The sequence below is a fragment of the Pseudomonas piscis genome (assembly GCF_009380155.1).
In the GTDB taxonomy this organism is placed as follows: Bacteria; Pseudomonadota; Gammaproteobacteria; order Pseudomonadales; family Pseudomonadaceae; genus Aquipseudomonas; species Aquipseudomonas piscis.
In genome coordinates this window covers 394,545-846,938 of the sequence record NZ_WHUV01000003.1, presented here as the reverse complement: position 1 = coordinate 846,938, position 452,394 = coordinate 394,545, and the positions used below count along the sequence as shown (strand labels likewise).

Genomic DNA, 452,394 nt, shown 5'->3' with positions numbered 1-452,394 from the left:
CCCCTTGAATGCCAGGCTCAAAAGCCAGGTGCCCACGAGCCAGGCCAAGAGGTAGCGCACCACCGGGAAGCCGTACCAGAGCATGCTCATCACGGTCTTCGGGTCTTCCTTGACGTACTGGAACACCAGACCATTGAGGCGCTGGTGGAACTCACGATAGAAGTCCATTTCCATCAGGCCGAGGAACAGCGCGATGCTGGAAGTCAGCGTCAACCAGAAGCGTAGCAACCCACGGGCAGCCATGGCCCGGGCACTGAACAGCGCCAGCACCAGCGGCACGCAGAGGTAGACCACCAACCGCAAGTCGAAACGCAGGCCGTTGGCAAACGCCTCGAGGAAGGTCGAGGCCGGCGTATCGAGGATCATTTCGCGGTTGTAGACCAGCAGCGCAACGCGCAGCAGGGTGAACATCACCATCATGACCAGCGCACAGAGGAGCGTGTAGGCCAGATGGGATTTGACGGTCGGTTGCAGCAAGCGATTCGGGTATCGCTGCTGGCTCAGGGCATCCGAGTTTGCCATGTCGTTTTAGGACCCATTGGAAGTTTAAGTTGCAAGGATGAAGCGGCGTTCAGCCCTCTTGTTGCCGCCTGGGCGACGGGGAATACGCGGTGCGCAGATGTTGCACGATCACTGGAGGCATTGCCATTGCTTAGTGGCAGGCGTATGCGCCTGGCCATCAACGGCTCTGGGGCAATGAATTGCAGGAAGTGACACCGAAGAAAAACGCTGGCGAATTGTCTTCGAGCGTTTGTGAAAATTTCGTTCAAGGCATGTTTAGTCACACAAAAAAGGGCCTCGCGGCCCCTTCCTGCTGACGCCCGACCTGATGTCGTTCAGAGGCGCACATCCCCCCGGGGCCCGGCGATGGCCCAGATGATCAGCCCCAGTACCGGCAGCAGGATGATCAGCAGTACCCAGAGGATCTTCATGCCCGTCTCGGCGCCGCTCTTGAGGACGTTGATGATGGCCCAGATATCCAGGGCCAGGATGATCAGGCCGACCAGGCCATTGAAGGTGGAACCCATGGTGTCGCTCCCTAATGATGGTGTGCTTCCTTCTAGGATAGCCGGCCGCCATCAGGGTTCCGCGAGATCGCCACGACATTGGCGAATCAGACGTGCACCGCGACCTTCAGGGCCTCCAGGGCCGGGGCTGCGGCGATACCCACCTCGGCACACAGCTCCAGCACCCGCGGCACATCGTGACCGTAGACCAGGACCATCTGCAGTTCGTCGTCCAGCAACTGGCTGAAGTTCACCAGCACGTAGCCGCCGTTCTCCGGGTTCATGCTGCCCATCTGGATCTGGATCCGGTTCAGGGCGGTCAGGGCTTCGGTCTTGGCCAGTTGCTTGGGCTTGATATTGAACGACACGTCCTTGCCGAAGGACCCGACGATCTGGCTGAACAGGTCGACGTAGGTATCGGCCTGGAACAGCACCGTGTCCGGCAGGCTGCCGACCACCACCCATTCACCCAGGGAGATGGGGAAGCTGTCGTCATAGTTGATGTCGGGGTTGGCCGCCAGGAACGCCTCGGGATCGGCATAGGCCTGGCTCGCTTCATCGGCGATCCGCTGGATCTCGGCGTCGCCCATGCAGCCGGAGCTGATTCTGGTGATGAGTTCGATAAGGGCGGTCTTCATGGGCGCATCCTGGAGGCAAGGAAATTTCGAGGGCGCGAAGGATAGCCTAAAGTCCGCAGCCGGTCCTGCTGCAACGACGAGGGCCCGAGCCCTCGCCGCCCTCGCGCCTCAGGCCAGGAGCTGTTCCAGTTGCGCGGTGGTATCCGCCGCGCCCATGGTCCGGGCCGCCTCCAGGGCACTGACGCCATTGGCATCGCGAACCTTGGGATCGGCGCCCTGGCTGATCAGGTAGGTGACGATCTCGGTGCGATTGAACATCGCCGCCATCATCAGCGCAGTACGGCCGTCGAAAGAGGCGCCCTCGACCTGGGCACCACCCTCCACCAGCGCCTTGACCACCGCCAGGTCGCCCTTGAAGGCGGCCCCGGCGATCGGGCTCTGGCCGTTGTCGTTGCGGATCTCGGGGTCGGCCTTGTGCTTGAGCAGCACCTTTACCGCCTCCACATGCCCGTAGTACGCGCTCAGCATCAGCAGGGTATCGCCCTTGTGGTTGCGCAGGTTGACCGGCAGGCCACCACCGGCCAGCCGATCGAGCATCTGGGCATCGCCCTGGCGGGCGACGTTGAACACCTGCTCGACAAACTGGGCGGCCTCGTCTTCGGTCATCTGGCGGCTTTTGTCGGTCATCGGTAACTCCAGGTTCGGCAAATCGGAAAGTCGCTAGTTTCCCCAAGCCGGCCGCAGCCTGTCATCCTCTTTTTCCCAAGGGCCACCATAGACAGAATCAATAGCGCAGGCGCCCTCCCTGGATGTCGGCGAAGATCTGCGGGGTCAAGCGCACATAGGTGTCCGAACCCGGCAGCCAGGCATAGATCGGATCGTCATCGGTGCGTTCGAGATCGAAGGCCTGCTCCTTCAGGCGGCTCTTCTGGTACTTGAAAGTACCGGTGGTGTCCATCTTCACCTTGATCCGCAGGAACAGCGGCACCGCATAGCCCGGCAGTTGCTGCCGGGCGAACTGCAACAGCGCGCTGAAATCCAGGGTCGCCAGGGACTCCGCCGGGGTGATCGCCACCATCCCCGCACGGCCGTTGGTGTTTTGGATCTCCACGCCGTAGGCCACCACCTCGGCGACCTGCGGGTGCCCCAGCAGGATGTTCTCGACCTCGGTGGTGGAGACGTTCTCGCCCTTCCAGCGGAAGGTATCGCCCAGACGATCGACGAACTGCACATGGCCAAAACCGATATCACGCAGCAGGTCGCCGGTATTGAAGTAGCTGTCGCCCTTCTCGAACACGTCCTTGAGGATCACCTTGAGGTTCTTCTCCGGATCGGTATAGCCATCCAGCGGCGCCTTGTCGTCGATCTTCGCCAGCAGCAGGCCCTGGCCGCCCTTGGCCACCTTCTGCATGAACCCCTGGCTGTTGCGCAGCGGCGCACCGGTGTCGTGGGCGTACTCCACCAAGGCCCAGGGAATCAGGGAAAACCCGACGGTGTTGTCGAAATTGAGAATGTTGCTGAAGCCGATGTTGCCGTCGCTGGCAGCGTACAGCTCGCAGATATGGCCGACGCCGAAGCGCTGCTTGAATTCACTCCAGACCCCCGGGCGCAGGCCGTTGCCGATCATCTTGAACACCTGGTGGTCGCTGTCGCGTGGCGAACCCGGCTGGTCGATCAGGTAGCGGCACAACTCGCCGACATAACCTATGGCGGTCGCCTGGAAGCGCCGGGCATCGTCCCAGAACTGGCTGGCGCTGAACTTGCGGCGGATGGCGAACCCCGAGGCCCCGGTGATGGCCGAGCCCCAGCACACGCACAAGCCGGTGGCGTGATACAGCGGCAAGGTGCAATACAGCACGTCCTCAGGCTGCATATCCAGGGCGATGGTGCCGAAGCCGGCACTGGTGCGCATCCAGCGTCCGTGCTTGAAGATGCCTGCCTTGGGCAAGCCGGTGGTGCCGGAGGTATAGATGTAGAAGCAAGGGTCATCGAGGAAGATGCGCTGGGTCTGGGCCAGGTTGTCCTCCGGGTAGCCGGCACTCTCGGCCATCAGGTTGACCAGCCCTTCGGGGGTGGCTCCGGGATCGGCCAGGGTGTCCTGGTCGGCGACGTACCAGTTGCGCCGCGGCTCGATTCCGACCTGGTCGCGCACCGCCGAATAGGCCGCCAGCAACTCGGCGCCGACCATGATCGCCACCGGCTTGACCAGGTTCAGGCTGTGCACCAGCACCCCCTGGGTCTGCGCGGTGTTGACCATGGCGCAGATCCCGCCGAGCTTGGCCACCGCCAGGACGGTGACCAGCAGTTCCGGACGGTTTTCGATGAAGATCGCCAGCACATCGCCCTTGCCGATGCCCTGCTCCTGCAGGTAGGCCGCGATGCGGTTGGCCCACTGGTTGACCTGGGTGTAACTCAGGACCCGATTGCCATACAGCAATGCCGGCCCTTGCGGATTGCGCCTGGTCGCTTGTTCGAAGCTCCAGCCCAGGCCGCAGGGCTGGTCCGCCTTCTCGATGTTCCCGGCCCTGATACCGCGCACCACCCGTGGCAGCGCCCGGGCAATGGATGGCACCTTACGCAGCATCATGCCCCAGGTGATCATGTCGCTCTTTTGCTTGTTCATGGTGGCTCCGGCTCGACGACAAAGGTCTGTGCCCGGACCTGGCCGGCCGGGCGCTGGCAACGGATGACGTGCTGGGCTCAACCGGGATTGGCGACCCGGAATCGGAGCACCGGCAGGCGACGCAGGCCGCAGCTGCTGGAAAGGAACGACGGATGAGTCGGGGAGAGTGCGGCAGGCAGCGCCGCCGAAGCTATGCACAGATCGTTCATGAAGGGCGTCCTATATTCTTATTATCCTTCGGGCGAGATCACCAGGACCGCGCCGCAACACATTCCATGTCGCTGCAAGCCCCTGCCCAGCGCTGGCGCAAGACCAACGCAGCAAGGGCTGACGAGCTGGAAAATACGTCAGCCCTCGCGAAGCTGTACACGGGGTTTTTGCAAAGTTTTGTATCTCCAGCGCCGCCCTTTGATGGCACTCCATGGCCCTGGATCGGCATTGAATTTTCTTGCCGGCCCGATGGTCACAATGATCAAGGCCACCATGCGCCGTGCCCCGCCACAACCTGCAAAATGCAGGATGCACGATGGCGATTCATGCAATTTGCACGAACTCTTCTTTCAGGTGATTTTGCAAGTCATTGATATATAAGGATTTTTATAAAATCCAATACTGGCACAATCACTGCACCTATCACTCCATGCTTGCCCTTCAAGAACTAACGGAGCTGATAGACATGAGCCTGATCCAAGAAAAGTTTTCCTCCCTGTTCTCCAACTTCGAAGTGACCACCCTGGCGCGCCCCGATGGCGGCATCCTGCTCACCCTGCGCAATAGCGAGGGCAAGGAGTTCAAGCGTTCGATTTCCTACGCCCAACTGCACGCCGCAGACCAGTTGTCGTGGGTCATCAGTGCCATCCGCCGCGACCTGGCCGAGCAGGCCAGCGAGCTGCCACAGATTTCCCTGCTGCAGAGCCAGAACCGCTTCGCCCTGCCGACTTACCACTCCCTGTAAGTCGCTGCCAATCCAGCTGCTCGGGCCGGCCCCACCTTGCGTGGCGCCGGCCCGAGTGCATTTGCCAGGTCAGTCGTCCAGGCGTGGGAAAACACTGGCGATCGCGTCACCGGTGATCTTGGCGGCTTGGGTCGCGGTCTTGCCGCCGAACAAGCGGATGGCCACCAGGTCCGGCTGCTCGCCCATGTCGAACCAGTGGGCGGTGCCTGCCGGCAGCGAGACCAGCTCATGCCGTTCGCATACCAGGCCATACACGTAGTCGTCGATGTGCAGGTAGAGCAGCCCGCGCCCGGCCAGCAACAGCAACGCTGCGTCGTCATCCAAGCGCTGCTCCTCGGGCAAGCTGCCGTCGATGTCCGCATAGCTGCCCTTGCGGCTGAGCACTTCCAGCGAGGCATGGCCGCGCTGGCTCATCAGCGGATCGAGTTGGGCCTGGAAAGCGCCCAGGACCTGCTCCTGGCTGGCGCCGGGTTCGATCCGGGTAGCGTGCGGCCAGCGCTCGATGGCGATGCCCTGCTCGGCCAGGGTGGCGGCGATATCCTCGAAATGGGTCAGGACCTTGTTCGGCAGGTCCGGGCTGGAGACGTGATAGACGGACAGGCTGCTCATAGTGGTGACTCCTGGAGTTTGATGGGGCCGTTCGGACACAACGCCGGCGCCTTCGTCGAAGGAGCTTTGGCAGGGTCGCTGGCCACGACAGGCAACAGTGCGAGAAACAGGCTCAGGGCCTCTGCTCTTGCATGCGGGTGGCAATGATAACGGCTGCGGCCAGGGCTGCGACGCTGGCAATACTAAAGGTCAATGTCGCACCCAGGGCGTTCCAGCTGTAGCCGGCGTAGAGCGCTCCGAGAGCGCCACCGGTGCCCGCCAGGGCTGCATACAACGCCTGGCCCTGGCCTTGCTGGCGCGCCCCGAAGCTGCGTTGGACGAAATGAATGGAGGCAGCGTGGAAGCTGCCGAAGGTCGCGGCGTGCAGCACCTGGGCCAACAGCAGCACCCAGAGGAACTCCGCCAGGCTGCCCAGCAGCAACCAGCGCAGGGCCGCCAGCAGGAAGCTGGCCAGCAGCACCCGGCGTACGGAGAACCGCGCCAGGATCCGGCTCATGGCCAGGAACATCAGCACCTCGGCCACCACCCCAAGGGCCCAGAGCATGCCAATCAGCCCACGGCTGTAGCCCAGGCGCTCCAGGTGCAAGGTCAGGAAGGTGTAGTAAGGACCGTGGCTCAGTTGCATGAGCGCCACGCACAAGTAGAAGGCCAGCACCCCGGGGGCCCGCACCTGCCGGAGAAACCCCTCCCCCGCCAGGCGCTGGCCCTGGGCCAGCGGCTGGGCATTGGGCACCCACAGGCTGCTGAGGACGATCCCCGCCATGATCACCACCAGGGTGACCGGGTAGATATCCAGGCTCAGCCACTCGAACAAGCGCCCCAGGGCCACCACCGTGAGAATGAAGCCGATGGAGCCCCAGAGGCGGATCTGGCTATAGCGCGAGGCCTGCCCCTGCAAGTGGGCCAGGGTGATGACCTCGAACTGCGGCAGCACCGCGTGCCAGAAGAAGGCATGCAGGGCCATGACCATCGCCAGCCAGGCGTAGCTCTGGTCGATGAAAATCAGGGAAAAACAGCCCAGGGTGCAGATCGCGCCGAAACGCACGATGGCCAGGCGCTGGCCGGTGTAGTCGCCGAGCCAGCCCCAGAGGTTCGGCGCCACGCACCGCATGAGCATGGGGATGGCCACCAGCTCGCCGATCCGCGCGCTGGAAAACCCCAGGTGGTCGAAGTACAGCGCCAGGAACGGCGCGGTCGAACCCAGTAGCGCGAAATAGAACAGGTAGAAGCTGGAAAGCCGCCAGTACGGCAATGCCGCCACGGTCATCCGACCGTGGCGACCGGCAGCGCCGGCATCAACGTTGGCCCAGGACCGGAGTACCGACGCGCACGTCGGCGTTCTGGCCGCGATGGCGCAGCAGATGGTCCATCAGCACGATGGCCATCATCGCCTCGGCGATCGGCGTGGCGCGGATGCCCACGCATGGGTCGTGGCGCCCCTTGGTGATCACGTCCACCGGGTTGCCGTCGACATCGATGGAGCGCCCTGCAGTGGTGATGCTGGAGGTCGGCTTGAGGGCCAGGTGGGCAATGATCGGCTGGCCCGAGGAGATGCCACCGAGGATGCCGCCGGCGTTGTTGCTGAGGAAACCTTCCGGCGTCAGCTCGTCCCGGTGTTCCGTGCCACGCTGGGACACCGAGGCGAAACCGGCGCCGATTTCCACGCCCTTGACGGCGTTGATGCTCATCAGCGCATGGGCCAGTTCGGCATCCAGGCGATCGAAGATCGGTTCGCCCAACCCTGGCATCACGCCTTCGGCGACCACCGTGATCTTCGCGCCCACGGAATCCTGGTCACGGCGCAGTTGGTCCATGTAGGCCTCCAGCTCCGGCACCTTGTCCGGGTCGGGGCTGAAGAAGGCGTTGTCCTCTACGCAGTCCCAGGTCTTGAACGGGATTTCGATCGGGCCCAGCTGGCTCATGTAGCCCCGCACCACGATGCCCTGGCTGGCCAGGTATTTCTTGGCGATGGCACCGGCCGCCACGCGCATGGCGGTTTCCCGCGCCGAGCTGCGGCCACCGCCACGGTAGTCGCGAATGCCGTACTTGTGGTGGTAGGTGTAGTCGGCGTGGGCCGGGCGGAACAGATCCTTGATCGCCGAGTAGTCCTTGGACTTCTGGTCGGTGTTACGGATCAGCAGGCCGATGGAGCAGCCAGTGGTCTTGCCCTCGAAGACTCCGGAGAGGATCTCGACCTCGTCGGGCTCCTGGCGTTGGGTGGTGTGGCGGCTGGTGCCGGGCTTGCGCCGGTCCAGGTCGCGCTGCAGGTCTTGCAGGGACAGCTCGAGGCCCGGCGGGCAGCCGTCGACAATGGCGACCAACGCCGGGCCATGGCTTTCGCCGGCGGTGGTGACAGTGAACAGCTTGCCGTAGGTATTGCCGGACATGCGGGGCGCTCCGTGAAATCAGCGGGAATGACTCAATCTGGACCAGGTCCCGTTACGGTTTGTCGATCCTCCATCGACCCACGGCAACAGCTCCCGGCAGCACGGCAGTATACGCAGGCTACCCAAGTAGTTCATCCTCGAACCTTCGACCCTTGCCCGAGTCCAACGGGCACCTTTTCCATGATGGCGTGATGATGCTGCGAGTTCTTCTGCTGAGTCTGTTCCTGTTCACCGGCCTGGCCCAGGCCACCGTCCTGCAACGTCCCATCAGCCTGGATACCGGCCATGGCGAGCTGTACGGCACGCTGCTGCTGCCCAAATCCGCGCAGCCCGTGCCGGTCGTGCTGATCATTTCCGGCTCCGGCCCTACCGATCGCGACGGCAACAACCCCGACGGCGGGCGCAATGACAACCTCAAGCGCCTGGCCTGGGTGCTGGCCCGGCACAACATCGCCAGCGTGCGCTATGACAAGCGCGGGGTGGCCGCCAGCCTCGCCGCCACTCCGGACGAACGCAACCTGACCCTGGAGGCCTACGTGGCCGACGCCGTCGCCTGGGGCAACAAGCTCAAGGCCGACCCGCGCCTGGGCCAATTGGTGGTACTGGGCCACAGCGAGGGGGCGCTGATCGCCAGCCTCGCCGCGCCGCAAGTGGATGCCGCCGGGGTGATCTCCATCGCCGGCACCGCCCGGCCGGTAGACCAGGTCCTGCGCCAGCAATTGAGCTACCGCCTGCCCCCGGGCTTGATGGTGCGGGCCAACGAACTGCTGGACAGTCTCAAGGCCGGCAAGGTCGACAGCGATGTGCCCGCAGCCTTGCAGGTGATCTTCCGTCCCAGCGTGCAGCCTTACCTGATCACGCTGTTCCGCGAGGATCCGGCCGCTGCCTTCGCCCGCCTGAAGATGCCGGCGCTGATCGTCCAGGGCAGCAACGACATCCAGGTCAGCGTCGATGATGCCAAGGTGCTCAAGGCCGCCAAACCCGATGCCCGGCTGGCGCTGATCGAGGGCATGAACCATGTGATGCGCATCGTGCCCAACGACCTGCAGCGCCAGCTGGCCTCCTACAAGGACCCGCAACTGCCCCTGGCGGCACAGCTGGGCAGTGCCATCACCGACTTTATTGACGGACTTCACACCCGTTAGCCTGTTTTAACCCTCCAGTCCTGGAAAAAACGGCCGATAAGCCTTTGCCGGCCGTTCGATTGCTGTCGGCGCACAGCGATTGGACAGGACTTGCCGTTATGACTGATACCCAGAATTCACCTGCCGCCGAGCAGGAAACCGTCGCCCCGGAGCCGGCAGCGCGCCCCTGGGCCGACGTTCAGGTCGAGCATCGCAAGATGCTGCGCCTGGCTCCCCTGCAAACCGATCGCGCCACCGGCTCACGTCCCCTGCGTTTCATCGAGTTCGGCTACGCCGAGCGCAGCAACAAGCAATACAGCCTGCTGCGCATGAACGTCAGCCTGCCCGGGCAACGGGTGCGCAAGGAACAGAACCACCTGGATGTGTGGGTCGAGCACGACACTCGCCGGGTCTGCTTCGAGCCCGAGGGCGGCCTGCAGATCGAACCCTTGAATCGTGGGATTGGACGCTTCCTGCTGGCCCAGGCCGCACAGTGGGCACAGAAGAAATGGCCGCACTACCGGGTCGACGGCTTCGACCTGGCGAACAAGGACGCCCTGAACGAAGACACCCGCCTGCGCCGCGACCATGTGCTGCGCATGCAGGGTTTCGACGTGGCCTACGCCGATGCCCAGCACCTCAAGGGCAGCGTCAAGGACGTCCAGGTCGGTGAGCTGCTGAGCCAGTGGAACACCGAGAAACTGCAGTTCGTGGAGATACTGGAAGCCGCGCAGATGCTCCAGCAGGCCGAACAGAACCTGGAGGAACTGGAAGGCAAGCTGCGCAAGCAGGATGAGAAAGTTACCAAGTACAAGCGTGAAGATGCCGGCTTGCGCTTCACCATCACCTGCCTGGTGGCCTTCGCCGTGTTCCAGGCCGGGTTGCTGATCTGGATCGCGACTCACCGCTGAGCCGCATCCTCTTGCCGCCAGAGCCCGCATTGCGCGGGCCGGCGGCCCCCTTCAGAGACGAGAAGCGAAGAGTGCCTGGTGCTGACGGCATTGTTCGGCGGTGAGCATGAACACGCCATGGCCACCGTTCTCGAAGTCCAGCCAGGCGAAATCCACCTCCGGATACAACGCCTCGACGTGCACCTGGCTGTTGCCCACCTCGACGATCAGCAGGCCCTTTTCGGTCAAGTGCCCGGCCGCTTCGGCCAGCATGCGCCGCACCAGGTTCAGGCCATCTTCGCCACAGGCCAGGCCCAGCTCGGGCTCGTGCTGGTATTCCTCGGGCATGTCGGCGAAATCCTCGGCGTCGACATAGGGCGGGTTGGACACGATCAGGTCGAAGCGCTGTCCTGGCAGGCCATCGAAACCATCGCCCTGCACGGTGAAGACCCGCTCTTCGACGCCGTGGCGCTCGATGTTCTGGTTGGCCACTTCCAGGGCCTCGAAGGACAGGTCCGCGAGCACCACCTCGGCATCACGGAACTCGTAGGCACAAGCGATGCCGATACAGCCGGAGCCGGTGCACAAGTCGAGGATGCGGGCCGGCTCGTTGGCCAGCCAGGGCTCGAAGCGCTTCTCGATCAGTTCGCCAATGGGCGAGCGGGGAACCAGCACACGCTCGTCGACCATGAATGGCAGGCCGCAGAACCAGGCCTCGCCCAGCAGGTAGGCCACGGGGACGCGGTCTTCGATGCGGCGCTTGAGCAAGTGCTGCAGGTGGACCAGCTCGTTGTCTTCCAACGCGCAGTCCAGATAGCTATCGGCAATTTCCCAGGGCAGATGCAGGGCACCCAGTACCAGTTGGCGCGCCTCGTCCCAGGCATTGTCGGTGCCATGGCCGAAGAACAGATTCTCCCCATGAAAGCGGCTGACAGCCCAGCGGATATGGTCACGCAAGGTGCGTAGACGGGAAGTGATCACGGAACAGACTCCTGACAAAACGACCGACGATTCTAACAGCCAAAGCCGTTGTCGACTAAGCGTGAAAACCATTGCCGCGCAATCGACCGGCGAGCGCCCTGGCTCCTCCCGAAGGGCGCTCGACGATAGCCCTTGACATGGCTGCAGGCCAGCAACGGCGCCCCTTACGTTAGTAGCGATTCACAGAAGCGCTCCGCCAGAGGACAATGTCGCAAACGCCCCACTCACAGGAGCCCCAGAATGTCCGTTCCAAAGACGATGTTTCAACTCAGCGGTCGTGGTTATGCGGCGGCCAATTTGAGCCACGCGACCCTTGTGATCATCGACGCCCAGAAAGAGTACCTCAGCGGCCCCCTGGCCCTGTCCGGCATGGACGCGGCAGTGGCCAACATCCGCCAGCTGCTGAGCGCCGCCCGAGCAGCCGGCCGGCCCATCGTGCATGTCCGCCACCTCGGCACCGTCGGCGGCCTGTTCGACCCCCAGGGTGAACGCGGCGAATTCATTCCCGGCCTCGAACCCCAGGGTGACGAGACCATCATCGGCAAGCTGCTGCCCAGCGCCTTCCACGGCACCGAACTGGAAAAGCGCCTGCAGGACCTGGGCTCCCTGGACCTGATCGTGGCCGGTTTCATGAGCCACTCCAGCGTCAGCACTACCGTCCGCGCGGCGAAGAACCTGGGCTTTCGCTGCACCCTGGTGGAAGATGCCTGCGCCACCCGCGACCTGCCCTACAAGGACGGCATCCTCAGCGCTGCACACGTCCAGCAGACCGAAATGGCGATCATGGCCGACAACTTCGCCACCCTGGCCTCGACCGCAAGCCTGATCTGACCGCCCTCCGGTGAGCGGCTGGCGGGCCGCTCATCCATGAACGCCACGCATTTGCAGCAATTACCCGAGCCTCAGGAACCACCCGATCAACTTCCGGTCGAAGGGCCGATACCCACTGAGGAAGGTCGGAATGAAGATATCCGATGGTTTTGACGCACGCCGGTTGCGGCCCAAGAGCCCGCGCAACTGGCGCTTGCGCTTGGGAGCGGCATTCTCCGCATTGCTGGCGACCTGCGGCGTGCTGCTAGCCATGGCCGGTATCGCCAGCCTGCTGGGACGCGCTCCGGCGCTGGGCGAACTCAACGCCCAACCGCTGGGATCGACGGTGGTTCTGCTGATCGGCCTGGTACTGCTGTATGCCGGCGTGCGCCTGTGGCGACGTTGCCGACGGCGCATGCGCCAGCCGCTGGCGCTGAACATGGCCCCGCACCTGATGAAAAAACACGACTGAAACGGCCCACGGCGCGATTTACGCGCCTGAAGGCGTACCGACTTGGGTAAACTAGCCGCCCTTCGCGGAGGCTGACATGCAAGACGACGACTTTTCCCTGTTCAAGAACGAAATGCGCGGCATCAAGCCGATCAAGCATGACCGTGCCGAAACAGGCAAACCCAAGACCGACCGGGCGCAGATCGCCAAGCTGCGCCAGGCTGCCACCGTACGCAGCGAAACCACCACGGTGGACGGCTTGTCCGACCAGTTCGTCATCGACGTGGGGCCGGAAGACGAGCTGATGTGGGCCCGCGACGGGGTCCAGGACAGCCAGATGCGCAAGCTGAAGATCGGCCAGATCCCCTTCGAAGGCAGCCTCGACCTGCACGGCATGACTGTGGAGAAAGCCCGGGAAACCCTCTGGGCGTTCCTCGCCGAAGCCACCAAGTTCGAAATTCGCTGTGTCCGGGTTACCCACGGCAAGGCCGTGCGCCTGGACGGCAAGCGGCCGATGATCAAGAGCCACGTCAACACCTGGCTGCGCCAGCATCCGCAGGTGCTGGGCTTCGCTTCCTGCCAGGCCAGGCATGGCGGCACCGGCGCGCTGTATGTGATGCTCAAGCGCACCATGATGGAAGGCCGCGACGAATAAAGCGCCTGCATCGAGCTTGCAGCGCCGTGCCGGCCACCGTACCCTTGCCCTTTGCGTAAAATCCCACAGGTAGTTTCATGTCCCTGGAACAGAATTACACCGCGATCCTCGGCCAATTGGGCGAGGACGTCTCCCGCGAGGGCCTGCTCGACACGCCCAAGCGCGCCGCCAAAGCCATGCAGTACCTTTGCCGCGGTTATGCACAAACCCTGGAAGAGGTCACCAACGGTGCCTTGTTCAGCTCCGACAACAGCGAAATGGTGCTGGTCAAGGACATCGAGCTCTACTCGCTGTGCGAACACCACCTGCTGCCTTTCATCGGCAAGGCCCACGTGGCCTACATTCCCAGCGGCAAGGTCCTGGGGCTGTCGAAGGTCGCGCGCATCGTCGACATGTATGCCCGACGCCTGCAGATCCAGGAAAACCTCAGCCGGCAGATCGCCGACGCCGTCCAACAAGTGACCGGTGCCCTGGGCGTGGCCGTGGTGATCGAGGCCAAGCACATGTGCATGATGATGCGCGGCGTGGAGAAGCAGAACTCGTCGATGATCACTTCGGTGATGCTCGGTGAATTCCGCGAGAATGCCGCGACCCGCAGCGAGTTCCTCAGCCTGATCAAGTGACAGGCGGGAAATGAAAAAACCGGCGTCGATCGCCGGTTTTTTTTCGCCTGGCAAAAATCGGTTAAGCTGCCGCCCCTTCATCCATGGGCAAGAGGCAACACCGTGATCGTCAAAGCACTGCGAGTCGGCCTGGGCCAACTCATCATTTTCATCGACTTCATCACCCGCCCGCGCAAGCAGCAGCGCAGCGCCGCCGCCCAGGCCCAGGTCGAGCAGGCCGCCCAGGGCCTGGCGCTATATCAGTTCCACGCCTGCCCCTTCTGCGTGAAGACCCGTCGCGCCCTGCACCGCCTGAACGTGCCGGTGGCACTGCGCGACGCCAAGAACAACCCACAGGACCGCCAGGCCCTGCTGGAACAAGGCGGCAAGATCAAGGTGCCGTGCCTGCGCATCGAAGAGAACGGGCAGACCACCTGGATGTACGAATCCAAGGTGATCATCGACTACCTGAACCAGCGTTTTTCCGCAGCCTGAACAACCTGCCGCGAAGGTCCGGCGCCCGTCAGGCGCCGGACGCCGCTCAATCGAACATCGCCACATGTCGCGGATGACTCGCCACCCGCTGCATCCAGGCCTGGATCCCGGGATAGCCGGCCAGGTCGAAACCACCCTCATGGGCCACATGGGTGTAGGCATACAGCGCGATGTCGGCAATGGAGTAATGCTCGCCAACCAGGTACGGCGTGCGACTCAGTTGTTTCTCCATCACATCCAGCGCCTTGTAGCCACGCTTGTGCAGCTTCAGGTATTCCTCCCGGCGCTCCTCGGGCAAGCCCTCGTAGGCTTTTATGAAACGCGCCACGGCAATGTAGGGCTCGTGGCTGTACTGTTCGAAGAACTGCCATTGCAGGACCTGGGTCCGTAGCCGCGGCTCGCTGGGCAGGAACTCACTGCCATCGGCAAGGAAGTTGAGGATCGCATTGGACTCCCACAGGCAAGTGCCGTCCTCGAGTTCCAGGACCGGGATCTTGCCGTTGGGATTCTTCGCCAGAAATGCCTCGGTCTGGGTATCCCCGCCAAGGATATCCACCGCCTGCCATTCATAAGGCAGACCCAACAGGTTGAGCATCAGCTTGATCTTGTAGCAGTTGCCTGAACGGTAATCGCCATAAACCTTGTACATGGCCCTCCCCTAGGCTGCCTGTGCAGCCTGTGCTTGACGTATCACGGTGGCCAGCCGCTTGAGGCCCTCGTCCAGCCGCGCCGGATCGATGTGGCTGAAATTCAACCGAAGATGCCCGTGGTTGTGGTCCGGTTCGCTAAAGAACGGCTCACCGGGCATGAAGGCGACGTCGCGCTCCAACGCCGCCTTCAGCAAAGTGCGGGTGTCGAGGGGCTGTTTCAAGCTCAGCCAGAAAAACAATCCGCCCGCGGGCACCTGCCAGTGCGCCAAGTCGCTGAAGTGAGCCTGCAAGGCCGCCTCGAAAGCATCACGACGCTGGCGGTAGTAGCTGCGCAGGTCCTGCAGATGCTGTTGGAACCGGTCGCTGCCGATCCACTGCATGGCCTGCCACTGGCCGAAACGGTTGGTGTGCAGATCCGCCGACTGCTTAAGCCGCAGCAGGTGCGGGAACAGGTCCGGGCTGGCGATCAGGTAGCCGACCCGCAAGCCGGGCAGCAAGGTCTTGGACATCGTGCCGCTGTAGATCCAGCTGGCCTTGTTCAAGCGCCCGGCAATGGGCCTGGCGCTGCCGCCGTCGAAGGTCAGCTCGCGATAGGGCTCGTCCTCGACCAGGGTGACTTCGAATTCGTCCAGCAAGGCCGCCACCGCATCGCGCTTGGCTTCGCTGTAGCGCACGGCCGAGGGGTTCTGGAAGGTCGGGATCAGGTAGGCGAAGGCCGGGCGCTGCTGTTCCAGGCGCTGGCGCATCTGCACCAGGTCCGGGCCATCTTCCTGCAGGGGCACGTTCAGGCACTGGGCACCGAACAGCTGGAAGATCTGCAAGGCTGCCAGGTAGGTCGGGGCTTCCAGCATGATCTGGGTGCCCTTGTCGATGTACAGCTTGGCCGCCAGGTCGAGGGTCTGCTGGGAGCCGCTGACCACCAGGACCTGGCTCGCCGTACAAGGCAGGCCGAGCTGGCGCGCCTGTTCAGCCAGGACCTCGCGCAACTGCGGCTCCCCCTCGCTCATGCCGTACTGGCCCATGGTGGTGGGCATGTCCTGCCACTGCACCTTGGGCAACATCGCCTCGGCGGGCAGGCCTCCAGCGAACGACATCACCTCCGGACGCTGGGCCGCGGCGAGGATTTCACGAATCAGGGAGCTTTTGAGGCGCGATACACGTTCGGAGAAGGCCATGGATTCACCGCTAGCGAAGGGTTGGGAAAATACGTCAAACTGCTTGACCGAAAATTACGCCGACTCTCGCAGATACGTCAATATGCTTGACCTTAAACAGCAATCCTCGCAGCAGATCGCCATGGAAGCCTTCTTCTTCGGCTACCAGGCCTTCACCGCCAAGGCCGACGAAATGCTCGAACGTCGCGGCCTGAGCCGCGTCCATCAACGCATCGTGTTTTTCATCGCTCGCTACCCCGAGTTGAGCGTGAAGGAGTTGCTGGCCCTGCTGGGAGTCAGCAAGCAAGCCTTGAACACTCCCCTGCGCCAACTGTTGGAAATGCACCTGGTGAACAGCGTCACGCCAGCCTGCGATAAGCGCAAACGCCTGCTGCAACTGACCGCCGAAGGCGTGCGCTTCGAACAATCCTTGCGCCGCGAGCAGGTCAAGTTGCTGCAACGGGCCTTTGCCGAAGCCGGTGAGGATGCGGTCAATGGCTGGCTGGCGGTCAACCAGGCCCTGGCCGGCAAACCGGCCGACGCCTGACTTCCCGGGCGGGCATCAGCTCCCGGTACCCGCCTCCTGCCATCTCCCCGTCTTGAGCCCCGATTGCCTGCAAGCTCGATATAGCCGTGCCTGGCAGAGCTTTCGCACACAAGTCCAAAAACATTATTTGCATTCTTTGTATACAAAAGCATAATCGCCAACTGTGAGTTCTTGACCCAAGGGTCAACTAAGCCCACGCGCCTGACCTGCCTCAAAGAGCCGCTGCCCACCCTCGCGTGCCCGGTTCTGGAAAAAACAATAAAACTCTTGAGGAGTACTCGCTGTGGAAAGCCGAAAATCCGAAGCCTCTCCGCTCAACCTCTCGTCATCGCCGAATAGCGGCTGGCTGGAGCGCATCTTCAAACTCAAGTTGCATGGCACCACGGTGAAGACCGAGCTGATCGCCGGCATGACGACCTTCATCACCATGGCCTACATCATCTTCGTCAACCCGAACATCATGGCCGACGCCGGTATCGACCACGGCGCCGCCTTCGTCGCCACCTGCATCTCCGCAGCCCTGGGCTGCCTGTTGATGGGCCTGTACGCCAACTGGCCAGTGGGCCTGGCACCTGGCATGGGGCTCAACGCCTTCTTCACCTACACCGTGGTCGGCACCATGGGTTACCAGTGGGAAACCGCCCTCGGCGCGGTCTTCGTCTCCGGCGTGCTGTTCATGATCCTGACCCTGTCGCGGGTCCGCGAATGGCTGCTCAACAGCATTCCGGCCAGCCTGCGCTTCGCCATGGGCGCCGGGGTCGGGCTGTTCCTCGGCCTGATCGGCCTCAAGACCTCCGGGATCATCGTCGACAGCCCGGCGACCCTGATCAAGCTCGGCTCCCTGCGCGAGCCGGGGCCGCTGCTGGCTGCGGTGTGCTTCCTGATGATCGCCGTGCTCAGCTATCGCCGGGTGTTCGGCGCGATCCTGATCAGCATCATCGCCGTGACCCTGGCCGGCTGGGGCCTGGGCCTGGTGCACTACAACGGCATCCTCTCCCCGCCGCCAAGCCTGGCGCCGACCTGGATGGCCATGGATGTCGCCGGGGTGTTCAACGTCAGCATGATCAGCGTGGTCCTGGCGTTCCTGTTCGTGCACATGTTCGATACCGCCGGCACCCTGATGGGCGTGGCCCAGCGCGCCGGCCTGGTGAACCCTGACGGACGGATCGAGAACCTGTCCCGGGCGCTCAAGGCCGACAGCGCCTCCAGCGTGTTCGGCGCGGTGGTCGGTGTGCCACCGGTCACCAGCTATGTGGAAAGCGCCGCAGGCGTGGCCGCCGGTGGCCGTACCGGCCTGACCGCCATCACCGTGGGCGTGCTGTTCGTGGCGGCGATGTTCTTCGCCCCGCTGGCCGGGATGATCCCCGCCTACGCCACCGCTGGCGCGCTGATCTACGTGGCGATGCTGATGATGGGCGGCATGGCCCATATCGACTGGGAAGAAGCCACTGACAGCATTCCGGCGATCGTCACGGCGATCATGATGCCCCTGACCTTTTCCGTCGCCGACGGGATCGCCCTGGGCTTCATCACCTACGTGGTGCTCAAGGCCGGCACCGGCAGGCACAAGGAAATCTCCATCAGCCTGTACGTGCTGTGTGCGATCTTCATCGCCAAGTTCGTGTTCCTGTAGTTCTCGGCCCTTGTCGCCAAGCCCCGTCCAGTCGGATGGGGCTTTTTCATGGGCGCCCCGGCAACACGCCGGCCCGCCCTGGTCGCGGGCAAAAAAAAGCCCGCAGTGTGGGGCGGGCAAGGACCAAAGAAAGCTATTTGCGCAGGATTCTTGGGGGAAAGTCCTAGCTTCCTCGATAGGTCGAATAGCTGTAGGGCGAAATCAGCAGGGGCACGTGGTAGTGATCCTGCTCGGCGCTGATGCCGAAACGCAGCACCACCACATCGAGGAATGCCGGCTCCGGCAACTGCACACCGCGGGCGCGGTAGTAATCGCCGGCGTGGAAGTGCAACTGGTAGACGCCGCTGCGGTACTCATCGCCTTGCAGCAGCGGTGCGTCGCAGCGCCCGTCGCTGTTGGTGACGGCGGTGGCGACCGGTTCCAACTGCGCCCCTTCGACCCGATACAGCTCGATCTTGATGGCGCTGCCAGGGCAGCCGTGTGCGGCATCCAAAACGTGTGTAGTCAAACGTCCCATTGATTCTGCGTGCCTGTTGCGATCGAGCTTCAGGCCTCGCGCCTCCCGGAGTCAGTGAAAGAAAGGGCGGCCATGATCGGCGGCTGGGCAACGAGCATGGCGAGGTCACAATTAAGACACTTTTATCTAAAATTGTACACAATAATAATTGCACTCATCGCCCACTCCAGAGCTACTGTCGGTCGACCGCCGATCAAGACCAAAAGCACGCCGCCTGGCGACTTGCGATTCATAAGCTGACCACTTGGGCAGATTTCTTGCAGGGAGATTGTGCAGCAACAAAAGGGTAAATTTGCAAAAAAACGGGCTTACAAACCGATTATAAACTTGTATACAATCAAGCCATCGCAGTGACGCTCACCTGGCTCTTCCCGGTTTCAGGTCCCGCCACGCCACAGTTACCACGAACAATAAGGAAGACTGCAGTGAGCGCTGACTACCCTCGCGACCTGATCGGTTACGGCTCCAACCCTCCTCACCCTCACTGGCCAGGCAATGCCCGTGTCGCCCTGTCCTTCGTGCTCAACTACGAAGAAGGCGGCGAGCGCAACATCCTTCATGGCGACAAGGAGTCCGAAGCCTTCCTCTCGGAAATGGTCGCCGCGCAGCCCCTGCAAGGCGAGCGCAACATGAGCATGGAATCGCTGTACGAATATGGCAGCCGTGCCGGCGTCTGGCGGATCCTCAAGCTGTTCAAGGAATTCGATATCCCGCTGACCGTCTTCGCCGTGGCCATGGCCGCCCAGCGCCATCCGGACGTGATCCGCGCCATGGTCGAGGCCGGCCACGAGATCTGCAGCCACGGCTATCGCTGGATCGACTACCAGTACATGGATGAGGCCCAGGAACGCGAGCACATGCTCGAAGCGATCCGCATCCTCACCGAGATCACCGGCGAACGCCCCCTGGGCTGGTACACCGGACGCACCGGCCCGAACACCCGGCGGCTGGTGATGGAGGAAGGCGGCTTCCTCTACGACAGCGACACCTACGACGACGACCTGCCCTACTGGGAACCCAGCAACCCCACCGGCAAGCCGCACCTGGTGATCCCCTACACCCTGGACACCAACGATATGCGCTTCACCCAGGTACAGGGTTTCAACAAGGGCGATGACTTCTTCCACTACCTCAAGGACGCCTTCGACGTCTTGTATGCCGAGGGTGCAGAGGCACCGAAGATGCTCTCCATCGGCCTGCACTGCCGCCTGGTTGGACGTCCGGCACGCCTGGCCGCCCTCAAGCGCTTCATCGAGTACGTCAAGGGCCACGAACACGTGTGGTTCACCCGGCGGGTGGATATCGCCCGTCACTGGCAGCAGGTCCACCCTTGCCAGGGAGCGGCGAAATGACCGCATTCCAGACCCTCAAGCCCTCGACCCTGGACCGCACAGGCTTCATCGAGGCCTTCGCCGACATCTACGAGCATTCCCCATGGGTGGCCGAAAAGGCCCATGACCTGGGCCTGGACGCCTCCATCGACCAGATCGAGGGGCTGCACCAGCGCATGAGCGACATCCTCCTCAGCGCCGACCACGCCCGCCAACTGGCGCTGATCAACGCCCACCCGGATCTGGCCGGCAAGGCCGCGATCCAGGGCGAACTGACCGCGGCCAGCACCAACGAGCAGGCCGGTGCCGGCATCCATCAGTGCACCGCCGAGGAGTTCCAGCGCTTCACCGAACTGAACGATGCCTACAAGGCCAAGTTCCAGTTCCCCTTCATCATGGCGGTGAAGGGCAGCAACCGGCACCAGATCCTCGCCGCCTTCGAAACCCGCATCCACAACTCGGTGGACACCGAGTTCAAGTGCGCCCTGGCGGAAATCAACAAGATCGCCCTGTTCCGCTTGCAGACGCTGTAGCCAGTGGTCGAGGCAGGCCCGGCCTGCCGCGGCAAAACCACCGATAAAGGCTGACAAGAACAATGAACAACCACGCCATATCCTGCCCGCAGCCCGCCACCCGCAAGGGTGCATGCCCGGCTGTCCGGAGCCTCGCCGAACCTCGGGGCCCGCACCTTCGCATCCAGCCGCACCGATTCCCGGACACGAGCCGCGAACAGCCCTGGGCATCCGCCAGGGATGCAGGCTGAAACCGCTCGGTGAGCAGTGCCGGACATGGCCAACAGCAACCCATAGAGAATTCAAGAAGAACAGCATGCGCACATTGACCATTGAGCCCCTGAGCAAAGAAGCCTTCGCCCCTTTCGGAGACGTGATCGAAACCGACGGCAGCGACCACTTCATGATCAACAACGGTTCGACCATGCGCTTCCACCGCCTGGCGACGGTCGAGACCGCCCAGCCGGAGGACCGGGCGATCATCAGCATCTTCCGCGCCGACGCGCTGGAGATGCCGCTCACCATCCGCATGCTGGAACGCCATCCGCTGGGCAGCCAGGCTTTCATCCCGCTGCTCGGCAACCCCTTTCTGATCGTGGTCGCGCCACTTGGCGATGCACCTGTATCAGGTCTCGTCCGTGCCTTTGTCAGTAATGGCAGGCAGGGCATCAACTACCATCGCGGCGTCTGGCACCACCCGGTGCTGACGATCGAAAAGCGGGATGACTTCCTGGTGGTCGATCGCAGTGGTTCTGGCAACAACTGCGATGAGCATTTCTTCAAAGAGGATGAGCGTTTGATCCTCGCCCCCCACCAATAAGAGAAGGCCTGATCCCCCGACAACAAGGGTGACGGGCATGAGGTAAAGACTGTGGAAGCACATCTGTTGGAATGGCTCAACCTGAGCGTGCGCTGGATACACATGATCACCGGTGTGGCCTGGATCGGCGCATCGTTCTACTTCGTCTGGCTGGAGAACAACCTCAATCGCGTCAACCCCAGGAACGGCCTGTCCGGCGATCTCTGGGCGATCCATGGTGGCGGTATCTATCACCTGGAGAAGTACAAGCTGGCACCACCCTCGATGCCGGAGAACCTGCACTGGTTCAAATGGGAAGCCTATTTCACCTGGATGTCGGGGATCGCCCTGCTGTGCCTGGTGTTCTACTGGAACCCGACCCTGTACCTGCTGGCCCCCGGCAGCACCCTGAGCGGGGGCGAGGGCATCGCCATCGGCGTCGGTTCGCTGGTCGCCGGCTGGTTCATCTACGACTTCCTGTGCGATTCGCCGCTGGGCAAGCAACCGGCCCTGCTGGGCCTGGTGCTGTTCGTGCTGATCATCGCCGCCTGCTTCGGCTTCAGCCAGGTGTTCAGCGGTCGCGGTGCCTACCTGCATACCGGGGCGATCATCGGCACCATCATGGTGGGTAACGTGTTCCGCATCATCATGCCGGCCCAGCGCCAGCTGGTAGCGGCCATCGAGGCCAACCAGACGCCGGATCCGGTCCTGCCGGCCAAGGGCTTGCTGCGTTCGCGGCACAACAACTACTTCACCCTGCCAGTGCTGTTCATCATGATCAGCAACCACTTCCCGAGCACCTACGGCAGCCAGTACAACTGGTTGATCCTGGCCGGTATCGCGGTAGCGGCGGTGCTGGTTCGCCACTACTTCAACACTCGCCATGACAGCCACAAGTTCGCCTGGACCCTGCCGGTCGCGGCGCTGGGCATGATCTGCCTGGCCTACGTCACCGGCCCGGCCGGCACTCCCGGCACCCCGGAAGTGGCCAAGGCCCCCGCCAAGATCGAGTACCAGCCGTTGCCGGAAACCGCCCTGGGCGGGGGTGCCAAGCCAGCCACCCAAGTCTCGGCGCCAGCTCCGGCCGCCAGCGCTCCGGCCCAGGCCGCCAATACCGGGCCGAGCTTCGAGAAGGTCCACAACGTGATCCAGGAGCGTTGCGCGGTCTGCCACTCGGCCAAGCCTACCAGCCCGTTGTTCAGCGCCGCGCCAGCCGGGGTGATGTTCGATACCCCCGAGCAGATCCGCTTGCAGGCGGCACGCATCCAGGCCCAGGCCGTCGCCAGCCAGATCATGCCCCTGGGCAACATCACCCAGATGACCCAGCAGGAACGTGAACTGATCGGCGCCTGGATCGCCCAGGGGGCCCAGACCAACTGATCAGCGCCTGGCGCCAGGCCCAGCGGCGAGCAGCTCGCGTCTACAGGATCGATGCTTCTGTAGGGGCGGGCTGGCTCGCCATCGGCCGATCATGATTTGCCTGTTGCTGCATACCACTACGCCAATGGCGCGGTGGCTAAATCACAAGAATAAAAAAGATCCGAGGTGTTGCATGTCCGATTCATCCGAACAGTGCGTCCCCGATGCGCCAGCCATTCAGCGCTTGCCTTTCCTGCAACTGATCCTGGTCGGCTTGCAGCACGTCCTGCTGATGTATGGCGGCGCGATCGCGGTACCGCTGATCATCGGACAGGCCGCTGGCCTGAGTCGTGAAGAAATCGCCTTCCTGATCAACGCCGACCTGCTGGTGGCCGGCATCGCCACTATCGTCCAGTCCTTCGGCATCGGCCCCATGGGCATTCGCATGCCGGTGATGATGGGCGCCAGTTTCGCCGCCGTGGGCAGCATGGTGGCCATGGCCGGCATGCCCGGCATCGGCCTGCAGGGCATCTTCGGCGCCACCATCGCCGCCGGGTTCTTCGGCATGCTGATCGCGCCCTTCATGTCCAAGGTGGTGCGTTTCTTCCCGCCCCTGGTCACCGGCACGGTGATCACCTCGATCGGCTTGTCGCTGTTCCCCGTGGCGGTGAACTGGGCCGGTGGCGGCGGGACCTCGGCACAATTCGGCTCCCCCATCTACCTCATCGTCGCCGGGTTGGTGCTGGGCACCATCCTGCTGATCCACCGCTTCATGCGTGGGTTCTGGGTGAACATTTCCGTGCTGATCGGCATGGGCCTGGGCTACCTGCTATGCGGCTTGATCGGCATGGTCGACCTCAGCGGCCTGGCCCAGGCGCCCTGGCTACAGGTGGTGACGCCCCTGCACTTCGGCATGCCGCAATTCAACCTGGCCCCCATCCTCTCCATGTGCCTGGTGGTGGTGATCATCTTCGTCGAGTCCACCGGCATGTTCCTGGCCCTGGGCAAGATCACCGGCCAGGAAGTCACGCCGCGCATGCTGCGCCGTGGCTTGTTGTGTGATGCCGGAGCCTCGTTCTTCGCCGGCTTCCTCAATACCTTCACCCATTCCTCGTTCGCCCAGAACATCGGCCTGGTACAGATGACCGGGGTTCGCTGCCGTTCGGTGACCATGGTCGCCGGCGGCTTGCTGATCGTCCTCAGCCTGCTGCCCAAGGCGGCCTTCCTGGTGGCGTCGATTCCCCCGGCGGTCCTGGGTGGCGCGGCCATCGCCATGTTCGGCATGGTGGCGGCCACCGGGATCAAGATCCTCCAGGAGGCCGACATCGCCGACCGGCGCAACCAATTGCTGGTGGCGGTGAGCATCGGCATGGGCCTGATACCGGTGGTACGCCCGGAGTTCTTCGCCCACCTGCCGCTGTGGATGAGCCCCATCACCCACAGCGGCATCGCCATGGCCACCTTGAGCGCCCTGCTGCTGAACCTGCTGTTCAACATCCTTGGGGGTGCCGAACGAGCCACCGACAGCCACCGGCAAGTCCACCAGCATTGAACGACCCGGGCGCCAGGTTGGCGCCCGAGCATGCCCTGAACCGATACCGCAGCCACGGCCCACCCTGGGCCCAGCGCTGCCTGCACCGCTGCGCCTTGATAATAAGAACAACCAGGGAGCACCACCATGCAGACTGCCCGCAGTTACCCAGTGGCCCCCATTCCCCGGGCGCCACGCAGCCAGGCCGCCAACGGTCATGGCCCTGCCATTCCCCATCCTTGCGAGCCGGTGGCCAGACCTGGCGCCCGGCCTGCCCCAGCGTGGCTGCAAGTACAGCGCTGTGCCGTACTTGAGCGCCGCCGTGGGAGCCAGTATTCTCCGCGGCCGCGCAACTCCGAGGTAAAAAAAAGCCCGGACGAAAAACCTGACCTGAAAGCCAACTTATCCCGGCCCAGGCAGGCATCAAGGCGCAAGAATCAAAGCACAAGAACCCTCTGCCGACTGTATCGCTACAGCCGGGCGGTGGTTCTTTCGCTTTTTTCGGCCTTGCCACAGCAGCCGTTAAAAGCGGCCGAGCTGAGTGATCGGACAGTGTTCGACGCAAAGAAAAAAGGCGCCACACCAGAGCGCCAGATCAAAAAAAACATTGAAACACCTATTTTGGGAGCAACCGAATGAAACCTGTGAGCACACGCCTGATGCTGGCCGCCGGCCTGCTGGCCGGGAGCCAGGCCATGGCCGGGGACCTGCTGCAATGGCAGAACAACAGCCTGACCTACCTGTACGGCAAGAACTTCACCATCAATCCGCAGATCCAGCAGACCGTGACCTTCGAGCACGCCGACGCCTGGAAGTACGGAGACAACTTCTTCTTCCTCGACCGCATCTTCTATAACGGCAAGAAAGACGGCAACGTCGGCCCGAACACCTACTACGGCGAGTTCACCCCGCGTCTGTCGTTCGGCAAGATCTTCGACCAGAAGCTGGAATTCGGCCCGATCAAGGATGTGCTCCTGGCCTTCACCTATGAATTCGGCGAAGGCGACAACGAGTCCTACCTGGTAGGTCCCGGTTTCGACCTGGCGGTACCCGGCTTCGACTACTTCCAGCTCAACTTCTACCAGCGCCACACCGAAGGCAGCCGCCCGGGCGACAACGTCTGGCAGATCACCCCAGTGTGGTCCTACACCATTCCCGTGGGCCGCTCGGACATCCTGATCGACGGCTACATGGACTGGGTCGTGGACAACGACCGCAATTCCAAGGGCACCTACCACGCCAACCTGCACTTCAATCCACAGGTCAAGTACGACCTGGGCAAGGCATTGAACTGGGGCGCCAAGCAGCTGTACGTCGGTTTCGAGTACGACTACTGGAAGAACAAGTACGGCGTCCAGGACTCTCGCGCCTTCGAGACCAACCAGGACACCGCCAGCCTGCTGGTCAAGTACCACTTCTAAGCGGCATCCCGGGTGCTGCCTTCGATGGCTGGAGGCAGCACGCAAAATATCGACCAATTCGATAAAACCAGCGCACATTTCGCAACCATCGATCGATGAGATAGGCATAACATCCCGCTCATTCCACTTATCGACCAGGAGTTGCTCCATGACCCAACTGCGCAAGGTACTCAGCGTCCATAGCGGCCAGCCCGCATCCGACGGTGCCGGAGTGAAACTGACCCGGGTCTTCGGTGGCCAGGGCGTCGAACGCTTCGATCCGTTCCTGATGCTCGACGAATTCGGTTCACAAAACCCCGACGACTACATCGCCGGCTTCCCGCCCCACCCGCACCGTGGCTTCGAGACCGTGACCTACATGCTCGAAGGCCGCATGCGCCATGAAGACCACCTGGGCAACGTCGGCCTGCTGCAAAGCGGCGGCGTACAGTGGATGACCGCTGCCAAGGGCATCATCCACAGCGAGATGCCGGAACAGGAACAAGGCGTGATGCGCGGCTTCCAGTTATGGCTGAATCTGCCGGGCCGGCACAAGCTCGATCCGGCCGCCTATCGCGATATCCAGCCCCAGGACATCCCGCGGCTGACCACGGCTGGTGGGGTCGAGGCGGTGGTGATCGCCGGACGCTTCGACGATGGTCACAGCCAGCAGGCCGGAGCAGTGGAGCGCCCCCATACCGAACCGCATTACTTCGACCTGCACCTGCCGGCCGGGGCCTCGGTCAGTCCACGACTGCCGGCGGGACACCGAGTGTTGCTGTACGTCTATGAAGGTTCGATCGAGTTGCCGGGGCACCCGCAGAGCGTCGCCAGCAGCCGCCTGGTACGCCTGGCCGACGAGGGTGAGCTGCGCCTGGACAGCCGCGCGGGCGCCCGGGTGCTGCTGATTGCCGGCAAGCCCCTGGGAGAACCGGTGGTGCAGTACGGCCCTTTCGTGATGAATAGCCGGGAGGAAATCGAGCAGGCCTTGCGGGATTTTCGCGATGACCGCCTGACCGACTGAGGCTCGTAGGCCAGGGGTTTCAGGCCGGGGCCAGGGCCTTGCGCAAACCGAGGAAACGCACCAGCTCCCCAGCCTTGGCCAGGGCGTCGCTGCGGCCCAGCTCGATCAACTCGCTGCAGTAGGCTGCTTCGAACAGCAGGTAGCTCAGCACCCCGGCACCACTGGTACGGGTCGCCCCCGGCCCGCGCAGGAACAGGCGCAAGGCCGCCGGCAATTCGTGGCGGTGACGCGCGGCGATCTCGTCGATCGGCTGGCTGGGGGCGATCACCAGCACCTCCACCGGAGCGATGCCCAAGCCACTTTCGCTGGCGCCGCCCGGTACCAGTCGGGTGAAGTGATTGAGCCGCTCGAGCAGTTCGATGTCGCTTTCCAGGCTGTCGATGAAGGTGCTGTTGAGCATGTGGCCGCCGATCTGCGCCAGGGTCGGCTCCTGGCCGGTGTAGGTGCGCTGCATGAGACTCTGCGGGTCGTTGCCCCGCGGGTTGCCGCTGACCCCGACCACCAGTACCCGGCTCGCGCCCAGGTGCAGGGCCGGGCTGATGGGCGCCGACTGGCGCACCGCGCCATCGCCGAAGTACTCCTGCTGCAGCTTCACCGGGGCGAACAGCAGTGGAATGGCCGAACTGGCCAGCAGGTGATCCACAGTCAAGCGCGTGGGAAGACCGATCCGCCGGTGCCGCAGCCAGGGATCGATCACTCCGCCGCCCTGGTAGAAGGTCACCGCCTGGCCGGATTCATAACCGAAAGCCGTGACCGCCACCGCGTGCAGTTGCCCCAGGGCGATGGCCTCGTCGATCCCCGCGAGCTGCATGTGCTGGTCGAGCAGATCGCGTAGCGGCGAGCTGTTGATCAACGCCACCGGCACCTGGGAACCCAGGCCCAGCAGGCTGTGGCCAACGAAGCGGCTGGCCTGGCGAATCACTCCCGGCCAATCGCTGCGCATCACCTGGTGACTGCGAAAGTTGCCCCAGAAAGTTGTCAGGCGTTCGATCGCCGCGGAAAAATTGCTGGCACCACTGGCCAGGCTGACCGCATTGATCGCGCCGGCGGAAGTGCCGACGATCACCGGAAACGGATTGCGGGCCCCGGGCCCCAGCAATTCGGCGATCGCCGACAGCACCCCCACCTGGTAGGCCGCTCGGGCCCCACCGCCGGAAAGAATCAAACCTGTGACCGGTTGCACCGCACTCATCAATCCACTCCATCCATGACGCCTTGGGGGCGCTAGTCACTGTCGGGGAATCAACCGCGTTTCGGGTAAAGCCGGGGCTCGCCTGGCGGACGGCTCTTGAAACGCCGGTGGGCCCACAGGTACTGCTCGGGGCAGGCACGCAGCGCGCTCTCGACCCACTGGTTGATCCGCAGGCAATCCGCTTCCTCGCTGGCGCCGGGAAAGTCCGTCATCGGCGGATGGATCACCAGCCGATAACCGCTGCCATCGGCCAGGCGCTCCTGGGTGAACGGCACCACCAGCGCCTTGCCCAGGCGGGCGAACTTGGTGGTGGCGGTGACCGTGGCGGCCTGGATGCCGAACAGCGGCACGAACAGGCTCTGCTTGGCGCCGTAGTCTTGATCCGGCGCGTACCAGATGGCGCGACCGGAGCGCAGCAGCTTGAGCATGCCGCGTACGTCCTCGCGCTCCACCGCCAGTGAGTCGAGGTTGTGTCGTTCACGGCCACGACGCTGGATGAAGTCGAACAGCGGGTTCTTGTGCTCGCGGTACATGCCATCGATGGTGTGCTGCTGGCCCAGCAGGGCCGCGCCGATTTCCAGGGTGGTGAAGTGCAGGGCCATGAGGATCACTCCCTGCCCTTCGCGCTGGGCTTGCCTGAGGTGCTCCAGCCCCTCGACATGGGCCAGGCGTGCCAGGCGCGGCTTGGACCACCACCAGCTCATGGCCATCTCGAAGAAGGCGATGCCGGTGGACGCGAAGTTCTCCTTGAGCAGGCGCTTGCGCTCCTGGGCGGACTTTTCCGGGAAGCACAGCTCCAGGTTGCGCTGGGCGATCCGCCGGCGCTCACCGGCGACCCGGTACATCAGGGCTCCCAGGGCGCGACCGATCAGCAGTAATAAAGGATAGGGCAGCTGGACGACCAGCCATAACACCCCGAGACCCAGCCACAGCGGCCAAAAGCGAGGATGAAGGAATGCAGCTCGAAAACGCGGGCGATCCATTACAGATTCCGGACAGACAACAAGGTCGCGCATTCTACAACGGTTCGACCTGGCTTGCGGCCCGCGGGCGTTCTCGTTATAAGTCTCGGCACTTTTAGTGACAAGCCGCCCCCTGCAGACCATGAGCCAAACCGAATTGCTAGACCAAGATCCTGTCTTCCAGTTAAAGGGCAGCATGCTCGCCATCACTGTGCTGGAGCTGGCCCGCAACGACCTGGAAGGTCTCGATCGCCAGCTGGCCGCCAAGGTCGCCCAGGCCCCGAACTTCTTCAGCAACGCCCCACTGGTACTGGCCCTGGACAAGCTGCCCGCCGCCGAAGGCTCGGTGGACCTGCCCGGGCTGATGCGCGTCTGCCGTCATCACGGCCTGCGGACCCTGGCCATCCGCGCCAGCCGCATCGAGGACATCGCTGCGGCGATCGCCGTGGACCTGCCGGTACTGCCGCCTTCCGGAGCCCGGGAACGGCCACTGGAGCCGCCGGAAAGCGAAGTCCGCAAGGCGCCGGAAAAGCCCCCTGAACCCACGGTCAAGCCGACCCGCATCATCACCTCGCCAGTACGTGGTGGCCAGCAGATCTACGCCCAGGGTGGCGACCTGGTGGTGGTGTCCTCGGTCAGCCCCGGTGCGGAACTTCTCGCCGATGGCAATATCCATGTATACGGCCCGATGCGTGGCCGAGCCCTGGCCGGTGTCAAGGGCGACACCAAGGCACGGATTTTCTGCCAGCAACTGAGCGCCGAACTGATCTCCATCGCTGGCCAGTACAAGGTCTCCGAGGACCTGCGGCGCGACCCCCTCTGGGGCTCTGGAGTCCAGGTCAGCCTGTCGGGTGACGTGTTGAACATCATCCGTCTTTAACGGATACTGCCGTATTTTCCAAGCATCTCTAAAACGTAGCGAATACGGCTCAAACGAAGTGGGAAATTGGCAATAAGCAGCGTTTATCGAAGATAAACCCTGCCACTGACCGAGCTCCAGCCAAGGCTGTCCGACTGCAGTAGTTTTCAAGAGATGTTTTTCAGGGACCCAAAGTCCTTTTTCCTTAGGGGTGAAACACCTTGGCCAAGATTCTCGTTGTTACATCCGGCAAGGGTGGTGTGGGTAAAACCACCACCAGCGCCGCTATCGGTACCGGCCTCGCTCTGCGTGGCCACAAGACTGTCATCGTCGACTTCGACGTCGGCCTGCGTAACCTCGACCTGATCATGGGCTGCGAGCGTCGCGTGGTGTATGACTTCGTCAACGTGGTAAATGGCGAAGCCAACCTGCAACAAGCCCTGATCAAAGACAAGCGCCTGGAAAACCTCTACGTACTGGCCGCCAGCCAGACCCGCGACAAGGATGCCCTGACCCAGGAAGGCGTGGAAAAAGTCCTGATGGAGCTCAAGGAGTCCTTCGACTTCGTGGTCTGCGACTCCCCGGCCGGCATCGAAAAAGGCGCCCACCTGGCCATGTACTTCGCTGACGAAGCGATCGTCGTGACCAACCCGGAAGTATCCTCGGTCCGTGACTCCGACCGCATGCTGGGCCTGCTGGCCAGCAAGTCGCGTCGCGCGGAAAAAGGCGAGGAGCCGATCCAGGAACACCTGCTGATCACCCGCTACCACCCCGAGCGTGTCGAGAAAGGCGAAATGCTCGGCGTCGAAGACGTCAAGGAAATCCTCGCCGTCCGCCTGCTGGGCGTGATCCCGGAATCCCAGGCGGTACTGAAGGCTTCCAACCAGGGTATCCCTGTCATCCTCGACGACCAGAGCGATGCCGGCCAAGCCTACAGCGATACTGTCGATCGCTTGCTGGGCAAGGAAAAAGAACACCGGTTCCTGAATGTCGAGAAGAAGGGATTCTTCGAGCGCCTGTTTGGAGGTAGATAATGAATCTTTTCGACTTCTTTCGTGCCAGCAAAAAGGTCAGTACCGCGTCGGTAGCGAAAGAGCGTCTACAGATTATCGTGGCGCATGAACGCGGCCAGCGCAGCACCCCCGATTACTTGCCCGCCTTGCAGAAGGAACTGGTGGAAGTGATCCGCAAGTACGTCAATATCGGGTCCGATGATGTGCAGGTCGCCCTGGAAAACCAGGGTAGCTGCTCGATCCTTGAACTCAACATCACTCTGCCTGATCGCTGATCGACCGGGCGGAAACCACGGCGGCTCGCGGGCCTCATGCATGCATGGGGTCGGCTAGCCGCCGTTGGCGTTTGTTACGAGACTGTTTTGATGCCGTTGTCCAATATCCACATCCTGTACCAGGATGCCGCCATTCTGGTGGCGAACAAACCTACGCTGCTGCTTTCGGTGCCCGGTCGCGCCGACGACAACAAGGACTGCCTGATCACCCGCCTGCAGGAAAACGGCTATCCCGAAGCCCGCATCGTCCACCGCCTGGACTGGGAAACCTCGGGAATCATTCTCCTGGCCCGGGACCCGGACACCCATCGCGAACTGTCCCGGCAGTTTCATGACCGCGAAACCGAAAAAGCCTATACCGCCCTGTGCTGGGGCCAGCCGGAACTGGACAGCGGCAGCATCGACTTGCCTCTGCGCTATGACCCGCCGACCAAGCCACGGCACGTGGTGGACCACGAGCAGGGCAAGCACGCCCTGACCTTCTGGCGCGTGCTGGAGCGCTGCGGCGACTGGTGCCGGGTCGAGTTGACCCCTATCACCGGCCGCTCTCACCAGTTACGAGTACATATGCTGTCGATCGGCCACCCATTGTTGGGCGACGGTCTCTACGCCCATCCCCAGGCCCTGGCCGCCTGGCCGCGCCTGTGCCTGCATGCCAGCATGCTGGCCTTCACCCACCCCCAGACCGGCGAGCGCCTGCGCTTCGAATGCCCTGCACCGTTCTGACGACATCCGATTCTCCAGCGCCTATTCAGTAGTAAGGACACTCGAAACGATGACGCCCCCTGCATTACCGTCTTCCCCCAGCCCAGTGAAAACACCGCAACAACTGCTCTATCTGGTCTACGGCAACAATCCGATTTACCGGCGCGAAGTCAAGTTCAGCATCCTCACCGCCCTCAGTCACTTGAAGAGCAGTGAATCGCTGTGCATCAGGATCATGACCGACCGGCCAGAGGACTATGCCGGCTGGCCCGTGGACACTGTCACCCTGGATGAGCAGATCCTGCAGCAATGGCAGGGCCAAAACGGCTACCACCACCGGCGCAAGGCCTGCGCCATCGCCAGCGGCTTGCAATACGCCGAGAAGACCCTCTTCGTCGATACCGACACCCTGTTCCTGAAGAGCCCGCATCTGCTGTTCAAGCAGATCAGCCCTCGGCGTTACCTGATGGACTGCTTCGAATATCACTGGCGGGACGTCAGCAAGCGCCCGGCCTACCACAAGCTCGGCCAGTGCCTGAAGCCCCACGGCATCGAGCCTGATAGCGACTTCCGGCTCTACAACAGTGGGCTGTGCGGCCTCACCGACAGCGACTTGCCGATACTGGAACGGGCCATCGAACTGATCGACGAGTGGACCCGCGAGCCTTTCGAGATCCATACCATCGAACAAGTCGCCCTGTCATTCAGCATGCGCGGCAAGCCAGTACAGGAAGCCAGGAAACACGTCTATCACTTCTTCGCGGCAAAACGCTTCTTCCATCCCATGCAGGCGTATTTTTTTGCTCTGCACGGCGAAGACTACCGCTGCGAGCTGATCAAGCTGTGCCAGGAAATGCCCCGGAGCAAACCCCTACCACCCCTATGGCAACGACTGCAGATCAAGTGGCGATTGCGCAAACTCAAAGGGGGACAGAAAAAGATCGGCCGCGACGTGCTCTATGGCAGTTCGCTGCCCGATACGCCGTATCATTCGGCGTGCCGGCATGCCTGGTGGGAATGTGCATCCCGTGAAATCGGCCGCTGCGACGAACAACAGCAAGCCATGCTGGCCCTTGAGGACAACACCTGGCCGGAACACCTGCCAATGCCCGAGCGCCAGGAAGACCACCCGGTCATTCTCGGCTACCTGCGCCAACACACCGCCTGAGGCTCCCTCACCCACAGGATGGGCAAGCACCGCATGCTCTTGCCCATAGGCCCTGCCCAATACGTTAAACTCGCGCCACTGCTGTCTGGAGCTACTTATGCGCGAAGAGCTGAACCAAGGCCTGATCGACTTCCTCAAGGCCTCCCCTACCCCTTTCCATGCCACTGCCAGCCTGGCTCAACGCCTGGAAGCAGCAGGCTACCAGCGCCTGGACGAGCGCGAGCCGTGGACCACCGAAGCCAATGGTCGCTACTACGTCACGCGCAACGATTCCTCCATCGTCGCCATCAAGCTGGGTCGGCACTCCCCTCTGCACGGCGGCATCCGCATGGTCGGCGCCCATACCGACAGCCCGTGCCTACGGGTCAAGCCCCAACCAGAGCTGCAACGCCAGGGCTTCTGGCAACTGGGCGTGGAAGTCTACGGCGGCGCATTGCTTGCCCCCTGGTTCGACCGCGACCTGTCCCTGGCCGGCCGAGTGACCTTCCGCCGCGATGGCAAGGTGGAAAGCCAACTGATCGACTTCAAGGCGCCGATCGCGATCATTCCCAACCTGGCCATCCACCTCAACCGTGAAGCCAACCAGGGTTGGGCCATCAACGCGCAGAACGAACTGCCACCGATCCTCGCCCAGTTCGCCGGCGACGAGCGCGTGGATTTCCGTGCCGTGCTGACCGACCAGCTGGCCCGTGAACACGGCCTGAACGCCGACGTAGTGCTGGACTACGAGCTGAGCTTCTACGATACCCAGGGCGCGGCGGTGATCGGCCTGCACGAGGACTTCATCGCCGGCGCGCGCCTGGACAACCTGCTGTCCTGCTACGCCGGCCTGCAGGCCCTGCTCAATGCCGATAGCGACGAAACCTGCGTGCTGGTGTGCAACGACCATGAGGAAGTCGGCTCCTGCTCGGCCTGCGGCGCCGACGGCCCGATGCTCGAGCAGACCCTGCGCCGCTTGCTGCCCGAGGGCGACGAGTTCGTGCGCACCATCCAGAAGTCGCTTCTGGTCTCCGCCGACAACGCCCACGGGGTCCACCCCAACTACGCCGACAAACACGACGCCAATCACGGCCCCAAGCTCAACGCCGGCCCGGTGATCAAGGTCAACAGCAACCAGCGCTATGCCACCAACAGCGAAACCGCCGGTTTCTTCCGTCACCTGTGCATGGCCGAAGAGGTGCCGGTGCAGAGTTTCGTGGTGCGCAGCGACATGGGCTGCGGCTCGACCATCGGCCCGATCACCGCCAGCCACCTGGGTGTGCGCACCGTCGATATCGGCCTGCCGACCTTCGCCATGCACTCGATCCGCGAGCTGTGCGGCAGCCACGACCTGGCCCACCTGGTCAAGGTGCTGAGCGCCTTCTACGCCAGCCAAGAGCTGCCGTAAACCACCAACCGCTGCTGGCACAGGCACTCGCACCTGCGCCAGCGCGGCCCCGGTACCGGCGACAGATCGCCGGTCGCTGATGCACATCACTACGAATCGCGACAAAACGACCTAGACTTATAAACATTCCTTCTGAGGAGGCCATTGCCATGATTTCGATGTCTTCATTCCATGCCATGCTCGTGCCGATCCTCATTGGCATGATCTTGCTGGCCATCGGCTTCAATTTCCGCGACAAGAACCTAGGCGTGCTCAGCATGTGGATCGGCATGCTGCTGATCCTCGGCACCGTGGTCTACAAGATCCTGGCCAAGCTCGCGGAATAAAAGCGCCGCTCGCCCTCGCATTGGATTTGGCGGCCTCGTACACTCGGTCGATACCGTAAACGTCCGAGGTTGACCGCCCAGTGTTCGCTCGTCTGTTCGCCCTGCCCTGCTATGTGCTCGTCTGCCTGCTGACCCTCCTGCCCCTCAACAGCGCCCAGGCCGTCGGCCTGCCTGGCCTGCTGGGCAACCAGGCCAAGCCCCAGCCGCAAGCCGAGGAGCCCCTGGGGCAGTCCCTGGACCAAGTGATCAAGTCCCTGGAGAACGACCAGCAGCGGGCCAAGCTGCTGGCGGACCTCAAGCGCCTGCGCGACACCACGAAAAAAGCCCAGCCCACCCCCGAGGAAGGCGTGCTCGGGCTGATCGGCGGCACCTTGTCGACCCTGGAGAAGCAGTTTTCCGGCGCTGACAGCCCCGCGACCCGCTGGACCGACGAGTTCGAGCTGGCCAAGCAGGAACTGGCGGCCCTGGTTCTGCCGGCCAGCCAGTGGCTGCCGATCATCTTCGCTTTTGCCCTGATCCTCATGGTCTGGAGCCTGCTGGCAGCGGCGCTGATCTGGCTCAGCCATCGCGTGCGCCTGCGCTTCGGCCTTACCGAGGACCTGCCCCAGCACCCCAAGACCTGGGACCTCTTGCGCTTCGCCTTGCGCAAGCTCGGCCCCTGGATGATCGCCCTGCTGATCACCGTGTACATGACCTATTCCCTGCCCTCGTCCCTGGGCAAGGACCTGGCCATGGTCCTGGCCTATGCCCTGGTGGTCGGCACCTGCTTCTCGGCGATCTGCGTGGTGGCATTCTCGGTGCTCGACGGCCCCCACCGCCATCGCGCCCTGTATATCCTGCGGCGCCAGGCGTTTCGGCCGCTGTGGTGGATCGGCAGCTTCGCCGCCTTCGGCGAGGCCCTGAGCGATCCGCGCATGGTAGCCAGCCTCGGCCAGCACCTGGCCCATACCGCCGCGACCTTCGCCAATGTCATGGCCGCCCTGTCCACCGGGGTGTTCATCCTGCGTTTCCGGCGGCCGATCGCCCACCTGATCCGCAACCAGCCCCTGGCGCGCCGCCTGACGCGCCGGGCCTTGAGCGACACCATCGAGATCATCGGTACGTTCTGGTACCTCCCTGCCCTGGTGCTGGTGGGCATCTCGCTGTTCGCCACCTTCGTCTCCGCCGGCGACACCAGCACCGCCCTGCGCCAGTCGCTGCTATGCACCGTGCTGCTGGTGCTGTGCATGGTGATCAATGGCCTGGTGCGCCGCCATGCCCAGCGCCCCCACCGCGGGCACAAGCGCCATGCGCTGTATTCCGAGCGGCTAAAGGGGTTCTTCTACACCCTGGCCCACCTCGCCGTGTGGCTGGCATTCATCGAACTGGGCTTGCGGGTCTGGGGCATGTCGCTGATCCGCTTCACCGAAGGCGACGGCCACGAAGTCAGCGTCAAGCTGTTCGGCCTCGGCGGCACCCTGATCTTCGCCTGGCTGATCTGGATCCTCAGCGACACCGCCGTGCACCACGCGCTGACCCGCTCGCGCAAGGGCTTGGCCAATGCCCGCGCCCAGACCATGATGCCGTTGATCCGCAACGTGCTGTTCGTGGCGATCTTCATCATCGCCACCATCGTCGCCCTGGCCAACATGGGCATGAATGTCACGCCGCTGCTGGCCGGTGCCGGTGTGATCGGCCTGGCCATCGGTTTCGGCGCTCAGTCGCTGGTGGCGGACCTGATCACCGGCCTGTTCATCATCATCGAGGACTCCCTGGCCATCGACGACTACGTGGATGTCGGCGGCCACCTGGGCACCGTCGAGGGCCTGACCATCCGCACCGTGCGCCTGCGGGACATAGACGGCATCGTCCACACCATTCCGTTCAGCGAGATCAAGAGCATCAAGAACTACTCCCGGGAGTTCGGCTACGCCATCTTCCGCGTGGCGATCCCCCACAACATGGAGATCGACGATGCGATCAAGCTGATGCGCGATGTCGGCCAGAAGATGCGCAGCGATCCGCTGCAGCGGCGCAATATCTGGTCGCCCCTGGAGATCCAGGGGGTGGAGAGCTTCGAATCCGGCAGCGCCATCCTCCGCGCCCGCTTCAAGACCGCGCCGATCAAGCAATGGGAAGTGTCCCGGGCCTTCAATCTGTCGCTCAAGCGCCACCTCGACGAGGCCGGGCTGGACCTGGCGACCCCGCGCATGAGCATCCAGGTGGTCACCGCCGGGGGCGGCTCCCAGGCCGAGGCGTAAGGCCAGCCGCACGCCGGGGCACGGCTGCGCGCTCCATGGCAAGGCGGTCCAGACAGGGCGGCACAGCACGCCACGGGACCTGGCAGCCCCGTACTACAACAACAATCAAGGAGAGAGTCCCCATGCAGCTATCCACTATCGCCAGCGCTTGCCTGGCCAGTGTCCTGGCCTTGTCCGGCCACTACGTCCATGCCGCCGACGACAGCGCCATGGCGCAGGCCCGCAAGCACATCGCCGAACAGGCCAAGGCGCTGGAACCGACACTGCTGGCAACCCGTCGCGATATCCATGCCCACCCTGAACTGGGCAACACCGAACACCGCACTGCCGAGCTGGTAGCCACGCAGTTGCGCGCCCTGGGCCTGGAAGTCCGGACGGGCGTCGCCCGCACCGGCGTGGTGGCGGTGCTCAAGGGTGGCCTGCCCGGCCCCACCGTGGCCTTGCGCGCCGACATGGACGCACTGCCGGTCAAGGAGGTCGCGGACCTGCCGTTCGCCTCCAAGGCCAAGGGGCGCTACCTGGACAAGGAGGTGGACGTCATGCACGCCTGCGGCCACGACGCCCACACGGCAATCTTGCTGAGCACGGCGAAAGTCCTCAGCGACATGCGCGAGCGCCTGCCAGGCACCGTGGTGTTCTATTTCCAGCCCGCCGAAGAAGGCCCGAGCGATTTCATTCCTGACGGCAAGAACGTCTGGGGCGCGAAGATGATGGTGCAGGAAGGCGTGATGCAATCGCCCAAGCCGGACGCGGTGTTCGGCCTGCATGTCTGGGCCGGGATTCCCGCCGGGCGCATCGCCTATCGCCCGGGCCCGACCCTGGCCAGCTCCGACGACCTGCGCATCCGCATCCTCGGCAAGCAGACCCACGCCGGCCGCCCCTGGGACGGCATCGACCCGATCACCGTCGGGGCCCAGGCCATCGTCGGGCTGCAGACCGTGGTCAGCCGCCGTACCGATATTTCGTCGTACCCGTCGGTGGTCAGCATCGGCACCATCAACGGCGGCACACGCTACAACATCATTCCCGAATCGGTGGACATGACCGGCACCATCCGCTCCTACGACTATGGCATTCGCCAGAAACTGCACAGCGATGTACGCCAGACCGTGGAACGGATCGCCGAGAGCGGCGGCGCCAAGGCCGAAGTGAGCATCATCGAGAAGTACGACCCGACCATCAACGACCCGGCCCTGACCGAGAAGATGCTGCCAAGCCTGCGCTGGGCGGCCAAGGACGATGTGGTGCAAGGGCCGCTGGTGGGCGGCGCGGAGGACTTTTCCTTCTATGCCAAGCAGGCGCCGGGACTGTTCGTGTTTCTCGGCGTGACGCCCCGGGACCAGGACATGGCCAAGGCCGCGCCGAACCACAACCCGGGATTCTTCGTCGACGAGTCGGCGCTGGTGGTGGGCGTGCGGACCCTGGCGTCCTTGACCACCGACTATCTATTCGCCGGAGCCAAGCCCTAGGCGCTGTCCAACCCTGCCCGCTGGCGCGAAGGCAGCGGGCTCAGGCCACATCCACACCAACGTGGATCGCATCGTGGCGCCAGAACTCCAGGTCGCAATCGATCAGCCGCTGATGCTGGTCGTAGTTGACCCGGGCGATGCGCAGTCCCGGGCTGCCCACCGAGACCTTGAGCGCCGCGGCCGCTTCCGGCGGCAGGGAAGTGGGCACGATCTCGAAACGCACCCGCCCGTAGTGCAGGTCGTAGTGCCGGGCGTACAGCTCGGTGATCGACTGGTTCAGATCCAGGTCGAGGATCTTCGGGAAGTACTGCGGATTCAGGTAATGCTCGACATACAGCACCAGACGCTCGTCGATCCGTCGCACGCGACAGATCTGGATCACGCTGGACAAGGCCGGGAGTTGCAACCAGGCGCAGACCGCCGCCGACGCCGGTTGCAAACGTGCACAAATCACCTCGGTGGACGGTACCCGGCCCTGGGCGCTGACCATGGCGTGGAAATGGCTGCGCTGCATCAGGTTATAGGCCAGGCGCGGCGGCGAAACGAACCAGCCACGACGCTCCTCGCGGTAGATCTGTCCCTGGGCCTCCAGTTGCAGCAGAGCCTCACGCACGGTGATCCGGGTAGTGGCGAACAGCTCGCTGAGCTTGCGCTCGGCCGGCAGCTTGCTCCCCGGTGCCAGCAAGCCATGGGCGATCTGTTCTTGCAGTACCTGGCCGATGGCTGTCACCGCCTTGGTTGCCTCTATACGCATCAACGTTACCTATCTGGACTAGACCAGCACCGTCCCAGTGCCTGGCAGCGACCTGTACGGCCCCCTGCTCCTGACTGCAAAGCCTAGGCAACGCAGATGACTGATATGTGACAAAGCTTGCGAACGGCCCAGGCCAGAGCTGCAACTTTCCCGCCAGGGCCTTTGAAAACGGGAGTTTTGCCGTGGTCTACGCTTAGTTCGCAGTGTCGAGCCTGCGCCTGGTTCCAGGCGTTCGCAGCAGGCATCGACATAAAAGTGTCATCCAACAGGCTTAGATTGGCTCAGGTATTGCTGACCTAGACCAATCCACCGCAAGACTGTCGATCACAACGCAGCGTGGAACACGCCCAAAGGAGCTTCGGATGAAACAGCTTTTCCTGGCATCACTGTTAGGTTCGACCATCGCCATGTGCACCGCCGCCATGGCCGCTGACAACGACTTGAAAACCCTGGAAGCCGCTGCGAAGGCGGAAGGCGCCATCAACAGCGTCGGCATGCCCGATGACTGGGCCAACTGGAAAGGCACCTGGGAAGACCTGGCCAAGACCTACGGCCTCAAGCACATCGACACCGACATGAGCTCGGCCCAGGAAATCGCCAAGTTCGCCGCCGAGAAAGACAATGCCAGCGCCGATATCGGCGACGTTGGCGCCGCGTTCGGCCCGATCGCCGTCAAGCAAGGCGTGGTCCAGCCCTACAAGCCAAGCACCTGGGCGCAGGTCCCGGACTGGGCCAAGGACAAGGACGGCAACTGGGCCCTGGCCTACACCGGCACCATCGCCTTCATCATCAACAAGAAGCTGCTGCACGGTTCCGAAGCACCCAAGAGCTGGGCCGACCTGGAAAAGGGCAAGTACAAGGTGTCCATCGGTGACGTGAGCACCGCCGCCCAGGCTGCCAACGGCGTCCTGGCCGCCGCCATCGCCAAGGGCGGCGACGAGAAGAACATCCAACCGGCGCTGCTGATGTTCGCCGAGATCGCCAAGCAGGGGCGCCTGTCCCTGGCCAACCCGACCATCGCCACCATGGAGAAGGGTGAAGTGGAAGTCGGCGTGGTCTGGGACTTCAACGGCCTGAGCTACCGCAACAAGATGGTCAACAAGGACGACTACGAAGTGCTGATCCCGTCCGACGGCTCGGTGATCTCCGGCTACACCACCATCATCAACAAGTACGCCAAGCACCCGAATGCGGCCAAGCTGACCCGCGAGTACATCTTCAGCGACGCCGGGCAGGTCAACCTGGCCCGTGGCAATGCCCGCCCAATCCGTGCCGAGCACGTCAACCTGCCGGCGGACGTCAAGGCCAACCTGCTGCCCAACGAGCAGTACAAGCACGTGACGCCGATCAAGGACGCCGAAGCCTGGGAGAAGACCTCCAAGGCCCTGCCGCAGAAGTGGCAGGAAGAAGTGATCATCAACATGCAGTAATGCTGCTTCCGTAGGGGCGAGGCTTGCCCGCGATCCAGGCGCTGCGGCCTATCTTGAAATCGCAGCGATACCATCGCGGGCAAGCTGCGCTCCTACGAGATTGTTCGGTCTTGCGGAGCCCTTGCCCCATGTCACACAACGTCATCCTTGTCGTGCTCGACGGCCTCAATCACCAGGTCGCCCGCCACGCCATGGGACATCTTCAAGCCTATGTCGGCGCAGGACGCGCAGCGCTGTACCAACTGGAATGCGAGCTTCCGGCACTGTCCCGCCCGCTGTACGAATGCATCCTCACCGGGGTGCCGCCGATCGACAGCGGCATCGTGCACAACCAGGTCTCGCGCCTGTCCACCCAGCGCAGCCTGTTCCATTACGCCCGGGCCGCCGGCCTGGGCACCGCCGCTGCCGCCTACCACTGGATCAGCGAGCTGTACAACCGCACGCCGTTCAATGCAGCGCGAGACCGGCACACCGTCGCCCCTGAGTTGCCGATCCAGTACGGCCACTTCTACTGGAGCGACCACTACCCCGACTCCCACCTGTTCGCCGATGCCGAGGACCTGCGCCTGCGCCACGCTCCCAACCTGTTGCTGGTGCACCCGATGAACATCGACGACGCCGGCCACAAGCACGGCCTGGACAGCGCCCAGTATCGCAACAGCGCACGCTCGGCCGACATCATCCTGGCCGACTACCTGCAAGGCTGGCTCGACGCCGGCTACCAGGTGCTGGTGACCGCCGACCACGGCATGAACGCCGATCGTTCGCACAATGGCCTGCTGCCCGAGGAACGGGAGGTGCCGCTGTTCGTCATCGGCGGGGCCTTCAGCCTCGATCCCGGGGCCACACCGAAGCAGACCGAACTGTGCGGCACCATTTGCCAACTGCTCGGCGTACCCCACGACAAACCCTTCTGCCGGGAGCTGTTGAAGTGAATTCAGTGACCCGTGGCAAATGGCTGGCGGCCTTGTGCCTGGTGCCTTTCGCCCTGTTCTTCATCGTGTTCCAGCTGGCCCCGCTGGCGTGGGTGCTGATCAACAGCCTGCAGTCCGAGGAGTTCGGCTGGGGCCTGGCCAACTTCAACAAGATCTTCAGTTCGAAGTTCTACCTGCAGGCGATCCAGTACAGCCTGGAGATCAGCTTCTGGTCCAGCGTGTTCGGCATCATCATCGCCGTGCTGGGTAGCTACTCGCTGCGCCGGGTCGACTCCAGGTTGCGCAACTTCGTCAATGCCTTCGCCAACATGACCAGCAACTTCGCCGGCGTGCCCCTGGCCTTCGCGTTCATCATCCTGCTGGGCTTCAACGGTGCCATCACCATCATGCTCAAGCAGTCGGGGGTCATCCAGGACTTCAACCTCTACTCCAAGACCGGCTTGATCATCCTCTACACCTACTTCCAGATCCCGCTTGGGGTGCTATTGCTGTACCCGGCTTTCGACGCACTGCGCGAAGACTGGCGCGAATCCGCCGCCCTGCTGGGCGCCAGCGGCTGGCAGTTCTGGCGGCATATCGGCCTTCCAGTGCTGACCCCGGCGCTGCTGGGCACCTTCGTGATCCTGCTGGCCAACGCCCTGGGCGCCTATGCCACGGTCTATGCCCTGACCACCGGCAACTTCAACGTCCTGCCGATCCGCATCGCGGCCATGGTTTCCGGGGACATTTCCCTGGACCCGAACATGGCCAGCGCCCTGGCGGTGGTGCTGGTGGCGCTGATGACCCTGGTGACCATCGTCCATCAGTTGCTGCTCAAGAGGAGCTACCATGTCTCGCGCTGAATCCGGCTCCGTCGCCCTCTACCACCGGTTCGTGGTCTGGCTGCTGTTCGCCATCCTGCTATTGCCGCTGCTGGGGACCTTCATTTACTCCATCGCCAGCAGTTGGTCGGCGACCATCCTGCCCAGCGGCTTCACCTTCAAGTGGTACTTGCAGCTGTGGAGCGACCCGCGCTTTCTCGCGGCCTTCGGCCAGTCGCTGCTGGTCTGCGTCGGCGCCCTGGTCTTGTCGGTGGTGCTGATCCTGCCGCTGCTGTTCGTGGTGCACTACCACTTTCCCAAGCTCGATGCGCTGATGAACATCCTGATCCTGCTGCCCTTCGCGGTGCCGCCGGTGGTGTCCTCGGTGGGCCTGCTGCAGTTATACGGCTCAGGCCCCCTGGCCATGGTCGGCACGCCGTGGATCCTGATCGGCTGCTACTTCACCGTGGCCCTGCCGTTCATGTACCGGGCCATCACCAACAACCTGCAGGCGATCAACCTGCGGGACCTGATGGACGCCGCCCAGCTCCTGGGCGCCAGCACCTGGCAGGCGGCCTTGCTGGTAGTCCTGCCGAACCTGCGCAAGGGCCTGATGGTGGCGCTGCTGCTGTCCTTCTCGTTCCTGTTCGGCGAGTTCGTGTTCGCCAACATCCTGGTGGGCACCCGCTACGAAACCCTGCAGGTATACCTGAACAACATGCGCAACAGCAGCGGCCACTTCACCAGCGCCCTGGTGATCTCCTACTTCTTCTTCGTGCTGGTCCTGACCTGGGCCGCCAACATCCTGAACAGGGACAAGAGCCAATGAGCTTCGTCGACGTGCAACACCTGCAAAAGCACTACGCGGGCACCACGGTGTTCAGCGATATCAACTGCCAGATCCACAAGGGCGAGTTCGTCACCCTGCTGGGCCCCTCCGGCTGCGGCAAGTCCACCCTGCTGCGCTGCATCGCCGGGCTGACTCCGGTGGATGCCGGCAAGATTCTCCTCGACGGCCAGGATATCGTGCCCCTGAGCCCGCAGAAACGCGGGATCGGTATGGTGTTCCAAAGCTATGCGCTGTTCCCCAACATGACCGTGGAACAGAACGTCGCCTTCGGCCTGCGCATGCAGAAGGTCAACGCCGACGACAGCCACAAGCGCGTCAGTGAAGCCCTGCAACTGGTGGAGCTAAAGGACTTCGCCAGCCGCTACCCACACCAGCTCTCCGGCGGCCAGTGCCAGCGCGTGGCCCTGGCCCGTTCCCTGGTGACCCGGCCGCGCCTGCTGTTGCTGGATGAGCCGCTGTCGGCACTGGACGCGCGGATCCGCAAGCACCTGCGCGAGCAAATCCGCAATATCCAGCAGGAACTGGGCCTGACCACCATCTTCGTCACCCATGACCAGGAAGAAGCGCTGACCCTGTCGGACCGGATTTTCCTGATGAACCAGGGCCAGATCGTCCAGAGTGGCGATGCCGAGACCCTGTACACCGCGCCGGTGGATGCATTCGCCGCCGGCTTCATCGGCAACTACAACCTCCTGGACGCCGAGAGCGCCAGCAAGCTGTTGCAGCGCCCGGTGAGCGGGCGCATCGCCATTCGCCCCGAGGCCATCGAGCTGCGCAGGGACGGCCAGCCGGACGCGCTGATCCGTGGCCACAGCTTGCTGGGCAACGTCATCCGCTATCGAGTCGAGGCCCACGGCGTGGAACTGGTGGTGGATGTACTCAACCGTTCGGCTGCCGACCTGCACGCCAATGGCCAGCGCCTGGCGTTATCCATCGATCCGAGCGCCCTGTGTGAGGTAGCTTGACGGCAGCGACAAGCTTCAAGCTGCGAGCTTCAAGTTATAGATAGACCGCTAAGTACCTAAATCCAATTCTTGCAGCTTGAAGCTTATAGCTTGAAGCTGTTCTCGGAGAGAACTGCACTGATGGCCCTGGCAATTTTTGATCTGGACGAAACCCTGATCCACGGCGACTGCGCCACCCTCTGGAGCGAGCAGATGGGGCGCCTGGGTTGGGTCGACAGCGAGTCGTTCATGCGCCGCAACAACGAGCTGATGGACGCCTACAGCCATGGCAAGCTGGCCATGGAGGAATTCATGGCGTTCAGCCTCGAGCCCATGGCCGGGCGCAGCCCGGTGGATGTGGCCCACCTGGTGGAGCCCTGGGTCGAGGACGTGATCGAGCCGATCATCTTCAGCGATGCCTGCAAGACCCTGGCCGCCCATCGCCAGGCCGGCGACCGGATCCTGGTGATCTCGGCCTCGGGCACCCACCTGGTGCAGCCGATCGCCCAGCGCCTGGGCATCGATGAAGTACTGGGGATCGAGCTGGAAGTGCTCAACGGCGTCTATACCGGCAATACCCTGGGCACCCTGACCTACCGCGAGGGCAAGATCACCCGGTTGCTGCAATGGCTGGAAACCGAGCAGGAAAGCCTTAAGGGCGCGACCTTCTATTCCGACTCGCGCAACGACCTGCCGTTGCTGCTGCGAGTGGATCATCCCCAGGTGGTCAACCCGGATCCGGTACTGCGCGAGCATGCGCAGCAGGCCGGCTGGCCGATCCACCACTGGAAATGACCGCAATGCCTGCGGGAACCGGCCGTGGGCCAGCTCCCGCAGATGGTCATGCCAATGCGGAGTCGATCACCAGGACCAGCTTGCCCGATACCTGATTGGTGGCCAGTTCGCCGAATGCGGCTTCGGCATCCTCGATCGGGAACGTCCTGGCCAACTGGGGGCTCAGGCGCCCATCGCCGAACAGCGGCCAGACGTTCTGGCCCAGATCGCTCAGCAAGTCGGCCTTGAACTGATCGCTGCGGCTGCGCAGGGTCGAACCCAGCAGCTGGATCCGCTTGGCCAGCACCTTGGCCAGGTCCAGTTGCGCCTCGCGCCCGCCCATCAGGCCGATCAGCACCCAACGCCCATCGAGGGCCAGCAGCTTGAGATTATCGGCCGCGTAGCCAGCTCCCACCGGGTCCAGGACCACATCGAAGGGGGCGAAATCCCGCAGTGCATCCAGGCCATCGGTGCGTATCACGCCCCCCTGGGCCCCCAGTTTTTCGCAGTAGGCCAGGCGCTCGGCGGAGCCGACACTGACCCAGCACGGACTGCCGAAGGCCTTGCACAGCTGGATCGCCGCCGAGCCGACCCCACTGGCCCCGGCGTGCAGCAGCACCTTTTCCCCGGGCTTGAGCGCCGCCAGCTGGAACAGGTTCAGCCAGGCCGTGGCATAGACTTCCGGCAACGCCGCGGCCTCGACCAGCGACAATCCCTCGGGCACCGGCAGCACATGGCGTGCATCGACCACCACTTCCTCGGCCATGCCGCCACCGGCCAGCAGCGCACAGACCCGATCACCGATTTTCCAGGACGAACCCGGGCCGACTTCACTGATCACCCCGGAGCATTCCAACCCCAGCACCTGGCTGGCCCCGGCCGGCGGTGGATAGAGCCCCGCGCGCTGCAGCAGATCGGCCCGATTCAGGCCGGCGGCGGCCACGCGAATACGAACCTGGCCCGCATCGCAAGTCGGGCTTGGCTCTTCAACCCACTCCACATGACCTTCAACGCCTTGCAATGCTTTCACAGTGCCTCCATAGTGAGTCTGGACTGAGCCCGGAGGTTATAGCACCGGGCTTTTTGCATTATGCGACCGGCCCTGATGGAACCGGCGACTTCTAAGACGGCCTAATATGCGTTATCAATTGCCCCCGCGTCGAATCAGCATGAAGCATCTGTTCCCCAGCACCGCCCTCGCTCTTTTCATTGGTTTCGGCCTACTGCCGATGTCGACCACTACGCTCGCAGCCAATAGCTGGGACAAGCTTCAGCCTGATCGCGATGAGGTAATTGCCAGCCTCAATGTTGTTGAACTGCTCAAGCGTCATCACTACAGCAAGCCACCTTTGGACGACGCACGCTCGGTCATCATCTACGACAGCTACCTGAAGCTGCTGGACCCATCGCGCAGCTACTTCCTGGCCAGCGACATCGCAGAGTTCGACAGGTGGAAAACCCAGTTCGACGACTTCCTCAAGAGCGGTGACCTGAACGCAGGCTTCACCATCTACAAGCGCTACCTGGACCGGGTCAAATCCCGACTCGACTTCGCCCTGGCGGAACTGGCCAAGGGTGTCGACAAGATCGACTTCACCACCAAGGAAACCTTGCTGATCGATCGCAAGGAAGCTCCATGGCTCAAGACCACCGCCGAACTCGACGACCTGTGGCGCAAGCGCGTCAAGGACGAAGTGCTGCGGATGAAGATCGCCGGCAAGGAACCCAAGCAGATCCAGGAAACCCTGACCAAGCGCTACAAGAACCAGTTGGCGCGCCTGGACCAGACCCGGGCCGAGGATATCTTCCAGGCCTACATCAATACCTTCGCCATGTCCTACGACCCGCATACCAACTATCTGTCGCCGGATAACGCGGAGAACTTCGACATCAACATGAGTCTGTCGCTGGAAGGCATCGGTGCGGTGCTGCAAAGCGACAACGACCAGGTCAAGGTCGTGCGTCTGGTACCGGCAGGTCCGGCGGACAAGACCAAGCAGGTCGCCCCGGCGGACAAGATCATCGGCGTCGCCCAGGGCGACAAGGAAATGGTCGACGTGGTGGGCTGGCGCCTGGACGAAGTGGTCAAGCTGATCCGCGGCCCCAAGGGCACCCTGGTGCGCCTGGAAGTGATCCCGGCCAGCAATGCGCCGAACGACCAGACCAGCAAGATCGTGCCTATCACCCGGGAAGCGGTGAAGCTCGAAGACCAGGCAGTGAAGAAGTCGGTCCTCAACCTCAAGCAGGACGGCAAGGACTACAAGCTCGGGGTAATCGAGATCCCGGCCTTCTACCTGGACTTCAAGGCGTTCCGCGCGGGTGACCCGGACTACAAGAGCACCACCCGTGACGTGAAGAAGCTGCTGACCGAACTGCAGAAAGAGAAGGTCGACGGCGTGGTCATCGACTTGCGCAACAACGGCGGTGGTTCCCTGCAGGAAGCCACCGAGCTGACCAGCCTGTTCATCGACAAGGGCCCTACCGTGCTGGTGCGTAACGCCGATGGCCGAGTGGATGTGCTGGAAGACGAGAACCCCGGTGCCTTCTACAAGGGCCCGATGGCCCTGCTGGTCAACCGCCTTTCGGCCTCGGCCTCGGAGATCTTCGCCGGCGCCATGCAGGACTACCATCGCGCGTTGATCATCGGCGGCCAGACCTTCGGCAAAGGTACGGTCCAGACCATCCAGCCGCTCAACCATGGCGAGCTGAAGCTGACCCTGGCCAAGTTCTACCGGGTTTCCGGGCAGAGCACCCAGCACCAGGGCGTGCTGCCGGATATCGGCTACCCATCGATCATCGATACCAAGGAGATCGGTGAAAGCGCGCTGCCCGAAGCCATGCCTTGGGACACCATCCGCCCGGCCATCAAGCCGGCGATGGATCCGTTCAAGCCGTTCCTGGCCCAGCTCAAGGCCGAACACGAAAGCCGCTCGGCGAAAGATCCGGAATTCGTGTTCATCCGCGACAAGCTGGCGCTGGCGCAGAAGCTGATGGCGGAAAAAACCGTGAGCCTCAACGAAGCCGATCGCCGGGCGCAGCATGCCGATATCGAAGCCAAGCAACTGGCCCTGGAAAACATCCGTCGCAAGGCCAAGGGCGAAGAGCCGCTCAAGGAGCTGAAGAAAGAGGATGAGGACGCACTGGCCGCCGCCGAACCGGACAAGACCAAGCCGGAAGACGACGCCTACCTGAGCGAAACCGGGCGCATCCTGCTGGATTACCTGAAGCTCAACACTTCGGTGGCCAAGCACTGAGGATGATGGCAATTTAATTCGAGCGCTCCTCGGAGCGTCATCAAATAGTCATCATTCTGTCGTGAAATAAAGGACTGGGGGCCATGCGCACCCGGTCCTTTTTTTATCGACAGAGATCGCCATGACCACGACCGAACAGCTCAGTGCATTGAGTTCAATCCTGGCTCAAAGCGGTTTGCACAGCCTGTTCCAACCAATCATTTCCCTCTCGGAGCGCCGCATCCTCGGCTATGAAGCCTTGAGCCGCGGCCCCTCCAACAGCCCGCTGCATTCCCCAGTCGCCCTGTTCGCCGTCGCCCGCCAGGCCGGCCGCCTGAGCGAACTGGAGATCGCCTGCCGCCATAGCGCTTGCCGGCGTTTCAGCGAGCAGTTGCTGCCTGGCAAGCTGTTCCTCAACGTTTCCCCCGAGTCCCTGCTGGAAGCCGCCCACCAACCCGGGCGCACCCTGCAATTGCTGCAAGACTTCGGCATCCCACCCAGCCAGGTGGTGATCGAACTTACCGAACAGACTCCCATCGACGACTTCCAACTGCTGCAGAATGCCCTGCACCACTATCGCGACATGGGTTTCTCCATCGCCCTGGATGACCTGGGGGCCGGATATTCCAGCCTGCGCTTGTGGTCGGAGCTGCGACCGGACTACGTGAAGATCGATCGCCATTTCATCGACGGTATCCACCAGGATGCGCTCAAGCGTGAGTTCGTCGGATCGATCCTGCAGATCGCCAAGGCCTCCCGGGCCAAGGTGATCGCCGAAGGCATCGAGCTGGCCGAGGAACTGGCGGTGCTCACCGAGATGGGCGTCGACCTGGTCCAGGGTTATCTGCTGTGCCGACCCCAGGAACAACCGTCCCAGGATGCCTGGGCAATGATGCCCAAGCACGACAACACCAGCGTGGCCTTGAATGACGAAGGCAGCGACCTCAGCGCCCTGCTCAACGACCAGCCGGCGGTGGCACGCAACACGCCCACAGCCAACGTGCTGGAGGCCTTTCGCCGCCAGGCCAATCTCAATTCCCTGGCGGTTCTTGATGAGCAGGGCCAGCCCTGCGGAATCGTCCACCGACATTCGCTTTCCGATGCCCTGCTCAAGCCATTCGCTACCGACCTGTTCGCCCGCAAGCCCATCAGCCGGCTGATGAACGATGACTTCCTGGCCGTCGAGCTGACCCAGTCGCTGCAACAGGTCAGCCGACTGATCACCAGCCGCGCCAGGCAACGTATCGAGGAAGATTTCATCATCACCCTCAATGGCCATTACCTGGGGCTGGGGCGGGTGATCGATGTGCTCAAGCTGATCACTGAGCTGAAGATCCAGCAGGCTCGCTACGCCAACCCCCTGACGCTGCTGCCGGGCAACGTCCCCATCCAGCAGTGCCTGACCCGCTTGCTCCAGCAGGGGCGCGAATCGGTGATCTGCTATGTGGATATCGACAGTTTCAAGCCCTTCAACGACATCTACGGCTACGGCCGCGGCGATGAGGTGCTGCTGTGCCTGGCACAATGCCTGAATGACCGGGTAGACCCGAGCCGCGACTTCGTCGGGCATATCGGCGGGGATGATTTCCTGCTGGTGCTGGGACCGGAAGACTGGCGCAAGCGGCTGAACCAGTTGCTGGACGACTTTCATAGCCAGTGCCGGCGCTTCTATCGCAGCGAACACCTGGAAGCCGGTTGTTTCGTGGCGCCCAACCGCCAGGGAATTCGCCAGGAATTCCCCTTGCTGTCACTGTCCATCGGCGTGGTGCACCTGTATCCACAGGCCTGTGGGCAACTGGACTCCAGCCAACTGGCGGAGCTGGCCTCCCAGGCCAAGCACCATGCCAAGAACGTCCAAGGCTACAGCGTGCACGTGATCGACAGCCTGGAAGCCCTGGCCCGCCAGCGCAACGAAAACCTCAGTGCTGCGGACCTAGCTGCTCCAGCTTGAGGCTGGCCAGGGGATGTCCGGCCTGGGCCGAAAGTTTCCACCAGCGAGCCGCTTCGACAGCATCGGGTGCCTTGCTGGCCGAGCCGGCCAGGCTGATCACCCCAAGCTGGTAGGCAGCCTTGGCATCGCCGGCCAACGCAGCCAGGCGCAACAGGCGGATCCCCTCCTCCCGTGCCCCGAGCCCCTGGCCACGGAAAAGCAGGATATGGCCATAGAAGCTCTGCGCGCCCACATTGCCCAGGTTGGCCATGCGCGCATACTGCCCCTCCATCCAGCGCCAGCTACGGGGCTGGCGGATGAACCAGGGCCAGTGAAACAACCGGCGCGCCAGCCAATAGCCGGCCCGCGCCTTGAATCGCCAGAACATTCAAGCCTCCGCTGATTCGGGATATTCGTACTCGAACACTCGCACCACTTCCGAGGCATGCCAGGACGCTGCGGCAACACCATCGGAAGGTCCGGAAAAACGCCCCAGGCGCTCCACGCACTCGAAGAATCCGGTACGCGGCAGGCGGCTGGCCCCCTGGCTGATGACCAGGGAACTGCGCAGCGGCTGCTCGGCTCGTGCATCCAGGGCGGCCAGGTGCTCCAGCGCGGCCGTCAGGGTCTGCATCGCCGGGCTGGGCAACTGCAAGCGCTCCAGCAATGCACGGTAGGTTAAGAGATGACGTTGTCGTCGGGCTTGATCCAGCTCACCCAACAGCCCATCCCAGTGCTGACGACTGATCCTTACACTCACGATTGCTCCCTCCACCCCGGCACCGTCAGTTCCCAAGCCAGGCTGCGGCGAATAGCAGCGTCAGGTTGACGCTCGCCACTTTCAATCAAGGCCAGGTAAGACGGGCTGATGCCTACTTTGCGGGCCAGCGCCTCGATGGCGATGCCCTTCCCTTCGCGTAGATTGCGTAATTGATCCAGGCCCGGAAGACTCTGGGCCGGTGTCGCCGCCTGAGAGACTGCAGCGGCTTGCGGTGCGTTTTCGGTGAGACCTGCGGCTTTCAACAACGCTTGATACTGAGCCCACGGCAGAACCGCATATTCGGGTTCGCCATCGCGTTCAATAATCTGGATATCCATCACCACCCCGTAGGACTACGACACTTAACGAGTCGGAATTTTCCTTAGAAGTGTAATCCTAACAGCGATGGCGGTCGCGCAGAGCATGATTGTCGTCAGGTAACGGGGCCGTTACCGGAGGCTCTCCCCGCCCCCTCCAGGCGCAATTGTTCGGGGGTGTCGGGCAGCCGTTCCACTACCGCCAGCTTTTCCGGGGCCTGGCGATTGCGCCAGGCGCGAAAGGCATCCAGCTCATCGCCCAGGGTCTTCATCAGCCAAGCCAGCACGGCGATGTCATCGAGCATGCCGAACACCGGCAGGAAATCGGGAATCGCATCCAGCGGGCTGAGAAAGTACATCAGGCCGGCGACCACCGACAGCAGCGCCTTGGGACTGATCGCTCGGTACTCGCCCCGCCAGTAGGCCAGGCACAACGCCTGCAACAGACGCAGGTCTTCCTTGACCTTGCCCAGGCGCTCGCCCTGGAAAACGCCCTTGCTCGCCACGGCGAACAGCAGCGTCGGCAAGCGGCCACGACTCAGGAGCCGAGCGGCCAGGGGCAGGAAGCGGGCAAAATTCCAGGGTGCTTTCATCTTCACTCCCACTGAAATGTTATCCACACAAATTGTGGATAACCTTGTGAACAGAGCTCCTTTTCAGCGCTGAAAGCCCCGTTTCACAAGGGCTGAGCTCAGATCGGGCGTTTTTTACTCACATAAAAAAACCCATAATTTCATTGACTTGGCAGGCTCCAGCGACTAGCTACTGGCGCTCCTCTGTTCTGACTGTCGACAATGCCGCCAGTTCGGATTTTTTACCATTACCAGCCTGTAGAAACGACAACGCCCCGTAAGAACGGGGCGTTGTTGCAGACGTTGCAGCAGATTACTTGGCTGCGTCCGGCTTGTCTTGCTTGGCCGGATCCTTGATACCCAGCAGTTCCAGCTCGAACACCAGCACCGAATTGGCCGGGATCGCCGGGCTTGGGCTCTGGGCGCCATAGGCCAGGTCGCTAGGAATGTACAGCTTGTACTTCTCGCCGACGTGCATCAGTTGCAGGCCTTCGACCCAACCCGGGATAACGCCGCTGACTGGCAGATCGATCGGGCTGCCACGCTCAACCGAGCTGTCGAACACGGTGCCGTTGGTCAAGGTGCCGGTGTAATGCACGGTCACCACGTCAGTCGGCTTGGGCTGCGGACCATCGGCCTTCTTCAGGACTTCGTACTGCAGGCCGGAAGCAGTGGTGGTCACACCAGTCTTCTTGCCGTTCTCTTCGAGGAATTTCTTGCCGGCGGCGGCCGACTCTTCACTCATCTTGGCCATGCGCTCTTCAGCACGCTTTTGCAGTGCGGCAAAGGCCTCGATCAGTTCTTCGTCTTTGAGCTTCTGTTCTTTCTTGCCGACGGCATCTTCGATGCCCAGGGCCACGGCTTTGGAATCCAGGTCATCCATGCCTTCCTGGGCCAAGCTCTTGCCCATGTTCAGGCCGATGCCGTAGGAAGCTTTCTGAGCTGGGGTTTTCAGCTCTACGCTGGTCTGCGAGTCACAACCGGCGAGTACCAGGCTAACCAGGGCCACCGCCGCCGCCAACCGATGCTGTTTCATGCTATTTCCTTGTTCATGCGCCTAAAGGGCAATCGAATAAAGCCGCGAGCTTATCAGGCGGCCACGACCAATGGCTACCGGCATAAGAGCAGTAAACCGCTGATAAGTTCACGTCTTCAAACGCATTTCGTGGTGTGGGATATGCCCCGTCCGGATACATCGCGAGGCGTGTGAAAGAGCGCGAATAACCATAGCGCAAGTAATGGCTACTTGCCGCGTCAGATGCGCTCAGGCATAAGGAAGCGAAATTCGACAAGGAAGTACATCTTGCGCCTCATCTACCGTGTATTGCTGTTGATTGCCGTGCTGATCGGCATCGCCCTGGCCGTGGTCGCCTACTACACCGCCAATCCGAAGCTTCCCGACTATGTACCTGCCGAAAAAGTGCACTACCTGGACCAATGGGATGCAAAGGATCGCCAGGCGTATTACTTCACGCCCCAGGGCACCCAGGTCAAGGGCCTGCGCTATGACTGGTTCGTCGCCCTGGAACTGCCCTTTTCCGAGCAGTCCTTCGCCACTCCCGAATACCTGGCACGCTTCGGCTTCCTGGTGGAGCCCGGGCAAAAAGCCACGGCACAAAACCCCGGCAACCTGCCAGTAGGGTTCGCCCGCCACCAGAACCCGGGCAGCCTGGAACAATACCTGGACATTACCTGCTCGGCCTGCCACACCGGCGAGCTGCGCTTCAATCACCAGGCCCTGCGGATCGACGGCGGCCCGGCCCAGCATGTGCTGCCATCGAGCGTGCCGACCCTGCGCGGCGGCAGTTTCGGCCAGGCCCTGGTGGCCAGCCTGGCGCTGACCTACTACAACCCGTGGAAATTCGAACGCTTCGCCCGCAAGGTGCTGGGGCCGGACTACGAGCAGCGGCACGAACAGTTGCGCAAGGACTTCAAGGTATCGCTGGACACCTTCCTGCGCACGGCCTGGAACGACACCCATCGCGGCCTCTACCCCACCGAGGAAGGCCCTGGCCGCACGGACGCGTTCGGTCGTATCGCCAACGCCAGCTTCGGTGATGCAATCTCCCCGACCAACTACCGGATCGCCAACGCTCCGGTGGACTATCCACAACTCTGGGATATCTGGACCTTCGACTGGGTGCAATGGAACGGTTCGGCGCAGCAACCCATGGCCCGTAACATCGGCGAAGCCCTGGGCGTGGGCGCGACCCTGAATCTGTTCGATGCCAACGGCCAGCCATTGACCGGTGAGGCGCGCTACCCCTCCAGCGTGCGCGTGCGCGATCTCAACCAGATCGAGGAAACCCTGCAACGCCTCAAGCCACCTGTGTGGCCGGAAGCCTTGCTGGGCAATATCGACAAACCCCTGGCCGCCAAGGGCCGTACCCTGTTCGCCAGCCACTGCGCCGGCTGCCATGTGCCCGCAGTCAGCGAGAACGACGGCCGGCCGGTGCAACAGTTGAAGATGCTGCCGGTCTCGGTGATCGGCACCGACCCCAACTCGGCCAGCAACATCGCCGACCTGCGTTATGACCTGAGCGCCCTGCAATGGGACACCGCCGAGCTGGCCAAATCAAACGTCGAGCTGCATCCGGCCCCCACCGAGCCCCTGGACCTGCGGCAGATGTCGGCCGCCAAGGGCCTGGCGTACATCACTGCTTTCGTCGAAGAGCGCGCCTATCGCGATGCCCAGGTCACGCCCGAAGAACGCCCAAGGCTGGATGGCTACGGCCTGCCGATCGGTGTACGCGAACTGCGTGCCTACAAGGCCCGTCCGCTGGCCGGGGTCTGGGCGACACCGCCCTACCTGCACAACGGTTCGGTGCCCAACCTCTATCAACTCCTGTCACCCCAGTCGGAACGCGCAACGACCTTCTACCGCGGGACCTTCGAGTACGACCCCAAGCACCTGGGCTATCGCCCGGAAGCGTTCAAGAACGGCTTCGAATTCGATACCAGAATCAGCGGCAACCACAACAGTGGCCACGAATTCCGCGCTGGCCAGCGGGGCAATGGGGTCATAGGCCCGCTATTGCAGCCTGAGGAGCGCTGGGCGCTGCTGGAATACCTGAAAGTGCTGGGCGGACCGCTGGAGTCGCAACTGCCATGAAACTCGATCTTGCAAGCAAACGCCCTTCCCTGCCGGGCCGGCTCTGGCTGCGCCTGGGCGCGCTACTGGGCAAGCTGCTGTTGCTGTCGTTGGTGCTCGGCCTCTCGGGCTGGGCCCTGGCCAGTATCTGGTTCGCCTGGCAGCACCGCGGCCCGGTCGCCGCACAGGAACAGATTCCCGCAGACGAGGCGGCGCGCACCCAGGACATCATCCAGACCGCCGTGCGTATCGTCGACCAGCATCGCGAGGGTACTCGCTACCTGCGCGACGCCCATGCCAAGGCCCATGGCTGCGTGAGGGCCGAAGTCCAGGTGCTCAAGGACCTGGCCCCGGAACTACGCCAGGGGGTCTTCGCCAACCCGGGGCAAACCTGGCAGGCCACGGTGCGCCTGTCCAATGGCAATGCCTACCCGCAGTTCGACAGCATTCGCGATGCGCGAGGCATGGCGCTCAAGCTGCATGAGGTCCCCGGAAGGCAGTTGATGGCTTCGGAGGCAGCGCGCCAGGAACAGGATTTCGTGATGTTCAACCATCCGAACTTCTTCGTCAGCGACGTGGCCGAGTACCAGCAGAACATCGCGGCCCAGGCCGACGGCAAGAAAGTCGGCGCCTTCTTCCCCGCCTGGGACCCGCGCACCTGGCAGGTCCGCCATTTGTTCATCGCCCTGGCAACCCTGGCGCCAGCACCGGCCAGCCCGACCCAGACCACCTACTTCTCGGTCTCGCCGTACAAGTTCGGCAAGGCCAACGCCAAGTTCCGGGTGATGCCGGACCCAGGTAGCTGCCCAACCTACAATTTGCCGGCACAGAACCAGGACCTGCCCAACTTCCTGCGCAGCGCCCTGGTCCAGCAACTGTCCACGGACCGCGCCCCTGCATGCTTCGTCCTGCAGATCCAGCGTCAGGATCCGAACCGTTTCATGCCGATCGAAGACACCAGTATCGAATGGAAGGAAGCGGACGCGCCCTTCGAAACCGTGGCGCGAGTGACGATTCCCGCCCAGGATTTCGACACTCCGGCGCAGAACCTCGCCTGCGACAACCAATCGTTCAACCCTTGGTTCGGCGTGGAAGCCCATCGTCCCATCGGCGGCATCAACCGCCTGCGCAAGTCGGTGTACGAGGCCGTCAGCGACTACCGCCATAGTCGCAACGCCGAGCAGTAGGCGCACAAACGAAAAAAGCGGCCCCAAGGGCCGCTTTTTTTCATTCAAGCACTGGGTAAACCCCAGACAGCAAAAAGCCCGCATTGAGCGGGCTTTTCGTGGTGACCTGGCGTTCAGTGTTCCAGGTTACCGAATATGGCGCAGCGGACGGGACTCGAACCCGCGACCCCCGGCGTGACAGGCCGGTATTCTAACCGACTGAACTACCGCTGCGCGTAGCGTTGAAAGTAAGTGGTGGGTGATGACGGGATCGAACCGCCGACATTCTGCTTGTAAGGCAGACGCTCTCCCAGCTGAGCTAATCACCCTTTACCTTCGTTGCGGGGCGCATTATGCCACAGAAATTCATAAAGTGTTGATTTAATTGATATTTTTATCAAAAAAATCTGAATCCCCATGGTTTGCCGCACTACCCGCAAAACCTCTTACAGCAAAAAGCCCGCGTTAGCGGGCTTTCCGTGGTGACCTGGCGTTCAGTGTTCCAGGTTACCTAATATGGCGCAGCGGACGGGACTCGAACCCGCGACCCCCGGCGTGACAGGCCGGTATTCTAACCGACTGAACTACCGCTGCGCGTAACACTATTGAACGAATGGTGGGTGATGACGGGATCGAACCGCCGACCCTCTGCTTGTAAGGCAGATGCTCTCCCGGCTGAGCTAATCACCCTTCTCGTTCGGTGTGGCGCGCATTCTACGGAGCAGCCTGCACTCTGGCAAGCACTTTTTATAATAATTTTTTCAGCCCTTCCAAAGGCTTAGCGAAGGGTTGGCCTGAGCGGCAGCGAAGAGAATAATGCCCTCCTTTGTATAAAGGAGAGATTCACCCCATGTGGTTCAAAAACCTGTTGATCTATCGCCTGACCCAAGATCTGCCCGTTGATGCTGAGGCGCTGGAAACTGCACTGGCGACCAAACTGGCGCGTCCCTGTGCAAGCCAGGAGTTGACCACTTACGGTTTCGTCGCCCCTTTCGGCAAGGGCGAGGATGCTCCTCTGGTGCACGTCAGCCAGGACTTCATGCTGGTGGCGGCACGCAAGGAAGAACGCATCCTGCCCGGCAGCGTGGTCCGCGACGCGGTCAAGGAGAAGGTCGAGGAGATCGAGGCCGAACAGATGCGCAAGGTCTACAAGAAGGAGCGCGACCAGATCAAGGATGAAATCATCCAGGCCTTCCTCCCCCGCGCTTTCATCCGCCGTTCTTCGACCTTCGCCGCCATCGCGCCGAAACAGGGCCTGATCCTGGTGAACTCGGCCAGCCCCAAGCGTGCCGAAGACTTGCTCTCCACCCTGCGCGAAGTACTCGGCACCCTGCCGGTCCGGCCGCTGACGGTGAAGACCGCACCGACCGCGATCATGACCGACTGGGTCAAGACCCAGCAGGCCGCCGACGACTTCTTCGTCCTCGACGAATGCGAACTGCGCGATACCCACGAAGACGGCGGCATCGTGCGCTGCAAGCGCCAGGACCTGACCAGCGAGGAAATCCAGCTGCACCTGAGCACCGGCAAGGTGGTCACCCAACTGTCCCTGGCCTGGCAGGACAAGCTCTCCTTCGTGCTGGACGACAAGATGGTGGTCAAGCGCCTGAAGTTCGAAGACCTGCTGCAAACCCAGGCCGAGGAAGATGGTGGCGACGAAGCCCTGGGCCAACTCGATGCCAGCTTCACCCTGATGATGCTGACCTTCGGCGAGTTCCTCCCGGCGCTGTTCGAGGCCCTGGGCGGCGAAGAGATCCCGCAGGGCATCTGACGCCCTGGCCGGACAGCCCATCGCACCAGACGCCACCGCCTTCGGTGGCGTTTTCATATATATGAGGAACAGGCCATGCGCGCACTGGCTGCACTGAGTCGCTTCGTCGGCAACACCTTCGCCTACTGGGTGCTGGTCTTCGCGGTACTGGCGTTTTTCCAGCCGACCTGGTTCATCGGCCTCAAGGCCGCCATCGTGCCGCTGTTGGGCGTGGTGATGTTCGGCATGGGCCTGACCCTGAAGCTCGAGGACTTCGCCGAAGTCGCCCGCCATCCCTGGCGAGTGGCCCTGGGGGTGGTGGCGCATTTCGTCATCATGCCCGGAGTGGCCTGGGCGCTTTGCCTGGTATTCGAGCTGCCACCCGAGATCGCCGTCGGGGTGATCCTGGTCGGCTGCTGCCCGAGCGGCACTGCGTCCAACGTCATGACCTGGCTGGCCCGGGGCGACCTGGCCCTGTCGGTGGCCATCGCCGCCGTGACCACCCTGCTCGCGCCATTGCTGACGCCTGCCTTGATCTGGCTGCTGGCTTCGGCCTGGCTGCCGGTGTCCTTCATGGAGCTATTCTGGTCGATCCTGCAAGTGGTGTTGCTGCCGATCGTGCTCGGCGTCATGGCCCAGCGCTTGCTGGGCCAGCGGGTACGGCATGCGGTGGAGGTGCTGCCGCTGGTGTCGGTGGTGAGCATCGTCATCATCGTCGCCGCAGTAGTGGCCGCCAGCCAGGCGAAGATCGCCGAGTCCGGACTGCTGATCATGGCCGTGGTGATGCTGCATAACAGCTTCGGTTTCCTGCTGGGCTATTTCACCGGGCGCCTGTTCAAGCTGCCGCTGGCCCAGCGCAAATCCCTGGCGCTGGAAGTCGGCATGCAGAACTCCGGTCTCGGAGCCGCCCTGGCCAGTGCGCACTTCTCGCCATTGGCAGCGGTGCCCAGCGCCCTGTTCAGCGTCTGGCACAACATTTCCGGCGCCTTGCTCGCGACCTTCCTGCGCCGCATGGACGAACCCGGCGACGCCAAGGAGCAAGCACCAAACGCCAGTGCCTGAAAAACCGCCACTACCCTGGTTGATTTGCGCAGTATAATGCGCAACGCGGGGACGACCCTGCAGCTCGAGTCGAGTGAGTATTTCCGGGGACGACCCCATCAACCAATGAGGTCAGCATGTCCTGGATCATTCTGTTTTTCGCCGGCCTGTTCGAAGTGGGTTGGGCGGTTGGCCTGAAGTACACCGATGGCTTCAGCCGCCCACTGCCCACCGCCCTGACCATCCTCGCCATGGCCATCAGCCTGGGCCTGCTGGGCCTGGCCGTGAAGGAGCTGCCGCTGGGCACCGCCTATGCCATCTGGACCGGCGTCGGCGCGGTGGGAACGGTGATCGCCGGCATCATCCTGTTCGGCGAGTCCATGGCCCTGGTGCGCCTGGCCAGCGTGGCCTTGATCATCCTTGGCCTGGTGGGCCTGAAAGTCAGCGCCGCCTGACAACCCCCACACACAAACAACAACGCCCGCGACATCGCGGGCGTTGTTTTATCCACCGATCACTCAGCGTCGCGTGCCCCGCAGCTCGCCCACCACCGCCTGCAACTGGGCCGGTTCCGCCGCCTCCACCGTGACCGGCGAGCCAGCCACCAGGGTGATCCGCGACCAGAAACGATGGAAGAACCCCTTGTTCGGGTCGCGACTGAAGAAGCTCCCCCACAGCCCCTGCAAGGCCAAGGGAATCACCGGCACCGGAGTTTCCTCGAGAATCCGCGTCAAACCGCCCTTGAACTCGTTGATCTGGCCATCGGCAGTCAGCTTGCCCTCCGGAAAGATGCACACCAGCTCACCATCGCGCAGGTACTCGGCAATCTTCTTGAAGGCCTTTTCGTAGATCTCCAGGTCCTCATGGCGACCGGCAATGGGAATAGTCCCGGCAGTGCGGAAGATGAAGTTCAGCACGGGCAGGTTGTAGATCTTGTAGTACATCACGAAGCGAATCGGCCGACGCACCGCGCCCCCAATCAGCAGTGCATCGACGAAGGACACATGGTTGCACACCAGCAACGCTGCGCCCTCATCGGGGATCTGCTCCAGATTGCGATGCTCCACACGGTACATGGAATGGCTGAGCAGCCAGATCATGAAACGCATGCTGAACTCGGGCACCACTTTGAAGATGTAGACGTTGACCGCGATGTTGAGCAGCGACACCACCAGGAACAGATGGGGGATGCTCAGCTTGAGCATGCTCAGCAAGACGATGGAAACCAGCGCCGAGACCACCATGAACAGCGCATTGAGGATGTTGTTGGCGGCAATCACCCGCGCCCGCTCGTGCTCCGGAGTCCGCGACTGGATCAGGGCGTACAGCGGCACGATGTAGAAGCCGCCGAAGATCCCCAGGCCCAGGACATCCAGCAATACCCACCAGGCACGGGCGAAGCCCAGGACCTCGAGCCAGCCATGGCCGGTGGCGCTCTCTGGAATACCGCCGGAATGCCACCACAGCAACAGGCCGAACACCGTCAGCCCCAGGGAACCGAACGGCACCAGGCCGATCTCGACCTTGCGCCCCGAGAGTTTCTCGCAAAGCATCGAGCCCACCGCGATACCCACCGAGAACACGGTGAGGATCAGGGTCACCACCGTCTCGTCGCCGTGCATCCACTCCTTGGCATAAGCCGGGATCTGGGTCAGGTAGATCGCCCCGACGAACCAGAACCAGGAGTTGCCGACGATCGAGCGCGACACCGCCGGCGTCTGGCCCAAGCCCAGGCGCAAGGTCGCCCAGGACTGGCTGAAGATGTTCCAGTCAAGGCGCAGTTGCGCAGAGGCCGCGGCTGCCCGGGGAATGGCCCGGCTGGCCAGGTAACCCAGCACCGCGACGCCGATCATGGCAGCCGAGACGATCGCCGCGTAATGCTCCGAGGACATCATGATCCCGGCGCCGATGGTGCCCGCCAGGATCGCCAGGAAAGTCCCCATCTCCACCAGGCCGTTGCCGCCCACCAGCTCTTCTTCACGCAGGGCCTGGGGCAGGATCGAATACTTGACCGGGCCGAACAGCGCCGAGTGAGTCCCCATGGCGAACAGCGCCAGCAGCATCAACGACAGGTGATCGAAGGCGAACCCCACGGCCCCCACCACCATGATCACGATCTCCCCCAGCTTGATCAGGCGAATCAATGCATCCTTGGCGAACTTCTCGCCGAACTGCCCGGCCAGCGCCGAAAACAGGAAGAACGGCAGGATGAACAGCAGTGCGCAGAGGTTGACCCAGATCGAGCGGTCGCCCTCGATGCTCAGCTTGTAGAGGATGGCCAGGATCAACGACTGCTTGAAGATGTTGTCGTTGAAGGCGCCGAGGGACTGGGTGATGAAAAACGGCAGGAAACGCCGCTTGCGAAGCAAGGTGAACTGCGAGGGGTGACTCATCTTCCGTGTTCCTGAGTGGCGAGGATACTGTTATTGGAATGCCGAACATCGATCCAGGCCACACCTTACCTGTGTTTGCCGATTATTTATGTAGGCCGGCAATGCATGGCGAGACAAATAGCTCTCCTTTATAGGCTCCCTGCAGCGTGCGCTTGGCGACGATCAGCCACATCACCGCCAGGGTCGCCACCAGCACCGCCCCCACCACATTGAAGAAACCCAGGTGCAAAGTGCTGCCCAGCTTGAGGGTCGCCAGCGAGTACACACCCAACGGGAAGGTGAAACCCCACCAGCCGAGGTTGAAGGGAATGCCTTCGTTCAGGTAGCGCCGGGTGATCAGCACTGCCATCAGCATCCACCACAGGCCGAAGCCCCACAGGGTCAAGCCAGCCACCAGCCCCAGTCCGGCGGCGATCTCACCGATGCCCGGCAAGCCATTGGCGGCGAAGATCGCCGGGGCGTCCGCACCCAGCACCAGCATGCCCAAGGCGCCGGTACCGATCGGGCCCAGGGCCAGCCAGCTGGAGGCGGCCATGCTTTCATGGGGCAGCTTGTGCAAGGCCATGCGCAGCAACAGGATGGTCAGGATGCTGAACGCCACCGGCAGCGAGAAGGCCCACAGCACATAGCTGGTGCTCAACATCACCAATTGCGCGTGGGTATCGGCCAGATGCGGAGCCAACAACCCGCCGCTGGCCGCAGCCACCTCGGCCGCCACCACGGGCAGCAGCCAGACTGCGGTCATCTGGTCGATGCTGTGCTCCTGGCGGGTGAACATCATGTAAGGGATCAGCACTCCGCAAGCCAGGGACATGGCCACATCCAGCCACCAGAGCACTTGGGCCGGCAGCAGCACCGCATCACCCCAGTGGCCACGACCGAACAGCAACAAGCCATTGATGATGGTCGCCAGCCCCATGGGAATGGTGCCGAAGAACATCGAGACCGTGGAGTGTCCGAATATCCGCCGTGCCTCATCGAAGAACATCACCCAGCGTGCGGTGTACATCGCGCTGAACAACAGGAACAGGGCAATGGTCAGCCACCAGAAGCCCTCCGCCACCAGGCGCAGCCCAGGGACCTGGGCAGGCCATTGGGCCAGGGCCAGGGCCAGGACGCCAGTGCCCATGGTGGCGGCGAACCAGTTGGGGGTGAATTGGCGAATGGCTTCGCGGGGGTGTTGCAGATGGCTCAACGGCCGGCGGCCGGCCTTGACGCTTTGGCTACATGTCACGATGGAGTCTCCTGTCCTCGGAAGAGGTTGAGCCCATGGTAGAACCTAATCGAATATCTATATAACGGGTAATTTCTCTATCTGTTATCTACTTTATAAATATAGAGCCTAGACACTGCCTTCGGATTCGATCACCAGCACCCGAGCGACACCCTGGGGATGAGCCACGTGCTCGGTTCCCACACAGGCATGAAAGATATCGCCCACCTCCAGCAATACCGCCTGCTCCAGGCCATTGTCGCGATAGCGCATCTGCACCCGGCCATCCAGTACCACGAAAACCTCCTCCCCCGCATTGACGTGCCAGCGGTAGGGCTGGTCGGTCCAGTGCAGGCGCGTACTGATGCCATTCATGCAGGCGATATCCAGGGCCGCCCATGCGCGCTCGCCGACAAAGTCGACACTGCGAATGACCTTCATGAGCGGCTCTCCACACAGGCGGCAAAGCCCAGTCCGGGGCAATGCGAGAAGCGAAAGATCCAGGCCATGCCGGCCTCCTCGAGAGCAGGAAACGAGTGCCAATGCTGAGCCAGGGCAATACGACAAAGAAGTGGCCCAATAGCCACGCTTCGATAGAATCAGGCCAATTTTTCCGAGCACCTGCGACATGCACAAGCCCATCCGCATTGCGGTGATCGCCTTTGACGGCATCAGCCCGTTTCACCTCTCGGTACCGTTGCTGGTGTTCGCAGAACAGGATCAGCAACTCGAGCTGCCGAGCTTCCAGGTGCGGGTCTGCGCATTTGAACAGCCGCCGCTGCGCACTTCGGCCGGCTTCGATATCACTGCCCACCATGATCTGGATGAGCTGCGCGAGGCCGATGTGATTGTCATGCCGTCCTGGCGCGATAGCCTCGAGCGACCGCCACAGGAATTGCTCGACGCCCTGTGCCACGCCCACGGGCGCGGGGCCCGGTTGCTGGGGTTGTGCCTGGGAGCCTTCGTCCTGGCGGAGACCGGCCTGCTGGACGGCCACCCGGCCACGACCCACTGGCGCTGGGCGCCGGTCTTCGCCCAAAGGTATCCCCGGGTCGCCCTGGATGCCGATGTGCTGTACGCCGAAGCCGGCAACCTGCTGACATCCGCCGGCACTGTCGCCGGCCTGGATTGCTGTCTCTACCTGCTGCAACAGCTCTGTGGGGCGCAGACCACCCACAAGCTGGCCCGGCACCTGGTGATCGCCCCGCATCGCTCCGGCGGCCAGGCGCAGTTCATCGAACGCGCCATGCCCAAGGGTGGCGAGCGGGATCGCATGGCGCCGCTACTGCAATGGCTGGAACAACACTTTGCCCAAGAGCACTCCCTTAACGACCTGGCCGCACGGGTGGCCATGAGCCGGCGCTCGTTCACCCGACACTTTCGCCAGCTGACCGGCACCACAGTCGGCCGCTGGCTACTCGGACGACGCCTGAGCCATGCCCAACGCCTGCTGGAAACCAGCCAGCAGGGCATCGAGACCATCGCCCTGGCTTCGGGTTTTACCAGTGCCCTGTCGATGCGCCAGCACTTCACGGGTGTGTTGCAGCTTTCTCCTTCGGCCTACCGAGCGCAATTTCGCCGCTCTTGAAATGCCGGGCTCATCACCCTGGTTCGCCACAAGCCACCACCGGACGCTGGCGCAGCAAAACCAGCAAGGCACCCAGGGACAAAAGGATCAGCACCGCGCCGTAACCATCGGTGGTGGCGACCAGGCCGAAGCTGCGGGCCAGCCCTCCAGCCAGCAATGCCGGCAGGCAGAACGCCAGGTAGCTCAGGACATAGAACGCCGACAGCAGCCCGGCTCGCTCGTGGGGCAAGGCCAGGGGCACCACACTGCGCAGAGCACCGAGGAAACCGCCACCGAAACCGCTGCCCAGCACCAGGGTACCGAAGAAGAACAGCGGCAGGCTGGCGCTGTGCACCGCCGCCAGGATCAGCGCCATGCCCAGGGCCAGCAACCCGGCCCCCAGGCGCAGGACCCCAGCGGGACGCCGTTCGCGCAGGGTGTAGATCATCACCGCACCGCTGAGCGTCAGCACGGCGACCAGGCCGCCGCCGATCAGGTTCGAGGTGGAACCGGTGGCGGCCCGCACCAGGGACGGCGCCAGGGATAGATAGAAACCACCCACCGCCCAAACCGCCACATCCACCGGTAGCGCCAGCCATAGCGCACGCCGCGCCTGCACCGGCACATGCAGGGTCGGGCGTAGCGAGGCCCAGGCTCCGGGTTGCGCGCTGACACTTTCCGGCAGGCGCCAGAGGTACAAGGCCTGCGCCACGAACAAGCCCAGGAGCAGCCAATAGCTCAATTGCAACGGCAGCGGCGCGAACTCCACCAGCACGCTGGCGCCCATGGCTCCGCAGGCCATGCCCAGCAACGGCGCAATGCTGTTGACCAAGGGGCCCTGCCGGCGATCGGTATCCAGCAGCGCGGCCCCCAGGGCACTGGTGGCCATGCCGGTAGCGAAACCCTGGACCATGCGTGCGGCGATCAGCCAGTACACGCTGCTTTCATTGATGAACAGCAGCATCGCCAGGATATTGAGCAGCAGGCCGACAAAAATCACCGGCCGGCGCCCCAGGTAGTCCGACAACGATCCCACCGTCAGCAACGCCGCCAAAAGGCTCATGGCATAGACGCCGAAGACCAGCGTCAGCATCGCCGGAGAAAAATGCAGGCGTTGCTGGTACAGGTGGTACAAGGGAGTCGGCACGCTGGACGCAGCCAGGAAACCGAGCAGGGTTACGGCCAGGAACAACAGACTGCAACGATTGGACACGCGAGTGTCGATAGCACCAGGCATAGGGCACGCTCCACTAAAGCTAATATTTTGCTTTTGCGGAGTGTGCGACTGCCAGGCGCTTAAAGCAAATTCTTTGTGTTAAGGTTCGACCCCATGGCTATCAAAGAAGGTTTACGCCCAGGCGGCCGCAGCGCCCGGGTCCAGGAATCCATCCACCGGGCAGTGCGCGAGCTTCTTGAAGAACAGGAACGCTCGACCCTGACCGTCCCGCAGATCGCCGCTCGCGCCGGCGTCACCCCCTCGACCATCTACCGACGCTGGGGCGACCTGGCAACCTTGCTCGCCGACGTTGCCCTGGCCCACATGCGCCCGGACAGCGAGCCGGCAAATACCGGCAGTTTGCGTGGCGACCTGCTGGCCTGGGCCGAACAGTACCTGGATGAAATGAGCTCCGAGCCCGGACGCAACATGATGCGCGACGTCCAATGCAGCGCCACCCCGGGTTATTGCGCGACCATCCTCGGCGGCCAGCTGCAGATCATCCTCGACCGTTATCGAACCAGCGCAGGCAAACTGCCGGACGTGGATCGGCTGCTGAACCTGATCGTGGCGCCCACGGTGTTCCGCATCCTGTTCGCCGCCGCGCCCCTCCAGGCCCAGGAGCTTCAAGAGCTGGTCGATATAGCCCTGGGTCCGGCTTGCGAAACCCGCTCCCAGCCAGGCTGAACCGCCCCTGCGACATCAGGCCGCGCTGATACCTTGGTCGACACTGACGACGACTCGACATCGTGCCAGACTGTCTGGCCGGGCTGACGTGCCCGGTGCATCTGTTTCGGAGTTCCCATGTCGTTGTCCAGCGGGCTGATTGCAGCCGTTGCCCTGGCCTATATGGCCATCATGTTCGCCATCGCCTTCTACGGCGACCGCCGCAGTGCGCCCCTTCCGCCGCGCGTGCGGGCCTGGGTGTACAGCCTGTCGCTGGCGGTGTATTGCACCAGCTGGACCTTCTTCGGCGCCGTGGGCCAGGCCACCGAACAACTCTGGGCTTTCCTGCCGATCTACCTGGGACCGATCCTGCTGCTGGTATTCGCCCCCTGGGTACTGCAGAAGATGGTGATGATCAGCAAGCAGGAGAACATCACCTCCATCGCCGACTTCATCGCCGCCCGCTACGGTAAATCCCAGTCCCTGGCAGTGGTGGTGGCGCTGATCTGCCTGGTGGGGGTGCTGCCCTACATCGCCCTGCAACTCAAAGGCATCGTGCTCGGGGTCAACCTGCTGATCGGCGCCGGCGCCGATACCATGGGCACCCGCGCCCAGGACACGGCGCTGATCGTGTCGCTGATCCTGGCCCTGTTCACCATCGTCTTCGGCACTCGCAACCTGGACGCCACCGAGCACCACCGGGGCATGGTGCTGGCGATCGCCTTCGAATCCCTGGTCAAGCTGTTCGCCTTCCTCGCGGTGGGAGTGTTCGTCACCTACGGCCTGTACGACGGTTTCGACGATCTGTTCAGCCAGGCCATGCTGGCCCCGCGCCTGGAGCAGTATTGGGAAGAAACCGTCAACTGGCCGTCGATGGTGGTGCAGACCGGAGTGGCGATGATGGCGATCATCTGCCTGCCCCGGCAGTTCCACGTCACCGTGGTGGAAAACATCGAGCCCCAGGACCTGCGCCTGGCCAAATGGGTTTTCCCGGCCTACCTGGCCCTGGCCGCACTGTTCGTGGTGCCCATTGCCCTGGCCGGGCAGATGCTCTTGCCCAGCAGCGTGTTGCCGGACTCCTTCGTCATCAGCCTGCCCCTGGCCCAGGCCCATCCGGCCCTGGCCCTGCTGGCCTTCATCGGCGGCGCCTCGGCGGCCACCGGCATGGTGATCGTCGCCAGCGTGGCGCTGTCGACCATGGTCTCCAACGACATGCTGCTGCCCTGGCTGCTGCGGCACAACAATGCCGAACGTCCGTTCGAAGTGTTCCGTCACTGGATGCTCTCGGTACGCCGGGTGAGCATCGTCGTCATCCTGCTGCTGGCCTACGTCAGCTACCGCCTGCTGGGCTCCACCGCGAGCCTGGCCACCATCGGCCAGATCGCCTTCGCCGCCGTGACCCAGCTGGCGCCAGCCATGGTCGGCGCGCTGTACTGGAAACAGGCCAACCGCCGTGGCGTGTTCGCCGGCCTGGCCGCCGGCACCTTCATCTGGTTCTACACCCTGGTACTGCCGCTGGCGGCCCATAGCCTGGGCTGGTCGCTGAACAGCTTCCCGGGCCTGGCCTGGTTGCACAGCAACCCGCTGAACCTGCCGATCACGCCGCTGACCCAGGGCGTGGTGCTGTCCATGGCCGGCAACTTCACCCTGTTCGCCTGGGTTTCGGTCCTGTCGCGCACCCGGGTTTCCGAGCATTGGCAAGCCGGGCGCTTCATCGGCCAGGAAATCAGCGGCCGCCTGAGTTCGCGCTCGATGCTGGCGGTGCAGATCGACGACCTGCTGAAGCTGGCCGCGCGCTTTGTCGGCGAAGAACGCGCCCGCCAGAGCTTCATTCGTTTCGCCTACCGCCAGGGCAAGGGCTTCAACCCGAACCAGAACGCCGACGGCGAATGGATCGCCCACACCGAACGCCTGCTGGCGGGCGTACTGGGGGCCTCATCGACCCGGGCGGTGGTCAAGGCAGCCATCGAAGGCCGGGACATGCAGCTCGAGGACGTGGTGCGCATCGCCGACGAAGCCTCCGAGGTCTTGCAGTTCAACCGTGCCCTGCTGCAAGGCGCGATCGAGAACATCAGCCAGGGCATCAGCGTGGTGGATCAGTCCCTCAAGCTGGTGGCCTGGAACCGGCGCTACCTGGAACTGTTCAACTATCCCGAGGGGCTGATCAGCGTCGGCCGGCCGATCGCCGACATCATCCGCCACAATGCCGAGCGCGGCCTGTGCGGCCCCGGCGAAGCGGAAGTGCACGTGGCCAGGCGCCTGCACTGGATGCGCCAGGGCCGCGCCCACACTTCCGAGCGATTGTTCCCCAATGGCCGGGTGATCGAGCTGATCGGCAACCCCATGCCCGGCGGCGGCTTCGTCATGAGCTTCACCGATATCACCCCGTTTCGCGAGGCCGAACAGGCCCTGACCGAAGCCAACGAAGGCCTGGAACAACGGGTGGCGGAACGTACCCATGAGCTGTCGCAACTCAACGCCGCGCTGATCGAGGCCAAGGGCACTGCCGAATCGGCCAACCAGTCCAAGACCCGTTTCCTGGCCGCGGTCAGCCATGACTTGATGCAACCGCTGAACGCCGCGCGACTGTTTTCCGCCGCCCTCTCCCATCAGGAAGACGGCCTGTCCGCCGAGGCCCAGCAACTGGTGCAGCACCTGGACAGTTCGCTGCGTTCGGCCGAAGACCTGATCAGCGACCTGCTGGACATCTCGCGCCTGGAGAACGGCAAGATCACTCCGGAACGCAAACCCTTCGCCCTCAACGAACTGTTCGACACCCTGGGCACGGAGTTCAAGGTCCTGGCCCAGGAACAGGGCCTGCAATTCCGGGTGCGCGGCAGCCATCTGCGCGTCGACAGCGACAGCAAGCTGCTGCGCCGGGTGCTGCAGAACTTCCTGACCAATGCCTTCCGCTACGCCAAGGGTCCGGTCCTGCTGGGCGTGCGCCGCCGCGGCGACTCGTTGAGCCTGGAAGTCTGGGACCGAGGGCCCGGCATTCCGCAGGACAAGCAGCAGGTGATCTTCGAGGAGTTCAAGCGCCTGGACAGCCACCAGACCCGCGCCGAAAAAGGCCTGGGGCTGGGCCTGGCGATCGCCGACGGTCTGTGCCGGGTGCTGGGACATCCACTACAGGTGCGCTCCTGGCCCGGCAAGGGCAGCGTATTCAGTGTCAGCGTGCCCCTGGCGCGCAGCGGCACCGTGGCTCCGGGCAAGGTTGCGGAGATCAAAGGGCAGTCGCTCAACGGCGGGCAAGTGCTCTGCCTGGATAATGAAGACAGCATCCTGATCGGCATGAACAGCCTGCTGACCCGCTGGGGCTGCCAGGTCTGGACCGCCCGCAACCGCGAGGAGTGCGCAGCGCTGCTCAAGGAAGGCATCCGCCCGCAACTGGCCCTGGTGGACTACCACCTGGACGATGGCGAAACCGGCACCGAGGTCATGGCCTGGCTGCGCACCCAATTGGGGGAACCGGTACCCGGCGTGGTGATCAGCGCCGATGGCCGCCCGGAGATGGTCGCCCAGGTGCATGCGGCAGGCTTGGACTACCTGGCCAAGCCGGTGAAGCCCGCGGCCTTGCGCGCCCTGCTCAGCCGGCACCTGCCCCTGGGCTGAAGCGCGCCGGACGACTCAGTCCGGCAGTTCCAGCTCGCGGCCATCGGCATCGGTCATGGCCCGCTCCAGCAGGTCCGCCGGCAAGCTCTTGCTGGCACGCGCGCCGAGCAGCTTGAGCTGCTCGCTGCGGCTGATCAGGTTGCCGCGACCCTCGGTCAGCTTGTTGCGTGCCGCCGCGTAGGCCTTGTCCAACTGCTGCAAACGATTGCCGACCTCATCCAGGTCCTGGATGAACAGCACGAACTTGTCGTACAGCCAGCCCGCCCGCTCGGCGATTTCCCGCGCGTTCTGACTCTGGCGCTCCTGTTTCCACAGGCTGTCGATCACCCGCAAGGTAGCGAGCAAGGTGGTCGGGCTGACGATCACGATATGCCGGTCGAAGGCTTCCTGGAACAGATTGGGCTCGGCCTGCAATGCCGCGGAAAAAGCGCCTTCGACCGGTACGAACAACAGCACGAAATCCAGGCTGTGCAAGCCTTCCAGGCGCTTGTAGTCCTTGCCGGCCAAGCCCTTGACGTGATTGCGCAGGGACAGCACGTGCTGCTTCAGGGCGGCCTGGGCGACCTGTGGGTCGTCACAGCCCACATACTGCTGATAAGCCGTGAGGCTGACCTTGGAATCCACCACCACCTGCTTGTCGCCGGGCAGCATGATCAGCACATCGGGCTGGAATCGCTCGCCATCCGGGCCCTTGAGGCTGACCTGGGTCTGGTATTCGCGGCCCTTTTCCAGGCCGGCATGCTCCAGCACCCGCTCGAGGATTAGCTCGCCCCAGTTGCCCTGGGTTTTCTGGCCCTTGAGGGCGCGGGTCAGGTTGGTGGCCTCATCGCTCAAGCGCAGGTTCAACTGCTGCAGGCGCTCCAGCTCCTTGGCCAGGGAAAACCGCTCGCGGGCCTCAGACTGATAACTCTCCTCCACGCGCTTCTCGAAAGCCTGGATACGATCCTTCAGCGGATCCAGCAACTGCCCCAGGCGCTGTTGGCTGGTTTCGGCGAAGCGCTGTTCACGCTCATCGAAGATCTTGCCCGCCAGCTCGGCGAACTGGGCGCGCAGTTCGTCGCGGGAGCCCTGCAGATCCGTGAGACGTTGTTGATGGCTGTCCTGCTGCTCGCGCAGCTCAGCGGCCAGCGATGCCGCCTGGGCATCCAGCCGGCGCAATTCGTGTTCCTTGGCAGCGCGCTCCAGGCTCCAGGCGTGGGCCGCATCACGGGCGTTGTCACGCTCGATCTGCAACAGCTCCACCTCACGTCCCAGAGCCGCCAGGTCCGCCTGCTTGAGGGCGTTGGCCTGGCTCAGATCGCTGACTTCATCGCGACTGGCATCCAGTTGCGCCATCAGCCCTTCCTGGGCCATCTGGGCAGTGGCCAGGCGTTCTTCCAGCAGGGACAGGTCAGCTTGGCTGGAACTGGCACGCCGCTGCAGTTGCCAGGCCAATGCCAGCAATGGCACCGCAGCCGCCGCCAGGCCAAGCAAGATGCTGGTCAAGTCCATAGCCATAGCGAGTCCTGACATCCAGAAAAGAAATGAAGGTTAACCAAGCCGCCAGGGGTTGGACAGCTCAGTCTTCGATCCGACCCAGCTCTTGCTGGGCGCTACGGTCGCCGGCGCGAGCCGCCTGGCGCAGCAGGTCATGACCGATACGGCGGTCCCGGGCATTACCGCATTCGCGGCACATCAACTGACCCAGCCGGCTCTGCGCGGCGACTACGCCTTGGCGGGCCGGCTGCTTGAGCAGGCGTCCGGCAAAGTGCTTGACGCTGGAGCTATGTCCAAGACGCGGATTGTCCAGCAACCACAGGGCAACCCGCAGGGAGAAACGCTTGGGTTCGGTAACACTTTCAGAGGTTGCGGTAACAGAGGGTGATACTGAGCGAAACTTCATAAAGCACTGTGGGGGCAGATCGGAAGGCGCGCCACTCTACTCCTTTTTTCGCCCGGGTAAAGCCCAAAAGACCCAGCACGCCCGTCCTAGAGCAAGCGCTTGGGACAATCCACAGAAGCTGTGGATAACTCAGTGGACAACCCCTCTTCAACCCTCGCAAAGCCCCATGAGACGGGCCTTCCAGTCAAACTGACGATTTTTTCACCAGCAAAAAAAAGCGATGTTTTTCATTGACTTAAATTCTCGAGACAGGCTAAGGGGCTAACTTCAGGCAAGGTGACAAGCGGGTGACACGCTGCGCGATAAGTGTGCACAACCGTGTTGAAATTGACGCTGGCAACGCACTCTTTTCGTACACACCCCAAGCTGGGGGTTACACCGCCGGTTTCCCGACTCTCGATAAAAATTCACCTAGCACACTTGCGTTCCGCCCTTCAACTCAATACAATTCGCGCCGTTAGTACCAAGCTGAAAGTCAATTCTGGTCGAACAAGTCCCGTCGGCAGCACCTCGAAACGAGCAGCACGCCAACATCCAGGACCGACCATCTCGCTGGTTTCCAGGTAACACTCACCACTGCAGCGTCCTTGGAAAATTCTCCAGGCCGCGAGTGAGCTCCTTACTCTGACCGAACCAACCTGCAAATTGATCAGGATCTTCACCCTGGGCCCAGAACCTCTGCCCTTGTTGTGCTGCCTGACCTCCTAAGTACCTACCTGCCAGCCTTAGCGCAACTGTAATCAAAGCGCTGCAAACTGGCTGCTTTGTTCCAGACAGGTTCTTCGCCCGGCCCTTGGCGGCCAGCGTCACTGGAACGTTTTAACGTTGCACGGCTCTTATCCGTGTCATTTGTAGGAACAATAATTATGTCTACTCAAATCCAGACCCAGAATGCCATTCGTACCCTGACCAACGCTTTTGCACCACTGAACTGCCTGATCATGGCAACCCGCAAAAACGGTTTCAGCTTCACCCTGGTCAACGAACATGGAATCGCCCGTCACAGCGAACGCCTGTATCCCGACCAGTACTCCAGCGCCGAGCCGCTGCAGGCCGTGATCGAGCGCACGCGCCAGGCCCTGGTGGCCTGATCCGGCAACCGCCGAAAAGCCCGAAGCCCCGCCACTATGCGGGGCTTTTTTATGACTTGTGATTTATCGGCGGCTTCGAGCGATCAAAGTACCAATCGATATAAGGCTTATAACAAGGGAACGGAAATATTTTAAAAACAGGCCTTTACAGCACAGATATGACACTACACTTCAACTCAAGCGGCCTGAACCGCTTCCGGCAAACCTGATCATTCATTAGCTGCCAAGCGCCTTCAGGTTTCGCCGGCCATTTTCAATCCTCGAGGGCTTTATGGGTATCGCCGCCAGCGAGTTGTGCCGCTATGTGATACGCCCAACGCTGATGTACCTGGGTAGCCATAGCAAAACCGCTGAAGCCTTGTTATTGGGCATCGCCGCCAGCCAGTCGGAGCTGGGTTCGGCGCTGCACGATCGCCGTGGCCATGGGCTGTACCGCATCACCGAACCACGTCACCGGGCCCTCTGGGACCATTACCTGGCGCTGGACCCGGAACGAGCTAGTCTGGTTCGCGGATTGGCCAGCCAGCACGCGTTTCTCAGCGGACCGCACCTGGAACTGACCGTCAACCTGCGCTACGCCACGGCGATCGCCTGGTTGCTGGTGGAAGAACAGCACACCGCGCTACCCGCTGCCGACGATTTGCTCGGCATGGCCCGCATCTGGAGGAAGACCTTTCAACCACAAGGACGTTTAAGAGACTTCACCTATGCCTGGCAAACCTGTGTTTCACCACTGAGCCAGGTGGCCTGCTGACGACGACTTTTACAAGATCAGAGAAAAAGCCTGATTTTGGTCGGATTGTCCTACAAAACCGCTCTAGATCAACTATTGCAGCCTATAGCGCCGAGGCAGAAATGTTGGTAATTTTCGCCTCGGTGATCACCAGGAGTTCTAATAATGAAAAAAGTAATGCTCAAATCCACCATTGGCCTCGCCGTCGCGATGGCGTCCAGCCAGATCTTCGCCAGCGGCTTCGCCCTCAACGAACAAAGCATCAGTGGCATGGGTACCGGTTTTGCCGGCCGTTCTTCCGCCGCCGATGACGCAAGCACTGTCTATGGCAACCCTGCCGGTATGTCCCGTCTGAAACAGCAACAAGTCACCGTAGGTGTCGCTGCCATCGACGCAAGCACCGACATCAAGCACACCAGCGGTACTCAGACCGGCACCAACAAAGGGGACATGGTTCCTTTCACAGCGGTGCCACTGGGCTTCTACGTCAAGCCCATCGATGAGCACTGGGCATTCGGCCTGGGTGTCTACGCGCCGTTCGGCCTTGTGACCGACTATGAAAACGACTTCCAAGGTCGCAACTTCGGCAGCAAGAGCGACGTCAAGGTCATTACCCTGCAACCGACCGTCAGCTATGCCTTCAACGACAAGGTCTCGATCGGTTTTGGCCCGACCATCAACCGCATTTCCGGCGTGCTGGAATCTGCCTTGCAGCCGCCACTTTCCCGCAACACCAGTAACGTCAAGATCAAGGGTGACGATACAGCCCTGGGCTACAACATCGGCGTGCTGGTACAAGCCACCGACACTACCCGTGTCGGCCTGACCTACCACTCCAAGGTCGACTACAAGCTGGAAGGCCATACTGACGTCTACGCAGGTGCAGGTACTGCTGGTGCCGGCACCCCGTTCTCGGTGCTGAAAAGCGAACGCTACGACGCATCCCTCAAGGTCACCACTCCCGAGTCCTACGACCTGTCCGTCACTCAGGACCTGAACGACGCCTGGAAAGTCTATGCAGGCGCCACCTGGACTCGCTGGAGCCGCCTGAAGGACATCACCGTCAAGAACGAAGGCGTCACCCGCGCCAACGGCGGCGCCTTCGCCCCTGCCGGCCTGAGCACCATCAAGGAAGATCAGAACTGGCATGACACCTGGGCCTACGCACTGGGCACCTCCTATCAGCTCAACAAGCAATGGGTCCTGCGTACCGGCCTGAGCTTCGACCAGGCTCCCACCAACAACACTGACCGTTCGCCGCGCATCCCTACTGGCGACCGGACCATCTTCAGTGTGGGTGCAGGCTGGAGCCCGACCGATGACCTGACCATCGATGTGGCCTACTCCTACCTCAAGGAAGAAAAGGTCAGCATCAACCGCCGCAACGCACTCGGCCAGACCTACAACGCCGAGTACGAAAACAGCGCGAATGGTTTCGGTCTTGGCGCGACCTACCGCTTCTAACATTCGACCTCAGGCGTAGACCTGAGTTATCGAATGCAGAAAGCCCCGGCATCCTCACGGATCCGGGGCTTTCTACTTTGCCGAACGGCTAATCAAGACCCCGACGCCAATGCCTTCTCCACCGCCTCGAGCAACTCCGGGTCATCCGGCTTGGTCAAGCTGGAGAAATTGGCGACTACCTTGCCCTGGCGATCCACCACGTACTTGTAGAAATTCCACTTCGGCGCGCTGCTCTGCTGCGCCAGCACCTTGAACAGGTGCACCGCATCCGCGCCCTTGACCTTCTGTGGCTCGGTCATGGTGAAGGTCACGCCGTAATTGACATAGCAGACCTTGGCGGTTTCGGCGCCGTCCTTGGACTCTTGCTTGAAGTCGTTGGACGGCACTCCCACTACCTCCAATCCCTGGTCCTTGTAGCGCTGGTACAAGGCCTCGAGCCCCTTGAACTGAGGGGCGAACCCGCAAAAGCTCGCCGTGTTGACCACCACCAGCGGCTTGCCAGCGAACCGCTGGCACAGATCGATGGATTCCTTGGCGCGCAACTTGGGCAACGAGCCCTGCAACAACGCCGGACAATCGGCGGCCCAGGTGGAGCCGGCAAAGGCCGCGAGCAAAACTGGAACGGCAAACCAGCGCATAGCCATGTCAGGTGTCCTTGAAAAGTCGTCAGGCCTCGACGTTACTCGCCCCTGTCAGCGACTAGCAAGCGCCCATGCCCAATTGCATCAGCGCCATTCCACTGCGCTGCCAGCCCCACCAGGCCAGCAGCAATGACAAGGCGACCAAGCCCAGGCCGACCCACCATCCAATGCGCACCTTCATGCGGCGCTGGCCTGCAGGCGCGCCACCGGGCGCTCACGTACCGGCCAGTTGAGCGCCGCGGCCAGCAAGCTGAGGAGGATCGCCACCTGCCAGATCAGGTCGTAGCTGCCGGTCCGGTCGTACACCACGCCGCCCAGCCAACCACCGAGGAACGAACCCAGCTGGTGGAACAGGAACACGATCCCGCCAAGCATCGACAGATTCCGCACCCCGAACAGGGTCGCCACCGTACCGTTGGTCAAAGGCACCGTGGACAGCCAGAGAAACCCCATGGCCATGCCGAACAGGTAGGCGCTGGCCTGGGTCACCGGCACCCATAAAAACAGCATGATCACCACCGCTCGCAGCAGGTACAGGCCCGTGAGCAAACGCGGCTTGGAGAGGCGCCCACCCAACCAGCCAGCGGTGTAGGTCCCGAAGATATTGAACAGGCCGATCAGCGCCAGCACCGTGGTACCCACGGTAGCCGGCAAATGCTGGTCCACCAGGTAGGCCGGCAAATGCACACCGATGAACACCACCTGGAAACCACAGACGAAAAAGCCGAAGGCCAGCAACCAGAACCCTGAGTGGGAACAAGCCTCGCGCAATGCCTCCATCAGGCTCTGCTCATGCCCATGGGCGGGCAGCGGTTTGTCCTTGAGCATGCTCACCAGCGGCACGATCAGCGCCACCAGCACACCCAGCACCAGCAGCGCCGCCGACCAGCCCAGCCAGCCGATCAGGCCCAGGGTGCCCGGCAGCATGGCGAACTGGCCGAAGGAACCGGCAGCGCTGGCCAGGCCCATGCCCATGCTGCGCTTCTCCGGCGGCAGCGCGCGGCCAACCACACCCAGGATCACCGAGAACGAAGTACCGGACAGGCCAATACCGATCAGCAGCCCGGCGCTCAGGGACAGCGACAAGGGCGAGTCCGCCATCCCCATGCACGCCAGGCCCACGGCGTACAGCACGCCGCCGATAAGTACTACCTTCGCCGCACCGAAGCGATCGGCCAGTGCCCCGGTGAATGGCTGGGCCAGGCCCCAGATCAGGTTCTGCAAGGCAATGGCGAAGGCGAAGACCTCGCGCCCCCAACCGAACTGCGCACTCATGGGCGGCAGGAACAGGCCGAAGCCATGCCTGATCCCCAGCGACAAGGCCAGGATCAACGCGCTGCCAAGAAGTACCCAACTGCTGGTACGCCACATCGATGACATTTTTATTCTCCGTCTACGGGTATATACCCGCTTATATTCGAACGAACCGGCCTCAGGCCAGTTCGTTCAGCAAGGCCAACAGGGTTTCACGCTTTTCCACCCCCAGGCGATCGATCAGTCGCTGCTGGGCCGCTTCCCAAGCCGGCAAGGCCGCAGCCAGGCATTCATGCCCCGCCTCGGTCAGCTGCACCAGGCGATTGCGCTGATCGTCACCCTCGGTCAGGCGCACCAGACCCGAGGCCTCCAATACCCGAACATTACGCCCCAGGGTACTGCGATCCAGGCCCATGGCCTCGGCCAGGCTGGAGATACTCGGCTGCTCGAGGCGCAGCAGGTTGTTCAGCAAGGAATACTGGGCGACGTTGATCCCGAAGCCATCGAGGGCGCCGTCGTAGAACCTGCTGACGCCACGCGCGGCGCGACGCAGGTTGGTGCACAAACATTGGGAGGGAAGCATGATACGTGTATATACCCGCGAAAATTCCAGGACAACTGTTTTCAATAAAAATGCTGCTCGGCGCTCGCCTCAGGATAGCGCCAGGGCCAGCAGTACCGCGGTCTCCAGCAACTCCAGCAAGGCGCCGGCGGTATCCCCGGTGGTACCGCCCAAGCGCTGCAGCATCAGTTGACGCAACCAGCAGAACACCACGAGGGCCAGCAACAGCGCCAACAAGCCGTGGTATCCCCCCAGCAACAGGCAACCCAGGACACTCAGGGCCAGCACTTGCCTGCCCGCCAGGCGTGGCAAATGATCGGCCAGGGCCTGGCCCAGACCGCCGGCACGCACATAGGGCGTACTGAGGAACAGGCCAAGCAAGGCCGCGCGTCCGATCAACGGCGCCAGTAGCAGAGCCACAGCTTGTTGCTGCTCGATCAGGGCCACCAGCGCCGCGAACTTGAGCAGCAGGACCAGGACCAGGGTAACCACGGCAATCGGCCCGCTGCGCGGATCCTTCATGATGCTCAGGGTGCGCTCGCGATCACCGAAGCCGCCCAGCCAGGCGTCGGCGCTATCGGCCAGACCATCCAGGTGCAGTCCGCCGCTGAGCAAGACCCAGGCAGCCAGCAACAAGGCTGCGTGCAGCAGCGGCGCAGCGCCACTGAGCAAGGCATTCAGTGCCCACAGCAAGACACCGAACAGCAACCCCACCAGCGGATAGAACAACAACGAGCGCCCCAGTTGCTCGGGCTGCGGCATGCCCGGCAGGCGGATCGGCAAGCTGCTGAGGAACTGCAAGGCAATCCAGAATGGCAGCATCTCAGCCCTCCTCGCTCATCCGTCCCGCAGCCACTGTCAGGCCGAACCAGGCACCATGGCCCACTTCGACATTCAGCAATTGCTCACGGGGCAGCCCACGGGCCCTGGCCAACAACAAGCGCATCACACCGCCATGGCTGATCAGCAGCACCCGCCGCCCGGCATGGGCCTGGTACAGGCTGTCGACCGCTGCCAACACCCGTTGTGAAAAGCACTCTACCGGCTCGCCTCCAGGCGGGGTGAAACCATAGGGGTCGGACCAGAAACGCCCCAGGCCCTCGGCGTCGGTTTGCATCAGGGCTGCCGTGCTCCGCCCTTCCCAGTCACCGAAGTGCAGCTCCTTGAGACCCGGTTCCAGCACCAGCGGCAGTTGCAGGCGCGCCGTCAGTTGCTCGGCAAAACTTGCGCAACGCTGCAACGGCGAGCTGACCACCAGGTCCCAGGGGCCGCGCCCCTCAACCCCGGCATGCATCTGCTGCCAGCCCCGCTCGGTCAAGGCGTCGTCCAGGCTGCCACGCAAGCCACCACCAGACTCGGTCTCACCGTGGCGCAGAAGGTCCAGGCGCAAGGTCATGCCGGACGATCCGCCACGGCCGCTTCGGCGAAAGTCGCCATCTGCCCGTGCAGGTCGCAGGCCAGGCGCAGCAAGGGCACCGCCAGCGCCGCACCACTGCCTTCTCCAAGGCGCAGGCCCAGGTCCAGCAACGGATCGGCCTCGAGCACTTGCAGCACATGCCGGTGCCCAGGTTCGGCGCCCTGGTGGGCGAACAGCAACCAGGGGCGGCAGCCTGGATTCAAACGCACCGCTACCAGTGCCGCGACGCTGCAAATGAAGCCGTCCACCAGCACCGCGATGCCCTCCTGGGCACAGGCCAGGTAGGCGCCGGCCAAGGCCGCGAGCTCGAAACCGCCAAGGTCTTGCAGCGCTTGCCAGGCATCACCGCGTGCCCCCTGGTGCAAGGCAAGGGCTCGCTCGATGACCTGGGCCTTGTGGCTGACGCCCGCGGCGTTCAGCCCGGTACCTGGCCCGGCCAGCTGCGTTACCGGAATGTCCAGCAAGGCGCAGGCGATGGCGCTGGCGGCCGTGGTATTGCCGATCCCCATTTCCCCACCGATGAACAACTGGGCGCCCTGCCCATGGGCACGTAGCGCACTATCACGACCGGCCTGCAGCGCTTGCTCGAGCTGGGCCCGGGTCATGGCCGGGCCCTGGAGGAAGTTCGCCGTGCCCAGCCCCAGGTTCAGGTGGCGCACTCCAGGCAGCTCCAGGTTCGGCGTCACAGTGCCCAGGTCCACCACTTCCAGCTGCGCCGCCAACTGGCGGGCCAGCACGCTGATCGCGGCGCCACCATTGACGAAGTTCAGCAGCATCTGGCCGGTCACTTCCTGCGGATAGGCCGACACACCTTCGGCCACCACCCCGTGATCACCGGCGAAGATGGTGATCCACAACTGCTCGATGGCGGGCTTGAGCCGGCCTTGCAAGCCCGCCAGGCGCACGGCCAGCGGCTCCAACTGGCCCAGCGAGCCGGCCGGTTTGGTCAGCTGCTGCTGCCGGGCCAGGGCCTGCTCCACCACTTGGCTAGCGATGGACTTGCACGGATTCTGCCACCAGGAATTGCTCATAACGCGGGTCCTTTCAAAGTCAGGGGCAGGCCAGCCACCGTCAGCACCACTCGCTGACAGCGCTCGGCCAGGGCCTGATGCAGCCAACCGGCTTCATCCACATAGCGGCGAGTCAATTCGCCCAGCGGCACGACACCCATTCCGGTCTCGTTGCTGACAAAGATAATGTCTCCCGGCAACTCGGCCACGCATTGCAGCAAGGCCTCGCGCTCGGCAGAAAGGCGCTGCTGGTCTTCGAGCATCAGCAGGTTGGTCAGCCACAGGGTCAGGCAGTCCACCAACAGGCAGCGCCCCGGACTGGCCGCCTGGCGCAGTACCCGGGCCAGCTCCAGGGGCTCTTCGACCAGCCCCCAATGCGCCGGACGGCGTTCGCGATGATGGGCGATACGCTGGTTCATCTCGCCGTCCAACGGTTGGCTGGTGGCGATATAGGTCACTTCCAGCGCACTGTCGTTGGCCAGTTTCTCGGCCAGGCGGCTCTTGCCGGAGCGGGCACCACCGAGGATCAGTTGCAACATGCTTGGGCACCTCTGAAAAGAAAACCGCACACGGCTGCGTGCCTACAGGCCACAAAGCCGGCGCAATGCGGCGGTATCCAGGTGGCGCTCCACCAGGTCCGCCAGACGTTCGATATCGCGCTCGCGCAGGCCGTGGTAATCCACCTGCTGGACATCCTCCAGGCCGGCCCAGCGCAACAGCGCGCCGCAGGCCGCTGGCGTCTCGAACAGGCCGTGCAGGTAGGTGGCGAGGATCTGCCCGTCGGCACTGCGGGCGCCGTCGCTGCGACCATCGTCCAGGCGCACTGCCGCCTGTTCCAGGGCTGGGCCACGACTGACTCCGGCATGGATCTCGTAGCCGCTGACCGCAGCGTCTTCCAAGGTCAGGCGTCCACTGACGTTACGCAGCTGCTTTTGCGCTTCCAGCACGGTTTCGAAAGCCAACAGGCCAAGGCCCGGGCTGGAGCCCGCTGCACCTTCCAGGCCCAGTGGATCGTGCAATTGCTCGCCGAGCATCTGCAGGCCGCCGCAGATACCCAGGAGCTTGCCGCCGTAGCGCAGGTGCCGGGCGATGGCCTGCTCCCAGCCATTGGCGCGCAGGTAGGCGAGATCGCCGCGCACGCTTTTCGAACCGGGGAGAATGATCAGGTCGGCGGCGGGTATCGCCTGCCCGGGCCCGATGAATTGCAGGTCTACCTGGGGATGCAGGCGCAGCGGATCGAAGTCCGTATGGTTGCTGATGCGCGGCAGCACCGGCACCACCACCTTGAGCAGCTGCTCGACCTTGCCGGCCTGGCGCTGGTCGATGCCGTCCTCAGCCTCCAGGTGCAGGTCCATGACATAGGGCAACACCCCGAGTACCGGCTTGCCGGTGCGCTGCTCCAGCCAATCCAGGCCCGGTTGCAGCAGGGCGATGTCGCCGCGAAAGCGGTTGATGATGAAGCCCTTGACCCGCGCCTGCTCGCTGGGTGAAAGCAGCTCCAGGGTGCCCACCAGGTGGGCGAACACCCCGCCACGATTGATGTCGGCGATCAGCAGCACCGGACAATCCACCGCCTCGGCAAACCCCATGTTGGCGATGTCGCCGGCCCGCAGGTTGATCTCGGCCGGGGAACCGGCGCCCTCGACCATCACCACCTGGTACGCCTGCCGCAGGCGCTGGTGGGAAGCCAGCACCGCCTGCATGGCGATAGCCTTGTAGTCGTGATAGGCCACGGCATTCATGGTGGTCACCGCACGGCCATGGATGATCACCTGGGAGCCCGTATCGCTGTTGGGCTTGAGCAGCACCGGGTTCATGTCGGTATGGGGCGCGAGGTTGGCGGCCTGGGCCTGGACCGCCTGGGCCCGGCCGATCTCGCCGCCATCGGCGGTCACTGCGCTGTTGAGCGCCATGTTCTGCGGCTTGAACGGCACCACACTGATCCCCTGGCGCAACAGCCAGCGGCACAGCGCGGTCACCAGGGTGCTCTTGCCCGCGTCCGATGTGGTGCCCTGCACCATCAGCGTGGTCATGGGTAGTCCTTGCGATAAGCCAGCAAGGCCTGCTCCAGGCGAGCGCACTCGGCCTCGTCGGCAGGCAGGCCGAAACGCAGGCTGCTGTTGTGGGCGAACAGGCGCAGGAGAATGCCGCGCCGGGCCATGAAGTGATAGAGCCGCTCAGCCTCGTCGGTGATCAGCCATTGGAATAGCGCGCAACCGCCCTGGGGCTTGAAGCCGTAACGCTGCAGCACCGCCACCAACTGCTGGCTGGCGGCCTCGCTGCGCTGGCGCTGGCGGGCATGGCCGGCGACATCCCGCAGGCAAGCCTGCCCCAGGACCCGGGTCGGGCCACTGACAGCCCAGGGCCCCACCTGCTCCGCCAACAGCCGCAACAGCCGGTGCTCGGCCAGGACGAATCCCAGGCGCACCCCGGCCAGGCCGAAGAACTTGCCGAACGAACGCAGGACGATCAATCCCACCTGGTGGGCATGGCTGGCCAGGCTCAGCTCAGGCGTGTTGTCCATGAAGGCTTCATCCACCACCAGCCAGCCACCGCGCTGGACCAGGCGTGCGTGCCACTCCAGCAGGCGCTCGGGGCTCAGGCTCAGGCCTGTGGGATTGTTGGGATTGACCACCACCAGCACATCGAGACTGTCGAGAAAGAAGTCGACTTCCTGCTCCAGCACCTCGCGTACCCGATAGCCACTGCGACGCCAGGCTTCGGCGTGCTCGGCATAACAGGGCGACAGCACCCCGACCTTGCCGGTGCGACGCAAACGCGGCAGCAGTTGGATCGCCGCCTGGGAACCGGCCACCGGCAATACTTCATTGGCGCCGTAATAGGCACAGGCCGCCTGCTCCAGGCCGTCGTCGGTTTCCGGCAGACGGGCCCAGGCACGCAGCGGAATCTGCGGCAACGCGAAAGGCCAGGGGGCCAGGCCGCTGGACAGGTCCAGCCAGTCCTCCTCGGCGATGCCATGTTCCTGGGCCGCCCTGCGCAAACGCCCACCGTGCTCAAGCATAGAATTGCGCCCCCAGGCAAAGAATCAGCAACCACAGCCATACCCCACGCTGCACCAGCTGCCAGCCACCATCGATGGACCCGGCGCTGGCCGCTTCCCCCTCGCCCAATTGCGGGCGCTGGTGCAGTTCGCCGTGATAGATCGCCGGGCCGCCCAGCTCTACCCCGAGGGCTCCAGCACCGGCGGCCATCACCGGACCGGCATTGGGGCTGTCCCAGGTCGGCCCCTGGCGATACCAGCATTTGAAGGCTAGCCGGGTCTTGCCCAGCAAGGCATAGGTCAGGGCCACCAGGCGCGCCGGAATATAGTTGAGCAGATCATCGATCCGCGCGGCAGCCCAGCCGAAACGCTCGAAGCGCTCGTTGCGGTAACCCCACATCGCATCCAGGGTGTTGCTCAGACGATAGAGCACCACCCCTGGCGCACCGGCCACGGCGAACCAGAACAAGGCGGCGAACACCGCGTCGCTGCCGTTCTCCAGCACCGACTCGGTGGCCGCGCGCGCCACGGCGGGGGCATCCAGCTCGCTGGTCTGGCGGCTCACCAGGAACCCCACCCGCCGCCGCGCCTCATCCAGGTCATCGCTACGCAGGGCCTGGGCCACCGGCTCGACATGCTCGCCAAGGCTGCGCAGCCCCAAAGCGCAATACAGCGCCAGGACTTCCACCAGCCAGCCGATATAGGGGAACCAGGACAAGGCCGTGGCCAACAGGGTGAGGGGCAGGACCGCCAGCACCCAGGCCGTGACGCCATGACTGCGCCAACCCCGCCCGGCGGCGTTGAAACGTTGCTCGATGCGATCCGCCAAACGCCCGAAGGCCACCAGTGGATGCCAGCGCTTGGGCTCGCCCAGCAGCGCATCCAGCGCCACCCCGGCGACACTCAGCAACGCCACGCTCATTGACTCACTCCCCAGTAATTTTCATACAGCAATTCATTCAATGGCCGGGGCTGGGCCCAGCCCTCCAGCGCGAGCATCGGCGCCGCATAGAACTCGGTGACCGGCCCCAGGCACAGCACGGCCAGGGGCTTGGCGCCCTCGGGCAAGCCCAGGAGATTGGCCAGGGCCTGGGGCTCGAACAGCGATACCCAACCCATGCCCAACCCTTCGCTGCGCGCCGCCAGCCAGAGGTTCTGGATCGCGCAGGACAGGGATGCGAGGTCCATTTCCGGCAGGGTCCGGCGACCGAAGACATGCCGTTCCCGGCCGTCCATCAACGCGGCCACGAGCAATTCGGCGCACTCGTTGATGCCTTCGACCTTGAGCTTCATGAACTCGTCGGAACGCTCCCCCAGCGCCTCGGCGGTACGCACCCGCTCTTCTTCCACCAACTGCCGGATGTTGTCCCGCAGCGCACGGTCACTGATGCGGATAAACCGCCAGGGCTGCATCAGGCCAACGCTGGGGGCCTGGTGCGCGGCCTCCAGCAGGCGCTGCAACAACTCGGGGGCAACGCTGCCACCGGCGAAATGACGCATGTCACGACGCTCGGCAATAGCGCGATAGACCGCCTTGCGCTCGGCCGCGGAAAACGCCTGTTCAGTCACACGCCAGGCCCTCGGCAACCCCTGGCCGGGGCGCGAACAACGCCGCCACCGCCACAGGATTGGATGGGAAGTAGAAGTGCACATAGGAGGCGGTCATGCGCCCGTCGCGATACACCGCCTCGGCACCCCGACCACCATTGGGGCTCGCCCCCCGGGCGATGGGCGCAAGCTCGGTACTGGTCAGGGAGTGATGGTAGGTATGCCCGCGCAGACTGCCCTCCGGCAGGTCCACCGCCTGCAAGGCCAGGGCCGCCAGACGCTTCTGCATCACCGCCTCGCCGGGCAACAGCCCCAGGAGTTCGGCACGCTGGCCTTCGACATCGGTCAGGGCATCGAGCAGGTACAGCATCCCGCCGCATTCGGCGAGCAGCGGCTTGCCGGCGGCGTGATGGGCGCGGATGGCCGCGAGCATGCCGCTATTGCTGGCGAGTGCCTGATGGTGCAGCTCGGGGTAACCCCCGGGCAGGTACAGGCTGTCGGCCGCCGGCAACTCACTATCGTGGATCGGTGAGAAGAAACTCAGTTGCGCGCCCATGGCCCGCAGCAGGTCGAGGCTGGCGCCGTAGGTGAAGGCGAATGCCTCATCCCGCGCCACGGCGATCCGCACGCCCTCCAGCAGCGGCTCGCAGGCCACCGGGGCCGGCGCGGCAAACCCCACCGCCGGCGGCAACGCCACCTGGCAACTGCTGGCCAGGGCCTCGGCAGCGGCATCCAGACGCAGATCCAGGTCATTGAGTTCATTGGCCTGGACCAGGCCCAGATGGCGGCTGGGCAGCTCGATCGAGGTTTCCCGGGACAAGGCTCCATACCAGCGCAACCCCTCGGTCAGGCTGCCTTCGAGCAGTTGCGCATGGCGCAAGGTCCCCACCCGGTTGGCCAACACGCCGGCGAACGGCAGGTCCGGCTGGTAGCGCGCCAGGCCCAGGGCCAGGGCGCCGAAAGTCTGGGCCATGGCGGTGCCATCGATCACCCCCAGCACCGGCACGCCGAAATGCCGTGCCAGGTCCGCGCTCGATGGCGTGCCATCGAACAATCCCATGACGCCCTCGATCAGGATCAGGTCGGCCTCGCCGGCGGCCTCCCACAGCAGGCGGCGACTTTCCTGCTCGCCCACCATCCACATGTCCAGCTGGTACACCAGCGCACCGCTGGCACGCTCGAGAATCATCGGATCGAGAAAATCCGGACCGCACTTGAACACCCGCACCTTGCGCCCCTGGTTACGGTGCAGGCGCGCCAGGGCGGCGGTCACGGTGGTCTTGCCCTGGCCGGATGCCGGAGCGGCGATCAATACCGCCGGGCAATGACGAACATCATTCATGGGTTCACGCTCACAGCTCGATGCCCTTCTGCGCCTTGATACCGGCCTGGAAGGCGTGCTTGACCATGCCCATTTCGGTGACGGTGTCGGCCAGTTCGAGCATTTCCGGCTTGGCCCCGCGCCCGGTCACCACCACGTGCTGCATCGGCGGACGGGCCTGCAGGTCGCTGAGCACCTGATCCAGGTCCAGGTAACCATGCTTGAGGGCGATGTTCAGCTCATCGAGTACCACCAGGCCGATCTGCGGATCGCGCAACAGCTCCCGGGAAACCGCCCAGGCGGCCTCGGCGGCGGCGATATCACGCTGGCGATCCTGGGTCTCCCAGGTGAAGCCCTCGCCCATCACATGGAACCGCACCTGCTCGGGAAAGCGCCGGAAGAACAGCTCTTCGCCTGTGCTTTCGCGGCCCTTGATGAACTGCACCACGCCACAATGCATGCCATGGCCCATGGACCGTGCCAGCATGCCGAAGGCCGAACTGCTCTTGCCTTTGCCGTTGCCGGTCAGGACCAGCAACAGCCCGCATTCATTGGGCGAGTTGGCGATACGCTCGTCGATCACCGCTTTTTTGCGCAGCATGCGCGCCAGATGACGTTCGTCACGCTCGAGGGATTCACTCATGGAGCAGCTCTCCGTTGGGGCTTGGGGAACGGGGGGCAGGAATGGAAATGGACGGCGCAAGCCTGGCATCGCCCTCCGTGATGCCGTTGGATGAATCAGGCCGGTCTCCGGGCTCGTGAGCGGCACCACTGCCGGACTGCGCGCCTTCCCATGTCTGCTTCGACACAGTGGCACTTGCGCAATCTTGACTCACCTACCGTTGCGGGGGCAGCGCCGGAATCGTCGCCGGCTCCATCGCTGGAACGGGCCCTGACCGGCTTCCCTGTTTCACTCTGTCGACCCGGGAGTCACAGAGCACCTGAAACAAGTCGCGAAGGTTAGAGGGTTGGGAATGGAGCGTCAATGAAGCGGCCCGCCGCACCCAACGGAAAACTGCACTGCATCAACAAACTGACGCCAATCTTGTGCCACACTGAAAGCAGTGATATCAAATAGCCACTTTCAGGACATGACGTCCCGTCACAACAATAAGGGGTGAGTTCGATGCAAGGCATGATCATCAGCAATCCAAGGCTGGAATTCCTGCGACCGATGCTGGAGCGCTGGTTCGATTGCATTGACCGCTACAACGCGATTCGCGGCGATAACGAAACCCCTTACTGGTTCGACGAACAGGCCAACCTGGGACTGCTTTCGGCCGCGGCCTGGATGGCCGAGATGGTGACCCTGGAACGCAGCCCCAGCAAGAAGCAGCTCGAAGAAGGTGCGCGCAATGCCCGTACCGACCTGTACCTGGCCACCAAGGAAGAACGCGCCTACATCCAGGTCACCCAGCGCTGGCCACGGGTCAACAGCCTGGCCCTGACCCAGGCCCTGCAGGATATCGCCAATGCAGCGAAGACCATCAGCCACGCCAGCGACCTGAAGCTTGGCTGCCTGTTCGTCGCACCTCAAAAGGCCCAGCACAGCGCGACTCCCGAGGAACTGCAAGACATGCTCGACGACCTGCAGAAGGAACACTGCTGCGCCGTGGCCTGGTACTTCCCGTATGCCTACCGCAAGCTGCACAACGACGCCGGCCACTACCACCCCGGAGTGGCGGTATTGTTCAAGGAAGCTCGCTGAACACAAGGAACCCCAGGGCGCCCATGCTTCTCTATGATTGAACGTTCGCGCACTCATAGGGATATCAGCATGCTCAAGCCTCGCCATACCTTGCTCATCGCCATCGCCGCCGGCCTCGCCGCCTGCGGCGAAACCTCCAGCCTGCAGGTTGCGGACGGCACCGGCCCGAACCCCAAGCTGCCGGAACCCAACCCCACCCTGATCCCCACGCTGAACATCGCTCCGGCCATCGGGTGGCCCGAGGGAGCGAAACCGCTGGCCGCCAGCGGAACCCAGGTCAGTGCCTTCGCCGAGAATCTCGATCATCCACGCTGGCTCTATGTACTGCCTAACGGGGACGTGCTGGTGGCGGAAACCAACGCCCCGCCCAAACCGGACGACAGCCGGGGCATCCGCGGCTGGGTAGCCGGCAAGGTGATGGGGCGCGCCGGGGCCACGGTTCCCAGCGCCAACCGCATCACCCTGTTGCGCGATGCCGACCACGACGGCGTGGCGGAGACTCGCAGCGTCTTCCTGGAGAACCTCAACTCCCCCTTCGGCATGACCCTGGTGGGCAACGATCTGTATGTAGCCGATACCGACAAGCTGCTGCGCTTCCCCTACCAGAGCGGTGACACCAGGATAAGCGCCGGAGCCACCAAGGTAGTGGACCTGCCCGGCGGCACGCTGAATCACCACTGGACCAAGAATGTCATCGCCAGCAAGGATGGCAGCAAGCTGTACGTCACCGTCGGCTCGAACAGCAATGTCGGCGAAAACGGCCTGGACAAGGAAGAAGGCCGGGCAGCGATCTGGGAAGTGGATCGTGCCAGCGGCCAGCATCGCTTGTTCGCCACTGGGCTGCGCAACCCCAACGGCCTGGCCTGGGAGCCAGTCAGCGGAGCCCTCTGGACAGCGGTGAACGAACGGGACGAGATCGGCAGCGACCTGGTGCCCGACTACATCACATCGGTCAAGGATGGCGCTTTCTACGGCTGGCCCTTCAGCTACTACGGCCAGCACGTGGACGTACGGGTCAAACCACAGGATCCGGCACTGGTGGCCAAGGCCATTGCCCCGGACTACGCCGTGGGACCGCACACAGCCTCGCTGGGCCTGGCGTTCGCCACTGGCAGCAAGCTGCCCGCGCCCTTCACCGAAGGCGCGTTCATCGGCCAGCACGGCTCCTGGAACCGCAAGCCCCACAGTGGCTACAAGGTGCTCTTCGTGCCGTTCAGCGGCGGCAAGCCCCAAGGACAGCCGATCGACTTGCTCAGTGGCTTTCTAGATGCCGACAAGAACGCCATGGGGCGCCCGGTGGGAGTGGTGATCGACCAGCAAGGGGCCCTGCTGGTCGCCGATGACGTCGGCAACAAGATCTGGCGCGTGAGCGCTGCCAAGAAGCCCTGAGTTCAGCGCTTGCGGCACAGGGTCAGGCCATCCCCCAGGGGCAGCAGCGACAGATCGATACGCGGGTCATCCTTGAGGGCACGATTGAGCGCCTGGATGGCCCGGGTATCCTCGCTGGCAGGAGCCACCTCCAACACCCGCCCGCTCCACAAGGTGTTATCGAACACGACCAGGCCACCGGTACGCAGCAAGCGCAGCGCGAACTCCAGGTAAGCCGGGTAATTGGCCTTGTCGGCATCGATGAAGATCAGGTCGAAGGACATACCCTGCCCCTGCTGCTCCAGGCTGGCCAGGGTTTCCAGGGCAGGCGCCAGACGCAGATCGATAAGCTGCTGGACTCCAGCCTCCTGCCAGTAACGGCGGGCAGTGGCGTTGTAGTCGCCGGGAAGATCACAGCAGACCAGCAAACCATCCCCAGGTAGCACCTGGGCCATGCACAAGGCGCTATAGCCAGTGAAAGTGCCGACCTCCAGTATCCGGCGGGCACCGATCAGCTTGACCAGCAGGGCGAGGAATTGCCCCTGCTCCGGCGCAACCTGCCAGCGCGCAGTGGGCAAGGCCTGGGTTTCATCTCGCAGGCGACGCAGCAAAGGCGTGTCACGCAGGGACACATCCAGCAGGTATTGATAAAGGGCGTCGTCGAGGTTGAGCGTACGAGCAGTCACGAACACCTCGACAAGAAAGGATTATGGATTGCGCGCCAGGTGTTCCGGCTGCAGCACGCGCTTGGCGCTCAGGTAGGCTTTCTGCCAGTAGGCCTTGGACAGGCTGTCGAGCTTCACCGTGCCGCCAGTGGCCGGTGCATGCACGAAGCGCCCTTCGCCGACGTAGATGCCGGCATGGCTGACCTGGGAGCCACCATTGGTGGCGAAGAAGATCAGGTCGCCGGTCTGCAAGGCATTCTTGCCGACGTCCGGCGCCTGCATGCCGATCATTTCCCGGGTCGAGCGTGGCAGCGAGATACCTGCGGCATCGCGATACACGTAGCCGATCAGGCCACTGCAATCGAATCCGGAGTCCGGAGTGTTGCCACCCCAGCGATAAGGCGTGCCCACCAGGCCCAGGGCGCGGAACAGCACGTCTTCGGCAACCGGTGAAAAGGTCTGGGCAGGACTGAATACCGGAGCTCGTACCACGGGCGCAGGTGGCGGAGTACGGCTGGCGCAGGCGCTGAGCAGCGCGGCGAGGACAATAAGAGCGATACGGGCCGAGGTCGACATAAGCTGGACAATCCTGATCGGGATGCGGCTTTCTCTGCCGTGGTACTGAAAACAAAACCGCGTAAGCAGGGCTTACGCGGTTAGTTTCAACAATAGATCAGGATTCTAGCGCCTACACGCCAAACTTCAAGTAAGACTTTAACTTCGCCCTACAAATAGTCTGTTTATTTGCGTGCGGTGACCACGGTCGGAGCCATGGCGAGTGCACGCTTGGCTTCGATGAAGGTCTTGCTCCAGTAGCTGTCGCCCAGGCTATCGACCCGCACGCCGCCACTGCGACGGCTGCTGGAGTGGATGAACTGGTCGTCGCCCAGATAGATACCGGCATGGCTGACGCGCCCGCGGCCATTGGTGCTGAAGAACAGCAGGTCACCTGGCTTGAGGTTGTTGCGCGCGACCAGCGGGGCCTTGACGTTGATCATCTCGCGAGTGGAGCGCGGCAGGTTCATGCCAGCCTCTTCGCGGAACAGGTAACCGATAAAACCGCTGCAATCGAAGCCGGCTTCGGAGCTACCACCGAAACGGTAGCGGGTACCGATCAGGGACATGCCGCGCTCGAGGATGCTGTCAGCCAGAACTGGCAACTGGTAAGGCTTGCTGTCAGCGAATTCTGCCAGTTCCTTTTCAGTTGCCAGCTCTTCCTGGTAGACCGCGGAAGACTGGTTGGTAGTGGTGACTTTAGCCTGCTGTACGACTTGCTGCTGCGACACCGGGGCATGAGAGGCGCAGCCAAACAACAGGGTAACGAGTGCGAGAGGCACGAGGGGTGCGAAGCGATTTAGCATGGGCACGACCGTGGCTTGTTATAAAAGAAGGAGCGACTATGCCTTCTATCGCTCTCATTTGCAAATTCAATCGATCAGAATGTGACTTATGAGTTTCTTCAGTACATCTAAGGCTTTAAGCCCATTTAAACGCTACCTGCCTATGGAAACCCTTCCAAAGGCGCGTTTTCTGGCGCCTGGAATATGCCAAAACCCGACCAAAGGTCGTTTCTAACCGCTGGAGTCACCAGCCCAGGGTTTCCTTCAAGAAAGGAATGGTCAGCTTGCGCTGGGCCTGGAGCGAGGCCTGATCGAGGCGTTCCAATAGCTCGAACAAGGCACTCATGCTCCGCGTACCCCGGGTCAGAATGAAGTGCCCGACCTCGTCGGTCAGGTGCAAGCCACGCCGGGATGCACGCAACTGCAAGGCACGCAGCTTGTCTTCATCGGAAAGTGGGCGCATCTGGAAGATCAGCGCCAGGGTCAGGCGCGACTTGAGGTCCGCCAGCTTCACCGGCAACTCCCGCGGAGATGTCGAGGCTGCGATCAACAGGCGTCGACCGCTGTCGCGCAAACGATTGAACAGATGGAACAAGGCCTCTTCCCAGTCGGCCTTTCCAGCCACCACCTGAAGGTCGTCCAGGCATACCAGCTCGTATTGTTCGAGGTGGTCGAGGATCTCGATCCCGCGATCCAGCAGCTCCGCCAGCGGAAGGTATACAGCAGGCTCCCCCAATTGCTCGAAACGCAGGCAAGCCGCTTGCAGCAAATGAGTACGCCCCACACCATCCTTGCCCCAAAGGTAGATCAGGCTCTCGGTCCAGCCGGCATCGGCTTCGCAGAGGCGCTCGACATAGCCGAGTGCTGCGGCATTGGCGCCTGGATAGTAGTTGATGAAGGTAGCGTCATCACGCAGACGCACCCCCAAGGGCAGCTGAATCGGTTTCATGCTGGCTGAACAGTTCCAAACGAACCGTTAGTGGCCTCTGTGTAAATTTTGCAAAGTTTATACCCGTGACGCCGAGCGCACAATCCGGCAGACCACAAGCAAAATCAAAGGTTTGCGTGAGCCGAAAGCCCTGCCAATGGCTTCCTTGACAGCCCGGGATCGCTGCACGACCGTCGAAATGAAGGAGCGCCAAGCTCTGGCGCCCCTGCCACTCGCGCTACAAGTCGGGGTCTTGCGCCCCACTATAGAGGTTCGAGTCCTTGTACAAGTCATGTACATGACGTACCAGCACCATGATTACCGCCGCCACCGGCAAGGCCAACAGCACCCCGGTGAAGCCGAACAGCTCGCCGCCGGCAAGGATGGCGAAGATCACGGCCACCGGATGCAGGCCGATGCGGTCGCCAACCAACAATGGAGTGAGCACCATCCCCTCCAGCGCCTGCCCCACCATGAACACCGCGACGATGCCGATCATGGGATACAAGTCGCCACCGAACTGGAACAGGCCCGCGATCAACGCCGCACCGATACCGATGATGAACCCCATGTAGGGCACGATGGCCGCGAGTCCGGCGATCAAGCCGATCAGCAGGCCCAACTCAAGCCCCACCAGCATCAACCCGGCGGCATAGATCATGCCCAGAGCCACCATGACCAGCAGCTGGCCACGAACAAAGGCCCCCAGCACCTCATGGCACTCCCCAGCCAGGGACACCACCTGCTCTTCGCGATCCCGTGGCAACAGGCTGCGGACCTTGGCCATCATCAGGTCCCAGTCACGCAGCAGATAAAAGCTGACCACCGGAATCAATACCAGGTTGGCCAACCAGCCGATCAGCGCCAAGCCAGAGGCCGTGGCCTGGCTCAGCACCACGCCGACGATGTCGGTGGTCTGCCCCATATGCTCGCTGATGGCGGCCTTGACCTTGTCGAACTTCCAGAAACCATCCGCCAGCCCCAGCCGGGATTGGACCCAGGGCATGGCCGTGTGCTGGACCCAGTCGAGCATTTGCGGCGCCAACTCATAAAGGCGCACCAACTGCTTGGCCAGCATGGGCACCAGCACCAGCAACAAGGTCATCACGATCAGGGTGAACAGGGCGAAGACCGCCACCACCCCCCAGGTGCGCGACAAGCCCCACTTCTCCAGGCGATCCACCAAGGGATCGAACATGTACGCCAGTAATAGTGCGACCAGGAACGGGCTGAGGATCGGATGCAACAGGTAAAGGAACCCGCAGACCAACAGCGCCACACCCAACCAGACCCAACGACGGGTATCACCCATAAAGCACTCCTGCTTCTATATAGAAGGAAACCGCCCGCTACCAGCGAAAGCGCAACTGCGCCCCAGAGTCTGGAGCGGCCGCCGGCGTACTACCTTCGACTCCTGCGACAGGCAACGGTTGCGCCTGCCCGGCGGGAATTTCCTGCAACTTGGCTAGGGACAATTGCGCACGCAACTGCTCGGCGCTGCCATTGACTCGATAGACGATCCGATCGCCGTCGACGCTGCGCAACTGCGCACCGAAAGGCTCCAGCAAATGGCCCAGACTCGCATAACGTTCCAGGTTCATGCCTTGCACCTCCAGCAACTGCTCGCTGGAAACACCCGGACGCGTGACGAAGCGCGGCGCCAGGCGCTGGCTCACGGCCAGCAACACCGCATCGGCCAAGGCGCCGGTGTCAGCTCCCTGGACAGTCCCCTGCTCCTTCTGGTCACCCAGCCACAACCGCCACTTGGCTTGCCACTGGCCGCCCTCTTCACGGGCATGCACCGCCAGCAGCGCATCCGCGCCATATCGTTCCGACGCCTCGCGCAGTGGCGCCGGGTCGGCCCCCTCGAGATTAGGCGCAGTGGCGACAATCTGTTCGTTCAGATCCCCCAGCGGCAGGCGCAGCGGCAATCCGCGATGCTGGGCGGCTCGCCGCAAAGGCTCGGCACTGGCCTGGCCATCGCCCACCAGGGTCGAGCCCTCGGTGGAGTCGCTCAGCCACCAGCCGAGGATCGACGGCCGATTGCTCCCCCACAGCGACAAGCCGGCCTGGCGCAAGGCGCGGTCGGTACTGACCGGATCGAAGTCCACCTGCAGGCTCTCCGGCGGTCCGGCGTCGTAGCCGTACTGGCTGATGATCTGCTGCGGATCCTTGCGGACTTCCGCCAGCCCCGGCCCCTGGGCCGCCTTGGCATCGCCGGTGAGGCGCAGCACCAGGGTCTCCAAGGCTCGCTGGGTAGCCTGGTCACGCTCCTGGGGCGACTGGCTGCTCACCGGTTCGCGGACCTGATACAAGCCATTGAGGGTTTCGGCATGACTCGCCAGGCTGACCAATGACAAGCAGCCCACAAATAGAAATTGACCCAGACGCATGGAAGATTCTCGATGACAAAAACGATTGAAACAGCGCGCATGCATCGCTGCGGACAAGGCTGTGACCACAAGCCCCGGCAAAACATTCACCGTCGCCGGACGGTTTTCGCACTGTCATGACGACAACCAATCAAGCGCTATACCTTATACAGACAAGGGCGCAACCACCAACATGGGCGATCCCGGTTTTTTTAGCAGGATATGCCTCTACCCGTCGGCCCGAGGATGGCCGCTGCCCCTCAAGCCTGATAAAATCGCGCGCCTTCGCAGACCGCCATCAGCGGGTCCCTTGAAGCACAGTCCCAGTGTTTCAGCGGCCTCATTGGTTCGGTCGATATCCCTGAATCCCCTTAAAGGCCTGGATCAATGAGCAAGCAACCCTCCCTGAGCTACAAAGACGCCGGTGTAGACATCGACGCCGGCGAAGCACTGGTCGAACGCATCAAGGGCGTCGCCAAGCGCACCGCACGCCCTGAAGTCATGGGTGGCCTGGGCGGCTTCGGCGCCCTCTGCGAGATCCCGGCCGGCTACAAGCAGCCAGTACTGGTCTCCGGCACCGACGGCGTCGGCACCAAGCTGCGCCTGGCGCTGAACCTGAACAAGCACGACAGCATCGGCCAGGACCTGGTCGCCATGTGCGTCAACGATCTGGTGGTGTGCGGCGCCGAGCCGCTGTTCTTCCTCGACTACTACGCCACCGGCAAGCTCAACGTCGACGTGGCTGCCACCGTGGTCACCGGCATCGGCGCCGGTTGCGAGCTGGCCGGCTGCTCCCTGGTCGGTGGTGAAACCGCCGAGATGCCAGGCATGTACGAAGGCGAGGACTACGACCTGGCAGGCTTCTGCGTCGGCGTGGTGGAAAAGGCCGAGATCATCGACGGTTCGAAAGTGGTCACCGGCGATGCACTGATCGCCCTGCCCTCTTCCGGCCCGCACTCCAACGGCTACTCGCTGATCCGCAAGATCCTCGAAGTTTCCGGCACCGACATCGACAACACCCAGCTGGACGGCAAGCCACTGGCCGACCTGCTGATGGCGCCGACCCGCATCTACGTGAAACCGCTGCTCAAGCTGATCAAGGACACCGGCGCGGTCAAGGCCATGGCCCACATCACCGGCGGTGGCCTGCTGGACAACATTCCGCGCGTGCTGCCAAAAGGTGCCCAGGCGGTGGTCGACGTGGCCAGCTGGCAACGTCCGGCGGTCTTCGACTTCCTGCAGGAAAAAGGCAACGTCGACGAGCATGAAATGCACCGCGTGCTGAACTGCGGCGTGGGCATGGTCATCTGCGTAGCCCAGGACCAGGTCGACAACGCCCTGAACGTGCTGCGTGCAGCCGGCGAGCAACCTTGGGTCATCGGCCAGATCGCCAATGCTGCCGAAGGCGCGGCCCAGGTCGAGCTGAAGAACCTCAAGGCTCACTGATGCAAGAGCGGAAGTCGCCGACCTGTGATGTTGTGGTGCTGTTGTCCGGCACCGGCAGTAACCTGCAAGCGCTGATCGACAACGCGCGGACCGACGACAGTCCGGTCCGCATCGCTGCAGTGATCTCCAATCGCGCCGACGCCTACGGGCTGCAGCGCGCCAAGGAGGCGGGTATCGCTACCCGCTTCCTTGATCACACCACCTTCGAGGGCCGCGAGGCCTTCGACCAGGCGCTGATCGAACTGATCGACACCTTCCAACCGAAGCTGGTAGTACTGGCCGGATTCATGCGCATCCTCAGCGCAGGTTTCGTCCGCCACTACCAGGGTCGCCTGCTGAATATCCACCCTTCGCTGCTACCTAAATACAAAGGGTTACACACTCACCAGCGGGCCCTGGAAGCCGGAGACCCGGAACATGGCTGCAGCGTGCACTTCGTCACCGAGGAACTCGATGGCGGGCCTCTGGTCGTACAGGCTGTGATCCCGGTAGAGTTGCACGACTCGCCCCAGAGCCTGGCGCAGCGAGTGCATGTCCAGGAACACCGGATTTACCCAATGGCCGTACGCTGGTTTGCCGAAGGTCGGCTGGCCCTCGGCGACCAAGGTGCTTTACTGGACGGCAAATTACTGGCCGCCAGCGGTTACTTGATTCGAACCTAGGAGATTTTATGCGTCGCGCCCTGCTCTTCGCTTGTGCTCTGTTCGCCCTGCCGGTTGTGCAGGCGGCAGATCTTCACCCGTTCTCCGCCAGCTACACCGCCGACTGGAAGCAACTGCCCATGAGCGGCACTGCTGAGCGCAGCCTGGAAAAAACCGCCAACGGCGCCTGGAAACTCAGCTTCAAGGCATCGATGATGATCGCCAGCCTGACTGAGGAAAGCACCCTGACCCTGGAGAAGGACACCCTGGTGCCCCAGTCCTACCACTTCGAACGTGGCGGCCTGGGCAAAGCCAAGAAGTCCGACCTGGATTTCGACTGGACCACCAAGATGGTCACCGGCACTGACCGCGGCGACGCGGTGAAGCTGCCCCTGAACACCGGGATGGTGGACAAGTCGACCTACCAGCTGGCCCTGCAGCATGACGTCGCCGCTGGCAAGAAGACCATGAGCTACCAGGTGGTGGACGGCAGCGATGTCGATACCTATGACTTCCGCGTCCTGGGCTCGGAGAAGGTCGACACCAAGGCCGGCCAGATCGACGCCATCAAGGTCGAGCGCGTTCGCGATCCGACGCAGAGCAAACGCACCACCGTGATGTGGTTCGCCAAGGATTGGGATTACCTGCTGGTGCGCCTGCAGCAGGTGGAAACCGACGGCAAGGAGTACAACATCATGCTCCTCAACGGCACCGTCGATGGCAAGGCCGTCAAGGGCAACTGAAGCTACCAACGAAAAGCCCCGCTCATGCGGGGCTTTTTTTTGCCCGAAATCCGCCATCACTTCGACCTGCAAGGCGAGAAAGATGAAACTTTTTTCATGAAACTTCCGGCCCTGCGACCGAATGTCACGGTTTTCGGGGGCAGTGGAATTGTCTTCATTTTTGCAAAGGTCTATTGCAAACCAGGTCGATTTACTTAGCTAGCTAACAAAATATATAACAGAGGCCTGCACACGCCTTGCTGCAGATCAACAGAGATTGGAGCTAGCAGATGACTGTAAAAGTGACTGAACGCGACGATTCACACATGTCCCATGAAGGCGTAGCCGCGGGCGTACGTATCTGGGACGTGCATCAACAAGACATGCTGGTGGGCATGTTCCACTCCGAAAGCGAAGCCCACAGCTACAAGGCAGAACTGGAAAAACTCGAACAGCAGCGCACCCTGCTGGGCTCCTGAGTCAAGGCCGATCCGCAAGGCGGGTATCTCCACGCCGGTTCCCGCCCTTGCAACAACGACAAACCCCGCTCATGGCGGGGTTTGTCGTTGTTGCTGGTTACCACATCAGATCGTCGGGGATCTGGTAGGCCGCGTATGGATCATCCTCGTCCGGCGCTTCGGTCGGGGTATTGAGTTGCACGATGCGGTTGGGGTCGCGCTCCTGAATCTTCAGCGCCGCCTCCCGGGGAATCACCTCGTAACCACCACCATGGTGGACGATGGCCAGGGAACCGCTGCTCAGCTTGTTGCGCATCAGGTTGTTCACCGACAGGCGCTTGACCTTCTTGTCGTCGACGAAGTTGTAGTAGTCCTCGGTGGTCAGCTTGGGCAGGCGCGACACCTCGATCAACTGCTTGATCTGGGCGGCCCGGGCCTTCTGCTCGGCCTTCTCCTGCTGCTGGCGATTGAGCTCCTGGTCACGCTTGACCTTCTCGGCCATCGCCTCCTGGGCGGCGCGTTGTTGGGAGTCGTCGAGCACGACCTGCCCCTTGTGGGCCAGACGCTGCTGCTTCTGCTTGTCCTTGCCGACCTGCTTGGCCTGCTTTTGGTTGACCAGACCTGCTTTGAGCAACTGGTCGCGAAGGGAAAGGCTCATGGTGCTTACTCACTTGGGCTACGGCTTGCGCCGCAGTTGGGCAAAATCTTTTCCTGGCGCTTGGCCTCGCCCCACAGGGCATCCAGCTCTTCCAGGGTGCAATCTTCCACGGGACGACCGTTATCGCGCAATGCCTGCTCGATGAATCGGAAGCGGCGATCGAACTTGCCATTGGCACCGCGCAGCGCAGTTTCCGGGTCGACCTTGAGCTGCCGGGCCAGGTTGACCACCGCGAACAACAGGTCGCCGATCTCGTCGGTGATGGCTGCGGAGTCATTGTCGGCCATGGCTTCCAGCACCTCGTCCAACTCCTCGCGCACCTTGTCCACCACCGCCAGCGGTTCTGGCCAGTCGAAACCGACCTGGGCCGCACGTTTCTGCAACTTGGCCGCACGGGACAAGGCAGGCAACGCCGCCGGCACATCGTCCAGCAACGACAACTGCTGCGGCACGACAGCCTTCTCAGCACGTTCCTCGGCCTTGATCTGCTCCCAGCGTTCCTTGACCTGCTCTTCGTCGAGGCGCGGGATGTCCAGCGGTGCATACAGGTCCCCGGTCGGGAACACATGGGGATGACGGCGAATCAGCTTGCGAGTGATGCCATCCACCACCGAAGCGAATTCGAAGCGCCCCTCTTCCCGGGCCAGTTGGCTGTAGTACACCACCTGGAACAACAGGTCCCCCAGCTCGCCTGGCAAGTGATCGAAATCGCCGCGCTCGATGGCGTCGGCCACTTCGTAGGCTTCCTCGAGGGTATGGGGGACGATGCTGGCGTAGCTCTGCTTGAGATCCCAGGGGCAGCCGTATTGCGGATCCCGCAGGCGCGCCATGAGGTGAAGCAGGTCGTCGAGGCTATACATCGGTTCGTTCATGTCCTGGGCTGTCATGGAGTCCGGTTGCGCCGGGTCTCGATGATGTTCGGCAACTGCGAGATCCGCCCCAGCAAGCGCCCCAGCGCATCCAGGCCGGGGATCTCGATGGTCAGGGACATCAGCGCGGTGTTGTCTTCCTTGTTCGAGCGGGTGTTGACCGCCAGCACGTTGATCCGCTCGTTGAGCAGTACCTGGGATACGTCACGCAGCAATCCGGAGCGATCGTAGGCCCGGATGATGATATCCACCGGGTAGGTCAGCACCGGCACCGGCCCCCAGCTGACCTGGATGATCCGTTCCGGCTCGCGTCCGGCCAACTGCAGGACCGAGGCGCAGTCCTGGCGATGGATGCTGACGCCGCGACCCTGGGTGATGTAGCCAACGATGGCATCGCCCGGCAATGGCTGGCAGCAACCGGCCATCTGGGTCATCAGGTTGCCCACGCCCTGGATCTGGATATCGCCACGCTTGCCCGGCTTGTAGCCCGCGGCCTTGCGTGGAATCAGCTCCAGTTGCTCGTTGCCGCGCTCGGGCTCCACCAGCTGCTGGGCCAGGTTCACCAGTTGCGCCAGGCGCAGGTCACCCGCACCCAGGGCGGCGAACATGTCCTCGGCGATCTTCATGTTGGCCTTCTCGGCCAGCTTGTCGAAGTCCACCTGGGGCAGGCCCAGGCGGCTCAGCTCGCGCTCCAGCAGGGTCCTGCCGGCAGCGACGTTCTGGTCGCGGGCCTGCAGCTTGAACCAGTGGACGATCTTCGCCCGCGCCCGGGACGTGGTGACATAGCCCAGGTTGGGGTTCAGCCAGTCGCGGCTCGGAGTGCCGTGCTTGCTGGTGATGATCTCCACCTGCTCGCCGGTCTGCAGGCTGTAGTTGAGCGGTACGATCCGGCCGTTGATCTTCGCGCCACGGCAGTTGTGGCCGATCTCGGTGTGCACCCGGTAGGCGAAGTCCAGTGGCGTGGCGCCCTTGGGCAGGTCGATGGCGTGGCCATCGGGAGTGAAGATGTAGACCCGGTCCGGCTCGATATCCACCCGCAGTTGCTCGGCCAGGCCACCGATATCGCCCAGCTCCTCGTGCCATTCCAGCACCTGGCGCAACCAGGAGATCTTCTCTTCGTAATGGTTGGAACCGGACTTGACGTCGGTGCCCTTGTAGCGCCAGTGGGCACAGACTCCGAGCTCCGCCTCCTCATGCATCGCATGGGTGCGGATCTGCACTTCCAGCACCTTGCCCTCGGGACCGATCACTGCCGTATGCAACGAGCGATAACCGTTTTCCTTGGGGTTGGCGATGTAGTCGTCGAATTCCTTGGGAATGTGTCGCCACAAGGTGTGCACGATACCCAGCGCGGTGTAGCAGTCACGCATTTCCGGCACCAGCACCCGCACGGCACGCACGTCGTAGATCTGACTGAACTCCAGGCCCTTGCGCTGCATTTTGCGCCAGATGGAATAGATGTGCTTGGCCCGGCCGCTGATGTCGGCATTGACGCCAGTGGCCTGCAACTCGCTCTGCAACTGGTTCATCACATCGCTGATGAAGCGCTCGCGATCCAGGCGCCGTTCATGCAACAGCTTGGCGATCTGCTTGTACTGCTCGGGCTCCAGGTAACGGAAGGACAGGTCCTCCAGCTCCCACTTGATATGCCCGATCCCCAGGCGATGGGCCAGGGGCGCATAGATATCGAAGACTTCCCGGGCGACCCGGTTGCGCTTCTCCTCGTCGGCGCCCTTGACCGCACGAATGGCGCAGGTCCGCTCGGCCAGCTTGATCAGGGCCACGCGCACGTCGTCGACCATGGCCACCAGCATCTTGCGCAGGTTTTCCACCTGGGTCTGGGTGCCCAGCACCAAAGACTGCCGTGGGCTGAGGCTGGCAGTGATCGCCGCCATGCGCTGCACGCCATCGATCAGCTTGGCCACCACCGGACCGAAACGCGGGCCGACCGCCGTCAACGGGATCTGCCCCTCACGAACGCCGCGGTACAACACCGCGGCGACCAGCGAGTCCTGGTCCAGCTTGAGGTCGGCGAGGATCTCCGCGATCTCCAGCCCCGTGCTGAAGCACGATGCCTCCTCGGGATCGAGATTCTTCGCCGCGATGTATTGCTGCTCCGCCTCGCGAGCGAACTCGCAGGCTTCCTTCAAGGCTTCACGGTCCAGTGCCATGTCGATACTGACCGTATGATCGAGCCATGCCTCGAGATTGATACTGCCGTCGGTGTTGATCGGCTGGTGCGCTCTCACCTGTACCATCTTGCTTTACCTTCCCTACGACGCACGTTCAGTGCGTCAAATCGCTGACCTTCACAACACTCAGGTCTCGCTCGCAGGGCCCGCGAGCCGGACCTTGAGGACCAGTCGGATTAGACAAGCCATCCTAGCTCGCTTCGAATAACGCCATGGCCTCGACATGCGCCGTCTGAGGAAACATATCGAGAATCCCGGCACGTTTTAACCGATAGCCCTGCCTGGTCAGTTCGACCGTGTCACGGGCCAGAGTCGCCGGGTTGCATGACACATATACCAACCGCTTGGCGCCCAGGGCCGCAAGATTGCGAACCACCTCGAAAGCACCGTCGCGGGGTGGGTCCAAGAGTACCGCAGAAAAGCCCTCGGCGGCCCACTCGGCAGCAGCCAGGGGCTGGGATAAATCGGCTTGAAAAAAGCGCGTGTTATGCAAATTGTTGCCGGCGGCATTTTCCGCAGCCCGCGCCACCATGGTTGCCACGCCTTCCACCGCCACCACTTCCCGCACCTGGCGAGCCAGCGGCAGGGCGAAGTTGCCCAGGCCGCAGAACAGGTCCAGGACCCGCTCGCCAGCCTGTGGCGCCAACCACTCCAGGGCCTGGGCCACCATCGCCTCGTTGACCCCGGCATTGACCTGGACAAAGTCTCCCGGTCGGTAGGCCAGGTGCAGGTCCCAAGCCGCCAGGCGATAGCCCAGGGCCTGCGATGGATCGAAAGGCTGCGGCTCGCCTTCGCCCTGCAACCACAACTGCGCCTGATGGAAATCGCAGAAATCCTTGAGGATCCCCAGGTCGCTTTCCGACAGCGGCGCCATATGCCGCAACAGCACCGCCAGGGCCGAGCCGCTGAACAGCTCCACATGCCCCAGCGCCTGGGGCTTGCTCAAGCGCCGCAACATGGCGGGCAAACGCTGCATGATCGGCTGCAACTCAGGCACCAGCACCGGGCAGTCGTCGATGGCGACGATGTCCTGGCTGCCGGCCGCGCGAAAGCCCACTTCAAGCTGGCGGGCCTTGCTGTCCCAGCGCACCGCCACCCTGGCCCGGCGTCGATAGCCGAACTCGGGGCCACTCAAGGGCTCGGCCCAGGCCTCGGGCTCGATGCCGGCCACCTTGGACAGTTGCTCGGCGAGCATGCGTTGCTTAAGGGCCAGTTGCTCTTCGTGGGACAAGTGCTGGACGCTGCAGCCACCGCAGCGCCCGGCGTGGGCACAGGGTACAGGGCGCCGCAACTGGCTGGCGCTGAAGATCCGCTCGGCGCGGGCCTCGACCACCTTGCCGTGGGCACCCAGGACCCGGGCCTCGACTTCCTCGCCAGCCAGGGCACCGTTGACGAACCAGGTGCGCCCTTCGACGAAAGCGATACCGCGACCGTCATTGGCCAGGCGCTGGATGCTCAGGCGCTGCTTCTTGCCCACCGGAATCTGTGGCGCCCGGCTGCCGCCCGCAGGCTGGAAGCGCAGGCCTCTCTCGTGCTTAGCCATCAGTTGGGAGCATCGAAGATGCCGGTCGACAGGTAGCGATCGCCACGATCACAGATGATCGCGACCATGACCGCGTTTTCCACTTCACGGGACAAACGCAGCATCGCAGCCACCGCGCCACCGGACGACACGCCGCAGAAGATGCCCTCTTCCCGGGCCAGGCGCCGTGTCACGTCCTCGGCTTCGCTCTGGGCCATGTCGACGATCCGGTCGACCCGACTGGCCTGGTAGATCTTCGGCAGGTATTCCTCGGGCCAGCGGCGGATGCCGGGAATGGCCGAGCCTTCCATGGGTTGCAGGCCGACGATCTGCACACCGGGGTTCTGCTCCTTCAGGTAGCGCGAGGTCCCCATGATGGTGCCGGTAGTGCCCATCGAACTGATGAAGTGCGTGATGCTGCCCTGGGTCTGGCGCCAGATTTCCGGGCCGGTGCCGGTGTAGTGGGCCTCGGGATTGTCGCCATTAGCGAACTGGTCGAGCACCTTGCCGCGACCTTCGGCCTGCATCCGCTCGGCCAGGTCCCGGGCACCTTCCATGCCCTCCTCCTGACTCACCAGGATCAGCTCGGCGCCATAGGCGGTCATCGCCGCCTTGCGTTCGGCGCTGGAGTTGTCGGGCATGATCAGGATCATCTTGTAGCCCTTGATCGCCGCAGCCATGGCCAAGGCGATCCCGGTATTGCCCGAGGTCGCCTCGATCAGGGTATCGCCGGCCTGGATCTGCCCGCGCAATTCGGCACGGGTGATCATCGACAGTGCCGGGCGGTCCTTGACCGAACCCGCCGGGTTGTTGCCCTCGAGCTTGAGCAGCAGGGTATTGCTGGTGGTGCCGGGCAGGCGCTGCAAACGAATCAGCGGGGTGTTGCCGACGCAATCGGCGATGGTTGGGTATTGCAAGGTCATGGCGTATTCGCAATCCAGACTGCGGGGGCGCCTATCATACCGGCAAACCTCCTGACGCCATATCACGCAAAGTGAGGGTCTTATGGCTTATTGGCATAAGGCCGACTGACGATCTTCAGACGACGACCGGCGGTTGTGCCGCCAGCAAGCGCAGATGGATGCGCAAGCCCTGCTCGGTGTTCTGTGCCCATATCTGCCCCCCCTGGCGTCCCACGGCATTGCGCGCGATGCTCAGGCCCAGGCCGAACCCGCCGTCCCCGGGACGCGAGCCATCCAGGCGGGTAAAGGGTGCGAAAATCCGCTCCAGGTCCTGTTCGGCGACTCCCGGCCCCTGGTCGTCCAGCCACAGGTGCCAGTACTGGTCTTCACGCTGACCGTCCAGGGTTACCCGGGCGCCAGGCGGAGAATGCCGGATCGCGTTGCGCAGGACGTTTTCCAGGGCCTGGGCCAAGGTATTGAGATGCCCCCGCACCCAGCAGTCGGCCACCAGCTCGCAGCGCAACTGCGCGCTGGACCAGCCGCTTTCGAAACAGGCGTTTTCGCTGAGCATCTCCCACAGCGCCTGGACCTGGATCTGCTCCTCGGCCAGGGGCGACCGCTCGGTATCCAGCCAGGCCAGCTGCAGGCTGTCTTCCACCAGGCGCTGCATGCCGTCGACTTCGCGCCCCAGGCGCTCGCGCAGGGCGACAAGACTCTGCTCGCTTTCGCTGGCGACCCGCAGGCGGCTCAAGGGTGTGCGCAATTCATGGGACAAGTCCCGCAGCAACTGCTGCTGAGTGGCCACGGTGCTTTGCAGGCGCTCGGACATCTGGTCGAAAGCCCGCCCCAGTTCCCCCAGCTCATCCTTGCGCAAGGTGGTCTCGGTGGACAGCCGGGCATTCAATTGCTCTGCCCGCCAGGCATTGGCTTGCTCACGCAGCTGGTTGAGCGGCACCACCAGCAAGCGGTACAACCCCACGCACAGCAACAAGGTAAAGAGCCCGGGGATCACGCCATTGGTCATGATCTGCCAGAACAACCGGTAGCGGCCGGGCATGAAGCGCTGCGGCAACTCCATCACCAGGCTGCCGGCAGAAGGCTCTTCGGGGAAGGGAATCTTCAACCAGGGCAAGCTCCGGGCATGCCGGCTCACCGGCCAGTCCGGCCCCCGCAGGAAGGTCAGGCGCTGGGCCTCCATGGGTTTGAGGGGGTAGCTGCCGAGGGACTGCAAGTCGCTGCCGATGACCCCGACCCAGCTCTTCTCGCGACTGGCCATCTGCTGGACCCAGGCATCGACCCCCGTCTGCTGGCCGCTCTTCCAGGCTTCTTCGGCTTCCCGCGCATAAGCGTGAAGAGTGGTCCGGGCTTCATCGGACAGGTACAGGTTCTTCTGTTCGACATAACGGCCCCAGGACCAGCTCAGCCAGATCATCAGCAGACAGAAGGCCACCAGCAGGAATGCCAGCTTCCAGAACACCGAATGCCGCCCGGGCAGCTCAGGCCAGCTCATCGGCGCTCAACACATAACCCTTGCCCCACACGGTGCGCAGTTGGCGTTCGCTGTAGCCCAGCGCCTTGAGCTTGCGGCGGATCTGGCTGACATGCATGTCCAGGCTGCGATCGTGGGCGGCATATCCACGCTGCAGCACATGCTGATAGAGGAAGGCCTTGCTCAGCACTTCGTCGGCATTGCGATGCAGGGTCTCCAGCAAGCGGTATTCGCTGCGGGTCAGCCCGGCCCATTGCTCGGCGAAGAACACGTCGCACAGCTCGTCGTCGAACCGCAGGCTCTGCTGCTGGCTGACGGGCACCGGCGGCATCGGGCGCCGGTCCAGGGCCACCCGACGCAGGATCGCCTCGATCCGCACCCGCAACTCGGCGATGCTGAATGGCTTGGGCAGGTAGTCGTCGGCGCCCAGGCGGAAACCGCTGATGCGATCGGCTTCCGCCCCCAGGGCCGACATCAGCAGCACCGGAGTGGAATGGCTCTTGCGCAGGTGCGTGAGCACCGTCAGACCGTCCATTCCGGGCAGCAGGATATCCATCAGCAGCACGTCGAATGGCTGCTGGCGGGCGATGCCCAGTCCTTCCTGGCCATTGCGGCACCAAGTCACGGCAAAACCGCAGCGCTGCAGTTGCTCATGGACATAAGCACCGAGCACCGGGTCGTCCTCGATGGCCAGGACACGGGGGGAGTCAATAGATGCGGGAGTCATTGGCTTGTGCAAGTGATTCTCAGTTGGCCGATTATTCAAGATTGCCCGAGGCGCGGCAACCGATGCCTTGGTCGCACCCGCCCGCGCCGACCACCGGCTCCTTCCAGCGAGGCCAGCCATCGGCGCAGGCGAAACAATTTGCCAAGATTGGCCACCGGCAAATCGTTACACTGCGCAAGTGGCGCATCACGGACGTGCCCGTTCACCTATCGAAATCGCGTGGAAGCAGGAGAGTTGCGTGCTCAAGAAACTGGGAATCAAAGGCCGCGTACTGTTGCTGACCTTGCTGCCCACCAGCCTGATGGCCCTGGTGCTGGGTGGTTACTTCACCTGGATGCAGCTATCGGAGCTGCAGACCCAACTCCTGCAACGCGGTGAAATGATCGCCGAACAACTGGCCTCCCTGGTGGCCCCGGCGATGGGCAACCGCAACACCCAGATGCTCGAGCGCATCGCCACCCAGGCCCTGGAACAACAGGACGTGCGCGCAGTGTCGTTCCTCGCTCCGGACCGCACGCCCCTGGCCCATGCCGGCCCCACCATGCTCAACCCGGCACCCGTCGGCGACAACACCCAGATGGTGCAACGCAGCGGCAACGACGCGACCCGCTACCAGTTGCCGGTCTTCGGCCGCCATCGCAACCTCGCGGGCGACCTGATCCCCGATGAGTCCGACCGGTTGCTGGGCTGGGTGGAACTGGAGCTGTCCCATAGCGGCATGTTGCTGCGCGGCTATCGCAGCCTGTTCGCCAGCCTGCTGCTGATCGCCTCCGGCCTGGCCGTCACGGCCCTGCTGGCGGTGCGCATGGGACGGACCATCAACAACCCTCTGAGCCAGATCAAGCAGGCGGTGACCCAGCTCAAGGACGGCAACCTGGAAACCCGCCTGCCGCCACTGGGCAGCCAGGAGCTGGACGACCTGGCCTCGGGCATCAACCGCATGGCCAGCACCCTGCAAAATGCCCAGGAAGAACTGCAGCACAGCATCGACCAGGCCACCGAGGACGTACGCCAGAACCTGGAGACCATCGAGATCCAGAACATCGAGCTGGACCTGGCGCGCAAGGAGGCCCTGGAAGCCAGCCGGATCAAGTCCGAGTTCCTGGCCAACATGAGTCACGAGATCCGCACACCACTCAACGGCATCCTCGGATTCACCCACTTACTGCAAAAGAGCGAGCTGACCCCGCGCCAGCTGGACTACCTGGGCACCATCGAGAAATCCGCCGACAGCCTGCTGGGGATCATCAACGAGATCCTCGACTTCTCGAAAATCGAAGCCGGCAAGCTGGTGCTCGACAGCATCCCGTTCAACCTGCGCGACCTGTTGCAGGACACCCTGACCATCCTCGCCCCGGCGGCCCACGCCAAGCAGCTGGAACTGGTGAGCCTGGTGTACCGCGATACGCCGTTGTCGCTGGTCGGCGACCCGCTGCGGCTCAAGCAGATCCTCACCAATCTGGTGAGCAACGCCATCAAGTTCACCCGCGAGGGCACCATCGTCGCCCGGGCCATGCTCGAAGAAGAGCACGAAGACAGCGTGCAACTGCGCATCAGCATCCAGGATACGGGCATCGGCCTGTCGAACCAGGATGTGCGTGCCCTGTTCCAGGCCTTCAGCCAGGCCGACAATTCGCTGTCGCGCCAACCTGGCGGTACTGGCCTTGGCCTGGTGATTTCCAAGCGTCTGATCGAGCAGATGGGCGGCGAGATCGGGGTCGACAGCACGCCCGGCGAAGGCTCGGAGTTCTGGATCAGCCTGAGCCTGCCCAAGACCCGCGACGACGCCGAGGACCTGCCCGCGCCACCGCTGCTGGGCCGGCGCGTGGCGGTGCTGGAAAACCACGAGCTGGCGCGCCAGGCCCTGCAGCACCAGTTGGAAGACTGTGGCCTGGAAGTGACGCCGTTCAACACCCTGGAAGCCCTGACCAACGGCATCACCGGTGTCCACCAGAGCGACCAGGCCATCGACCTGGCGGTACTCGGCGTGACCGGCAACGACATGTCGCCCGAACGCCTGAGCCAGCACATCTGGGATCTCGAACACCTGGGCTGCAAGGTCCTGGTGCTATGCCCGACCACCGAACAGACGCTGTTCCAGCTTTCGGTCCCCAACCCCCACAGCCAGTTGCAGGCAAAACCGGCCTGCACCCGCAAACTGCGTCGGGCGCTGTCTGACCTGGTCACCCCGCGAAGGGTCCGCAGCGAACCCGAGGAAGCGCTTTCCAGCCGTGCGCCACGGGTTTTGTGCGTCGATGACAACCCGGCCAACTTGCTGTTGATCCAGACCTTGTTGCAGGACATGGGCGCCAAGGTGCAGGCGGTGGACAATGGTTATGCCGCCCTGAACGCTATCCAGCACGAGCCCTTCGACCTGGTGATGATGGACGTGCAGATGCCCGGCATGGACGGCCGACAGAGCACCGAGGCGATCCGCCAGTGGGAAAGCGAACGCCAGGGGCCGCCATTGCCGATCGTGGCCCTGACCGCCCACGCCATGGCCAATGAAAAACGCGCCCTGCTGCAAAGCGGCATGGACGACTACCTGACCAAGCCCATCAGCGAGCGGCAACTGGCCCAGGTGGTACTCAAGTGGACCGGGCTGGCCCTGCGCAACCAGGGCTCGGACCGCAGCGGCGAACGCCCTGAGCTGGGCCTGGAACTGCAGGTGCTGGATCAGGACGAAGGCCTGCGCCTGGCCGCCGGCAAAGCCGACCTGGCCGCCGACATGCTGGCCATGTTGCTGGCCTCGCTGGAGGCCGACCGCGAGGCGATCAACGCCGCCCGGGCCGCCAACGACCACAGCGCCCTGATCGAACGGGTGCACCGCCTGCACGGCGCCACTCGCTACTGCGGGGTGCCACAGCTGCGAGCGGCCTGCCAGCGCAGCGAGACCCTGCTCAAACAGGAGGACGCCAAGGCCTTCGCCGCCCTGGACGAACTGGACCATGCCATCGATCGCCTGGCCAACGAAGCACGGGTAAAGGCCTGACCCAGGGCAACCCCAGCCCGACGCCCAGGCCCCATCCTGGGCGCCCTCTCCGAACAAGGATGCAGCCATGCGTACGATTCTTTTCAGCAGCCAGAACTACGATCGCGAGAGTTTTCTCGGCGCCCGCCTGCCCCAGGGCCTGGAGCTGCAGTTCCAGGCCGCCCGCCTGAGCCTGGACACCGCGGCCCTGGCCGAGAGCCATGAAGTGGTCTGTGCCTTCATCAACGACGATCTGGGCGCACCGGTGCTCGAGCGCCTGGCGGCCGGCGGCACCCGCCTGATCGCCCTACGCTCGGCCGGCTACAACCACGTCGACCTGGCGGCGGCCAAGCGCCTGGGCCTGGACGTGGTCCGGGTCCCGGCCTACTCGCCCCACGCCGTGGCCGAACATGCCGTGGCCCTGATCCTGGCACTCAACCGCCGCTTGCACCGGGCCTACAACCGTACCCGCGAAGGTGACTTCAGCCTGCACGGCCTGACCGGCTTCGACCTGGTGGGCAAAACCGTGGGCATCGTCGGCACCGGGCAGATCGGCGCCACCTTCGCCCGCATCATGGCCGGCTTCGGCTGCCAGCTGCTGGCCCATGACCCTTATCCGAATCCGGCCGTGCAGGCCTTGGGGGCCCGCTACCTGAGCCTGGCGGAACTGTTGGAGCAGTCGCAGATCATCAGCCTGCACTGCCCCCTCACCGACGACAGCCGCTACCTGATCAACCAGCAGAGCCTGGCCCGGATGCAACCCGGGGCGATGCTGATCAACACCGGCCGCGGCGGCCTGGTGGACACCCCGGCGCTGATCGACGCCCTGAAAAATGGCCAACTGGGCTACCTGGGGCTGGACGTCTATGAAGAAGAAGCCCAGCTGTTCTTCGAGGACCGCTCCGACCTGCCCTTGCAGGATGATGTGCTGGCCCGGCTGCTGACCTTCCCCAACGTGATAGTGACCGCCCACCAGGCCTTCCTGACCCGCGAGGCCCTGGCGGCGATCGCCGACACCACCTTGCACAACATCGCCAGCTGGTTCGACGGCCAGCCACAGAACCTGGTCCATGACTGAGCGCCGCGCGCGGGCTGATCGAAGGTCGAGAGCCCGCGCCCTGTGGCGCCGGGGCCCGTGCTAGCATACGCGGCAGATTTGGAGGACCCATGGTCGAACACGATTTCCGCTACACCCTGATGAGCCCGCAACACACCCTGATCGAATGCCGCGCACTGGTGCCGGGCCGCTATCAAGTCACCGGCAATGGTGGCTCGATCCGCGCCAGCGACGTGCTGCTGGTCACCCTCAAGGGCAGCAAGGACTTGTCCATGCGCCTGACGGTGGACACCGTTCGCCACCTGATCAACCCGGTCGGCCAATGGGTCGCGGTCGCCAGCGGCCCGGTCTTCGGCGAACTGGCCATCCATCAATGGCAGGTCAACTGCGATAGCTGCGCCACCCAGTTGAACTTCGAATTCGCGGTGGATGCCAAGCTTGGCGAAAAGGCGCGCCAACCCGCCGCCAGCGCACGGATCGCCGAACTCGGCTGGAGCAGCGAAGGCGAGCGCCACCTGTGCCCTCAATGCCGGCAGGCGGCGCAATGAAACGCCTGGCGCTGGTCCTGGCACTGGGCGCTGGCCTGCTGGGCTGCGCCGCCGAGCCGCTGCAGCTCAAGCAAGACCGCAGCTATATCCTGGAATGGATCGGTGAGCGTCCGCTCATCGACTACAGCCACCTGACCATCACCCTGGGCGAGGATGGCCGCGCCTACGGCAATGGCGGCTGCAACCACTGGTTCGCCCCTTATACCCTGGATGGCCAGAAGCTCAGCTTCGGCAAGGTGGGCAGCACCCGCAAGCTCTGTGCCCCGGCCCTGATGGAACAGGAACGACGCTTCCTACAGGCCCTGGAGACCGTCGAACGCTGGGATATCTCGCCCATCGAGCAGGTACGCTTCTGGCCTGCCGAAGGCAAGCCGCTGCGCTGGTGGCTGGAAGAAGGCTGACTGTCCTGTGCCGTGGCCACCGGGTGGCCACGGCGCCCCTCATCAATGACCGCGCAGGGCCTGCAGTTTCGCCAATACCCCTGCTGCGGTCTGTTCACCCAGCAGTTGCTCCCGCACCTTGCCCTGGTCGTCGATGATGTAGGTCACCGGCAGCGCCTCGGTGCGTGGCAGGTCGAAGATCGGCGAAGGATCCTGGGCCAGCACGGTGAACTTGATCCCCAGCTTCTCGCTGGCGCTCTTGAGCTCCTCGCCCTGCACGTTGTCGAAGTTGACCCCCAATACCGTCACCGACTGCCCCTTGAGCTGCTCGTCCAGGGCGTTCAGCTCGGGCACCTCGGTCCGGCACGGACCACACCATTCGGCCCAGTAGTTGAGCACCAGCCACTGCTTGTCGAGGCGTTCGGAGGCGACTTTGCGGCCATACTGGTCGACCCCGTAGTCATTGCCACAACCGCCCAGCAATAGGGTCGTGATGATCGCCAATGCCGCTGCCAATTGCCTTGCCATGCCTGTTTTCCCGTCTTTGAAAGTGTCTTTGATGATCCACGGCCACCCATGGCCGCTGCGACCGAACGACTCTCGAGGTTCAGCAGAGCCCGTCGCGCGGTTAGAATAGCCGCCACCTTACGCAAGATGCGACCCGCACATGACCGACCTGACGCTTTATCACAACCCGCGCTGCTCGAAATCCCGTGCCGCACTGGAGCTGCTGGAACAACGCGGCCTGGCCCCGACTGTGGTCCGCTACCTGGAAACCCCACTGGACGCCGCCCAACTGCGCAGCCTCCTGGGCAAGCTCGGCATCGGCGCCCGCCAATTGCTGCGCACCGGCGAAGACGAATACAAGGAGCTCGGGCTGGCAGACACCAGCCTCAGCGAAGAGCAGTTGATCGCCGCCATCGCCCAGCACCCCAAGCTGATGGAGCGCCCGGTTCTGGAAGCAGGTGACAAGGCCATCATTGGCCGACCACCGGAAAACGTGCTGGAGATCCTGCCTTGAGCACGCCGTACATCCTGGTGCTGTACTACAGCCGCAATGGCTCCACCAGCGAGATGGCTCGGCAGATCGCCCGAGGCATCGAACAAGCCGGCCTGGAAGCCCGCCTGCGTACCGTCCCGGCCATTTCCGCCGAGTGCGAAGCCGTGGCCCCGGCCATCCCCGACAGCGGTGCGCTGTACGCCAGCCTCGACGACCTGAAGAACTGCGCCGGCCTGGCCATGGGCAGCCCGACCCGTTTCGGCAACATGGCAGCGCCGCTCAAGTACTTCCTCGACGGTACCAGCAACCTGTGGCTGACCGGCGCCCTGGTGGGCAAGCCCGCTGGCGTGTTCACCTCCACGGCCAGCCTGCATGGCGGCCAGGAAGCCACCCTGCTGTCGATGATGCTGCCCTTGCTGCACCACGGCATGTTGATCACCGGCTTGCCCTACAGCGAATCGGCGCTGCTGGAGACCCAGGGCGGCGGCACCCCCTACGGCGCCAGCCACCATGCCGGCGCGGATGGCAAGAGCCCGCTGGACCAGCACGAGATCGCCCTGTGCCGAGCCTTGGGCCTGCGCCTGGCCAAGACCGCCCAGCGACTGGAGAACGGCCGTGGCCAAGAAGCCTAAGATCCTGCCCGAGATCCACTGGCTACAACCCCGGGTGCGAGTGGCCCGGGCCCTTAGCCTTATGTGTTTCTTCGCCCTGGTGGGCCTGCTGTGCATTTATTACCTGCTGGTCGCCGACCTGCACGGCGCCCGGCCCTGGGTGATCCTGCTGATCGAGCTGGCGCCCCTGTTGCTGATGGCGCCCGGCATGCTCAGTGGCAGCGCCCGCGGGCACTCCTGGATGTGTTTCGTGGTCAACCTGTACTTCATCAAGGGCGCGCTGGCGGCCTATGACCCGAACCGCCAGTTATTCGGCCTGCTGGAAATGCTCGCCAGCCTCGCGGTGTTCACCTCCTCGCTGCTGTACGTGCGCTGGCGCTTCCAGCTCAACCGCCGGCTGGCCGGCGAAGGCGCCACCCCGGCCTGAGGCAAGGTGCAAGCCCCCATCGCAAGATGCCGGGGCTTGCATCCATGCCAGCCGCCCCCACCTTGCACAACGGACCTTCTGACCGACACTCCCGATCCGACCGGAGCAGGCATGCACGATTACAAATGGCTGAATGAATACTGTCTCAACCGCTTCGGCTCCGCCGCAGCCCTGGAGGCGCGGCTGCCAACTCCGGCCAGCGACGACTACCTGCGCACCCTGGGTAGCGATCGCTACCTGTCGCTGCTGGCCCTGCGGGTCTTTCGCGCCGGCCTGAAGCACAGCCTGGTTGACTCCAAGTGGCCAGTCTTCGAACAAGTGTTCTTCGGCTTCGAACCCCACAAAGTGGTGCTGATGGGGGCCGAGCACCTGGAGCGGCTGATGCAGGACACGCGGATCATTCGTCACCTGGGCAAGCTCAAGAGCGTCCCGCGCAATGCCCAGATGATCCTCGACGTGGAGCAGCAGCACGGCAGCTTCGGCAGCTTCATCGCCGACTGGCCGGCCCAGGACATCACCGGCCTCTGGCAGTACCTGGCCAAGCACGGCAACCAGCTGGGCGGCCTCTCGGCGCCACGCTTCCTGCGCATGGTGGGCAAGGACACCTTCATTCCTTCCCAGGACGTGGTGGCAGCCCTCAATGCCCAGGGCATCGTCGACAAGGTCCCCAGCAGCAAACGCGACCAGGCCCTGGTACAAGCCGTGTTCAATCAGTGGCAGCAAGAGAGCGGCCGTCCGCTGTGCCAGCTGTCAGCGATGCTGGCCTACACCGTCAATCACTGATCCCTGTTCACTTCCAGAGCATCTCCCTGCCTGCAACGGGCAGGGAGATCTTCCTCACTTTCGCCCAACCGACTACGCAAGCTGACAATAAGCTGAACTAAATGCGGGGATTTCTCACTCGCTGTTTGCAATCGGATAAAGTCCGCCTGAACTTCCCACACAATTAAAAACAATCAATAAAGGCTTGGTGGAATCGACATTCTGCAATCATTAGCCATGTACAAATGGGCTACGAAGCATTGATCAGGCCAACAAGCTGAACAAAGGCTGTCGGCTTTTTAAATAATGATTGTGATCCATTCGTTTTTTTCACATTGCTTTCACCCTTCGCTAACTCGGCACGCTCTAGATTGGCAAGCAGTTGCAGCGCAGGTCGCGTTACCGGTCTTTTCAGAACATCAGCTCCAACCCGAATGACAAGCCCTCTTCCAGAACAGTTCAGGTAAGCGAAGTGATCGACACTGCTAAATCCGGCACGGGCACCGTGGCCTCGCATGCAAACCGATTCCGCAAGGCCATGGCATGGGCCAGCGTGGCAGTCCTGGCAATCCTGGTCAGCGGCTTCGTGCTCTGGCCTGGCGCACCCCTGGACCTGGGAGCCGCCAACCAGATGGAAAGCGCAGGCATGTACCGTCATTGGAACAGCGGCGAAGTGATTGCCCTGGTACGCCATGCCGAGCGCTGCGACCGTTCGCCTACTCCCTGCGCAGGGCCTGGCGATGGCATCACATTGGCCGGAAGCAGCATGTCCAGGAGGCTGGGCCGGGCATTCCAGGTTCTGGGCATGGACTCCACCGATGTCCTCAGCAGCCCCGCCACCCGCACCCGGCAAACCGCGGAATTCATGTTCGGCCAGCCCGCGAAAACTCAGGACTGGCTGCTCAGTTGCGGTAGCCAGCTTGGCGAAACGATCAAGGCGCACAAGGCTCCGCGACGCAACCTGGTGCTGGTCACCCACAGCGATTGCATCAGCGACCTGGAGAGCCAACTGGGCTTCGAGCATGCCCCCCACAGTCAGTACAACAGTTCGCTGTTCGTCACCCTGAACAGCGATGGCACGTTGCAGATACTTGGCAGCATCAAGGTCGAGGACTGGCAACAGGCACTTGGGCCGGAGGCGGCCAAGCTATAACTCTTTTTTACAACATCCCAACAGATTTCATTCAACGTGAAGACACACTAGACGCTTGAGCAAGTTGACTTCGATAGAACTTGTACTAATAGAAGAAACTATCGCGCGACTTATAACAGCACCGCACCAGTAACAGGGCCTGGCCAAAACGCTAAAGACGGCCGCCTGGAACTCTTTACAAGCTGAAAATACTGAGCTTGCTAACTAGTAATGCTTTATCGGCCGCATTCGATACAAGTAACGCCCCAGCTTCCAGCAGATGACTTAGAGGACACCAATGCACCGCACCTTGCCACCCCAGGCTTATGGAACAAGCACCACGCCGGCCGGCTACACCATGGGTGGAAGTACGACCGACATCCTGCAACGCTGGGGGCTGCTCTTTCTTTTGCTGGCCTTCGGCTTGTTCTACCTGCTGCCACTGACTGGCCATGGCTTGTGGATCCCGGATGAAACCCGCTACGCGCAGATCAGCCAGGAAATGCTGCAGAGCGGCGATTGGATCGCACCGCACTTCATGGGCATCCGCTACTTCGAAAAACCCATTGCCGGCTACTGGATGATCGCCATCGGCCAGGCCATTTTCGGCGACAACCTGTTCGGCGTACGTATCGCTTCCGCCGTGAGCACCGGCCTGAGCGTGGTGCTGGCCTACCTGGTCACCCGCCGGATGTGGAGCGACCCACGCAAGAGTTTTACCGCAGCCTTGCTGTATATGAGCTTCGGCCTGGTGGCCGGCCAGGCCGGGTATTCCAACCTCGATCCGCAGTTCACCTTGTGGGTCAACTTGAGCCTGGTGGCGTTGTGGTTCGCCCTGCACAGCCAAACCGTGCGCGCCCGCCTCCTGGCCTGGGCTGCCCTGGGTGCAGCCTGCGGCATGGGGTTCATGACCAAGGGCTTCCTGGCCTGGCTGCTACCGGTGCTGATCGCCCTGCCCTACGCGCTCTGGCAGCGCCGCCTCGGCCAACTGTTGCGCTACGGCCTGGTGGCGGTGCTGGTCGCGGCGCTCATCAGCCTGCCCTGGGTGCTGAGCATCCATGCCCAGGAACCGGACTTCTGGCGTTTTTTCTTCTGGCATGAACATATCCGTCGCTTTGCCGCCGAGAACGCCCAGCACACCCGCCCATGGTGGTTCTACTTACCGATCCTGGTGGTTTCGAGCCTGCCGTGGGCGGCCCTGCTGCCCGGCACCCTGCTCCAGGCCTGGAAGGACAAGCGCCAGGCCGCCACGGGCTTCCTCCTGCTGTGGATGATCCTGCCGCTGGTGTTCTTCAGCCTGAGTCGAGGCAAGCTGCCGACCTATATCATGCCGTGCTTGCTGCCCCTGGCCGTGCTCATGGGCCATGCCCTGGTGGAGCGCATCAACGCCGGCCAGGGCCGGGGGATCCGCCTCAACGCCCTGCTAAACCTGGCGATCGGCGTTGGCGCCCTGATGGTACTGCTGGTGCTGCAGATCACCCGTCCAGTGTACGACCACGATGAAATGCTCAGCCTGTCCCTGGTGTTCATCATGCTCATGGGCTGGATCATCGCCAACCTGCTGCCCGCCTCCAAACCGCTGCAATACTGGGCGGCACCGGCCCTGGGTATCTGGCTGCTGGCGGCGCTGCTACCGGCGGGCATGCCGGCGATGATCGTCCACAAGGAGATGCCCGACCAGTTCATCAAGGAGCACCTTGAGGAACTCCAACAGACCAGCACTCTCTTGAGCAACGACCTGGGCGCGGCCTCGGCCTTGGCCTGGCGCCTGCGGCGCCCACAAGTGACGCTGTACAACACCGAGGGCGAACTGAAATATGGCCTGGCTTACCCTGATGCGGCCCAGCGCAAGGTAGACATGGCCGGCATCGGCTCCTGGATGGATGCAGCACGTAAACAAGGCTCGGTAGGCGTCGTCATGCGGGTCAAGGATGTCCTGGAGAACCAGGAAGTTGCGCAGCTGCCACTAGGTGGCAAACGCTACGTGAAAGGCAACCTGTTGATCCTGATCCTGCCCGCAGCCCACCCCTGATCTGAGCAAACCCTGGAGGCGTCAGCGCCGACTCCGGTCGCCGCTGAGTTACTGCGCCCGTCGCCTCCCCGACTCAATCCACGGAATCCCGCCCATGAAGATCTGCAGCAGCGAACGCAAGGCCCTGGCCCTGCTGCTCGGTGTGTCCGCCCTGATCCTGCTGCTCGGCCTGGGCTCGCGCGAGCTATGGGGCCCGGAAACCCGCTGGGCCAACATCGTGCTGCAGATGCTGCAGAGCGGCGATTACTTCGATCCCTATCTCAAGGGCAGTCCCTATTACGACAAGCCCCTGCCCTCCTACTGGCTGATCGTCGCCAGCACCTGGCTGACCGGAGGTCTGGGACATTGGTCGCTGCGATTGTCCTCGGTACTGGCCGCCTGGCTGAGCATCTGGCTGGTGTACCGGCTGGGCGAGCAGCTGTTCCGCAAGGGCACAGGCCTGATCGCCGGCTGGATGCTGGCCACCACCTTCTATTTCGTCTTCTGGGCCCGGGTCGCCACCGCCGACATTCTCACCGTGTGCGGGGTACTAGCCGCGGTGTGGTGGTACTGGCGGGGCCCGGAAGACACCCGCCTGGGCCGCTACACGGTGTTCTTCCTGATTTTGGCGATCACCTCACTGCTCAAGGGGTTGCTGGGCTTTGTCCTGCCTGGCCTGATCCTGCTGCCGCACCTGCTGGCCCAGGGGCGCTGGAAGCGCCACCTCAACCTGCGCCTGGCCCTGGCAATACTGCTGGCCGGTGCCTTGTACATGGCGCCGTTCCTGCTCTCGCATCTATATGGCACGCCGCATTCCGGAGAAAGCGGCCTGAGCCTGGTATTTCGCGAGAACGTCGTCCGCTTCTTCGAGCCGTTCGACCATGTCGGGCCGATCTACACCTATCTGGTGTATCTGCCGCTCTACACCTTGCCCTGGGCCCCTTGCTGGATCCTTGGGCTCTGGGTCGCAACCCGGCATTGGCGCCAGCTGCACGCCAACGAACGCTGGCTGGTCTGGGCCCTGGGCCTGCTGTTTCTGTTTTTCACCGCCAGCGGCAGCCGGCGCAGCTACTACGTCCTGCCCCTGGTGCCCTTCGCCCAGCTGCTGGGTGCCTGGTGGCTGTCCCGACGGCTGGAGCAGTCACGGAACCTCGGCCGGGAACGCAGTCGCGGCTGGAACCTGGGATTGGCCAGCGCCGCCATGGTGATGCTGTTGGTGCTGGGGCTGGCCTACCCCTGGAGCAACGGCGGTGGCGGAGTGCTCGGTTTCGCCGCGCAGGTCAAGGCCGAGGCCAGCCGGATCGCTCCCTGGAACCAATGGCGAATGGTGATGGTGGAGGTCGACAACAAGCTGCCGATGTACGTGCAGAACCGGGGGGCGCCGTTCTACTACGTGCCCGAGAACCAGGATTTCCCGAAGCACGGCACCAGCGCCGACTTCATGGCCTGGCTGGAGCGCACCAGCGGCCAGCACTGGGACCCCCAGCGCACCCTGATCTTCGTGGCACAGGACAACAAAGGCCCGCAGCTGCTGGAGTACCTGGGTGACGATCACCAGGTGATCAGGACCCAACCGACCAATGGCGAGCGACTGGCCGGCAAACCCGCGGAAGGCAACCTGGCGTTCATTCCCCGTCCCGCCACGGAATGAAACAGCGCGCCGCGCCGGCAATGAGCGGCGCGGCAAACTCCCGGGCTTAGAGGTTCACTACGTTGACGAAGCGCGGCGTGGCGCTTTCATCGATACGCAGGTTGGTGAAGTCGAACAGGTTGCGGTCCGCCAGCTGGGACGGGATGACGTTCTGCAGGCCGCGGAAGATGCTCTCGGTCCGCCCCGGGCTCTTGCGCTCCCACTCCTGGAGCATTTCCTTGACCACCTGGCGCTGCAGGTTCTCCTGGGAACCACAGAGGTTGCAGGGGATGATCGGGAACTGCTTGAGGTCGGAATAGGCCTGGATGTCCTTCTCGCTGCAGTAGGCCAGCGGACGGATCACCACGTTACGCCCGTCGTCGGCCAACAACTTGGGCGGCATGGCCTTGAGCGAGCCGTTGTAGAACATGTTGAGGAAGAAGGTCTCGACGATGTCGTCGCGATGGTGACCCAGGGCCATCTTGGTCGCGCCGATCTCGTCGGCGAAGGTGTACAGGGTGCCGCGACGCAGGCGCGAGCACAGCGAGCAGGTAGTCTTGCCTTCCGGCACCAGCTCCTTGACCACCGAGTAGGTGTCCTTCTCGACGATGTGGTACTCGATCCCCAGTTCCTTGAGGTAGGCCGGCAGTACGTGCTCGGGGAAACCAGGCTGCTTCTGGTCCATGTTCACCGCGACGATCTCGAACTTGATCGGGGCCACCTTCTGCAGGTGCAGCAGCACGTCGAGCATGGTGTAGCTGTCCTTGCCGCCGGACAGGCAGACCATGACCTTGTCGCCATCTTCGATCATGTTGAAATCGGCGACCGCTTCGCCCGCCTGCCGGCGAAGGCGTTTCTGCAGTTTGTTCTGGTTGACCGTAAGAGTGCCCATGGCGCTTGGAATCCGCGAGGTGTGTGACGAAAAGCCGGACATTTTACGCAAAAACACCCGCCCGGCGAAAGCGCTGCCGAGCAGCGGCCAGCAGGCCCGAGGTGACAGAGACCCTGGCGATTAGCCCAGGCTTTTACAGCGCAATTTGCTCTAAAGAGGCGTACATCTGGCGACAACTCCTCCCTATACTGCGACATAAGGTCGCACATACAGACCTGCACTGTGCCACGTGGTTGTAGCGCTCCGTTGGGGGGCGATGGCAACAACAAAGGAGTGACTGACCATGATTCATCATGTCGTAGGACTCTTCACCCACCCCGATCAGGAATGGCGAGACATCCGTGGCGATGCCGAAGAAAGCATCAGCCACATGTACCTCACCCACACATTGATCCTGGCGGCGATCCCCGCCATCTCGGCCTTCATCGGCACCACCCAGGTCGGCTGGGTCATCGGCAGTCGCGCACCGGTGATGCTGACCAGTGAAAGCGCCCTGTGGATGACCATCATGTCGTACCTGGCCATGCTCGGCGGTGTCGGGGTCATGGGCGGCTTCATCCACTGGATGGCCCGCACCTACGACGCCAATCCGAGCCTGGCGCGCTGCGTGGCCTTCGCCACCTATACCGCGACTCCGTTGTTCGTCGGCGGCCTGGCGGCGCTCTATCCGCACATGTGGTTGGGCATGATCGTCGGCACGGCGGCCATCTGCTACACGGTCTACCTGCTCTACGTCGGGCTGCCGACCTTCATGAACATCCCGTCCGATGAAGGTTTCCTGTTCTCCAGCTCGGTACTGGCGGTGGGATTGGTGGTGCTGGTGGCAATCATGGCGTTCACCGTCATCGTCTGGGGCCTGGGCGTCGGCCCCATCTACACCAACTGACGCCGCGCCGATAATAATCCTCTGTCTGCCAATACAGGCCGCCGCAAGGCGGCCTTCCTCTTTCCGGGCATGACCATTGGGCGGCTTGGCGGTTCGGATTCAGCGGCCTTTGCGGCATACTCGAGCGCTCTGGAGAACCGCCAAGCATGCCCGAGCAACTCAATACCCGCGTCGAAGACTGTTTCCTACTCGCTGAATCCTTTTTCAAACGTCCCTTCAAGCGCCCAGTGGTCAGCCTCAAGTTGCGTGGCCAGAAAGCCGGGGTCGCCCACCTGCACGAGAACCTGCTGCGCTTCAACCCACAGTTGTACCGGGAGAACACCGAGGACTTCCTCAAGCAGACCGTGGCCCACGAAGTGGCGCACCTGATCGCCCACCAGCTGTTCGGCGACCGCATCCAGCCCCACGGCGAGGAGTGGCAGTTGATCATGCGCGGGGTCTACGAACTGCCGCCCAATCGCTGCCATACCTACGAGGTGCAGCGGCGCAGCGTGACCCGCTATATCTACCGCTGCCCCTGCGCCCAGAGCGATTTTCCGTTTTCCGCCCAGCGCCACAAGCTGGTGGCCCAGGGGCGGCGCTACCTGTGCAGGCGCTGCCGGCAGACCCTGGTCTACAGCGGCGAAACCCGGGTCGAATGACCTGCCCCTAGGCGATCACCCGGTCGCGTCGCAATGCCTCGATCCGCTCGGCGTCGTATCCCAGCTCCGCCAACACCTCGGCGGAATGGGCCCCCAGCCTTGCACCGACATGTCGCGGCTCGGGCAGGCCCGCGGAAAACTTCAGCGGACAAGCGATCTGCGCCTGCCGGCTGCCATCCTCCCGGGGCACCTGGCTGACCAGCTGGCGCGCCTGCAATTGTGGATGCTCCAAGGCCTCGGCCAGGCCCAGAACCGGCTCGACACAGGCATCCAGGCCCTCGAACAGCCGGCACAACTCGGCAAAATCATGCTTCTCGAATTCGACCTGCAAGGCGTGCTTGAGGGCTTGCTGCTGTTCGGGGACAGGCGACAGCCCCTGGGCCGCCAGCTCCGGCCGCCCCAGGGCCGCGCACAACTGCTGCATGAACCCCGGTTCCAGGCTGCCCACCGACAACCAGCGCCCGTCGCGGGTACGGTAGTAGTCATAGAAACTGCCACCGTTGAGCACTTGCTGCTCCATCCCGGGCTCCACCCCACAAGCCAGGTAGCCGGCACCGGCCATGGCGTGGAGGCTGAACACGCAGTCGGTCATGCTCACGTCCAGGTGCTGGCCCTGGCCGTTTTGCTGGCGGGCGATCACCGCGGCCAGCAGGCCGATCACCCCGTGCAGGGAACCGCCGGCGATGTCCGCCGCCTGGATCCCCAGGGGCAACGGCCCTTGTTCCCGGCGGCCGGTCTGGCTGGCCAGGCCGGCCAGGGCCAGGTAGTTGATGTCGTGCCCGGCGCGGTCCTTGTAGGGGCCGGTCTGGCCGTAGCCGGTGATGGACACGTAGATCAGTCCCGGGTTGATCGCCTTCAAGGCCTCGTAGCCCAGCCCCAGGCGCTCCATCACTCCCGGGCGGAACTGCTCGAGGACGATGTCGTAGTCCTGCACCAGTTGCCGTACCACTTCCAGGGCTTCAGGTCGCTTCAAGTCCAGGGCCAGGCTGCGCTTGTTGCGGTTGAGGTAGGCATGGCTGGCCGATACGCCCTGGTCGTGGGGCGGCAGGACCCGCAGCAAGTCCGTGCGGGTCGGTGACTCGATGCGCAGCACCTGCGCGCCCATGTCCGCCAGCAGCAGCGAAGCGAACGGCCCCGGCAGCAGAGTGGAGAAATCCAGTACCTTGAGTGACGCCAACGGCCCTTGCATGTGCCCCTCCTTCTGATCGACTGCCCACAGAGTAGGCAGCCACGGCGCGTCCGCCAATCACCGCAACGGTCAGCGGCAATGACCGTTGCGCTCAAGTCCCGGGCAATAAAAAACCCGCCGAAGCGGGTTTTTCATGGACAACGCAGCTTACTTGACGCTTGGCGCCGGGCCTTCGGCCACGCCCAGGTCGTCGCTTTCGCGGGTGTCGATGATCGCCCGGCCACCGGATGCCAGCTCGGCTTGCAGCTGGTCTTCGTCCAGCTCCTTGACCCACTTGGCGACCACCAAGGTGGCCACGGCGTTGCCCACCAGGTTGGTCAGGGCACGGGCTTCGGACATGAAGCGGTCGATGCCGAGAATCAGCGCCAGGCCGGCCACTGGCAGGTGGCCCACGGCCGACAGGGTGGCCGCCAGGACGATGAAGCCGCTACCGGTGACGCCGGCAGCGCCCTTGGAGGACAGCAGCAACACCAGCAGCAGAGTGATCTGGTGGGTGATGTCCATGTGGCTGTCGGTGGCTTGGGCGATGAACACCGCGGCCATGGTCAGGTAGATCGAGGTGCCGTCCAGGTTGAAGGAGTAACCGGTAGGGATCACCAGGCCGACCACCGACTTCTTGGCGCCCAGGCGCTCCATCTTGATCAGCATGCGTGGCAGCGCCGACTCCGAGGAGGAGGTGCCCAGTACGATCAGCAGTTCCTCACGGATGTAGCGGATCAGCTTGATCACGCTGAAGCCGTGGGCACGGCAGATGGCGCCCAGGACCACCAGCACGAACAGCACGCAGGTGATGTAGAAGCAGATCATCAGCTGGCCCAGTTGCACCAGCGAACCCACGCCGTAGGCGCCGATGGTGAACGCCATGGCACCCAGCGCGCCCAGGGGAGCCAGCTTCATGATCATGTTGATGATGTTGAACATCACATGGGCGAAACGGTCGATGAAGTCCAGGATCGGCTTGCCGTAGGCACCCAGGCGATGCAGGGCGAAACCGAAGATCACCGAGAACATCAGCACTTGCAGGATGTCGCCGTTGGCAAAGGCACCGACTATGGTCGCCGGGATGACGTTGAGAATGAAGGCGACGACGCTCTGCTCGCTACCGGCAGTCACGTAGGCGGCGACTTTCGAGGCGTCCAGGGTCGAGGCGTCGATATGCATGCCGGCGCCCGGCTGCACGACGTTGACCACCACCAGGCCGATCAGCAGGGCGATGGTGGAAACGATTTCGAAGTACAGCAGCGCGTAGCCACCGGTCTTGCCCACCGACTTCATGTTCTGCATGCCGGCGATACCACTCACCACGGTGCAGAAAATGATCGGCGCGATGACCATCTTGATCAGTTTGATGAAGCCGTCACCCAAGGGCTTGAGGGCCACGCCCGCCTGGGGATAGAAGTGACCGAGCAGGATGCCGATGGCGATGGCAACGATCACCTGGAAATACAGGGATTTGTACAGTGGCTGACGAGTCGTCATTGCAAAGTTCCTCAAGAGCCCCGGCATGCTGCTTCCATCACGGCATGCGGTGCCTAAAGTGCGAACCCTCCTGCGCTGGAGGGATTTGTTGTGTCGAGCTGCGTACAGGCAGATCTGCAGGCTCTATCGCAAGGCCCGTGCCACCTTGTAAAAAATCCATACAAGCCTTTTAAAACAAGGGGTTAGAGCCGAACTCCGTTTCCAGTGAGCAACGATGAACTTGGCGGATTTCCGCCCACTCGTCGATTCTCGTCCTACAATTTGGCGGATATCCGCCTTGTTCCCTCATGGAGGTGCTGGCTAATATCCGCCACTCAATGGACGGACCTGCCTGCATGCGCGAACGTACTATCGCCAGCCACTTTGCCCGGGCCGCCCTCGGCGGCGCGCATCGTCGCGGCTATGACTACCTGCCGCTGCTGCAGCGCCTGGGCATCAGCCCCGAGTTGCTGCACCAGCCCAGGGCCCGCATCGCTCCCGAGCAGTTCACCCAGCTGCTGCAACAGCTATGGCTGGAAATGGACGACGAATACCTGGGGTTCGGCGATGGACCGAGCAAACCCGGGACCTTCGCCATGATGTGCCACGCCCTGATCCACTGCCGCACCCTGGAGAAGGCGCTCAATCGCGGATTACTGTTTTATAGCCTATTCCCGCAGGCCCCGCGGCTGAGCCTGACGCGTGAAGGAGACATGGCCCGGCTGAGCCTGGAGGACTCCGCACTCTGGGACCCCGAGCACTTTCTCAGCGAATGCCTGCTGGTGATCTGGCACCGGCTGGGCAGTTGGCTGATCGGCCAGCGAGTCCGCCTGGAACAAGCCTGCTTCAGTTATCCGCGCCCTGAACACGGGGCGGAATACGACTTGCTCTTCCCCTGCCCGCTGCAGTTCGACCAACCCCACAGCAGCTTGCTGTTCCACAGCCGCTACCTGGGCATGCCCTTGCTGCAGGATGAACGGACCCTCAAGCACTTTCTCGAACGCTCCCCCGCCGATCTGCTGTCGCGCCCCGATGAAGGCGACAGCCTCGCCAGCCAGCTGCGCCGCCTGCTGGCCCGCGATCGCGAACACTGGCCGGACCTGGAAAGCGTCGCCCAGCACATGCACGTCAGCCCCCAGACCCTGCGCCGGCATCTACGGGAAGAGGGCTTGAGCTTCCAGGAACTCAAGGACGAGCTGCGGCGCGATATCGCCATCTATCACCTGGGACGCGCCGACCTGTCGTTGCAACAGATCGCCGAACAACTGGGGTTTTCCGAACCATCGGCCTTCCATCGAGCCTTCAAGAAATGGACCGGGCTGACCCCGGGCGCCTATCGCGCCCGGACCCAGTGAGCAACCACGCTAAAGGACCGGGAAGTGAATCCGGAAGGCCGCCCCGCCCAGGGCTGAATCCCCCAGGGCCAGGCGCGCGCCGTAGCTTTCGATGATGTCCTTGACCACCGCCAGGCCGATGCCCTGCCCCGGATGCTGGCGATCCAGGCGCTCGCCACGCTGGAGGATCCGAGCCCGCTGGTCCGGCGGCACTCCCGGCCCGTCGTCCTCCACGCACAACTCGGAACCATCGAGGCTCTCGCGCACGCTGATGCGCACCGACCCCAGGCACAGGCGGTAGGCGTTTTCCAGCAGGTTGCCCAGCAGCTCCAGCAGGGCACCGTGTTCGATCGGCAAGTAGCAGCGCTCGGGCAGGTCGAACGAGACCCGTACCTGCTTGTCGCGATAGACCTTGTCCAGGGTGTCGCACAGGCTCTGCAACAATGGCCGCAGGCGTACCTGGTGGCGCACCAGGCCACTCTTGCGCAGGCTGGCTCGCTGCAGCTGGTAGCTGATCTGCTGGCTCATGCGTTCGATCTGGGTTTGCAGGACCCAGGCCTGCTCACGATCCTGGGGCCGCAGGGCCATGTCCTCGCTGACCCCTTGCAATACCGTCAGCGGGGTCTTGAGGCTGTGGGCCAGATCGTCCAGGGAGTCCCGATAGCGGCTACGCTGGTCGCGCTCGCTTTGCAGCAGGCGGTTGAGCGACCCCGTAAGGCGCAGCAGCTCGCGCGGATGTTCCTCGCTCAGGCTCTGGCGGGTGCCACTCTCGATCTGGTCCAGCTCCTGGCTCAGGCGCCGCAGCGCCTGCAATCCCCAGGTCAAGCCCAGCCAGAGCAGCGCCAGCAGCACCAGCAACGCCGCACCGAAGCCCAGGTAGAGGTTCTCGCGCACCCCTTCCAGGGTCTGCTGGTACTCGCGCACCGGCTGCAAGGCGACGATGCTGAACGCCGCGCTCTTGCCTCCCAGCAGCTTGATCTCGACGTCGTAGACGAAGAACTCCTGGCCATTGGCCTCGCGGATCCGGGCGAACTCGTTGCCACGTCCGTCGTAGCGCGGCCGGTAGTTGATGTTCTCTTCCTGGGTGGCCCGGGAACGCCAGACCAGGTGCCCCTCGCGATCGTAGATGTAGCCCAGAAGCCGGCTATCGGCGAGGTTGAAACGCTCGTCGGGCAATTGCGCCGGCATTTGCAGGCGGTTGTCCTCGATGCGCGCAGCCGAGATCAGGGTGGTGACGTCCGAAGCCAGGCGCTGCTCGATGGAGTCTTGCAGGGCCAGGCTGAAAGCGCCCTGCATGGCTGGCAGCAAGGCCAGCATGAACAGGACCGCGAGAATGGTTGCGGCCAACATCAAGCGCAGGCGTAGCGAACGAATCATCGGCAGCGCTCATTGAACAGGTAGCCCAGGCCGCGCACCGTGTCGATCGGCTTGAAGCCCGACGGCGCTTCAAGCTTGCGCCGCAACCGCCCCACCAGCACCTCGATGACATTCGGATCGCGCTCGTCATCGTCCGGATACAACTGCTCCATCAGCCGGTCCTTGGCCACTACTTGCTGGTGATGGCGCATCAGGTATTCGAGGATCCGGTATTCGTAGGCCGTCAGGGCCAGGGGCTGCTCGTCCAGGGACGCCTGCTTGCGATTGAGGTCCAGCAGCAGTGGGCCGGCGACTATGGTCGACTGGGTGAAACCGCTGGAGCGCCGCAGCAGCGCATTGAGCCGGGCTTCCAGCTCCTCGAACTGGAATGGCTTGACCACATAGTCGTCGGCGCCGGTGGCCAGGCCCTCGACCTTGTCCTGCCAGTTGCCACGGGCCGTGAGGATGAGGATCGGGAACGTCTTGCCCCGGGCGCGCAGCTGTCGGATCAGATCCAGCCCGCCCATGCCAGGCAGGCCCAGGTCGATCACCGCCAGGTCGTGGTTGAACTGCTCGGTCTGGTACAGCGCCTCTTCGGCATTGGCCACGGACTCGACGACATGACCGCTGTCGGTAAGGCGGGTTTGCAAGTGATGACGCAACAGCGCCTCATCCTCGACGACCAGCAATTTCATAATGCTCTCCCAGGCAAAATTCGACGTCTGCGGGGCACTCCTGCGCCCAGATGATTAATACGCCAACGCCGGACCGTGCCCAAGGCAAGGTCCGGCGTGGTTCAAGCTCGGCCGCTTCAGAAAGCGTAGTTGGCCGAGAGATAAGTCTGGGCGCTGCTGGTGAGACTCAGCGAACCCTGCTTGCCACCGCCCCGCTCGCTCATCTGGGTTCCGGCATTGCTGCGCAGGTACCGATAGCCGAGCTCCACCGAGGCATTTTGTGAAACCTGCTGCAGGACACCGGCCTGCACCCCCAGCGCATAACCGATATCGCTGTCATGGCTGAATCCAGGGGACTTCTGGGTCAGCTTGGTCAGGCCGGCACTGGCGCCGCCGAACAGCCGAGTGCTGCTGGTCACCGGCAGGAACCGGTCATAACTGCCCAGCAGGTTCTGCTGACGCAGTTTAATGCCATTGTGCGAGCCGGAAACGTAGTCGTAGGTAGCGTAGTAGCGGCCCTGGTCATTCTGCTGACCAACCCGCAGCCCCCAGGTGTTGTCCTTACCGATCACGCCATCGGCATTCGGATGGCCGAGATTGTTGTTGAGCGAACCGGATTTCTTGATCTTGTCGCTGGTCTGGCCGAAGGACAGGCTGGCGAAGTTGCTGTCAGCGGCCTGGGCGGCAGCACTGGCACCGAGAACGGTAAAGGCCAGCAGCAGTTTTTTCAACGAAGTCATAGGAAACTTCCTTTGCGCTATTGACGTTTAGGTACGGCGCAAGAGTAAACGTCCCGCCCTGAACTCCCACTGAACATCCCCTTAACCTTGCCTGAACCGGCGTGCCCCAAGGCATTGCGTCCGGCAACTGTTCGCAGCGCCAGCCGGCTCTCTTTATATAGAGCGCACGACTACCCACCCTGGGCGCAACCCGGCACACTAGCGGCCATGAACGAACACCGACTCCTCCCCGCCTGCTGTACCGTCCCGCAAGCTTCCTGGCCCCTGCCGGAGGCCTTGCCCAATACCCTCTTGCTCAGTACCCGGTTCGACTCCAAGCAGTTGGCTGCCGACGACTTCCAGCGCAGCGGCATCGAGGCCCCAGCGAACATCCAGCGCTCGGTGGCCAAGCGCCAGGCCGAGTTCCTCGCGGGGCGCCTGTGCGCCCGGAACGCCTTGTGGCAATTGCAAGGACTGGACTGGGTACCGGCGATCGGCGATGACCGTGCACCGGTGTGGCCCGAGCATATCTGCGGCTCGATCACCCACAGCACCGGCCGCGCCGCGGCCATCGTCGCCGATAAACAGCATTGGCGAGCCCTGGGCATGGACCTGGAAGTGATGCTCGAGAGAGAACGCTCGGCCAACCTGGCAGGACATATCCTGACCCCCGCCGAGCTGCAGCGCCGCGACCAGCTACCAGACGAACTGCACGCCCTGGCGGTGACCCTGACCTTCTCGATCAAGGAAAGCCTGTACAAGACCCTGTACCCGCTGGTGCGCAAGAATTTCTATTTCGAGCATGCCGAGGTGCTGGAGTGGAGCCTCGATGGTCAAGTGCGCCTGCGCTTGCTGACCGAGTTGTCCGAGGAGTGGCACCAGGGTCGCGAGCTCGACGGCCAGTTCACCGTCGAGGACGGGCAGCTCCTGAGCCTCGTGGCCATTCCCGCCTGAGCCTTAGCGCGGTTCCTGCTGCCGTGGCCAGCTGAGACTGAAGCAAGCGCCGCCCAGGCTCTTGCTGCGGCCGATCAGTGCCCGGCCACCGTGCCAGTAGATGATCCGCCGCACGATCGACAGCCCCAATCCATGGCCGCCGGACGCCCGGGTCCGACTGTCATCCAGGCGCAGGAATGGCGTGAAGATTTTCTCCCAGGCGCTCTCGGGCACTCCGGGGCCATCGTCCTCCACATCCACCCGACAGCGCGACTGGCCCACCTGGTAGCTGACGGTCACCTGGGACTCGGCATGCCGCATGGCGTTGCCCACCAGATTCTGCAGCGCGCGGTGCAGGTAACGCGGCTCGGCCTCGACCCAGGCCCCATCGCAATCGGCGGCCGACAGGCACAGGCCACGCTGGACCTGGAGGTTGGCACGCAACGGCGCCAGTTCGCCGATCACCTGGTTGATCAGGGCGTCCAGGTCGACCCGCTGGAAGTTCAGGGCCGGCGAACCCTGCTCCAGGCGAGCATAGGTGAGCATCTCGTCCACCAGCCGGTCGAGGTCCTGGATGTCGTTGTCCATGCCGTCCAGATGCTTGTGCCGTGCCTGGTCGGTACTCGCGGTGGCAATCATCTCCAGACCGAAACGCAGGCGCGCCACCGGAGTCCGCAGCTCATGGGATACAGCACGCACCAGCTCGCGCTGGATCGCCAGCAACCGCTGCAGATGTTCGGCCATGTCGTTGAAGGCCGCCGCCAGGCGCCCTACCGAATCCGCGCCCCTGGCCGGCACCCGGACCTCCAGGCTGCCCTTGGCGATACGCGTGGCAGCCGCCTCCAGGCCATTGACCCGGCGCTCCAGCTGGCGCACCAGCAGATAGACGATCAAGCCGATCAGGCTCAAGCCCAGCACCGCGATCAATACCAGCCACTGCGGCGGATAGGGATTCATCTGGTACAGCGGGCCTATCTCCAGCACCCAGGGCGTACCCACCAGCCCGGCGAACACCCGGATCGAATCCCCCCCCTTGCCCAGCGCCATCACGGTATCGCCCTCGGCGACCCGGCGGCGCTGGTCATCGTCCATGTCGGTGGCATCCAGGGTCGACAAGTGCATGTCGAAGCCGAACCCCTTGTCCTGCTTCAACGCCGCCAGGCGCTGGGGCTGCTCGGCCACGGGATAGCGTACCAACTCGTCCGCCAGCAGATAGATGGTGGCCCGGGCCAGCTGCTCGCTGATCTGCTGGACCTCGGCGCTGAGCAGCAGTTGTTCCTTGTCGCTGACCAGGCGGTAGACCCGGGCCGCGAACGGACCGGTCTGCTCCACCAGGGCCTGGCCACGCAGCACCCGGCCACGCTGACTGCTATCCAGGTCGGTCTGGCTGAAAGTCTTGAGGCTCAGGGGAATGCCCAGCAACCGCTCCCAGACGGCCAGGGCCCGGCGGCGCTCGATCTCGCTCATCGGCTGCAGGTTGTCGGCCATCAGGGAGAAAGTGCCATGGGCCAGGCGCTCGCGGTATTGCTCGCTACGCACCTGGTTGAGCAAGTGCAGGGCCAGCACCCCCAGCAGCGCCACCAGGACCAGGGCGGCGCACATGCCGCCGTAGATACGCAGGAAGATCGAGTTCACGACGGCATGTCGGCGGCGGCTTCGGGCACGAACAGATACCCCTTGCTGCGAATGGTCTTGATCAGCCGCGGATGCTCCGGGTCGTCACCGATCTTGGGGCGGATGCGGGAGATGCGTACGTCGATGGAGCGGTCCTGGCCGTCATAACCGATACCGCGCAAGGCCGTGAAGATTTCCTCGCGGGACAGGATTCGCCCGGCATTGACCACCAGCAGCCACAGCAGGTCGAACTCGGCGCTGGTGAGCTCGATCCCGGCATCGCACAACCAGGCCTCGCGCAGGGCGTTGTCCACTACCAGCGGACCGAATTGCAGGCGCCGGGTCTTCTCCTGGACAGGCTCCGGCGCCTCGCTGCGCCGTAGCAGGGCCTGGATCCGCGCCAGCAGCAAGCGCGGACGCACCGGCTTGCAGACATAGTCATCGGCCCCCAGGTCCAGGCCCATGACCTGGTCCATGTCGTCGGTGCGCGCGGTGAGCATGAGGATAGGCCCGTCGTAGCGAGCGCGGACCTTGCGGCAGATGCTCAGGCCGTCTTCCCCTGGCAGCATCAGGTCGAGGATCACCAGGTCCGGCTGCTCGGCGATGATCCGCGCGGCGGCCAGGGCGCCGTTGCCCTCGATCGCCACGCGCAATCCGTTGCTCTCCAGATATTCCCGGGTCAACTCAGCCAGACGCTGGTCATCCTCGACAATCAGTACCTGCCAGGCTTCTTGCTCCACGCTCGACCTCTTCTTGTTTTTTGTTGCCAGCATTGGGCGCAACCGAACGCGTACATCCTTCTGTCATGAAAAAGGCCGATAACCGGCCCTGAAGGAGACGCCTTGCGCGGTGGATCGCGACGGATTGTAGCAACCGCCGCGGGCCTCCATACAAGCCACTGAAACGGCTCGGACAGGACGGTTTTTTGTGATAGGGTTCGCGCCCGCAAAAATCCGTCCCCGGGCAATTTTTGCAGGTAAAAAACAGTGACAAACGGTTCCATGCAGTGGGACTGCGGGCTGCGAGAGTTTTACCCAGTCCATGCACACTTTACGCACAAACTTATCCACAGGCCGTACGTTGCAACCACCCCCCAAACGCATTATCTTGTAGCCCGGCGGCAAAAAAACCCTATATCTAGGGTTTTACCCAAAAAACCAAACACAATTCAGACAAGAAACTCAAGCGCTTTTCTTGCGCCCGTTTGGTGGAACCAATCGCTGTTTTAGAAGACCAACACCGCGCGTGCGGATGGCACCGTTTTCCACCCTGCCCAGGAGAAGACGGTACGGGTGTTGCAGCAACAGACTGCCACCCAGGAACAAGGTGTCGGAGCCCATGCCCGGCACCCAGGACTTCGGCATGGAAGCGGCGCCAAAAGCCCCCTTCCTGAACTGTTCCGAAGTCGTCATGCCGGCCTGTGCCGGCTGCAGTGCTTCTGGACGGAACGGTGGGCACCTTCTTGGTGCCCAAATAAACATAGAGAACGTGGAGACACCCATGCAAACCGACACAACTCGCGAGAACCCGCAGGCCCATGCGCCGCAGGCCGGCGATTCCAACCTGGATCTGTCTGCTACCGCACCTGGCCAACTGCGCGTGATCAAGCGTAACGGCACTGTCGTTCCCTACACCGACGACAAGATCACCGTCGCTATCACCAAAGCGTTCCTCGCAGTTGAAGGCGGCACCGCTGCCGCCTCGTCGCGAATCCACGACACCGTGGCGCGCCTGACCGAACAGGTCACTGCCACCTTCAAGCGTCGCATGCCTTCGGGCGGCACCATCCATATCGAAGAGATCCAGGACCAGGTCGAACTGGCCCTGATGCGCGCCGGCGAACAGAAAGTCGCCCGCGACTACGTGATCTATCGTGACTCCCGCGCCAAGGAACGCGCCACCCGCTCCAGCAGCGAAGAGCCGGTGAACGCCCACCCTTCGATCCGCATCACCCGCGCCGATGGCAGCTTCGCGCCTCTGGACATGGGCCGCCTGGGCACCATCGTCAGCGAAGCCTGCGAAGGCCTGGAAGAAGTCGACGGCGACCTGATCCAGCGCGAAACCCTGAAGAACCTGTACGACGGCGTGGCCATCAAGGACGTCAACACCGCCCTGGTGATGACCGCCCGCACCCTGGTGGAACGCGAGCCCAACTACTCGTTCGTCACCGCCCGCCTGCTGATGGACACCCTGCGCGCCGAAGCCCTGGGCTTCCTGGGCGTCGCCGAAAGCGCCATCCACCACGAGATGGCCGACCTGTACGCCAAGGCCCTGCCGGCCTACGTCGCCAAGGGCGTGGAGTTCGAACTGCTGAACCCGGTACTGGCCGAATTCGACCTGGAGAAACTGGGCAAGGCCATCAACCACGAGCGCGACCAGCAGTTCACCTACCTGGGCCTGCAGACCCTGTACGACCGCTACTTCATCCACAAGGATGGCGTGCGCTTCGAACTGCCTCAGATCTTCTTCATGCGCGTGGCCATGGGCCTGGCGATCGAAGAGAAACAACGCGAAGACCGCGCCATCGAGTTCTACAACCTGTTGTCGTCCTTCGACTACATGGCGTCGACCCCGACCCTGTTCAACGCCGGTACCCTGCGCCCGCAGCTGTCCAGCTGCTACCTGACCACAGTTCCGGATGACCTGTCGGGCATCTACGGCGCCATCCACGACAACGCCATGCTGTCGAAATTCGCCGGTGGCCTGGGTAACGACTGGACCCCGGTACGCGCCTTGGGCTCGTACATCAAGGGCACCAACGGCAAGTCCCAAGGCGTCGTGCCATTCCTGAAGGTGGTCAACGACACCGCCGTCGCGGTCAACCAGGGTGGCAAGCGCAAGGGCGCGGTCTGCGCCTACCTGGAAACCTGGCACCTGGACATCGAGGAATTCCTCGAGCTGCGCAAGAATACCGGTGACGACCGTCGCCGCACCCACGACATGAACACCGCCAACTGGATCCCGGACCTGTTCATGAAGCGCGTCTTCGACGACGGCAAGTGGACCCTGTTCTCGCCATCGGAAGTACCTGACCTGCACGACCTGACCGGCAAGGCCTTCGAAGAGCGCTACGAGTACTACGAAGCCCTGACCGAGTACAACAAGATCAAGGTCTTCAAGACCATCCAGGCCAAAGACCTGTGGCGCAAGATGCTGTCGATGCTGTTCGAGACCGGCCACCCATGGCTGACCTTCAAGGACCCATGCAACCTGCGCTCGCCACAACAGCACGTAGGCGTGGTCCACAGCTCGAACCTGTGCACCGAGATCACCCTGAACACCAACGCCGACGAGATCGCCGTGTGCAACCTGGGTTCGATCAACCTGCCGAACCACATCGTCGATGGCAAGCTGGATACCGCCAAGCTGGCGCGTACCGTCAAGACTGCCGTACGCATGCTCGACAACGTGATCGACATCAACTACTACTCGGTGCCGCAAGCGCAGAACTCGAACTTCAAGCACCGTCCAGTGGGCCTGGGCATCATGGGCTTCCAGGACGCGCTGTACCTGCAGCACATCCCGTATGGCTCCGACGCCGCCGTGAACTTCGCCGACAAGTCGATGGAAGCGGTCAGCTACTACGCCATCCAGGCTTCCTGCGACCTGGCCGATGAGCGCGGCGCCTACCAGACCTTCGACGGCTCGCTGTGGTCCAAGGGCATCCTGCCGCTGGACAGCCAGCAGATCCTGATCGAGGCCCGTGGCGCCAAGTACATCGACGTCAACCTGGAAGAGTCCCTGGACTGGGCACCGATCCGCGAACGCGTGAAGAAAGGCATCCGCAACTCGAACATCATGGCCATCGCGCCAACCGCGACCATCGCCAACATCACTGGCGTATCGCAGTCGATCGAGCCGACCTACCAGAACCTGTACGTGAAATCGAACCTGTCGGGCGAGTTCACCGTGATCAACCCGTACCTGGTACGCGACCTCAAGGCTCGCGGCCTGTGGGACTCGGTCATGATCAACGACCTGAAGTACTACGACGGCTCGGTACAGCAGATCGAGCGTATCCCGCAAGAACTGAAGGACCTGTACGCCACCGCGTTCGAAGTCGAGACCAAGTGGATCGTCGATGCCGCCTCCCGTCGCCAGAAGTGGATCGACCAGGCCCAGTCGCTGAACCTGTACATCGCCGGCGCTTCGGGCAAGAAGCTGGACGTGACCTACCGCATGGCTTGGTACCGTGGCCTGAAAACCACTTACTACCTCCGTGCACTGGCCGCCACCAGCACCGAGAAGTCCACCATCAACACCGGCAAGCTGAACGCTGTTTCCAGCGGCGGCGACCACGGTGACAGCTCGGTCCTGGCAGCCCCTGCCGGTCCCGCTCCGGTACCGAAGGCTTGCGCCATCGACGAGCCGGATTGCGAAGCTTGCCAATAAGCTGAGCAGACAGGCGCCTTCATTGGCGCCTGTGCCAACCCCCGATACGCCCCTGGTGTATCGGGGGTTTTCTTTTGCCCGCGACAAACCCCGCGCTAGCGGCCTCGCGAACAACTCCAGCCCCCTGCCTGACGCGCGCCCGCACTCCGACGGGCCACCCCAGGCCGCAAAGACCAGTCGGCGGCGAACAGGCATAAAAAAGCCCCTCAGAGAGGGGCTTTTTGTCCAACACGCCAGAGTGGCATCAGGTCATCTGGATGATGGTCTGCATGATGGTGCTCTGGGTGGAGATGGTCTTGGCGTTCGCCTGGTAGTTGCTCTGGGCCTTGATCAGGTTCACCAGCTCGTTGGTCAGGTTGACGTTGGACTCTTCCAGGGAGTTGGACTGGATCGCACCCAGAGTGCCGGTCTTCGGCGCGTCATAACCCGGGATACCCGAGGAGTAGGTTTCCTTCCACTGGGTACCACCGATCGGCTGCAGGCCCTGCTCGTTGGTGAAGCTGGCCAGGGAGATCTGACCGATCGGCTTGGTCTGCTCGTTGCTGAAGTTGGCCAGCATCACACCACTGCCGTCGATGGTCAGGTTGGTAATCTGGCCAGTGGAGTAGCCGTTCTGCGCGACTACCGAGCGGGCGGTATCACCCAGTACCGAGCCGGTCTTGGTCATGTCGATCTTCACGCCGCCTGCCGCTGCTACCGAACCGTTGGGGACGAAGTTGCCATTGACCACGTTGCCCGGGGTCCAGTTGCCCATGACGATGCTGTTGCCACTCACCGTGAACTGGCTGGTGGCCGGCGCGGTTGGCGGCGTCAGGGACTGGAGCTTGCCCGAGGAATCGAACTTGATGGTGATCGGCGCCTGGTTGGCCATACTGAAAGCCGTACCGTCGGGGTTGCGGCCATCAATCAGGGTGTAGGTCTGCCACTCGTTGGGATTGGACGTCTTGATCATGTACTGATCCATGACGTGCTTGTTGCCCTGGGAGTCATACACCGGGGTGCTGAACTGCTTGCTGTAGGTTTCGCTCTTGGTCGGATCGAACACATACGCCGGGGCCGGAGCCGTAGGGTTGACGTTGATCGGAATTTCGCTGGAGTTCAGGTTGATGGTCGAGGAGATCGAGTCGGTCGGCTTTGGCGCCAGGTTCGAAGTATCGATCCGCAGGTCGGTCAACACGCCGTTGATGATCTTGCCGTTGGCATCCACGGCATAGCCTTGCAGGCGGGCAGTGCCGTCGCTGGTGGTGATGTAACCTTCCTTGTCGGCCTTGAAGGCGCCGGCGCGGGTGTAGCTCAGCGAGCCATTGGTGCTCAGCACGAAGAAACCCTGGCCCTGGATACCCATGTCCAGCACGTTGCCGGTGTTGTTGATATCACCATTGGTGAACTGCTGGGACACGCTGGCCAGGCGCACGCCGTTGCCCACCACCTGGGTGCCGCTGCCCAGCTTGGTGGCCGAGTACACGTCGGCGAATTCCGCACGGGAAGACTTGAAGCCGGTGGTGGCGACGTTGGCGATGTTGTTACCGGTCACATCCAGTTGCTTGTTGGCAGCGTAGAGACCGCTAAGGCCGATATTGAAAGACATATTCCACTCCTCGTGCCGCTTAGTCGGCTCTAGATACCAATAGTTTGTACTTTGGACAGCCCGATCGGGCTGCTCATGCCCGCCAGGTTCAGCATCAGCTCACCGCCGGTCTGGCTGATGGTGACGCTGTTGACCGTGGCCGGCAGGTAAGTGATCAGGGAAGTACCCTTGCCATCGATGGTGGTACTGGCCTTGAAGGTGTAGTTGCCCGGCGGAGCCTTGGTGCCGTCGGCCTTGGTGCCATCCCAGACGAAGCTGGCGTTGCCAGCCTTCTGGCTGCCCATGTCGATGGTCTTGACGGTGTTGCCGTCCTTGTCGGTGATGGCCACAGTGACCGAGCTCACGCTGGTCGGAACGGTCACCGAGCCAGTCATGCTCTTGCTGGTATCGACCTGGGTGGTGCCGCTCTGGACGATCACCGAGCGCCCGACCAGGGACGAAGCCTGCAAGGCCTGGGACGATTTGTAGTTGCCCGTGATGGAGTTCACCGACGTATTGAGCGTGGTGATCCCTTCCAGGGTCGAGAACTGCGCCAACTGGGCCACGAACGCACTGTTGTCCTGAGGATCCAGCGGGTTCTGGTTATTCAGCTGGGTTACCAGCAGCTTGAGGAATGCATCCTTGCCCAAGGACTGCTTGCCGGTGGTGCTGTTGGTTGCCGCAGCGAGGCCATCAGCACTGGTGGTCGTGGTCTTTTTCGACGAATTGGCCAACACATCCTTGAGGGATGGGGCTGTAGTGGTATCAGTAACGCTCATCGGATTCGCCCCTTATCACTGACCGAGGGTCAGGACCTTCTGCATCATGGTTTTGGCGGTATTCATCATTTCAGCGTTGGTCTGGAACGAACGGCTGGCGGAAATCATGTCGGCCATCTCTTCCACCACATTGACGTTGGGGTAGTAGACATAGCCCTTGGCATCGGCTGCCGGATGATTGGGCTCGTAGCGCGCCTCGAGGTTGCTCTGGTCCTCGACCACGCCCAACACTTGTACGCCCTGCCCGGCAGCGTCCTGATTCTGGAACAGCGAACCGCGATCCCCACCCTGGGCGTTCTGGAACATGGTGGCGAACACCGGATGCCGGGCGCGGTAGGTCTGGTCGATGCTCGACGACACGCTCTCGGCGTTGGCGATGTTACTGGCGACGGTGTTCAGACGGGTGGTCTGAGCGCTCATGCCACTACCGGCAATATTGAAAACACTGGCAAGGGACATGGATTACTCTCCGCGCAGGGCTGCCACCAGCCCTTTGAATTTGCTGTTGAGCAGCGTGAAGCTGGCCTGGAATTCCACCGCGTTCTGCGCATAGTTCGACTGCTCGAGCTGGGCGTCCACGGTGTTCTGGTCGATCGAAGGTTGCATTGGCGTGCGATATTGCAGCGACTCGTCGCCAGCGCTCACGCCTTGCGCTTCGATGTGCCGGTTATTGGTCAGGTTCAAGCCGAACGTCCCCTTGCTGACCTTTTCGTTCTGCTCGGCGAGCACGGCGGAAAAGTCCAGGTCCCGAGCCTTGTAGTTCGGGGTGTCGGCGTTGGAGATGTTGTTGGCCAATACTTCGGCCCGCTTGGCGCGAAAGCCGAGAGCCTGTTCGTGAATACCGAGCGCTTTATCGAAGCTGATGCTCATGTCGGGAAACCTTTGGGTGACCTGATTTTACGTTGACATCAAACTAGCAATCCGCGTGCCAACCCAAGAAACCCCGTAAATCAAGGCCCTCCCGGTAACGGCAAGGCGGCAAATGCCAGAAAAGCGGCAATGGTTTTCCGCGAAGCGCCGGCAAAGCGGCAATCACCCTGCCATCTCGGCATTAAATGACGAACATGAAAAAGGAGGCCCGAGGGCCTCCTTTGGCGTAGCGATCAATCCAGGTTACTTGGCCTGGTAGATGATCCCCGGGTTGCACTGGACCATCTGGTAATGATCCGGCAAGCCGTTGAGCGCCTCGGACGCCCCCAGGAACAGGTAACCGCCCGGCTTCAGGGTGCTGTGGATGCGCATCAGGATGTCCTTCTTCACTTCCGCCGAGAAGTAGATCAGGACGTTGCGACAGAACACGATGTCGAACTTGCCCAGACTGGCATAGCTGTCCAGCAGGTTGAACGAGCGGAACTCAACGCGGTTCTTGATCGGCGACTTGACCACCCAGCGTCCTGGCCCCTTGGGGTCGAAATAACGCTGCAGACGATCGGCCGACAAGCCGCGACCAATGGCCAGGCTGTCGTATTCACCGGTCTTGCAGTTGTTGAGCATGGTCCCGGACAGATCGGTTGCGACGATCTGCGCGCCCATCTTCAACTGGCCCATGTTGGTACGCTCGAACTCGTCGATGGACATCGACAACGAGTAAGGCTCCTGTCCCGAGGAACAAGCCGCGGACCAGATCCGCAAGCGCTGGTTGGGATTGGCCTTGATCGCCTCGGGAAGCACTTTGTTCTTCAACACCTCGAATGGGTAGGTGTCGCGGAACCACAAGGTCTCGTTGGTCGTCATGGCATCCACTACCATCTCGCGCAAACCGCCGCGTGGCTGGGTCTGGATCCGCTGAACCAGCTCGCCCAAGGTTTTTATACCTTGCTGCTCCATCAGTTTGTTGAGACGGCTCGAGACCAGATATTGCTTGTTTTCCCCGAGCAAAATACCACAGGCTTTTTCCAGGAAGACCCGGAACTGTTCAAAATCCAAATTACCCGTAGACAATGCTGCCGCCTCTTAAATCTAGGTCCACCAAGGGCTACTGCCCTCAGCTGTGGTCTGCTGCTTTGATCCGGTCGACTACCCGGGAAGCCAGGTCATCAGGACGGAACTTGGCAAGGAAGTCATCGGCACCGACCTTCTTCACCATCGCCTGATTGAACACCCCTGACAACGAAGTATGCAGGATGATATGCAGCTTTTGCATGCGTGGATCGTTACGTATCTCGGCCGTGAGGGTGTAGCCGTCCATTTCAGGCATCTCGATGTCGGAAATCATCATGAGGAATTCCTCTTCCGGCTTCTTGCCTTCGTCGACCAGCTTGCGCAGGTAGTCCAGCGCCTGCCGACCGTCGTTCAACGCCACCACTTCCACGCCCACTGTCTGCAGGCAGCGAGTGACCTGCTTGCGCGCCACCGACGAATCGTCGACGGTCAGCACCCGCAGGGAAATGGCCTTGTGCTGGGTCTCGACATCCACCACGCCTGCCGAGATCGATTCGGAAGTTGGCGCGACTTCCGCCAGGATCTTCTCCACATCGATGATTTCGACCAGCTGGTTATCCACCCGGGTCACTGCCGTGAGGTAGTGATCGCGCCCGGTGCCCTTGGGCGGCGGATGGATCTCTTCCCAGTTCATGTTGACGATGCGTTCCACCGAGCGCACCAGGAATCCCTGAGTCTTGGTGTTGTACTCAGTGATGATGACGAACGGATTGCTCTGATCCTGCAACCCGCCAGACCCAGTGGCCATTGCCAGATCCAGGATCGGAATGGTCGCCCCTCGAATATTCGCGACACCGCACACCACAGGACTGGATTTGGGCATCAAGGTCAGCTTCGGGCATTGCAGCACCTCGCGAACCTTGAATACGTTGATCCCGTAGAGTTGCCCACCGTCCAGACGGAACAGCAGCAGCTCCAGGCGATTCTGCCCAACCAATTGCGTGCGCTGGTTTACCGAATCCATTACACCAGCCATGCCCAGACTCCCCAAAGCTTTAAGATCCGACGCACGCTCATTGCTAAACGGCACGGCGCTTGCTTTTTAACTGTTATGAACGCCAAAACGACATTTTTTCGACGCCTGACATCACCTGGCCGCAGAGTGCTCTGCGCCCTTGCGATGCTGTGCATTTTAAACCCTGGCGGCCCTGCCGTTGCTGATTCGGTCACCCTGCCTGATCTACTTATCGGCGTCACTCAAGGGTTTCTTGAATTCACGGTAGAAGACTACCTGGCAACCAGTCAAACCGAAGGACGCTATGAGATCGAGGTCAAGCAGCTGGATCCACGGATGCACATGCCTGCCTGCGACAAGGAATTGACAGCCAGCCTGGAAAGCCCGGCCCGGCCCCTGGGGCGCGTGACAGTCAAGTTACGCTGCGAAGGCAGCTCGCCCTGGTCGGTTTTCGTGCCGGCACAGGTCAAGCTGTTCCGCGAAGTGGTCACCAGCGCCCGCCCTCTCAAGCGCGCATCCATCATCGAGCCGGAGGATGTGGTGCTACGTGAAAGGGATATCAGCCAGAACGCCCAGGGCTACCTGACCTCGATCGACCAGGCCATTGGTCAGAAACTTGTCCGACCAATGGTCGCCGACCAACTCGTCACCCTGGTTCATCTGGAGCAGGCCGAGGTGGTGCGCAAGGGCGATCAGGTAGTGATCTCTGCACGCAGCGGCTCCTTGAATGTACGAATGCCCGGCGAAGCCTTGTCCAACGGCGGCATGAGCGAGCAGATCAGGGTCAAGAACCTGAATTCGCAACGGGTGATCAAGGCTCGCGTCACCGCGCCGGGCCAGGTGGAAGTGGCCATGTAGATCACTGGCGCTCGCCCCTCCCGTTCCCTAAACTGTGACCGATAACGGGTCGCAGATACCTGCCTTGGCTTGTCGACAATTGAGCCTAAAGTTTTCCAGGGTATGGCCGAGAACATGGCAAGCGTCCAAATACCCAGAGGTTTTACTCATCATGGTCATCGACTTCAGCCGTTTGAACAGCTCCTCCCCACTGACAGGCAGTACGCGTACCAGCGCCAGCAAGGAAACCGGTGATGCCGGCAAGCCCGCAGCCCAGGTAAGCACAGCCGAGACCAGCAAAAGCGGGGAATCGGTACACCTCAGCAATGAGGCTCAACAGTTGCAACGAATCACTGACAAGCTGCGCGACCAGCCTGTTGCCGACAAAGCCCGGGTGGCAGCACTGAAGCAAGCTATCGCCGATGGCAGCTACCAAGTCGACAGCAACCGTGTAGCCAGCAAACTGCTCAATTTCGAAGCCCAGCGCTAGCCACAGGCTTGCGCCAGGCTTTTGGACGCTTAATCCCCAAGGCCAGCCATGCACGATACCAACCTACTGCAACTGATCACCGATGACCTTGCTCCAGCTCAACAATTGCTGGAGCTGCTCAGGGCCGAATCCATCGCCCTGCACGGCCGCGACATGCCGTTGCTGGAGGAGATCCTGGCGCAGAAACAGGCCCTGATCGTCTTGCTGGAACAGCATGGCCGCACCCGCACCCAGCTCCTGGACAGTCTTGGCCTGCCCGCCAATCGCGAAGGCCTTGCACAACTGGCCAGCCACTCCAGCCTGGGCGCGCAATTGCTCGAGCAGGGCGACCTGCTGGTCCAGCTCCTGGCTGAATGCCAGGCCACCAACGAGCTCAACGGCCGCTCGATCCAGATCCAGCAGGCCACCACCGCCAACCAGTTGAAGATCCTCAATGGCGGCGAACCTCCAGCCCTCTACGACGCCCGCGGCTCCACCTCGATGCTTGCGAAGCAACGCCCACTCAGTCAGGCTTAGGCCGCAAAAATGAGCGCGTGCTACCAAGCCGCGAAACATGCTGGCAAAATGCTAGCCCCTGCGTGTAGTTGTATTTTGTCTGGAGATTGATGAACCGTGTTCACAGCATCAAACGCGGAAGATGCTCCGCAGCCACCCAAGGTGCTAACCACCCCGTTGGAGATCTCTTCCAACCTGCGTTTGCTGCAAGAAAGCCACGATCCGCTGATCATCACTTTCCATGAGCGCAGCCAGCGCTTCCAGAGCTACGTGGTGGAAGTGGACCGCGACAGCAATACGCTCGCGCTCGACGAAATGATTCCCCGCGACGGCGAACGCTTCATGCTCGCCGGCGAAGCATTCCGTGTCGAAGGCTTCCACGAAGGCGTACGCATCGCCTGGGAAAGCAACGGCTTGCCGACCCTGGACGAGTCTGGTGGCGGCCGCTGCTACCGCACCACCCTGCCGGACGAAGTGGTCTACCACCAACGCCGCAATGCCTTCCGCGCCGCCCTTAAACTGGCACAGCTGGTGGATATCGAGCTGGGCGGCGACAAGCTCAAGTCGCCCCTGACCGGCAAGCTGCTGGATATCTCCGCCACCGGCTGCAAGCTGCGCTTCGACGGCGAGATCTCCGCTCGCCTGCAACTGGGCCAGGTCTATGAGCGCTTCATCGCCGCCCTGCCCTTCGGCAGCATGACCGCACCGGTGGAACTGCGTTACCTGCACTACGAAGAAAGGATCGACACCACTTTCGCCGGCGTACGCTTTCACAACATGAGCGGCCTGGTGCAGCGCCAGGTGGAGCGCTTCGTCTATCAGTTGCAGCGCGAAGCACGGCGCTTCGACAAAGACGATATGTGATCGCCGAAGATCCATGAAAAACGGGCAGTGCCTTGCGGCAACTGCCCGTTTTTTTTCATCTCGAGCGCTAAGGCCTGGTTTCGCCCAGCGGCTCGCCATCACGCTCTTCGCCAACGGGCTCCTCGTCGCCTGCCCCGGATTCAGACGACATGGGCGGCACGGCGTCCGTCGCAGGAGCGACCTGCATCTGATCCTGCACCACCTGCTCGTCCACCCGCGGGTCGAGGGCCGCCACCAGCGGCGAACTGGACATGCTGTCCGGCATCGCCACGTGATGCAGCGGCGCATCGTCGACCTGGTGCAGGTTGGTCACGGCCTTAGGCCGGATCCGCCAGACCAGTACCACGGCAAAGAAACAGAAGAAGGCATAGAGCATCTGGCTGCCGAACAGCTTCATCAGCACGCCGGCCGCCAACGGCCCGATGCTCGCTCCCACGCCGTAGGTAACCAGCAGCATCGCCGTCAGCGACACCCGTCGATCGCCCTCCACGTGGTCGTTGGAAAACGCCACGGCCAGCGGATAGAGACAGAACTGCATCAGCGAACAGAAAAAACCCAGGATGAACAACACTTCCAAAGGCACCGTGGGCAAGATCGCCAACGGCAAGGCCATCACCGCCAGGAACAGGGCGAAGCAGCGAATCAGCAAGGCCCGGTCGAAGCGATCGGACAGCCAGCCCAGGGGCCACTGCACGACCAGGCCGGCAAAGATGCAGCTCCCCATGAACAGGCCCACCTGCTCGGTGCTCAAGCCCTGTTGCGAGGCATAGAGCGGCGCCAGGCCGTAGAACGAACCGACGATCAGCCCCGAGCCCAGTACCGTGCTCAGGGACTGTGGTACCCGCTTGATGAAGAAGCGCGGCTCCATCGGTGCCGGACGCAGGGGTGCCGGGTGGATGCGCCGGGTCATCGCCACCGGCACCAGGCACAGCGCGAAGCACAGCGCCACCAGCATCAGCAGCTCCAGCCCCAGGGCCGGATGCAGGACCAGGATCAGTTGCCCCAGGACCAGCCCCAGGTAGGACGCGATCATGTAGCCGCTGAAGACCACGCCACGTTGCTTGGCATCGGCCTGCTCGTTGAGCCAGCTTTCGATGACCATGTACTGGCACATCATCCCCAGGCCGACGATCATCCGCAGCACCAGCCAGGCTGGCAGCCAGTTCACCAGCCCATGGCCGAGCACCGCCGCGCCGACGATGCCGGCACAGGTGGCATAGGCCCGGATATGCCCGACCCTGGCGATCAGCCGGTGCCCCAGCTTGCCCCCCAGGACCAGGCCGAAGTAGTTGGCCGCCATGAGCGCCCCGACCCACAGGCCGTCGACATGGTCGGCCGCCAGGCGCAGGGCCAGGTAGGTACTGAGCAGGCCCGAGCCGATCAACATCATCAGCGAGGCGAAATACAGCGCGCGAAAAGATTTCCAGATCTGGCGCATCGGCGTTCCGGGCGGCTCCTTGAATGAGGTTCCGGACCCTCGGGACGAGGGCCCGGCCAGCGACGTTGGTTAAGCCTGGGCCGCTAGTACACGCCGTTCCCAGGGAGTGATTTCATCGAAGAAGCAGGTCAATTCCATGGTTTTCGAAGCGATGTAGCCTTCGATGAACTCGCTGCCGAACAGTTCCCTGGCCAACTGGCTGCGCTTGAGGCGCTCCAGCGCCGCATGCAGGGTACAAGGCAGGGACAGGTTATCCGGCACTTCGAATTCCCCCTGGATGGCAGCCGTTGGCGCCAGCTCGTTCTCGATACCATGCAAACCTGCTGCCAGGCTGGCGGCAATGGCCAGGTAAGGGTTGGCATCCGCCCCCGGCAAGCGGTTCTCGACCCGCCGCGCCACCGGCGAACTGGCGGGAATTCGCAGCCCCGCGGCGCGATTGTCGTGGGACCAGCAGGCATTGTTCGGCGAAGCGTAGGGATGGCACAGGCGCTGGTAGGAGTTCACATTGGGCGCGAACAGTGCCGTGAAATCCGCCATCCCGGCCTGCAAGCCACCGATGAAGTGGTGGAACAGTGCCGTGGGCTGCCCAGACTCGTCACTGAAAACGTTACGCCCGCTACCAATCTCCACCAGGCTCTGATGGATGTGCATGGAGCTGCCAGGGGTATGAGCCAGCGGCTTGGCCATGCAGACCACGATCAAGCCATGCTTGAGCGCCACTTCCTTGAGCAGGTGCTTGAACAGGAAGGTCTGGTCCGCCAGCAGCAGCGGGTCGCCATGCAACAGGTTGATCTCGAATTGGCTGACGCCCATCTCGTGCATGAAGGTATCGCGAGGCAGGCCCAGGGCCGCCATGCACTCGTAGACTTCCTTGAAGAAGGGTCGCAAACCGTTGTTGGAACTGATGCTGAAGGCCGAGTAGCCGTCTTCCCGGCGGCCGTCCTTGCCGACCGGAGGGCGGAAGGGCTGGCCGGGATCATCGTTGGGCGCGAACACGAAGAACTCCAGCTCGGTGGCCACCACCGGCGCCAGGCCCAGGGCCGCATAACGGGCGATCACCTGCTTGAGCTGGCCGCGAGTCGACAGGCGCGAGGACTCGCCGCTGAGTTCGTCGGCGTCACAGATGGCCAGCGCTCGCGGAGTCTCGCTCCAGGGCAACCGATGAATCTGCCGCGGGTCGGCGGTGAGGGCCAGGTCGCCGTCATCGCTGCCATAGAAACGCGCTGGCGGGTATCCGCCCATGATGCATTGCAGCAGCACCCCGCGAGCCATCTGCAGGCGCCGCCCTTCGAGGAAGCCCTCGGCGGTCATTACCTTGCCCCGCGGTACGCCATTCAAATCCGCAGTAACACATTCGATTTCATCAATGCCCGTCAATCGCTCGGCGAGAGAACTGTGGCCATCGGTTGTCATGACTCAATCCTTGTTGTTATACGAGCCGCGAACGGCGACCCGTACAAAATACGCACCACCCGTTCGGGATTTCAAGCACGGCAGAGCAAATTCCCGGACATGCCTGTTCCCGCCAGCACCAGCGCATCCACGACCATCCCGCGCGCCTGGACCTGTACTCGCCGGATCGATGCAGTAGGCTCGGCTGGTGACCTGAAGCAGGCCTGCGGAGGCCCCTCATGCTGGGAAATCTTGCCGATATCGATCTGCGGATGTTGCGGGTGTTCTGCGCCATCGTCGACGCCGGGGGCTTCACTGCGGCCCAGGCCCGGCTCAACACCAGCCTCTCGCGACTGAGCGTGGTGGTTCGCGACCTTGAGGAACGCCTGGGCTATTCCCTGTGCCGGCGCGGCAGCAGCGGCTTCCAGCTGACCGACCAGGGCCTGGAACTGTTCGAGGCCGCCCAAGGACTGTTCGCCGATATCGAGCGCTTTCGCCAACATGCCAACCGGTTGGGTCCCAACGCCCGCGAACACTTGCAGATCGGCAGCGTCGACAGCCTGGCCAGCCTGCCCTGCGCCCCGCTGCCCCTGGCCCTGAAGCATTTGCGCCAGCGCTTGCCCCAGGTACGGCCGAACCTGCACCTGATGCGCCCTGACGAACTGGAGCAGGCCGTGCTGGACGATCGCCTGCACCTGGCCATCGGCGCTTTCCACCATGAGTTGTCGGGCTTGAACTATCGGCATCTGTTCGACGAAGAACAGCACCTGTACTGCGCCGCCGGGCATCCGCTGTTCGCCCTGCGCGACGAGGAATTGAGCCTGGACCGGATCTGCAGCGCCGACTATGTCGGTCGAGGCTACATGGCCGAACACCAGCGGCCCCACGACCTGCACTTCAACCAGGCGGTCAGCGCCTATAGCATGGAAGCCATCGCCACGCTGATCCTCTCTACCACCTACCTGGGCTACCTGCCCAGCCACTATGCCGCAGGCTGGGTCGCCAAGGGGCAACTGCGCGCCCTGCTACCCCAGCGCCTGGGGTACCGCTCGCGCTTCCACTGCATCACTCGCCAGGGCCAGGAGCCTGGGACAGCCCTGGCCACGCTCCTGCAATGCCTGGAACTGGCGGCACAGCAACTGACCGAACCTGCGCCGGCCGTCGCTCAGGGCAGGTAGATCTTGAACAGGCCACCACCCAACGGGCCGCCGTTGCCGATCCGGGTGTGCCCACAGACGCCATTGCGCTGGTGCAGCTCGGCGATACGCCCGGCGAAATACAAACCCAGCCCGGTGCTACCACTGCTCTGGTTGATGCCCTGCATGTACTCGGCCTGGCGCTCGATCATCGCCTGGGGATAGCCGTCGCCATCGTCGTTGATCGACAGTACCACCTGGCCTTCCTCGTCGCTGACACTGATCAGCAGGGCATGGCGGGCATGGCGGATTGCGTTATTGATGCAGTTGGCCAGCACCGAGGCGATCAGCTCACGATCGAAGAAACCCAGGGGGCTCAGCGGATCGACTTCATAGGTGGCGGAAATCCCGCGGCTCTTGAACACTTCCTGGTGGCTCACCAGCTGCGCTTCGATGAAGTCGTCCAATTCGTGGTAGGCCGGCTGCAACGGCAACTGGTTGACTCCCAGCTTGTACAGCCCCAACAGCTGCACCAGCATGCCGTTGAGGTGCGCGAACTCGTAGTCGATCACCCCCTGCTCGGCAGGCAGCTGCCCTTCCGGCAGGCGTGCCAACCACTGGGCATGGGCCTGCATCAGCATGGCCAGGGAGTTCTTCATGTCATGTACGGTGGAGGCGATCACCGTGGAAAAGTCGAGCGCCTGTTGCTTTTCGATCATTCGCCAAACGCCTTGCTTCGCAGCTTCTGGTAGCGCGGATAACGCGCGTCGGTATCGGGCATCATGCCGACCATCTTCAGGCACGCCTGGCATTCCTCCAGGAGCGCCGCATCCGGGTTGGCGTCGGCGCCATGCAGCAGCGACTGCGCCATGTTCAGGGCAACACTGATGTTCTTGGGCTGCATGGCCAGGGCCTTGCGGAACAGTTCCCGGGCCTCGGCCAGGTTGCCGGCCTTGTAGCTGCGCACGCCCTGGCGGTTGATGTCGGCTGCCGCATTGGAAGAACTGAGGATAGTCGGATCATCGGTGAGCTTGGCGATGCCTTGCATGACTTTCGGGTCATCACCGTAGATTTCCGCGCAGTTCTTGAGCATCGAGGCGCCGGCACTGGCCTGCCCCAGCATCTGTAACTGCTTGGCCACCAGCAGCGCCGCCTCGGGGCTCATGAACTGCTCCATGCCTTCGAGTCGCTGCAAGGCCTGTTCGGTGAGCTTGTCGGCCGTCTCGGCATCGTTGAGCAACAGGCTGGTGGCCTTCATCAGTCGCGCGCGGATCTGCAAGCCTGGATCGGCCGGGTTTTCCTTGGCTACGGCGCTCAGCGTCTGGTTGATCTCCAGCCGGGTACGGGTATCGAGGCCGCGCTCGCTGCCCTTGCTGATCAAAGCATGGGCCAGGCCCAGGTTGCTTTCCGGGTCCTTGAAGCGCGATTGCGCGCCCTGGTTCACCGCCTGGCGATAAGCCCTGGAGGCGCTTTCGAAGTCTTCGTTGGCCATGGCCAGCTTGCCCAGCAACGCCTGGCGCCGGGGAGCCAGGGGCGACAAGCGCACCGCTTCCTCGAGCACGCTCTGGGCACGCTTGGTATCGCCCTCGGCCACCAGCACATCGGCCAGGCCGTCATACAGGCCCGGCATCATCGGGAAAGCCTTCAAGGCCTTCTCGTACACCGCCTTGGCCTCGGTGACCTGGCCGCGCTTGAACAGCAGGCGCCCCAACCCGACATAGGCCCAGGGCAGCGGCCGATCCGCCAGGATGCTGTTGTACAAGCGCTCCAGGGGCTCGTTCTGGTTCATATCGCGCAGGGCGTCGGCCCGGTAGCGCAGGCACAGCGGCGCATAGCGTGGGTCCTGCTTGCACAGGGTGACGCAGGCGTTGAGCACTTCCACCGGCTTGCCCCGGTCCAACGCCTGGAGGATCGGCTTGAGCAGGGTCTTGCGTTGCTGCAGGCGCTCCAGGCGCTGGGCCAGGCCGGAGCGGTTGAACGGTTTGGTCAGGTAGGCATCGGGCTCGTGCTCCAGGGCGCTGAGCACCATGGCCTGGCTGCTCTCGGCGGTCACCATGAGGAACACGCTTTCATGGCTGATGAGCTTTTCCATCATCAGGTCTTCGAGCACTTGCTGGCCGTTTTTCTTGCCATCACCCAGGTGGTAGTCCTGCAAGATGAAGTCGTAGCGCTTCTGCGCGCACATGCGCAGGGCCTGCTCACCAGAGTCGGCGGTATCCACGTCCTTGACGCCCAGCTCACGCAACATCGAGCGCACCGAACTGCGGTAGTCCGAGAAATCATCGACGATCAAAAAGCTCTTTTGGTGGTACGCCAGCATCGAAGATTCCAGGCAAGTAAGAAGATCAATCCAGAGACGCCAGGGCCCACCCGGCTTCACAGCCCCTCGGCGCGCAGATAATAGCGGCTGGCCGAAGGCTATCAAGCACTTTGCGGCCAGCCTGTGATGCAGGTCGCCGCTTGGGAACACAATTGTCCATCGCAGGTTATCGGCCGGATCGAGCATTCCCTTATAGGCGCTCGACAGCATTTATTGCGGTTTGGCCTGTCCTTGTCGCGATTTGCCCCACACCGGTAAAAACCTTCGGAAAATGGTCTTGGAAGGCCTGGGAAATCTTGGATTCTGCAACTTCACCTGCTAGCGTGCGCGCCTCTAAGCCTCGATCGCTGTCGCCACCCCACCCAGGCCGCGATACGCCGCTCTGCAGCGGCAAGCAAGCGCGGCTTGCAGGCCAGGTGCCGAAGAATCGGCGGGCACCCGACGCTGGCATCAGCGAAATGGGCATGCCGGCTTGCCAGACGATGCATCGATGGATGCACACAGCATTATCCAATGGAGTTAACGATGGCGCAGGACAGCAGTGTGATTACCGGTATTGAACTGGAACAGTTCATGGACCGCCTCGAAGCGCAACAGCAAGAGCAGGAAACCGATACCCTGCTGGCCCAGTTGCAAGCACAGCCTCTATTCGCCGACTCCCTGGGCTCCATCGCTCGCCTGCACACCCTGTGGATGCAGGCCGGCGATTCGGTTGCCGCGCAGGCCGTCATCGATCGCGACGGTGACGCCCTGCTGCAAGCCTCAGGGGATGCGGCGCGCGACGAGTTGCAGATCAACCTGGATATCCTGCGCCTGCAGGTCGCCAACTACCTGGATGACGAGCCGGTACTGCTGCAGGTACTGGAAAAACTCAACCAGATGGCCACCCAGACCCTGGACTTCGATGTCGAGTACTACCGGCGCTATCGGATCTTCGACCAGCTGGAAATGGGCAGTATCGAAGTCGCGCTCAAGACCATCGAAGTGCGCTATGCCCTGGCCCTGATCAACCCCGAACGCGCCGCCTTGCGGGCCTGGGATGACGCCGACCGGCATCGACGCCGCGCCCTGGCACTGGCGCGCCATGAGCGTGACGAAGAAGCCCGCGCCGCCGCCCTGGACGCGATCAACGTCATCCGCAACGCCAGCCCCGAGCAGGACATCGACGAAGGTGACTGGCTGTGGCTGGGCAACTCACTGATCGAGATCATCCCGCTGCGCCTGGCCCTGTTCGAGCAGCCCATCGCCCAGCTCACGGCTGGCCTGTCGCAGCCCCGGCGTCGCGAATGGGACGTGCGCATCGCACGCCTGGCGGCCCGTTCCCTGCACGCCCAGGGCGACCTGAACGGCGCCCTGAAGATCTGTCACGTGGCGGCGATGAGCCTGGACAGCGGCGGTGGCAACAGCTTCATCGAGTATGAGTTGCCCTGGCTGCAGGAAGCCGGACGCATGGAGGAAGCTGGCCATCGGGCGTTCCTGGATATCTACGACCGCCAGTCGGAGATGTGGCCACCAGTGGCACGCCTGGTCCTCGAACGCCTCAAGGACCCGGAAGACCGCAACGCCTGGTGGCCGATCTGCATCATGCGTGCCTGTGTCACCAGCGAGCTGTTGCAAATATTCCTCGAGGCATTGCCGCCGATCACCTCAGAAGAACCGGCGACCACGCCGCTGCTGGCCGCCCTGTATGCCGCAATGGACGACCTCGAGCAGCTCGATCGGTTGTTCGCCGAAGCCCGGGCCGATGCGCTGCGCCGCAACCCTGAACAGCCCTGGATCAAGCGCCTGGCCGCAGTGCACGACGCCGACCGCGATCTGATCGACGCGGCCACCGAGGTCGAGCTGCTGCAACAAGCCATCGAGGCCGGTCGCCTGCACGACAACCGCAGCGCCTATGCCTTGTTCGTCGCCCAAGTGCGCAAGCTGGGCATCATCGAAGCGCTGAAACAGTGCCGGCCACAACTGGCCAGCGGCAATCATGCCTACAACTACGCCCTGACCATGGAGGAACTGGCAGAGCCAGAGGCCGACAAACTGCCAAGCGAGGCTCGCGACGAAGCCTACTCGCTGCTGCGCGATGCCCAGAAAGATGCCTACGAGCAGGGGCAAGCCCATATGGAGCGCTACTTCACCACCGGCAGTGGCCACCCGTTCGATGCCTGCGCCCACCTGTACTCGATGCTCTGCAACAACCTGGCGATCAACTACCGCTGCTACAACGAGCAACAGCGCTACGCCGATGCCATCGAACTGCACCAGCGGGGCATTGCCGCCAGTTCCTTCGCCGAGCACTTCAACGGTGTCCTCAGCGCCCGTATCGCCATGGACGACTACCCGGGCATCGCCGAAGCCGCGGAGCAGCTGTGGCATTTCTCGATGGACTACGGCTACAGCCGTCACAATCCGGAGAGCTACATCGTCTCGGTGGCCTACGCCCTGTACTCGCTGGACCGCGACAGCGAAATCCTCATCTGGCTGGAACGCCTGCTCAACTGGCAGGCCGCCCAGGAGATCAGCGACCAGCAGCTGGACTCCTCGGCGCTGTTCGACCGGATCAAGCTGGCGCGCTACCTGGCCCCCACCCATCCGGACAACGCCGACAGCCTGTGGCAGCGCTATGAGTCCTGCGTGCTGGAAATGAACGAGGTGTCGGTGATGTCCTGTTCGGTGGACTACTTCAAGGCTCGTGGACGCACTGAAGAAGCCCTCGACTACTGCGCCCGGACCCTGGCCCTTTGCGATCCGAGCAAAGACTACGACGTGCAATGCCGCACCCGGATCGAATCGATCGTGGCCGAACTGCAGGCGCCTGCCGCCCCTGCCGCCAAGAAGAGCTGGTGGCAGCTATGGAAGTAGCCGCCGACAAACGCAGCTCCAGCTATGCCGCGCGCAACCTGCTCAATGCCGATGAACTCAAGCGGGGCATCAAGCGACGCAGCCAGGCCCGGGAAGACGAAGCTGCCGTGCAAAGCTGGCTGCTCAACCACTTCTATCGGCACCTGGCTGGCAACTTCGAACCAGCACGACGCATCCACGACCTGGATGACGCCGCCCAGGTATTGGGTAGCGCCGGGCTACCGGCCTGGGTAGCCGGGCACTTCAGTGCCGCCAAGGCCCAAGAGGCCGACGCCTGCGCCAGTGCGGCCCCCCTGGTGTGGATCGACCCGGCGCAACCCCAACTGTTGGCCCAGGAGGCCCGGCTGGTGGAGTTCCTGGTGTCACGCAAGGGCACGGCCCTGGAGGGCAAGCTCGACCGCATCAACTGCCCCCAGGCCCTGGCGCTGTGGGAGAAGGAACATGCGCAAATGGCGGCCCGGGTCGACCAGGGCTGGCGCCAAAGTTCGGCCGATGCCTTGCAAGTCACGGTGACCTGCGCCGAGCACACTTGGGTGGAAATGCGCAGCGACAGCCCGCTGCTGCGGGCCGAGATGGCGTTTGAAAGCTATGTGATGCGCCACTGCCTGGGGCAGTTCGCCAATCGCCGCGCCTTGACCGGCGGCTATGGCGAGCGCTACGCCGAGGCCGTGGAGCAACAGGGCATGCGGGTCTTCAGCCTGCGCGATGCCCAGGGCCAGCCCCACATCACGGTCAGCCTGATTGTCCAGGGTAGCGGCGCACTGACCGTGGAGCAGGTCAAGGGCAAGCAGAACCGCCCACCAGTGGAGCGCTACTTCCATGACCTGTTGCTGTTCCTCAATACCATAGGTACCGACCAACAGACGCCGGACGACTGCATCGCCATCGGTGTCGTGCGCACCGAAACCGGCTGGCTGCACATCGAAGAGGTCAGTGAGCCCGAGGCCCAGACACGCCTGGTATCGCGCTACCCACAGCTGTTCTCGCGACTGGACTCGCCCTCGCCCATGGTCCAGTGGCTGGTGGCGGCTCGCCAGTGCGACCTGTTGCTGGAAAACGAACCCGAGGCCCCGGCTGTGCGCTATGCCATCCGGCATGTCTACAAGAAAAGCCCTTGGCCGCAGCCTCGCCTGGAGGACCCGTTGTATCGCACCGAAGGCGTGCCATGGAAAGACATGTCCCCGGCCCAGGCCGAGTCCATCTGCAGCTGGCAAGCCAACAGGCAGCGAGGCAAAGCATGCTGACCGTCATTGGCTTCCTATTCGGCGCCTGGGTGGTCTGGGGTTACCTGCGCCGCCGCTCCAGCCCCACCTCCCTGGTGGTCTTCACCCCACGCAAGCGCTGGGCCCTGACGCTGGCGCAACCCATGGTGGATGCCACAGGCATGACCGGGTTCTTCGATCCCGAGACCACCTACTTCGCCGATCAGGCCAGGGACACCCTCAGGGCTCCGCTGCTCCACCAGATCGGCTTTCGCAGCAATGCCAGCGACGATGAAGTTCGCAACCACCTTAACTCCACCCTGGAACGCCAGTGGTTTCGTATCGACCTGCATGGCCTGAACGCCAGCGACGATCCGCGGGCCGCCGTCGCCTTCGCTTGCGTGCGCAGTGCATTCTTCGCCCGGTGTGCAACGCTGATGGGCTGGCTGGAAGCCGATAGCGGCTGGCGCATCATGCTGCTCAATGCCCAGCGAGCTCAGGATTGCTTCGACAGCTGGGAAGACTTCGGCCAGGCCTTCATGCAGGGGCGTCGGCAATGGGTGGCGGCTTTCAGGGCGGACGCCCTGGGGAGCACCTTCAACGAGGACAGCCTCAAGCAGTTGCTCGCGGCAGACGGCGGGGCCTGGGCAAAAGTAGCGTGGCAGGGTTTGCCGGCATTCAGCCCGGCAACCGAGTGAAGGCCGGGAGAACCCTCACTATTGGCAGTCTCACACGTGAGACATAGAACCCGCAGGTTTAAGTTGCACTATAGATAAATCAAGCGCCGAACGGCCCCAGGTACCCTGAGTGTCCTGGGGCTTTTTCATGCCCACAGAAAAATGGAGGTTGTACCGTGTCCCATCTAGCTCTACTGATTACCGCCCTGATCCAGCGCAGCTCCAGCCTGTCGGCAGGACGATTCTGGACCCTGGCAATAATGACGTTCATCTACATGCTTGAACGCCTGTTCATCTTGTGGCGAATGACTTGAGAAACAACGCAAACAGCTCCGCCTGGGTATTGATCTGCAACTTCGCATAGAGATTCTTCCTATGCATCCTGATGGTCTCCAGGCCAACCTTCAAAGTATTGGCGGCGGACTTGGTGGAGTGCCCGCAAAGTATCAGATGGGCCACATCCTTCTCCCGCTCCGTCAGCGCTCCATTGCCAAACGGCTTGAAAGCCTCGGATATATGATCCCTGCTGATACCCTGTTCCTGGACATCAAACGCCTCGCATGGTCCTTGCTGTTCGGACAGGATGGCGGGTTGTCCTTGCCAATGCAGCAGCACCAGGCTCCTGACCAATGGCTCGACGGATCGAAGGAATTCGAGTTGCAGATAATCGAATGTCTCCCCCGTCTTGCCCTGAAAGAAACATAGGGTCAACTTGGTTGCCGGGTCGAGATCGATGACATAGAAACAGTCCTCTTTCACCCCATTTCCCAGGTAATAATTCTTGTAGTACTCGCTGCTGAAGAAATCGTCCGGACAAGCCTCGGACAGGTGGTAGAACCCTTGTGCAATACCACTCTTCACTGCCAGGCACATGGGATCGAGCATATAACCCGCTGCAAAGTAGCGGTTTATCAAGGATTCATATTTCTGTTGTGGGATTCCACTCTCGTACAACAGGACTGGCGCCCTGGACTGGATCTCCAGCACGAACTGCGTGGACTGGATAACAGCCACGGTACTCAAGGCGTGCACCAGCCTCTCGACGAAATCATCGCTACCCACAGCCTCTATCACGGCCGACAGATTGGCGTGCCACTCTCGCAGCGATACCAGGGCTTTCATCTTTTCATAACTGCTCATGATGGAAGACATTGCCACGCTCCTGCTTGCCCGGGTTTGTGCATTCCTATCACAAAGACTTCCTGCTGGCGTGGACCTCAGAGTCTTACGCCCGGGCAAACGATTTGCTGAACATGAACCAGCCCTGTACCAGGCAACTTCCGGCGAGACTCCCGGCAGGCAGGACGACTATCTGCCGGACTTGATCTGCGTCCAGGATCGCGTGGCAAAACGCTGTATGGCAAAAGGCAACGGCGTGGCTACGAACAGCTGTTTTTTGGCCGTAATTTCTGGAAAAACCATGGGATTGTCGAGCAGCTCGCGGCTGATCAAGGAATAGGATTTGTAATTCGGATTGGGATACCCGACATCTTCACTGATCCTTGCGATCACCTCGGGCCTGAGGATGTAGTCGATGAACGCCAAGGCCGCATCAGGATTCTGCGCATCAGCGGGAATGGCCAGCATGTCATACGCCAGCTTGCTGCCTTCCTTGGGTAGCGAGTAGCTGATATCGATGTTTTTCCCCGCCTCCTGCGCCCTGGTCGCGGCCTGGTAGATATCCCCGGAGTAACCGATGGCCACGCAGATATTGCCATTGGCCAGATCGGATATGTATTTGGCGGAGTGGAAGTAAGTAATGTAGGGCCGGATAAGCAGCAACTTCTCTTGTGCCAGCGTGTAGTCCTTGATCTCGCTGCTGTTGGGGTCTAGGCCAAGATAATTGAGCATCACCGCAAACAACTCATCGGGCGAATCCAGTATCGCTACACCGCACTGGCTCAGTTGTTCGATATTCCTCGGCTCGAAGACAGTCGCCCAGGATTCGATCTTTTCCAGGCCAAGAATGGCTTTGATCTTGTCGACGTTATAGCCGATTCCTACCGACCCGCCGAGGTAAGGCACTCCGTATTGATTACCAGGATCCACTACTTGCAACAGCTGCAAGATGTCCGGATCCAGATTGTTCCAGTTCTGCAATTTGCTCTTGTCCAATGGCTGGAACGCACCGGCGCGGATCTGTTTTGCCAGAAAGTTATTGGAAGGTACCACCACGTCGTAGCCGGACCTGCCGGCCAGCAACTTCGCATCGAGCATCTCGTTGGACTCGAATACGTCATAGACGGGAAGGAGCCCCGTGGCTTGCTGGAAGTCCTTCAGGGTGGTCCGCCCAATGGAATCGGTCCAGTTATAGATGTGCACACTTTCCGTAGCCGCTGCGCTGGATAGCCATAACGCCAGTAGCACAGCGACACCTGCCTCGATTACCAGACTTTTCATTTTATTGTTCTCCTGGAAACGCACTGCCAGGAAGCTATCCAGGCCACCCCACTACGTCCATTACCCTACAGGGGGTATGTCCGAGGCGGTTGCGACGGCAAGACCCGAGTTTGTGAATTCTTCTTCCCTTGAAGGGGAATTCTTGCCGGAGATCGATCGGGATAAGTTGGATAGGGAGCACGCAGCTTGGAACAACACCACCCCCTGAGCTGCTGAAAGTCTTGTAACCGACCACCAATAAAAACCCATGGGGATTAAAACAATGGTCTACGACAAATTGCTTATCGATGGGCACCTGGTATCTGGCGAAGGAGATAACGAACGCATCTATTGCCCAGCCGATGAAAGCCTCATCTGTGAAGTAACCGCAGCCAGCCCGGCGCAACTCGAGTTGGCTGTGGAAGCCGCCAGCCGGGCGTTTCCCGCCTGGTCACGGACACCTCCCGGACAGCGCAGCTACCTGCTGCTCAAGCTCGCGGACCAGATTGAAATGGCCGCGCAAGAACTGGGCGCCCTGGAAAGTCGCAATTGCGGCAAACCGCTGCAAATGGCCATCGAAGATGAGATTCCTGCAGTGGTCGATGTCTTGCGCTTTTTCGCGGGGGCCGCTCGCTGCCTGCCCGGCAGCGCGGCGGGAGAGTATGTGCCCGGCAATACCAGCATGATTCGGCGTGATCCCCTGGGAGTCGTCGGGCTGATCGCTCCCTGGAACTATCCGCTGCTCATGGCGGCCTGGAAGCTGGCACCTGCCTTGGCAGCCGGCAACACCGTGGTCTTCAAGCCCTCGGAGCTGACGCCCTTGAGCGCGCTCTACATCGCTCGGCTTTGCGCAGTCATATTTCCCCGGGGGGTCGTCAACATCATTTCCGGACGCGGCATCACCCTGGGGGCCCAGCTATCGTCGCACCCCAAGGTACGCATGGTGTCCGTGACTGGCGACATCACCACCGGCCAGGCAGTGGCCCATGCTGCGGCTGGCAACCTGAAACGCACGCATCTCGAACTGGGAGGCAAGGCTCCGGTCCTGGTGTTCCCTGATGCGGACATTCGCGCAGTGGTCGATATGGTGCGCAGTGCCGGCTTCTACAACGCTGGCCAGGACTGTACCGCGGCTTGCCGCATCTACGTCGCGGAATCGATTCGCGAGCCATTCCTGGATGCCCTGGTGCAGCAAGTTTCGACGCTACGCAGCGGCCACCCAGAAGATCGAGACATCGATTTTGGCCCCCTGATCAGCCGCCGCCAGCAAGAGCGCGTCCTGGGCTTCGTACAACGCGCCGCGGCGCTGCCCCATAGCGAGGTGCTGACCGGAGGCGACGTTCCCGACGGCCCTGGATACTTCTTCCAACCCACGGTCATTGCCGGAGTCAGGCAGGAAGATGAAATAGTCCAGAAGGAAGTGTTCGGCCCAGTGGTCTCGGTGACCTCCTTCGATGATGAGGAGCAGGTACTGGAGTGGGCCAACGCCAGTGAATACGGGCTCTCGGCTTCGGTCTGGACCGGCGATGTCAAACGAGCCCTGAGGACCTCCAGGCAACTGCAGTACGGCTGCGTGTGGGTGAACCAACACATGACCCTCGCCACGGAAATGCCCCATGGCGGCCTGCGGCAATCGGGCTATGGCAAGGATATGAGCTTGTATAGCCTCGAGGACTACACCTGCATCCGCCACATCATGCTCAACTTCGAGTAGCCCATCATTGAAGCAGGCAAGGACGAACGACGGACAGGATGTCCGATGCAAGAAGCCAGCTTCTTGGGGAGGCGAACAAGGGAGAGATGGTGTCCCAGGGCAGGTTCGAACTGCCAACCTTCCCCTTAGGAGGGTCATTAGAGCCGCCAGCCCGCCTGGCCAAACCCAGTGTTTATTGGGCTTCGCGTCCGGTTGTGTCCGTAAAAACGACGCCGTATAGTTCTTTTTGCACCCACCATGCACCCATGGGAACAAATTGAAAGAGAAGCTAACGGCAAAACTGCTTACCTCGCTGCAGGTCACTGGCAGCGAATATGAGGTTCACGATACCACCGTCACGGGCCTATTCGTTCGGGTGACTGCGGCCGGCGCGAAATCGTACGCTGTGTCCTGGGCCCGCGGCCGCAAGAAGACACTGGGGCGAGTTGGCATTCTCACCCTAGACCAAGCCAGGACCGAGGCAACTCAGTATCTCGCAGAGGCTCGAGCGCTTGGCGAACCACTTGCCGTTACCCAAAAGCGCAGAGGAACCGCCCTGCCCTCTCTACGGGAGTTCATCGAAGACACCTATATGCCGTGGTTCAAGACTCACCACAAAGGCCACGAGAAGACACAGCACACCCTGAGCTGCAACTTCGACGCGATCATGTCACAGCGCCTCGACGCAATCACCGGCCGCGACCTGGACCAAATCCGTACAGGATGGATGCAGTCGGGCAACAAGCCGTCGACGGTCAATCGCAAAATGGGCTCCATCAGTGGCGTCTTCAGCAGAGCCGTTGAATGGGAGTACATAGATACCCACCCAATGGATCGACTCAAAGCCCTCAAGGTCGACGCAATGGGATTAGTCCGCTACCTGGATGGCGATGAGACAAAGCGCCTTCGAGAAGCACTAGACGCCCGCCAAGACGAAGCACGGGCTGAGCGTGAGAGTGCGAACAAGTGGCGAGCTGACCGCGGCAAGGAGTTGATGCCGAGCTTGCTGCACATCCCTTTCACCGACCACCTAAAGCCCTTGGTTCTGGTGTCGCTAAATACCGGCATGAGGCGCGGCGAACTGTTCGATCTGAAATGGTCAGAGGTGAACTTCCAAACGAAGACGATCACCGTCGCAGGCGCCACCACCAAAACCAGCGACACACGACATATCCCGATGAACAAGGAAGCGGTCGCTGTGCTGGAAGGCTGGAAGAAGCAGGCCAGAAAATCTCGCTACGTGTTCCCCAGCCAGGAAGGCGGCCGTCTGGAGGACGTTAAAAGCGCCTGGCTCAAGCTGCTAGAGCGAGCCAATATCGAAGGGTTTCGCTGGCACGATATGCGCCACGACTTCGCGTCACGGCTGGTAATGGCCGGCGTACCGCTCAACACGGTACGGGATCTGCTGGGGCACGCGGATATCAAGATGACGCTGCGGTATGCACATCTAGCGCCAGGCACTAAGGCAGCGGCAGTAGAGCTGATTTAGAACGGTATAGGCTGAAGGAACGGCTTTATATAGCTACTGGTTTTGTTGGCTTCGATGTGAAGCATCAGCTCTTCCCAGTCCTCGCGAAGGGCTGTCAGGTTCAGCTTCTTCGGAGACAGCGCAGATCCCTCCCGAACACTCCATAGATATGGCGAATTTTTTATAGTCTCCCATATCCTAAGCTCATCGTAAGTTAACGCTTGAGGCATCCGCTCTGCGAGGTTGACCAGTCGAGTAATTTCATCGGTCGACCAAATACAGTCAATCTCGTGGGCGAGACTCGACTGTTCGTCCAACATCTCACGCTCCATTGCATTGTGTATCGCCCACTCAATGACGGCAGTCAGCGACCGTTTTTGCAAGCGCCCCATGATGTCCAAAGCGAATTTCATTTTGGGATCAATGCGAATGCCCACACTGACCGTGGTGCTGGTCTCCCCAGCACGCTTACTCGTCTTAGTCGCCATACCAGCTCATTTTGCTTAAGAAGGTCCACCTACGAGACCTGACTGGCACAGCTTGCTAGACACGCACACAGCTGTCAATCCGTGCGAATGTTAGCGTGTTTAGCATTTGCTTGCATTGTTAGATTTGTGCGCTGTAATCTAGCAGCATCTGGCACCCCTTCGGCGCCGGAATATTGGAGGCACCCATGGAACAAATTCACCAACAAATGGCACCGCTATCGGTAAGCGTCGAAGAGTCTGCTCGAATTCTGGGTATCTCACGGTCGGCCACCTATGAGCTGATCGCTCGGGGCGAAATCAAGACTTTCAAGATCGGCCGCCGACGCCTTGCACTGGCATCGGAGCTGAAGGCATTCATCGAGCGCACAGCAAAAGCCGGCGCACGATGAAGTGCGGAAAGAATAAGGAGCAGAAATTGCGCAGGGCTGCGCTGAGAATTGCCCTGACGGTGTTCGAGCACCGCCAGGGCGAAAACACACTGGCTAGCACCAACGTGAAGGGCAAACTATGACACGCCACTCTTCAACTGAGCAAGATCGCAAAATGATGGAGGCCCTTCGAAACGGGCCGGTATCGACCATCGAAGCCGCCAAGGATCTGGATATCGTCCAGCCACCCAACACCATCCGCCGCCTCAGAAAAAAGGGGCACGAGATTCGCACCTACTGGACGCACCAGTCCACTGAGCCTGGCCGCCCACCTCACCGAGTCGCCAAGTACATCCTCATGCGCGAAGCGTCGTAAACCAGAAAAGCGGGGGTGTCCTCAGTTTTGAGGACACCCCCGCGCCTGCCTGTGAACTACTGGTTTGGTTACCCAGCCGGATTACGCTGAGGTCGATTCAGTGGAATGCCTAGCCACAAAACTACTTAGCCGTGGGGACACGGTTAGCATCGAGCTTGGGCAGCTCGCCATTCAACCGGCGAGCGGCAAGCCCGTACCGCCTGAGTGGATGGATCAAAAAGCACTGGAGATTTGCCGATCGGTACTGGCGGCAATTGGAGTCGATGCATTCAGGTATGAAGGCTATAGCACGGGCCGGTACGGAGAGCACAAATCGGCCGGCGTGACCCTTCGCTTCACATCGGTACTGACTGGCGAAACTGCCTACGCCATTTTCAATGTGGACCTGACCCGCAAACGCACAACGGTAGGAGGCAAAGCTGGCGCACCTCTTCCTGCCGGTGAGTTCCGTGTCGGCAAGCGAAGCCAGTTTTGCAAGTTCTGGCAGGGCACTGGTCTACCAATGCCTGAGCGAATGCAGCGGTTCCACAAGTGCATGGGAAAGCTGTCCAGCATCTTGCTGGCTGGCGAGGTGAGAAAGGACCGGCTTAATGTGCAGTCGCTCCAACCTGTGACCATCACCGCAGACCAAGCGCGCCTAGCAGTTCTAGGGCACAACTTGGGCACAACTGAGGCACAACTAGGGCACAAGGAGGGCACAACGTCAGGGCACAAGGAAATAGCGCAAACCCATACGCTGCGAGGGTTACAGCCGATTCGAACTACGTGTGTTTCAAACTACGAAAACAAGTTAACAAGAAGGGACGATAACAAGACAGCCTCCATAACTGATTTACCTGCCCCTAAGCCACCCCAGGATCAGAGTGTTGATGAGTGGTTGGAGGCGTACAGCTCCACTTGATCTACTTTGCCGAGATGACACCAACCGTCCGCCAATGCAAAAGGGCACCACCCTGTTTCGGGGTAGTGCCCTTGATACTGCGAAGGTTTCGTAGTTTGTCAGTCCCGATCTGCGGGTTCGAACTGCTCGGTACCGCCCCGTAGACCTCGCAGCCCCGTCACCGCGGCCAATTGATAAGGCGCCCCTGGTCGTCCCGCCTGGTGAAGCTCATGTCCTCTCGCGTCTGGATGGCCGGGCTCATTGGTCTACCTCCAACGAGTCGAGCTTCTCTTGCAGCTCTGTGGTCTGACAGTCGAGGTAGTTGGCCCAGTCGTCTCCGAGGTACTGGCCCAGGCCGGTCAGGGCTTTGACGTTGTGCCCCTTACCGTGGATGACGTCCGCACGTACGGCATTGAGCAGTGCAGTAAGCCAGGTCACGTGCTCGCGGGTTGAGTGGATCAAGTCGATGGCGTCGCTGGCCACATTGGCAGGGGTCTGCAGTTTCATTGCACACCCCCTTTCAGCCCAGGGTTGAAACACTGCTGAGCCCTGGTGCCGGCCTGAGCCTCATCGGCGCCTATCAGCCCTGAACGCCCCTGGTCGTCGCTGTAGCGCTTTGTGAGCTTAAGCATGCATACGCTCAGTTCTCTGCTGAGACGGCCCTGGAGGGCCTTTCCTTGGTCTTTCGGGGTGTTGCTGGTATTTTGGTTCAGTTGCATGACGTTCACCTCTAAGCTTCGTCGTGTGATAGCTAGGCCGCTGTTGACGCAGCGGCCTGGCACCTTTCAAAAGTGGGATTCCCCCACATTTAAATCCCCGGAATCTGGGGTATTTACTGTTTGCCCTTCTCGTTCAGCCACCCAATTGCCCAGCTCACCGGATCTTTACTCCCCTGGGGCTTGAGTGGCCTGCCGTCTCTCGCCGCCTGCCTTCCCTCATCCTCTGTTTCGGTGTGAATCCATACCGATGTATGCCTGAATCCTGCTTCACGCTGGCGCTCCTTGAAGAGCCTTTGACGCTCGGCCGCTGATAGGGGCTGCTTCTGTTTGTCCTGGTCTGCCATATTCACTCCGTTACCACTCACGATATCGAAACAATAGAACATTGTGAGTGGTAACGCAACGACGTGCATGCAAATTGTTGTAAAAACTGAAGATGGGAAAGCTTGGCTAATGTTCTGGCTACGATCCCTTGGCTTCAGTGTCACTTGAAAGCAAATGGCCAGCCCCCATATGAGAAGTACAGGGATGTGCCCTGCCTACGAGGATTTGGAAATCATGGCTACAGGAACAGAATTCGCTGTCGGTGATATCGTCAAATTGAAATCGGGAGGCCCCGATATGACCGTTCAATACTGGGACAAGAGTTATGCGTGTTACACGTGCCAGTGGTTTGCCGGAAAGAAACTCGAAAGCGGTGATTTCAAAGCCGAATCACTTGAGGCCAAAACCTCTGGAGCAAGTTGATGGATGCTTCATCGGTTGCGCAATGGATGCTCTCGGAGATCGAGCGCGACGCATGCGTCTACCAGGATGACGTCGTTGATCACATTGTTAAATCCGGGCATGAGGAACTTTTGATCGAGAACGCGGACGGCAATCAAGTTCTCTGTAGAGGGCTGCTAGCTGCCTTTCGCAAACTCACACCCGACAACGTTGTATGGGTGAAGCCGGATCGCTACTGGCGCTTCAGGGTTGCAGAGGACGAACCTGGGCGAGATGCACGAGGCTGAAATGACTAGCTGAGGCCAGTGCACGTAGCCTGGCCCAGCTCTCTACCTCTTTCTGAGGATGAGCTAGGATCTGGATACCACACTAGTAGCCGGGCCGCGAGATGCGAGCAATATTTCTCGCATTGCACCCGAGGCGGCTTGGCTGGGCCTATGAAGACCTTAAGGCGATTTAACTAGGTACTTTGGCGCCGGAAGGTAGAACGAGTTCTTGAGGTAGTGGTAGCAGGTATCGACCAAATGGATCGAGTTTCCCCGATGAGGCCATTCAAAATGAAGCACGATATCGCTTGTCAGGTATCGTCCGCTTATCGAGGGAGTGTAGGCAGGAACGCCCAAGTGGTAGTGCCAGAGGTGGTTGGTAGTTGTGTAAGTGTAATCAGGATTGCTCGGATCTAGGCCGTGCCATGATGGAGCAATTTTACCAGGGTATCGCGAGAAGTCGCGAAGGCCGCAGGCCATAAACGTTGCTACAAAGCCCACTACTGCGTTCTGTTGGTCCGCAGGGTAATTTTGAAATTCCAGTGCGAACAGATCGTTGTAGGAGGCCGAGTAGGGCAATCGAATTATCCTTTGTGTTGATCCAAACTGCCTTCTGCACGTTTAGCGGTCGCAAGAATGTGCGCCCGGATCTGTTCGCCAGTGAGCCCTTGCGGTATCACATGCCGAGGCATATTTCGTGCGGTCTTCATGCGGTCTACGTCGACCGCCACGGTGTCATCTGTTGAGTCTTGAGATTGCTTCATGATTTCCAACCCCGCTGGGGGGAGAGGACCAGCAACTTGGATGCTAGTCGAAACGAAAAAATTCGCCAGCCGCAGTTAAATAATCTATCGACCGGGAATGGAGCAGCGAAAGTACCTATCAACCGAGAACGCCGAAGCTTCAGCGGATCAGTTTCTCATGTCAATGAGAACGAGGAACGGACTGACGACAGGTTGATTGCTTTCGATGGCGTCGCGAACCTCAGCAAAACCGATACCACCGGCCTCACATTAGCTGGGACTACTGTGAGGCATATGCGTTCATTGAACCTCTCAGTCAACGGTGAATGCGACCAGACAGCAGGCTGGAACAGGTGCGATCAAGATTATTTAGAGTCGACGCCGGTTCCGATCAAGAAATTTTGATAAATCTCCTCGGGACATGGATTCCCCGTGAACTTGATGATTCGCTTGGTCACCCGCCGACCTTCGCCACCGAGCCCGGCAGTGATGCCTTCGTCCTTTGCACTAACTCCCAAGTGCCCCTTGCCTGTCGTGTCGTAATACTCCTCGATTTGGACTTCTTCCGCACAGGCTATCCGAAGTGCAATTGCCTGCTCTTGCTGAGCTTTGGCTTGGGCCATAACGATACTGGCCATCGTTTCTGCTTGCAGCTTCGCATGATTGAGCTCTTCTGGAGCTTCGGACTTGATACTAATGCCAGACACGGTTTTCAGGATGAGTTCGATCGCTGATCCGGTAATGCCAAGGTAAGAGAGCATCGCGATTTTTCCGAGGTGGTTTGAGATTGTTTCGGCTGTGCCAGATGAAGCTGAAGGTTGAGCTGCCGACGAAGTAAACCTGTCCCTCGCAAGATCAGAAACCAGTCATCAACACGCGACACCTGCCCTACTGGAATGGGATGGCAGGTCCAGCCCCCAATGGGGGTTGGATCGCTCAACTCCCCCAACGGAGGATGTATCCATCGTTGGATGCTTCAAGAAAGTGCGCGCCACGTTTTCAGAGTTCGCAAAATGTGGCGCGTAAACCTGCCACCACTTGGGTGTGAGATCTATGCCGGGGAGGCACATCACTACCCCATAGTAGTTACCTGGTTCCTTCCGACTTGGCCGGATTTAAAATTGGATCAAGGTATGGTGCTGTTCACCATCCCTTCTAGATCTGAAATCCGAAAGCGATGCCCTTCCTCCACCACTGGCTGAAAACCTGGCTACATGACTGAGCTGAAAACTCAGCCCTGTATCACTTTGCCTACCATCGACTTACTGCAACAAAAATCCCCCTCTTGATCCGCTGTAACCCGCCTATTTCAGTCCCGTTTAATCCGGTTATGTGTAGCACCTAAGGTGAACCCTAAAAGCACTGGATAAACGTTCATATCAGACCTAATGTGTCCTCAAATCGGCTCTACCGAGGACCAACCATGACCACCACAGCCAAGCCACGCGGCCCGCAATCGAAGCCAACCAAGGCAGAGATCTCCGCAGCCTGGGCACGCCTTCGCGCAGCCGCACAACAAGGCAATGTCGAGGCGAACGCATTACTGATTGCCCTGGCAGAAAACAAACCCGCAATCACGATGGGGGCAGGACTTGCACGCGCCGGATAAACCGCCAGTGGAGCGGGCAGACAAAGGCCAGTTCAAGAAGGGCCACTCCGGCAACCCTGGTGGGCGATCTGGGCAGACTCAGGCCATCCGGGCAAAGCTTTCTGAAGGGGCCGAGGCTGTAACCAAGAAGGTACTGGCAGCAGCCAAGAAGGGAGATATGCAGGCTTGTCGCCTGATCCTCGAGCGCCTGGTCCCACCAATCAAACCAACTGCTGAGAGGGTGCGCTTCGAGTTGGACGATTCCGACCTGCCTAGCGCAGCCAAATCGATTCTTCGCGCTGTTGCAGCGGGCGAGCTTCCACCAGACCAGGGCAAAGCCCTGATCGAGGGGTTAGGTGCCGTCGCACGAGTGATCGAAGTTGCCGAGCTGCAAAAAGCAGTCGAAGAACTCCGCGAAAAAATGGAGGGAATGCAGCAATGAGCATCAAGTCATTGAAAGCGGAGCTGCAGCGCATCGCTCAGAAGATCGGCGCAGCAGATGAGACGGTGCTGCTGATCGTGCTGGCGGTCGTTCGAGCAAACGTCAGCGAGTTGAAGACGGAAACAGACTTTCCGAACACCGCAGGGCATCACGTGGACTACCGGATTCAAGGGCGGAATGTCTCCCTGTTCTTCCCCTTCGCAGAGATGGATAGCGACCAGTGCGAGCAAATGGCCAAGGCCATCATCGTCCACACACGCCAGGTGGAACACGCCGGCCGGAACCCTCAGGTCGGCATTCTGGAAATGCGGGTATCTCCCGCTGAAGGAGCTTGGATCGTCACTTGGCCACCTGAAGGCGTAACTGTTGAAAAACACGCCGCCGAGCAATACCGCCTGATCGTTGAAGCACGCAATGAACATCCGTAGCCAGGTCGAAAGGCTCCGTCGGCAGGTAGCTAAAAGCTCGTTCAACGAGGACGTGAAGCAAATAAGCGATCTGATGGACGAATTGAGCGCGAATGCTGCCGGTTCCGAGTTGCCCCACAGAAATCAAACGCTGCAAGACATTCTGGACGAATACCAGTCCTCAACCGTGGCCGAGCCCGGCCGCCACCTAAAGGAATCATCATGAAAATTGGAAAGCGCAACAATCTCAAGGTCGGCTCAGCAAGCGTCCACTACACCGAGTACGACCATGTATCCGTGGAGTCGCGAAACTTCTCGATTCTCAACCAGTACGGGGCCAAAGCTACCTGGCAGGCTGGTTCCCTTTTCCGCCCGCTCCGCGAGTTGCAAACCCTGGCTTTGGAATGCTTCAAGGATGTTGGAAATGACATCGTGAAGATTCGTGCGAACACTGACTACAACCCCTCAGCCATCGAGCGCTTGTGCAAGGAAAAAATTGATCAGGTTACTGATGCACTAGTGCCGGCAATTAAATCCGTTGCTCAAAATATGCTCACTCTTTCAGAGACTGTGAAGCGCGGATTTGCACCTGTTTCCCCACGTAATGACACGGATGTCGTTGGCTTCCTGGCTGACCAGGAACTACGCACCATGGTCCGCGGTTTACCTTCGGAGGACCGACGCTCTTTGGTGGCGGCGGCTCGGCAAGGAGCTTACCCGGAGATCGTAGAGGCAATTCTGCGCGCAAACCCAATGCTCTCTGGGCTCAGCTCAGAATCGGCCGGCAGCTTAGAACGAGCGGGCATCGCCGCTTCCCGTGCCGATGATCTGGAAGCCCTGCGGCAAATGTTAAAGCTATACGACGACGTGATGACCACCGCGGCCCAGGCATGCATCGGACTGTGCGGAATGGTGGATAACACCAATGGTTACAAGCTGCGATTCGAGAAGTGGCGCCAGGGTTGCGACGGCTCTGAGCTGCTGCGCGATTGGCTCGGCAACCTCCCCTCTCGCGCTCAAAACAAGAAGGCTGACTCTACCGAGCCCAAAGAAGATAAGGAGCCTGAAGAGGCTGATAAAGACGCCCCCGAAGCAGCCTAGCGAGAAACACACTCGTGAGCACCTTTCGAAAGCGCTTCGTCGAGGCATGTAAGACGAACTGCTTCGCGTCGTACCCGCTGAAACAAGGTCCGGATTCTGGCTACGTGGTGTGGGATGTCCAGCACGTCCGCGACGGCCAGAAGGTGACGATTGACGGGCCTTTTTTCACAGAGGACGAAGCTCGGGTGTCGGCCGATCTTCTGCGCAGCTCCTTCCGCGGTGCCAGGGCATACCAGGTGATCCATGACAGGATTTGGAACTATGACCCGCGGCATGAGCAACTGATATTCGACCAGGCACTTGTGTCTCGATCACTGCTCGCCCTCCGACTGGGTATTGAAGTGCCCAGAAACAGCGCCCAGAGCGCCAAGGAATAAATTATGGCTATGACCACCAGAACCAAAACCCGAATCCTGCTGGGCGGCTCAGCCGCAAGACTGTTTGGCCGCGAGCATACATACGAGCTTTCCACTGGTGACGCACGGGAAGCAGTAAAGGCTATCGACGTGAACCATCCAGGTTTCGCCAAGTACCTCACAGACGCAAAAATGAGGGGATTGGAATTCGTAATATTCCGTGATCGAAAGAACATTGGTGAAAACGAACTAAAGATGGGGGGAGCGAAGGAAATCCGCATCGTTCCGGTGATCGCTGGAAGCAAGCGGGCCGGCCTGCTGCAAACAATCCTCGGCGTAGTCCTCATTGCAATGAGCCCCTTCACCCACGGTGCAACATTGGCACCAGGTATCGCTCTCGCAGCGGGGGGAGTAATCCAGATGCTTAGCCCTCAGCAGGGAGGGCTCAAACAAAGCGCTAACCCTGAAAACCAGCCAAGTTACGCTTTCGGTAGCGCCAGGAACACTACGGCCAGCGGCAATCCGGTCCCGATCTGCATTGGTGAACGCCGGTGGGGCGGGGCGATCATCTCAGCGGCAATTTACGCCGAAGATCAAGCTTGAGAAGGTGCAAGTACACGTACTGCATGATTCCCTCATTTTGCTTTCACCTTAGTTCTGCAAGGACGCAGAATAACTCTCTCGAATTTCAGTAAGCTCGCCTGCGGAGTACTTCAATGCGACGTAGTAAGGGAGCAAGTCTGACACAAAGAAATGGAATGATGACCAGATAACTACCAAAAAAGTACAGAAACCGACTAACGCGACCAAAAGATTTACCCAACCAAATGGCAATACAACGACGACAGCGAGCCCGATGACCAAAAAAAGCTCAGCGACAGATCTAGTTCTTCTAATTTTTTTCTGATTGCGCTCAATTTCTACTTTTGCACCTAGCCCTAGTGCACGCCGCCTAGCATCATCACTTTTATTTTCATGAAACAATAGAGTCATATCCAATATCAGGCCCGCAAAATCATCTTTTAGAGTAAAAAAATAGAAGAGCCCCTCAGAAAGCTTGCGAGATATCCAGATAACAGAAATCACAAACCCAATAGAATATAAAATTTGCAAAACACTCAGAGACGGAATAACACCATCAGTAAAATCCATCAAAGACTTAACTTTTAAAACAGCCAAACCCTGAATCACGTTATGACTTTCGCCGTCATAGTAAACATGAATGCAAACAGCAAAAAACACCCAACTGAATATGTTTGAAAGGCTGAACTTGAAGCCTAGCTCCTCGTCATATCGCGCCTTACAGTACTCTAATAATTTTTCCATCAGGTAAGGCCTATGAAGAAAACATCACCACCTTTAACATCATATGCTCCACCTTCGTAGACGGGGCTCCCGATGAAATTCATCGGTACATCAACGCCCAGATATCGCTTAATCATTTCAAATTCAATTTCACTCTTATATTGCAGCTTTACCATCCTTTCAGTAACGACATTTATTACCTTCGCAGTCTTATTTGCTGAGTCAAGCTCAGTGACCTTTACAGAGTATATAAGCGGGTCCCCCAAATTGCGCCTTGAAACTAAAGAGTGAAAATTTTCGCTAGACACTCTATTGAACTTAAACGGCTGTGGAGTATCGGTCCCGACAATCAGCTCTATAGTGCTTTGCCCAGCATTACGGTGCCTAACAACACTTACAAGCTGATCAATTTCTTTGTTGATCGCACGGTCACCATAGGGATGTTGTGAGGCAGTAGGTATATAGTTCTCATAGCTTTCCGGGTCTATAATCCCTGTTTTTACTTGCTGCTCCCTAAGTGCCGATTGCTCAGCTAAAGACCTTGCATTAGTCATTGCTTGCGTGCGGGACTTTTCCATAGCGGGAGTCACAGCGCTAACAATTCTCTTCAAGGTTCTTTCTATGCGTGGGCTATTTTGAAAGAACTCAATAATGTATCCACCATCACGTGGCGCACTGGACCACAACTCTGTCTCGGCGTAGTCCTCAGCCGATAAGCGAGCGTTTTTCCAAACCTCACCATATCTCACATCTAGGTGTGCACGGTTCACGGCACCTTGAAGATGATGCAGGCTTTGCCCTAATGTTCGAAGACTCACCGTATGATTACGGGTGATTTCCCCTTCAAAATGAAGATGCAAATAACTCATTGTTGCTTCCTTGCGTGTCTTTGTTTTTATCCATTGCTGCCCCTTCTGGGCGAGCTGCTCAGGTGGGCCTCATGAATTATGCACTGCCTGATAGCTAAAGTAATGGTATTTAGCCATTCATATTAGAGTATGCCTAGGCTGATACAGGCAGATTCCACCTTTACCAGCCTTTTCACTTGATATGTGACACCCAAAATGCAACATTGTTAGGACAACACCCTAACTGATACAGGTTGCATTATGTTCATCCGCGCCTACCTTCGAGCTTCAACCGACGAGCAAGATGCCGGCCGCGCCCGCACAGCTCTCGAGAAGTTTGCCAACGACCAGAACAAAGTCATTGCCTGCGAATACCTGGAGAACGCTAGCGGAGCTACCGCGGATCGGCCTGAGCTGCTGCGCCTGCTCAAGGATGCCCGCAAGGGTGATGTGCTGCTGGTGGAGTCAATAGACCGCCTCTCACGCCTTCCTGTGGAGGACTGGCAGAAGCTCAAGGCTGCGATTGATTCCAAGGGGCTGCGCATCGTCGCGCTCGATCTACCAACGAGCCACCAGGGGATGCAGGACACCAAGGGGGATGAGTTCACTGGGCGGATGCTGGGGGCGATCAATTCGATGTTGGTGGAGATGATGGCTGCCATCGCACGCAAGGATTACGAGCAACGTCGTGAGCGCCAGGCCCAGGGCATCGAGAAGGCTAAAGCCGCCGGTAAGTACCAAGGCCGGCCTGTGGACGCCAATTTGCACAAGCGGGTAAAAGAGCTGCTGGGCGCCGGTCTTGGCATTCGTGCCACTGCTCGACACGCCAACTGCTCAACAACTACCGTCCTGCGAATCAGAGACGCTGGATGATGATGTTTATAGATGCTGTTCGGCAGTTGCCAAAAACACCAGGCAAGCTCCAGTCATGTGAAGCATATAAGCCACTAGATAATCCGGAACAACGGTTGGTTCAGCTCCTTGTCCGTGCCCCGCGAGATTATTCCGTCCGGTTGGCACCCCCGCCTCAAGCAAGCTTTTGAGCGATGTAAATTGAGTCTGCCAAAAAGCCGGGATCAATCCGTTCTCCATGCAAACCTTGATCAACGAACTTGCCGTTTCCTTGCCGGTGACAGTCCATCGGCGCTTTGCACAAATAGCTTTCATCAAGCTTTCAAAAGACTTCAAGCACTCATTCAGGGCTTCCTTAGAATTCCCGTGCCGGTAATGCTCGTGCGCTTTCAAGAATTCCTCTTGAGGCCCAGCGTAAGATTTGCTTTCCAAAAGACGAAACGCTGGCTTAATCACCTCGGCGTGCAACAGCTGCGAGTCAACTCGTAAAATCTCACCATTCACGAATTGATAGCCAACTGCATGCTCCTTGAACCTCTGATTCAGCTCGTAGATAGCCTTGTCAGCGATCTCATTCGACTGATACCGCCCCATGTAGGTGTAATCACGGCTCGCGGTATCAACTGAGCGGAAGCACAGCTCGACGATATCTAACGCCTGCTCAAGATCGTCGGTTTGTAACAGCAAATCCGCGACCTCTTGAAAGAAATTCCGTTGCCTGCCTGCTTTTGCCGTCGGCAGAGAAAACATCCCGTATTCCCTGCAAAGGGTGTCGGAAATAAACTTCCAGCAATCTACCTGAGCCCACTCACCGGGACGGCCCAAAGCGTCACACATCACGTGCACGATTTGAACGCGGAGAGGATCTGGCAAGTGATCATATTGGTATACGTCTGAGGTTTCGCCTCGAAGTTTCTTTTGACGCTTTGAGAAAATATCGAACAACGCCACGAGGTGGCTCCTCCATGATGAACGAGCCGGAAAAGTGTCTCCGGCATTCTCACTTGCACCCATACTGCACCCATGGCACCGAATGGAAAAACAACGAAACTGCTGGAGACCTTGAAGAATATGGTGTCCCAGGGCAGGTTCGAACTGCCAACCTTCCCCTTAGGAGGGGGATGCTCTATCCAATTGAGCTACTGAGACCCGGAGGTAAGTGCCTGATACGGCACAAAGGACGGCGTGCATGTTAACGGCCAGCGCCGTATTTGTCATGTCATCGGTAGGGGTTTTTGCAGGGCGCCACAGGCCTGGCCTGCGGGGATCGTGCAAATTGCATCAATGCAAAAAGCCATCATTGCAAAATGCAACTCACACATCCGGCAAACAAAAGCCAACCAGCTGTTTTTAAAGGATTTAATGGCATATACACTGTTGGCACGCAGCCTGCTTTATCCGTGGATAAAACACTGCGGAGATGATGCCCATGAACAGCGTCCTGTTTCTCTTGAATGCGACAGCCATTGCCGTGCTGGTGGCTTTTCACTTTCTACCGCAGGACAACGTCACCGATGGACCTTGTGTCACTCATCATAGCCAGGGCCTGAGTGCACAACTGGCCGTTCTCAATACCCAGGCCCTGCCCGGGACCATGACCCAGACCGCCACCGGAGAGGCCCCGCAGCCACCAGCGGAGCTAGTGAGCGAGCGCTGGGTATTCTGATCAGGAGATGTTCATGTCCACCGCAGCCAAAAGCCTGCTTGTCCTGGTAATGCTCAGCGCCATAGCGGCCATGGCATTGCCCGAAGGAACCTTCAGCTGGATATGCCTGGCAGCCTGCGGCGTGTTCTCCAGCCTGTTGCTGCTGGCCCTGATTGCCGGGCGCAAGATCAAGTTCGACCCGGTGCTGCGCTGATCCCGTGCAGGCGTAATATCTCCAATAGATGCTGGACGGTAGACGACAATCCTTGTGAGTTGTCCAGGCGCACCACCTGCCCGTCGTCGAGCCAGCCCTCATTGATGAACAACTCGTTGCGCCTCAGGCGATCCTCGATTTGCGCCACACTTTCCCGTCCCCGCATTAGCAAACGCTGGCGCAACACCTGGGTATCCACGGTAAGCACAATGGGCAGCAAGTTGCGATAACGCTCCCGAGCCTGCGGCAGATAACCTCGGGAGCCGTTGACCAGTACGTGGCGCCCCTGGGCCAACCAGTGGTCGATCTGCAGCGCAATGCCATAACCCAGGCCATTGGCCCGCCACCATAAGGCAAATTCCCCCTGGGTCACCCGGCGCTCGAACTCCTCGGCGCTGACCTCCTCGGCACTCTCGCCCACCGACTCGGCAGAACGGGTGATGACCCGCCTCGCCACCTCGCAACCCATCTCTGCCAATGGTTGCCTGGCGACATCGATCAGGCTGTCCTTACCAGCCCCCGAGGGGCCCATCAGGTAAATGAGTCTACCGGGCATGGATGAGGGATCCGGACGGAGATACTAGTAAATCGGCCATTTGCCACTATCCTCTAACAGGTAGGGATCACAAGACTCATCCGCAGCGCGTGCACCTTCGCTAGTGCACAGCCACTCCCGCCGGGCGAGAGACTGCGGCCAACAATGCGGATCAGCGATCTTTTCAAACCAGTCCGCATTTCTGATAATTGGTGCTGGCATAACGCCTTTATCCAGTTCAATATTTGTCACAGAATTGACGCCAATGATCTGGCAATTTTTGAGGCATGATGCGGGCCTCTTAACAATTCAGGTTGAACATTTGGCAATCAGGCTTGTCCTAAAAAACAGCCCGCGGCCAATTCCGAGAACCGCTCCCCTGAACTAACCGGTTAAATATATGCGCCCATTGAAACAGGCAATTTATTCCAGCCGTACGGCTGACAAGTTCGTCGTACGTCTGCCCGACGGGATGCGTGAACGCATTGCCGAGGTGGCTCGCAACCATCATCGCAGCATGAACTCCGAAATCATCGCACGCCTGGAGCAGAGTCTTATTCAGGAAGGTGCCTTGGGTGAAGAGCTGAGCATGCGCCTGGACAGCCCAGAACTGTCCTTGCATGAACGCGAGCTACTTCAACGTTTCCGCCAACTTTCACACCGCCAGCAAAACGCCCTGGTTTCGCTGATTGCACATGACGCAGAAATGGCCGCAGACGCCAGCTGATTTTGCCCCGAAAGCTAGAGCCAGCCTAGTCGCTGGCTTTTTTTTGCCCGCCTGAAAGCAACGAAGCGCCATCAAGGCGCTTCGTCGGAAATCCATAGCCGAGGGCTCAGAGCAGGAAGATCGTCGCCAGGCCGAGAAAGATGAAAAAACCACCGCTATCGGTCATCGCGGTGATCATCACGCTGGCTCCCATGGCCGGATCTCGCCCCAGGCGCGCCAAGGTCATGGGGATCAAGACCCCCATCAGGGCCGCCAGCAACAAGTTCAGGGTCATCGCCGCTGTCATGACCACACCCAGCGACCAACTGCCGTACAACATGTAGGCCACGGCACCGATCACCCCACCCCAGATCAGGCCGTTGATCAAGGCTACCGCCAACTCCTTGCGCATCAGGCGCGAGGTATTACCAGTACTGACCTGGTCCAGGGCCATTGCCCGGACGATCATGGTGATGGTCTGGTTCCCCGAGTTGCCGCCGATACCTGCCACGATGGGCATCAATGCTGCCAGTGCCACCAGCTTCTCGATGGAACCTTCGAACAAACCGATCACCCGCGAGGCCAGGAATGCCGTGATCAGGTTGATGGCCAGCCAGGCCCAACGGTTGCGCAGGGACTTCCAGACCGAGGCGAAGATATCTTCCTCTTCACGCAGACCGGCCATGTTGAGGACTTCGCTTTCGCTCTCCTCACGAATCAGGTCGACCATTTCGTCGATGGTCAAACGGCCGATCAGCTTGTCGTTCTTGTCGACCACCGGGGCCGAAATCAAGTCATAACGCTCGAAGGCCTGGGCCGCATCGTAGGCGTCTTCATCGGGGTGAAAGCTCACCGGATCGCTGGCCATGACCTCCGCAACCTGCTTTTCCGGGTCATTGACCAGGAGCCGCTTGATCGGCAGGACCCCCTTGAGCACGCCGTCGTAGTCGACCACGAACAGTTTGTCGGTATGGCCAGGCAGCTCCTTCAGGCGACGCAGGTAACGCAGGACCACTTCAAGGCTGACATCCTCGCGGATGGTCACCATCTCGAAGTCCATAAGGGCACCGACTTGCTCCTCGTCATAGGACAACGCGGAGCGGACACGCTCACGCTGCTGGCCATCGAGGGCCTCCATCAGCTCATGGACGACGTCTCGCGGCAGCTCGGGAGCCAGGTCAGCAAGTTCGTCAGCGTCCATCTCCTTGGCCGCAGCCAGGAGCTCATGATCGTCCATGTCGGCGATCAGGGTTTCACGCACGGAGTCGGATACTTCGAGGAGGATGTCGCCGTCACGCTCGGCCTTGACCAGCTGCCAGACAGTCAGGCGCTCTTCCAGGGGCAAGGCTTCGAGAATGTAAGCGACGTCGGCAGAGTGCAGGTCATCGAGCTTGCGCTGCAACTCGACGAGATTCTGCCGATGGACCAGGTTTTCCACCCGGTCATGGTGATGGCCTTCCTGACGGTGCGTCAGGTCTTCGACCACCCGCTGGCGCTGCAGCAGCTCAACGACTTGAGCCAGGCGATCCTGCAGGCTTTCCTGCGTTTTCTTTACTTCTACTTCGGTCATAGGCGAACTCCACTCCCAGCAGAGGAGCACGCCGGAAGGATCAATCAGTCAGTTCATGATTGTGAAAACGAGATACTGAGTAACTACTGGGTAAGTCCATGGAGATATTCCACAAGCCCCGGCGGGGCTGACGGGCGCAATCATACACCGCCTGGCGGTTTTAAACGTTAAAAAATCGCGGCAAGAACAAGCGCTTGCGACATAAACCTGAGCGGCGCCCGAATCTATGGAACTGCGACGCCTCGGTAGAAAAAGAAAACACACGGATGGAGAAAAAAGTCCGCTGACATGCCGCCGAGCAGGATATTCGACTATCGAGAAGACAAGCCGTTCCGAACGAACAGGCAAGAGAGAAGATAAAGCCGCACAAAAACAAAAAGCCCGTATCTTGCGATACGGGCTTTCTGATATATGGTGCACTCGACAGGATTCGAACCTGTGACCGCTCGGTTCGTAGCCGAGTACTCTATCCAGCTGAGCTACGAGTGCATTTGTGTTTTTAGACCAGACCACAACTGGTTGAAGCCGAGTTATTCATATCGCTACAACTAACTCTTAAATGGTGCACTCGACAGGATTCGAACCTGTGACCGCTCGGTTCGTAGCCGAGTACTCTATCCAGCTGAGCTACGAGTGCATTTGTGTTTTTAGACCAGACCACAACTGGCTGAAGCCGAGTTACTCATATCGCTACAAGCAACTCTTAAATGGTGCACTCGACAGGATTCGAACCTGTGACCGCTCGGTTCGTAGCCGAGTACTCTATCCAGCTGAGCTACGAGTGCATTTGTTGCGCCGCATTATAGCCCGTTGAATCATCTTGTTAAGCACTTTTTCTAGTAAATTCAACAACTTACAGAAGAAGCCAGATTACAACGTACTAAGCAAATAATGGCGGAGAACGGGGGATTCGAACCCCCGACACCCTTTTGAGGTGTACTCCCTTAGCAGGGGAGCGCCTTCGGCCACTCGGCCAGCTCTCCGCAACACGGGGCGTATATTAACCACCTTTCTCCCCGTTTGCAAACAAAAAAAACGAGAAAAATTAATGGCTTGGTTCTTCGTCCTTCTCTTTCTTGATCCGCAGGTAGATTTCCTCACGGTGGACCGCCACTTCTTTGGGGGCGTTGACACCAATACGCACTTGATTACCTTTGACGCCGAGCACGGTCACAGTGATTTCGCCATCACCAATGATCAGGCTTTCTGCGCACCGACGAGTCAGAATCAACATACCTTTCTCCTCACGCATTACATTTCAGGGACTACAGTCTGCAAAAAAAAGGGTGTTGGCCTACAACCGGGTCGGCAGTAGTCCTACACGCCTAAGTATTGACTAGCGTGGACGAAAGAACAGCTTTCTTCCACGCCGATCAAAAACACAAAGGGCGCGGTCAGACCGCGCCCCTTTCAAACACGCGTCACTCGCCCTGTCGGGCTGGCGCGTCGAGCTCGAACGCGGTGTGCAGGGCACGTACCGCCAGCTCCAGGTATTTCTCTTCGATCACGACCGAAACCTTGATCTCGGAAGTGGAGATCATCTGGATATTGATGCTCTCCTTGGCCAGCGCCTCGAACATCCGGCTGGCTACGCCCGCATGGGAACGCATGCCAACACCGACGATGGAGACCTTGGCGATATCGGTATCGCCAACCACTTCCCGGGCACCGATTTCACGCGCGGTATTTTCCAGCACGTTCTGGGCAGCCAGGTAGTCGTTGCGGTGCACAGTGAAGGTGAAATCGGTGGTGTTATCGTGCGAAACGTTCTGCACGATCATGTCCACTTCGATGTTCGCTGCGCTGATAGGGCCAAGAATCTTGAAGGCCACGCCAGGATTGTCTGGCACGCCACGGATAGTCAGCTTGGCTTCATCGCGGTTAAAAGCGATGCCGGAAATGATCGGCTGTTCCATGGATTCCTCTTCATCAATAGTAATGAGGGTGCCCGGACCCTCCTGGAAGCTGTGCAACACGCGCAGCGGAACGTTGTACTTGCCGGCGAACTCGACCGCACGGATCTGCAACACCTTGGAACCCAGGCTGGCCATTTCCAGCATTTCTTCGAAGGTGATCTTGTCCAGGCGCTGAGCCCTGGCCACCACGCGCGGATCGGTGGTGTAGACGCCATCCACATCGGTATAGATCTGGCACTCGTCGGCCTTCAAGGCCGCCGCCAGGGCTACACCAGTAGTGTCGGAGCCGCCACGACCCAGGGTGGTGATGTTGCCGTGCTCGTCGACACCCTGGAAACCGGCCACCACGACCACACGACCGGCCTTCAGGTCGGTGCGGATCTTCTGGTCATCGATCTGCAGGATCCGCGCCTTGGTGTGCGCGCTGTCGGTCAGGATGCGTACCTGGTTGCCGGTATAGGACACCGCCGGGATACCACGCTTGATCAGCGCCATGGCCAGCAAGGCGATAGTCACCTGCTCACCGGTGGACACGATCACATCCAGCTCACGGGGAACCGGTGGGGCTTCGCCACTGATCTGCTTGGCCAGATCGATCAGGCGGTTGGTTTCGCCACTCATAGCCGACAACACGATCACCAGGTCGTCGCCAGCTTCGCGGAACTTCTTCACCTTGTCGGCAACCTGCTCGATCCGCTCGATTGAGCCGACCGAAGTGCCGCCAAATTTCTGTACGATCAAAGCCATTTTCTAAGCCGCCTCAGCCCGTCAAGGGGCGCCCGTTAAACAATCAAACTGCGCAGCGCAAGGACCCGCCACTAGACGACGGGTCCGGTCGGCGCCTTAAATGCCTTGCTCGACAAAGGGCACGGTCAGGGCCAGCGCGGCATCTAGCGCAGCAGCGTCGACGCCACCACCTTGTGCCATGTCTGGACGACCACCGCCCTTACCGCCCACTGCCGCAGCAGCCTGCTTCATCAAATCACCGGCTTTGAGTTGGCCAGTCAGGTCCTTGGTTACGCCAGCAACCAGCACGACCTTTTCCTCATGGACACTGCCGAGCAGGATCACTGCGCGACCGAGTTTGTTTTTCAACTGATCCACCAGCGCCAGCAGCGCCTTGCCGTCCTGGCCATCGAGACGCGCAGTCAGCACTTTCACGCCCTTGACGTCCTGGGCCTGGGCCGACAGGTCGTCACCGGCCGCAGCGGCGGCCTTGGCTTGCAACTGCTCGAGTTGCTTCTCCAGCAGACGGTTGCGCTCCAGCACCGCCGACAGCTTGTCGATCAGGTTGTCACGGCTGCCCTTGACCAGGACCGCCGCTTCCTTGAGTTGCTCTTCGCCCGCATTGAGGTAGGCCAGGGCCGCTGCGCCAGTGACTGCCTCGATACGCCGCACGCCGGAGGCCACGCCACCTTCGCTGGTGATCTTCAACAGACCGATGTCGCCGGTACGGTTGGCGTGGATACCACCGCACAACTCGACCGAGAAGTCGCCGCCCATGCTCAGCACGCGCACGCTATCGCCATACTTCTCGCCGAACAGCGCCATGGCACCCTTCTTCTTGGCGGTGTCGATATCGGTTTCTTCGGTTTCCACCGCGGTGTTCTTGCGGATCTCGGCGTTGACGATGTCTTCCAGCGCCTTGATCTGCTCTGGCTTGATCGCTTCGAAGTGACTGAAGTCGAAGCGCAGGCGCTGACTGTCCACCAGCGAGCCCTTCTGCTGCACATGTTCGCCCAGCACCTGGCGCAGCGCGGCGTGCAGCAAGTGAGTAGCCGAGTGGTTCAGCGAAGTGGCGTGACGCACATCGGCATCGACCTGCGCTTCAACCGAAGCTCCGACGCTCAGGCTGCCCTGGGCCAGCACACCGTGGTGCAGGAAAGCACCACCGGTCTTGGTGGTGTCACGTACATCGAAACGTGCATTGCCAGCCGTCAGGAACCCGCAGTCGCCAACCTGGCCGCCGGATTCGGCATAGAACGGAGTCTGGTCGAGGATCACCACGCCCTCCTCGCCTTCGCCCAGCACGTCGACCGATTGCCCATCCTTATAGAGAGCGACCACTTTGGCCGCGCCGCTGGTGGCGTGATAACCGGTGAACTCGGTGGCTACATCGACCTTGACCAGGCTGTTGTAGTCCATGCCGAAGGAGCTGGCGGAACGAGCGCGTACACGCTGGGCCTCCATCTCGCGCTCGAAACCTTCCTCGTCCAGGGTCAGGTTGCGCTCGCGGGCGATGTCACCGGTCAGGTCCATGGGGAAGCCGTAGGTGTCATAGAGCTTGAACACCACATCGCCCGGAACCACGCTGCCCTTGAGTTCGGCCAGGTCCTGCTCGAGGATGCGCAGGCCCTGCTCCAGGGTCTTGGCGAACTGTTCTTCTTCAGCCTTGAGCACGCGCTCGATATGCGCCTGCTGGCTCTTGAGCTCAGGGAAGGCTTCGCCCATCTCGGCCACCAGCGCGGCGACGATCTGGTAGAAGAAGCTGCCCTTGGCGCCCAGCTTGTTGCCGTGGCGGCAAGCGCGGCGAATGATCCGGCGCAGCACATAGCCGCGACCTTCGTTGGACGGCAGTACGCCATCGGCAATCAGGAAACCGCAGGAGCGGATGTGGTCGGCCACCACTTTCAGCGAGGCCTGGCCGTCGTTGCTGCAACCGATCGCCTTGGCCGCGGCGGCCAGCAGGTTCTGGAACAGGTCGATCTCGTAGTTCGAATGCACGTGCTGCAATACGGCACTGACACGCTCCAGGCCCATGCCGGTATCCACCGACGGCGCTGGCAGCGGGTGCAGCACGCCGTCGGCGGTGCGGTTGAACTGCATGAAGACGTTGTTCCAGATCTCGATGTAGCGGTCGCCGTCTTCTTCCGGTGAGCCGGGTGGGCCGCCCCAGATATCGGCGCCGTGATCGTAGAAGATCTCGGTGCAAGGACCACAAGGACCGGTGTCGCCCATGGTCCAGAAGTTGTCGGAGGCGTAGGGCGCGCCCTTGTTGTCACCGATGCGCACCATGCGCTCGGCCGGCACCCCGACTTCCTTGGTCCAGATGTCGTAGGCCTCGTCGTCGGTGGCGTAGACGGTGACCCAGAGCTTTTCCTTCGGCAGGTTCAGCCACTTCTCGGAAGTCAGGAAGGTCCAGGCGAAGGTGATGGCGTCACGCTTGAAATAGTCGCCGAAGCTGAAGTTGCCCAGCATCTCGAAGAAGGTGTGGTGACGGGCGGTGTAACCGACGTTTTCCAGGTCGTTGTGCTTGCCACCGGCGCGGACGCACTTCTGGCTGCTGACAGCGCGGGTGTAGGCGCGCTTTTCCTGGCCCAGGAAGCAGTCCTTGAACTGGTTCATCCCCGCGTTGGTGAACAGCAGGGTTGGGTCGTTGCCTGGGATCAAGGAGCTGGAGGCTACACGGGTGTGGCCCTGCTCTTCGAAGAAGCGGAGGAAGGCTTCACGGATTTCTGCGCTTTTCATTAGGTTCTTCCACGGAGACTGCGGCCAAAGGCCTGTGCGCAACGTCAACAGACGAAACGACGGCAAAGGGCCGCATTATATCGGCGTTAATCACTTGGTACAGCGTGTTTGTACGATACAAACAGTCAATTGGACGGAGAACACTGTCACTTACGGGAAAACTCGGCAAAAGTGCCCACCACTTGGTCGATTTGCCCACGTTCGACGTCCAGGTGGGTCACCAGGCGCATCCGCGGCGCGGCACTCAAACGTACGCCCCGCTCGCCGGCAAAGACCTTGAGGGCTTCGGCCCGCTCGCCCAGTTGCACATAGACCATATTGGTCTGCACCGGCTCGACGTTGTAGCCCACCTCGCGCAGGCCTTCGGCCAGCAAACGGGCATTGGCATGGTCCTCCGCCAGGCGCTGCACCTGGTGATCCAGGGCGTACAAGCCTGCGGCCGCCAGCCCACCGGCCTGGCGCATGCCGCCACCGACCATCTTGCGCAAGCGCCGGGCCTTGCCGATCAGCTCGCTGGAACCGCACAGCACCGAGCCCACCGGTGCCCCCAACCCTTTTGACAGGCATACGGATACCGAGTCGAAGTGCTCGGTGATCAACCGCGCATCGACGCAAAGTTGCACGGCCGCGTTGTACAGCCTGGCCCCATCCAGGTGCAGGGCCAGGCCGTGCTCGCGACTGAAGGCGCGTGCCTGGGCCAGGTAGGCCAGCGGTAGCACCTTGCCCTGCATGGTGTTTTCCAGGGCCAGCAGGCGGGTGCGGGCGAAATGGAAATCGTCGGGCTTGATCGCCGCCGCCACCTGGCCCAGGTCCAGCGAACCATCGGCCTGGACCTCCAGCGGCTGCGGCTGAATCGAGCCCAGCACGGCCGCGCCGCCGCCCTCGTATTTGTAGGTATGGGCCTGCTGCCCGACGATGTATTCGTCGCCACGCTCGCAATGAGCCATCAACGCCAACAGATTGCTCATGGTGCCGGAAGGCACGAACAGCGCCGCAGCGAACCCCAGGCGCCGGGCCAGCTCGGCTTCCAGCTGGTTGACCGTCGGATCCTCGCCGTAGACGTCGTCCCCGGTGCGGGCGCTGGCCATGGCATCGAGCATGCCGGGAGTCGGCTGGGTCACGGTGTCACTACGAAGATCGATCACGCTCATCACATCTGGCCTCGCTGCTGGACCCTCGGGCCCGGTTAAGACAGGGAATTCCCTTTCGGACATGAATTACTGCCGTCTCACCCCCGAATAATCAAGCAACAACTTTAGAAAAAACTGATCCTGAGCACGAAAAATCTGACAAGAACCAAAAGGTACGATGTTTTCCTGGGCAGACTGTGTTAAAAATCCACCGCCCGGGCCAAAGCCACGGGCAAACGTTCTCAGGGCGGGGTGCAATTCCCCACCGGCGGTAATTGCACGCAATGTGCATAGCCCGCGAGCGCTTGGCACCATCGGCAGCTTGCCTGCAGGTGATGACAAGGTCAGCAGACCCGGTGTGATCCCGGGGCCGACGGTCATAGTCCGGATGAAGAGAGAACGGGATTAGCGCCGAAGGGCCGCTGCCGAACCGTCGTGGGAGAACCACGCGGGTCTTGCGCGCACCCTTGAATCCCATTCGATTCATGCATGCCCTGTTTTTCATACAAACAGGAGTCAGAACAGATGCAACTCTCTGCTATCGATAGCAAAAGCAAACACCACCCCAACGAACGCATCGCCTTCATCCAGGCCTGCTGGCACAAGGAAATCGTCGACCAGAGCCGCCAGGGCTTCATCAACGAAATGCTCGCCCAGGGCTACCAGGAAAGCGATATCGACTTCTTCGAGGTCGGTGGCGCCTTCGAAATCCCGTTGCAAGCCAAGCTGCTGGCCAAGTCCGGTCGCTATACCGGGATCGTCGCTGCCGGCTTGGTGGTGGACGGTGGTATCTACCGTCACGACTTCGTCGGCCAGGCGGTGATCAACGGGCTGATGCAGGTGCAATTGGAAACCGAAGTGCCGGTGTTCTCGGTGGTGTTGACCCCCCATCACTTCCATGCGGGCGAAGAACACCAGAAGTTCTTCTTCGAACACTTCGTGGTCAAGGGTCGGGAAGCGGCCATCACCTGCGCCGACACCCTGAACAAGACTCGCGCCCTGCGTCGTAACGAACAACGGGCAGTCGCGGTATAAGGACTGCAGCAGGGTTGCCCGCCATGGCGGGCAGCCCTGCTGGCTTGCAGTATCAGCTCAGGCCATCGGCCGTGGCCGGCACGATCAGGATCCCGGCACGCAGGCCATTCTTGACCTTGGGATTGGGGAAAATGATCCGCGCCCCCTCCTCCTCGATGACCCAGCGGGTCTGGGCGATGTCCTCGGCCAGCAGGTAACCCATCTCCAGCTCGGAAAAGTTCTCCACGTCCGCCGGCAAGTGCAGTTGAAAGCTGTCGCTGTGCTTGATCACTTCCCGAGAGACACTGAACAACTTCAACCCTTCAAGGCTGTCCTGCTCCGCAGGTGGCTCGCTGCCCTCGATCAGTTGCTTGAGGCGAGTTTCCAGGCGCTCGACGTTGACCCCCTGGTTCTGCCCGAACGGCCGGGCCTTGCCCAGTTCCAGGGTGAAGGACTCGGCCCCCAGTTGATCGTAGGTGTAAGCGCTGAACACGATGGAAGGCTTGTTCTGCAACAGCACCGCCTCCATGCCGCAGGCCCGCAGGCGTGCCAGCTGACGGCGTGAATGCTGGCGTCCGTCCTTCCACGGATACAGGGCGAACTGCTCGATCTTCGAGCCGCGAATGGCCGTGTGCAGGTCGTAGTGCAAGCGCTCGCGCCCCGGCAGGCTGAAGAAGCTCGCCGCCAGGCGCTCCAGCTCACAGGCGCGCAAGGCCTCATGCCCACTGCTCTGCTCATGCCGGCCATTGAACAGGCGATTGACATCCTGCTCGACGAAACGCTCGCCGCGGCGCATGGCCTCGGGATTGCCGAACAGGAACAGGATACGGGCGCGGGGCTTCAGGTCGCCCCGGGCGATGTCATGCAACAGGCGGTCGAGCAACTCGATGGGAGCGGTCTCGTTGCCATGGATGCCGGCGGACAACAACAGGTCCAGGCCGTTGTCGCGCGCTTCGGGCGGGCGCACTTCCAGCGCCCCCTCGCTCAGCCAGCGCATGCGCACGCCGTCGACAGTCAGTTGAGTCTTCTCTGCCGGTTCACGGCCGGCGAGGGTCAGTTCAAGCAGTTTGCCGAGGGCGAGCATAAAACGCGTTCCTTAGTGGGCGTGGCCGCAGCCTGGGCCGTGCACGTGATCGTCGTCGCCAGCGTCGGCCGGCTCCATTTCCAACTGCAGACTGACCAGGTTGGTCGCCAGTGGGCGCAGCAGCAGGCTGGCGTATTCCTCGTCACCCTCCTCCACGTCCACGCCGATCAGCAACTGGCCACGGCCGTCCTGCTGGATCCACACTTCCTTGCCTTGCCACAGCACCGCAAAACGGGTGCAGGAGGTTTCCTGTTGGGCGCCTTCGGCATCTTCAAGGATCAGTTGCAGGGTATCGCTCATGGGTCGGTTCTCGTCTGGGGTGAAGCACGCACCCGGGTCATCCGGGTGCGGGCCGTCAATTGATCTGGAAAGGATAAACCGCGCCCAGTTTAAGGATTTGCGTCAGCTCATCCAATGCCGTCCGGCACTCGACCAGCAGCTGCGGGTCCGCCAGGTCGGCTTCGGTGAGACGATCGCGGTAATGCTTGCCGACCCACTGGGTCAGGGTCTCGTACAGCGGCGCGGTCATGATCACGCCTGGGTTGACCGCCGCCAGCTCGGACTCGTTGAGCGCCACGCGCAAGCGCAGGCACGCCGGGCCACCGCCGTTCTGCATGCTCTGCTTGAGGTCGAAGACCTTCACTTCACGGATCACGCCACCGGAGCTGGTGAGGTTTTGCAGGTATTGCCAGACCCGCTCGTTGTTACGGCACTCTTCCGGCACGATCAGCAGCATCGAGCCATCGGCGCGGGACAGCAACTGGCTGTTGAACAGGTAGGAACGCACTGCGTCCTCCACCGTCACCTGGGAGCGCGGTACGCAGACCGCCTGGAAGTGACCGCCACGCTTGCCCAGCTTGGCCTGCAGTTCGGCAAGCAGCTTGCCGGTCTCGAGGAAGGCGTCCTCGTGGTAGAACAGCACCTCGCCGTTGCCTACGGCGATCACGTCGTTATGGAACACGCCCTGGTCGATCACCGCCGGATTCTGCTGGGCGTAGACCACCCCGTCCTCGTCCAGGCCATGCAGCCGGGCCACAGCCTGGGATGCTTCCAGGGTCTGGCGCGCCGGGTACTTCTGCGGCGTCGGATAGCGATTGTCGAAGGCACTGCGACCGAAGACGAAGAACTCGACGCCAGCCTGGCCATAGTCACGGCAGAAGCGCGTGTGGTTGGCCGCACCTTCATCACCGAACTGCGCCACTGCCGGCAGGGCGGCATGATGGGCGAAGTGCTTCTGGTCGGCGAACATCGCCCCCAGCACCCGGCTGGTGGTTGGGTGCTCGATGCTGCGGTGGTACTTGCAGTTGAGGTTGGCGGCGGTGAAGTGCACGCGACCGTCGGCAGTGTCGGCGCTCGGGCTCACGGTGGCGGCGTTGGCCACCCACATGCTCGAAGCCGAGCAACTGGCGACCAGCAACGGCATGGCCTGCTTGGCCGCCTGCTGGATGACCTGCGCATCGCTCCCGGCAAAACCCAGGCTGCGCAGCGCGGCCACGTCCGGACGCTCCTGCGGGGCGAGCACACCCTGCTGGAAGCCCATGTCCATCAGCGCCTTCATCTTCGCCAGGCCCTGCAGCGCCGCTTCCTTGGGATTGGAGCCCTGCTGGCTGTTGCTCTGGGAGGCGACGTTGCCGTAGGACAAACCGCCGTAGTTATGGGTCGGCCCCACTAGACCGTCAAAATTGACTTCATAGGATTTCATCAGCGAGGCTCCACGAATCTGCTTGTTATAGGCATCGATATCAGTACAGGTCTTGAGGCCGCCGACGCCCGTTTCAAAAGACGTTCGCAGCCTGCGGCAGCGGCCTCATCGACGCCCCACCGCTGTTTGCAGCCGCTGCCATGGAGCGCCAGGGGCACGCCACGGCATCTCATCAATCCAGGCGCACGCCCGGGGTCAGCGCTCCCGGCAAGGCCAGGCTCGGAGTCTCCAGGGACGCTACCGGATACGCACAGTAGTCCGCCGCGTAATAGGCGCTGGCCCGATGGTTGCCCGAGGCCCCCACGCCACCGAATGGCGCGCTGCTGGCGGCGCCGGTCAACTGCTTGTTCCAGTTGACGATCCCGGCCCGGCTCTGCAGCCAGAACTGCTGGTAGCGCTCTTCGGAATCCGACAGCAAGCCGGCCGCCAGGCCGTACTGGGTGTTGTTGGCCTCGGCGATGGCGCCATCGAAATCAGCGTAGCGGATCACCTGCAACAACGGCCCGAACAGCTCCTCGTCAGGTCGCTCGGCCACCGCCGTGACATCCAGGATCCCCGGGGTCAGCAGTGCGGCCTGGGCCTGGGGCTGGGTCATCTCCAGCAAGGCCACGGCGCCATTGGCCAACAACTGGCGCTGGGCATCCAGCAGTGCCTGGGCGGCGCCCAGGGAGATCACCGAGCCCATGAACGGCGCCGGTTGCTGGTCGAAGGCACCCACTTCGATGCTCGAGCTGACCGCCACCAGGCGCGCCAGCAGCGAGTCGCCCCAGGCGCCGGCCGGCACCAGCAGGCGACGGGCACAGGTGCAGCGCTGGCCAGCCGAAATGAAGGCGGACTGGATGATGGTGTACACCGCCGCATCCAGGTCCGCGACCTGGTCCACCACCAGCGGGTTGTTCCCGCCCATCTCCAGGGCCAGGATCTTGTCCGGGCGCCCGGCGAACTGCTGGTGCAGGTGGTTGCCGGTACGGCTGGAGCCGGTGAAGAACAGGCCATCGATCCCCGGGTTGGCAGCCAAGGCGATCCCGGTTTCCCGGGCGCCCTGCAGCAGGTTGAGCACGCCTGCCGGCAGGCCGGCCTCGATCCAGCACTGGACCGTCAACTCGGCGACCTTGGGCGTCAGCTCGCTGGGCTTGAACAGCACGCTGTTACCCGCCAGCAGCGCCGGCACTATGTGGCCATTGGGCAGATGGCCGGGGAAGTTGTAGGGGCCGAACACCGCCACCACGCCGTGGGGCTTGTGCCGCAGCACGGCAGTGGCGTCGCCCAGCGGGCCGCTCTTCTCGCCGGTACGCTCGCGATAGCTCTGCACCGAGATGGCGATCTTGTTGACCATGCTGGTCACTTCCGTGGTCGCTTCCCACAACGGCTTGCCGGTTTCCTCGCCAATGCAATGGGCCAGTTCGTCGGCACGGGCCTTGAGGCCGGCAGCGAAAGCTTCGAGCACGCCGATGCGCTCCTCCAGGGAGCGCTTGGCCCAGGCCGGGAATGCCTGGCGTGCAGCTTGTACCGCGCTGTCTACCTGGGCGGGTGTTGCACCGTTGCCGGACCAGATGACCTCCTGGGTCACCGGATTGACCGAGGTGAAGGCTTCACCCTGGCCGGCCAGCCATTGGCCGGCGATGTACAGCGTGCTCATTATTTCGACTCCCGAGAAGCAGACAGCGGAACCGCGCGGACCTGGTCGCCGGCGTTGAGTTGCAGGCGCTTGGCGGTCAGCGGATCGACCACCAGGGTGCCCGAGGCGAAGCGCGCCGGCGCCGCGGTGATGCGGCATTCCTCGCGCTTGCGGTTGTGGATCAGGAAAGGCGTGGCATCGTCGCCCGGGGTGCCGATGGCCAATACCAGCGCCTGGCTGTCGCGCACCGCGCGGATCTTGCCGGTCTCGCACTCCACCGCCGGGCCGGCATCGAAGATGTCGACATAACCCTGGTAGCTGAAGCCCTCGCTCTTGAGCATGGCCAGGGCCGGCTCGGTGTCGGTGTGGACCTTGGCGATGACGTTGCGCGCATCCTCGGAAAGAAAGCAGGTGTAGAGCGGGAACTTGGGCATCAGCTCGGCGATGAAGGCCTTGTTGCCGACACCGGTGAGGTAGTCCGCCTGACTGAACTCCATCTTGAAGAAGTGCCGGCCCAGGCTTTCCCAGAATGGCGAACGCCCCTGCTCGTCGGACATGCCACGCATCTCGGCGATAATCTTGTTGCCGAACAGCTGCGGGAACTCGGCGATGAACAGCATCCGCGCCTTGGCCAGCATGCGGCCGTTGAGACCGTTGCGATAGTCGGCATGCAGGAACAGCGAGCACAGTTCGGAGTTGCCGGTCAGGTCGTTGGCCAGGAACAGCGTCGGGATCTCGCGGTAGATGTTCAGCTCCTGGGAGGCGCTGACGGTCAGGCCGACCCGGAAGTTGTACCAGGGCTCCCGCAGGCCGACCGCGCCAGCGATGGCGGAAATCCCCACCACGCGGCCGTTGTCGTCTTCCAGAACGAACAGGTAGTCCGCATCGCCGCGCTCGGCTTCACCGCGAAAGGTCTTCTCCGCCCAGCCGACCCGATGGGTCAGGCGCTCTTCGTTGGCCGGCAAGGTGGTGAGGCCGGTGCCGGTGCTGCGGGCCAGGTCGATCAGCGCGGGTAAATCGCTGCTGCGTACGGGACGAACGATCATGCTATCTCCTCAGACGGACGCCTTTGACGGCACCCGCGAAACTCGCTGCTTTGCAGACAGGCCTTCCAGGGTCTGGAAGCCGCCGTTAAACCGCCACCAGGCGCACACTGGCACCTTCGCCGACACCCAGGGCCTCGGCTGCTTGCAGATCCAGGGTCACCGGCTTGCCGGGGGCGTAGTCCAGCTCCAGCAGCACCGCACGGTAGTCCTGCAACTGGCCATTGGCGACCAGGTACTGGCGACCGCCGCCCTTGAGCGCCTCGCCGATCTTCACCGGCACCACGCGGCTCTGGGCGATCGAGCGGATCCCGGAAACCCGCGCATGCAGGGTCGGGCCGCCGTCGAAAATATCGATGTAGTGATCGGTCTCGAAACCTTCGCGCATCAGGATGTCGAAGGTGATCTGCGCGCGCGGATGCACCTGGCCCATGGCTTCCTGGGCGGCATCCGGCAACAGCGGCACATAGATCGGGTAGTGCGGCATCAGCTCGGCCAGGAAGGTCCGGCTCTTGAGACCGCACAGGCGCTCGGCCTCGGCATAGTTGAGGTCGAAGAAGTTGCGGCCGATGGCGTCCCAGAACGGCGAATCGCCATTCTCGTCGCTATAGCCGACGATCTCGGTCACCACCGAATCGGCGAAACGCTCCGGATGGCCAGCCACGAACAGCAGGCGGCCACGGGAGTTGAGCTCGGCCCAGGGCGTGCCCACCAGGTCGCGGACCACGTAGAAGCTGGTCAGCAGGCTGTTGCCGGTGAGGTCGTGGCACTGGGACAGGACATGGATCTTGTTGTGGATCTTCAGCTCGCGGGACGCATGGACGAAGGTTTCGTTGCGAAAGCTGTAGAACGGCTCGGAGTAGCCCGCCGAGGCAACGATGGCCGAGCAGCCCACCAGCTTGCCGCTCGCCGTGTCCTCGAGGACGAAGAAGTAGCTCTCTTCACCATTGAAGCTCACTTCCGCGGCGAACGAAGCCTCGCTCGCGGCGATCTTGTCGCGCAGGCGATCCACATCATCCGGCAAGGAGGTGACACCAATCGGGCTGTCTGCAGCCAGACGCTGTACCTCGCCCAGATCGGCCATTTGCGCGGGGCGCATCACCAGCATGGTGTCACTCCTTACTCTAGAACAGGGTCGGAAACCGTCCGACTCAGGGAAAAAAATGCCGGGATAGCCCGGCACAGGAATTAGTGTTCGACGCCGGCAAAGCACCGGCGCCGAGAAGTACCACCGCCTGGATCAGGCTTGGGTCAGTTTTGCCACGGCACGCTCGAAGCGGTCCAGGCCCTGGTCGATATCCGCGTCCTCGACCACCAGGCTCGGGGCGAAACGCACCACGTCCGGACCGGCTTGCAGGATCATCAAGCCCTCTTTCTCGGCCGCGTTGAACACGTCCTTGGCCTTGCCTTTCCAGGCATCGCTGAGTACGCAGCCGAGCAGCAGGCCCAGGCCACGGATTTCCGTGAACAGGCCATACTTGGCGCCGATCTGCGACAGGCGGGTCTTGAAGCGATCGTGCTTGGCCTTGACGCCATTGAGCACTTCAGGGGTGTTGATCACGTCCATCACGGCACCGGCCACGGCACAAGCCAGCGGGTTACCGCCGTAGGTAGTGCCGTGGGTACCGACCACCAGGTGCTTGGCCAGCTCTTCGGTGGTCAGCATCGCCGCGATCGGGAAGCCGCCGCCCAGGCTCTTGGCGCTGGTGAGGATGTCCGGAGTCACGCCGTAATGCTGGTAGGCGAACAGCTCGCCGCAGCGACCCATGCCAGTCTGCACTTCGTCGAACACCAGCAGCGCGTTGTGCTGGTCGCACAGCTCGCGGGCACCTTGCAGGTACGCCAGCTCGGCAGGCAACACCCCGCCCTCGCCCTGGATCGGCTCCAGCACCACGGCGCAGGTCTTGTCGGAGATCGCGGCTTTCAGCGCGGCCAGGTCGTTGTACGGCACATGGGTGATGCCGGTGATCTTCGGACCGAAGCCATCGGAATACTTGGACTGGCCACCGACATTGACGGTGAACAGGGTACGGCCGTGGAAGCTGTTGAGCGCAGCGATGATTTCGTACTTCTCGGCACCGAAACGATCATGGGCCACGCGACGGGCCAGCTTGAAGGCGGCCTCGTTGGCTTCCGCACCGGAGTTACAGAAGAATGCGCGCTCGGCGAAGGTGGCGTCGATCAGCTTGTGGGCCAGGCGCAGGGCCGGCTCGTTGGTGAAGACGTTGGAAACATGCCACAGCTTGTTCGCCTGCTCGGTCAGGGCTCCTACCAGGGCCGGATGGGCATGGCCCAGCACGTTGACCGCGATGCCGCCGGCGAAGTCGATCAGTTCCCGGCCAGCCTGGTCCCAGACTCGAGACCCCGCGCCGCGCACAGGAATGAAAGCCGCAGGTGCGTAGTTGGGAACCATCACCTGGTCGAAATCGGCGCGTTGCACCGGGGCTTGCTCAACGGACATCGGAGTCTCCTGAAGAGGAACACCCGCCTGGAACTGGCGAGCGATGGAGGGATTGTAAGGACAGTTTTCTGCCCGGCCTTGTCGCCAAGCGACAACTTCTTATAGCGCCAACCCCGGTTTTTCGCGGGTTTATGGCAATGCGACAAATTGCGTCGCAAAGGCGCAGTTTAAACTGCGTGGCGCCTGAACGGCAGGTTTGCCGGGCTAATTATCCACTTGGCCGGCAGCGCCGTTCACACCCAGTCTTGAGCCGTTGCCGCAGGCTGCGACCAGGCATCCTGCACCGATGGAAGCGGCAATGGGAAACGCTTGCAAGGCTCCAATCGCCTTGGTGGCCGATGCCGAGCCATACGCAACCTTCGGCAGCGGCTGCACGAGGCGCCGAACCGCTGCTTGCGAGTACAAAGAAGGAGTGGGGTCAGCCGCGCTCGGCGGGTACGGAAGAGAGCTCGAAGGGGCTGCTGCTGCGCCGCTGGTTGCGGTCTTCGCGCGGGGTGGCGCCAAAGAAGTTGCGATAGGCGCTGGAGAAATGCGGGCCGGAGGAGAAACCGCAGGACAGGCCGATCTGGATGATCGATTTGCTGGTCTGCATCAGCATCTGCCGCGCCTTGTTCAGGCGCAGTTCCAGGTAATACTGGCTCGGCACGCGGTTCAGGTACTGCTTGAAGATCCGCTCCAGCTGGCGCCGGGACACGCAGACATGCTGGGCGATCTCGTCGGTGGTCAACGGCTCCTCGATATTGGCTTCCATCAGCAGCACCGCCTGGGTCAGCTTCGGATGGCTGGAGCCCAGGCGGTTCTGCAACGGAATACGCTGGCGTTCGCCACCTTCGCGGATGCGCTCGACCACCAGCTCCTCGGACACCGCGCCAGCCAGCTCCGCGCCGTGATCCCGGGCCAACACCGCCAGCAGCAGGTCCAGCACCGACATGCCGCCACAGGCGGTCAGCCGATCGCGATCCCAGTCGAACAGGTGGCTGGTGGCGATGACCTTGGGAAAACGCTCGGCGAAATCGTCCTGCCAGCGCCAGTGCACTGCTGCCCGGTAGCCATCCAGCAACCCCAGCTGGGCCAACGGATAGACCCCGGCCGACAACCCGCCGACCACACAACCGGCGCGCACCAGTTGCTTGAGCGCGGTGCCCAGGGCCGAACCCACCGGCGCCGGAGGCTCATCGGCCAGCAGAAACAGCTTCTGGCAACCCTCCAGCTTGCCCGCCCAAGGCTCGCCCGGCAGTTGCCAGGTACCTTCCACGGCTGGCTCGGCCTGGAGGAAGGCCAACTCGTAGACCACTTCCGGATGGACCCGCTGGGCGACGCGCAAGGCCTCCTCGGCCAGCGCCAGCGTCAAGGCTTTAGTGCTGGGCCAAATCAGGAAACCAATTCGATGGGCAGTCATGGCGGGCGATCCGAAACGAAAAACAGTAGGAGAAGCCAAGGGCGGCAGCACCAAGTTAGACCATCTGGCGCAGGGCGCTCAGCATGACCTAATTTGGTGCATAACGGCAGCTATTACTTGAGGCTGCCGGAGAGGAATTGTTGCAAACGTTCTGATTGTGGATTCACCAGCACTTCCCGCGGATTGCCGCTTTCTTCCACCAGGCCCTTGTGCAGGAATACCAGCTGGTTGGAGACCTCCCGGGCAAAGCCCATCTCGTGGGTCACCACCACCATGGTCCGGCCTTCCTGGGCCAGGGACTGCATGACCTTCAGCACGTCGCCCACCAGCTCCGGGTCCAGGGCCGAGGTCGGCTCGTCGAACAGCATCACCTCAGGCTCCATGGCCAAGGCCCGGGCGATCGCCACGCGCTGCTGCTCACCGCCGGACATATGCCCCGGGTAGGCATCCTTGCGATGCGCCACGCCGACCTTGGCCAGGTAGTGCTCGGCCTTCTCGCGGGCTTCGGCCTTGGACACGCCCAGTACATGCACCGGGGCTTCCATGATGTTTTCGATGGCGGTCATGTGCGACCACAGATTGAAGTGCTGGAACACCATCGACAGGCGCGAGCGCATGCGCTGCAACTGCTTGGGGTCGGCGGCCTTGAGGGCACCGTCCTTGCTGGCCACCAGCTTCAGCTCTTCATTGTTCAGCAGGATCTTCCCGGCGTGCGGCTGCTCCAGCAGGTTGATGCAGCGCAGGAAGGTACTCTTGCCCGAGCCACTGGAGCCGATGATGCTGATCACATCGCCGGCCGCGGCCTTCAGGGACACGCCCTTGAGCACTTCATGGCTGCCATAGCGCTTATGCAGGTCTTGGACTTCAAGTTTGTACATGCGGTCGGTTCTCACAAAAACAGTCAGTCGTTGAGCAAGCGCCCGTGACGCAGCGCTTCGCGCCCCGCCACCTTGGCCAGCCAGAAACCGGGTTGGGCATAACGCAGCCGCTCAACGGCGAACAACACGCCGCTGGTGCCAGCACACACCGTGCTGACCCGATCGGATAGAGGATCAATCACTTCAAAAAGCGGCTCGCCCACTTCCACCCAACTACCAGCCGGACGCAGGAAGCTCACCACGCCAGGATGCGGCGCATACAGCAATTCAGTGCCTTCGAAGGGCATGCCCTCGCAAGCTTCACGTCCTGGCGCCGGCCATTGCCCGGCAATCAGCCCTTGCTCGGCAAGGAACGCCAGGATGCCTTCGGCATGCGCCTCGGCCTGGGGCCGGCCGGTGTCGGCCTGGCCACCCAGCTCGAGGGTGGTCGCCAGGCATGCCAGGGGGATCTGCGCCTCGGGGAACTGCCGCGACAAACGCAACCAGGGCAGCGAACAGGCCTCGTCGAACGAGCTGCCGCCAGAATCTTCCGCCAGCAGGCCCACCCGTACATCCAGGTGAGCCGCCAGGGAACGCCACTGCGGCCAATGCTGCGGCAAGGCGTACATATGCAAGGCCGCCTCGGCATCGCAGTGCAGGTCCAGCACCACGTCGGCGGTGCAGGCATGCGCCAGCAACACTCGCTGCATGCCCTGCAGCTGGCTGGCGGCCGGCGGCAATTCGGCCAGCACATCGGCCATGGCCTGGCGGATCAGCTGGACGTTGGCGTGGGCATCGTCACCCAGGCGCCCCTCCAGGCGCTGGGCCACTGGCGCGCTGAGCTCGACGAAATCACGGTTGAAGTTCTTGCCGCTGCCGGCTTCGAAACGCCCCTGGTGATTGCCTTGCAGCAACTGCCCAAGACCCAGCGGATTGGCCACTGGCACCAGCTCGACGACGCCCTTGAGGGCGCCCTGGGCCTCCAGCTCGGCCAGGCGCTTCTTCAACTCCCAGGCGGTACGCATGCCAGGCAGTTCGTCTGCATGCAGGCTGGCCTGGATATAGGCCTTGCGCTCCCCGCTGCCGAAACGGAATACCGAGATGCTGCGCTCGCTACCCAGGTGGCTCCAGGGCAATGGATGATCGATACGTTCCATATCAGTGCTTCCGCGGCGCCAGGTAGCGCAGCCAGCGGCCTTCGGCCAGCTTGAACAGGCGCACCAGGATGAAGGTCAGGCACAGGTAGAAGACGCCGGCGGTGATGTAGGCCTCGAACGGCAGGTAGTACTGCGCATTGACGGTACGGGCCGCGCCAGTGATGTCGATCAGGGTGACGATGGAGGCCAGGCTGGTGGTCTGCAGCATCATGATCACTTCGTTGCTGTATTGCGGCAGCGCCCGGCGCAGGGCCGACGGCAGGAGGATGCGGCGATACATCTTGTAGCGCGACATGCCCATGGCCTTGGCCGCCTCGATCTCGCCGTTAGGCGTGGCCTTGAGGCTGCCGGCGATGATCTCGGCGGTATAGGCGCTGGTGTTGATGGCGAAGGCCAGGCAGGCACAGAAGGTCGCGCTGGACAGCCAGGGCCAGAGGAAGCTTTCGCGTACCGCTTCGAACTGCGCCAGGCCGTAGTAGATCAGGAACAGCTGCACCAGCATCGGGGTGCCACGGATCACGTAGGTGTAGAGCCAGGCGGTCATGTTCACCAGCGGCTGCTTGGACACGCGCATCAGTCCCAGGGGCAGCGCCACCAGCAAGCCGAAGAACAGCGACAGCGCCAGCAGTTTCAGGGTGGTCAGCAGGCCGCTGAAATACAGCGGCAAGGCATCATAGATGACGTTGTAGTCGAAGATCATAGATCAGCCGCCCTTACGCCTACCGAGTAGCGCTTCTCAAGGTGACGCAGCGCCAGCAACGAGACACTGGTGATCACCAGGTACATGGCCGCCACTGCGAGGAAGAAGGTGAAAGGCTCGCGGGTGGCATCCGCCGCCTGCTTGGCCTTGAACATCATGTCTTGCAGGCCCACCACGGAAATCAGCGCGGTGGCCTTGGTCAGCACCAGCCAGTTGTTGGTGAAGCCGGGAATCGCCAGGCGGATCATCTGCGGCACCAGCACCCGGAAGAACACTTGCGTACTGCTCATGCCGTAGGCCATGCCGGCCTCCGCTTGCCCCTTAGGAATCGCCATGAAGGCGCCACGGAAGGTTTCCGACAGGTAGGCCCCGAAGATGAAGCCCAAAGTACCGATACCGGCAGCCAGCGGGTTGAGGTCGATGTAGTCGTCGTAGCCCAGCAACGGTGCCACGCGATTGAGCAGATCCTGGCCGCCGTAGAAGATCAGCAGGATCAGCACCAGATCGGGAATACCACGGATCACCGTGGAGTACAGGTCGCCCAGCCAGGCCAGCCAGCGTACCGGCGAGAGGCGCAGCGCGACCCCGATCAGACCTAGAACGATGGCCAGGGCCATGGACGACAAGGCGAGCTGAAGCGTCAGCCAAGCGCCATCGAGGATGACAGCCCCGTAGCCTTTCAACATGATTCAGGTCCTCGAAAATTGGGATGAAAAAATGGCGCAAACTTCAGAGATTCTGCTGCTTGCGCCATCTCGGACTGACAGGTTCGACGGATTACTTGCCGTAGATATCGAAGTCGAAGTACTTGTCCTGGATTTCCTTGTATTTGCCGTTCTCGCGAATGGCGGCGATGGCGGCATTGATCTTGTCCAGATCAGCCTTGTCGCCCTTGCGCACGGCGATCCCTACGCCGTCGCCGAAGTACTTGACGTCAGTGAAGGCCGGACCGACGAAGGCAAAGCCCTTGCCGGCATCGGTCTTCAGGAAACCGTCATTCAACAGGGTAGCGTCCGCCACGGTGCCGTCGAGGCGACCGGCCGCTACATCCAGGTAGATCTCGTTCTGCGAGCCGTATGGCTTGATCTGGGCGCCCAGGGGAGCCAGGACCTCACGGGCGAAACGCTCGTGGATCGAACCGCGCTGCACGCCGATGTTCTTGCCCTTGAGCTCGGCCATGCCGTCGCTGACCTGGGTCCCGGCCTTCATCACCAGGCGCGCAGGAGTGTTGTAGTACTTGTTGGTGAAGTCCACGGACTTGCGGCGATCGTCGGTGATCGACATGGAGGACAGGATCGCGTCGATCTTGCGTACCTTCAGTGCCGGGATCAGGCCATCGAACTCCTGCTCGACCCACACGCACTTGACCTTCATCTGCTCGCACAGGGCATTGCCGATGTCGTAGTCGAAACCGACGATGCTGCCATCCGGAGCCTTGGAGGCGAATGGAGGGTAAGCCGCTTCGATACCAATTTTCAGGGGCTTTTCGTCGGCGACGGTCGGCAGGGACAGCACGGACAGTGCCAGGGCGCCAAGAAGCACGAGTTTCTTCATTCTTAGAACTCCATCGGTAAAGGGCGAAAACGGCAGAGTGAGCAACAGCCCAATATGCGAATGGGTGAACCCTCAATAGCGGCGCTGCGTCCTGAAAAGCCCGGAAAGGGACTCACACACAGGTAACGACGAGCGAGTGACCGGCATTCTAACGACAGGCCGGAAGCCGATATTTCCTCAATGCGACAACAAATTACAGAAGCACCGAGAACGCCGGGGCGGCATATTGACAGCTCTTCAGGATTATGCAAGAGCAAAAGACAGTGAACCGATCTACGTTGCAAATTGCGGGCCTATTATTGGCAAAGCCTTCTATTCCGGCAAGCGCAGCGTGATGACTTATTTTTTACATGGATATAAAAGGCCCTGAAACGGCGCCCGACGTTTCCCATCGCCCCGAAATTGGGCGCAGGGTTACACCTTCGCCCAACCCGGTAACATTCAGATACGTCTACCGGGCAAACCGATATTTATTCGCCCCTCCCAACCGACCGGCCCCACTGCGCGCAAAGCGCCAGCACAGAGGGCTTCGCGGGGATTTATCCGACCCATGAAAAAGCCCCGCCCGGCATCGCCGGGCGGGGCTCATCGAACCAGCAAGCGCCTCAGGCGACGTTCATGGTCTTGTGGGTGTCGATCAAGTGCTGCACCACGCTCGGATCGGCCAAGGTGGAGATATCGCCCAGGCCTTCGTATTCCGCCGTCGCGATCTTGCGCAGGATCCGCCGCATGATCTTGCCGGAACGGGTCTTGGGCAGGCCTGGCGCCCACTGGATGACATCCGGCGATGCGATCGGGCCGATCTCCTTGCGCACCCAGTTCTTCAGCTCGGCGCGCAGGGCTTCGCTTGGCTCCTCACCGCCATTGAGGGTCACATAGACGTAGATGCCTTGGCCCTTGATATCGTGAGGCACGCCAACCACCGCCGCCTCGGCGACTTTCGGGTGGGCGACCATCGCGCTCTCGATCTCGGCAGTGCCCATGCGATGCCCGGAGACGTTGAGCACATCGTCCACGCGCCCGGTGATCCAGTAGTAGCCGTCCTCGTCGCGACGCGCACCGTCACCGGTGAAATACATGCCGCGGAAGGTCTTGAAGTAGGTATCGACGAACCGGTCATGGTCGCGGTACAGGGTCCGCGCCTGGCCCGGCCAGGAATCGAGGATCACCAGGTTGCCCTCGGCGGCGCCTTCGATGATGTTCCCCAGGTTGTCCACCAGGGCCGGCACCACGCCGAAGAATGGCCGCGCCGCGGAACCCGGCTTCAGCGCATGGGCACCGGGCAGCGGGCTCATCAGGGTCGCGCCGGTCTCGGTCTGCCACCAGGTGTCGACGATCGGGCAACGGGACTGGCCGACATTCTTGTAGTACCAGTCCCAGGCTTCCGGATTGATCGGCTCGCCCACCGAGCCCAGCAGGCGCAGGCTGCTGCCGTCGGCGCCTTCGCAAGCGGCGGTGCCCGAGGCCATCATGGCGCGGATCGCGGTCGGAGCGGTGTAGAGGATGTTGACCTTGTGCTTGTCGACGATCTTCGCCACCCGGGTCACGTCCGGATAGTTGGGCACGCCTTCGAACAGCACGGTGGTAGCGCCGTTGGCCAGCGGCCCGTAGACGATATAGGTATGGCCGGTGACCCAGCCCACGTCGGCGGTGCACCAGTAGACTTCGCCCGGACGGTAGTCGAAGACCCGCTCGTGGGTCAGCGACGCATACAGCAGGTAGCCGCCAGTGGTGTGCTGCACGCCCTTGGGCTTGCCGGTGGAACCGGAGGTATAGAGGATGAACAGGGCCTCTTCGGCACCCATTTCCTTCGGTGCGCAGACACTGCCGGCGACCTTCATCAGGTCCTCGTACCAGATGTCGCGATGCTGGTTCCACTTGATGTCGCCACCGGTGCGCTTGCACACGATGACCTTCTGGATGCTGTTGGTTTCCGGGTTGGTCAAGGCGTCGTCGACATTGGCCTTGAGCGAGATCTTCTTGCCGGCACGGATGCCTTCGTCGGCGGTGATCACCACTTTCGAACGGCAGTCGATGATGCGACCGGCCAGGGCCTCCGGCGAGAAGCCGCCGAACACCACCGAGTGGATCGCGCCGATACGGGTACAGGCCAGCATGGCCACCACCGCCTCGGGGATCATCGGCATATAGATAGTCACCACGTCGCCGCGGTGCACGTCCTGGCCACGCAGGGCGTTGGCGAACTTGCAGACTTCTTCATGCAGTTCGCGGTAGGTGATGTTGCGGCTCTCGGAAGGGTCGTCGCCCTCCCAGATGATCGCCACCTGGTCGCCACGCTCGGCAAGGTGACGGTCCAGGCAGTTGTAGGAGACGTTCAAGGTGCCATCGGCGAACCACTTGATATCGACATGATGATCGTCGAAGGAGGTCTGCTTCACCGTGGTAAAAGGCTTGATCCAGTCGAGACGCTTGCCCTGCTCGCGCCAGAAACCGTCCGGGTTCACGACCGACTGCTGGTACATGGCCTTGTAAGTCGCCTCGTCAGTCAGCGTCTTGACCAGAACCTCGGGACGAACGGGATACACAGAAGCCGCACTCATCTTTCTTACCTCGGTGACATAGTTGTTTTTGTATGACCCCGTTGTAGCCGGGGGACGCCTATAGAACCATTCGACGATGGTAGTAACAACCCCCAGCGAAAGGCCCCAGGATCTAGCGAAACCCTTCAAGAACAAGCCCTGGAGGCATATCGAGGCAATCCGAAAATGTTCGCGCAGGTCTCTGGAAAGGGCTTTTTCGGCGATTGTTACAAAAACTGTCAAAAGTGTTTATCAAAAGTACGCCTATATGGCGCCCCGCCCCACGCCTAAAATCTGCCTCGCCCAACAGGCAAACTGATTAACCAAGTTGCAGCCCCCACGAAGGCAGTTAATCAAACTTCTACTCAAGTTCCACACGCAGCCCCAAAAAGGCTGCGTGACCCCACACGACCTTAGAAAGGTAAAATGCAAATGAAAGCTTTATTAGTTCTGGCCCTCAGCAGTCTGTGCGCTACAGCGATGGCTGATGAGATCCCGACTGATGCCGCCAGCCAGCAAGTAGCAGTAGAGGAATACACTTACTCCACGGACTTGGATATCGCCAAAGTTATTTCCATGAGCGAAGTTCCAGAAGTATGTGAAGTTGTACCGGCACGCATGGAATATGAAGATTCCAAAGGTCTGCGACATATTCTCCAATACCGCGTAATGGGTAACGGTTGCTCCAACGGCTGATAACCGCCCCGCCGCCCAGGCCTCGATGACCGCCGGCCGCAAGAAATCCCTCTTGCGGCAAAGATGCCCGGCACACTGGGGTTCCAGCACAGGCATCGTTGCACAACGTGCGACCACGACAATCGCATGCATTTTTTCCGGAATGTACGTCACCGTCCGCCACACCGATGACACCTGCTCGAAAGTCGCTACCAATGACGCGGATTGATGGCGACTTGCCCCTACTCGGGAGATCCGCAAGGCGCTTCGACAGGACCAAGCACCAGCTTTTGAGTTGTGTCAAAACCCTGGAAATCGCCTTGAAAAACACAACATCTAGTAAATTTGGTTGTTTTTTGACCGAATCATGGATTTTTTTGCCCGCCTGAAAAAAAAACTTCTCCAGCCAAAGCCCTGTAAACCCGCGCTCTGCCTCAAATCCCTCGCCTTCCTCGGCTCACCTGCGCCCATCGGTCGCCCCACGCCCCTGAAAATATCCTTATAATGCGTCCTCAAAACGGGCCTGCAACATTCCCTTACCGGATGAAACGACCTGCTGGACCTCGCGCCGGAGCCGACACCCTCAGCCCTGCCCGACAGCAGCCTCAAGCACCCGCAGACGAATTTCTGTTTATTGCCTGCGTCACTGCTGCAACAAACGATTTCTTTGATTTAACGCGGCCAGTAGCGCCGTGTGAAAAGCCAACCCTTTTGTTTTCACACGGGCATCTGGCCCTCAAGCAGGAGACGACACGTCATGCTGAGCTGGGACGAATTCGATAAAGAAGAAAGCGAAGCCACGGCCAAGGGCACCAATGCCGGCCAGGCTTCCGACGCCACCATGGACCGCCTCGACAGCGCCGGTGGTGCCGCCGCCCTCGAAGCCCGCGCCGTGACCTCCGCCGACTCGGCCGCCGTGGTTCGCGCCAAGGCCGCCCTGGACGAGCTGGACATCGCCGAGGGCCTGGCCGAACTGGAAGGCTCCGCTGCCCGCGTCGCCGTTGACGAAAAGCGCATGATCAACTGTCGCGCCGACCTCAACCAGCTGGTGCCATTCAAATACGACTGGGCCTGGCAGAAGTACCTGGACGGCTGCGCCAACCACTGGATGCCGCAGGAGGTCAACATGACCGCCGACATCGCCCTGTGGAAGAGCGCCGAAGGCCTGACCGACGACGAGCGCCGCATCGTCATGCGCAACCTGGGCTTCTTCTCCACCGCCGACTCCCTGGTCGCCAACAACCTGGCCCTGGCCGTGTACCGCCTGATCACCAACCCCGAGTGCCGCCAGTACATCCTGCGCCAGGCCTTCGAGGAAGCGATCCACACCCACGCCTACCAGTACTGCATCGAGTCGCTGGGCATGGATGAAGGCGAGATCTTCAACATGTACCACGAGATCCCTTCGGTCGCGAAGAAAGCCGCCTGGGGCCTGCGCTATACCCGCTCGATCTCCGATCCGGAATTCGATACCGGCACCGTAGAGACCGACAAGGAACTGCTGCGCAACCTGATCGCCTACTACTGCGTACTGGAAGGCATCTTCTTCTACTGCGGCTTCACCCAGATCCTGTCCATGGGCCGCCGCAACAAGATGACCGGCGTCGCCGAGCAGTTCCAGTACATCCTGCGCGACGAATCCATGCACCTGAACTTCGGTATCGACGTGATCAACCAGATCAAGATCGAGAACCCGCACCTGTGGGATGCCGAGATGAAGGAAGAAGCTACCCAGATGATCCTGCAGGGCACCCAGCTGGAGATCGAATACGCTCGCGACACCATGCCGCGCGGCGTACTGGGGATGAACGCGGCAATGATGGAGGACTACCTCAAGTTCATCGCCAACCGTCGCCTGTCGCAGATCGGCCTGAAGGAAGAATACCCGGGCACCACCAACCCGTTCCCGTGGATGAGCGAGATCATGGACCTGAAGAAAGAGAAGAACTTCTTCGAGACCCGCGTGATCGAGTACCAGACCGGTGGCGCGCTGAGCTGGGACTGAGTTCCACGTTCACCCAACCGGCCCCACGAAAAGCCCTGACCTGGTCAGGGCTTTTTTATGGCCGCTTCTTCTATATAGACAGTCCTCGCAAGCCGCCCTGCCTCCCTCCCCTCAGCGACGGGCGCCCCTCGCCTCTGCCCTTCTCCCAAACCGTCGACAACAAGCCATGCCAGCCCAGTGGCCACTATCCATCCGTCGAACCTACTGTACCCGTAACACCCCAGGCACTAGCCGCACCAAGACAGCACAAGCAGACCCGGCAGTCACTTCCAAACTAGCTAGTTCAAAAAAACCTTGGAAAGACCAAGGCTAGTTCGAGCATGTAACGCCATTGACAGAAAAAACAATGCAACTTGCAGCCCTTCTGCAACACCGGCGTCATTTATCAGGGAGCACTTCTTTGGTGCGATGAATGCACCAATAACAAACATTTTCCAGGGAATTTAATAGCCACTTAACAACGAAAACATCTGTTTAGATAAACTTACATAAACACATCTATCTCCTAAATAATCCGCAAGACACTTTAGAAAAAATGCATTTTTTGGCTTTTTTTTCACTAGACACCGGCTATTTTGCTCGCCTATATTCGGTCTGCCCTACAGCCAAGGAAGTGCTTAAATGAATGTTCGGCAATTGCATTCATCCAACTCGAAGTGGGAAACGATATTTGGCTTCTCACGTGCAATAGAAGTTGGCGATACATTGTATGTATCAAAAACCGGCCCCCTGGACGCCAATGGAGAAATAACCGCGACAGGTGTTACCGAACAGACACGCGCAGTTATTGAAAACATCTCGCGAGTTATCGAAAAAGCCAACTTCAAACTTGAAGATGTCATACAAAGCCGGCTCTACCTGACCGAGATCGACAACTGGCAAGAGGCCGCCACCGTACATGGACATTACTTCCATGCCATCCGGCCGGCCTTCACATTGCTTCACGTGCTGCCATTCCCCGAACGGAAAATGATCGTTGCCATGGAAGTCGTGGCCCGCCGCCAACAGCCTGCCGCCGTTTCGGAGTCGCCATGAACGCCTCGCCCCTCTTCACGCTCTTCGCCACCGTGGCCGCGGGAATGGCCATGGCCAGCAACTACCTGCTGCAACCGGTCCTGCCGGCGGTCGCCGCGACCCTGGGTATCGACCTGGCGAGCGCCGGCCTGATCGCCGCCAGCACCCAGATCGGCTACATGCTCGGCATCTTGCTGATCGTGCCCCTGGGGGATGTGCTCGACAAACGCAGCCAGATCACCTGGCAGTTCCTGATGCTGGGCGCGGCGATCTGCTTCGCGGCGCTCTGCAGCTCTACTGTGCCGTTTTTCCTGGCCTGCATCGTCATCGGCAGCATGGCCACCAATGCCATCCAGCTCAATGCACTGGGCTTCCAGCTCAGCGAAAAAGGCAGCACGGTGGGCACCATCACCATGGGCATCAGCGCCGGCATCCTGTTGGCCAGATTCGTCGGCGGAGCGATCGCCCAGGCCTGGGGCTGGCAACACATGCTGATGTGTATCGGCGCAGCGATGTTGGTACTGGCGCTGGTGGGCCGGATGGTGATGCCCGCATCCCCACCCCGGGGTCGCGCCTCATACCGGGAGATACTGGGCAGCCTGCCCGGACTGCTGGGGCGCTATCCGCTTCTACGCGAGTCGGTCATGGTGGGTGGGGCCTGGTTCTTCGTCTTCAGCCTGTTGTGGGTCGCGTTGATGCTGCACCTGCAGGCCGCGCCACTCAACCTCGACCCCACCACCACCGGGCTGTTCGGCCTGGCGGGCCTGGCCGGACTGCTGCTGGCCCGCTACGCCGGCGCCCTTGCGGACCGGATCGGCAGCCGCGCGGTGATCGCCCTGGGCCTGGCGCTGGTGCTGGCTGGCGTCGCGGTGCTCTACCTGTTCCCCTATTCCATGGTCGGCCTGGTGATCGGCGTCGTGCTCTTCGACCTGGGGTGCTTCTGCGCGCAAGTGGCGAACCAGACTCGTGCCCTTCGCCTTGAACCCACTTTGCGCAGCAGCCTGTTTGCCGTCTACATGTTCTGTTATTACGGCGCCGGAGCCCTGGGTTCATTATCCGCCGGTTATATCTACCAACAATCGGGGTGGCGCGGCATATGTATAAGTGCATTCAGCGTCACCGCTATTGGACTGCTAGTAACCTGGATAAATAACAAGAACACCGCACTCGATATACAAGCCGCCAAATAGAGCCGGCGTACTAACGCAACAACTTCCTACTACCTGGAACAACTTGACTTGCCAGACGCAAAGTCATGCGCCTGGCCGTGCCCGTGAACCGCACCAATGGAGATGACTGTCATGTTCACCATTCAACTACTGGCGATACTTCTCCTCAGCCAGTTGCTGGGCGGCCTGGCGCAACGCATAGGCCAATGCCGGGTAGTCGGAGAAATCACCGCCGGCATCTTGCTCGGTCCCACCTTCCTGCAACCGCTGCTGCAGTCCATGGGAGTGCAATCCTCGCTGTTCGCCGCCGAGCACATCGGCTGGATCGGCACGTTGGCCGAATTGGCCCTGGTGCTGCTGATGTTCGAGGTGGGCATGCACATCGCCCCGGACAACGGCCGGCACAGCCGCCAGGAAAACCAGGCGGCGCTGAAGATCGCCGCGGCCGGCCTGGTGTTGCCGTTCATCGCCGGCACCGTCGTCGCCTGGTACGCCCATCCGGTACTGGCTCCCAGCTTCGACCAGTGGTCCTTCATCGTGTTCTGCGGCATTGCCCTGGCGGTGTCCGCCCTGCCGGTGATGATCCGCATCGTCGAGGACCTGGGGATCAGCGACCTGCCGGCGGTGGCCGTGACGCTGCGTGCCGCCGTACTGACCGATATCGCCGGCTGGCTGGCCCTGGGGGCAGTGATCGTGTTCTCCGCCTTTCACCACGACCTGAAGCTGGTGGCGCTGTTCGGTTTCTGCCTGTTGCTGGGGGTCGCCAGCTACGTCGCCCTGTCGCTGCAATGGGTCGAGCGAGTCCTGGCCAGGGCCGAAGCCGACGAATATCCACGCCACCTGCCCTGGGTGCTGTGCTACCTGCTGGCCAGCGCCTGGATCACCATGCACCTGCAACTGCACGCCGGGATCGGCGCCCTGCTGGCAGGCGCCATGATCAGCCGCGCACCGGGTTTCGCCAGCTACTGGAACCGGCAGATCGGCGGCTTCCTGAGGATCTTCCTGCTGCCGGTGTTCTTCGCCAGCGCCGGGCTCAAGACCTCCCTGAGCACCGCGGGCAACGCCTTGGAGCTCAAGTGGTTGCTGATCTTCCTGGTGGCGGCCTTCGTCAGCAAGTTCTTCGGTGCCTACCTGGGGGCCCGCCGCAGCGGCTTCTCCTACCAGGACTCGACCCTGACCGGCGCCCTGATGAACACCCGCGGCCTGATGGAATTGGTGGTGCTGTCCATCGGCCTGGAGCTGCAGCTGATTTCCCCCACCGTCTACAGCCTGCTGGTGACCGTGGCCCTGATCGTCACGGCCACCACTACGCCCCTGGTGCGTCGAGTGACGCAACGCGCCCCCCGAGCATTCGCCCGACCCGCCATCGCGGAAAAAAACTTCAACTGATGCACTGACCTTGTGGAGCTAGACATGACCCAGCTGAACGCCACTCTTGTAGCCAATAAGATCAAGGAAATCATTGCCGAGCGCCTGGACCTGGACATACCGGTTTCGGGAATCAACGAGGCCGCCGGCCTGGCATCGGAAGTCGGAGTCGATTCCATCGGCTTCATCGAACTCAAGTTCCAGTGCGAAGAGGAGTTCCAGATCCAGATCGCCGAAGAAGAATTCGTGCCCGAGCACTTCTTCAGTGTCCATACGCTGTCCAGCCTGGTCCTGGAAAAGTCCGGGGCGCTGCAAGCATGAACGGCCTGGTCAACTTCAGGCACAGGGAACACTACATTGCCCCTGGCCAATTGCTGAACGTCTCCACCACCGCCAGCGTGGGTACAGGAGCCAGGTTGCCGCAGCTGCACGAGGACTACCTGGCCTACTGGCAGGGGCAGTCGCTGCCGCTGGGCCAGGTGGTGCTGATCGCCCTGCCCAACGGCCCCGACCTGCTGGCCATGTTCGCCGCCGTGCTGAACAGCGGTTATGTCCCGGCGCTGATCGCCCCCAGCACCCCCGGCGAGCGGATCGCGCAGATGATCATCGACTTCGCCGCCGGCGCCCTGGTGCGTTCCAGCACCCAGGCCTCCACCTGGGCCGGCTACGGCCTCCAGCAGGCCGAAGACCTGGGGCGCTGGCAGGTCGGGCAAGTGACCAACGCCCCACTGCCGGTCACCCTGCCCGGCCAGGTCGTCATCGCCACCTCGGGCACCTCGCGGGCCTTCAGCAGCGGTTGCGTGCACTGGTTCAGCTCGCTGCAGGCCAACGCCCTGCGCCACGCCCGCAGCATCGGCCTGACCCGGTCCGACCGGATCCTGGTCAACCTGCCGATGTACTACTCCACCGCCCTGGTCGCCCAGACCATCGCGGCCCTGGAACTGGGGGCGCACCTGGTCATCAGCGGACCGCCATTCCTGGTCCCCACCTACCTGGAAGACATCCGCGAACACCGCATCAGCGCCAGTTCGGTGACGCCAGTGCTGTTGCGCCAGATCAACGCCCAGCCACAGCCCTTCGCCCGCTGCCTGCGCCTGCTCACCGTAGGTGGCGACCTGGCGGCACCCACGGAGGTGAGTCAGTGCCTGGAGGCCAACCCCGGCCTCGAGCTGTACCTGACCTATGGCATCAGCGAAGCCGGGCCCCGGGTCTCGACCTGCGCGGCGCACCGGGTTGGCCCCCAGCGCCTGGCTTCGGTGGGACTGCCCCTGGATGGCACCCACGTCATGCTCCTGCGCTCGAGCCAGGACAGCAACGAGGGCGAACTGCTGGTGAGTTCGGACACCCTGCTGACCAGGAAGATCGGCCAGGACAACCAGAGTCCCTTCATCGAACTGCACGGCAAGCGCTGGCTGAGGACCGGCGACATCTTCAGCCAGGACCCCGATGGCTACCTGTACTTCAAGGGCCGCAACTCGGACTTCATCGTCATTCGCGATGAAAAAGTGAACCTGGGAGCGATCAAGCAACTGTGCAAGCGCGTGCCAGGGGTCCTCGCCTGCCGCACCGAAGTGATCAGCGAAGCCTCGATGCTCGCGGGCTTCCAGCTGGAACTGACAGTCGACCGGGAGGTGGTCCGGGAACACCAGGGCGACCACTTCAAGACCCGCCTGCTCAAGCAGCTCAAGCACTACGAACGACCCCTGGCGATCGCCCTGCTGCACCGCGACGCCTTGAGCATGACGAACCACAAGTAAGGAATCCTCATGAACAGCCACACCCAATCACTGGCCCGGCAGGTCGTCGCGCTGCACGGCCTGCGCTCGATCGAGGACATCATGGCCAAGGTGCCCTTGACCCTGTGCCATGTGCTGCAGGAATCGGATGTATTCCAGACCTACGCCCCCGAGATCGTCCGCCTGAAGTATCCGCAGGAGCAGTGGGCGCAGCACATCGAGCGCTACGAGCACTACCGGGACCAGGTGATCGCCGCGCTGAGCGTGGACGATTATCTGCAAGCCATGCTCGACCCCGGTACCCGCCTGCCTTGCTTCTGTTCGCAGATGGCGGACGTGGCCGGCACCCTGCTGCATGTGATGACCGGCGAGCGCGTCTATGCCGTGCGCAACATCTTCGTCAACTACCTGTACCTGCCCCAGCGCTGGCACTGCATCAATGCCGTGGTCAGGGACCAGCGCATCCGCTACTTCGATGTCTCGGCCTACGCCCAGGTCCTGGACAAGCCCAAGCGCAAGCTGGTCCATCCGGCTGAACTGGAGGGCTTCAATGCCGCCGACATCGCCCCGCGCTTCATCCACAGCGAGCGCTGGCTGCAAAAGGACCCCTTTCTGCGCCAGATCAAACTCAAGGGCAACCACATCCAGGACAACTTCTATCCCTCGCCGGTGAGCGGCAAGCCGCTGGACGAGTTTCAACGAACCTTCAATTGACCACGGTTGCCCGGCCCCCGTGCCGGCAACCCTTAACTCCTGCGCAATATGTATGAGGTGGCGATCATGGAAGTCAGATCAAATGTCGTCGTTGTTACAGGTCTTGGATGGAATACCGCATTGGGCGACGACGTGGAGGTCGTCACCGCCCGCCTGCTCGCCGGAGAGTCGGGGATACGGCCGCTACCCAGCGAACTGCGGCTCAAGAACGATAGTGCCGGGTACCTCGAGGATGTCGGCAACCCCGACCACAAGGCCCGCTTGATCGAGTTCACCAGCAAAGCAGTGGAAGCGGCGCTGCGCGATGCCCGGCTCGATGGCCAGACGCCCAATCCCCATGCACGGCTGATCATCGGCACGAGCCTGGGCTACCGCCTGGATAGTGGACAGTTCCACCAGGATCCGCTGTACCAGTGGGTCGACGACGTAGGGGCGCGGGTCGGCATGAACGCCCTGGCGCTGTCGACCGCTTGCTCGTCGGGCTCCGATGCCATCTTGCTGGGTGCGCACCTGATCCGCTCGGGGCAGGCCGACTTGTGCGTCTGCGGCGGCGCCGACGTGCTGGGGGATGCCAAGCGGCTGGCCCACACCGCCCTGGGGACGCTCTCGGCGACCCGCCTGAAGTCCTTCGACCAAAGCCACGACGGCACCCTGCTGGGTGAAGGCGCGGGATTTGTCGTGCTGCAGCGTGAGGGCCTGGAAAAACACAAGCCCCACGCCTACCTGCTCGGCTGCGGCGCTGCCAACGATGCCGCCGGCCTGACCGCGCCGGATGAAACCGGGGCCGGCATCCGCCTGGCGCTGGATCGCGCCCTGGCCCAGGCCGACCTGAGCCGCAACCAGGTCGGGCTGATCAACGCCCACGGCTCGGGCACCTACACCAACGACCGGGTCGAAAGCGCCGCCTACAACGAGTACTTCGGCGACTACCACCCGCTGGTCTTCGCCACCAAGGGCGCCTTCGGCCACACCCTGGGGGCCACCGGCGCCATCGAGGCCATCGCCTTGATCAAGGCCCTGCAGACCCAGGCCGTCCCCCCGGTCCATGGCCTGCAGCAACCACTGCCGAACCTGGAGTTCGACCTGCCGCTGCAGCGGCCGTCCAGCACCCGCAGCCAGGTGGGCCTGAGCCTGACCATCGGCTTCGGCGGCTTCAACACGGCCCTGGTGTTCCAGCGCTTCGACCAATAAGGCTGCTCGAGAACCGAAGATGAAAACACTCGCGACCAGCAACACCCATTCACTGACTTACGCCGACCTCGACGAGAACTTGCGTCGTGGCCTCAAGAGCGCCGATCCCCTGGTCTTCAGCGTTCTGCAAAGCGTCGGCAACCTGCAACGCCAGCATGCCGGCGCCCTGGATGAACAGCGCGTGCATGTCGGCATGATCCAGTACGGCACGGCGTTCCCCAGCCAGTTGACCGGCAGGATCGTCGGCGATCTCCAGGCCCGCGGACGCGTATCCCCGGTGGACTTCATCAATGCCAACGCCGGCGCCCCGCTCTCCATCTGCTGTACCCGCTATGGCTTCCAGGGCCCGACCCTGGTGCTGACGATGCCCGATGCCGACGCCCGGCCCATCGCCGAGAGCCTGGCGCAGCACTGGCTGCAAGACGGCCAGGCCAAGTTCCTGTTCCTGTGCCGCGCCGACTTCGCCCCCGATCGCGGGATCGAGGTCCAGACCCGACTCCTGTGCTTGTGATCCTTCCCTTCGCCCTCCACCTTGAGAAACCGAAAAATGCACAACCAGACTTTTGATGTTGCAATCATCGGCAGCGGCATCGCCGGCACCATGCTGGGCGCGATCCTGGCCAGCCAGGGCGTCAAGACCGTGATCATCGATGCGGGCACCCACCCGCGCTTCGCCGTCGGCGAGTCGATGGTGCCGGAAAGCGCCGTGCTGCTGAAAATCCTCGCCAAGCGCTACGGCATTCCCGAACTGGCCTACCCCGGCGAGCTGAACTCGCTGATCAAGCACGTCGGCTCCTCCAGCGCAGGCATCAAGCTGGCCTTCAGCTTTGCCTGGAACGGCAAGAACTGCGAACACAACCCACTGGACGTGGTATCCACCCCGGTCATCGCCCCCGAGGCCCACCTGTTCCGCCAGGACGTCGACGCCTACTACCTGGCGCTGGCGGCGCGCCTGGGCGCCACCATCCGCCAGCAAGTGCGCATCCAGGACATCGAAGAGACGCCCGACGGCATGCTGCTGAACCTGGGCAACGAGCAGATCCAGGTCAGCTACGTGGTGGACGCCGCCGGCTATCGCTCACCGATCGCCGACAAGTTCGGGCTGCGCCAGGGCGCACGGGAGATGCAGGCGCGCACCCGCTCGCTGTTCACCCACATGACCGGGGTCAAGCTCTACGAAGAGGCAGTGGCCGGCACCGAGGTCACGGGGTCGCCGACCGCCCTGGCGCAAAGCACCCTGCACCACATGTTCGAAGGCGGCTGGCTGTGGATCATCCCCTTCGACAATCACCCGCACTCGACCAACACCCTGTGCAGCATCGGCCTGCAAGTGGACATCGACAAACACGGCCCGGCCGGCGATCCGGAGCAAGAGTTCCAGCGTTTTCTCGCCGAGCACCCCACGGTGGCACGGCATTTCGAAGGCGCCGCACGGGTGCGCGAATGGACCGTGGCCCCGCGCCTGAACTACACCAGCCGCGAAAGCGTGGGCAATCGCTACTGCCTGCTGGGGCATGCGGTGGGCTTCGTCGATCCGCTGTTTTCCCGTGGCCTGGTCAACACCTTCGAGTCGATCGCCCGCGTGGCGCCGGCGCTCATCGATGCGGTCAGGAGCAACACCTGGGACAAGCAAGACTTCCTCGCCTACCAGGACTACAGCCTGGAAGTGGTCAGGATCAACGATCGCCTGGTGGCCAACTCCTTCACCGCCTTCGACAGCTTCGCACTGTGGAACGCCTGGTTCCGGGTCTGGATCAGCGGCAGCTACATCGGCGTGTTGCGCCTGCGCAAGATCTACGCCGACTACCTGGCCGACGGCGATGCCGCCAAGCTGCGCCAGGCCTTCGAGAACGCCACCTACGCCGGGCACCTGTCCATCGAGAGCCCTGCCTTCGAAGCGCTGTTCGAGCAAGCCTGCGCGGCGATGGAAAGCTATGCCGCCGGCAACCAGAGCGAAGCCCGCACCATCGAAGTGCTGCAACAGTTGTTCGAGGCTAATCGCGAGCACCTGCCGATCGACTTCGCCGACTTCTCCAATCGCTTCCTGTCCCGCGCCAGCCAGCCCTTCGCCGACTCGCTGCTGCTGTGGGCACACAACGCCCCTGGCGGTATCAAGCCGCTGTTCGACCGGGGCGCGACGCCGGTGAAATTCGACTTCCTGGACAGCTATCGCTACGGCAACCGCGAAGAGCTGAACCAGGCCGCCGACCAGGCGCTGGCCCAGTGGCGCCAACGCTGATCCATCCCTGGAGCCACCCGGCACATGCATCCAGCCTGTGCCGGGGCGGCTTGGCCCAACCACCGGAGAACACCCATGCAGAGTGAGTTCCCGTCCTTGGACGCCCGGCGCCAGTGCGCCGTGGCTCGTGGAATCAACCAACTCCACCCGGTCTACGTGAAAAGCGCGCGCAACGCCCAGCTCACCGATGCCAACGGCAAGCACTACATCGATTTCGCCGGCGGCATCGCCGCCCTCAACACCGGACACCTGCATCCACGGGTGGTCGAGGCAGTCCAGGCCCAGCTCGGGCTGTTCGCCCACACCTGTTTCGCGGTCACGCCCTATGAGGACTACATCAGCGTCTGCGAACGCATCAATCGCCACATGCCCGGTGCGTTCGACAAGCGCAGCCTGTTGCTGACCACCGGCGCGGAAGCCGTGGAAAGCGCCATCAAGGTGGCGCGGGCCGCCACCGGGCGCACCGGAGTCATCGCCTTCACCGGGGCCTTCCATGGCCGTACGTTCCTGACCATGGCCATGACCGCCAAGGTTGCGCCATACAGCACGGCCATGGGCTTGATGCCGGGCCACGTCTATCGCGCCTTGTTTCCCGATGGCGTCGAAGTCGACACCCAACAGGCGCTGGCCAGCCTGGAACGGATCTTCTACTGCGATGCGGCGCCCACCGATATCGCCGCGATCGTCATCGAGCCGGTACAGGGCGAAGGCGGTTTCCATGTGGCCCCGCCAGCCTTCATGGCGGCCTTGCGGGCTCTGTGCGACAAACACGGCATCCTGCTGATCGCCGACGAGGTGCAATGCGGCGCAGGGCGCACCGGGACTTTCTTCGCCATGGAACAGATGGGCGTCGATGCCGACCTGATCGTGTTCGGCAAGTCGGTGGCCGGCGGCCTGCCGCTGTCGGGCGTGGTCGGCCGCGCCGAGCTGATGGACAGCATCGGTCCGGGGGGCCTGGGTGGCACCTATGCCGGCAACCCCCTGGCCTGCGCCGCCGCCCTGGCGGTGCTGGAGGTGATCGAGCAGGAGCGCTTGCTGGAGCAGGCGGTCACCCTGGGCAAGACCTTGACCCGAGCGCTGGAGGAAATCACCAGCGGCCTGGGCGTCAATTGCCGGATCCGCGGGCTCGGGGCCATGGTCGCCCTGGAACTGTTCGACGATGCCCGGCAAAGCATGCCCGCCACCGACCTGACCCGGCTGCTGGTCAGGCTGGCGCAGCAGCGGGGTCTGCTGTTGCTGGCCTGTGGTCCACGCAACAACGTCATTCGCTTCCTGATGCCATTGACCATCGACACCCAGGCCCTGGCCGACGGTTTGTCGATCCTGGGCCAGTGCCTGGAGGCCATCAAGAGCGTTTCATCATTCGTCTGAGAAGGAAGCCGCGATGAACAGCATTGCTACGGACAAGCGTGCCCTGCGCAACGCCTATGGACAGTTCGCCACGGGCATCTGCGTCGTCACCACCCTGGATCCCCAGGGCCAGCCCACCGGCCTCACGGTCAACAGCTTCAACTCCGTCTCCCTGGAGCCGGCGCTGGTGCTGTGGAGCCTGCGCAAGGAGTCCTGGAGCGCACAGGCCTTCGAGGCCGCCGATGGCTTCGCGATCAATGTGCTCGCAGAGGGCCAGAGGGAGGTCAGCGATCGCTTCGCCAAGCCGCTGCCCGACAAGTTCCACAGCGTCGGTTTTGCCCTGGGCAAGCACAACATGCCGCTGATCCATGGGGCCATCGCCCAGTTCGAATGCCTGAAGCATCGCCAGCTGGACGGCGGCGACCATTGGATCTTCCTCGGCGAGGTACTGCACTTCAGCCATGCCCAGGGCGACCCGCTGATCTTCCACGGCGGGCGCTACGCCACCGCTCAGCCTGCCGCCACACCCGCCTGAAGTTGCGCCGGGGGTGGCGCTACCGGCGCCGCCCCCTTGGCATAGGCCGCCCGCACCTCGGTGCGGGTGGCCATGCGTTGCAGGTAGCCGGCCAGGTTGGGCAGCGCCTGGATATCCACCTGCAACTGGCCGTGGATGCGCAGCCAGGGATAGATGGCCATGTCGGCGATCGAGTAGTCGTGGGCAATGAAATCGCGCCCGGCCAGGGTCTTTTCCACGGTCTGGAACAGATGCACGGTCTGCTCCCGGTAGCGCGCCCGCGCGTACTGGTTGCCTTCGGCCTCCTGGTGGATGAAGTGATATTGCTGCCCGGCCATCGGCCCGAGGCTGCTGACCTGCCAGGCCAGCCAGTGCAGCACCTCGTAGCGCGGGACCCCGTTGGCCGGCAGGAAGCGGCCATGGGTTTCTGCCAGGTACTGCAAGATGGCGCCGGACTCCGGCAGGGTCAGCTGCTGCTGGTGATCGACCAGCAATGGAATCTTGCGGTGGGGGGTCAAGCGGGCGAACTCCCCGTGGTGCTGTTCACCCAGCGCCAGGTCGATTCGATGGATCCGGTAAGGCACGCCGAGCGCCTCGAGCATGATCAGGATCTTGTGCCCGTTGGCCGTCGGCGCGAAATAGAGTGAGTACATGGCAATGGCTCGCAACAGCCAGGCGCTGGCGGGAGGGGAGTCGGCGCGGTCGGGCCAGGCCCGGACCGCGCCCAGGGGTCAGGCGATCGGATAGCGCTTGAACAGCTCGGTCTGTTCCAGGCGCGCGGCATGGGCCTTGAGCGCCGGGAAGTCATCGGCCTTGACCACGTCGGGCAGCATCAGCTGCATGAACGACCAGGCCACGGCACTGGTGACGGCGGCCTGGTCCGGCCGTTCGCCTGATACCGGATGGGCCGCCAGTTGCTTGTCCAGTTCGCCACAGGCCGCCAGCAATTGCCGGGTCACCCGTTCGACCCAGGGCTGGTGGAGTTTTTCCGCCGGGCGAAGATTGTGTTCATAGACGATCTGCACGGTTTTCTCGCAGGCCGCCAAGGCCAGCCCCAGGGTACGCAGGGCCTGGGCCAGCGCTTGGGGTTGCGCTGGCAGCAACTTGCTGGCGGGAGCGCTCAGGGTCTCGAAATAATCGATGATCAGTGTCGAATCCAGCAGTACGGAACCGTCGTCGAGCACCAGGGTCGGCGCCTTGACCACCGGGTTGATCCGGGAAAACGCCTCGAAGGTGCTGAACACCGACAGCGGTTCATGTTCGAACTTGATCCCCAGCAGGTCCAGGGAAATGGCCACCCGGCGAACATAGGGTGAATCCAGCATGCCAATGAGTTTCATCCATCACTCTCCTTAGTTGATATCGATTTCCAGCGCCGCCGTGCGACGCTTGAACAACTGGGCCAGGCGCCAGGAGCGCGGCTGCGGGGAACACTGCTCGGCTGGCGCCAGTTGCAGGACTCCTTCACCGTCGATCAGGGCCAGCCCGGCGGACAATTTCACCCGTTCACCGGGGCCGATCGAGAAGTCGACGCCGTCGGTGCTGATCCAGTGCTTGCCACTGACCGCCCGGGTGTAGATGTCGTGGGCAAAACGTACCGAGAGCAGTTGCGCCCTGGCCAATGAAACTTGCAGGCCCTGGTGCTCAGCGCCATCGGGGCTGCCCGTGATCATTTGCCGCTCCCTGTGTGCTGAGTCCATGGCATCCATCCTCTTGCCGGTCGAAGACTTTACTAACCCTTACACTAGTGACAACCTCCACAGTTATATATCGATATTTTTTACCATAACGCGTAAGAATAAATTACATGTCGAGCATTCCCCCGATCACCTGCCTGCGAAGCTTCGAGGCGGTTGCCAGGCTCGGTAGCGTCACCGCCGCCGCCAAGGAACTGCATGTCACCCATTCGGCCATCAGCCAGCAGATCAAGGTGCTGGAGGAGATGATAGGCGTCACCTTGTTCGTGCGTGAGGGACGTGGCTTGCGGGTCAGCGAGGATGGCCGGCTGTATGCCCTGCAGATCCGCGAATCACTGAGTGGAATCGCCGAAGCCACGCGGCTGATCAAGACCCAGCCCAAATCCACGGAGCTGGTGGTGGCCGTCCTCCCTTCGTTCGGTTTCAGCTGGCTGTTGCCGCGCTTGCCGCGCTTCCAGCAATCGCAGCCGCACATCAGCATCCGCCTGCAGGCGAGCCTGGCGGTGTCGAACCTGACCCGGGAATCGGTCGATGTCGGCATTCGCATGGGCAAGGGTGACTGGGACGGGCTGGAGCAGCACCTGCTGTTTCATGACGAGACGCTGGTGGTCGCCGCTCCGCACTTCAACGGCGGCGTGCTGCCACAGACCCCAGAGGAAATCATCAGCAGCAACATCATCTTCAACATGGAGTCCTGGCAGCCCTGGTGCCAGGCCGCCGGGCTGGACCTCGACGTGCCGCGCATCGGCCTGTGCAGCAACGACTCCAACCTGGTGCTGCAAGCCGTGCGCCTGGGCCAGGGCATCGCCCTGGAACGCCGCAGCCTGGTGGACGATGCGATCAAGCGTGGAGAACTGGTGCAGTTGTCCCCGATCACCGCCCCCTACCCTTATCCCTACTGGCTGGTGCTGCCCAACCGGGAACGCTCGGAGGTCAAGCAACGGGTGTTTTCCAACTGGCTGGCCAACGAAGTCGACGAATACCTGAACCAGCTGGCACACGGCAAACAACCAACGGAGTGAGCGATGGACCTGCATCTGCATGGCAAGCGCGTGATCATCACTGGCGGCAGCAAGGGCATAGGGCTGGCCTGCGCCAAGGCTTTCGCCGCGGAGGGTGCCCAGGTGGCGATCGTTTCCCGCGATCCGGCCAACCTCGAGGCGGCCCGGGCCGAATTCGCCCAGCGTGGCTGGCCGCTGCTCGCGCATGCCCGGGACTTGGCATCCAGCGCTGGTTGCGAGCAGGCCATGGCGAGCCTTGAAGAGCAGTTCGGTGCGCTGGATATCCTGGTCAACTGCGCGGGGGCGGCCAAAAAATACCCGCTCCAGACCCTGGAGCCTGCCAATTTCCACGAAGCCCTGCACGCCAAGTTCACGCCCTACCTGAACATGCAGCACCAGGCCCTGCGCTCCTTCGCCCGCCAACGCGCCGCCGGCGCGCAAGAGGACAAGGCCATCGTCAATATCATCGGCATCGGCGGTCGCCACGTGATGGCCAACCACCTGGCCGGCGGCCTGGCCAACGCCGCACTGCTGTTCCTCAATGCCGGCCTGGCCAACGCCCACGCCGCCAGCGGCATACGCATCAACGCCATCAACCCCGGCCTGACCCTGACCAGCCGCACCGAGCAGACCCTGGCCTTCGAGGCCGAGCATGGCCAGTCGAGCGTCCAGGCGGTGCTCAAGGCCAAGGAGGCCGCGCTGCCCATCGGCCGGCTGGCGCAGCCTGAGGAAATCGCCGATGTCGCGCTGTTCCTGGCCAGCCCCCGGGCCAGCTACGTGACCGGCGCGGTCATCGACATGGATGGCGGGCTGCACCCTTCCCTTTAGCCACCGCTGGTTTGCCAGAGGTACGCAAAGAACAGGTGCAGGTCCTTGTCACTACCGCTATAAAGTCCCCTTTCCCGTCCAAGGACCCAGGCTCCATGAAATTCGCCACCGCCTACTGCATCGGCCTCGACGACAAGCTGTCGATCTATGACGTGCGGGACCTGAATTTCGACGAAACCATGGACTTCGATTCAGCAAGGGAAAGCTTCCAGTGCCCCAACGACGAATGCCGCCTGGCGTTCGAATCCGGCAACCAGCTGGGCACCTTCAACGCCAAGAACCTCAACTACATCCGTACCCCGCACTTCAAGAACCTGCCCGGCACCCGCCATATAGCAGGTTGTCCCTACGGCGCCGGCAAGACGGCCGCCGATGGGGAAGGCGCGGCAAGCGCCCAGGACCGCGAGGAACACTTCCCCTCGGAACTGCTGCTGGTGCGGCGCGAGTACCTTCGCAAACCTGCCACCTCGGCCATCGCGGCGGCCCCTTCAGTGGCCGCCCCGCCAACCGCTTCCGGCAAGACCGCCCAGCCCCACGCCGAGCATGACAACGTTCCGGACAAGACCAGCGTCTTCGCCCATCCGGTGGAGTGCTTCGTGTCGAACATCGACGACAAGGACCTGCTCAAGCGCATGCCGTTGAAGATCGGCGAACACACCGCGTCCTATGCCGCGTTCTTCAAGAAGATCGAGTACCTGCAAGACAACAAGGGCTTGATCTACTGGGGCAAGATCAAGCAGATCAGGGACTACACCCAGAGCTTTCGCATCGATTTCGCCCAGAAGGTCTGGTTCAAGGAAGACGGCCAGACCAGCAAGAAGCCCTATTCGGTCAACGTCTACCTGAGCAAGAAGCTGGTGGACAACTACCGCAAGCGCAAGGCCTTCCTCGAGGAGATCAAGCTCGCCATCGACAGCCAGCGTGAGCTGTATTGCTTCTTCTATGGTGTGACGCCCACCTTCAAGCAGGTACCGAGCAAGAAAAACCCCGAAGCGAGCTTCGGGGTTTTCAGCGCCGATATCGAGAACCTGGACCACTTGGTGATCCGCGAGGCTCCGGGGCTGGAGACCCAGTGACCGGCCAGCCAGCGGCCATCAGCGCTTGGGCAGGTCCAGGGCCACGGCGCCGGGGTGCTTGCTGACCACCGAGTAGGGCAGCACGGCCCATTCCGGTCCATCGCAGGCCCGTTCCGCCCGGGGGAAATAGGCGCTGATGAACAGCCCCTTGGGGGTGAAGTACCAACTGTTGTCGCCCCATACGCTGGCATCGCTGTAGTTGCAGCCATCACCCTCGGTGGCCGGCTCGCGCATTTCCCGCGGGTGCAGGGCGGTGAACTGCTTGACCAGCCAAGGCCCCAGCTGCTGGGTGTTGTAGTCGTACAGGGCGCTGTATTGGGATGGCTTGGGCGGCTGGCCTTTACCGAGCCACAACACATCCGTCAGGGCCAGGTCACGGCCACTGCCCACATCGATGTTCAAGGGCGAGTCGCCAAAATCCGGATGAGCGCCGCCACAGGTGTAGCTGGTGGCGATGCTGGCGCTGAGCACGGCCGAGTTGAAGAACCGCGGCTTGACGGTCTGCATGAACTCACCACCCTGGCCGGCCGCCAGCAAGCACTCGTGGTAAGCCGTCACCTCGCTCCACAGGCGCTCCATCAGCAACTGGTTGAGCCGCTCCTGGCGCTCCTGCGGATAACCGGCAACCACCTTGAACATCGCCAGTTTCGACGATGGTTCGCTCCACCATTGCAGGGTGTAGCCCATGAACTCCTGCTGCTTGCCTTGCTTGAGCGTCAGGCCCTGCAGGCGCAGGTACGCGTACAAGTCTTCCCGGTACAACTGCACGAGGTAGGGCAACGCGTCCGGCTTGGGCGCGTCGGCGCTGGCCGGTGCCAAGCGGACTTCCAGGGTCTTGCCCTTGGCTCCCCGCCACTGGCCCTGCCAGCCGTCGGCGGTGCCCTGCAATTGGAAAGCGGCCTGGGGCGGCGAATCCTTGGCATAGTCTTCGCGACCTTCGCGCAGCTGCAATGACTGTCCGTTCAGCGTGCCCTCCAGGGCCAGGTCATGGTGGTACTTCTGGTAGAAATAACGCCCCGTGACCTTCTGTGGGTCGCTGGTGTCGATCTCCATCACGATCGGCATGTTGCCCAAGGTCCCGACCAGGATTTGGCGGGTAGACGAAGCCTGCGCGGCCGATCCCAGGATCGACAACAACAGGACAAGGAACAGTCGGCGTATCAGTCCGTTGAACATGGAGGTTCCCTTGTATTGGTCACCGGGAACCTTCCGCGAAAGGGCCCGGCCAGGTTAGACGGTAGGCGATTATGAACCGCGTCCCCAATACAATCGAGCCATCGAGCGTGACGTGCCCGTCACTTCAGGCACATGCTCAGCAGCACCAGCACCAGCAGTCCGATGTACACCCGTGCGTGCACGCGGTCCGGGATCCTGCCGATCCATGGCGTGGCCAGGCGAATGCCCAGCAGCGACCCCAGGGTCAGTACCGAAAACGCCAGCAGATCGACATAACCGACGAACCAGGGACCCAGGTCGAAGCGGCTCAAGCCCGCCAGCAGCATGTAGGTGGCGGTGCCCGCCAGGGCCACCGGCACGCTCAAGGGATTGGCCATGGAAGTGGCCTGGGTCATGCTCAAGCCGCAACGACGCAACAGCGGAACCGTCATCACGCTGCCGCCAACCCCTAAAAAGGTGGCGATCACGCCGATTCCCATGCCGCCAAACATGGTTTGCATGCCCCCCAGGTTGCGCGCTTGCTGACCCTGGGCCGGATCGAGAAAGCCACGCCGCAACAGGCAATCGGCGATGGTGATAGCCAGGTAGGCGATGAAGGCATAACGGATCACCTCGCCATCGACCCACATCGCCGCAGCCGCGCCGAACGTCGCCCCGAGGCCGATATACCCGCCCAGCGGCCACAGGTAATGCCGGACCAGATTGCCTGCGCGCTGGTGCCGGCGGCTTGCAACCAGGGCATTGACGATCATCACGCAGGTGGAGGTAGCCACGGCAATATGCATCGCCGATTGCCCGGCCGCCGAGTCCGCGCCCTGGCTGGACAGCAGCATCCAGTACAGCAGCGGCACCACCACGAAGCCCCCGCCGAAGCCGAACAGGACGGCGCTGATGCCCGTCATGCAGCCAAAAAGTGCCAGTAATAGATAGAACATCGAACAGCATCCGTCAGCCAGGGAAAGTCCGGACGATAGAACGCCGGCGCTTGGCCGGCTTCAGTAAGTCAGCCAATAATGTTGGCGTTTACGCCAAGCACGGGACTCGTCGGCATGCGCAATATCCCCATCGACCAGCTGGACCAGACGCCACGCCCGGTAGTGGCTATCGGTACCGATTACGCCGACGGCCAGCGCCTGCCCCGCCACCGCCATCGACGAGCGCAGCTCCTGTACGGCGCCACCGGCGTCATGCAGGTGGCTACCGAACAGGGTAATTGGGTGGTTCCGCCCCAGCGTGCGGTGTGGATCCCGCCCCAGGTGGAACATGAAGTGCTGATGCTCGGGGTCAGTACCCGCAGCCTGTACATCGAGCCTGACGCTGCGCCGCTGGACAGTCGTGGGTGCCAGGTCATCGGTGTGTCGCCGCTGTTGCGTCAGTTGCTGTTGGAGGCGGTGCAGATCCCCCTTGAATACGACCAGCAAGGGCGCGATGGCTTGCTGATCGAGTTGCTGCTGCGCGAACTGCAACGCTGCCCGCCATTGCCCCTGCACATCCCGTTGCCCATGGCCGGACCACTGCTGGAGTTGTGCCAGGCCTTCCTCATGCGTCCCGATATCCACCAGTCGCCCCAGTCCTGGGCCCAGCAGTTGCATGTCAGCCTGCGCACCTTCAATCGCGGGTTTCGCCAGCAGACGGGCATGAGCTTCATTCAATGGCGCCAGCAGGCCTGCGTGGTCCAGGCCCTGGCTCGCCTGGCAGCGGCGCAGAGCGTGACGCGAATCGCCCTGGACTTCGGCTACGACAGCCCCGGGGCATTCTCCACCATGTTTCGCCGGGTGCTGGGGCACTCCCCCACCACCTATCTGAATCACCTGGAATCCAAGCCGGGAAAGACCTTGTGACCAAAGGTCCGTGCAGCACCCGCAATCGGGTTTGATCCGCAAGCCGAATGACTGTACAAATATACAGTAAAATTTCACACATCGACCTTCCGGAGAAAACCCATGGCCTCTCTAGCGATGAAAATCACCCTGGAACGTATCGCTCTTTACCAGTTCACCCCAAGGCACTGCACCCAGGCCCGCGACATGCTGGATTGGGATATGGAACGCCTGTCCCGCGAATCCACGGTGTCGGTACAGGCGATCCAGCGTTTCGAAGCCGGCTTCGACGTCCGTGACGTGACGCGCCTGGCCCTGGCGTTCTGCCTGGAAAGCCAGGGGCTGGTGTTTTTCCCGGGCTTCGCTCCTGGCCGGGGCATGAACGTCAGGGGAGCGACTCCCAACCCGATGGAGCGCCCGGACTACGTCATGATCGAATGATCCCGCGCCTGGGGCTTAACCATCCGTCCCCGGACGACATGCACCGGCGCCGGCATGCGGTGTCAGGCCGACTCGACACCCGCCTCTTCCAGCACCTCTTCCACTTCCAGCCACCAGGCCGTTCCCCGGTCGGGCTGGCCAAGGCTGAAGAGCTGTCCCATCTGCGGGGTAGCGATATTGATGCTGCGCTCCCAGGCCAGGGCCAGGATCCGGTCGAAGGGCTCATGCCAGGCGTGCATGGCCAGATCGAAGGTGCCGTTGTGGATCGGCAGCAACCACCGGCCCTGCAGGTCGATATGGGCCTGCAACGTTTGCTCCGGCTGCATGTGCACATGCGGCCATTGAACGTTGTAGGCGCCGGTCTCCATCAGCGTCAGGTCGAACGGACCGTACTGCTGGCCAATGCGCTTGAAGCCATCGAAGTAGCCGGTATCGCCGCTGAAGAAGATCCGGGTCAGCCCATCGATCATCACCCAGGAGGCCCACAAGGTGCGGTTGCCATCGAACAGGCCGCGCCCGGAGAAGTGCTGCGATGGCGTGGCGATGAAGCAGATGCCTTCGATTTCACACCCCTGCCACCAGTCCAGTTGCCGCACCTTGGCTGCGGGCACGCCCCACTTGATCAGGGTATCGCCCACGCCCAGGGGCGTGAGGAAGTGCCGGGTCTTGCTGGCCAGGGCCAGTACCGTCTGGTGGTCCAGATGGTCGTAGTGGTCGTGGGAGAGGATGACAGCCTCGATCTCGGGCAATGCCGCGAGGCTGATCGGCGGCTGGTGGAAACGCTTGGGCCCGGCCCATTGCACTGGCGAAGCACGCTCGGCGAACACCGGGTCGGTGATCCAGAACTTGCCACGCATCTTCAGCAACACCGTGGAATGCCCAAGCCTGAAGACGCTCTGGTCCGGCGCAGCCAGCAGCTGTTCGCGGGTCAGGGGCTGCACCGGGATAGCGCCGGCCGGGCGGGTATTGCGCGGCTTGTGGAACAGCATGTTCCAGAAGATCTGCAAGGTCTTGCCGAAGCCTGCACGACTCACCGGAGCATGGTTGCGAAAGGCTCCCTGTTCCTGGCGTGAGGTTTCCTGGCGGGGAACACGAGTGACGTTGGACGAGACAATGGCCATGACTTGAGTGACTCCATGGAACGCTGTGAAATGCCGGCGTTGCGCTGCTGGATGATCATTTGGCCTTGCACCCAGGCACCGACCGCGGATCATCGTTTCGAATGCGAACTACACTACACAGTGTAGTTTCTGCATTGCAACAGGATTAAGACAAAGTAGACTGCCGGATGCTTTTCCCGACCACCCTGAACGAACCCGACCCATGACAGCTCCGAAGCGCCGCACCGACCTCAAGCGCAACGCCATCATCCAGGCGGCGATCAGCGAGTTCCGCGCCTGTGGTTTCGACATCACCAGCATGGACAAGATCGCTGCCACGGCGGGAGTTTCCAAACGCACGGTGTACAACCACTTCCCCAGCAAGGAAGAGCTGTTCGCCGAGATCCTCAATCAACTGTGGGCCAGCATCAGCGCACAGACGGAAATCATCTACCGCAGCGACCAGCCCCTGCGTGAACAACTGGCCAACCTGCTGCGGGCCAAGCTGCAATTGCTCGCCGACGACAACTTCCTCGATCTCGCCCGGGTGGCCATCGCCGCAGCCATCCATTCACCGGAACGCGCGCAGGACATGGTGGCGCGCCTGGGAGAACGGGAAGAATCCCTGAGCCGCTGGATTCGCGCTGCCCAGGCCGACGCCCGGATCAAGCCGGTGGATGCGGAGTTCGCGGCCCAGCAGATGCACGGCCTGCTCAAGAGCTTCGCCCTGTGGCCGCAGATCAGCCTCGGCCACCCACCCCTGACCCCGGACATGCAATCGCAGGTGGTCGAATCGGCCCTGGACATGTTCCTCGGCCACTATCAGGCCTGAACTTCCCCCGCCCTGCCCCCCTTGCCCGCTACAACCTGCCTCCAGCACGCTGAAATGGCTTCGAAGGACACTGATTATTGTCCCTGGAATGACTGACAATATTCGCCGGACTGATCCGACAAGCGGCCAAGCCGCGGGAGCACCGGCACGGTGCTCCACTACAGAATCTGGTGCAGGAATACATGGAAAATCAACGCGGCAAGGGGCTGTCATTTGCCCGGCGCATCTATCGACCAAGGATCATAGGTCTAGGCATCGGCGGTATCAGTGTCTTCGCCGCAATCCAGCCCCTGGCACCACCGGACTGGGTCTGGGCCCTGCTCCTGTTCCATGGCCTGCTCTGGCCTCACCTGGCTTGCCAGCTCTCCACCCGTTCGGCCTTTCCCTACCAGGCGGAGCGCCGCAACATGCTGTACGACTCGCTGCTCGGCGGGTTCTGGGCGGCCACCATGCAATTCAACCCGCTACCGACGGTGACCATCCTGTCGATGATGGCCATGAACAACGTGGCCGCTGGAGGGTTGCGCCTGTTCATTCGCGGCAGCCTGGCCCAGTGCGGCGGAGTACTGCTGTCCTGGGCCCTGTTCGGCGCCAGCTTCACGACCCGGATCAGCGACCTGCAGGTCTACGCCTGCCTGCCCATGCTGACCCTCTACCCGCTGGCGGTAGGCACCGTCTGCTACCGCCTGGCGATCAAGTTGTCGGAGCACAAGCGGGCCCTGAGCGCCCTGAGCCGCACCGATAGCCTGACCGGCCTGCTCAACCACGGTTCCTGGAAAGACCTGCTGCACATCAATTTCCACAAGTGCCAGCAGCGGCAGATCGAGGCCAGCATCGCGCTGATCGATATCGATCATTTCAAATCGATCAACGACACCTACGGCCACCTCATCGGCGACACGGTACTGCGCCACCTGAGCAACGAACTGCGGCGCAACCTGCGCCATGACGACCTTGCCGGACGCTATGGCGGCGACGAGTTCTGCGTGATCCTGCCGCGCATGAGCCACCCGCAGGCGGTGGAGGTCATGGAGCGCCTGCGCCAGGTCTTCAGCCAGTACCGGCATCCGCACATCGAAGACTTGAAGGTCAGCCTGAGCATCGGCCTGGCGGTGTTCGACTCGAACTTCAAGGATCCGTCGGCCTGGCTGCATGCCGCGGACCAGGCGCTGTACCAGGCCAAGAACAATGGCCGCAACCGGACCGCCAGCAACGATGACGGGGATCGTCTGTCCCAGGCGCAAATGGCATAAGAGCTTGAAAAACTTATACAAAAAGGAAGTAAAAAATATTTTTGTACAAGTTTATTTGGATTTTTCAGCGCCAATGCCATCATAATGCCGCCACTTCGCGACAGCGCCCGCCTTTCCTGTGCAGCGCTGCGGCTACAACCGTTAGCCAGGCCAAGCCAATTAAATCGACTCGCAGCCAATACGTATCCACCTGATATGGCCACCGGCGCTCGCCCGAAGCGTCGTCCCGCATCAGCACTGTGAGTTTTTCTGTCAGCCATGGAACGCTGGCATTGAGCAGATAATGTCGGATGTCAGGGAGCATTCGGCATACCGGCGCACTCAATAGGGACCGACGCAACGTTTTTCCCACAGAGCACCAGCCAACATGCTATTCAACCGCCACAACAAGACCATCGATTCCCTGAACCGGACCATCGCCGAACAATCCCGCATGCTGGACGCCATCGACCGCTCCATGGCGGTGATCGAGTTCGACCTCAACGGCAGTGTGCTGCGGGCCAACGATAATTTCCTCAAGACCTTGGGTTATCGCGAAGACCAGGTCCTGGGCCAATCCCACCGGCTGTTCTGTACGGCCGAATATGCCCGCAGCAGCGACTACCAGAAACTGTGGACCCGCCTGCGGGACGGCCATTTCGAATCCGGCACCTTCGAGCGCCTGGCCAGCGATGGCCGCAGCCTGTGGCTGGAAGCCAGCTACAACCCCATCCGCGATGAAGCCGGCAAAGTCTACAAGGTGGTCAAGTACGCCCTGGACGTCACCACCAGGATCCAGGAGGAAGTCGAGGCCCGGAACAAGCTGGACGCCATCGACCGGGCCATGGCGGTGATCGAATTCAACCTCGACGGCACCATCCTCGACGCCAACGCCAACTTCCTCGGGCGCCTGGGCTACAGCCTGGCCGAGATCAAGGGCAAGCATCACCGGATGTTCTGCAAGCCGGAACTGGCCAACAGCAGCAGCTACCAGGACTTCTGGAATCGCCTCAACCAGGGCCAGTTCATCAACGGCCGCTTCGAACGCATCGACAAACACGGTCGCACCCTGTGGCTGGAGGCCAACTACAACCCGGTGTACGACGCCGCCGGGCGCTTGTGCAAGGTGGTCAAGTACGCCGCCGACGTCACTGAGCAGGTGGAAAAACACGAGCGCGATGCAAAGAGCGCGGCCCAGGCGTACCACATCTCGGTACAGACCCGTAAAGTCGCCGAGCAAGGCACCGGAGTGATCCAGCAGGCCGCCAGCGAAATGCGCCAGATCGCCAGCAACATCGAGGACTCCTCCTCGCAGATCGCCCGGCTCGGCGAGCGCTCGGAGCAGATCACCGCCATCGTCAACACCATCCGCGGCATCGCCGACCAGACCAACCTGCTGGCGCTCAATGCCGCCATCGAGGCCGCCCGGGCTGGCGAGCAAGGGCGCGGCTTCGCCGTGGTGGCCGATGAAGTGCGCCAACTGGCGGCCCGCACCAGCGGCTCGACGGCGGAGATCTCCAGCATGATCGACATGATCCAGAACGAAACCCTGCAAGCCATCAAGAGCATGGACGGCACCCGGGAGCGGGCGGCCAAGGGTGTGCAACTGGCCGACCAGGCGGGCTCCGCGATCCTGCAGATTCGTGACGGCGCCAGCGAAGCGGTAGACGCCGTGAGCGTATTCGCCGGGGAACGCGGCGCGCTCTGAGAGAAGCCGTTCCCGGCGTCGATAATGACGCCGGGAACGGCCTGCAAAGCTATAGTGGCCCGACGTTCCAACGCCTGGCGGAGGCCACCATGAGTTCCAGCGACACCCCGGAAAAAACCACCTCGAGCACCGATCACCTGCGCTTTCATCGCGCCCATGCCCACTTGGCGCCGACCTTCGGCACCGACAGTTTCGCCCTGAAGGCCGAGGCCTTCGCCCGCTTCTTCGGCACCCCGGCCTTCCTCGGCGCGCAGACCCTGGTAGTGGTGATCTGGGTGGCCCTGAACCTCAGCGGGCTGACCCACTTCGATGTCTACCCCTTCATCCTCCTGAACCTGGCCTTCAGCCTGCAATCGGCCTATGCCGCGCCGCTGATCCTCCTGGCGCAGACGCGCCAGGCCGCCCGGGACAAGGCCCAGTCCGACGCCGACGCGCAACACCGCGAAGCCCTGGCCGTCGCCAATAGCGAGCGCCAGGCCGAGGCCGCCCAGACCACCGCGCAATTGCTGGAATTGCTGGAGCAGAACACTCGCCTGACGGAAATGACCAAGCAGTTGACCGAGCGTATCGAGAACCTGACCAGCGAAATGCACGAGCACTTCGTGCGCAAGGAACAGCCCGGCGCCTGAGCGTTTCAACTCCAGCGCAGGTGGCGCGCCAGCTCATCGAATAGTGTCACCACCGAGCGCAGGGCCCGGCAATCCGGCCGGGTCAGCAACCACAGGGCCGTTTCATGGCCCAGGGGTTCGCTCAAGGGCACCAGCGTCCCGTCGGCAACGAGAAAGTCCGGCAGCGCCGCGACCCCAAGCCCTGCACGCACCAGTTCCACCACCGACTGCATGCTGTTGCAGCGATAGGCCGGTTGCACCCCAGGCCACTGCTGGCGCCGCCAGGCCACCGTCGGATGGTCGGGCAGGAAGTCGTCCGGGGCGATCCACGCCAGCTGCGAAAGCTCGCTGCAATCCACCCGCTGGCAGTACGCGACACTGGCATACAAGCGATAAGCCACAGCCCCGAGGCAGCGCCCCACCAGATGCTCGGGCGGCGTCGCGGTCAGGCGCACGGCGATATCCGCATCGCGCCGGCTGAGGTTGGCAAAATCGTTGGAAGTGCACAGCTCGATGACCAGAGCCGGGTAGTTCGGCATGAACTGCGCCAGCGCCGGCAGCAACAAGCTGTGCAACACCGAGTCGGTGCAGGTCAGGCGCACCGTACCGCTGATCACCTCTCCGCCCCTGGCCACACCGATCCGCGCCGCCTCCAGCGCCTGTTCCGCCTGCTCGGCTTGCTGGGCCAGGGCCTGGGCCAGGCCGGTGGGCAAATAGCCGGCGCGGCTCTTGTCGAACAGTTGCTGGCCAAGCCCGGCCTCGAGCCGGCGCACCGCGCGAAACACCGTCGAGACATCGACCTTGAGCAGGGCGGCCGCGCGGGCCAGGGAGCCGCCACGGACCAGGGCCAGGATCAGCGCCAGGTCGGGATAGTCCAGTTGATAGTGCGCTACTGCATTGATCACTTGTCAAAACGCCAATATTGATTGCACCAGCGCCAATCTATAGTGGCCGCCAACCGACCACAAGCCAGCATGAACAGAGGAGTGCCCCATGCCCGCACACCCAGCGACACCACTGATTCGCATCGCCCTGGTGGGTGATCACGATCCCCGGATCACCGCGCACCAGGCCCTGCCCCTGGCCCTGGAACGAGCCGCCATCGAGACGGGCGTGCAACTGCAATACCAGTGGCTGGCTACCGAACACTTGCACGATGCCGGGCAACTGGAAGGTTTCGATGGCATCTGGTGCGTGCCCGGCAGCCCCTATCGCAACATGGCCGGGGCACTGCTGGCGATCCGCGTGGCCCGGGAGAAACAGCGGCCCTTTCTCGGCACCTGCGGCGGCTTCCAGCACGCGGTGCTGGAATACGCTCGCAACGTGCTGGGCTGGACTGACGCCGAGCACGGGGAAACCGCTCCCGAGGCCGAGCGGGCGGTCCTGAGCCTGCTGAGCTGCGCTCTGGTGGAAACCCGCGACCTTATCCAGCTGCGCCCCGATAGCCTGATCGCCAGGGCCTATGGCAGCCAGCGCATCGAGGAAGGCTACCGCTGCCACTACGGGGTCAATCCGGACTTCGCCGGCCCCCTGCTTGCCGGCGCCCTGCGTGCCAGCGGCCACGACCAGGCCGCAGAACTGCGCGCCGTGGAGCTGGACGGCCATCCGTTCTTCGTCGCGACCTTGTTCCAACCCGAACGCGCGGCACTCGCCGGCCACACCCCGCCCCTGGCCCGGGCCCTGCTCCAAGCCTGCCGGGAGGTTCAGCGATGATCGGCCAGACACCCGCACCGCCCTACTACGCAGTGATCTTCAGCTCCCAGCGCAATGCAGCCGATCCGGACTATGACCAGGCGGCCGCACGCATGCTCGAGTTGGCCCGCCAACAGCCGGGATTTCTCGGGGTCGAATCGGCACGGGGCGCCGATGGCTTCGGAATCACCGTGTCTTACTGGACCTGCGAGGAGGCGATCCTGGCCTGGAAGCGACACGCAGAGCACAGCGCTGTCCGCGAGCGCGGTCGCAACCAGTGGTATCGCAGCTTCAGTACGCGGGTGAGCAGGGTCGAGCGAGCCTACGGCTGCGCTGAATGAACGGTCTCCCGGGGCGCCTGTCCAGGCGCTCCGGGCAGTCGCGGCGGGTCAGCCCCGGTCGCTGGAGAGCAAGCTGCGCACGGCCTGGATTTCCGGCAGGTCGCTGCGGCGCATGTACACCCGCAGGGGCTCGCTGATGTTGATCCGGTCGTCGATGTTCTGGTCCAGCAACAGCTGGATCTGCTCGCGACGCAGGCTCATGGCCTCGCCGTCGGCCCGGGTCCAGACGAACTCGCTGGCCGGGACTATGGCGTCGTCGGCCACGTCCATGCCGAAGGAGTCCTCGCTGAAACGCACGATGTAGCGGCCAGTCTTGTGATTGAAACCGACAAAACCCTTGAGCTGGTCGGCGGCCTGGCAAATGAGTTCGGAGGTGATGCTCATGGTAAACCTCGCTATGGGTCCCGCAGGACGGGGGATCGATGGTCTACACGCGAGGCAAGGAACAGCGGTGTTTTCTGGCTTCCCTCTGCTGGGGAAACTGCGGGGTCCAAGAGTACTGCAAAGCGCCGGAAAAAACCCGGGGCCTGCGCGACTGCTCGCTCGATGTCGCTCTGGCGATAGCACAAGCGTCATCGAGTTGTTAAAAGATAGCGACTCGTCCCCGCCCCCACGAAAGGATTTCGAGCATGCCCAACCCCTTCCACTCCAGAACCCTGATGCTGGGCCTGATGCTCGCATGCGGCCTGGCCCAGGCCGCGGAACCGGCCGATCCCGAGGCCCTGGCCGCTCGCCTGGGTATTGCACGGCCAGCGGTCATCGCCCACCGCGGGGCTTCTTTCGATGCTCCCGAATCCACCGCCGCCGCCTACATGGTGGCTCGCGACCTGGGGGCCGATTACCTGGAGATGGATCTGCAGCGCAGCAAGGATGGCGTACTGTTCGCCCTGCATGACAACAACCTGCAACGCACCACCGATGTCGCGCAGAAATTCCCCGAACGCAAGGACCGTCCGGCCAACGCCTTCACCATGGCCGAGCTGAAGACCCTGGACGCCGGCAGCTGGTTCAACCAGGCCCACCCCGACCGCGCCCGGCCAGGCTTCGTCGGCCTGCAGATCCTCACCCTGGATGAAATCATCGATATCGCCCAGGGCAGTTCGGCGCACAAGCCCGGGCTCTACATCGAGACCAAGGAACCCCAGTTGTTCCCGGGTATCGAGCACGACCTCAAGAAAAAACTCCAGGACCGCGGCTGGTTGAGCCCGGCCGGCTCGACCCTGGCCAAGAGCGACCTGGCAGCAGGCCAGGGCAAAGGCCAGGTGGTGCTGCAAACCTTCGACAAGCACAGCCTGGAACTGCTGCACCAGGAAATGCCCCAGGTGCCCAAGGTCCTGTTGCTGTGGCTCGCGCCTGGCAGCATCGAGCCGGCATCCGGACAGAGCTTTGCCAGCAGCGGTGAAACCGACAAGGCGGCCTTCTATGCCCGCCAGCAACCCCGGGACCAGGCAGAGTTCAAGCGCTGGGTCGACTTCGCCAAGGCCCGGGGCGCCATCGGCACCGGCCCTTCGGCAGCCCTCTCGGGCGGTGGCGAACAGAGCTACGCCGACCTGGTGCAGCCGTGGATGAACCAGTACACCCACGATCAGGGGCTGCTGGTGCATGTCTATACGGTGGACGAGCCGGTGGACTTCCAGAAGGTGATGAATGCCGGCGTCGATGGCATCTTCACCAACCGCAGCGACCAGTTGCTCAAGTACTTCCAGCGTCCGGCCGGCACCAGTGTCACCCGCCTGCTGGAAGCCAGCGGCTACTGAATGAGCGACTCCCGCTGGCAGGGCGAACTCTGGCTGGGTCGTGACTTCGGCCTGGTCCACGGGTTCATGGGGCGTACCACGCCCCATGCCCACTACGCCCATCAACTGATCATCGCCCCCGGGCAGCCGGTCACCGTGGAGCTCGATGGTGTTCGCCAAAGCGGTCACTACCTGATGATCCAGGCCCTGTGCCGCCACGCCATCGTCGAAGCTCCCGAAGCGGCGTTCACGGTCTATGCCGAACCGCTGTCGATCGATGCGCGGGACCTGCACCAAAGCGTCAGCGAGGTGACACCCGGCTTGCCCGAACTGGAGGCCGCGCTACGCTCCTGCCCGCGCCAGCCCATGGTCGACCGGCGCATAGAGCGGGCGTTGCAGGCCCTGGACGCGGCCCTGGACGGCAAGGTGGCGGCCGCGCAATTGGCGGCCCAGGCCAACCTGTCCCTGAGCCAGCTGGAGCGCTTGTTCGCCCGCGACGTGGGCCTGCCGGTACGCCGCCTGGTGCTGTGGCGGCGCCTGCGCCTGGCCATGGCCCTGATGCTCCAGGGCCAGGCCATGACCCAGGCGGCCCACGGCGCCGGGTTCGCCGACGCCGCGCACTTCTCCCGGACCTTGAAAGCACTGTTCGGCGTCACCGCCGGCCAGGCCCTCAAGCATCTCAGGCCCCGCCTGCTGGCTTGACCTGCCGACGCAGGGCTTGCGGCACCTTGGGCTCGGCGCTGTAACGCTGGACCTTGAAGGGCTCCAGCAGTTGCCGCCAGTACCCCGCCGGGTAGTCCGGACGGCTGCCGATGCCCAGGTCTCCCGGACGCATCGGGTAATCATGCCGGTAGAACGTGGTGCCCAGCAGCCAGTCCCACAGGTTGAAGAACAGACCGAAGTTCACATCCCCGGCACGCCCGTACTTCATATGGTGGAAGCGGTGCACCGGGGCCCAGGCGAACACCAGGCGCAGTACGCCAAGGCGCATGTCGACATTGGAATGCTGCAACAGCAACTGGATGGCGATGGCCAGTGCCAGCAGCTGTGCCACCGGCAGCGGGATGCCCAGTATGAGTAACGGCAACAGCCCTGCCGAGGCTTCGAGCAACTGGTGCAAGGGGTGCTTGAGCAGGCCGTTGAAGCCATACATGCGCTGCACGCTGTGGTGCACCGCATGCAGGCGCCACAGCCAGGCCCAACGGTGACTGGCATAGTGCGCCAGGGTGATCCCGCAATCGGCCACGGTAACCGCGAGCAACAGCTGTCCCCAGAGCGGCCAGTCCCGGGGCCACAAGCCATCGTGGGCCAGCAGCATCGCCAGCCCCGGCAGCGCCAGCAGGCCGATGGCATTCAAGCCTTCGTTGACCACGGCGTGCAGGCAGTCGCGCAACCGGTCCCCGTGGGAGCGGTTCCAGGCGGGCTCGTAAGGCAAGCCCCACTCCGCCAGGAAGGACACGCCAAGGGCCCCCAGGAACAACCAGGGCAGGCCCGCCGCCGAGCCACCCGCACTGCCCATCCACCAGACACCGGCGCCGATAAAGCCACCGAAGAACAGCGGCCCATACAACCACGCAAGCATTCGTTTCATCCGTCTTGTCTCCATCGATAAGGAGACAGCAGCTTGCCGGCCAGCCAGGCCCGCAGGCTTGAACAAACGGCGCAATCGGTGGCGGGAATTAAGGGTGAATTAAGTTGCGCTGGTTAACCTGTGCCCATCCAAACCCATCACCCCCGAAGGAATCATCCATGAGCAAATTCTCCGCACTGCTGGCCGCCACCGCCCTGACCCTGAGCGCCGGACTGGCCCAGGCCGATGTCCGCCCGGACCTGATCCCGGGCCTGCTCAAGTCGGGCGCCATCATGGACCTGGAGAAACTCAACCAGGCCGCCCTGGCCCAGCATCCCGGCACCAGCGCCGCCAACATCACCGACACCGAGCTGGAACAGACCGCCAGCGGCGCCTACGTCTACCAGGTGGAATTGCGTGACAGCAAAGGCATCGAGTGGGATGTGGACCTGGATGCCAAGACCGGCAAGGTCCTGGCCAACAAGCAAGACCAGTAACCTGCAGATAGCACAAGGCCGCGCCTCTACAAGGGGCGCGGCCTTGTGCTTTGCGGGTCCAGGGATCAGGCGCTCAGGCGCGCCGTGACCTCGTTCAGCTGGCCCGACAGGACATGCAGGTTGCGGCTCGCCGCCTCGGTACGCTGGACGTTGTCCAGGTTGGTGCTGGCGATGGAGGTGATCTCGGTCAGGTTGCGCGAGATGTCCTCGGCCACCGAGGTCTGCTCCTCGGCGGCGGTGGCGATCTGCCGGTTCATGTCGCGAATCGCTTCCACCGCCTGGGTGATGCGCTCGAGCATGGCCCCGGCCTCGGTCACCTGTTGCACGCTCTGTTCGCTGCGCGACTGACCGCTCTCGATGGCATGGGCGGCATCCACCGCGCCGGTCTGCACGGTCTGGATGATCTGGTTGATCTCGGTGATCGAGGCCGCGGTGCGCTGGGCCAGGCTGCGCACTTCATCGGCGACCACGGCGAAACCGCGTCCCGCCTCGCCGGCCCGGGCCGCCTCGATGGCCGCGTTGAGGGCCAGCAAGTTGGTCTGTTCGGCGATGCCCTGAATCACTTCCAGCACCTTGCCGATCCTGCCGCTGTCGGCTTCCAGACGACGGATCACCGTAGCGGTGTTGGCGATCTCGCCACGCATCTGGGTGATGCTGTCGATGGTGCTCTGCATCACCTGCTCGCCCTGCTGCGCCGACTGGTCGGCATCGTCCGCGGCCCGGGCGGCATCGGCGGCATGGCGTGCCACTTCCTGGGCGGTGGCGGACATCTCGTTCATCGCCGTGGCCACCTGGTCGGTGCGGCTGAACTGGTCGTTGGTGCCCTGGGACATCAAGGTCGCGATGGAGTTGAGCTCACCACTGGAGGTATCCAGGTCCGAGGCACTGCGCTGCAGGCTGGTGAAGGTCTGGGCGAGGAAGTCACGCAGGGTGTTGGCGGCGGCGGCCAGCTTGCCCAGCTCGTCCTGGCGAGTGTTGTCCACCCGCTGGGAGAACTGGCCACGGCTGAGCTGGGCCACATAGTCGATCAACTGGCGGATCGGCTCCACCAGGCTACGGTTGACCAGCCACAGGCTGAGCAGGCCGATCAGCAAACCGGAAATGAGCATCACCAGGATACCCAGCCACACCGTACGATCGGCGGCCGCACTGATCTGCAACGACTGCTGTTGGCCCTGCTTGCGCAACTCGACCACCAGCTCGCTCATCTGCTCGCTGGCGGCACGGTCGAAGCCCTTCACCGCAGCATCGCCGGCACTCGGATCGGCACCGCCGGCCACATAGGCATCACGGGCCTTCTGGTAGGCCTGGCCAAGGGCCAGATGCTCCTGGGCCAGACGCTGGACCCGGCTCTTGAGCGAGGTCTCCAGGCCCTGGGTCTGTGCCAGCTCGCCAAGGATGTTCTGCACGTCGCGCTGGCGATCTTCGAACTGCTGCCAGTACTTGTTCATTTCCTGGGGCTGCTTGCCTCGCAGCAGCACGTTCTTCCATTCCTGCACCTGGATCTTGAACTGCAGGTTGGCCTCGTCGATCAGTTGCGAACTGTGCAGCGGACCTTCGATCAGCTCGCGGTAGCTCTGCACGCCATTGGACAGCAATTGAAAGCACGCCAGGGCGATCAACAGCATCGCCAACAGGCTGCCACTCAGCAGGGCAAGAATTTGCCCTCTCAGGGATTTTTGCAAAAACATCGAGAAGATCTCATGGCAGGGATGGAGCAGGCCCGATAAGGCATGCGTAAGTCCGAACGTCCCTGTCGGGCGCATTCGAGACGGCTCGAATGCGCGTGGCATGTGAGCGTGATCGGCATCGACGACACATTCTTGAGAGCCGCCGACCGCCGGTATAACGCGGCGAATCATGGACTTTCAATTGTCACAAAACCGTCAAGAAGCATTGCCATGATGTGGCTCAAGTGAACCTGTGAAACCCGCGCGGGCACTGTCCCTCCTGCGAGCCCCCATGAACCACAGCATCGACCAGAGTCACCGCGATTCCGATCTGTTTGGCCTGCTCTACGGTTACCGCTTCCGCCCCGGCGAACGTGGTCGCGAAATGGATTCGGCCAAGGCCCTGCAAGCCCTGCAATCCGCCGAACACCAGGATGAATTTCTCTGGCTGCACCTGAACCTGGCCCATGCCGCTTGCGAGCGCTGGATGCAGGCCCACCTGCAACTGCCCGATGAATTCTTCGAAGCACTGCATGAAGGTTCGCGCTCGACCCGCATCGAGCACGTGGACTCGGCCCTGCTGGCGGTGGTCAACGACGTGGTGTTCAACTTCAGCAGCATGCTGTCCTCGGACATCTCCACCCTGTGGGTCTGCGTACGCAGCAACCTGATCATCAGCGCCCGCCTGCAACCCCTGCATTCGGTGGACAAGCTGCGCTCCTCGGTCAAGGCCGGCGAGCACTTCCGCTCGCCCCTGGAACTGCTGGTCCACCTGCTACGGGACCAGGGCGAGGTGCTGACCCAGATCGTGCGCAAGACCAGCCTCAGCGTCGACCAGATCGAAGACCAGTTGCTGGCGGCCAGGGTCTCGGCCAACCGTGCCGAACTGGGAGCCATGCGCCGGGTACTGGTGCGCCTGCAACGGCTGCTGGCCCTGGAGCCGGGCTCGCTGCTGCGGCTGCTCAACCGGCCGCCGCCGTGGTTGCAGAAGGACGACGTCAAGGAGCTGCGCAAGTCCACCGAGGAGTTCGCCCTGATCATCAGCGACCTCACGGCCCTGGGGGAGCGGATCAAGCTGCTGCAGGAGGAAATCGCCGCCAACCTCAACGAGCAGAGCAACCGCACCCTGTTCACCCTGACCGTGGTCACGGTGCTGGCCCTGCCGATCAACATCATCGCCGGCTTCTTCGGCATGAACGTCGGCGGCATTCCCTTCTCCGGCGATCCGGAAGGCTTCTGGATCCTGGTGGCGCTGGTGGTCACCTTCACCGTGATCGCCGGGCGCTGGGCCTTTCGCAAACGCCAGGATTACTGACCCCGCGGCCGTACGCAGCCTCGCTGGCGCTCGACAGCGGCTACACAGCACCACCGTATCCGCAACCCCGCCTCGTGTAGCCGATGCCGCAGGCTGCGCACGGCTCGGCACGAGCCGCCGGGGGGCAAACGGATCAACGGGCCTGTCAATCGCACAAACCATGACCTGGGGCAGTCTGCCTGTAACATTCGGCAACGATCATGGAAGCCATTCCTTCCAGCCACAGGATTGTCCAGCAATGGCCACCCCTTCCCTGACCGTCGCCTCCCCCAGCGTCGACGCCAAACCGCAACTGGATAAGAAACCCGGTCCCTTCACCCTGGTGGCGTTCTTCGCCGTATTGGCCCTGGGCCTGTTGTTCACCGCCTACAGCCTGATGCACGACATGCACGAACTGGGCACCACGGTCACCACCTGGACCCCGTTCCTGCTGCTTGGCGTCGCGCTGCTGATCGCCCTGGGCTTCGAATTCGTCAACGGCTTCCACGACACCGCCAACGCGGTGGCCACGGTGATCTACACCCATTCGCTGCCACCACAGTTCGCGGTGGTCTGGTCTGGCCTGTTCAACTTCCTCGGGGTGCTGCTGTCCAGCGGCGCAGTGGCCTTCGGCATCATCGCCCTGCTGCCGGTGGAGCTGATCCTGCAGGTGGGCTCTTCCGCCGGCTTCGCCATGATCTTCGCCCTGCTGATCGCCGCCATCCTGTGGAACCTCGGCACTTGGTGGCTCGGCCTACCGGCCTCGTCGTCCCATACCCTGATCGGCTCGATCATCGGCGTCGGCGTGGCCAACGCCCTGATGCACGGCCGCGATGGCACCAGCGGCGTGGACTGGGGCCAGGCCACCAAGGTCGGCTATGCCCTGCTGTTCTCGCCGCTGATCGGCTTCGTGTTCGCCGCCCTGCTGTTGCTGGCCCTGCGCCTGTTCGTCAAGAACCGCGCGCTGTACAAGGCGCCCAAGGGCGACACCCCGCCACCGTGGTGGATTCGCGCTCTGCTGATCCTGACCTGCACCGGGGTGTCGTTCGCCCACGGCTCCAACGACGGCCAGAAAGGCATGGGCCTGATCATGCTGATCCTGGTGGGCACCCTGCCCATGGCCTACGCCCTGAACCGCACCATGCCCGCCGACCAGGCCCTGCAGTTCGCCGCCGTGGCCGAAGTCACCCAGCAAGCCCTGGTCAAGAGTGCTCCACAGGCCGCGCCAACCGATCCTCGCGCGGTGCTCTCGGAATACATGCGCAGCAAGCAAGCCACGCCCGAACTGGTGCCAGCCCTGGCCGCCCTGGCCGGTGCCATCGGCAATGAAGTGAAGGGTTATGGCTCGCTGTCCAAGGTTCCGGCCGAAGCCATGGGCAACGTGCGCAACGACATGTACCTGACCAGTGAAACCATCCGCCTGATGGACAAGAACCAGGTCGGCCATTTCGACCAGGACACCCGCGACAAGCTGCAACTGTTCAAGCAGCAGATCGACAACGCCACGCGCTTCATCCCATTGTGGGTGAAGATCGCGGTGGCCATCGCGCTCGGTCTGGGCACCATGGTCGGCTGGAAACGCATCGTGGTGACCGTTGGCGAGAAGATCGGCAAGACCCACCTGACCTACGCCCAGGGCGCGTCGGCGGAAACCGTGGCGATGCTGACCATCGGCGCGGCGGACATGTTCGGCCTGCCAGTGTCCACCACCCACGTGCTGTCCTCGGGGGTGGCCGGGACCATGGTGGCCAACGGCGGCGGCTTGCAGATGCGCACCATCCGCAACCTGGCCATGGCTTGGGTGCTGACCCTGCCGGCGGCGATCCTGCTGTCCGGCAGCCTGTACTGGCTGTTCACCCAACTGTTCTAGCCAGCAGTCCCCTGCGGCAGCGGCTACACGATGCGTGAGCCGCCACGGACGGGTGGATCAGGACGCAAACAGCTTGCTCAGGCAAGCCAGTTTCTTCTTGTAGGAACGCCGGGCCTCCAGCGCCTCTTCCAGGGTCACCGGAATAAAGCGCGCCTTCTGGTTGGGCTGCATCTGCCCCACCAGGTCCAGGTCGGCGCTGATCACCGTACCGATCATTGCGTAGCCGCCACCGGACACCGCATCCCGATGCAGGACGATGGGCTCCAGCCCCGCCGGCACCTGGATCGAACCGATGGGATAACAACTGTCGACGATGTTCGACGGATCGGAACCGGCACCGAACGGCTGCTCCCGAGGCTGGAAGCCCAGGGCACTGCCACCCTTGAAGCGATAGCCGATGCGATCCGCCTCCGAGCCCACGGTCCAGGGTTCGGCGAAGAAACTCGCCTTGGCCCCCTCGCTCAGGCGTTCGTAATAGAGCCCCGGCACCACCCGCAGACTGATCTCGCCCCCCAGGGACTGGCGCAGCGCCATGGGCAGGCTGGCCCCCGGGCGGCCCTTGCCGCCGGCGATCCCCACCGGCAGCTCATCGCCGGCCGCCAAGCGCCGCCCCTGGAAACCGCCCAGGGCGCCCAGGGCATAGGTGGAACGGCTGCCCAGCACCAGCGGCACATCGATGCCACCGGCCACCGCCAGGTAGGCCCGGGCCCCGGCCTTGGGGAAGTCGAAACGCAGCACTTGCCCGGCCTTGACCGCGAACGCGGTATCCAGGTGCCTGTCCACGCCATCGAGCTTGGGCGTCATGTGTGCACCACAGACCGCCACCAGGGCATCGGCAGTGAACTCAAGTTCCGGCCCGAGCAAGGTGCACTCCAGGCCCGCGGCGCCAGCCGGGTTGCCCACCAGTTGGTTGGCGGCGCTCAGGGCGTACTGGTCCAGGGCCCCGGACGGCGGGATACCCAGGTGATAGAAGCCCTCGCGGCCCAGGTCCTGTACCGACGTGGCCAGGCCCGGTTTGATGACCTTGATCATGCCAACACCTCCTGCAGCGACTTGGGATAACCGACCGGGTCGGCGAGAAAGGCATCCAGGGAAAACTCCACCTCACGGATGCGCAGGTCGAAGCGCCCGGCCTCCACCTCGGCCACCGCGTGGTCATAGGCCTCGCGATCGATAGGCTTGAACTGCACGATGTCCCCGGGGCGGAAGAACACCATGTGCTGCTTGAGGTAGGCCAGTTGCTGCTGCGGATCGTAGATCGGTGCCGGGGTCACGCCGAACATCTGGTAGCCACCGGCGCCGCGCACCGAGTAGATGCAGCCGAAGCAGCCGCCATGGCCCAGGGTCAGCTTCGGCGTGTCGGTGCGCGGCCGCAGGTACTTGGGCACCTGCAACTGGCGCTCGCGCTCGACCATCTGGAACATGAACGGCAGGCCGGCGACGAAACCCACCATGGAGACGAACCAGGGCGCGCCACTGTGGGCGGCGATGAAGGCGTCGACATCCGCCAGGCCGTTGATCCGCGCCGCGTATTCGAGGTCGCTGGCGTCCGGGTCCTGGTGCCGGTCGCGAAAACGCATCAGGGTTTCATGGGTCCAGGGGTCGTTGTACAGCACCGGGATCTCGATGATCCGCGTGTGCAGGCTGCGCTCGGCCACGGCGCCGGCCTCGGCCTCGCGCACGGCCTCCAGCAGGGCCTGGGGCGCGATGCGATCCGGATCGAAACGGATCTGGAACGAGGCATTGGCCAGGCATACGTCCAGTACCCCATCCAGGGTCAGGCGCTCCACCGCGCGGGTGACCGCCATGCCCTTGAAGAAAGCCTCCAGGGACATGCTGTCGCTGACTTCGGCGAACAGGTGCTCGTCGGCACCAAAGCTGTAGCGGATCGGTTGGTTCATGCGACACCTCCGGCACGGCGCCCGGCCAGCCAGGTTTCCAGGGTTGCGGTATGGAAGTCCGCGCTCGCCAGCCAAGGCTCGGCCAGCAGCTCGCGATGCAGGGTCAAGGTACTGGCCATGCCAGTCAAGGTCGTTTGCTCCACGGCCGCCCGCGCCCGAGCCAGGGCCTGCTCGCGGTCGGCGCCATGGACGATCAGCTTGGCCAGCAGCGAGTCGTAGTAGGGCGGCACGGCATACCCCGGATACAGGTGGCTATCGACCCGCACCCCCGGCCCTTGCGGCCAGGACAACTCCTGGACCTTGCCCGGGCTGGGGAAGAAGTCCCGCGCCGGGTCCTCGGCGTTCAGGCGCATCTGCAGGGCCGCGCCATCGAGGTGGATATCCTCCTGGCGCAGATCCAGCGGTTCACCACCGGCGATACGCAGCATGGCCTGGACCAGGTCGACACCGGTGATCAGCTCGCTGATGGGATGCTCCACCTGGATCCGGGTGTTCATCTCGATGAAGAAGAACTCGCCGGTGCTGTCGTCATACAGGTACTCAAGGGTGCCAGCGCCCTGGTAGCCCAGGGCCTCGGTGAGGCGCACCGCACTGCTGCACAACTGCTCGCGCTGGGTGGCATCGAGTACCGGCGATGGCGCCTCCTCGAAGATCTTCTGCCGCCGCCGTTGCAGCGAGCATTCACGTTCGAACAGGTGCACCGCACGCTTGCCGTCGCCCAGCACCTGGACCTCGATATGCCGGGCCCGGCCAATGAACCGCTCCAGGTACAAGGCGCCGTTGCCGAACGCCGCCTGCGCCTCGCGCTGTGCCCGGGGAAACTCCTCGGCCAGTTGCGCCGCATCCTCGGCCAGGCGAATACCCCGCCCGCCGCCACCGGCCGATGCCTTGATCAGCAATGGAAAACCCACCGCCTGCGCCGCTTGCAACGCAGCTGGCAGGTCGAACAGTTCGCCGGGCGAACCGGGCACCACCGGCACCCCGGCGGCCTGGGCGGTACGCCGGGCCTCGGCCTTGTCGCCCATGCGGCGGATGGTCCGCGCATCGGGGCCGACGAAGATCGCCCCGGCCTGGACCACCGCCTCGGCGAACTCGGCATTTTCCGAAAGAAAGCCGTAGCCCGGATGCACGGCATTGGCGCCGCTGGCCTCCAGGGCTGCCAGCAGGGCCTGGATATTCAGGTAGCTCTTGTCGGCCCGGGCCGGGCCGATGATCTGCACTTCGTCGGCCAGGCGCGCGGCCATGGAGTCGGCGTCCGCCTCGCTGCAGGCAGCGACGGTGGGAATGCCCAGGGCCTTGGCCGCGCGAATGATGCGCACGGCGATCTCGCCACGGTTGGCGACCAGCAGCTTGCGAATGGATTCGGTCATGGGGCGGCCCTCACTCGACCAGGGTCGCGACGACCTGGCCCGGTTCCACCGGGTCACCGTCCTCGACCAGGAAGGCGCCGACCTGGCCGGCGCTGCCGGCAGTGAGCTCGGAAAACTGCTTCATGACTTCGATCAGGCCGATCACGGTATCGGCGCTGACGCTGTCGCCGACCTCGACGAAAGGCGCCGAGTCGGGCGTGGCCTTGCGGTAGAAAGTGCCCGGCAAGGGGGTGATGACGTTGTATTCGGCCATGTCTGTTTCTCTTGGAATAGTTGTCGAAAGGCAGGCAAAAAAAGCAAAACCGCTTGGAGTCGCGTCGATGCGCGAGGCTTGGCGAGCAACGCCTCAGCGCGGCGCTCGCACCTGGATGCCGGCCAGGTCCAGCGCGGCGCGGGTGGCTTCCACCAGGTCCAGGGCACCTGGGGTGTCGCTGTGCAGGCAGATGGAGTCGAACTCGATGGCCAGGTCCTCGCCCTCCACGGTGCGGACCAGCCCTTGCTGGCAGGCGCGCAGGACCTTGGCGGCCACCTCATGGGGATCCAGGACCCGCACCCGGCGGGTAAAGACGATGGAGCCGCTGAGGTCGTAATCGCGATCGGCGTAGAACTCGCGGATCACCGGTTGCCCCAGTTCCTGGGCGATCCGGCAGATCACCGAACCGGGCATGCAATACAGCAGCAGTTCGGGTTCGAGTTTCTGCAGGTTTTCCACCAGCAGTCGCGCCGCCTCCTCGTCCCGGGCCAGGTGCATGTACAACGCGCCATGGGGCTTGATGTGCTGCAACTTAAGGCCCTGGACCCGGGCCAGCTCACGCAGGGCGCCGAGTTGGTAGAGCATGTCGTCTACCAGTTCCTGGGCCGGGGCGTTGATGTGGCGCCGGCCGAACCCCACCAGGTCGCGAAAGCCCGGGTGGGCCCCGATGGCCACGCCCCGCAGCCGGGCCTGCTCGATGGTGCGGCGCATGGTGCCGGGGTCGCCGGCATGGAAGCCGGTGGCGATGTTGGCCGAGCTGATGAAGCCCATCAGCTCGTTGTCGACGCCATCGCCGATGGTCCACGGGCCGAAGCTTTCGCCCATGTCCGAATTGAAATCCACTGCCTGCATCACTGTTGCTCCAACGTTCGTGACTTCGTGCGATGGACGTTAGAGCGGCCTTGACCCCTTGGGAAGATCTATTATCAGATAGAGCTTGTTCTGAAAATCAGATACATGGACGGATAGAAATGTCGTTGACCCTGCGCCAGGTACGTTACTTCGTGGCCACTGCCGAGATCGGCCAGATCTCCCAGGCCGCAATCCACCTGAACATTTCCCAATCGGCGGTGACCACCGCAATCAAGGAACTGGAAGCGATGCTCGCCGTGCAGCTGTTCGTGCGGTCGGCCCAGGGCATGGGCCTGACCGATGCCGGCCGGCACTTCCTCAACCGCGCCTACGTGATCCTGCGCAGCGTCGACGACGCGCTCAACAGCCCGCTGCCCGACTACCGCGCCAGCGGCACCCTGCACTTGGCCGCCAGCTACACGGTGATCGGCTACTTCCTGCCGCACCATCTGCAGCGCCTGGGGCACTGGCACCCGGACGTCACCATCGAACTGCACGAACAGGAACGCCAGGCCATCGAACAGGGGCTGCTGGCCGGGCGCTTCGACATGGCGGTAGTGCTCACCGCCAACCTGACCCACCCGGATATCGTCTCCGAGACGCTGTTCAACTCCGAGCGCAGGCTGTGGCTACCGGCCCATCACCAGCTGTGCGAACGGACCAGCGTCAGCCTGGCGGACGTGGCCGAGGAGCCGTTCATCCTGCTCACCGTCGACGAAGCGGAACAAAGCGCCATGCGTTATTGGGAACAGGCCGGCCAACAGCCCAGGGTGCGGGTGCGCACCAGCTCGGTAGAAGCGGTGCGCAGCATGGTGGCCAACGGCAGCGGCGTGGCGATCCTCTCGGACCTGGTGCATCGGCCCTGGTCGCTGGAGGGCAAGCGCATCGAGACCCTGAGCCTGAGCGACCCGGTCACGCCCATGAGCGTCGGCCTGGCCTGGCGTCGCGACCGCGCCTTCACCCCAGCGATGCAAGCGCTGCGGGACTACTTTCGCGATGCGTTCCTCGCCCCCCAGCAACTCTCCGCCCGGCGCTGAAGCGACCAGGCGACCTTCAGCGATCAAACGTCGATACGAAGCGGCTTGGGCCGCTGCATTGGATCAGGGGCAGGACCAGCGCTGGGCGGCGCCGGCGATCTGCCCGGCCAACTGGGCGATGGCCTGCTGGTGGGCCTGCACCAGGCTGCCGAGCTCGACGCCCGCCGGCTGGCGGATCTGGCTGCTGCAGGTCAGGCTGCGGGCCGGGGTGCCTTCGCTGCGCTGGCGCAGGCTCCAGACCACATCGATCAAGGCATAGCGCCCGGGCAGGGATTCGAAGCGCCGCACATCGGTCTGCAACGACAGCACCGGGCGCCCGGGCTGCTTCGGCAGGCCCTCGAGGTTGCGGGTCCCCAGCTTCGCCTCCATCTGGCTGGCCAGCGCATCGTGGAACTCATCCACCAATGGCGCGCTCCAGCGCTGGGTCTCGAGGATCGCCAGGGTGCCGCTGTCCTGGCGCACCACCAGCTGTGGCTGGTCCACCTGGACCGGGATGCGCACCGTGGACATCTCGAACTGCAATCCCGAGTTCCTGGCCGTGGCGCCTTCGGTCACCGGCGGCATCAGGGTGTAGTAATGGGTGGGCGCGGAGCTGCACGCGGCAAGTCCCAGGGTCAGGCTCAACAACAGGGCACGGGTTTTCATGGCTGGGCTTCCGGTACGGATTCGCGAACGGAGGAGGATGGCGACTGGTAGGCATCCGGTTGATTGTCCTTGAGGCGTCCGCGAATCAGCGCCTCAGGATGGCGACCGAGGAAATCGGTGAGCACCCGCACCGAACGGGCCGTGCGCTGCACCTCCTCCATGGCCTGGCCAAGTCTCTGGCGCTGTGGCGAGTCCTCGGAGAAGCTCTCGTTGGCGCTGGCCAGGGTCTTCTTCGATTGCTCCAGGGTTTCGCGCATCTGCGGCAGGACCTGGCCGTTGACCTGCTTGAGGGTCTTGTTCATTTCCGCCAGGCTGGAATCCAGGTTGGCGGCGATGGAATCGATCGGCAGCTTGCTGATCTTGTCCATGGTCGCTTGCAGTTGCTCCTGCAGCTTGTCCAGGCTGCCCGGTACGGTAGGAATCTCCAGTGGCCGGGCGCTGGGGTTGTAGGCCACGGGCTTGGCGTTGGGCACGAAGTCCAGGGAGATGAACAGCTGCCCGGTCAACAGGTTGCCGCTGCGCGCCTGGGCCCGCAGGCCATTTCTGACGAAGGCGCCGATCAGTTGCGCGGAGCGGGCGTCGTCTTCGCCGCCGGTCTGCTTCAGCAGTTTTTCATGGGCCTTGCCCAGGCGCTCGGGGTAGATCACCGCCCCCACCAGGGTCGGGAAGTACTTGCGCTCCTGGTCATAGTCCAGGTCCATGGACACCACCTTGCCGATGTTCACCCCGAGGAACTCCACCGGTGCGTTGATGGCCAGGCCACGCAGCGCCTGGTCGAAGCGCATGCGGATGTAGTACGGGGCGCCGTCTGGCGGTGCCAGGGCGGTGTCCTGGTCCCCGAACAGGTTGTATTCGGCGTTCTCTTCAGCCGGCTTGGCGTTGGGGCTGTACTTGGGTTCGACGAAGGCGATGCCACCGGCGAGGATCGACGACACCGACTCGGTGTTGACCTTCAGCCCGTTGGCGCCGAGGGTCACGTCCACGCCGCTGGCATTCCAGAAGCGGCTATCGGTAGTCACATACTTGTCGTTGGGCGAGTTGACGAAGATCTTCACGTCCACGCCCTTGCCGCTGTTGGCCAACTGATAGGACACCACCTGGCCGACCTGGATGCGCCGGTAGTAGACCGGCGAGCCGATATCCAGGGAGCCCAGGTCATCGGTATGCAGGGTGAAGCGCTTGCCCTTCTGGCCATAGGTGATGGGCGGTGGAGTCTCCAGGCCCTTGAAGCTGTCCTTGCGCTTGTCCGAGCGGCCGGCGTCGGCGCCGATGAAGGCCCCGGACAGCAGGGTGTCGATACCGGAAACGCCACTGGCGCCGATGCGCGGACGCACCACCCAGAACATCGAGTCCTCGGCGGTGAAAGGCTCGGCGGACTGGTCCAGTTCGACCTTGGCCACCACCTTGCGCCGATCATCGCTCAAGGCGATGGAGGTCACCTTGCCGATCACCACGTTCTTGTACTTGACCTGGGTCTTGTTGGCCTCCAGGCCCTCGGCGGTCTGGAAGCTGATGCTGATTTCCGGCCCGGCGGACATCGACTTGTGGACCACCATCGACAGCCCCACCAGGGCCGCGACTATGGGTACCAACCATACCAGCGAGACATTGAAGCGTCGCGTGCGCAGCGCCGGGGCGCCAGGGGCTGACGGGGAACTTGCTGCGTTGGAACCTGGATGATCAGACATCTTCAACCTCTACATCCCAGATGAGCCGGGGATCGAAACTCATGGCGGCGAACATCGTCAGCACCACCACCAAACCGAAAAACAGAATGCCCATGCGCGGGTCGATGGAGCTCAAGGCACGGAACTGCACCAGGGCCGCCACCAGCGCCACCACCAGTACATCGAGCATCGACCAGTAGCCGATCACCTCGACGAAACGATACAACTTGGCCCGCTCGCGCTGGGCCCAGCGCGAGCGGCGCTGGCAGGTCACCAGGAGGATGCCGAGGACGAAGAACTTGATGCCCGGCACCACCACGCTGGCGATGAAGATCAGCAGCGCGATGTCCCAGGAGCCGGCTTTCCAGAACTCCACCACGCCACTCATGATGGTGTTCTCGCTGGCATTGCCGAAGATGTTGGTGTGCATCACCGGCAACAGGTTGGCCGGGATGTAGAAGATCAGGCTGGCCAGGAGCAAGGCCCAGGTACGCGACAGGCTGTTGGTCTTGCGCGCATGCACCGCCGAATCGCAGCGCGGGCAATAGTGCTCGGACGCCTGGCAGACCTGGCCACAGGTGTGGCACAGCTTGAGTTGATGGTCCCGGGCATAGGGCGGTGTGCTCATCAGTAGCGACCCTCCAGGTCATCCCAGAGGTAGCGGATGTCCTTGCCGGAAATCAGGATGATCAGCACCGTCAGCATCGCCAGGGCCCACAGCCCCAGCCCGGGATGCACGTCGAGCATGCCCGCCAGCTTGACGATGGCCACCAGGATTCCCAGCAGGCAGACCTCGAGCATGCTCCAGGGCCGCAGGTGCTCCAGGGCGCGCATGCAGGCCTTGAACCCCGGCGCGGCGCGGCCGAAATTGGCAAAACCCAGCACCCAGCACAACAGGACGATCTGCAGGCCCGGGGCGAGGATGATGGTCAGGCCGGTGACTGCGGCGATCAGGCTGATCCGGCCCTGGGCCAGGGCCTCCACCGATTGCCAGAGCGTCGCTTCGTTGCTCAGGCCTTCGAGGCTGATCTTGATCACCGGGAAGAAATTGGCGAAGACGAACAGCAACCCGGCGGTGATCGACAAAGCGAACAACTGCTGCACGTTCAGGTGCCGGGCGCGGGCCAGCAATGCACCGCAGCGCGAACACTGCGCCGCCTGACCTTTACCGAGCGGCACGGACTCGTACAGGGAGTCGCAGTGTTCGCAGATGATCCAGTTGCGAGAATTAGTCATGTTTTTCAGAAAGCCGGAAGGATGGCGAGCACAGAGGAAGGCTCCCGCCGCCGGGTATTTTCAGCAAAAGTAGAAGGTCGTGTCTAGTTTTTCCAAGGACTGGACACAACCTTCTACGCCATAATAGGCGCCCCCGAAAAACTTCGCCGACCATGAACGACACAGCCCCCTCCTCCACCAAGCTCCAGCGCACGCCCAAGCAGACCCGCGGCCACCAGCGGGTCACGGCCATTCTCCAGGCCTGCGCGCGCCTGCTGATCCAGCTGGGGGTAGCGAACCTGACCATGCACGGCATCGCCAGGGAAGCCGGCACCTCCATCGGCTCGCTCTATCACTTTTTCAGCGACAAACAGCAGGTGCTGGAGGCCCTGGGCCAGGGCCATATCGCCGCCATGAGCGCGATCGCCGAACCCTTGCATGGCGTCGATGAGAGTCATTGGCGAGGCCTGAGTTCCCGGCAAGTGATAGAACAGACCACCCTGCCGCTCCTGCAATACATCGAGCAGCATCCCGACCTGTTGCAGATGCTCACTCCGGGCTATGCCCTGGGCCAGTTGCAGGCCCCGGGCCTGCACGTGCAGATGCAGAACCTCTATGACCGGGTATTGAAGGCGCGCCTGCCCAATGCCAGCGCCCGGCAGCGCGAAACCTGGGGGCAGGTGCTGCTCGGCCTGCCCCTGGGCCTGTTCCAGCGGGCCCAGGAACACCAGGAGCTCAAGCGCGAGTTATTGCTCGAAGAAGTGCCGCGAGCCTTGGCAGCCTACCTGGACACCATCGAGAAGCTGCTCGCTCCGGCATGAAGCTGGCCCTCAATGGGCCAGCCGTACCTGCAGCCACTTGTTGCGCAACACGTCATAGGCCCAGTGATAGAGGTAGGTATAGGGCAGGAAGAACAGCAACACGCCAATGTCGAGGATCAACGCCTGCAGCAGGCTGATCCCCAGCCACCAGGCGATCAAGGGCACGGCGACCACCACCAGTCCAGCCTCGAACAGCAGTGCGTGCACCACCCGGCTCCAGCCGCCATGGGCGATCCGCAGGCGCTTGAGCAATCGATCGAAGAGGCTGTTGAACAGCACGTTCCAGGCCAGCGCCAGGAGGCCGATGCCCAGGGTGACCACGCCCATGTCGACCATCGGCCGATCCATGACCCAGGACAGCAGCGGAGTACAGATCAGCAACGCCAGCAATTCGAAGGCGACGGCCTGGGCAATGCGTTCGGTGAGGGATTTGTGAAGGCTCATGGCCTGCTCCTGAAGTGAAGACGCTGGCGATCTTCCAGGATGCGATCGATACTTCCTAACCAATAACCATCGACCAAGGCGATACTTCATGGCATCCAACGAAGTGCTGCTGGCATTCGTCCAGGCCGCGACCCAGGGTTCGTTCTCCGCCGCCGCGCGCAAGCTCGGCAAGAGCCAGTCGACCATCAGCGCCGCAGTGGCCAGCCTGGAGATCGACCTCGATGTCCAGCTGTTCGACCGCTCCAGCCGCAAGCCCGGCCTGACCCCGGCCGGACAGGTGCTACTGCGCCGCGCCGAGGAGATCCTCGCCGCCACCAGCCGCCTGGAACTGGCCGCCAGCCAGTTGTCCCAAGGCATCGAGGCGAGGCTCACCGTAGCCCTTTCCGATACCTACCAGTCCGATCGCTTCGAAAGCTGCCTGAATGCCTTCGAGCAACGCTACCCGGAGCTGGAACTGGAATGCCTGATCGCCGAGTGCGATGACCTGGTCGACCTGGTGCAAAGCGGCCGCGCGCAGATCGCCTTCGCCGAGAAACAAGCCGATTACCCGGCCGACCTGGAACACCAGACCATGGCCGAACGCGGCGAGGTATCGCTGTTCGTGTCATGCCAGCACCCCCTGGCCAAGCTCGATCGGGTGGATCAGCAGGCCCTGGGCCAGCACCGCGAACTGCGCCTGGCCACGGTGCTCAACCCCTATGACAGCCGCCCCCAGGGCCGGGTCTGGTCGGCCCCCAGTTATCTGATGCTGATGGAAATGGCCCAGGGCGGTTTTGGCTGGGCGCCGTTGCCGCGCTGGCTGGTGGAGAAGTTCGGCGCCGGCAGGCTGCAGGAACTCAAGGTCCGCGGCTGGCCACGGCCGGTGCTGGTGGACGCGCTCTGGTCTCGCCTGCAGCCACCGGGGCCGGCCGGCAGCTGGTTCCTGCAACGGATGCTCGGCTGATAGAGACTACAGCTGGTCCAGGCGACGCTCGAGAAAACGTCGCTCCGGCGCCTGGCGGACCAGCTCCAGGGCCCGCCGGTAGGACTCGCGCGCCGCCTCGACCTGCCCCAGCTGGCGACAGAAATCGGCGCGGGCGGCATGGGCCAGGTGATAGTCGGCCAGCTCGCCGCGACGCAGGATCCGTTCGACCTGGACCAGGCCGGCCGCCGGTCCGTCACGCTTGGCCAAGGCCACCGCGCGGTTGAGTTCGATCACCGGCGAGGGCTGCAACCGCAGCAGCACATCGTACAAACCGACGATCTGCGGCCAGTCGGTCTGGCTGGCCATGGGCGCCTCGGCATGCACCGCGGCAATCGCCGCCTGCAGGCAGTAAGGCCCGCCCCCGCCGCTGCGCAAGCCTTGCTCCACCAACGCGCAGCCTTCGTCCATCAGCTCACGCGACCACAAGCGGCGGTCCTGTTCTTCCAACAGGATCAACTCGCCATCGGTGCCAAGGCGCGCCGCCCGCCGCGATTCGTGCAACAACATCAGGGCCAGCAGGCCCATCACCTCGGCCTCCGGCAGCAGCTCCAGCAACAGGCGCCCCAGGCGGATCGCCTCGCGAGTCAGGTCGCCGCAGGTCAGCTCGGCCCCCAGGGACGCCGAGTAGCCTTCGTTGAACACCAGGTAGATCACCCGCAGGACACTGTCCAGGCGCTCGGGCAACTCGTTCAGTGCCGGTACCTGGTAGGGAATCGCCGCATCGCGGATCTTCGCCTTGGCGCGCACGATGCGCTGGGCGATGGTGGCCGGGGTCGCCAGGAAGGCGCGGGCGATCTGCTCGGTGCTCAGGTCGCAGATTTCCCGCAGGGTCAACGGCACCTGGGCATCCGCCGCCAAGGCCGGATGGCAGCAGGTGAAGATCAGCCGCAGGCGGTCGTCTTGCACGTCTTCACCGCTCCAGTCCTCCTGCTCCAGTTGCTCCAGCTGGCTGGCCAGGGCGGCCTGGGAAGCGGCGAAACGTGCCCGCCGGCGCAAGCCATCGATGGCCTTGAAGCGCCCGACGGACACCAGCCAGGCCCGGGGGTTGGCCGGGATGCCGTCGTCCTGCCAGCGCTCCACCGCCACGAAGAAAGCCTCATGCAAGGCTTCCTCGGCCAGGTCGAAATCCCCCAGCAGGCGGATCAGGGTGGCGAGGATGCGCCGCGACTGCTCGCGATAGACCTGCTCCACCAGCGCCGTCACTGCCGCTCCGGCCTGGCCCGGCATCAGTCGGGCATGCCCTGGGTGACCAGGGTCACCAGGCGCTCCAGGCTCTGCCCCCAGCCCTCATGGAAGCCCATGGCTTCATGGGCCTGGCGATCGGCCTCGCTCCAGTGCATGGCGCGAGCGGTATAGAGGGTCTGGTCGCCCCGCTCCTCGAAGGTCACCTCGGCGGTCATGAACGGCTTGCCCGAGGGGATCCAGCCCGGCAGGAAGGCGTCGGTGAACACCAGCCGCGACGGTGCGTCGATCTCCAGGAACACTCCCATGGTCGGATACTCGCTGCCATCGGGGGCGCGCATCAGGGTCCGAAACTGACCGCCGACCCACAGGTCCATCTCGCACTCGGGAGTGGTCATGCCGTGGGGCCCCCACCATTGCGCCAGCAACGCCGGTTCGGTCCAGGCACGGAACAGCTTGCTGCGCGGGGCATCGATCAAGCGGCTGATCGACAGTTCATGTTCGGCGGGCACGCGGCCCGCAGTCTGCAAAGTCATCGCGACGCTCCTCTGGCTGGTTGCCATCAGGGATTGAGTTCACGTACCGGGCGCACTTCCACGCTGCCGACCCGGGCTGCCGGAATCTGCCCGGCGACCTGGATCGCTTCGTTGAGATCCCGAGCCTCCACCAGGTAGAACCCGGCCAACTGCTCCTTGGTTTCGGCGAACGGGCCATCAGTGATCGACAGCTTGCCGCCGCGCATGCGCACCGTGGTAGCGGTCTGCACCGATTGCAGGGCCTCGGCGGCGAGCATCCGCCCGCTGTCGCGCACCGCCTCGGCATAAGCCAGGCACTCGGCATCCTTCGGGCTATCGGGCAGGCTGTGCAGCAGTTGTTCGTCGCTATACACCAGGCATAGGTATTTCATGGGCACCTCCATGATCGGGCTGATCAACTATGGTCGCTGTTCGTGGCTTTGGCGAACCCGCCGACGGTCAGGGCTCGAGGTCGAACAAGGTGGTGCCGGTCTGCATGTCGAAGGGCGCCGACCAATGCTCGTGCACCACCTGCCACTGGCCGCCCAGGCACTGGTACGCCGCGCTGACCCGCATCCAGCAGGCCTTGCTCACACCGTCGGCATCGGTGCCACCGCAATGGGCCAGCCAATGGGCGAACGCCAGCTCGTCGCCAGCCCGCACCTGCAATTGATGGAACTCGAAGATCCCGGGACCGGGGCACACCTGCATGCAAGCCTGCCAATGCGCACGGTAGGCCTCCTTGCCTTTGAATTGCAGGGCGCCGACCGCGTCGAAGGAGACGATGTCATCGGCGTAGAAGCTGACGATCTGCTCGATATCCCTGGCCATTACCGCCTGCCGCCAATGGTCGATCAGGCTGCGTACGCGGGCTTCACTGGATGGATTGGACATGGCGAAATTCCTCGGAAGGTGAATGGGTATCACCGAGCAAACTGCTCGATTCATCCCTAGTCGCCTGGGATTTCGCACAATCGACAATGCCGATGAAAAAAATCACGCCAACCATGCAGGCACAAAAAAAGGCCGCGACATAGCGGCCTTTGGCGGTGGCGGAACTACAGAGCCCGCACCATCTCATGCCAGGCCATGCCGCCGTGGTCCGAAGCCGATGCCTTGAGATAGACGAAACCGAAGCGCTCGTAGAGCGGTACATGGCGCTCCTTGCACATCAGGTGGATACGCGCCTTGCCAGCGCCTGCCATGCGCGCGATGAACGCTTCCAGCAACTGCCGGGACAGACCCAGGCCCTGGAAGTCCGGATGCACCACCACCGACATGATCACCACCTCGGGGCCTGCCGGGTCGTGGCCGACCAGTTCCTTGAAGGCCTCGTCGGCCATCTGCACCTCGAAGGTGGCGCCGGAGTTGATGAAACCGGCCACCACGCCCGCGACCTCGGCGACGATGAAACCCTCGGGCCAGGTGGCGATACGCGTGGCGATCTTGTCCCGGGTCGCGGCTTCGTCGCCTTCGTAGGCCTGGGTCTCGATGGCGAAGCAGCGGTCCAGGTCGGCAGGCAGGACGGTGCGGATCAACGGGGTCGGAGCAGTCATGGAACAGCAGCCTGAAGTCAGTTGAGGGGCGTCGATTCTAGCAAGGACCCGGCGTTGTGTATGACCGGCGTAGCGTTCGCTGGCTACCCCGTAAAGCTTTCATATAAGCCCTGGCCAGGCTCGCGCCGAGGGACTATCTATCAGCTCCCCGACGCTTCGCGAACGGCTCCCGGGCCGCTTCGCCGCGCCTTGCCAAGGACCTAGACCATGAGCTCTGCCCAGATCGGTTTTTTCATCTTGCTCGCCATCGCCATCTTCGGCGGTATCACCTTCTACCTCGATTTCTTGCACGAACGCCGTCGCGACAAGCGTGTATCAGACGCTAGCCATGCCCGGGCTCAGAGCCCCACCAGGCGATAACCCACCTGCAATTCGGTGACCAGATGCTGGGGCTGGGCCGGATCGGCCTCCAGCTTCTGCCGCAGATGGGCCATGTGCACCCGCAGGTAGTGGGCCCGGTCCACATAGTCCAGGCCCCAGACTTCCAGCAGCAGCTGGCGATGGGTCAGGACCCGGCTCTGGCCGCGGATCAGCGCACAAAGCAGACGGTACTCGATCGGCGTCAGGTGCACCGGCTGCCCTTCGCGGCGCACCTCATGGGTCGCCAGGTCCACCTCGATGGCGCCGAAGTTGACCTTGCTGGTGGCCGCGGCCGCCCCACTCTGGCCATGGCGGCGCAGTTGCGCGCGAATCCGCGCCAACAACTCCGGTACGCCGAACGGCTTGACCAGGTAGTCGTCGGCCCCGGCGTCCAGGGCGGCGACCTTCTCCGCTTCCCGATCCCGCGCCGAAAGCACCAGGATCGGCACCGCCAGCCAGCCCCGCAGCTCGCTGATCAGTTGCTTGCCATCGCCATCGGGCAGGCCCAGGTCGACGATCACCAGGTCCGGCTGGCGGCTGGCTGCATGGATCAGCGCGCGCTTGACACTGTCGGCCTCGAATACCTGGAAACCTTCGTCCTCCAGGGCGATACCGACGAAGCGGCGGATATTGGCTTCGTCCTCGACGATCAGGATGCGTGGGCTGCTGCTCATAGGGTTTCCATCGAAGGCGGTTGTCCCGCCGGCAAGGTGATGACAAAACTCAGCCCGGCGTCGGCGTGAGGCTGGGCCTCGATCCGTCCGCCATGGGCCTCGACGATACGCTTGGCCAGGGCCAGGCCCAGGCCGATCCCGGCCACGGCCGATTCCTGCTGGCCACGGCTGAAAGCTTCGAACAGGCTGGCCGGGGAACTGCCCTTGGGGCAACCGGGGCCGCTGTCGCTGACCTGCAGGATGATCTGCTGGTCGACCTGGCGCGCGCTGACCTGCACCAGGGTCCCGGCCGGCGTGTACTTGGCGGCGTTGTCCAGCAGGTTGACCAGTACCCGCTCCAGCAACAGCGCGTCCACCTCCACCAGCGGCAACTGCGGCGCCATGGCGACCCGCACCTGATGCCCGGCCAGGGGCTCGCGCAACTGGCGCAGGGCACTGCCGACGATCTCCTCCAGGGAGTTCCACTGGCGATTCAGGCGCACCCCACGCTCCTGCATGCGGGCCATGTCCAGCAGGTTCTCGATCAGCCGCTGCATGGAGCCGGCCTGGTCATGGATACCCCGCAGCAACTGCGCCAGGACGCCGTCGGGGGCATGGGGCAAGGCGGCGTCGGCAGCGCCGATGATGGTGGTCAGGGGGGTGCGCAAGTCATGGGAGATCGCCGCCAGCAGGGTGTTGCGCATGCGCTCGCCTTCCATCTGCACCACGGTGCTCTGGGCCACCTCGACGTAGTGCACCCGTTCCAGGGCGATCGCCAGCTGGCTCATGCAGGCTTGCAACAAGCGTTGTTCTTCCGGCTCGCGCAGCCGCTCGGGGTCCTCCAGTTCCAGTACCAGCACGCCACGCACGCGCATCGGCGCCTTGAGCGGCAAGTAGCGCCCCCGGGCCGCCGCCAGGGTATCGGTGCCGCTACCGGCCGGCTGGCCATGATCGTAGGCCCACTGGGCGATGCTCTCGTCCAGTTCCAGGCCATTGGCGCTCAAGGCCCGCACGCGATCGCCGGCATCCGGCAGCGCCAGCCCGACCCGCGCCGCGAACACCCCGCTGAAGGTGCGCAGGGCCACGGCGCAGATCTGCTCCTCGGTGAGCGCCGCCGACAGCTCCCGGGCCAGCCCGGCCAGGGACGTGGCCCGGCGCTCGCCCTCGGCGGCGGTACGCGCCTGGTGGCGCAGGCGCGCGGTGAGCTGGCCGGTGATCAGGGCGATGCCGAGCATCAGGGCGAAGGTGAAGAAGTACTGGGTGTCGTTGACCGTGAACGACCACACCGGCTGGACGAAGAAGAAGTCGAAGCACAACACCGCCAGCATCGCCGCCCAGACCCCGGGGCCGCGCCCCAGGCGCAGGGCCACCAGGACCACGGTGAGCAGGAACAGCATCACCACGTTGGCCGGGTCGAAGACCTTCAACAACAGTGCCGCCACTGCCGTGGCGGCGAAGCACGCCAGGCTGGCCCACAGGTAGGCCGGCGCACGACTGGGCGCCAGGCCGGCCTCGGGCTTGGGTGCCACGCTGCGCTGGCGGTCCGCTGGCCCATTGGCGATCACGATCTGGTCGATTTCCGGGTGCTGGCGACTGAGGCGATCGCTCACCGACTGGTGCCAGACCTGCCACACCCGGCGCGGGTAATGGCCCAGCACCAGGCGATTGGCGTTGTGCTCGCGGGCACAGGCGGCCAGGGCCTCGGCCACGTCCATGCCGGGCAGGGTCGCGGTCTCGGCACCGAACTCGGCGGCCAGGGCCAGGGTCTTCATGGCAGCCGCATACCGACTGGCGCCGATGCCCCGACGCTGGGCCGGCGCCACGTGCACCACCATCCAGTCGGCCTCGAGCTTTTGCGCCAGGCGCGCCGCCTCGCGCACCAGGCGCTCGTCCGCCGGATCCCCGGCGATCCCCACCAGCAACCGCTCCCGGGCTGGCCACAGGGCGTTGATCGAGCGTTCGCGGCGGTAGTCGCGCATCTGCGCGTCGACCCGGTCGGCGGTGCGCCGCAGGGTCAGCTCGCGCAGGGCCAGCAGGTTGCCCTTGCGAAAGAAATTGCGCGAGGCCCGCTCGGCCTGGGGCGCCAGGTACACCTTGCCGTCCTTGAGCCGGCGCAGCAGGTCGTCCGGCGGCAGGTCGATCACCAGCACTTCGTGGGCGTCGTCGAACAGATGATCGGGCACCGTCTCGCGCACGCGGATGCCGATGATCCCGCTGACGATGTCGTTGAGGCTTTCCAGGTGCTGGACATTGAGGGTGGTCCAGACGTCGATGCCGGCCCGCAGCAGTTCCTCGACGTCCTGCCAGCGCTTGGGATGCCGGGAACCCTGGACATTGCTGTGGGCCAGTTCGTCCACCAGCAGTACCGCCGGCTGGCGGGCCAGGGCGGCATCCAGGTCGAATTCGGGCAAGGCATGCTCACGGTGCATCAGCTGGTGCCGAGGCAGCACCTCGATGCCTTGCAGCAGCTCGGCGGTGTCGCGCCGGCCGTGGGTCTCGACGATCCCGGCCACCACATCGCGACCCTGGGCCAGTTCCTGGCGGGCGGCGGTGAGCATGGCGCAGGTCTTGCCGACCCCGGCGTTGGAGCCGAAGTAGATGCGCAACTTGCCGCGCCGGGCGGCCTGTTCGTCCTGCTGCAGTTTTTCCAGCAACGCATCGGGATCGGGGCGCCCATCGCGAGGGGGGATACCAGTGTCGAGAACAGCCATGTGCATCCTTGAATGAACAAGGCGGCGCTCCGGGGAGCGCCGCCTTGCGAGTCCTGTCAGACCAGGCCGAGCCCGGCCAGCAGCATGTCGATCAGCTTGATCCCGGCAAAGGGTACCAGCACCCCGCCCAGGCCGTAGATCAGCAGATTGCGGTTGAGCAACGCCGCCGCCCCGATGGAGCGGTACTTCACGCCCTTGAGCGCCAGGGGGATGAGGAACACGATGATCAGGGCATTGAAGATCACCGCGCTCAAGATCGCCGAGTTCGGGCTGTTCAAGTGCATCACGTTCAACGCCGCCAACTGCGGGTAAGTAGCAACGAACGCGGCCGGTACGATAGCAAAATACTTGGCCACATCGTTGGCCACGCTGAAGGTGGTCAGCGCGCCACGGGTCATGAGCATCTGCTTGCCCACCTCCACCACCTCGATCAGCTTGGTCGGGTTGCTGTCCAGGTCGACCATGTTGCCGGCTTCCTTCGCCGCCTGGGTGCCGCTGTTCATGGCCACGGCCACATCGGCCTGGGCCAGGGCCGGGGCGTCGTTGGTGCCGTCGCCGGTCATGGCCACCAGCTTGCCCTTGGCCTGGTAGTCGCGGATCAGCTGCAGCTTGTCCTCGGGCCGGGCCTCGGCGAGAAAATCGTCGACCCCGGCCTCCACGGCAATGGCGGCAGCGGTCAGGCGGTTGTCGCCGGTGATCATCACGGTCTTGATGCCCATGCGCCGCAGCTCGGCGAAGCGTTCCTTGATCCCGCCCTTGACCACGTCCTTGAGCTCCACCACGCCCAGGGCCTGGGCCCCGTCGCTGACCACCAGCGGCGTGCTGCCACGGCGCGAGACTTCATCGACCCTGGCCTGCAGGGCTGGCGCAAAGCTGCCGCCCAGGGCCTCGATGTGGCGGCGGATGGCATCGGCGGCGCCCTTGCGGATGCAGCGGCCCTGGGGCAGGTCGACGCCGCTCATGCGGGTCTGGGCGGTGAACGGCACGGCACTCGCACCCAGGGTCGCAAGGTCGCGCCCAGCGATGTCGAACTGTTGCCGGGCCAGGACCACGATGCTCCGCCCTTCAGGGGTTTCATCGGCCAGGGACGCCAATTGCGCGGCATCCGCCAGTTCGCTGTCGCGGATCCCCGGGGCCGGCAGGAAGGCACTGGCCTGGCGATTGCCCAGGGTAATGGTGCCGGTCTTGTCCAACAGCAGCACGTCCACGTCACCCGCCGCCTCCACCGCACGGCCGGAGGTGGCGATGACGTTGGCCGACATCATCCGGCTCATGCCCGCCACGCCGATGGCCGACAGCAGGCCGCCGATGGTGGTGGGGATCAGGCACACCAGCAGCGCCACCAGCACCGTGGCACTGACCACGCTGCCGGTGCCGCTCATGGCCACGGCGAACAGCGAGTACGGGCTCAGGGTGACGATCACCAACAGGAACAACAGGGTCAGGCCCACCAGGAGGATGGTCAGGGCCACCTCGTTGGGGGTCTTCTGCCGCCGCGCCGATTCCACCATGGAGATCATGCGGTCCAGGAAGGATTCGCCGGGGTTGACGCTGATGCGCACCACCAGCCAGTCGGACAGCACCTTGGTGCCGCCGGTGACCGAGGAGAAGTCGCCGCCGGCCTCGCGGATCACCGGCGCCGACTCACCGGTGATGGCGCTCTCGTCCACCGTGGCCACGCCTTCGATGACCTCGCCGTCCAGGGGCACCAGGTCGCCGGCCTCGATCAGCACCACCATGTCCTTGCGCAACTCGCTGGCGGCCATGGGCAGCCAGGCGGCGCCGTGCCGTGGCTGTTGCAGCAACTTGGCCAGGGTCTGGCGCTTCATGCCCTTGAGGCTCGCCGCCTGGGCCCGGCTGCGGCCCTCGGCCAGGGCCTCGGCGAAGTTGGCGAACAACACGGTGAACCACAACCACAGGGCGATGCTCAGGATGAAGCCGCTGGGGGCCTCGCCCTGCCCACCCAGGGACTGCAGCCACAGCAAGGTGGTGAGCAGGCTGCCCAGGTAGACCACGAACATCACCGGGTTCTTCCATTGCGCCTGGGGCAGCAGCTTCTTCACGGCATCCTGGCACGCCGTGAGCAGCAACCCACGGTCGAACAAAGCAATACGAGCGTTCTTACTCATGGTCTCTTACTCACTGGCCGCGAGGGGCGAGGCAGGCATGGGCGCCAGGGCGTCCAGCGCGAGGTTCAGTTGCAGCACATTGACCCGGGGTTCGCCCAGCAGGCCGAAGGTGCGGCCTTCGCTGTGTGCTTGCAGCAGGGCTTGCAGCTCGCCCGGCGGCAGGTGCCGCGCGCGGGCCACTCGCTCCAGCTGCAGCCGGGCGTTGGCCAGGGAAATGTGCGGGTCCAGGCCGGACGCCGAAGCCGTCACCGCGTCCACCGGCACCAGGCTGTCGGCGGCCAGGCCATTGAGTTGGCGGTAGGTACGGGCCCGCTCGGCGACGCTGTCCAGCAGCTTCTGGCTGGTGGGGCCCAGGTTGCTGGCACCACTGGCCCCGGCGTTGTAGGGCTGCGGCACGCTCTTGCTCGGGTCCAGCGGATCGCTGCCCAGGGTCATGCTCGGCCGGCCCTGGAAATACTCCGGCCGCTGGAAGGCCTGGCCGATCAGGCTGGAGCCCACCACCATGCCGTTGCGCTGCAGCAGGCTGCCCTGGGCCTGGAACGGAAACAACAGGTTGGCCAGCAGCGTGGTCGCCAGCGGATAGGCCAGGCCGGTCAGTGCCAGGCACAGCAACGCCGCCGCCAGCACCGGGCGCAGCAGGCCCTTGAACAGCACCGCGGTGGTGCCCTGGGTTTGCATTTGCGTAGTCATCACAACCCCTTACTTGTAGGTCTGGCCGGCCAGCAACTGCAGTTGCTCCACCAGCGGGCCGAGCGCGAGCGCCGGCAGGAAGGTCAGGCCACCGACCACCAGCACCACGAACACCACCAGGAACATGAACAGCGGGGTCGCGGTGGGAATGGTGCCGGCGCCGGCCGGGATGTTCTTTTTCGCCGCCAGGGAGCCGGCCACGGCCAGCATCGGCAGCATGGTGAAGAAGCGCCCCATGAGCATCGCCAGGCCGATGGTGGTGTTGAAGAACGGCGTGTTGGCATTCAGCCCGGCGAACGCCGAACCGTTGTTCGCGGTGCCCGAGGCGTAGGCGTAGAGCACCTCGCTGAAACCATGGGGCCCCAGGTTGTTGAGGCTGTTGAGGGTGTCTGGCCAGAGCGCCGCCAGGGCAGTGAAGCCGAGGATGCAGATGGGGTGCGCCAGCACCGAGAGCATCACCAGCTTGATCTCCCGGGCCTCGATCTTCTTGCCGAGGAACTCCGGGCTGCGGCCGATCATCATGCCCACCAGGAACACCGTCAGCAGGGCGTACTGGATCAGGTTGATGAAGCCCACGCCGTCGCCGCCGAACACGCAGTTGAGCATCATCTGCGCCAGGGGCACGAAACCGCCCATGGGGGTCAGCGAGTCATGCATGGCGTTCACCGAGCCGGTGGTGGCACCGGTGGTGGTGGTGACGAACAGCGCAGTGTCGGCGATGCCGAAGCGCAGCTCCTTGCCTTCCATGTTGCCGCCGCTCTGGGTCGCCGACAGTTGCTGGTCGGCGCCGGCCAGGGTCAGCAGCGGGTTGCCGCTCTGTTCGGCTGTGAACACGATGGCCAGGAAGCCTGCGAACATCACCAGGAAAGTGCCGAAGAACACCCAGCCCTGACGCCGACGCAACAGCATGCTGCCGAAGGTGTAGGTCAGCGCCGAAGGAATCAGCAGCATGCTGAGGATGTGCAGGACGTTGGTCAGCGGCGTCGGGTTCTCGAACGGGTGCGCGGCGTTCATGCTGAAGAAACCGCCGCCGTTGGTGCCGATGTGCTTGATCGATTCGAAGCTGGCCACGGCGCCGACGATCAACTGCTGGCGGCCGCCTTCCAGGGTACTGGCCAGGGCCTCGGAATCCAGGGTCTGGGGCATGCCCTGCCAGACGTAGACCAGGGCCATCAGCAGGCACAAGGGCAGCATCACCCGGTACAGCACGCGGATGAAATCCACCCAGTAGTTGCCGATGTCCGCCGAGCTGGAACGGCTCAGGCCGCGGATGAAGCCGGCGGCGGCCACCACTCCGGCGGTGGCGCCGACGAACATCAGGAAGGTGATGGCCGCCATCTGGCTGAAGTTCGACAGGCTGCTCTCGCCGGAGTACGCCTGCCAGTTGGTATTGGTGATGAACGAGGCGGCGGTGTTGAACGCCAGGTCCGGGGTCTGCGCCGCCAGCCCCAGCGGGTTCAGGGGCGTCAGTCCTTGCAGGCGCAGCACCAGGTAGCCCAGCAGCATCATCGCCGCGTTGGACAGCAGCAAGGCCGAACCGTAGCGGGCCCAGCCCATGGCCTCGCCAGGATCGATCCCCAGCAGGCGGTAAGTGGCGCGCTCCGGCAAGGCATGGCCACGGCCACTGAAGACCCGGGCCAACCACTTGCCCATGAGCACGGCGAGCCCGGTCATCAGACCGAGGATCACCGCGTATTCCAGCACAGTACTCAACATGTCGATGCTCCGCTCAAATCTTGCCCATGGCGACGATGCCCAGGGCCGTCAGTACAAAGAACCCCAGGGACAGGCCCACGAAGATCAGGTCGTACATGGCTGGTTTCCTTTCTCGAAAGCGCCCGGCCGGGCGCATGCCAATGCATGGCGAATGCTGGGAACGTGCATCAGAACTTCTCGGCGCGGATCAGCGCGTACCCCAGGTAGGCGAACAGCAGCACAGCGCAAAAGCCGCTGGCGCCGTAGATCAATGGCAGTGTCAGCAAGACGGTTCCCCTCGATGGCGTTTGGGGCAGCGCCAGGCCTCATCAGCGGCTCGCGGCGCTACCGTTGGCGGTGCCCGGCAATGGGCGCCGGCAGGGAGGCGGGAACAGGTGGTCGACCGCCCTTCTCTGCGCCACGCAGGTTAGGCGAGGGCGTATCAAGGTCGGGCACTGATTGCGGGGGGCGGTATCAAGACCGCATAAAGATTGCCGCCCTGTGCAGACGAAGCAGGGGCGCCGACGCGCCCCGAGAGGTTCAGGCCGTCTTCAGGGGCAGCCAGATTTCCAGGCTGCCATGCCCGGTATTGGGATTGAAATCGGCGCTGTAGCGCTCGAAGCAGGGGGCATCGGCGGCCTGCTGGCCCGATTGCGGGAGCCAGGTCTGCCAGATGTAGTCGAAGGTGCAGGGCAACTGCTGCAATGAACCGTGGTGCTCGAACACCGCGTACTGCTGGGGCTGCAGCTCGACCCAGCGATAGTGGTCGGGCAAGTCGTCGAGCTTGCTGATCTCGACCCCGGCGATGTACTCGAAGCCGCCCTGCCCATCGGGGTTGCAGCACACGCCGTAGGTGACGTCATCCACCTGCCCCGGCACCTTGCCGATATGGGGAATGAAACGCTGCCACAACTGGCCGATCACCTGGATGTTGGCAGGGGTGAAGTGCTGGCTGAAACCGGCGACCAGCAGGAAATGCCATCTTTCGAAGCGTGGTTGCGGGCCACTGCCCTGGTTTTGCTCATCCATGAATGCCACTCCTGCCACTGAAAAAAGGGTTCGCAGGCAAGTATAGAAGCCTGTGGCCAAGGCCTGGATCAGAGCGCCGGAAGGTCGAGCGGCCGGGCTCCGACGATGAACTCCTGGTAACCGGATACGATCACGTAAACCGCGAAATAGCAGAAGATCGCCGCAGATGCCAGGTAGGAATAGCGCAACAGCTTGTCGCCCAGTAGCTTGCCGCCCTGGGTCGCCGCCAGGCACAGGCCCATTGTCCAGGCCAGCCCGGCGCAGAAGAAACCGGCCAGGAACAGTGCGGAATCAGCCGTGCTGCCGCCCCCGGAGCGGGCGATCAGGGTGCCTCCCACGGCGGCGAACCAGAGGATCGCGCTGGGCGAGGACATGGCCAGGAAGATCCCCCGCAGGAACTCCTTGCGCGGCGAGCCCCGGTCCACCTCGTCACTGGTGTCGAGCAGCGCGTCGTGATGGATCGCGGCGTAGATCATCTTCACCGCGAAGTACACCAGCAGCACCGAACCGCCAAGCCACAGCACCCAGCGCACCGTCTCGTACTGCAGCAAAACGGTCATCCCGGCCAGGGCCAGCAGCGCATAGACCAGGTCACCGACACAGGTGCCCAGGCCCAGGCAAAAGCCCTGGAAGTAACCACGCTGCATGGCCAGGGTGATCATCGCGATATTGGCCACGCCGATATCCAGGCACAACGAAAGGCTGAGCAAGAAGCCGCTGGTGAATTCCATCATCCATCCCATGTACTGCTGTTGTTCGAAGGCTCGTCGGGGGAGCTCGTGCCCGGGAAAACCTGCCTGGCCCGCCCCTTTCCCGGCCAGGGCCAGCAAGAAGCGTGCACGTTATAGCGGCAAAGCCTGCGCCCCCGCAAATGCCCGCCAGCCCGGGAAAATAATTTTTCGCGCCTCTGGACAAGCCGCCGCCAGCGCCCTTATCGTCTGCCCCGCAGGCCACCGCAGTGGCCAACGTCGCTCGGACGGTTCCGGGCGCTTACGTCTTCTCGAGGCAACCATGGCCGAACAAGTTTCGCCGCGCCGCTTTGCGCGTATCGATCGACTCCCCCCCTACGTTTTCAATATCACTGCCGAGCTGAAGATGGCTGCGCGTCGGCGCGGCGAAGACATTATCGACTTGAGCATGGGTAACCCCGACGGCGCGACTCCGCCGCATATCGTCGAGAAGCTGGTGCAGGTCGCCCAGCGCGAAGACACCCATGGCTATTCCACCTCCAGGGGTATTCCACGGCTGCGCCGGGCGATTTCCCGCTGGTACCAGGAGCGCTACCAGGTCGACATCGACCCGGAAAGCGAAGCCATCGTCACCATCGGTTCCAAGGAAGGCCTGGCGCACCTGATGCTCGCCACCCTGGACCACGGCGACACGGTGCTGGTGCCCAATCCCAGCTATCCGATCCATATCTACGGTGCGGTGATCGCCGGCGCCCAAGTGCGCTCGGTGCCGCTGGTGCCCGGCGTGGACTTCTTCGCCGAACTGGAACAGGCCATCCGCGGCTCGATCCCCAAGCCGAAGATGATGATCCTCGGCTTCCCGTCCAACCCCACCTCGCAGTGCGTAGAGCTGGACTTCTTCGAACGGGTGATCGCCCTGGCCAAGCAATACGACGTGCTGGTGATCCACGACCTGGCCTACGCCGACATCGTCTACGACGGCTGGAAGGCCCCGTCGATCATGCAGGTACCCGGGGCCAAGGACATCGCGGTGGAGTTCTTCACCCTGTCCAAGAGCTACAACATGGCCGGCTGGCGCATCGGCTTCATGGTCGGCAACCCGGAGCTGGTCAGCGCCCTGGCGCGGATCAAGAGCTACCACGACTACGGCACCTTCACCCCGCTGCAGGTGGCTGCCATCGCGGCCCTGGAAGGCGACCAACAGTGCGTGCGCGATATCGCCGAGCAGTACCGGCAGCGGCGCAATGTGCTGGTCAAGGGCCTGCATGAGCTGGGCTGGATGGTGGAGAACCCCAAGGCCTCGATGTACGTCTGGGCCAAGATCCCCGAAGCCTATGCCCACCTGGGCTCGCTGGAGTTCGCCAAGAAGCTGCTGGCCGAGGCCAAGGTCTGCGTCTCGCCGGGCGTAGGGTTCGGCGAGTACGGTGACGATCACGTGCGCTTTGCCTTGATCGAGAACCAGGACCGTATCCGCCAGGCCGTACGTGGCATCCGCGGCATGTTCCGCGCCGACGGTCTGGTGCACAAAGGCGCGTGATGCGGCTTCTGTAGGAGCCAGGCTTGCCGGTGCTGAGCGATAACGCGGCAAGCCAGCCATCGCGGACAATCGAGCGTCGACCGGCCGCTCCTACAATCGAACAGGCACAAAAAAACCGCATCGCTGCGGTTTTTTTGTGGGTGGCTTAGCGCAGGAGGTCAGACCACCAGCGACAGCAACAGGATGAAGATCAGGCCCACCACCGACAGGATGGTCTCCATGGCCGTCCAGGTCTTGAAGGTCTCGGCCACGGTCATGTTGAAGTACTGCTTGACCAGCCAGAAACCGGCATCGTTGACGTGGGACAGGATCAGCGACCCGGCGCCGGTGGCCAGCACCAGCAGCTCGCGGTTGACCCCGGGGATCATCCCCACCACCGGGACCACGATCCCGGCGCCCGTGATGGTGGCCACGGTGGCAGAACCAGTGGCGATGCGGATCACCGCTGCTACCAGCCATGCCAGCAGGATCGGCGAGATTTGTGCATTGACCGCCATGTGGCCGATCACGTCACCCACGCCACTGGTCACCAGCATCTGCTTGAAACCGCCACCGGCACCGATGATCAGGATGATCGCCGCGGTCGGTGCCAGGCTGGCGTCCAGGAGCTTGAGCATGCGCTTGGAATCGATGTTCTGCTTGTAGCCGAAGGTGTACAGCGACAGCAGCAGCGCCAGGAGCAAGGCGGTGATCGGGTGGCCGATCATGTCCATCCAGATGCGGAAGAAATGCCCGTCGGCCAGGGCCACATCGGCGAAGGTCTTGAGCAGCATCAGGAACACCGGCAGCAGCACGGTCACCAGGGTCACGCTGAAGCTCGGCAGCTCGCTGCTCTGGGGTTCGCGGGCCAGCTGGTCCACCAGCTCCTGGGATGGGTTGCCGGGAATGTACTTGGCAATGAAGGTGCCGTAGATCGGACCGGCGATGATCGCCGTGGGCAGCGCCACGATCAGGCCGTAGAGGATGGTCTTGCCGATATCGGCGCCGAACACGCCGATGGCCAGCAGCGGCCCCGGGTGCGGCGGCACCAGGCCGTGGACCGCGGACAGGCCGGCCAGCAACGGGATACCGATCTTGATCAGCGAGACCCCGGTACGCCGGGCGACGATGAACACCAGCGGGATCAGCAGCACGAAGCCGATCTCGAAGAACAGCGGGATGCCCACCAGGAAGGCGGCGAACATCATCGCCCACTGCACCCGCTCCTTGCCGAACGAACGGATCAGGGTCTGGGCGATCTGATCGGCGCCGCCGGACTCGGCCATCATCTTGCCGAGCATGGTGCCCAGCGCCAGGATGATGCCGACGAAACCGAGCACGCCACCGAAGCCGTCCTGGAAGGCCTTGATGATCTTGTCCACCGGCATGCCCGAGGTCAGGCCCAGGAAGCCGGCCGCGATGATCAGGGCGATGAAGGGATGCAGCTTGAAACGGGTGATCAAGACGATCAGCCCGATGATGGTGACCACTGCATCAACCAGCAGATAGGTCTCTTGGGACATGCCAAACATGAGTTTGCCTCCGGTTTGTTGTTTTTATTAAAGCGTTAAAAACAAGGGCCGAGTGGATAGCGCTACCTTTTTCGAGGCGACACTTAGCGTGAAGGTTCGAGGCCGTTTGCCAGCCACCATTGGTGGGCCAGTTCGGCCAGGCGCAGGACGCTCAGGTTGCTGGCATCCAGGGCCAGGGTGAGCGGTTCCCCCACCGGGGATTCGAGGGTGGCGAACTGGCTGTCGATCAGGGTCGATGGCATGAAATGCCCTGGCCGGTGCGCTACGCGGTCGGCGGCGACTTCCGGGCTCAGTTCGAGGAAGACAAAGCCCAGGCCGGGGGTCGCGGCGCGCAGGCGCTCGCGATACTGGCGCTTGAGGGCCGAGCAGGTCAGTACCGGCTGCTGGCCGGCGGCCAGGGCACGGCGCAATTCCTCGCACAGGCTGTCGAGCCAGCCGGCGCGGTCGTCGTCGTCGAGGGGGATTCCGGCACTCATCTTGGCGATGTTCGCGGCAGGGTGGAACGTATCGCCTTCAATGGCCGTGGCACCGCTGCGCTGGCACAGGGCCTGGCTGACGCTGGATTTGCCACAGCCGGCAACGCCCATGATGACCAGGGCGGTAATAGGTTGACTCATATAAGACCTCAGCGCGCAGACAGCGCTACCTTCGCTAGTTCTAGTTCTAGTACAAAAACAGTGTCTGCCGACGCCTTCTTGTCATTTTTGTGGGTTGCCGCGTATATAGTCCGCCAAAACCAAAGAGCGAGGAGTCAGGCACACCTCGCTCACGCATTGCAGCTGTTTTAGGACAGCGCTACCTTAGTGACTTGAATTTTGTTTGGCAAGCCGTCTGATGACCACCCAGAAGAACGATAAAAATTCCCGTACCACGGGCCGCCCAACCCTCAACGAAGTCGCACGCCTGGCTGGCGTCAGCCCGATCACCGCTTCCAGGGCGCTGCGCGGCGTCAGCAGCGTGGCCACCGAACTGGTGGAAAAAGTGCAGAAGGCGGCGCTGGAGCTGAACTACGTGGTCAACTCCGCCGCCCGCGCCCTGGCCTCGGCCCAGAGCCAGTCGGTGGTGGTACTGGTGCCGTCGCTGTCGAACCTGCTGTTCATCGAAACCCTGGAAGCCATCCACCAGGTCCTGCGGCCCAAGGGCTTCGAAGTGCTGATCGGCAACTACCACTATTCCCGGGACGAAGAAGAGAACCTGCTGCGCAACTACATGACCTACCAGCCCCGGGGTTTGCTGCTGACCGGCTTCGACCGCACTGAAAGCGCCCGGCGGATGATCGAGGCGAACAACATTCCCTGCGTCTACATGATGGACCTGGACAGCGCATCCGGGATCAACTGCGTGGGCTTCTCGCAGCTCAGCGCCGGGGAGACCGCCGCCCAGCACCTGATCTCCCGCGGGCGCCGGCACCTGGCCTACATCGGCGCACAACTGGACCAGCGCACCCTGCTGCGCGGCGAAGGCTTCCGCCGGGCCCTGCAGGCTGCCGGGTTGTACAACCCGGACCTGGAACTGCTGACCCCACGCCCCTCCTCCGTGGGCCTGGGCGGCGAGTTGTTCCTGCAACTGATGCAGAACCAGCCCCAGGTGGACGCGATCTTCTTCGGCAACGACGACCTGGCCCAGGGCGCCCTGCTGGAAGCCATGCGCTGCGGCATCAAGGTTCCCGAGCAGGTGGCGGTGCTGGGCTTCAACGACCTGCCGTCCTCGGAATACATGGTGCCGCGCCTGAGCAGCATCAGCACCCCACGGGAAGCCATAGGCCGGCGCGCCGCCGAGCAGATGCTGACCCTCTTGGCCGGTAACAGCGTGGCCGAACCGGTGGTGGACATGGGCTTCGAGCTAAGGGTCCGCGAAAGCACCTGAGGCGCCTCAGGGCCGCAGGCCCAGGGCACCGAGCAACAGGCCGAAGCCCACCAGCACCACGCCGAACAGCTGATCGATCCGGCGCTTGTAGGCCAGCAGCCGGCCAGCGATGGCCGGCGCCGAGAAGAACAGCGCCACCGCCACGAACCACAGCACATGGGCCAGGACGATGATCGCGCCGTAGCCCAGTTGCACCGGCAAGCGGGTTCCCGGCTCGATCACCTGCATGAACAGGCTGAGGACGAAAATCATGGTCTTCGGATTCAGCGCATTGGTCAGCAGGCCACTGCGCAGGGCCGCCCAGCCGGACATCGCCTGGCCCTGCGCCAGCGTCTCCTGCCCAGCCGACGCCGGGCTGCGCAGCAGCTTGTAGCCCAGGTAGATGAGGTACATCGCCCCGGCGCTCTTCAGCACCGTGAACCACAGCAGCGACTGCTGCAGCAGCACCCCTACCCCCAGCAAGCTGTAGCCGATATGCAGCATGACCCCCAGCCCGATGCCCAGGGCGGTGAGCACGCCGTGGCGCCGCGAAAGCATCAGGCTGTTGCGGGTGACCAGGGCGAAATCGGCTCCGGGGCTGAGCACCGCGAGCATGGTAATGGTGAGTACGACTAACAGTTGGGTCACGACAGCTACGCCTTGGTTATAGAATCAGGCGCTACTGTATGGGGACCGCCACGGAAACAGCCAACGATGAAAACTGACACTTACGGTGATAAAAACTCACAGTCATTACGTCGCCGCCTGCCGCCACTGGGAGCCCTGCGCTGCTTCGAGGCCGCGGCGCGCCTGGAAAGCTTCACCCGTGCCGGTGCCGTCCTGCACCTGACCCACGGCGCCATCAGCCGCGCCGTACGAGCCCTGGAAGAAGACCTGGGCACGCCGCTGTTCGAGCGTCGCAGCCACCGGGTATTCCTCACCGCCGCCGGCAGCGAGCTGCTGCATAGCGTGAGCCAGGCCCTGGACCTGGTCGAGCACACTGCCGTTCGCCTGCGCAGCGCCCAGGCCCTGGGGCCTTTGGTGTTGTCCTGCGAACCCACCCTGCTGATGCGTTGGTTGATCCCCCGGCTGCCGCAATTCCAGGCGGCATATCCGCAGGTGTCGATCCAACTGCTGGCCGGTGGCGGCCCCTTCTCCTTCAATGCCGGGATCGACCTGGCGATCCGCCGCAACGACTTCACCTGGAACAGCGAAACCCAGGCCCACTGGTTGTTCGATGAACGCATCGGCCCGGTGTGCCGCCCGCAGCACCAGGCAGACTGGGCGCCACAGACAGAAGATCGACCGCGACTGGCCGGACACGCCCCGCGCCTGCACAGCGCCACCCGGCCGACGGCCTGGCAGCAGTGGCTGCAATTGCAGCAGCTAGCTGATAGCCCCGCACCACAGGAGCAAGGGTTCGAGCATTTCTACTTCAGCCTGCAAGCGGCCGTGGCGGGACTGGGACTGGCCATCGCGCCCTGGCAACTGGTACGCGACGACCTGGCCAGTGGGCTCTTGTGCGCCCCCTTCGACTTCATCGCCGACGGCAGCGCCTACTACCTGCTGTCGCCAGGCCCCATCGATGCCGACTCGCCGGCAGGGTTACTGTTGCACTGGCTGCGGGAACAGGCTCGGGACTGAGCATTACGCCACCGGCACAGGCGGGCTATCGAGCGCCGGGTCCTGGCCGCTGAGCAGTTGCACCAGGGCCAGGGCGCCTTTCTGCAACGCTTGGCTCTTGAGCCACACCGCATGCACCGGCAAGGTCAGGCCGTTGTCGATGTTCTTGAAACGCAGGCGCTGCAGACGCCCGGCCGCGAATAGCGGGCGCAACACCGACAGCGGGAAGTTGCCCCAGCCGATCCCCGCTTCCACCATGTGCAAGGCCATGGCCAGGCTGTCGGTGCGCCAGCGGGATTCGCCCACCAGGGGCCGGGTATCACTGATGGGCAAGTCGCGGCTGGCCACCACCACCTGGCGTACCTGGATCAGGTCCTCCAGGTACAGGCTGCCGTCGCTAGCCTGGAACAGCGGATGCCGGGCGGCAATACAGGCCGTCATGCGCTCGCTGCCCACGTACTGGAAGTATTCCAGGGCGTTGACGCTCAAGCCGGCGAATGCCACCGCGACACTGACCCGCCCGCTGTGCAGCAACTGCAGCACATCGTCCTGCGGCGCACTGAGCACTTCCACCTCCAGCAACGGGTAACGCTCGGCAATCAGCTTGATCGCCGCCAGCACTCGCTGCTTGTCGATATCGTCCACCACCGCCACCGCCAGCTTGCTTTCCAGGCCCAGGGACAGCTCGACGGCATGTACCTGCAACTGTCGCAGCTGATCGGCGATCAAGCGCGCATGGGGCGCCAGGGCCAAGGCCAGCGGCGTCGGCACCGGCTCGCGATGGCTGCGATCGAACAAGGCATAACCCAGTTCGGCCTCGAGGTTGGCGATCCCCATGCTGACTGCCGAGGGCACCTTGCCCAGGAACCGGGCGGCGGCGGAAAAGGAGCCGCGCTCGAGCACGGCAAGAAACAACTGGATGCTGTCGCTGGAAAAATTCATCGCCCCAACCTATCAGAAATACTGAAAGCTTCCGACTTTTTCTGTCACTTCAATTGAAGCTATCTTCTGCGCACTTCACCAGCTCCAGGCTGGCTTCCCCCCCTTTTTCACCAAGGAACTCCCATGCAAGGCGTGAAACGCAAACTGGTCTATGTCTCGCTGTTCGAAGTATTCGGCATGACCTTCTCGGCCCTGGGCCTGGCCCTGCTGTCCGGCACCTCGCCCACCAGTACCGGCCCGCTGGCCGTGATCATCACCAGCATCGCCGTGACCTGGAACTTCATCTACACCAGCCTGTTCGAGCGTTGGGAAAGTCGTCAGGTCTCGCGGACCCGGACCGTCAAGCGGCGCATCGCCCATGCCGTGGGCTTCCAGCTGACGCTGATCGTGTTCCTGATCCCGCTGATCGCCTGGTGGATGGACATCAGCCTGGTACAGGCCTTCCTGCTGGACCTGGCGCTGATCCTGTTCATCCCGTGCTACACCTTCGCCTTCAACTGGTTGTTCGACCGGGTCTTCGGCCTGCCCGCCTCGGCGCTGCCCGACCCGGCCTGAAAACCGCCAGCGTTGCGCCGGGTAAATTGCCCGTCGCGGCGCCGGCGCGACGCTGTTAGATTCCCAGGACCTGCCAGAACCAAGAACAAGGAAGCGTCATGGGAACCCCCTGCAGAATTCTCGGTAAAGCCTCGTCCATCAACGTCAGGAAAGTCTTGTGGACCTGCGAGGAACTTGGCTTGCCCTATCAACAGGAAGACTGGGGCAGCGGCTTTCGCTCCACCCACACCCCTGAATTCCTTGCCCTCAATCCCAATGCCCAGGTCCCGGTGCTGATCGACGACGCCGGCGTCCTGTGGGAGTCCAACAGCATCTGCCGCTACCTGGCCAACCTGCATCCGGGCAGCGGCCTGCTGCCGATCGCTCCGCGGGCCAGGGCCCTGGTGGAGCAATGGATGGACTGGCAGGCCACGGAGCTCAACCCGTCCTGGAGCTATGCATTCATGGGCCTGGTGCGCCAACACCCCGACTGCCAGGACAGCCGGCGCCTGGGGGCCAGCCTGCTGGCCTGGAATGCCAAGATGCAGATCCTCGAACAGCAACTGGCCCGCACCCAGGCCTATGCCGCCGGCGATGATTTCAGCCTGGCGGATATCGTCCTCGGGCTGTCGGTCAATCGCTGGCGAATGACTCCCATGGAGCACCCGGACTTCCCCGCCGTGGCGGCCTACTACGAACGCCTGAGCCAGCGCCCGGGTTTCCTGTTGCACGGGCGCAACGGCACGCCTTGACCCAGCCTCACTCAATCACTGGAAGTACGACATGGACAGACTCAACGTACTGCTGACTGGCGCCTGCGGCCGGATAGGCAAGGTATTTTTCCAGGGCAGCCTGGAGCGCTACCGCTTCACCCTCACCGATCGGCTGGAACCGACCTTCGAGGTTCCTGCTCCCCACCGCTTCGTGCGCCTGGACCTGAACGACCCGCAGGCCATCGAGCAATTGCTGGCCGGCATCGACGTCATCGTGCACCTGGCCGGGATTCCCCATGCCCAGGCCGGCTTCGACGAGTTGCTCCCCAACAACATCCTCGCCACCACCTACCTGTTCGAGGCGGCAGCTAACGCCGGCTGCCAGCGCCTGGTGTTCGCCAGCAGTGCCCAGACCATCGAAGGCTACCCCGTGGATCGGCAGATCGACACGAACATGCCCGTGATGCCGGCCAACCTGTACGGCGTGAGCAAGTGCTACGGCGAGGCGCTGTGCGGGTTCTATGCCGGCAAGGGACTGTCGTGCATCGCCTTGCGCATCGGTGCCTTTGAGTTCCCCGACCAGCATGAACTGACCACCACCCGCGACCTCAGCGCCTGGCTCAGCCCACGGGATGCCGTACAACTGCTGCAGCGCGCGGTACAAACGCCAGGAATCCGGCACTTCATCGGCCATGGCATTTCCAACAACCGCTTCAAGCGCCTGGATCTGAGCGAAACACGGCGTGTCCTGGGTTATGAACCGGTGGATGATGCCTTCCAGCAAGACTTCGGCATCGCCATCACCTATTGAGCCAGTCCCCGACCCTGGCAAGCCGGCCAAGCCGGTTATTGCCAGGAAGCGGCAAGAACTGTCCGCTTTCTGCCTTCTCGGGCCTGCCCCCGGCCACAACCCCTTGATTTACAAGGACCTGATCGTGGGCATGGAATTTGCTAAATTTTTGGCCTGGTTCCCTTACACAGGTTCTCGATCATGTTCGTTAACGCCCAGACATCCGTTTCAGTGCAGCCTACTGCGCGCACCGACATGGACCCGACCACGGCCGCCGCCAGTGCGTTGTACAGCGGCATGCTGCAACAAGCGCAACAATCGGTGACCGTCCCGGCAACCCAGTCCAACCAGCAGCAGGTCAACAACGTCGACGACAACGTCAACGCCGCCTTCGCCAAGACCCGCGTCCTGCTGCAACAAGCCACGCCACCGACCGCCAATACGCCACAGGCCAACAGCGCGACCCAGAGCGATGCCCTGTCCGATTTCAAGGACTACATGAGCAAAAGCCCCGAGCAGCGCCTGCGCGACAACATCCTCAAGGAGCTGGGGCTGACCGAGGAAGACCTGAAGAACCTGCCGCCGGAGCGCCAGATGGCGATCAACCAGGAAATCACCCAGCGCATGCAAGACAAGGTGAAACTGACCAAGGAAGAACAGCAGCAGTCCAAGGACAGCGTGAAGCCGCTGGAAGAGAAGTTCCTCGCGTCGCTGTAAAGACTGGCAACGCAAGGTCGGATAATGAACAAGGGTTCCCATCGGGAACCCTTTTTCGTACCTGGCCGGCTACTGCAATTGCAGGGATGTATTGAACTGGCTGATGGCATCCACCACATGCCGCGAGCCCTGCTGGATCTCCAGGATCACTTCCCCCGCCTCGTTCGCCAGCTCGACGCCCAGCCCGGTGCGGCTCAGGCTCGATTGCATGCTGGTGACCGCGCTCTTGGACAGGTCGTGGTTCTTGCGCACCACCTCGACGATCTCCACCGTCGCCTGGCTGGTACGGGCCGCCAGGCTGCGCACCTCGTCCGCCACCACCGCGAAACCTCGCCCATGCTCTCCGGCCCGGGCAGCCTCGATGGCGGCATTGAGCGCCAGCAGGTTGGTCTGGTCGGCGATCCCGCGGATGGTCTGGACGATGGTGCCGATGATCTCCGACTGCTTGCTCACCGCATCGATACTGAGCGCCGCTTCGTTCAGATCGCGGGAGATCTGCTGGATGATCCCCACCGTCTGCTGCACCACCTCCGAACCTTTCTGCGCGCAGGCGTCGTTCTGTACCGAAGTGCTATGGGCCGATTCTGCGGCGGACTGCAAGGTGGTCATCTGCTGGGTGATGTCGCTGGCGAACTTGACCACCTTGTACAGCCGGCCCTTGGCATCGAACAGCGGGTTGTAGGAGGCCTCGAGGAACACCGTCTGGCCGTACTTGTTCTCCCGTTCGAAGCGATGGGAGTGGTACTCGCCACGGTTCAGGGAGGCCCAGAACTGCTTGTACTCGGCGGACTCGGATTCGGCCCGGTGGCAGAACATGCTGTGGTGCTGGCCGACGATCTCGGCGAGGGAGTACTGCATGGTCTTGAGGAAGTTGTCGTTGGCCGTGATGATCCGGCCGTCCGGGCTGAACTCGATGATCGCCATGGAGCGACCGATGGCGTTGAGCAGGCTCTGGTTCTCGTGCTCCAGGTGGATCCGGTCGGAAATATCAGAGGCGACCTTGATCACGCTCCTCACCTGGCGATTGGCGTCGAACACCGGCATGTAGCTGGCTTCGAGCCAGATCTCCTCGCCCTTCTTGTTCAGCCGCACGAAAGTGTCGCTGATCGGTTCGCCCCGGGCCAGGTCGCGCCACAGCTTGTTGTAGTCCTCGCTGCGGTAGAACTCTTCTTCGCAGAAAATCCGGTGATGCTTGCCGCGTATTTCCTCGACGGAATAACCCATGACCTGGCAGAAGTTCTCGTTGGCGTCGAGGATGACTCCATCGGGGGAAAACTCGATCATCGCCATGGAACGACTGATGGCCGCCAACTTGCCGTTGGCTTCGCTCAAGGCGCAGTTGAAACGCTCGATTTCCAGCAGGTCAGCCTTGTGATGTAGGTTAAACATGGTCGTATCACCTTCAACGCTGTCTTTTGATTGACGGAAGTTCCTAGTCTTTCAACTGATCCACCACAACGTTCATAAAACATGGCAAGCGCTCCCTGCATATGCGCAAGGAAGTGTCAGGTGATAAATGATGTTTAATCGGAGAGTCCATGTTGCAACACTCTTATCAAGCCATCCTTTTCTCGATGACCCATTGCCGGGTCGGACCTAACAGGACATCAGGCTCCCTCCGAGCGAACGCTCCTGAGCCGGCGACGCCTCTGGCCTGGCACTCTTGCGGTGACCGGCAGCTCCGGCGCAGCGTTCTGGAAAGAGTCGAACAAACATCGTCTACATGGACATGAACATCGCGAAGCTGATATTCGAAGGCCGACGGATACGAATTTTCACGCTTGAGCATAGACAGCCGTCGACTCTATGCAAGTCCACTAGTCAGGCTGTTCGCGCAACTTTCCCGGCATTGCAGTTGATTAGCGATCATGTAACAAACAAGACACGAACATTGCCTGCTTACTGCTCTTGAAGAGGCTGCCCGTCAACGCTCGTCGAGAATGTCGAGGAAGGCTCGCACCAACGCATTGGGCTCGCTGCCGGTGGCCGGCACCAGGGCGAACTCACGCTCCAGGGCAGTGGCCAAGGGCACTACCCGCAGTCCCTGGCGCTGTTCGGGCAAGGTGCTGCGGGGCACCAGGGTCACTCCCAGCCGTTCGCGCACCAGGCTGAAGGCGCTGTTCCACTCGCGCACCTCGACCCGTACATCCGCCAAGGCCAGGCCCGCCTTGGCGGCCAGGCTGCGAGCATTCACCGAGCAGCCGCCCGTGGCCAGGACGAAGGGCTGGGCCACAAGGCTCGCCAGGTCGATGCTGGACCCGCGCCAGGCATGATCCTCGGGCAGTACTGCGACCCAGGAGTCGCGGCCCAGCAACCACGAGCGACGCTCGGGCTCCGGGTTCAGCACCACGCCCAGGTCCACCAACTGCGCGTCGAGCAAGGCATCCACTTCGTCGTCGCTGACCTCCAGTTGCACCACCTCGATCCCCGGGTAGAGCTGGTTGAAGCGCTGCAGCAACGGCGGCATGAAGGTCGCCATCACCACCGGAAACCCCGCCAGCCGCAAGCTGCCCCGGGGGATGCCGCGGGCGGTGTCCACCAGCTGGCGAATCTGCGCCAGGGAGCCAAGCATCGCTCGTGCCTGCTCCAGCACTTGCAGGCCGATCGCCGTGGGCAGTACCCGACGGTGGTCGCGGACGAACAAGCGCACGCCAAGCATGTCCTCCATCTGCGCCAGGGCCTGGCTGGCGCCGGATTGCGTCATGCCCACTTGCCCGGCGGCGCGGGTGATGGTGCCGTACTCGGCAATGGCCACCAACAACCGCCAGTGCATCAAGTTCATCATGACAGTAGCTATCCTTATGGAGTATTTCTGAAAGAGTAATTTTACCCATGTTGCCGGTGTCCTCCACACTGGCTCCACCTTCACCTCAAAGGGAATTGCCCATGAAACTCTACTACGCTCCCCAAGCCTGCTCCCTGGCCTCCCACATCATCCTGCGGGAACTGCAATTGCCGTTCGAACTGGTCCGCGTCGACGTCCACACCAAACGCACCGCGGACGGCCAGGACTTCTACAGCATCAACCCCAAGGGCTATGTGGTGGCGCTGCAGCTGGACAACGGCGAGCTGCTGACCGAGGGCCCCGCAGTCCTGCAATACCTTGCCGACCTCAAGCCCGAGGCCGGCCTCGCCGCAGCCAATGGCACCTGGCAGCGGGTCCGCCTGCAAGAGACCCTGAACTTCATCACCACTGAAGTCCACGGCATCCTCAACTGGCTGTTCAACCCCGATTTCGGGGACAAGGCCCGGGAAATTTTCCGCCAGAAATTGGCCAAGCGCCTGGCCTTCGTGGACAAGCAACTGGAACGCCAGGATTACCTGCAAGGCGCCCAGTTCGGAGTCGCCGATGCCTACCTGTTCACCGTGCTGCGCTGGACTGCGCTGTTCGATATCGACCTGGCGGCGTGGCCAGCCCTGGTGAAATTCCAGGCCCGTGTCGAACAACGCCCGGCCGTGCGCGCGGCGCTGGAAATCGAACTGGCCTGAGCCGACCGCTGACCTTTGAGCGGTACCGAACCGGTGCCGCCTCCCGGATCGATCACGCTGGTACGAGCCACCTGTGATCGGCCCGGGATTTCCTTATAATCCGCGCTCCTCCACCACCCGCCGTGCCCATGCCCAGCTACCGCATCAGCCAGCTTGCCGAGGCCTCGCGGCCCTTGCTGAACAAGTTCTATCGCCAGCATCGATCATCCATGCGCGCTTCGGCCGATGGCCAGCTGTGGGTGTTGCGCGATGGCGAGATTCTGGCGGGAATGAGCCTGAGCCCGGTGGCCCAGGGACATTGGTTGACGGGGTTGTTCGTTGCCCCGCCCCAACGCGGCCAGGGTTTGGCCGGGCGTTTGCTGGAAGGCGCGCTAGGTTCGCTCGAAGGCCCGGTCTGGCTGTTCTGCCACCCGGACCTTGTCCCCTGGTACCAACGCCTGGGATTTGTCGCCGCTCTCCAACTGCCGCACCCCCTGGCCGAACGGCTGCTGCGCTACCAGCGCAGCAAACCGCTGCTGGCCATGGCCCGGGGTTGAACCCCGCAGTCAGTCGTCGGCCTGGGGATCGAGGTCGGGAAACAGCACCTCGGTGAACCCGAACTTGCGAAAATCGCTGATACGCGATGGGTACAGGCGGCCGATCAAGTGGTCGCATTCATGCTGCACCACCCGGGCATGGAAACCCGAGGCCACGCGGACGATGGGCTCGCCCCTGGGATCGAAGCCTTCGTAGCGGATATTCCGGTGACGCTGGACCACGCCACGCATGCCAGGTACCGAGAGACAGCCCTCCCAACCCTCTTCCAGTTCCGGGTTCAAGGGGGTGATCAAAGGGTTGATGAGGATGGTCTGCGGCACCGCCTCGGCGTCCGGGTAACGCTCGCTGTGCTCGAAACCGAAGATCACCAGCTGCAGGTCGACGCCGATCTGCGGCGCCGCCAGCCCCACGCCACCGACGCTTTCCATGGTCTGGAACATATCGTCGATCAGCTCCCAGAGTTGCGGGCTGTCGAACATCTCGGGCGGTACCGGGGGAGCGATGCGCAGCAGGCGCTCATCGCCCATCTTGAGGATTTCACGGATCATGTTCAGGCTTCGTCAGTGCTCGGCTGGAGCGAGTGATCGCGGCCCAGTCCCGAAACGTGTTGTTTGTCGCCGGGCTCGTCAAAGTCCTTTGCACCAGGGTCCTTGCCTTCGGCCGACATGTGTTCGATCACCGCATTCATTTCCGCCCCCAGCAACAACACCGCCGAAGAGATGTAGAAGTACAGGAGCAGGACGATGATCGCGCCGATACTGCCATACATCGCATTGTAGTTAGCGAAGGTTTTCACATAGTAGGCGAACCCCAGGGAAGCGATGATCCACACCACCACCGCCAGCACCGAACCTGGGGTGATGAAGCGGAATTTCTGCTTCACATCGGGCATCACGTAGTACATCAAGGCCACCGCCACCATCATCAGCAGCACGATCACCGGCCAGCGCAGGATGGTCCACAAGGTGACGATGAAATCCTCCAGGCCCACCTGCCCTGCCAGCCAGGCCATCACCTGCGGCCCCAGGACCATCAGCGCCGCAGCCGCCAGGAGCATGCCGGCGATGCCGACGGTGTAGAAGATCGACAGCGGGAAGCGCTTCCAGATCGGCCGCCCCTCCACCACGTCGTAGGCGGCATTCATCGCGCTCATCATCAGCCGCACGCCCGCCGAGGCGGTCCACAGGGCGATGACGATACCCACCGACAACAGGCCACCCTTGGACTGCTGCAATTGGTCGATCACCGGGTTCACCTGCTCCAGGGCTTCGCGGGGCAGCACCAGCTCGGCCTGCAAGCGCAGCCAGGAAAAGAAGTCCGGCAGGTGCAGGAAACCGATCAGGGCGATGAGGAAAAGGATGAAGGGAAACAGCGAGAACAGCATCTGGTAGGCCAGGGCCGAGGCATAGGTGGACATCTCGTCCGCGATGAATTCGTTGACCGTGCGGATCAGCACCCGATGCAAGGGCAGGCCTTTGAGGTCCGGGAAAATCATAGCGTCTCCTTTCGCCGCAAAAAGGTTGAAGTCGCTGGCGACTCAGGGGGCGTTTTCTACAATAAATTAGCCTAGTTGGCGAACCACAACCACGGTGGATGCCGGATCACGGCTATCGCGGACATGAAAACGGCCATCCGAGGATGGCCGCCGGGACTGCTCTCGAGCATGCCGTGTCAGGCCTTGTCGATCGTCTTCTTCACCGCGTCCTTGGCCTTGCCAAGAGCCTGCTGGGCTTCGCCTTTCTTTTCCTGGATCTTGCCCTCGGCCTGCAACTTGGTGTTGTCGGTCGCCTTGCCAACACCTTGCTTGACGTTGCCGACGGCTTCATTGACCAGACCTTTTGCCTTATCCGCTGTGCTACCCATGGTATTTCTCCGTGAGACGATGGTGGTTCGAACAAAAAGGGAAATGCGTTGCTACCCTGGGTTGACCTGCGGCCGTTGCGCAGAGTTTCAATTATTTTGCTCCAGCCTTCGATCGCCGATCCGCAGTTGCGCTTTATGTTTGCCGGGCAACCCTGGAGAATGCGCGGCCGTTCAGGCCAAGCCCTGAAGATCCCATTTGCGTAGGAAGCTTATGAAATTCGATAAAAAGCAGGCCATCGCCCGTAGAAACCAGGAACTGGGCCGCGCGGTGCTGGACGTCGACAATTGCCAGTTCGCGGAGCTCAACCGCAACCGCAATATCTGGTGGTTCGACATTCTGCTCGCCCGCCTGGCGGTCGGCCAGCAAGAATGGCTGCACCTGCTGCTGTACACCCCAAGCACCGACCAGTTGATCCATCTGAAGGTGCCGACCAGCTTCCTGCGCAAGAAACGCGAAGGCCTGGAAGTGCGTAACGAAGGCAAGCGCAAGGCGGCCCTGAGCCTGGAGCTGAGCGCCGACAAGGACTCCTTCCTCAAAGATGTACGCCCTGCCGGTACCGGCGTGGGTTTCGCCCAGTTCCAGCAGTAATTGGCCGGCATGAAAAAGCCCCGCACTGGCGGGGCTTTTTCATGGGCGCTACGGCTTACTTCTTCACGCCGAGCTTCTTCAGTTCTTCGTCACGCAGCTCGCGGCGCAGGATCTTGCCGACGTTGGTGGTCGGCAGGGCATCGCGGAACTCCACAGCCTTGGGCACCTTGTAGCCGGTGACGTTGGCGCGCATGTGGGTCATCACCTGTTCCTTGGTCAGGGTTACCCCCGGCTTGGCGACGATGAAGATCTTGATGGTCTCGCCGGACTTCTCGTCCGGCACGCCGATCGCCGCACACTGCAGGACGCCCGGCAACGAGGCCAGCACATCTTCCAGTTCGTTGGGATACACGTTGAAACCCGAGACCAGGATCATGTCCTTCTTGCGATCGACGATACGGATGTAGCCGTCGGGCTGGATCAGGGCGATGTCACCGGTCTTCAGCCAGCCTTCGCTGTTGAGGACTTCGTCAGTGGCGTCCTGGCGCTGCCAGTAGCCCTTCATCACTTGCGGGCCCTTCACGCACAGCTCGCCGACTTCACCCAGGGGCAGTTCCTCGCCAGCATCGTTGACCACGCGGCACAGGGTCGACGGCACCGGGATGCCGATGGTGCCGATCTGGATGTTCTGGATCGGGTTGACCGTGGCCACGGGGCTGGTTTCGGTCATCCCGTAGCCTTCGCAGATCGGGCAGTTGGTCACCGACTTCCAGCGCTCGGCCGCGGCCAATTGCAGGGCCATGCCGCCGGACAGGGTGACCTTCAGCGCGGAGAAGTCCAGCTTGCGGAACGCCTCGCTGTTGCACAGGGCGACGAACAAGGTGTTGAGGCCGACGAAACCGCTGAACTTCCACTTCGACAGTTCCTTGACCATCGCCGGCAGGTCGCGCGGGTTGGTGATCAGGATGTTGTGGTTGCCCATCAGCATGATGGCCATGCAATGGAAGGTGAACGCATAGATGTGGTACAGCGGCAGCGGCGTGATGAGGATCTCGCAACCTTCGTTGAGGTTCGAGCCCATCAGGGCCTTGCATTGCAGCATGTTGGCCACCAGGTTGCGGTGGGTCAGCATCGCGCCCTTGGCCACGCCGGTGGTACCACCGGTGTACTGCAACACCGCCACGTCGGAACTGGCCGGGCTGGCCTCGCGAACCGGCTGGCCCTGGCCCTTGCGCAGCACGTCATTGAACTTGATGGCCTGGGGCAGGTGATAGGCCGGCACCATCTTCTTCACGTACTTGACGACGCTGTTGATCACCAGGCGCTTGAGCGGCGGCAGCAGGTCGGCCACCTCGGTGATGATCACGTGCTTGACCCCGGTCTTGGGCACCACGCTCTCTGCCAGGTGGGCCATGTTGGCCAGGCAGACCAGGGCCTTGGCCCCGGAGTCGTTGAACTGGTGTTCCATTTCCCGTGCGGTGTACAGCGGGTTGGTATTGACCACCACCAGGCCGGCGCGGATCGCACCGAATACCGCGATCGGGTACTGCAGCAGGTTGGGCAGTTGCAAGGCGATTCGATCGCCAGGCTGCAAATCGGTATGCTGTTGCAGGTACGCGGCAAAAGCCCCGGACAGCTCGTACAGCTCACCGTAGGTGATTGTCTTGCCGAGGTTGCTAAAGGCCGGTTTGTCAGCGAAACGTTGGCAGGACTGCTTCAACACCGCCTGAATATTCGGATACTCGTCTGGATTGATATCGGCAGCAATCCCAGCTGGGTACTTATCCTTCCAAAAGTCTTCGATCATGGAAGCCCACTCCTCAGCAACGCGAATTCATCACCGCATTCGATGCGATTTTTATTGGGTGTGTGTTTTTATTGGTGTCTTTTTTGTGGTGAGTCTGGCTTTTTACTAGGCCGAGAAGTCACAAAGCGCGCCGAGAGTAGCAGCTTTGGAAAAGGCCGCCTAGAGCCAAAGAAGGCCTGATTAGTCACTAATGTGACTCAAGACCATTCAATGGTCACTTTTAGAGTAAAAATTCTACATCCACCGATTCCGCTCTGGCCCGCGGCTTTGCGCCCGGCCAAGGCAGCGCGGGCAAGCCGTTGCACCAACCGGCTTGCCCGCGCAGGGTCGAACGGACGGGATTCAGGCGATATCACGCAGCTCGCGGCGCAGGATCTTGCCCACCGGGGTCATCGGCAGCGACTCGCGCAGGACGATGTGCTTGGGCACCTTGTAGCCGGTGAAATTCTCCTTGCAGTAGGCCTTGAGTTCTTCGAGGCTGACCCCTGTTTCCCGGGGCACGACGAATAGCTTCACGGCCTCGCCGGAGCGTTCGTCCGGCACCCCGATCACCGCGCAGTTGGCCACCTTCGGGTGGGCCATGACCACATCTTCGATTTCGTTCGGGTACACGTTGAAACCCGAGACGATGATCATGTCCTTCTTGCGGTCGACGATACGCACGAAACCGTCCGGATCGATCACTGCGATATCCCCGGAACGGAACCAGCCCTCGGCATCCAGCACCTCGGCCGTGGCCTCGGGCTTCTGCCAGTAGCCCTTCATGATCTGCGGCCCCTTGATGCACAGCTCGCCACGCTCGCCCAGCGGCAACTCGACGCCCTGGTCATCGATGACCTTGACCAGGGTGCCCGGTACCGGCAGGCCGACGGTGCCCAGCCGTGAACTGTCGCCATAGGGGTTGGTACAGGCCACCGGCGACGTCTCGGTCAAGCCATAGCCTTCGGTGATGCGGCATCCAGTGAGTTTCTGCCAGCGCTCGGCCGTGGCCTTGACCAGCGCCGTACCGCCGGAGTTGGTCAGCTTGAGGTTGGAGAAATCCAGGTTCTTGAATTCCGGGTGGTCCATCAGCGCCACGAACAGCGTGTTGAGGCCCAGGAATGCCGAGAACCGCCAGTTCTTCAACTCCTTGATGAAGCCACCGATATCCCGCGGATTGGTGATCAGCACGTTGTGGTTGCCGGTGACCATCATGCACATGCAGTTCGCGGTGAAGGCATAGATGTGGTACAGCGGCAGCGGCGCCACCATCACCTCCTGGCCCTCACGCCACTGGGTGTTGCCATCGGGGCCGTGCTGGCCAAGACAGGCACGGGCTTGCTGCATGTTGGCCACCAGGTTGCCGTGGGTCAGCATCGCGCCCTTGGCCAGGCCGGTGGTGCCGCCGGTGTATTGCAGCACGGCGATATCGTCGAGACCTATCGCCAGCGGCTTGATGCCCTGGCCACGCCCCAGGCGCAGGGCGCTCTTGAAGGAGATGGCCTGGGGCAGGTGGTAGGCCGGCACCATCTTCTTGACCTTGTCCACCACCATGTTGACCAGCCAGCCCTTGGCGGTGGGCATCAGGTCACCCATGCGGGCCTCGATCAAGTACTGCAGATCGGTGTCGCCCAGCACTTCCTGGACCTTCTGCCCGAACATGTTCAGGTACACCAGGGCCCGGGCTCCGGAGTCCTTGAACTGATGGCGCATCTCGCGCGCGGTGTACAGCGGGTTGGTATTGACCACCACCAGGCCGGCGCGCAGGGCACCGAACACGGCGATCGGGTATTGCAGGACGTTGGGCATCTGCACCGCGATGCGATCCCCGGGAGCCAGGTCGGTCTGGCTCTGCAGGTAGGCGGCGAACGCCGCGCTGTGGCGCTCCAGCTCGGCATAGGTCAGGGTCACTCCCATGTTGCTGAAGGCCGGGCGGTCGGCAAATTTCTTGCAGGAACGCTCAAACACCTCGATCACCGACTTGTAGGCCCCCTGGTCGATGTCGTTGGGGACGCCGGCGGGGCGCTTATCATTCCAGAAATCAGGTTGCATTATTCTTGTCCTCTTATTTTGCCTGAACGATCCTGGCCGCCTCTGCAACGCTGCCAGGGCGGGGCTCTTCGGACGTTAGCAGCTATGGCGATTCAGGCAAATATGGGCAAGTGTGTCATTAATTGTGTGAATCTTGCTTCCAACAGGCGCCCGAATCGGACGCGCCGGCAACGATGGGCTATATAGTGCAGCGTCTTCGAGCAAAGGAATCGCCATGACCCACGACATGTTCTGGTTGACCACGAGTGACCACCACCGGCTGTTCGTCAACCAGTGGATGCCCGCCAGCCCGCCCAAGGCGATTGTCCTGCTGTCCCATGGCATGGCCGAGCACAGTGGTCGCTATGCCCGCCTGGCCCAGGCCCTGTGCGACGCGGGTTATGGTGTCTGTGCCCCGGACCAGCGTGGCCATGGGCGTACCGCCGAGCATGGGGTGCTTGGCCACTACGCGGATCACGGCGGCTGGAGCAAGGTGGTGGGCGACCTGGCCAGCCTCAACCAGCATATCGGCCAGCAGTACCCCGGCACTCCCATCGTGTTGCTGGGGCACAGCATGGGCAGCTACATCGCCCAGGCCTACCTGCAGCACCACAGCGCCAGCCTGCATGGGGCGATCCTCAGCGGCTCGAATTTCCAGCCGGTGGCCCTGTACCGCGCCGCCAGCCTCATCGCCCGTTTCGAGCGCTGGCGCCAAGGCCGACAGGGCCGCAGCGCCCTGATCGAATGGCTGTCCTTCGGCTCGTTCAACAAAGCCTTCAAGCCCAACCGCACAGCCTTCGACTGGCTCAGCCGCGACCCGGTGGAAGTCGACAAGTACGTCAGCGACCCTCTATGCGGCTATCGCTGCACCAACCAGCTGTGGATCGACCTGCTCGGCGGACTGCAGCAGATCAGCAAGATCCCCAACCTGGCACAGATCGATCCGGGCCTGCCGCTGCTGGTCATGGGCGGCGAATGTGATCCGGTGAGCGATGGCAAGCGTCTCAAGGATCTGGCCGGCGCCTTGCGCGAGGCCGGCAGCCAGTGCCTGCAACTGAATATCTACCCGCAGGCGCGCCATGAACTGTTCAACGAGAGCAATCGTGACCAAGTGACCCAGGACGTACTGGCCTGGCTGGAACAGGCACTGCAACACCGCAGGCCGGCGCGATCGGAGTAAGCCGGGCCAGTACGCTCATTTATCTGCCAGAGGATTTGCACAACATGACCCAGGTTACCAACACCCCATACGACGCCCTGGAAGTCGGCCAGACCGCCCAGTACAGCAAGACCGTCGAGGAGCGTGATATCCAGCTGTTCGCCGCCATGTCCGGCGACCACAACCCGGTGCACCTGGACCCCGAGTTCGCCGCCGCCACCATGTTCAAGGAGCGCATCGCCCACGGCATGTTCAGTGGCGCGTTGATCAGTGCGGCAGTGGCTTGCGAGCTGCCCGGCCCGGGCACCATCTACATCGGTCAGCAGATGAGCTTCCAGAAGCCTGTGAAGATCGGCGACACCCTGACCGTGCGCCTGGAAATCCTGGAAAAACTACCCAAGTTCCGCGTGCGCATCGCCACTCGCGTGTTCAACCAACGTGATGAGCTGGTGGTCGACGGCGAAGCCGAGATCCTCGCGCCGCGCAAGCAACAGACCGTGACCCTGCCAACCCTGCCAGCCATCACCATCGGCTGACCCCGGGCCGATAGCCGGCCCCGCTACTTGCTCCCCTCTTCGACCTGGACGCTGGCGGTCATGCCGGCGCTCAGGTTGATGCCTTGCGGCACCTTGTCGAGCTGGATCCGCACCGGGATCCGCTGGGCCAGGCGCACCCAGTTGAAGGTCGGCTCCACCTCGGCCAGCAACTGCCCATCGGGCGTGGCATTGCGGTCGGTGATGCCCCGGCTGATGCTCTGTACATGGCCCTGCAAGGCATCGCCTGCACTCATCAACCAGACCTTGACCGGATCCCCGACCTTGATCCGCGGCAGCTTGGTTTCCTCGAAGTAGGCCTGGACATAAAAGGTCGAGTCATCCACCAAGGCCATCACCGACTGCCCGGCGTTGACGTAGTTGCCTTCGGCCAGGCGCAGGTTGGTGATGTGCCCATCCCGTGGCGCGCGAACCTGGCTGCGGGCCAGGTTCAGTTCAGCGACCTTGGCCTCGGCCTGGGCCTGGCGCAGTTCGCCGCGGGCAATACCGGCGTTGATCTGGGCATTTTCCCGCAGCTCGGCACTGATGGCCTGGGGCCCCAGGGCCGCACGCCGACTGGCCTCGTGCTCACGCAGGCTGAGCTGCTGCTGGCGGGTCTGTACCACGGCCTGGGCCTTTTCCAGGGCCGCCTCGAAACGATCGCGATCGATGCTCAACAACAGCTCGCCGGCCTTGACCTGCTGGTTGTCCGCCACCTTGAGCTCGCGCACCCAGCCGGAAACATCGGGGGCGACGATCACCACGTCGGCGCGGATTCGCGCATCTCGGGTCCAGGGGGTGAGCATGTAGTACTGCCACAGGTGGTAACCGGCGAAGACCGCCAACGCCACCAGGCACAGGGTAAACAAGACACGTACCGGTGTACGCATGGACAACTCCTTATAAAGGTCCGAGGGCGAACGTCACCGCCGCCAGCACACAGACATACAACGCACAATCGAACAACGCTTCGTGCCAGATCCAGCGGCCCAGCCCGCAGACCCGCAGTAACAGGCGCAGCGCACCGGTGAGCGCCAGCGCCAGCACCACGTAGGTCAGGAACGGACTGAGCAGCACCCCACCCAGCGACCACTCACGTAGCCCCATGACTTTCCTCCTGCTGCCGGCACCAACTGCGCCAGCTGTTTTGCAATTGCAGCACCGCGCCCTTGGCCAGCTTCAGTGCATCGCTGGGTGGCTGCTGCTCCAGGGCTGCGAGCAAGGCGGCGCTGGGCTCCACCAGGGCGTCCTGGCGGCTACCCGCCGGGCCTTGCTCCAGGGTTCGCTGCAGGTCTTCGAAATACCTGTGCTGGGCGACGCTCGCCGGCACCTGGGCCACCGCCAGGCTCAAGCGCAAGTGCATCAGCTCATCGCCGATATCCAGGCCCAGCAGGCCATCGTCCCAGCGACTGCGGGACGGCTCGGGCAACTCCGGGTAGTGCCTGGCCAACTGCAACAGGCGGTCGGCCATACGCCCGCCAAACCAGCTTTCGGCCCCCCGCAGGTTGCGTCGGGTCAGGCGCACCAGGTCACTCAGGGTCGCCGCCAGCAGGCGCCGGCCATGCCAGGCCGGATTTCGCAGGATCAACAGATGAAAGGCCAGCACTGCCGCCCCCACCCCCAGCATCATGGCCTGGGCGTTGTTGATGAAGCTGGCCACGTCGAAAGTCATGCGGTTCATCGGCGAGATCAACACGATGAAATGCAGGCAGAACGAAGTGGCGGTGGCACCGATCTGCGGCTTGGCCATGCCCAGGGCGCCAAAGAACAGCGGCACGCCCATGGCCATGGCCAACATCGGGAAACCACTCCACTGGGGCAACAGGATCTGCCCGACGAAAAAGGCCGCAGGCACCGCCAGGAAGATTCCGCGCATGAAACTCATGCCGATCTGCGCGCCGTTCTCCCGACTGGCGAACAAGCCGCAAACCACACAGGTCAGCAGCATTGCCCCGGAGGCTGCAGGCCAGGCGGTGGCTAGCCAGAAACTGGCCACCGTGAGGAAGGCCAGGGCACTGCGAGCGCCGAAGACCAGGGCCAACGACAGGTCTCGGTGGGGCGTCAGCTTCGCCGGTTGCTCCACCGCTCCCCGCCCCTGCTGCACCGCATCCAGGGCCTGGTTCGCGGCCAGGGCGGTGTCGAGCAACAGGGCGAAACGCGCCAGGCAAAAACCCTGGGCCGGGCTCAGGTGTGGATCATGGGAAGCATCCAGCAGGCGCGGACGCAGCGCCTGCAAATCGGCTTTGTCCGTCGTGGCCAGGGCCTGCTGCAACTGATCCATCCATGGCTGCAACTGCCGGGACTCATCGGCATCCAGCTGCTTCCACTGGCGCCGTACCGAACGCGAGATACGCAACAACTTCAGCAGCTTCTGGCTCAGGCCGCTGATGGCCCGGGCCCGCAGGCGCCCCGAAGGCCCTTCGAACCAGGCGTGCTCGCGCTGGGAATCCACGGCCACGATACGCCCGAGGATCTCCAGCAAGCCCTTGCGCGCCAGGGCATCACCGGCCAGGGTCGAGCGGGCGGCCTGCATCCCGCTCTGCCAGGCGGCACGGGCCTGTTCCGCCAACTGGCGCTCGACCCGCAGCGGCCAGATCAGGGCGCTGCTGGCGGTGGCACAGATGATCCCCAGGGAGATTTCCGTACAGCGCGCCACCGCCTGGTCGAAGATGCTCAACGGGTGGTTGATGGCCGGCAAGGCGATGATCGCCACGGTGTAGCCGGCCAGCACGAAGGAATAGGACCAGGCGCTGCGCAACAAGGTGGAACTGGCGGTGCACAGCCCCAGCCACAGCGCCAGGGCCAGCAGGAACAACCAGGGAGTCTGGGCGAACAGGCCCATGAACAACACCGACATGATGGTGCCGACCAAGGTTCCCAACAGCCGCGCCAGGCCCTTCTGCAAGACCATGCCGGACAGCGGCTGGGCGACGATGAACGCGGTCATCAGGGCCCAGGAGGGCTGCTCCAAGCCCCAGCGCAGCGCCAGCCACAGCGCCAGCCCGCCACCCAGCAGGGTCTTGATCGCGAACTGCAGCGCGGGGAGGCTCGGGGCAAGCAGGGCCTGCAAGGTAATGGGCACGGACAAGGACTCTTGGAGGTACGAATTAAACATAGCCGGGAACGCCCAGGACGGGCGCGAGGCAATTATTAGCAAGCTAACTAAAACCCGTCCAGCGCTAAATCCAAGACACAAAAAAACGCCAGACTGGCTGGCGTTTTTGACAGGTTTTAGCCTTAAGAACGGGCGCGAGCCTGGTTCCGCAGGGCCTTGACCTGGTCATGGTTGCGTTGCGCACCGTGGTACTGACGCTCCACCACGTCACGAATGCCCACCAGGTTGTGCTTGGAGATTTTCTCCAGGGCTTCCTTGTAGGCTTTCAGGGCATGGTCTTCACCCCGCTCGGCCTCGTTGAGCACGGCTTCCTCGTCCTTGCCGGTCACCATGGACTTGAGATCGACCCAACGCCGGTGCAAGTCGCCGCTGACGCTGGTGGAGGTCTCCGGATCGCCGCCCATGGAACGCACCACGGACTGCAACTCGGCCGCAGCGGCGGCGCAATCGGTGGAACGCTTGATGAACAGGGCCTTAAGCTCCGGATGCTTGATGTCCTCGGCACAGGTCTTGAAGCCCTCCTGGCCATCCTTGCTGGTCTCGATCAGGCTGTTGAGTACCGAAATCGCTTCTTTGTTCAAGTCAGTCATTTTCAGGTTCCTTGCAGGTTACGAGAATGGGATCGACCGTGGCCGACCTTCCTGCCGTTTACCGTTGCAGCGCCCATGCCAGACTTTAAAATAAAATATTTTTCTTTAAATTCAATTAGTTAGATTAAATGGAAAAATCTGTATCCGCGTTATTTGCATGATCTGTCATTTGGCCTGCATGCAGAATGCCTGTATTTTCCAAGACTCTCGTAGCACACCACGGTGGCCGCCATGACCCCTGAAACACTTGAACTGCTGGTCACCCGGGAAATGCCCTTCGGCAAGTACAAGGGACGCATCCTCGCCGACCTGCCCGGCCCCTATCTCAACTGGTTCGCCCGCGAAGGCTTTCCCAAGGGCGAACTCGGCGGCCTGCTGGCGCTGATGCAGGAAATCGACCACAACGGCCTGTCCGATCTGCTCGATCCGCTACGTGCCAAGCACGGCAAGCCCAAACCCCGCCATTGATCGCTGCCCCTTCCCCTAACCTCAATCACCGATAAAGAGCCCAGCATGCCAAGGACTGTCACTACGCTGGCCCGCGACGAAGAGCATTGGCGGGGCATTGCCCGGCAATTCGACCTCGAGTCCGGACCGATCAACCTCGAGAACGGCTATTTCGGGCGCATGACCCGCAAGGTGGCCGAGGACTACCAACGCAATATCCTCTGGGTCAACAGCAGCAATTCGGTGCATGTGCGCCAGCGCTTCGAGCAGGTCGAAGCCTTGCAGATCCGCCACCAGCTGGCGCACTTGCTGGAAGTCCCGGATAACGCCGTGGCCCTGACCCGCTGTGCCTCCGACGCCTTGCAATCACTGATCCGCAACTACAATCGCCTGCAACCCGGGGACCAGGTGCTACTCAGCGACCTGGAGTACGACACGGTGAAAAGCGCCATCCGCTGGCTGGCTCGCCACCGCGGCGTGGAGGTGATAGAAATCCAGCATCAGCACCCTGCCAGTTTTGACAGCCTTGTAGCGACCTACAAGGATGCATTCGAGCGTTATCCGCGCCTGAAGTTGATACCCCTGACCCACGTCACCCACCGCAGCGGCCTGGTGATGCCGGTCCAGGCCATCGCTGCCCTGGCCAAGGAATACCAGGTCGATATCATCCTCGACGGCGCCCATGCCCTGGGCCAGATCGATTTCGACCTGCAGCAACTGGGCATCGCCTTCGCCGGTTTCAACCTGCACAAGTGGATCGGCGCGCCATTGAGCCTGGGCTTTCTCTACATCGATCCCGAGCGCCTGGACGCCATCGACCCCGACATGGACGAATTCCACTTTCCAGTGGACGACATCCGCGCCCGCACGCCCTACAGCACACCCAACATTCCAGCCTTGATGACCTTGCCGCTGGTGTTCGAGGAACACCGGGCCATGGGCGGTGCGGCAGCCAAGGGTGCGCGCCTGAACTACTTGCGCGAAACCTGGACCGAAGCCGTGCGCCAACTGCCGGGCATCGAGGTGATGACGCCAGCGGACCCGCGCCTGTGCTGCGCCATCAGCGCCCTGCGCTTCACTGGCCACCAGGACCAACAAGCCCTGGTGGACCGGCTGCTGCGCGACTACGACCTGTTCACGGTGATCCGCAAGGGCGCAGGTTTCGGGCCCTGTATCCGCATCACCCCGGGCCTGGTGACGCCGCTGGAGCATATCCAGCGCCTGGTCGTCGCCCTCGAGGAGCTGGCCACCAGCTGAGGCCTTCCGGAGCCGCTGCCACAGGGCCGCTACCAGCCCTTTGCGTCAGCGGTTCCGGGGAGTTCAGGCCGGCACTTTTTCCGGGCAAAAAAAAGGTGCGCCGACCAAGCGCACCATAAAGCCGTAGAACACACCAACGAATAGGATTGAAGCTTCAGTCCAGCAGGGCCAGGGCCTGTGCCGTGCACTCCTGGATACGGGCCCAGTCGCCGTCCTTGATCCACTGCGGATCGAGCATCCAGCTACCGCCCACGCACATCACGTTCTTCAACGCCATGTAGCTCTTGATATTGGCCGGGCCGACACCGCCAGTAGGGCAGAACTTGACCTCGCCGAACGGACCACCCAGGGCCTTGATCGCCGCCACACCGCCGCTGACCTCGGCCGGGAACAGTTTGAAGCGGCGATAACCCAGGGCATACCCCTCCATGATCCCCGAGGCGTTGCTGATTCCCGGCAACAGCGGGATCGGGCTGGCGACGCTGGCTTGCAGCAGCTCGCGAGTGATGCCCGGGGTGACGATGAACTGCGAACCCGCGGCCTCCGCCGCCGCCAGCATCTGCGGGTCGAGCACGGTGCCGGCACCAGTCACCAGTTCCGGCCGCTGCTCACGCAGGATCTGGATGGCCTTGAGGCCGAACTGCGAACGCAGGGTGACTTCCAGGGCCGTCAGGCCACCCGCGGCCAGGGCATCGGCCAGGGGCAGCACGTCCTGCTCACGGGCGATGGTGATCACCGGCAGGATCCGCGCCTTGGCGCAGAGGCTGTCGAGCAGGGCTACTTTGTCCGCCATGGAAACGGTCGGAGGGAGGTTTGTCATCGCGGCTGATCCTTGGCTCATGGGCACCAGTAAATCTCTAACGGGGTTTGCAGGAAGGCGCGAATCGGCATATCGGCGACCACGTCGCCAGCCAGTGCGGCACCCAGGGTGGTCAGCTTGGACTGACCGGAAATCGACAGCAGGCTGCTACGGGCCGACGCCAGCAGGGCCCGACTCATGCTCAGGCGCTGGCGGGGCACGGTGGGCGCCAGCATCGGCCAGCACCGCCGGCTGCCAGCGGGCTCGAGCGCCTCGGCCAGGTTCGGGCTGCCGGGGAACAGCGAGGCCGTATGCCCGTCATCGCCCATGCCCAGCACCAGCACGTCGATCCCGGGCAACTGCGCCAGGGCCTCGTCGGCTTGCTGGGCGGCTTCTTCCAGGCTGGCCGCGGCGCTATAGAGGCCAAGGAAACGCGCCTTGGCCACCGGTCCCACCAGCAAGTGCTGCTTGAGCAGGCCGGCATTGCTATCGGCATGCTCCACCGGAACCCAGCGCTCGTCGGCCAGGCTGATCAGCACCTTGGACCAATCCAGCTCCTGCTTGACCAGGGCCTGGAAGAACGCCACAGGGCTGCGGCCACCGGAAACCACCAGGCTCGCCTGGCCCCGCGCGGCAATGGCCTCGCGCAGTTGTTCGGCGACCTTCAAGGCCAGGCCCGCAGCCAGCAGGGTCGAGCTGCGAAATTCGTGGGCGCGCACGCCCGCCGGCAATTGCAAATCAGATATCGCCATACCATGACCTCCCATCCCGCGTGATCAGTGCAATGGAACTCATCGGCCCCCAGGACCCGGCCGCATAGGGCTTGGGCGCATCGCCGGACTTCTTCCAGCCGGCGATCAACTGGTCGCACCACTTCCACGCGGCTTCGATTTCATCTTTGCGCACAAACAGGTTCTGGTTGCCGCGCATCACTTCCAGCAACAACCGCTCGTAAGCGTCGGGAATCCGCGCGCTGCGATAGGTATCGGAAAAATTCAGCTGCAACGGGCCGCTGCGTAATTGCATGCCCTTGTCCAGGCCCTGCTCCTTGGTCATCACCCGCAACGAGATGCCTTCGTCCGGTTGCAGGCGGATGATCAGTTTGTTGCTGATCTGCAGGCGCTGCTCGGGGGCGAAGATGTAGTGCGAGGGTTCCTTGAAGTGGATGACGATCTGCGACAGTTTCTGCGGCATGCGCTTGCCGGTGCGCAGGTAGAACGGCACCCCGGCCCAACGCCAGTTGCGAATATCGACACGCAGCGCGACGAAGGTCTCGGTATCGCTCTGGGTGTTGGAGTTTTCTTCCTCCAGGTAGCCAGGTACCGATTGGCCCTCGCTGTGGCCGGCGATGTACTGGCCACGCACTACCTGGGTGGTCAGGCCTTCGGGACTGATGGGCGCCAAGGCCTTGAGCACCTTGACCTTCTCATCGCGGATGCTGTCGGCCGAGAGGTCGGCCGGCGGGTCCATCGCGATCAGGCAGAGCAATTGCAGCAGGTGGTTCTGGATCATGTCCCGCAACTGGCCGGCCTTGTCGAAATAGCCCCAGCGGCCTTCGATGCCGACCTTCTCGGCCACGGTGATTTCCACGTGGGAGATGTAGTTCTGGTTCCACTGGGTTTCGAACAGGCTGTTGGCGAAACGCAGGGCAATCAGGTTCTGTACCGTTTCCTTGCCCAGGTAGTGGTCGATCCGGTAGATGCGGTTCTCCGGGAAGAACTGCGCCACGGCATCGTTGACCTTGCGCGAGGAATCCAGGTCCGAGCCGATGGGTTTTTCCAGGACCACCCGGGTCTGCTGGTTGAGTCCGACCCGCGACAGGTTCTCGCAGATTGCCCCGTACACCGCCGCCGGGGTGGCGAAGTAGGCGATCAGGCGCTGCTCGCTGCCAACCCGCTCGGCCAGGGCCACATAGTCCTCGGCCTTGAGGAAATCCACATGCAGGTAGCTCAGGCGGGCCAGGAACCCCTTCAACACGGCGGCGTCGATGTCATGGGCGCCGACGTACTTGTGCAACTCAGCCTCGATATTGGCCAGGTGCTCCTGCTCGCTGCCCGGCTCCCGGGCCAGGGCCAGGATCCGTGTGTCCTCATGCAAGAGGCCGGCGGCATCGAGCTGGTACAAGGCAGGAAACAGCTTACGCAGCGCCAGATCGCCCAGCGCGCCGAACAAGGCAAAGGTGCAGGGTTCAACCGTTATCGAAGGCATGATGTTTGTTCTTTTATCAAGTTAAGCTACAAATACCTTTTTTCAAGGTATCACTCAAGGGAAAATGTAGTAATAAACACAACATTCTCACAAAATATCGATTCCAGGTGGTCCTCACTCCGGGCCACCAGTACGATAGGCCACCTTTCAACTTCGCATTGCAGGCGCGGCGAGCCCGGCACGCAGCGTAATCCCGGGACCCCGGCGGCACCACGATCGCCAACGCCCTTCCCGGATTGACCGCCTCCCGGCTTCCCCGTTTCACCTGTCTAGCCGATCTAGGAAACCTGAATGGACCGAGTGCGAAATCTACTGGAGCAGATCCAGAACCGCCTTGAAGAATTGAACAAGGCGGAACGCAAAGTCGCCGAAGTCATCCTGCTCAACCCGCAGCAGGCCACCCGCTTCAGCATCGCCGCCCTGGCCCAGGCCGCATCGGTCAGCGAACCGACGGTCAACCGCTTCTGCCGTTCGTTCGGCGTCAGCGGCTACCCGGAACTCAAGCTGCAACTGGCCCAGAGCCTGGCCAGCGGCGCGGCGTACGTCAGCCGTGCGGTGGAAGCCGACGATGACCCGGCAGCCTACACCCAGAAGATCTTCGCCAGCGCCATCGCCTCGCTGGACAGCGCCTGCCAGCAGATCGACCCGCAGCAGGTCAGCCGCGCCGTGGACATGATGATCCAGGCCCGACAGATCCACTTCTTCGGCCTCGGCGCCTCGGCTCCGGTGGCCATGGACGCCCAGCACAAGTTCTTCCGCTTCAACCTGGCGGTGTCGGCCCACCCCGACGTACTGATGCAGCGCATGCTCGCCTCGGTGGCGCACACCGGCGACCTGTTCGTGATCATCTCCTACACCGGCCGCACCCGCGAATTGGTGGAGGTCGCGCGCCAGGCTCGGGAGAACGGCGCCTCGGTGCTGGGCATCACCGCCGCCGGCTCGCCGCTGGCCAAGGCATGCAGCCTGAGCGTGCACCTGCCACTGCCGGAAGACACCGATATCTACATGCCCATGACCTCGCGGATCATCCAGCTCACGGTGCTCGATGTCCTGGCCACCGGCATGACCCTGCGTCGTGGCGTGGACTTCCAGCCGCACCTGCGCAAGATCAAGGAAAGCCTCAACGCCAGCCGCTACCCGGCAGGCGACGAGCTCGACTGAAACCACAGGCTCCCGCGACCTGCGGGAGCCTCTTTGCCCTACCCCACCGCGCGCGCCTGCAGGCTCAAGTGGGCCCGCTCCCCCGGCGCCAGGCGCAGGCTGTCGGTGCCGCCGGCAGCCGCCTCGACACAGACGAAACGCGACACCTCGCTCCAGCTCACCCCCAGCAGTGGCCGGGTACCGGGATGCCAGACCACGGTATCGGCGTCCTCGCCGGTATCGATGCGCAGCGCACGCTGCCAGGCACGATCCTCGATCTGCAACTCACCCTCGTGCTGGAATACCCGCTGACAGCCACCGTCGACCCGCAACTCGCCTTGTTGCCGGCAGGCCTGGCGATTCAAATGATCGTAGCCCTCGACGCCATCGAGCCCAGACAGCGCTACCTCGCCAACATCGCCAATACGCCAGTAGGCGTGCAGAGCCTGGCTCAACTGGCAGGGTTCGCTGTCCTGGTGCTCGGTGCTCAAGCGCAGGTCCATGTCCCGACCCAGGTGCGCATGCAGCTCGACCTTCCAGTCGCACAGCTGCAATTGCCAATGCAGGCGCACACCGTCTGCATCGCTGTCGCTGCCCAGCAGCTTCCAGTCCAGCAAGCGCGCCCAACCATGGGAAGGCCAGGCATTCTCGCTCGGGTGCCGACCATACCAAGGCCAGCACACCGGCACCCCACCACGGATCGCCCCCACCTGCGGCCACTTCGCCGCGCACCAGAGCCAGGGTTTCTGCCCGGTGGGCTGGAAGTGCAGGAGCTGTGCGCCCTGGCGACTGAACACGGCCTGGCACAGTGGATGATCGATCACCAGCACATCGCGCATCTGGTAGCGCTCCCAGGCAAACACCGGGCGCTCGCGCAGGGTCTTGAAAAAACGTTGCAGGGGATGCTCATGCATGTGCCGCGGTCCTGAAAATCATGGGGGTAGTCGTACAGCTGGCGGCCGTCGCGAGAGCGCCTGGCAAAAAAAAGCGGATAGCCAAGGCCATCCGCAATATGCGCACAGAGAAAGGAGCTTATCGCAACAGCGTCAGAACACCGACTGAATTTTCAGGCCGGCCACCAGGGCGTTGTCGACCTGGTCCACACCGCCCGGATGGGTGATGTACTGCAGGTTGGGGCGCACGGTCAGCCAGTCGGTCACATGGAAACCGTAGTTGATCTCGTAGTTGTACTCGGTCTCGCGCAGCGGCGAGTACAGCGGGTTGTCGTAGTCGCTCACGCCAATGGCGGCGTTGGCCAGCTGGGCGTTCTTCTTCACATCGTCGTTGACATGAATGCGGGCGAAACCAATGCCCACGTCATCCTTTGGCCGGGCATCGAACGGCCCCTTGTAGACGAACATCAGCGACTGGTAGTTGTCGATGATGTTGGTGTCCTTGTCATGGAAGGTGGCGTTGGCGGCGATGTTCAGGCCACGCGAGGCGTCGCCGTTATGGCTGGTAAGTTGCTGCTGGGCGACGAACCAGTAGCCGTGCTTGCTGTTGTGCACGCGATAGGCGCGGCCGGTGGTGGCGGCATCCTGGCCATTGGCGTCCTCGCGCACGTCATTGGCCTTGGCCGTGCTCTTGTAGTAACCCACACGGTACTCGCCCGGCAGGTTGTTGACCTTGGGCGACCACACCAGCTCTACCGGCAATACCGTGCCCTTGGTGCCGCTGCCGCTGAGCTTGAAACCATTGCCGTGCTCGGTCTGCGAAGGGTTCTGGTTGTAGGCGCCGATCTGCGCATAGAACTCGGGGGTGATGTGGTACTTGATGCGCAGCGCCGCCTGGCTGACCGGCCAGTTGTACCAGATGTTGGTCGCCCAGTTGCCCACCTGGGAACCACAGAAGGCCAGGTTCTGGAACTCGCAGGGGAAGGTGTTGAAGTCCTCGCCCTCGCCGAAGTAACCGGCCTTGACATCCAGCTTGCCGTCCAGGAACTGGTGCTGGATCCACAATTGGGTCAGGCGCACCATGTGCCCGCGACCGTAGACCTCCTGGGAAGAACTCAAGGTGCCGGCCCGGGGATCGCCGACGCGATCGTTGGAGATGTTCTGGCCATTACGATTGGTCAGCTGGATCTTGGCCTGGGTGTTGTCCCAGCCCAGCAGTTTTTGCAGGTCGAACGCCACGCCCAGGCCGAACTGGTCGCTGTAGCGCCCGGTCTTGTCGTCGTTGTAGCCGCCATGCAGGTTGGCGCCCATCTCCGCGACGTAGTCGGCCTTGATGTCGATCCCCTGCTCCAGCAGCTTGGTGCGCGTACCGCCCCAATCGCCGGTCATCCACTTGGAGTTGGCGCCGAACGCTTCGTCGGCCATGGCCTGACCGGACAGGACCAGCGCCGCCACCGCCGAAAGCTGGCAGAGCAGGCGGGTATTGCCGTGTTGCTTTTTCATCCCTACATCCTCGTCTTTATTGTTATTAACGGTTTATCCAACGCGGTTTACAGTCCTTGCGACGGATGACAGGCCATCCGCCCCGAATTCATCGCCCCTTGAATTGCGCCACATTGCCGCCGTGGCCCAGGGCCATGGCAGGGCCGGCCGCGCCCAGGCGCTCGCCGCTCCGGGCATCGAACAGCAGGACCCGAGCCGGGTCGAACTGCAAGGTCAGGTTCTGCCCGGCCGCGGGCGCCTGGTCCGGGGCCAGGCGGCAACAGACCTTGGTGCCATTGAGGGTGACGAATACCAGGGTATCGGGCCCGGTGGGCTCCACCACCTCGACCTCGGCCCGGATGCTCGGCAGGCCGTTGGCCTCGACGGGCGCCAGGGCGATCTGCTCCGGACGGATGCCGAGGATCACCTCGCGTTCCTCAAGCCCGGCGTCACGCGGCCCCAACGGCAGCTCGCAGCGGGCCTGGCCACTGTCCAGCAAGGCCAGCAACCGTCCCTCCTGGCGTTGCAGGCGCAGGGGAATGAAGTTCATCGGCGGCGAGCCGATGAAGCTTGCCACGAACAGGTTGGCCGGATCGTTGTAGATCTGCTGCGGAGTCCCGAATTGCTGGATGATCCCGTCCTTCATCACCGCCACCTTGTCCCCCAAAGTCATGGCCTCGATCTGGTCGTGGGTGACATACACCGTGGTGGTCTTCAGGCGCTGGTGCATCAGTTTCATTTCGGTACGCATCTCGACCCGCAGCTTGGCATCGAGGTTGGACAGCGGCTCGTCGAACAGATAGATCTTCGGCCGCCGCGCCAGGGCCCGGCCCATGGCCACGCGCTGCTGCTGGCCACCGGAGAGCTGGCCCGGCTTGCGCGCCAGCAGGTGCTCGATCTGCAGCAACTTGGCCACCCGCGCCACCTCGGTATCGATCTCGGCGGTTGGCATCTTGCGGATCTTCAGGCCGAAGGCGATGTTGTCGCGCACGCTCATGGTCGGGTACAGCGCGTAGGACTGGAACACCATGGCGATGTCCCGGTCCTTGGGGCTCATGCCGCTGATGTCGGCATCATCCACCAGGATCGCTCCGCCACTGATGGTCTCCAGGCCAGCGATGCAGTTCATCAGGGTCGACTTGCCGCACCCCGAGGGGCCGACGAGGATCAGAAACTCGCCGTCGTCGATCTTCAGCTCGATGTTCTTCAAGGTGTCCGGCAGGCCGGCACCGTAGGTCTTGTTGACGTTGCGTAATTCGAGAGTTGCCATGCCTTACCCCTTGACCGCGCCGGACGTCAGCCCGCGCAGGAAATACTTGCCGGCGAAGATGTACACCAGCAGTGTCGGCAGCCCCGCGATCATCGCCGCCGCCATGTCAACGTTGTATTCCTTGGCCCCGGTACTGGTGTTGACCAGGTTGTTCAGGGCCACGGTGATCGGTTGCGCGTCGCCACTGGCGAACACCACGCCGAACAGGAAGTCGTTCCAGATCTGGGTGAACTGCCAGATCAGGCAGACCATGATGATCGGCACCGACATCGGCAGCAGGATCTTGCCGAAGATGGTGAAGAACCCCGCGCCATCCAGGCGCGCAGCCTTGACCAGGGCATCCGGCACGCTGACGTAGTAGTTGCGGAAGAACAGCGTGGTGAAGGCCAGGCCGTAGACCACGTGCACCAGCACCAGACCGGTGGTGGTGTTGGCCAGGCCGAACCGGCCAAGGGTGAACGAGGCCGGCAGCAGCACGGTCTGGAACGGCAGGAAGCAGCCGAACAGCAACAGGCCGAAGAACAGTTGCGAACCGCGAAAGCGCCACATCGACAGCACATAGCCGTTCAGCGCGCCGATCAGGGTGGAGATCAGTACCGCCGGCACGGTGATCTTCACCGAGTTCCAGAAATAGCCACCCACGGTGTCCCAGGCCTTGATCCAGCCGATGCCATCGACCACCTGGGGCCAGCTCAAAAGGTTGCCGGTACGAATATCCTCGGGGGTCTTGAAGCTGGTGAGCAGCATCACCACCAGCGGCACCAGGTACACCGCCGCCGCCAGCAGCAGCGTGGCGTAGATGGCGATCCGGCTGAAATTCAGGCGCGGCCTGGCGAGCGAATCAGTCATGGCGCTTGCCTCGCAATTCGGAATACAGGTACGGCACCAGGATGGTCAGCACCGCGCCCAGCATCAGCATGGCGCTGGCCGAACCGATGCCCATCTGGCCACGGCTGAAGGTGAAGGAGTACATGAACATCGCCGGCAGGTCGGAAGAGTAGCCAGGGCCGCCGGCGGTCATCGCCGCCACCAGGTCGAAGCTCTTGATCGCGATATGGGCCAGGATCATGAAGGCACTGAAGAACACCGGGCGCAGGCTCGGCAGAACGATCTTCAGGTAGATGGTCGGCAGGCTGGCGCCGTCCACCTGGGCGGCACGGATGATCGACTGGTCGACACCCCGCAGCCCAGCCAGGAACATCGCCATGACGAAACCCGAGGCCTGCCATACGGCGGCGATCACAAGGCAGTAGACCACGCGATCCTGGTCCACCAGCCAGTCCAGGCGAAAGCCTTCCCAGCCCCAGTCGCGCAGCATCTTGTCCAAGCCCAGGCCGGGATTGAGCAGCCATTTCCAGGCGGTACCGGTGACGATCATCGACAGCGCCATGGGGTACAGGTAGACGGTGCGGATGAAGCCCTCGCGGCGGATGCGCTGGTCCAGCAACACCGCCAGGAACACCCCCAGCACCAGGCTGATGCCGATGAACAAGCCGCCGAACAGCGCCAGGTTCTTGCTCGCCACCCACCAGCGGTCGTTGTCCATCAACCGCAGGTATTGCTGCAAGCCGACCCACTTGTAGCTCGGCATGAAGCTGGAATTGGTGAAGGACAGAATGAAGGTCCAGATGATGTAGCCATAAAAGCCCACCAGCACGATCACCATGCTCGGCGCCAGCACCAGCTTGGGCAACCAGCGCTGCAAGGCATCCAACGGCGAGGCTTTGCTGAAAACCGCCACAGAGCTCATCGAGATAATCCAGTGTGAAGGAGTGAGTATCCGCAGGAACGAGGCTCGCCCGCGAATGGGCACCGACACTCAAGTCGATGCCCACCGACGCACCGCCTTCGCGGGCAAGCCTCGCTCCTGCCAGGGAGAGCGTTTCGGGAATGGCCGCAGGTACGCCTGCGGCCCGGACCTTACTGCGCGGCCTTGACCGCCGACGCCAGTTGCGCACTGGCCTTGGCCGGGTCCGCATCCTTGTCGTTCATGAAGTTGGTCACCACATCGAAGATCGCGCCCTGCACCGCCAGGGACGTGGCCATGTTGTGCGCCATGCTAGGCTGCAGCCCGCCGGTCTTCTCGTCCGCCAGGAAGTCCTTGGCGGCGGCCTGGGCGCAGGAGTCGAAACCTTCGGCGTCCATGGCGTTGAGCATGTCGGTGCGCACCGGGATCGAGCCCTTGTTGATGCTGAAGACTTTCTGGAAGTCCTTGCCCAGGGCAACCTTGGCCAGGTCCTGCTGGGCGGCGATATCGCCCTTGCGGTCGGCCTTGAGCTTGAATACCGCCAGGGAGTCGATGTTGTAGGTGAAGGCCTTGTCGGTGCCCGGGAACGGCACGCATTGGTAATCCTTGCCGGCGACCTTCTTGGCCGCGGTCCATTCGCTCTTGGCCCAGTCGCCCATCATCTGCATCCCGGCCTTGCCGTTGATCACGTCGGCGGCGGCGATGTTCCAGTCACGCCCGGCACGGTTGGGGTCCATGTAGCCGGAGAGCTTCTTCAGCTCGGCGAAGGTCTTGGTCATCTCCGGGCCTGCCAGGGTCTTCTGGTCCAGGTCCACCAGGGCCTTCTTGTAGCCTTCGGCGCCCATCACCGAGAGCACCACGTCTTCGAATACGGTGCTGTCCTGCCAGGGCTGGCCACCGTGGGCCAGGGCGATGAAGCCGGCGGCCTTGAGCTTGTCACCGGCGGCATAGAATTCTTCGAGGGTGGTGGGCGCCTTGGCGATCCCGGCCTTCTTGAACACCTCGGGGTTGATCCACAGCCAGTTGACCCGGTGGATGTTCACCGGCACGGCCACGTAGTCCCCTTCGTACTTGACGGTATTGGCCACCTTGGGCGAGAGCAGGCCGTCCCAATTCTCGCTCTTGGCCACGTCCTTCAGGGTATCGGTGCTGAGCAGGCCGGTGCTGCCCCATTCCTGGATGTCCGGGCCCTTGATCTGTGCCACACCGGGCGGGTTTCCGGCCACGGCGCGGCTCTTGAGCACGGTCATCGCGGTGGAACCACCACCGCCGGCCACGGCGCCGTCCTTCCAGGTGAAACCGTCTTTCTCCACCTGGGCCTTGAGCACATCGACCGCAGCCTTTTCACCACCGGACGTCCACCAATGGACCACTTCCACGGAACCTTTGGAATCGGCGGCCAGGGCGCTCAGGGGGAACAGGGAGGCAAGGGAAATGACAGTGGCGAGGCGAGAAATCGCATTCATCTGAAGTACCTTTCTTGTTGTTATGCATGCAAGTCTGGTGCTTGCGCTGCAAACGAGTCTAAACAGCCTAGTCCAGCGCCCGGGTAACGAAGCGATGGGGAAATGTCACCGCATGGTTACACAGCGCCCGTGGCAGACACTCGGGCCAGGGCCGAGGCCATGCTCGGCGCCAGCGGCAAGCGCGGAATCAGCACGGCCTGCCAGGCGTGATAAAGGTCCGGCTTGCCGCCCCAGATTTCTGCCGCAGGGCGGTTGTCCAGGCCCAGCTCGTGGTGCCAGCTGCCGAACTCGCGGTCGATGAAATGCTCCTGGCAGAACTCCCAGAAAACCCGGTACCAGGTCTCGTAGCGCTCCTCTGCGGTGCGCCTGAGCAGGGCACTGGCGGCGGCGCTGGCTTCGGCGTGGGTCCAGTGCAGGCGCTGGCGCACCACCGGGCGGTTGTCCCAGTCCAGGGTGTAGACGATGCCCGGGGCGCCATCCACGTTCCAGCCGTGACGGCAGTTGCTGTCGAACAGGCGCTGGGCATCCAGCACCAGCCAGCCAGGGGTCAGCATTCCGGCCTGGCCCCGCGCGGCTTCCAGGTGCAGCAACAGCCGCGCCCACTCGAATCCGTGGCCCGGCGTGGTGCCGAAGGGGCGAAAACCATCGGCGGGACAATCCCGGTTGTAATCGCGCAAGGGCTGCCAATCCAGGTCGAAGTGCTCGACCACCATGAAGTCGTTGGCCGCGGCATGGCCGTGGATCAAGCGCTCGGCGATGCGCAGGGCACGGCTGAGCCAGCGCGGGTCCTGGGTGACATCGGCCAGGGCGAGAAAGGCCTCGGTGGCGTGCATGTTGCTGTTGGCCCCGCGATAGGCCTCCTGTTCGCTCCAGTCGCGGCTGAAGGACTCGATCATCGCGCCCTCCTGCTCGCTCCAGAAATGCTCCTCGATCACGCCGACCGCCTGCTCCAGCAAGGCCTCGGCCCCCGGGCGCCGGGCCACCACCGCGGAACTGGCGGCCAGGGCGACGAACGCATGCAAGTAGGCAGCCTTGCCGCCATTGCCGTCGGCCTGCCCGGCCACCGCGAACCAGCCGCCGTGCTCGGCATCGCGCAGCGGACCTAAAAGCGCCGCGACGCCGTGGTCCACCAGTTCGGCAAAGCCAGGCAGCCCCTGGATATGGGCCATGGCGAAGCTGTGAGTCATGCGCGCGGTATTCATGGTTCCGGCCCGGGCGCCGGCAGGCAGGCAGCCCCGGGCATCCAGGTTGCCGAAGCCCTCGGCAAGCCGCGAAGCCTTGGCGAAATCCAGCAGCCGCAGGCCCTCGGCGGCCAGCCAGCTGTGGTGTGCGGGAGCGTTCAGCCAACTGCTGAACGGCAGGGAAAGAGGTTCCATGGACGACCTGTTGTTGTTCTTGTCGAAGGCTTGAGTCTAATCAAGCCAAGGTTCGCCCCAGGTAACGAAGGACACGGCAAATGTCACCAGGTCGTGACAAACCAGCGGGCGCCGGTAGGAGCGAAGCTTGCTCGCGATGCACGATACCGCGCCCTGCCCGGCAAGCCTCGCTGCTACAGGAGAAGAAGAGTTGTTCAGTCCGCGAAACGCGGCAGGTACAAGGTCACCCGCAGGCCACCTTCGCGCAGGTTCTGCAAGCTGACTTCCCCGCCATGGCTATGGGCGATGTTGCGCGCGATGCCCAGCCCCAGGCCGTAGCCCTGTTGCTGGCCGGCCAGGCGAAAGTGCGGCTCGAAGACCTGCTCCAGCCGCTGCTGGGGCACGCCGGGACCCTCGTCGTCCACATGCAGGATGAAGGCGCCAGCGTCATCCTCGATATGCAGGTGGGCGTTCTGCCCATATTTCAGGGCGTTGTCGATCAAATTACCCATGCAGCGCTTGAGCGCCAGGGGCTTGCCCGGGTAGCTGGCCAGGGCCCGTCCCTGCTGGGTCACCCGGCCATTGCCGGCGGGCGCCAGGTAAGGTTCCACCAGGCAATCGAGCACCTGGTTCAAGTCCACCGGCTCGATGTTCTCGTGGATGTCAGTGTCCTTGACGCATTGCAGGGCGCCCTTGACCAGCAGCTCCAGCTCATCGAGGTCACGGCCGAACTTGGCTTGCAGTTGTTCGTCCTCCAGCAACTCCACCCGTAGCCGCAGGCGGGTGATGGGAGTGCGCAAGTCATGGGAGATGGCGCTGAACAGCTGGCTGCGCTCGGTCAGGTAGCGGCTGATGCGCTCGCGCATGCTGTTGAAGGCCCTCGCCACTTCCACCACCTCGCTGCCGCCGCCCGGCGCCACCGGCTGCACATCGGCGCCCAGGGACAACTCGCGAGCGGCCCGGGCCAGGCGCTTGAGGGGCCGGCTCTGCCAGTGCACCAAGAGGCCGATGAACAACAACAGGAAGCAACTGGTCAGCAGGATGAACCACACCTGCTGCGCCGGCAGGCCCTGCTCTTCGAGGCTGGTGTAGGGCTCGGGCAGCAATGAAGCGATATACAGCCACTCGCCCGGGGCCATCTGGATCTGGGTCACCAGCACCGGCGGGTTCACCGGTTCCAGGGTCAGGGCGTAGTGGGCCCAGGACCGTGGCAGCTCGTCGAGCTTCAAGCCACCGTTGAAGATCCGCAGATCGTCGGGCCGTACGAAGGTCACGGAGATATCCGCATCGTTGCCCAGGGACTGGCGCAGCACCTGCTCCACCGCCTGCAGTACCGCCTCCTTGCGTGGCGTGGCCGGCAACACCTGCATGTCCAGCGGCTTGTCGTTGAGGGTCACGACAAAACGCGTGCCGCCCATGCTGCGCAACTGGTCGAGTACCAGCGGCCGATAGGCCACCGGCAGCGAACGCAGGTAACTGACGCTGGCGGTCATCGAATGGGCCAGGCTGCGGGCGCTAGTCACCAGGCCCTCGAGCTGGGTGGCGCGCAACTGCGAGACCCAGATCACGCTGGACAGGGCCTGGGCCAGCAGCACCACCAGCAGGGTCAGCAACAGCATCCGGCCCAACAGCGAACGCGGCATGGGCACCCGTTGCAGGCAGCCCTTGAGGGTTTCAGCGAGCACAGTCAGCTACCACATTGGCCGCCAACTGGTAGCCGCTGCCGCGCACCGTGCGAATCAGCCGCGGCGGTTTTTCCGTGTCCCGCAAGCGTTGGCGCAAACGGCTGACCGCCATGTCGACGATGCGATCCAGGGGCATCAGGTCGCGGCCACGGGTGGCATTGCCAATGGTGTCGCGGTCGAGGATTTCCTGGGGATGATCGAGGAACAGCTTGAGCAGGGCGAAGTCGGCGCCGGAGAGGATCACTTCCTCACCGTCGTTGTGGAACAGACGGTGGCTGATCACGTCCAGGCGCCACTCGTCGAAGCACAGCACCTCGCCGCCCGCCCGTTCCTGGGCGAATTGCGCGCGGCGCAACAAGGCCTTGATCCGTGCCTGCAGCTCACGAGGGCTGAACGGCTTGCCCAGGTAGTCATCGGCCCCCAGCTCCAGGCCGATGACCCGGTCGGCCTCGTCGGAACTGGCGGTGAGCATGATGATCGGCACCTGGCCGCGCTTGGGGTGCTGGCGAATCCAGCGGCACAGGCTGAAACCGTCCTCGTCGGGCAGCATCACGTCGAGGATCACCAGGTCGCTGGGCGCCTCGTTCAGGGCCTGGCGAAAACCCGCGCCATCGGCGGTGCTGCGCACCTGGAAACCGCAACGGCTGAGATAAGTCTCCAGCAGCTCGCGGATTTCCTGATCGTCGTCGACCAACAAGATCGACCTACTGACTGAACTCACCCATGCCGTCCTTTGTTGTTGTCATGAATGGAGGGCGATTATGCCTGTTCCAGGGCCACCCCGGCGCCGGTCAGTCCGGAATAGGGCGCGGTCACCAGCCACACCGGGATGCCCTTGAAGTAGTCGCTCATGCAGCCCTTGTCGGCAAAGCTCTTGGCGAAGCCGCTCTGGATGAAAAAGTCGGCAAAGCGCGGGATCACCCCACCGACGATGTACACCCCGCCCCGGCCGCCGGTGGTCAGCACGTTATTGCCCGCCACCCGGCCCAGCCAGCAACTGAACTGCTCCAGTACCTCGCGGGCGATGGGGTCGCCGGCCAACCCCGCAGCGGTAATCGCCTCGGGGGTATCCAGGCGCGGCTCGTGGCCGTCCACTGCGCAGATGGCCCGGTAGACCCGGGGCAGGCCGCCGCCGCTGAGGGCTGTCTCGGCGCTGACATGGCCGATTTCGTCGTGGATGTGTTGCCAGAGCTGGGTTTCCCGGGGGCTGCTCAAGGGCAGGTCGACATGCCCACCCTCCCCTGGCAGGGCCATGTAACGGCCATCGCCGAAGTTCAGCAGGGTGCCCACGCCCAGGCCGGTGCCCGGGCCGATCACCACCGCCGGACGCAACGGCTCGGCAACGCCCTCGCAGACCACGCGGAATTCATCCGGTTGCAGCCGGGTCATGCCCAGGGCCATGGCCGAGAAATCGTTGACCAGCAGCAAGCGCTCGACCTGCAGCGCCTGGCAGAACGCCTGGCGGTTGAGGTGCCAGTGATTGTTGGTGAAGCGGAACTCGTCGCCGCTGACCGGCCCGGCCACCGACAGGCACACCGAACCCACCGCGCCCAGGGCCAGGCCCTGTTCCTTCAGGTAGGCCTTGATGGCATCTTCCGGACAGCTGTAGTCCGCCGTGGCATGGACCTGGATCGCGTCCAGCTGTTGGTCTTTCCACAACGCGAACCGGGCGTTGGTGCCGCCGATGTCACCGACCAGGGCCAGTTTCAATTCAGTGTCTCCAGGGCAGAAGTGAAGGCGCTGGCGCCCTGCTCTGCCGAGCTGAAGGCCATGCGCATGAAGGCGAAGAGTTCGCGGCCGGTGCCGACGTTGTTCCCCAAGAGGCCCTTGGCCGGCTCGCGGGCGGCGAACTGTTCGGCGTCCACCTTAAGCTCCAGGGTGCCCTTGACGCCATCCACACGAATGATGTCGCCGTCCCGCACCCGGGCCAGCGCCCCGCCGACCTGGGCTTCGGGGCTGACATGGATCGCCGCCGGGATCTTGCCCGAGGCGCCGGACATGCGCCCGTCGGTGACCAGGGCCACCTTGAAGCCACGATCCTGCAGCACACCCAGGAAGGGGGTCATCTTGTGCAGTTCGGGCATGCCGTTGGAGCGCGGGCCCTGGAAGCGCATCACCGCCACGAAGTCTTTCTCCAACTGGCCGGCCTTGAAGGCGTCGGCCAGGTCCTGCTGGTCCTGGAACACCATGGCCGGAGCCTCGACGACCTGGTGCTCGGGAGCCACGGCGGAGACCTTCATCACTCCGCGCCCCAGGTTGCCTTCCATGACCCGCAGTCCGCCTTCCGGCGAGAAGGCCCGGGCCACCGGACGCAGGATGCTTTCGTCGAGGCTCTCGATCGGGCCGTCGCGCCATACCAGCTTGCCGTTGTCCAGGAATGGCTCCTGGGTATAGCGGCTCAGGCCGGGGCCAGCCACGGTGTTGACGTCTTCGTGGAGCAGCCCGGCCTCCAGCAATTCGCGGATCAGGAACGACATGCCGCCGGCGGCCTGGAAGTGGTTGATGTCGGCCTTGCCGTTGGGATAGACGTGGGACAGGGTCGGCACCACCTCGGACAGGTCGGCCATGTCCTGCCAGGTCAGCTGGATGCCCGCAGCCTGGGCGATGGCCGGCATGTGCAGGGTGTGGTTGGTGGAGCCACCGGTGGCGTGCAGGGCGACGATGGAGTTGACCAGGCAACGCTCGTCGACGATTTCACCAATGGGCGTGAAGGCGCCGCTCTGGCGGGTCAGGCGGGTGACCTGTTGCGCCGCCTCATGGGTCAGGGCATTGCGCAACGGCGTGTTGGGGTTGACGAAGGAGGCGCCGGGCAAGTGCAGGCCCATGACCTCCATCAACAGCTGGTTGGTGTTGGCGGTGCCATAGAAGGTGCAGGTGCCCGGGCTGTGGTAGGACTTCATCTCCGATTCCAGCAGCTCTTCGCGACTGGCCTTGCCTTCGGCATAGCGCTGGCGCACGTCGGCCTTCTGCTTGTTGGAGATCCCCGAGACCATGGGGCCGCCAGGGACGAAAATCATCGGCAGGTGGCCGAAACGCAGGGCTCCCATCATCAGGCCGGGGACGATCTTGTCGCAGATACCGAGCATCAGGGCGGCATCGAACATGTTGTGCGACAGCGCTACCGCAGTGGACAAGGCAATGACCTCGCGGCTCGGCAGGCTCAGCTCCATCCCCGCCTCGCCCTGGGTCACACCATCGCACATGGCCGGGGTACCACCGGCGAACTGGCCCACCGAACCGATCTCGCGCAGGGCCTTCTTGATCAACTCGGGGAAATGCTCGTAGGGCTGGTGCGCCGACAACATGTCGTTATATGACGAAACAATTGCCACGTTAGCCGCGTTCATCATCCGCAGGCTGTGCTTGTCTTCGGCGCCACAACCGGCCACCCCGTGGGCGAAGTTCGCACATTGCAGCTTGCCGCGCTGCGGACCGTCGCTGGCTGCACCGCGAATCAGGGCGAGATAGGCCTGGCGAGTGGCGCGACTACGGGCGATGAGCCGTTCGGTGACCTCAAGAACGCGGGGATGCATGTGTAGAACTCCAGGCTAACGGATGTGGCGACCTGTTTGTCTATGCTGGTCCAAAGCCCCGCCGCTGGGGGGCAGCGGAGGAAATTCCTGACCATTCGGACCAGTTGATTCAGGTCACTCGTTGTAGATAAGACAAAATACTGCCACTAAAAAGGCTTGTTTTCTATTTCTATGCGAATAATCTTGTAATTCCAACAACAAATCCTACGACAGGCGTTTACCCATGACTCTTCGAATCGCAATCAATGGTTTTGGCCGCATCGGCCGCAACGTCCTGCGCGCACTCTATACCCAAGGCTATCGCCAGGATCTGCAGGTCGTCGCCATCAACGATCTCGGAGACAGCGCTATCAATGCCCACCTGCTCAAGCACGACACTGTCCACGGCCTGTTCGACGCCGATATCCAGCATGACCAGGAGAGCCTGACCGTCAATGGCGACCGTATCGCGGTCAGCGCCATCCGCAACCCGGCCGAGCTGCCCTGGGCCGCAGAGAAGATCGACGTGGTGTTCGAATGCACCGGGCTGTTCACCGACCGGGCCAAGGCCGCTGCCCATCTTACTGCCGGCGCACGCAAAGTGATCATCTCGGCTCCGGCCAAGGGCGCCGATGCCACCGTGGTCTACGGGGTCAACCATGACATCCTGCGCCAGTCGCACCAGATCATCTCCAACGCCTCCTGCACCACCAACTGCCTGGCCCCGGTGGCCCAGGTGCTGCACCGCGAGCTGGGGATCGAGAACGGCCTGATGACCACCATCCACGCTTACACCAACGACCAGAACCTCACCGACGTCTATCACACCGACCCCTACCGCGCCCGCTCCGGCACCCAGAACATGATCCCGAGCAAGACCGGCGCAGCCGAAGCCGTGGGCCTGGTGCTGCCGGAGCTGGCCGGCAAGCTGACCGGCATGGCGGTACGGGTGCCGGTGATCAACGTCTCCCTGGTGGACCTGACCGTGACCCTCAAGCGCGATACCAGCGCCGAGGAAGTCAACGCCCTGCTCAAGAGCGCCAGCCAGCATTCGAAGATCCTCGGCTACAACACCCTGCCGCTGGTTTCCAGCGACTTCAACCACAACCCGCTGTCGTCGATCTTCGACGCCAACCACACCAAGGTCAGCGGCGGCCGCCTGCTCAAGGTCCTGGCCTGGTACGACAACGAGTGGGGGTTCTCCAACCGCATGCTGGATAACTGCCTGGCCCTGTGCAACGCCGAATGATCGGCTGACCATCGGCCGACGGCAGAGGTTCCCGCCAGGAAATTGTCCACTGCCTGGCGGGATGGACCACACAAGGCTTGACCACGGATGTATATGACAATCATTATCATCCGCTAAAAAATGGATCAGGCCTTGCTGTGAGTCAGACGCACTTCAACCATGTATTCCTCACTCAACGAACTTCTCTGCTGCGTACGCTGGAGCGGATGGTCAACAACCACAGCACCGCCGAAGACTTGCTGCAAGAGACCTACCTGCGCGTGACCCGGGCGCTTGCCGAGCGAACCATCACCCACCTCGAACCCTTCGTGTTCCAGACCGCCCGCAACCTCGCGCTCGACCACCTGCGGGCCCGGCGCATCCAGGACCGGACCCTGCTCGAGGACGTACCGCAGCAGGTACTGGAGAGCGTCGCGGCGCCCACCAGCAGCGCCGAGGATGCCGCCCATGCCGAACAACTGCTGGAACGCCTGAACCTCAGCCTGGGCCAGCTCAGCACCCGCCAGCAGCGGATCTTCATCCTCAGCCGCCTGCACGGCCAGAGCTACCAGGAGATCGCCGACGAACTGGGGGTCTCCCCGAGCACGGTACAAAAGGAACTGAAACTGATCATGGCCATCTGCATCGGTGTCGCCGAACGCCTCGAAGGCCAATGAGCCTCGACGACCAGGCAGAATGACTGCGTCAGCCCCGGGGCTTTTGCTAACCTTGCCGGGCTTTCGCTCTCTCTTGAAAAAACAGCTGCGCACAGACGTGGCCGAGGAACACCCGTGACGGACTTTCACAGCGCCGAGCCCCCCACCCCTGCCGGCCAGAATCCGAATATCCAGGCCATGGACCAGGCCCTGGACTGGCTGATCGAACTGGAACACCCGACCCAGGAACAGATAAGTCGATTCCACCAGTGGCTGGCGGCGTCACCGCTCAACGCCCAGGCCTTCGCCAAGGCCCAGGCCATCTGGGATGGCCCGCAAGTGGCACAGTCCGCCCTGGCCCTGGCCGCTCCCGCGAAGGTCTCGCCACTGGCCCGCCTGCGCCCACATTGGAAACCCTTGGCCACCGCCGCCGTGCTGGTCCTTGGCTTGTTCAGCTTCAGCAACCTGCCCCTGCGCCTGCAGGCAGACCACCTGACCCTGGTGGGCGAACGCCAGCGCCTGCAACTCGAGGACGGCTCCCGGGTGCTGCTCAACACCAACTCGGCGTTCTCCAGCAATGTCGACGAGCACCGGCGCACCGCGCGGCTGTACCAGGGCGAAGCGTTCTTCGAGATCCCGGGCAATCGCGGGCTGCCCCTGGAACTGGAGGCCGGCCCGGTGCGCGCCAGCGTGCGCGATACCACCTTCGCCGTGCGCTACCTGGATGGCATCGCCCAGGTCCAGGTCCAGCGCGGGGATATCGATCTGCGCGCCACCCATGCCGACCAGAGCCTGCGCCTGCGCGCCGGCGAAAGCGTACGGGTCGGTCCCCAGGGCTTCGAGCAGACAGCCAGGCTCGACGCCGGCAAGGACCTGGCCTGGGTCGAAGGTCGCCTGGTGTTCGAGAACTGCCCCTTGAGCCAGGTGCTGGCGGAACTGCGGCGCTACTACCCGGGCTGGATCATCAACAACAACGAACAACTGGCCGATGTCGCGGTAACCGGCAACTACCGCCTGGATCAGCCCCTGGACGTGGTCCGCTCCCTGGCCCACATCACCTCGGCACGGCTGTCGGAACTGCCGGCGCTGATGATTCTCAATTGAGAACAATTATTTTTACGCGATAGCAGCGAGTCGTACGTCTCGTTATAGCCAATGCAAGTGATTCGCATTTTTGAATGTGAATCTGCACACCTATAAAAGATTCGTGCGACCCGGAGCGCTTTCGATGTCTTCTTGCCTCAACAGCCGATCCTCAGTTCCTCACTCCCGCCTGCATCACTGCACCCTGTCGCTGCTCACCGCGGCCATCCTGCTGGCCGGTGCCCAGGCCGCACCGGCGCTGGCCGACCAGCCTGCAGCGCCCGCCAGCCAGCGCATGGGCAACTACAACTTCGCCATTGCCCAACAGCCCCTGGTGTCGGCCCTCAACGCCTTCACCAGCGTCACCGGTTGGCAGGTCGGCCTGCCGGCCGAACTGGGCACGGGCGTCAAATCCCCGGGAGTACACGGTTCGCTACCGCCGGAAAAAGCCCTGGAGCGGCTGCTCTCCGGCACCGATCTGAGTTATCGCAAGTTGGGCAGCAACAACATCGTCCTGGAAAGGCGCAGCAGCTCGAATACGGTGAACCTGCAACAAGTGACCATCAGTGCCACCCGCCAGGAACAGGACATCAACTCGGTACCCAGCACCGTCAGCGTGCATACCCGGGAAGAGCTCGACCGGCAGAACGTCACCAACATCAAGGACCTGGTGCGCTATGAACCCGGGGTGTCGGTAGGTGGCGCCGGCCAGCGCGCCGGCATCAGCGGCTACAACATCCGTGGTATCGATAGCGACCGGATCCTGACCCAGGTCGACGGCGTCGAAGTTCCGGGGCACTTCTTCAGCGGCCCCTATGCCAAGACCAACCGCAACTACGTCGATCCGGAAATCGTCAAGCGTGTGGAGATCCTCCGCGGCCCGGCCTCGGTGCTGTACGGCAGCAACGCCATCGGCGGCGCGGTCAGCTACTACACCCTGGACGCCGACGACATCATCAAGCCCGGCCAGGATGTCGGTGCACGACTCAAGGCCGGCTACAGTTCGGCCGACGAAAGCTGGCTCAAGTCCGGCACCTTCGCCGGGCGTGCCGGCGAGTTCGACGGCCTGTTGCACCTGAGCCGGCGCGATGGCCACGAAGTCGAATCCTATGGCAGCAACAACGGCACCGGCCTGGACCGCACCGCCGCCAACCCGGAGGATGTGCGCACCACCAACGTCCTGGCCAAGCTGGGCTGGAACTATGCGGACGACGCGCGCCTGGGCCTGACCTACGAGAAATACAAGGACGACCGCGACACCAACCAGAAAAGCGCGGTGGGCGGGCTGTTCCTCAATGGCGTCGGGCAGAACTGGTACCGCTCGCGGACCGGCAACGACACCATCACCCGGGAACGCTTCGGCCTGGAAAACAGCTTCGCGCTGGAATCCCCCGTGGCGGACCGGATCAAGTGGAGCCTGAACTACCAGATCGCCAAGACCGACCAGACCACCAGCGAGCGTTATAACCCGGTCTCGATATACACCCCGGTGGCCCGTGACGTGCTGCGCGAACGCAAGACCCTCTACGAGGAAAAGCAATGGGTGTTCGACGCCCAGTTGGAGAAGGCCTTCGCCCTGGGTGAAACCGACCACCAACTGACCTACGGCACCACCCTCAAGCGGCAGAAAGTCACCGGCTCACGGGTCGGCACCGCCACTTGCCTGAAGGTCGGCGCAGGCTGCACCGCCATCGGCGCTCCCAGCCCGACCGCCGGCGACAGCGTGAAGAAGTCCAGCGACTTCCCGGACCCGACCATCAACAGCTACGCCCTGTTCGCCCAGGACCAGATCAGCTGGAACGCCTGGACCTTCACCCCGGGCCTGCGCTACGACTACATCCAGCTCAAGCCGCACCTGACCGATGAGTTCATCACTGCGGTCGCCCCCAAAGGCACCACCCGGATCAACGTCAATGAAAAAACCTGGCACCGGGTATCGCCCAAGTTCGGCCTGACCTATGCCTTCGACGAGCACTACACCGCCTACGGCCAATACGCCGAGGGCTTCCGTACCCCATCGGCCAAGGCACTTTATGGGCGCTTCGAGAACCTCAACGTAGGCTACACCGTCGAACCCAACTCCAACCTCAAGCCGGAAACCAGCAAAGGCATCGAGACCGGCCTGCGGGGTAACTTCGACGCTGGCTCCTTCGACGTCTCGGTGTTCTACAACCAGTACCGCGACTTCATCAACGAAGACGCGATCACCCCTGGCACCCAGACCGCCGTCATCCAGAGCAGCAACATCAAGCGCGCCACCATCAAGGGCGCCGAGGCCAAGGGCCGCTTGAACCTGGATGCCTTCGGCGCGCCCCAGGGCCTGTACACCATGGCCTCGGTGGCCTATGCCCACGGGCGCAACAATGACAACGGCGAGCCGATCAACAGCGTCAATCCGCTCAAGGGCGTGTTCGGCCTGGGCTACGACCAGGATGACTACGGCGCGTTGCTGAGCTGGACCCTGGTCAAGCGCAAGGACCGGGTCGACGACAGCACCTTCAAGGCTCCGGATGGCCGCCTGACCAGTGGCCAGTTCAAGACGCCCGGCTTCGGCATCCTCGACCTCACCGGCTTCTACAAGGTCACCAACGACCTGACCGTCAATGCCGGCCTGTACAACCTGACCGACAAGAAATACTGGAACTGGGATGACGTACGCGGCTACGACAGTGTCGGCGAAGCTGGAGTGACCGCCCCGGCCAACCTCGACCGCCTGACCATGCCCGGACGTAACTTCTCGGTGAACCTGGTCTGGGATATCTGACCCAGCCGCTCCTCACTGCTCTTTTTCATCAGGGGCAGTGAGGATTTTTTACTGTGTCGCGTCTTCTTGTTCGTCTAGTTATAACTGTCTCTCATTCTCAAGGACATCGGTATGACCTCCCAGGCTTCCGCCCAGCCTCACCACCTGCGTTCCCAGCGCCTGAACCAGATCACCCACGAGCCGCATTCCAAGCTCGATGCCCTGGTCAAGGCCCACGCGCCCTTCGAAACCCAGGGCGCCTTCGCCCGTTTCGTGGTGGCCCAGTACCTGTTCCAGTCGGAACTGGTGGAGCTGTACAACGATCCCGAGCTGATCGCGATCGTCCCTGACCTGGCCGAGCGTTGCCGCGCCGAAGCGGCCAAGGCCGACCTCGCCGACCTGGACACCGAAGTACCGGCGCCGGTCGCCGGTGCCGTGCGCAATCCGAGCAAGGCCGAGGCCCTGGGCTGGATCTTCGTTTCCGAGGGCTCCAAGCTTGGCGCCGCGTTCCTGATCAAGCGCGCCGTGGGCCTGGGCCTGAGCGAAACCTTCGGTGCCCGCCACCTGGGCGAACCGGCCGGTGGCCGTGCCGAAGGCTGGAAGACCTTCACTCGCATCCTCGACGGCCTGGAGTTCAGCGCCGAGGAAGAAGCAGCGGCGGAAAAAGGCGCCCTGGATGCCTTCAATCGCTTCACCGTGCTGCTGGAACAGGCTTACTCCAGCGCGGCACAACCGGCCTGATCCACGCGACTGTGGGCCAGGACACGGTGGAGTGTCCTGGCCCACAGCGGTATCCTCTGCCGCGGCCCGTCTCGCGGATCAGCCGTACCACGCGTTACCTCAGCATCGACGCCATGACCCCCATTCGCCCCCCCGCTTCGAAAATCTCCCGCCTGCTGTTCGGCGCGCTGGCCTATGTCAGCCTGGCCATCGGCCTGATCGCCATCGTGGTACCGGGCCTGCCGACCACCGAGTTCATCCTGCTGGCCGCCTGGGCCGCCACCAAGAGCTCGCCGCGCCTGAGCGCCTGGATGGAGAACCATCGCCTGTTCGGGCCGATCCTGAGCAACTGGCGCAATGGCCGGATCGTCAGCCGCAAGGCCAAGGTCAGCGCCACCATCAGCATGCTGCTGTGCGCCGGCCTGATGCTGAGCCTGCTCAACCACCACTGGACCATGTATGCCGCCATCGCCGGCATGACCTTGGGCAACCTGTGGATCTGGTCACGTCCCGAGAGCCTGCCGCAGGCCTCCTGAAGCCCCTTATCTGGCTGCTATGCCCTGTGCCTTGGGGCATTTATGTCAAGGGCATGACCGTTCGTCGGCGACGCCTCACGCAAAGATCGCCCTAGCCGATGTTCCGGGCATGGCGCTGAAATGGACTTGGCGAGCGGAGTCATCCGAATCCGTGCTTTCCATCTGTCCTTTCGCGAGATCGCCCCCATGTTCGACTCTCTCTCCATTCGCCTGAAGATCGTGCTGCTGTCCGGATTGTGCCTGCTGGGGGTCGTGGCCCTGATCGTCAGCATGAATCTGTACCAGAGCCGGCAGAACAACCAGCTGGTCAACACCTCCAGCACCCGCATGCTGACCGCCGGGGTCGAAGACCTGCTGCAGGCCAAGGCGGCCGATCAGGCGGTGCGCATCCAGAAGACCTTCGGCGAGAGCCAACTGGCGCTCAACGCCCTGGCGGACCAGGTCCGCGACCTGCGCCAGATGGCCAACAAGCGCGGGCTGGAAGCCTCGGCCCTGCGCGAGGAACTCAACCACAGCCTCAAGACCGCCTTCGAGCGCAACGCCAAGGTGCTCGGTATCTGGCTGGCTTACGAACCCAACGCCCTGGATGGCAAGGACAACGAGTTCGCCAATGATGCGGCTCGCTCGTCCAACGAGCGCGGGCGCTTCGCCACCTACTGGAGCCGCTCAGGCGGCCAGGGGCTCAATACCGTGATGACCGAGGATGACCTGACCAGGACCACCCTCAACCTCAGCGGCACGCCCTACAACATCTGGTACACCTGCCCCCGGGACAACCGCCGCACCTGCCTGCTCGATCCTTATGCCGACACCATCGGCGAGGACAAGAAGCAGGTGCTGATGACCACCATCTCCCTGCCGTTGCTGGCAGACGGCAAGGTGATCGGGGTGATGGGCATCGATATCGCCCTGGACTCGCTCCAGGCCGCCGCCGGCGAAGCCCAGCGATTCCTGTTCGATGGCGCCGGGCACATGATGATCGTCGCCGGCAGCGGCTTGCTGGCGGCGGTCGGCGCCGATGCCGGCCAGGTGGGCAAGAACATCAACGATACCCTGGGCACAGAAGGCAAGGACCTGCTCGCGGCGGTGACCGGCAACCAGGCCAAGACCCTGCAGCAAGGCGAGCTGATTCGTTCGGTCTACCCTTTCAGCCCGATCGCCGATGCCAAGCCCTGGGGCGTGACCATCGACCTGCCCCAGCAGGTGCTGCTGGCCGACTCGGTGAAGCTGCAGACACTGCTGGACGAAGCCCAGACCAGCGGCACGCTCAAGACCGTGCTGGTCGCCATCGGCGCCGGCCTGCTGGGCCTGGCCCTGATCTGGCTCAGCGCGTCGGGCGTGACCCGGCCGATCAACAGCGTGGCGCAGATGCTCAAGGCCATCGCCAGCGGCGACGGCGACCTGACCCAGCGCCTGGACTACAGCAAGAAGGACGAACTGGGTGAGCTGGTGGGCTGGTTCAACCGCTTCCTCGACAAGCTGCAACCGACCATCGCCCAGATCAAGCAAAGCATCATCGAAGCCCGCGGCACCGCCGACCAGTCCTCGGAAATCGCCCGCCAGACCAGCGAAGGCATGCAGGTCCAGTTCCGCGAAATCGACCAGGTGGCCACTGCCTCCAACGAAATGAGCGCCACCGCCCACGAGGTCGCCAGCAGTGCGGCCAATGCCGCCCAGGCCGCCCGCGGCGCCGACCAGTCGGCCAGGGAAGGCATGACCATCATCGAACGCAGCACCCAGGACATCAGCCTGCTGGCCGACGAGGTGAGCAAGGCGGTGGGCGAAGTCGAGGCCCTGGCGGTGAGCAGCGAGCAGATCGGTTCGGTGCTGGAGGTGATCCGCAGCATCGCCGAGCAGACCAACCTGCTGGCCCTCAACGCCGCCATCGAGGCTGCCCGTGCCGGTGAAAGCGGCCGTGGTTTCGCGGTGGTGGCCGATGAAGTACGCAACCTGGCCAAGCGTACCCAGGACTCGGTGGAAGAGATTCGCGTGGTGATCGAGCGCATCCAGAGCGGCACCCGCGATGTGGTGACCACCATGCATGCCAGCCAGAGCCAGGCGCAGAGCAATGCCGGGCAGATCCAGCAAGCGGTCCAGGCCCTGGGCAAGATCAGCGACGCGGTGACGGTGATCAGCGACATGAATTTGCAGATCGCCAGTGCCGCCGAAGAACAGAGCGCGGTGGCCGAAGAGGTCAACCGCAATGTCTCGGCGATCCGCAGCGTCACCGAGACCCTCACCGAACAGGCCAGCGAGTCGGCCCAGGTCAGCAGCCAGCTCAATGCCCTGGCCACCCAGCAGATGCAGCTGATGGACCAGTTCCGCGTCTGAGTCAGGTCCTTGTGACGCGGCAACCCGCGTCAAAAGACCCGCGCCTGCGCCTCGACAGGCCAGGGGATTTCAGGGTGCAATGCCCTCCTCTTGTCTCGAGGAGCCGTCCATGTCCCCGCTACTGGCATCCATTCAAGCCGCCCTGGACCTGCCGCCGTCCAATCTCAACGAACAAGGCGAGGGCGCCCTGCCCTCGGCCTTCGTCGTCAGTGACCTGGCCAGCGCCAGCATCGGCGCCGCCGGACAAGCGCTGGCCGAACTGCTGCACAGCCACACTGGCCGTCGGCCGGTTGTCAGCGTCGATCGGCGCCTGTCCTCGTTCTGGTTCGCCAGCTCGCTGCGCCCCCAAGGCTGGAGCTCGCCGGCGCTCTGGGACCCGATCGCCGGCGACTATGCCACCCGCGATGGCTGGATTCGCCTGCATACCAATGCTCCCCATCATCGAGCCGTGGCCGAACACGTCCTGGGCGCCGCCAGCGACCGCGCGACCATGGCCACCCGGGTGGCCGGCTGGAACGCCCTGGAACTGGAGCAGGCCATGGTCGAGCAAGGTGGCTGCGCGGCGCAGATGCGCAGTTGGGCCCAATGGCAGGCCCACCCTCAGGGCCAGGCAGTGGCCAGCGAGCCGCTGGTCCACTGGCTGCCCGGTGGCGAACCCCGGGGCAAGGCCTGGAGCGGTTGCAGCGAACGGCCACTGGCCGGGCTCAAGGTCCTGGACCTGACCCGGGTCCTGGCCGGCCCCGTGGCCAGCCGCCTACTGGCCGGGCTCGGCGCCGACGTGCTGCGCATCGATCCACCCTGGTGGAACGAACCGGCCGTCGAACCGGAAATGACCCTGGGCAAGCGCTGCGCCCGCCTGGACCTGCACGATCGCCAAGACCGCGCCACCTTCGAAGGCTTGCTGGCCCAGGCCGACCTGCTGCTGCATGGCTACCGCGGTGACGCCCTGGACGGCCTGGGCTATGACAGCGAGCAGCGCCAGCGCCTGGCCCCCGGGCTGATCGAGGTGAGCCTCAACGCCTACGGCTGGAGCGGTCCGTGGCGTAACCGCCGGGGGTTCGACAGCCTGGTGCAGATGAGCAGCGGGATCGCCGAGGCGGGCATGACCTGGAAAGCTGCGCAGCGCCCCACGCCATTGCCGGTCCAGGCCCTGGACCACGCCACCGGCTACCTGATGGCCGCCAGTGCCCTGCGGGCACTGGATCCGTCCTGGCGCCACGGTGGCCAGGCGCGCCTGTCCCTGGCGCGTACCGCGCAGTTGCTGGTCGAGCATTCAGGCCAGGGGCCAGCCACCAGCGGGTTGCGCGAGGAGGATCAGGACGACCAGGGGCTGGTGCTGGAGCAGACCGCCTGGGGTCCGGCCCATCGCTTGCGCGTGCCCCTGCAGATCAGCGGCACGCCGATCCAGTGGGATTGCCCGGCTGGCCCCCTGGGCGCCCATCGCGCCCGCTGGTGGTAGGCGCCTGGCTCCTCAGCTACCCAATGTCCACAACTGCTGCGCCGCATAACCGCGCCAGGGCCGCCAGGCCTCGGCCCGGGCCAGCAGTTGCCGGGCACTGGGCCGCTGGCCCTGGAGGGTGGCCATGGCATTGAGCAGGCCCACATCGGCCGCCGGAAAAGCGTCCATCTCACGCATGTGCCGCAAGGCGATGTAATGCGCCGTCCAGTCACCGATTCCCACCAGCCGCAGCAGGCCATCGAGCCCCTGCTGCAAGCTGGCCTTGGGGTCGAGCAAACCCGGATCCGCCAGCAATGCTTGGGCCACGGTGGACAAGGTCCGGCCACGGCTGGCGGGCATGCCCAGGGCAGCCAGGTCCGCCACGGCCAGGGCGGCGGGCGTGGCGAACACCAGGGTCAGGCCCGGCCAACCGGGATCGGGGAGTGCCAGTGGCTGGCCATGCACCGCCACCAGCCGAGTGGCGAGGCGGATCGCACCCGCTACCGTGATCTGCTGGCCCAGTACCGCGCGGATCGCCAGTTCGAAGCCATCCCAGGCGCCCGGTACACGCAACCCGCGATGGGCCAGCAGCAAGGGTTGCAACAGCGGGTCGGCGGCCAGCTCTTGGTGGATACGCAGTACGTCGGCATCCAGGTCGAACTGCCGGCGCACGCGCATGACCACCTGGCCGATCAGTGACGGGGACGGTTCCGCGCCCCCCAGGTTCAAGCGCAAATCCAACTGCTCGCCAGGCCCGGGGCGCAGGCTCAGGGTGCCCTGTCTCCCATCGAGCTCGAAGCTGCGAGCGTAGACACCGTCCTGCACCACCTCCAGGCCGCCGATGGCGCGCACCGCGAAGAACCCCAGCATGGCCTGCCAGTCATAAGGCCCCTGGTAGGGCAGCAAGAGCCGCTGCTGCGGGTTCATAGCGCCAGCAAACCACTGTAGAGGCCGTAGGCCGCCAGCAGCGCACCGACGATCACGGCACTGAAGATCAGCTTCTCCGGCAGGGTGAACAACGGCTCGCCCTGCTCATGCTTGGCCTTGGCGAACAGGATCACTCCCGGCGCGTAGAGCAGCGCCGAGAGCAGCAGGTACTTGACCCCGCCGGCATACAACAACCAGATGGCATAGCTCAGGGCGACCACGGCGATGCACAGATCCTTGAGGCGTTCCCCCGAGGCTTGCTCGTAGGTTTCGCCACGGCCACTGAGCAGCACCGCATAGGCCGCCGACCACAGATAGGGCACCAGGATCATCGACGACGCCAGGTAGATCAGCTTGGTGTAGGTGCCGGCGGACACCAGGGTGATCAGCAGGAATACCTGGATCATCACGTTGGTCAGCCACAGGGCGTTGACCGGTACATGGTTGGCGTTTTCCTTGCGCAAGAAGGCCGGCATGGTCCGGTCGCTCGCGGTGGCGTGGAGGATCTCCGCACACAACAGGGCCCAGGACAGCAAGGCCCCCAGCAGCGATACCGCCAGGCCGATGCTGATCAGCAAGGCGCCCCAGGGCCCGACAATGTGCTCCAGCACCGCCGCCAGGGACGGGTTCTGCAAACTGGCCAGCTCCGGCTGGCTCATGATCCCCAGCGACAGCACGTTGACCAGCACCAACAGCGCCAGCACGCCCAGGAAACCTATCACCGTGGCCCGCCCGACATCCGCGCGCTTCTGCGCCCGCGCCGAATACACGCTGGCTCCCTCGATGCCGATGAAGACGAAGACCGTGACCAGCATCATGTTGCGCACCTGGTCCAGCACCCCGCCGAAATTCGGATTGCTGTGCCCCCAGATATCGCGGGTGAAGATCTCCGCCTTGAAGGCCACTGCGGCGATCACGATGAACATCACCAAGGGCACGATCTTGGCCACCGTGGTCAGCTGGTTGATGAACGTGGCCTCCTTGATCCCGCGCAGTACCAAAAAATGCACGGCCCACAGCAACAGCGAGGCACAGCCGATGGCCACCGGGGTGTTGCCCTGGCCGAACACCGGGAAGAAGTAGCCCAGGGTGCTGAACAGCAGGACGAAGTAGCCGACGTTGCCCAGCCAAGCGCTGATCCAGTAGCCCCAGGCCGAAGAAAAACCCATGTAGTCGCCGAAACCGGCCTTGGCGTAGGCGTAGACCCCGGAATCCAGTTCAGGCTTGCGATTGGCCAGGGTCTGGAACACGAAGGCCAGGGTCAGCATGCCCACCGCGGTAATCGCCCAGCCGATCAGTACCGCCCCGGCGTCGGCCCGGGCCGCCATGTTCTGCGGCAAGGAAAAGATCCCGCCGCCAATCATGGAGCCCACCACCAACGCGATCAGCGCACCCAATTGAAGCTTCTGTGCCGGTTGTGACATCCCTACTCCTTATATCAGCGAGTCGCCCTGGCGATAAAATTAGACGCAATTAAATAACTTTCTAGGAATTTGATTCTGATAGTAACAGTCAATTAACCATCCTTTATTCGGGCACTCCGCGACTACCCGCCAGAACACACTGAATAACCGAGTATTTTGTTAAGAGTATGTGCCAAGTGCCATCACCACTCTCGCCTTAATTAGCGAGCGGCATGATTTGCATATTCTTTGAAAGGGTCTAGCGTCAATCGACATCGATAATGGAAGCCGCCTCTTTGAAAGGAGATCAAAGCCTTATGGGATGGGCCTTGCAGGGCTGCATTCTACCTCTCGCTACAAGTCTTAAGTCATTCATTCACAACGAAATGCAGCAATTGACTGATCCAAGTCAGCAGTTTGGATTGGCGGCAGACTTAATCTGAAGTCTCTCTTCTCCTGCATTGGAGTCATGCAATGTCTGAATCTCCCGGAAAACTAAAACTGGGCGCATTAGTCGCCTTGGTAGTGGGTTCCATGATTGGCGGGGGGATCTTTTCCCTGCCGCAGAACATGGCAGCCAGCGCCGATGTCGGGGCAGTTCTTATTGGTTGGGCAATTACTGCCGTCGGCATGTTGACATTGGCATTCGTCTTTCAAACCCTGGCCAATCGCAAACCTGACCTGGATGGCGGTGTATATGCCTACGCCAAGGCCGGATTCGGCGACTACATGGGCTTCTCCTCAGCCTGGGGCTACTGGATCAGCGCCTGGTTGGGCAACGTCGGCTACTTCGTCCTGCTGTTCAGCACCCTGGGTTACTTCTTCCCGATATTTGGGGAGGGAAACACTCCTGCGGCGGTGATCGGTGCCTCGGTCCTGCTCTGGGCCGTGCACTTTCTGGTGCTGCGCGGGATCAAGGAAGCGGCTTTCATCAACCTGGTGACCACGGTGGCCAAGGTGGTGCCGCTGCTGCTGTTCGTACTGATCGCGCTCTTCGCCTTCAAGCTGGACATCTTCACCGCTGACATCTGGGGCGTGAAGAACCCGGACCTGGGCAGCGTGATGAACCAGGTGCGCAACATGATGCTGGTCACCGTCTGGGTGTTCATCGGCATCGAGGGCGCGAGCATCTTCTCTTCCCGGGCGGAAAAACGCTCCGACGTGGGCAAGGCCACTGTCATCGGCTTCATCACCGTGCTGCTGTTCCTGGTGCTGGTGAACGTGCTGTCCCTGGGGATCATGACCCAGCCGGAACTGGCCAAGCTGCAGAACCCATCCATGGCCGCAGTCCTGGAACACGTGGTGGGCCACTGGGGCGCGTTGCTGATCAGCATCGGCCTGATCATCTCGCTGGTGGGAGCGCTGCTGTCGTGGGTCCTGCTGTGCGCCGAGATCATGTTCGCCGCCGCCAAGGACCACACCATGCCGGAGTTCCTGCGCCGCGAGAACGCCAACCACGTACCGGCCAACGCCCTGTGGCTGACCAACGTCATGGTGCAGGTCTTCCTGGTCATCACCCTGTTTTCCAAGGGCACCTACCTGTCGCTGATCTACCTCGCCACCTCGATGATCCTGGTGCCGTACTTCTGGTCGGCGGCTTACGCGGTGCTCCTGGCAGTGCGTGGTGAAAGCTACGAACAAGCCCTGGCCGAGCGCAAGAAGGACCTGGTGATCGGCGCCATCGCCCTGCTCTACGCGGTGTGGCTGCTGTACGCCGGCGGGGTCAAGTACCTGCTGCTCTCGGCCCTGCTCTACGCCCCCGGCGCGGTGCTCTTCGCCAAGGCCAAGATGGAATTGCACAAACCGGTTTTCACCAGTGTCGAGAAGCTGATCTTCGCGGCCGTGCTCCTGGGCGCCGCAGCGGCGGCCTACGGCCTCTACGACGGCTTCCTGACCCTGTAGCTGCACCTGCAATACCCCCTGATTGTTTTGTCTCTGGAGGATCACAGTAATGACCACGGAAAAAGTTAAGTACGGCGTCCATTCCGAAGCCGGCAAACTGCGCAAAGTCATGGTTTGCTCCCCAGGCCTGGCCCATCAGCGGCTGACTCCGAACAACTGCGATGAACTGCTGTTCGACGACGTGCTGTGGGTGGCCCAGGCCAAGCGCGATCACTTCGACTTCGTCACCAAGATGCGCGAGCGGGATATCGATGTGCTGGAGATGCACAACCTGCTGACCGACATCGTCGCCATCCCCGAAGCCCTGGACTGGATCCTGGAGCGCAAGATCACCGCCAACACCGTTGGCCTGGGGCTGGTGGAGGAAGTCGGCTCGTGGTTGCGCAGCCTGGAGCCGCGCAAGGTCGCCGAATACCTCATCGGCGGGGTCTCGGCCGATGACCTGCCCAGCAGCTTCGGCGGCAGGACCATCGAGATGTTCCGCGACTTCCTCGGCCATGCCAGCTTCATCCTGCCACCGCTGCCCAACACCCAGTTCACCCGCGATACCACCTGCTGGATCTATGGCGGCGTGACGCTCAACCCCATGTACTGGCCGGCGCGACGCCAGGAAACCCTGTTGACCACCGCCATCTACAAGTTCCACCCCGAGTTCACCAACGCCGACTTCCAGATCTGGTACGGCGACCCCGACCAGGAGCATGGCGCCTCCACCCTGGAAGGCGGTGACGTCATGCCCATTGGCAACGGCGTGGTCCTGATCGGCATGGGCGAGCGTTCGTCCCACCAGGCCATTGGCCAACTGGCGCGCAACCTGTTCAAGAACAAGGCCGTGGAGCGGGTGATCGTTGCCGGCCTGCCGAAGTCCCGCGCGGCGATGCACCTGGACACCGTGTTCAGTTTCTGCGACCGCGACCTGGTCACCATCTTCCCCGAAGTGGTCAATCAGATCGTTCCTTTCACCCTGCGCCCTGACGAGAGCAAGCCCCACGGCATCGATATCCAGCGCGAGAAGACCAACTTCCTCGACACCGTGGCCGCCGCCCTCAACCTCAAGGCCCTGCGGGTCGTGGAGACCGGCGGCAACAGCTTCGCCGCCGAACGCGAGCAATGGGACGACGGCAACAACGTGGTGGCCGTGGAGCCCGGAGTGGTCATCGGCTACGACCGCAATACCTACACCAACACCCTGCTGCGCAAGGCCGGTGTGGAAGTCATCACCATCAGCGCCGGCGAACTGGGTCGCGGCCGTGGCGGCGGCCACTGCATGACCTGCCCGATCGTGCGTGACCCGATCGACTACTGAGCCTTTAGACGCCCCGCTGTCCGACCGCGCCTGCCCGGCGCCGGTCGGGCCGATCACCGAATTCGAGGAAAATCACCATGGCCTTCAATATCCACAACCGCAACCTGCTGAGCCTGGAACACCACACCCCACGCGAGCTGCGCTACCTGCTGGACCTGTCCCGCGATCTCAAGCGCGCCAAGTACACCGGCACCGAGCAGCAGCACCTGAAGGGCAACAACATCGCCCTGATCTTCGAAAAGACCTCCACCCGTACCCGCTGCGCCTTCGAGGTAGCGGCCTATGACCAAGGGGCCAACGTCACCTACATCGACCCCAACTCCTCGCAGATCGGCCACAAGGAAAGCATGAAGGACACCGCCCGGGTGCTGGGGCGCATGTACGACGCCATCGAGTATCGCGGCTTCAAGCAGGAGATCGTCGAGGAACTGGCGAAGTTCGCCGGGGTGCCGGTGTTCAACGGCCTGACCGACGAATACCACCCGACCCAGATGATCGCCGACGTGCTGACCATGCGTGAGCACGCCGACAAGCCGATCCACGAGATCAGCTACGCCTACCTGGGCGATGCTCGCAACAACATGGGCAACTCGCTGCTGCTGGTGGGCGCCAAGCTCGGCATGGACGTGCGCATCTGCGCGCCCAAGGCCCTGTGGCCCCATGACGACCTGGTCGAGCGCTGCAAGAAATACGCTGAGGAAAGCGGTGCGCGCATCACCCTCACCGAGGACCCGAAAGCCGCGGTCAAGGGCGTGGACTTCATCCACACCGACGTCTGGGTCTCCATGGGCGAGCCGGTGGAAGCCTGGGCCGAGCGCATCGAGCAACTGCTGCCCTACCAGGTCAACACCCAGCTGATGAAGGCCACCGGCAACCCTCGGACCAAGTTCATGCACTGCCTGCCGGCCTTCCACAACAGCGATACCAAGGTCGGCAAGCAGATCGCCGAGCAGTATCCGCACCTGGCCAACGGCATCGAAGTCACCGATGACGTGTTCGAGTCCCCGGCCTGCATCGCCTTCGAGCAGGCGGAGAACCGCATGCACACCATCAAGGCGATCCTGGTCTCGACCCTGGCCGACCTGTAAATCCCCTTCGGCACCGGCGCTGCCCAGGTAGCGCCGGCACCGGACTCTAGAAGGACTGCATTATGCGTATCGTCGTTGCATTGGGCGGTAACGCCCTGCTGCGCCGTGGTGAACCCATGACCGCGGACAACCAGCGCGCCAACATCCGCATCGCCACCGAACAGATCGCCAAGATCCATCCCGGCAACCAGCTGGTGATCGCCCACGGCAATGGTCCGCAAGTGGGACTGCTGTCGCTGCAGGCGGCGGCCTACACCCAGGTCTCGCCCTACCCGCTGGACGTGCTCGGCGCCGAGACCGAGGGCATGATCGGCTACATCATCGAACAGGAACTGGGCAACTTGCTGGACTTCGAGGTGCCCTTCGCCACCTTGCTGACCCAAGTGGAAGTGGACGCCAAGGACCCGGCGTTCAAGAACCCGACCAAGCCCATCGGCCCGGTCTACGACAAGGAAGAAGCCGAGCGCCTGGCCAAGGAAAAAGGCTGGGCCATCGCTGCGGACGGCGACAAGTTCCGCCGCGTGGTGGCGAGCCCGACACCCAAGCGCATCTTCGAGATCCGTCCGATCAAGTGGCTGCTGGAGAAAAGCAGCATCGTGATCTGCGCCGGTGGTGGCGGTATCCCGACCATGTATGGCGAGGACGGCAAGCTCCAGGGCATCGAGGCGGTGATCGACAAGGACCTGTGCTCGGCGCTGCTGGCCCGGCAACTGGAAGCCGACCTGCTGGTGATCGCCACCGACGTCAACGCGGCGTTCATCGACTTCGGCAAGCCGACCCAGAAGGCCATCGCCCAGGCTCATCCGGACGAAATCGAGAAGCTGGGCTTTGCCGCCGGCTCCATGGGGCCCAAGGTCCAGGCGGCCTGCGAATTCGCCCGGCAGACTGGAAAAGTCGCGGTGATCGGTTCACTCTCGGACATTGAAGCCATCGTCCAGGGCCAGGCCGGCACGCGCATCAGCACGGAGAAACCCGGCATCAGCTACCTGTAGACGCCCGCTGCCGGAACACGGGCAGGCCACGGCCTGCCCCTTCTTCAACGCCCAGGAGGACAACGCCTATGGCCATGTTTGAGCCCGGTCACCTGCATATCGAGCGCCATGCGCTGAACAAGGACGACTACAGCTACAACCTGTGCATCGACTATGAAGTGGCCCAGGATCCCAAGGAGGGCCGGGGCATGCAGTTCACCCTGCACGGCACCATCGAGGACAAGCCCCTCAAGGAACAGTTCTTCCTGGCCAAGGACCAGGCCTTCGATTTCGCCCGCCATGCCGCGCGTATCGCCCAGCAACACGGGATGCCCAAGAGCGCCAATATCTCGTCCCTGCACAAGTACTACGACGAGATGTTCGAGGATGTGCGCAAGCAACTGGACATCAAGTCCGGCGACCCGATGAACCCCGAACACCTGGAATAAGCCCCGGGCAGCTGCGAGCCTGCCGGCGCCAGTCACGCCCGGCGGTCTTGCGCACCTGCCCCGGACCTTGCGCGGCGCCGGCCACGGCGACTTCGACTAAGCCCCGCGCCCAAGGCATACTGGCAGCCCTCCAGTGCCCCAGAACCTTCCGTCACCCCATGCGTATCCACGTCAGTTTCATCGACCGCGTCGGCATCACCCAGGAAGTCCTGGCCCTGCTCGGCGGGCGCAACCTCAACCTGGATGCGGTGGAAATGGTGCCGCCCAACGTCTACATCGACGCTCCGACCCTGAGCCCGCAAGTCCTGGATGAGCTGCGCGACGCGCTGTTCAGCGTGCGCGGCGTGCAAGCGGTGACGGTGGTCGACATCCTCCCCGGACAACGCCGCCACCTGCAGCTCGATGCCCTGCTGGCCGCCATGACCGACCCGGTGCTGGCCCTGGACAGCGCCGGCAAGGTGCTGCTGGCCAACCCGGCGCTGGTGGCCCTGTATGGCCGTGAGCCTGCGGGGGAAAGCGTGGCCGAGCTGTTCGCCGACCCCGGCCTGCTGGCTACGCTGCTGGAACAGGGCTTTCGCCTGCCGCTGCGGGAAGTCACGGTCAATGGCCAGACCCTGTTGCTCGACGCCATGCCCATCACCGACGCCGGCGCACTGCTGACCCTGTACCAGCCCAATCGCATCGGCGAGCAGTTGTCGGCCCTGCACCACGATCATGCCGAGGGCTTCGATGCCCTGCTCGGCGAGTCGCCGGCGATCCGCACCCTCAAGGCCCGGGCGCAACGGGTCGCGGCCCTGGATGCGCCGTTGCTGATCCAGGGTGAGACCGGCACCGGCAAGGAACTGGTGGCCCGCGCCTGCCACGCCATCAGCGCTCGCCATAGCGCGCCGTTCCTGGCCCTGAACTGCGCGGCGCTGCCGGAAAACCTCGCCGAGAGCGAACTGTTCGGCTATGCCCCCGGCGCCTTCACCGGAGCCCAGCGCGGGGGCAAGCCAGGGCTGATGGAGCTGGCCAACCAGGGCACGGTATTTCTCGATGAAATCGGCGAGATGTCGCCCTACCTGCAAGCCAAGCTGCTGCGCTTTCTCAATGACGGCAGCTTTCGCCGGGTCGGTGGCGACCGCGAGATCAAGGTCGATGTGCGCATCCTCAGCGCCACCCACCGCGACCTGGAGAAAATGGTCGCCGAGGGCAGCTTCCGCGAAGACCTGTTCTACCGCCTCAATGTGCTGAACATCGAAGTACCGCCATTGCGCGAACGCGGCCAGGACATCCTGTTGCTGGCCCGCTATTTCATGCAGCAGGCCTGCACCCAGATCCAGCGGCCGGTATGCCGGCTGACCCCGGGTACCTACCCGGCGCTGCTGGGCAACCGCTGGCCGGGCAACGTGCGCCAGTTGCAGAACGTGATCTTTCGCGCGGCGGCGATCTGCGACGGCAACCTGGTGGACATCGGCGACCTGGACATCGCCGGGACCTCGGTGGCACGCCAGAACGATGCCGAGGTCGAGAGCCTGGAGCAAGCCGTGGAAGGTTTCGAGAAAGAGCTGCTGGAAAGCCTCTATGTCCACTACCCCTCGACCCGGCAGTTGGCCAACCGCCTGCAGACCTCCCACACCGCCATCGCCCATCGCCTGCGCAAGTACGGCATCCCCGGCAAGGCCTGAAGCAGGCTGCGCTGCTTCTGCAAGAGCCAGACTCGCTGGCGACAAATCCCAACCACACCGCAGCGCCTGGAGCCTGCACAGCACCTGCGGGGTCATCGCCAGCGAGCTTCGCTCCTACCAAAAACGGGCGAAAAGCGACCTCCATCTGTACTGAAAGCGCTACAGCGGAATGATTTCGCTACAGTCGCACCAACCCCCTGTTCTCCAAGGCTTTGATCCCCTTAGCCTTTTTTCCGAACCCCAGGCTGTAGCGATTTCGCTACAGTCGATCAAGCCATTTACTCGGAAAAAGAACTCAAGCCATTGATTTATAAAGAATAAATAAGAATTGGCCATGTTCTTGCTATGGATATCGCCATTCGGCTCGGCCCCACACGAGCATTCAATCGCGTCCACCAGACGAAATCTGGCCCCTGAGGAGTTTCCATGAGCGAGTTGCGTTTTACCGAAGATCACGAATGGCTGCGTGCTGAAGCCGATGGCAGCGTCACCGTTGGCATCACGGCTTTCGCGCAGAACGCCCTGGGCGATGTGGTGTTCGTGCAACTGCCCGAATTGCAGGGCTATGACAAGGGCGCCGAAGCCGCCACCGTAGAATCGGTGAAGGCTGCCAGCGGCGTGTACATGCCCCTGGACGGCGAAGTGGTCGCCATCAACCCGGCCCTGGAAGACAGCCCGGAACTGGTCAACGAAGACCCGCTGGGCGAAGGCTGGTTCTTCCGCTTCATTCCTGCCGATGCCGGCGCTGTGGACCAACTGCTCGACCAGGACGCCTACGACCGCCTGATCAAAGCCAACGCCGAAGCCTGAGGAATCCGTGATGACCGTCAACCTCACCACCGCCAACGAATTCATCAGCCGCCATATCGGCCCGCGCCAGGACGACGAGCAAGCAATGCTCAACCGCCTGGGCTTCGACTCCCTGGAAGCCCTGAGCGCCAGCGTGATCCCCGAGAGCATCAAGGGCACCAGCGTGCTGGAACTCGGCGCCGGCCAGAGCGAAGCCCAGGCCCTGGCTTCGATCAAGGCCATCGCCGCCAACAACCAGCTGTTCAAGACCTACATCGGCCAGGGCTACTACAGCTGCCATACGCCTTCGCCGATCCTGCGCAACCTGCTGGAAAACCCGGCCTGGTACACCGCCTATACCCCATACCAGCCAGAGATCTCCCAAGGCCGCCTGGAAGCCCTGCTGAACTTCCAGACCCTGATCAGCGACCTGACCGGCCTGCCGATCGCCAACGCATCCTTGCTCGACGAAGGCACCGCCGCCGCCGAAGCCATGACCTTCTGCAAGCGCCTGAGCAAGAACAAGGGCAGCCATGCCTTCTTCGCCTCCGTGCATTGCCACCCGCAGACCCTGGACGTACTGCGCACCCGCGCCGAACCCCTGGGTATCGAAGTGGTGGTGGGCGACGAACGCCAGTTGACCGATGTCAGCCCGTTCTTCGGCGCCCTGCTGCAATACCCGGCCAGCAATGGCGACCTGTTCGACTACCGTGAGCTGGCCGAACGTTTCCATGGGGCCAATGCCCTGGTGGCCGTGGCCGCCGACCTGCTGGCCCTGACCCTGTTGACCCCGCCGGGCGAATTCGGCGCCGACGTAGCCATCGGCAGCGCCCAGCGCTTTGGCGTGCCACTGGGCTTCGGTGGCCCGCACGCGGCCTACTTCTCCACCCGCGATGCGTTCAAGCGCGACATGCCCGGCCGCCTGGTCGGCGTTTCGGTGGACCGTTTCGGCAAGCCGGCGCTGCGCCTGGCCATGCAGACCCGCGAGCAGCACATCCGTCGCGAGAAGGCCACCAGCAACATCTGCACCGCCCAAGTGCTGCTGGCCAACATCGCCAGCATGTATGCCGTGTACCACGGCCCCAAGGGCCTGGTGCAGATCGCCCAGCGCATCCACCAGCTGACCGCGATCCTGGCCCAGGGCCTGGTGCAACTCGGCCTGGCCCCGGAACAGCAGGACTTCTTCGATACCCTGAGCCTGCACACCGGCGCCCGCACTGGCGCATTGCATGAACAAGCGCGTACGCAGCGCATCAACCTGCGGGTGATCGACGCCGAGCGCCTGGGCCTGTCCCTGGACGAGACCTGCTCCCAGGCCGACGTCGAAACCCTGTGGCAGCTGCTGGCCGAAGGCAAGCCGGTACCGGACTTCGCCAGCGTGGCCCAGGCCGTCTCCAGCCGCATTCCAGCGGCGCTGGTACGCCAGTCGGCGATCCTCAGCCACCCGGTGTTCAACCGCTACCATTCGGAAACCGAGCTGATGCGCTACCTGCGCAAGCTGGCGGACAAGGACCTGGCCCTGGATCGCACCATGATCCCGCTGGGCTCGTGCACCATGAAGCTCAACGCCGCCAGCGAGATGATCCCGATCACCTGGGCCGAGTTCGGCGCGTTGCACCCCTTCGCCCCGACCGAGCAAAGCGCCGGCTACCAGCAACTGACCGACGAACTGGAGGCGATGCTCTGCGCCGCCACGGGCTATGACGCCGTGTCGCTGCAGCCCAACGCCGGCTCCCAGGGCGAGTACGCAGGCCTGCTGGCGATCCGTGCCTATCACCAGAGCCGTGGCGAAGGCCGTCGCGATATCTGCCTGATTCCATCCTCGGCCCACGGCACCAACCCGGCTACCGCCAACATGGCCGGCATGCGCGTGGTGGTCACTGCCTGCGACGCCCGGGGCAACGTGGATATCGAGGACCTGCGAGCCAAGGCCATCGAGCACCGTGAGCACCTGGCCGCGCTGATGATCACCTACCCGTCGACCCACGGCGTGTTCGAGGAAGGCATTCGCGAGATCTGCGGCATCATTCATGACAACGGCGGCCAGGTGTACATCGACGGCGCCAACATGAACGCCATGGTCGGCCTCTGCGCCCCGGGCAAGTTCGGCGGCGACGTGTCCCACCTGAACCTGCACAAGACTTTCTGCATTCCCCATGGCGGTGGCGGCCCTGGTGTCGGCCCGATCGGCGTCAAGTCGCACCTGGCGCCGTTCATGCCGGGCCACGCGGTGCTGGACAACAAGCAGGGAGCCGTCAGCGCCGCACCGTTCGGCAGCGCCAGCATCCTGCCGATCACCTGGATGTACATCCGCATGATGGGCGGTGCCGGGCTCAAGCGTGCCTCGCAATTGGCAATCCTCAACGCCAACTACATCGCCCGGCGCCTGGAAGAGCACTATCCCGTGCTCTATACCGGTAGCAACGGCCTGGTGGCCCACGAGTGCATCCTCGACCTGCGTCCACTCAAGGACAGCAGCGGCATCAGCGTCGACGACGTGGCCAAGCGCCTGATCGACTTCGGCTTCCACGCCCCGACCATGTCGTTCCCGGTGGCCGGCACGCTGATGATCGAGCCGACCGAAAGCGAGTCCAAGGAAGAACTGGATCGTTTCTGCGACGCCATGATCCGCATCCGCGAGGAGATCCGCGCCGTGGAGAACGGCACCCTGGACAAGGATGACAACCCGCTCAAGAACGCTCCGCATACTGCGGCGGAACTGGTTGGCGAGTGGACGCACCCGTACAGCCGCGAGCAGGCGGTGTACCCGGTGGCGTCGCTGGTCGAAGGCAAGTACTGGCCACCGGTGGGCCGAGTCGACAACGTGTTCGGCGACCGCAACCTGGTGTGCGCCTGCCCGTCGATCGAAAACTACGCTTAAGGCAGCAACAAGCTAATAGCCTCAAGCTGCAAGCAAGAGTTGCCCGACTTCTGACTTGCAGCTTGCGGCTTGCGACTTACAGCTGCCGCTATAACAAGAAACCGGAGAACCAACATGTCCCTGAGCGTGTTCGACCTGTTCAAGATTGGCATCGGCCCCTCCAGCTCCCACACCGTCGGCCCGATGCGCGCAGCCGCGCGCTTCGTCGAGGGCTTGCGGCGTGAACAGCTGCTGGCCGCCACCGCCAGCGTCAAGGTCGAGCTGTATGGCTCGCTGGGCGCCACCGGCAAGGGCCACGGCAGCGACAAGGCCGTGCTGCTGGGCCTGGAAGGCGAACACCCGGACACCGTGGATACCGAAAGCATCGGTGCTCGCCTGCAAGCGATACGCAGCAGCGCAAGCATCAACCTGCTCGGCGAACAGCGCATCGCGTTCAACGAGAAAGAACACCTGGCGCTGATCCGCAAGCCCCTGCCCTATCACCCCAACGGCATGATCTTCCGTGCCTTCGATAGCGCCGGATTGCAGATCCGCAGCCGCGAGTACTACTCCGTGGGCGGTGGTTTCGTCGTCGATGAAGACGCCGCCGGCGCCGACCGCATCGTCGAGGACGCCACGCCACTGACCTTTCCGTTCAAGACCGCCCGGGAGCTGATGCAGCACTGCAGCACCTACGGCCTGTCCATCAGCCAGGTGATGCTGGGCAACGAAAGCGCCTGGCGCCCGGAAGCCCAGACCCGCGAGGGCCTGCTGAAGATCTGGCAGGTGATGCAGGACTGCGTGGATGCCGGCTGCCGGCATGAAGGGATATTGCCGGGCGGGCTCAAGGTCAAGCGCCGGGCCCCGGCCCTGTACCGGCAGTTGTGCAAGCACCCGGAAGCCGCGCTGCGCGATGCGCTGTCGGTACTGGATTGGGTCAACCTCTACGCCCTGGCAGTCAACGAGGAAAACGCCAATGGCGGTCGGGTGGTCACCGCCCCCACCAACGGCGCGGCCGGCATCATCCCGGCGGTCCTGCACTACTACATGCGCTTCATTCCCGGGGCCAACGAGGACGGGGTGGTGCGTTTTCTCCTGACTGCCGCCGCCATCGGCATCCTGTACAAGGAAAACGCCTCGATCTCCGGCGCCGAAGTCGGCTGCCAGGGTGAAGTGGGCGTGGCCTGCTCGATGGCCGCCGGTGCCCTGTGCGAAGTCCTGGGCGGCAGCGTGCAGCAAGTGGAGAACGCCGCGGAAATCGGCATGGAACACAACCTCGGGCTGACCTGCGATCCCATCGGCGGGCTGGTGCAGGTGCCCTGCATCGAGCGCAACGCCATGGGTTCGGTGAAAGCCATCAACGCGGTGCGCATGGCCTTGCGCGGAGACGGGCAGCACTTCGTGTCCCTGGACAAGGTCATCCGCACCATGCGCCAGACCGGCGCCGACATGAAAAGCAAATACAAGGAGACCGCCCGTGGCGGTCTGGCCGTGAACATCATCGAGTGCTGATACCCACGCTTGGTATCGGTCCATTTTTCAGGAGTCGCCATGTCCACCGAAACACTGTTGAAAACCCCATTGCACAGCCTGCACCTGGAACTCGGCGCGCGCATGGTGCCGTTCGCCGGCTACGACATGCCGGTGCAGTACCCATTGGGCGTGATGAAGGAACACCAGCACAGCCGCGAGCAGGCCGGGCTGTTCGATGTGTCCCACATGGGCCAGATCCTGCTGCGCGGCGCCAACGCCGCCAAGGCCCTGGAGACCCTGGTGCCGGTGGACATCATCGACCTGCCGGTGGGCATGCAGCGCTACGCCATGTTCACCAATGAACAAGGCGGCATTCTCGACGACCTGATGGTGGCCAACCTGGGCGACGAGCAACTGTTCCTGGTGGTCAACGCCGCCTGCAAGGAACAGGACCTGGCCCACCTGCGCCGGCACATTGGCGAGCAGTGCGAGATCCAGCCGCTGTTCGAGGAGCGTGCCCTGCTGGCCCTGCAAGGCCCGGCCGCAGTCAGCGTGCTGGCGCGCCTGGCGCCGCAAGTGGCGCAGATGACCTTCATGCAGTTCAAGCCGGTGACGCTGCTGGGCGTCGACTGCTTCGTCAGCCGTTCAGGCTACACCGGCGAAGACGGCTTCGAGATCTCGATCCCGACGGCCCAGGCCGAGAAGATCGCCCGCGCCCTGCTGGCGGAACCGGAAGTGGCCCCGATCGGCCTCGGCGCCCGCGATTCGCTGCGCCTGGAAGCCGGTCTGTGCCTCTATGGCCATGACATGAACGAACAGACCACGCCGATCCAGGCCAGCCTGCTCTGGGCCATCTCCAAGGCACGTCGGGCCGATGGTCCGCGGGCGGGTGGCTTCCCCGGTGCCGAAGTGATCTTCGCCCAGCAGCAAGAGGGCGTGGCGCGCAAGCGTGTCGGCCTGCTGCCCCAGGAACGCACGCCGGTTCGCGAAGGTGCGGAAATCGTCGATGCTGACGGCAACATCATCGGCAGCGTCTGCAGCGGCGGTTTCGGCCCGACCCTGGGCGGCCCGCTGGCAATGGGTTACCTGGATATCCGGTACACGGCGCTCGACACGCAGGTTTGCGCAATAGTTCGTGGGAAAAAGGTGCCAATGCTTGTAAGCAAAATGCCATTCGTGCCCCAACGCTACTACCGCGGCTAAACGACTGTTTCTATAAGTAACGCGGTTGCGTTAGAAGTGCACTAATCTGTAACGCAACCGCCATAAAACAGTGCATATTTTCGATACTGAAAGGCACTTATAACGCTCGAAAACAATTGAACAACTCTATCGAATAAGCCGTGCACGCTAGTTCCGCCAAACCTCGGCAAGCTGTGTAAAACCGGGGCTTCGCGGGGCTTGTTTTTTCTCCCGTAGTTGGCGTAGAGTCTCCCCACTGTGTTTGCATGGGTCGCTTGGAATCGTGACCTGGGCAGTAGCTAACAAGTTTGCTACACCCGTTCGACGTCTCTTACTTTCCTGCAACCCAGCCCAGTACTCTTCCCCAAGGAAGAGACTGTCATTAATTTTTTAGCGTCAAAGGAAATAAGAAATGTCCCAACGTCAGAGCGGTACCGTCAAGTGGTTTAACGACGAGAAAGGTTTTGGTTTTATCACTCCAGAGAGCGGTCCGGATCTGTTCGTACACTTCCGCGCCATTCAAGGTAACGGCTTCAAGAGCCTGAAAGAAGGCCAGAAAGTGACCTTCATCGCTGTGCAAGGCCAGAAAGGCATGCAGGCTGACGAAGTACAAGCAGAAGCTTAATCGTCTGCAACGAAAAAGCCCCTGATGCTGACATCAGGGGCTTTTTTGTGTGCGCAAATCCGTAAAATGGCTTCTTTTTTCCAGACGAGAGCCTGTCATGCCCAAACACCTGCTAAGCCCCCAGGGCGAATTCCCCGCCGCCGGCCTGGGCCGTCGCCTGGCAGCGATGTTCTATGACTTCCTGCTATGTGTCGCCCTGCTGATCGTCACGGGCGGCATCTACAAGCTGATCCAGATGCAGATCATTGGCGAAGCCAAGATGCGCGCCCTGACCGAGTCCGGGGCCCTGGATGGCGATCCGCTGTACTCCACGGTCCTGCTGTTCGTGCTGTTCGGTTTCTTCGCCAAGTTCTGGACCCACTCCGGCCAGACCCTGGGCATGCAGGTCTGGGGCATTCGGGTGCAGAACGCCGACGGCAGCCGTATCAGCCTGTGGCAGGCGCTACTGCGCTTCATGGTATCCATCGCCTCCTGGCTGTGTGCCGGCCTGGGCTTTTTCTGGGTGCTGCTGGACAAGCAGAAACGCAGCTGGCACGACATCTATTCCAACACCCAGTTGGTGCGCATCCCCAAGCGGAAGAAATGATCCGCCCCCAATGAAAAACGCCCCGACAGATCGGGGCGTTTTTTTTGCCGGGACAAGCTTCAGGCGTTGCCGGCCAGCTTCATCCGCGCGGCCTGGGTGAAATCCAGCATGCGCTTGAGCGGGCGGATGGCGTTAGGGATCAGCGCCGGGTCCACATGGATCTCGTTGCTGCCCTGCTGCAGGCAATGCAGGGTGCGCTCCAGGGTGTTCATGGCCATCCACGGGCAATGGGCACAACTGCGGCAAGCCGCGCCATTACCGGCAGTAGGTGCCTCGATGAACACCTTGTCCGGACACAGCTGCTGCATCTTGTAGAAGATGCCGCGGTCGGTGGCGACGATGAAGGTCTTGTTCGGCAAGCGCTGCGCCGCGGCGATCAGCTGGCTGGTGGAACCCACCGCATCGGCCAGTTCGATCACCGAGCTTGGCGACTCCGGATGCACCAGGATCGCCGCATCCGGATACAGCACCCGCATGTCTTCCAACTGCTTGGACTTGAACTCTTCGTGGACGATGCAGGCACCGTCCCACAACAGCATGTCGGCACCGGTCTGGCGCTGGATGTAGGTGCCCAGGTGCTTGTCGGGCCCCCAGATGATCTTCTCGCCGTTGTCCATCAGGCTCTCGACGATCTCCAGGGCACAGCTGGAAGTCACCACCCAGTCGGCCCGGGCCTTCACCGCCGCAGAGGTGTTGGCATAGACCACCACGGTGCGCTCGGGATGCTGGTCGCAGAATGCCGAGAACTCATCCACCGGACACCCCAGGTCCAGGGAGCAGGTGGCTTCCAGGGTCGGCATGAGCACGCGTTTTTCGGGGTTGAGGATCTTCGCCGTCTCGCCCATGAAACGCACTCCGGCCACCACCACGGTCTTGGCCGGATGGGCATTGCCGAAGCGGGCCATTTCCAGGGAGTCGGAAACACAGCCACCGGTCTCTTCGGCCAGGGCCTGGATCACCGGATCGCAATAGAAGTGGGCAACCAGCACCGCGTCCTGGGCCTTGAGCTCAGCCGCGATGGCGGTACGGAAATGGGCTTCTTGCTCGGCACTCAACGGCACGGGTTGCTTGGCATCGAGGTGGGCTTGAACCAGAAGGCGTTCGGAAATTTGCGTCATGTTCGCAAGACCTGCAGGCGCTTGGGCGCGAAAGTCGAGTATACCACCGGCTCCGGACCGCTCAGGGCCCCGCCGGGAGAGTGGATGCATCAGGCACGGACAACGTTGGAGCCGCGCAAGGCTACAGAATATCCCGGGTATTCAAAAGCTTATTCTGCCCGGTGCCTGCCCTTCACCACCCGAGCCGACTGACGGCCAAGCCCCCCAGCTGGCCCGGTGCGCGAAAGCTCCGTGCCTTGGCTGGCAAGGCACGCTCGAACCTCAGTCGATGCCTTGCTCGGAAGACTCTTCCAGGACCCGCTTGGGGTGCATGCCGTTGACCATGCCCATGAACGGCGCATGGATCGAATACCCCAGCAGGCGCTGGATATGCTCGCTGCACTGGCGCACGGTATGGCGGGGAATGGACAGGCTGAAGTTCTCCTGCTGGCGCGCCCAGGGTTCGCAGTACTGCGCGGTCAAGGCCAGGCGCGGGGCCGTGCTGCGATTGGCCCCACCGCCATGCCAGAGAGTACCGAGGAACAACACCAACGATCCCCTGGGCATCACCACTGGCCGCGCCGCTGCACGCTCGGCCGCAGTGGGCAGGCGCGCGTCCCACAGGTGGCTGCCGGGAATCACCAGGGTCGCGCCGTTCTGCTCGGTGAAATCGTCGATGGCCATCACCGTCGCCGCGCCATAGGGCGGACGCGGGCGAGCCATAGGATAGAAGGCATCGTCGTAGTGCAGGCTCTGGGCGACCTCCCCCGGGAGGATATTGATGGCCTGCAGCTGGGAAAGCAGGTAATTGGGCGCCAGGATTCGATCCAGCAGGCCCAGCACCAGGGGATGCTCCACCAGCGGGTTGCAGGCCAGGGTCTTGGCGATCACCGCGTACAGGCGCTGGGTCCGCAAGCCTTCGAAGGCATTGCGCCCGGTATGGGGCGACAACTGCGCCAGCAGTTGTTCGCGCATGCGGGTAACCTGCTGCTCATCGAACAACCGTTCGAGCACCACGAAACCATCGCGCAGCAGATCCTCCAGGAGCGAGTCCAGGCGCTGCGCCGGCACGGGCTCCTGGGTGCCGGCGGTCGAGGGATAGGTTCTGGCATAGCCGCTGCTCATGAAGTCATGCTGCTCGGGCAAGGTCTTGTCAGTCATCGCTGCACTCCCGGGTGGTAGGTCGCATCAATGTGCAAGACTAGAGGAGCCATCGCCAATGACGCTTTGCCTCAACTGACATGACCGACTGGATCGTTGCCCCGACCATCCCCGCGCGCTTCGCCCGCGAAATGCTGGCCCAGCTACGCCTCGAGCCACCGGCCCTGGCTGCGTTGTTGCAGCGCAGCGGCTTGTCGGCGCAAGTGCTGCGTGACGGGCAACGCATCGCCCCACGGCACTACCGGGCCTTGAGTCGCCTGGCGGTGGGTAGCGGCCATGACGAGGCCTTCGGTTTCTTCGCCCGCCCGGTGCCCCCGGGCAGCTTCGCGCAATTGTTGCGGCTACTGGTGCACCTGCCGACCCTGGCCGATGCCTTCGACGAAGCGGCGCGCTTCTATCGGCTGTTCGACGACTCGCTGCCCTGGCACCTGGAAAAGGACCACAAGAGCGCCCGCCTGGTACTGACCCCACGGACCGCGGTCCAGGCCGATTCCACCTTGTGGCCGCACATGCTGTTGCTCGCCCTCTGGCACACCGGCAGCTGGCTGGCGGGCCAGACCCTGCCGCTGCGCCAGGTGGTCCTGCCCGAGGCCCTCGCCGGCTTCGCCGCCCAAACCCGCTTCCTGTTCGGGCGCCAACCCCTGTGCGGCACGCAGGCCCTGCTGGAGCTGCCCGCGGCGAGCCTGCGAGCGCCACTCCTGCGGCGCCCCGAGGAGGCCGCGCGTTTTGCCCGTCACTTGCTGCAAACCCTGCTCTCCCCCGGCCCGGCGGCCAGCTTCGAAGCCCATCTGCGCGGCTTGCTCAGTGCCGCCGAACCCTTTGCCGGCCTCTCTGAACCCCAAGCCGCCGAGGCCCTGGGCATGTCGCGGCAAACCCTGGCGCGCAAGCTGGCGGATCTGGGCACCAACTTCCTTGGCATCCGCGATGACCTGCGGCGCGACCTCGCTTGCAGCCTGCTGGTGCGCGGTTCGATGAGCGTCGCGGACCTGGCGCAGTTGCTCGGCTATTCCGAACCCAGCGCTTTCCAGCGCGCCTTCAAGCAATGGACCGGCCTGCCACCCGGCGCCTACCGCGGCGGCAAGCGCACAGCGGCTGACGGCGACTGATCAACAGGCCCGAGAACGCAGTCCCGGCGCCCCGGATGATCGGCGCCAGGCCACCCTCCCCCCTAACAGGCGTCCACGTAATCGGTGATTTGCCGCAGGTACGCAGCTTTCCTGTCGTCCGGCAACCAGCTGACCTCGAAGGAATTGCGCGCCAGTTGCACCATCTCGGCGGGGGTCATCGAGTAGCTCTGCGCCAGGGCGAACATGTCGTCGGACACATAGCTCTGGAAGTACGCCGGATCATCGGAATTGACCGTGACCTTCACCCCGGCCCGCAGCAATTGCAGGATCTCGTTGCCCTTCATGTCGCCGACGAAACCATTGGACACCGGGCAGCAGGTCAGGCCGATGCCCTTGTCCCGCACATACGCCACCAGTTCCTGGTCCTCGACGATGTTGGTGCCGTGATCCAGGCGATCGACCTGGATATCCAGCAAGGCCTGGCGAATGTTGCCGATGGAATTGTGCTGGTCGATGTCGCAATGCATGGTCAGGTGGAAACCCGCCTGCCTGGCCTTTTCGAAGACCTCCTTGAATTTTCCCGGCGGGTTGCCGTTCTCGTCGGAATCCAGGCCGATGCCCAGGATCTGCTCGCGGTACGGCAGGGCCTGTTCCAGGGTATCGGCGGCCGATTGCGCGGACATGTCCCGCAAAAAGCACATGACCAGGGCGCTTTCCACGCCAAGGGCGGGGCTCTCGCGGACGGCCCGGTGATAGCCGTCGATCACGGTCGCGAAAGCGATGCCACGACTGGTGTGGGCCTGGGGATCGAAGAACAGCTCGACATAGCGGACATTGTGTTCCCGGGCCTTGTGCAGGTAGGCCATGGCCAGTTGGTAGAAGTCCTCCTCCTGCTGCAGGACGTTCATCGCCGGGTAGTACACCTGCAGGAATGACGACAGCGAATCGAACCTGTAGCTGCGCTTGATCTCCTCGATGGTGCCCTGGCCGATATCGATCCGGTTGCGCTGCGCCAGGGCCAGCTTCAACTCGGGCTCCAGCGTCCCTTCCAGGTGCAGGTGCAATTCAGCCTTCGGCAAGCCTTTGACGAAGTCGTGGGTAATGGTGGTCGGTAGCATCGGGTCAGCCTCCTGTTTTTATTGTCACGTCGGATCCAGCACTTGCGGGTTCGCCTTCGCCACCGATCGGCTGGTGGACCAGGGTGTAGTAGGCCAGGGCCGCCACACAGGCCACGCAGGCCGCCAAGACGAAAGCCAGGGCAATGGAATGAGTACGGTCGATGATCCAGCCGCTCACCACGGGGGCGAAGGAGCCGCCGAAAAAGCCGACGAGGTTCTGGATGCTGCCCAGCGAGGCCACGAGCTGGCGCGGTGCGGCCACGCTCACCAGCCCCCAGGCAGAGCCTCCGGCCAGGTTGACGAAGAACATCGCCAGCGAGAGGTAGGCGATGCAGGCGACGATGCTATCCACGAACACCGAGGGCACGCTGAACAAGGCACCGCCCAGTAGCCCGACGATCAACGGCAGCTTCCTGCTGGCGATCGGCCTGGCCCCGGCAGCGATCAGTCGATCGGCCAGCCACCCGCTGCTGAACATGCCCAGGGTCGCGAACAGATAAGGAATGGTCAGTGCCCAGCCGGTGCCCGCCACGCTCAGTTGGCGTTCGCCGGCCAGGTAACCGGGCAGCCACGCCAGGGTCAGCAGCACCATGTACATGACGCCGATGAAACCCAGGGCGATGCCCCAGGTGGTGCGGTGCCGGAACAGCCCCTTCCAGTCGGCGAAGCTGGCCTGGGACGCAGGGGTATCGGCCGTGCTGGCGACCTGGAAACAGTCCAGGTCTGCGCAGGTGCACTGCGTTGGCTGGCGATCGCGGTACAACACCAGCCACACCAGCGCCAGCAGGCCACCCACCAGGCCCATGATGACGAACATCCCACGCCAGCCGAAAGCCAGCATCAGGCCGGTCAAGAGCGGCGGCGCGATCATCGAGCCCAGGGTGGTGGAAGCCAGGAACGCGCCGGTGGGCAGGCCGCGCTCGCTCACCGGGAACCAGTCGCTGATCACCTTGACCCCGCCGGTGTATTGCGGTGACTCGCCAACGCCCAGGCAGACCCGCGCCACCAGCAACTGCAACATCGAGGTGGCCAGGCCACAGACCGCCTGGGCGGCCGACCATGCCGCCAGGGCCCAACCGAGCACCAGCCGCGCGCCCTTGCGATCCACCAGGGCACCGCTGGGCAACTGCGCAAAGGCATAGGCCCAGGAGAAGGCCGAGAAGATCCAGCCCATCTGCGTGGCGGACAGCGACAGGTCGGCGCTCAACAAATGGTTGGCGATCGCCACCGTGCTTCTGTCGAAATAATTGACGATGCCCATCAGCATCAGCAGCACCACCGCCGTCCACTGCGAGCGGCGCAGGTGCCGGGTCTTGGCATGGCTCATCACGATGACTCCCAAGCGTCGCGACAGCCTGGACTAGGCGGCCCGCTCACCGATGTAGGACGGCTTGATCCGTGGCCAGACCTGGACGGTGAGCCGGTCGATTTCCCGGGAGAACTCCTGGTGCAACGTCCGCTTGGCACCAGCGTCCAGCCAACAGGCATCGACCCCGGCCAGGGCCAGTTGGCGAGCCTGGTGGATGCCCCAGCCGCAGTGGCTGAACAGCTTGGTCCAGGAATGCTCGAGGTCGGTGTGGTGCAGGTAGGGATCGTCGGTGCCGATGTTCAGGCACAGGCCGGCATCGTGCATCAGCTTGATCGCGTCCATGCGGTTGCCCAGGTTGCTTTTCTTGGCGGTGCACACGGTGACATTGAAGGCGATGCCCTGCTCACGCGCCGCGATTACCGCTTCCGGGTCGGCCAGCAGGTTGTAGCCATGGTCGACACGATCGCAGGCCAGGGCCTCGATGCAGGTCCGCAGGTGAGTGGGCGGTGCCAGCGCCAGGGGCTGGTTGTCCTCGCAGACATGGGCAGTGCGCCGCAGGCCATGGCGCGCAGCCAGCTGGTAGGCCTCGATGAACCTTTGCGGCGGGCCCTTGCCCTCGGCGAAGTCCATGCCGATGCCGGCCACTTCGTCACGTCGATGCTCCAGCACTTGCTCGACCATGGCCCGGGCCACCCCTGCCGGGCGTTCGCGGTCGATACAGGGAACCAGCAAGCTGGAAATGGCGAAATCGCGCCGGGCGGCGTGCATGCCATCGACCAGGCCATCCACCACCACGGGATAGCGCACCTGGTTATCGAGAAACACCGTGGGGTTGAACGACAGCTCCAGGTGCCGGCAATTGCCCTTGCGCTGGGCGTCTTCCAACAGTTCGTAGGCCACCCGGGCAAAATCTTCCCGGTCCACCAGGCACTGCCCGGCCAGGCGCAGGAGCTTCAAAAAGCCCGGAAAGTCCCGGTACTGGTAGATCTGCCGAGCGTCCCCGGTGGGCAAAGACAGGCCATGCTTGCGCCCCAGGGCCGCGAGAGTATCCGGGCGAATGGCGCCCAGCAGGTGGATATGCAAGTCGGTCTTGGGAATACGCCGCAGGAAATCACCCAGCACAGGATCTTGAATCATGGTCGAGCGCCCCTCTGATCATTATTGTTGTTCTGTCATCCAGCAGGCCTTGGCGGGCCAGTGGCCACGGCTTGGTGTTTCGAGTATATGCCGGCAAATCAATGGAAAAAGTTGTTAATTCTGCATGTTCATTAGATTTTCATTAATGAGCTGGCAGACTCTCCGACAGTCCTTCGCGCCAGGAATACCCCCCATGAATTCCAAGGAAACAAGTGGCGTCTCCAAGCGCCTGCTCGCTGCCCTGTCGTTGCGCCACCTGCACTACTTCGCCACCCTCAGCCGGGTCCTGCACTTTCGCCTGGCCGCCGAGGAACTGGCCCTGACCGCCTCCGCCCTGAGCACCTCGATCAAGGAGACCGAACGCCTGATCGGCGCCCAGTTGTTCATTCGCAAAGGCCACCAGGTCACCCTCTCGGAGATCGGCGCGGCGATCCTGCCCATCGCCGAGCACCTGCTGAACACCGCGGGCAATGCCGTGGCCGACATGGTCCACATCAGCCAGGAACGCCAGCAGACGATCCGCATCGGCCTGGTTCCGTCGGTGGCCCACCGGATCCTGCCCAAGCTCCAGGAGCTGCAACGACAACATGCCGACCTGCGTTTCGACTTCATCGACCTGCCCACCCGGGCGCTGATCAATGATGTGCGCAGCGCCAAGGTGGACTTCGGCATCGGTGCCGGCGATGCGACGGCCGCATTGCCCATGCACCGCTTGCTGGTCGACGAACTGGTGGTGGTGGTGCGCCAGGACGATCCGCTATGTGCCGCCCGTAGCGCGAGCTGGGCCCAGCTCGATAACCGGCCGGTGGCGCACTTCCTGCTGGGCAGCGTCGCCGACCTGGCGCTGGGTTCGCCCAAGGCCCAGGAAGTCATCGTCAAGGCGGCGTACCGGGTCTCCTTCACCGAAACCCTGTACAGCCTGATCCGCGCCGGATTCTGTGTCGGCATCGTGCCTCGCCTGACCGCAGAAGGACTGCTGTGCAACGAGCTGACCTGGCTGCCCATCGTCAAGCCGCGGATCCAACGTGACATCGTGCTGTTCGAAACCAGCCACGGGCCACGCACCCCCGCGGTCGCCACCTGCCTGGCCTTTCTCAAGGCCCAGGCTTGCCAGGCCGCCGAGGAACCTGCCGCGGATACCCCAGGAGCGCACTGAACATGCACCACTGCTTGACCAACGATCCGCAGCTACAAGCTGCGCTGGCGCTCCTCAAGCAAGTACTCGGCCCCAATCTGCTGGCGCTGTACCTGCACGGCTCGGCCGTCACCGGGGGCCTGCGGCCACAGAGCGACATCGATCTGCTGGCGACGGTCGAACAGGGCCTGGACCAGCAGCAACGCAAGGCCCTGACCGCCGGACTGCTGCGCCTTTCGGCACGGCACCCGGCCATCGCCGGTGGGCCGCGCTGCCTCGAACTGCTGGTCTTTCGCCAAGCCGACCTGGGCGAACCGGGTTGTGCGCCACGGGCCGAGCTGGTCTATGGAGAATGGCTGCGAACGGACTTCGAGAACGGCGAGTTGCCCATGCCCCATACCGACCCGGAATACCGCTTGCTGCTGGCCCAGGCCCGGCTCCAGGCCGTTGCGCTGCTGGTGACGAACGCTGCCCGGAGGCTGCCGGACACATCCCCGGAGCAGGTCCGCCAGGCCATGGCCAGGGCACTGCCGGCGTTGCTACAGGGACTGCACGGAGATGAGCGCAACGTCTTGCTGACCCTGGCCAGGATGTGGCGTACCGCCCAGGCCGGGGATTTCCTCGACAAGGCCCAGGCCGCGAGCTGGGCCATCGCGCAGCTTCCGGCACAACTGGCCGGCACTCTGGAGTACGCACGTCGTGCCTACCTGGGGCAACTGGTGGACGACTGGTCCGACAAGCAGGCCCAGGCAGGACAGCTGGCCCGGGTCTTGCGCGAACGAATCGGCGAACTGCCCTGAGCCGCCGGCAGGTTCAGACCGGCTCGCCCAGCACCCGACGCGCCTCGCGCCAGCCCGATAGCAGCGCGCCATGGACCGTCGCGCTGTAGTCCGGATGGGTAGCCTCCCCGGCGAACAGCAAGGTATTGCCGACCGGGGCCGCAAGATCCTGGCGGTCAGACGGCCGCGCCCCGACCTGGGGAAAGGAATAACTGCCGCGGGCAAAGGGATCTGCATGCCAGCGAGTGATGTGCATATCGCTCGGCAGCGGGATCGAGGAGCCGAACATCTGGCGCAGGTGGGCCATGGCGTCGTCCTGGATCTCCTGGTTCGACATGCCTTCGAGCAACCGGGCCGGGGTGCCGCCATGCAGGGCGCAGAGCACGGGTTTCTTGGCGTAGTGGTTGAAGGGGTACCAGTTGGCCCACAGGCCCTTGTCGGTATTCAACTGGCTGATGATCGCGGCCTGGCCCCAGAACACTTCCGGGAACAGGAACACCGCCTTGTTGTAGACCCCCATGCCCAGGCGCTCGATGGCGCCGCGCTTGGCCACGGGCAGTGCCGGCGAGAACGTGACTCCGCCTTCCTTGAGCACTCCCAGGGGCAAGGTGACGATCGCGATATCCCCCGCCAGTTCGCCATGGCTGGTAACCACCCGCACGCCCGATGGGTCATGCCGGATGCCGGTGACCCGATGGTTGAAGCGAATCTCCAGGCCCTCGGCCAACCGGTCCACCAGTTGTCCGTAGCCCTTGGGAAAGATCACTTCATGGCCATCGAAGCCACTGCCTTCCTGCAACCCCCAGGCAGCGATGTCCTGCGGGTCGGCGGCGAGCCCGTCCTCCAGTTCGCGACTGAACAGTTCCATGACCGTGGCCTTCTCGGCCTGTGTACCGGCCAACCCGGCGAGTACCTGCAGCATTTCGTCCCGGGCATTGCGCTCTGGCGCGGCGCCTTGCACTTTGCGCCCGAGGAGCTTGTTCGCCTGGTCCTGAAGTTGCGTGAGCCACTCCAGCTCCTTGCTGCCCAGCTTGCGTCCATCGGCGTCGTAGACCAGGTTCGACGCAGGTTTTTCCACGTCATACACCACGGTCTCGATCCCCAACTGCCGGGCCAGGTTGGCGACCGGGTTGCCATCGACGCCATGGATCCAGGAGGCCCCCAGGTCCACCGGAGTATCCCGCCAACTGCGATTGGTCCATATCCGCCCACCGACCCGGTCACGGCCCTCGATCACCGTCACACGATGACCGGCCGCGTGCAGCATCCTGGCGGCGGCCAGCCCGGAAATACCGGCACCGATCACCAGGACGCTCTTGGCAGCGGGAACTGGCGCGCCCCTGGCGATGACTGGAGCCACCAATGGCGATGCCGCAAGCAAACTCAACTTGATCAAGGTTCTACGGGAAAAATCAGGCATGGCCCAAACTCCAGGATTGAACAATCCGAATGGTCCAGCCTTGTACCATGCAGAAACTTGTATTCATTGGGCCTCGAGGTCCCATGCTCCACGCAGCAGACTTATCGAGGCTTCAAACAATAGCCGGCAACTTGCAACTACCCGACCGGAAGCACAGCAGAACCCAGCCCGAACTTCCCCATCTGATTAATTCAATATCTACTTGATATCAAAAAACAGTATGACTGCACGCACCAGACCAGCCATAAGCGCTATTTCATTGGCGTCGGCCTTCAACCAGCAACTTGCATCAGGGCTCATAAGAATCCCATCGAAGTTAAATCTTGGTAAAAATTCGATAAACCCCGGCATATCGCCGCAGCACTTATTCGAACATGTCGGAATTGCAATGAAAGCCGCAGGCTATTGAGCCCGCTACATTAACAATCAGGAAAAGTGATATCTGTAAATATAAGTAAAAACAAGCTCGTTCATATTCACAGGATGCGCGAACAGGCCAGCCCATATCCTCGTTCATCGACACGGCTGGACAGCGAGTACCAGGCTCAACGGACCACGGTCGCCCAATCGCTGTACTGTGCTGCGTGGGCCCGATCGGACTCCTGCAACTGTCGCTCCCGGGCGTAGACCGGGTCTGCCGCGATCTGCCGCTCCTGGGCCGGACTCAGGGCGATGCCATGGTCGATCCCCGCCTGCTCGAGGAATGCCTGGGCAGCCAGATAATCATGCAGGTCGATGATCGATTCCCGGGCACACTCCAGGCTCGCCTCCTGCCCCTCCTCGAAGTACAGCAACAGGTCCGAGAAGGCATACAGGTACAGGTTGCCCAGTACCTGGGCGCCACTGGCATCCTGCTCGTCCACCACCACGGCATCTAGCTCCGCTTCCAGGCCTTCGCAGTCCGGCGCCGACCCTCCACCCAGGCAGATCCAGGCCTGGTCGAGAAAGTCCCGGCAGAACCCGGGAACTGTCAGCGGCTGCGGTAATTGGAGGCTTGCCAGTCGATCAAGGGACTTCAAGACGACGTACAGCTGGATGCGCTCTTGTGCTTGCATAAAATCTCTTCGCTCCCGGGCTTACTGATATTGATCCAGCTCGTCGTGGATCAAGCCTGCCAGGTCATCGGGGCTGATGAGTACTCCTGGATGCGTCGGCACGGGGAATACCTGGCAGGCGCGGTTGTCCGCCTGCAGCCCCGGCAACCATCTGCCGCGAAACTCGTCGAGGGCGATAGGCCGCGCGCTAAAACCAGCCCAGGCGTCGGTGGCGCAAGACTCGGCCAGCGCGGCCTCGGGCCAGAAGGGCACGGCCTCGCCAGCATCGCAAGCCGAGGTGGCCCATCCGCTGTCGTAGAGTCCCCATGCCTGCTCGAAATCCACCAGCTTGCGCACGAAATAGTCGAGCCGCTCCTCGGGCCCCAGGGCCAGGAGATTGTGCAATTTGCGCTCATGCATTCCAGGCACCTGCCGCGAGCTGTCGAAAGGTCATCGCCGATATCCGGGCTGGCAAGTCATTGGCCATTACTGGCTACCACTGGCACACAGTGCTGCTGGTTGTCCCAACGCAGTCGCGCGATCGAGCGCGGATCGTCCTGCTCGCGGCACTCCAGAAGCTCCAGCAGCCTCGAACACCAGGCAAGCTCATGGGCGATTTCCTGCTCCAGCGGTTCATCCAGCACATCGATGGCCTCGAGCACCTTGCCGACGGCCCAGCGAGCCTTGTCAGGTTCGCCCGAAAGCAGGTACTCGATGCAGTAGCAAGTACCGATCACCGCGCACTGAGCCTGGTCGGCCAACTCGTCGCTGAAGTCCTGGGTATCCGGGATCGCCTCGTACAACCGCTGGTGCAGCGCCTGCAACGGCAAGCCGTGCCAGCGACCGACCTGCTGGAACAGCAGCTCCAGGACCTCGGCATTGACGTCCGTGCCCGAACGGTACTTCTCGGAAAAAGCCCGGTAGACCGGCACCAGCCGCTCCGCAGCCAGCAGGCAGAACAACCCGGCTTGCGCCCTGGGCATGCCCTGCAGCCTTCCATGGTCGAACATCATTGCAGCCACTCTCCCGCTCAAGCTTCCAATTCCAGGCGCCCCGCGATCAGCGGCAGGGGCGCGCCATGGTAGACAAACCAGCGCCCTTCCCGAAACCCTGACGGAATCTCTTGGCGGCTTGCACGGGGGCCATATCGGCCCTCTGCCGAAGCGCCAGGACCAACCAGCGGCAAACCCCGCCCCGTTCAACTACTGGAACACTCCTGCACTTGCTGGCGCAACCAGCGATGCACCTGGTCATTGTTCACCCGTGGGTGCCAGGCCTGGGAGAACTCGCCGCTGGGGGTCACCACCGGCAGGGTGAAGATGCTCAGCGGCAGCAGCGGCAAGGACCATTCGACGAAACGCCGGGGAATCACCGCCACCAGCTCCGAGGTGCTAGCCAACTGCATGGCCGCCTGGAAGCCGGGCACCACCAGCGGTACCTTGCGTTGCAGGCCGATCTTCTCCAGCTCCAGGTCCAGCGGCCCGCGGGTGCGCCCCCGACGCGAGACCGACAGGTGCGGATAGGACACCAGGTCCTGGGCGCTGACATGGGCCAGGCGAGCCAGCGGATGCTGGTTGTTGACCACCCCGACGAAGCTGTCGATGTACAAGCGCTGCTTGTACACCTCGGGGCCCAGCGGCCCGGCGATGCCGATGTCCAGATCGCTCAAGCCATCGCGCAGGGCAGCGACATCCTCGTTGCCCTGGGACATGAAGCGCAGGGTGACATGGGGCGCCTGCTCGGCGACCCGCTGGCTCAGGCGCAAGGCCCAGGCACCGGTGAAACCGTCCTCGGCGCGCAGGGTGAACACCCGCTTGATGGTGCCCAGGTTGAGCTGCTGCTTGTTGCCCAGGACATTGCGCGCGTCTTCCAGCAGGTCATGGACCTGGGGCGCCAGCTCCAGGGCCAGTGGCGTGGGCACCAGGCGCCGCCCCGCCAGGACGAACAGCGGATCGCCCATGGTCTCGCGCAGGTTGGCCAAGCGCCGGCTCATGGCCGGGATGCTCAGGTTCATGCGTTCGGCGGCGCCGGTGACGCTGCCTTCGCGCAGCATCGCGTCGAAGGTCAAGAGCAGGTTGAGGTCGGGGAAGTTCATCGTGGCCTCTCGTTTGCATTTGGTGCAAATCTAAACTCCGTTATTTGCAATTTTCAATACACCTGGGCCTCTCTAGCATCCCGTCGCAACCTAATCGTTCAAGGACGTTGTGATGGCTCCTTATCGTTTGCTCCAGTCTGCAACCCTGCTGGGCCTGCTGCTGACGCTGCCGGCCTGCATCAGCCCCGGGCACACGCCCGAACCGCCCAAGCTGCTGTCCGCCGACGCCCTCGCGGCCGGCCAGGACCTCACCCTGGCCACCACCCAGAGACCGGCCAGCGACCACGACCTGTGGTGGCGAACCTTCCAGGACCCGGACCTGGATCGCCTGCTCGACGCGGCCCTGGACAATTCGCCCAGCCTGGCGATCGCCAGTGCGCGCATCAGCCGGGCCGAGGCCGAGGCCAACGTCGCCCAGGCCAATACCCGGCCCGGCCTGTCGGCCATGACCCAGATCCTGCGTAGCCAGGATTCCGAGCACTACAAGACCAGCGCCAGCGAATCCGGCACCTGGCATAGCGACGGCCAGGCATTGCTGCAAGGTCGCTACAACCTCGACCTCTGGGGCCTGAACCGCGCGTTGAACGAAGCGGCGGTGGGTAGCCTGCGGGCCGCCGAGGCCGACCGCGCGGTGGCGCGCCTGGCCCTGAGCGGCAGCCTGGTGGAAACCTGGTTCGCCCTGGCCGGCGTGCTGGAGCAGCAGGCCGTGGTCGACCAGGCCCTGGAGCAGCGGCGCAGCATCTACCGCATCAGCGAACAACGCTTGCAGTCCGGATTGGGCACCCAGGTCGACGTGGTCCGTGCCCGCGGCCCCATCCCTTTGCTCGAGGCCGAGCAGGCCCGGCTGCAGGGCGCTGCCCGCGTTTATCAACTGCGCCTGGCGGCCCTGGCCGGCAAGGGACCGGGCTGGGGCGAACAATGGCGGCCTCGCGGCACGGACCTGCGACGCAGCGTGGTATTGCCCGGGCAGCTGCCAGCCGACCTGGTGGGCAACCGCCCGGACGTCATCGCCCAGCGCTGGCGCGTCGAAGCCCAGGCCCAGCGCATTGGCGCGGCACGCGCGGCGTTCTACCCGAACATCGACCTGCTGGCCTTCGCCGGATTCCAGAGTTTCAGCTTCCAGAACTTGTTCCACCACGACAGCCGCACCTACGGCGTCGGCCCGGCGCTGACCCTGCCGATCTTCGATGCCGGCCGCCTGCGCGGCCAGTACCAGGCCCAACAGGCCGGCTATGCCGAGGCCGTGGCGAACTACAACCAGGTGCTGGTGGATGCCCTGGCCGACGTCGCCCGCTATCTCTCGCAACTGCGGGCCCTGGAGGGCCAGCGGGTAAAGACCGTGCAGGGCCTGGACGAAGCCGAACGGGCCTATGACCTGGAATACCTGCGCTACCGCCAGAGCCTCACCGACTTCCTGCATGTGCTCGACGCCCAGACCCGAGTGCTCGATGCCCGCATGCAACTGGTCCAGCTCAAGACCGCAGCGCAACAGAACCACGCCGGCCTGTTGCGTGCCTTGGGCGGCCGGACCGAAACCGACAAGAACGTCACACGACTTGCAGAGACTTCCCATGACTGACGCCTCCCCAACCCCGACCCCGGCCAAGTCGCGCCGTGGCCTGAACTTCCTGATCATCACCCTGGTGGCCCTGGCCCTGATCCTCGTGGCCGGTGCCTGGTGGCTGCTCTACGGCCGCCTCTACGAAAGTACCGACAACGCCTACGTGCGCGGCGACGTGATCCTGGTCTCGGCCCAGGCCCGCGGCACCGCTACTGCAGTGCACATCCAGAACACCGACACGGTGAAGGCCGGCGACGCCCTGGTGGAGATCGACCCGGTCGACGCCCGCCTGGGCCTGGATGCCGCGACCCATCAACTGGCCCTGACCGTGCGTGCGGTCAACAGCCTGTATGCCGAGGAAAACGACCTGGCGGCCCAGGTCAAGTTGCGCCAGGCCGAGGCCAGCCGCGCCAGCCAGGACCTGCAGCGGCGACGCGCGGTGATCGCCCAGGGCGGGGTCTCCGGCGAAGACCTGCACCACGCCGAGGAAGCGGCGCAGGTGGCCCAGTCCGGAGTGCGCGCCGCCGAGGCCAAGCTGGCGGCCCTGCAGGCACGGATTCAGGGGACCACGGTGGAGAATCATCCGCAGGTTAGCGCGGCGGCCGAACGAGTGCGCGAGGCCTACCTGGCCCTGGCCCGGACCAAGGTTCCCGCACCGGCCGATGGCCTGATCACCAAGCGTGCCGTGCAAGTGGGCCAGCACATCGAGCCCGGCACCGTGCTGATGGGGCTGGTGCCATTGGACAAGGTCTGGGTGGAAGCCAACTTCAAGGAGTCGCAACTGGGGCAGATCAAGGTCGGTCAGGCGGTGGAACTGTTCGCCGACCTGTATGGCCAAAAAGTGACGTACCACGGGCGCATCCAGGGCATCGAGGCCGGCAGCGGCGCTGCCTTCGCCACCATCCCGGCGCAGAACGCCACCGGCAACTGGATCAAGGTGGTGCAACGGGTGCCGGTGCGTATCGCCCTGGACCGCGAGGAAGTGCTGCGCCACCCACTGCGCATCGGCCTGTCGATGACCGTCAAGGCGATCCTCGGTGAACCCGGGGAACAGCCCGCGCAAGCCAAGGTGCAAGACAGCACCGGGGTCTACGACAACCTCGAGCAGGGTAGCCAGGCGCTGGTCGAGCAGATCATCGCGCAGAACCTGCAAGCGTCGAAACTCAGCCTGTCGAGGAACGAACGATGATCGCCAAGCGTCCCATCGAACCACTGAGCGGCGGCACGCTGTTCCTGGGCGCGCTGGCGATCGGCATGGCCAACTTCATGATGGTGCTCGACACCACCATCGCCAACGTCGCGGTGCCGACCATCTCCGGCAACCTCGGCGTGGCCCCCGACCAGGGCACCTGGGTGCTGACTTCGTTCAGCATTTCCCTGGCCATCGGCCTGCCCTTGACCGGCTGGCTGGTACAGCGCTTCGGCCAGGTCAAGCTGTTCATGACCGCGGTCGCCCTGTTCGTGCTGGCCTCGGTGTGCTGCGGCCTGGCGCCGAACCTTGGTTCGCTGCTGCTGTTCCGGATCTTCCAGGGAGCGGTGTGCGGCCCCCTGGCCCCGTTGTCCCAGGCCCTGCTGGTGGCGATCTTCCCGCCTGAACGACGCACCTCGGCGCTGGTGGTGTGGTCGATGACCACCTTCCTCGGGCCGGTGTGCGGCCCGATCCTGGGTGGCTATCTGACCGACAACATCAGTTGGCCGTGGATCTTCTACATCAACGTGCCGGTCGGGGCGTTCATCCTGCTGACCCTCGGCCAGGTCCTGCATGGCCGGGACAACCCGACCCGCAAGCTGCCGGTGGATGTGGTCGGCTTGCTGCTGCTGATGGTCGCGGTCGGTTCGCTGCAGATCCTCCTCGACAAGGGCCAGGACCTGGACTGGTTCGCCTCCACGCCGATCCGCGTACTCGCGGTGGTGGCGGTGCTGGGCTTTGCGTCATTGATCAGTTGGGAACTGACCGAGCAGCATCCGATACTCGACCTGCGCCTGTTCAAGGAGCGCAACTACGCCATCGGCACCCTGTGCGTGACCCTGGGCTTTTCCCTGTACTTCGCCTCGCTGGTGCTGGTGCCGCTGTGGCTGCAGACGGAGATGGGCTACACCGCGACCTGGGCCGGGATCGCCACCGCGCCGCTGGGGATCGCCGGGGTGGTGCTGGCGCCCTTCATCGGGCGGCTGATGCAGCACCTGGATGCGCGGATGCTGGCGAGCATGGCCTTCATCTGCTGGATCGGCGCCTCGTTGTGGCGCATGGGCTTCGAGACCGGCCTGGACATCCAGTTCATCGGTTGGAACTCGGTGCTGATGGGCGCCGGCACGGCCTTCCTGTTCACCCCGCTGGTGGCCATTTCGCTGTCGCGCCTGCCACCGGAAAAGATCCCCGCGGCCCTTGGCTTGCAGAACGCCCTGCGCATGACCGGCGCCAGCTTCGCCGTGTCCCTCGGCCCGGCGTTCTGGGATCACCGGGCCCGCGGCCACCAGGTCGACCTGGCCGAACGCATGAGCCCTTTCGATCACTGGAGCGGCCAGGCCCGGGCCAACCTCGACAGCCTCGGCCTGTCACCCGAGGGCGCCCTGGAATGGCTGGGCCGGGCCATCGATCGGCAGGCCCACATGTTGGCGCTCAACGACTTCTCGCTGGCCAGCGCATGGCTGTTCTTCGCCGTGCTCAGCATCGTCTGGCTGGCTCATTCACCCAAGGCGAAAGCCAAGTAGATCCGGAGTATTCATGTTCCTGCGTAAAAAAATGAAGTACGACATCGAAGTCACCGCCATCCATGACCTCACCCCCCTGGTACGGCGCGTCACCTTCAGGGGCGAGCTGTTCGGTGGCGACCTGGAGTGCCAGCCGGCCCAATGGCTGAAGCTGTTCCTGCCCAATGGCGGCAACCCCGCCAGCCGTGCCTACAGCATCCGCCGGCATGATCGGCAAGCGTCCAGCGTCGATATCGATTTCGTCCGCCATGGCCATGGCCCGGCCGGACGCTGGGCGGAACAGGCCCGGGTCGGCGACTGGATCGGCTGCTCGGCATTGCGTGGTGGTTTCCAGCCCCAGGAAGAGGCCGAATGGTTACTGCTGGCCGCCGATGAAACCGGCACCCCGGCGGTGATGAGCATCCTCGAGAGCCTGGCTCCCGGCGACCGCGCGGTGGTGGTGCTGGAAGCGGCGAACATGACCGAGCTGCAGGCCATGGACACCCTGGCCACGGTCAACTACGAATGGATGTTCCGCGACGAGCATCCGCACGCCACCAACCTGCTGCTCGAAGGCATCGAGAAGCTCCAGCTGCCTTCGGGGGTCGGGCAGTTCTGGATCGCCGCCGAAGCCCAGGCGATCAACGAAGTCCGCGACTATCTCACCGACGCCTGCTCGATCCAGCGCCGCCTGGTACGCAGCAAGGGCTACTGGATGCGCGGCGTCGCCGACCACCGCGACCGCGACTGAAGCGCCCTCCTGCCACTCCCCTGGGCCACGACGTCCAGTCGTGGGCCCGGCGCCGAGCCGGGCCCCAGGTCCTAGTCGATCCGCGGGTGCTGCTGCACCAGGTTCTTGCGCTTGGCTTCGAGCTCGGCGATCTGCGCATCGATGTCTTCGATCTTCTGCTCGATGTTGTCGTGGTGCTCTTGCAGCAACTCCCGAGCCTCCTCGATATCGGCCGCCGCCGGAGCCGCGCCACGCAATGGCTTGTTGGCCGTCTCGCGCATGGAAATACCGGTGATCAAGCCGATCACCGCGATCACCATCAGGTAGTAGGCGGGCATGTACAGGTTCTGGGTGGTTTCCACCAGCCAGGCGGCGATCGTCGGGGTCAGGCCGGCGATCAGCACCGAGATGTTGAAGGCGCTGGCCAGGGCGCTGTAGCGGATGCGCGTGGGGAACATCGCCGGCAACGTGGAGGCCATCACGCCGATGAAGAAGTTGAGCAGCACGGCCAGGATCAGCAGGCCGGCGAAGATCACCCCCAGCACCCCGCTGTTGATCAGCATGAAGGCCGGGATGGCCAGCACGAACAGGCCGACGCTGCCGAAGATGATGAAGGGCCGGCGTCCGACCTTGTCGCTCATGAAGCCGATCAGCGGTTGCACGAACAGCATGCCGACCATGATCGCGATGATGATCAGCACCCCGTGGTCTTCGCTGTAGTGCAGGTTGTGCGACAGGTAGCTGGGCATGTAGGTCAGCAGCATGTAGTAGGTGACGTTGGTCGCCACCACCACGCCGACACAGGTCACCAGGCTGCGCCAGTGCTGGGTCGCCACTTCCTTGAACGACACCGCCGGACCCGAGGCCAGGCCTTCGCGGTCACCTTGCTCGAGCTTCTCGACATGCTGCTGGAAGGCCGGGGTCTCCTCCAGGGCATGGCGCAGGTAGAGGCCGATGAGGCCCAGTGGCAAGGCCAGGAAGAACGGCAGGCGCCAGCCCCATTCGAGGAACTTCTCTTCACCCAGGATGGTGGAGATCAGCACCACCAGGCCCGCGCCGAGGACGAAGCCGGCGATCGAGCCGAAGTCCAGCCAGCTGCCGAGGAACCCGCGCTTGCGGTCCGGGGCGTATTCGGCGACGAAGATCGAGGCGCCGGTGTACTCCCCGCCCACGGAAAAGCCCTGGGCCATCTTGGCCAGCAACAACAGGATCGGCGCCCAGATGCCGATCGAGGCATAGGACGGGATCAGGCCGATGGCGAAGGTGCTCAGGGACATGATCACGATGGTCGCCGCCAGGACCTTCTGCCGTCCGTAGCGGTCGCCCAGGACCCCGAAGAACAACCCGCCCAGGGGCCGGATCAGGAATGGCACGGAGAAGGTCGCCAGGGCGGCGATCATCTGCACGCTGGGGCTGGCATTGGGGAAGAACACCTTGCCCAGCGCATAGGCGACGAAACCATAGACACCAAAGTCGAACCACTCCATGGCATTGCCCAGCGCAGCGGCGGTGATCGCCTTGCGCATCTTGGCGTCGTCGACGATGGTGATGTCCTTCAAGCCGATCGGCTTGACCCTTTTCTTGCGCGACTTCATAGCAGTTTCCCTATGGCTGGACTGTGCTCATGCATACCTTTGCCCCGGGCCCGAATGGTGGCAGGTACGAGCTGACAGCGAGATGACCAGTGTTCTACCGGCCGGGGCTCCATGCCATCAGATAGCCAGGAATCCGAAAAAATTCACTGTCCATGGCAATTGGCGATTTGTTTGGCCCGTGGTGCCTGCTGGCAGGCCGTACGACAAGGGCGCCTTGCGCTTTCCATCCCTAGGGCTTTAGTGCTATTGAAAACGCCGATCAGGCTGTTCGACAGTGATCCAGTCGACGGCAGGTTGGAACTCCCGGTGCTGCCCATCCACTAACTTCGGTCGCCGCAACCCCAGTACCCAGTCATGGCCTAGTGCCGATAAGGACATCCAATGAAAACTCTAAAAAGCCTGCGTTCCTTGGCGATCCTGGCCCCCGCCAGCTTGTTGGCCGCCTGCGCATCGATTGGCGGCCCTGCCAGCCCCGCGCAAAAGAACCCTACCAGCCAACTGCTGGACATGCTCGACCAGGCCACCCGCGAAGGCATGTCCGTGGTGCTGGTGCCGACGCTGATGCCCAACAAGAGCGTGACCGATCTTTCCAGCTATTCGCACCGGGTCATCTTCAAGAACAAGGACATGCCCGGCATCGCCTACATGCAGGCCTTCGCCAACAACGACCTGGAGAAGATCAAGGAGGCGGTCTATCTGTGGGACTTCCTCGAGGTCAACATCATCCCGCCGGGGACCTACCTGTTGTCCGGCGGGATCGACTACAAGATCGACAGCACCCTGGCCGACATCAAGGCGCCCAAGGGCCAGCCGGGGGCCACGCCCTTGGGCGCGGTGAACCTGTCCGCCGTGCTGTATCGCCGGTTCGTCAAGGAAGAGTATTGGCGTGATGCCTCCTATGCCGACAGGACCTACTCCCAGAACGTCTGCAGCGCCGTGCACATGGCGTCCGGCCAATGCGTGAGCTGGTCACAACAGAACTACACCCAGCGCGAGCAGGTCTCCCAGGGCGGTTGGACCGAAGGCACGAAGATTCAGGACGTCCAGTCCATCAAACTGCAAGCGCAGATACCCGACGCCTATGCCCCGCTGGCCTTCACCATCAAACCGGGCCAGATCCTGCTCAGCGACCGCTTCCACCTGAAGACTCCGGGCGTGCACTACGACCCGAAAACCTGCAAGGCCGTGGACACGCAAAACATCAAGTGCGCCCTGCGGGACATCCAGGTCTACATGCGACCCGCGCCCATGGAGTTTACGCAGAAGTTCATCGATCACGAGCAACCGAAACTCTCCGAGACAGGCCGCCAGGTGCTGGCGCGCATCCAGCCGATGAAGACCCAGGTACTGGGTGAGAAAGGCATGGAGGACCTGGTGTGGGGCCTGCCAGTCAGCCTTAAGAAACCAGGCAAGTAGACCCCTCGCCGCACCGCACCCGGCCTAGGGAACCGGCTCGTCATCGGGCCGGAACTCCACCGTTGCCCCTGCTGCCTGCAGTTGCTCTTGCAGCGCCAGCAGGCGTATGCGCAAGCCACTGCCGACCAGGATTTCGTCCTGCTGCGCCAATGCCAGGGCCTGTGCCAGGGGTACATCGAGCGCGGCGCGGAAAATCTTCACCACCTTGATCTTCTGCGGGCCGATGCCGGTGATGAGCAATTGGCCGCATTGGTAGAGGCTCTGGTCCAGCACTGGCTGCTCGACGTCCGGCTCTGCTGGTTGGTCGCACTCGCTGCGTTGCCGATGGACTTCGCGCCACAGCTCAAGGGCCAGGTCGGTTTCATTCTCGATCAAGTGCAGGGCTTGCGGACTTGCCGGGGCCAGGTCGTGCAATGCCGACAACAACCGGGCGAAACCCTGGAGGCTGGGGGCGATCATCGTCGCCTCCCAACGACCCGCTCCATGCCGGGCAAAGTACACGGGAAAGCCCGCGGCCTGCTCATGGATATCGATGAAGAACGGATCGTCGAAGTAGTTCCTGGCGATCACGTACCAGCCCGGCTGCCAGGCGCCGCAGCTAGAGGCGACAAGGCTTTCGCCGGTCAGGCCATGGGAGCGATAGCCGATCTGGAATCGCGCCCACTCGCCTAGCGTCGGATAGCTTTCCGGCAACTCGAGGTCGCCGGTGACGATGGCTGCGGCCATGAACTCTGCGACCTCGCCCGGCATGGGGTCAGGGAGGTGGTCCTGGTCGGTGCTGGACATACGGCGGATCATCCTGGCTGGTATGGGCGCAGGGCCTGGAGTGCAGGCGCCATCATCTGGACAGGTGCCTGGCCTGGGTTTCATCGAAGCCCTCGGGCGCCAAGTCCTTCATCACAAGATTCATGTGGAAGACCCGGTGCTGGTCTTTCGACCAGGCGCCATGAACATGCCGCCAGGTCGCAAAGTCGGCCCGCGCCAGTTTTCTCTCGGCGAAATAGAGGTTCTTGCCATCACCCGAAAACTCCTCGGTGAGGATTCGCCATTGTGCGGCGAGCACGCCCTTGAGCGGCTTGCCATCGTAGTAGACGGCCTCGCCATCACAGGCATACAGGTCGTTCTCGGCAATGACCCGCAAGTCCATGCAGCGTGGGTTGCCGCTCATCTTCCGGCCGTAGTACCAGGCGCTGTGGTCGTCGGCGCCGTAACTGCCGCCCACATGGCGAAAGCTGCCGGGATCGACGTCCTGCAGGGCCTTGAACGAGGTTTCATATTCGAAGTAGACATGCTGCCGGTCCAGCCAATACAGGCCGACTCGGCGAAAGCTGTCGCGGTCTATTTTCGGCAAACGGCTCCAGGCGTGGTAAATGCAGGAAGCATCCCGGCCCAGGAAATACTGCTCTTCGCAGAACTCGAATGTCTGCGGATCAGCAGCCGCCAGCTTGCGCCCTTGATGCCAGACCTTGCCCTCGCGAATAGCCCAGTATTGGATCCCGTAGGCACCGACGAACTTATGCTCGGGGAGTGCGGCCAGCTTTTTCCATGTCATCGAAACGATCCCTGGTGCGAAATGAGGGCCAGGCATTGCCGGCCGGTCGTGGTGTGCGGCCCAGCGGGCCTGGCGCGCGAGGCTACGCCATCTGGCCTTGGGGCTGCCAGCGCTAGACAGGCGCAGGCGACAGCGGATGGCCTTGCAGCCCTGCGGGCGACTGATCTCAATCCGCTTTCAACTGCACCCAGAGCTTGCCAAGAACCTTTTGCAGCAGCGCGCATTCGTCCTGGTCCAGGCTGCTGGTCAGGGATTCGCACATCCCCCAGAACACCGGCAAGGACCGCTCCAGCAACTCGCGCCCCTGCTCGGTCAACTCCAGGGCGAAGCTGCGCCGGTCCTCGGTACTCAGGCGGCGCCTGAGCAGGTCGCGCTTCTCCAGCCAATCCAGCAGGCCAGTCACCGTCGAACGGGTCACGCCAAAGTAATCCGCGATGTAGGACGGCGTGACCGCCTGGCTTTCTATCAGGCCCCGCTCGGCCAGGCCGAAGAACATCAGCAGGTCGAACTTGCTTTCCGATAGCCCGAACGGCGCCAGGCTGGCATTGGCACGTTGCTCGATGTCATCGCACAGCCAGAGCATCAGCAGGCCCAATCCGGCACGGGATCGATCGGTCGCGCCTTCGGCGGTATCGCGCATCAGGGCGAGGTGGGGACGGGTCGCGGCGGATGCGGCGAAAGATGTTCCGGAGCCTTGCTCGGGACTGGCGACAGGCTTGGATGCAGGTGGTTTTGAGCGGGACATGGGCGACATGGGTCAATGAGGAGGTTGCCAATCATACCAAGGGGAAATAGTATTTTATCCGTATAGTACGCTACACGTACTATATTTCGATATTGCTATCACGCCCCTTCCCGGGGCCAGCGCGTGCAAACCAACAAGGAAAACGCAATGTCCGTGAAAGTTGTTGAGCTTCACCACGTAGGCTTCGGCGTGAACAACGCCCAGGCCGATGCCATGCTGGACTTCTATCGCGATGTCCTTTCACTGCCCCAGGACCCGGCCCGCTGGAAGATCCCGGGTATCTACGGCTCGTGGTTCAACCTGCCCAATGGCACCCAGTTGCACATCCTCGGGTGCGATGGCGTTTCGCAATATGCCAAGCGCCCTGACCAGGACCCGGTCTCCAACCACTTCGCGCTTGCGGTGGAGGATGTGCTGGCAGCCGAGAAGGTGCTCGTGGAGCGGGGTATCGAGTACTTCACCCTCGACAATGTGGCCTCGCCCTCCTTGAAACAGCTGTTCCTGCGCGATCCGGCCGGCAACCTCATCGAGTTGCACCAGGCCAGCGAGCGGCGCCCTGGCGTCGACTCGGCCAACCAGGACAAGACCCCCACCGCCAATCGCTGAAACCGTTCAGGACATAGCCATGTATTTTGATATGAAGGCGCTGAGCCCGGAGCAGCGCAGCAACCTGGTGCACTCCACCGTGATCCCCCGCCCCATCGCCTGGGTCAGTTCCTGCGATGGATCGGGGGCGGTCAATGTCGCACCATTTTCCTTTTTCAACGTGATGTCGGGAGACCCACCGCTGCTGTGCCTGTGCATCGGCTCGCGCTCGGGAGAACCCAAGGACACCGCGCGCAACATCATCGAGCGTGGAGAGTTCGTGGTTAACCTGGTCTCGGCCCCGATGGCCGGGCGCATGACCGTCACCTCCATCGATTTCGATGCCCAGGTCAACGAGGCCCTCGAGGCCGGCCTGCAGATGCTGCCCGGCCAGCAAGTGAGCATTCCACGCATCGCCTCGAGCCCTTGCTCGATGGAGTGCCGGGTTCGCCAACTGATCGACATCGATGGCGTGCGTACCTTCATCCTCGCCGACATCGTCGGTACGCACCTGTGCGAGGAAGCGATCATCGACGTGACCCGCATGTTCATCGACCCGACGTCCATGGCCTTGATCGGCCGGCTGCACAGCCCCGGCTGGTACTGCGAAGTGTCTGCGGATTTCCAGATGCCGACACCGACGCCACAGGCCTGGCAGTCCTTGAAGGCCCAGGGCCGAGAGCAGGAACTGCTGGCATGGCGGGAACCATCCACCTCGCAAACAGGCGCAAAAGAACGATGCTGAATGCCCATGAAATACAGGAATGCGCCAATCGCCTGGATGCCGCCGAACGCTCGCGCGAACAGATTCGCCAGCTCTCCCTGAGCCATCCGGACATGACCATCGCCGATGCCTACGCCATCCAGCGTGCCTGGGTCGAGACGAAACTGGGCCGTGGCCGGAGGATCATCGGGCACAAGATCGGCCTGACCTCCAGGGCGATGCAGATGGCCTCGCAGATCGACGAGCCCGACTACGGCGTGCTGCTCGACGACATGCTCTGGCCCGATGGCGGCGAGATTGCCCGCGAGCGCCTGATATTGCCCCGGGTCGAGGTCGAACTGGCCTTCATCCTCGATCGTCGCCTGGCGGGGCCGGAGGTGACGATGCTGGATGTGCTGGATGCGACGCGCTATGTCGTGCCGGCGCTGGAGATCATCGATGCACGTTCGGAACAGCTCGACGGCGACACCCAGCGGCCACGCAAGGTGGTCGATACCATTTCCGACAACGCCGCCAATGCCGGGATCATCCTCGGCGGGCGCCCGGTGCGCGTCGACGACCTGGACCTGCGCTGGATCGGCGCCATGCTCCTGCGCAACGGCGTGATAGAGGAAACCGGCCTGGCGGCAGGCGTGCTGAACCATCCGGCCAACGGCGTTGCCTGGCTCTCCCGGCGCCTGGCGGTATTCGACACCGCCCTGGAGAAAGGACACATCGTGCTGTCCGGCTCCTTCACTCGCCCGGTGCGGGCGGAGGCCGGCGATACATTCCACGCCGACTTCGGTCCATTGGGCAGCGTGGGCTGCCGTTTTATCTGAGCACTGCATGTGCAGGAGATAGTCATGCATAACGAATTCAAGCAGGCCCTGGTGACGGGGGCTCCCCTGATCGGCCTGTGGCTCGGCCTGGCCAACGGGTACACCGCGGAAATGCTCGGGGGCACCGGTTATGACTGGTTGGTGATCGACAACGAACATGCTCCCAATACGCTGCAATCGACCCTCGCCCAGTTGCAGTGCCTGGCGGCGTCCCCTACCCATGCGGTGGTCCGGGCGGCCAGCGACGATGCCGTGGAGATCAAGCACTTGCTCGACCTGGGGGCCCAGACGTTACTGGTTCCCATGGTGGAAAGCGCCGAGCAGGCGGCCAGTATCGTTGCCGCCACCCGCTACCCTCCCCATGGCATCCGCGGCGTGGGAGCGGCATTGGCCCGCGCCTCGCGATGGCAGCAGATCCCCGGCTACCTGGCGATGGCCGATGAACAGATTTGCACCCTGGTGCAAGTGGAAAGCCGGGCCGGCATCCAGGCCTTGGCGGAGATTGCCAGGGTCCCGGGGGTCGATGGCGTGTTCATCGGGCCTGCCGACCTGGCCGCCTCCCTCGGTCACCTGGGCAACCCGGCACATCCCGAGGTGCAGGACGCCATCGCAGGGGCCATCCGGGAAATCCGCGCGGCCGGCAAGGCCCCAGGGATTCTTACCAGCGACGCGGCCATGGCCCGGCGCTACCTGCAGCTGGGTGCCGTGTTTGTCGCCGTGGGCTCCGATGTGGGGTTGCTGGTGAGTGGCGCCAAGGCACTCAGGGAAGCATTTGGGCAGGTGCCTTGACCCCGGGACCGGGATACCCGGCCTGCGGGTCGATGCCCCGATGATTGCTGCGGGTGGAGATTGCCCCGGTACTCGAGACAGAACCTGGCGAAGGGAAGCGAAAGGACCTGCTGCCAGGGCCGGGGCAGATGAAAAAAACCCGGCCTTTGCACTGCGCTGGCAAGCCCTTCAAGGTCGTCTTGCGGCGGCCTTGAAGGGCCTGGGCTCGACGCCGCTATTTGGACAACGACAACGGTACGCCCCAGATCGGGTCTTCCATGCCTTGCTTGCCCAGCGGCGTGATCTGCATGGGCTGGAGCCTGGACAGCAGTTGCCGGTGCTTGTCGCTCAGGACCCGTTGCTCGATGAGATTCTGCGTAAAGCTCATGGGCGCCGGCCAGGTGTAGACGGTCAGGTTGTCCAGCGGACACTCGATCTTCTTCGGATCGATCGCCCGGCACTTGGACTGCTGGTACTTGTAGCCAGGAGTCTTGAGGTGCATGCGCGGGGCCAGCAGCAATTGCCCGCCCTGGAGGGTGAAGCTGGCCAGCGCCTTGTCGACCGGCAGGCGCGCCTGGACCTTGATCGACGGCACATCGCGGGAATCGGTCTGTTGGTAATACCCGGCCCCAGAGCCCTGCGTCGTCTGGGTATATTGCTGCTCGCCCCAGGCCACGCAGGCGCCAGACGCCACGTGCACGGTGGTACAGACCTTCTCGGTCTTGATCTCGCTGCCATAGGTGGCGTCCTTCCAGACCTCTTCCCGGTAGTACTCGCGATAGAGCTCGGGGGACAGGTAGGCGGTGCCATTGGCGCCACGACCCGAACCGGGCGGGCCGCTACGGGCGCCGATCTGGTCGAGCAAGCCGTGGATCTGGTAGTCGTTGCCACCGGTCAGCAGGTATTTGCCGGGGGGCAGGATATGCACCTCGAAGGCCTTGAACAGGTAGGTCTCGCCAGGCTTTCTCTGCAACTCGTTGGTCTGGAACTTGCGGCCGAAGGTCACCTTCGGGTCCTTCTCGTATTCCCAGATCGCTGTCGGCGTCCACTGGGTCATGGTCAGCGCATCGCTCAGCGACTTGTGCGGCATCACGTCGGCCACCAGCACCACCGCCATGTTCGCCTTCAGCGCCGCGTCCACCTGGTCCAGCAACTGCGCGTAACGCAGATCGTCCTGGGTGACATAAGCGCCCGAACCGAGGTCGGACACGCAGCCAGAAAGGGAAAGAGAGAGAAGCAGTGCGGCGGGCAGGGTAAAACGCGGCCAGGACAGTTTCATGTATCGATCCTTGATAGGCGTTGGTATGGAACCTCGAACGGCCATGATCACTGGCTTGGGGCGCGCAGCGCAATATTTGCCAGAGTGCGCCGGATGACTTGCAGATGCGAGCGCACTCGATCTCGATGTTTGGTCGGAGCTTTTTCCTGTCCCAGAGCAGTGTCATGAACCTGGTGCGCAGGAAACCAGCCGCCACTCTCTAGCACGATGCCAGCAAGGAAGATTTTTGCTTCGACATGGAGATATCCGTCCGCAGATCACCCCATACAGATGCCCCTGGCACAATCGGCCAGATGATCGGCCGCCTGATAGATCTTGCTTTGCATATCCTGATCGTACATATCGGCGCTGCTCGTCATCGAGCCCCACATATCGAGGAAGATCCCCGCCAGGTTCTTGGGAATGCTGCCCTGCCCCTCCAGCCCGATCTCGATCTGCTCCAGCAAGTCCATCAGCACCTCGAGCGAATCACAATCGAGGCCGCGTTTTTCACGCAGTTGCAGGTCAAAATCCAGCCACTTCTCGATGAATGTCGAGATCAACTGATCAGTCATTGATGATGTATTCCGCCAGTGCAAAAGATGTTTGCGGTACAGGGCAGCCATGCTGTGCCCCCAAACCGATAGAGGGGGCCACTCTACAGCCTCGTCACTGGTTTATCTTGCCGCTCGCACAGACCGTCTCCATTGCCCGGCAGGCTTTGGGCACTGGCCATGCCACCGCCTGGTCTGCATGACGCCGACGGAGCGCAGGATATCGGGCCCATCGCCTAGGCGGGATTGGGAAAATGTCATCTGGCTGGAGCTATCAGCACTGCCCAATTCAAGCCTCCAGCACACTCTGAATACCGCCCAGCCGGTCGATAGAGGATTCGTTTGAGCCAGCAGCTCTGATGGATCTCTTACCGGATAGAAGCGCCATCGGCAGTTTCCGGTGGAATTGACAGCTAGCTAAACGCTCAGCTTCGTTCAGCTTCAGGAATGTCGGCATCGGCAGGATGAACTGTGAGCGACTGATCGGCGCCGGACATCAGCAAGTCGATGTTTGCACAAGGATTCCTGATAAGAGCATCGAGTTGGACCAGCTCGCGCTAAGGCGAAGCTGATTTGTTGACCGCTTGAACGAAAAAACCCACTGACCGGGGCCGGCAGTGGGCTATATGGTGGTCCTAAATTCAGTCGGGTAGATAGCGTGCGCCATCAAACCACCGCTCCGCAACGATGCCGGCATGTAGCAAGCTGTCGATCGCCTCGTTGTCGTAACCCAGTTCCTGCAGGATGCTACGTGAATGCTCGCCCGGCCCAGGTGCGGGCTGGAGCTGAAGACGGCCCTGGGAGGGCCTCCACCAGAGTGCCTCGGGCAGAATATAGCGCTCGTTCGAGGGATGATCGAATTGTCGCAGACGGCCGGAGGGTAGCGTTGCCGGAATGAGCATCCTGGCATAGGACCCTGTTTCCACGTTTCGTCGCAATGTTCTGGCCGACATTACGGCTTGTGCGGTAAAGCCTACCGACATGGCCCAAGTAACGGCCTGTTCCGTCGAAGAACCCTTCATGCGCCGTGACAGCCAACATCCAATAACATCATCACCGTTTAGTGGGGAATCTTCTCCCGCTGCTGATCGAATCTGTGCCCAATCCTCATGCGGCGCTGCAATATGAACCCAACCATCCCGTGTAGGGTAAATCCGATCCAGAGGGTTGTTTCCGCGTTCGAGCATACCTGCGGTTGTCGGATGCATGTGAGGGCGTCCAACAAACGGAATTTGCACCCAACCAGCGGATCGACAAAGGGAGGTTCGGACAACGAGTCTCGTACTGCCTCTCGCACGCGCAAGCAGGCCTACCAGCGTCCCGAAGGCGGCGGAAAAGCCGGTAAAGTAGTCAATGCAGGAGGCTATACCGTGCACTTTCGGAGCACCTTCACCTCCAAAGCGACGCATGATTCCGGAAATGCCCTGAAGGATGGGGTCATAGCCCGGCCGACTTTCCCATCCACCGGGTATCACACCGCTGAAGGCGGTTAAAGCCGTCACGATGGTGCGTGGATTGACTGCATGAACCTGTTCCGGCGCAGCACCCAGCCGTTTAGCGGATTGGGGAGGCTTGTTGTAGAGCAGCACATCCATTGTCGGCAGCAGACGATTCATGATTTCGCGCCCCTGGCTGGTATGCAGGTCACAGGCCAGATCACGCTTGCCCTGATTGACCTCGATGCCATAGACCAGCGTCTGGCGAGGCCCCATCTTCGGCCTCACAGCGCTGACGTGCAGTACTTCGGCACCCAGTTCGGCCAGGGCGCGTCCGGCGGTCGGACCGGCAATCACGTTGCACAGATCGAGAACCTTGACCCCTTCCAATGGCTGACCACGATAGGTGTCTTCATTGATCACGCTTTGTGGTTCAAACGTCCTGATGGAGGTCCAACCAGAGACTCTATCGCGCGCGGCAGGCTGTCTGATGGGAGTCTCGATGTTCTCACCCCGCACATCGATTTGCGGCGCTGGCCGGTAGACTATACGGCCTTGAGCATCACGTTCCTCAAGGACAATACCGCTTGTCTTCATAACCGAGGTCGCCACCCATTCAGTGGTGGTAAATTGTCGGGTGGCCGGAACTCCCCCACTCAACAAGATTTCAGCCCAAGCGTCCGCAGTATCCGTGGCAAAACGCTCCTCTAGGAGCCGAGCAAGTTTTTTCCAGAGCGTCGACAATCCCCGATAAGCATTGAGGTTGTTCTTGGAGGAGGGGATATCGAATACGTCGCCCTGCACAAAGCCGAGTGCTTCTGCTGCCTCCTGCAAGCCCGTCAACTTCAGCAACTTGTCAACCTGGCTTGCATTGTCGACCAAGCACAACATCAGAAGCTCGCCATCCTTGCAGCGATAGTTGCGAAAGAATGGTGGCAACATTCCGTCCGCCTTCTTGTGAAGCAGATTTGCCATAACGTCCGGCACCTTGCGCAAGGAGATTGATTCGACAGTCTTTCTGCGCAACGGAGGTACGTTGTATCGTTTGGGCTGGTCGTGAATCATGAACAGGACCCCAGCGGCTGATGTCATAACGGCATCCATCAACGGCACTTCAATGCTGTCTCCCTGACCGTGCTTCAACCGTCCATATATGGCGGCAAGAGCAGCGAGAGCCCCGCACACTCCGGCATAGACCGAAGCAAGCGGCAGCGAGCTATGTGTCGGGGGCAAGTCCAGTCCGGCCCCGGCAATAGCTGAGTCTGTGAACAGACCGGAAGCCGCCAGCAGCGTCGAATCCCATGCGCGCTGTGAGGCACGCGGATCGTGCCGGCTGTAACCGGGAAGTGACACGTAAACGATGCCGGGATTGATAGACTTAAGGACTTCGTGGCCTAGTCCGAGTCTGTCCATAACACCGGGTCGAAAGTTCTCGATGATCACGTCGCAGTCGGGCACTAATGCCAACACCCGAGCAAGGCCCTCCGCTGTCTTGAGATCCACTTCAATGATCTGTTTGCCGCGACTCAGTGTTTCCTGGGTGGTCGCATCCCAGCTCTTTGTGCCAGGTCGGACAATGCTGATGACTTCAGCGCCCTGATCGGCAAGAAAAACACCTGCCAGCGGCCCAGCGATGAAGTGGCCAAAATCCAGTACCCTAAGTCCGTGTAATGGCGAGGTGGTGCGGGAGTCGGGCGAGGTATCGATCACATTGCTCATGAATGAAATCCTATTCTAGCTAGCCGGGAGAAACGTCGGGATTGCTTCAAGCCTCGGTCGAAAGTCGATATACATCGACCGCATTGTCATGAAAGAGCTTGCGCAATAACTCCGGTCCTCGCGGCGCGAGAATGTCGGCCAATGCCCCTACTATTGTTGAGTAGGACGCAATGGATTTGTCGACCGGAAAATTGGAGCCAAACATGATCCGGTTTTCGCCGAACACGTTGACGGCATGCTCCACCATCGGGGCTACCCGCTCGGCTAAAGCGGCGCGAGCTATTCCTACCTGCTTCAGACCCAGCATCGGGAACGCCAGACCGGACTGCTTGGAGATAATGTTGGGGAACTGGGCGACCTCCGCCATGGCGTCGCACCAATGCGCGAAGATGTCAGCTTGTGCTGAACGCGAGCGACCTGTGTAGCGCCCCATTGGACCGAGCCAGCCAACAGGCGTGGCGTAATGATCCAGAATGATGGTGGTCTCCGGATATTCCCTTGCCAGCGTCACCACCTCACGAAGCTGAGTGCTGTAAACATAGGCATCAAAGGTCAGGCCACGCTTTGCGAGTTCCGCGAAGCCCAGCAGGAATTCGCGGGACGCCAATACTTTCTCGTCCGCGATCCAGCGTTTGACCCCAGGGTCATCATGCCAACTGGTCAAGCAGCGAATACCCCGAAAACGAGTACTGGCTCGGGCATGGGCATCCAGCGTGCTCGCAAAATCAGCCTTGCGCGGATCTGCTCTGCCAACAATACCCGCCAATCTTGGCCGGCCCTGTTGCTCAAAGGGCAGAGTCTCTAGCCAGACGGTTTCGTCTGACGGATTTTTCGCGTGCCAACCTGCCTCTACATGAACGGCAGCCGTCACGGCTACACCGACCGCAGCCACGGTACCTGCCACGTCTGCTGCATACTGTTCGGGCAGATACGGTGTTGCGACATGCTTGGGGGTAATGATGAAGTCGCATGTACCCTGATCCTTGACCCAAGGCGTCAGCTTATCTATCAGTTTGGGTGCATACGGATATATGCGTGCAACTGCTGAACTTTCACGAGGTGTTGTGAGGGGATCCCACTGGTGGAGATGGGTATCAATGATTCCAGGAATGATACCTTTGAGAACTGTGTTCATGACTTGACTCCAGCATCGTAAGGAATTACGCCTATCGGCGTCCGTTCTTTTCAGCCGTCACCAGCCCGAACTGATCCACTCCCGACATTCGGATGATAAGATCGGCAAGACCAGGCCATACAGCTTGTACCGCTGTCAGGATGCCGCTGGGCCTCCCGGTCACGGTCACTTCGGAGAGTTGGCGATCCAGCGCATCCAGAACCGCATTGGTGCACTGTTCGATGGTGACTGCACCCAGCTTCTTGGGATCGAGGGCCGTACCTAACATGGCTCTGTGCGCTTGACCTGCACCCATCACTACGGACGGGGCGATGACAGATGTGGTAACACCTGTACCCACCAGCTCGCGACGCAAGGCATGAGCGAAAGCCAGCGACCCCGCCTTTGCCGCGGCGTATACGCTCTTGGCAGGCAGGAAAACCTTGCCACTCATCGACGAGATGATTACCACATGCCCCCTTTTACGGGCGCGCATACCAGGGACTATTTTGCTGGTCAGCACCATCGGGCCACGAAGATTAATGCCAAGCTGAACGTCGATCTCCTGGGGGGAGATGGTATGCAAGCAGGCGTTGATCTCAATGCCAGCGCTGGACACGAAGACATCAATCGGCCCCAGTGTTTGCTCGACGCGATCCGGCAATGCAAGTAACTGCTCGCTGTCTAGTAGATCGACCACAAACTTCCGGGCTACCACTTTGTGCAGCGCGCAATCATTAATAAGTCGATCAAGACCTGCTTCATCGCGATCAGCGAGTGCAAGCTTCGCACCACGACTGGCAAGACGTAGGGCTACATCACCACCCAAAGCACCAGCGGCACCAGTAATGAGCACCACCGCTCCCTTAAGCGTAACGGCCGGGCCCATCCGCCCAATCATGACGGCACCTCCTGATCGAAGGTCTCATCGTCACTCTCTATGGGCCTGTTTGCCACGAAGGGGATAGGAGATGTAGAACTCAACACCTGCATGTCGTGGAGACGTGTCCAAGCCGCTACTTGTGCCTGACCTGCATCGACCACCTCGACAAGCTGGATAGCAGCTAGCCGGTTGACAACATGCGCGAGAGTCGGAAGTTGCTCGAAGGTGGCAGGGTAAAAGCGAAAGCAGCCAATGCCTCCCTTGAGTGAGCGCATTGAGGTCAACGGCACCATAGCAGGAGCTGCTGTGACCTGTTCGACTTCCAGTTCGCCCCAGGCTCCGGTTCGAGGCAGCACTCGATAGTGCATGAGAGGGCCCTTGCGCCAGCTTCCAGGGATACCTGGCAGACACTTGAGCGTTATCTCCATGTCGAAGAAACGAGTGCCTCCCCACGAAGCGATATAACGAACGGATTTGCCGTCGTTACCTGAATGCCGCTTCATCGTGTCTGCGTAAACCTTGTTCCAGCCAAGCTCCTCCCGTCCTGAAAGGATGGCGTCAGGACAATCCTCCCAAGTCACCAACTCCAGTCGCCCCTGCTGCTCAAGGTCCCCGTTCCTGTACGTCACCGGTACGCTGACCATCAACATTTCGTAACCCCGACCGGCGAGCCAGGGAAGGTTGCTAAGGCTGACGGCCTCAACGATCAGTAATGGTTCAGCAAGAGTGAACCCCACTGGCAGCAATGTCTTCAGGGCGTTGGCATCGGCACGAGCTACAACCCAAGAGGCCAGAGTCGAAGCACCCTTGGCTGGGTAGCCCTCATTACGATCGGGACGTTGTCGTGGACCGGGTTGGCGTCCGAACAGTGCGGGCATGCGTGGAATGCCGTCAAAGGTTTTCAGGGCAACCTTCTCTGTTGCCTTTGCGCTATCGAGTTGCTGATTGTTATGCATTTTGGGAACTCTCAAGAGGCGGATGGTCGAGCCTTAGCTACACAATGAAGGTTACATAGTGTAGCTACCATTCGCAACCAAGACATATACCAAACCGGCTAGAGCCTAAGGCCCCACGGGAGATGTTCATTTAAGGTAAGTCACAAAGCGCTTTCGGCGTCTGAACCGACGACCTACACTATGAAACCTTCGGCATATAACCAATGAGTAGAGGTGAGCCCTTTATGAAATCGTCGTCTACCGTGCCCAAGGTCAGCGGGCATAAGCATGGTCGCGTCCCTCGCGCCATTCGGGAGCTACAAATTCTGGATATCGCCGAGCAGCAATTCATTGATCTCGGCTACGAATCCACCACAGTAGAAAGCGTTCGCCTAGCCGCTGGAGTAAGCCGACCCATCATCTACGACCACTACGGCTCCAAGGACAAGCTGTATCTCGCTTGCGTCAAGCGTGCGCGTCAACAATACGAAGAAAAGCTAATCGATCTTGCCAACTTGCAACTTTCACCGGTCGAGTCTTTAGCGCGTGGCGCGGATCTCTACCTGAGTATCATCGAAGAAAATCCAAAACGTTGGCAGGCGTTGTTTGGTGGCTCCCTGGTTCCGATGTCCGGAAAACTTGGCGATGAGTTGTCCAACGTACGCCACGGAACCGTTGAACTGCTTGCCCAGTTGATTCAGGCACAGGCACCCGACACAGACCCAGAACGAGTTGAGGCATTTGCACTTGCGGTATTTGCTGTTGGGGAAAACATGGGGCGCTGGTGGCTAAGGCATCCCGAAATACCGCGGTCGCGCGTGCTTTCACACAATCTCGCGTTCATCAGCAATGGTCTAAGCCAATTGGCAAATGACGAATTGCCATCGATTCAAGATTGATCAGAGCATTCCTCGCTACGGCATCTGGTGCGGCAAGGCTATGAGCTTGAAGTTGATTTACAGGCCGTTATTAATCTGAGTGACAAGCTCCATCATCCGACCTAGTGCGAGGGTTTGCGCTCATACAAGATCAGCCCCCCCAGCCCAAATGCCAACCGACGCGAACCCAATCTACCGCCATACACGCCGGATGAATGCCTTATGTCCTGATCTAGGGACTTCCGATAGGCCTCGTAAAGGTAAACCCGAAACAAGCCCGATTAAGCGGGGACTATGAAATCACAGTTACACTGTGTAGCCTTCTAAGCGTAGGCAATGAAACGCTAAGAACGGCTGGTCTCAACAAGAACTCGGGAAAAGGAAAGTGAGGCTGTATGCGCGATAAGGCTGCATGGAACAATTCTGTTCAGAGAGTCACGATCATCGGCTCCGGCGTCATCGGCACTTCTTGGGCAGCACTGTTCCTGGCTCACGACCTGCACGTCGTCGTACATGATGTTGATCCCACCTCTGAAGAACGACTGCGAAATGGCATCGACTCGATAAAGCCAACGCTCAAAGCGCTTGGACTAAAGACCACGAACCTGTATGAAAAACTGAGGTTCGATAAAGAGCTTTCAACAGCAGTTTCTCAAGCCGACCTCATACAAGAATGTGGACCAGATCGAGTAGCTTTCAAGCGAAATTTGTGGGCAGAGATTGAACGCTACGCCCCGGGAAGTACCATTTTTGTGTCATCCAGTTCAGGGATTACTACCAAGGTTCAGGCAGGTCTCCTCAGGGAGCCTGGCCGCTTGCTGATTGGGCATCCGTTCAACCCTCCGCACCTGGTACCTCTTGTGGAAGTTGTTCCGCATTCTGAAGCCTTGCCACAGCATGTTGAATGCCTAGTAAATTTTTACCGGGCTGTCGGTAAAACGCCTATTTGCCTGCGTAAAGAGATTCCTGGGTTTGCCGCCAACCGGTTACAGACAGCCCTGCTACGCGAGGCAATTCTTCTAGTCAAATTAGGCGTTGTATCAGTTGATGAGGTAGATGCAATCGTCACTAATTCGTTAGGGTTGCGCTGGGCTGTTGATGGTCCGTTTCGGTCATTGCACCTCGGAGGCGGGGCTGCGGGCTTCGAAGGTTACTTGAAGCAATTCTCAAGAGGTCTTCAACTATTGTGGCTGCACTCCGCACTTCATCCCTTCTACTTAGGCAAATCCTTGAAGGCGAAAATCCTAGATCAAATAAAAAGCTCATTTGGCAGGAGTAGTATTCAGAAACTAGAGGGAGAGCGAGATGAAAGGCAGCTAGCCGTATTGAATGCTTTGCATCCCAATAAAAAAGATCAACAAGAGAGCACTAGCCGTCACTGAAGGCCAACACCCCTCCCCCCTTTGTCATAGTCGAGCATGGTGTAACGCCCGCCAGCTAAAATCAGGCTACGGCGGTACACACACCGCTGCCCCACTGCTCGCTCCTACCGGGCGATAAAATTAAAGCCAGTGTCAATAGCGCTGGTCTGCACCGCCACTGTCTCCCCCAGCGCAGATTCACCTGCAGGTGGCGGACGATAATCACAGGGTGTACGAGGCATTCAGATAGCCTCTATTCCTCAATGAAAGCAGCGATCTGTTGCAGCTCATTTTTAAGTCCCAGCTCTACCAGAGGCCTGCTTCTGCCAAACAGTTGCTGGTACCGGCTGATACCGATCACGCCAGTCTGCCGCTAATTGGAAAAGTGCAATTTAAGCTACTGCGCTATGCCCCAAGCACGCAGCGTATCGCCCTCATACGGGTTCTCGGCACCCGCTAAAGTCTTTCGGCGCTCGTCAAAATACAGGAACTTTGGTCGCATGCTCTTATGTATACGCGCGACCGGGCACCACCTGTGCCTGGGCGAGGTGCGGGTAGTGTTCGGCGCCGTTATAGGCCATCGCTGGAATACCACTTCAGGAATGCCGGTATCGGCGGGATGAACTGTGCGCGCCTGATCGGCGCCGGACATCGGCAAGTCGATGTTTGCACAAGGATTAATGATACGAGCGTCGAGATGGAACAATCCCAGCTAAGGCGAAGCTGATTTGTTGACCGCTTGAACGAAAAAACCCACTGACCGGGACCGGCAGTGGGCTATTTCATATTGACATCATCTAGGAGCGCGCCTTTGGTTCGCTCCAGACGGCTGCAAGACTAGTAGACTGGCCCTTGCAAGCCCCTTCCTAGTACCGCATCCGACCTTGAATATGGTGGGTCGTGTAGGATTCGAACCTACGACCAATTGGTTAAAAGCCAACTGCTCTACCAACTGAGCTAACGACCCGCTGTGTGGTGGCGCGTATAATACTGATTTCTAACGATAATTCAACACCCTAGATGAAAAAAATCAAAAATAGGGTGTTGGATCGCTGACACCGGCTGCGCGGAAGCCATCGGCACGCAGGCGGCAGCTGTCGCATTTACCGCAGGCACGGCCCAGGTCATCCGCCTGGTAGCACGAGACAGTCAGCCCGTAATCGACTCCAAGGCGTACTCCGGCCTTGATGATGTCGGCCTTGCTGAGGTTCTGCAGGGGCGCCTTGATCCGAAAGCCCTGCCCTTCGACACCGGCCTTGGTCGCCAGGTTGGCCATGCGCTCGAAGGCCTCGACGAACTCGGGACGGCAATCCGGGTAGCCGGAGTAATCCACCGCATTGACCCCGATGAAGATATCCCGAGCCTCGAGAACTTCCGCCCAGCCCAGGGCCAGAGAAAGGAACACCGTATTGCGCGCTGGCACATAGGTGACAGGAATCCCTTCACCAGGTGCCTGCGGCACGTCGATAGAGCTATCGGTGAGGGCCGAGCCGCCAATGCCATCGAGGTTGAGGCCAATGACCTTGTGCTCCACCACTCCCAGGTCACGGGCCACTCGTTCGGCAGCCTGCAGCTCCGCGCGGTGGCGCTGGCCGTAGTCGAAGCTCATGGTGTAGCAGCTGTAGCCTTCAGCGCGAGCCATGGCGACCACGGTGGCCGAATCCAGGCCGCCGGAAAGGAGGATCACTGCACGTTTTTCAGGTACTGCTTGGTGTTCTGCTGGCTTGGTCATTTCAACGCCCCGGCTCGTCGTTCCAAAGATACTTGTGCAACTGCAACTGCAGGCGCACCGGCAAGTTGTCGGCAACAATCCAGTCAGCGAGTTCCCGTGCATCCAGGTCGTGATGACTTGGCGAAAACAGCACTTCACCGGCTCGTTGCTCGAGGCGGTACTGGATCAGCTTGGAGACCGCCCAGTCATAGTCCTCGCGAGAACAGATGACGAACTTGACCTGATCGTTGGCCGTCAGCAGCTCGATGTTCTCGTAACGATTGCGCTGGGCTTCCTTGGAGCCCGGGGTCTTGAGGTCCAGGACCCGGCTGACCCGTGGATCCACCGCCGAGATATCGAGGGCGCCACTGGTCTCCAGCGAAACCTCGTAGCCGGCATCGCACAACTGCTTGAGCAAAGGAATGGCGTTGGGTTGCGCCAGCGGCTCGCCACCGGTGACACAGACATAACGCGGACGGAATCCGGCAACCTGCTCGAGCAAGCTGTCGAGGGTACGTTGGGTGCCGCCGCTGAAGGCATAGGCACTGTCACAGTATTGGCAACGCAGCGGACAACCGGTCAGGCGCACGAAAACCGTAGGCAGCCCGGCAGTCCGAGTTTCCCCCTGCAACGAGTAGAAAACTTCGGTGATTCTCAATGTGTCTTGCATATTCGCCACGGGCGTAACAGCTAAACAGGCTGTCCGCCTCCATCAGGCACTTCAAGGAACCCCGTCAACGCGTAGATCCCAGGAAGCGTGTGTCATAAAAGGGCGCAGATTCTAACGAAAAAACCCGCGACAAGCGCGGGTTTCTTGTTACGGGCGCCAGCACACTTACATGCGCTGCAAATCCCGTTGAGCCAATTGTGCGGCGGAAGTCCCCGGATACTGGGCCACGACCTGCTGCAGGATGCCCTTGACCCGGTCGGTATGACCCAGGCGGCGTTCTACGTCAGCCAGCTTGTACAACGAATCCGGCACCTTGCCGTGCTTGGGATAGAGCTGGGAAACCTTGGCGAATGCCTGGCCAGCGCCTTGCAGGTCGCCCTTGGCCAGGTTCACTTCACCCAACCAGTACTGGGCATTACCAGCGTACTGGCTGTTGGGGTACTTGCGCAGGAATGCCGAGAAGGCCTGGCTGGCCTTGTCGAAATCCTTGGCTTTGATCAGGTCGAAGGCAGCATCGTAATAGAGCTTTTCCTTGGCCGGATCACCCGGTTCGCTACTGGCGGCAGGCGCTGGAGCAGCAGCTCCGGCTGCCGCACCGGCGGCACTGGCATTGCCAGCGGCGGAAGAATTCTCAGGAGTCGCGGCAGGTGCCACACCGCTTCCTATGCGCCGATCAAGATCCTGGTAACGCTCCAGGCTTTCTTGCTTCATGCGCGCTACATCATTTTGCAGAACTTCGATCACACCCTGTTGCCGTGCGATCTGCTCCTGCATTTGCTGCAGTTGCTGGAACAGCTCGCCCTGTGCCGAGACAGGGGTCGAAACCCCTCCCCCGGCATAGGCGCCGTTCGTGCCATAACCCGCTGGTGGATAACTGCTCCCGCTATTTCCATAGCCAGAGTTGCTATCGACCACAGGAACCGCAGACCACGCCGCGAGAGGCGTGAGACTGAGAGCCAAGATAGTTACAGCACGACGGCACGTTCGCATGACGAATTACTTACGCAGTTCGACGCGACGGTTTTGAGCCCAGGACTGCTCGTCGTGGCCAGTGGCAACTGGACGCTCTTTACCGTAGGAAACCAGCTCCAGCTGAGCTGGGGACACGCCCTGCAGTACCAGGTAGCGCTGAACGGCTTTCGCACGACGCTCGCCCAGAGCCATGTTGTACTCACGGGTACCACGTTCGTCGGTGTTGCCTTCCAGAACAACGCGAGCGCCGTTACCTTTCAGGTCCTTGGCGTGAACGTCCAGAGCGCGCATGGCTTCTGGCTTCAGATCCGAGCTGTCGTATTCGAAGTAGAAGGTGGTGATTGCGCGCAGAGCTGCTTCTTCGCTCAGGGAGCCATCAACAGCACCAGTGTTAGCGCCGTAACCAGCGTTTGGATCAACAGCGCCTTCACCAGCGTTGTCGCCGCCTTTGGAGGAGCAACCTACAGCCACAGCCATGGCCAGAGCCAGCGCAGCAAACTTACCAAACTTCAACATTTCCATCGTGAAACTCCTAATGAACCCCAGTGTGTTAAGTGAAACATTGTAGCGCCGCGTCAGTTCAGGTAAGGGGACCAGGACGGTTCTCTGACTTCGCCTTGAGCGGTAGGAAGCGGGAGCCTCACACGTCCATTAATGGACACGAGCATCAAGACTCCCCGGCCCTGCTGGCGGGTGGCGTAGATTACCATGGTGCCGTTGGGCGCAACAGTAGCTGACTCATCAAGGTTGGTATCTGTAAGGATTTTTACACTACCGCGCTGCAAATCTTGAGCAGCCACCCGGAAGTTGGTGAAACCATCCTGGCGGTGAATCATTACCAGGGTCTTTTCGTCAGCAGAAAGTTTCGGGTTGGCGTTGTAGTTACCAATAAAGGTCACACGCTCAGCGCCACCGCCGTTGACATTGCTTTTATATACTTGCGGCTTTCCACCCCGGTCGGAGGTGAAGTAGATAGTCGAACCATCCTTGCCCCAGAACGGCTCGGTATTGATGCCTGGGCCGCTGGTGACACGACTGATCTGGCGCGAAGCCATGTTCATCACATAGATGTCGGGGTTGCCATCCTTGGACAGCACGAACGCCAGGCGACTGCCGTCCGGCGACCAGGCTGGCGCACCGTTGAGGCCTTCGAAGTTGGTGATCTGCTCACGACGGCCAGTATCGATGTGCTGGACGAATATGCGCGGGCGCTTCTGCTCGAACGATACATAGGCGATACGCTTGCCATCGGGGGCGAAACGTGGCGACAGGATCGGCTCGCGGGATTGCAGCAGGGTCACAGCCCGGGCTCCGTCGTAGTCCGAACGCTGCAGGGTGTAGCGGGTGTTGTTGGTGGAGAAACGCTCCGCAGTCACGTACAGCAGGCGCGTGGAGAACGCACCCTTGATGCCGGTGAGTTTCTCGAAGGACTGGTCGGAGATGTAGTGCGACATGTCCCGCAGTTGGTCAACCCCACCAGAGACACTGCCGGTCAGGACCTGCTGCTCGGTGGCGACGTTGAACAGTGCGTACTGCACCTGCAGGCGACCGCCGGCCGGCACAATGCTGCCGACCATCACGTACTGGGCGCCCAGGGCCTTCCAGTCACGGAAGATGACTTCGCTGGCCTGGGTCGGCAAGCTGATCATGTTCTGCTTGGGAATCGGCGCGTAGTAACCCGAGTTGCGCAGGTCATCGCCGATGATCTGCGCCATGTCGTCCGGCAGGACGCTACCGCCCTGCCAGCCGAACGGAACCACCGCGATCGGCGTCGCCCGGTCACTGCCACTGGTGACCAGAATGTTTTTTTCATCCGCCGCCGCTATCCCTGCCATGCAGCAAATAACGACAAGCATTCCTCGAAGAAGGTTTCTCACAAGGCTAGGTCCTCAGGTGTGAATGTCATCTTGAATGAACGATAGGGAGCGAAGTCCTTCGGACTCAGACCCTGCATTTCTGTCAAACGTCCAATGTTCTTGACTGCCGCTACCGCCGAAGCGTCGAACGGACCGTCACCACTGGACTTGATCACGCTGACCGTGGTCACCGTACCATCTGGCAACATGCCAATCCGCAGTTCCACCGTCATGCCCTTGCGCGCCGAAGGAGGACGAGCCCAGCCTTCCGCCGCACGAATACGAATCAGGTCATCGAAACTGCCTGCGACACTGTCACCTACCTCATCCGATTTCGTGGCTTCACGCTCCGGCTTATCGGAAAGCAAGTCCGCCAGGGCCTGGGCCTTTTTCTCTTCGGCAGATTTGCGCGCTGCTTCCTGGGCCTTTTTCTTCGCGGCGTCGGCGGCAGCTTTCTTCTTCGCATCCTCGGCGATCTTTTTCTTCGCCTCTTCAGCTTCGGCTTTCTTCTTGGCGTCTTCCGCGGCTTTCTTCTTCGCGTCTTCGACGATTTTCTTCTTCGCTTCTTCAGCGGCCTTTTTCTTGGCCTCTTCTTCAGCAGCTTTCTTGGCTTCTTCCTCGGCCTTTTTCTTGGCTACATCGGCCAGTTGCTTCTCTTCGGCCTTTTTCGCTTCAGCGGCTTTCTTGGCTTCATCAGCCTTCTTCGCCTCATCGGCTTTCTTGGCCTCGTCAGCCTTTTTCGCTTCCGCGGCTTTTTGGGCAGCCTCTTCTTTCTTTTGTTCCGCGGCCTTGATCTCTTCCTGCTCGACCTTCTTCTGCTCCAACTGCTCGGCTTCGGTCTGGCGCGCGGCGGATTTCTTCGCCTCACCCGCAATCTTGTGATTGGTCTGGGTGGTCGCCGGACTCTTCGATTTCAGCTGGTACAGGGTCGCCTGGACGATCGGCTTGGCCGGTGGCAACTCTGGAGTCATGGCAAAGCTGACGAACAGCATGCCGAACACCAGAACGTGCAGGGCGATCGCCCAGACACTAGGCCAGAAGTAGCTTTCCGAAGCGGACGGCTCTCGCTGTTGCTGCATCAGGGCGCCTCGGTAATCAGGCCAACGTTGCCGACGCCGGCTTTTTGCAGGCCGCCCATGGCACCCATCACGGCGCCGTAGTCGACGGATTTATCGCCGCGAATGAACACCTGGGTGTGCTTGCCGCCTTCGTTGCCGGCACGGATGATCTTGGTCACCGCGTCGGTCATCTGCGGCAAGGTCATTGCCTTGTCCTGTTGCTTGTCGGTATCGACTTCGCTGCCAAGGTTCCAGTAGTAGGTCTTGTCAGCCTTGATCGAGATGGTCAGCACCTGGGTGTTGTTGTCCTGGGGCAAGGCTTCGCTGGAAACCTTGGGCAGGTCGACTTTCACACCCTGGTTGAGCATCGGCGCGGTCACCATGAAGATGACCAGCAGTACCAACATCACGTCGATGTAGGGCACTACGTTCATCTCGGCAACCGGCTTGCGTTTGTGGCGAACTCGGGCCATTGGGTTTACCTGCTCACTCTTCGCTGGTGTGCACTTTACGGTGCAGGATCGCCTGGAACTCGTCGGCGAAGGTGTAGTAGCGGCTGATCAGCGTCTCGCCGCGAGCGGAGAAACGGTTGTAGGCGATCACCGCCGGGATGGCCGCAAACAGGCCGATGGCAGTCGCTACCAGCGCTTCGGCGATGCCCGGGGCGACAGTGGCCAAGGTCGCTTGCTGGGCGGAAGCCAGGCCACGGAAGGAGTTCATGATCCCCCATACAGTACCGAACAGACCGATGTATGGGCTGACCGAGCCGACGGTAGCGAGAAACGGCAGGCTCTGCTCGAGCTTCTCTTCCTCGCGAGAGATGGCTACGCGCATGGCCCGGGCCACGCCTTCCATCACCGCCTCGGGTTCGACACCCGGCTGCTGGCGCAGGCGGGAGAATTCCTTGAAGCCGGCACGGAAGATCTGCTCGACGCCAGAGTCCGGATCAGGATTGCTACCCGCCTGGCGATACAACTTGGACAGGTCGATACCGGACCAGAAGCGCTCCTCGAAGCTCTCCAGGGCACGTCGACCGGCGCGCAGCAGGTTGCTGCGCTGAAAGATCATGATCCATGAAGTCACCGATGCGGCTACCAGGGTCAGCATTACCAACTGCACTACAACGCTGGCATTGCTGACCAGGCTCCACATGGAGGAATGGTCGACGACGTTAGCTTCCACGCTTTATCTCCTGCTCTGAGTGTGTACCCGCGCTGCCCTCGTCGGCGAAGGCCGTACGCAGGGCGTCTGGAATGGCGCGGGGTTTGAAATTGTCGGCGCGTACACAGGCCACCAGGAACTGCCCCTCGCAGAGCAGCACATGATCCGAGGACCGCCTGACCTGCTGGGTGAATCGCAGGCTGGCCCGGTTCAGCTCGGTGACTTGGGCACTGATCAGAAGCTCGTCGTCCAGCCGCGCCGGCGCGTGGTAACGCGCTTCGCTGGAATGCACGACAAACAACAGGTTCTCCCCCACCAGCTGCGATTGGGCAAAGCCCAGGTGTCGTAGCCGTTCGGTTCGAGCCCGCTCCATAAACTTAAGGTAATTGACGTAATACACGATGCCGCCGGCATCGGTGTCCTCGTAATAAACGCGACAACGATGTGCGAACGGCTCAAGCCCGTTTTGCGCGCGCATACTCTAGTGCTTACTCCTCGGGTTGCCAATCCGGCCAGGCAACTGTTTTTTCATTCTTGGACGACTTTTGCTGAAGTTTCGACGGAGCCAGCCCCTAGGACAGCACAAACTCCGAATAAGTCGACGAAAAGTGTGTCCGATCAATCGTCCACGGCATCGAGAAACTCGTCTACCACGGGCGCTTCTGCCAATCGTGACGGAATGTTTAGCCCGAAATGCAGGTAAGCATGCCGGGTCACCACCCGACCACGCGGGGTCCGCATGATGTAGCCCTGCTGGATCAGGTACGGCTCCAGCACGTCCTCGATGGTATGGCGCTCTTCGCTGATCGCGGCGGCCAGGCTGTCGACCCCCACCGGCCCGCCATCGAACTTCTCGATCATGGTCAACAATAGACGCCGGTCCTGATGGTCGAAGCCACGCTCGTCGACATCCAGCAGGTTCAGCGCCAGGTCGGCCACCGCCTTGGTGATATGCCCCTTGGCTCGCACCTCGGCGAAGTCGCGCACCCGGCGCAGCAGGCGGTTGGCGATCCGCGGTGTGCCCCGCGCCCGACGCGCCACTTCGATGGCGCCGTCCGGGTCCAGCGGCAAGCCGAGGATGCTGGCGGAACGACTGACGATGGTCGCCAGGTCCGTGATGCTATAGAACTCCAGGCGCTGGACGATACCGAAGCGGTCCCGCAGCGGGTTGGTCAGCATCCCGGCCCGCGTGGTAGCACCGACCAGGGTGAAGGGCGGCAGGTCGAGCTTGATCGAACGCGCCGCCGGACCCTCGCCGATCATGATGTCGAGCTGGAAATCCTCCATCGCCGGATACAGCACTTCCTCGACGATCGGCGACAGGCGATGGATCTCGTCGATGAACAGCACGTCATGGGGTTCGAGATTGGTCAACAACGCCGCCAGGTCACCGGGACGCTCCAGCACCGGCCCGGAGGTGCTCTTGATCGAGACGCCCATCTCCTGGGCGATGATGTTGGCCAGGGTGGTCTTGCCCAGCCCTGGCGGACCGAAGATCAGGGTATGGTCCAGGGATTCGTTGCGCCCGCGGGCGGCCTGGATGAACAGTTCCATCTGCTCGCGCACGCCGGGCTGGCCGATGTAGTCGGCCAGGCTGACCGGACGAATCGCCCGGTCCTGGATTTCTTCGCGCTCACGGGGGCCCGTGGCGGCGATCAGACGATCAGCTTCTATCACTTAGATCATTCCCTTCAGGGCCCGGCGGATCATTTCTTCGCTGCTCAAGCCTTTCTCTTTGATCGCGGACACTGCCTTGCTGGCCTCCTGCGGCTTGTAGCCCAGGGAAATCAGCGCACTGACCGCGTCCGATTCAGCACTGGCCACCGGCATCGGCGCATCCGGCTGGTTCGGTACCAGGGCGAACATGCTCGGGACCGCCTCCCAGGCCTTGAAACGGTCCTTGAGTTCCACCAGCAGGCGCTCGGCGGTCTTCTTGCCGACCCCTGGCACCTTGGTCAGGGCCGAGGTGTCCTGGGCCTGCACGCTGCGCACCAGTTCATCCACCTCGAGACTGGACATCAGGGCCAGTGCCAGTTTCGGCCCCACGCCATTGAGACGGATCAACTCGCGGAAAAAGTCTCGCTCGCGCTTGCTGGCGAAGCCGTAGAGTAACTGCGCGTCTTCGCGCACGACCAAATGAGTGTGCAAGGTCAGTGGTTCGCCGACCGACGGCAAGCGGTACAGGGTGGTCATGGGCACTTCGACTTCATATCCCAACCCATTGACATCAAGAATCAGGTGCGGCGGCTGTTTTTCAGCCAAGGTGCCGCGCAAGCGTCCAATCACGTTCGAATCCTTAAGGCGATGGCCAGCGTTCGCTGGCGACTCACTGAGCAGGCATCCGGGCCGGGCACTCTGGCGCCACGATGCTCCACTCTTGAAATGACTGCGCCGATGCTATCAGAGACGCAAGCGGCCGCCACGACTGCGTGCCGTCCCCAAGCCGTGGGGTAACAGGCTGGAGCGGGTATGGGAATGACAGATGGCGATGGCCAAGGCGTCCGAGGCGTCGATCTGCGGCTTGGCGGTCAGCTTGAGCAGATGCATCACCATCATCTGCACTTGCTCCTTGTTGGCGCCACCGGTGCCGGCGACGGCCTGCTTGACCTGGGTAGCGGTGTACTCGGCGATCTCCAGGCCCTCCTCGGCCGCAGCCACTATGGCCGCGCCCCGTGCCTGCCCGAGCTTCAGCGCCGAATCGGCATTACGCGCCATGAACACCTTCTCGATACCCATGGTCACCGGCCCGTAGGTCTGGATCACCTCGCGCACCCCGCGATAGACGATCTGCAAACGCTCATGCAGTTCGCCGGCGCCAGTGCGAATGCACCCCGAGGCCACATACACGCAACCGCGCCCGGTGTCGCGAACCACGCCATAACCGGTGATGCGCGAACCGGGGTCGATGCCAAGAATAAGAGTCATAACGCCTGCTGCTGGAGTGAAAAGGCCTGCCGGGGATGACCGGGATAGCGAAAAGAGCGAAGCCGGAAGCGCCCTGCCGCACAATCATCGCGGCGTTGCGCATCCGGCTTCAAGGTCGGTGCAGTCGAATCAGCCCAACTGGGCAGCAACCGACTCTGGAATATCCGCGTTGGAATAGACGTTCTGCACATCATCCAGGTCTTCCAGCATGTCGATCAGCTTCAAGACCTTCTCCGCGCCGTCCAGGTCCAGCTCGGCACTGGTGGTCGGCAACATGACGATCTCCGCATCCGCCGCCTTGAAGCCCGCAGCTTCCAGGGCATTGCGCACGCCATAGAAACCGGCGAAGGAAGTGAATACGTCGACCGAGCCGTCTTCGTTGCTCACTACGTCGTCGGCATCGGCCTCCATCGCCGCTTCCATCAGCCCATCTTCGTCGACACCTTCGGCAAAGCTCAGCTGGCCCTTGCGCTCGAACAGATAAGCCACCGAACCGTCGGTGCCCAGGTTGCCGCCACACTTGCTGAAGGCATGACGAACCGCCGCCGCGGTGCGGTTGCGGTTATCGGTCATGCATTCGACCATCACTGCCACGCCGTTGGGACCGTAGCCCTCGTAGGTCAGCTCGACCACGTCGTCGCTGCCGGCAGCACCGGTACCGCGGGCGATAGCCCGATCGATGATGTCACGGCTCATGTTGGCGCCCAGGGCCTTGTCCAGGGCCAGGCGCAGGCGTGGGTTGGAACCGGGCTCACCACCACCCTGGCGGGCTGCGACGGTCAGCTCACGAATCCATTTGGTGAAGATCTTGCCTCTCTTGGCATCCTGACGCTCTTTGCGGTGCTTGATGTTCGCCCACTTGGAATGACCGGCCATAATTTGCTCCAAATTCTCCTTGAAACCTTACCAGCGCTGCCATCAGGCAGGCGGATAACAAAAACTCGCCCCATAGAAAAAGCGCACCCGAAGGTGCGCCTTGTCGGGCCAGCTTACTCAGCCTTTGGCTGTTCGCGCAGACGGATGTGCAGCTCGCGCAGAGCCTTGGCATCCACCGCACCCGGCGCTTCGGTCATGACACAGGCCGCGCTCTGGGTTTTCGGGAAGGCGATCACTTCACGAATCGATTGCGCGCCGGTCATCAGCATCACCAGGCGATCCAGGCCGAAGGCCAGGCCGCCATGGGGTGGCGCGCCGTACTTGAGGGCGTCCAGCAGGAAGCCGAACTTCTCTTCCTGCTCCGCTTCCTGGATGCCCAGCAGACGGAATACCGCTTGCTGCATTTCCTTGCGATGGATACGGATCGAACCGCCACCCAGCTCAGTGCCGTTGAGCACCATGTCATAGGCACGGGACAGGGCCTCGGACGGGTTGGCCTCAAGCTCGGCTGGCGAGCACTTGGGCGCGGTGAACGGGTGGTGCACGGCGCTGACGCTACCGTCGTCATTCTCTTCGAACATCGGGAAGTCGATGACCCACAGTGGAGCCCAGTCGCTGGTCAGCAGGTTCAGGTCGTTGCCGACCTTGATCCGCAGCGCGCCCAGGGCTTCGCTGACGATCTTGGCCTTGTCGGCACCGAAGAACACGATGTCGCCATCGACCGCGCCAACGCGATCGAGGATCACGTTCAGGCTGGCTTCAGGAATGTTCTTGACGATCGGCGACTGCAGGCCTTCGACGCCCTTGGCGCGCTCGTTGACCTTGATGTAAGCCAGGCCCTTGGCACCGTAGATGCCGACGAACTTGGTGTAGTCGTCGATCTTGCTGCGCGGCATGCTCGCCCCGCCAGGAACGCGCAAGGCCGCCACACGGCACTTCGGATCGTTGGCCGGACCACTGAATACCTTGAATTCCACGTCCTTGAGCTGGTCGGCCACGTCCACCAGTTCCAGCGGGATACGCAGGTCCGGCTTGTCGGAACCATAGCGACGCATGGCTTCGTGCCAGGTCATGTGCGGGAACTCGCCGAATTCCACATCCAGCACTTCCTTGAACAGGTTGCGGATCATGCCCTCGGTGAGGCCCATGATGTCCTGTTCGTTGAGGAAGCTGGTCTCGATGTCGATCTGAGTGAACTCAGGCTGACGATCGGCACGCAGGTCTTCGTCGCGGAAGCACTTGGCGATCTGGTAGTAGCGGTCGAAGCCGGCCACCATCAACAGCTGCTTGAACTGCTGCGGCGATTGCGGCAGGGCGAAGAAGTTGCCGGCGTGGGTACGGCTTGGCACCAGGTAGTCGCGGGCACCTTCAGGGGTGGCGCGAGTCAGGATCGGCGTCTCGACGTCGAGGAAGCCGTTCTCGTCGAGGTAGCGACGCACGCTGCTGGTGATCCGCGAGCGCAGGCGCAGCTTCTCGGCCATTTCTGGACGACGCAGGTCGATATAGCGATAGCGCAGGCGCGTCTCTTCGCCTACGTCGGTGTATTCGTTGAGTGGGAACGGCGGGGTTTCCGCGTCGTTCAGCACTTCCAGCTCGTAACCCAGGACCTCGATCATGCCCGAGGCCATGTTGGCGTTGCCGGCACCGGCCGGACGCAGGCGAACCTTGCCGGTGACCTTGACCACGTATTCGCTGCGCACGCGGTCGGCGGTTGCGAAGGTTTCAGCGCGGTCCGGATCGAACACCACCTGGGCCAGGCCTTCACGATCACGGATATCGAGGAAGATCACCCCGCCGTGGTCACGACGACGGTGGACCCATCCGCAAAGGGTTACTTCCTGACCTTCCAGGCTTTCGTTCAGTTGGCCGCAATAATGGCTGCGCATCATGGTAGTGGTTTCACTTCTCGTAATTCGAAATTCGATGGAGGCCTTGCGCCCCACTTGGGGCCGGATAGTGCAAGAACTCGCGCGTGTCGTTCAACTTAGTCAGCTTTGTCGCCACCGGCCAGGTTCTTCTTCGAGCCGGTCTTGAAGTCGGTTTCATACCAGCCGGTGCCGCTCAGGCGAAAACCGGGCATGGACAGCATCTTTTTCAGTTCAGGTGCCTGGCAGGCAGGGCAGTCGACCAGCGGCGCAGCGCTGATCTTCTGAATGGCTTCCAACTGATGACCACAGGAAGCGCATTGGTAGTCGTACATCGGCATGGGGCGTCTCGGCAATCAGGTTACTGCTTGAACTACAGCCAGAGCCCACGCCAAAGCTCGGGCTACGTAGCAAAGAGCGGGATTATATCCATTAAATCGGCCCTGTGCAGCCGTATGCCCCATAACCGATGCGCCTTGCAGATACGGATGACGCGCAAGGCGCCATCCGTAGCGGAGGGCTTAACGGTTTTCCAGCAGCGAACGCAGCATCCAGGCGGTTTTCTCATGCACCTGCATGCGCTGGGTCAGCAAGTCCGCCGTGGGTTCGTCGCTGACCTTGTCCAACAGCGGGAAGATACCCCGGGCGGTGCGGGTCACCGCTTCCTGGCCACTGACCAGCTGCTTGATCATTTCCTCGGCTGCCGGCACACCTTCTTCCTCTTTGATCGAGGACAGCCTGGCGTAGATGGAATAGGCACCTGGAGCCGGGAAGCCCAGGGCACGGATGCGTTCGGCGATCAGGTCGACCGCCAGGGCCAGTTCGTTGTACTGCTCCTCGAACATCAGGTGCAGGGTGCGAAACTGAGGGCCAGTGACGTTCCAGTGAAAGTTATGGGTCTTGAGGTACAACACGTAGGTATCCGATAGCAGACGGGAAAGTCCGTCAACGATGGATTTACGATCCGCTTCGCTGATACCGATATCAATTGCCATGTTTCTCTCCGTTAACCAGATGAATTCACCCAATCGCTGCCGGACCACTCTAGCAAGAGCATCGCCCCTGCGCCGGCTTCTGTCCCCCGACCGGCCTGCGGTGGATTGTCCCGTGGCCAGCCGGCCCCTCAGACGCTGGGCTCGAGCCTGTTCTGACCACGGGGAAAACCCCACGTTCCTTGGAAAACCCGCCAACACCTGTCTAGCACAGACCTTTGCCCGATGCTCCGAATCACCATCGTCCACGATGGGGTTGCCCCCCTCTTGCCAGCCAGCGCCGGTGATTTGAGAAGGCCTGGGCTTTGCGGTTAAATAGAGCCCGTGTCGTTGTTGCCTATTTCTTCGGCCAACGCGCATAGGCTGACACCGCGCATGTACCCGCCTTAACCTTTTTTTTCCAAAGCGAACCGTGCGCGATCAGCTCTTCCTTGTGCTACTTCTTAACGTGAGTTAATCAAAATGTTGAAAATCGTCCACCTGCTGACAGGCCTTGCAGCCTTGCTGCTGTCCTTGATTCCGAGTCTGAGATCTGACGCGGTTCCCTACCTGCAACAACCCGATGCTCTTTACCTGGCCATTTTCGGCCTGCTCAACCTGGCCCTGGCTCCAGTTGCTCCCCACTGGAACAAAGGTCCGCGCCAGCACCTGCAGAACCTGGTCAGCGCCCTGCTGGTCCTGGTCGTTGTCCTGCAAACCCTCACCCTGCTGGCTCCCATGCCGGTGATCGGCGGTCAACCTGCGGTCCTGGTCAGCCTGCTGACCGCATTGATCGCCGTGGCTCTGCACCTAGCCGTGAGCTTCTACAAATCGTCACCAGCCGCCGCTGCTTCACCTGCCTATGACATGAGCAATCGCGATACCGGCACCGTGAAGTGGTTCAACACCTCCAAAGGCTTCGGTTTTATCTCCCGGGACTCCGGCGATGATATTTTCGTGCACTTTCGCGCCATTCGTGGCGAAGGCCATCGTGTCCTGGTCGAAGGCCAGCGCGTGGAGTTCTCGGTGATGAACCGCGACAAGGGCCTGCAAGCCGAGGACGTGATCGCTGCTCTGCCGCGCCGCTGATCGCCTCGCTGCATAAAAAAACCGCGCCAAGAGGCGCGGTTTTTTTTGCTCTGCAGTTCCCCCCTCAATAGTGGGGAGGCGGGGCGTCTTCTTCGAAGGAGTCGAACTGACCGACCATCTCCTCCTGGCGCTTGAGCATGGCGGTCATCTGCAGTTGCAGGCGCTCCAGCAACTTGTGCTGCGCCACCAGCTCATCATTGAGGGCCTGGATGGTGTCATCCTGAAATGCCAGGCGACTTTCCAGATCGGTTACCCGCGCTTCCAGACTCATGGTTCAGCCCTCCAGAAAGCGAAAATCATCGGTCAGCACCAACCGCAAGCGCTCGCGGATCTGTGCAACCTGCTCTGCACTGTAAGGTTTGGCCGGTTGCTTGCCCCATACCGGTGCAGGCCAGGCTGCATCGTCGCGCTTGCGCACGATCACATGCATGTGCAGTTGGCTGACCACGTTGCCCAGCGTCGCTACGTTCAACTTGTCGGCATCGAAGGAGTCCTTCAGCACTTCGGCCAGCGCTGTGGTTTCTCGCCACAACTGTTGCTGATCGGTGACATCCAGTTGAAACAACTCGCTGATATCTTCGCGACGCGGCACCAGGATGAACCAGGGGTAGTTTGCATCATTGGACAGCAGCAGCCGGCAAAGGGGGAAATCCCCGATGGCTAATGTGTCTTGCTGCAATCGTGAATCTAAAGTGAACACCGCGCTTGCTCCCGCTCAGCCCATTACAGCCTGGCCGTCCAGTATTACTGACACCTGCCAGGCGACAGAGGCGCAGCATACCTGCGAATGCCTCGCGCTTCATGAGCAATGAGCCTGCGCCCCTCCCCCCCACTTGGCAAGGAGCCACAGCATGCAACCCACTGCGCCCCAAGGCAGGACACTTTCCGAAGCCCCGCACCAATTGCCTACAAAACGTCAGAAGTGTTCGAAAGATGACCAGGCAAGCCCTTGATGTTTCTCGTTCTTTGCGCGCCAGTGCACATGGGACTCGCACCGCATTTCGTCGGCCTTGCACCAAAACCGCACAAAGGGTCTACGCTGAGTACCCCAAGCATCCGCCGTTTACTCACTTTGCAGTGTGCAGCGGTAACATTTTGCAAAGCTGTGCAACTTATTGCACACCCCTGCACCATGGGTGCAGCCACGTCAAGCCAAACGAAAAGCCAGCGGAAACAGTGGTTTTATGCGGTTTTTACAGGCTCATGTGACGCCTGGAACAAAAATCGTCGAACAAAATGGATTTGTGCACGCTTGTTGCATTCAGCCCGGAACCGTCTGCGATGGCTCACAGGAAGTGAGAGCTTACAGACTCATGATAATAGTGGCAGGGCTGCCCCAAAGTACTTTTAAAGTGTTTGCATCGGGGCCTTCACGGCCTCCTTACATCCTCTCGAAAAGTACTATTAAAGTTGTAGGACCGGATACATTCCGGCCAAACAATTGCGACACCGATCGAGCAATTTGCGACAGCCTCGTAAAGAAGGTGCAAGGATAGATAGGCAAGTATCGCCAATATTGTCAGCGTGATATAAGTTTGCGCCGACACAAAAAGAAAGAGCCGCCCAGATAAAAATACAGGTGGGACGGTAATAGTCTTCTAAAAACCAAAGGAGCAAATCACGATGCGCGTGATGAAGTGGAGCATGATCGCCCTGGCTGTATCCGCAGGGACCTCGCAGTTCGCAATCGCGTCCTCCCAGGACGATTCCAAGGGCTTTATCGAAGATAGCACCCTGACTGCGAAAACCCGTGCGCTTTACATGAACCGGGACTACAAAGATGGCGTGGGTAACGTGCGTCGCGGTAACGGCACCTACACCACCGGTACCGACGATAGGACTAGCGGCTACCGCCAGGACACGGGCGTCAGCGAGCTGATCAACTATCAGTCGGGCTTCACCCAGGGCACCGTCGGCTTCGGTATCGATGCCATGGCCATGGGCAGCGTGAAGCTGGATGGCGGCTCGGGCCGTGCCGGCAACGGTCTCTTCGCCACCAATGGTTCCGGCGAGCCGGAGAACACCCAATCCAAACTGGGTGCGGCAGCCAAGTTCCGCATCTCCGATACAGTCCTGAAGTACGGCAACCAAGTCGTGTCCAGCCCGGTCTTCACCACTGACGACGGCCGTCTGCTGCCTGAAGTCGCCACCGGCACCCTGATCACCAGCAACGAAATCAAGGGGCTGGAACTGAGCGCTGGTCGCTTTACCGCCTTGAGCGCACAAACAGGCATGGGCCGTGACAGCATCAATGGCCGGAGCCGTGTCACCGGCAAGCAGAACCCGGGATTGAGCGCAGCGAATATCGCCGGCGCTACTTACTCGGGCCTTGAGAACTTCATTTTCTCGGTGCATGCGTCCGACGTCGAAGACTACTGGAAGAAGCAGTACCTCAACGTCAACTACACCTTGCCGATCAGCGAGAAACAATCGTTGAACCTTGATTTCAACGGCTACCGCAGCAAGGACGATGGCAAGAAACTCGGTGGTGCCCTGGACAACCGGGTCTGGAGCCTGGCAGCGGCTTACAGCATCGAAGCCCACAAATTCACCATCGCCTACCAGCAGTCCAGCGGCAAAACCGGCTATAGCTACGGTGTCGATGGTGGTGGCACCGTATATGTCGCCAACTCCGTGCAGATCTCCGACTTCGTTGGCGAAGACGAGCGTTCCTGGCAGGCTCGTTACGACCTGAACATGGCCTCCTTCGGCGTACCAGGCCTGAGCTTCATGACTCGCTACGTTCGCGGCAGCAACGTAACCGTCGCCGACTCCAACGATGGCAAAGAGCATGAATGGGATATTGAGGCCAAGTACGTGCTTCAAGAAGGTCCGGCCAAGGACCTGTCCTTCCGTCTGCGTAACGCGATCTATCGTGGCACCAACAGCGATTATCGCGCGACCAACTACGACAACCTGAACGATCTGCGCCTTATCGTCGAGTACCCTCTGAGCATCTTGTAATCCCGATATCCGGCTAATTAAGCCAACGCTCGATATCAATAAAAACCGCCGCACTGAAATAGCGCGGCGGTTTTTTATACCTACGAAAAGTACCAACCAGAATACGCAAACAAATAGCAAGCTAACTAATAAACCGTCTATCGCTAGTTGATACTCATCAACCAGCAACAAACCCGCTTAGTTGCCAGGCCGCAAAACAAACAAGGGGCCCATGGCCCCTTGTCTTGAACAACATTAGCTGACCGAACAGCCAACTTGTGAAACCATCTTGTTACACGGCGGCTTCCTGGACCATGCGGATCACCCGTTGCGGAAACGGGATATCGATACCCGCGGCCTTCAAACGATCACGGGACAACTCGTTGAACTGGAACATGACATCCCAGTAGTCGGCAGTCTTGACCCAGACGCGCAACGACAGGGTGATGGCGCTGTCGCCCAGGGTCGAAACCACGGCCACCGGCGCCGGGTCGGCCAGCACACGCTCATCCTTGGCTAGCTCCAGCAACACTTCACGGGCCTTCTGCAGGTCCGCGTCGTAATCCACGCCCACATCGAATACCACCTTGCGAGTGGGTTGGCGGTTGTAGTTGGTGATGATGCCGTTGGACAGGTTGCCGTTGGGCACGATCACCGTCTTGTTGTCACCGGTACGCAGCACCGTGTGGAAGATCTGGATGCTGTCGACGGTACCGCTGATGCCCTGGGCTTCGATGAAGTCACCAATGCGGAACGGACGGAACAGCAGGATCAGCACTCCGCCGGCAAAGTTCGCCAGGCTGCCTTGCAGCGCCAGGCCAATGGCCAGGCCGGCGGCGCCGATGGCGGCGACGAAGGAAGTGGTCTCGACACCGATCATCGAGGCCACGCTGACGATCAGCAGGACCTTAAGCACGATGTTCGCCAGGCTGCTGATGAAGCCCTGCAACGCCTGGTCGGCATTACGCAGTGCCAGGAGCTTGCCCACTTTATGGGTCAGCTTATTGATCAGCCACCAACCGATGGCCAGGGTGAGCACGGCCAGCAGCACGCGACTGCCGTATTCCATGATCATCGGAATCCAGGCCTGGGAAGCCCGGACCAGGTTGTCTACTTCAGCATTCAAATCCATCTATCTCTCCAGGTTTCCGCGATTGCGCAGGATGCATGACTGACAGGCAGAACGACCGGCTCCCGGGGAGCTCAATCGTTTCTGCCATCGCTCCGGCCTCGGACGCCAACAAGAGCTAGAGGTTCCCGGAAGCGTCGATCAATCACGGAAGTTGTTGAACTGCAGCGGCATGCCGAATTCCTTGCCACGCAATGCCGCGATGGCCTCTTGCAGGTCGTCGCGCTTCTTGCCGGTCACCCGGACCTGCTCGCCCTGGATGGCGGCCTGCACCTTGAGCTTGGCCTCCTTGATATGGGCAACGATCTTCTTCGCCAGTTCCTTGTCGATCCCTTCCTTGAGCACCGCTTCCTGCTTCATCACCTTGCCGGAGGCATAGGCGTCCTTGATTTCCAGGCATTGCACGTCGATCTTGCGCTTGACCAGGGCCAGCTTGAGGATCTCGATCATCGCTTCCAGCTGGAACTCGGCTTCAGCGGTCAGGTTGACGGTCAGGTCCTTGTCCTTGAACTCGAAGCTGCCCTTGCCCTTCAGGTCGTAGCGGCGATCCAGTTCCTTGACGGCGTTTTCCACCGCGTTGGTGACTTCGTGCTTGTCCAGTTCGGATACCACGTCAAACGACGGCATGTACTCTCTCCAAATAAAAAGGGGCGCTGTTCAGAACATCGAACACGCCCGGCTTGCGGTTAAAATCCGCGCTCATTATAACGGGTCTTTCCCCTCCTTCACCGCGTGCCCTCCCCGGGCCTGCCAAACAGAGCGAAAACTTGATGTCCACTACCTGGCACGTCCTCGGCGCCGGCAGCCTCGGTACTCTCTGGGCCACACGCCTGGCCCGCGCCGGCCTGCCGGTACGCCTGATCCTGCGGGACCAGGCCCGCTTGCAGGACTACCAAGCCGCTGGCGGCCTGACCCTGGTCGAACAGGGCCAGAGCCACCTGTATCCGATCCCCGGCGAAACCTGCGACGGCCCGCAACCGATCCAGCGCCTGCTGCTGGCTTGCAAGGCCTACGATGCCGAGGCGGCCGTGGCGCGCATCGCCACCCGCCTGGCTCCAGGGGCCGAGCTGATCCTCTTGCAAAATGGCCTGGGCAGCCAGGACGCCGTGGCCGCCCGGGTTCCCGGGGCACGCTGCATCGCCGCCTCCAGCACCGAGGGGGCATTCCGCGATGGCGACTGGCGCGTGGTATTCGCCGGACATGGCTATACCTGGCTCGGCGATGTCGGCCACCCCAGCGCGCCGATCTGGCTGGATGAACTCAGTGCCAGTGGCATTCCCCATGAATGGACCACCCAGATCCTCACCCGGCTCTGGCGCAAGCTGGCGCTCAACTGCGCCATCAACCCCCTGACGGTGCTGTACGACTGCCGCAATGGCGGCCTGCAGCAACACCGCTGTGAAGTCGCCACCCTGTGTGCCGAACTGGGCGAGCTGCTGCAATGCTGTGGGCAACCCGATGCGGCGCAAGACCTGCAACAGGAAGTCGAACGGGTGATCCAGGCCACCGCCGCCAATTACTCCTCGATGTACCAGGACGTGGCCAACCAGCGGCGTACCGAAATCCGCTACCTGCTGGGCCACGCCTGCGCAGTCGCCAACCGCCATCGGCTGGCGTTGCCGCACCTGCAGCAACTGCAACTGCGCCTCAAGGAACACCTGCAACTGCACGGATTGCCCAGCGACTGAGCAGCGGCTACGCTGCCCACTTGCTCATTTCCAGCGATATAGCCGATGCCATTGCGCCAGCGTCTCGAAAACCTGCCGGTGGGCCAAAAGCTCCTGGCGGCCCTGCTTGTCTTGCTGACCACAGTGCTGCTGGTCGCCAACCTGACCTTCATCAGCGCGGCCTACTGGATCTCCCAGGAGAGCATGGCGCCCCAGGCCCTGCAGACCATCGGCCGGTTGGTGTCCAATCCGACCCTGTCGCTCCAGGCGTTGAACTCGCCCCAGGATGCGGAACGGTTGCTCAGCGAACTCGATAGCTACTCGCCCCTGCGCGCTGCGGCCATCTATGACGGCAGCGGCCAGCGCATCGCCCAGTTGCAGCACGGCGATCGCCTCAAGCTGCCCGAGCGCTACCGGCATATCGAGGCCTGGCAACTGACCGAGTTTCGCAGCAACCAGGTGATCCCCCTGCCCCGTCCGGGCCAGGAGCCGGGTCACCTGCTGCTGGTGGCCACCAGCGAACTGCCCATGGCCTTCTATACCGGCACCCTCACCGCCAGCCTGGGCATCCTGATCTTCAGCGTGCTGCTGTGGCTGATCATCGCCCGGCAGATCAAGCGCCTGATCACCCAGCCGATCCACCAGCTCGAGGAGCTGTCGCGCCAGGTCACCCGTGAAGAGAACTACGCCCTGCGCGCGGCGCGCGGCAACCACGACGAAATCGGCAGCCTGGCCGAGGCCTTCAACACCATGCTGTCGCGGATCGAGGCTCGGGAGCAGCAGCTCAAGCGTGCCCGGGACGATTCCCAGGCCGCCTACGACCAGGCCCAGGGGCTGGCCGAAGAGACCCGCCACACCAACCGCAAGCTGGAACTGGAAGTCCAGGTACGCAGCAAGATCGAGAAGAAGCTCACCGGCTTCCAGAACTACCTCAACAGCATCATCGACTCCATGCCCTCGGCGTTGATCGCCCTGGACGAACAGCTGTACGTCACCCAGTGGAACCAGGAGGCCAGCGCTCTGTCCGGGACTCGCCTGGACGAGGCCCTGAACCAGCCGATCTTCCTGGCCTTCGAACCGCTCAAGCCATTCCTGCCCCAACTCAAGGAAACCGTGGAACAGCACACGGTGGCCAAGATCGAGCGGGTTACCTGGTTCAAGGATGAAGAAGCCAAGCACTATGCCCTGACCTTCTACCCGCTGATGGGCGGTGCCGGACGCGGGGTGGTGATCCGTATCGACGACATCACCCAACGCCTGTCCCTGGAAGAAATGATGGTGCAGTCGGAAAAGATGCTCTCGGTGGGCGGCCTCGCGGCCGGCATGGCCCACGAGATCAACAACCCCCTGGGGGCGATCCTGCACAACGTGCAGAACATCCGCCGCCGGCTATCCCCGGAACTGCCGAAGAACCTCGAATATGCCCAGCAGAGCGGGGTCGAGCTGCAAACCGTCAACCGTTACCTGGAAAGCCGCGAAGTCCCGCAATTGCTCGATGGCATCCAGCAGGCCGGGGGCCGAGCGGCGAAGATCGTCACCCATATGCTCAGCTTCAGTCGCCGTAGCAACCGGCAGATGGCGCCCTGCGACCTGCCGGCGCTGATCGACCAGGCAGTGGAGATCGCCGGCAACGACTTCGACCTGGCGATCGGCTTCGACTTCAAGGGCCAGGCGATCATCCGCCAGTTCGATCCGAACCTGGGCCCGGTTCCCGGCACCGCCAACGAACTGGAGCAGGTGCTGCTCAACCTGCTGAAGAACGCCGCCCAGGCCATTCACCAGCGCGACGACGACAGCGAGCCGGGACGGATCATCCTGCGTACCCGGCTCAATCCGCCCTGGGCGGAAATCCAGGTGGAGGACAACGGCATCGGCATGAGCGAGAACGTGCGCAAGCGCACCTTCGAGCCATTCTTCACCACCAAGGAAATCGGCCAGGGCACCGGCCTCGGCCTGTCGGTGTCGTACTTCATCATCACCAACAACCACAAAGGGCAGATGGAAGTGCAATCGACCCGGGGCCAGGGCACCTGCTTCACCCTGCGCCTGCCCCTGGCCAGCAACCAGCCCCCGGTCCAAGCACCGTTACCACTGGAGAACTAGACATGGGTTTTCGCTTGTCGAAGATTTACACCCGCACCGGCGACAGGGGCGAAACCGGCCTGGGAGATGGGCGCCGAGTGCCCAAGGACCATCCGCGGATCGAGGCCATCGGCGAAGTCGACACCCTGAACAGCCAGCTGGGCCTGCTGCTGGCCGGCCTGGAAGAACAGCGCATGGCTTATCCCGGGCTGGCCCAGGTGATCGAGGTCCTGGCACCCTGCCAGCATCGCTTGTTCGACCTTGGCGGCGAGCTGGCGATGCCGGTGTACCAGGCGCTCGATGAGCTGGAAGTGCAGCGCCTGGAGGCTGCCATCGATAGCTGGAACGAGGAGCTGGGCCCGCTGGAGAACTTCATCCTGCCCGGAGGCTCGATGCTGATCGCCCAGGCCCACGTCTGCCGTAGCCTGGCCCGCAGCGCCGAACGCCGCTGCCAGCAACTCAATGCGATCGAGCCGCTACAGGGAGTCGGGCTGGCCTATATCAATCGCCTGTCGGACCTGCTGTTCGTCGCTGCTCGCTTGATTGCCAAGCGCCAGGGCATCGCCGAGATCCTCTGGCAGGCCGCCGCCAAACCCTGACGGACAACGACTTGGCGGGGCGGCACCGGCAAGCCGTTGCTTGATTCAGTCTTGCGGCCAGAAGGCACGGATCCCCGCCACGCCCTGGGCGCCGCAGGCCCAGGCCTGTTCACACTGGGCCGGACCTACGCCACCTAGCAAGTACACCGGCTTGTTGAAGCCGACGATCAGTTGCCCGGCCTGCTCCCAACCCAGGGGCTGGGCATCGGGATGGGTCTGGGTCGGCTGCACCGGCGACAGGGTCACGAAGTCCACGTCCATTTGCTGCGCCAGGGCCAGTTCCTCGGCGTCATGGCAGGAGGCCGCCAACCAGCGATCCTTGCCGAATGGGCGCCCGGCACTGGCGTACTTGCGCAGTTGGGCCGACGTCATATGCCAGCCGGCCGACGGAAAGTCCCCCAGCCACTCGAAAGGTCCCTTGAGCATCAGCTGCGCCTTGCCGGCGCACAGGCCCACCGCATCCACCGCCAGGTCGCGATACTGCGGATCGTAGCCAGCGGGCGCCCGCAACTGGATCAGCTTGCAGCCCTGGGCAATGGCCTTCTGCATGCCACGCAGCAGGGCCGGGGTTTCCAGGCCCTCTGGAGTAATCAGGTAGTGCTCGGGCAAACGCGCTGCCGCGACGATCGGCTGATTGGCCGCCGGGAACTCATAATCGCCCAATTGCCGTGGACTCACCCAGGCCAGGGGCTGGCCTTCGGCACCATGGGGCTCGCCGCTGAAGGCCGAGACCTCCCATACATCCAGCAAAACCTGCTTGTCCGGATAGTCGTGCTGCACCTTGATCAGTGGGCGCGCAGCCTGCATGGCAATACCCAGTTCTTCCTGCAGCTCCCTGGCCAATGCCGCCTGCACTGTTTCCCCGGCCTCGACCTTGCCCCCGGGAAACTCCCAAAGGCCCCCTTGATGCTGAGTATCGGCACGTCGGGCGATCAGGATCTTGCCATTGGCATCCCGGATGACGGCCGCTGCCACATGTACTCGTTTCACCGCGTTTTCCTCTGGTCCGGCATTCGGCCGGCCTGGGTGGCCAGCCGATGAAAAAATGATGGTCGCCAAGCGCGAAGGCCTGCCCCGGATGGTTCCGAGGCGGCCATAGCGAGTATCAGGTACGGTACTCGGCGTTGATCTTCACGTACTCGTGGGACAGGTCGGTGGTCCAGATGGTTTCGCTGCAGGTACCACGTCCCAGTTCGATACGGATGGTGATCTCTTCCTGCTGCATCACCGCCGCACCCTGGGCCTCGGTATAGCTGGCCGCCCGAGCGCCACGACTGGCGATGCAGACCTCGCCTAGGAACACGTCGATCTTGCTCACATCCAGGTCCGGCACGCCGGCACGCCCCACGGCTGCCAGGATCCGCCCCCAGTTCGGGTCGGAAGCGAACAGCGCCGTCTTGATCAGCGGCGAGTGGGCCACGGTGTAGCCCACGTCCAGGCACTCCTGGTGGTTGCCGCCGCCATTGACTTGGACAGTGACGAACTTGGTGGCGCCTTCACCGTCGCGGACGATGGCCTGGGCCACTTCCATGCAGACTTCGAACACCGCCTGCTTCAGCGCAGCGAACAGCGGGCCGCTGGCCTCGGTGATCTCCGGCAGGTCGGCCTGGCCGGTAGCGATCAGCATGCAACAGTCGTTGGTGGAGGTGTCGCCGTCGATGGTGATGCGATTGAAGGACTTGTTGGCACCATCCAGCAGCAGGTTCTGCAGCACTTCGCGGGAGACCTTGGCGTCGGTGGCGATGTAGCCAAGCATGGTCGCCATGTTCGGCCGGATCATTCCCGCGCCCTTGCTGATGCCGGTGACGGTGATGGTCACGCCGTCATGCTGGAACTGGCGGCTGGCGCCCTTGGGCAGGGTATCGGTGGTCATGATCCCGGTGGCGGCAGCGGCCCAGTTATCCACGGACAGGTCGTCCAGGGCGGCTTGCAAGGCACCTTCGATCTTCTCCACAGGCAGCGGCTCGCCGATGACCCCGGTGGAGTACGGCAGCACTGCGCTGGCGTCGACCCCGGTCAGCTCCGCCAGCTTGGCGCAGGTACGGCTGGCTGCCGCCAGGCCAGGCTCGCCGGTACCGGCGTTGGCATTACCAGTGTTGGTCAGCAGGTAACGCACCGGCCCCTGCACGCGCTGCTTGGCCAGGATCACCGGCGCGGCGCAGAACGCATTGAGGGTGAACACCCCGGCCACCGTGGAGCCTTCGGCACAGCGCATGACCACCACATCCTTGCGCCCGGGGCGCTTGATACCAGCCGAGGCGATACCGAGTTCGAAACCGGTAACCGGGTGCAACGTTGGCAAAGGACCAAGACCAACAGCCATGAATGCGCTCCTCTTATCAGATGGGGCACCGTCGGCATAAAAGACGGTGCTGCAAATGGAAAAACGCCGCGACGGCTGATGCCGTCACGGCGTGGGTGTTTCAGTGTCTGGCGAGGATCTTAGTTGATCTGGCCGTGACAGTGTTTGTACTTCTTGCCCGAACCGCAGTAGCACAGTTCGTTGCGACCCAGCTTCTGTTCATTGCGTACCGGCGCGGAAGCCAGGGCCACGTCCACCTCGACGCCCTCTTCCATTGCTTCGGGCTGGTCCAGGCCTGGAGCCTCGGCGTGCTCGAACTGCATGCGACGGGCCAGGGCCTCGGCTTCCTGGCGCAGGCGCGCCTCTTCCTCGGCCGGGTCTTCGCGACGCACCTGGACGTGGGACAGCACGCGGATCGAGTCGCGCTTGATGGAATCCAGCAGCTCGGAGAACAGCGTGAAGGACTCGCGCTTGTACTCCTGCTTGGGGTTCTTCTGCGCATAACCACGCAGGTGGATGCCGTGGCGCAGGTGGTCCATGGTCGACAGGTGGTCTTTCCACAGGTCGTCCAGGACTCGCAGCACGATCTGCTTCTCGAAGGTGCGCAACGCTTCGGCGCCGGCCTGGTCTTCTTTTTCGTTGTACGCGGCGATCAGCTCGTTGAGCAGCTTCTCACGCAGGGTTTCTTCGTACAGGTGATCGTCTTCGTCGAGCCATTGCTGGATCGGCAGGTTCACCCCGAAATCGCTCTGGAGTGCAGCCTCCAGGCCAGCCACATCCCACTGCTCAGGCAGCGACTGTGGAGGAATATGGGCACTGACGGTGGCGCTCAGCACGTCCTGGCGGAAGTCGGCGATGGTTTCGCCGATGTTGTCCGCGGCCAGCAGCGTGTTGCGCATGTGGTAGATCACCTTGCGCTGCTCGTTGTTGACGTCGTCGAACTCCAGGAGCTGCTTGCGGATGTCGAAGTTACGGCCTTCGACCTTGCGCTGGGCCTTCTCGATGGCGTTGGTCACCATGCGGTGCTCGATCGCCTCGCCGGACTGCATGCCCAGGGCCTTCATGAAGTTCTTCACCCGGTCGGAGGCGAAGATGCGCATCAGGCTATCTTCCAGCGACAGGTAGAAACGGCTGGAACCGGCGTCGCCCTGGCGACCGGCGCGACCACGCAGCTGGTTGTCGATACGCCGCGATTCGTGGCGCTCGGAAGCGATGACCTGCAGGCCACCGGACTCCAGAACCTGCTGATGGCGTTTCTGCCAGTCGGCCTTGATCTGGGCGATCTGCTCGGGAGTCGGGTTCTCCAGGGAGGCGACTTCCACTTCCCAGTTGCCGCCCAGCAGGATGTCGGTACCACGGCCCGCCATGTTGGTGGCGATGGTCAAAGCTCCCGGACGACCGGCCTGGGCAATGATCTCGGCTTCCTTTTCGTGGAACTTGGCGTTCAGGACCTTGTGCTCGATGCCTTCCTTGTTGAGCAGGTTGGACATGTGCTCGGAGGTCTCGATGGTGGCGGTACCCACCAGCACCGGACGACCCTTGGTCATGCAGTCCTTGATGTCGCTGATGATCGCGGCGTACTTCTCGTCCGCGGTCAGGAACACCAGGTCGTTGTAGTCCTTGCGCGCCAACGGCTTGTTCGGCGGGATGACCATCACCTGCAGGCCGTAGATCTGATGGAACTCGAACGCTTCGGTATCGGCGGTGCCGGTCATGCCGGACAGCTTGGTGTACAGGCGGAAGTAGTTCTGGAAGGTGGTCGAGGCCAGGGTTTGGCTCTCGGCCTGGATATTGAGGTTTTCCTTGGCCTCGATGGCCTGGTGCAGGCCCTCGGAGAGGCGACGGCCGGGCATGGTGCGACCGGTGTGCTCGTCCACCAGGACCACCTGGCCGTCCTGCACGATGTACTCGACGTTGCGGTTGAACAGCTTGTGCGCCCGCAGGCCGGCATAGACGTGGGTCAAGAGGCCCAGGTTATGGGCCGAGTACAGGCTCTCGCCTTCGGCCAGCAGGCCGACCTGGGTCAGCATCTCTTCGATGAACTGATGGCCGGCTTCGTTGAGTTCGACCTGGCGGGTCTTCTCGTCGACGGTGAAGTGACCAGCCTTGGTGACCTGGCCTTCCACTTCCTCGATGTGCTGTTCAAGACGCGGGATCAGCTTGTTGATCTCGGTGTACAGGCGGGAGCTGTCTTCGGCCTGACCGGAAATGATCAACGGAGTACGGGCTTCGTCGATGAGGATCGAGTCGACCTCGTCGATCACGGCAAAATTGAGCTCGCGCTGGAATTTTTCTTCCATGCTGAAAGCCATGTTGTCGCGCAGGTAGTCGAAGCCGAATTCGTTGTTGGTGCCGTAGGTGATATCGGCGGCGTAGGCGGCGCGCTTTTCCTCAGGCGGCTGGAACGGCGTGACCACGCCGACGCTCAGGCCGAGGAACTCATACAGAGGGCGCATCCAGTTGGCGTCGCGGCGTGCCAGGTAGTCGTTCACCGTCACCACGTGCACGCCCTTGCCGGACAATGCGTTGAGATAGACACCCAGGGTCGCTACCAGGGTCTTGCCCTCGCCGGTGCGCATCTCGGCGATCTTGCCTTCATGCAAGGTCATGCCACCGATCAGCTGCACATCGAAGTGGCGCATCCCCATGATCCGCTTACCGGCTTCACGGGCGACCGCAAAGGCTTCGGGCAGCAGTTTGTCGAGGGTTTCACCCTTGGCGATACGGGCCTTGAACTCCGCGGTCTTGGCACGCAATTGATCGTCCGAAAGGGCCACCATTTGCTCTTCGAAGGCATTGACGATCTGTACCGTCTTGAGCATGCGCTTGACTTCACGCTCGTTCTTGCTTCCAAAAAGTTTCTTTAACAAAGGCGCAAACATATCGGCAGGATCTTCCACACATAGGGTTGGAGGGCGGCCCCGGTGAGTCGCCCGAGCAGCCCTCATGGCCGCATGCGAACGAGCATTCTACCCGGAAACGATGGTGAGGAAAGTGGCGTTATTCCACGATGCTGGCACAGCGCTTTGACGGGGCCCACCTAAAATAAGGGCTTTTCGTTGAACTTCAAGTACATTCCCCACAGAAGTTACTGATCACGATCAGCAAAGGATCACCAACTCGACGCCAGGCGAAAAAATGACGAACCGGGTGCGCCGGACGCTTTCTGTTACCATGGTGCCTCTGTAACTTCAGGTTTCTAACCATGGCATTTCGCCCTCTTACGGCGCGTCCTCCCGCCGTTCTTCTTCGCGAAGCCAAGCCTCTCAAAGCCATACTCGGCCACGCCCAGCGCCTGGCGCACCTGCAGCGCCTGCTGGACAGCCAGTTGCAGCCGGCGGCTCGCGAACATTGCCACGTCGCATCCTGGCGCGAAGGCAGCCTGCTGCTGATCGTCACCGACGGGCACTGGGCTACCCGCTTGCGCTACCAGCAGAAGCGCCTGCAGCGCCAACTCCAGGCGTTCGACGAATTCGCCCGCCTGACGCGCATCCAGTTCAAGGTCCAGCCCCCCACCGTCCAGCGGGGAGCGGCCGGACACAGCATAGACCTGTCGAACAACGCCGCCGAGACCATCCAGGCCACTGCCAACGGCATCTCCGACCCCAAGTTGCGCGCGGCCCTGGAGCGCCTGGCCAGCCACGCCAAGCCACGCAGCTGAGTCAGCGGCGCTTGCCGCCCAGCAACGAGCCCATCAGCCCACGCACCAGCTGCCGCCCCAGCTGATTGGCGGCCTGGCGCATCGCCGACTTCAAGGCCTGCCCGGCCGCGGTCCCCAGGAACTCACCAGCCCGGTCGGCCAGGCTCGGTTCCTCGGACAGCGGTTTGCCAGCTTCGACCTGCCCCTGCGGCGCCAGCTCCTTGCGCCCCATCAGCACCTCATAGGCGGATTCGCGATCGATCGGCTTGTCATAGCGTCCCAATAGCGGCGAACTGGCGATCAGGGCCTGGCGCTCGGCCTCGGTCAACGGCCCGATCCGTGATTGCGGCGGCGCCACCAGCACCCGCTGGACCATCTCCGGCGTGCCCTTGTCCTGCAGCGTGCCGACCAACGCCTCGCCAATGCCCAGCTCGGTCAGCACCGAGAGCGCATCGAATGCCGGGTTGGGCCGGAAACCATCGGCCACCGCCCGCAGCGACTTCTGTTCCTTGGCGGTGAACGCCCGCAGACCGTGCTGGATGCGCAAGCCCAGCTGGGCCAGCACATCATCCGGCAGGTCCCCTGGCGACTGGGTCACGAAGTACACCCCGACGCCCTTGGAGCGAATCAGCCGCACCACTTGCTCCAGGCGATCCTGCAAGGCCTTTGGGGTACCGGCGAACAGCAGGTGCGCCTCGTCGAAGAACAGCGCCAGCAACGGTTTGTCGGCATCGCCCCGCTCAGGCAATTGCTCGAACAACTCGGCCAGCAGCCATAGAAGGAAGGTGGCATAGACTTTCGGCGCCTCGTGCACCAGGCGACTGGCATCGAGCAAGTGGATCCGTCCCCGACCATCGGCGGCCGGCTGCAGGATGTCCTCCAGTTGCAGGGCCGGCTCGCCGAACAACGATTCGGCGCCCTGTTGCTCCAGCGTAGCCAGGCGCCGCAACAGGGCCTGGCTGGAGCCGGTGGTCATCAATGCCGCGTCTTCGCCCAGCAGTTGCGGATTGTCCTTGAGGTGGTTGAGCAGCGCCTTGAGATCCTTGAGATCCAGCAGCAACAAGCCTTCGCGATCCGCCACCTTGAACGCCGCATACAACGCCGACTGCTGGCTGTCGGTGAGCTCCAGCAGGCTGCCCAGCAACAGCGGTCCCATTTCGCTCAGGGTGGTGCGCAGCGGATGACCGGACTGGCCATGAATATCCCACAAGGTCACGGGATAGGCCTGGGGCCGGTGGTTGAGCCAGGGCATGCCGGCAATCCGCTCGGCGACCTTGCCCTGGGGATTGCCCGCGGCGCCCAGCCCGCAGAGATCCCCCTTGATGTCCGCGGCGAAGACCGCCACCCCGGCATCGCTGAAAGCTTCCGCCAGGCGCTGCAGGGTGACGGTCTTGCCGGTACCGGTAGCGCCAGCCACCAGGCCATGGCGGTTGGCCAGGCGCATGGCCTGGGCGATCGGCTGGCCGTCGAGGCCGGCGCCGATGATGAGTTGCGATGAGTCAGGCATTTTGTCACCCCTGGTTAATCTTTGGCCTTACACGGTCGATATGAAGAAATGATGGATCAGAAGTATCTGAAATAAAGGTCAGGTAATTCCCTTGGGATAGATGGAGATATCAGCTTATTTATAACACCGCCTCTTTGGCGCACCGTTCCAACCCGATGCCCTGGACTCAAAGACCTTAGCGGACACCCCAAGCCATGAACAAAAATCTGCGCTTCAGCCACAAGATCCTGCTTGCCGCCTCGCTCATCGTCATAGCTGCCTTTGCACTATTCACGCTCTATAACGATTACCTGCAACGTAACGCCATCCGTGATGATCTGGACAACTATCTTCAGGAAATGGGCGACGTCACTGCAAAAAATATTCAGACCTGGCTCGCTGGCCGTGCGCTGTTGATCGAGAACCTCTCCCAGTCGGTGGCCCTGAACCCCGACCTGGCCAATGTCAGCAACCTGCTGCAACAGAAGGCCGTGAGCTCCACCTTCATGGGTGCCTACCTGGGCAACCAGGACGGCAGCTTCATTATCCGCCCGGACAGCAAGATGCCCGATGGCTACGACCCGCGCGCGCGCCCCTGGTACAAGAGCGCCGAAAGCACCAATGGCTCGGCCCTGACCGAACCCTATGTCGACCTGGCCACGGGGCAACTGGTGATTTCCATCGTCGATAGCGTGCTCAAGAACGGCCAGCGCACCGGCGCGGTCGGCGGCGACCTGAGCCTGCAAGTGATCGCCGACACGGTCAACGCCCTGGACTTCGACGGTATGGGCTACGCCTTCCTGATCAGTGCCGACGGCAAGGTGCTGGTCCACCCGGACAAGAACCTGGTGATGAAGAACCTCAAGGACATCTACCCCCAGGACACGCCGAAGATCAGCAATGAACTGAGCGAAGTCAGTGTCGACGGCAAGACGCGCATCGTCACCTTCACCCAGATCAAGGGCTTGTCCTCGGTGAACTGGTACATCGGCCTGTCGGTGGACAAGGACAAGGCCTTCGCGATGCTCAGCGAATTCCGCACCTCGGCGGTGATCGCCACCCTGACGGCGGTGGCCCTCACTATCGCCCTGCTGGGCCTGCTGATTCGCCTGCTGATGCAACCCTTGCACGTGATGACCCGTGCCATGCAGGACATCGCCGACGGTGAAGGCGACCTGACCCGCCGCCTGAACATCCATAACCACGACGAGTTCGGCATCCTGGGCATCGCCTTCAACCGCTTCGTGGAACGCATCCACGGCTCGATCCGCGAGGTGTCCTCGGCCACCGAACACGTCAACGAGGTCGCACTGCGTGTGGTCAGCGCCTCCAACTCGTCGATGCTCAACTCCGACGAACAGGCCAGTCGCACCAATAGCGTCGCCGCCGCCATCAATCAGCTGGGCGCCGCGGCCCAGGAAATCGCCCGCAACGCCGCCCAAGCTTCGCAACAAGCCAGTGACGCTCGCAACCTGGCCGAGGATGGCCAGCAAGTGGTGGATCGCAGCATCCAGGCGATGAACCAGCTGTCGGACATGATCAGTGCCTCCAGCAACAACATCGAGACCCTCAACAGCAAGACCGTGAACATCGGCCAGATCCTCGAGGTGATCACCAGCATTTCCCAGCAGACCAATCTGCTGGCGCTCAACGCCGCGATCGAGGCCGCCCGTGCCGGCGAGGCCGGACGTGGCTTCGCCGTGGTCGCCGACGAAGTACGCAACCTGGCGCACCGCACCCAGGAGTCGGCGCAACAGGTGCAGACCATGATCGAGGAGCTGCAAGTCGGCGCCCGTGAGTCCGTCAGCACCATGAGCAACAGCCAGCGCCACAGCCAGGACAGCGTGGAGATCGCCAACCAGGCCGGAGAACGCCTGAACAGCGTGACCCAGCGTATCGGCGAGATCGACGGCATGAACCAGTCGGTGGCCACCGCCACTGAAGAGCAGACCTCGGTGGTGGAGTCCATCAACATGGACATCACCGAGATCAATACCCTGAACCAGGAAGGCGTGGAAAACCTGCAGGCGACCCTGCGCGCCTGCTCCGACCTGGAGCAGCAGGCAGCACGCCTGAAGCACCTGGTGGGCAGTTTCAGGATCTGAAGATCGGGGCGAACGCCCCTTGGACAGGCCGGCGGCGCATCAGGCGCCGGCCATCAGCCTCAACGCGATGGCGCAGAAGGCTCTTGCTGCAACTGCTCCCAGAGTTCGGCCGCCCCCGGGAAATCGGTGCCATCCTCGGCATCAAGTTCATCGGGGTCGTAGCGGCTCAGGCAACCCTCGCCCAGTACGGCGGGAGCCTGGGAAGTGGCTTTATCCAGAGGATCGGTCATGGGGCTGACCTCGTCGATTGCAAACCAGGACCGGGATATTCAGCGCCCGCTCCTGGTTTTTTTCAATCAGAACACCACGGTCTTGTTGCCGTGCACCAGCACGCGGTCTTCCAGGTGGTAGCGCAGGCCGCGGGCCAGCACCATCTTCTCCACATCACGCCCGAACCGCACCATATCCTCGATGCTGTCGCTATGGCTGACCCGCACCACGTCCTGCTCGATGATCGGACCGGCGTCCAGCTCTTCGGTCACGTAGTGGCAGGTGGCGCCGATCAGCTTCACGCCACGCAGGGATGCCTGGTGGTAAGGCTTGGCGCCGACGAAGGACGGCAGGAAGCTGTGGTGGATGTTGATGACCTGCTGGGCGTACTCCTGGCACAGCTGCGGCGGCAGGATCTGCATGTAGCGCGCCAGCACCACCACGTCGGCACCATGCTCCTTGACCAGGCGCGAGACCTCGGCGAAGGCCGGCTGCTTGTCCTTCGGATCCACCGGAACGTGGAAGAACGGGATACCGTGCCATTCGACCATGCTGCGCAGGTCGTCGTGGTTGGAAATCACGCAAGGGATATCGCAGTCCAGCTCATTGCTGTGCCAGCGGTGCAACAGGTCGGCCAGGCAATGGGACTCGCGGCTGGCCATCAGCACCACGCGCTTTTTCTCGGCGGTATCGGTGATCCGCCAGTCCATCGAGAACTCTTCGGCGATCGGCGCGAACGCCTGGCGAAATGCCTCGAGGCCAAAAGGCAGGGAGTCGGCACGAATCTCGTGGCGCATGAAGAACCAACCGCTCTGGTTGTCCGAGTGGTGGCTCGCTTCGGTGATCCAACCGTTATGGGAGGCCAGAAAGTTACTGACTTTGGCAACGATGCCAACGCGGTCAGGGCAAGAAATCACCAACCGAAAGGTGCGCATGGGGGGGAAACTCCAGAACTTCGCAAAGGTCGCCATTCTAGCCATTGCGCAGCAAAACTGCAGTATTCATTGCACCAGCAGTGCCGATCGAGGCCGGTAACAAGGCCTTAGATCAGGCTTAACCAGCGGTGCTCCCAGTACAGATGGCAACACTTGCAAATAGCGCACAACTAATTTGTGAATATCACAAGAAAACCTGCCCTTCTATTAAATAGCGAAATGACTGTTACGCCTAAAGACACTAAGAAGACCAAATAAAGCATCGGTATTATGTTTACTTGTACAAACTCCGTGACTATTATTGCAAAATTGTCATCCAGCCACCCAGCGCCCAACAAGGTAGCCCCCATGTCCCTGATCAACGAATACCGTGCAACAGAAGAAGCTATCAAAGAACTGCAAGCACGTTTGAAGAACCTGTCCCAAGACGACAAGCTGAAAGCCGAGCTGGAGTTCGAAGGCAAACTGCGCAGCCTGATGGGCGAGTACTCCAAGTCCCTGCGCGACATCATCGCGCTGCTGGATCCGGAATCCAAAGTTAAAGCGCCGCGGGCCGCTGTGAAAACCACCGGCACCAAGCGTGCGCGTAAAGTTAAACAGTACAAAAACCCGCATAACGGTGAAGTCATCGAAACCAAAGGCGGCAACCACAAGACCCTCAAAGAGTGGAAAGCCAAGTGGGGTGGCGATGTGGTTGAAGGCTGGGCAACCCTGCTGGGCTAAGGCTCGCAGACCGACCCACGGTCTTTTCGCTACAACTAAAAAACGCCAGGTCACTGGCGTTTTTTATGCCTGGCGTTCACGTCGAACGCCGCCGTCAACTTTTTAAAGGCCCAGTCGCAGGGCCAGATCGCGAACATGTTGCTGCCACTGCTCCAGCACCTGGCGTTGTCTCGGATCAGCACTTAGCAGGGATTGCTCCAGAGCCTGCCGAAAACTTTCCAGGGTATTGGGCGCCCCCAGTTGCGGATCAAGCAAACGCTGCTGGCAGAATCCGCGCCAGCGCTCTTGCTCATCCTTGCTCAATGTTTCCGAAAAGTTACGGGCACGGTAGCGGAACAGAAGTTCCGGCAACCGCTCATCATCGAACGGCCATTCTTGCAGAGCCAAATGCTGCGGATCGGCCTGGCGTACTTGCTCACACAAGCGGCGATCGCGATCACCAATAAAGCCATCGTACAACTGCTGCTCCGGATCCTCGCTGGCAGCGAATTCATCAGGTCCGTAAATCAGCGAAAGTTTATCCTGCCAAACTTCCCGAGCCTCGCTCAGACGCAAAGCGCGGCGCTGGTATTGTTCCATATCCAAGTGCAGGCGCTGTTGATCTTCGACACGCAACACATTCAACGGCGCCACCACCGGGCAGCGATTGATATGGATGAGTTTCAACGGCACCGGCAATTCGCCTTCGGCCAGGTCTTCACGCCGGGTATACAGGCGCTGGCGCAACGTCTGGGCATCCAGATCCAGGAGCCCTTGGGGATCCAGGTGCAGGTCGCAGACGATCAAGGCATTGCGATTGCGCGGATGCCAGGCCAGGGGCAACACCACGCCGACATAATGCCGCGCGGCAGAGAAACGCCCGGAGATGTGCACCATCGGCTGCAACAGGCGGATCTGGTCCATCACCCGCTGCTTGCTGCGTAACTGGAACAACCATTCATAGAGCTTGGGCTGCTTGTCGCGGATCAGTCGCGCCAGGGCAATGGTCGCTCGCACATCGGACAAGGCCTCGTGGGCCTGGCCATGGTCGATGCCATTCTCTGCCGTCAGGCGCTCCAGTTTCAGCGTCACCTGGCCCTGCTCTTCAGGCCAGGCGATACCCTGGGGGCGCAACGCATAGGCCGCCCGCACCACATCGATCAGGTCCCAGCGACTGTTGCCGCCTTGCCACTCCCGGGCATAGGGGTCGAAGAAATTCCGATACAAGCCGTAGCGAGTCATCTCGTCGTCGAAACGCAAGGTGTTGTAGCCCGCGCCGCAGGTTCCCGGGCGGGCCAACTGCTGATGCACCCGGGTCATGAAATCGGCCTCGCTCAACCCGCGCTCGGCCAGGCGCTGCGGAGTGATGCCGGTGATCATGCAAGCTGCCGGGTGCGGCAGGATATCGTCGGCGGGCTGGCAATAGAGGTTGACCGGCTCGTCAATTTCATTGAGCGCCAGGTCGGTGCGAATACCTGCCACTTGCAACGGACGGTCGTTGCGCGGGTTGATGCCAGTGGTTTCGTAGTCGTACCAAAAGAGGGAAGTCACGGCCTGTTCCTGAACTGAAAGACCGACGCAGTCTAGGCGCTTGCATAGCGCCAGGGCCAGCCGCATCGACCCGCAGCCCTGCCCCGAAGTGCTTTAATTCGCAGTTAATGATGTCGTTTGCCCCTCAGACACTGCTAGCATCGGCGCTGGATTTTTCTCCACCAGGCCATCCAGCAAGTTGCCCATGTCCGAAACACCAGCACCGCCAAGGAACGCATCGCTGCCCCCGCCATTGGATACGCGTTACCAGGTCGAGACCCCGGAGGGTATCGATCTGCCACTGCGACCGGCGGGACTGCTGGTTCGTGCCCTGGCCTATGGCCTGGACCTGGGCATCCGCGCCCTGGTCATGGGCGTGCTGTTCGTCGCCCTGGGCTTTTTCGGCGAGATCGGCATCGGCCTGGGTTCGATCCTGCTGTTCCTGATCAGCTGGTGGTACATGGTGCTGTTCGAGGTGCTGAACCAGGGCCGCTCCCCCGGCAAGCAGATGATGGGGCTGCGGGTGGTACAGGACGATGGCACGCCGATCGGCTGGAGCGCCTCCCTGACCCGCAACCTGCTGCGCTTTGCCGACATGCTGCCGTTCGCTTACTTCCTCGGCGCCATCAGTTGCCTGCAGCACCCGGCCTTCAAGCGCCTGGGCGACCTGGCCGCCGGTACCCTGGTGATCTATCGCGAGCAGACAGTCGAACGGCCGCAACTTCCCCCGGCCACGCCCCGCAGCGCGCCCTTCGCCCTGAGCCTGGATGAACAACGGGCGATCCTCGGTTTCGCCGAGCGCCAAGCCCAGCTGTCCGCTGAACGGACCCAGGAGCTGGCGGCCATCCTGGCCCAGCCACTGCACGTACCCACCGCCCAGGCCACTGCCGAACTCAACGGCATTGCCCGCGGTTTCCTGGGAGCGACATGAAGCAAAGTCTTTTCGAGAGCCGCCACCAGGCCCAATGGCAGCACTTCGCACAACTGCTCGAGCAACTTGAACAAGGCCGGGCCAAGGCCGAGCAATGCCAGACCTTCGTCCAGGACTACCGGCGCCTGTGCCAGCACCTGGCCCTGGCCCAGGAGCGCGGCTACAGCAGCTACCTGATCGATCCGCTGCAACAGCTGGCGCTGCGCGGCCACCAGCAGCTATACCGCCGGCGCACCGCCATCAGCGCCAACGTACTGGGCTTCCTGTTGGCCGGCTTCCCGCGCCTGGTGCGCCAGGAGTGGCGCCTGGTAACGATCGCCAGCCTGCTGTTCTTCGTCAGCCTGCTGGGCATAGGTCTGCTGGTGTACCTGTATCCCGAACTGGTCTACAGCCTGATCAGCCAACAACAAGTGGGCGAAATGCGCGGCATGTACGACCCGGCCGCCGGTCACCTGGGTCGCGCCGTCGAACGCGCCTCCAGCGAAGACTGGGTGATGTTCGGCTACTACATCATGCACAACATCGGCATCGCCTTTCAGACGTTCGCCAGCGGCCTGCTGTTCGGCCTGGGCAGCGTGTTCTTCCTGGTCTTCAATGGCCTGATCATCGGGGCCATCGCCGGCCACCTGACCCAGATCGGTTTCGGCCAGACCTTCTGGCCTTTCGTCATCGGCCATGGCGCCTTCGAGCTCACGGCCATCGCCCTGTCCGGTGCCGCAGGCCTGAAGCTGGGTTGGGCGCTGATCGCCCCTGGTCGCCTGTCTCGTGGCGAAGCCCTGCTGCAGGCGGCGCGAATCAGCGTGCAATTGGTCTATGGGGTGATCGTCTTCCTGTTGATCGCAGCCTTCATCGAGGCCTATTGGTCCTCCATGACCTGGCCCGCGCCCTGGGTCAAGTACAGCGTCGGCGCAGCGCTGTGGGCCCTGGTCCTGTCCTACCTGGGCCTTGCCGGAAGAGTCCCCCATGCGCCTGAGTGATGCCAGCGTGGTGATCCGCCCGCGCAACGCCTGGGAAGCCATGGACCTGGGCATGCTCATGGGCCAGCGCCACCGGGGCTTGTTGATGACCAGCTGGGCCATCGTCAGCTTGCCGGTGTTCGCCCTGCTGAGCCTGTTGCTTTGGGATTGGCCATCCCTGGCATTGCTGTTGTTCTGGTGGCTGAAGCCGGCCTTCGAGCGCCTGCCGCTGTTCATCCTGTCCAAGGCGCTGTTCGGCGATACCCCGAGCCTGGGCCAGGCTTTGCGGCAATGGCCACGCCTGCTCAAGCCGCAACTGCTGGCCAGCCTAACCTGGCGCCGCTTGAGCATGAGCCGCAGCTTCCTGATGCCGGTAATGCAACTCGAGGGGCTGAGCGGCGATGCCCGCCAGCAACGCCTGGGGGTACTGCTGCAGCGCAATGCCGGGGCCGCTCGCTGGCTGACAGTGATCGGGGTGCACCTGGAAGGCGCGCTGTGGATCGGCCTGATGGCGTTGTTTTACCTATTATTGCCGCAGCAAGTGGAACTGGACTGGAACTGGCAGACCCTGATCGTCGCCGCCCAGCAGGACTGGCTATGGTTGGAACACCTGACCAATGCCTTCTACGCCCTGGTGCTGGTGGTCTGGGAGCCGCTCTACGTAGCCTGCGGCTTCAGCCTGTACCTCAACCGCCGCACTGAGCTGGAAGCCTGGGACATCGAACTGGTGTTCCGCCGCCTGCGCCAGCGCCTGGCCGGTGCCAGCGCCTTGCTGCTGGTACTGGGCGCGTTGTGGCTGGTACCCAGCCAGTCGCTCTGGGCCGCCACCGCCAGCAATGCCAAGCAGGTCGTGGCTGGTCCCGAGAGTCCGCGCCTGCTGCAACAGCCGCTTACCAGCAAGGCGGCGCAGGACAGCATCAAGGGCATCCTGGAAAAGCCACCGTTCAAGAATCAAGAATCGGTGACCCGCTATCGCTTCGGCGAAGAGCAACCACAGAAAAAAGACGCCAAGGGCAAGCCGCCGGGTTGGCTCAAGGATCTGCTGGAAGGCCTGGGCAAGAGCAACTTCAACGCCCTGGGCAAAGGCCTGGAGATATTGCTCTGGGGGCTGCTGCTGGGAGCGCTGGCATGGTTGCTGTGGCGATATCGCGACTGGTTGCGCACTTTCGTCGGCTGGCGCCCGCAGCCACGCAAGACCCGTCCACCGGCCATGCCTCAGCAACTGTTCGGCCTGGAGGTCGGCAGCCAGACCTTGCCGGATGATGTCGCGGCCCATGTCGCCGCGCTCTGGCCAAGCCAACCGCGCGAAGCCCTGGGCCTGCTCTATCGGGCCCTGCTCAGCCGCCTGCTGGAAGACTTCCACCTGCCCCTGGACATCGGCGACACCGAAGGCCAGGTGCTGGAACGGATCAAGGCCCTGCGGCACCCGCAGCTGGAGAGCTTCAGCATCGAACTGACCCGGCATTGGCAGAACATGGCCTACGGGCACCAGGTTCCCGGCACCGAGGCGCAGCCACGCCTGTGCGATGGCTGGCGCCAGCTCTTCGGCCCAGGAGTCGCATCATGAGTCGTACCGTATTGGGCATCCTTGCCCTGCTGGTGATCCTGGTGCTCGGCACTTCCGGCTATTACCTCTATCGCCATGCCACGCCCTACCAGGAGCTGGTGGATCACGGTCCGTCGCCGGAAGCCCTGGCCAACCCCTACCTGGCGGCGCAGATGTTCCTGCGCGAACGTGGCCTCAAGGTGGAACACGCCAATGGCCTGGAGGTGCTGGCGACTCTCAAGCCTGCCGGCAATAGCCTGCTGATGCTCGGGGATCGCTCGAACATGAGCCCACACCAGGCCGACCAGGTACTGGACTGGGCCCGTGCCGGCGGACACCTGGTGTTCGTCGCCGAAGCGCTGTGGGACGAGGAGACCGAACAAAGCGGCGACCTGCTGCTGGACCGGGTCCAGGTGCAGCAGATGATGAGCGAGGACCTCGAGGAACCACCGGAGCCGGAGGCGGACGACGCTTATCCGAAGCTGACCAAGGTCCATGTCGAAGGCGAGCGGGCCCCGGCCTACATCAGCTTCGATACCGCCTACCACCTCGAAGACCCGCAAGGCCTCGCGCAGTCCTGGGCCAGCAGCGGCGTGGCCACCCACATGCTGCAGCTCGAGCACGGCAAGGGCAGCATCACCGTGCTGACCGATGCCGATATCTGGAAGAGCCCGGCCATCGGTCGCTACGACAACGCCTGGCTGTTGTGGTACCTGAACGCCGATACCGCGGTGACGTTGCTGTTCGACACCAACCATCCGAATCTCTGGCAACTGTTGTGGAAGAACTTCCCCCAGGCGCTGGTGGCCCTCGGCCTGCTCATCGTCCTGTGGCTGTGGCACGCCGGATTCCGCCAGGGCCCATTGCTGGCACCGGCGCCCAAGGCCCGGCGCCAGCTACTCGAGCACCTGCGCGCCAGTGCCGGTTTCATTCTTCGCCATGGCGGCCAGGGCCCCTTGGTGCAGGCCCTGCAACTGGACATCCGGCGCCGGGCCCGGCGCCGACACCCGGGCTTCGAACAACTCGAGCCCCAAGCCCAGTGCGAAGTGCTCGCGCTGCTCAGCCAGCAACCCGTGGAGGCAGCCAGGCAAGCACTGCAACCGTGGTCCGGGCAACGGCTGTCCAGTACCGACTTCAGCCACCTGGTCGCCCAACTGCAAACCCTCAGGAATGCCTTGTGATCTTTTGTCCCACACGACAACCAAAGCATTGCGATAGCGATACCCCGGGACAGCCTCAGCCTACGAGAGCCCATCACAGCTGATGAGGGCACAGGCACTAAAACCCACTAGACCAGGCTTGAACATCGCAAGCTCCCGATATAGCCAAACGTGCTAATCAGCATCATGGGATGTGCTAGAAACTATTGAGAGCCTGCGGGTCCAACCTGGGTACTTTTACTGTTGTGTTTCCAAACCTGACACACACCAGCTTCCCCCTCTTCTTTTCAATCTCCTTGGCCATGACGCAACATCGGACTGAAAAACACAACCAACTATAAAACCATCTACTGACGCTTACCGAACATACTCAAGCGAAAAACATCATGGATAGAGACTGCTATTGGGAACGATTCCCACAAGACAAATCAACACCCTGGCAATGGCAAAACAGCAGCTTGGCTTGTTCCAGCTACCGAGCAAGATTCGTTAGCGCCTCCAGCGACAAGGAACTTGCAACTCCAATCCCAGCTATCAGCCATGTTGCGCATGGCGCAGAAGAATACTACCGGCCATCATTGTGTATCTCTGCAAGCAGTTTCGCGAAAGCGCCATATGAAGTCGCCAGTTCTGCAGCTTTCCAAACTCTCCCGAGCCACCTTATAAAACCCTCTGTTCAAGGACAGCCATACTGTTCCAATACCTGGTGAAAAGTTATCGCCCTGCTACGAAGCATGGGGATTTCAGGGCCAATAAAACCCCAACTCATCTAGATAGCCATAGACACCCAGGGGACAAATTGGCCATTGATGACCCACTGGGCAACCGCGCCGACAAACACCAGGCAAGAGGTCACTGGCAATGAGATCAAGCTTGATCCGAAACCCAACAATAGAAACGCCAGCACTTCGTTCTTAATTGGATCACCAATAATCATGATTGAAAGGTGGCGGTTCTCAATGAACAGCATGACTGATGACGATACCCGGCTCTATCTTCCTTTCGACTTCAAGCCTCACCACTCTCAAAACACCGAGCTGCTTGGGAGCACCCTATGGCTGAAGAAAATGCAGCTCATCGAAGACGGCAGTTTCGCCGAAGCCGTCGTACACACGGCCTCGCAGTACATACGCCTCATACACCCCTGCATCGACAACAAGTTCATCAATGTCGTATTCGACCTGGCATCCTGGATATTGGTCATAGACGACATAATTGAAAATAGCGCTTCCGCCAACACGACCGATAGTACTATCGAGTTGCTCAGCACCATTAAATTCATCTGCGAGTTCGATCACGAGCAGAACCCAAGCCTGGATGACCAGCATCCCGCAATAAAATCCTTTATCGACATACGACAAAGGTTCATGAAGCAACTACCCCGCAAAAACCACATGCATCTGATGAACGCCTTAAGCAATCAAATGTCAGGTTTCATCTGGGAAATATGCAGCAACCAGACAAAATCCAGCATATCCCTCAATACATATTGCGCAATTAGATCTTCAAGTTTTGGCGCACAAATCTGCTATTCACTCTTTCTTGCACTCAACAGCATTCCCATCAATAGAATGATCGAAGCGAAAAATGAATTCGTAAAAATGAAAAACTGCATTTTCCTTGCAGTCGGCATCGACAATGACCTTTATTCCTACGAAAAAGAACACACCGACGACAGCAGGGCCTTCAATATCATCGACGTCATTCAGCAAGCACTGAATATCGACTTATACAGCTCGATCAGAAAAACCATCAATCTAAGAAACATGCTAATAAATCGATACACCATCTTGAACAGCTCGCTATCAAGCGAGACAGAGATAAGATGCCGCGCAGTCCATCTTGAAGAATTGCTAGCCAGAAACATCCACTTCGGAAAGACCAGCGAGCGATATAGAAAACCCCCTGAGGGTGCAACAGAAGGCGACAACTACTTCTTTTCCGCGTCCTACCGTTTCAACACAACCAATGCCTTTGAAAAAAAAGAAATAAAAGAAATTCTCGAATTAGCCCCTCTCATATCAAGCTTGTGGCATGACCCGGCGACAAACCCTGCTAGCCAGCTGGATTAGCCCAGCCAACGTGGATGGTGGCGTCCATCTGTTGCAGCCGCAGCGTTACAACCTGGGCCTTACTCCCAGAATTCAGCCAACGGCGGCGCCCTCTCCTGCCGACAGCAAGAGAGTCGTAGCGCCGCCTGCCAATGTCTGAATGTCGTCTCGATCAAGAGCGGTGATTCGAGCAGCCCCAACGATCAAGGCCAGGATGGCAGGCTTTGATGCAATCAAACTGACTGCATGGATAGAATGCGCATGGCTGGTCAGTCTCCCAGCCGGCCTGCAGGACACAAGCGCGAGAAATTTTGGTTATGCGCCTGTGTTATGGGCGCTAAAAACTAACCGTCAGTAAGGTTGCGTAATCCATGAGTGAACAATCCGCAGAACCACTTGCCTGCGCCGAGCCGTCCCCAGCCACAGCGCCCCAGCAGCGGCAACGGGCCAGCCAGCTGGCCCAGGCGGTGCGCCAGGAACTGCAGAAGGCCGTGATCGGCCAGCAAGCGGTGATCGACGACGTGCTGACGGCGCTGATCGCCGGGGGCCACGTGCTGCTCGAGGGTGTTCCAGGCCTGGGCAAGACCCTGCTGGTACGTGCCCTGGCCCGCTGTTTCGACGGCGATTTCGCACGTATCCAGTTCACTCCCGACTTGATGCCCAGCGACGTCACCGGCCATGCGGTGTATGACCTTGCCAGCGAGCAATTCAAGCTGCGCAAGGGGCCGCTGTTCACCAACCTGCTGCTGGCCGACGAGATCAACCGCGCGCCGGCCAAGACCCAGGCCGCCCTCCTGGAAGCCATGCAGGAACGCCAGGTGACTCTCGAAGGCCGGGCGCTGCCCATTGCCCAGCCGTTCATGGTCCTGGCCACCCAGAACCCCATCGAGCAGGAAGGCACTTATCCGCTGCCCGAAGCCGAGCTGGATCGCTTCATGCTCAAGCTGCGCATGGACTACCCGGACGCCGTCCAGGAGCTGGAGATGGTCCGCCAGGTGGCGCGCTCGACCCGCGCCGACATGCTCGATGTGCAACCCCTGCGTACCGTGCTGCAGGCCGAGGATGTGCAGGACCTGCAACGCATCGCCAGCGAGCTGCCGCTGGACGACCAGGTGCTCGACTACGCCGTGCGCCTGGCCCGGGCGACTCGCAACTGGCCGGGCCTGACCCTCGGCGCCGGCCCGCGGGCGTCCATCGCCCTGGTACGCGGCGGTCGGGCCCGGGCGTTGCTGCGCGGTGGCGACTTCGTGATTCCCGACGACATCAAGGGCTGCGCCATGGCCGTATTGCGCCATCGGGTGCGTGTCGCCCCGGAACTGGACATCGAGGGCCTGTCGGTGGAACAGGTGCTCCAGCAGATGCTCGAGCAAATTCCGGCACCACGCCTGTGAGCGGCCAACGGTGATGAAACCGACCCGTTTGCTGCTGATCTGGCTCGGCGTCCTGGCCGCCCTGGGCTCCATTCTCGGAGCGACCCGGGCCCTGGGCGTGGAGATCGCCCCACGCCTGGACTCGGTCGCCTGGGGCCTGGTGCTGGCGTTGTCGTTGCTGGCCCTGCTCGACGCCTGGCGCACCTGGCGCCTGCCTGCACCGCAGGTACGCCGGCATCTGCCCGGCAGCCTGCCCCTGGGACGCTGGAGCGAAGTGCAACTGGAAATCCGCCACGCCCATGGACAGGCACTGGATGTGCAGCTGTTCGATCATCCGCCCCAGGGCCTGGCCTTCGAACACCTGCCGCAGTCGGCCAGCCTCGAGCCCGGCCATGCCAGCCGCGTGAGCTACAACGTGCGCCCGTTGCTGCGGGGCCGCTTCGATTTCGAACGGTGCGCTATCAGCCTGCCCAGCCCACTGGGCCTGTGGCAGGTCCGGCGCCTGGTGGCGGTCCAGGACAGCACCCGGGTCTACCCGGACTTCGCCCGCCTCTACGGCGGCCAGTTGCTGGCGGTGGACAACTGGCTCAGCCAACTCGGGGTACGCCAGCGGCAACGCCGGGGCCTGGGCCTGGAATTCAACCAGCTTCGGGAATTTCGCGAGGGCGACAGCCTGCGCCAGATCGATTGGAAGGCCACCGCTCGCCAACGCACGCCGATCGCCCGGGAATACCAGGATGAACGCGACCAGCAGATCATCTTCATGCTCGATGGCGGACGCCGCATGCGCAGCCAGGACGATGAGCTGGCGCACTTCGACCACGCCCTCAACGCCTGCCTGCTGCTGAGCTACGTGGCCCTGCGCCAGGGTGATGCAGTGGGCTTGTGCAGCTTCGCCGCCAATCCGTCACGCTACCTGGCACCGGTCAAGGGACCGGCCCAGCTCAGCGTGTTGCTCAACGGCGTCTACGACCTGCAGAGCAGCCAGCGCCCCGCCGACTACCAGGCCGCCGCCAGCGAACTGCTGGCCCGGCAGAAGCGCCGCGCGCTGGTGGTACTGGTCACCAACCTGCGGGACGAGGACGACCAGGAACTGCTCACGGCGGTCAAGCGCATCGGGCGCCAGCATCGGGTGCTGGTGGCCAGCCTGCGCGAAGAAGTCCTCGACCAGGTGCGTCAGACGCCGGTGCAGACCCTCTCCGAGGCGTTGACCTATAGCGCCACGGTCCACTACCTCAACAGCCGCGCCGAGCTCCACGAGCGCCTGGGCGCCCACGGCATCAGCCTGCTCGACGTCCGTCCGGGAGAGTTGGGCGCCGAGCTGGTAAGCCGTTATCTGAACTGGAAGAAAGCAGGCAGCCTGTAGCGGCTGCCCGGGGAGTCAGGCCGAGGCCTGCAACGGATAGAAGCTGAAGTAATGCCGCAGGGCCTGCTCCAGCTCGGCCAGTTCCGGCGAGGAACGCTGCAGGCTGAAGCCACTGTCGTAGTGATGGGGCGTGAGGTCCTCGTGACACCACAGGCAACGGGCGCTGAAATCCACCAATTGCAACTGGCCTTCGCCCGCTGGCACCTTGACCCGCAACTCGAACTCGCCACCGACCAACATCGGCAATTGGCTGATCAGCATCAGCCCATCGGCCGAGAGATTGCCGAGGAACCCGACGGGCTTGTCGGTGAACCGGTTGAAGACCTTCAAAAAAGACGGCAGCTGCTGCCGTTCGATCCGACGTTCCGTGAACATGCTGGGTATCGCTATGCAAAGGTCATTAAGCATGACCGCGCTAGTGCTTCGGAACGGCCCCGATACTGGCTCGCTCTCCCGGCCAGGTAGGCGAGCAACGTCGCCATAGGGCTCCATGCCCCTGCCCCGGAGAAGATCGGGGGCAGTCTTCGAACCGCACCTGCAGAACTACGCCTGCAGGGCCGCATGTACGAATGTTAGCTCAAGCACCCGGGGCGATGGCAATGCCCCCGAGAGGATCTCACAAGGCGGTGCGACGAACCTGGGCCGCACCATTGGCCGGGTAGTGTCCCAGTTGCTGCAAGGTGTCCAGGCGCGCCCGGGCGCGGTAGGCATATTCGCTGGTGGGGTACTGGGTGATGATGAACTGGTAGGTCTGGACGGCGTCGACGAACAGCTTCTGGCGCTCCAGGCACTGGCCACGCAGCATCGACACTTCAGGCTGGATATAGCGCCGCGCACGGCTGGCGCGATCGACCTGGCTCAGCTCGAGCATCACTCGCTCGCAACTGCCAGCGTCATAGGCGCGGTAGGCATTGTTCAGATGGTGGTCCATGGACCAGCGGGTACAGCCGACAACACTGACGGCCAGGGCAGCAATGAGTACGAATCGCATGGGGTATCTCCTGTCTTGTGCAGTGTATCGACTCATTGGCGAAAATCTTCAAGGTTGTCGCTGCAAACAAACAAAGCATTTAAGTAGTGCAAACGAACAATGACTACAACTGCGGAGCATAGTAGCCTCTCGTTGCGCTTGAATTCAGGAGTCCGTGCATGTCCGTTCGTCGTACCAAAATCGTCGCCACCCTTGGCCCGGCCAGTAACTCGCCGGAAGTTCTCGAACAACTGATTCTCGCTGGCGTGGATGTCGCCCGTCTGAACTTCTCCCACGGTACTCCCGCCGAGCACAAGGCCCGCGCCCAACTGGTCCGCGACCTGGCCGCCAAGCATGGGCGCTTCGTGGCGATCCTCGGCGACCTGCAAGGCCCGAAGATCCGCATCGCCAAGTTCACCAACAAGCGCATCGAATTGAAGATCGGTGACAAGTTCACCTTCTCCACCAGCCATTCGCTGACCGAAGGTACCCAGGAAATCGTCGGCATCGACTATCCGGACCTGGTCAAGGACTGCGGCGTCGGCGACGAACTGCTGCTGGACGACGGCCGCGTGGTGATGCGCGTGGAAACCGCCACCGCCACCGAACTGCATTGCGTGGTGACCGTCGGCGGCCCGCTGTCGGACCACAAGGGCATCAACCGTCGTGGTGGTGGCCTGACCGCCCCGGCCCTGACCGAAAAAGACAAGGCCGACATCAAGCTGGCAGCCGAGATGCAGGTCGACTACCTGGCCGTGTCCTTCCCCCGTGATGCCGCCGACATGGAATATGCGCGCCAACTGCGCGACGAATCCGGTGGTACCGCCTGGCTGGTGGCCAAGATCGAACGCGCCGAAGCCGTGGCCGACGACGAAACCCTCGATGGACTGATCAAGGCCAGTGATGCGGTGATGGTCGCCCGTGGCGACCTGGGCGTGGAAATCGGCGATGCCGAGCTGGTGGGCATCCAGAAGAAAATCATCCTGCACGCCCGCCGCCACAACAAGGCGGTGATCGTGGCGACCCAGATGATGGAGTCGATGATCCAGAACCCGATGCCGACCCGTGCCGAAGTATCCGACGTGGCCAACGCCGTGCTCGACTACACCGACGCGGTCATGCTCTCGGCGGAAAGCGCCGCCGGTTCCTACCCGCTCGAAGCGGTCCAGGCCATGGCGCGGGTCTGCGTCGGTGCGGAAAAGCACCCGACCAGCAAGACCTCCAGCCACCGCATGGGCAAGGTGTTCGAAAGCTGCGACCAGAGCATCGCCCTGGCCGCCATGTACACCGCCAACCACTTCCCCGGCGTGAAGGCGATCATCGCCCTGACCGAGAGTGGCTACACCCCGTTGATCATGTCGCGGATCCGCTCCTCGGTGCCGATCTACGCCTACTCCCCGCATCGCGAGACCCAGGCCCGGGCCGCCATGTTCCGTGGCGTCTACACCATTCCGTTCGACCCGGCATCGCTGCCCCCGGAGCAGGTCAGCCAGGCCGCCATCGACGAACTGCTCAAGCGTGGCGTCGTGGAAAAAGGCGACTGGGTGATCCTCACCAAGGGCGATAGCTACCACACCACTGGTGGCACCAACGGCATGAAGATCCTGCACGTTGGCGATCCGGTAGTCTGATTCAGGCTCCGCGCGAGACAAAAAAGCCCCGGCGTGAACACGCCGGGGCTTTTTCATGTGCGCAGGGTTTTTCCGCATAGCGCCAATACTGGCGCTCTCAGCTCTTGGCGAGGAACCCGGACAAGGCAGCGATCGCTTCCGGTGAACGCAGGCGCTGGGTGAACAACTTGCCCTCCTCCTCGATGACCCGGCGCAGCAGCTCACGATCCGGGGCCTTCATCAGTTGCTTGCTGACCTGCACAGCTCCCGGCGCCAGCTGGCTGAAACGCAAAGCCGCTTCCCGGGCCTTGGCCAGGGCCGCCGCGCCGCTTTCCAGGGCAGCGGTGGCGATACCCCAGGCGGCTGCCTGTTCACCGGAAAAACCCTCGCCCAGCAACAGCAACTCGGCGGCCCTGGCCTGGCCCAACAGGCGCGGCAGGATCAGGCTAGAGCCGAACTCCGGACACAATCCGAGGTTGACGAACGGCATGCGCAAGCGCGCGTCACGACTGACATAGACCAGGTCGCAATGCAGCAGCAAGGTGGTGCCGATGCCCACCGCCGGGCCGGCCACCGCCGCCACCACCGGCTTGCGGCACTCCAGCAGGCTGCGCATGAAGTGGAACACCGGGCTATCCAGGTCGGTAGGCGGTTGCTGGAGAAAGTCGGCGATGTCATTGCCGGCGGTGAAGCACTCGCTGCTTCCGCAGATCAGCAGCGCGTTGATTTCAGGGTCGGCATCGGCCTCGACCAGGACCTCGGCCAGGCGGCTGTACATGGCGCGGGTCAGGGCATTCTTCTTGTCGGGGCGGTTCAGGCGCAGGGTCAGCAGCCCGCCCTCGCGTTGCAACTCGATGGCATCGGTCATGGGGATCTCGCTCTGGGGGAATCAGCACTCAACCACGAGGCAGGAACACATCGGCCAGCAGTTGGTTGCGCGGCAACCCAGCCAGGTAGAGGCGCCTGGCGAAGGCTTCGACACTGTCAGGGTGACCGCAGAGTAAGGCCTGGGTTTGCCGCGAAACAAGCCGCAATTGCGCCAGGAACGACGCCAGCTGCGCCCCCTCCAGCAGGTCCACGGTCAGTTCGGGACGATTGGCCGCCAGTGCCGCCAGGGGTTTGGCCAGGTAGTGCTCGCTCGCATCATGGGCCACGTGAATGACCCGGATGGGGCCTTGGTGATCCTGGCGCAAGGCCTCGCGCAGCACCCCGAACAACGGTGCCAGGCCGGTCCCCGCGGCCAGCAGCCAGAGCGGCCGCTGCTGCCAGTCCGGATCGTAATGCAGGGCACCGCCGCGCAACTCCCCCAGGCGTAGCGGATCGCCCACTTGCAACTGGCGGGCCGCGTCGCTGAATTGCCCCGGATGGCGGCAATCGAGATGGAACTCCAGGAAGCGATCATCCTCGGGCAGGCTGGCCAGGGAATATGGCCGGGCGATCCGGCTGGCGGTCCACAGCACCAGGTGCTGGCCGGCCCGGTAGCGCAGCGGCCGACCGGGTTGCAGGCGCAGGCGCAGGACGGTGGTGGACAGCCAATCGATACCTATGACCGTGGCGGGCAAGCCATCACGCAAAGGATCGAAGGTCTCTACCTGCAGGTTTTCTACCACTTGGCATTGGCACGCCAGGCGCCAGCCCAGTTGCCGCTGCTCGTTGCTCAAGGCATCGGGCCGGCTGTCGGCGGGCAAGCCCTGGACGCAGTGCACCAGGCAGGCATGGCAGCTACCGGCCCGACAGCTATAGGGAACGGCCACCCCTGCCTGGTTCAATGCATCCAGCAGGTTGCTGCCAGGCGCCACCTGCCAGCGCTGGCCGCCCACGGTCAATTCAGGCATCGAGTGTTTCCCAGGCTGCACAGCAACGATTGCGCCCATCGCGCTTGGCCCGATACAGCGCCTGGTCGGCGCGCTGCAAGGCGTTATCCAGCTCGTCGCCGGCCTGCAGCAGGGTCATGCCTGCCGACAGGCTGAGGTCGGGGATGTCCAGGCCCACCAGTTGCACTTGCATGAAGGCCAGGCGCAGGCGCTCGCAGCAGGAGGTCAGGCGCTCGGCATCGCATTCGGGCAGCAGCACCACGAATTCTTCGCCGCCATAACGCGCCAGCACATCGCCGTCCCGCAGGCACGCGGTGGCCACCGCGGAAAACGCCTGCAACACCTGGTCGCCCGCGGCATGGCCATGGATATCGTTGATACGCTTGAAGTGATCCAGGTCGATCAGCGCCAAGCCGTGGACCTGCAGCCGGTCCATGGCCTGAAGCTCGCGGCCGGCGATACGCAGGAAGTGCCGGCGGTTGAACAAGCCGGTCAGCTCGTCGGTGGCCACCAGGTCCTCGAGCTGGCGCATCATGCCGCGCAAGGTGTCCTGGTGGGCCTGCAAGGCGAATCGGCGCTGGCGCATGCGTGAGCGCGAGGCCTGGACATAGGCGGCGTACAGGCACAACCACACCAGCATCACCAGCAGTACGCAGACCTGCAGCGCCGCCAGCTGCGGGTCGTCGAGGGCAAAGTGATAGCCGTCCCAGAGATTGACGCCGGCAAAGCAGAAGAAGATCAGCACCGTGCAACGCAGGTAGGCCCGGCGCGACAAATGGAACAGGCCGAACAGCAGCGGCAGGACATAGAACACCAGGAAGGCGCCCCGGGCCTGGTCGAGCAAGGCGACCAGCCAGGTCTGCCAGGCGATGCCCAGGACCACCTGGACCTCGGTCAGGCTGGGATCGGCCAGGCGCAGGTTGCGCCCACTGAGAAATACCCAGCACAACAATCCCTGGCTGGCCAGGACCAGGACCGTGCCCAGCAGTGCACTACCGGTGGATGCCCGGTAGTGCCCCGTGAGAACGGCCAGCCAGAACAGCAGCAGGATCAGTCCGTAGGTGCCCGCAGCGATGGTGAAGCGCTTGAATAACAAGCTCTGGATGGCTTTATGGGTCAATCGTTGACTCACCGTGAGATAAAGAGGCTCAAGAGTTTCCTACTCTGCAGGCCACTCGCCACTTTAGTGCTGCGCCCGGCAAATGACTATGCAAATTTCCGGCAGTCCTCCGAGCGGTCGTCATCTCTGCAAGGCAAGAACAGTGCCCGTGCGCCAGGCGACTTTCGTTTGCCTGCCTGGCGGGTGTGCCCGGCACCCAGGCGCGGTATACTGCCGCGCCTTTTTAGTGTCGCGCCAGTTGTCTGTCCGGCGTGCCTAAGGTTCTGCACGACAACTCGCCTCGCCTGTTTTCAACGCCGCAGGGTCAGCGCGCAGGCCGTTTTCGTACATGACCCGGAAGGTGCCTGCAACCGACCGATCCACCCAAGCTGCAGTCACCTTATTAAATGTTCCCGTCTTTTAGAGGAGCGCGACTCATGACCGTGATCAAGCAAGACGACCTGATTCAGAGCGTTGCCGACGCCCTGCAGTTCATTTCCTACTACCACCCCGTGGACTTCATCCAGGCGATGCACGAGGCCTACCAGCGCGAAGAATCGCCAGCGGCCCGCGACTCCATGGCACAGATCCTGATCAACTCGCGCATGTGCGCCACCGGCCACCGGCCGATCTGCCAGGACACCGGCATCGTCACCGTATTCGTGCGCGTAGGCATGGACGTGCGCTGGGACGGCGCCACCATGAGCCTGGACGACATGATCAACGAGGGCGTGCGTCGCGCCTACAACCTGCCGGAAAACGTCCTGCGCGCCTCGATCCTGGCGGACCCGGCAGGTGCCCGCAAGAACACCAAGGACAACACCCCGGCGGTGATCCACTACTCCATCGTTCCCGGCAACACCGTGGAAGTGGACGTGGCAGCCAAGGGCGGCGGCTCCGAGAACAAATCGAAGATGGCCATGCTCAACCCGTCCGACTCGATCGTCGACTGGGTCCTCAAGACCGTGCCGACCATGGGCGCCGGCTGGTGCCCGCCTGGCATGCTCGGCATCGGCATCGGCGGTACCGCCGAGAAGGCCGCGGTGATGGCCAAGGAAGTGTTGATGGAATCCATCGACATCCACGAACTCAAGGCCCGCGGCCCGCAGAACCGCATCGAGGAACTGCGCCTGGAGCTGTTCGAGAAGGTCAACCAGCTGGGCATCGGCGCCCAGGGCCTGGGCGGCCTGACCACCGTGCTCGACGTGAAGATCATGGACTACCCGACCCACGCCGCTTCGCTGCCGGTGTGCATGATCCCCAACTGCGCCGCCACCCGCCACGCGCACTTCGTGCTCGACGGCTCGGGCCCGGCCGCCCTGGAAGCGCCGCCCCTGGACGCCTACCCGGAAATCGTCTGGGAAGCCGGCCCATCGGCCCGTCGCGTCAACCTCGACACCCTGACTCCGGAAGAAGTGCAAAGCTGGAAGCCGGGCGAAACCGTCCTGCTCAACGGCAAGATGCTCACCGGCCGCGATGCCGCGCACAAGCGCATGGTCGAGATGCTCAACCGTGGCGAACAGCTGCCGGTGGACCTCAAGGGTCGCTTCATCTATTACGTCGGCCCGGTGGATCCGGTCGGTGACGAAGTGGTGGGCCCAGCCGGTCCGACCACCGCCACCCGCATGGACAAGTTCACCCGCCAGATCCTCGAGCAAACCGGCCTGCTGGGCATGATCGGCAAGTCCGAGCGCGGCCCGACCGCCATCGACGCGATCAAGGACAGCAAGGCCGTGTACCTGATGGCCGTCGGTGGCGCCGCCTACCTGGTGGCCCAGGCGATCAAGAAGTCCAAGGTGCTGGCCTTCGCCGAACTGGGCATGGAAGCGATCTACGAGTTCGAGGTCAAGGACATGCCCGTCACCGTCGCTGTGGACAGCAACGGCGAGTCGGTACACATCACCGGTCCTGCCATCTGGCAGAAAAAGATCAGTGACAGCCTGGCAGTAGAAGTGCAATAAGCCTTCCCGGCCTGGCCAGAGCGGCGGTGCTGTTGATCCAACGGCCCGCCGCTTTTTTGTGCCGCGCCCTTTGCCGACACTGTCCGCGATCAACGTTCCACCCGGCGCTCATGCTATCGTTCCCGCCCCCAATGCAGCCTGCCCCGACCCATGGCCCAGATCTCACGCTCCCTTCGCCTGACGTTCTACATCCTGGTGATTCTCGCTGGCACCGTCGTCAGCGCCGGCCTGGCCATGCGCCACGCCGAACGCCAGACCCTGGTGGAGGAAGCCGCACGCGCCAACGAGCAATTGGGACTGTATGCCAACTCCCTGCACACCCTGATCGAACGCTATCGGGCACTGCCGGCGGTGCTGGCCCTGGACCCGGAGTTACGCGCGGCGCTCCAGGGATCGGTGACGCCTGAAACCCAGGACGCGCTGAACCGCAAGCTGGAGAAGATCAACGGCGCCGCCCGCTCCTCGACCCTGGAACTGCTCAACCATGACGGCCTGGCCGTGGCCGCCAGCAACTGGCGCCTGCCCAGCAGCTACGTCGGCCACAACTACGGTTTCCGTCCCTACTTCAAGCAGACCCGCAGCCAGGGCAGCGGGCGCTTCTATGCCATCGGCGTGACCAGCGGCATCCCCGGGTATTTCCTCTCAAGCGCGGTCAAGGCCGACAACGACGAGTTCCTCGGGGCCATGGTGGTCAAGCTGGAGTTTCCCGAGCTGGAACATGAATGGAGCCAGGGCAGCGATACCCTGCTGGTGACCGATGCCCGCGGCATCGTGTTCATCGCCAACCAGCCGGGCTGGCGCTACCGCCACCTGCAGCCGCTGTCGGCCAACGATCTGGAAGAGATCCGCCTGACCCGCCAGTACGACAAGCAACTGCTGGTGCCCCTGCAACATACCCAGCTACAGCAGATCGACGACGGCAGCCAGTTGATCCGCGTCCAGGACGACCAGGGCGCGACCAATTACCTCTGGGAATCCCTGCCGCTGGCCGCCGAGGGCTGGACCCTGCACCTGCTGCGCAAGCCGCCCAGTGCCTTCGAGGAAAGCCGTAACGCCGGCCTCGCCGCCGGTGGCGCCTGGCTGGCCCTGGTGTTCCTGCTGCTCTTCCTCAACCAGCGCTGGCGCCTGGGCAAGATCCGCCAACGCAATCGCCAGGAGCTGGAGCAACTGGTGGAGGAGCGCACCCGCGACCTGCGCACCGCCCAGGAAGGCCTGGTGCAATCGGCCAAGCTCGCGGCCCTGGGGCAGATGTCCGCAGCCCTGGCCCATGAAATCAACCAGCCCCTGACCACCCAGCGCATGCAGTTGGCCACCTTGCGACTGCTGCTGGAGCACGGCCGGGTGGACGAAGCCTACAAGGCCCTGCGGCCGCTGGACGACATGCTGACCCGTATGGCCGCCCTGACCAGCCACCTCAAGACCTTCGCCCGCAAGAGCCCCAGCGGCCTGCGCGAGCGCCTGGACCTGGCCGCGGTGGTGGACCAGTCCCTGCAACTGCTCGAAGCACGGCTGCGCACGGAAAACATCCAGGTCATGCTGCAAGTGACTCGCCCCGCCTGGGTCCGCGGCGATGCCATCCGCCTGGAGCAGGTCTTGATCAACCTGCTGCGCAACGCCCTGGACGCCATGCTGGACAAACCCCACAAACACCTGCAGATCAGCCTCGAGGCCGAGGACCAGCTCTGGCAGTTGCGCGTGGCCGATACCGGCGGCGGGATCGCCGACGAGCATCTGCTGAGCGTGTTCGATCCGTTCTTCACCACCAAGCCGGTGGGCGACGGCCTCGGGCTCGGGCTGGCGGTGTCCTACGCCATCGTCCATGAACTGGGCGGCCGCCTGAGCGTCGCCAACCAAGACCAGGGCGCAGTGTTCACCTTGAGCCTGCCCATCGACCTGGAGGCACATATCCAATGCTGAACTCAGTGCTGGTGGTGGACGACGAAGCCAGCATCCGCAGCGCCGTGGAGCAGTGGCTGAGCCTGTCGGGCTTCGAGGTGCAGCTGTTCAGCCGGGCCGAGGAATGCCTGGCGCGACTGCCACGGGACTTTCCCGGGGTGATCCTCAGCGATGTGCGCATGCCCGGCATCAGCGGTCTGGAACTGCTGGCCCAGGTCCAGCGCCTGGACCCGGACCTGCCGGTGATCCTCCTGACCGGCCATGGCGACGTGCCCATGGCGGTGGAGGCCATGCGCGATGGCGCCTATGACTTCCTGGAAAAACCCTTCAGCCCCGAGATCCTCCTCAGCAGCCTGCGCCGGGCCCTGGACAAGCGCCGGCTGGTGCTGGAGAACCGCCGCCTGCACCAGCAGGCCGATAGCCGCGCCAGGCTCGACGCCACCTTGCTCGGCGTTTCCCAGGCCTTGCAGACCCTGCGCCGCCAGGTGCTGGAGCTGGCCCCGCTGCCGGTGAACGTGCTGGTGCGGGGCGAAACCGGTAGCGGCAAGGAGCTGATCGCCCGCTGCCTGCATGACTTCGGACCGCGGGCCGACAAGCCCTTCGTCGCCCTCAATTGCGCGGCGATTCCCGAGCAACTGTTCGAGGCCGAGTTGTTCGGCCACGAAAGCGGCGCCTTCACCGGTGCCCAGGGCAAGCGCATCGGCAAGCTGGAATATGCCAACGGCGGCACCCTGTTCCTCGACGAGATCGAAAGCATGCCCCTGGCCCAGCAGGTCAAGCTGTTGCGGGTGCTGCAGGAACAGAAGCTCGAACGCCTGGGCTCCAACCAGAGCATCAGCGTCGACCTGCGGGTCATCGCCGCCACCAAGCCCGACTTGCTGGAAGAGGCCCGGGCCGGGCGTTTTCGCGAAGACCTGGCCTACCGCCTGACTGTTGCCGAACTGCGCCTGCCGCCATTGCGCGAACGCCGCGAGGACATCCCCCTGCTCTACGAGCACTTCGCTCGCCAGGCCGGACAACGCCTGGGCCGCCAGGTGGTCGCGCTGGACGGTCCACAGCTGGGGCGCCTGTTCAGCCATGACTGGCCAGGCAACGTGCGCGAGCTGGCCAATGCCGCCGAGCGCCAAGTGCTGGGACTGCAAGAACAGCAGGCCGAAGCGCTCGCCGTCGGCCAATCCCTTGCCGCCCAGCAAGAGGCCTTCGAAGCCCAGTGCCTGCGCGCCGCCCTGGCCCGGCACAAGGGCGAGATCAAGGCGGTGCTCCACGAACTGCAACTGCCGCGCCGCACGCTGAACGAAAAGATGCAGCGCCATGGCCTGAGCCGGGAAATGTTCGTCAAAGGCAGTTGAAAATCCTGAGGGCCGCAAAGTATGCATCTGGCCTCTGGCGACGCCCCTTCCTAGGCAATTTCCCGCTCATAGCCCTCCCCGCGATAGGCGGATTTCCGCTTATCGATTCATCAAGACCCTTCTAGACCGGGCTTCTCGCTCCTGGCACAGCTCCTGCTATAGCCCTGGCAGGCTGCGTTTGCGCGCACTCCACAACAACAATGAATAGAAGGTTCGTGATGGATATTTCCAATACCCTGCCTGCCGGGTCGGCCGCCGTGCCCGCCCAGGAAAAGACCACCGCCAGCCGCCTGAAATCGATTTTCAGCGGCTCGATCGGCAACATGGTCGAGTGGTACGACTGGTACGTCTACGCCGCATTCTCGCTGTACTTCGCCAAGGTCTTCTTCCCCAAGGGCGACACCACCGCCCAACTGCTCAATACCGCCGCGATCTTCGCCGTGGGCTTCCTGATGCGCCCGATCGGCGGCTGGTTGATGGGGCTTTACGCCGACCGCAAGGGGCGCAAGGCCGCCTTGATGGCCTCGGTACTGCTGATGTGCGCAGGCTCCCTGATCATCGCCCTGACCCCGGGCTACGAGACCATCGGCGTTGGCGCGCCGATCCTGCTGGTGCTGGCGCGACTGATGCAGGGCTTGTCGGTGGGCGGTGAATACGGCACCTCGGCCACCTACCTCAGCGAGATGGCGACCAAGCAAAGCCGTGGTTTCTTCTCCAGCTTCCAGTACGTCACCCTGATCTCCGGCCAGCTCATTGCCCTGGCGGTACTGATCGTCCTGCAGAACCTGCTGACCACCGAAGAACTGCAGTCCTGGGGCTGGCGGATTCCGTTCGCCATCGGCGCCCTCTGCGCCGTGGTGGCGCTGTACCTGCGCCGTGGCATGGAGGAAACCGAGTCCTTCGCCAAGAAGAAGGAAAAACCCAAGGAAAGCCTGATGCGCACCCTGCTGCGTCATCCCAAGGAACTGCTGACCGTGGTTGGCCTGACCATGGGTGGCACCCTGGCCTTCTACACCTACACCACCTACATGCAGAAATACCTGGTGAACACCGTCGGCATGAGCATTTCCGACTCCACCACCATTTCCGCAGCGACCCTGTTCCTGTTCATGTGCCTGCAACCGGTGATCGGCGGCCTGTCGGACAAGATCGGCCGACGCCCGATCCTGATCGCCTTCGGTGTGCTCGGCACCCTGTTCACGGTGCCGATCCTCAGCACCTTGCATAGCATCCAGACCTGGTGGGGCGCGTTCTTCCTGATCATGGCGGCCCTGATCATCGTCAGTGGCTACACCTCGATCAACGCGGTGGTGAAGGCCGAGCTGTTCCCGACCGAGATCCGCGCCCTGGGCGTGGGCCTGCCCTACGCCCTGACCGTCTCGGTATTCGGCGGTACCGCGGAATACATCGCCCTGTGGTTCAAGAGCATCGGCATGGAAACCGGCTACTACTGGTACGTCACCGCCTGCATCGCCTGCTCGTTGCTGGTCTACGCGACCATGAAGGACACCGGCAAGCACTCGCGGATCGAAACCGACTGACAAGACCAAGCGCCCGGGTGCAAGGCTCGGGCGCTTGGTTCGACCCATCCGGGGTTCAAGACAGTTGCGCGGCGCCCTGGCGCGAGTCGCGCTTCTGCGCCCAGCAAGCCCCGACGACCAGCACCAGCAGGATCCCCGCCAAGACCGCCGACGAGCCGACAGTGCCGAAGTCCAGGCCGCCCTTTTCATGGGACTTGGTCAGGAAGTCGCCCAAGGTCGCACCGAACGGCCGGGTCAGCACGAAAGCCACCCAGAACAGCAGGACCGGCGACAACCTGGTGCAGTACTTGAGCACCACCACCAGGGCAATGGCCGAGCCGATCAGCAGCGCACCGCCAGCAAAGCCCAGGCCCGAGTCATCGGCCAGGAAATCACCGAGCGCGGTGCCCAGGGTGTTGGAAAACAGGATCGCCAGCCAATAGAACAGCTCGCCACGAAAACCCTGGACCCGATTCACGTTCAACGACTCGCCGCTCATGCGCCAGGCGGCGAAGATCACCAGCAAGATAGCGATCAGGATCAGCGACCCGCTGGCGTAGCCCAGGCCCAGCGTGCGGTCCATGAAATCGGACATGGTGGTGCCCGCGGTACTGGTCGAGAGGATCACCAGCCAATACAGCACCGGGTTGTAGGTCTTGGAAAACAGCTGGGTGACCAGCGTCAGCAGGAACACGCTGATAAGGATCATCGAGCTGATGGCGTAGCCGACATCGAGGGTCATCGACAGCAAGTCACCGGCGGTTTCGCCCAGGGTCGTCGCACAGATTTTCATGACCCAGAAGGCCAGGGTGATCTGGGGAAGTTTGTTCATTCGGTAGGGAGCTCCAAGGGTCGCATTCGAGGTGGCCTGTCTTGGTATGCAGGCTTGCGTGGAGGCTGAACGGCGGCGAGTGAAAAATCGGTAGGGCGTGTATGAAAAAACCGTTGGCCGGCATTTTTTGGCGCATGACTGCTCAATTAATGATCAGTTAACCCAGGGTATCCAGCCTGTCAGCGGGATAAACCCGAATCCATCCAGAAGCCTGATGCCCCTTATAAGCAGGTGAGCACAGACCGCAAAACATCGACTTAACTGATTATTTAAAGCATTTATTTGCGCTTTTTAATCAAGTTGATCGGAGTAGGATTCATCCCAAGCCCACCAACAACGCCCCACCCCATCCGGAGTCGCCATCATGAAAAACCAACTGATCCTGGCCCTGACCCTGTCGGTACTGACTGCCCATTCCTTCGCTGCCGATGGCTACGATCGCACCGGATCCGCCACCTTCGCTGCCGATGGCTACGACCGCACCGGCTCCGCCACCTTCGCCGCCGATGGCTACGACCGCACCGGGTCCGCTACCTTCGCCGCCGACGGCTACGACCGCACCGGTTCAGCTACCTTCGCCGCCGACGGCTACGACCGCACCGGTTCCGCCACCTTCGCTGCCGATGGCTACGATCGCACCGGGTCCGCTACCTTCGCTGCCGATGGCTACGACCGCACCGAGTCCGCCAACATCGGCTGATCGTTCTTCTGCACAGTACAGCCCGGCACTTGCGCCGGGCTCGATCTTTCCAGGCCGCACATCCTGCACGGCGAAGCTGGAATTCGCCGGATGCGCACTGCACTATGGCGCCCCCTAAAGCTCCCAGCAGGAACCGCGAGCCATGCCCGACGATATCCACTACTACGAACCCGCCCTGGGCCACGGCCTGCCCCACGACCCGTTCAACGCCATCGTCGGTCCGCGTCCCATTGGCTGGATTTCGTCCCAGGACGAGCAGGGTCGCCTGAATCTTGCGCCCTACAGCTTCTTCAACGCCTTCAACTACATTCCGCCGATCATCGGGTTCTCCAGCGTCGGGCGCAAAGACAGCCTGAACAACATCGAGAAGACCGGCGAGTTCGCCTGGAACCTGGCCACCCGGCCATTGGCCGAGCAGATGAACCAGAGCTGCGCCGCCGTGGCCCCCGAGGTCGACGAATTCAACTTGTCGGGCCTGACGCCAGTGGCTTCGAAAGTCATCGCCGTGCCACGGGTAGCCGAAAGCCCGGTGTCCTTCGAGTGCAAGGTCACGCAGATCATTCAGTTGCAACGGGCGGACAAGGAACTGGTGCCGAGCTGGCTGATCCTCGGCGAGGTGGTCGCCGTGCATATCGCCAAGTGGCTGCTCAAGGACGGCATCTATGACACCGCCGCGGCAGAACCCATTCTGCGCGGCGGCGGTCCGGCGGATTACTTCCAGCTGGGCCCCGAGGCCCTGTTCAAGATGTACCGCCCGGGAGCGGTCAAATAGTCTTCCAGCACAATTGACCGTCGGCGTCGACGTCGATCAGCTGTTCGAGTTGTTGCGCGGCAGCCTGGTCGGCGTCATGGGCGGTCTTGAACTTCTGCTCGTCCAGGACTTTGTGAAAGCGCGGGGCTCCTGAAACATCCAGGGCCTTGATGGCGATGGCGGCGCTGTATCCCCCCTCACCTGGAACCACAGCGGAAACTGCTTCGTAATGTGCGAACTCTTTGCGTGCCATGTTGCGGGTCCTGGCCAATGGAAAGTTGGCCATTCTAAACCTTCAACTGGCCAGCTTGTGCACCGGCACGCAGTGCAACTGGGGGTACTCGCCCGGCAGCTCCTGTGCCGAAACGGTATCGAAGGTGTGCAAGTCCAGGCTGTCGACCACCAGGTCCTGGACCAGCTCGCTGAAGACCTCCATGGCCGGCGAGCTGAAATAAGCGGTCATCGCCTGCTGGCTGCTCCAGAACCCGGACACCAGCCACAGCTGGGCATCGCACTGCGAGCGTTGCAAGGCGAACTGCAGGCAGCCGGGCGCCTGGCGGGACGGTTCGATCAGGCTGCTCAGGCGAGCGCCCAGCTCTGTGGAGCGCCCCGCACGGGCGCGGACCAAAGCCATATGGCTGACGGGAATATGCGTGGACATGTGCGACCCTCCCAGGTGTCGTCGAGGCAGCCGGGGGACGGGCTGCGACAGGATCCAACGATACGGGCCGCGGGTGAACCCGGGTTAGTCGATTCCTGCCGCTGATTTGCCCAATCCTGCGATATCGCCCACCACCAGCTTGCTCGTCCCGCGCCATGGGACAAAATGACTACAACGGTGTTTCAAGCAAGTGAAACTCCAGTCGATGGGACAACCTCGTACATCGCGCGCGCAAGTAGCAGGATCAGGCAAGTTTTACGCAGGATCGGCCTAGCCTCCCCGCTTGCACAAACTTAAGCTGTGCCGATCGCAAAACCCCGGAGGCTGCCCCATGTCATCCCAGGAAAACCTGCCGGCTCCCCTCGCCCCGGAAATGGAACGCCAGCGTGCGGAACTGGCGGCGATCATCGATCGCCATACCGTCGTCGACGGCAGCCATGCCACGGCCATCGATTCGCTGTTCGTCTCGCGCCACAGCCATACCCACCAGTTCGCCCCGGTGCTGGCGCAGCCGGCGCTGTGCATCATGGCCCAGGGCCGCAAGGAGGTGCAGCTGGCCGACGAGACCTACAACTACGACCCGTTGAACTACCTGGTGGTCTCGGTTGCCGTGCCCCTGAGCGGCAAGGTGGCGATGGTTTCCCCCGAGCAGCCGATCCTGGCCCTGCGTCTGGACATCGACCCCGGCGAGATCAACGCCCTGATCGCCGACGCCGGTCCCCTGGGCGTGCCCGCCCGGCCCTCCGGACGCGGCCTGTACGTGGAACGCCTGGATTCACCGATGCTCGATGCGGTGCTGCGCCTGACCCGCCTGCTGGACACACCCAAGGACATCGCCATGCTGGCGCCCCTGGTCCGCCGGGAAATCCTCTACCGCCTGCTGCGCAGCCCACAAGGCCATCGCCTGTACGAGATCGCCACTACCAATAGCCAGAGCCACCGGGTCAACCAGGCGATCGAATGGCTCAACGGTAATTTCGAACAGTCGCTGCGCATCGACGACCTGGCGCGCGAGGTCAACCTGAGCGTGTCGACCCTGCACCATCGCTTCAAGGCGATGACCGCCATGAGCCCGCTGCAATACCAGAAGCAATTGCGCCTGCAGGAAGCCCGCCGGCTGATGCTGGCCGAAGGCCTGGAAGCCTCGGTGGCGGGATATCGGGTGGGGTATGAAAGCCCTTCGCAGTTCAGCCGCGAGTACAGTCGCCTGTTCGGCGCGCCACCCTTGCGGGACATGGCGCGCCTGCGGGCAGGCAGCTTGGGACCGGGTTAGTTGGCCCGTACCACGTGCTTGATCTCCTGGAACGCCTGTAGCCCCCAGGGCCCCAGCTCACGGCCGATGCTGCTCTGCTTGTAGCCGCCCCAGGCCGTCTGGGGAAAGATCACCTGCGGTGCGTTGATCCACACCAGTCCGGCCTGCAGGGCATTGGCCACCGCCTCGGCATTGGCGGTATCGCCACCCACTACACTGGCGACCAGGCCGAACTCGCTGTCGTTGGCCAGTTCGATGGCCTCTTGCTGGCTGTCGAAGCTGCGCACGCACAGCACCGGACCGAAGATCTCCTCCCGCCACAACGCGCTGTCAAGCGGCACCTCGGTGAATACCGTGGGCTGGATGAAGTAGCCCTGTGCCAGGTGCGCCGGGCGACTACCGCCACATACCAGCCGGGCCCCGGACTGCAAGCCACGGTCGATATGCCCCAGCACCCGCTGGTATTGCGCCTGGTTGACCAGCGCGCCCATCTGCGCCCCGGCCTCGAACGGCTCGGCCACCCGGATGCCTTCGGCCCGGGCCTTGAGCCGGTAGAGGAATTCATCGGCCAGTTCAGCCGCCACCAGCACCCGGCTGGTGGCCGAGCACATCTGCCCGGCGTTGAAGAAACCACCACCGCAGGCCAGCTCCACCGCCAGGTCCAGATCGGCATCGGCCAGGACCAGCAACGATGATTTGCCGCCCAGCTCCAGGCTCACGCCCTTGACGGTTTCCGCCGCCCGCTGCATGACCTGGACGCCCACCGCATTGCTACCGGTGAAGGAGATCTTCGCCACTCGCGGGTCCGCCGCCAAAGGCGCGCCCACTGCCAGGCCGGTGCCGCAGACCAGGTTGAACACCCCCTGGGGCAAGCCGCTCTGGGCGATGATCGCCGCCAGCTCCAGCTCCGGCAACGGCGTGACCTCCGAGGGCTTGAGCACCACGCTGCAACCTGCCGCCAGGGCCGGCGCAAGCTTCCAGGCGGTGGTGACCATGGGGAAGTTCCACGGCACGATGAGCCCGACGATGCCGCATGGCTCGCGGCGCAGGCGAGCGCTGAAATCCGCGCTGGGCAACGCCACCTCGGCATCCTGGCGAGCGTCCAGGCCCTCGGCCAGTTCGGCGTAGTAGTCGAACGTGGCGATCACGTCGTCGACGTCCATGCCCGCCTCGGCCTGGGGTTTGCCGTTGTTGCTCGATTGCAGTTGCACCAGGCGCTCGCGACGCGCAGCCACGCCAGTGGCGATCCTGCGCAGCACCACCGCCCGCTCGGCACCAGTGCTTCGGGCCCAGCGAGCCAGCCCGCCAGTGGCAGCACGCAGCGCGCGGTCCACGGCCTCTGGCCCACCGCCGGCCACCCGGGCCAGGGGAGCCTCGGTGGCCGGGTTGATCACTTGCAGCGGCTCATTGCCGGCCGACCATTGGCCGTCGATATACAGGCCGTCCAGCATCGGTTGCGCAGTCATGCCTGTACTCCCTGGGTCCAGCGATTCTGGTCGATTTCAATCAGGCTCGGGCCCTGGCGATCGACCGCCAGGCGCAAGGCCGCGCGCAACTGCGCGATGTTGTCGACGCGCTCGGCGGCGCAGCCCAGGCCCTTGGCCACGGTGATGAAGTCCGGGGTGTAGATGTCGACGCCCACTGGTTCGATGGCGCGATTGACCATGTACTTCTTGATCTCTTCGTACCCCTGGTTATTCCACAACACGACGATGACCGGGGTTTGCGCCTCCACGGCGCAAGCCAGTTCAGCCAGGGTGAACTGCAAGCCGCCGTCACCGATCAGGCAGGCCACCGGCCGCCGCTGGGCCGGGCTCGAGCCGCCGCCGAGCCAGGCGCCGATGGCCGCCGGCAAGGCATAACCCAGGGTGCCGTAGCCAGTGGAAGCATTGAACCAGCGTCGTGGCTGGTCAGGATTGAAGGTCAGGTTGCCGCTGTATACCGGCTGGGTGGAGTCGCCGACCAGGACGATCTCCGGCAACTCCTCGACCAGGGTTTGCAAAAGCCGGGTCTGGGCCCGGGTCGGGGCATCCCAGATGAGCTCCAGCTCCTGGCGCAAGGCATCGACACGCACAGCCCCCCAGTCACTGCTGCGCTCGGCCAGGGTTTGCCGCGACAGCTCCGCCAGCAAGGCCTGGGCGGCGATATCGGCATCGGCTACCAGCGCCACTTTCGGCGGGTAGTTGCGCACGGTCTGGTCGGCATCGATATCGACCCGCAACAGCGTGCCGGGAATCTGGAAACCACCGGCGAAGGTCACGTCGTAGTCGGTTTCCGCCAGTTCGGTGCCGATGGCCAGCACCACATCGGCCTGGGCTACCAGGGCCCGGGTGGCCACCAGCGACTGGGTCGAACCGATCAGCAGCGGGTGCGCCGAAGGCAGCATGCCCTTGGCGTTGATGGTCAAGGCCACCGGGGCCTGCAGCAGCTGCGCGAGCTGGGTCAGGGACGCGGCGGCATCGATAGCGCCACCGCCAGCCAGGATCAGCGGACGCTTGGCCGTCGCCAGCAACTGGCCCATCTGCGCCACGGCCGCCGGGGCGGCGCCGGCCCGGGCGACCTGTACCGGCTCGCTGGCCAGCAGGTGGTCGGCGTCCTGGACCAATACGTCAAGCGGGATCTCGATATGCACCGGACGCGGACGGCCAGCCTGGAACAGGGCGAAAGCCCGGGCCAGCACCACCGGCAACTCATCAGCACACATCAGCGTATGGGAGAACGCTGCCACGCCACCGACCAGGGCACTCTGGTTCGGCAACTCATGGAGCTTGCCGCGCCCGCCGCCCAGCTGGCTGCGGGTCTGCACGCTGGAGATCACCAGCATCGGGATCGAATCGGCGTAGGCCTGGCCCATGGCGGTGGTGATGTTGGTCATGCCAGGGCCGGTGATGATGAAGCACACCCCGGGCTTGCCGCTGGTGCGGGCGTAGCCGTCGGCCATGAAGCCAGCGCCTTGCTCATGGCGCGGGGTGACGTGGCGGATGGAGGAACGGGCCAGGCCCCGATACAACTCGACGGTATGCACTCCAGGGATACCGAACACCTGCTCGACCCCATACCCCTCGAGTAACTTGACCAGTACTTCGCCACATGTCGCCATCTCATCGCCCTTTCTTGTTGGTTGATACCGTGCGACCGGGAAACACCCGTGGACGCCGGAAGGGGGCTATTGGAACGGCGCGCCGGTAGCCGGAACAATGGATAAAAAGTCATACTAGCCATGTCCTCACGTCATGCCTGGCCCTCCATGAAACGCCTGCCTCCCCTGCCCGCGCTGCACACCTTCCTGGTCACCGCACAGTGCTGCAACTTCACCCGCGCCGCCGAGCAACTGCATATCACCCAGGGCGCGGTGAGCCGACAGATCGCCGGACTGGAAAGCCACCTGGGCTATCCATTGTTCCAGCGCCAGGCTCGTGGCTTGAGCCTGACCACCGAAGGCCTGGAGTGGCTGCCACGGGTGCAGCAGGTATTTGAGTTGATCAATGGCGCGGTGGACGAGATCGGCAGCCGCAGCCGCAACCTGCGCCTCAAGGCCCCGACCTGCGCCATGCGCTGGCTGCTGCCACGGCTGTTGCAATGGCAGAAGGAACGACCGGAAGTGCCGGTGCAACTGACCACCACCATCCAGCACGGCGTGGACTTCACCCGCGAGCCGTTCGATGCCGCAGTGATGTATGGCGCCCCGCCCTCCCCGAACCTCGGTTCCCGGCACTTGTTCAATGAACAGCTGACCCCGGTGTGCTCGCGACCGCTGATGGAGGGCCCGACGCCCCTCAGGAGCCCGGCGGACCTGCAGCACCACCTGTTGCTGCATCCGTCCCATGACCAACGGGATTGGCAACGCTGGCTGAAGGCTGCGGGCACGCCGTTCAACACCCTGGGCAAGGGCCAGCATTTCGAGACCCTGGACCTGGCGATGTCGGTGGCGTCCCAGGGGACCGGGGTGGCGATGGGCGACTGGGCCCTGATCGGCGATGACCTGAGTGCCGGGCGGCTGGTCATGCCGTTCGAATTGAAGATACCGACGGGCCAGGCCTATTACCTGGTCTATCCGGAGCGTCCGGGGCCTTCGGCGCAATTGCTGGAATTGCTGGACTGGCTGGTGGAACAGGCGCACCAGCGCTAGTACGCTGCTTCCGGACTGGAACCCTGCGGGCCCCTCGCAGGCTCGACAGCGGCTACAGCCACGGTGCGAGCCGCTTCATGTAGCCGCTGCCGCAGGCTGCGTACGGGGGCGCAGCAGCCGCAAGTTGCTGATTCAGCCCCAGCAGCCTCGCAAGCTGTGGCGGCTACACCGGGAAGTGCAGCCGCCAGAGCCCGATAGTCGGCTCAGTAACCGACGGTGAAGCGCTGGCGCACGTGAGCGGGTTTTTCCACTTCGTCGAGCATGGCGATGGCGTAGTCGGCGAAGCTGATCCAGCTACGACCTTCGGCGCTGACCAGCAGGTCGTCCTGGCCCAGGCGGAACTTCCCGGTGCGTTCGCCTTCGACGAACTCTGCCGACGGCGAGAGGAAGGTCCAGTCCAGGTCCTGCTCCTTGCGCAGGGTCTCCAGGTACACTCCGCCGGCACTGGCTTCGGCCTTGTACTCCTCGGGAAAGCCGGGGCTGTCGATGACCTTGCCGCCACCGGGCAACAACAGCGAACCGGCACCGCCCACCACCAGCAGGCGCTTGACCCCGGCCTTCTTCACCGGATCGATGATGGCGCTGGCGGCGATGGGGGCGAAATGCGCGGCGCTGAGCACCACGTCATGGCCCGCCACGGCCGCTTGCAGCGCGGCGCTGTCGGCCACGTCCACGGCCCGGCTGACGATCCCGGCCCGCTGGCCGATCTTCGTGGTGTCGCGGGCGATGGCGGTGACGCTGTGGCCACGACGCAGGGCTTCTTCCAGGAGTTGGCTACCGGCCCGGCCGGTGGCACCGATGATTGCGATCTTGCTCATGACGATTCTCCAGTTGGCAAAGAGAGTACAGCGCCCCCCGCTCCCGGTCCGGGAGCGGGGGTCAGGAAGGTTTCACCACTTCATTTCGCCCTTGGCAACCTTGGCGCTCAGCTCCAGCGAGCTATCCTCGCCCAGGTCCGGGTAGCGCTTCTTCATGGCGGCGATCAGCGCCGCAGAGTCCTTGGCCTTGGCAGTTTCCTCATCGAAGGCCTTGATGTAGTCCGCCGTGAAATGCACCGGCTTCAGGGACCGCGCGCTGTCGCCCAGGTAGTGACCGGGAATCACGGTCTTGGGCTTGAGGCCATCGATGGTCTTGAGGGTCTTCAGCCATTGCTGGTGGGACTGGGCAGTCTGGGTATCGGCCATCCACACATGGATGTTCTCCGAGACCACCACACCGCCGACCACTGCCTTGATCGAAGGGATCCAGACGAAGCTGCGGTCCGGTTGCTTGCCATCCAGGCCGATGACGTCGAGCTTCTGCCCTTCCAGGGTCAGGCTGTGGCCCTCGAGCACGCTTGGCACGATGGTCTTGGCCGGAACGTCAGCGCCCATTTGCGGCCCCCAGAAAGCCAGCTTGCCTTCGACGGTGGCCTTGATGTGTTCGACCGTCGGCTGCGAGGCCACGACCTTGGCGTCCGGGAAGGCGCTGGTCAGGGTATCGAGACCGAAGTAGTAATCCGGATCGCCATGGCTGATGTAGATGGTGGTCAGGTGCTTGCCGCTGGCGCGGATCTTGTCCACCAGCTGCTGGGCCTGGGACTTGCCGAACTGGGCGTCCACCAGGATCGCGTCCTTCTTGCCACTGACCAGCACCGAGCTGACCGGGAAGATGGCGTTGCTGCCAGGGTTGTAGACATCCAGTTGCAGGGCGGGCTCGGCGGCTGCGGCATGGGCGGCGAAACCGAGGACGGCGGTGGCCAGCAGCAGGCGTTTGAATGAAGTGAATCCGATCATGGGGGCAGCTCCAGCAGCGGTTGGCGTATTGGGAATGGAGCAAGCTTAGTTGCCAGACTCGTCACAAAAAATGCGATGCTTGGACATAGTTTGTTTCTGAAAGCGGGCAAATCATGGATCGTCTCCAAGCAATGCGAGTCTTCGTCACCGTGGTCGACCTGGGCAGCCAGTCGGCGGCGGCCGATCACCTGGACCTGTCGCGACCGGTGGTCTCGCGTTACCTGGCGGAGCTGGAAGACTGGGTCGGCGCGCGGCTGATGCACCGCACCACGCGCAAGCTCAGCCTGACCGCCGCCGGTAGCGAGATCCTGCCCCGTTGTCGGCAGATGCTGGAGCTGTCCAGCGACATGCAGGCAGCTGTGAGCGAGCCCGACGATGTCCCGCGTGGGCTGCTGCGCATCAGCGTCAGCACCTCGTTCGGCCAGTCGCAACTGGCCGCGGCCATGGCCGACTACGTCAAGGACCACCCCGGGGTGAGCATCGACTTGCAGATGCTCGATCGCACGGTGAACCTGGTGGACGAACGCATCGACCTGGCGATCCGCACCAGCAACGACCTGGACCCGAACCTGATCGCCCGGCGCCTGACGGTCTGCCGCTCGGTGATCTGCGCGGCCCCGGCCTACCTGCGCGAACACCCGGCGCCCCAGCGGGTGGAAGAACTGAGCCAGCACAACTGCCTGACCCACTCTTACTTCGGCAAGAGCCTGTGGCACTTCGAACAAGATGGCGAGCCGGTGTCGGTGCCGGTCCAGGGCAACATCAGCGCCAACGAGGCCAGTACCCTGCTGCGTACCACAGTGGCCGGTGCCGGCATCGCCATGTTGCCCAGCTACCAGGCCGGGGAATACATCAAGCGCGGGGAACTGGTGCGCCTGCTGGCCCATGCCGAGCCTCGCCGGATGAACATGTACGCGGTCTACGCCTCGCGCAAGCACATGCCGGCCACCTTGCGCAGCATGCTGGATTTCCTGGTACTCAGGTTTCCCCAGGAGCCTACCTGGGACCAGGGACTCTAGCGGAAGGGGCGAGGCAGCGGGACGATCCATTTGCTGAATACCCCGCCAAACAGCCGAGGTGGGGTTCCTGGCAAGCCCGGACAGCTGGCCTATTCTGATAACAGTGCTTTGGAAAATACCGAGGCACCGGTTCAGAGGTCATCGCCATGAACGTCAAGACAAGAAGATACCTGGCCATTTTCATGACCTGCACCGTGACCCTGGCGCTGTACGGCACCGCTGCCTACCGCGTCGAACAGGCCCGCATGCAGACTCGCGCCTATGCCAGTTGCAACCTGGAACGCTGCATCCCCCACAACGCCACCCTGAACGCCCTCAGGTAAGCGACAGGGAGCCCGGATCGCCAGCCTGCTCGGCCTTCAGGCGGTCACGGAAGACTTTGGGCGAGATGCCTACCCGGCGCCGGAACAGCCGGGTGAAGTTGGTCGGGTCGGAAAACCCCAGCTCGGCGGAAATCTCGTAGATGGTCATCCCGGTGTAGGTCAAGAGGCGCTTGGCCTCCAGCAACTGGCGCTCGTGCATGATCTGCAGCGCGGGTTGTCCCGCCAGTTCCCGGCAAGTGCCATTGAGGTGCGATACCGAGATCCCCAGCTTGTGGGCCAGCTCCTCGACCTTCACATGCTCGCGATAGTGCGCCTCCACCAACTGCATGAAACCGTTGAAATAGTCCCGGGCTCGCTGCGGCCGCTGGCTGGCCTTGCTGCGCTGCAACGCCTGACGCCCGACCCAGACCACGATCATGCCCACCAGGGAATGCATGAGCATCTCCCGTGCTGGCTGCTGGCCCTGATACTCGTCCTGCAGCGCCCTGAACAAACCGTCCAGGTACTGCGCATCGTCGCCCGCAGGATAGCTGGCGCAAGTGCCGAGGATGTCCCGTGCCTGCCCCAACTGGGCTTGCAGGTGCCCCACCAGCGGCGCCGCCAGGGTCACCACATGGCCTTCGACATCCTCGGAGAAACGAAAACCATGGACCGACAGCGGCGGCACGACCTGGATCGCCACCTCATCCAGCGAACTCCGCTGGTCCTCGACCTGCATCTGCACCTGGCCACGCCGCACGAACAGCAGCTGGCACAGATCGGCATGCCGGTGGGGTTTTATTTCCCAATGCAATTCGCGACCGCGCTGGCTGAAGGGCTCGCAGTGCAATAGATCGGGAGTGGGCCACTCCAGGCTCTCGCCATAGAGTTTGAAAACGGGAATGGATGCAAGGGCTGGCTTGTTCATCGCTGCAATCCGGGCCTCGGAGGAACGGGCAGGCATGGTGCCCAGGGGATGGGTACATGCAGATTCCGTTGGGTTGTCTTGCTCAATTGACGGATTCGCCCAGTCAAAATGCAAGCATAGGCAACATTCATAAACACTCATTCTGTGGCCTGCCAGGCAGGGCGTGCAGAAGTGCCACTATACAGAATGCTTCCCATTTCGCTGCAAGCAACTGTAAATCCCCCCACCCCAAACGTTTGATGAAATAACTGTCAGGAACATGCTTGCAGAGCTATCCGGTAGGTAGCTATCAAGTACACTGGCCCACATCTTCGCCGGCATCCCGTCCGGCCCATCAATGCCCGCAGGTTCCTTCGTGTCCCACCTCCACCAACCTGGCCCCCCACCGGTGGCCATCCGCAGCGTGCTGGTCGCCCTGATGCTGGCGATCTTCCTCGGTGCGCTGGACCAGACCATCGTCGCCGTCTCGATGCCGGCCATCTCCGCCCAGTTCAAGGATGTCGGCCTCCTGGCCTGGGTGATTTCCGGCTACATGGTGGCCATGACCGTGGCCGTGCCGATCTATGGCAAGCTCGGCGACCTCTATGGTCGGCGCCGCCTGATGCTGTTCGGCATGGGCTTGTTCACCCTGGCCTCGCTGTTCTGCGGCCTGGCCCAGAACATGGAACAGCTGGTGCTGGCGCGGATCTTCCAGGGCATTGGCGCCGGCGGCATGATCTCGGTGAGCCAGGCCATCATCGGCGACATAGTCCCGCCCCGGGAACGCGGGCGCTACCAGGGTTACTTCAGCAGCATGTACGCGGTGGCCAGCGTCGCCGGCCCCGTGCTGGGCGGCTACATGACCGAGTTCTTGTCCTGGCGCTGGGTGTTCCTGATCAACCTGCCCCTGGGCCTGGGCGCCTGGTGGGTGGCCTATCGCACCCTGGTGGGACTACCAGTTCCCCAGCGCAAGCCGATCATCGACTACCTCGGCACCCTGCTCTTGATCATCGGCCTCAGCGCCCTGCTGCTGGGCATCACCCAGATCGGCCAGGGGCACTCCTGGCGCAGCGCCGAAGTGCTCGACCTGCTGGCCATCGCCATCATCGTCCTGGCGCTGTTCACCTGGCATGAACGGCGGGCCCGCGAGCCACTGTTGCCCATGCACTTGTTCGCCAACCGCAGCGCCCTGTTGTGCTGGTGCACGATCTTCTTCACCAGCTTCCAGGCCATTTCGCTGATCGTGTTGATGCCCCTGCGTTTCCAAAGCATCACCGGGGCCGGGGCCGATAGCGCCGCGCTGCACCTGCTACCCCTGGCCATGGGCCTGCCCATGGGCGCCTACTGTGCCGGACGGCTGACCTCGGTGACCGGACGCTACAAGCCGATGATCCTCACCGGGGCCTTGTTGATGCCGGTCGCGATCCTCGGCATGGCCCTGGTTCCGCCCCAGGCGGAACTGGGCAGCGGCTTGTTCATGTTGCTGTGCGGGATAGCCAGCGGCATGCAGTTCCCCACTTCGCTGGTGGGCACCCAGAACGCGGTGGAACAGCGTGATATCGGGGTCGCCACCAGTACCACCAACCTGTTCCGATCCTTGGGCGGCGCGGTCGGGGTGGCGTTGATGTCGGCACTGCTGCTGGCCTTGTTGCAAGACTCTGGCCTGGCGCACCTGGGCGGCGGACTACTGAGCGAAGGCCACACCGGCAATGCCCTGCTCGAAGGCCTGAATGCCGCGCCCGGCCCGGATCGGGACGCCCTGCGCAGCGAGTTGCTGCTGACCTTCCGCCACCTGCTGCTGGTCAGCGCCGGAGTCTCGCTGCTGGGCCTGGCGGCGGCGATCGCCATGCCCAACCGCCTGTTGCGCGGACGCGAGGACAAGGCCCGCTAAGCGGGCCGGGGTGCACCGGCCTCACGGACTGTAATAGCCCACCGCGACCAGCAGCCGGCCCACCTTGCGCAGGTAGGCGTGCTTGTCTTCGACCTTGCCGGTCACCGGGTTCTTCCAGCGGTACTGGTACTCGCCCTGTTCCTGGCGGGCCATGAGCGCCAGCATCGGCTCGCCCACCGGCTTGCCCTCGGGGTCCCTGACCTTGGCGAAGTCCGTGTCGAGCAACCGCAGGTTGGTGCCATGGGCCAGGTAGCGCCGGGTGTCCAGATCGACCACGAACACGTACAGGTCATCCTCGATGAACCCGCCCTGCAGGTCGTTGATGGCCGCGAGCGTCGCCGCCCGATCGCTGGTCAGGGCCTCGGCGCTGCGCTCCAGCAACGCCCGGGCCTGGTCGGCCGATGCCCTGGGCAGGTAGTAGCCCACCGCCAGGATCCGCTCGCCGACGCGCTGGAAGTACACATGCTTGCGTTCGATCTTGCCATCGGCCCAGTTCTGCCAGCGGTACTCGGCCTGCTGGATACCGCTGCCCTGGGGAGTATGCAAGGCGTCCTGGAACGCCTTGCGCAAATCCGCCCCCAGCACCGCTGAGACATCGCGGCCGATCAGCGCCGACGACGGGCCACCGCTGGCCAGCATCACACCCTGGGTATCCACCACGAACACATAGCGATCCTGATCGACGAATTCGCCCTGGCGGCTGAAGGCGGCGAACGCCTTGTCACCCTGCTCCTGGTAATAGGCCAGGGCCTTTTCCAGCAGCGCCCGCGCGGGGGCGCCATCATCGGCGGGAGCTGCATGCAGCGCAGCGACACATAGCAACCACCACCAGCCCAGCCAGGCATGCTTGCGCAACAGCTTCATCGCCCACTCCTCGTTCACATTGACGTTCGAAGAGCGTAGCCGGCTGCGACAGATGGGTAGACATTCAGCGAACGAGAGTCGGGCCCGGCCGCGGGAGGCGCGACGGGCCGGCTCGGTCAGGGGCGGGTGTTGAGCTGTTGCTGCAGGTTCTGGATCTGGCTTTGCAGGGTGTTGATGTTGCGAGTGACCTGGCCCCGGAAAGCGTCGAACTCAGCGGTGCTGGCACCGTTTTGCGCAGTGGCGGGACGATTGTCCTGCTGGCTCTTGAGCACGATCAGGTCCTGCTCCAGGCGCTCGATGGCGGCGCCCGGGTTGCCCTGTTTCTTCAACGCAGTCAACTCGGCGGCGAGGCTCTTGAGCTGGGCATCGACCTTGCCGCCATCGGCCTGGGCTCCCTTGAGGCTCGCCAGCTCGCCGCCCAGGGCCTTGAGCTGGGCCTGCAACTGGGTATTGGCCGCCTGCAACTCGGCGCTCTGGGCGCCCATCTGCTCCAGGCGCTTGTCCAGGTCGGTAGCCTGGCCGACCACGCCCTGTTGCTGCCGGCCTTGATCCTGCAAGCGGCTTTCCAGCTGCTTGATCTGCAGCTTCAGGGCTTCGCTGTCGCTGGTGACGCTGGTCTGGCTGGCCACCACCTTGCCGGAGATGTCCTGCAGCCGGCCAGCAGCCTCCTCGCTGATCCTGGCGAAACTTTCCTGGGTCGCCACCAGTTGCTGCTCCATCAGCGAGATCTGCTGGAAGCTCCACCAGGCAAGGCCGGCGAAGGCAAAGAACAACGCCCCCACCAACGCCCACAGCGGGCCGGTGCCGGCACCCTTGGCCTTGACCGCCGGCGCGCTGCGCGAGTGGACCGCAGTGCGCTCGCGGGCACCGCTGGTGGTCGGGAAGACATCGTCGTCGAGAGGATCGGCGCGCAGGCTTGGAACGTCGTCGAAGTCATCGTGTGCATCGTTACGCATTGGGCAACCTTTCTGAACCGCGGAGGGGGCTGGATGCGGCGAGTATAAACCGCCGATGGGCCAGGCCAATGGACAGGACCGGACGCAGCCGGTTCAGTCGCCGGTTTCAGCCCATGTCCTGGGCCTGCCACCAAGTGCAGAACTCGTCCAGGGCGGCCCACAGGCTGACCTTGGGCTCGTAGCCCAGGTAATGCCGGGCGCGGCTGATATCCAGGGTGAAATCCTTGTTCATGACTTGCATGCCCAGGCGCGACAGGGTCGGTTCCGGACGCCCCGGCCAGATCCGGCAGAAGCCCTCATTGAGCGCCGCCACGCTGTAGGCCAGGCCATAGGAACGGTAGCGGGTCACCTGCGGCACCTGCATCTGGCGCATCACGTAGTTGACCACGTCCCACAGCGGTACCGGGGCACCGTTGCTGATGTTATAGGCCTTGCCCAGGGCCGAACCACTGGCGAGCAAGCAACTGAACAGGGCTTCGTTGAGGTTGTGCACGCTGGTGAAGTCGACCTTGTTCAGGCCATTGCCGACGATGGCCAGGCGTCCCTTGCGCTGCATCCTCAGCAGCCGCGGGAAGATGCTCATGTCGCCGGCACCGGTAACAAAACGCGGACGCAGGGCCAAGACTTCAAGGCCGAACTCCTGGGCGCCGAAGACCTTCTGCTCGGCCAGGTACTTGGTGGCGGCATAAGGGTGCTTGAAGCGCTTGGGCACCTGTTCTTCGGTCAAGCCCAGGTGATCGCGGCCATCGAAGTAGATCGACGGCGAGGACAGGTGCACCAGGCGCCGGACCCGCTGCTTGAGGCAGGCTTCCACCACGTTCTCGGTCACCTGCACGTTGCCCTGGTGGAAATCCTGGTAGCGCCCCCACAGGCCCACGGCGCCAGCGCAATGCACCACGGTATCGACGTCGCGGCACAGCTCGCGCACCAGGTCGGCGTCCCCCAGGTCGCCCTGGATGAATTCGGCGCCACGACGCACCAGATGCTCCGTGGCTTCGGCACGGCGCCCGTTGACGCGCACCTCCAGGCCCTGCTCAAGGGCGAAACGGGCGAAACGCCCGCCGATGAAGCCGCTTGCGCCGGTGACCAGAATCTTCATGAAATATTCCTAAGAAAGCAGTGACGAGCTACGAGCTGCAATCTGCAAGTTGAAAATCAGTGCGCAAGCTGTCTGCTTGCAGCTTGTCGCTTGACGCTCACGGCTGCTCCCAGGGCACCAGCCACTGTGCGGATGAACGAGCCAGGTGCTCGGTAAGCAAGCCCAGCAGTTGCCCGCCATTGCGCCAATGATGCCAGTACAGCGGCACATCGATGGGTTTATCCGGCAGGAGTTCTTGCAGTACCCCTCGCTGCAATTGCTCGCGAACCTGCAATTCGGGCACCAGCCCCCAGCCCAACCCGGCTTCGGCCAGGCGGATGAAGCCTTCGGAAGACGGGCATAGATGATGCTCGAAGCCGCCGTCTACGCCCAGGGACGCCAGGTAGCGATGCTGCAGGAAATCATCGGGACCGAACACCAGTGCCGGAGTCCGGGCCAGTTGTCCGGCGCACACTCCCTGGGGAAAGTGCCGGGCGATGAAGGCCGGGCTGGCCAGGGCCCGGTAGCGCATGGCCCCCAGCAACAGGCTACGGGCGCCGGCCACCGGTCGCTCGCTGGCGCAGACGCAAGCGGCCACCTCGCCTGCACGCATGCGCTTGAGGCCCACGGTCTGGTCTTCCACCACCAGGTCCAGGAGCAAGTGGTGCTCGGCGCAGAACGCCCCCACCGCTTCGGCCCACCAGGTAGCCAGGCTATCGGCGTTGAGGGCGATGCGCAGGCGCTCCGGCAGCCCCTCCTCGTCCAGGGCCGGCACCAGGCTCTGCAGGTCGCGCTCCAGCAACCGCACCTGCTGCACATGGTTGAGCAGGCGCCGGCCGATCTCGGTGGGGGCCGGCGGCGTGACCCGGACCAGGACCGGCTGGCCGATCCGCGCTTCCAGCAACTTGATCCGCTGGGAAATGGCCGACTGCGACAACCCCAGCACCTGGGCCGCCCGTTCGAAACCGGCCTGTTCGACCACTGCGGCGAGGGCCGAAAGCAACTTGTAGTCGAACATCAGTTTTCCTAATGAGAGATCAGCACTATTGGTTTTTCTTATACAGCCTGGAGCCGGAAAATAGCCAGCATAAAGCCTCTGTATCGCCTCTTAGTTCAAGGATCTTCTTCATGGCTGGTGAAACCTCCCTCGCGACCCTGCTGCACAGCATGAGCCCGCAGCTCAACGACGGCGAGTATGTGTTCTGCTCCATCACCGACCCCAGCCTGCTGCGGGACTGCGAAGTGCTGGGCAGCTTTCGCGAGCACGAAGGCCTGACGGTGATCCTGCGTCGCGAGCAGGCCGAACGTCTCGGCCTGGGGTTCGACTACGTCGCCGCATGGATCACCCTCCAGGTGCATTCGGCGCTGCAGGCCGTGGGCCTGACAGCCGCCTTCGCCGGCGCCCTGGGCCGTGCCGGGATCAGCTGCAACGTGATCGCCGGTTACTACCACGACCACCTGTTCGTCGGCCTGGCCGATGCCGAAAAAGCCGTCCAGGTGTTGCAACGCCTGGCCGCCGGCGAGGAGCTGTAATCATGTGGCAAAGCTATGTAAACGGCCTGCTGGTGGCCGCCGGCCTGATCATGGCGATCGGCACCCAGAATGCTTTCGTCCTGGCCCAGAGCCTGCGCCGCGAACACCATTTGCCGGTGGCCGCGCTGTGCGTGACCTGCGATGCCTTGCTGGTGGCCGCAGGTGTGTTCGGCCTGGCCACCGTGCTCGCCCAGAACCCGACGCTGCTGGCGGTGGCACGCTGGGGCGGCGCGGCCTTCCTGATCTGGTACGGCGCCCAGGCGCTGCGCCGGGCGTGCTCGAAGCAGAGCCTGGAGCAAGGCGGTGGCCAGACCGTACGCTCGCTACGGGCGGTGATGCTCAGCGCGTTGGCGGTGACCCTGCTCAACCCCCATGTTTACCTGGACACGGTGCTGCTGATCGGCTCGCTGGGCGCCCAGCAGGCCGAGCCCGGTGCCTACGTGGTGGGCGCGGCCAGCGCCTCGCTGCTGTGGTTCTTCACCCTGGCCCTGGGGGCGGCGTGGCTCGCGCCCTGGCTGGCCCGGCCGGGTACCTGGAGGATCCTCGACCTGCTGGTGGCGGTGATGATGTTCAGTGTCGCGTTCCAGTTGATCAGCGCCGCGTGACTTATTCCAAAAGGCTCTGGAACCTCTATTCCACACAGTTGTTGCGTGGTTATGCCTCCCCCCCGATGCTATGATCCGAAGCTTGCGCCGCAAAGAGTACAAACTCCCCGGCGCTTGTCCGGCCGCCCGTGATCGGCCTTGCGCTCACCGCAACTGACCTGATTAGGAGAATCACCATGGCTTTCGAATTGCCGCCGCTGCCCTACGCACACGACGCCCTGCAGCCGCACATTTCCAAGGAAACCCTGGAGTACCACCACGACAAGCACCACAACACCTATGTCGTGAACCTGAACAACCTGGTGCCAGGCACCGAGTTCGAAGGCAAGACCCTGGAAGAGATCGTCAAGACCTCCTCGGGCGGTATCTTCAACAACGCAGCCCAGGTCTGGAACCACACTTTCTACTGGAACTGCCTGGCGCCAAACGCCGGCGGCCAGCCAACCGGCGCCCTGGCTGATGCCATCAACGCAGCGTTCGGTTCGTTCGACAAGTTCAAAGAAGAATTCACCAAGACTTCGGTTGGCACCTTCGGTTCCGGCTGGGGCTGGCTGGTGAAGAAGGCCGACGGTTCCCTGGCCCTGGCCAGCACCATCGGCGCCGGCAACCCGCTGACCAGCGGCGACACCCCGCTGCTGACCTGCGACGTCTGGGAACACGCCTACTACATCGACTACCGCAACGTGCGTCCGAAGTACGTCGAGGCGTTCTGGAACCTGGTGAACTGGAAGTTCGTGGCCGAGCAGTTCGAAGGCAAGAACTTCGTAGCCTGAACCTGTTCGCAGTGAAAAAACCCGGCCTGGCCGGGTTTTTTTTGCCCATTGCAAAATCAGGATCTTGTCCCGCCGGCTCCAGGCGCTAAGATTCCATGCAGGTAAAAAACAACGCTTTCCCCTCAAGTTGCATGACGTCGCTACCGACACACTGTCCACAGCTAGAGCAATCCTGATTCTGATCACCCGGGCTTCGCCCGCAGACGTCCTGTCCTCGGCCTTGATGTCACTTTGACGGCCATCACGGGATTGCCAATACTCATGGCAACTTGACGCTACGCGCACGGAACAAGGAATAGCCCCTTTGAAGCTGGAACTCAAAAACAGCTTGTCGGTGAAATTGCTCCGGGTTGTGCTGCTGTCGGCACTCATAGTGGGTGTGGTCCTGAGCTGCGCCCAGATCGTCTTCGATGCCTACAAGACTCGGCAGGCGGTAGCTAATGACGCCCAGCGCATCCTCGACATGTTTCGCGACCCATCGACCCAGGCGGTCTACAGCCTGGACCGGGAGATGGGCATGCAAGTCATCGAGGGCCTGTTCCAGGACGATGCGGTGCGCATGGCCTCCATCGGCCATCCCAACGAAACCATGCTCGCGGAAAAATCCCGCGACCTGCAGAAATCCTCCAGTCGCTGGCTGACCGACCTGATCCTCGGCCAGGAACGCACCTTCACCACCCAATTGGTGGGCCGCGGTCCATACAGCGAGTATTACGGCGACCTGAGCATCACCCTGGACACCGCCACCTACGGCCAGGGCTTCATCGTCAGCTCGGTGATCATCTTCATCTCCGGAGTGCTGCGCGCCCTGGCCATGGGCCTGGTGCTGTACCTGGTCTACCACTGGCTGCTGACCAAGCCGCTGTCGCGGATCATCGAGCACCTGACCAACATCAATCCCGACCGTCCCAGCGAACACCAGCTCCCCTTGCTCAAGGGTCACGAACGCAACGAGCTGGGAATCTGGATCAACACCGCCAACCAGCTGCTGGCGTCCATCGAGCGCAATACCCACCTGCGCCATGAAGCGGAGAACAGCCTTCTGCGCATGGCCCAGTACGACTTCCTCACCGGCCTGCCCAACCGCCAGCAACTGCAACAGCAACTGGACAAGATCCTGGTGGACGCCGGGCGCCTGCAACGCCGGGTCGCCGTGCTGTGTGTGGGGCTGGACGACTTCAAGGGCGTCAACGAGCAGTTCAGCTACCAGACCGGTGACCAACTGCTGCTGGCCCTGGCCGATCGCCTGCGCGGCCACAGCGGCCGCCTCGGTGCCCTGGCGCGCCTGGGCGGCGACCAGTTCGCCCTGGTGCAGGCCGATATCGAACAACCCTACGAAGCCGCGGAACTGGCCCAGAGCATCCTCGATGACCTGGAAGCCACCTTCGCCCTCGACCAGCAGGAAATCCGCCTGCGCGCGACCATCGGTATCACCCTGTTCCCGGAAGATGGCGACAGCACCGAGAAGCTCCTGCAAAAAGCCGAGCAGACCATGACCCTGGCCAAGAGCCGCTCGCGCAATCGCTATCAGTTCTACATCGCCAGCGTGGACAGCGAGATGCGGCGCCGCCGGGAACTGGAAAAGGACCTGCGCGAGGCCCTGGCCCGCGAGCAGTTCTTCCTGGTCTACCAGCCGCAGATCAGCTATCGCGACCACCGGGTGGTAGGCGTCGAGGCGTTGTTGCGCTGGCAGCACCCGGAGCACGGCCTGGTGCCGCCGGACCTGTTCATCCCGCTCGCGGAGCAGAACGGCACCATCATCGCCATTGGCGAGTGGGTGCTGGACCAGGCCTGCCGCCAGTTGCGGGAATGGCATGACATGGGCTTCAGCGAGTTGCGCATGGCGGTCAACCTGTCCACCGTGCAACTGCACCACGCCGAACTGCCACGGGTGGTCAACAACCTGCTGCAGATCTATCGCCTGCCACCGCGCAGCCTGGAGCTGGAAGTCACCGAGACCGGCCTGATGGAAGACATCAGCACCGCCGCCCAGCACCTGCTGAGCCTGCGGCGCTCCGGGGCCTTGATCGCCATCGACGACTTCGGCACCGGCTACTCGTCACTCAGCTATCTCAAGAGCCTGCCCCTGGACAAGATCAAGATCGACAAGAGCTTCGTCCAGGACCTGCTGGAGGACGATGACGACGCCACCATCGTGCGCGCCATCATCCAGCTGGGTAAGAGCCTGGGCATGCAGGTAATCGCCGAAGGCGTCGAAACCGCCGAGCAGGAGGCCTACATCATTGCCGAGGGCTGTCACGAAGGTCAGGGCTATCACTACAGCAAGCCACTGTCCGCGCGGGAGCTGGGCGCCTACCTGAAACAGGCCCAGCGCAGCAACGCAGCGATCCTCTGAAGCCAGCGCAGCGCGGGGCTTTGCGCCCTGCACGAAGGCTCTTCGGAGAAGAAATAATTACAGCGGCAACCCTTTACACATAATGCAAATCTTTCGCATTATGTCGCAGTTTTTCGCGCGCCCCGCGCCGTCCACTCTCCTCTCGAAGCAGGATGTTCGCCATGATTCGTATGCCTCTGGCTACCGCCAGTCTGTTGGCCATCGCTATTTCCCTCGCCGGTTGCGGCGAAGGCAAAGACGACAAGGCTGCCGCTCAAGCACCGACCCCGGCTACCAGCACCGCGACTGCGGCCGGCGACGCCGCCAAGATCGACGAAGCCGCCGCCAAGGCCGTCGTCGCGCACTACGCCGACATGGTCTTCGCCGTCTACAGCGACTCCGAATCCACTGCGAAAACCCTGCAGAGCGCTATCGATGCCTTCCTGGCCAAGCCTGACGACCAGACCCTGGCAGCCGCCAAGGCCGCTTGGGTGGCGGCGCGCGTCCCGTACCTGCAAAGCGAAGTGTTCCGCTTCGGCAATACCATCATCGACGACTGGGAAGGCCAGGTTAACGCCTGGCCACTGGACGAAGGCCTGATCGACTACGTCGACAAGAGCTACGAGCACGCACTGGGCAACCCTGGGGCCAACGCCAACATCATCGCCAACACCGAGATCCGCATCGGCGAAGACAAGATCGACGTGAAGGACATCACCCCGGAAAAACTCGCCAGCCTCAATGAGCTCGGCGGTGCCGAGGCCAACGTCGCCACTGGCTACCACGCCATCGAATTCCTGCTCTGGGGCCAGGACCTCAACGGTACCGGCCCTGGCGCCGGCGCTCGCCCGGCCTCGGACTACCTGCAAGGTGCCGGCGCCACCGGCGGCCACAACGAGCGCCGCCGCGCCTACCTCAAGGCCGTGACCCAGCTGCTGGTCAACGACTTGGAAGAAATGGTCGGCAACTGGAAGCCGGACGTGACCGACAACTACCGCGCCACCCTGGAAGCGGAACCAGCCGAGACCGGCCTGCGCAAGATGCTCTTCGGCATGGGTAGCCTGTCCCTGGGCGAACTGGCGGGCGAGCGGATGAAGGTATCCCTGGAAGCCAACTCCCCCGAGGACGAACAGGACTGCTTCAGCGACAACACCCATAACTCGCACTTCTACGACGCCAAGGGCATCCGTAACGTCTACCTGGGCGAGTACACCCGTGTAGACGGCACCAAGATGACCGGCGCCAGCCTGTCGTCCCTGGTGGCCAAGGCCGACCCGGCCGCCGACGCTGCGCTCAAGGCCGACCTGGCGGCCACCGAAGCCAAGATCCAGGTCATGGTGGACCACGCCAACAAGGGCGAGCACTACGACCAGCTGATCGCCGCTGGCAACGAATCGGGCAACCAGATCGTGCGCGACGCCATCGCCGCGCTGGTCAAGCAGACCGGTTCGATCGAGCAGGCCGCCGGCAAGCTGGGCATCAAGGACCTGAACCCGGACAACGCCGATCACGAATTCTGATCAGCACAGCGTCCAGCAGAAGGCGGCCCTCGGGCCGCCTTTTTCATGCCTGCGACCAGGCCCGGCGTCGGCTGCAAATCAGTTCCGGCGCCCT

General features: G+C 62.7%; 440 protein-coding genes, 10 tRNA genes, 4 pseudogenes and 2 riboswitches (1 of these 456 cut by a window edge). Of the genes and pseudogenes, 211 read left to right on the top strand and 243 right to left on the bottom strand.

What is annotated here, in order from left to right:
* The 5 genes from GDH07_RS20960 to GDH07_RS20940 all read right to left on the bottom strand — a co-directional run.
* Positions 1-522 carry the 5' end (the start) of an LTA synthase family protein gene (locus GDH07_RS20960; protein WP_152898761.1) on the bottom strand. 1,566 nt of this gene lie to the left of the window's left edge, so the window shows 522 of its 2,088 coding nt (coding positions 1-522); the start codon lies at positions 520-522; its stop codon lies beyond the left edge, outside the window.
* Positions 523-836: 314 nt separating this feature from the next.
* Positions 837-1,028, bottom strand: a complete 192-nt coding sequence (locus GDH07_RS20955; RefSeq protein ID WP_152898760.1) for a PLDc N-terminal domain-containing protein — start codon at positions 1,026-1,028, stop codon at positions 837-839.
* Positions 1,029-1,114: 86 nt separating this feature from the next.
* Positions 1,115-1,645, bottom strand: coding sequence for a hypothetical protein (locus GDH07_RS20950; protein WP_152898759.1), 531 nt, complete (start codon positions 1,643-1,645; stop codon positions 1,115-1,117).
* Between the two features lie 108 nt (positions 1,646-1,753).
* The gene (locus GDH07_RS20945; protein ID WP_152898758.1) at positions 1,754-2,272 is read right to left on the bottom strand and encodes an ankyrin repeat domain-containing protein; all 519 of its coding nucleotides are present in this window, start codon (positions 2,270-2,272) and stop codon (positions 1,754-1,756) included.
* Between the two features lie 97 nt (positions 2,273-2,369).
* Complete coding sequence (locus GDH07_RS20940; protein ID WP_022640151.1) at positions 2,370-4,208, bottom strand: long-chain-acyl-CoA synthetase; 1,839 nt, start codon at positions 4,206-4,208, stop codon at positions 2,370-2,372.
* Between the two features lie 275 nt (positions 4,209-4,483).
* On the opposite strand from GDH07_RS20940, the gene GDH07_RS20935 reads away from it, so the two are divergent.
* Positions 4,484-4,792: a hypothetical protein gene (locus GDH07_RS20935; protein WP_152898757.1), complete on the top strand. Its 309-nt coding sequence runs from the start codon at positions 4,484-4,486 to the stop codon at positions 4,790-4,792.
* 92 nt (positions 4,793-4,884) lie between these two features.
* On the top strand, positions 4,885-5,163 hold the full coding sequence (locus tag GDH07_RS20930) for a DUF3509 domain-containing protein (RefSeq protein ID WP_022640152.1): 279 nt from the start codon (positions 4,885-4,887) through the stop codon (positions 5,161-5,163).
* Positions 5,164-5,232: 69 nt separating this feature from the next.
* Here the strand turns inward: GDH07_RS20930 and GDH07_RS20925 are convergent, their stop codons facing one another.
* From GDH07_RS20925 to aroC, 3 genes are all read right to left on the bottom strand, one after another.
* A complete protein-coding gene (locus GDH07_RS20925; protein WP_152898756.1) occupies positions 5,233-5,772 on the bottom strand; it encodes an acireductone dioxygenase in 540 nt (179 codons plus the stop codon).
* Between the two features lie 112 nt (positions 5,773-5,884).
* Complete coding sequence (locus GDH07_RS20920; RefSeq protein ID WP_152898755.1) at positions 5,885-7,039, bottom strand: MFS transporter; 1,155 nt, start codon at positions 7,037-7,039, stop codon at positions 5,885-5,887.
* A gap of 28 nt (positions 7,040-7,067) precedes the next feature.
* The gene (gene aroC, locus GDH07_RS20915; protein ID WP_022640155.1) at positions 7,068-8,159 is read right to left on the bottom strand and encodes a chorismate synthase; all 1,092 of its coding nucleotides are present in this window, start codon (positions 8,157-8,159) and stop codon (positions 7,068-7,070) included.
* Positions 8,160-8,350: 191 nt separating this feature from the next.
* Here aroC and GDH07_RS20910 point away from each other — a divergent pair, with 191 nt between their 5' ends.
* Complete coding sequence (locus GDH07_RS20910; RefSeq protein WP_053133256.1) at positions 8,351-9,304, top strand: alpha/beta hydrolase; 954 nt, start codon at positions 8,351-8,353, stop codon at positions 9,302-9,304.
* 98 nt (positions 9,305-9,402) lie between these two features.
* Positions 9,403-10,194: a hypothetical protein gene (locus GDH07_RS20905; protein WP_152898754.1), complete on the top strand. Its 792-nt coding sequence runs from the start codon at positions 9,403-9,405 to the stop codon at positions 10,192-10,194.
* 51 nt (positions 10,195-10,245) lie between these two features.
* Here GDH07_RS20905 and prmB read toward each other — a convergent pair whose 3' ends face one another.
* The gene (gene prmB, locus GDH07_RS20900; protein ID WP_022640158.1) at positions 10,246-11,154 is read right to left on the bottom strand and encodes a 50S ribosomal protein L3 N(5)-glutamine methyltransferase; all 909 of its coding nucleotides are present in this window, start codon (positions 11,152-11,154) and stop codon (positions 10,246-10,248) included.
* Between the two features lie 240 nt (positions 11,155-11,394).
* Between prmB and GDH07_RS20895 the strand changes: the two genes are divergently transcribed.
* The 5 genes from GDH07_RS20895 to GDH07_RS20875 all read left to right on the top strand — a co-directional run bounded on the left by GDH07_RS20895 (position 11,395) and on the right by GDH07_RS20875 (position 14,167).
* Entirely contained in the window at positions 11,395-11,985 is a 591-nt protein-coding gene (locus GDH07_RS20895; protein ID WP_031320281.1) for a cysteine hydrolase family protein, read from the top strand.
* Between the two features lie 130 nt (positions 11,986-12,115).
* Positions 12,116-12,436, top strand: a complete 321-nt coding sequence (locus tag GDH07_RS20890; RefSeq protein ID WP_053133259.1) for a hypothetical protein — start codon at positions 12,116-12,118, stop codon at positions 12,434-12,436.
* 76 nt (positions 12,437-12,512) lie between these two features.
* Complete coding sequence (locus GDH07_RS20885; protein ID WP_152898752.1) at positions 12,513-13,070, top strand: Smr/MutS family protein; 558 nt, start codon at positions 12,513-12,515, stop codon at positions 13,068-13,070.
* A gap of 77 nt (positions 13,071-13,147) precedes the next feature.
* Positions 13,148-13,693, top strand: coding sequence for a GTP cyclohydrolase I FolE (gene folE, locus GDH07_RS20880; protein ID WP_011062625.1), 546 nt, complete (start codon positions 13,148-13,150; stop codon positions 13,691-13,693).
* A 102-nt stretch (positions 13,694-13,795) separates the two neighbouring features.
* Complete coding sequence (locus tag GDH07_RS20875; RefSeq protein WP_343038304.1) at positions 13,796-14,167, top strand: glutathione S-transferase N-terminal domain-containing protein; 372 nt, start codon at positions 13,796-13,798, stop codon at positions 14,165-14,167.
* Positions 14,168-14,213: 46 nt separating this feature from the next.
* On the opposite strand, the gene GDH07_RS20870 is transcribed toward GDH07_RS20875, so the two are convergent.
* Positions 14,214-14,816: a glutathione S-transferase family protein gene (locus GDH07_RS20870; RefSeq protein ID WP_022640163.1), complete on the bottom strand. Its 603-nt coding sequence runs from the start codon at positions 14,814-14,816 to the stop codon at positions 14,214-14,216.
* 9 nt (positions 14,817-14,825) lie between these two features.
* Complete coding sequence (locus tag GDH07_RS20865; RefSeq protein ID WP_152898750.1) at positions 14,826-15,992, bottom strand: aminotransferase-like domain-containing protein; 1,167 nt, start codon at positions 15,990-15,992, stop codon at positions 14,826-14,828.
* Between the two features lie 82 nt (positions 15,993-16,074).
* Here GDH07_RS20865 and GDH07_RS20860 point away from each other — a divergent pair, with 82 nt between their 5' ends.
* Together GDH07_RS20860 and GDH07_RS20855 are read left to right on the top strand one after the other, a co-directional pair.
* A complete protein-coding gene (locus GDH07_RS20860) occupies positions 16,075-16,518 on the top strand; it encodes a MarR family winged helix-turn-helix transcriptional regulator (RefSeq protein WP_031320282.1) in 444 nt (147 codons plus the stop codon).
* A 283-nt stretch (positions 16,519-16,801) separates the two neighbouring features.
* Entirely contained in the window at positions 16,802-18,151 is a 1,350-nt protein-coding gene (locus GDH07_RS20855) for an NCS2 family permease (protein WP_022640166.1), read from the top strand.
* Between the two features lie 163 nt (positions 18,152-18,314).
* Here the strand turns inward: GDH07_RS20855 and uraH are convergent, their stop codons facing one another.
* Positions 18,315-18,668: a hydroxyisourate hydrolase gene (uraH, locus tag GDH07_RS20850; protein WP_031320284.1), complete on the bottom strand. Its 354-nt coding sequence runs from the start codon at positions 18,666-18,668 to the stop codon at positions 18,315-18,317.
* A gap of 425 nt (positions 18,669-19,093) precedes the next feature.
* Between uraH and puuE the strand changes: the two genes are divergently transcribed.
* From puuE to GDH07_RS20810, 8 genes are all read left to right on the top strand, one after another.
* A complete protein-coding gene (gene puuE, locus GDH07_RS20845; protein ID WP_343038303.1) occupies positions 19,094-20,020 on the top strand; it encodes an allantoinase PuuE in 927 nt (308 codons plus the stop codon).
* Complete coding sequence (uraD, locus tag GDH07_RS20840) at positions 20,017-20,532, top strand: 2-oxo-4-hydroxy-4-carboxy-5-ureidoimidazoline decarboxylase (RefSeq protein ID WP_022640169.1); 516 nt, start codon at positions 20,017-20,019, stop codon at positions 20,530-20,532. Before puuE ends, uraD begins: the two co-directional genes overlap by 4 nt.
* Before the next feature lie 295 nt (positions 20,533-20,827).
* Entirely contained in the window at positions 20,828-21,331 is a 504-nt protein-coding gene (locus tag GDH07_RS20835; protein ID WP_022640170.1) for an ureidoglycolate lyase, read from the top strand.
* A 51-nt stretch (positions 21,332-21,382) separates the two neighbouring features.
* Positions 21,383-22,690 carry a urate hydroxylase PuuD gene (locus GDH07_RS20830; RefSeq protein WP_053133266.1) on the top strand — a complete coding sequence of 436 codons (1,308 nt, stop codon included), beginning with the start codon at positions 21,383-21,385 and terminating at the stop codon, positions 22,688-22,690.
* Between the two features lie 172 nt (positions 22,691-22,862).
* Positions 22,863-24,221, top strand: coding sequence for a nucleobase:cation symporter-2 family protein (locus tag GDH07_RS20825; RefSeq protein WP_022640171.1), 1,359 nt, complete (start codon positions 22,863-22,865; stop codon positions 24,219-24,221).
* 126 nt (positions 24,222-24,347) lie between these two features.
* Positions 24,348-24,839 (top strand): hypothetical protein, encoded by a 492-nt coding sequence (locus GDH07_RS20820; protein ID WP_152898749.1) that lies wholly within the window; start codon positions 24,348-24,350, stop codon positions 24,837-24,839.
* Positions 24,836-25,621 carry an outer membrane protein OmpK gene (locus GDH07_RS20815; protein ID WP_031320285.1) on the top strand — a complete coding sequence of 262 codons (786 nt, stop codon included), beginning with the start codon at positions 24,836-24,838 and terminating at the stop codon, positions 25,619-25,621. The genes GDH07_RS20820 and GDH07_RS20815 overlap by 4 nt, the downstream gene beginning before the upstream one ends.
* Positions 25,622-25,769: 148 nt before the next feature.
* The gene (locus GDH07_RS20810; RefSeq protein ID WP_152898748.1) at positions 25,770-26,624 is read left to right on the top strand and encodes a pirin family protein; all 855 of its coding nucleotides are present in this window, start codon (positions 25,770-25,772) and stop codon (positions 26,622-26,624) included.
* Positions 26,625-26,643: 19 nt separating this feature from the next.
* On the opposite strand, the gene GDH07_RS20805 is transcribed toward GDH07_RS20810, so the two are convergent.
* A complete protein-coding gene (locus GDH07_RS20805) occupies positions 26,644-27,816 on the bottom strand; it encodes a patatin-like phospholipase family protein (protein WP_152898747.1) in 1,173 nt (390 codons plus the stop codon).
* Positions 27,817-27,866: 50 nt separating this feature from the next.
* Positions 27,867-28,799, bottom strand: coding sequence for a lipid A biosynthesis lauroyl acyltransferase (locus tag GDH07_RS20800; protein WP_022640175.1), 933 nt, complete (start codon positions 28,797-28,799; stop codon positions 27,867-27,869).
* Positions 28,800-28,920: 121 nt separating this feature from the next.
* Here GDH07_RS20800 and minC point away from each other — a divergent pair, with 121 nt between their 5' ends.
* From minC to GDH07_RS20760, 9 genes are all read left to right on the top strand, one after another.
* The gene (gene minC / locus GDH07_RS20795) at positions 28,921-29,658 is read left to right on the top strand and encodes a septum site-determining protein MinC (protein ID WP_053133272.1); all 738 of its coding nucleotides are present in this window, start codon (positions 28,921-28,923) and stop codon (positions 29,656-29,658) included.
* Positions 29,659-29,858: 200 nt separating this feature from the next.
* Positions 29,859-30,671, top strand: a complete 813-nt coding sequence (minD, locus tag GDH07_RS20790; RefSeq protein ID WP_031320287.1) for a septum site-determining protein MinD — start codon at positions 29,859-29,861, stop codon at positions 30,669-30,671.
* Positions 30,671-30,925: a cell division topological specificity factor MinE gene (minE, locus tag GDH07_RS20785; RefSeq protein ID WP_010224188.1), complete on the top strand. Its 255-nt coding sequence runs from the start codon at positions 30,671-30,673 to the stop codon at positions 30,923-30,925. Before minD ends, minE begins: the two co-directional genes overlap by 1 nt.
* A 90-nt stretch (positions 30,926-31,015) precedes the next feature.
* A complete protein-coding gene (locus GDH07_RS20780; RefSeq protein WP_152898746.1) occupies positions 31,016-31,651 on the top strand; it encodes an RluA family pseudouridine synthase in 636 nt (211 codons plus the stop codon).
* Between the two features lie 49 nt (positions 31,652-31,700).
* Positions 31,701-32,798: a hypothetical protein gene (locus GDH07_RS20775; RefSeq protein ID WP_152898745.1), complete on the top strand. Its 1,098-nt coding sequence runs from the start codon at positions 31,701-31,703 to the stop codon at positions 32,796-32,798.
* A gap of 97 nt (positions 32,799-32,895) precedes the next feature.
* A complete protein-coding gene (locus tag GDH07_RS20770; protein ID WP_152898744.1) occupies positions 32,896-34,185 on the top strand; it encodes a M18 family aminopeptidase in 1,290 nt (429 codons plus the stop codon).
* Between the two features lie 149 nt (positions 34,186-34,334).
* The gene (locus GDH07_RS32340; RefSeq protein ID WP_022640180.1) at positions 34,335-34,511 is read left to right on the top strand and encodes a hypothetical protein; all 177 of its coding nucleotides are present in this window, start codon (positions 34,335-34,337) and stop codon (positions 34,509-34,511) included.
* 80 nt (positions 34,512-34,591) lie between these two features.
* Positions 34,592-36,751 (top strand): mechanosensitive ion channel family protein, encoded by a 2,160-nt coding sequence (locus GDH07_RS20765; protein ID WP_343038302.1) that lies wholly within the window; start codon positions 34,592-34,594, stop codon positions 36,749-36,751.
* Positions 36,752-36,873: 122 nt separating this feature from the next.
* A complete protein-coding gene (locus GDH07_RS20760; RefSeq protein WP_022640181.1) occupies positions 36,874-38,220 on the top strand; it encodes an amidohydrolase in 1,347 nt (448 codons plus the stop codon).
* Positions 38,221-38,260: 40 nt separating this feature from the next.
* Here the strand turns inward: GDH07_RS20760 and GDH07_RS20755 are convergent, their stop codons facing one another.
* Entirely contained in the window at positions 38,261-38,974 is a 714-nt protein-coding gene (locus GDH07_RS20755; protein WP_022640182.1) for a UTRA domain-containing protein, read from the bottom strand.
* Positions 38,975-39,336: 362 nt separating this feature from the next.
* Here GDH07_RS20755 and GDH07_RS20750 point away from each other — a divergent pair, with 362 nt between their 5' ends.
* The 6 genes from GDH07_RS20750 to GDH07_RS20725 all read left to right on the top strand — a co-directional run bounded on the left by GDH07_RS20750 (position 39,337) and on the right by GDH07_RS20725 (position 44,728).
* Positions 39,337-40,404, top strand: coding sequence for an ABC transporter substrate-binding protein (locus GDH07_RS20750; protein WP_022640183.1), 1,068 nt, complete (start codon positions 39,337-39,339; stop codon positions 40,402-40,404).
* A 128-nt stretch (positions 40,405-40,532) separates the two neighbouring features.
* A complete protein-coding gene (locus GDH07_RS20745; RefSeq protein ID WP_022640184.1) occupies positions 40,533-41,339 on the top strand; it encodes an alkaline phosphatase family protein in 807 nt (268 codons plus the stop codon).
* Positions 41,336-42,181, top strand: coding sequence for an ABC transporter permease (locus tag GDH07_RS20740; protein WP_022640185.1), 846 nt, complete (start codon positions 41,336-41,338; stop codon positions 42,179-42,181). Before GDH07_RS20745 ends, GDH07_RS20740 begins: the two co-directional genes overlap by 4 nt.
* Positions 42,168-42,968: an ABC transporter permease gene (locus GDH07_RS20735; RefSeq protein ID WP_022640186.1), complete on the top strand. Its 801-nt coding sequence runs from the start codon at positions 42,168-42,170 to the stop codon at positions 42,966-42,968. The genes GDH07_RS20740 and GDH07_RS20735 overlap by 14 nt, the downstream gene beginning before the upstream one ends.
* Complete coding sequence (locus GDH07_RS20730) at positions 42,965-43,954, top strand: ABC transporter ATP-binding protein (protein WP_152898743.1); 990 nt, start codon at positions 42,965-42,967, stop codon at positions 43,952-43,954. The genes GDH07_RS20735 and GDH07_RS20730 overlap by 4 nt, the downstream gene beginning before the upstream one ends.
* A 120-nt stretch (positions 43,955-44,074) precedes the next feature.
* Positions 44,075-44,728, top strand: a complete 654-nt coding sequence (locus tag GDH07_RS20725) for an HAD family hydrolase (protein WP_152898742.1) — start codon at positions 44,075-44,077, stop codon at positions 44,726-44,728.
* 46 nt (positions 44,729-44,774) lie between these two features.
* Here the strand turns inward: GDH07_RS20725 and GDH07_RS20720 are convergent, their stop codons facing one another.
* On the bottom strand, positions 44,775-45,737 hold the full coding sequence (locus tag GDH07_RS20720) for a zinc-binding dehydrogenase (RefSeq protein ID WP_343038301.1): 963 nt from the start codon (positions 45,735-45,737) through the stop codon (positions 44,775-44,777).
* Positions 45,738-45,876: 139 nt separating this feature from the next.
* Between GDH07_RS20720 and GDH07_RS20715 the strand changes: the two genes are divergently transcribed.
* Both GDH07_RS20715 and GDH07_RS20710 read left to right on the top strand, forming a co-directional pair.
* On the top strand, positions 45,877-47,961 hold the full coding sequence (locus GDH07_RS20715) for a carboxy terminal-processing peptidase (RefSeq protein WP_164485038.1): 2,085 nt from the start codon (positions 45,877-45,879) through the stop codon (positions 47,959-47,961).
* A gap of 121 nt (positions 47,962-48,082) precedes the next feature.
* Positions 48,083-49,891, top strand: coding sequence for a bifunctional diguanylate cyclase/phosphodiesterase (locus GDH07_RS20710; protein WP_022640191.1), 1,809 nt, complete (start codon positions 48,083-48,085; stop codon positions 49,889-49,891).
* Here GDH07_RS20710 and GDH07_RS20705 read toward each other — a convergent pair.
* The 5 genes from GDH07_RS20705 to bamJ form a co-directional block, all read right to left on the bottom strand.
* Positions 49,860-50,258, bottom strand: coding sequence for an SEL1-like repeat protein (locus GDH07_RS20705; protein WP_152898741.1), 399 nt, complete (start codon positions 50,256-50,258; stop codon positions 49,860-49,862). The genes GDH07_RS20710 and GDH07_RS20705 overlap by 32 nt on opposite strands.
* Complete coding sequence (locus GDH07_RS20700) at positions 50,259-50,630, bottom strand: hypothetical protein (RefSeq protein WP_003179080.1); 372 nt, start codon at positions 50,628-50,630, stop codon at positions 50,259-50,261.
* Positions 50,627-50,968: a helix-turn-helix domain-containing protein gene (locus GDH07_RS20695; RefSeq protein WP_031320291.1), complete on the bottom strand. Its 342-nt coding sequence runs from the start codon at positions 50,966-50,968 to the stop codon at positions 50,627-50,629. Before GDH07_RS20695 ends, GDH07_RS20700 begins: the two co-directional genes overlap by 4 nt.
* A 95-nt stretch (positions 50,969-51,063) precedes the next feature.
* Complete coding sequence (locus GDH07_RS20690) at positions 51,064-51,540, bottom strand: YkvA family protein (RefSeq protein ID WP_152898739.1); 477 nt, start codon at positions 51,538-51,540, stop codon at positions 51,064-51,066.
* Positions 51,541-51,832: 292 nt separating this feature from the next.
* Positions 51,833-52,555 (bottom strand): BamJ family beta-barrel-assembly machinery protein, encoded by a 723-nt coding sequence (bamJ, locus tag GDH07_RS20685; protein ID WP_053133296.1) that lies wholly within the window; start codon positions 52,553-52,555, stop codon positions 51,833-51,835.
* A 267-nt stretch (positions 52,556-52,822) separates the two neighbouring features.
* On the opposite strand from bamJ, the gene GDH07_RS20680 reads away from it, so the two are divergent.
* Positions 52,823-54,631 carry a di-heme-cytochrome C peroxidase gene (locus GDH07_RS20680; protein WP_178124092.1) on the top strand — a complete coding sequence of 603 codons (1,809 nt, stop codon included), beginning with the start codon at positions 52,823-52,825 and terminating at the stop codon, positions 54,629-54,631.
* Positions 54,628-55,797, top strand: coding sequence for a catalase family protein (locus GDH07_RS20675; protein ID WP_152898736.1), 1,170 nt, complete (start codon positions 54,628-54,630; stop codon positions 55,795-55,797). The genes GDH07_RS20680 and GDH07_RS20675 overlap by 4 nt, the downstream gene beginning before the upstream one ends.
* 136 nt (positions 55,798-55,933) lie before the next feature.
* Here GDH07_RS20675 and GDH07_RS20670 read toward each other — a convergent pair.
* The 4 genes from GDH07_RS20670 to GDH07_RS20655 all read right to left on the bottom strand — a co-directional run bounded on the left by GDH07_RS20670 (position 55,934) and on the right by GDH07_RS20655 (position 56,466).
* A tRNA-Asp gene (locus GDH07_RS20670) sits at positions 55,934-56,010 on the bottom strand.
* 19 nt (positions 56,011-56,029) lie between these two features.
* A tRNA-Val gene (locus GDH07_RS20665) sits at positions 56,030-56,105 on the bottom strand.
* A 188-nt stretch (positions 56,106-56,293) separates the two neighbouring features.
* A tRNA-Asp gene (locus tag GDH07_RS20660) sits at positions 56,294-56,370 on the bottom strand.
* A gap of 20 nt (positions 56,371-56,390) precedes the next feature.
* Positions 56,391-56,466 (bottom strand) — tRNA-Val (locus GDH07_RS20655).
* A gap of 160 nt (positions 56,467-56,626) precedes the next feature.
* Between GDH07_RS20655 and rdgC the strand changes: the two genes are divergently transcribed.
* From rdgC to sugE, 3 genes are all read left to right on the top strand, one after another.
* Positions 56,627-57,547, top strand: coding sequence for a recombination-associated protein RdgC (gene rdgC, locus GDH07_RS20650; RefSeq protein ID WP_022640197.1), 921 nt, complete (start codon positions 56,627-56,629; stop codon positions 57,545-57,547).
* Between the two features lie 75 nt (positions 57,548-57,622).
* Positions 57,623-58,588 (top strand): bile acid:sodium symporter family protein, encoded by a 966-nt coding sequence (locus GDH07_RS20645; protein WP_152898735.1) that lies wholly within the window; start codon positions 57,623-57,625, stop codon positions 58,586-58,588.
* Between the two features lie 116 nt (positions 58,589-58,704).
* Positions 58,705-59,022, top strand: a complete 318-nt coding sequence (gene sugE, locus GDH07_RS20640; protein WP_152898733.1) for a quaternary ammonium compound efflux SMR transporter SugE — start codon at positions 58,705-58,707, stop codon at positions 59,020-59,022.
* A gap of 63 nt (positions 59,023-59,085) precedes the next feature.
* Here sugE and GDH07_RS20635 read toward each other — a convergent pair whose 3' ends face one another.
* The 3 genes from GDH07_RS20635 to GDH07_RS20625 all read right to left on the bottom strand — a co-directional run bounded on the left by GDH07_RS20635 (position 59,086) and on the right by GDH07_RS20625 (position 62,614).
* Positions 59,086-60,960 (bottom strand): MFS transporter, encoded by a 1,875-nt coding sequence (locus GDH07_RS20635; protein ID WP_152898731.1) that lies wholly within the window; start codon positions 60,958-60,960, stop codon positions 59,086-59,088.
* Positions 60,961-61,042: 82 nt separating this feature from the next.
* Positions 61,043-62,194, bottom strand: a complete 1,152-nt coding sequence (locus GDH07_RS20630; RefSeq protein WP_343038300.1) for a TDT family transporter — start codon at positions 62,192-62,194, stop codon at positions 61,043-61,045.
* Between the two features lie 108 nt (positions 62,195-62,302).
* Positions 62,303-62,614 carry a cupin domain-containing protein gene (locus GDH07_RS20625; RefSeq protein WP_022640202.1) on the bottom strand — a complete coding sequence of 104 codons (312 nt, stop codon included), beginning with the start codon at positions 62,612-62,614 and terminating at the stop codon, positions 62,303-62,305.
* A 187-nt stretch (positions 62,615-62,801) separates the two neighbouring features.
* Here GDH07_RS20625 and GDH07_RS20620 point away from each other — a divergent pair, with 187 nt between their 5' ends.
* Positions 62,802-63,761, top strand: coding sequence for a GlxA family transcriptional regulator (locus GDH07_RS20620; protein ID WP_152898729.1), 960 nt, complete (start codon positions 62,802-62,804; stop codon positions 63,759-63,761).
* Between the two features lie 13 nt (positions 63,762-63,774).
* Here the strand turns inward: GDH07_RS20620 and GDH07_RS20615 are convergent, their stop codons facing one another.
* The gene (locus tag GDH07_RS20615) at positions 63,775-64,977 is read right to left on the bottom strand and encodes an MFS transporter (RefSeq protein WP_152898727.1); all 1,203 of its coding nucleotides are present in this window, start codon (positions 64,975-64,977) and stop codon (positions 63,775-63,777) included.
* A 93-nt stretch (positions 64,978-65,070) separates the two neighbouring features.
* Between GDH07_RS20615 and GDH07_RS20610 the strand changes: the two genes are divergently transcribed.
* Positions 65,071-65,643 carry a TetR/AcrR family transcriptional regulator gene (locus GDH07_RS20610; protein ID WP_022640205.1) on the top strand — a complete coding sequence of 191 codons (573 nt, stop codon included), beginning with the start codon at positions 65,071-65,073 and terminating at the stop codon, positions 65,641-65,643.
* A 117-nt stretch (positions 65,644-65,760) separates the two neighbouring features.
* Positions 65,761-69,234, top strand: a complete 3,474-nt coding sequence (locus GDH07_RS20605) for a hybrid sensor histidine kinase/response regulator (RefSeq protein WP_103326537.1) — start codon at positions 65,761-65,763, stop codon at positions 69,232-69,234.
* 15 nt (positions 69,235-69,249) lie between these two features.
* On the opposite strand, the gene GDH07_RS20600 is transcribed toward GDH07_RS20605, so the two are convergent.
* Both GDH07_RS20600 and GDH07_RS20595 read right to left on the bottom strand, forming a co-directional pair.
* Positions 69,250-70,617, bottom strand: coding sequence for a DNA recombination protein RmuC (locus tag GDH07_RS20600; RefSeq protein WP_174435365.1), 1,368 nt, complete (start codon positions 70,615-70,617; stop codon positions 69,250-69,252).
* Positions 70,618-70,792: 175 nt separating this feature from the next.
* Complete coding sequence (locus GDH07_RS20595; RefSeq protein ID WP_083456928.1) at positions 70,793-71,116, bottom strand: SEL1-like repeat protein; 324 nt, start codon at positions 71,114-71,116, stop codon at positions 70,793-70,795.
* Between the two features lie 866 nt (positions 71,117-71,982).
* Here GDH07_RS20595 and GDH07_RS20590 point away from each other — a divergent pair.
* The 3 genes from GDH07_RS20590 to GDH07_RS20580 all read left to right on the top strand — a co-directional run bounded on the left by GDH07_RS20590 (position 71,983) and on the right by GDH07_RS20580 (position 74,404).
* Entirely contained in the window at positions 71,983-72,207 is a 225-nt protein-coding gene (locus GDH07_RS20590; protein WP_022640209.1) for a hypothetical protein, read from the top strand.
* A gap of 271 nt (positions 72,208-72,478) precedes the next feature.
* Entirely contained in the window at positions 72,479-72,961 is a 483-nt protein-coding gene (locus GDH07_RS20585) for a hypothetical protein (protein ID WP_053133326.1), read from the top strand.
* 144 nt (positions 72,962-73,105) lie between these two features.
* Positions 73,106-74,404: an OmpP1/FadL family transporter gene (locus tag GDH07_RS20580; RefSeq protein ID WP_152898725.1), complete on the top strand. Its 1,299-nt coding sequence runs from the start codon at positions 73,106-73,108 to the stop codon at positions 74,402-74,404.
* A gap of 92 nt (positions 74,405-74,496) precedes the next feature.
* On the opposite strand, the gene GDH07_RS20575 is transcribed toward GDH07_RS20580, so the two are convergent.
* The 14 genes from GDH07_RS20575 to cobO all read right to left on the bottom strand — a co-directional run bounded on the left by GDH07_RS20575 (position 74,497) and on the right by cobO (position 85,801).
* Complete coding sequence (locus GDH07_RS20575) at positions 74,497-75,048, bottom strand: glutathione peroxidase (protein ID WP_022640211.1); 552 nt, start codon at positions 75,046-75,048, stop codon at positions 74,497-74,499.
* Positions 75,049-75,103: 55 nt separating this feature from the next.
* Positions 75,104-75,226: a hypothetical protein gene (locus tag GDH07_RS32740; RefSeq protein WP_256578573.1), complete on the bottom strand. Its 123-nt coding sequence runs from the start codon at positions 75,224-75,226 to the stop codon at positions 75,104-75,106.
* Entirely contained in the window at positions 75,223-76,425 is a 1,203-nt protein-coding gene (locus tag GDH07_RS20570) for an MFS transporter (protein WP_031320305.1), read from the bottom strand. The genes GDH07_RS32740 and GDH07_RS20570 overlap by 4 nt, the downstream gene beginning before the upstream one ends.
* A 52-nt stretch (positions 76,426-76,477) precedes the next feature.
* Positions 76,478-76,882, bottom strand: a complete 405-nt coding sequence (locus tag GDH07_RS20565) for a MarR family winged helix-turn-helix transcriptional regulator (RefSeq protein ID WP_152898724.1) — start codon at positions 76,880-76,882, stop codon at positions 76,478-76,480.
* Between the two features lie 69 nt (positions 76,883-76,951).
* Entirely contained in the window at positions 76,952-77,683 is a 732-nt protein-coding gene (locus GDH07_RS20560; RefSeq protein ID WP_085596843.1) for an adenosylcobinamide-GDP ribazoletransferase, read from the bottom strand.
* 1 nt (position 77,684) lies between these two features.
* Complete coding sequence (gene cobC / locus GDH07_RS20555) at positions 77,685-78,257, bottom strand: alpha-ribazole phosphatase family protein (RefSeq protein WP_152898722.1); 573 nt, start codon at positions 78,255-78,257, stop codon at positions 77,685-77,687.
* Positions 78,254-79,309, bottom strand: coding sequence for a nicotinate-nucleotide--dimethylbenzimidazole phosphoribosyltransferase (gene cobT, locus GDH07_RS20550; protein ID WP_152898720.1), 1,056 nt, complete (start codon positions 79,307-79,309; stop codon positions 78,254-78,256). Before cobT ends, cobC begins: the two co-directional genes overlap by 4 nt.
* Positions 79,306-79,827 (bottom strand): bifunctional adenosylcobinamide kinase/adenosylcobinamide-phosphate guanylyltransferase, encoded by a 522-nt coding sequence (gene cobU, locus GDH07_RS20545; RefSeq protein WP_022640220.1) that lies wholly within the window; start codon positions 79,825-79,827, stop codon positions 79,306-79,308. The genes cobT and cobU overlap by 4 nt, the downstream gene beginning before the upstream one ends.
* Positions 79,828-79,869: 42 nt before the next feature.
* Positions 79,870-81,321 carry a cobyric acid synthase gene (locus tag GDH07_RS20540; RefSeq protein ID WP_152898719.1) on the bottom strand — a complete coding sequence of 484 codons (1,452 nt, stop codon included), beginning with the start codon at positions 81,319-81,321 and terminating at the stop codon, positions 79,870-79,872.
* A complete protein-coding gene (gene cobD / locus GDH07_RS20535; protein WP_152898717.1) occupies positions 81,318-82,310 on the bottom strand; it encodes a threonine-phosphate decarboxylase CobD in 993 nt (330 codons plus the stop codon). Before cobD ends, GDH07_RS20540 begins: the two co-directional genes overlap by 4 nt.
* Positions 82,303-83,211, bottom strand: a complete 909-nt coding sequence (gene cbiB, locus GDH07_RS20530) for an adenosylcobinamide-phosphate synthase CbiB (RefSeq protein WP_103326528.1) — start codon at positions 83,209-83,211, stop codon at positions 82,303-82,305. The genes cobD and cbiB overlap by 8 nt, the downstream gene beginning before the upstream one ends.
* Positions 83,208-83,858, bottom strand: coding sequence for a 5,6-dimethylbenzimidazole synthase (bluB, locus tag GDH07_RS20525; RefSeq protein WP_343038299.1), 651 nt, complete (start codon positions 83,856-83,858; stop codon positions 83,208-83,210). The genes cbiB and bluB overlap by 4 nt, the downstream gene beginning before the upstream one ends.
* Positions 83,851-85,179 carry a cobyrinic acid a,c-diamide synthase CobB gene (locus tag GDH07_RS20520; RefSeq protein ID WP_152898714.1) on the bottom strand — a complete coding sequence of 443 codons (1,329 nt, stop codon included), beginning with the start codon at positions 85,177-85,179 and terminating at the stop codon, positions 83,851-83,853. Before GDH07_RS20520 ends, bluB begins: the two co-directional genes overlap by 8 nt.
* Before the next feature lie 10 nt (positions 85,180-85,189).
* On the bottom strand, positions 85,190-85,801 hold the full coding sequence (cobO, locus tag GDH07_RS20515; RefSeq protein WP_022640225.1) for a cob(I)yrinic acid a,c-diamide adenosyltransferase: 612 nt from the start codon (positions 85,799-85,801) through the stop codon (positions 85,190-85,192).
* Positions 85,802-85,882: 81 nt separating this feature from the next.
* A riboswitch (cobalamin riboswitch) is annotated at positions 85,883-86,118 on the bottom strand.
* Positions 86,119-86,284: 166 nt separating this feature from the next.
* Between cobO and GDH07_RS20510 the strand changes: the two genes are divergently transcribed.
* On the top strand, positions 86,285-86,866 hold the full coding sequence (locus GDH07_RS20510; protein ID WP_152898712.1) for a hypothetical protein: 582 nt from the start codon (positions 86,285-86,287) through the stop codon (positions 86,864-86,866).
* A 69-nt stretch (positions 86,867-86,935) separates the two neighbouring features.
* Positions 86,936-88,255, top strand: a complete 1,320-nt coding sequence (locus GDH07_RS20505) for a PQQ-dependent sugar dehydrogenase (protein WP_053133360.1) — start codon at positions 86,936-86,938, stop codon at positions 88,253-88,255.
* Between the two features lie 2 nt (positions 88,256-88,257).
* Here GDH07_RS20505 and GDH07_RS20500 read toward each other — a convergent pair whose 3' ends face one another.
* The 6 genes from GDH07_RS20500 to GDH07_RS20475 all read right to left on the bottom strand — a co-directional run bounded on the left by GDH07_RS20500 (position 88,258) and on the right by GDH07_RS20475 (position 93,560).
* Positions 88,258-88,920 (bottom strand): O-methyltransferase, encoded by a 663-nt coding sequence (locus GDH07_RS20500; RefSeq protein WP_343038298.1) that lies wholly within the window; start codon positions 88,918-88,920, stop codon positions 88,258-88,260.
* A gap of 21 nt (positions 88,921-88,941) precedes the next feature.
* On the bottom strand, positions 88,942-89,475 hold the full coding sequence (locus tag GDH07_RS20495; protein WP_152898710.1) for a C40 family peptidase: 534 nt from the start codon (positions 89,473-89,475) through the stop codon (positions 88,942-88,944).
* A 164-nt stretch (positions 89,476-89,639) separates the two neighbouring features.
* The gene (locus tag GDH07_RS20490; protein WP_031320311.1) at positions 89,640-90,260 is read right to left on the bottom strand and encodes a C40 family peptidase; all 621 of its coding nucleotides are present in this window, start codon (positions 90,258-90,260) and stop codon (positions 89,640-89,642) included.
* A 223-nt stretch (positions 90,261-90,483) separates the two neighbouring features.
* Positions 90,484-91,188, bottom strand: a complete 705-nt coding sequence (gene hda / locus GDH07_RS20485; RefSeq protein ID WP_022640231.1) for a DnaA regulatory inactivator Hda — start codon at positions 91,186-91,188, stop codon at positions 90,484-90,486.
* A gap of 217 nt (positions 91,189-91,405) precedes the next feature.
* Entirely contained in the window at positions 91,406-92,479 is a 1,074-nt protein-coding gene (locus GDH07_RS20480) for an AI-2E family transporter (protein ID WP_022640232.1), read from the bottom strand.
* Positions 92,480-92,516: 37 nt separating this feature from the next.
* The gene (locus GDH07_RS20475) at positions 92,517-93,560 is read right to left on the bottom strand and encodes a DUF2066 domain-containing protein (protein ID WP_152898708.1); all 1,044 of its coding nucleotides are present in this window, start codon (positions 93,558-93,560) and stop codon (positions 92,517-92,519) included.
* Positions 93,561-93,926: 366 nt separating this feature from the next.
* Here GDH07_RS20475 and purM point away from each other — a divergent pair, with 366 nt between their 5' ends.
* The 4 genes from purM (at position 93,927) to GDH07_RS20455 (ending at position 96,827) form a co-directional block, all read left to right on the top strand.
* Positions 93,927-94,985, top strand: coding sequence for a phosphoribosylformylglycinamidine cyclo-ligase (gene purM, locus GDH07_RS20470; RefSeq protein WP_022640234.1), 1,059 nt, complete (start codon positions 93,927-93,929; stop codon positions 94,983-94,985).
* Positions 94,985-95,647, top strand: coding sequence for a phosphoribosylglycinamide formyltransferase (purN, locus tag GDH07_RS20465; RefSeq protein ID WP_103326523.1), 663 nt, complete (start codon positions 94,985-94,987; stop codon positions 95,645-95,647). Before purM ends, purN begins: the two co-directional genes overlap by 1 nt.
* Positions 95,648-95,655: 8 nt before the next feature.
* A complete protein-coding gene (locus GDH07_RS20460) occupies positions 95,656-96,369 on the top strand; it encodes a DUF3108 domain-containing protein (protein ID WP_152898707.1) in 714 nt (237 codons plus the stop codon).
* A gap of 269 nt (positions 96,370-96,638) precedes the next feature.
* Positions 96,639-96,827, top strand: a complete 189-nt coding sequence (locus tag GDH07_RS20455) for a hypothetical protein (protein WP_085596857.1) — start codon at positions 96,639-96,641, stop codon at positions 96,825-96,827.
* A gap of 97 nt (positions 96,828-96,924) precedes the next feature.
* On the opposite strand, the gene GDH07_RS20450 is transcribed toward GDH07_RS20455, so the two are convergent.
* The 7 genes from GDH07_RS20450 to GDH07_RS20420 form a co-directional block, all read right to left on the bottom strand.
* Positions 96,925-97,464, bottom strand: a complete 540-nt coding sequence (locus GDH07_RS20450) for a DUF2058 domain-containing protein (protein WP_152898705.1) — start codon at positions 97,462-97,464, stop codon at positions 96,925-96,927.
* 5 nt (positions 97,465-97,469) lie between these two features.
* Positions 97,470-98,324, bottom strand: coding sequence for a nucleoside triphosphate pyrophosphohydrolase (mazG, locus tag GDH07_RS20445; RefSeq protein ID WP_152898895.1), 855 nt, complete (start codon positions 98,322-98,324; stop codon positions 97,470-97,472).
* Between the two features lie 23 nt (positions 98,325-98,347).
* On the bottom strand, positions 98,348-100,591 hold the full coding sequence (gene relA / locus GDH07_RS20440; RefSeq protein ID WP_022640238.1) for a GTP diphosphokinase: 2,244 nt from the start codon (positions 100,589-100,591) through the stop codon (positions 98,348-98,350).
* Between the two features lie 124 nt (positions 100,592-100,715).
* Positions 100,716-102,068: a 23S rRNA (uracil(1939)-C(5))-methyltransferase RlmD gene (gene rlmD / locus GDH07_RS20435; protein WP_152898703.1), complete on the bottom strand. Its 1,353-nt coding sequence runs from the start codon at positions 102,066-102,068 to the stop codon at positions 100,716-100,718.
* Positions 102,068-102,970 carry a cysteine synthase CysM gene (cysM, locus tag GDH07_RS20430; protein ID WP_022640240.1) on the bottom strand — a complete coding sequence of 301 codons (903 nt, stop codon included), beginning with the start codon at positions 102,968-102,970 and terminating at the stop codon, positions 102,068-102,070. The genes rlmD and cysM overlap by 1 nt, the downstream gene beginning before the upstream one ends.
* Positions 102,971-103,085: 115 nt before the next feature.
* The gene (locus GDH07_RS20425) at positions 103,086-104,459 is read right to left on the bottom strand and encodes a sensor histidine kinase (protein ID WP_152898702.1); all 1,374 of its coding nucleotides are present in this window, start codon (positions 104,457-104,459) and stop codon (positions 103,086-103,088) included.
* Positions 104,446-105,165 (bottom strand): response regulator transcription factor, encoded by a 720-nt coding sequence (locus tag GDH07_RS20420; RefSeq protein ID WP_152898700.1) that lies wholly within the window; start codon positions 105,163-105,165, stop codon positions 104,446-104,448. The genes GDH07_RS20425 and GDH07_RS20420 overlap by 14 nt, the downstream gene beginning before the upstream one ends.
* A gap of 238 nt (positions 105,166-105,403) precedes the next feature.
* On the opposite strand from GDH07_RS20420, the gene GDH07_RS20415 reads away from it, so the two are divergent.
* The 4 genes from GDH07_RS20415 to GDH07_RS20400 all read left to right on the top strand — a co-directional run bounded on the left by GDH07_RS20415 (position 105,404) and on the right by GDH07_RS20400 (position 110,142).
* Positions 105,404-108,157: a response regulator gene (locus tag GDH07_RS20415; protein WP_343038297.1), complete on the top strand. Its 2,754-nt coding sequence runs from the start codon at positions 105,404-105,406 to the stop codon at positions 108,155-108,157.
* Positions 108,158-108,224: 67 nt separating this feature from the next.
* Entirely contained in the window at positions 108,225-109,214 is a 990-nt protein-coding gene (locus GDH07_RS20410) for a 2-hydroxyacid dehydrogenase (RefSeq protein ID WP_152898698.1), read from the top strand.
* Positions 109,215-109,303: 89 nt separating this feature from the next.
* Positions 109,304-109,741 carry a hypothetical protein gene (locus tag GDH07_RS20405; RefSeq protein WP_152898697.1) on the top strand — a complete coding sequence of 146 codons (438 nt, stop codon included), beginning with the start codon at positions 109,304-109,306 and terminating at the stop codon, positions 109,739-109,741.
* A complete protein-coding gene (locus tag GDH07_RS20400; RefSeq protein WP_022640245.1) occupies positions 109,738-110,142 on the top strand; it encodes an META domain-containing protein in 405 nt (134 codons plus the stop codon). The genes GDH07_RS20405 and GDH07_RS20400 overlap by 4 nt, the downstream gene beginning before the upstream one ends.
* Before the next feature lie 42 nt (positions 110,143-110,184).
* On the opposite strand, the gene GDH07_RS20395 is transcribed toward GDH07_RS20400, so the two are convergent.
* Positions 110,185-110,649, bottom strand: coding sequence for a TlpA family protein disulfide reductase (locus GDH07_RS20395; RefSeq protein ID WP_031320315.1), 465 nt, complete (start codon positions 110,647-110,649; stop codon positions 110,185-110,187).
* A gap of 139 nt (positions 110,650-110,788) precedes the next feature.
* Here GDH07_RS20395 and arsC point away from each other — a divergent pair, with 139 nt between their 5' ends.
* The 4 genes from arsC (at position 110,789) to GDH07_RS20375 (ending at position 112,942) form a co-directional block, all read left to right on the top strand.
* Positions 110,789-111,142 (top strand): arsenate reductase (glutaredoxin), encoded by a 354-nt coding sequence (arsC, locus tag GDH07_RS20390; protein ID WP_022640247.1) that lies wholly within the window; start codon positions 110,789-110,791, stop codon positions 111,140-111,142.
* The gene (gene wrbA / locus GDH07_RS20385) at positions 111,139-111,753 is read left to right on the top strand and encodes an NAD(P)H:quinone oxidoreductase (RefSeq protein WP_022640248.1); all 615 of its coding nucleotides are present in this window, start codon (positions 111,139-111,141) and stop codon (positions 111,751-111,753) included. Before arsC ends, wrbA begins: the two co-directional genes overlap by 4 nt.
* Positions 111,737-112,159 carry a DUF2069 domain-containing protein gene (locus GDH07_RS20380; RefSeq protein WP_343038296.1) on the top strand — a complete coding sequence of 141 codons (423 nt, stop codon included), beginning with the start codon at positions 111,737-111,739 and terminating at the stop codon, positions 112,157-112,159. Before wrbA ends, GDH07_RS20380 begins: the two co-directional genes overlap by 17 nt.
* Before the next feature lie 111 nt (positions 112,160-112,270).
* A complete protein-coding gene (locus GDH07_RS20375) occupies positions 112,271-112,942 on the top strand; it encodes a DNA-3-methyladenine glycosylase I (RefSeq protein WP_152898694.1) in 672 nt (223 codons plus the stop codon).
* Between the two features lie 229 nt (positions 112,943-113,171).
* On the opposite strand, the gene GDH07_RS20370 is transcribed toward GDH07_RS20375, so the two are convergent.
* Positions 113,172-113,438, bottom strand: coding sequence for a hypothetical protein (locus GDH07_RS20370; RefSeq protein WP_152898692.1), 267 nt, complete (start codon positions 113,436-113,438; stop codon positions 113,172-113,174).
* A 36-nt stretch (positions 113,439-113,474) separates the two neighbouring features.
* Between GDH07_RS20370 and pmrG the strand changes: the two genes are divergently transcribed.
* The 3 genes from pmrG to GDH07_RS20355 all read left to right on the top strand — a co-directional run bounded on the left by pmrG (position 113,475) and on the right by GDH07_RS20355 (position 117,715).
* Positions 113,475-114,074: a lipopolysaccharide core heptose(II)-phosphate phosphatase PmrG gene (gene pmrG / locus GDH07_RS20365; protein ID WP_343038295.1), complete on the top strand. Its 600-nt coding sequence runs from the start codon at positions 113,475-113,477 to the stop codon at positions 114,072-114,074.
* A gap of 337 nt (positions 114,075-114,411) precedes the next feature.
* Entirely contained in the window at positions 114,412-116,085 is a 1,674-nt protein-coding gene (gene arnT / locus GDH07_RS20360; RefSeq protein ID WP_246196010.1) for a lipid IV(A) 4-amino-4-deoxy-L-arabinosyltransferase, read from the top strand.
* A 94-nt stretch (positions 116,086-116,179) separates the two neighbouring features.
* Entirely contained in the window at positions 116,180-117,715 is a 1,536-nt protein-coding gene (locus GDH07_RS20355) for an ArnT family glycosyltransferase (protein ID WP_152898688.1), read from the top strand.
* 46 nt (positions 117,716-117,761) lie between these two features.
* Here the strand turns inward: GDH07_RS20355 and ttcA are convergent, their stop codons facing one another.
* Positions 117,762-118,586, bottom strand: a complete 825-nt coding sequence (gene ttcA, locus GDH07_RS20350; RefSeq protein WP_152898687.1) for a tRNA 2-thiocytidine(32) synthetase TtcA — start codon at positions 118,584-118,586, stop codon at positions 117,762-117,764.
* A gap of 283 nt (positions 118,587-118,869) precedes the next feature.
* On the opposite strand from ttcA, the gene GDH07_RS20345 reads away from it, so the two are divergent.
* A complete protein-coding gene (locus tag GDH07_RS20345; RefSeq protein ID WP_152898686.1) occupies positions 118,870-119,472 on the top strand; it encodes a Yip1 family protein in 603 nt (200 codons plus the stop codon).
* Between the two features lie 146 nt (positions 119,473-119,618).
* On the top strand, positions 119,619-120,113 hold the full coding sequence (locus GDH07_RS20340; RefSeq protein WP_103327073.1) for a SprT family zinc-dependent metalloprotease: 495 nt from the start codon (positions 119,619-119,621) through the stop codon (positions 120,111-120,113).
* A 7-nt stretch (positions 120,114-120,120) separates the two neighbouring features.
* On the opposite strand, the gene GDH07_RS20335 is transcribed toward GDH07_RS20340, so the two are convergent.
* Together GDH07_RS20335 and GDH07_RS20330 are read right to left on the bottom strand one after the other, a co-directional pair.
* On the bottom strand, positions 120,121-121,302 hold the full coding sequence (locus GDH07_RS20335; protein ID WP_152898684.1) for a CaiB/BaiF CoA transferase family protein: 1,182 nt from the start codon (positions 121,300-121,302) through the stop codon (positions 120,121-120,123).
* A gap of 147 nt (positions 121,303-121,449) precedes the next feature.
* Positions 121,450-122,781, bottom strand: coding sequence for a dicarboxylate/amino acid:cation symporter (locus GDH07_RS20330; RefSeq protein ID WP_053133406.1), 1,332 nt, complete (start codon positions 122,779-122,781; stop codon positions 121,450-121,452).
* Between the two features lie 335 nt (positions 122,782-123,116).
* On the opposite strand from GDH07_RS20330, the gene GDH07_RS20325 reads away from it, so the two are divergent.
* A complete protein-coding gene (locus tag GDH07_RS20325; protein WP_152898683.1) occupies positions 123,117-124,115 on the top strand; it encodes an AraC family transcriptional regulator in 999 nt (332 codons plus the stop codon).
* Positions 124,116-124,124: 9 nt separating this feature from the next.
* On the opposite strand, the gene GDH07_RS20320 is transcribed toward GDH07_RS20325, so the two are convergent.
* The 3 genes from GDH07_RS20320 to GDH07_RS20310 form a co-directional block, all read right to left on the bottom strand.
* The gene (locus tag GDH07_RS20320; RefSeq protein ID WP_085596875.1) at positions 124,125-125,471 is read right to left on the bottom strand and encodes an ATP-binding protein; all 1,347 of its coding nucleotides are present in this window, start codon (positions 125,469-125,471) and stop codon (positions 124,125-124,127) included.
* Positions 125,468-126,145: a response regulator gene (locus GDH07_RS20315; protein WP_022640261.1), complete on the bottom strand. Its 678-nt coding sequence runs from the start codon at positions 126,143-126,145 to the stop codon at positions 125,468-125,470. The genes GDH07_RS20320 and GDH07_RS20315 overlap by 4 nt, the downstream gene beginning before the upstream one ends.
* 116 nt (positions 126,146-126,261) lie before the next feature.
* Complete coding sequence (locus tag GDH07_RS20310) at positions 126,262-126,864, bottom strand: outer membrane beta-barrel protein (protein ID WP_152898682.1); 603 nt, start codon at positions 126,862-126,864, stop codon at positions 126,262-126,264.
* A gap of 207 nt (positions 126,865-127,071) precedes the next feature.
* On the opposite strand from GDH07_RS20310, the gene GDH07_RS20305 reads away from it, so the two are divergent.
* The gene (locus GDH07_RS20305; RefSeq protein WP_152898680.1) at positions 127,072-127,797 is read left to right on the top strand and encodes a 4'-phosphopantetheinyl transferase family protein; all 726 of its coding nucleotides are present in this window, start codon (positions 127,072-127,074) and stop codon (positions 127,795-127,797) included.
* 3 nt (positions 127,798-127,800) lie between these two features.
* On the opposite strand, the gene GDH07_RS20300 is transcribed toward GDH07_RS20305, so the two are convergent.
* Both GDH07_RS20300 and GDH07_RS20295 read right to left on the bottom strand, forming a co-directional pair.
* Positions 127,801-129,411, bottom strand: coding sequence for an ATP-binding protein (locus tag GDH07_RS20300; RefSeq protein WP_103327066.1), 1,611 nt, complete (start codon positions 129,409-129,411; stop codon positions 127,801-127,803).
* The gene (locus GDH07_RS20295; protein ID WP_343038294.1) at positions 129,408-130,130 is read right to left on the bottom strand and encodes a response regulator; all 723 of its coding nucleotides are present in this window, start codon (positions 130,128-130,130) and stop codon (positions 129,408-129,410) included. Before GDH07_RS20295 ends, GDH07_RS20300 begins: the two co-directional genes overlap by 4 nt.
* A 760-nt stretch (positions 130,131-130,890) precedes the next feature.
* On the opposite strand from GDH07_RS20295, the gene GDH07_RS20290 reads away from it, so the two are divergent.
* Entirely contained in the window at positions 130,891-133,782 is a 2,892-nt protein-coding gene (locus GDH07_RS20290) for a ribonucleoside-diphosphate reductase subunit alpha (protein WP_152898677.1), read from the top strand.
* Between the two features lie 244 nt (positions 133,783-134,026).
* Here the strand turns inward: GDH07_RS20290 and flgE are convergent, their stop codons facing one another.
* From flgE to GDH07_RS20260, 6 genes are all read right to left on the bottom strand, one after another.
* A complete protein-coding gene (gene flgE, locus GDH07_RS20285) occupies positions 134,027-135,370 on the bottom strand; it encodes a flagellar hook protein FlgE (protein ID WP_152898676.1) in 1,344 nt (447 codons plus the stop codon).
* Positions 135,371-135,399: 29 nt separating this feature from the next.
* Positions 135,400-136,128 (bottom strand): flagellar hook assembly protein FlgD, encoded by a 729-nt coding sequence (flgD, locus tag GDH07_RS20280; RefSeq protein WP_031320319.1) that lies wholly within the window; start codon positions 136,126-136,128, stop codon positions 135,400-135,402.
* Between the two features lie 15 nt (positions 136,129-136,143).
* Entirely contained in the window at positions 136,144-136,587 is a 444-nt protein-coding gene (gene flgC / locus GDH07_RS20275; protein ID WP_152898674.1) for a flagellar basal body rod protein FlgC, read from the bottom strand.
* Positions 136,588-136,590: 3 nt separating this feature from the next.
* Complete coding sequence (flgB, locus tag GDH07_RS20270) at positions 136,591-136,998, bottom strand: flagellar basal body rod protein FlgB (protein WP_152898672.1); 408 nt, start codon at positions 136,996-136,998, stop codon at positions 136,591-136,593.
* Between the two features lie 243 nt (positions 136,999-137,241).
* Entirely contained in the window at positions 137,242-138,069 is an 828-nt protein-coding gene (gene cheR, locus GDH07_RS20265; protein ID WP_031320322.1) for a protein-glutamate O-methyltransferase CheR, read from the bottom strand.
* A 43-nt stretch (positions 138,070-138,112) separates the two neighbouring features.
* Entirely contained in the window at positions 138,113-139,045 is a 933-nt protein-coding gene (locus GDH07_RS20260) for a chemotaxis protein CheV (protein WP_031320323.1), read from the bottom strand.
* Between the two features lie 75 nt (positions 139,046-139,120).
* Here GDH07_RS20260 and flgA point away from each other — a divergent pair, with 75 nt between their 5' ends.
* The 4 genes from flgA (at position 139,121) to GDH07_RS20240 (ending at position 141,710) form a co-directional block, all read left to right on the top strand.
* Complete coding sequence (gene flgA / locus GDH07_RS20255; RefSeq protein ID WP_152898671.1) at positions 139,121-139,882, top strand: flagellar basal body P-ring formation chaperone FlgA; 762 nt, start codon at positions 139,121-139,123, stop codon at positions 139,880-139,882.
* A 151-nt stretch (positions 139,883-140,033) separates the two neighbouring features.
* On the top strand, positions 140,034-140,351 hold the full coding sequence (gene flgM, locus GDH07_RS20250; protein ID WP_152898669.1) for a flagellar biosynthesis anti-sigma factor FlgM: 318 nt from the start codon (positions 140,034-140,036) through the stop codon (positions 140,349-140,351).
* Between the two features lie 48 nt (positions 140,352-140,399).
* Positions 140,400-140,867, top strand: a complete 468-nt coding sequence (locus GDH07_RS20245; RefSeq protein WP_152898667.1) for a flagella synthesis protein FlgN — start codon at positions 140,400-140,402, stop codon at positions 140,865-140,867.
* 96 nt (positions 140,868-140,963) lie between these two features.
* Entirely contained in the window at positions 140,964-141,710 is a 747-nt protein-coding gene (locus GDH07_RS20240; RefSeq protein WP_343038293.1) for a flagellar brake protein, read from the top strand.
* Positions 141,711-141,777: 67 nt separating this feature from the next.
* On the opposite strand, the gene GDH07_RS20235 is transcribed toward GDH07_RS20240, so the two are convergent.
* Together GDH07_RS20235 and GDH07_RS20230 are read right to left on the bottom strand one after the other, a co-directional pair.
* Entirely contained in the window at positions 141,778-143,148 is a 1,371-nt protein-coding gene (locus GDH07_RS20235; RefSeq protein ID WP_152898666.1) for an MFS transporter, read from the bottom strand.
* A 69-nt stretch (positions 143,149-143,217) separates the two neighbouring features.
* Positions 143,218-144,459 (bottom strand): glutamine synthetase family protein, encoded by a 1,242-nt coding sequence (locus GDH07_RS20230; RefSeq protein WP_178124091.1) that lies wholly within the window; start codon positions 144,457-144,459, stop codon positions 143,218-143,220.
* Positions 144,460-144,779: 320 nt separating this feature from the next.
* Here GDH07_RS20230 and GDH07_RS20225 point away from each other — a divergent pair, with 320 nt between their 5' ends.
* Positions 144,780-145,718 (top strand): LysR family transcriptional regulator, encoded by a 939-nt coding sequence (locus tag GDH07_RS20225; RefSeq protein ID WP_152898663.1) that lies wholly within the window; start codon positions 144,780-144,782, stop codon positions 145,716-145,718.
* Here GDH07_RS20225 and GDH07_RS20220 read toward each other — a convergent pair.
* Positions 145,706-146,395: a sensor histidine kinase gene (locus GDH07_RS20220; RefSeq protein ID WP_152898661.1), complete on the bottom strand. Its 690-nt coding sequence runs from the start codon at positions 146,393-146,395 to the stop codon at positions 145,706-145,708. The genes GDH07_RS20225 and GDH07_RS20220 overlap by 13 nt on opposite strands.
* Positions 146,392-147,996, bottom strand: a complete 1,605-nt coding sequence (locus GDH07_RS20215) for a tetratricopeptide repeat-containing response regulator (RefSeq protein WP_022640282.1) — start codon at positions 147,994-147,996, stop codon at positions 146,392-146,394. The genes GDH07_RS20220 and GDH07_RS20215 overlap by 4 nt, the downstream gene beginning before the upstream one ends.
* Positions 147,997-148,521: 525 nt before the next feature.
* Between GDH07_RS20215 and GDH07_RS20210 the strand changes: the two genes are divergently transcribed.
* From GDH07_RS20210 to GDH07_RS32335, 4 genes are all read left to right on the top strand, one after another.
* A complete protein-coding gene (locus GDH07_RS20210) occupies positions 148,522-150,852 on the top strand; it encodes a hypothetical protein (RefSeq protein ID WP_152898660.1) in 2,331 nt (776 codons plus the stop codon).
* Positions 150,843-152,096 carry a hypothetical protein gene (locus tag GDH07_RS20205; RefSeq protein WP_152898658.1) on the top strand — a complete coding sequence of 418 codons (1,254 nt, stop codon included), beginning with the start codon at positions 150,843-150,845 and terminating at the stop codon, positions 152,094-152,096. The genes GDH07_RS20210 and GDH07_RS20205 overlap by 10 nt, the downstream gene beginning before the upstream one ends.
* Entirely contained in the window at positions 152,090-152,752 is a 663-nt protein-coding gene (locus GDH07_RS20200) for a DUF1266 domain-containing protein (RefSeq protein WP_053137017.1), read from the top strand. The genes GDH07_RS20205 and GDH07_RS20200 overlap by 7 nt, the downstream gene beginning before the upstream one ends.
* A 155-nt stretch (positions 152,753-152,907) precedes the next feature.
* Positions 152,908-153,045 carry a hypothetical protein gene (locus GDH07_RS32335; RefSeq protein ID WP_157064374.1) on the top strand — a complete coding sequence of 46 codons (138 nt, stop codon included), beginning with the start codon at positions 152,908-152,910 and terminating at the stop codon, positions 153,043-153,045.
* Here GDH07_RS32335 and GDH07_RS20195 read toward each other — a convergent pair.
* Positions 153,023-153,883, bottom strand: a complete 861-nt coding sequence (locus GDH07_RS20195; protein WP_103326673.1) for a helix-turn-helix transcriptional regulator — start codon at positions 153,881-153,883, stop codon at positions 153,023-153,025. The genes GDH07_RS32335 and GDH07_RS20195 overlap by 23 nt on opposite strands.
* 156 nt (positions 153,884-154,039) lie before the next feature.
* Complete coding sequence (locus GDH07_RS20190) at positions 154,040-155,131, bottom strand: polyamine ABC transporter substrate-binding protein (RefSeq protein WP_152898657.1); 1,092 nt, start codon at positions 155,129-155,131, stop codon at positions 154,040-154,042.
* Positions 155,132-155,393: 262 nt separating this feature from the next.
* Between GDH07_RS20190 and GDH07_RS20185 the strand changes: the two genes are divergently transcribed.
* Both GDH07_RS20185 and GDH07_RS20180 read left to right on the top strand, forming a co-directional pair.
* Positions 155,394-156,824 carry a gamma-aminobutyraldehyde dehydrogenase gene (locus GDH07_RS20185; protein WP_152898655.1) on the top strand — a complete coding sequence of 477 codons (1,431 nt, stop codon included), beginning with the start codon at positions 155,394-155,396 and terminating at the stop codon, positions 156,822-156,824.
* Positions 156,825-157,080: 256 nt separating this feature from the next.
* The gene (locus GDH07_RS20180; RefSeq protein ID WP_152898654.1) at positions 157,081-158,292 is read left to right on the top strand and encodes a site-specific integrase; all 1,212 of its coding nucleotides are present in this window, start codon (positions 157,081-157,083) and stop codon (positions 158,290-158,292) included.
* On the opposite strand, the gene GDH07_RS20175 is transcribed toward GDH07_RS20180, so the two are convergent.
* Positions 158,289-158,759, bottom strand: coding sequence for a hypothetical protein (locus GDH07_RS20175; protein WP_108545394.1), 471 nt, complete (start codon positions 158,757-158,759; stop codon positions 158,289-158,291). The two genes, GDH07_RS20180 and GDH07_RS20175, sit on opposite strands and share 4 nt — an antisense overlap.
* 185 nt (positions 158,760-158,944) lie before the next feature.
* Between GDH07_RS20175 and GDH07_RS20170 the strand changes: the two genes are divergently transcribed.
* On the top strand, positions 158,945-159,148 hold the full coding sequence (locus GDH07_RS20170; RefSeq protein ID WP_108545393.1) for a helix-turn-helix domain-containing protein: 204 nt from the start codon (positions 158,945-158,947) through the stop codon (positions 159,146-159,148).
* 118 nt (positions 159,149-159,266) lie between these two features.
* Complete coding sequence (locus tag GDH07_RS20165; RefSeq protein WP_026067396.1) at positions 159,267-159,503, top strand: helix-turn-helix domain-containing protein; 237 nt, start codon at positions 159,267-159,269, stop codon at positions 159,501-159,503.
* Positions 159,504-160,641: 1,138 nt separating this feature from the next.
* Here the strand turns inward: GDH07_RS20165 and GDH07_RS20155 are convergent.
* Together GDH07_RS20155 and GDH07_RS32565 are read right to left on the bottom strand one after the other, a co-directional pair.
* Positions 160,642-160,890: a hypothetical protein gene (locus tag GDH07_RS20155; RefSeq protein WP_152898651.1), complete on the bottom strand. Its 249-nt coding sequence runs from the start codon at positions 160,888-160,890 to the stop codon at positions 160,642-160,644.
* Positions 160,891-161,215: 325 nt separating this feature from the next.
* Complete coding sequence (locus GDH07_RS32565) at positions 161,216-161,446, bottom strand: hypothetical protein (RefSeq protein WP_152898649.1); 231 nt, start codon at positions 161,444-161,446, stop codon at positions 161,216-161,218.
* 214 nt (positions 161,447-161,660) lie between these two features.
* Between GDH07_RS32565 and GDH07_RS20145 the strand changes: the two genes are divergently transcribed.
* Positions 161,661-161,849: a YodC family protein gene (locus GDH07_RS20145; RefSeq protein ID WP_178124090.1), complete on the top strand. Its 189-nt coding sequence runs from the start codon at positions 161,661-161,663 to the stop codon at positions 161,847-161,849.
* Positions 161,849-162,115: a DUF6953 family protein gene (locus GDH07_RS20140; RefSeq protein WP_152898647.1), complete on the top strand. Its 267-nt coding sequence runs from the start codon at positions 161,849-161,851 to the stop codon at positions 162,113-162,115. The genes GDH07_RS20145 and GDH07_RS20140 overlap by 1 nt, the downstream gene beginning before the upstream one ends.
* 1,087 nt (positions 162,116-163,202) lie before the next feature.
* Here the strand turns inward: GDH07_RS20140 and GDH07_RS20135 are convergent.
* Complete coding sequence (locus GDH07_RS20135; protein WP_152898646.1) at positions 163,203-163,598, bottom strand: hypothetical protein; 396 nt, start codon at positions 163,596-163,598, stop codon at positions 163,203-163,205.
* Positions 163,599-164,260: 662 nt separating this feature from the next.
* Here GDH07_RS20135 and GDH07_RS20130 point away from each other — a divergent pair.
* From GDH07_RS20130 to GDH07_RS20100, 7 genes are read left to right on the top strand one after another with little or no spacing between them, the layout of a single operon-like run.
* Positions 164,261-164,446, top strand: coding sequence for a hypothetical protein (locus GDH07_RS20130; RefSeq protein ID WP_108545388.1), 186 nt, complete (start codon positions 164,261-164,263; stop codon positions 164,444-164,446).
* Complete coding sequence (locus tag GDH07_RS20125; RefSeq protein ID WP_152898644.1) at positions 164,430-164,867, top strand: DUF5681 domain-containing protein; 438 nt, start codon at positions 164,430-164,432, stop codon at positions 164,865-164,867. Before GDH07_RS20130 ends, GDH07_RS20125 begins: the two co-directional genes overlap by 17 nt.
* Complete coding sequence (locus GDH07_RS20120) at positions 164,864-165,295, top strand: hypothetical protein (RefSeq protein ID WP_152898643.1); 432 nt, start codon at positions 164,864-164,866, stop codon at positions 165,293-165,295. Before GDH07_RS20125 ends, GDH07_RS20120 begins: the two co-directional genes overlap by 4 nt.
* A complete protein-coding gene (locus GDH07_RS20115; protein WP_152898642.1) occupies positions 165,282-165,500 on the top strand; it encodes a hypothetical protein in 219 nt (72 codons plus the stop codon). Before GDH07_RS20120 ends, GDH07_RS20115 begins: the two co-directional genes overlap by 14 nt.
* Complete coding sequence (locus GDH07_RS20110) at positions 165,497-166,375, top strand: hypothetical protein (protein WP_152898640.1); 879 nt, start codon at positions 165,497-165,499, stop codon at positions 166,373-166,375. The genes GDH07_RS20115 and GDH07_RS20110 overlap by 4 nt, the downstream gene beginning before the upstream one ends.
* Before the next feature lie 14 nt (positions 166,376-166,389).
* Positions 166,390-166,752: a hypothetical protein gene (locus GDH07_RS20105; protein ID WP_343038292.1), complete on the top strand. Its 363-nt coding sequence runs from the start codon at positions 166,390-166,392 to the stop codon at positions 166,750-166,752.
* 3 nt (positions 166,753-166,755) lie between these two features.
* Positions 166,756-167,334: a tail assembly protein gene (locus tag GDH07_RS20100; protein ID WP_152898638.1), complete on the top strand. Its 579-nt coding sequence runs from the start codon at positions 166,756-166,758 to the stop codon at positions 167,332-167,334.
* Between the two features lie 48 nt (positions 167,335-167,382).
* On the opposite strand, the gene GDH07_RS20095 is transcribed toward GDH07_RS20100, so the two are convergent.
* Both GDH07_RS20095 and GDH07_RS20090 read right to left on the bottom strand, forming a co-directional pair.
* Positions 167,383-168,057: a hypothetical protein gene (locus GDH07_RS20095; RefSeq protein WP_152898637.1), complete on the bottom strand. Its 675-nt coding sequence runs from the start codon at positions 168,055-168,057 to the stop codon at positions 167,383-167,385.
* Positions 168,057-168,905 (bottom strand): hypothetical protein, encoded by an 849-nt coding sequence (locus tag GDH07_RS20090; RefSeq protein ID WP_152898635.1) that lies wholly within the window; start codon positions 168,903-168,905, stop codon positions 168,057-168,059. The genes GDH07_RS20095 and GDH07_RS20090 overlap by 1 nt, the downstream gene beginning before the upstream one ends.
* 240 nt (positions 168,906-169,145) lie before the next feature.
* Between GDH07_RS20090 and GDH07_RS20085 the strand changes: the two genes are divergently transcribed.
* A complete protein-coding gene (locus GDH07_RS20085) occupies positions 169,146-169,757 on the top strand; it encodes a recombinase family protein (protein ID WP_152898634.1) in 612 nt (203 codons plus the stop codon).
* 6 nt (positions 169,758-169,763) lie between these two features.
* Here GDH07_RS20085 and GDH07_RS20080 read toward each other — a convergent pair whose 3' ends face one another.
* Both GDH07_RS20080 and GDH07_RS20075 read right to left on the bottom strand, forming a co-directional pair.
* Complete coding sequence (locus GDH07_RS20080; protein WP_218584745.1) at positions 169,764-170,687, bottom strand: STM4504/CBY_0614 family protein; 924 nt, start codon at positions 170,685-170,687, stop codon at positions 169,764-169,766.
* A 121-nt stretch (positions 170,688-170,808) separates the two neighbouring features.
* Positions 170,809-170,885: transfer RNA gene (locus tag GDH07_RS20075), tRNA-Arg, on the bottom strand.
* Positions 170,886-171,165: 280 nt separating this feature from the next.
* Between GDH07_RS20075 and GDH07_RS20070 the strand changes: the two genes are divergently transcribed.
* Together GDH07_RS20070 and GDH07_RS20065 are read left to right on the top strand one after the other, a co-directional pair.
* Positions 171,166-171,402: a hypothetical protein gene (locus GDH07_RS20070; RefSeq protein ID WP_031320337.1), complete on the top strand. Its 237-nt coding sequence runs from the start codon at positions 171,166-171,168 to the stop codon at positions 171,400-171,402.
* A 13-nt stretch (positions 171,403-171,415) separates the two neighbouring features.
* Positions 171,416-171,595 carry a PA3371 family protein gene (locus tag GDH07_RS20065; protein ID WP_053137250.1) on the top strand — a complete coding sequence of 60 codons (180 nt, stop codon included), beginning with the start codon at positions 171,416-171,418 and terminating at the stop codon, positions 171,593-171,595.
* Here GDH07_RS20065 and phnN read toward each other — a convergent pair.
* Entirely contained in the window at positions 171,570-172,151 is a 582-nt protein-coding gene (gene phnN, locus GDH07_RS20060; RefSeq protein ID WP_152898632.1) for a phosphonate metabolism protein/1,5-bisphosphokinase (PRPP-forming) PhnN, read from the bottom strand. The genes GDH07_RS20065 and phnN overlap by 26 nt on opposite strands.
* A 379-nt stretch (positions 172,152-172,530) precedes the next feature.
* On the opposite strand from phnN, the gene GDH07_RS20055 reads away from it, so the two are divergent.
* The gene (locus tag GDH07_RS20055) at positions 172,531-172,857 is read left to right on the top strand and encodes an Arc family DNA-binding protein (protein WP_003178899.1); all 327 of its coding nucleotides are present in this window, start codon (positions 172,531-172,533) and stop codon (positions 172,855-172,857) included.
* A gap of 106 nt (positions 172,858-172,963) precedes the next feature.
* Here the strand turns inward: GDH07_RS20055 and mgtE are convergent, their stop codons facing one another.
* The 9 genes from mgtE to ltaE form a co-directional block, all read right to left on the bottom strand.
* Positions 172,964-174,406, bottom strand: a complete 1,443-nt coding sequence (gene mgtE / locus GDH07_RS20050; RefSeq protein WP_022640315.1) for a magnesium transporter — start codon at positions 174,404-174,406, stop codon at positions 172,964-172,966.
* Between the two features lie 412 nt (positions 174,407-174,818).
* A tRNA-Arg gene (locus GDH07_RS20045) sits at positions 174,819-174,895 on the bottom strand.
* A 71-nt stretch (positions 174,896-174,966) separates the two neighbouring features.
* Positions 174,967-175,043 (bottom strand) — tRNA-Arg (locus GDH07_RS20040).
* Positions 175,044-175,114: 71 nt separating this feature from the next.
* Positions 175,115-175,191: transfer RNA gene (locus GDH07_RS20035), tRNA-Arg, on the bottom strand.
* 107 nt (positions 175,192-175,298) lie between these two features.
* Positions 175,299-175,389 (bottom strand) — tRNA-Ser (locus GDH07_RS20030).
* Positions 175,390-175,451: 62 nt separating this feature from the next.
* A complete protein-coding gene (gene csrA, locus GDH07_RS20025) occupies positions 175,452-175,640 on the bottom strand; it encodes a carbon storage regulator CsrA (RefSeq protein ID WP_002554426.1) in 189 nt (62 codons plus the stop codon).
* Positions 175,641-175,827: 187 nt separating this feature from the next.
* On the bottom strand, positions 175,828-177,069 hold the full coding sequence (locus GDH07_RS20020) for an aspartate kinase (protein WP_053137032.1): 1,242 nt from the start codon (positions 177,067-177,069) through the stop codon (positions 175,828-175,830).
* Positions 177,070-177,165: 96 nt separating this feature from the next.
* Complete coding sequence (alaS, locus tag GDH07_RS20015) at positions 177,166-179,790, bottom strand: alanine--tRNA ligase (protein WP_152898631.1); 2,625 nt, start codon at positions 179,788-179,790, stop codon at positions 177,166-177,168.
* A gap of 146 nt (positions 179,791-179,936) precedes the next feature.
* Positions 179,937-180,941, bottom strand: a complete 1,005-nt coding sequence (ltaE, locus tag GDH07_RS20010; protein WP_152898629.1) for a low-specificity L-threonine aldolase — start codon at positions 180,939-180,941, stop codon at positions 179,937-179,939.
* Between the two features lie 213 nt (positions 180,942-181,154).
* Positions 181,155-181,325, top strand: a riboswitch (FMN riboswitch).
* Between the two features lie 120 nt (positions 181,326-181,445).
* Between ltaE and GDH07_RS20005 the strand changes: the two genes are divergently transcribed.
* Positions 181,446-181,955 carry a 6,7-dimethyl-8-ribityllumazine synthase gene (locus GDH07_RS20005; RefSeq protein WP_152898628.1) on the top strand — a complete coding sequence of 170 codons (510 nt, stop codon included), beginning with the start codon at positions 181,446-181,448 and terminating at the stop codon, positions 181,953-181,955.
* Positions 181,956-182,007: 52 nt separating this feature from the next.
* Here GDH07_RS20005 and astE read toward each other — a convergent pair whose 3' ends face one another.
* From astE to acs, 14 genes are all read right to left on the bottom strand, one after another.
* Positions 182,008-183,018, bottom strand: coding sequence for a succinylglutamate desuccinylase (astE, locus tag GDH07_RS20000; RefSeq protein ID WP_152898627.1), 1,011 nt, complete (start codon positions 183,016-183,018; stop codon positions 182,008-182,010).
* Between the two features lie 12 nt (positions 183,019-183,030).
* On the bottom strand, positions 183,031-183,318 hold the full coding sequence (locus GDH07_RS19995) for a hypothetical protein (protein WP_022640322.1): 288 nt from the start codon (positions 183,316-183,318) through the stop codon (positions 183,031-183,033).
* A 55-nt stretch (positions 183,319-183,373) separates the two neighbouring features.
* Positions 183,374-184,720: an N-succinylarginine dihydrolase gene (gene astB, locus GDH07_RS19990; protein ID WP_152898625.1), complete on the bottom strand. Its 1,347-nt coding sequence runs from the start codon at positions 184,718-184,720 to the stop codon at positions 183,374-183,376.
* Between the two features lie 172 nt (positions 184,721-184,892).
* Positions 184,893-186,362, bottom strand: a complete 1,470-nt coding sequence (gene astD, locus GDH07_RS19985; protein ID WP_177409146.1) for a succinylglutamate-semialdehyde dehydrogenase — start codon at positions 186,360-186,362, stop codon at positions 184,893-184,895.
* Positions 186,359-187,384, bottom strand: coding sequence for an arginine N-succinyltransferase (astA, locus tag GDH07_RS19980; RefSeq protein WP_022640325.1), 1,026 nt, complete (start codon positions 187,382-187,384; stop codon positions 186,359-186,361). The genes astD and astA overlap by 4 nt, the downstream gene beginning before the upstream one ends.
* A gap of 85 nt (positions 187,385-187,469) precedes the next feature.
* Positions 187,470-188,489 carry an arginine/ornithine succinyltransferase subunit alpha gene (aruF, locus tag GDH07_RS19975; RefSeq protein WP_022640326.1) on the bottom strand — a complete coding sequence of 340 codons (1,020 nt, stop codon included), beginning with the start codon at positions 188,487-188,489 and terminating at the stop codon, positions 187,470-187,472.
* A gap of 132 nt (positions 188,490-188,621) precedes the next feature.
* A complete protein-coding gene (locus GDH07_RS19970; RefSeq protein WP_152898624.1) occupies positions 188,622-189,842 on the bottom strand; it encodes an aspartate aminotransferase family protein in 1,221 nt (406 codons plus the stop codon).
* Positions 189,843-190,260: 418 nt separating this feature from the next.
* Positions 190,261-191,241, bottom strand: coding sequence for a transcriptional regulator ArgR (gene argR / locus GDH07_RS19965; RefSeq protein WP_085597271.1), 981 nt, complete (start codon positions 191,239-191,241; stop codon positions 190,261-190,263).
* Positions 191,242-191,354: 113 nt separating this feature from the next.
* Positions 191,355-192,119, bottom strand: a complete 765-nt coding sequence (locus GDH07_RS19960; protein WP_085597272.1) for an ABC transporter ATP-binding protein — start codon at positions 192,117-192,119, stop codon at positions 191,355-191,357.
* Positions 192,120-192,142: 23 nt separating this feature from the next.
* Positions 192,143-193,255 (bottom strand): succinylglutamate desuccinylase/aspartoacylase family protein, encoded by a 1,113-nt coding sequence (locus GDH07_RS19955; protein WP_085597273.1) that lies wholly within the window; start codon positions 193,253-193,255, stop codon positions 192,143-192,145.
* 1 nt (position 193,256) lies between these two features.
* Positions 193,257-193,955 carry an ABC transporter permease gene (locus GDH07_RS19950; RefSeq protein WP_022640331.1) on the bottom strand — a complete coding sequence of 233 codons (699 nt, stop codon included), beginning with the start codon at positions 193,953-193,955 and terminating at the stop codon, positions 193,257-193,259.
* Positions 193,952-194,641, bottom strand: coding sequence for an ABC transporter permease (locus GDH07_RS19945; protein ID WP_022640332.1), 690 nt, complete (start codon positions 194,639-194,641; stop codon positions 193,952-193,954). The genes GDH07_RS19950 and GDH07_RS19945 overlap by 4 nt, the downstream gene beginning before the upstream one ends.
* A gap of 91 nt (positions 194,642-194,732) precedes the next feature.
* Positions 194,733-195,509, bottom strand: coding sequence for an ABC transporter substrate-binding protein (locus GDH07_RS19940; protein WP_022640333.1), 777 nt, complete (start codon positions 195,507-195,509; stop codon positions 194,733-194,735).
* 605 nt (positions 195,510-196,114) lie between these two features.
* On the bottom strand, positions 196,115-198,070 hold the full coding sequence (gene acs / locus GDH07_RS19935; protein WP_152898623.1) for an acetate--CoA ligase: 1,956 nt from the start codon (positions 198,068-198,070) through the stop codon (positions 196,115-196,117).
* Positions 198,071-198,481: 411 nt separating this feature from the next.
* On the opposite strand from acs, the gene GDH07_RS19930 reads away from it, so the two are divergent.
* The 13 genes from GDH07_RS19930 to GDH07_RS19870 all read left to right on the top strand — a co-directional run bounded on the left by GDH07_RS19930 (position 198,482) and on the right by GDH07_RS19870 (position 212,045).
* Positions 198,482-198,745, top strand: a complete 264-nt coding sequence (locus GDH07_RS19930) for a DUF2790 domain-containing protein (RefSeq protein ID WP_083456990.1) — start codon at positions 198,482-198,484, stop codon at positions 198,743-198,745.
* A 736-nt stretch (positions 198,746-199,481) separates the two neighbouring features.
* Complete coding sequence (locus tag GDH07_RS19925) at positions 199,482-200,729, top strand: ribonucleotide-diphosphate reductase subunit beta (protein WP_085597275.1); 1,248 nt, start codon at positions 199,482-199,484, stop codon at positions 200,727-200,729.
* 621 nt (positions 200,730-201,350) lie between these two features.
* The gene (locus tag GDH07_RS19920) at positions 201,351-201,764 is read left to right on the top strand and encodes a Rid family hydrolase (RefSeq protein WP_152898621.1); all 414 of its coding nucleotides are present in this window, start codon (positions 201,351-201,353) and stop codon (positions 201,762-201,764) included.
* Positions 201,761-202,933 (top strand): MFS transporter, encoded by a 1,173-nt coding sequence (locus GDH07_RS19915; RefSeq protein WP_152898620.1) that lies wholly within the window; start codon positions 201,761-201,763, stop codon positions 202,931-202,933. The genes GDH07_RS19920 and GDH07_RS19915 overlap by 4 nt, the downstream gene beginning before the upstream one ends.
* 111 nt (positions 202,934-203,044) lie before the next feature.
* Positions 203,045-204,301 carry a cation:proton antiporter gene (locus GDH07_RS19910; RefSeq protein WP_178124088.1) on the top strand — a complete coding sequence of 419 codons (1,257 nt, stop codon included), beginning with the start codon at positions 203,045-203,047 and terminating at the stop codon, positions 204,299-204,301.
* A gap of 24 nt (positions 204,302-204,325) precedes the next feature.
* Positions 204,326-204,601, top strand: a complete 276-nt coding sequence (locus tag GDH07_RS19905) for an acyl carrier protein (protein ID WP_022640338.1) — start codon at positions 204,326-204,328, stop codon at positions 204,599-204,601.
* Positions 204,598-206,037 carry a class I adenylate-forming enzyme family protein gene (locus GDH07_RS19900; protein ID WP_152898617.1) on the top strand — a complete coding sequence of 480 codons (1,440 nt, stop codon included), beginning with the start codon at positions 204,598-204,600 and terminating at the stop codon, positions 206,035-206,037. The genes GDH07_RS19905 and GDH07_RS19900 overlap by 4 nt, the downstream gene beginning before the upstream one ends.
* A gap of 9 nt (positions 206,038-206,046) precedes the next feature.
* On the top strand, positions 206,047-206,730 hold the full coding sequence (locus GDH07_RS19895; protein WP_152898615.1) for a hypothetical protein: 684 nt from the start codon (positions 206,047-206,049) through the stop codon (positions 206,728-206,730).
* 48 nt (positions 206,731-206,778) lie between these two features.
* A complete protein-coding gene (locus GDH07_RS19890) occupies positions 206,779-207,921 on the top strand; it encodes a beta-ketoacyl-[acyl-carrier-protein] synthase family protein (protein WP_218584744.1) in 1,143 nt (380 codons plus the stop codon).
* 19 nt (positions 207,922-207,940) lie between these two features.
* Positions 207,941-208,432: a hypothetical protein gene (locus GDH07_RS19885; protein ID WP_103326817.1), complete on the top strand. Its 492-nt coding sequence runs from the start codon at positions 207,941-207,943 to the stop codon at positions 208,430-208,432.
* A 36-nt stretch (positions 208,433-208,468) separates the two neighbouring features.
* The gene (locus GDH07_RS19880; RefSeq protein ID WP_053137079.1) at positions 208,469-210,160 is read left to right on the top strand and encodes an NAD(P)/FAD-dependent oxidoreductase; all 1,692 of its coding nucleotides are present in this window, start codon (positions 208,469-208,471) and stop codon (positions 210,158-210,160) included.
* 75 nt (positions 210,161-210,235) lie between these two features.
* Positions 210,236-211,531 carry an aminotransferase class III-fold pyridoxal phosphate-dependent enzyme gene (locus GDH07_RS19875; RefSeq protein WP_152898613.1) on the top strand — a complete coding sequence of 432 codons (1,296 nt, stop codon included), beginning with the start codon at positions 210,236-210,238 and terminating at the stop codon, positions 211,529-211,531.
* A 13-nt stretch (positions 211,532-211,544) separates the two neighbouring features.
* Positions 211,545-212,045 carry a flavin reductase family protein gene (locus GDH07_RS19870; RefSeq protein ID WP_053137084.1) on the top strand — a complete coding sequence of 167 codons (501 nt, stop codon included), beginning with the start codon at positions 211,545-211,547 and terminating at the stop codon, positions 212,043-212,045.
* On the opposite strand, the gene GDH07_RS19865 is transcribed toward GDH07_RS19870, so the two are convergent.
* The 3 genes from GDH07_RS19865 to GDH07_RS19855 form a co-directional block, all read right to left on the bottom strand.
* Positions 212,021-212,677: a glutathione S-transferase family protein gene (locus GDH07_RS19865; RefSeq protein ID WP_152898612.1), complete on the bottom strand. Its 657-nt coding sequence runs from the start codon at positions 212,675-212,677 to the stop codon at positions 212,021-212,023. The two genes, GDH07_RS19870 and GDH07_RS19865, sit on opposite strands and share 25 nt — an antisense overlap.
* Positions 212,678-212,755: 78 nt before the next feature.
* Entirely contained in the window at positions 212,756-213,364 is a 609-nt protein-coding gene (locus tag GDH07_RS19860; RefSeq protein WP_085597283.1) for a glutathione S-transferase, read from the bottom strand.
* Between the two features lie 12 nt (positions 213,365-213,376).
* The gene (locus GDH07_RS19855; RefSeq protein ID WP_152898611.1) at positions 213,377-213,697 is read right to left on the bottom strand and encodes a hypothetical protein; all 321 of its coding nucleotides are present in this window, start codon (positions 213,695-213,697) and stop codon (positions 213,377-213,379) included.
* A 134-nt stretch (positions 213,698-213,831) separates the two neighbouring features.
* Here GDH07_RS19855 and GDH07_RS19850 point away from each other — a divergent pair, with 134 nt between their 5' ends.
* From GDH07_RS19850 to GDH07_RS19840, 3 genes are all read left to right on the top strand, one after another.
* Positions 213,832-214,743: a LysR substrate-binding domain-containing protein gene (locus tag GDH07_RS19850; protein ID WP_022640351.1), complete on the top strand. Its 912-nt coding sequence runs from the start codon at positions 213,832-213,834 to the stop codon at positions 214,741-214,743.
* 3 nt (positions 214,744-214,746) lie between these two features.
* Positions 214,747-215,550, top strand: coding sequence for an SDR family NAD(P)-dependent oxidoreductase (locus tag GDH07_RS19845; RefSeq protein ID WP_152898610.1), 804 nt, complete (start codon positions 214,747-214,749; stop codon positions 215,548-215,550).
* Between the two features lie 95 nt (positions 215,551-215,645).
* Positions 215,646-216,626, top strand: a complete 981-nt coding sequence (locus GDH07_RS19840; RefSeq protein WP_152898608.1) for a hypothetical protein — start codon at positions 215,646-215,648, stop codon at positions 216,624-216,626.
* Between the two features lie 18 nt (positions 216,627-216,644).
* Here the strand turns inward: GDH07_RS19840 and GDH07_RS19835 are convergent, their stop codons facing one another.
* Together GDH07_RS19835 and GDH07_RS19830 are read right to left on the bottom strand one after the other, a co-directional pair.
* Entirely contained in the window at positions 216,645-217,802 is a 1,158-nt protein-coding gene (locus GDH07_RS19835) for a hypothetical protein (protein WP_152898607.1), read from the bottom strand.
* Between the two features lie 119 nt (positions 217,803-217,921).
* Positions 217,922-218,737 carry a sulfite exporter TauE/SafE family protein gene (locus tag GDH07_RS19830; RefSeq protein ID WP_152898606.1) on the bottom strand — a complete coding sequence of 272 codons (816 nt, stop codon included), beginning with the start codon at positions 218,735-218,737 and terminating at the stop codon, positions 217,922-217,924.
* 114 nt (positions 218,738-218,851) lie between these two features.
* Between GDH07_RS19830 and GDH07_RS19825 the strand changes: the two genes are divergently transcribed.
* Both GDH07_RS19825 and GDH07_RS19820 read left to right on the top strand, forming a co-directional pair.
* Positions 218,852-219,643: an AraC family transcriptional regulator gene (locus tag GDH07_RS19825; protein WP_053137106.1), complete on the top strand. Its 792-nt coding sequence runs from the start codon at positions 218,852-218,854 to the stop codon at positions 219,641-219,643.
* Positions 219,644-219,745: 102 nt separating this feature from the next.
* Positions 219,746-220,063, top strand: a complete 318-nt coding sequence (locus tag GDH07_RS19820) for an XRE family transcriptional regulator (protein ID WP_152898605.1) — start codon at positions 219,746-219,748, stop codon at positions 220,061-220,063.
* A 62-nt stretch (positions 220,064-220,125) separates the two neighbouring features.
* On the opposite strand, the gene GDH07_RS19815 is transcribed toward GDH07_RS19820, so the two are convergent.
* A complete protein-coding gene (locus GDH07_RS19815; protein WP_152898603.1) occupies positions 220,126-221,184 on the bottom strand; it encodes an MBL fold metallo-hydrolase in 1,059 nt (352 codons plus the stop codon).
* 202 nt (positions 221,185-221,386) lie between these two features.
* Here GDH07_RS19815 and GDH07_RS19810 point away from each other — a divergent pair, with 202 nt between their 5' ends.
* The 4 genes from GDH07_RS19810 (at position 221,387) to GDH07_RS19795 (ending at position 225,564) form a co-directional block, all read left to right on the top strand.
* Positions 221,387-221,995 (top strand): TetR/AcrR family transcriptional regulator, encoded by a 609-nt coding sequence (locus GDH07_RS19810; RefSeq protein ID WP_152898602.1) that lies wholly within the window; start codon positions 221,387-221,389, stop codon positions 221,993-221,995.
* Positions 221,996-222,177: 182 nt separating this feature from the next.
* A complete protein-coding gene (locus GDH07_RS19805; protein ID WP_152898600.1) occupies positions 222,178-223,248 on the top strand; it encodes a diguanylate cyclase in 1,071 nt (356 codons plus the stop codon).
* 367 nt (positions 223,249-223,615) lie between these two features.
* On the top strand, positions 223,616-224,935 hold the full coding sequence (locus tag GDH07_RS19800; RefSeq protein ID WP_053137112.1) for a methyl-accepting chemotaxis protein: 1,320 nt from the start codon (positions 223,616-223,618) through the stop codon (positions 224,933-224,935).
* 89 nt (positions 224,936-225,024) lie between these two features.
* The gene (locus GDH07_RS19795; RefSeq protein WP_022640362.1) at positions 225,025-225,564 is read left to right on the top strand and encodes a DUF1003 domain-containing protein; all 540 of its coding nucleotides are present in this window, start codon (positions 225,025-225,027) and stop codon (positions 225,562-225,564) included.
* A 5-nt stretch (positions 225,565-225,569) separates the two neighbouring features.
* Here the strand turns inward: GDH07_RS19795 and GDH07_RS19790 are convergent, their stop codons facing one another.
* On the bottom strand, positions 225,570-226,448 hold the full coding sequence (locus GDH07_RS19790) for a LysR family transcriptional regulator (RefSeq protein ID WP_343038291.1): 879 nt from the start codon (positions 226,446-226,448) through the stop codon (positions 225,570-225,572).
* A gap of 88 nt (positions 226,449-226,536) precedes the next feature.
* Between GDH07_RS19790 and GDH07_RS19785 the strand changes: the two genes are divergently transcribed.
* The gene (locus GDH07_RS19785) at positions 226,537-227,256 is read left to right on the top strand and encodes a CTP synthase C-terminal region-related (seleno)protein (protein WP_152898598.1); all 720 of its coding nucleotides are present in this window, start codon (positions 226,537-226,539) and stop codon (positions 227,254-227,256) included.
* Positions 227,253-227,576 carry an antibiotic biosynthesis monooxygenase family protein gene (locus GDH07_RS19780; RefSeq protein ID WP_085597295.1) on the top strand — a complete coding sequence of 108 codons (324 nt, stop codon included), beginning with the start codon at positions 227,253-227,255 and terminating at the stop codon, positions 227,574-227,576. Before GDH07_RS19785 ends, GDH07_RS19780 begins: the two co-directional genes overlap by 4 nt.
* A 48-nt stretch (positions 227,577-227,624) precedes the next feature.
* Here GDH07_RS19780 and GDH07_RS19775 read toward each other — a convergent pair whose 3' ends face one another.
* Positions 227,625-227,960: a DUF2025 family protein gene (locus GDH07_RS19775; RefSeq protein WP_022640366.1), complete on the bottom strand. Its 336-nt coding sequence runs from the start codon at positions 227,958-227,960 to the stop codon at positions 227,625-227,627.
* A 245-nt stretch (positions 227,961-228,205) separates the two neighbouring features.
* On the opposite strand from GDH07_RS19775, the gene GDH07_RS19770 reads away from it, so the two are divergent.
* The gene (locus tag GDH07_RS19770; protein WP_152898597.1) at positions 228,206-229,333 is read left to right on the top strand and encodes a glycerophosphodiester phosphodiesterase; all 1,128 of its coding nucleotides are present in this window, start codon (positions 228,206-228,208) and stop codon (positions 229,331-229,333) included.
* The gene (locus GDH07_RS19765) at positions 229,334-230,014 is read left to right on the top strand and encodes an AraC family transcriptional regulator (RefSeq protein ID WP_152898596.1); all 681 of its coding nucleotides are present in this window, start codon (positions 229,334-229,336) and stop codon (positions 230,012-230,014) included.
* Here GDH07_RS19765 and GDH07_RS19760 read toward each other — a convergent pair.
* Complete coding sequence (locus GDH07_RS19760; protein WP_053137121.1) at positions 229,992-230,903, bottom strand: sterol desaturase family protein; 912 nt, start codon at positions 230,901-230,903, stop codon at positions 229,992-229,994. The two genes, GDH07_RS19765 and GDH07_RS19760, sit on opposite strands and share 23 nt — an antisense overlap.
* A gap of 158 nt (positions 230,904-231,061) precedes the next feature.
* Here GDH07_RS19760 and GDH07_RS19755 point away from each other — a divergent pair, with 158 nt between their 5' ends.
* Positions 231,062-231,379, top strand: a complete 318-nt coding sequence (locus GDH07_RS19755; protein WP_022640371.1) for a PepSY domain-containing protein — start codon at positions 231,062-231,064, stop codon at positions 231,377-231,379.
* A gap of 65 nt (positions 231,380-231,444) precedes the next feature.
* Here GDH07_RS19755 and GDH07_RS19750 read toward each other — a convergent pair whose 3' ends face one another.
* Entirely contained in the window at positions 231,445-233,070 is a 1,626-nt protein-coding gene (locus GDH07_RS19750; RefSeq protein ID WP_053137124.1) for a methyl-accepting chemotaxis protein, read from the bottom strand.
* Positions 233,071-233,341: 271 nt separating this feature from the next.
* Between GDH07_RS19750 and GDH07_RS19745 the strand changes: the two genes are divergently transcribed.
* Together GDH07_RS19745 and GDH07_RS19740 are read left to right on the top strand one after the other, a co-directional pair.
* Positions 233,342-234,364: a transporter gene (locus tag GDH07_RS19745; protein WP_022640372.1), complete on the top strand. Its 1,023-nt coding sequence runs from the start codon at positions 233,342-233,344 to the stop codon at positions 234,362-234,364.
* Between the two features lie 238 nt (positions 234,365-234,602).
* Complete coding sequence (locus GDH07_RS19740) at positions 234,603-236,213, top strand: inorganic phosphate transporter (RefSeq protein ID WP_152898595.1); 1,611 nt, start codon at positions 234,603-234,605, stop codon at positions 236,211-236,213.
* A gap of 57 nt (positions 236,214-236,270) precedes the next feature.
* On the opposite strand, the gene GDH07_RS19735 is transcribed toward GDH07_RS19740, so the two are convergent.
* The 5 genes from GDH07_RS19735 to GDH07_RS19715 form a co-directional block, all read right to left on the bottom strand.
* On the bottom strand, positions 236,271-237,245 hold the full coding sequence (locus GDH07_RS19735; protein ID WP_053137127.1) for a 5-oxoprolinase subunit C family protein: 975 nt from the start codon (positions 237,243-237,245) through the stop codon (positions 236,271-236,273).
* Positions 237,242-238,114 (bottom strand): 5-oxoprolinase subunit B family protein, encoded by an 873-nt coding sequence (locus GDH07_RS19730; protein WP_152898593.1) that lies wholly within the window; start codon positions 238,112-238,114, stop codon positions 237,242-237,244. The genes GDH07_RS19735 and GDH07_RS19730 overlap by 4 nt, the downstream gene beginning before the upstream one ends.
* A complete protein-coding gene (locus tag GDH07_RS19725; RefSeq protein ID WP_152898591.1) occupies positions 238,111-239,484 on the bottom strand; it encodes an acetyl-CoA carboxylase biotin carboxylase subunit in 1,374 nt (457 codons plus the stop codon). The genes GDH07_RS19730 and GDH07_RS19725 overlap by 4 nt, the downstream gene beginning before the upstream one ends.
* A 10-nt stretch (positions 239,485-239,494) precedes the next feature.
* A complete protein-coding gene (locus GDH07_RS19720; RefSeq protein ID WP_022640376.1) occupies positions 239,495-239,737 on the bottom strand; it encodes an acetyl-CoA carboxylase in 243 nt (80 codons plus the stop codon).
* 93 nt (positions 239,738-239,830) lie between these two features.
* Positions 239,831-240,589, bottom strand: coding sequence for a 5-oxoprolinase subunit PxpA (locus GDH07_RS19715; RefSeq protein WP_022640377.1), 759 nt, complete (start codon positions 240,587-240,589; stop codon positions 239,831-239,833).
* Between the two features lie 119 nt (positions 240,590-240,708).
* Between GDH07_RS19715 and GDH07_RS19710 the strand changes: the two genes are divergently transcribed.
* A complete protein-coding gene (locus GDH07_RS19710; protein ID WP_022640378.1) occupies positions 240,709-241,626 on the top strand; it encodes a LysR family transcriptional regulator in 918 nt (305 codons plus the stop codon).
* A 63-nt stretch (positions 241,627-241,689) separates the two neighbouring features.
* Here the strand turns inward: GDH07_RS19710 and GDH07_RS19705 are convergent, their stop codons facing one another.
* From GDH07_RS19705 to GDH07_RS19690, 4 genes are read right to left on the bottom strand one after another with little or no spacing between them, the layout of a single operon-like run.
* Complete coding sequence (locus GDH07_RS19705; RefSeq protein ID WP_022640379.1) at positions 241,690-242,271, bottom strand: PqiC family protein; 582 nt, start codon at positions 242,269-242,271, stop codon at positions 241,690-241,692.
* Positions 242,268-243,959 carry a PqiB family protein gene (locus GDH07_RS19700; RefSeq protein WP_053137139.1) on the bottom strand — a complete coding sequence of 564 codons (1,692 nt, stop codon included), beginning with the start codon at positions 243,957-243,959 and terminating at the stop codon, positions 242,268-242,270. The genes GDH07_RS19705 and GDH07_RS19700 overlap by 4 nt, the downstream gene beginning before the upstream one ends.
* Positions 243,952-244,566 (bottom strand): paraquat-inducible protein A, encoded by a 615-nt coding sequence (locus GDH07_RS19695; protein ID WP_022640382.1) that lies wholly within the window; start codon positions 244,564-244,566, stop codon positions 243,952-243,954. Before GDH07_RS19695 ends, GDH07_RS19700 begins: the two co-directional genes overlap by 8 nt.
* Positions 244,566-245,174, bottom strand: coding sequence for a paraquat-inducible protein A (locus GDH07_RS19690; RefSeq protein ID WP_031320352.1), 609 nt, complete (start codon positions 245,172-245,174; stop codon positions 244,566-244,568). Before GDH07_RS19690 ends, GDH07_RS19695 begins: the two co-directional genes overlap by 1 nt.
* A gap of 152 nt (positions 245,175-245,326) precedes the next feature.
* On the opposite strand from GDH07_RS19690, the gene GDH07_RS19685 reads away from it, so the two are divergent.
* Entirely contained in the window at positions 245,327-245,974 is a 648-nt protein-coding gene (locus GDH07_RS19685) for a TetR/AcrR family transcriptional regulator (RefSeq protein ID WP_152898590.1), read from the top strand.
* Positions 245,975-245,983: 9 nt separating this feature from the next.
* On the opposite strand, the gene GDH07_RS19680 is transcribed toward GDH07_RS19685, so the two are convergent.
* Positions 245,984-246,418 (bottom strand): multidrug/biocide efflux PACE transporter, encoded by a 435-nt coding sequence (locus GDH07_RS19680; protein WP_022640385.1) that lies wholly within the window; start codon positions 246,416-246,418, stop codon positions 245,984-245,986.
* Positions 246,419-246,506: 88 nt separating this feature from the next.
* Between GDH07_RS19680 and GDH07_RS19675 the strand changes: the two genes are divergently transcribed.
* Complete coding sequence (locus tag GDH07_RS19675) at positions 246,507-247,361, top strand: LysR family transcriptional regulator (protein ID WP_053137152.1); 855 nt, start codon at positions 246,507-246,509, stop codon at positions 247,359-247,361.
* Between the two features lie 6 nt (positions 247,362-247,367).
* On the opposite strand, the gene GDH07_RS19670 is transcribed toward GDH07_RS19675, so the two are convergent.
* The 14 genes from GDH07_RS19670 to GDH07_RS19610 form a co-directional block, all read right to left on the bottom strand.
* Positions 247,368-248,609: an RNA polymerase sigma factor gene (locus GDH07_RS19670; protein ID WP_152898589.1), complete on the bottom strand. Its 1,242-nt coding sequence runs from the start codon at positions 248,607-248,609 to the stop codon at positions 247,368-247,370.
* On the bottom strand, positions 248,609-249,100 hold the full coding sequence (locus tag GDH07_RS19665; RefSeq protein WP_022640389.1) for an SRPBCC family protein: 492 nt from the start codon (positions 249,098-249,100) through the stop codon (positions 248,609-248,611). Before GDH07_RS19665 ends, GDH07_RS19670 begins: the two co-directional genes overlap by 1 nt.
* A 26-nt stretch (positions 249,101-249,126) precedes the next feature.
* The gene (locus tag GDH07_RS19660; protein ID WP_022640390.1) at positions 249,127-249,471 is read right to left on the bottom strand and encodes a YciI family protein; all 345 of its coding nucleotides are present in this window, start codon (positions 249,469-249,471) and stop codon (positions 249,127-249,129) included.
* Between the two features lie 67 nt (positions 249,472-249,538).
* Positions 249,539-249,973, bottom strand: coding sequence for a YybH family protein (locus tag GDH07_RS19655; RefSeq protein ID WP_022640391.1), 435 nt, complete (start codon positions 249,971-249,973; stop codon positions 249,539-249,541).
* Positions 249,974-250,137: 164 nt separating this feature from the next.
* Entirely contained in the window at positions 250,138-250,635 is a 498-nt protein-coding gene (locus GDH07_RS19650) for a GNAT family N-acetyltransferase (protein ID WP_053137157.1), read from the bottom strand.
* A gap of 338 nt (positions 250,636-250,973) precedes the next feature.
* The gene (locus GDH07_RS19645) at positions 250,974-251,669 is read right to left on the bottom strand and encodes a response regulator (RefSeq protein WP_053137160.1); all 696 of its coding nucleotides are present in this window, start codon (positions 251,667-251,669) and stop codon (positions 250,974-250,976) included.
* Positions 251,666-254,359 (bottom strand): sensor histidine kinase, encoded by a 2,694-nt coding sequence (locus tag GDH07_RS19640; protein WP_152898587.1) that lies wholly within the window; start codon positions 254,357-254,359, stop codon positions 251,666-251,668. The genes GDH07_RS19645 and GDH07_RS19640 overlap by 4 nt, the downstream gene beginning before the upstream one ends.
* A 56-nt stretch (positions 254,360-254,415) precedes the next feature.
* Positions 254,416-256,488: a potassium-transporting ATPase subunit KdpB gene (gene kdpB, locus GDH07_RS19635; RefSeq protein ID WP_053137166.1), complete on the bottom strand. Its 2,073-nt coding sequence runs from the start codon at positions 256,486-256,488 to the stop codon at positions 254,416-254,418.
* 6 nt (positions 256,489-256,494) lie between these two features.
* Positions 256,495-257,178 (bottom strand): potassium-transporting ATPase subunit KdpC, encoded by a 684-nt coding sequence (gene kdpC, locus GDH07_RS19630; RefSeq protein ID WP_031320356.1) that lies wholly within the window; start codon positions 257,176-257,178, stop codon positions 256,495-256,497.
* A gap of 9 nt (positions 257,179-257,187) precedes the next feature.
* Positions 257,188-258,894 carry a potassium-transporting ATPase subunit KdpA gene (gene kdpA / locus GDH07_RS19625; protein WP_152898585.1) on the bottom strand — a complete coding sequence of 569 codons (1,707 nt, stop codon included), beginning with the start codon at positions 258,892-258,894 and terminating at the stop codon, positions 257,188-257,190.
* A gap of 13 nt (positions 258,895-258,907) precedes the next feature.
* Positions 258,908-259,030, bottom strand: a complete 123-nt coding sequence (locus tag GDH07_RS32735) for a hypothetical protein (RefSeq protein ID WP_256224242.1) — start codon at positions 259,028-259,030, stop codon at positions 258,908-258,910.
* A 31-nt stretch (positions 259,031-259,061) separates the two neighbouring features.
* Entirely contained in the window at positions 259,062-259,160 is a 99-nt protein-coding gene (gene kdpF / locus GDH07_RS19620; protein ID WP_022640401.1) for a K(+)-transporting ATPase subunit F, read from the bottom strand.
* Positions 259,161-259,413: 253 nt separating this feature from the next.
* On the bottom strand, positions 259,414-259,902 hold the full coding sequence (locus tag GDH07_RS19615; RefSeq protein WP_022640402.1) for a GyrI-like domain-containing protein: 489 nt from the start codon (positions 259,900-259,902) through the stop codon (positions 259,414-259,416).
* Positions 259,903-259,970: 68 nt separating this feature from the next.
* A complete protein-coding gene (locus GDH07_RS19610) occupies positions 259,971-260,633 on the bottom strand; it encodes a LysE family translocator (protein WP_152898584.1) in 663 nt (220 codons plus the stop codon).
* 280 nt (positions 260,634-260,913) lie between these two features.
* Between GDH07_RS19610 and alaC the strand changes: the two genes are divergently transcribed.
* The gene (alaC, locus tag GDH07_RS19605) at positions 260,914-262,128 is read left to right on the top strand and encodes an alanine transaminase (protein WP_085597321.1); all 1,215 of its coding nucleotides are present in this window, start codon (positions 260,914-260,916) and stop codon (positions 262,126-262,128) included.
* A 158-nt stretch (positions 262,129-262,286) separates the two neighbouring features.
* On the opposite strand, the gene GDH07_RS19600 is transcribed toward alaC, so the two are convergent.
* Both GDH07_RS19600 and GDH07_RS19595 read right to left on the bottom strand, forming a co-directional pair.
* Entirely contained in the window at positions 262,287-263,639 is a 1,353-nt protein-coding gene (locus GDH07_RS19600; protein WP_053137179.1) for a GntP family permease, read from the bottom strand.
* Positions 263,640-263,722: 83 nt separating this feature from the next.
* Positions 263,723-264,256: a gluconokinase gene (locus GDH07_RS19595; RefSeq protein ID WP_022640405.1), complete on the bottom strand. Its 534-nt coding sequence runs from the start codon at positions 264,254-264,256 to the stop codon at positions 263,723-263,725.
* 217 nt (positions 264,257-264,473) lie between these two features.
* Here GDH07_RS19595 and gntR point away from each other — a divergent pair, with 217 nt between their 5' ends.
* The gene (gene gntR, locus GDH07_RS19590; RefSeq protein ID WP_053137182.1) at positions 264,474-265,505 is read left to right on the top strand and encodes an HTH-type transcriptional regulator GntR; all 1,032 of its coding nucleotides are present in this window, start codon (positions 264,474-264,476) and stop codon (positions 265,503-265,505) included.
* Positions 265,506-265,511: 6 nt separating this feature from the next.
* Here the strand turns inward: gntR and GDH07_RS19585 are convergent, their stop codons facing one another.
* The gene (locus GDH07_RS19585; protein WP_022640406.1) at positions 265,512-266,132 is read right to left on the bottom strand and encodes a LysE family transporter; all 621 of its coding nucleotides are present in this window, start codon (positions 266,130-266,132) and stop codon (positions 265,512-265,514) included.
* A gap of 66 nt (positions 266,133-266,198) precedes the next feature.
* Here GDH07_RS19585 and GDH07_RS19580 point away from each other — a divergent pair, with 66 nt between their 5' ends.
* On the top strand, positions 266,199-267,128 hold the full coding sequence (locus GDH07_RS19580) for a LysR family transcriptional regulator (protein WP_152898583.1): 930 nt from the start codon (positions 266,199-266,201) through the stop codon (positions 267,126-267,128).
* Positions 267,129-267,131: 3 nt separating this feature from the next.
* Here GDH07_RS19580 and GDH07_RS19575 read toward each other — a convergent pair whose 3' ends face one another.
* Positions 267,132-268,049 (bottom strand): LysR family transcriptional regulator, encoded by a 918-nt coding sequence (locus GDH07_RS19575; protein WP_103326485.1) that lies wholly within the window; start codon positions 268,047-268,049, stop codon positions 267,132-267,134.
* 123 nt (positions 268,050-268,172) lie between these two features.
* Here GDH07_RS19575 and GDH07_RS19570 point away from each other — a divergent pair, with 123 nt between their 5' ends.
* The 4 genes from GDH07_RS19570 (at position 268,173) to GDH07_RS19555 (ending at position 270,803) form a co-directional block, all read left to right on the top strand.
* A complete protein-coding gene (locus GDH07_RS19570) occupies positions 268,173-268,604 on the top strand; it encodes a PACE efflux transporter (RefSeq protein ID WP_022640409.1) in 432 nt (143 codons plus the stop codon).
* Positions 268,605-268,702: 98 nt separating this feature from the next.
* Positions 268,703-269,335 carry a glutathione S-transferase family protein gene (locus GDH07_RS19565; RefSeq protein WP_085597328.1) on the top strand — a complete coding sequence of 211 codons (633 nt, stop codon included), beginning with the start codon at positions 268,703-268,705 and terminating at the stop codon, positions 269,333-269,335.
* A gap of 31 nt (positions 269,336-269,366) precedes the next feature.
* Entirely contained in the window at positions 269,367-270,107 is a 741-nt protein-coding gene (locus GDH07_RS19560; RefSeq protein ID WP_022640411.1) for an NAD-dependent epimerase/dehydratase family protein, read from the top strand.
* 180 nt (positions 270,108-270,287) lie between these two features.
* A complete protein-coding gene (locus tag GDH07_RS19555; RefSeq protein WP_152898582.1) occupies positions 270,288-270,803 on the top strand; it encodes a hypothetical protein in 516 nt (171 codons plus the stop codon).
* Between the two features lie 69 nt (positions 270,804-270,872).
* Here the strand turns inward: GDH07_RS19555 and GDH07_RS32920 are convergent.
* The 3 genes and pseudogenes from GDH07_RS32920 to GDH07_RS19545 form a co-directional block, all read right to left on the bottom strand.
* A pseudogene (locus GDH07_RS32920) lies at positions 270,873-271,298 on the bottom strand (methyl-accepting chemotaxis protein); the annotation flags it as partial.
* 120 nt (positions 271,299-271,418) lie between these two features.
* Positions 271,419-272,087: pseudogene (locus GDH07_RS32915) on the bottom strand (PAS domain-containing protein); the annotation flags it as partial.
* 640 nt (positions 272,088-272,727) lie between these two features.
* Complete coding sequence (locus tag GDH07_RS19545; protein WP_022640414.1) at positions 272,728-273,588, bottom strand: LysR family transcriptional regulator; 861 nt, start codon at positions 273,586-273,588, stop codon at positions 272,728-272,730.
* Between the two features lie 101 nt (positions 273,589-273,689).
* Here GDH07_RS19545 and gstA point away from each other — a divergent pair, with 101 nt between their 5' ends.
* Entirely contained in the window at positions 273,690-274,292 is a 603-nt protein-coding gene (gene gstA, locus GDH07_RS19540; protein WP_085597332.1) for a glutathione transferase GstA, read from the top strand.
* 128 nt (positions 274,293-274,420) lie between these two features.
* Entirely contained in the window at positions 274,421-274,828 is a 408-nt protein-coding gene (locus GDH07_RS19535) for a GNAT family N-acetyltransferase (protein ID WP_152898581.1), read from the top strand.
* 9 nt (positions 274,829-274,837) lie between these two features.
* Here the strand turns inward: GDH07_RS19535 and def are convergent, their stop codons facing one another.
* The 3 genes from def to GDH07_RS19520 all read right to left on the bottom strand — a co-directional run bounded on the left by def (position 274,838) and on the right by GDH07_RS19520 (position 276,692).
* Positions 274,838-275,377, bottom strand: a complete 540-nt coding sequence (gene def, locus GDH07_RS19530) for a peptide deformylase (RefSeq protein ID WP_152898579.1) — start codon at positions 275,375-275,377, stop codon at positions 274,838-274,840.
* A gap of 2 nt (positions 275,378-275,379) precedes the next feature.
* Complete coding sequence (locus tag GDH07_RS19525; protein ID WP_022640419.1) at positions 275,380-276,324, bottom strand: YihY/virulence factor BrkB family protein; 945 nt, start codon at positions 276,322-276,324, stop codon at positions 275,380-275,382.
* Between the two features lie 176 nt (positions 276,325-276,500).
* Entirely contained in the window at positions 276,501-276,692 is a 192-nt protein-coding gene (locus GDH07_RS19520; protein WP_022640420.1) for a CsbD family protein, read from the bottom strand.
* A 211-nt stretch (positions 276,693-276,903) separates the two neighbouring features.
* On the opposite strand from GDH07_RS19520, the gene GDH07_RS19515 reads away from it, so the two are divergent.
* Positions 276,904-277,281, top strand: a complete 378-nt coding sequence (locus GDH07_RS19515) for a hypothetical protein (RefSeq protein ID WP_053137205.1) — start codon at positions 276,904-276,906, stop codon at positions 277,279-277,281.
* 55 nt (positions 277,282-277,336) lie between these two features.
* Here GDH07_RS19515 and fadD1 read toward each other — a convergent pair whose 3' ends face one another.
* Together fadD1 and fadD2 are read right to left on the bottom strand one after the other, a co-directional pair.
* Positions 277,337-279,028: a long-chain-fatty-acid--CoA ligase FadD1 gene (gene fadD1, locus GDH07_RS19510; RefSeq protein ID WP_022640422.1), complete on the bottom strand. Its 1,692-nt coding sequence runs from the start codon at positions 279,026-279,028 to the stop codon at positions 277,337-277,339.
* A 342-nt stretch (positions 279,029-279,370) separates the two neighbouring features.
* Positions 279,371-281,059 (bottom strand): long-chain-fatty-acid--CoA ligase FadD2, encoded by a 1,689-nt coding sequence (gene fadD2 / locus GDH07_RS19505; protein WP_022640423.1) that lies wholly within the window; start codon positions 281,057-281,059, stop codon positions 279,371-279,373.
* Between the two features lie 214 nt (positions 281,060-281,273).
* Here fadD2 and GDH07_RS19500 point away from each other — a divergent pair, with 214 nt between their 5' ends.
* Entirely contained in the window at positions 281,274-282,218 is a 945-nt protein-coding gene (locus GDH07_RS19500) for an alpha/beta hydrolase (RefSeq protein WP_152898578.1), read from the top strand.
* A gap of 44 nt (positions 282,219-282,262) precedes the next feature.
* Entirely contained in the window at positions 282,263-282,733 is a 471-nt protein-coding gene (locus GDH07_RS19495; RefSeq protein WP_152898577.1) for a MaoC family dehydratase, read from the top strand.
* A gap of 23 nt (positions 282,734-282,756) precedes the next feature.
* Here GDH07_RS19495 and GDH07_RS19490 read toward each other — a convergent pair whose 3' ends face one another.
* The 4 genes from GDH07_RS19490 to GDH07_RS19475 all read right to left on the bottom strand — a co-directional run bounded on the left by GDH07_RS19490 (position 282,757) and on the right by GDH07_RS19475 (position 286,435).
* Positions 282,757-283,620, bottom strand: coding sequence for an efflux RND transporter periplasmic adaptor subunit (locus GDH07_RS19490; RefSeq protein WP_022640426.1), 864 nt, complete (start codon positions 283,618-283,620; stop codon positions 282,757-282,759).
* Positions 283,621-283,630: 10 nt separating this feature from the next.
* On the bottom strand, positions 283,631-283,837 hold the full coding sequence (locus GDH07_RS19485; RefSeq protein ID WP_022640427.1) for a DUF1656 domain-containing protein: 207 nt from the start codon (positions 283,835-283,837) through the stop codon (positions 283,631-283,633).
* Entirely contained in the window at positions 283,824-285,812 is a 1,989-nt protein-coding gene (locus tag GDH07_RS19480) for an FUSC family protein (protein WP_343038289.1), read from the bottom strand. Before GDH07_RS19480 ends, GDH07_RS19485 begins: the two co-directional genes overlap by 14 nt.
* Positions 285,813-285,967: 155 nt before the next feature.
* The gene (locus tag GDH07_RS19475; RefSeq protein WP_022640429.1) at positions 285,968-286,435 is read right to left on the bottom strand and encodes a ferritin-like domain-containing protein; all 468 of its coding nucleotides are present in this window, start codon (positions 286,433-286,435) and stop codon (positions 285,968-285,970) included.
* Positions 286,436-286,666: 231 nt separating this feature from the next.
* Here GDH07_RS19475 and GDH07_RS19470 point away from each other — a divergent pair, with 231 nt between their 5' ends.
* Together GDH07_RS19470 and GDH07_RS19465 are read left to right on the top strand one after the other, a co-directional pair.
* The gene (locus GDH07_RS19470) at positions 286,667-286,903 is read left to right on the top strand and encodes a DUF3820 family protein (RefSeq protein WP_015636734.1); all 237 of its coding nucleotides are present in this window, start codon (positions 286,667-286,669) and stop codon (positions 286,901-286,903) included.
* Positions 286,904-286,948: 45 nt separating this feature from the next.
* Positions 286,949-288,139 (top strand): aminotransferase class V-fold PLP-dependent enzyme, encoded by a 1,191-nt coding sequence (locus tag GDH07_RS19465; RefSeq protein ID WP_152898574.1) that lies wholly within the window; start codon positions 286,949-286,951, stop codon positions 288,137-288,139.
* A 154-nt stretch (positions 288,140-288,293) separates the two neighbouring features.
* Here GDH07_RS19465 and GDH07_RS19460 read toward each other — a convergent pair whose 3' ends face one another.
* Genes GDH07_RS19460 through zwf form a run of 3 tightly spaced genes read right to left on the bottom strand, consistent with a single transcriptional unit; the run spans position 288,294 to position 291,146 of the window.
* Positions 288,294-288,959 (bottom strand): bifunctional 4-hydroxy-2-oxoglutarate aldolase/2-dehydro-3-deoxy-phosphogluconate aldolase, encoded by a 666-nt coding sequence (locus GDH07_RS19460; RefSeq protein ID WP_022640431.1) that lies wholly within the window; start codon positions 288,957-288,959, stop codon positions 288,294-288,296.
* 17 nt (positions 288,960-288,976) lie between these two features.
* Complete coding sequence (pgl, locus tag GDH07_RS19455) at positions 288,977-289,690, bottom strand: 6-phosphogluconolactonase (RefSeq protein ID WP_031320362.1); 714 nt, start codon at positions 289,688-289,690, stop codon at positions 288,977-288,979.
* Positions 289,677-291,146 carry a glucose-6-phosphate dehydrogenase gene (zwf, locus tag GDH07_RS19450; RefSeq protein WP_022640433.1) on the bottom strand — a complete coding sequence of 490 codons (1,470 nt, stop codon included), beginning with the start codon at positions 291,144-291,146 and terminating at the stop codon, positions 289,677-289,679. Before zwf ends, pgl begins: the two co-directional genes overlap by 14 nt.
* 300 nt (positions 291,147-291,446) lie before the next feature.
* Between zwf and hexR the strand changes: the two genes are divergently transcribed.
* Positions 291,447-292,307 (top strand): DNA-binding transcriptional regulator HexR, encoded by an 861-nt coding sequence (gene hexR, locus GDH07_RS19445; protein WP_172681684.1) that lies wholly within the window; start codon positions 291,447-291,449, stop codon positions 292,305-292,307.
* A 38-nt stretch (positions 292,308-292,345) separates the two neighbouring features.
* Here hexR and GDH07_RS19440 read toward each other — a convergent pair whose 3' ends face one another.
* The 11 genes from GDH07_RS19440 to edd form a co-directional block, all read right to left on the bottom strand.
* A complete protein-coding gene (locus GDH07_RS19440) occupies positions 292,346-293,200 on the bottom strand; it encodes a D-hexose-6-phosphate mutarotase (RefSeq protein WP_152898573.1) in 855 nt (284 codons plus the stop codon).
* Between the two features lie 132 nt (positions 293,201-293,332).
* On the bottom strand, positions 293,333-294,682 hold the full coding sequence (locus GDH07_RS19435) for a carbohydrate porin (RefSeq protein WP_152898572.1): 1,350 nt from the start codon (positions 294,680-294,682) through the stop codon (positions 293,333-293,335).
* Positions 294,683-294,770: 88 nt separating this feature from the next.
* Complete coding sequence (locus GDH07_RS19430; protein WP_152898570.1) at positions 294,771-295,931, bottom strand: ABC transporter ATP-binding protein; 1,161 nt, start codon at positions 295,929-295,931, stop codon at positions 294,771-294,773.
* A 3-nt stretch (positions 295,932-295,934) separates the two neighbouring features.
* Positions 295,935-296,780, bottom strand: a complete 846-nt coding sequence (locus GDH07_RS19425) for a carbohydrate ABC transporter permease (RefSeq protein ID WP_022640438.1) — start codon at positions 296,778-296,780, stop codon at positions 295,935-295,937.
* The gene (locus GDH07_RS19420) at positions 296,773-297,681 is read right to left on the bottom strand and encodes a carbohydrate ABC transporter permease (protein ID WP_022640439.1); all 909 of its coding nucleotides are present in this window, start codon (positions 297,679-297,681) and stop codon (positions 296,773-296,775) included. Before GDH07_RS19420 ends, GDH07_RS19425 begins: the two co-directional genes overlap by 8 nt.
* Before the next feature lie 170 nt (positions 297,682-297,851).
* Entirely contained in the window at positions 297,852-299,144 is a 1,293-nt protein-coding gene (locus GDH07_RS19415) for an ABC transporter substrate-binding protein (RefSeq protein ID WP_085597348.1), read from the bottom strand.
* 116 nt (positions 299,145-299,260) lie between these two features.
* A complete protein-coding gene (locus tag GDH07_RS19410) occupies positions 299,261-300,520 on the bottom strand; it encodes a D-mannose isomerase (protein ID WP_152898569.1) in 1,260 nt (419 codons plus the stop codon).
* Positions 300,521-300,714: 194 nt separating this feature from the next.
* Positions 300,715-302,142 (bottom strand): ATP-binding protein, encoded by a 1,428-nt coding sequence (locus GDH07_RS19405; protein WP_103324753.1) that lies wholly within the window; start codon positions 302,140-302,142, stop codon positions 300,715-300,717.
* A 31-nt stretch (positions 302,143-302,173) separates the two neighbouring features.
* On the bottom strand, positions 302,174-302,905 hold the full coding sequence (locus GDH07_RS19400) for a response regulator (protein WP_085597350.1): 732 nt from the start codon (positions 302,903-302,905) through the stop codon (positions 302,174-302,176).
* A gap of 38 nt (positions 302,906-302,943) precedes the next feature.
* Positions 302,944-303,894, bottom strand: a complete 951-nt coding sequence (locus GDH07_RS19395) for a glucokinase (protein WP_152898568.1) — start codon at positions 303,892-303,894, stop codon at positions 302,944-302,946.
* On the bottom strand, positions 303,891-305,717 hold the full coding sequence (gene edd / locus GDH07_RS19390) for a phosphogluconate dehydratase (protein WP_152898566.1): 1,827 nt from the start codon (positions 305,715-305,717) through the stop codon (positions 303,891-303,893). The genes GDH07_RS19395 and edd overlap by 4 nt, the downstream gene beginning before the upstream one ends.
* 223 nt (positions 305,718-305,940) lie before the next feature.
* On the opposite strand from edd, the gene gap reads away from it, so the two are divergent.
* The 9 genes and pseudogenes from gap (at position 305,941) to GDH07_RS19350 (ending at position 316,452) form a co-directional block, all read left to right on the top strand.
* Positions 305,941-306,945: a type I glyceraldehyde-3-phosphate dehydrogenase gene (gap, locus tag GDH07_RS19385; protein WP_068579201.1), complete on the top strand. Its 1,005-nt coding sequence runs from the start codon at positions 305,941-305,943 to the stop codon at positions 306,943-306,945.
* 137 nt (positions 306,946-307,082) lie between these two features.
* Positions 307,083-307,601, top strand: a complete 519-nt coding sequence (locus GDH07_RS19380; protein ID WP_031320365.1) for an RNA polymerase sigma factor — start codon at positions 307,083-307,085, stop codon at positions 307,599-307,601.
* A 114-nt stretch (positions 307,602-307,715) separates the two neighbouring features.
* Positions 307,716-308,684, top strand: coding sequence for a FecR family protein (locus tag GDH07_RS19375; RefSeq protein ID WP_343038288.1), 969 nt, complete (start codon positions 307,716-307,718; stop codon positions 308,682-308,684).
* A gap of 124 nt (positions 308,685-308,808) precedes the next feature.
* The gene (locus GDH07_RS19370; RefSeq protein ID WP_152898564.1) at positions 308,809-311,427 is read left to right on the top strand and encodes a TonB-dependent receptor; all 2,619 of its coding nucleotides are present in this window, start codon (positions 308,809-308,811) and stop codon (positions 311,425-311,427) included.
* 111 nt (positions 311,428-311,538) lie between these two features.
* Positions 311,539-312,147: a biliverdin-producing heme oxygenase gene (locus GDH07_RS19365; protein ID WP_022640450.1), complete on the top strand. Its 609-nt coding sequence runs from the start codon at positions 311,539-311,541 to the stop codon at positions 312,145-312,147.
* A gap of 113 nt (positions 312,148-312,260) precedes the next feature.
* Complete coding sequence (locus GDH07_RS19360) at positions 312,261-312,662, top strand: YbaN family protein (RefSeq protein WP_152898563.1); 402 nt, start codon at positions 312,261-312,263, stop codon at positions 312,660-312,662.
* A gap of 120 nt (positions 312,663-312,782) precedes the next feature.
* Positions 312,783-314,135, top strand: a pseudogene (locus GDH07_RS32910) (methyl-accepting chemotaxis protein); the annotation flags it as partial.
* Positions 314,136-314,237: 102 nt separating this feature from the next.
* Positions 314,238-314,993 carry a methyl-accepting chemotaxis protein gene (locus tag GDH07_RS32905; protein WP_371263514.1) on the top strand — a complete coding sequence of 252 codons (756 nt, stop codon included), beginning with the start codon at positions 314,238-314,240 and terminating at the stop codon, positions 314,991-314,993.
* 109 nt (positions 314,994-315,102) lie between these two features.
* Positions 315,103-316,452, top strand: coding sequence for a CoA transferase (locus GDH07_RS19350; protein ID WP_152898561.1), 1,350 nt, complete (start codon positions 315,103-315,105; stop codon positions 316,450-316,452).
* A 12-nt stretch (positions 316,453-316,464) separates the two neighbouring features.
* Here GDH07_RS19350 and GDH07_RS19345 read toward each other — a convergent pair whose 3' ends face one another.
* Together GDH07_RS19345 and arcD (GDH07_RS19340) are read right to left on the bottom strand one after the other, a co-directional pair.
* A complete protein-coding gene (locus tag GDH07_RS19345; protein WP_152898560.1) occupies positions 316,465-317,358 on the bottom strand; it encodes a DNA-3-methyladenine glycosylase family protein in 894 nt (297 codons plus the stop codon).
* Complete coding sequence (arcD, locus tag GDH07_RS19340; protein ID WP_152898558.1) at positions 317,355-318,782, bottom strand: arginine-ornithine antiporter; 1,428 nt, start codon at positions 318,780-318,782, stop codon at positions 317,355-317,357. The genes GDH07_RS19345 and arcD (GDH07_RS19340) overlap by 4 nt, the downstream gene beginning before the upstream one ends.
* Before the next feature lie 453 nt (positions 318,783-319,235).
* Between arcD (GDH07_RS19340) and arcD (GDH07_RS19335) the strand changes: the two genes are divergently transcribed.
* From arcD (GDH07_RS19335) to GDH07_RS19280, 12 genes are all read left to right on the top strand, one after another.
* The gene (gene arcD, locus GDH07_RS19335) at positions 319,236-320,663 is read left to right on the top strand and encodes an arginine-ornithine antiporter (protein ID WP_152898557.1); all 1,428 of its coding nucleotides are present in this window, start codon (positions 319,236-319,238) and stop codon (positions 320,661-320,663) included.
* Positions 320,664-320,712: 49 nt separating this feature from the next.
* Positions 320,713-321,969: an arginine deiminase gene (arcA, locus tag GDH07_RS19330; RefSeq protein WP_152898556.1), complete on the top strand. Its 1,257-nt coding sequence runs from the start codon at positions 320,713-320,715 to the stop codon at positions 321,967-321,969.
* A gap of 77 nt (positions 321,970-322,046) precedes the next feature.
* Positions 322,047-323,057: an ornithine carbamoyltransferase gene (locus tag GDH07_RS19325; RefSeq protein ID WP_022640460.1), complete on the top strand. Its 1,011-nt coding sequence runs from the start codon at positions 322,047-322,049 to the stop codon at positions 323,055-323,057.
* Between the two features lie 62 nt (positions 323,058-323,119).
* Positions 323,120-324,049, top strand: a complete 930-nt coding sequence (arcC, locus tag GDH07_RS19320; RefSeq protein WP_022640461.1) for a carbamate kinase — start codon at positions 323,120-323,122, stop codon at positions 324,047-324,049.
* 68 nt (positions 324,050-324,117) lie between these two features.
* Complete coding sequence (locus tag GDH07_RS19315) at positions 324,118-324,477, top strand: DUF5064 family protein (RefSeq protein WP_053131449.1); 360 nt, start codon at positions 324,118-324,120, stop codon at positions 324,475-324,477.
* A gap of 158 nt (positions 324,478-324,635) precedes the next feature.
* Complete coding sequence (locus tag GDH07_RS19310; protein ID WP_152898555.1) at positions 324,636-326,144, top strand: sigma-54-dependent transcriptional regulator; 1,509 nt, start codon at positions 324,636-324,638, stop codon at positions 326,142-326,144.
* Between the two features lie 426 nt (positions 326,145-326,570).
* Positions 326,571-326,954, top strand: coding sequence for a glycine cleavage system protein GcvH (gene gcvH / locus GDH07_RS19305; RefSeq protein ID WP_152898554.1), 384 nt, complete (start codon positions 326,571-326,573; stop codon positions 326,952-326,954).
* Between the two features lie 10 nt (positions 326,955-326,964).
* Positions 326,965-329,814 (top strand): aminomethyl-transferring glycine dehydrogenase, encoded by a 2,850-nt coding sequence (gene gcvP / locus GDH07_RS19300; RefSeq protein WP_152898553.1) that lies wholly within the window; start codon positions 326,965-326,967, stop codon positions 329,812-329,814.
* A gap of 114 nt (positions 329,815-329,928) precedes the next feature.
* Positions 329,929-331,305: an L-serine ammonia-lyase gene (locus tag GDH07_RS19295; protein WP_022640465.1), complete on the top strand. Its 1,377-nt coding sequence runs from the start codon at positions 329,929-329,931 to the stop codon at positions 331,303-331,305.
* 39 nt (positions 331,306-331,344) lie between these two features.
* Entirely contained in the window at positions 331,345-332,469 is a 1,125-nt protein-coding gene (gene gcvT / locus GDH07_RS19290; RefSeq protein ID WP_152898551.1) for a glycine cleavage system aminomethyltransferase GcvT, read from the top strand.
* Positions 332,470-332,860: 391 nt separating this feature from the next.
* Positions 332,861-333,073, top strand: a complete 213-nt coding sequence (locus GDH07_RS19285; RefSeq protein ID WP_007977299.1) for a cold-shock protein — start codon at positions 332,861-332,863, stop codon at positions 333,071-333,073.
* A gap of 97 nt (positions 333,074-333,170) precedes the next feature.
* On the top strand, positions 333,171-333,659 hold the full coding sequence (locus GDH07_RS19280) for an RDD family protein (RefSeq protein ID WP_022640467.1): 489 nt from the start codon (positions 333,171-333,173) through the stop codon (positions 333,657-333,659).
* Between the two features lie 59 nt (positions 333,660-333,718).
* On the opposite strand, the gene nadA is transcribed toward GDH07_RS19280, so the two are convergent.
* Both nadA and GDH07_RS19270 read right to left on the bottom strand, forming a co-directional pair.
* On the bottom strand, positions 333,719-334,777 hold the full coding sequence (gene nadA / locus GDH07_RS19275) for a quinolinate synthase NadA (RefSeq protein ID WP_152898550.1): 1,059 nt from the start codon (positions 334,775-334,777) through the stop codon (positions 333,719-333,721).
* 261 nt (positions 334,778-335,038) lie between these two features.
* Positions 335,039-335,917 carry a phytanoyl-CoA dioxygenase family protein gene (locus tag GDH07_RS19270; RefSeq protein WP_022640468.1) on the bottom strand — a complete coding sequence of 293 codons (879 nt, stop codon included), beginning with the start codon at positions 335,915-335,917 and terminating at the stop codon, positions 335,039-335,041.
* Positions 335,918-335,997: 80 nt separating this feature from the next.
* Between GDH07_RS19270 and GDH07_RS19265 the strand changes: the two genes are divergently transcribed.
* Complete coding sequence (locus GDH07_RS19265; RefSeq protein WP_152898549.1) at positions 335,998-337,023, top strand: helix-turn-helix domain-containing protein; 1,026 nt, start codon at positions 335,998-336,000, stop codon at positions 337,021-337,023.
* A 62-nt stretch (positions 337,024-337,085) separates the two neighbouring features.
* Here the strand turns inward: GDH07_RS19265 and add are convergent, their stop codons facing one another.
* The 3 genes from add to GDH07_RS19250 are packed head-to-tail and all read right to left on the bottom strand — an operon-like array spanning position 337,086 to position 340,548.
* Positions 337,086-338,102, bottom strand: a complete 1,017-nt coding sequence (add, locus tag GDH07_RS19260; protein WP_022640470.1) for an adenosine deaminase — start codon at positions 338,100-338,102, stop codon at positions 337,086-337,088.
* 4 nt (positions 338,103-338,106) lie between these two features.
* Positions 338,107-339,429 carry an MFS transporter gene (locus GDH07_RS19255; protein WP_152898548.1) on the bottom strand — a complete coding sequence of 441 codons (1,323 nt, stop codon included), beginning with the start codon at positions 339,427-339,429 and terminating at the stop codon, positions 338,107-338,109.
* Positions 339,430-339,462: 33 nt separating this feature from the next.
* Complete coding sequence (locus tag GDH07_RS19250; RefSeq protein WP_152898547.1) at positions 339,463-340,548, bottom strand: adenosine deaminase family protein; 1,086 nt, start codon at positions 340,546-340,548, stop codon at positions 339,463-339,465.
* A gap of 193 nt (positions 340,549-340,741) precedes the next feature.
* Between GDH07_RS19250 and GDH07_RS19245 the strand changes: the two genes are divergently transcribed.
* Both GDH07_RS19245 and GDH07_RS19240 read left to right on the top strand, forming a co-directional pair.
* Positions 340,742-341,704: a LysR family transcriptional regulator gene (locus GDH07_RS19245; protein ID WP_022640473.1), complete on the top strand. Its 963-nt coding sequence runs from the start codon at positions 340,742-340,744 to the stop codon at positions 341,702-341,704.
* 2 nt (positions 341,705-341,706) lie between these two features.
* Positions 341,707-342,483, top strand: a complete 777-nt coding sequence (locus GDH07_RS19240; RefSeq protein WP_152898545.1) for an aminoglycoside adenylyltransferase domain-containing protein — start codon at positions 341,707-341,709, stop codon at positions 342,481-342,483.
* Between the two features lie 13 nt (positions 342,484-342,496).
* Here the strand turns inward: GDH07_RS19240 and GDH07_RS19235 are convergent, their stop codons facing one another.
* The 5 genes from GDH07_RS19235 to GDH07_RS19215 all read right to left on the bottom strand — a co-directional run bounded on the left by GDH07_RS19235 (position 342,497) and on the right by GDH07_RS19215 (position 347,011).
* A complete protein-coding gene (locus tag GDH07_RS19235) occupies positions 342,497-343,882 on the bottom strand; it encodes a flavin monoamine oxidase family protein (protein ID WP_152898544.1) in 1,386 nt (461 codons plus the stop codon).
* A 545-nt stretch (positions 343,883-344,427) separates the two neighbouring features.
* On the bottom strand, positions 344,428-344,937 hold the full coding sequence (locus GDH07_RS19230) for a hypothetical protein (RefSeq protein ID WP_152898543.1): 510 nt from the start codon (positions 344,935-344,937) through the stop codon (positions 344,428-344,430).
* A 21-nt stretch (positions 344,938-344,958) separates the two neighbouring features.
* The gene (locus GDH07_RS19225; protein WP_152898542.1) at positions 344,959-345,336 is read right to left on the bottom strand and encodes a DUF2750 domain-containing protein; all 378 of its coding nucleotides are present in this window, start codon (positions 345,334-345,336) and stop codon (positions 344,959-344,961) included.
* Positions 345,337-345,392: 56 nt separating this feature from the next.
* Positions 345,393-345,899: a hypothetical protein gene (locus GDH07_RS19220; RefSeq protein ID WP_152898541.1), complete on the bottom strand. Its 507-nt coding sequence runs from the start codon at positions 345,897-345,899 to the stop codon at positions 345,393-345,395.
* A 215-nt stretch (positions 345,900-346,114) separates the two neighbouring features.
* Positions 346,115-347,011, bottom strand: coding sequence for a LysR family transcriptional regulator (locus GDH07_RS19215; protein ID WP_085597377.1), 897 nt, complete (start codon positions 347,009-347,011; stop codon positions 346,115-346,117).
* A 112-nt stretch (positions 347,012-347,123) separates the two neighbouring features.
* On the opposite strand from GDH07_RS19215, the gene GDH07_RS19210 reads away from it, so the two are divergent.
* Genes GDH07_RS19210 through GDH07_RS19195 form a run of 4 tightly spaced genes read left to right on the top strand, consistent with a single transcriptional unit; the run spans position 347,124 to position 352,014 of the window.
* Positions 347,124-348,590: an efflux transporter outer membrane subunit gene (locus tag GDH07_RS19210; protein WP_152898540.1), complete on the top strand. Its 1,467-nt coding sequence runs from the start codon at positions 347,124-347,126 to the stop codon at positions 348,588-348,590.
* On the top strand, positions 348,583-349,761 hold the full coding sequence (locus GDH07_RS19205) for an HlyD/EmrA/EmrK family protein (protein WP_152898539.1): 1,179 nt from the start codon (positions 348,583-348,585) through the stop codon (positions 349,759-349,761). The genes GDH07_RS19210 and GDH07_RS19205 overlap by 8 nt, the downstream gene beginning before the upstream one ends.
* Positions 349,758-351,284 carry a DHA2 family efflux MFS transporter permease subunit gene (locus tag GDH07_RS19200; RefSeq protein WP_053131497.1) on the top strand — a complete coding sequence of 509 codons (1,527 nt, stop codon included), beginning with the start codon at positions 349,758-349,760 and terminating at the stop codon, positions 351,282-351,284. Before GDH07_RS19205 ends, GDH07_RS19200 begins: the two co-directional genes overlap by 4 nt.
* Positions 351,285-351,297: 13 nt before the next feature.
* Entirely contained in the window at positions 351,298-352,014 is a 717-nt protein-coding gene (locus GDH07_RS19195; protein WP_152898538.1) for a siderophore-interacting protein, read from the top strand.
* Positions 352,015-352,085: 71 nt separating this feature from the next.
* Here GDH07_RS19195 and proP read toward each other — a convergent pair whose 3' ends face one another.
* On the bottom strand, positions 352,086-353,588 hold the full coding sequence (proP, locus tag GDH07_RS19190) for a glycine betaine/L-proline transporter ProP (RefSeq protein WP_022640485.1): 1,503 nt from the start codon (positions 353,586-353,588) through the stop codon (positions 352,086-352,088).
* Between the two features lie 381 nt (positions 353,589-353,969).
* Here proP and GDH07_RS19185 point away from each other — a divergent pair, with 381 nt between their 5' ends.
* Positions 353,970-355,004 (top strand): hypothetical protein, encoded by a 1,035-nt coding sequence (locus GDH07_RS19185; RefSeq protein WP_103324722.1) that lies wholly within the window; start codon positions 353,970-353,972, stop codon positions 355,002-355,004.
* Between the two features lie 24 nt (positions 355,005-355,028).
* Here the strand turns inward: GDH07_RS19185 and GDH07_RS32550 are convergent, their stop codons facing one another.
* The 3 genes from GDH07_RS32550 to GDH07_RS19170 all read right to left on the bottom strand — a co-directional run bounded on the left by GDH07_RS32550 (position 355,029) and on the right by GDH07_RS19170 (position 357,301).
* Positions 355,029-355,790 carry a hypothetical protein gene (locus GDH07_RS32550; protein WP_246195997.1) on the bottom strand — a complete coding sequence of 254 codons (762 nt, stop codon included), beginning with the start codon at positions 355,788-355,790 and terminating at the stop codon, positions 355,029-355,031.
* Between the two features lie 52 nt (positions 355,791-355,842).
* A complete protein-coding gene (locus GDH07_RS19175; RefSeq protein ID WP_152898537.1) occupies positions 355,843-356,556 on the bottom strand; it encodes a DKNYY domain-containing protein in 714 nt (237 codons plus the stop codon).
* 166 nt (positions 356,557-356,722) lie between these two features.
* The gene (locus GDH07_RS19170; RefSeq protein ID WP_201770009.1) at positions 356,723-357,301 is read right to left on the bottom strand and encodes a MarR family winged helix-turn-helix transcriptional regulator; all 579 of its coding nucleotides are present in this window, start codon (positions 357,299-357,301) and stop codon (positions 356,723-356,725) included.
* Positions 357,302-357,448: 147 nt separating this feature from the next.
* Here GDH07_RS19170 and GDH07_RS19165 point away from each other — a divergent pair, with 147 nt between their 5' ends.
* From GDH07_RS19165 to hpaI, 4 genes are read left to right on the top strand one after another with little or no spacing between them, the layout of a single operon-like run.
* Positions 357,449-357,907, top strand: coding sequence for a VOC family protein (locus GDH07_RS19165; RefSeq protein ID WP_022640490.1), 459 nt, complete (start codon positions 357,449-357,451; stop codon positions 357,905-357,907).
* A 19-nt stretch (positions 357,908-357,926) separates the two neighbouring features.
* The gene (locus GDH07_RS19160; RefSeq protein WP_022640491.1) at positions 357,927-358,631 is read left to right on the top strand and encodes a flavin reductase family protein; all 705 of its coding nucleotides are present in this window, start codon (positions 357,927-357,929) and stop codon (positions 358,629-358,631) included.
* Positions 358,625-359,428, top strand: coding sequence for a 2-oxo-hept-4-ene-1,7-dioate hydratase (gene hpaH, locus GDH07_RS19155; protein ID WP_152898536.1), 804 nt, complete (start codon positions 358,625-358,627; stop codon positions 359,426-359,428). Before GDH07_RS19160 ends, hpaH begins: the two co-directional genes overlap by 7 nt.
* 24 nt (positions 359,429-359,452) lie before the next feature.
* Entirely contained in the window at positions 359,453-360,217 is a 765-nt protein-coding gene (gene hpaI, locus GDH07_RS19150) for a 4-hydroxy-2-oxoheptanedioate aldolase (protein ID WP_152898535.1), read from the top strand.
* Between the two features lie 214 nt (positions 360,218-360,431).
* Here the strand turns inward: hpaI and GDH07_RS19145 are convergent, their stop codons facing one another.
* The 6 genes from GDH07_RS19145 to GDH07_RS19120 all read right to left on the bottom strand — a co-directional run bounded on the left by GDH07_RS19145 (position 360,432) and on the right by GDH07_RS19120 (position 368,116).
* Complete coding sequence (locus GDH07_RS19145; protein ID WP_152898534.1) at positions 360,432-361,475, bottom strand: hypothetical protein; 1,044 nt, start codon at positions 361,473-361,475, stop codon at positions 360,432-360,434.
* Positions 361,476-361,732: 257 nt separating this feature from the next.
* Positions 361,733-362,080, bottom strand: a complete 348-nt coding sequence (locus GDH07_RS19140) for a hypothetical protein (RefSeq protein ID WP_246195996.1) — start codon at positions 362,078-362,080, stop codon at positions 361,733-361,735.
* A 569-nt stretch (positions 362,081-362,649) separates the two neighbouring features.
* Positions 362,650-365,163: a CoA transferase gene (locus GDH07_RS19135; RefSeq protein WP_152898533.1), complete on the bottom strand. Its 2,514-nt coding sequence runs from the start codon at positions 365,161-365,163 to the stop codon at positions 362,650-362,652.
* A 46-nt stretch (positions 365,164-365,209) separates the two neighbouring features.
* Positions 365,210-366,298 (bottom strand): amidohydrolase family protein, encoded by a 1,089-nt coding sequence (locus GDH07_RS19130; RefSeq protein ID WP_152898532.1) that lies wholly within the window; start codon positions 366,296-366,298, stop codon positions 365,210-365,212.
* A 31-nt stretch (positions 366,299-366,329) separates the two neighbouring features.
* Entirely contained in the window at positions 366,330-367,178 is an 849-nt protein-coding gene (locus GDH07_RS19125; protein ID WP_152898531.1) for an SDR family NAD(P)-dependent oxidoreductase, read from the bottom strand.
* Positions 367,175-368,116 carry an acetoacetate decarboxylase family protein gene (locus GDH07_RS19120; protein ID WP_152898530.1) on the bottom strand — a complete coding sequence of 314 codons (942 nt, stop codon included), beginning with the start codon at positions 368,114-368,116 and terminating at the stop codon, positions 367,175-367,177. Before GDH07_RS19120 ends, GDH07_RS19125 begins: the two co-directional genes overlap by 4 nt.
* 224 nt (positions 368,117-368,340) lie before the next feature.
* On the opposite strand from GDH07_RS19120, the gene GDH07_RS19115 reads away from it, so the two are divergent.
* Positions 368,341-368,994, top strand: a complete 654-nt coding sequence (locus GDH07_RS19115) for a TetR/AcrR family transcriptional regulator (RefSeq protein WP_178124087.1) — start codon at positions 368,341-368,343, stop codon at positions 368,992-368,994.
* 374 nt (positions 368,995-369,368) lie between these two features.
* Positions 369,369-370,355, top strand: coding sequence for a 3-hydroxyacyl-CoA dehydrogenase NAD-binding domain-containing protein (locus GDH07_RS19110; RefSeq protein WP_152898528.1), 987 nt, complete (start codon positions 369,369-369,371; stop codon positions 370,353-370,355).
* A gap of 870 nt (positions 370,356-371,225) precedes the next feature.
* On the opposite strand, the gene GDH07_RS19105 is transcribed toward GDH07_RS19110, so the two are convergent.
* The 17 genes from GDH07_RS19105 to GDH07_RS19025 all read right to left on the bottom strand — a co-directional run bounded on the left by GDH07_RS19105 (position 371,226) and on the right by GDH07_RS19025 (position 384,423).
* A tRNA-Lys gene (locus tag GDH07_RS19105) sits at positions 371,226-371,301 on the bottom strand.
* Positions 371,302-371,364: 63 nt separating this feature from the next.
* Positions 371,365-372,066 (bottom strand): 7-cyano-7-deazaguanine synthase QueC, encoded by a 702-nt coding sequence (gene queC / locus GDH07_RS19100; RefSeq protein WP_152898527.1) that lies wholly within the window; start codon positions 372,064-372,066, stop codon positions 371,365-371,367.
* A 1-nt stretch (position 372,067) separates the two neighbouring features.
* The gene (queE, locus tag GDH07_RS19095; RefSeq protein ID WP_031320383.1) at positions 372,068-372,715 is read right to left on the bottom strand and encodes a 7-carboxy-7-deazaguanine synthase QueE; all 648 of its coding nucleotides are present in this window, start codon (positions 372,713-372,715) and stop codon (positions 372,068-372,070) included.
* Between the two features lie 165 nt (positions 372,716-372,880).
* Positions 372,881-373,705: a tol-pal system protein YbgF gene (ybgF, locus tag GDH07_RS19090; RefSeq protein ID WP_152898526.1), complete on the bottom strand. Its 825-nt coding sequence runs from the start codon at positions 373,703-373,705 to the stop codon at positions 372,881-372,883.
* 6 nt (positions 373,706-373,711) lie between these two features.
* Positions 373,712-374,209, bottom strand: coding sequence for a peptidoglycan-associated lipoprotein Pal (gene pal, locus GDH07_RS19085; protein ID WP_022640504.1), 498 nt, complete (start codon positions 374,207-374,209; stop codon positions 373,712-373,714).
* A gap of 53 nt (positions 374,210-374,262) precedes the next feature.
* Positions 374,263-375,543, bottom strand: coding sequence for a Tol-Pal system beta propeller repeat protein TolB (tolB, locus tag GDH07_RS19080; protein ID WP_152898525.1), 1,281 nt, complete (start codon positions 375,541-375,543; stop codon positions 374,263-374,265).
* A gap of 17 nt (positions 375,544-375,560) precedes the next feature.
* Positions 375,561-376,622: a cell envelope integrity protein TolA gene (tolA, locus tag GDH07_RS19075; RefSeq protein WP_152898524.1), complete on the bottom strand. Its 1,062-nt coding sequence runs from the start codon at positions 376,620-376,622 to the stop codon at positions 375,561-375,563.
* Positions 376,622-377,074, bottom strand: coding sequence for a protein TolR (tolR, locus tag GDH07_RS19070; RefSeq protein WP_022640507.1), 453 nt, complete (start codon positions 377,072-377,074; stop codon positions 376,622-376,624). Before tolR ends, tolA begins: the two co-directional genes overlap by 1 nt.
* A gap of 13 nt (positions 377,075-377,087) precedes the next feature.
* Positions 377,088-377,783: a protein TolQ gene (tolQ, locus tag GDH07_RS19065; RefSeq protein WP_022640508.1), complete on the bottom strand. Its 696-nt coding sequence runs from the start codon at positions 377,781-377,783 to the stop codon at positions 377,088-377,090.
* Positions 377,773-378,240 carry a tol-pal system-associated acyl-CoA thioesterase gene (ybgC, locus tag GDH07_RS19060; protein WP_022640509.1) on the bottom strand — a complete coding sequence of 156 codons (468 nt, stop codon included), beginning with the start codon at positions 378,238-378,240 and terminating at the stop codon, positions 377,773-377,775. Before ybgC ends, tolQ begins: the two co-directional genes overlap by 11 nt.
* Positions 378,241-378,380: 140 nt before the next feature.
* On the bottom strand, positions 378,381-379,439 hold the full coding sequence (gene ruvB, locus GDH07_RS19055; protein WP_022640510.1) for a Holliday junction branch migration DNA helicase RuvB: 1,059 nt from the start codon (positions 379,437-379,439) through the stop codon (positions 378,381-378,383).
* Complete coding sequence (ruvA, locus tag GDH07_RS19050; protein ID WP_022640511.1) at positions 379,440-380,048, bottom strand: Holliday junction branch migration protein RuvA; 609 nt, start codon at positions 380,046-380,048, stop codon at positions 379,440-379,442. It lies immediately after the preceding gene.
* Positions 380,049-380,162: 114 nt separating this feature from the next.
* The gene (ruvC, locus tag GDH07_RS19045) at positions 380,163-380,687 is read right to left on the bottom strand and encodes a crossover junction endodeoxyribonuclease RuvC (protein ID WP_022640512.1); all 525 of its coding nucleotides are present in this window, start codon (positions 380,685-380,687) and stop codon (positions 380,163-380,165) included.
* A gap of 129 nt (positions 380,688-380,816) precedes the next feature.
* Complete coding sequence (locus tag GDH07_RS19040) at positions 380,817-381,563, bottom strand: YebC/PmpR family DNA-binding transcriptional regulator (protein WP_152898522.1); 747 nt, start codon at positions 381,561-381,563, stop codon at positions 380,817-380,819.
* A 113-nt stretch (positions 381,564-381,676) separates the two neighbouring features.
* On the bottom strand, positions 381,677-383,452 hold the full coding sequence (gene aspS / locus GDH07_RS19035; protein WP_022640514.1) for an aspartate--tRNA ligase: 1,776 nt from the start codon (positions 383,450-383,452) through the stop codon (positions 381,677-381,679).
* A gap of 95 nt (positions 383,453-383,547) precedes the next feature.
* Entirely contained in the window at positions 383,548-383,769 is a 222-nt protein-coding gene (locus tag GDH07_RS19030; protein ID WP_010457489.1) for an FmdB family zinc ribbon protein, read from the bottom strand.
* Between the two features lie 180 nt (positions 383,770-383,949).
* Positions 383,950-384,423, bottom strand: a complete 474-nt coding sequence (locus GDH07_RS19025; RefSeq protein WP_022640516.1) for a Dps family protein — start codon at positions 384,421-384,423, stop codon at positions 383,950-383,952.
* Between the two features lie 459 nt (positions 384,424-384,882).
* Between GDH07_RS19025 and GDH07_RS32725 the strand changes: the two genes are divergently transcribed.
* The gene (locus GDH07_RS32725) at positions 384,883-385,488 is read left to right on the top strand and encodes a cold-shock protein (RefSeq protein WP_022640517.1); all 606 of its coding nucleotides are present in this window, start codon (positions 384,883-384,885) and stop codon (positions 385,486-385,488) included.
* Between the two features lie 64 nt (positions 385,489-385,552).
* Here the strand turns inward: GDH07_RS32725 and GDH07_RS19015 are convergent, their stop codons facing one another.
* Together GDH07_RS19015 and GDH07_RS19010 are read right to left on the bottom strand one after the other, a co-directional pair.
* Entirely contained in the window at positions 385,553-385,759 is a 207-nt protein-coding gene (locus tag GDH07_RS19015) for a SlyX family protein (RefSeq protein ID WP_152898521.1), read from the bottom strand.
* A gap of 3 nt (positions 385,760-385,762) precedes the next feature.
* Positions 385,763-386,188 carry an HIT family protein gene (locus tag GDH07_RS19010; RefSeq protein ID WP_085595241.1) on the bottom strand — a complete coding sequence of 142 codons (426 nt, stop codon included), beginning with the start codon at positions 386,186-386,188 and terminating at the stop codon, positions 385,763-385,765.
* A gap of 923 nt (positions 386,189-387,111) precedes the next feature.
* Between GDH07_RS19010 and GDH07_RS19005 the strand changes: the two genes are divergently transcribed.
* Positions 387,112-388,452 carry an OprD family porin gene (locus tag GDH07_RS19005; RefSeq protein ID WP_152898520.1) on the top strand — a complete coding sequence of 447 codons (1,341 nt, stop codon included), beginning with the start codon at positions 387,112-387,114 and terminating at the stop codon, positions 388,450-388,452.
* 271 nt (positions 388,453-388,723) lie between these two features.
* Here the strand turns inward: GDH07_RS19005 and GDH07_RS19000 are convergent, their stop codons facing one another.
* Both GDH07_RS19000 and GDH07_RS18995 read right to left on the bottom strand, forming a co-directional pair.
* Positions 388,724-389,563 carry a mechanosensitive ion channel family protein gene (locus GDH07_RS19000; RefSeq protein WP_152898519.1) on the bottom strand — a complete coding sequence of 280 codons (840 nt, stop codon included), beginning with the start codon at positions 389,561-389,563 and terminating at the stop codon, positions 388,724-388,726.
* Between the two features lie 138 nt (positions 389,564-389,701).
* Positions 389,702-390,187: a YajQ family cyclic di-GMP-binding protein gene (locus GDH07_RS18995; protein ID WP_022640522.1), complete on the bottom strand. Its 486-nt coding sequence runs from the start codon at positions 390,185-390,187 to the stop codon at positions 389,702-389,704.
* A gap of 143 nt (positions 390,188-390,330) precedes the next feature.
* Between GDH07_RS18995 and GDH07_RS18990 the strand changes: the two genes are divergently transcribed.
* The 3 genes from GDH07_RS18990 to GDH07_RS18980 are packed head-to-tail and all read left to right on the top strand — an operon-like array spanning position 390,331 to position 393,908.
* Positions 390,331-391,248 (top strand): putative 2-dehydropantoate 2-reductase, encoded by a 918-nt coding sequence (locus GDH07_RS18990; RefSeq protein ID WP_152898518.1) that lies wholly within the window; start codon positions 390,331-390,333, stop codon positions 391,246-391,248.
* Positions 391,249-391,293: 45 nt separating this feature from the next.
* Positions 391,294-393,330, top strand: a complete 2,037-nt coding sequence (locus tag GDH07_RS18985) for a sensor histidine kinase (RefSeq protein WP_053131570.1) — start codon at positions 391,294-391,296, stop codon at positions 393,328-393,330.
* A gap of 2 nt (positions 393,331-393,332) precedes the next feature.
* Positions 393,333-393,908: a cob(I)yrinic acid a,c-diamide adenosyltransferase gene (locus GDH07_RS18980; RefSeq protein ID WP_152898517.1), complete on the top strand. Its 576-nt coding sequence runs from the start codon at positions 393,333-393,335 to the stop codon at positions 393,906-393,908.
* A 45-nt stretch (positions 393,909-393,953) separates the two neighbouring features.
* Here GDH07_RS18980 and GDH07_RS18975 read toward each other — a convergent pair whose 3' ends face one another.
* The 3 genes from GDH07_RS18975 to secA all read right to left on the bottom strand — a co-directional run bounded on the left by GDH07_RS18975 (position 393,954) and on the right by secA (position 399,092).
* Positions 393,954-394,898 (bottom strand): Nudix family hydrolase, encoded by a 945-nt coding sequence (locus GDH07_RS18975; protein WP_343038287.1) that lies wholly within the window; start codon positions 394,896-394,898, stop codon positions 393,954-393,956.
* Between the two features lie 115 nt (positions 394,899-395,013).
* Positions 395,014-396,231, bottom strand: a complete 1,218-nt coding sequence (gene argJ, locus GDH07_RS18970) for a bifunctional glutamate N-acetyltransferase/amino-acid acetyltransferase ArgJ (RefSeq protein ID WP_152898516.1) — start codon at positions 396,229-396,231, stop codon at positions 395,014-395,016.
* Positions 396,232-396,350: 119 nt separating this feature from the next.
* Positions 396,351-399,092: a preprotein translocase subunit SecA gene (gene secA / locus GDH07_RS18965; protein ID WP_053131579.1), complete on the bottom strand. Its 2,742-nt coding sequence runs from the start codon at positions 399,090-399,092 to the stop codon at positions 396,351-396,353.
* Between the two features lie 323 nt (positions 399,093-399,415).
* Here secA and GDH07_RS18960 point away from each other — a divergent pair, with 323 nt between their 5' ends.
* Positions 399,416-399,871, top strand: coding sequence for a DUF721 domain-containing protein (locus tag GDH07_RS18960; RefSeq protein ID WP_152898515.1), 456 nt, complete (start codon positions 399,416-399,418; stop codon positions 399,869-399,871).
* 1 nt (position 399,872) lies between these two features.
* Here GDH07_RS18960 and GDH07_RS18955 read toward each other — a convergent pair whose 3' ends face one another.
* Positions 399,873-401,357 carry a helicase HerA-like domain-containing protein gene (locus tag GDH07_RS18955; protein ID WP_022640530.1) on the bottom strand — a complete coding sequence of 495 codons (1,485 nt, stop codon included), beginning with the start codon at positions 401,355-401,357 and terminating at the stop codon, positions 399,873-399,875.
* A gap of 194 nt (positions 401,358-401,551) precedes the next feature.
* Here GDH07_RS18955 and GDH07_RS32900 point away from each other — a divergent pair.
* Positions 401,552-402,583 (top strand): annotated as a pseudogene (locus GDH07_RS32900) (HAMP domain-containing protein); the annotation flags it as partial.
* Positions 402,584-402,676: 93 nt separating this feature from the next.
* Positions 402,677-403,441, top strand: coding sequence for a methyl-accepting chemotaxis protein (locus GDH07_RS32895; RefSeq protein ID WP_371263433.1), 765 nt, complete (start codon positions 402,677-402,679; stop codon positions 403,439-403,441).
* 59 nt (positions 403,442-403,500) lie between these two features.
* Here GDH07_RS32895 and GDH07_RS32330 read toward each other — a convergent pair whose 3' ends face one another.
* Both GDH07_RS32330 and purU read right to left on the bottom strand, forming a co-directional pair.
* Positions 403,501-403,671 (bottom strand): hypothetical protein, encoded by a 171-nt coding sequence (locus tag GDH07_RS32330; protein WP_164485039.1) that lies wholly within the window; start codon positions 403,669-403,671, stop codon positions 403,501-403,503.
* Between the two features lie 66 nt (positions 403,672-403,737).
* Entirely contained in the window at positions 403,738-404,586 is an 849-nt protein-coding gene (gene purU / locus GDH07_RS18945) for a formyltetrahydrofolate deformylase (protein ID WP_022640532.1), read from the bottom strand.
* Between the two features lie 348 nt (positions 404,587-404,934).
* Between purU and mvaT the strand changes: the two genes are divergently transcribed.
* On the top strand, positions 404,935-405,309 hold the full coding sequence (gene mvaT / locus GDH07_RS18940; RefSeq protein ID WP_022640534.1) for a histone-like nucleoid-structuring protein MvaT: 375 nt from the start codon (positions 404,935-404,937) through the stop codon (positions 405,307-405,309).
* Positions 405,310-405,411: 102 nt separating this feature from the next.
* Here mvaT and sbcB read toward each other — a convergent pair whose 3' ends face one another.
* The gene (gene sbcB, locus GDH07_RS18935; RefSeq protein WP_343038286.1) at positions 405,412-406,839 is read right to left on the bottom strand and encodes an exodeoxyribonuclease I; all 1,428 of its coding nucleotides are present in this window, start codon (positions 406,837-406,839) and stop codon (positions 405,412-405,414) included.
* Between the two features lie 184 nt (positions 406,840-407,023).
* Here sbcB and GDH07_RS18930 point away from each other — a divergent pair, with 184 nt between their 5' ends.
* The 7 genes from GDH07_RS18930 to GDH07_RS18900 all read left to right on the top strand — a co-directional run bounded on the left by GDH07_RS18930 (position 407,024) and on the right by GDH07_RS18900 (position 416,198).
* Positions 407,024-407,749, top strand: coding sequence for an RDD family protein (locus GDH07_RS18930; protein WP_031320398.1), 726 nt, complete (start codon positions 407,024-407,026; stop codon positions 407,747-407,749).
* Positions 407,746-408,726 (top strand): stage II sporulation protein M, encoded by a 981-nt coding sequence (locus tag GDH07_RS18925; protein ID WP_085595210.1) that lies wholly within the window; start codon positions 407,746-407,748, stop codon positions 408,724-408,726. The genes GDH07_RS18930 and GDH07_RS18925 overlap by 4 nt, the downstream gene beginning before the upstream one ends.
* Positions 408,713-410,272 carry a DUF4129 domain-containing protein gene (locus GDH07_RS18920; RefSeq protein ID WP_152898512.1) on the top strand — a complete coding sequence of 520 codons (1,560 nt, stop codon included), beginning with the start codon at positions 408,713-408,715 and terminating at the stop codon, positions 410,270-410,272. Before GDH07_RS18925 ends, GDH07_RS18920 begins: the two co-directional genes overlap by 14 nt.
* On the top strand, positions 410,269-411,432 hold the full coding sequence (locus GDH07_RS18915; protein WP_152898511.1) for a DUF4350 domain-containing protein: 1,164 nt from the start codon (positions 410,269-410,271) through the stop codon (positions 411,430-411,432). Before GDH07_RS18920 ends, GDH07_RS18915 begins: the two co-directional genes overlap by 4 nt.
* A 938-nt stretch (positions 411,433-412,370) precedes the next feature.
* Positions 412,371-413,483, top strand: coding sequence for a terpene synthase family protein (locus tag GDH07_RS18910; RefSeq protein WP_152898510.1), 1,113 nt, complete (start codon positions 412,371-412,373; stop codon positions 413,481-413,483).
* 350 nt (positions 413,484-413,833) lie between these two features.
* The gene (locus tag GDH07_RS18905; RefSeq protein WP_152898509.1) at positions 413,834-414,853 is read left to right on the top strand and encodes an AAA family ATPase; all 1,020 of its coding nucleotides are present in this window, start codon (positions 413,834-413,836) and stop codon (positions 414,851-414,853) included.
* A 13-nt stretch (positions 414,854-414,866) separates the two neighbouring features.
* On the top strand, positions 414,867-416,198 hold the full coding sequence (locus tag GDH07_RS18900; protein WP_152898508.1) for a DUF58 domain-containing protein: 1,332 nt from the start codon (positions 414,867-414,869) through the stop codon (positions 416,196-416,198).
* Between the two features lie 15 nt (positions 416,199-416,213).
* Here the strand turns inward: GDH07_RS18900 and GDH07_RS18895 are convergent, their stop codons facing one another.
* Both GDH07_RS18895 and GDH07_RS18890 read right to left on the bottom strand, forming a co-directional pair.
* Complete coding sequence (locus GDH07_RS18895) at positions 416,214-416,573, bottom strand: PilZ domain-containing protein (RefSeq protein WP_022640544.1); 360 nt, start codon at positions 416,571-416,573, stop codon at positions 416,214-416,216.
* Between the two features lie 241 nt (positions 416,574-416,814).
* Positions 416,815-417,189 carry a hypothetical protein gene (locus tag GDH07_RS18890; RefSeq protein WP_022640545.1) on the bottom strand — a complete coding sequence of 125 codons (375 nt, stop codon included), beginning with the start codon at positions 417,187-417,189 and terminating at the stop codon, positions 416,815-416,817.
* A gap of 158 nt (positions 417,190-417,347) precedes the next feature.
* On the opposite strand from GDH07_RS18890, the gene pyk reads away from it, so the two are divergent.
* Complete coding sequence (gene pyk / locus GDH07_RS18885; protein WP_152898507.1) at positions 417,348-418,799, top strand: pyruvate kinase; 1,452 nt, start codon at positions 417,348-417,350, stop codon at positions 418,797-418,799.
* 97 nt (positions 418,800-418,896) lie between these two features.
* On the opposite strand, the gene GDH07_RS18880 is transcribed toward pyk, so the two are convergent.
* From GDH07_RS18880 to GDH07_RS18870, 3 genes are read right to left on the bottom strand one after another with little or no spacing between them, the layout of a single operon-like run.
* Positions 418,897-419,646 carry an enoyl-CoA hydratase-related protein gene (locus GDH07_RS18880; protein ID WP_022640547.1) on the bottom strand — a complete coding sequence of 250 codons (750 nt, stop codon included), beginning with the start codon at positions 419,644-419,646 and terminating at the stop codon, positions 418,897-418,899.
* Between the two features lie 28 nt (positions 419,647-419,674).
* A complete protein-coding gene (locus GDH07_RS18875) occupies positions 419,675-420,613 on the bottom strand; it encodes an iron-sulfur-binding ferredoxin reductase (RefSeq protein WP_152898506.1) in 939 nt (312 codons plus the stop codon).
* Positions 420,606-421,712, bottom strand: a complete 1,107-nt coding sequence (locus tag GDH07_RS18870; RefSeq protein ID WP_152898505.1) for a GGDEF domain-containing protein — start codon at positions 421,710-421,712, stop codon at positions 420,606-420,608. The genes GDH07_RS18875 and GDH07_RS18870 overlap by 8 nt, the downstream gene beginning before the upstream one ends.
* A gap of 416 nt (positions 421,713-422,128) precedes the next feature.
* Here GDH07_RS18870 and GDH07_RS18860 point away from each other — a divergent pair, with 416 nt between their 5' ends.
* The 4 genes from GDH07_RS18860 (at position 422,129) to GDH07_RS18845 (ending at position 428,438) form a co-directional block, all read left to right on the top strand.
* Positions 422,129-423,652, top strand: a complete 1,524-nt coding sequence (locus tag GDH07_RS18860; protein WP_022640551.1) for a fumarate hydratase — start codon at positions 422,129-422,131, stop codon at positions 423,650-423,652.
* A 150-nt stretch (positions 423,653-423,802) separates the two neighbouring features.
* Entirely contained in the window at positions 423,803-425,569 is a 1,767-nt protein-coding gene (locus GDH07_RS18855) for an ATP-binding protein (protein WP_022640552.1), read from the top strand.
* Positions 425,563-426,897, top strand: a complete 1,335-nt coding sequence (locus tag GDH07_RS18850; protein ID WP_152898504.1) for a sigma-54-dependent transcriptional regulator — start codon at positions 425,563-425,565, stop codon at positions 426,895-426,897. The genes GDH07_RS18855 and GDH07_RS18850 overlap by 7 nt, the downstream gene beginning before the upstream one ends.
* A gap of 218 nt (positions 426,898-427,115) precedes the next feature.
* Entirely contained in the window at positions 427,116-428,438 is a 1,323-nt protein-coding gene (locus GDH07_RS18845; RefSeq protein WP_022640554.1) for an MFS transporter, read from the top strand.
* Between the two features lie 55 nt (positions 428,439-428,493).
* On the opposite strand, the gene GDH07_RS18840 is transcribed toward GDH07_RS18845, so the two are convergent.
* On the bottom strand, positions 428,494-429,249 hold the full coding sequence (locus tag GDH07_RS18840) for a COG4705 family protein (RefSeq protein WP_085595184.1): 756 nt from the start codon (positions 429,247-429,249) through the stop codon (positions 428,494-428,496).
* 364 nt (positions 429,250-429,613) lie between these two features.
* Here GDH07_RS18840 and GDH07_RS18835 point away from each other — a divergent pair, with 364 nt between their 5' ends.
* Together GDH07_RS18835 and GDH07_RS18830 are read left to right on the top strand one after the other, a co-directional pair.
* Positions 429,614-429,949, top strand: coding sequence for a hypothetical protein (locus GDH07_RS18835; RefSeq protein ID WP_152898503.1), 336 nt, complete (start codon positions 429,614-429,616; stop codon positions 429,947-429,949).
* A 142-nt stretch (positions 429,950-430,091) separates the two neighbouring features.
* Entirely contained in the window at positions 430,092-430,721 is a 630-nt protein-coding gene (locus tag GDH07_RS18830; protein ID WP_152898502.1) for a flavin reductase family protein, read from the top strand.
* Here GDH07_RS18830 and GDH07_RS18825 read toward each other — a convergent pair.
* Positions 430,714-430,986 (bottom strand): hypothetical protein, encoded by a 273-nt coding sequence (locus GDH07_RS18825; protein WP_152898501.1) that lies wholly within the window; start codon positions 430,984-430,986, stop codon positions 430,714-430,716. The two genes, GDH07_RS18830 and GDH07_RS18825, sit on opposite strands and share 8 nt — an antisense overlap.
* 9 nt (positions 430,987-430,995) lie before the next feature.
* A complete protein-coding gene (locus tag GDH07_RS18820; RefSeq protein WP_022640559.1) occupies positions 430,996-431,361 on the bottom strand; it encodes a putative quinol monooxygenase in 366 nt (121 codons plus the stop codon).
* Between the two features lie 331 nt (positions 431,362-431,692).
* Here GDH07_RS18820 and GDH07_RS18815 point away from each other — a divergent pair, with 331 nt between their 5' ends.
* A complete protein-coding gene (locus tag GDH07_RS18815) occupies positions 431,693-432,634 on the top strand; it encodes an AraC family transcriptional regulator (RefSeq protein WP_152898500.1) in 942 nt (313 codons plus the stop codon).
* On the opposite strand, the gene GDH07_RS18810 is transcribed toward GDH07_RS18815, so the two are convergent.
* Positions 432,631-434,079 carry an aldehyde dehydrogenase family protein gene (locus tag GDH07_RS18810; RefSeq protein WP_152898499.1) on the bottom strand — a complete coding sequence of 483 codons (1,449 nt, stop codon included), beginning with the start codon at positions 434,077-434,079 and terminating at the stop codon, positions 432,631-432,633. The two genes, GDH07_RS18815 and GDH07_RS18810, sit on opposite strands and share 4 nt — an antisense overlap.
* Positions 434,076-435,713: a 5-guanidino-2-oxopentanoate decarboxylase gene (locus GDH07_RS18805; RefSeq protein WP_152898498.1), complete on the bottom strand. Its 1,638-nt coding sequence runs from the start codon at positions 435,711-435,713 to the stop codon at positions 434,076-434,078. The genes GDH07_RS18810 and GDH07_RS18805 overlap by 4 nt, the downstream gene beginning before the upstream one ends.
* Before the next feature lie 147 nt (positions 435,714-435,860).
* Between GDH07_RS18805 and GDH07_RS18800 the strand changes: the two genes are divergently transcribed.
* Entirely contained in the window at positions 435,861-436,742 is an 882-nt protein-coding gene (locus tag GDH07_RS18800) for a LysR substrate-binding domain-containing protein (protein ID WP_022640563.1), read from the top strand.
* Positions 436,743-436,945: 203 nt separating this feature from the next.
* Here GDH07_RS18800 and GDH07_RS18795 read toward each other — a convergent pair whose 3' ends face one another.
* Entirely contained in the window at positions 436,946-437,560 is a 615-nt protein-coding gene (locus GDH07_RS18795; protein WP_022640564.1) for an NAD(P)-dependent oxidoreductase, read from the bottom strand.
* Positions 437,561-437,632: 72 nt separating this feature from the next.
* The gene (locus tag GDH07_RS18790; protein WP_022640565.1) at positions 437,633-438,517 is read right to left on the bottom strand and encodes an MBL fold metallo-hydrolase; all 885 of its coding nucleotides are present in this window, start codon (positions 438,515-438,517) and stop codon (positions 437,633-437,635) included.
* Positions 438,518-438,630: 113 nt separating this feature from the next.
* Between GDH07_RS18790 and GDH07_RS18785 the strand changes: the two genes are divergently transcribed.
* Complete coding sequence (locus GDH07_RS18785) at positions 438,631-439,536, top strand: LysR family transcriptional regulator (RefSeq protein ID WP_152898497.1); 906 nt, start codon at positions 438,631-438,633, stop codon at positions 439,534-439,536.
* A 146-nt stretch (positions 439,537-439,682) separates the two neighbouring features.
* Complete coding sequence (locus GDH07_RS32325) at positions 439,683-439,859, top strand: hypothetical protein (protein ID WP_164485040.1); 177 nt, start codon at positions 439,683-439,685, stop codon at positions 439,857-439,859.
* On the opposite strand, the gene GDH07_RS18780 is transcribed toward GDH07_RS32325, so the two are convergent.
* Positions 439,852-440,766: a helix-turn-helix domain-containing protein gene (locus GDH07_RS18780; RefSeq protein ID WP_022640569.1), complete on the bottom strand. Its 915-nt coding sequence runs from the start codon at positions 440,764-440,766 to the stop codon at positions 439,852-439,854. The two genes, GDH07_RS32325 and GDH07_RS18780, sit on opposite strands and share 8 nt — an antisense overlap.
* Positions 440,767-441,121: 355 nt before the next feature.
* Here GDH07_RS18780 and GDH07_RS18775 point away from each other — a divergent pair, with 355 nt between their 5' ends.
* Complete coding sequence (locus GDH07_RS18775; protein WP_031320403.1) at positions 441,122-442,636, top strand: MDR family MFS transporter; 1,515 nt, start codon at positions 441,122-441,124, stop codon at positions 442,634-442,636.
* 21 nt (positions 442,637-442,657) lie between these two features.
* On the opposite strand, the gene GDH07_RS18770 is transcribed toward GDH07_RS18775, so the two are convergent.
* From GDH07_RS18770 to GDH07_RS18755, 4 genes are all read right to left on the bottom strand, one after another.
* On the bottom strand, positions 442,658-443,500 hold the full coding sequence (locus GDH07_RS18770; RefSeq protein ID WP_152898495.1) for a cache domain-containing protein: 843 nt from the start codon (positions 443,498-443,500) through the stop codon (positions 442,658-442,660).
* 116 nt (positions 443,501-443,616) lie between these two features.
* Positions 443,617-444,456 (bottom strand): ATPase, encoded by an 840-nt coding sequence (locus GDH07_RS18765; RefSeq protein ID WP_152898494.1) that lies wholly within the window; start codon positions 444,454-444,456, stop codon positions 443,617-443,619.
* Positions 444,457-444,562: 106 nt separating this feature from the next.
* Positions 444,563-445,555, bottom strand: a complete 993-nt coding sequence (locus tag GDH07_RS18760) for an NAD-dependent epimerase/dehydratase family protein (RefSeq protein WP_152898493.1) — start codon at positions 445,553-445,555, stop codon at positions 444,563-444,565.
* Positions 445,556-445,652: 97 nt separating this feature from the next.
* Positions 445,653-446,552, bottom strand: a complete 900-nt coding sequence (locus tag GDH07_RS18755) for a LysR family transcriptional regulator ArgP (RefSeq protein ID WP_022640574.1) — start codon at positions 446,550-446,552, stop codon at positions 445,653-445,655.
* 110 nt (positions 446,553-446,662) lie between these two features.
* Between GDH07_RS18755 and GDH07_RS18750 the strand changes: the two genes are divergently transcribed.
* The 5 genes from GDH07_RS18750 to GDH07_RS18730 all read left to right on the top strand — a co-directional run bounded on the left by GDH07_RS18750 (position 446,663) and on the right by GDH07_RS18730 (position 452,300).
* Entirely contained in the window at positions 446,663-447,067 is a 405-nt protein-coding gene (locus tag GDH07_RS18750; protein WP_152898492.1) for an ACT domain-containing protein, read from the top strand.
* 2 nt (positions 447,068-447,069) lie between these two features.
* On the top strand, positions 447,070-447,672 hold the full coding sequence (locus GDH07_RS18745) for a LysE/ArgO family amino acid transporter (RefSeq protein WP_022640577.1): 603 nt from the start codon (positions 447,070-447,072) through the stop codon (positions 447,670-447,672).
* A 176-nt stretch (positions 447,673-447,848) separates the two neighbouring features.
* Complete coding sequence (locus GDH07_RS18740) at positions 447,849-448,445, top strand: superoxide dismutase (RefSeq protein WP_016966196.1); 597 nt, start codon at positions 447,849-447,851, stop codon at positions 448,443-448,445.
* Between the two features lie 304 nt (positions 448,446-448,749).
* Positions 448,750-450,801 (top strand): putative bifunctional diguanylate cyclase/phosphodiesterase, encoded by a 2,052-nt coding sequence (locus tag GDH07_RS18735; RefSeq protein WP_022640578.1) that lies wholly within the window; start codon positions 448,750-448,752, stop codon positions 450,799-450,801.
* A gap of 161 nt (positions 450,802-450,962) precedes the next feature.
* The gene (locus GDH07_RS18730; RefSeq protein WP_022640579.1) at positions 450,963-452,300 is read left to right on the top strand and encodes an imelysin family protein; all 1,338 of its coding nucleotides are present in this window, start codon (positions 450,963-450,965) and stop codon (positions 452,298-452,300) included.
* Positions 452,301-452,394 lie beyond the last annotated feature (94 nt).

Bases quoted from the DNA above. Each gene is read 5' to 3' on its own strand.
- GDH07_RS18730 (WP_022640579.1), top strand. From the start codon at position 450,963: ATGATTCGTATGCCTCTGGCTACCGCCAGTCTGTTGGCCATCGCTATT.
- GDH07_RS19650 (WP_053137157.1), bottom strand. From the start codon at position 250,635: ATGACTGCTCCGACCCCGTTGATCCGCACCGTCCTGCCTGCCGACCTG.
- GDH07_RS19805 (WP_152898600.1), top strand. From the start codon at position 222,178: ATGGAAAATCAACGCGGCAAGGGGCTGTCATTTGCCCGGCGCATCTAT.
- arcC (WP_022640461.1), top strand. From the start codon at position 323,120: ATGCGTATCGTCGTTGCATTGGGCGGTAACGCCCTGCTGCGCCGTGGT.
- GDH07_RS20020 (WP_053137032.1), bottom strand. From the start codon at position 177,069: ATGGCTTTGATCGTACAGAAATTTGGCGGCACTTCGGTCGGCTCAATC.
- GDH07_RS19475 (WP_022640429.1), bottom strand. From the start codon at position 286,435: ATGACTGACTTGAACAAAGAAGCGATTTCGGTACTCAACAGCCTGATC.
- GDH07_RS20400 (WP_022640245.1), top strand. From the start codon at position 109,738: ATGAAACGCCTGGCGCTGGTCCTGGCACTGGGCGCTGGCCTGCTGGGC.
- GDH07_RS18825 (WP_152898501.1), bottom strand. From the start codon at position 430,986: ATGGCCAACTTTCCATTGGCCAGGACCCGCAACATGGCACGCAAAGAG.
- ruvC (WP_022640512.1), bottom strand. From the start codon at position 380,687: ATGACTCTTATTCTTGGCATCGACCCCGGTTCGCGCATCACCGGTTAT.
- GDH07_RS20460 (WP_152898707.1), top strand. From the start codon at position 95,656: ATGCGTCGCGCCCTGCTCTTCGCTTGTGCTCTGTTCGCCCTGCCGGTT.
- GDH07_RS20505 (WP_053133360.1), top strand. From the start codon at position 86,936: ATGCTCAAGCCTCGCCATACCTTGCTCATCGCCATCGCCGCCGGCCTC.
- rdgC (WP_022640197.1), top strand. From the start codon at position 56,627: ATGTGGTTCAAAAACCTGTTGATCTATCGCCTGACCCAAGATCTGCCC.
- relA (WP_022640238.1), bottom strand. From the start codon at position 100,591: ATGGTACAGGTGAGAGCGCACCAGCCGATCAACACCGACGGCAGTATC.
- GDH07_RS20860 (WP_031320282.1), top strand. From the start codon at position 16,075: ATGCTTGACCTTAAACAGCAATCCTCGCAGCAGATCGCCATGGAAGCC.
- queE (WP_031320383.1), bottom strand. From the start codon at position 372,715: ATGCAAGACACATTGAGAATCACCGAAGTTTTCTACTCGTTGCAGGGG.
- ybgF (WP_152898526.1), bottom strand. From the start codon at position 373,705: ATGCGAACGTGCCGTCGTGCTGTAACTATCTTGGCTCTCAGTCTCACG.
- GDH07_RS32905 (WP_371263514.1), top strand. From the start codon at position 314,238: ATGCAGGTCCAGTTCCGCGAAATCGACCAGGTGGCCACTGCCTCCAAC.
- astA (WP_022640325.1), bottom strand. From the start codon at position 187,384: ATGATCGTTCGTCCCGTACGCAGCAGCGATTTACCCGCGCTGATCGAC.
- GDH07_RS20910 (WP_053133256.1), top strand. From the start codon at position 8,351: ATGATGCTGCGAGTTCTTCTGCTGAGTCTGTTCCTGTTCACCGGCCTG.
- GDH07_RS20370 (WP_152898692.1), bottom strand. From the start codon at position 113,438: ATGCGAGGCCACGGTGCCCGTGCCGGATTTAGCAGTGTCGATCACTTC.
- GDH07_RS20330 (WP_053133406.1), bottom strand. From the start codon at position 122,781: ATGACGACTCGTCAGCCACTGTACAAATCCCTGTATTTCCAGGTGATC.
- GDH07_RS20315 (WP_022640261.1), bottom strand. From the start codon at position 126,145: ATGAAATTGCTGGTCGTCGAGGATGAGGCGCTGTTGCGTCATCACTTG.
- GDH07_RS20695 (WP_031320291.1), bottom strand. From the start codon at position 50,968: ATGGATATCCAGATTATTGAACGCGATGGCGAACCCGAATATGCGGTT.
- GDH07_RS20925 (WP_152898756.1), bottom strand. From the start codon at position 5,772: ATGAGCAGCCTGTCCGTCTATCACGTCTCCAGCCCGGACCTGCCGAAC.
- GDH07_RS19955 (WP_085597273.1), bottom strand. From the start codon at position 193,255: ATGGAACGTATCGATCATCCATTGCCCTGGAGCCACCTGGGTAGCGAG.
- GDH07_RS19615 (WP_022640402.1), bottom strand. From the start codon at position 259,902: ATGGATGAGCAAAACCAGGGCAGTGGCCCGCAACCACGCTTCGAAAGA.
- GDH07_RS18765 (WP_152898494.1), bottom strand. From the start codon at position 444,456: ATGCGTAACGATGCACACGATGACTTCGACGACGTTCCAAGCCTGCGC.
- GDH07_RS19000 (WP_152898519.1), bottom strand. From the start codon at position 389,563: ATGGATTTGAATGCTGAAGTAGACAACCTGGTCCGGGCTTCCCAGGCC.
- GDH07_RS20200 (WP_053137017.1), top strand. From the start codon at position 152,090: ATGCTGACCGTCATTGGCTTCCTATTCGGCGCCTGGGTGGTCTGGGGT.
- GDH07_RS19840 (WP_152898608.1), top strand. From the start codon at position 215,646: ATGAAATTCGCCACCGCCTACTGCATCGGCCTCGACGACAAGCTGTCG.
- GDH07_RS19370 (WP_152898564.1), top strand. From the start codon at position 308,809: ATGTCTTCTTGCCTCAACAGCCGATCCTCAGTTCCTCACTCCCGCCTG.
- GDH07_RS19720 (WP_022640376.1), bottom strand. From the start codon at position 239,737: ATGGCCGAATACAACGTCATCACCCCCTTGCCGGGCACTTTCTACCGC.
- GDH07_RS19255 (WP_152898548.1), bottom strand. From the start codon at position 339,429: ATGAGCCATGCCAAGACCCGGCACCTGCGCCGCTCGCAGTGGACGGCG.
- flgM (WP_152898669.1), top strand. From the start codon at position 140,034: ATGGTCATCGACTTCAGCCGTTTGAACAGCTCCTCCCCACTGACAGGC.
- GDH07_RS19775 (WP_022640366.1), bottom strand. From the start codon at position 227,960: ATGAGCATCACCTCCGAACTCATTTGCCAGGCCGCCGACCAGCTCAAG.
- arcD (WP_152898558.1), bottom strand. From the start codon at position 318,782: ATGTCACAACCGGCACAGAAGCTTCAATTGGGTGCGCTGATCGCGTTG.
- GDH07_RS19865 (WP_152898612.1), bottom strand. From the start codon at position 212,677: ATGTACTCACTCTATTTCGCGCCGACGGCCAACGGGCACAAGATCCTG.
- GDH07_RS20335 (WP_152898684.1), bottom strand. From the start codon at position 121,302: ATGCAAGGGCCGTTGGCGTCACTCAAGGTACTGGATTTCTCCACTCTG.
- GDH07_RS20690 (WP_152898739.1), bottom strand. From the start codon at position 51,540: ATGAAAGCACCCTGGAATTTTGCCCGCTTCCTGCCCCTGGCCGCTCGG.
- GDH07_RS19130 (WP_152898532.1), bottom strand. From the start codon at position 366,298: ATGAACACAGTTCTCAAAGGTATCATTCCTGGAATCATTGATACCCAT.
- GDH07_RS20305 (WP_152898680.1), top strand. From the start codon at position 127,072: ATGAACGAACACCGACTCCTCCCCGCCTGCTGTACCGTCCCGCAAGCT.
- ttcA (WP_152898687.1), bottom strand. From the start codon at position 118,586: ATGGGCACTCTTACGGTCAACCAGAACAAACTGCAGAAACGCCTTCGC.
- GDH07_RS18800 (WP_022640563.1), top strand. From the start codon at position 435,861: ATGAAACGCCTGCCTCCCCTGCCCGCGCTGCACACCTTCCTGGTCACC.
- GDH07_RS20955 (WP_152898760.1), bottom strand. From the start codon at position 1,028: ATGGGTTCCACCTTCAATGGCCTGGTCGGCCTGATCATCCTGGCCCTG.
- GDH07_RS20475 (WP_152898708.1), bottom strand. From the start codon at position 93,560: ATGCGTCTGGGTCAATTTCTATTTGTGGGCTGCTTGTCATTGGTCAGC.
- GDH07_RS20495 (WP_152898710.1), bottom strand. From the start codon at position 89,475: ATGTCGACCTCGGCCCGTATCGCTCTTATTGTCCTCGCCGCGCTGCTC.
- GDH07_RS20605 (WP_103326537.1), top strand. From the start codon at position 65,761: ATGTCGTTGTCCAGCGGGCTGATTGCAGCCGTTGCCCTGGCCTATATG.
- arcD (WP_152898557.1), top strand. From the start codon at position 319,236: ATGTCTGAATCTCCCGGAAAACTAAAACTGGGCGCATTAGTCGCCTTG.
- GDH07_RS20755 (WP_022640182.1), bottom strand. From the start codon at position 38,974: ATGCGTATAGAGGCAACCAAGGCGGTGACAGCCATCGGCCAGGTACTG.
- hda (WP_022640231.1), bottom strand. From the start codon at position 91,188: ATGAAACCGATTCAGCTGCCCTTGGGGGTGCGTCTGCGTGATGACGCT.
- GDH07_RS20775 (WP_152898745.1), top strand. From the start codon at position 31,701: ATGACGCCCCCTGCATTACCGTCTTCCCCCAGCCCAGTGAAAACACCG.
- kdpB (WP_053137166.1), bottom strand. From the start codon at position 256,488: ATGAGTAAGAACGCTCGTATTGCTTTGTTCGACCGTGGGTTGCTGCTC.
- GDH07_RS20895 (WP_031320281.1), top strand. From the start codon at position 11,395: ATGTCCGTTCCAAAGACGATGTTTCAACTCAGCGGTCGTGGTTATGCG.
- GDH07_RS20245 (WP_152898667.1), top strand. From the start codon at position 140,400: ATGCACGATACCAACCTACTGCAACTGATCACCGATGACCTTGCTCCA.
- GDH07_RS18750 (WP_152898492.1), top strand. From the start codon at position 446,663: ATGGCTGGTGAAACCTCCCTCGCGACCCTGCTGCACAGCATGAGCCCG.
- GDH07_RS20095 (WP_152898637.1), bottom strand. From the start codon at position 168,057: ATGGAAAAATTATTAGAGTACTGTAAGGCGCGATATGACGAGGAGCTA.
- GDH07_RS19870 (WP_053137084.1), top strand. From the start codon at position 211,545: ATGAACAGCATTGCTACGGACAAGCGTGCCCTGCGCAACGCCTATGGA.
- GDH07_RS19225 (WP_152898542.1), bottom strand. From the start codon at position 345,336: ATGCATGAGCGCAAATTGCACAATCTCCTGGCCCTGGGGCCCGAGGAG.
- GDH07_RS20085 (WP_152898634.1), top strand. From the start codon at position 169,146: ATGTTCATCCGCGCCTACCTTCGAGCTTCAACCGACGAGCAAGATGCC.
- GDH07_RS20005 (WP_152898628.1), top strand. From the start codon at position 181,446: ATGCAACTCTCTGCTATCGATAGCAAAAGCAAACACCACCCCAACGAA.
- GDH07_RS19925 (WP_085597275.1), top strand. From the start codon at position 199,482: ATGCTGAGCTGGGACGAATTCGATAAAGAAGAAAGCGAAGCCACGGCC.
- GDH07_RS20145 (WP_178124090.1), top strand. From the start codon at position 161,661: ATGGCTACAGGAACAGAATTCGCTGTCGGTGATATCGTCAAATTGAAA.
- GDH07_RS32325 (WP_164485040.1), top strand. From the start codon at position 439,683: ATGAACGTCAAGACAAGAAGATACCTGGCCATTTTCATGACCTGCACC.
- GDH07_RS19435 (WP_152898572.1), bottom strand. From the start codon at position 294,682: ATGAAAAAGCAACACGGCAATACCCGCCTGCTCTGCCAGCTTTCGGCG.
- GDH07_RS19205 (WP_152898539.1), top strand. From the start codon at position 348,583: ATGACTGACGCCTCCCCAACCCCGACCCCGGCCAAGTCGCGCCGTGGC.
- GDH07_RS20590 (WP_022640209.1), top strand. From the start codon at position 71,983: ATGTCTACTCAAATCCAGACCCAGAATGCCATTCGTACCCTGACCAAC.
- acs (WP_152898623.1), bottom strand. From the start codon at position 198,070: ATGAGTGCGGCTTCTGTGTATCCCGTTCGTCCCGAGGTTCTGGTCAAG.
- GDH07_RS20230 (WP_178124091.1), bottom strand. From the start codon at position 144,459: ATGACCGCCGAGGGCTTCCTCGAAGGGCGGCGCCTGCAGATGGCTCGC.
- GDH07_RS20235 (WP_152898666.1), bottom strand. From the start codon at position 143,148: ATGCGCCAGATCTGGAAATCTTTTCGCGCGCTGTATTTCGCCTCGCTG.
- GDH07_RS19555 (WP_152898582.1), top strand. From the start codon at position 270,288: ATGTTCGTTAACGCCCAGACATCCGTTTCAGTGCAGCCTACTGCGCGC.
- GDH07_RS20565 (WP_152898724.1), bottom strand. From the start codon at position 76,882: ATGCTTCCCTCCCAATGTTTGTGCACCAACCTGCGTCGCGCCGCGCGT.
- GDH07_RS19265 (WP_152898549.1), top strand. From the start codon at position 335,998: ATGACCGACTGGATCGTTGCCCCGACCATCCCCGCGCGCTTCGCCCGC.
- GDH07_RS32330 (WP_164485039.1), bottom strand. From the start codon at position 403,671: ATGACCGATCCTCTGGATAAAGCCACTTCCCAGGCTCCCGCCGTACTG.
- GDH07_RS19285 (WP_007977299.1), top strand. From the start codon at position 332,861: ATGTCCCAACGTCAGAGCGGTACCGTCAAGTGGTTTAACGACGAGAAA.
- GDH07_RS20950 (WP_152898759.1), bottom strand. From the start codon at position 1,645: ATGAAGACCGCCCTTATCGAACTCATCACCAGAATCAGCTCCGGCTGC.
- GDH07_RS19810 (WP_152898602.1), top strand. From the start codon at position 221,387: ATGACAGCTCCGAAGCGCCGCACCGACCTCAAGCGCAACGCCATCATC.
- mazG (WP_152898895.1), bottom strand. From the start codon at position 98,324: ATGTATAGCCTCGACGACCTGCTTCACCTCATGGCGCGCCTGCGGGAT.
- GDH07_RS20560 (WP_085596843.1), bottom strand. From the start codon at position 77,683: ATGCTGCCATTCTGGATTGCCTTGCAGTTCCTCAGCAGCTTGCCGATC.
- GDH07_RS18740 (WP_016966196.1), top strand. From the start codon at position 447,849: ATGGCTTTCGAATTGCCGCCGCTGCCCTACGCACACGACGCCCTGCAG.
- GDH07_RS20115 (WP_152898642.1), top strand. From the start codon at position 165,282: ATGAACATCCGTAGCCAGGTCGAAAGGCTCCGTCGGCAGGTAGCTAAA.
- GDH07_RS18830 (WP_152898502.1), top strand. From the start codon at position 430,092: ATGCCCGACGATATCCACTACTACGAACCCGCCCTGGGCCACGGCCTG.
- GDH07_RS19215 (WP_085597377.1), bottom strand. From the start codon at position 347,011: ATGAACTTCCCCGACCTCAACCTGCTCTTGACCTTCGACGCGATGCTG.
- GDH07_RS19885 (WP_103326817.1), top strand. From the start codon at position 207,941: ATGAAAACACTCGCGACCAGCAACACCCATTCACTGACTTACGCCGAC.
- GDH07_RS32550 (WP_246195997.1), bottom strand. From the start codon at position 355,790: ATGTCCAGCACCGACCAGGACCACCTCCCTGACCCCATGCCGGGCGAG.
- gcvT (WP_152898551.1), top strand. From the start codon at position 331,345: ATGTCCACCGAAACACTGTTGAAAACCCCATTGCACAGCCTGCACCTG.
- GDH07_RS20835 (WP_022640170.1), top strand. From the start codon at position 20,828: ATGCGCACATTGACCATTGAGCCCCTGAGCAAAGAAGCCTTCGCCCCT.
- GDH07_RS19725 (WP_152898591.1), bottom strand. From the start codon at position 239,484: ATGACCGAATCCATTCGCAAGCTGCTGGTCGCCAACCGTGGCGAGATC.
- pal (WP_022640504.1), bottom strand. From the start codon at position 374,209: ATGGAAATGTTGAAGTTTGGTAAGTTTGCTGCGCTGGCTCTGGCCATG.
- edd (WP_152898566.1), bottom strand. From the start codon at position 305,717: ATGCATCCCCGCGTTCTTGAGGTCACCGAACGGCTCATCGCCCGTAGT.
- GDH07_RS32340 (WP_022640180.1), top strand. From the start codon at position 34,335: ATGATTTCGATGTCTTCATTCCATGCCATGCTCGTGCCGATCCTCATT.
- GDH07_RS19175 (WP_152898537.1), bottom strand. From the start codon at position 356,556: ATGACATGGAAAAAGCTGGCCGCACTCCCCGAGCATAAGTTCGTCGGT.
- GDH07_RS20945 (WP_152898758.1), bottom strand. From the start codon at position 2,272: ATGACCGACAAAAGCCGCCAGATGACCGAAGACGAGGCCGCCCAGTTT.
- GDH07_RS19040 (WP_152898522.1), bottom strand. From the start codon at position 381,563: ATGGCCGGTCATTCCAAGTGGGCGAACATCAAGCACCGCAAAGAGCGT.
- argR (WP_085597271.1), bottom strand. From the start codon at position 191,241: ATGACTGCCCATCGAATTGGTTTCCTGATTTGGCCCAGCACTAAAGCC.
- GDH07_RS19220 (WP_152898541.1), bottom strand. From the start codon at position 345,899: ATGCCCAGGGCGCAAGCCGGGTTGTTCTGCCTGCTGGCTGCGGAGCGG.
- purN (WP_103326523.1), top strand. From the start codon at position 94,985: ATGCAAGAGCGGAAGTCGCCGACCTGTGATGTTGTGGTGCTGTTGTCC.
- uraH (WP_031320284.1), bottom strand. From the start codon at position 18,668: ATGGGACGTTTGACTACACACGTTTTGGATGCCGCACACGGCTGCCCT.
- GDH07_RS20345 (WP_152898686.1), top strand. From the start codon at position 118,870: ATGATTCATCATGTCGTAGGACTCTTCACCCACCCCGATCAGGAATGG.
- GDH07_RS19755 (WP_022640371.1), top strand. From the start codon at position 231,062: ATGAGCAAATTCTCCGCACTGCTGGCCGCCACCGCCCTGACCCTGAGC.
- GDH07_RS20355 (WP_152898688.1), top strand. From the start codon at position 116,180: ATGAAGATCTGCAGCAGCGAACGCAAGGCCCTGGCCCTGCTGCTCGGT.
- GDH07_RS19310 (WP_152898555.1), top strand. From the start codon at position 324,636: ATGCGTATCCACGTCAGTTTCATCGACCGCGTCGGCATCACCCAGGAA.
- flgB (WP_152898672.1), bottom strand. From the start codon at position 136,998: ATGAGCATCAGCTTCGATAAAGCGCTCGGTATTCACGAACAGGCTCTC.
- GDH07_RS19970 (WP_152898624.1), bottom strand. From the start codon at position 189,842: ATGTCCGTTGAGCAAGCCCCGGTGCAACGCGCCGATTTCGACCAGGTG.
- cobC (WP_152898722.1), bottom strand. From the start codon at position 78,257: ATGACCTTGCGCCTGGACCTTCTGCGCCACGGTGAGACCGAGTCTGGT.
- GDH07_RS20710 (WP_022640191.1), top strand. From the start codon at position 48,083: ATGACCACGACCGAACAGCTCAGTGCATTGAGTTCAATCCTGGCTCAA.
- tolB (WP_152898525.1), bottom strand. From the start codon at position 375,543: ATGCTTGTCGTTATTTGCTGCATGGCAGGGATAGCGGCGGCGGATGAA.
- GDH07_RS19485 (WP_022640427.1), bottom strand. From the start codon at position 283,837: ATGGGGCTACGTGAGTGGTCGCTGGGTGGGGTGCTGCTCAGTCCGTTC.
- GDH07_RS18805 (WP_152898498.1), bottom strand. From the start codon at position 435,713: ATGGCGACATGTGGCGAAGTACTGGTCAAGTTACTCGAGGGGTATGGG.
- GDH07_RS19880 (WP_053137079.1), top strand. From the start codon at position 208,469: ATGCACAACCAGACTTTTGATGTTGCAATCATCGGCAGCGGCATCGCC.
- GDH07_RS19580 (WP_152898583.1), top strand. From the start codon at position 266,199: ATGAAAACTGACACTTACGGTGATAAAAACTCACAGTCATTACGTCGC.
- minC (WP_053133272.1), top strand. From the start codon at position 28,921: ATGAGCCAAACCGAATTGCTAGACCAAGATCCTGTCTTCCAGTTAAAG.
- GDH07_RS20215 (WP_022640282.1), bottom strand. From the start codon at position 147,996: ATGCTGGCGTACCACCAAAAGAGCTTTTTGATCGTCGATGATTTCTCG.
- GDH07_RS20405 (WP_152898697.1), top strand. From the start codon at position 109,304: ATGGTCGAACACGATTTCCGCTACACCCTGATGAGCCCGCAACACACC.
- GDH07_RS19430 (WP_152898570.1), bottom strand. From the start codon at position 295,931: ATGGCAACTCTCGAATTACGCAACGTCAACAAGACCTACGGTGCCGGC.
- GDH07_RS19325 (WP_022640460.1), top strand. From the start codon at position 322,047: ATGGCCTTCAATATCCACAACCGCAACCTGCTGAGCCTGGAACACCAC.
- cobD (WP_152898717.1), bottom strand. From the start codon at position 82,310: ATGCTTGAGCACGGTGGGCGTTTGCGCAGGGCGGCCCAGGAACATGGC.
- GDH07_RS19645 (WP_053137160.1), bottom strand. From the start codon at position 251,669: ATGAGCAGCAGCCCACGCATCCTGATCGTCGAGGACGAAGCCAATATC.
- gcvP (WP_152898553.1), top strand. From the start codon at position 326,965: ATGACCGTCAACCTCACCACCGCCAACGAATTCATCAGCCGCCATATC.
- GDH07_RS19940 (WP_022640333.1), bottom strand. From the start codon at position 195,509: ATGAAGAAACTCGTGCTTCTTGGCGCCCTGGCACTGTCCGTGCTGTCC.
- GDH07_RS19200 (WP_053131497.1), top strand. From the start codon at position 349,758: ATGATCGCCAAGCGTCCCATCGAACCACTGAGCGGCGGCACGCTGTTC.
- GDH07_RS19780 (WP_085597295.1), top strand. From the start codon at position 227,253: ATGATCGGCCAGACACCCGCACCGCCCTACTACGCAGTGATCTTCAGC.
- GDH07_RS19295 (WP_022640465.1), top strand. From the start codon at position 329,929: ATGTCCCTGAGCGTGTTCGACCTGTTCAAGATTGGCATCGGCCCCTCC.
- GDH07_RS19115 (WP_178124087.1), top strand. From the start codon at position 368,341: ATGAAATCGTCGTCTACCGTGCCCAAGGTCAGCGGGCATAAGCATGGT.
- add (WP_022640470.1), bottom strand. From the start codon at position 338,102: ATGCTACCGACCACCATTACCCACGACTTCGTCAAAGGCTTGCCGAAG.
- GDH07_RS19680 (WP_022640385.1), bottom strand. From the start codon at position 246,418: ATGAGCCTTCACAAATCCCTCACCGAACGCATTGCCCAGGCCGTCGCC.
- GDH07_RS18990 (WP_152898518.1), top strand. From the start codon at position 390,331: ATGTCCACTACCTGGCACGTCCTCGGCGCCGGCAGCCTCGGTACTCTC.
- GDH07_RS19250 (WP_152898547.1), bottom strand. From the start codon at position 340,548: ATGATTCAAGATCCTGTGCTGGGTGATTTCCTGCGGCGTATTCCCAAG.
- purM (WP_022640234.1), top strand. From the start codon at position 93,927: ATGAGCAAGCAACCCTCCCTGAGCTACAAAGACGCCGGTGTAGACATC.
- secA (WP_053131579.1), bottom strand. From the start codon at position 399,092: ATGTTTGCGCCTTTGTTAAAGAAACTTTTTGGAAGCAAGAACGAGCGT.
- kdpA (WP_152898585.1), bottom strand. From the start codon at position 258,894: ATGTTGAGTACTGTGCTGGAATACGCGGTGATCCTCGGTCTGATGACC.
- GDH07_RS19470 (WP_015636734.1), top strand. From the start codon at position 286,667: ATGACCCCTGAAACACTTGAACTGCTGGTCACCCGGGAAATGCCCTTC.
- GDH07_RS20220 (WP_152898661.1), bottom strand. From the start codon at position 146,395: ATGATCGAAAAGCAACAGGCGCTCGACTTTTCCACGGTGATCGCCTCC.
- GDH07_RS19410 (WP_152898569.1), bottom strand. From the start codon at position 300,520: ATGGAACCTCTTTCCCTGCCGTTCAGCAGTTGGCTGAACGCTCCCGCA.
- GDH07_RS19785 (WP_152898598.1), top strand. From the start codon at position 226,537: ATGCCCGCACACCCAGCGACACCACTGATTCGCATCGCCCTGGTGGGT.
- GDH07_RS20165 (WP_026067396.1), top strand. From the start codon at position 159,267: ATGACACGCCACTCTTCAACTGAGCAAGATCGCAAAATGATGGAGGCC.
- GDH07_RS19170 (WP_201770009.1), bottom strand. From the start codon at position 357,301: ATGTCCCGCTCAAAACCACCTGCATCCAAGCCTGTCGCCAGTCCCGAG.
- GDH07_RS20320 (WP_085596875.1), bottom strand. From the start codon at position 125,471: ATGATTCGTTCGCTACGCCTGCGCTTGATGTTGGCCGCAACCATTCTC.
- GDH07_RS19690 (WP_031320352.1), bottom strand. From the start codon at position 245,174: ATGACTAATTCTCGCAACTGGATCATCTGCGAACACTGCGACTCCCTG.
- GDH07_RS20885 (WP_152898752.1), top strand. From the start codon at position 12,513: ATGCAAGACGACGACTTTTCCCTGTTCAAGAACGAAATGCGCGGCATC.
- fadD1 (WP_022640422.1), bottom strand. From the start codon at position 279,028: ATGATCGAAGACTTTTGGAAGGATAAGTACCCAGCTGGGATTGCTGCC.
- flgA (WP_152898671.1), top strand. From the start codon at position 139,121: ATGAACGCCAAAACGACATTTTTTCGACGCCTGACATCACCTGGCCGC.
- GDH07_RS20175 (WP_108545394.1), bottom strand. From the start codon at position 158,759: ATGGCGACTAAGACGAGTAAGCGTGCTGGGGAGACCAGCACCACGGTC.
- GDH07_RS18895 (WP_022640544.1), bottom strand. From the start codon at position 416,573: ATGTTCACGGAACGTCGGATCGAACGGCAGCAGCTGCCGTCTTTTTTG.
- GDH07_RS19525 (WP_022640419.1), bottom strand. From the start codon at position 276,324: ATGATTTTCCCGGACCTCAAAGGCCTGCCCTTGCATCGGGTGCTGATC.
- pgl (WP_031320362.1), bottom strand. From the start codon at position 289,690: ATGGCGATATCTGATTTGCAATTGCCGGCGGGCGTGCGCGCCCACGAA.
- GDH07_RS19230 (WP_152898543.1), bottom strand. From the start codon at position 344,937: ATGCAAGCACAAGAGCGCATCCAGCTGTACGTCGTCTTGAAGTCCCTT.
- arcA (WP_152898556.1), top strand. From the start codon at position 320,713: ATGACCACGGAAAAAGTTAAGTACGGCGTCCATTCCGAAGCCGGCAAA.
- GDH07_RS19665 (WP_022640389.1), bottom strand. From the start codon at position 249,100: ATGACTTTGCAGACTGCGGGCCGCGTGCCCGCCGAACATGAACTGTCG.
- GDH07_RS18880 (WP_022640547.1), bottom strand. From the start codon at position 419,646: ATGACCGATGCCATCGAGTTGCAACGCGAGGGCGGGCTGCTGACCCTG.
- GDH07_RS20520 (WP_152898714.1), bottom strand. From the start codon at position 85,179: ATGAATGATGTTCGTCATTGCCCGGCGGTATTGATCGCCGCTCCGGCA.
- GDH07_RS18835 (WP_152898503.1), top strand. From the start codon at position 429,614: ATGAAAAACCAACTGATCCTGGCCCTGACCCTGTCGGTACTGACTGCC.
- GDH07_RS19860 (WP_085597283.1), bottom strand. From the start codon at position 213,364: ATGAAACTCATTGGCATGCTGGATTCACCCTATGTTCGCCGGGTGGCC.
- GDH07_RS20340 (WP_103327073.1), top strand. From the start codon at position 119,619: ATGCCCGAGCAACTCAATACCCGCGTCGAAGACTGTTTCCTACTCGCT.
- GDH07_RS19710 (WP_022640378.1), top strand. From the start codon at position 240,709: ATGTCGTTGACCCTGCGCCAGGTACGTTACTTCGTGGCCACTGCCGAG.
- GDH07_RS19415 (WP_085597348.1), bottom strand. From the start codon at position 299,144: ATGAATGCGATTTCTCGCCTCGCCACTGTCATTTCCCTTGCCTCCCTG.
- GDH07_RS18795 (WP_022640564.1), bottom strand. From the start codon at position 437,560: ATGAGCAAGATCGCAATCATCGGTGCCACCGGCCGGGCCGGTAGCCAA.
- cobO (WP_022640225.1), bottom strand. From the start codon at position 85,801: ATGAGTGAATCCCTCGAGCGTGACGAACGTCATCTGGCGCGCATGCTG.
- hpaI (WP_152898535.1), top strand. From the start codon at position 359,453: ATGCATAACGAATTCAAGCAGGCCCTGGTGACGGGGGCTCCCCTGATC.
- GDH07_RS19670 (WP_152898589.1), bottom strand. From the start codon at position 248,609: ATGCCGGGCCAGGCCGGAGCGGCAGTGACGGCGCTGGTGGAGCAGGTC.
- GDH07_RS20325 (WP_152898683.1), top strand. From the start codon at position 123,117: ATGCGCGAACGTACTATCGCCAGCCACTTTGCCCGGGCCGCCCTCGGC.
- GDH07_RS19235 (WP_152898544.1), bottom strand. From the start codon at position 343,882: ATGCCTGATTTTTCCCGTAGAACCTTGATCAAGTTGAGTTTGCTTGCG.
- GDH07_RS19730 (WP_152898593.1), bottom strand. From the start codon at position 238,114: ATGAACCAACCGATCCGCTACAGCTTTGGTGCCGACGAGCACCTGTTC.
- GDH07_RS20185 (WP_152898655.1), top strand. From the start codon at position 155,394: ATGGTCTACGACAAATTGCTTATCGATGGGCACCTGGTATCTGGCGAA.
- GDH07_RS19245 (WP_022640473.1), top strand. From the start codon at position 340,742: ATGAATTCCAAGGAAACAAGTGGCGTCTCCAAGCGCCTGCTCGCTGCC.
- GDH07_RS20540 (WP_152898719.1), bottom strand. From the start codon at position 81,321: ATGACCACGCTGATGGTGCAGGGCACCACATCGGACGCGGGCAAGAGC.
- GDH07_RS18900 (WP_152898508.1), top strand. From the start codon at position 414,867: ATGAAACCGACCCGTTTGCTGCTGATCTGGCTCGGCGTCCTGGCCGCC.
- GDH07_RS19560 (WP_022640411.1), top strand. From the start codon at position 269,367: ATGGACAGACTCAACGTACTGCTGACTGGCGCCTGCGGCCGGATAGGC.
- GDH07_RS20820 (WP_152898749.1), top strand. From the start codon at position 24,348: ATGCAGACTGCCCGCAGTTACCCAGTGGCCCCCATTCCCCGGGCGCCA.
- GDH07_RS20135 (WP_152898646.1), bottom strand. From the start codon at position 163,598: ATGCTCTCTTACCTTGGCATTACCGGATCAGCGATCGAACTCATCCTG.
- GDH07_RS19750 (WP_053137124.1), bottom strand. From the start codon at position 233,070: ATGTTTTTGCAAAAATCCCTGAGAGGGCAAATTCTTGCCCTGCTGAGT.
- GDH07_RS19595 (WP_022640405.1), bottom strand. From the start codon at position 264,256: ATGAGTCAACCTATTACCGCCCTGGTCATCATGGGCGTTGCCGGCTGT.
- GDH07_RS19015 (WP_152898521.1), bottom strand. From the start codon at position 385,759: ATGAGTCTGGAAGCGCGGGTAACCGATCTGGAAAGTCGCCTGGCATTT.
- GDH07_RS20110 (WP_152898640.1), top strand. From the start codon at position 165,497: ATGAAAATTGGAAAGCGCAACAATCTCAAGGTCGGCTCAGCAAGCGTC.
- GDH07_RS19195 (WP_152898538.1), top strand. From the start codon at position 351,298: ATGTTCCTGCGTAAAAAAATGAAGTACGACATCGAAGTCACCGCCATC.
- GDH07_RS20130 (WP_108545388.1), top strand. From the start codon at position 164,261: ATGACCACCACAGCCAAGCCACGCGGCCCGCAATCGAAGCCAACCAAG.
- kdpC (WP_031320356.1), bottom strand. From the start codon at position 257,178: ATGACTACGCAAATGCAAACCCAGGGCACCACCGCGGTGCTGTTCAAG.
- GDH07_RS20805 (WP_152898747.1), bottom strand. From the start codon at position 27,816: ATGAGTGCGGTGCAACCGGTCACAGGTTTGATTCTTTCCGGCGGTGGG.
- GDH07_RS19950 (WP_022640331.1), bottom strand. From the start codon at position 193,955: ATGATCTTCGACTACAACGTCATCTATGATGCCTTGCCGCTGTATTTC.
- GDH07_RS19600 (WP_053137179.1), bottom strand. From the start codon at position 263,639: ATGTTTGGCATGTCCCAAGAGACCTATCTGCTGGTTGATGCAGTGGTC.
- GDH07_RS19895 (WP_152898615.1), top strand. From the start codon at position 206,047: ATGAACAGCCACACCCAATCACTGGCCCGGCAGGTCGTCGCGCTGCAC.
- GDH07_RS19565 (WP_085597328.1), top strand. From the start codon at position 268,703: ATGGGAACCCCCTGCAGAATTCTCGGTAAAGCCTCGTCCATCAACGTC.
- zwf (WP_022640433.1), bottom strand. From the start codon at position 291,146: ATGCCTTCGATAACGGTTGAACCCTGCACCTTTGCCTTGTTCGGCGCG.
- aroC (WP_022640155.1), bottom strand. From the start codon at position 8,159: ATGTCCGGCAATACCTACGGCAAGCTGTTCACTGTCACCACCGCCGGC.
- phnN (WP_152898632.1), bottom strand. From the start codon at position 172,151: ATGCCCGGTAGACTCATTTACCTGATGGGCCCCTCGGGGGCTGGTAAG.
- GDH07_RS19025 (WP_022640516.1), bottom strand. From the start codon at position 384,423: ATGGCAATTGATATCGGTATCAGCGAAGCGGATCGTAAATCCATCGTT.
- hpaH (WP_152898536.1), top strand. From the start codon at position 358,625: ATGCTGAATGCCCATGAAATACAGGAATGCGCCAATCGCCTGGATGCC.
- GDH07_RS20825 (WP_022640171.1), top strand. From the start codon at position 22,863: ATGTCCGATTCATCCGAACAGTGCGTCCCCGATGCGCCAGCCATTCAG.
- GDH07_RS20675 (WP_152898736.1), top strand. From the start codon at position 54,628: ATGAAACTCGATCTTGCAAGCAAACGCCCTTCCCTGCCGGGCCGGCTC.
- GDH07_RS18960 (WP_152898515.1), top strand. From the start codon at position 399,416: ATGGCATTTCGCCCTCTTACGGCGCGTCCTCCCGCCGTTCTTCTTCGC.
- GDH07_RS20090 (WP_152898635.1), bottom strand. From the start codon at position 168,905: ATGAGTTATTTGCATCTTCATTTTGAAGGGGAAATCACCCGTAATCAT.
- GDH07_RS20210 (WP_152898660.1), top strand. From the start codon at position 148,522: ATGGCGCAGGACAGCAGTGTGATTACCGGTATTGAACTGGAACAGTTC.
- GDH07_RS20570 (WP_031320305.1), bottom strand. From the start codon at position 76,425: ATGTCATCGATGTGGCGTACCAGCAGTTGGGTACTTCTTGGCAGCGCG.
- GDH07_RS19900 (WP_152898617.1), top strand. From the start codon at position 204,598: ATGAACGGCCTGGTCAACTTCAGGCACAGGGAACACTACATTGCCCCT.
- cbiB (WP_103326528.1), bottom strand. From the start codon at position 83,211: ATGAGCGTGGCGTTGCTGAGTGTCGCCGGGGTGGCGCTGGATGCGCTG.
- GDH07_RS18915 (WP_152898511.1), top strand. From the start codon at position 410,269: ATGAGTCGTACCGTATTGGGCATCCTTGCCCTGCTGGTGATCCTGGTG.
- GDH07_RS19145 (WP_152898534.1), bottom strand. From the start codon at position 361,475: ATGAAACTGTCCTGGCCGCGTTTTACCCTGCCCGCCGCACTGCTTCTC.
- GDH07_RS19875 (WP_152898613.1), top strand. From the start codon at position 210,236: ATGCAGAGTGAGTTCCCGTCCTTGGACGCCCGGCGCCAGTGCGCCGTG.
- GDH07_RS19575 (WP_103326485.1), bottom strand. From the start codon at position 268,049: ATGAATTTTTCCAGCGACAGCATCCAGTTGTTTCTTGCCGTGCTCGAG.
- GDH07_RS20425 (WP_152898702.1), bottom strand. From the start codon at position 104,459: ATGAGCTGGCCTGAGCTGCCCGGGCGGCATTCGGTGTTCTGGAAGCTG.
- GDH07_RS19910 (WP_178124088.1), top strand. From the start codon at position 203,045: ATGTTCACCATTCAACTACTGGCGATACTTCTCCTCAGCCAGTTGCTG.
- GDH07_RS19405 (WP_103324753.1), bottom strand. From the start codon at position 302,142: ATGCCGCGTTCGCTGTTGGGCCGGATGCTGTTGCTGACCCTGCTGGTG.
- GDH07_RS19465 (WP_152898574.1), top strand. From the start codon at position 286,949: ATGCCAAGGACTGTCACTACGCTGGCCCGCGACGAAGAGCATTGGCGG.
- GDH07_RS20310 (WP_152898682.1), bottom strand. From the start codon at position 126,864: ATGACTTCGTTGAAAAAACTGCTGCTGGCCTTTACCGTTCTCGGTGCC.
- GDH07_RS19930 (WP_083456990.1), top strand. From the start codon at position 198,482: ATGAAAGCTTTATTAGTTCTGGCCCTCAGCAGTCTGTGCGCTACAGCG.
- GDH07_RS20735 (WP_022640186.1), top strand. From the start codon at position 42,168: ATGTCTCGCGCTGAATCCGGCTCCGTCGCCCTCTACCACCGGTTCGTG.
- GDH07_RS19760 (WP_053137121.1), bottom strand. From the start codon at position 230,903: ATGAAACGAATGCTTGCGTGGTTGTATGGGCCGCTGTTCTTCGGTGGC.
- GDH07_RS20055 (WP_003178899.1), top strand. From the start codon at position 172,531: ATGCGCCCATTGAAACAGGCAATTTATTCCAGCCGTACGGCTGACAAG.
- GDH07_RS20615 (WP_152898727.1), bottom strand. From the start codon at position 64,977: ATGCCTGGTGCTATCGACACTCGCGTGTCCAATCGTTGCAGTCTGTTG.
- GDH07_RS19185 (WP_103324722.1), top strand. From the start codon at position 353,970: ATGAAAACTCTAAAAAGCCTGCGTTCCTTGGCGATCCTGGCCCCCGCC.
- GDH07_RS20225 (WP_152898663.1), top strand. From the start codon at position 144,780: ATGCTGGGAAATCTTGCCGATATCGATCTGCGGATGTTGCGGGTGTTC.
- GDH07_RS20205 (WP_152898658.1), top strand. From the start codon at position 150,843: ATGGAAGTAGCCGCCGACAAACGCAGCTCCAGCTATGCCGCGCGCAAC.
- pyk (WP_152898507.1), top strand. From the start codon at position 417,348: ATGTCCGTTCGTCGTACCAAAATCGTCGCCACCCTTGGCCCGGCCAGT.
- GDH07_RS19660 (WP_022640390.1), bottom strand. From the start codon at position 249,471: ATGAAATACCTATGCCTGGTGTATAGCGACGAACAACTGCTGCACAGC.
- folE (WP_011062625.1), top strand. From the start codon at position 13,148: ATGTCCCTGGAACAGAATTACACCGCGATCCTCGGCCAATTGGGCGAG.
- GDH07_RS19825 (WP_053137106.1), top strand. From the start codon at position 218,852: ATGCGCAATATCCCCATCGACCAGCTGGACCAGACGCCACGCCCGGTA.
- purU (WP_022640532.1), bottom strand. From the start codon at position 404,586: ATGCGCACCTTTCGGTTGGTGATTTCTTGCCCTGACCGCGTTGGCATC.
- GDH07_RS20065 (WP_053137250.1), top strand. From the start codon at position 171,416: ATGTCCACCGCAGCCAAAAGCCTGCTTGTCCTGGTAATGCTCAGCGCC.
- GDH07_RS19905 (WP_022640338.1), top strand. From the start codon at position 204,326: ATGACCCAGCTGAACGCCACTCTTGTAGCCAATAAGATCAAGGAAATC.
- GDH07_RS20585 (WP_053133326.1), top strand. From the start codon at position 72,479: ATGGGTATCGCCGCCAGCGAGTTGTGCCGCTATGTGATACGCCCAACG.
- queC (WP_152898527.1), bottom strand. From the start codon at position 372,066: ATGACCAAGCCAGCAGAACACCAAGCAGTACCTGAAAAACGTGCAGTG.
- GDH07_RS20935 (WP_152898757.1), top strand. From the start codon at position 4,484: ATGTCGCTGCAAGCCCCTGCCCAGCGCTGGCGCAAGACCAACGCAGCA.
- GDH07_RS19490 (WP_022640426.1), bottom strand. From the start codon at position 283,620: ATGCGTACACCGGTACGTGTCTTGTTTACCCTGTGCCTGGTGGCGTTG.
- GDH07_RS19460 (WP_022640431.1), bottom strand. From the start codon at position 288,959: ATGACAAACCTCCCTCCGACCGTTTCCATGGCGGACAAAGTAGCCCTG.
- GDH07_RS20195 (WP_103326673.1), bottom strand. From the start codon at position 153,883: ATGTCTTCCATCATGAGCAGTTATGAAAAGATGAAAGCCCTGGTATCG.
- def (WP_152898579.1), bottom strand. From the start codon at position 275,377: ATGATCCGTGAAATCCTCAAGATGGGCGATGAGCGCCTGCTGCGCATC.
- GDH07_RS18810 (WP_152898499.1), bottom strand. From the start codon at position 434,079: ATGACTGCGCAACCGATGCTGGACGGCCTGTATATCGACGGCCAATGG.
- GDH07_RS19500 (WP_152898578.1), top strand. From the start codon at position 281,274: ATGACCCACGACATGTTCTGGTTGACCACGAGTGACCACCACCGGCTG.
- GDH07_RS18860 (WP_022640551.1), top strand. From the start codon at position 422,129: ATGACCGTGATCAAGCAAGACGACCTGATTCAGAGCGTTGCCGACGCC.
- GDH07_RS19345 (WP_152898560.1), bottom strand. From the start codon at position 317,358: ATGAACCCGCAGCAGCGGCTCTTGCTGCCCTACCAGGGGCCTTATGAC.
- GDH07_RS20905 (WP_152898754.1), top strand. From the start codon at position 9,403: ATGACTGATACCCAGAATTCACCTGCCGCCGAGCAGGAAACCGTCGCC.
- GDH07_RS18920 (WP_152898512.1), top strand. From the start codon at position 408,713: ATGCGCCTGAGTGATGCCAGCGTGGTGATCCGCCCGCGCAACGCCTGG.
- cysM (WP_022640240.1), bottom strand. From the start codon at position 102,970: ATGACCTTGCAATACCCAACCATCGCCGATTGCGTCGGCAACACCCCG.
- GDH07_RS20815 (WP_031320285.1), top strand. From the start codon at position 24,836: ATGAAACCTGTGAGCACACGCCTGATGCTGGCCGCCGGCCTGCTGGCC.
- GDH07_RS19210 (WP_152898540.1), top strand. From the start codon at position 347,124: ATGGCTCCTTATCGTTTGCTCCAGTCTGCAACCCTGCTGGGCCTGCTG.
- GDH07_RS20930 (WP_022640152.1), top strand. From the start codon at position 4,885: ATGAGCCTGATCCAAGAAAAGTTTTCCTCCCTGTTCTCCAACTTCGAA.
- GDH07_RS20375 (WP_152898694.1), top strand. From the start codon at position 112,271: ATGCACGATTACAAATGGCTGAATGAATACTGTCTCAACCGCTTCGGC.
- GDH07_RS20730 (WP_152898743.1), top strand. From the start codon at position 42,965: ATGAGCTTCGTCGACGTGCAACACCTGCAAAAGCACTACGCGGGCACC.
- fadD2 (WP_022640423.1), bottom strand. From the start codon at position 281,059: ATGCAACCTGATTTCTGGAATGATAAGCGCCCCGCCGGCGTCCCCAAC.
- GDH07_RS18925 (WP_085595210.1), top strand. From the start codon at position 407,746: ATGAAGCAAAGTCTTTTCGAGAGCCGCCACCAGGCCCAATGGCAGCAC.
- GDH07_RS19570 (WP_022640409.1), top strand. From the start codon at position 268,173: ATGCAAGGCGTGAAACGCAAACTGGTCTATGTCTCGCTGTTCGAAGTA.
- GDH07_RS19700 (WP_053137139.1), bottom strand. From the start codon at position 243,959: ATGTCTGATCATCCAGGTTCCAACGCAGCAAGTTCCCCGTCAGCCCCT.
- GDH07_RS20070 (WP_031320337.1), top strand. From the start codon at position 171,166: ATGAACAGCGTCCTGTTTCTCTTGAATGCGACAGCCATTGCCGTGCTG.
- GDH07_RS18910 (WP_152898510.1), top strand. From the start codon at position 412,371: ATGAACAGCATGACTGATGACGATACCCGGCTCTATCTTCCTTTCGAC.
- GDH07_RS20610 (WP_022640205.1), top strand. From the start codon at position 65,071: ATGGCTATCAAAGAAGGTTTACGCCCAGGCGGCCGCAGCGCCCGGGTC.
- GDH07_RS18780 (WP_022640569.1), bottom strand. From the start codon at position 440,766: ATGAACAAGCCAGCCCTTGCATCCATTCCCGTTTTCAAACTCTATGGC.
- arnT (WP_246196010.1), top strand. From the start codon at position 114,412: ATGGGTGGAAGTACGACCGACATCCTGCAACGCTGGGGGCTGCTCTTT.
- GDH07_RS20510 (WP_152898712.1), top strand. From the start codon at position 86,285: ATGCAAGGCATGATCATCAGCAATCCAAGGCTGGAATTCCTGCGACCG.
- GDH07_RS18770 (WP_152898495.1), bottom strand. From the start codon at position 443,500: ATGAAGCTGTTGCGCAAGCATGCCTGGCTGGGCTGGTGGTGGTTGCTA.
- GDH07_RS18840 (WP_085595184.1), bottom strand. From the start codon at position 429,249: ATGAACAAACTTCCCCAGATCACCCTGGCCTTCTGGGTCATGAAAATC.
- GDH07_RS18755 (WP_022640574.1), bottom strand. From the start codon at position 446,552: ATGTTCGACTACAAGTTGCTTTCGGCCCTCGCCGCAGTGGTCGAACAG.
- GDH07_RS18955 (WP_022640530.1), bottom strand. From the start codon at position 401,357: ATGCCTGACTCATCGCAACTCATCATCGGCGCCGGCCTCGACGGCCAG.
- GDH07_RS19715 (WP_022640377.1), bottom strand. From the start codon at position 240,589: ATGCAGGCAGTGGATTTCAATTCGGACATGGGCGAAAGCTTCGGCCCG.
- GDH07_RS18760 (WP_152898493.1), bottom strand. From the start codon at position 445,555: ATGAAGATTCTGGTCACCGGCGCAAGCGGCTTCATCGGCGGGCGTTTC.
- GDH07_RS32895 (WP_371263433.1), top strand. From the start codon at position 402,677: ATGCTCAACTCCGACGAACAGGCCAGTCGCACCAATAGCGTCGCCGCC.
- GDH07_RS32725 (WP_022640517.1), top strand. From the start codon at position 384,883: ATGTTGAAAATCGTCCACCTGCTGACAGGCCTTGCAGCCTTGCTGCTG.
- GDH07_RS19655 (WP_022640391.1), bottom strand. From the start codon at position 249,973: ATGTCCAATCCATCCAGTGAAGCCCGCGTACGCAGCCTGATCGACCAT.
- GDH07_RS19420 (WP_022640439.1), bottom strand. From the start codon at position 297,681: ATGAGCTCTGTGGCGGTTTTCAGCAAAGCCTCGCCGTTGGATGCCTTG.
- astB (WP_152898625.1), bottom strand. From the start codon at position 184,720: ATGAAATCCTATGAAGTCAATTTTGACGGTCTAGTGGGGCCGACCCAT.
- GDH07_RS20170 (WP_108545393.1), top strand. From the start codon at position 158,945: ATGGAACAAATTCACCAACAAATGGCACCGCTATCGGTAAGCGTCGAA.
- GDH07_RS20410 (WP_152898698.1), top strand. From the start codon at position 108,225: ATGCGTACGATTCTTTTCAGCAGCCAGAACTACGATCGCGAGAGTTTT.
- GDH07_RS19270 (WP_022640468.1), bottom strand. From the start codon at position 335,917: ATGACTGACAAGACCTTGCCCGAGCAGCATGACTTCATGAGCAGCGGC.
- GDH07_RS18995 (WP_022640522.1), bottom strand. From the start codon at position 390,187: ATGCCGTCGTTTGACGTGGTATCCGAACTGGACAAGCACGAAGTCACC.
- GDH07_RS19765 (WP_152898596.1), top strand. From the start codon at position 229,334: ATGAGCGACTCCCGCTGGCAGGGCGAACTCTGGCTGGGTCGTGACTTC.
- GDH07_RS20745 (WP_022640184.1), top strand. From the start codon at position 40,533: ATGTCACACAACGTCATCCTTGTCGTGCTCGACGGCCTCAATCACCAG.
- ybgC (WP_022640509.1), bottom strand. From the start codon at position 378,240: ATGCGCGCGCAAAACGGGCTTGAGCCGTTCGCACATCGTTGTCGCGTT.
- gap (WP_068579201.1), top strand. From the start codon at position 305,941: ATGACTCTTCGAATCGCAATCAATGGTTTTGGCCGCATCGGCCGCAAC.
- gstA (WP_085597332.1), top strand. From the start codon at position 273,690: ATGAAACTCTACTACGCTCCCCAAGCCTGCTCCCTGGCCTCCCACATC.
- GDH07_RS20635 (WP_152898731.1), bottom strand. From the start codon at position 60,960: ATGAGTCACCCCTCGCAGTTCACCTTGCTTCGCAAGCGGCGTTTCCTG.
- GDH07_RS19110 (WP_152898528.1), top strand. From the start codon at position 369,369: ATGCGCGATAAGGCTGCATGGAACAATTCTGTTCAGAGAGTCACGATC.
- GDH07_RS19495 (WP_152898577.1), top strand. From the start codon at position 282,263: ATGACCCAGGTTACCAACACCCCATACGACGCCCTGGAAGTCGGCCAG.
- GDH07_RS18855 (WP_022640552.1), top strand. From the start codon at position 423,803: ATGGCCCAGATCTCACGCTCCCTTCGCCTGACGTTCTACATCCTGGTG.
- GDH07_RS20865 (WP_152898750.1), bottom strand. From the start codon at position 15,992: ATGGCCTTCTCCGAACGTGTATCGCGCCTCAAAAGCTCCCTGATTCGT.
- GDH07_RS19240 (WP_152898545.1), top strand. From the start codon at position 341,707: ATGCACCACTGCTTGACCAACGATCCGCAGCTACAAGCTGCGCTGGCG.
- uraD (WP_022640169.1), top strand. From the start codon at position 20,017: ATGACCGCATTCCAGACCCTCAAGCCCTCGACCCTGGACCGCACAGGC.
- cobU (WP_022640220.1), bottom strand. From the start codon at position 79,827: ATGTTGCAACTGATCCTCGGTGGTGCCCGCTCCGGCAAGAGCCGCCTG.
- GDH07_RS19890 (WP_218584744.1), top strand. From the start codon at position 206,779: ATGTATGAGGTGGCGATCATGGAAGTCAGATCAAATGTCGTCGTTGTT.
- GDH07_RS19845 (WP_152898610.1), top strand. From the start codon at position 214,747: ATGGACCTGCATCTGCATGGCAAGCGCGTGATCATCACTGGCGGCAGC.
- GDH07_RS20290 (WP_152898677.1), top strand. From the start codon at position 130,891: ATGCAAACCGACACAACTCGCGAGAACCCGCAGGCCCATGCGCCGCAG.
- flgC (WP_152898674.1), bottom strand. From the start codon at position 136,587: ATGTCCCTTGCCAGTGTTTTCAATATTGCCGGTAGTGGCATGAGCGCT.
- GDH07_RS18980 (WP_152898517.1), top strand. From the start codon at position 393,333: ATGGGTTTTCGCTTGTCGAAGATTTACACCCGCACCGGCGACAGGGGC.
- GDH07_RS20760 (WP_022640181.1), top strand. From the start codon at position 36,874: ATGCAGCTATCCACTATCGCCAGCGCTTGCCTGGCCAGTGTCCTGGCC.
- GDH07_RS19125 (WP_152898531.1), bottom strand. From the start codon at position 367,178: ATGATTGGGCGGATGGGCCCGGCCGTTACGCTTAAGGGAGCGGTGGTG.
- GDH07_RS20580 (WP_152898725.1), top strand. From the start codon at position 73,106: ATGAAAAAAGTAATGCTCAAATCCACCATTGGCCTCGCCGTCGCGATG.
- GDH07_RS20770 (WP_152898744.1), top strand. From the start codon at position 32,896: ATGCGCGAAGAGCTGAACCAAGGCCTGATCGACTTCCTCAAGGCCTCC.
- GDH07_RS19705 (WP_022640379.1), bottom strand. From the start codon at position 242,271: ATGAAAACCCGTGCCCTGTTGTTGAGCCTGACCCTGGGACTTGCCGCG.
- GDH07_RS18785 (WP_152898497.1), top strand. From the start codon at position 438,631: ATGGATCGTCTCCAAGCAATGCGAGTCTTCGTCACCGTGGTCGACCTG.
- GDH07_RS19515 (WP_053137205.1), top strand. From the start codon at position 276,904: ATGAAATTCGATAAAAAGCAGGCCATCGCCCGTAGAAACCAGGAACTG.
- argJ (WP_152898516.1), bottom strand. From the start codon at position 396,231: ATGGCTGTTGGTCTTGGTCCTTTGCCAACGTTGCACCCGGTTACCGGT.
- GDH07_RS20810 (WP_152898748.1), top strand. From the start codon at position 25,770: ATGACCCAACTGCGCAAGGTACTCAGCGTCCATAGCGGCCAGCCCGCA.
- GDH07_RS32735 (WP_256224242.1), bottom strand. From the start codon at position 259,030: ATGCGCCCGGCCGGGCGCTTTCGAGAAAGGAAACCAGCCATGTACGAC.
- csrA (WP_002554426.1), bottom strand. From the start codon at position 175,640: ATGTTGATTCTGACTCGTCGGTGCGCAGAAAGCCTGATCATTGGTGAT.
- GDH07_RS20800 (WP_022640175.1), bottom strand. From the start codon at position 28,799: ATGGATCGCCCGCGTTTTCGAGCTGCATTCCTTCATCCTCGCTTTTGG.
- GDH07_RS19960 (WP_085597272.1), bottom strand. From the start codon at position 192,119: ATGTACAAACTTGAAGTCCAAGACCTGCATAAGCGCTATGGCAGCCAT.
- GDH07_RS32565 (WP_152898649.1), bottom strand. From the start codon at position 161,446: ATGGCAGACCAGGACAAACAGAAGCAGCCCCTATCAGCGGCCGAGCGT.
- sugE (WP_152898733.1), top strand. From the start codon at position 58,705: ATGTCCTGGATCATTCTGTTTTTCGCCGGCCTGTTCGAAGTGGGTTGG.
- mgtE (WP_022640315.1), bottom strand. From the start codon at position 174,406: ATGACCGAAGTAGAAGTAAAGAAAACGCAGGAAAGCCTGCAGGATCGC.
- flgD (WP_031320319.1), bottom strand. From the start codon at position 136,128: ATGAGCGTTACTGATACCACTACAGCCCCATCCCTCAAGGATGTGTTG.
- GDH07_RS20920 (WP_152898755.1), bottom strand. From the start codon at position 7,039: ATGACCGTGGCGGCATTGCCGTACTGGCGGCTTTCCAGCTTCTACCTG.
- rlmD (WP_152898703.1), bottom strand. From the start codon at position 102,068: ATGGCTAAGCACGAGAGAGGCCTGCGCTTCCAGCCTGCGGGCGGCAGC.
- GDH07_RS20595 (WP_083456928.1), bottom strand. From the start codon at position 71,116: ATGAAGTTTCGCTCAGTATCACCCTCTGTTACCGCAACCTCTGAAAGT.
- GDH07_RS20870 (WP_022640163.1), bottom strand. From the start codon at position 14,816: ATGTACAAGGTTTATGGCGATTACCGTTCAGGCAACTGCTACAAGATC.
- GDH07_RS20625 (WP_022640202.1), bottom strand. From the start codon at position 62,614: ATGAAGGTCATTCGCAGTGTCGACTTTGTCGGCGAGCGCGCATGGGCG.
- GDH07_RS19520 (WP_022640420.1), bottom strand. From the start codon at position 276,692: ATGGGTAGCACAGCGGATAAGGCAAAAGGTCTGGTCAATGAAGCCGTC.
- ltaE (WP_152898629.1), bottom strand. From the start codon at position 180,941: ATGAGCGTGATCGATCTTCGTAGTGACACCGTGACCCAGCCGACTCCC.
- GDH07_RS20450 (WP_152898705.1), bottom strand. From the start codon at position 97,464: ATGAGCCTTTCCCTTCGCGACCAGTTGCTCAAAGCAGGTCTGGTCAAC.
- GDH07_RS19135 (WP_152898533.1), bottom strand. From the start codon at position 365,163: ATGAGCAATGTGATCGATACCTCGCCCGACTCCCGCACCACCTCGCCA.
- GDH07_RS20480 (WP_022640232.1), bottom strand. From the start codon at position 92,479: ATGGGTGATACCCGTCGTTGGGTCTGGTTGGGTGTGGCGCTGTTGGTC.
- GDH07_RS20890 (WP_053133259.1), top strand. From the start codon at position 12,116: ATGAAGATATCCGATGGTTTTGACGCACGCCGGTTGCGGCCCAAGAGC.
- GDH07_RS20645 (WP_152898735.1), top strand. From the start codon at position 57,623: ATGCGCGCACTGGCTGCACTGAGTCGCTTCGTCGGCAACACCTTCGCC.
- GDH07_RS19545 (WP_022640414.1), bottom strand. From the start codon at position 273,588: ATGATGAACTTGATGCACTGGCGGTTGTTGGTGGCCATTGCCGAGTAC.
- GDH07_RS19365 (WP_022640450.1), top strand. From the start codon at position 311,539: ATGACCTCCCAGGCTTCCGCCCAGCCTCACCACCTGCGTTCCCAGCGC.
- arsC (WP_022640247.1), top strand. From the start codon at position 110,789: ATGACCGACCTGACGCTTTATCACAACCCGCGCTGCTCGAAATCCCGT.
- GDH07_RS20260 (WP_031320323.1), bottom strand. From the start codon at position 139,045: ATGGCTGGTGTAATGGATTCGGTAAACCAGCGCACGCAATTGGTTGGG.
- GDH07_RS19535 (WP_152898581.1), top strand. From the start codon at position 274,421: ATGCCCAGCTACCGCATCAGCCAGCTTGCCGAGGCCTCGCGGCCCTTG.
- GDH07_RS18815 (WP_152898500.1), top strand. From the start codon at position 431,693: ATGTCATCCCAGGAAAACCTGCCGGCTCCCCTCGCCCCGGAAATGGAA.
- alaS (WP_152898631.1), bottom strand. From the start codon at position 179,790: ATGAAAAGCGCAGAAATCCGTGAAGCCTTCCTCCGCTTCTTCGAAGAG.
- GDH07_RS19350 (WP_152898561.1), top strand. From the start codon at position 315,103: ATGTCCCCGCTACTGGCATCCATTCAAGCCGCCCTGGACCTGCCGCCG.
- GDH07_RS19745 (WP_022640372.1), top strand. From the start codon at position 233,342: ATGAACCACAGCATCGACCAGAGTCACCGCGATTCCGATCTGTTTGGC.
- aspS (WP_022640514.1), bottom strand. From the start codon at position 383,452: ATGATGCGCAGCCATTATTGCGGCCAACTGAACGAAAGCCTGGAAGGT.
- flgE (WP_152898676.1), bottom strand. From the start codon at position 135,370: ATGTCTTTCAATATCGGCCTTAGCGGTCTCTACGCTGCCAACAAGCAA.
- GDH07_RS20420 (WP_152898700.1), bottom strand. From the start codon at position 105,165: ATGACTCCCGCATCTATTGACTCCCCCCGTGTCCTGGCCATCGAGGAC.
- GDH07_RS19920 (WP_152898621.1), top strand. From the start codon at position 201,351: ATGAATGTTCGGCAATTGCATTCATCCAACTCGAAGTGGGAAACGATA.
- GDH07_RS20120 (WP_152898643.1), top strand. From the start codon at position 164,864: ATGAGCATCAAGTCATTGAAAGCGGAGCTGCAGCGCATCGCTCAGAAG.
- GDH07_RS19030 (WP_010457489.1), bottom strand. From the start codon at position 383,769: ATGCCGATGTACGACTACCAATGCGCTTCCTGTGGTCATCAGTTGGAA.
- bamJ (WP_053133296.1), bottom strand. From the start codon at position 52,555: ATGAAACAGCATCGGTTGGCGGCGGCGGTGGCCCTGGTTAGCCTGGTA.
- GDH07_RS19820 (WP_152898605.1), top strand. From the start codon at position 219,746: ATGGCCTCTCTAGCGATGAAAATCACCCTGGAACGTATCGCTCTTTAC.
- GDH07_RS19735 (WP_053137127.1), bottom strand. From the start codon at position 237,245: ATGATCAAGGTCATCAAACCGGGCCTGGCCACGTCGGTACAGGACCTG.
- GDH07_RS20940 (WP_022640151.1), bottom strand. From the start codon at position 4,208: ATGAACAAGCAAAAGAGCGACATGATCACCTGGGGCATGATGCTGCGT.
- tolR (WP_022640507.1), bottom strand. From the start codon at position 377,074: ATGGCCCGAGTTCGCCACAAACGCAAGCCGGTTGCCGAGATGAACGTA.
- GDH07_RS20190 (WP_152898657.1), bottom strand. From the start codon at position 155,131: ATGAAAAGTCTGGTAATCGAGGCAGGTGTCGCTGTGCTACTGGCGTTA.
- cobT (WP_152898720.1), bottom strand. From the start codon at position 79,309: ATGAGCAATTCCTGGTGGCAGAATCCGTGCAAGTCCATCGCTAGCCAA.
- GDH07_RS18845 (WP_022640554.1), top strand. From the start codon at position 427,116: ATGGATATTTCCAATACCCTGCCTGCCGGGTCGGCCGCCGTGCCCGCC.
- GDH07_RS20100 (WP_152898638.1), top strand. From the start codon at position 166,756: ATGGCTATGACCACCAGAACCAAAACCCGAATCCTGCTGGGCGGCTCA.
- GDH07_RS20620 (WP_152898729.1), top strand. From the start codon at position 62,802: ATGCACAAGCCCATCCGCATTGCGGTGATCGCCTTTGACGGCATCAGC.
- GDH07_RS19610 (WP_152898584.1), bottom strand. From the start codon at position 260,633: ATGGAATTCACCAGCGGCTTCTTGCTCAGCCTTTCGTTGTGCCTGGAT.
- gcvH (WP_152898554.1), top strand. From the start codon at position 326,571: ATGAGCGAGTTGCGTTTTACCGAAGATCACGAATGGCTGCGTGCTGAA.
- GDH07_RS19685 (WP_152898590.1), top strand. From the start codon at position 245,327: ATGAACGACACAGCCCCCTCCTCCACCAAGCTCCAGCGCACGCCCAAG.
- GDH07_RS19800 (WP_053137112.1), top strand. From the start codon at position 223,616: ATGCTATTCAACCGCCACAACAAGACCATCGATTCCCTGAACCGGACC.
- GDH07_RS19640 (WP_152898587.1), bottom strand. From the start codon at position 254,359: ATGGCTGTTCTCGACACTGGTATCCCCCCTCGCGATGGGCGCCCCGAT.
- GDH07_RS20140 (WP_152898647.1), top strand. From the start codon at position 161,849: ATGGATGCTTCATCGGTTGCGCAATGGATGCTCTCGGAGATCGAGCGC.
- GDH07_RS18790 (WP_022640565.1), bottom strand. From the start codon at position 438,517: ATGATCGGATTCACTTCATTCAAACGCCTGCTGCTGGCCACCGCCGTC.
- GDH07_RS19140 (WP_246195996.1), bottom strand. From the start codon at position 362,080: ATGGCTGCCCTGTACCGCAAACATCTTTTGCACTGGCGGAATACATCA.
- GDH07_RS19280 (WP_022640467.1), top strand. From the start codon at position 333,171: ATGCCCAAACACCTGCTAAGCCCCCAGGGCGAATTCCCCGCCGCCGGC.
- GDH07_RS19425 (WP_022640438.1), bottom strand. From the start codon at position 296,780: ATGACTGATTCGCTCGCCAGGCCGCGCCTGAATTTCAGCCGGATCGCC.
- GDH07_RS19005 (WP_152898520.1), top strand. From the start codon at position 387,112: ATGCGCGTGATGAAGTGGAGCATGATCGCCCTGGCTGTATCCGCAGGG.
- GDH07_RS19675 (WP_053137152.1), top strand. From the start codon at position 246,507: ATGGCATCCAACGAAGTGCTGCTGGCATTCGTCCAGGCCGCGACCCAG.
- GDH07_RS20490 (WP_031320311.1), bottom strand. From the start codon at position 90,260: ATGCTAAATCGCTTCGCACCCCTCGTGCCTCTCGCACTCGTTACCCTG.
- gntR (WP_053137182.1), top strand. From the start codon at position 264,474: ATGACCACCCAGAAGAACGATAAAAATTCCCGTACCACGGGCCGCCCA.
- GDH07_RS20725 (WP_152898742.1), top strand. From the start codon at position 44,075: ATGGCCCTGGCAATTTTTGATCTGGACGAAACCCTGATCCACGGCGAC.
- GDH07_RS20455 (WP_085596857.1), top strand. From the start codon at position 96,639: ATGACTGTAAAAGTGACTGAACGCGACGATTCACACATGTCCCATGAA.
- GDH07_RS19855 (WP_152898611.1), bottom strand. From the start codon at position 213,697: ATGATCACGGGCAGCCCCGATGGCGCTGAGCACCAGGGCCTGCAAGTT.
- GDH07_RS19850 (WP_022640351.1), top strand. From the start codon at position 213,832: ATGTCGAGCATTCCCCCGATCACCTGCCTGCGAAGCTTCGAGGCGGTT.
- tolA (WP_152898524.1), bottom strand. From the start codon at position 376,622: ATGCAGCAACAGCGAGAGCCGTCCGCTTCGGAAAGCTACTTCTGGCCT.
- GDH07_RS19440 (WP_152898573.1), bottom strand. From the start codon at position 293,200: ATGCATGAGCATCCCCTGCAACGTTTTTTCAAGACCCTGCGCGAGCGC.
- GDH07_RS19830 (WP_152898606.1), bottom strand. From the start codon at position 218,737: ATGTTCTATCTATTACTGGCACTTTTTGGCTGCATGACGGGCATCAGC.
- GDH07_RS19695 (WP_022640382.1), bottom strand. From the start codon at position 244,566: ATGAGCACACCGCCCTATGCCCGGGACCATCAACTCAAGCTGTGCCAC.
- minE (WP_010224188.1), top strand. From the start codon at position 30,671: ATGAATCTTTTCGACTTCTTTCGTGCCAGCAAAAAGGTCAGTACCGCG.
- GDH07_RS19815 (WP_152898603.1), bottom strand. From the start codon at position 221,184: ATGGCCATTGTCTCGTCCAACGTCACTCGTGTTCCCCGCCAGGAAACC.
- GDH07_RS18890 (WP_022640545.1), bottom strand. From the start codon at position 417,189: ATGCGATTCGTACTCATTGCTGCCCTGGCCGTCAGTGTTGTCGGCTGT.
- GDH07_RS19770 (WP_152898597.1), top strand. From the start codon at position 228,206: ATGCCCAACCCCTTCCACTCCAGAACCCTGATGCTGGGCCTGATGCTC.
- GDH07_RS32740 (WP_256578573.1), bottom strand. From the start codon at position 75,226: ATGAAGGTGCGCATTGGATGGTGGGTCGGCCTGGGCTTGGTCGCCTTG.
- GDH07_RS18875 (WP_152898506.1), bottom strand. From the start codon at position 420,613: ATGCCTGAATTGACCGTGGGCGGCCAGCGCTGGCAGGTGGCGCCTGGC.
- GDH07_RS19160 (WP_022640491.1), top strand. From the start codon at position 357,927: ATGTATTTTGATATGAAGGCGCTGAGCCCGGAGCAGCGCAGCAACCTG.
- GDH07_RS18930 (WP_031320398.1), top strand. From the start codon at position 407,024: ATGTCCGAAACACCAGCACCGCCAAGGAACGCATCGCTGCCCCCGCCA.
- GDH07_RS19995 (WP_022640322.1), bottom strand. From the start codon at position 183,318: ATGAGCGATACCCTGCAACTGATCCTTGAAGATGCCGAAGGCGCCCAA.
- GDH07_RS19740 (WP_152898595.1), top strand. From the start codon at position 234,603: ATGGCCACCCCTTCCCTGACCGTCGCCTCCCCCAGCGTCGACGCCAAA.
- mvaT (WP_022640534.1), top strand. From the start codon at position 404,935: ATGTCCCTGATCAACGAATACCGTGCAACAGAAGAAGCTATCAAAGAA.
- GDH07_RS18820 (WP_022640559.1), bottom strand. From the start codon at position 431,361: ATGTCCACGCATATTCCCGTCAGCCATATGGCTTTGGTCCGCGCCCGT.
- aruF (WP_022640326.1), bottom strand. From the start codon at position 188,489: ATGCTGGTGATGCGCCCCGCGCAAATGGCCGATCTGGGCGAGGTACAG.
- GDH07_RS20715 (WP_164485038.1), top strand. From the start codon at position 45,877: ATGAAGCATCTGTTCCCCAGCACCGCCCTCGCTCTTTTCATTGGTTTC.
- GDH07_RS18905 (WP_152898509.1), top strand. From the start codon at position 413,834: ATGAGTGAACAATCCGCAGAACCACTTGCCTGCGCCGAGCCGTCCCCA.
- GDH07_RS19835 (WP_152898607.1), bottom strand. From the start codon at position 217,802: ATGTTCAACGGACTGATACGCCGACTGTTCCTTGTCCTGTTGTTGTCG.
- GDH07_RS20575 (WP_022640211.1), bottom strand. From the start codon at position 75,048: ATGGCTATGCGCTGGTTTGCCGTTCCAGTTTTGCTCGCGGCCTTTGCC.
- GDH07_RS19165 (WP_022640490.1), top strand. From the start codon at position 357,449: ATGTCCGTGAAAGTTGTTGAGCTTCACCACGTAGGCTTCGGCGTGAAC.
- GDH07_RS20705 (WP_152898741.1), bottom strand. From the start codon at position 50,258: ATGTTCTGGCGATTCAAGGCGCGGGCCGGCTATTGGCTGGCGCGCCGG.
- GDH07_RS19795 (WP_022640362.1), top strand. From the start codon at position 225,025: ATGAGTTCCAGCGACACCCCGGAAAAAACCACCTCGAGCACCGATCAC.
- nadA (WP_152898550.1), bottom strand. From the start codon at position 334,777: ATGACGCAAATTTCCGAACGCCTTCTGGTTCAAGCCCACCTCGATGCC.
- GDH07_RS20750 (WP_022640183.1), top strand. From the start codon at position 39,337: ATGAAACAGCTTTTCCTGGCATCACTGTTAGGTTCGACCATCGCCATG.
- GDH07_RS19360 (WP_152898563.1), top strand. From the start codon at position 312,261: ATGACCCCCATTCGCCCCCCCGCTTCGAAAATCTCCCGCCTGCTGTTC.
- GDH07_RS19315 (WP_053131449.1), top strand. From the start codon at position 324,118: ATGGCCATGTTTGAGCCCGGTCACCTGCATATCGAGCGCCATGCGCTG.
- alaC (WP_085597321.1), top strand. From the start codon at position 260,914: ATGGCCGAACAAGTTTCGCCGCGCCGCTTTGCGCGTATCGATCGACTC.
- GDH07_RS18745 (WP_022640577.1), top strand. From the start codon at position 447,070: ATGTGGCAAAGCTATGTAAACGGCCTGCTGGTGGCCGCCGGCCTGATC.
- GDH07_RS19945 (WP_022640332.1), bottom strand. From the start codon at position 194,641: ATGTTGAAAGGCTACGGGGCTGTCATCCTCGATGGCGCTTGGCTGACG.
- GDH07_RS20155 (WP_152898651.1), bottom strand. From the start codon at position 160,890: ATGAAACTGCAGACCCCTGCCAATGTGGCCAGCGACGCCATCGACTTG.
- GDH07_RS18850 (WP_152898504.1), top strand. From the start codon at position 425,563: ATGCTGAACTCAGTGCTGGTGGTGGACGACGAAGCCAGCATCCGCAGC.
- proP (WP_022640485.1), bottom strand. From the start codon at position 353,588: ATGAAGTCGCGCAAGAAAAGGGTCAAGCCGATCGGCTTGAAGGACATC.
- GDH07_RS19915 (WP_152898620.1), top strand. From the start codon at position 201,761: ATGAACGCCTCGCCCCTCTTCACGCTCTTCGCCACCGTGGCCGCGGGA.
- GDH07_RS19120 (WP_152898530.1), bottom strand. From the start codon at position 368,116: ATGCATAACAATCAGCAACTCGATAGCGCAAAGGCAACAGAGAAGGTT.
- astE (WP_152898627.1), bottom strand. From the start codon at position 183,018: ATGCTCGCCCTCGGCAAACTGCTTGAACTGACCCTCGCCGGCCGTGAA.
- GDH07_RS18985 (WP_053131570.1), top strand. From the start codon at position 391,294: ATGCCATTGCGCCAGCGTCTCGAAAACCTGCCGGTGGGCCAAAAGCTC.
- GDH07_RS20780 (WP_152898746.1), top strand. From the start codon at position 31,016: ATGCCGTTGTCCAATATCCACATCCTGTACCAGGATGCCGCCATTCTG.
- GDH07_RS20395 (WP_031320315.1), bottom strand. From the start codon at position 110,649: ATGGCAAGGCAATTGGCAGCGGCATTGGCGATCATCACGACCCTATTG.